The organism is Halogranum rubrum (genome assembly GCF_900114455.1).
GTDB lineage: Archaea > Halobacteriota > Halobacteria > Halobacteriales > Haloferacaceae > Halogranum > Halogranum rubrum.
The window spans coordinates 1080640-1532041 of the sequence record NZ_FOTC01000001.1; the positions used below are offsets into that span (position 1 = coordinate 1080640).

General features: G+C 63.7%; 486 protein-coding genes, 12 tRNA genes and 1 pseudogene (2 of these 499 running past the window's edge). 271 read left to right on the forward strand and 228 right to left on the reverse strand.

Annotated elements, in window-relative coordinates:
- The 4 genes in view from BM083_RS05220 to BM083_RS05235 are tightly spaced (at most 43 nt apart) and all read left to right on the forward strand, a layout consistent with a single transcriptional unit that may run on beyond the window.
- A protein-coding gene (locus BM083_RS05220; RefSeq protein WP_089866669.1) for an asparagine synthase-related protein crosses the window boundary here: on the forward strand, positions 1–1272 show its 3' portion. Its footprint begins 660 nt before the window's first position; the window shows 1272 of its 1932 coding nt (coding positions 661–1932); the start codon falls outside the window, past its left edge; its stop codon occupies positions 1270–1272.
- Positions 1272–2978, forward strand: a complete 1707-nt coding sequence (locus tag BM083_RS05225; RefSeq protein WP_089866673.1) for an asparagine synthase-related protein — start codon at positions 1272–1274, stop codon at positions 2976–2978. Before BM083_RS05220 ends, BM083_RS05225 begins: the two co-directional genes overlap by 1 nt.
- Positions 2979–3021: 43 nt before the next feature.
- Entirely contained in the window at positions 3022–3840 is an 819-nt protein-coding gene (locus tag BM083_RS05230; RefSeq protein WP_089866677.1) for a hypothetical protein, read from the forward strand.
- 22 nt (positions 3841–3862) lie between these two features.
- Entirely contained in the window at positions 3863–4669 is an 807-nt protein-coding gene (locus tag BM083_RS05235) for a hypothetical protein (RefSeq protein WP_089866680.1), read from the forward strand.
- A gap of 6 nt (positions 4670–4675) precedes the next feature.
- Here the strand turns inward: BM083_RS05235 and BM083_RS05240 are convergent, their stop codons facing one another.
- From BM083_RS05240 to BM083_RS05270, 8 genes are all read right to left on the reverse strand, one after another.
- Positions 4676–5716: an FAD-binding oxidoreductase gene (locus tag BM083_RS05240; protein WP_089866683.1), complete on the reverse strand. Its 1041-nt coding sequence runs from the start codon at positions 5714–5716 to the stop codon at positions 4676–4678.
- 71 nt (positions 5717–5787) lie between these two features.
- Complete coding sequence (locus BM083_RS23155; protein ID WP_177197542.1) at positions 5788–5958, reverse strand: DUF7987 family protein; 171 nt, start codon at positions 5956–5958, stop codon at positions 5788–5790.
- A 59-nt stretch (positions 5959–6017) separates the two neighbouring features.
- Positions 6018–6974 (reverse strand): D-2-hydroxyacid dehydrogenase, encoded by a 957-nt coding sequence (locus BM083_RS05245; RefSeq protein ID WP_089866686.1) that lies wholly within the window; start codon positions 6972–6974, stop codon positions 6018–6020.
- Between the two features lie 43 nt (positions 6975–7017).
- Complete coding sequence (msrB, locus tag BM083_RS05250) at positions 7018–7434, reverse strand: peptide-methionine (R)-S-oxide reductase MsrB (protein WP_009375580.1); 417 nt, start codon at positions 7432–7434, stop codon at positions 7018–7020.
- Between the two features lie 45 nt (positions 7435–7479).
- Entirely contained in the window at positions 7480–7806 is a 327-nt protein-coding gene (locus tag BM083_RS05255) for a nucleoside triphosphate pyrophosphohydrolase (protein ID WP_089866690.1), read from the reverse strand.
- Positions 7803–8582, reverse strand: a complete 780-nt coding sequence (locus tag BM083_RS05260; protein WP_089866692.1) for an aldo/keto reductase — start codon at positions 8580–8582, stop codon at positions 7803–7805. The genes BM083_RS05255 and BM083_RS05260 overlap by 4 nt, the downstream gene beginning before the upstream one ends.
- A gap of 103 nt (positions 8583–8685) precedes the next feature.
- Positions 8686–9354: a helix-turn-helix domain-containing protein gene (locus BM083_RS05265; protein WP_177197543.1), complete on the reverse strand. Its 669-nt coding sequence runs from the start codon at positions 9352–9354 to the stop codon at positions 8686–8688.
- Between the two features lie 59 nt (positions 9355–9413).
- Entirely contained in the window at positions 9414–10073 is a 660-nt protein-coding gene (locus BM083_RS05270; RefSeq protein WP_089866698.1) for an HAD family hydrolase, read from the reverse strand.
- 221 nt (positions 10074–10294) lie between these two features.
- Between BM083_RS05270 and BM083_RS05275 the strand changes: the two genes are divergently transcribed.
- Positions 10295–11884, forward strand: coding sequence for a sensor histidine kinase (locus BM083_RS05275; protein WP_089866701.1), 1590 nt, complete (start codon positions 10295–10297; stop codon positions 11882–11884).
- A gap of 125 nt (positions 11885–12009) precedes the next feature.
- Complete coding sequence (locus BM083_RS05280) at positions 12010–13050, forward strand: NAD(P)/FAD-dependent oxidoreductase (RefSeq protein ID WP_089868381.1); 1041 nt, start codon at positions 12010–12012, stop codon at positions 13048–13050.
- Between the two features lie 30 nt (positions 13051–13080).
- Here the strand turns inward: BM083_RS05280 and BM083_RS05285 are convergent, their stop codons facing one another.
- Both BM083_RS05285 and BM083_RS05290 read right to left on the reverse strand, forming a co-directional pair.
- Positions 13081–14754 carry an ABC1 kinase family protein gene (locus BM083_RS05285; RefSeq protein WP_089866704.1) on the reverse strand — a complete coding sequence of 558 codons (1674 nt, stop codon included), beginning with the start codon at positions 14752–14754 and terminating at the stop codon, positions 13081–13083.
- A gap of 7 nt (positions 14755–14761) precedes the next feature.
- Positions 14762–15118, reverse strand: coding sequence for an Hsp20/alpha crystallin family protein (locus BM083_RS05290; protein WP_089866707.1), 357 nt, complete (start codon positions 15116–15118; stop codon positions 14762–14764).
- A gap of 162 nt (positions 15119–15280) precedes the next feature.
- On the opposite strand from BM083_RS05290, the gene BM083_RS05295 reads away from it, so the two are divergent.
- The 3 genes from BM083_RS05295 to BM083_RS05305 all read left to right on the forward strand — a co-directional run bounded on the left by BM083_RS05295 (position 15281) and on the right by BM083_RS05305 (position 19219).
- The gene (locus BM083_RS05295) at positions 15281–16504 is read left to right on the forward strand and encodes a molybdopterin molybdotransferase MoeA (RefSeq protein WP_089866710.1); all 1224 of its coding nucleotides are present in this window, start codon (positions 15281–15283) and stop codon (positions 16502–16504) included.
- On the forward strand, positions 16501–18390 hold the full coding sequence (locus BM083_RS05300) for a molybdopterin biosynthesis protein (RefSeq protein ID WP_089866714.1): 1890 nt from the start codon (positions 16501–16503) through the stop codon (positions 18388–18390). The genes BM083_RS05295 and BM083_RS05300 overlap by 4 nt, the downstream gene beginning before the upstream one ends.
- 94 nt (positions 18391–18484) lie before the next feature.
- Entirely contained in the window at positions 18485–19219 is a 735-nt protein-coding gene (locus tag BM083_RS05305) for a HalOD1 output domain-containing protein (RefSeq protein WP_177197544.1), read from the forward strand.
- A gap of 36 nt (positions 19220–19255) precedes the next feature.
- Here BM083_RS05305 and BM083_RS05310 read toward each other — a convergent pair whose 3' ends face one another.
- From BM083_RS05310 to BM083_RS05340, 7 genes are all read right to left on the reverse strand, one after another.
- Positions 19256–19900, reverse strand: coding sequence for an HAD family hydrolase (locus BM083_RS05310; RefSeq protein ID WP_089866722.1), 645 nt, complete (start codon positions 19898–19900; stop codon positions 19256–19258).
- Between the two features lie 239 nt (positions 19901–20139).
- Entirely contained in the window at positions 20140–20517 is a 378-nt protein-coding gene (gene lwrS, locus BM083_RS05315) for an LWR-salt protein (protein ID WP_089866726.1), read from the reverse strand.
- Between the two features lie 13 nt (positions 20518–20530).
- A complete protein-coding gene (locus BM083_RS05320; RefSeq protein ID WP_089866730.1) occupies positions 20531–20806 on the reverse strand; it encodes a 4a-hydroxytetrahydrobiopterin dehydratase in 276 nt (91 codons plus the stop codon).
- A 64-nt stretch (positions 20807–20870) separates the two neighbouring features.
- Positions 20871–22226 carry a glutamyl-tRNA reductase gene (gene hemA, locus BM083_RS05325; protein WP_089866733.1) on the reverse strand — a complete coding sequence of 452 codons (1356 nt, stop codon included), beginning with the start codon at positions 22224–22226 and terminating at the stop codon, positions 20871–20873.
- On the reverse strand, positions 22223–22894 hold the full coding sequence (locus BM083_RS05330) for a precorrin-2 dehydrogenase/sirohydrochlorin ferrochelatase family protein (protein WP_089866737.1): 672 nt from the start codon (positions 22892–22894) through the stop codon (positions 22223–22225). The genes hemA and BM083_RS05330 overlap by 4 nt, the downstream gene beginning before the upstream one ends.
- 1 nt (position 22895) lies before the next feature.
- Positions 22896–24002, reverse strand: coding sequence for a siroheme decarboxylase subunit beta (gene ahbB, locus BM083_RS05335; RefSeq protein ID WP_089866740.1), 1107 nt, complete (start codon positions 24000–24002; stop codon positions 22896–22898).
- 152 nt (positions 24003–24154) lie between these two features.
- On the reverse strand, positions 24155–24553 hold the full coding sequence (locus tag BM083_RS05340; protein WP_009375540.1) for a DUF5778 family protein: 399 nt from the start codon (positions 24551–24553) through the stop codon (positions 24155–24157).
- A gap of 202 nt (positions 24554–24755) precedes the next feature.
- On the opposite strand from BM083_RS05340, the gene uppS reads away from it, so the two are divergent.
- Positions 24756–25685 carry a polyprenyl diphosphate synthase gene (gene uppS / locus BM083_RS05345; RefSeq protein ID WP_089866744.1) on the forward strand — a complete coding sequence of 310 codons (930 nt, stop codon included), beginning with the start codon at positions 24756–24758 and terminating at the stop codon, positions 25683–25685.
- A gap of 3 nt (positions 25686–25688) precedes the next feature.
- Here uppS and BM083_RS23940 read toward each other — a convergent pair whose 3' ends face one another.
- A complete protein-coding gene (locus tag BM083_RS23940) occupies positions 25689–25817 on the reverse strand; it encodes a hypothetical protein (RefSeq protein WP_009375536.1) in 129 nt (42 codons plus the stop codon).
- Between the two features lie 173 nt (positions 25818–25990).
- On the opposite strand from BM083_RS23940, the gene BM083_RS05350 reads away from it, so the two are divergent.
- Complete coding sequence (locus tag BM083_RS05350) at positions 25991–26491, forward strand: protein-tyrosine phosphatase family protein (protein WP_089866748.1); 501 nt, start codon at positions 25991–25993, stop codon at positions 26489–26491.
- Between the two features lie 106 nt (positions 26492–26597).
- On the opposite strand, the gene BM083_RS05355 is transcribed toward BM083_RS05350, so the two are convergent.
- A complete protein-coding gene (locus tag BM083_RS05355) occupies positions 26598–27206 on the reverse strand; it encodes an undecaprenyl diphosphate synthase family protein (protein ID WP_089866752.1) in 609 nt (202 codons plus the stop codon).
- Positions 27207–27284: 78 nt separating this feature from the next.
- Between BM083_RS05355 and BM083_RS05360 the strand changes: the two genes are divergently transcribed.
- Complete coding sequence (locus tag BM083_RS05360) at positions 27285–28625, forward strand: DUF92 domain-containing protein (protein WP_089866754.1); 1341 nt, start codon at positions 27285–27287, stop codon at positions 28623–28625.
- Positions 28622–29041, forward strand: a complete 420-nt coding sequence (locus BM083_RS05365) for a GNAT family N-acetyltransferase (RefSeq protein ID WP_089866757.1) — start codon at positions 28622–28624, stop codon at positions 29039–29041. The genes BM083_RS05360 and BM083_RS05365 overlap by 4 nt, the downstream gene beginning before the upstream one ends.
- A gap of 35 nt (positions 29042–29076) precedes the next feature.
- Here BM083_RS05365 and dnaG read toward each other — a convergent pair whose 3' ends face one another.
- Entirely contained in the window at positions 29077–30648 is a 1572-nt protein-coding gene (gene dnaG / locus BM083_RS05370) for a DNA primase DnaG (protein WP_089866760.1), read from the reverse strand.
- A gap of 137 nt (positions 30649–30785) precedes the next feature.
- A complete protein-coding gene (locus BM083_RS05375) occupies positions 30786–31526 on the reverse strand; it encodes a sugar phosphate isomerase/epimerase family protein (RefSeq protein ID WP_089866763.1) in 741 nt (246 codons plus the stop codon).
- Positions 31527–31672: 146 nt separating this feature from the next.
- On the opposite strand from BM083_RS05375, the gene BM083_RS05380 reads away from it, so the two are divergent.
- The 7 genes from BM083_RS05380 (at position 31673) to BM083_RS05410 (ending at position 37693) form a co-directional block, all read left to right on the forward strand.
- Entirely contained in the window at positions 31673–31888 is a 216-nt protein-coding gene (locus BM083_RS05380) for a DUF3311 domain-containing protein (protein WP_009375520.1), read from the forward strand.
- A 34-nt stretch (positions 31889–31922) separates the two neighbouring features.
- Entirely contained in the window at positions 31923–33410 is a 1488-nt protein-coding gene (locus BM083_RS05385; RefSeq protein WP_089868383.1) for a sodium:solute symporter family protein, read from the forward strand.
- Positions 33411–33817: 407 nt separating this feature from the next.
- Positions 33818–34633 carry a YqcI/YcgG family protein gene (locus BM083_RS05390; RefSeq protein WP_089866766.1) on the forward strand — a complete coding sequence of 272 codons (816 nt, stop codon included), beginning with the start codon at positions 33818–33820 and terminating at the stop codon, positions 34631–34633.
- On the forward strand, positions 34630–35196 hold the full coding sequence (locus BM083_RS05395) for a cysteine hydrolase family protein (RefSeq protein WP_089866772.1): 567 nt from the start codon (positions 34630–34632) through the stop codon (positions 35194–35196). The genes BM083_RS05390 and BM083_RS05395 overlap by 4 nt, the downstream gene beginning before the upstream one ends.
- A 68-nt stretch (positions 35197–35264) precedes the next feature.
- Positions 35265–35648 carry a DUF7994 family protein gene (locus BM083_RS05400; protein WP_089866776.1) on the forward strand — a complete coding sequence of 128 codons (384 nt, stop codon included), beginning with the start codon at positions 35265–35267 and terminating at the stop codon, positions 35646–35648.
- 74 nt (positions 35649–35722) lie between these two features.
- Positions 35723–36772 (forward strand): class I SAM-dependent methyltransferase, encoded by a 1050-nt coding sequence (locus BM083_RS05405; RefSeq protein ID WP_089866780.1) that lies wholly within the window; start codon positions 35723–35725, stop codon positions 36770–36772.
- Between the two features lie 33 nt (positions 36773–36805).
- The gene (locus tag BM083_RS05410; RefSeq protein ID WP_089866784.1) at positions 36806–37693 is read left to right on the forward strand and encodes an HFX_2341 family transcriptional regulator; all 888 of its coding nucleotides are present in this window, start codon (positions 36806–36808) and stop codon (positions 37691–37693) included.
- Positions 37694–37707: 14 nt separating this feature from the next.
- Here BM083_RS05410 and BM083_RS05415 read toward each other — a convergent pair whose 3' ends face one another.
- Genes BM083_RS05415 through BM083_RS05425 form a run of 3 tightly spaced genes read right to left on the reverse strand, consistent with a single transcriptional unit; the run spans position 37708 to position 40020 of the window.
- Complete coding sequence (locus BM083_RS05415) at positions 37708–38775, reverse strand: enolase-like domain-containing protein (RefSeq protein ID WP_089866788.1); 1068 nt, start codon at positions 38773–38775, stop codon at positions 37708–37710.
- Between the two features lie 31 nt (positions 38776–38806).
- Positions 38807–39574 (reverse strand): DUF1405 domain-containing protein, encoded by a 768-nt coding sequence (locus tag BM083_RS05420; RefSeq protein ID WP_089866791.1) that lies wholly within the window; start codon positions 39572–39574, stop codon positions 38807–38809.
- A 50-nt stretch (positions 39575–39624) separates the two neighbouring features.
- Positions 39625–40020 carry a DUF5518 domain-containing protein gene (locus tag BM083_RS05425; protein ID WP_009375506.1) on the reverse strand — a complete coding sequence of 132 codons (396 nt, stop codon included), beginning with the start codon at positions 40018–40020 and terminating at the stop codon, positions 39625–39627.
- 123 nt (positions 40021–40143) lie between these two features.
- Between BM083_RS05425 and pdxS the strand changes: the two genes are divergently transcribed.
- Positions 40144–41052 carry a pyridoxal 5'-phosphate synthase lyase subunit PdxS gene (gene pdxS / locus BM083_RS05430; protein WP_089866794.1) on the forward strand — a complete coding sequence of 303 codons (909 nt, stop codon included), beginning with the start codon at positions 40144–40146 and terminating at the stop codon, positions 41050–41052.
- Between the two features lie 191 nt (positions 41053–41243).
- On the opposite strand, the gene BM083_RS05435 is transcribed toward pdxS, so the two are convergent.
- The 4 genes from BM083_RS05435 to BM083_RS05450 all read right to left on the reverse strand — a co-directional run bounded on the left by BM083_RS05435 (position 41244) and on the right by BM083_RS05450 (position 43347).
- Positions 41244–41699, reverse strand: coding sequence for a universal stress protein (locus tag BM083_RS05435; protein ID WP_009375504.1), 456 nt, complete (start codon positions 41697–41699; stop codon positions 41244–41246).
- A gap of 142 nt (positions 41700–41841) precedes the next feature.
- Entirely contained in the window at positions 41842–42726 is an 885-nt protein-coding gene (locus BM083_RS05440) for a homoserine kinase (protein WP_049893945.1), read from the reverse strand.
- A 92-nt stretch (positions 42727–42818) separates the two neighbouring features.
- The gene (locus BM083_RS05445) at positions 42819–43070 is read right to left on the reverse strand and encodes a DUF8006 family protein (RefSeq protein WP_009375500.1); all 252 of its coding nucleotides are present in this window, start codon (positions 43068–43070) and stop codon (positions 42819–42821) included.
- Positions 43071–43113: 43 nt separating this feature from the next.
- Complete coding sequence (locus BM083_RS05450; RefSeq protein WP_089866798.1) at positions 43114–43347, reverse strand: DUF7996 family protein; 234 nt, start codon at positions 43345–43347, stop codon at positions 43114–43116.
- A 110-nt stretch (positions 43348–43457) separates the two neighbouring features.
- Here BM083_RS05450 and BM083_RS05455 point away from each other — a divergent pair, with 110 nt between their 5' ends.
- The gene (locus BM083_RS05455) at positions 43458–44693 is read left to right on the forward strand and encodes a GNAT family N-acetyltransferase (RefSeq protein WP_089866801.1); all 1236 of its coding nucleotides are present in this window, start codon (positions 43458–43460) and stop codon (positions 44691–44693) included.
- A gap of 8 nt (positions 44694–44701) precedes the next feature.
- Here BM083_RS05455 and BM083_RS05460 read toward each other — a convergent pair whose 3' ends face one another.
- Both BM083_RS05460 and yciH (BM083_RS05465) read right to left on the reverse strand, forming a co-directional pair.
- Positions 44702–45589, reverse strand: a complete 888-nt coding sequence (locus tag BM083_RS05460) for a hypothetical protein (protein ID WP_089866805.1) — start codon at positions 45587–45589, stop codon at positions 44702–44704.
- A 243-nt stretch (positions 45590–45832) separates the two neighbouring features.
- Positions 45833–46132 carry a stress response translation initiation inhibitor YciH gene (gene yciH / locus BM083_RS05465; protein ID WP_177197545.1) on the reverse strand — a complete coding sequence of 100 codons (300 nt, stop codon included), beginning with the start codon at positions 46130–46132 and terminating at the stop codon, positions 45833–45835.
- A gap of 261 nt (positions 46133–46393) precedes the next feature.
- Between yciH (BM083_RS05465) and BM083_RS05470 the strand changes: the two genes are divergently transcribed.
- From BM083_RS05470 to BM083_RS23160, 4 genes and pseudogenes are all read left to right on the forward strand, one after another.
- A complete protein-coding gene (locus BM083_RS05470) occupies positions 46394–46921 on the forward strand; it encodes a rhomboid family intramembrane serine protease (RefSeq protein WP_089868385.1) in 528 nt (175 codons plus the stop codon).
- A gap of 254 nt (positions 46922–47175) precedes the next feature.
- Positions 47176–48117, forward strand: a complete 942-nt coding sequence (locus BM083_RS05475; RefSeq protein WP_089866812.1) for a hypothetical protein — start codon at positions 47176–47178, stop codon at positions 48115–48117.
- A gap of 575 nt (positions 48118–48692) precedes the next feature.
- A pseudogene (locus BM083_RS24120) lies at positions 48693–49092 on the forward strand (type II toxin-antitoxin system death-on-curing family toxin).
- A gap of 30 nt (positions 49093–49122) precedes the next feature.
- Entirely contained in the window at positions 49123–49293 is a 171-nt protein-coding gene (locus BM083_RS23160; protein ID WP_177197546.1) for a hypothetical protein, read from the forward strand.
- Between the two features lie 188 nt (positions 49294–49481).
- Here the strand turns inward: BM083_RS23160 and BM083_RS05485 are convergent, their stop codons facing one another.
- Complete coding sequence (locus BM083_RS05485; protein ID WP_394327582.1) at positions 49482–50408, reverse strand: oxidoreductase; 927 nt, start codon at positions 50406–50408, stop codon at positions 49482–49484.
- Positions 50409–50739: 331 nt separating this feature from the next.
- Between BM083_RS05485 and BM083_RS23165 the strand changes: the two genes are divergently transcribed.
- On the forward strand, positions 50740–50910 hold the full coding sequence (locus BM083_RS23165; RefSeq protein WP_177197547.1) for a hypothetical protein: 171 nt from the start codon (positions 50740–50742) through the stop codon (positions 50908–50910).
- A 64-nt stretch (positions 50911–50974) separates the two neighbouring features.
- On the opposite strand, the gene BM083_RS05490 is transcribed toward BM083_RS23165, so the two are convergent.
- The 4 genes from BM083_RS05490 to BM083_RS05505 all read right to left on the reverse strand — a co-directional run bounded on the left by BM083_RS05490 (position 50975) and on the right by BM083_RS05505 (position 53362).
- Positions 50975–51157, reverse strand: a complete 183-nt coding sequence (locus BM083_RS05490; protein WP_089866818.1) for a PD-(D/E)XK family putative nuclease — start codon at positions 51155–51157, stop codon at positions 50975–50977.
- Positions 51158–51344: 187 nt separating this feature from the next.
- Positions 51345–51418: transfer RNA gene (locus BM083_RS05495), tRNA-Ile, on the reverse strand.
- Positions 51419–51615: 197 nt separating this feature from the next.
- Positions 51616–52098: an FxsA family protein gene (locus tag BM083_RS05500; RefSeq protein ID WP_049893999.1), complete on the reverse strand. Its 483-nt coding sequence runs from the start codon at positions 52096–52098 to the stop codon at positions 51616–51618.
- A 103-nt stretch (positions 52099–52201) separates the two neighbouring features.
- Positions 52202–53362 (reverse strand): KaiC domain-containing protein, encoded by a 1161-nt coding sequence (locus tag BM083_RS05505; protein ID WP_089868387.1) that lies wholly within the window; start codon positions 53360–53362, stop codon positions 52202–52204.
- A 136-nt stretch (positions 53363–53498) separates the two neighbouring features.
- On the opposite strand from BM083_RS05505, the gene BM083_RS05510 reads away from it, so the two are divergent.
- On the forward strand, positions 53499–54320 hold the full coding sequence (locus BM083_RS05510) for an NAD(+)/NADH kinase (RefSeq protein ID WP_089866821.1): 822 nt from the start codon (positions 53499–53501) through the stop codon (positions 54318–54320).
- Positions 54321–54435: 115 nt separating this feature from the next.
- Here BM083_RS05510 and carB read toward each other — a convergent pair whose 3' ends face one another.
- From carB to BM083_RS05530, 4 genes are all read right to left on the reverse strand, one after another.
- Complete coding sequence (carB, locus tag BM083_RS05515) at positions 54436–57669, reverse strand: carbamoyl-phosphate synthase large subunit (RefSeq protein ID WP_089866825.1); 3234 nt, start codon at positions 57667–57669, stop codon at positions 54436–54438.
- Positions 57670–58203: 534 nt separating this feature from the next.
- A complete protein-coding gene (locus BM083_RS05520; RefSeq protein WP_177197548.1) occupies positions 58204–58980 on the reverse strand; it encodes a GNAT family N-acetyltransferase in 777 nt (258 codons plus the stop codon).
- A gap of 4 nt (positions 58981–58984) precedes the next feature.
- Positions 58985–59290 carry a DUF7130 family rubredoxin-like protein gene (locus tag BM083_RS05525; protein ID WP_089866832.1) on the reverse strand — a complete coding sequence of 102 codons (306 nt, stop codon included), beginning with the start codon at positions 59288–59290 and terminating at the stop codon, positions 58985–58987.
- A gap of 103 nt (positions 59291–59393) precedes the next feature.
- A complete protein-coding gene (locus BM083_RS05530; RefSeq protein ID WP_089866834.1) occupies positions 59394–59927 on the reverse strand; it encodes a DUF5815 family protein in 534 nt (177 codons plus the stop codon).
- Between the two features lie 133 nt (positions 59928–60060).
- Between BM083_RS05530 and BM083_RS05535 the strand changes: the two genes are divergently transcribed.
- The 5 genes from BM083_RS05535 (at position 60061) to BM083_RS05550 (ending at position 64345) form a co-directional block, all read left to right on the forward strand.
- Positions 60061–60414, forward strand: a complete 354-nt coding sequence (locus tag BM083_RS05535; RefSeq protein ID WP_089866838.1) for a hypothetical protein — start codon at positions 60061–60063, stop codon at positions 60412–60414.
- Positions 60415–60533: 119 nt separating this feature from the next.
- Positions 60534–60773, forward strand: coding sequence for a DUF6498-containing protein (locus BM083_RS24060; protein WP_342707932.1), 240 nt, complete (start codon positions 60534–60536; stop codon positions 60771–60773).
- A 78-nt stretch (positions 60774–60851) separates the two neighbouring features.
- Positions 60852–61739, forward strand: coding sequence for a hypothetical protein (locus BM083_RS05540; protein ID WP_342707933.1), 888 nt, complete (start codon positions 60852–60854; stop codon positions 61737–61739).
- A gap of 16 nt (positions 61740–61755) precedes the next feature.
- On the forward strand, positions 61756–63459 hold the full coding sequence (locus BM083_RS05545; protein WP_281244169.1) for a DUF255 domain-containing protein: 1704 nt from the start codon (positions 61756–61758) through the stop codon (positions 63457–63459).
- Between the two features lie 82 nt (positions 63460–63541).
- Positions 63542–64345 (forward strand): TrmB family transcriptional regulator, encoded by an 804-nt coding sequence (locus BM083_RS05550; RefSeq protein ID WP_009375476.1) that lies wholly within the window; start codon positions 63542–63544, stop codon positions 64343–64345.
- Between the two features lie 125 nt (positions 64346–64470).
- Here BM083_RS05550 and BM083_RS05555 read toward each other — a convergent pair whose 3' ends face one another.
- The 5 genes from BM083_RS05555 to BM083_RS05575 all read right to left on the reverse strand — a co-directional run bounded on the left by BM083_RS05555 (position 64471) and on the right by BM083_RS05575 (position 68669).
- Positions 64471–65367, reverse strand: a complete 897-nt coding sequence (locus tag BM083_RS05555) for a universal stress protein (protein ID WP_089866844.1) — start codon at positions 65365–65367, stop codon at positions 64471–64473.
- Between the two features lie 210 nt (positions 65368–65577).
- Positions 65578–66504: a GTP cyclohydrolase MptA gene (mptA, locus tag BM083_RS05560; protein WP_049893940.1), complete on the reverse strand. Its 927-nt coding sequence runs from the start codon at positions 66502–66504 to the stop codon at positions 65578–65580.
- A 74-nt stretch (positions 66505–66578) separates the two neighbouring features.
- Positions 66579–66992, reverse strand: a complete 414-nt coding sequence (locus BM083_RS05565; RefSeq protein WP_089866847.1) for a DUF7124 domain-containing protein — start codon at positions 66990–66992, stop codon at positions 66579–66581.
- Positions 66993–67105: 113 nt separating this feature from the next.
- Positions 67106–67318, reverse strand: coding sequence for a DUF7979 domain-containing protein (locus BM083_RS05570; RefSeq protein ID WP_089866852.1), 213 nt, complete (start codon positions 67316–67318; stop codon positions 67106–67108).
- A gap of 112 nt (positions 67319–67430) precedes the next feature.
- Positions 67431–68669 carry an NAD(P)/FAD-dependent oxidoreductase gene (locus tag BM083_RS05575; RefSeq protein ID WP_089866855.1) on the reverse strand — a complete coding sequence of 413 codons (1239 nt, stop codon included), beginning with the start codon at positions 68667–68669 and terminating at the stop codon, positions 67431–67433.
- A 218-nt stretch (positions 68670–68887) separates the two neighbouring features.
- Here BM083_RS05575 and BM083_RS05580 point away from each other — a divergent pair, with 218 nt between their 5' ends.
- On the forward strand, positions 68888–69433 hold the full coding sequence (locus BM083_RS05580) for a DUF6149 family protein (protein ID WP_049893936.1): 546 nt from the start codon (positions 68888–68890) through the stop codon (positions 69431–69433).
- Positions 69434–69487: 54 nt separating this feature from the next.
- On the opposite strand, the gene BM083_RS05585 is transcribed toward BM083_RS05580, so the two are convergent.
- The 3 genes from BM083_RS05585 to BM083_RS05595 all read right to left on the reverse strand — a co-directional run bounded on the left by BM083_RS05585 (position 69488) and on the right by BM083_RS05595 (position 73220).
- Positions 69488–70972 carry an MATE family efflux transporter gene (locus BM083_RS05585; RefSeq protein WP_089866858.1) on the reverse strand — a complete coding sequence of 495 codons (1485 nt, stop codon included), beginning with the start codon at positions 70970–70972 and terminating at the stop codon, positions 69488–69490.
- Positions 70969–71634, reverse strand: coding sequence for a TetR/AcrR family transcriptional regulator (locus tag BM083_RS05590; protein WP_089866861.1), 666 nt, complete (start codon positions 71632–71634; stop codon positions 70969–70971). Before BM083_RS05590 ends, BM083_RS05585 begins: the two co-directional genes overlap by 4 nt.
- A gap of 266 nt (positions 71635–71900) precedes the next feature.
- Positions 71901–73220: an NAD(P)/FAD-dependent oxidoreductase gene (locus BM083_RS05595; RefSeq protein WP_089866864.1), complete on the reverse strand. Its 1320-nt coding sequence runs from the start codon at positions 73218–73220 to the stop codon at positions 71901–71903.
- A gap of 151 nt (positions 73221–73371) precedes the next feature.
- Here BM083_RS05595 and BM083_RS05600 point away from each other — a divergent pair, with 151 nt between their 5' ends.
- Together BM083_RS05600 and BM083_RS05605 are read left to right on the forward strand one after the other, a co-directional pair.
- Positions 73372–73614 carry an amphi-Trp domain-containing protein gene (locus BM083_RS05600; protein ID WP_089866867.1) on the forward strand — a complete coding sequence of 81 codons (243 nt, stop codon included), beginning with the start codon at positions 73372–73374 and terminating at the stop codon, positions 73612–73614.
- A 2-nt stretch (positions 73615–73616) separates the two neighbouring features.
- Complete coding sequence (locus tag BM083_RS05605) at positions 73617–73979, forward strand: hypothetical protein (RefSeq protein WP_089866870.1); 363 nt, start codon at positions 73617–73619, stop codon at positions 73977–73979.
- A gap of 25 nt (positions 73980–74004) precedes the next feature.
- Here BM083_RS05605 and BM083_RS05610 read toward each other — a convergent pair whose 3' ends face one another.
- A complete protein-coding gene (locus BM083_RS05610) occupies positions 74005–75753 on the reverse strand; it encodes a Rieske (2Fe-2S) protein (protein ID WP_089866873.1) in 1749 nt (582 codons plus the stop codon).
- Positions 75754–75867: 114 nt separating this feature from the next.
- On the opposite strand from BM083_RS05610, the gene BM083_RS05615 reads away from it, so the two are divergent.
- From BM083_RS05615 to BM083_RS05625, 3 genes are all read left to right on the forward strand, one after another.
- Entirely contained in the window at positions 75868–76680 is an 813-nt protein-coding gene (locus BM083_RS05615; protein WP_009375446.1) for a CehA/McbA family metallohydrolase, read from the forward strand.
- An 86-nt stretch (positions 76681–76766) separates the two neighbouring features.
- On the forward strand, positions 76767–77900 hold the full coding sequence (locus BM083_RS05620) for a serine hydrolase domain-containing protein (protein WP_089866875.1): 1134 nt from the start codon (positions 76767–76769) through the stop codon (positions 77898–77900).
- Between the two features lie 54 nt (positions 77901–77954).
- On the forward strand, positions 77955–78335 hold the full coding sequence (locus tag BM083_RS05625; RefSeq protein ID WP_394327583.1) for a cupin domain-containing protein: 381 nt from the start codon (positions 77955–77957) through the stop codon (positions 78333–78335).
- Positions 78336–78434: 99 nt separating this feature from the next.
- Here the strand turns inward: BM083_RS05625 and carA are convergent, their stop codons facing one another.
- Positions 78435–79511 (reverse strand): glutamine-hydrolyzing carbamoyl-phosphate synthase small subunit, encoded by a 1077-nt coding sequence (carA, locus tag BM083_RS05630; protein WP_089866878.1) that lies wholly within the window; start codon positions 79509–79511, stop codon positions 78435–78437.
- A gap of 96 nt (positions 79512–79607) precedes the next feature.
- Here carA and BM083_RS05635 point away from each other — a divergent pair, with 96 nt between their 5' ends.
- Together BM083_RS05635 and BM083_RS05640 are read left to right on the forward strand one after the other, a co-directional pair.
- Positions 79608–80021 carry an Lrp/AsnC family transcriptional regulator gene (locus tag BM083_RS05635; protein ID WP_009375438.1) on the forward strand — a complete coding sequence of 138 codons (414 nt, stop codon included), beginning with the start codon at positions 79608–79610 and terminating at the stop codon, positions 80019–80021.
- 39 nt (positions 80022–80060) lie between these two features.
- Positions 80061–81011, forward strand: coding sequence for a diacylglycerol/lipid kinase family protein (locus BM083_RS05640; RefSeq protein WP_089866881.1), 951 nt, complete (start codon positions 80061–80063; stop codon positions 81009–81011).
- Positions 81012–81106: 95 nt separating this feature from the next.
- Here BM083_RS05640 and BM083_RS05645 read toward each other — a convergent pair whose 3' ends face one another.
- On the reverse strand, positions 81107–81784 hold the full coding sequence (locus tag BM083_RS05645) for a PHP domain-containing protein (RefSeq protein WP_009375434.1): 678 nt from the start codon (positions 81782–81784) through the stop codon (positions 81107–81109).
- A 52-nt stretch (positions 81785–81836) separates the two neighbouring features.
- Between BM083_RS05645 and BM083_RS05650 the strand changes: the two genes are divergently transcribed.
- The 3 genes from BM083_RS05650 to BM083_RS05660 all read left to right on the forward strand — a co-directional run bounded on the left by BM083_RS05650 (position 81837) and on the right by BM083_RS05660 (position 83904).
- Positions 81837–82766, forward strand: coding sequence for a diacylglycerol/lipid kinase family protein (locus BM083_RS05650; protein WP_089866884.1), 930 nt, complete (start codon positions 81837–81839; stop codon positions 82764–82766).
- A 99-nt stretch (positions 82767–82865) separates the two neighbouring features.
- Positions 82866–83468 (forward strand): NUDIX hydrolase, encoded by a 603-nt coding sequence (locus BM083_RS05655; protein ID WP_089866889.1) that lies wholly within the window; start codon positions 82866–82868, stop codon positions 83466–83468.
- Positions 83455–83904, forward strand: coding sequence for a desampylase (locus tag BM083_RS05660; RefSeq protein WP_089866892.1), 450 nt, complete (start codon positions 83455–83457; stop codon positions 83902–83904). The genes BM083_RS05655 and BM083_RS05660 overlap by 14 nt, the downstream gene beginning before the upstream one ends.
- Positions 83905–83909: 5 nt before the next feature.
- Here the strand turns inward: BM083_RS05660 and BM083_RS05665 are convergent, their stop codons facing one another.
- Entirely contained in the window at positions 83910–84563 is a 654-nt protein-coding gene (locus BM083_RS05665) for an HAD family hydrolase (RefSeq protein WP_177197549.1), read from the reverse strand.
- Positions 84564–84672: 109 nt separating this feature from the next.
- Between BM083_RS05665 and BM083_RS05670 the strand changes: the two genes are divergently transcribed.
- From BM083_RS05670 to BM083_RS05695, 6 genes are all read left to right on the forward strand, one after another.
- A complete protein-coding gene (locus BM083_RS05670) occupies positions 84673–85371 on the forward strand; it encodes an SDR family NAD(P)-dependent oxidoreductase (protein WP_009375420.1) in 699 nt (232 codons plus the stop codon).
- 165 nt (positions 85372–85536) lie between these two features.
- Complete coding sequence (locus BM083_RS05675; RefSeq protein WP_089866900.1) at positions 85537–86382, forward strand: TatD family hydrolase; 846 nt, start codon at positions 85537–85539, stop codon at positions 86380–86382.
- Positions 86383–86441: 59 nt separating this feature from the next.
- Positions 86442–87023 carry a DUF2150 family protein gene (locus BM083_RS05680; RefSeq protein ID WP_089866905.1) on the forward strand — a complete coding sequence of 194 codons (582 nt, stop codon included), beginning with the start codon at positions 86442–86444 and terminating at the stop codon, positions 87021–87023.
- A 67-nt stretch (positions 87024–87090) separates the two neighbouring features.
- Positions 87091–88959 carry an Ig-like domain-containing protein gene (locus BM083_RS05685; RefSeq protein WP_089866908.1) on the forward strand — a complete coding sequence of 623 codons (1869 nt, stop codon included), beginning with the start codon at positions 87091–87093 and terminating at the stop codon, positions 88957–88959.
- Positions 88960–89022: 63 nt separating this feature from the next.
- On the forward strand, positions 89023–90360 hold the full coding sequence (hmgB, locus tag BM083_RS05690; protein ID WP_089866912.1) for a hydroxymethylglutaryl-CoA synthase: 1338 nt from the start codon (positions 89023–89025) through the stop codon (positions 90358–90360).
- Between the two features lie 155 nt (positions 90361–90515).
- Positions 90516–90758, forward strand: a complete 243-nt coding sequence (locus BM083_RS05695; protein ID WP_089866916.1) for a hypothetical protein — start codon at positions 90516–90518, stop codon at positions 90756–90758.
- A 61-nt stretch (positions 90759–90819) separates the two neighbouring features.
- On the opposite strand, the gene BM083_RS05700 is transcribed toward BM083_RS05695, so the two are convergent.
- Positions 90820–91167 carry a winged helix-turn-helix domain-containing protein gene (locus tag BM083_RS05700; RefSeq protein WP_089866919.1) on the reverse strand — a complete coding sequence of 116 codons (348 nt, stop codon included), beginning with the start codon at positions 91165–91167 and terminating at the stop codon, positions 90820–90822.
- Between the two features lie 182 nt (positions 91168–91349).
- Between BM083_RS05700 and BM083_RS22755 the strand changes: the two genes are divergently transcribed.
- Entirely contained in the window at positions 91350–91691 is a 342-nt protein-coding gene (locus BM083_RS22755; RefSeq protein ID WP_143085683.1) for a hypothetical protein, read from the forward strand.
- 134 nt (positions 91692–91825) lie between these two features.
- Here the strand turns inward: BM083_RS22755 and BM083_RS05710 are convergent, their stop codons facing one another.
- A complete protein-coding gene (locus tag BM083_RS05710) occupies positions 91826–92533 on the reverse strand; it encodes a helix-turn-helix domain-containing protein (RefSeq protein WP_089866927.1) in 708 nt (235 codons plus the stop codon).
- Between the two features lie 168 nt (positions 92534–92701).
- Here BM083_RS05710 and BM083_RS05715 point away from each other — a divergent pair, with 168 nt between their 5' ends.
- Entirely contained in the window at positions 92702–93328 is a 627-nt protein-coding gene (locus BM083_RS05715; RefSeq protein ID WP_089866931.1) for a metal-dependent hydrolase, read from the forward strand.
- On the opposite strand, the gene BM083_RS05720 is transcribed toward BM083_RS05715, so the two are convergent.
- Together BM083_RS05720 and BM083_RS05725 are read right to left on the reverse strand one after the other, a co-directional pair.
- Positions 93316–93750: a hypothetical protein gene (locus BM083_RS05720; protein ID WP_089866935.1), complete on the reverse strand. Its 435-nt coding sequence runs from the start codon at positions 93748–93750 to the stop codon at positions 93316–93318. The two genes, BM083_RS05715 and BM083_RS05720, sit on opposite strands and share 13 nt — an antisense overlap.
- Positions 93751–93784: 34 nt before the next feature.
- Positions 93785–94210, reverse strand: a complete 426-nt coding sequence (locus tag BM083_RS05725) for a hypothetical protein (RefSeq protein WP_089866938.1) — start codon at positions 94208–94210, stop codon at positions 93785–93787.
- Positions 94211–94301: 91 nt separating this feature from the next.
- Between BM083_RS05725 and BM083_RS05730 the strand changes: the two genes are divergently transcribed.
- The 3 genes from BM083_RS05730 (at position 94302) to BM083_RS05740 (ending at position 97348) form a co-directional block, all read left to right on the forward strand.
- On the forward strand, positions 94302–94790 hold the full coding sequence (locus BM083_RS05730; RefSeq protein ID WP_089866940.1) for a GNAT family N-acetyltransferase: 489 nt from the start codon (positions 94302–94304) through the stop codon (positions 94788–94790).
- A gap of 51 nt (positions 94791–94841) precedes the next feature.
- Positions 94842–96017 (forward strand): metal-dependent hydrolase family protein, encoded by a 1176-nt coding sequence (locus BM083_RS05735; protein WP_089866943.1) that lies wholly within the window; start codon positions 94842–94844, stop codon positions 96015–96017.
- A 110-nt stretch (positions 96018–96127) separates the two neighbouring features.
- Entirely contained in the window at positions 96128–97348 is a 1221-nt protein-coding gene (locus BM083_RS05740; RefSeq protein WP_089866948.1) for a S8 family peptidase, read from the forward strand.
- A 35-nt stretch (positions 97349–97383) separates the two neighbouring features.
- Here BM083_RS05740 and BM083_RS05745 read toward each other — a convergent pair whose 3' ends face one another.
- The 4 genes from BM083_RS05745 to BM083_RS05760 all read right to left on the reverse strand — a co-directional run bounded on the left by BM083_RS05745 (position 97384) and on the right by BM083_RS05760 (position 100071).
- Positions 97384–98010, reverse strand: a complete 627-nt coding sequence (locus BM083_RS05745; RefSeq protein ID WP_089866951.1) for a GNAT family N-acetyltransferase — start codon at positions 98008–98010, stop codon at positions 97384–97386.
- A complete protein-coding gene (locus BM083_RS05750) occupies positions 98003–98662 on the reverse strand; it encodes a GNAT family N-acetyltransferase (protein WP_177197578.1) in 660 nt (219 codons plus the stop codon). Before BM083_RS05750 ends, BM083_RS05745 begins: the two co-directional genes overlap by 8 nt.
- A gap of 10 nt (positions 98663–98672) precedes the next feature.
- Positions 98673–99308, reverse strand: coding sequence for a GNAT family N-acetyltransferase (locus BM083_RS05755; protein WP_089866957.1), 636 nt, complete (start codon positions 99306–99308; stop codon positions 98673–98675).
- Between the two features lie 115 nt (positions 99309–99423).
- Complete coding sequence (locus BM083_RS05760) at positions 99424–100071, reverse strand: TVP38/TMEM64 family protein (protein WP_089866959.1); 648 nt, start codon at positions 100069–100071, stop codon at positions 99424–99426.
- A gap of 90 nt (positions 100072–100161) precedes the next feature.
- Between BM083_RS05760 and BM083_RS05765 the strand changes: the two genes are divergently transcribed.
- Positions 100162–100539 carry a DUF5830 family protein gene (locus BM083_RS05765; protein ID WP_089866962.1) on the forward strand — a complete coding sequence of 126 codons (378 nt, stop codon included), beginning with the start codon at positions 100162–100164 and terminating at the stop codon, positions 100537–100539.
- A gap of 15 nt (positions 100540–100554) precedes the next feature.
- On the opposite strand, the gene BM083_RS05770 is transcribed toward BM083_RS05765, so the two are convergent.
- Entirely contained in the window at positions 100555–101634 is a 1080-nt protein-coding gene (locus BM083_RS05770) for a DUF7115 domain-containing protein (protein WP_089866965.1), read from the reverse strand.
- A gap of 153 nt (positions 101635–101787) precedes the next feature.
- Here BM083_RS05770 and BM083_RS23170 point away from each other — a divergent pair.
- Positions 101788–101967: transfer RNA gene (locus BM083_RS23170), tRNA-Met, on the forward strand.
- Positions 101968–102321: 354 nt separating this feature from the next.
- Here BM083_RS23170 and BM083_RS05775 read toward each other — a convergent pair.
- Together BM083_RS05775 and BM083_RS05780 are read right to left on the reverse strand one after the other, a co-directional pair.
- Positions 102322–103683 (reverse strand): polysaccharide deacetylase family protein, encoded by a 1362-nt coding sequence (locus tag BM083_RS05775; RefSeq protein WP_089866968.1) that lies wholly within the window; start codon positions 103681–103683, stop codon positions 102322–102324.
- Positions 103684–103778: 95 nt separating this feature from the next.
- Positions 103779–104957 (reverse strand): AI-2E family transporter, encoded by a 1179-nt coding sequence (locus BM083_RS05780; RefSeq protein WP_089866971.1) that lies wholly within the window; start codon positions 104955–104957, stop codon positions 103779–103781.
- Between the two features lie 95 nt (positions 104958–105052).
- Here BM083_RS05780 and BM083_RS05785 point away from each other — a divergent pair, with 95 nt between their 5' ends.
- A complete protein-coding gene (locus BM083_RS05785; RefSeq protein WP_089866974.1) occupies positions 105053–105418 on the forward strand; it encodes a hypothetical protein in 366 nt (121 codons plus the stop codon).
- 83 nt (positions 105419–105501) lie between these two features.
- Here BM083_RS05785 and BM083_RS05790 read toward each other — a convergent pair whose 3' ends face one another.
- From BM083_RS05790 to BM083_RS05805, 4 genes are all read right to left on the reverse strand, one after another.
- A complete protein-coding gene (locus tag BM083_RS05790) occupies positions 105502–105753 on the reverse strand; it encodes a DUF7999 family protein (protein ID WP_089866977.1) in 252 nt (83 codons plus the stop codon).
- A 234-nt stretch (positions 105754–105987) separates the two neighbouring features.
- Positions 105988–106170 carry a DUF8178 family membrane protein gene (locus BM083_RS05795; RefSeq protein WP_089866980.1) on the reverse strand — a complete coding sequence of 61 codons (183 nt, stop codon included), beginning with the start codon at positions 106168–106170 and terminating at the stop codon, positions 105988–105990.
- A gap of 145 nt (positions 106171–106315) precedes the next feature.
- Positions 106316–106885: a DUF1684 domain-containing protein gene (locus BM083_RS05800; RefSeq protein ID WP_089866984.1), complete on the reverse strand. Its 570-nt coding sequence runs from the start codon at positions 106883–106885 to the stop codon at positions 106316–106318.
- A gap of 119 nt (positions 106886–107004) precedes the next feature.
- Complete coding sequence (locus tag BM083_RS05805; protein ID WP_245756857.1) at positions 107005–107280, reverse strand: DUF8028 family protein; 276 nt, start codon at positions 107278–107280, stop codon at positions 107005–107007.
- A 465-nt stretch (positions 107281–107745) separates the two neighbouring features.
- Between BM083_RS05805 and BM083_RS05810 the strand changes: the two genes are divergently transcribed.
- Positions 107746–108132 carry a DUF8072 family protein gene (locus tag BM083_RS05810; protein ID WP_342707935.1) on the forward strand — a complete coding sequence of 129 codons (387 nt, stop codon included), beginning with the start codon at positions 107746–107748 and terminating at the stop codon, positions 108130–108132.
- A gap of 36 nt (positions 108133–108168) precedes the next feature.
- On the opposite strand, the gene BM083_RS05815 is transcribed toward BM083_RS05810, so the two are convergent.
- From BM083_RS05815 to BM083_RS05845, 8 genes are all read right to left on the reverse strand, one after another.
- Complete coding sequence (locus tag BM083_RS05815) at positions 108169–109098, reverse strand: DMT family transporter (RefSeq protein WP_089866987.1); 930 nt, start codon at positions 109096–109098, stop codon at positions 108169–108171.
- Positions 109099–109180: 82 nt separating this feature from the next.
- Complete coding sequence (locus BM083_RS23175) at positions 109181–109327, reverse strand: hypothetical protein (protein WP_009375367.1); 147 nt, start codon at positions 109325–109327, stop codon at positions 109181–109183.
- Between the two features lie 73 nt (positions 109328–109400).
- On the reverse strand, positions 109401–109898 hold the full coding sequence (locus tag BM083_RS05820) for a CBS domain-containing protein (RefSeq protein WP_245756858.1): 498 nt from the start codon (positions 109896–109898) through the stop codon (positions 109401–109403).
- Positions 109899–109961: 63 nt separating this feature from the next.
- A complete protein-coding gene (locus tag BM083_RS05825; RefSeq protein ID WP_089866990.1) occupies positions 109962–111323 on the reverse strand; it encodes an ABC transporter ATP-binding protein in 1362 nt (453 codons plus the stop codon).
- A complete protein-coding gene (locus BM083_RS05830; RefSeq protein WP_089866993.1) occupies positions 111316–112518 on the reverse strand; it encodes an ABC transporter ATP-binding protein in 1203 nt (400 codons plus the stop codon). The genes BM083_RS05825 and BM083_RS05830 overlap by 8 nt, the downstream gene beginning before the upstream one ends.
- 3 nt (positions 112519–112521) lie before the next feature.
- Complete coding sequence (locus tag BM083_RS05835) at positions 112522–113589, reverse strand: ABC transporter permease (protein WP_089866997.1); 1068 nt, start codon at positions 113587–113589, stop codon at positions 112522–112524.
- Between the two features lies 1 nt (position 113590).
- Positions 113591–114589, reverse strand: coding sequence for an ABC transporter permease (locus BM083_RS05840; RefSeq protein ID WP_089866999.1), 999 nt, complete (start codon positions 114587–114589; stop codon positions 113591–113593).
- Between the two features lie 3 nt (positions 114590–114592).
- Positions 114593–116227 (reverse strand): ABC transporter substrate-binding protein, encoded by a 1635-nt coding sequence (locus tag BM083_RS05845; protein ID WP_089867002.1) that lies wholly within the window; start codon positions 116225–116227, stop codon positions 114593–114595.
- Positions 116228–116379: 152 nt separating this feature from the next.
- Between BM083_RS05845 and BM083_RS05850 the strand changes: the two genes are divergently transcribed.
- Together BM083_RS05850 and cysE are read left to right on the forward strand one after the other, a co-directional pair.
- Entirely contained in the window at positions 116380–117009 is a 630-nt protein-coding gene (locus BM083_RS05850) for a ribonuclease H family protein (RefSeq protein WP_009375358.1), read from the forward strand.
- An 85-nt stretch (positions 117010–117094) separates the two neighbouring features.
- Positions 117095–117667 (forward strand): serine O-acetyltransferase, encoded by a 573-nt coding sequence (gene cysE / locus BM083_RS05855; protein ID WP_089867005.1) that lies wholly within the window; start codon positions 117095–117097, stop codon positions 117665–117667.
- A 101-nt stretch (positions 117668–117768) separates the two neighbouring features.
- On the opposite strand, the gene BM083_RS05860 is transcribed toward cysE, so the two are convergent.
- Together BM083_RS05860 and BM083_RS05865 are read right to left on the reverse strand one after the other, a co-directional pair.
- On the reverse strand, positions 117769–120048 hold the full coding sequence (locus tag BM083_RS05860; RefSeq protein WP_089867007.1) for an NADP-dependent malic enzyme: 2280 nt from the start codon (positions 120046–120048) through the stop codon (positions 117769–117771).
- 112 nt (positions 120049–120160) lie between these two features.
- Positions 120161–121363: a DUF7544 domain-containing protein gene (locus BM083_RS05865; RefSeq protein ID WP_089867009.1), complete on the reverse strand. Its 1203-nt coding sequence runs from the start codon at positions 121361–121363 to the stop codon at positions 120161–120163.
- Between the two features lie 288 nt (positions 121364–121651).
- Here BM083_RS05865 and BM083_RS05870 point away from each other — a divergent pair, with 288 nt between their 5' ends.
- Positions 121652–123037, forward strand: coding sequence for an FAD-binding oxidoreductase (locus BM083_RS05870; RefSeq protein WP_089867013.1), 1386 nt, complete (start codon positions 121652–121654; stop codon positions 123035–123037).
- A gap of 11 nt (positions 123038–123048) precedes the next feature.
- Here the strand turns inward: BM083_RS05870 and BM083_RS05875 are convergent, their stop codons facing one another.
- Positions 123049–124152, reverse strand: coding sequence for a M24 family metallopeptidase (locus tag BM083_RS05875; RefSeq protein ID WP_089867016.1), 1104 nt, complete (start codon positions 124150–124152; stop codon positions 123049–123051).
- A gap of 158 nt (positions 124153–124310) precedes the next feature.
- Between BM083_RS05875 and BM083_RS05880 the strand changes: the two genes are divergently transcribed.
- From BM083_RS05880 to BM083_RS05895, 4 genes are all read left to right on the forward strand, one after another.
- A complete protein-coding gene (locus BM083_RS05880; RefSeq protein ID WP_089867020.1) occupies positions 124311–125189 on the forward strand; it encodes a COX15/CtaA family protein in 879 nt (292 codons plus the stop codon).
- A gap of 169 nt (positions 125190–125358) precedes the next feature.
- Positions 125359–126279 carry a basic amino acid ABC transporter substrate-binding protein gene (locus BM083_RS05885; RefSeq protein ID WP_089867023.1) on the forward strand — a complete coding sequence of 307 codons (921 nt, stop codon included), beginning with the start codon at positions 125359–125361 and terminating at the stop codon, positions 126277–126279.
- Between the two features lie 41 nt (positions 126280–126320).
- Entirely contained in the window at positions 126321–127145 is an 825-nt protein-coding gene (locus tag BM083_RS05890; RefSeq protein WP_089867027.1) for an amino acid ABC transporter permease, read from the forward strand.
- Positions 127142–127870 carry an amino acid ABC transporter ATP-binding protein gene (locus BM083_RS05895; protein ID WP_009375343.1) on the forward strand — a complete coding sequence of 243 codons (729 nt, stop codon included), beginning with the start codon at positions 127142–127144 and terminating at the stop codon, positions 127868–127870. Before BM083_RS05890 ends, BM083_RS05895 begins: the two co-directional genes overlap by 4 nt.
- A 314-nt stretch (positions 127871–128184) precedes the next feature.
- On the opposite strand, the gene BM083_RS05900 is transcribed toward BM083_RS05895, so the two are convergent.
- Positions 128185–129252, reverse strand: coding sequence for a zinc-dependent alcohol dehydrogenase family protein (locus BM083_RS05900; protein WP_089867030.1), 1068 nt, complete (start codon positions 129250–129252; stop codon positions 128185–128187).
- An 82-nt stretch (positions 129253–129334) separates the two neighbouring features.
- Between BM083_RS05900 and BM083_RS05905 the strand changes: the two genes are divergently transcribed.
- Positions 129335–130528 carry an outer membrane protein assembly factor BamB family protein gene (locus tag BM083_RS05905; RefSeq protein ID WP_177197550.1) on the forward strand — a complete coding sequence of 398 codons (1194 nt, stop codon included), beginning with the start codon at positions 129335–129337 and terminating at the stop codon, positions 130526–130528.
- Between the two features lie 24 nt (positions 130529–130552).
- On the opposite strand, the gene BM083_RS05910 is transcribed toward BM083_RS05905, so the two are convergent.
- Positions 130553–131509 carry a TIGR03557 family F420-dependent LLM class oxidoreductase gene (locus BM083_RS05910; RefSeq protein ID WP_089867037.1) on the reverse strand — a complete coding sequence of 319 codons (957 nt, stop codon included), beginning with the start codon at positions 131507–131509 and terminating at the stop codon, positions 130553–130555.
- Positions 131510–131711: 202 nt separating this feature from the next.
- Here BM083_RS05910 and BM083_RS05915 point away from each other — a divergent pair, with 202 nt between their 5' ends.
- Positions 131712–132053, forward strand: coding sequence for a four-helix bundle copper-binding protein (locus BM083_RS05915; RefSeq protein WP_089867040.1), 342 nt, complete (start codon positions 131712–131714; stop codon positions 132051–132053).
- 12 nt (positions 132054–132065) lie between these two features.
- On the opposite strand, the gene BM083_RS05920 is transcribed toward BM083_RS05915, so the two are convergent.
- Positions 132066–133574: a replication factor C large subunit gene (locus BM083_RS05920; protein WP_089867043.1), complete on the reverse strand. Its 1509-nt coding sequence runs from the start codon at positions 133572–133574 to the stop codon at positions 132066–132068.
- A 159-nt stretch (positions 133575–133733) separates the two neighbouring features.
- Here BM083_RS05920 and BM083_RS05925 point away from each other — a divergent pair, with 159 nt between their 5' ends.
- Positions 133734–134201 carry a pyridoxamine 5'-phosphate oxidase family protein gene (locus BM083_RS05925; protein WP_089867046.1) on the forward strand — a complete coding sequence of 156 codons (468 nt, stop codon included), beginning with the start codon at positions 133734–133736 and terminating at the stop codon, positions 134199–134201.
- Between the two features lie 12 nt (positions 134202–134213).
- Here the strand turns inward: BM083_RS05925 and gpmI are convergent, their stop codons facing one another.
- A complete protein-coding gene (gene gpmI, locus BM083_RS05930; RefSeq protein WP_089867050.1) occupies positions 134214–135770 on the reverse strand; it encodes a 2,3-bisphosphoglycerate-independent phosphoglycerate mutase in 1557 nt (518 codons plus the stop codon).
- Between the two features lie 111 nt (positions 135771–135881).
- On the opposite strand from gpmI, the gene BM083_RS05935 reads away from it, so the two are divergent.
- From BM083_RS05935 to BM083_RS05950, 4 genes are all read left to right on the forward strand, one after another.
- On the forward strand, positions 135882–138341 hold the full coding sequence (locus BM083_RS05935) for a hypothetical protein (RefSeq protein WP_143085684.1): 2460 nt from the start codon (positions 135882–135884) through the stop codon (positions 138339–138341).
- A gap of 54 nt (positions 138342–138395) precedes the next feature.
- Positions 138396–139043: a DUF1405 domain-containing protein gene (locus BM083_RS05940; RefSeq protein ID WP_089867053.1), complete on the forward strand. Its 648-nt coding sequence runs from the start codon at positions 138396–138398 to the stop codon at positions 139041–139043.
- An 83-nt stretch (positions 139044–139126) separates the two neighbouring features.
- On the forward strand, positions 139127–140443 hold the full coding sequence (locus BM083_RS05945; RefSeq protein ID WP_089867056.1) for a DUF7096 domain-containing protein: 1317 nt from the start codon (positions 139127–139129) through the stop codon (positions 140441–140443).
- 25 nt (positions 140444–140468) lie between these two features.
- Positions 140469–141131, forward strand: coding sequence for an ArsR/SmtB family transcription factor (locus tag BM083_RS05950; RefSeq protein ID WP_089867059.1), 663 nt, complete (start codon positions 140469–140471; stop codon positions 141129–141131).
- A gap of 395 nt (positions 141132–141526) precedes the next feature.
- Here the strand turns inward: BM083_RS05950 and BM083_RS05955 are convergent, their stop codons facing one another.
- Positions 141527–142036: a hypothetical protein gene (locus tag BM083_RS05955; RefSeq protein ID WP_089867062.1), complete on the reverse strand. Its 510-nt coding sequence runs from the start codon at positions 142034–142036 to the stop codon at positions 141527–141529.
- Between the two features lie 80 nt (positions 142037–142116).
- On the opposite strand from BM083_RS05955, the gene gatD reads away from it, so the two are divergent.
- Entirely contained in the window at positions 142117–143361 is a 1245-nt protein-coding gene (gene gatD, locus BM083_RS05960) for a Glu-tRNA(Gln) amidotransferase subunit GatD (protein WP_089867065.1), read from the forward strand.
- On the forward strand, positions 143352–144293 hold the full coding sequence (locus BM083_RS05965; protein WP_089867067.1) for a GNAT family N-acetyltransferase: 942 nt from the start codon (positions 143352–143354) through the stop codon (positions 144291–144293). Before gatD ends, BM083_RS05965 begins: the two co-directional genes overlap by 10 nt.
- Here the strand turns inward: BM083_RS05965 and BM083_RS05970 are convergent, their stop codons facing one another.
- From BM083_RS05970 to BM083_RS23180, 8 genes are all read right to left on the reverse strand, one after another.
- The gene (locus tag BM083_RS05970) at positions 144294–144893 is read right to left on the reverse strand and encodes an Ig-like domain-containing protein (protein ID WP_089867070.1); all 600 of its coding nucleotides are present in this window, start codon (positions 144891–144893) and stop codon (positions 144294–144296) included.
- Between the two features lie 106 nt (positions 144894–144999).
- Positions 145000–145473 carry a hypothetical protein gene (locus tag BM083_RS05975; protein ID WP_089867073.1) on the reverse strand — a complete coding sequence of 158 codons (474 nt, stop codon included), beginning with the start codon at positions 145471–145473 and terminating at the stop codon, positions 145000–145002.
- Entirely contained in the window at positions 145470–145970 is a 501-nt protein-coding gene (locus BM083_RS05980) for a hypothetical protein (RefSeq protein WP_089867076.1), read from the reverse strand. The genes BM083_RS05975 and BM083_RS05980 overlap by 4 nt, the downstream gene beginning before the upstream one ends.
- Positions 145971–146020: 50 nt before the next feature.
- Positions 146021–148231 (reverse strand): amino acid permease, encoded by a 2211-nt coding sequence (locus BM083_RS05985; RefSeq protein ID WP_089867079.1) that lies wholly within the window; start codon positions 148229–148231, stop codon positions 146021–146023.
- A gap of 52 nt (positions 148232–148283) precedes the next feature.
- Positions 148284–148727, reverse strand: coding sequence for a universal stress protein (locus tag BM083_RS05990; protein ID WP_394327584.1), 444 nt, complete (start codon positions 148725–148727; stop codon positions 148284–148286).
- A gap of 152 nt (positions 148728–148879) precedes the next feature.
- A complete protein-coding gene (locus BM083_RS05995) occupies positions 148880–149293 on the reverse strand; it encodes a DUF7975 family protein (RefSeq protein WP_009375301.1) in 414 nt (137 codons plus the stop codon).
- A gap of 52 nt (positions 149294–149345) precedes the next feature.
- Entirely contained in the window at positions 149346–150341 is a 996-nt protein-coding gene (locus BM083_RS06000) for a YeiH family protein (protein ID WP_089867086.1), read from the reverse strand.
- Positions 150341–150484 carry a hypothetical protein gene (locus BM083_RS23180; protein WP_177197551.1) on the reverse strand — a complete coding sequence of 48 codons (144 nt, stop codon included), beginning with the start codon at positions 150482–150484 and terminating at the stop codon, positions 150341–150343. The genes BM083_RS06000 and BM083_RS23180 overlap by 1 nt, the downstream gene beginning before the upstream one ends.
- 238 nt (positions 150485–150722) lie before the next feature.
- On the opposite strand from BM083_RS23180, the gene BM083_RS06005 reads away from it, so the two are divergent.
- Positions 150723–151349, forward strand: a complete 627-nt coding sequence (locus tag BM083_RS06005) for an adenylate kinase (RefSeq protein ID WP_089867088.1) — start codon at positions 150723–150725, stop codon at positions 151347–151349.
- Between the two features lie 388 nt (positions 151350–151737).
- Here the strand turns inward: BM083_RS06005 and BM083_RS06010 are convergent, their stop codons facing one another.
- Positions 151738–152277: a hypothetical protein gene (locus BM083_RS06010; protein WP_143085685.1), complete on the reverse strand. Its 540-nt coding sequence runs from the start codon at positions 152275–152277 to the stop codon at positions 151738–151740.
- A 347-nt stretch (positions 152278–152624) separates the two neighbouring features.
- Here BM083_RS06010 and BM083_RS23945 point away from each other — a divergent pair, with 347 nt between their 5' ends.
- The 8 genes from BM083_RS23945 to BM083_RS06045 all read left to right on the forward strand — a co-directional run bounded on the left by BM083_RS23945 (position 152625) and on the right by BM083_RS06045 (position 158282).
- The gene (locus BM083_RS23945) at positions 152625–152759 is read left to right on the forward strand and encodes a hypothetical protein (RefSeq protein WP_281244163.1); all 135 of its coding nucleotides are present in this window, start codon (positions 152625–152627) and stop codon (positions 152757–152759) included.
- Between the two features lie 341 nt (positions 152760–153100).
- A complete protein-coding gene (locus BM083_RS06015; RefSeq protein WP_089867097.1) occupies positions 153101–154018 on the forward strand; it encodes a DUF106 domain-containing protein in 918 nt (305 codons plus the stop codon).
- Positions 154019–154227: 209 nt separating this feature from the next.
- Complete coding sequence (gene cmk / locus BM083_RS06020; protein ID WP_009375287.1) at positions 154228–154806, forward strand: (d)CMP kinase; 579 nt, start codon at positions 154228–154230, stop codon at positions 154804–154806.
- Positions 154807–154808: 2 nt separating this feature from the next.
- A complete protein-coding gene (locus tag BM083_RS06025; RefSeq protein ID WP_089867102.1) occupies positions 154809–155675 on the forward strand; it encodes an RNA-guided pseudouridylation complex pseudouridine synthase subunit Cbf5 in 867 nt (288 codons plus the stop codon).
- A gap of 108 nt (positions 155676–155783) precedes the next feature.
- A tRNA-Pro gene (locus tag BM083_RS06030) sits at positions 155784–155854 on the forward strand.
- 404 nt (positions 155855–156258) lie between these two features.
- Positions 156259–156639 (forward strand): DUF1428 domain-containing protein, encoded by a 381-nt coding sequence (locus tag BM083_RS06035; RefSeq protein ID WP_089867105.1) that lies wholly within the window; start codon positions 156259–156261, stop codon positions 156637–156639.
- 189 nt (positions 156640–156828) lie between these two features.
- The gene (locus BM083_RS06040; RefSeq protein ID WP_089867108.1) at positions 156829–157257 is read left to right on the forward strand and encodes a hypothetical protein; all 429 of its coding nucleotides are present in this window, start codon (positions 156829–156831) and stop codon (positions 157255–157257) included.
- Between the two features lie 53 nt (positions 157258–157310).
- Positions 157311–158282 carry a WD40/YVTN/BNR-like repeat-containing protein gene (locus BM083_RS06045; RefSeq protein WP_089867115.1) on the forward strand — a complete coding sequence of 324 codons (972 nt, stop codon included), beginning with the start codon at positions 157311–157313 and terminating at the stop codon, positions 158280–158282.
- A gap of 35 nt (positions 158283–158317) precedes the next feature.
- On the opposite strand, the gene ilvD is transcribed toward BM083_RS06045, so the two are convergent.
- Complete coding sequence (ilvD, locus tag BM083_RS06050; RefSeq protein WP_089867118.1) at positions 158318–160066, reverse strand: dihydroxy-acid dehydratase; 1749 nt, start codon at positions 160064–160066, stop codon at positions 158318–158320.
- A gap of 120 nt (positions 160067–160186) precedes the next feature.
- The gene (locus BM083_RS06055) at positions 160187–160816 is read right to left on the reverse strand and encodes a MogA/MoaB family molybdenum cofactor biosynthesis protein (RefSeq protein ID WP_218148926.1); all 630 of its coding nucleotides are present in this window, start codon (positions 160814–160816) and stop codon (positions 160187–160189) included.
- 139 nt (positions 160817–160955) lie between these two features.
- Here BM083_RS06055 and BM083_RS06060 point away from each other — a divergent pair, with 139 nt between their 5' ends.
- From BM083_RS06060 to BM083_RS06075, 4 genes are all read left to right on the forward strand, one after another.
- On the forward strand, positions 160956–161996 hold the full coding sequence (locus BM083_RS06060) for a zinc-binding dehydrogenase (RefSeq protein WP_089867123.1): 1041 nt from the start codon (positions 160956–160958) through the stop codon (positions 161994–161996).
- Positions 161986–162306, forward strand: coding sequence for a DUF7977 family protein (locus tag BM083_RS06065; protein ID WP_089867124.1), 321 nt, complete (start codon positions 161986–161988; stop codon positions 162304–162306). Before BM083_RS06060 ends, BM083_RS06065 begins: the two co-directional genes overlap by 11 nt.
- Positions 162307–162398: 92 nt before the next feature.
- Entirely contained in the window at positions 162399–162803 is a 405-nt protein-coding gene (locus tag BM083_RS06070) for a DUF4864 domain-containing protein (RefSeq protein WP_089867127.1), read from the forward strand.
- A gap of 117 nt (positions 162804–162920) precedes the next feature.
- Positions 162921–163817, forward strand: coding sequence for an alpha/beta fold hydrolase (locus tag BM083_RS06075; protein WP_245756859.1), 897 nt, complete (start codon positions 162921–162923; stop codon positions 163815–163817).
- A 9-nt stretch (positions 163818–163826) separates the two neighbouring features.
- Here BM083_RS06075 and BM083_RS06080 read toward each other — a convergent pair whose 3' ends face one another.
- Positions 163827–164282, reverse strand: a complete 456-nt coding sequence (locus BM083_RS06080; RefSeq protein WP_009375257.1) for an NYN domain-containing protein — start codon at positions 164280–164282, stop codon at positions 163827–163829.
- A gap of 163 nt (positions 164283–164445) precedes the next feature.
- Here BM083_RS06080 and BM083_RS06085 point away from each other — a divergent pair, with 163 nt between their 5' ends.
- From BM083_RS06085 to BM083_RS06110, 6 genes are all read left to right on the forward strand, one after another.
- Positions 164446–166059, forward strand: a complete 1614-nt coding sequence (locus BM083_RS06085) for a S8 family peptidase (RefSeq protein ID WP_177197552.1) — start codon at positions 164446–164448, stop codon at positions 166057–166059.
- A 238-nt stretch (positions 166060–166297) separates the two neighbouring features.
- Complete coding sequence (locus BM083_RS06090) at positions 166298–168628, forward strand: amino acid permease (protein WP_089867134.1); 2331 nt, start codon at positions 166298–166300, stop codon at positions 168626–168628.
- The gene (locus BM083_RS06095) at positions 168625–170382 is read left to right on the forward strand and encodes a cation:proton antiporter (RefSeq protein ID WP_089867138.1); all 1758 of its coding nucleotides are present in this window, start codon (positions 168625–168627) and stop codon (positions 170380–170382) included. The genes BM083_RS06090 and BM083_RS06095 overlap by 4 nt, the downstream gene beginning before the upstream one ends.
- A gap of 118 nt (positions 170383–170500) precedes the next feature.
- On the forward strand, positions 170501–171232 hold the full coding sequence (locus BM083_RS06100) for a DsbA family protein (protein ID WP_089867141.1): 732 nt from the start codon (positions 170501–170503) through the stop codon (positions 171230–171232).
- Positions 171229–171840 (forward strand): hypothetical protein, encoded by a 612-nt coding sequence (locus BM083_RS06105; RefSeq protein WP_089867143.1) that lies wholly within the window; start codon positions 171229–171231, stop codon positions 171838–171840. The genes BM083_RS06100 and BM083_RS06105 overlap by 4 nt, the downstream gene beginning before the upstream one ends.
- Before the next feature lie 225 nt (positions 171841–172065).
- Positions 172066–173223 carry an outer membrane protein assembly factor BamB family protein gene (locus BM083_RS06110; protein ID WP_177197553.1) on the forward strand — a complete coding sequence of 386 codons (1158 nt, stop codon included), beginning with the start codon at positions 172066–172068 and terminating at the stop codon, positions 173221–173223.
- Between the two features lie 80 nt (positions 173224–173303).
- Here the strand turns inward: BM083_RS06110 and tuf are convergent, their stop codons facing one another.
- A complete protein-coding gene (gene tuf, locus BM083_RS06115; protein WP_009375236.1) occupies positions 173304–174572 on the reverse strand; it encodes a translation elongation factor EF-1 subunit alpha in 1269 nt (422 codons plus the stop codon).
- A 637-nt stretch (positions 174573–175209) separates the two neighbouring features.
- On the opposite strand from tuf, the gene gcvT reads away from it, so the two are divergent.
- From gcvT to BM083_RS06165, 10 genes are all read left to right on the forward strand, one after another.
- On the forward strand, positions 175210–176319 hold the full coding sequence (gcvT, locus tag BM083_RS06120) for a glycine cleavage system aminomethyltransferase GcvT (RefSeq protein WP_089867149.1): 1110 nt from the start codon (positions 175210–175212) through the stop codon (positions 176317–176319).
- Positions 176316–176699 (forward strand): glycine cleavage system protein GcvH, encoded by a 384-nt coding sequence (gene gcvH, locus BM083_RS06125; protein WP_089867151.1) that lies wholly within the window; start codon positions 176316–176318, stop codon positions 176697–176699. Before gcvT ends, gcvH begins: the two co-directional genes overlap by 4 nt.
- Positions 176696–178027 (forward strand): aminomethyl-transferring glycine dehydrogenase subunit GcvPA, encoded by a 1332-nt coding sequence (gcvPA, locus tag BM083_RS06130; RefSeq protein WP_089867154.1) that lies wholly within the window; start codon positions 176696–176698, stop codon positions 178025–178027. The genes gcvH and gcvPA overlap by 4 nt, the downstream gene beginning before the upstream one ends.
- On the forward strand, positions 178028–179452 hold the full coding sequence (gene gcvPB, locus BM083_RS06135) for an aminomethyl-transferring glycine dehydrogenase subunit GcvPB (RefSeq protein WP_089867156.1): 1425 nt from the start codon (positions 178028–178030) through the stop codon (positions 179450–179452).
- Between the two features lie 264 nt (positions 179453–179716).
- Positions 179717–181516 carry a vWA domain-containing protein gene (locus tag BM083_RS06140; protein WP_089867158.1) on the forward strand — a complete coding sequence of 600 codons (1800 nt, stop codon included), beginning with the start codon at positions 179717–179719 and terminating at the stop codon, positions 181514–181516.
- Positions 181513–183945: a VWA domain-containing protein gene (locus BM083_RS06145; RefSeq protein ID WP_177197554.1), complete on the forward strand. Its 2433-nt coding sequence runs from the start codon at positions 181513–181515 to the stop codon at positions 183943–183945. Before BM083_RS06140 ends, BM083_RS06145 begins: the two co-directional genes overlap by 4 nt.
- Positions 183942–184559, forward strand: coding sequence for a hypothetical protein (locus tag BM083_RS06150; protein WP_089867166.1), 618 nt, complete (start codon positions 183942–183944; stop codon positions 184557–184559). Before BM083_RS06145 ends, BM083_RS06150 begins: the two co-directional genes overlap by 4 nt.
- Positions 184556–185425: a DUF7502 family protein gene (locus tag BM083_RS06155; protein ID WP_143085686.1), complete on the forward strand. Its 870-nt coding sequence runs from the start codon at positions 184556–184558 to the stop codon at positions 185423–185425. Before BM083_RS06150 ends, BM083_RS06155 begins: the two co-directional genes overlap by 4 nt.
- Positions 185418–186401, forward strand: coding sequence for an AAA family ATPase (locus BM083_RS06160; protein WP_089867170.1), 984 nt, complete (start codon positions 185418–185420; stop codon positions 186399–186401). Before BM083_RS06155 ends, BM083_RS06160 begins: the two co-directional genes overlap by 8 nt.
- The gene (locus tag BM083_RS06165; protein ID WP_089867178.1) at positions 186398–187255 is read left to right on the forward strand and encodes a DUF58 domain-containing protein; all 858 of its coding nucleotides are present in this window, start codon (positions 186398–186400) and stop codon (positions 187253–187255) included. The genes BM083_RS06160 and BM083_RS06165 overlap by 4 nt, the downstream gene beginning before the upstream one ends.
- A gap of 75 nt (positions 187256–187330) precedes the next feature.
- On the opposite strand, the gene BM083_RS06170 is transcribed toward BM083_RS06165, so the two are convergent.
- Positions 187331–188332, reverse strand: a complete 1002-nt coding sequence (locus tag BM083_RS06170) for a transcription initiation factor IIB (protein WP_089867181.1) — start codon at positions 188330–188332, stop codon at positions 187331–187333.
- Positions 188333–188611: 279 nt separating this feature from the next.
- On the opposite strand from BM083_RS06170, the gene BM083_RS06175 reads away from it, so the two are divergent.
- A complete protein-coding gene (locus BM083_RS06175) occupies positions 188612–189331 on the forward strand; it encodes a helix-turn-helix domain-containing protein (RefSeq protein ID WP_049893902.1) in 720 nt (239 codons plus the stop codon).
- 186 nt (positions 189332–189517) lie between these two features.
- On the opposite strand, the gene BM083_RS23185 is transcribed toward BM083_RS06175, so the two are convergent.
- Complete coding sequence (locus tag BM083_RS23185) at positions 189518–189682, reverse strand: DUF7838 family putative zinc beta-ribbon protein (protein ID WP_009375205.1); 165 nt, start codon at positions 189680–189682, stop codon at positions 189518–189520.
- A gap of 282 nt (positions 189683–189964) precedes the next feature.
- On the opposite strand from BM083_RS23185, the gene BM083_RS06180 reads away from it, so the two are divergent.
- From BM083_RS06180 to BM083_RS23195, 13 genes are all read left to right on the forward strand, one after another.
- Positions 189965–191002 carry a zinc-dependent alcohol dehydrogenase family protein gene (locus BM083_RS06180; RefSeq protein WP_089867184.1) on the forward strand — a complete coding sequence of 346 codons (1038 nt, stop codon included), beginning with the start codon at positions 189965–189967 and terminating at the stop codon, positions 191000–191002.
- Between the two features lie 77 nt (positions 191003–191079).
- Complete coding sequence (locus BM083_RS06185) at positions 191080–192024, forward strand: DMT family transporter (RefSeq protein ID WP_089867189.1); 945 nt, start codon at positions 191080–191082, stop codon at positions 192022–192024.
- Positions 192025–192106: 82 nt separating this feature from the next.
- On the forward strand, positions 192107–192346 hold the full coding sequence (locus BM083_RS06190) for a glutaredoxin family protein (RefSeq protein WP_009375198.1): 240 nt from the start codon (positions 192107–192109) through the stop codon (positions 192344–192346).
- Between the two features lie 300 nt (positions 192347–192646).
- Positions 192647–192907 (forward strand): DUF7553 family protein, encoded by a 261-nt coding sequence (locus tag BM083_RS06195; RefSeq protein WP_089867192.1) that lies wholly within the window; start codon positions 192647–192649, stop codon positions 192905–192907.
- 48 nt (positions 192908–192955) lie between these two features.
- A tRNA-Val gene (locus BM083_RS06200) sits at positions 192956–193030 on the forward strand.
- Between the two features lie 266 nt (positions 193031–193296).
- Positions 193297–193983: an HAD family hydrolase gene (locus BM083_RS06205; protein WP_089867195.1), complete on the forward strand. Its 687-nt coding sequence runs from the start codon at positions 193297–193299 to the stop codon at positions 193981–193983.
- Complete coding sequence (locus tag BM083_RS06210; RefSeq protein WP_089867199.1) at positions 193980–194966, forward strand: phosphotransferase family protein; 987 nt, start codon at positions 193980–193982, stop codon at positions 194964–194966. The genes BM083_RS06205 and BM083_RS06210 overlap by 4 nt, the downstream gene beginning before the upstream one ends.
- A gap of 258 nt (positions 194967–195224) precedes the next feature.
- Positions 195225–197051, forward strand: a complete 1827-nt coding sequence (locus BM083_RS06215) for an aldehyde ferredoxin oxidoreductase family protein (protein ID WP_177197555.1) — start codon at positions 195225–195227, stop codon at positions 197049–197051.
- Positions 197052–197053: 2 nt separating this feature from the next.
- The gene (locus tag BM083_RS06220; protein WP_089867201.1) at positions 197054–197779 is read left to right on the forward strand and encodes a DUF7124 domain-containing protein; all 726 of its coding nucleotides are present in this window, start codon (positions 197054–197056) and stop codon (positions 197777–197779) included.
- A gap of 75 nt (positions 197780–197854) precedes the next feature.
- Complete coding sequence (locus BM083_RS06225) at positions 197855–198115, forward strand: hypothetical protein (RefSeq protein WP_089867203.1); 261 nt, start codon at positions 197855–197857, stop codon at positions 198113–198115.
- A 5-nt stretch (positions 198116–198120) separates the two neighbouring features.
- A complete protein-coding gene (locus BM083_RS23190; RefSeq protein WP_009375184.1) occupies positions 198121–198264 on the forward strand; it encodes a hypothetical protein in 144 nt (47 codons plus the stop codon).
- Positions 198261–198599, forward strand: a complete 339-nt coding sequence (locus BM083_RS06230) for a hypothetical protein (protein ID WP_177197556.1) — start codon at positions 198261–198263, stop codon at positions 198597–198599. The genes BM083_RS23190 and BM083_RS06230 overlap by 4 nt, the downstream gene beginning before the upstream one ends.
- Before the next feature lie 55 nt (positions 198600–198654).
- Positions 198655–198828 (forward strand): hypothetical protein, encoded by a 174-nt coding sequence (locus BM083_RS23195; RefSeq protein WP_177197557.1) that lies wholly within the window; start codon positions 198655–198657, stop codon positions 198826–198828.
- Positions 198829–198836: 8 nt separating this feature from the next.
- Here the strand turns inward: BM083_RS23195 and BM083_RS06235 are convergent, their stop codons facing one another.
- Positions 198837–199466 carry a TorD/DmsD family molecular chaperone gene (locus tag BM083_RS06235; RefSeq protein ID WP_089867206.1) on the reverse strand — a complete coding sequence of 210 codons (630 nt, stop codon included), beginning with the start codon at positions 199464–199466 and terminating at the stop codon, positions 198837–198839.
- A complete protein-coding gene (locus tag BM083_RS06240) occupies positions 199466–201586 on the reverse strand; it encodes a hydrogenase iron-sulfur subunit (protein WP_089867208.1) in 2121 nt (706 codons plus the stop codon). Before BM083_RS06240 ends, BM083_RS06235 begins: the two co-directional genes overlap by 1 nt.
- 238 nt (positions 201587–201824) lie before the next feature.
- On the opposite strand from BM083_RS06240, the gene BM083_RS06245 reads away from it, so the two are divergent.
- From BM083_RS06245 to BM083_RS06260, 4 genes are read left to right on the forward strand one after another with little or no spacing between them, the layout of a single operon-like run.
- Complete coding sequence (locus BM083_RS06245; protein ID WP_089867210.1) at positions 201825–205088, forward strand: molybdopterin oxidoreductase family protein; 3264 nt, start codon at positions 201825–201827, stop codon at positions 205086–205088.
- A gap of 2 nt (positions 205089–205090) precedes the next feature.
- Positions 205091–205759 carry a 4Fe-4S dicluster domain-containing protein gene (locus BM083_RS06250; protein WP_089867211.1) on the forward strand — a complete coding sequence of 223 codons (669 nt, stop codon included), beginning with the start codon at positions 205091–205093 and terminating at the stop codon, positions 205757–205759.
- Entirely contained in the window at positions 205756–206199 is a 444-nt protein-coding gene (locus tag BM083_RS06255; protein WP_089867214.1) for a hypothetical protein, read from the forward strand. The genes BM083_RS06250 and BM083_RS06255 overlap by 4 nt, the downstream gene beginning before the upstream one ends.
- Positions 206199–207206: a cytochrome b/b6 domain-containing protein gene (locus BM083_RS06260; protein ID WP_089867218.1), complete on the forward strand. Its 1008-nt coding sequence runs from the start codon at positions 206199–206201 to the stop codon at positions 207204–207206. The genes BM083_RS06255 and BM083_RS06260 overlap by 1 nt, the downstream gene beginning before the upstream one ends.
- A 45-nt stretch (positions 207207–207251) precedes the next feature.
- Here the strand turns inward: BM083_RS06260 and BM083_RS06265 are convergent, their stop codons facing one another.
- The gene (locus BM083_RS06265; protein ID WP_009375167.1) at positions 207252–207656 is read right to left on the reverse strand and encodes a hypothetical protein; all 405 of its coding nucleotides are present in this window, start codon (positions 207654–207656) and stop codon (positions 207252–207254) included.
- 104 nt (positions 207657–207760) lie between these two features.
- Between BM083_RS06265 and BM083_RS06270 the strand changes: the two genes are divergently transcribed.
- Together BM083_RS06270 and BM083_RS06275 are read left to right on the forward strand one after the other, a co-directional pair.
- A complete protein-coding gene (locus BM083_RS06270) occupies positions 207761–207952 on the forward strand; it encodes a hypothetical protein (protein ID WP_009375164.1) in 192 nt (63 codons plus the stop codon).
- A gap of 108 nt (positions 207953–208060) precedes the next feature.
- On the forward strand, positions 208061–208354 hold the full coding sequence (locus BM083_RS06275; RefSeq protein ID WP_089867219.1) for a zinc ribbon domain-containing protein: 294 nt from the start codon (positions 208061–208063) through the stop codon (positions 208352–208354).
- Between the two features lie 399 nt (positions 208355–208753).
- Here the strand turns inward: BM083_RS06275 and sucD are convergent, their stop codons facing one another.
- From sucD to BM083_RS06290, 3 genes are all read right to left on the reverse strand, one after another.
- A complete protein-coding gene (sucD, locus tag BM083_RS06280; protein ID WP_009375160.1) occupies positions 208754–209623 on the reverse strand; it encodes a succinate--CoA ligase subunit alpha in 870 nt (289 codons plus the stop codon).
- A complete protein-coding gene (gene sucC / locus BM083_RS06285) occupies positions 209620–210765 on the reverse strand; it encodes an ADP-forming succinate--CoA ligase subunit beta (protein WP_089867221.1) in 1146 nt (381 codons plus the stop codon). Before sucC ends, sucD begins: the two co-directional genes overlap by 4 nt.
- A gap of 105 nt (positions 210766–210870) precedes the next feature.
- Entirely contained in the window at positions 210871–211065 is a 195-nt protein-coding gene (locus tag BM083_RS06290; RefSeq protein WP_049893892.1) for a hypothetical protein, read from the reverse strand.
- Between the two features lie 86 nt (positions 211066–211151).
- On the opposite strand from BM083_RS06290, the gene BM083_RS06295 reads away from it, so the two are divergent.
- Complete coding sequence (locus BM083_RS06295; protein ID WP_089867223.1) at positions 211152–211931, forward strand: SDR family NAD(P)-dependent oxidoreductase; 780 nt, start codon at positions 211152–211154, stop codon at positions 211929–211931.
- 4 nt (positions 211932–211935) lie between these two features.
- Here the strand turns inward: BM083_RS06295 and BM083_RS06300 are convergent, their stop codons facing one another.
- A complete protein-coding gene (locus BM083_RS06300) occupies positions 211936–212160 on the reverse strand; it encodes a hypothetical protein (RefSeq protein ID WP_245756860.1) in 225 nt (74 codons plus the stop codon).
- 295 nt (positions 212161–212455) lie between these two features.
- Positions 212456–212695 (reverse strand): hypothetical protein, encoded by a 240-nt coding sequence (locus BM083_RS06305; protein WP_089867225.1) that lies wholly within the window; start codon positions 212693–212695, stop codon positions 212456–212458.
- Between the two features lie 192 nt (positions 212696–212887).
- On the opposite strand from BM083_RS06305, the gene BM083_RS06310 reads away from it, so the two are divergent.
- Both BM083_RS06310 and BM083_RS06315 read left to right on the forward strand, forming a co-directional pair.
- Entirely contained in the window at positions 212888–213850 is a 963-nt protein-coding gene (locus BM083_RS06310; RefSeq protein WP_089867228.1) for a quinone oxidoreductase family protein, read from the forward strand.
- Positions 213851–213930: 80 nt separating this feature from the next.
- Entirely contained in the window at positions 213931–214887 is a 957-nt protein-coding gene (locus BM083_RS06315) for a zinc-dependent metalloprotease (RefSeq protein ID WP_089867231.1), read from the forward strand.
- Positions 214888–214913: 26 nt separating this feature from the next.
- Here the strand turns inward: BM083_RS06315 and BM083_RS06320 are convergent, their stop codons facing one another.
- From BM083_RS06320 to BM083_RS06335, 4 genes are read right to left on the reverse strand one after another with little or no spacing between them, the layout of a single operon-like run.
- Entirely contained in the window at positions 214914–215129 is a 216-nt protein-coding gene (locus BM083_RS06320) for a hypothetical protein (RefSeq protein ID WP_089867234.1), read from the reverse strand.
- Positions 215129–215554: a nuclear transport factor 2 family protein gene (locus tag BM083_RS06325; protein ID WP_089867236.1), complete on the reverse strand. Its 426-nt coding sequence runs from the start codon at positions 215552–215554 to the stop codon at positions 215129–215131. Before BM083_RS06325 ends, BM083_RS06320 begins: the two co-directional genes overlap by 1 nt.
- A gap of 50 nt (positions 215555–215604) precedes the next feature.
- Complete coding sequence (locus tag BM083_RS06330; RefSeq protein WP_089867239.1) at positions 215605–216159, reverse strand: hypothetical protein; 555 nt, start codon at positions 216157–216159, stop codon at positions 215605–215607.
- 55 nt (positions 216160–216214) lie between these two features.
- Complete coding sequence (locus BM083_RS06335; protein WP_009375138.1) at positions 216215–216556, reverse strand: hypothetical protein; 342 nt, start codon at positions 216554–216556, stop codon at positions 216215–216217.
- 89 nt (positions 216557–216645) lie between these two features.
- Between BM083_RS06335 and BM083_RS06340 the strand changes: the two genes are divergently transcribed.
- Positions 216646–219306: an AAA domain-containing protein gene (locus BM083_RS06340; RefSeq protein WP_089867243.1), complete on the forward strand. Its 2661-nt coding sequence runs from the start codon at positions 216646–216648 to the stop codon at positions 219304–219306.
- 43 nt (positions 219307–219349) lie between these two features.
- Positions 219350–220561, forward strand: coding sequence for a lactate racemase domain-containing protein (locus tag BM083_RS06345; RefSeq protein ID WP_089867247.1), 1212 nt, complete (start codon positions 219350–219352; stop codon positions 220559–220561).
- Between the two features lie 14 nt (positions 220562–220575).
- On the opposite strand, the gene BM083_RS06350 is transcribed toward BM083_RS06345, so the two are convergent.
- Entirely contained in the window at positions 220576–221271 is a 696-nt protein-coding gene (locus BM083_RS06350; protein WP_089867250.1) for a hypothetical protein, read from the reverse strand.
- An 87-nt stretch (positions 221272–221358) separates the two neighbouring features.
- Between BM083_RS06350 and BM083_RS06355 the strand changes: the two genes are divergently transcribed.
- Positions 221359–221739, forward strand: a complete 381-nt coding sequence (locus BM083_RS06355) for a tautomerase family protein (RefSeq protein WP_089867253.1) — start codon at positions 221359–221361, stop codon at positions 221737–221739.
- 42 nt (positions 221740–221781) lie between these two features.
- Here the strand turns inward: BM083_RS06355 and BM083_RS06360 are convergent, their stop codons facing one another.
- Positions 221782–224544: an ATP-dependent helicase gene (locus BM083_RS06360; RefSeq protein ID WP_089867257.1), complete on the reverse strand. Its 2763-nt coding sequence runs from the start codon at positions 224542–224544 to the stop codon at positions 221782–221784.
- A 136-nt stretch (positions 224545–224680) separates the two neighbouring features.
- Between BM083_RS06360 and BM083_RS06365 the strand changes: the two genes are divergently transcribed.
- Together BM083_RS06365 and BM083_RS06370 are read left to right on the forward strand one after the other, a co-directional pair.
- Positions 224681–225856 (forward strand): low temperature requirement protein A, encoded by a 1176-nt coding sequence (locus tag BM083_RS06365; RefSeq protein ID WP_089867261.1) that lies wholly within the window; start codon positions 224681–224683, stop codon positions 225854–225856.
- Between the two features lie 104 nt (positions 225857–225960).
- Positions 225961–226692 (forward strand): MBL fold metallo-hydrolase, encoded by a 732-nt coding sequence (locus BM083_RS06370; RefSeq protein ID WP_089867264.1) that lies wholly within the window; start codon positions 225961–225963, stop codon positions 226690–226692.
- Positions 226693–226771: 79 nt separating this feature from the next.
- Here the strand turns inward: BM083_RS06370 and BM083_RS06375 are convergent, their stop codons facing one another.
- Genes BM083_RS06375 through BM083_RS06385 form a run of 3 tightly spaced genes read right to left on the reverse strand, consistent with a single transcriptional unit; the run spans position 226772 to position 229343 of the window.
- Positions 226772–227509, reverse strand: coding sequence for an isopentenyl phosphate kinase (locus BM083_RS06375; protein ID WP_089867268.1), 738 nt, complete (start codon positions 227507–227509; stop codon positions 226772–226774).
- Positions 227506–228543 (reverse strand): mevalonate kinase, encoded by a 1038-nt coding sequence (gene mvk / locus BM083_RS06380; protein ID WP_089867271.1) that lies wholly within the window; start codon positions 228541–228543, stop codon positions 227506–227508. The genes BM083_RS06375 and mvk overlap by 4 nt, the downstream gene beginning before the upstream one ends.
- A 50-nt stretch (positions 228544–228593) precedes the next feature.
- Positions 228594–229343, reverse strand: a complete 750-nt coding sequence (locus BM083_RS06385; RefSeq protein WP_089867275.1) for an acetoacetate decarboxylase family protein — start codon at positions 229341–229343, stop codon at positions 228594–228596.
- 79 nt (positions 229344–229422) lie between these two features.
- On the opposite strand from BM083_RS06385, the gene BM083_RS06390 reads away from it, so the two are divergent.
- From BM083_RS06390 to BM083_RS06400, 3 genes are all read left to right on the forward strand, one after another.
- The gene (locus BM083_RS06390) at positions 229423–229740 is read left to right on the forward strand and encodes a VOC family protein (protein ID WP_089867280.1); all 318 of its coding nucleotides are present in this window, start codon (positions 229423–229425) and stop codon (positions 229738–229740) included.
- 45 nt (positions 229741–229785) lie between these two features.
- Positions 229786–230283, forward strand: a complete 498-nt coding sequence (locus tag BM083_RS06395) for a hypothetical protein (RefSeq protein ID WP_089867283.1) — start codon at positions 229786–229788, stop codon at positions 230281–230283.
- A 62-nt stretch (positions 230284–230345) separates the two neighbouring features.
- Positions 230346–231314 carry a biotin--[acetyl-CoA-carboxylase] ligase gene (locus tag BM083_RS06400; RefSeq protein WP_089867285.1) on the forward strand — a complete coding sequence of 323 codons (969 nt, stop codon included), beginning with the start codon at positions 230346–230348 and terminating at the stop codon, positions 231312–231314.
- A gap of 42 nt (positions 231315–231356) precedes the next feature.
- On the opposite strand, the gene BM083_RS06405 is transcribed toward BM083_RS06400, so the two are convergent.
- The 7 genes from BM083_RS06405 to BM083_RS06435 form a co-directional block, all read right to left on the reverse strand.
- Positions 231357–231818: a universal stress protein gene (locus BM083_RS06405; protein WP_089867288.1), complete on the reverse strand. Its 462-nt coding sequence runs from the start codon at positions 231816–231818 to the stop codon at positions 231357–231359.
- A gap of 100 nt (positions 231819–231918) precedes the next feature.
- Entirely contained in the window at positions 231919–232932 is a 1014-nt protein-coding gene (locus BM083_RS06410) for an amidohydrolase family protein (RefSeq protein WP_089867291.1), read from the reverse strand.
- An 83-nt stretch (positions 232933–233015) separates the two neighbouring features.
- Complete coding sequence (locus BM083_RS06415; RefSeq protein ID WP_089867293.1) at positions 233016–234239, reverse strand: HD domain-containing protein; 1224 nt, start codon at positions 234237–234239, stop codon at positions 233016–233018.
- Between the two features lie 90 nt (positions 234240–234329).
- A complete protein-coding gene (locus BM083_RS06420) occupies positions 234330–235049 on the reverse strand; it encodes a lamin tail domain-containing protein (protein WP_089867296.1) in 720 nt (239 codons plus the stop codon).
- Between the two features lie 119 nt (positions 235050–235168).
- Entirely contained in the window at positions 235169–235552 is a 384-nt protein-coding gene (locus BM083_RS06425) for a hypothetical protein (protein WP_089867301.1), read from the reverse strand.
- Positions 235553–235625: 73 nt separating this feature from the next.
- A complete protein-coding gene (locus tag BM083_RS06430) occupies positions 235626–236846 on the reverse strand; it encodes an HD domain-containing protein (protein ID WP_089867304.1) in 1221 nt (406 codons plus the stop codon).
- Positions 236847–236924: 78 nt separating this feature from the next.
- Positions 236925–237527 (reverse strand): hypothetical protein, encoded by a 603-nt coding sequence (locus BM083_RS06435; RefSeq protein WP_089867307.1) that lies wholly within the window; start codon positions 237525–237527, stop codon positions 236925–236927.
- Between the two features lie 112 nt (positions 237528–237639).
- Here BM083_RS06435 and BM083_RS06440 point away from each other — a divergent pair, with 112 nt between their 5' ends.
- From BM083_RS06440 to BM083_RS06465, 6 genes are all read left to right on the forward strand, one after another.
- Positions 237640–238143, forward strand: a complete 504-nt coding sequence (locus BM083_RS06440; protein ID WP_089867310.1) for a hypothetical protein — start codon at positions 237640–237642, stop codon at positions 238141–238143.
- 67 nt (positions 238144–238210) lie between these two features.
- Positions 238211–239209 carry a 2-phospho-L-lactate transferase gene (gene cofD / locus BM083_RS06445; protein WP_089867314.1) on the forward strand — a complete coding sequence of 333 codons (999 nt, stop codon included), beginning with the start codon at positions 238211–238213 and terminating at the stop codon, positions 239207–239209.
- Positions 239209–239970, forward strand: a complete 762-nt coding sequence (locus BM083_RS06450) for a tRNA-dihydrouridine synthase (RefSeq protein ID WP_089867317.1) — start codon at positions 239209–239211, stop codon at positions 239968–239970. The genes cofD and BM083_RS06450 overlap by 1 nt, the downstream gene beginning before the upstream one ends.
- Positions 239967–240824, forward strand: coding sequence for a triphosphoribosyl-dephospho-CoA synthase (locus tag BM083_RS06455; protein WP_089867320.1), 858 nt, complete (start codon positions 239967–239969; stop codon positions 240822–240824). The genes BM083_RS06450 and BM083_RS06455 overlap by 4 nt, the downstream gene beginning before the upstream one ends.
- Positions 240821–241420 (forward strand): DUF447 domain-containing protein, encoded by a 600-nt coding sequence (locus BM083_RS06460; protein ID WP_089867324.1) that lies wholly within the window; start codon positions 240821–240823, stop codon positions 241418–241420. Before BM083_RS06455 ends, BM083_RS06460 begins: the two co-directional genes overlap by 4 nt.
- 75 nt (positions 241421–241495) lie before the next feature.
- Complete coding sequence (locus tag BM083_RS06465) at positions 241496–241690, forward strand: 30S ribosomal protein S17e (protein ID WP_049893886.1); 195 nt, start codon at positions 241496–241498, stop codon at positions 241688–241690.
- A 101-nt stretch (positions 241691–241791) separates the two neighbouring features.
- On the opposite strand, the gene BM083_RS06470 is transcribed toward BM083_RS06465, so the two are convergent.
- Together BM083_RS06470 and BM083_RS06475 are read right to left on the reverse strand one after the other, a co-directional pair.
- A complete protein-coding gene (locus tag BM083_RS06470; RefSeq protein WP_089867328.1) occupies positions 241792–243189 on the reverse strand; it encodes an NAD(P)/FAD-dependent oxidoreductase in 1398 nt (465 codons plus the stop codon).
- Between the two features lie 125 nt (positions 243190–243314).
- Complete coding sequence (locus BM083_RS06475; protein WP_089867331.1) at positions 243315–244577, reverse strand: MFS transporter; 1263 nt, start codon at positions 244575–244577, stop codon at positions 243315–243317.
- 127 nt (positions 244578–244704) lie between these two features.
- Here BM083_RS06475 and BM083_RS06480 point away from each other — a divergent pair, with 127 nt between their 5' ends.
- The gene (locus tag BM083_RS06480; RefSeq protein ID WP_089867334.1) at positions 244705–245661 is read left to right on the forward strand and encodes a D-2-hydroxyacid dehydrogenase; all 957 of its coding nucleotides are present in this window, start codon (positions 244705–244707) and stop codon (positions 245659–245661) included.
- On the opposite strand, the gene BM083_RS06485 is transcribed toward BM083_RS06480, so the two are convergent.
- The 5 genes from BM083_RS06485 to BM083_RS06510 all read right to left on the reverse strand — a co-directional run bounded on the left by BM083_RS06485 (position 245658) and on the right by BM083_RS06510 (position 251649).
- A complete protein-coding gene (locus BM083_RS06485) occupies positions 245658–246380 on the reverse strand; it encodes a fumarylacetoacetate hydrolase family protein (protein WP_089867337.1) in 723 nt (240 codons plus the stop codon). The two genes, BM083_RS06480 and BM083_RS06485, sit on opposite strands and share 4 nt — an antisense overlap.
- A 274-nt stretch (positions 246381–246654) precedes the next feature.
- Positions 246655–247032: a hypothetical protein gene (locus tag BM083_RS06490; RefSeq protein WP_089867340.1), complete on the reverse strand. Its 378-nt coding sequence runs from the start codon at positions 247030–247032 to the stop codon at positions 246655–246657.
- Positions 247033–247383: 351 nt separating this feature from the next.
- Positions 247384–248016: a hypothetical protein gene (locus tag BM083_RS06500; RefSeq protein WP_009375079.1), complete on the reverse strand. Its 633-nt coding sequence runs from the start codon at positions 248014–248016 to the stop codon at positions 247384–247386.
- Positions 248017–248261: 245 nt separating this feature from the next.
- A complete protein-coding gene (asd, locus tag BM083_RS06505) occupies positions 248262–249296 on the reverse strand; it encodes an aspartate-semialdehyde dehydrogenase (RefSeq protein ID WP_089867345.1) in 1035 nt (344 codons plus the stop codon).
- Positions 249297–249687: 391 nt separating this feature from the next.
- Positions 249688–251649: an ester cyclase gene (locus BM083_RS06510; RefSeq protein ID WP_089867347.1), complete on the reverse strand. Its 1962-nt coding sequence runs from the start codon at positions 251647–251649 to the stop codon at positions 249688–249690.
- Positions 251650–252019: 370 nt separating this feature from the next.
- On the opposite strand from BM083_RS06510, the gene yciH (BM083_RS06515) reads away from it, so the two are divergent.
- The 8 genes from yciH (BM083_RS06515) (at position 252020) to BM083_RS06550 (ending at position 262317) form a co-directional block, all read left to right on the forward strand.
- A complete protein-coding gene (gene yciH / locus BM083_RS06515; RefSeq protein WP_089867350.1) occupies positions 252020–252325 on the forward strand; it encodes a stress response translation initiation inhibitor YciH in 306 nt (101 codons plus the stop codon).
- Between the two features lie 228 nt (positions 252326–252553).
- Positions 252554–253075 carry a hypothetical protein gene (locus tag BM083_RS06520; protein WP_089867353.1) on the forward strand — a complete coding sequence of 174 codons (522 nt, stop codon included), beginning with the start codon at positions 252554–252556 and terminating at the stop codon, positions 253073–253075.
- Positions 253072–254712: a GMC family oxidoreductase gene (locus BM083_RS06525; RefSeq protein WP_218148928.1), complete on the forward strand. Its 1641-nt coding sequence runs from the start codon at positions 253072–253074 to the stop codon at positions 254710–254712. The genes BM083_RS06520 and BM083_RS06525 overlap by 4 nt, the downstream gene beginning before the upstream one ends.
- A gap of 135 nt (positions 254713–254847) precedes the next feature.
- Complete coding sequence (locus tag BM083_RS06530) at positions 254848–256035, forward strand: alpha-1 4-glucan-protein synthase (protein WP_089867356.1); 1188 nt, start codon at positions 254848–254850, stop codon at positions 256033–256035.
- Positions 256028–257221 carry an extracellular solute-binding protein gene (locus tag BM083_RS06535; RefSeq protein ID WP_089867359.1) on the forward strand — a complete coding sequence of 398 codons (1194 nt, stop codon included), beginning with the start codon at positions 256028–256030 and terminating at the stop codon, positions 257219–257221. Before BM083_RS06530 ends, BM083_RS06535 begins: the two co-directional genes overlap by 8 nt.
- Positions 257222–257320: 99 nt before the next feature.
- Complete coding sequence (locus tag BM083_RS06540) at positions 257321–258952, forward strand: ABC transporter permease (protein ID WP_177197558.1); 1632 nt, start codon at positions 257321–257323, stop codon at positions 258950–258952.
- Complete coding sequence (locus tag BM083_RS06545; RefSeq protein WP_177197559.1) at positions 258949–260115, forward strand: ABC transporter ATP-binding protein; 1167 nt, start codon at positions 258949–258951, stop codon at positions 260113–260115. The genes BM083_RS06540 and BM083_RS06545 overlap by 4 nt, the downstream gene beginning before the upstream one ends.
- A gap of 6 nt (positions 260116–260121) precedes the next feature.
- The gene (locus tag BM083_RS06550; protein ID WP_089867362.1) at positions 260122–262317 is read left to right on the forward strand and encodes a DUF7846 domain-containing protein; all 2196 of its coding nucleotides are present in this window, start codon (positions 260122–260124) and stop codon (positions 262315–262317) included.
- An 84-nt stretch (positions 262318–262401) separates the two neighbouring features.
- Here BM083_RS06550 and BM083_RS06555 read toward each other — a convergent pair whose 3' ends face one another.
- From BM083_RS06555 to BM083_RS06565, 3 genes are all read right to left on the reverse strand, one after another.
- Entirely contained in the window at positions 262402–263079 is a 678-nt protein-coding gene (locus BM083_RS06555) for a dolichyl-phosphate hexose transferase (RefSeq protein WP_089867366.1), read from the reverse strand.
- 97 nt (positions 263080–263176) lie between these two features.
- Positions 263177–264016 (reverse strand): VOC family protein, encoded by an 840-nt coding sequence (locus BM083_RS06560; RefSeq protein WP_089867369.1) that lies wholly within the window; start codon positions 264014–264016, stop codon positions 263177–263179.
- 3 nt (positions 264017–264019) lie between these two features.
- A complete protein-coding gene (locus tag BM083_RS06565) occupies positions 264020–264655 on the reverse strand; it encodes an NAD(P)-dependent oxidoreductase (protein ID WP_089868410.1) in 636 nt (211 codons plus the stop codon).
- Positions 264656–264783: 128 nt separating this feature from the next.
- Between BM083_RS06565 and BM083_RS06570 the strand changes: the two genes are divergently transcribed.
- Positions 264784–265128, forward strand: a complete 345-nt coding sequence (locus BM083_RS06570; RefSeq protein WP_089867373.1) for a winged helix-turn-helix transcriptional regulator — start codon at positions 264784–264786, stop codon at positions 265126–265128.
- A gap of 224 nt (positions 265129–265352) precedes the next feature.
- Here the strand turns inward: BM083_RS06570 and BM083_RS06575 are convergent, their stop codons facing one another.
- From BM083_RS06575 to BM083_RS06605, 6 genes are all read right to left on the reverse strand, one after another.
- Positions 265353–266324, reverse strand: coding sequence for a formylglycine-generating enzyme family protein (locus BM083_RS06575; protein WP_089867377.1), 972 nt, complete (start codon positions 266322–266324; stop codon positions 265353–265355).
- Positions 266325–266452: 128 nt separating this feature from the next.
- Positions 266453–268237, reverse strand: a complete 1785-nt coding sequence (locus BM083_RS06580) for a cation:proton antiporter (RefSeq protein WP_089868412.1) — start codon at positions 268235–268237, stop codon at positions 266453–266455.
- Between the two features lie 80 nt (positions 268238–268317).
- Entirely contained in the window at positions 268318–269607 is a 1290-nt protein-coding gene (locus BM083_RS06585) for an alpha/beta hydrolase family protein (RefSeq protein WP_089867380.1), read from the reverse strand.
- A gap of 84 nt (positions 269608–269691) precedes the next feature.
- The gene (dpsA, locus tag BM083_RS23765; RefSeq protein WP_245756861.1) at positions 269692–270945 is read right to left on the reverse strand and encodes a DNA starvation/stationary phase protection protein DpsA; all 1254 of its coding nucleotides are present in this window, start codon (positions 270943–270945) and stop codon (positions 269692–269694) included.
- A gap of 209 nt (positions 270946–271154) precedes the next feature.
- Positions 271155–272267, reverse strand: coding sequence for a pyridoxal-phosphate-dependent aminotransferase family protein (locus BM083_RS06600; RefSeq protein ID WP_089867384.1), 1113 nt, complete (start codon positions 272265–272267; stop codon positions 271155–271157).
- Between the two features lie 125 nt (positions 272268–272392).
- Positions 272393–273382 carry a VOC family protein gene (locus BM083_RS06605; protein WP_089867387.1) on the reverse strand — a complete coding sequence of 330 codons (990 nt, stop codon included), beginning with the start codon at positions 273380–273382 and terminating at the stop codon, positions 272393–272395.
- Between the two features lie 137 nt (positions 273383–273519).
- On the opposite strand from BM083_RS06605, the gene BM083_RS06610 reads away from it, so the two are divergent.
- The 4 genes from BM083_RS06610 (at position 273520) to BM083_RS06620 (ending at position 276823) form a co-directional block, all read left to right on the forward strand.
- On the forward strand, positions 273520–274917 hold the full coding sequence (locus BM083_RS06610; RefSeq protein WP_089867390.1) for an MFS transporter: 1398 nt from the start codon (positions 273520–273522) through the stop codon (positions 274915–274917).
- A gap of 51 nt (positions 274918–274968) precedes the next feature.
- Positions 274969–275118, forward strand: a complete 150-nt coding sequence (locus BM083_RS23205) for a hypothetical protein (RefSeq protein ID WP_177197560.1) — start codon at positions 274969–274971, stop codon at positions 275116–275118.
- Positions 275119–275184: 66 nt separating this feature from the next.
- Positions 275185–276069: an aldo/keto reductase gene (locus BM083_RS06615; RefSeq protein ID WP_089867394.1), complete on the forward strand. Its 885-nt coding sequence runs from the start codon at positions 275185–275187 to the stop codon at positions 276067–276069.
- A 22-nt stretch (positions 276070–276091) separates the two neighbouring features.
- Positions 276092–276823: a class I SAM-dependent methyltransferase gene (locus BM083_RS06620; RefSeq protein ID WP_245756862.1), complete on the forward strand. Its 732-nt coding sequence runs from the start codon at positions 276092–276094 to the stop codon at positions 276821–276823.
- 3 nt (positions 276824–276826) lie between these two features.
- Here the strand turns inward: BM083_RS06620 and BM083_RS06625 are convergent, their stop codons facing one another.
- On the reverse strand, positions 276827–277267 hold the full coding sequence (locus tag BM083_RS06625; protein WP_089867397.1) for a luciferase domain-containing protein: 441 nt from the start codon (positions 277265–277267) through the stop codon (positions 276827–276829).
- Between the two features lie 123 nt (positions 277268–277390).
- On the opposite strand from BM083_RS06625, the gene BM083_RS06630 reads away from it, so the two are divergent.
- Entirely contained in the window at positions 277391–278065 is a 675-nt protein-coding gene (locus BM083_RS06630; RefSeq protein ID WP_143085687.1) for a hypothetical protein, read from the forward strand.
- Between the two features lie 33 nt (positions 278066–278098).
- On the opposite strand, the gene BM083_RS06635 is transcribed toward BM083_RS06630, so the two are convergent.
- Positions 278099–278713, reverse strand: coding sequence for a VOC family protein (locus BM083_RS06635; RefSeq protein WP_009375026.1), 615 nt, complete (start codon positions 278711–278713; stop codon positions 278099–278101).
- Positions 278714–278824: 111 nt separating this feature from the next.
- On the opposite strand from BM083_RS06635, the gene BM083_RS06640 reads away from it, so the two are divergent.
- The 3 genes from BM083_RS06640 (at position 278825) to BM083_RS06650 (ending at position 281131) form a co-directional block, all read left to right on the forward strand.
- Complete coding sequence (locus tag BM083_RS06640; RefSeq protein WP_089867403.1) at positions 278825–279763, forward strand: VOC family protein; 939 nt, start codon at positions 278825–278827, stop codon at positions 279761–279763.
- The gene (locus BM083_RS06645; protein ID WP_089867406.1) at positions 279760–280428 is read left to right on the forward strand and encodes an alpha/beta hydrolase; all 669 of its coding nucleotides are present in this window, start codon (positions 279760–279762) and stop codon (positions 280426–280428) included. The genes BM083_RS06640 and BM083_RS06645 overlap by 4 nt, the downstream gene beginning before the upstream one ends.
- Before the next feature lie 118 nt (positions 280429–280546).
- Complete coding sequence (locus BM083_RS06650; protein WP_089867409.1) at positions 280547–281131, forward strand: NAD(P)/FAD-dependent oxidoreductase; 585 nt, start codon at positions 280547–280549, stop codon at positions 281129–281131.
- A gap of 20 nt (positions 281132–281151) precedes the next feature.
- Here BM083_RS06650 and BM083_RS06655 read toward each other — a convergent pair whose 3' ends face one another.
- Positions 281152–281736 (reverse strand): cupin domain-containing protein, encoded by a 585-nt coding sequence (locus BM083_RS06655; RefSeq protein ID WP_089867412.1) that lies wholly within the window; start codon positions 281734–281736, stop codon positions 281152–281154.
- A gap of 128 nt (positions 281737–281864) precedes the next feature.
- On the opposite strand from BM083_RS06655, the gene BM083_RS23210 reads away from it, so the two are divergent.
- The 10 genes from BM083_RS23210 (at position 281865) to BM083_RS06705 (ending at position 288454) form a co-directional block, all read left to right on the forward strand.
- A complete protein-coding gene (locus tag BM083_RS23210) occupies positions 281865–282464 on the forward strand; it encodes a hypothetical protein (RefSeq protein ID WP_089867417.1) in 600 nt (199 codons plus the stop codon).
- Positions 282465–282577: 113 nt separating this feature from the next.
- On the forward strand, positions 282578–283903 hold the full coding sequence (gene hisD / locus BM083_RS06665; RefSeq protein ID WP_089867420.1) for a histidinol dehydrogenase: 1326 nt from the start codon (positions 282578–282580) through the stop codon (positions 283901–283903).
- The gene (locus tag BM083_RS06670) at positions 283900–284694 is read left to right on the forward strand and encodes a class I SAM-dependent DNA methyltransferase (protein WP_089867423.1); all 795 of its coding nucleotides are present in this window, start codon (positions 283900–283902) and stop codon (positions 284692–284694) included. Before hisD ends, BM083_RS06670 begins: the two co-directional genes overlap by 4 nt.
- Before the next feature lie 85 nt (positions 284695–284779).
- Positions 284780–285145, forward strand: a complete 366-nt coding sequence (locus BM083_RS06675) for a HesB/IscA family protein (protein WP_009375010.1) — start codon at positions 284780–284782, stop codon at positions 285143–285145.
- Positions 285146–285179: 34 nt separating this feature from the next.
- Positions 285180–285656 carry a hypothetical protein gene (locus BM083_RS06680; RefSeq protein WP_089867426.1) on the forward strand — a complete coding sequence of 159 codons (477 nt, stop codon included), beginning with the start codon at positions 285180–285182 and terminating at the stop codon, positions 285654–285656.
- 45 nt (positions 285657–285701) lie between these two features.
- Positions 285702–285947, forward strand: coding sequence for a DUF5816 domain-containing protein (locus tag BM083_RS06685; protein WP_089867429.1), 246 nt, complete (start codon positions 285702–285704; stop codon positions 285945–285947).
- Between the two features lie 94 nt (positions 285948–286041).
- A complete protein-coding gene (locus BM083_RS06690) occupies positions 286042–286383 on the forward strand; it encodes a DUF7116 family protein (protein WP_218148929.1) in 342 nt (113 codons plus the stop codon).
- Positions 286384–286470: 87 nt separating this feature from the next.
- A complete protein-coding gene (locus BM083_RS06695) occupies positions 286471–287046 on the forward strand; it encodes a mechanosensitive ion channel domain-containing protein (RefSeq protein ID WP_089867434.1) in 576 nt (191 codons plus the stop codon).
- 46 nt (positions 287047–287092) lie between these two features.
- Positions 287093–288064 carry a metal-dependent hydrolase gene (locus BM083_RS06700; RefSeq protein ID WP_089867438.1) on the forward strand — a complete coding sequence of 324 codons (972 nt, stop codon included), beginning with the start codon at positions 287093–287095 and terminating at the stop codon, positions 288062–288064.
- Positions 288065–288148: 84 nt separating this feature from the next.
- Complete coding sequence (locus BM083_RS06705) at positions 288149–288454, forward strand: hypothetical protein (protein ID WP_089867441.1); 306 nt, start codon at positions 288149–288151, stop codon at positions 288452–288454.
- 72 nt (positions 288455–288526) lie between these two features.
- Here the strand turns inward: BM083_RS06705 and BM083_RS06710 are convergent, their stop codons facing one another.
- Complete coding sequence (locus BM083_RS06710; RefSeq protein ID WP_089868417.1) at positions 288527–289339, reverse strand: manganese catalase family protein; 813 nt, start codon at positions 289337–289339, stop codon at positions 288527–288529.
- Positions 289340–289507: 168 nt separating this feature from the next.
- On the opposite strand from BM083_RS06710, the gene BM083_RS06715 reads away from it, so the two are divergent.
- The 5 genes from BM083_RS06715 (at position 289508) to BM083_RS06735 (ending at position 293094) form a co-directional block, all read left to right on the forward strand.
- The gene (locus BM083_RS06715) at positions 289508–290143 is read left to right on the forward strand and encodes a hypothetical protein (protein ID WP_089867444.1); all 636 of its coding nucleotides are present in this window, start codon (positions 289508–289510) and stop codon (positions 290141–290143) included.
- Between the two features lie 134 nt (positions 290144–290277).
- Positions 290278–290871 (forward strand): DUF2238 domain-containing protein, encoded by a 594-nt coding sequence (locus BM083_RS06720; protein WP_089868419.1) that lies wholly within the window; start codon positions 290278–290280, stop codon positions 290869–290871.
- 88 nt (positions 290872–290959) lie between these two features.
- Entirely contained in the window at positions 290960–291169 is a 210-nt protein-coding gene (locus BM083_RS06725; RefSeq protein WP_009374993.1) for a dodecin, read from the forward strand.
- A 54-nt stretch (positions 291170–291223) separates the two neighbouring features.
- On the forward strand, positions 291224–292609 hold the full coding sequence (locus BM083_RS06730) for a bifunctional metallophosphatase/5'-nucleotidase (RefSeq protein WP_089867448.1): 1386 nt from the start codon (positions 291224–291226) through the stop codon (positions 292607–292609).
- A gap of 80 nt (positions 292610–292689) precedes the next feature.
- Positions 292690–293094, forward strand: coding sequence for a universal stress protein (locus BM083_RS06735; protein WP_009374991.1), 405 nt, complete (start codon positions 292690–292692; stop codon positions 293092–293094).
- Between the two features lie 21 nt (positions 293095–293115).
- Here the strand turns inward: BM083_RS06735 and BM083_RS06740 are convergent, their stop codons facing one another.
- Complete coding sequence (locus tag BM083_RS06740; protein WP_245756863.1) at positions 293116–294189, reverse strand: mechanosensitive ion channel family protein; 1074 nt, start codon at positions 294187–294189, stop codon at positions 293116–293118.
- 171 nt (positions 294190–294360) lie between these two features.
- Here BM083_RS06740 and trmB point away from each other — a divergent pair, with 171 nt between their 5' ends.
- Positions 294361–295413 (forward strand): HTH-type sugar sensing transcriptional regulator TrmB, encoded by a 1053-nt coding sequence (gene trmB / locus BM083_RS06745; protein WP_009374989.1) that lies wholly within the window; start codon positions 294361–294363, stop codon positions 295411–295413.
- Positions 295414–295483: 70 nt separating this feature from the next.
- Here the strand turns inward: trmB and BM083_RS06750 are convergent, their stop codons facing one another.
- Positions 295484–296410 carry a DUF8054 domain-containing protein gene (locus tag BM083_RS06750; RefSeq protein WP_089867454.1) on the reverse strand — a complete coding sequence of 309 codons (927 nt, stop codon included), beginning with the start codon at positions 296408–296410 and terminating at the stop codon, positions 295484–295486.
- A gap of 244 nt (positions 296411–296654) precedes the next feature.
- On the opposite strand from BM083_RS06750, the gene BM083_RS06755 reads away from it, so the two are divergent.
- The 8 genes from BM083_RS06755 to BM083_RS06790 all read left to right on the forward strand — a co-directional run bounded on the left by BM083_RS06755 (position 296655) and on the right by BM083_RS06790 (position 305058).
- Entirely contained in the window at positions 296655–298190 is a 1536-nt protein-coding gene (locus BM083_RS06755) for an extracellular solute-binding protein (protein ID WP_089867457.1), read from the forward strand.
- A 127-nt stretch (positions 298191–298317) separates the two neighbouring features.
- Complete coding sequence (locus BM083_RS06760; RefSeq protein WP_177197580.1) at positions 298318–299259, forward strand: carbohydrate ABC transporter permease; 942 nt, start codon at positions 298318–298320, stop codon at positions 299257–299259.
- A gap of 1 nt (position 299260) precedes the next feature.
- On the forward strand, positions 299261–300256 hold the full coding sequence (locus BM083_RS06765; protein WP_009374984.1) for a carbohydrate ABC transporter permease: 996 nt from the start codon (positions 299261–299263) through the stop codon (positions 300254–300256).
- A gap of 4 nt (positions 300257–300260) precedes the next feature.
- Positions 300261–301442, forward strand: coding sequence for an ABC transporter ATP-binding protein (locus BM083_RS06770; protein WP_089867465.1), 1182 nt, complete (start codon positions 300261–300263; stop codon positions 301440–301442).
- A gap of 6 nt (positions 301443–301448) precedes the next feature.
- Positions 301449–301652 carry a DUF8005 family protein gene (locus tag BM083_RS06775; RefSeq protein WP_009374981.1) on the forward strand — a complete coding sequence of 68 codons (204 nt, stop codon included), beginning with the start codon at positions 301449–301451 and terminating at the stop codon, positions 301650–301652.
- Between the two features lie 83 nt (positions 301653–301735).
- The gene (locus BM083_RS06780) at positions 301736–302806 is read left to right on the forward strand and encodes a Gfo/Idh/MocA family protein (RefSeq protein WP_089867469.1); all 1071 of its coding nucleotides are present in this window, start codon (positions 301736–301738) and stop codon (positions 302804–302806) included.
- A gap of 156 nt (positions 302807–302962) precedes the next feature.
- The gene (locus BM083_RS06785; protein ID WP_089867472.1) at positions 302963–303931 is read left to right on the forward strand and encodes a sugar phosphate isomerase/epimerase family protein; all 969 of its coding nucleotides are present in this window, start codon (positions 302963–302965) and stop codon (positions 303929–303931) included.
- Positions 303932–303936: 5 nt separating this feature from the next.
- The gene (locus BM083_RS06790) at positions 303937–305058 is read left to right on the forward strand and encodes a Gfo/Idh/MocA family protein (RefSeq protein ID WP_089867475.1); all 1122 of its coding nucleotides are present in this window, start codon (positions 303937–303939) and stop codon (positions 305056–305058) included.
- Between the two features lie 148 nt (positions 305059–305206).
- Here the strand turns inward: BM083_RS06790 and BM083_RS06795 are convergent, their stop codons facing one another.
- Complete coding sequence (locus tag BM083_RS06795; RefSeq protein WP_009374975.1) at positions 305207–306055, reverse strand: eIF2B alpha/beta/delta subunit family protein; 849 nt, start codon at positions 306053–306055, stop codon at positions 305207–305209.
- Between the two features lie 222 nt (positions 306056–306277).
- Between BM083_RS06795 and moaA the strand changes: the two genes are divergently transcribed.
- Entirely contained in the window at positions 306278–307264 is a 987-nt protein-coding gene (gene moaA, locus BM083_RS06800; RefSeq protein ID WP_089867479.1) for a GTP 3',8-cyclase MoaA, read from the forward strand.
- A gap of 90 nt (positions 307265–307354) precedes the next feature.
- Positions 307355–307738 carry a hotdog family protein gene (locus tag BM083_RS06805; RefSeq protein WP_089867482.1) on the forward strand — a complete coding sequence of 128 codons (384 nt, stop codon included), beginning with the start codon at positions 307355–307357 and terminating at the stop codon, positions 307736–307738.
- On the opposite strand, the gene mct is transcribed toward BM083_RS06805, so the two are convergent.
- Positions 307725–308912: a succinyl-CoA:mesaconate CoA-transferase gene (gene mct, locus BM083_RS06810; RefSeq protein ID WP_089867486.1), complete on the reverse strand. Its 1188-nt coding sequence runs from the start codon at positions 308910–308912 to the stop codon at positions 307725–307727. The genes BM083_RS06805 and mct overlap by 14 nt on opposite strands.
- 149 nt (positions 308913–309061) lie before the next feature.
- On the opposite strand from mct, the gene glmS reads away from it, so the two are divergent.
- Genes glmS through BM083_RS06840 form a run of 6 tightly spaced genes read left to right on the forward strand, consistent with a single transcriptional unit; the run spans position 309062 to position 315283 of the window.
- The gene (glmS, locus tag BM083_RS06815) at positions 309062–309517 is read left to right on the forward strand and encodes a methylaspartate mutase subunit S (protein ID WP_089868420.1); all 456 of its coding nucleotides are present in this window, start codon (positions 309062–309064) and stop codon (positions 309515–309517) included.
- A complete protein-coding gene (locus BM083_RS06820; RefSeq protein ID WP_089867490.1) occupies positions 309517–310953 on the forward strand; it encodes a methylaspartate mutase subunit E in 1437 nt (478 codons plus the stop codon). Before glmS ends, BM083_RS06820 begins: the two co-directional genes overlap by 1 nt.
- Positions 310950–312227, forward strand: coding sequence for a methylaspartate ammonia-lyase (locus BM083_RS06825; RefSeq protein ID WP_089868422.1), 1278 nt, complete (start codon positions 310950–310952; stop codon positions 312225–312227). The genes BM083_RS06820 and BM083_RS06825 overlap by 4 nt, the downstream gene beginning before the upstream one ends.
- Entirely contained in the window at positions 312220–313290 is a 1071-nt protein-coding gene (mch, locus tag BM083_RS06830; protein WP_089867505.1) for a 2-methylfumaryl-CoA hydratase, read from the forward strand. The genes BM083_RS06825 and mch overlap by 8 nt, the downstream gene beginning before the upstream one ends.
- Before the next feature lie 50 nt (positions 313291–313340).
- The gene (citE, locus tag BM083_RS06835; protein ID WP_089867509.1) at positions 313341–314378 is read left to right on the forward strand and encodes an L-malyl-CoA/beta-methylmalyl-CoA lyase; all 1038 of its coding nucleotides are present in this window, start codon (positions 313341–313343) and stop codon (positions 314376–314378) included.
- A 50-nt stretch (positions 314379–314428) separates the two neighbouring features.
- The gene (locus tag BM083_RS06840; protein ID WP_089867512.1) at positions 314429–315283 is read left to right on the forward strand and encodes an SDR family oxidoreductase; all 855 of its coding nucleotides are present in this window, start codon (positions 314429–314431) and stop codon (positions 315281–315283) included.
- Between the two features lie 16 nt (positions 315284–315299).
- Here the strand turns inward: BM083_RS06840 and BM083_RS06845 are convergent, their stop codons facing one another.
- Complete coding sequence (locus tag BM083_RS06845) at positions 315300–315500, reverse strand: hypothetical protein (protein WP_089867515.1); 201 nt, start codon at positions 315498–315500, stop codon at positions 315300–315302.
- Between the two features lie 239 nt (positions 315501–315739).
- Between BM083_RS06845 and BM083_RS06850 the strand changes: the two genes are divergently transcribed.
- The 13 genes from BM083_RS06850 to rpsB all read left to right on the forward strand — a co-directional run bounded on the left by BM083_RS06850 (position 315740) and on the right by rpsB (position 321867).
- Positions 315740–315824, forward strand: a tRNA-Ser gene (locus tag BM083_RS06850).
- A 23-nt stretch (positions 315825–315847) separates the two neighbouring features.
- Complete coding sequence (locus BM083_RS06855) at positions 315848–316378, forward strand: 30S ribosomal protein S13 (RefSeq protein ID WP_089867518.1); 531 nt, start codon at positions 315848–315850, stop codon at positions 316376–316378.
- The gene (locus BM083_RS06860; RefSeq protein ID WP_009374961.1) at positions 316375–316902 is read left to right on the forward strand and encodes a 30S ribosomal protein S4; all 528 of its coding nucleotides are present in this window, start codon (positions 316375–316377) and stop codon (positions 316900–316902) included. The genes BM083_RS06855 and BM083_RS06860 overlap by 4 nt, the downstream gene beginning before the upstream one ends.
- A 6-nt stretch (positions 316903–316908) precedes the next feature.
- Positions 316909–317298: a 30S ribosomal protein S11 gene (locus BM083_RS06865; protein WP_009374960.1), complete on the forward strand. Its 390-nt coding sequence runs from the start codon at positions 316909–316911 to the stop codon at positions 317296–317298.
- A 7-nt stretch (positions 317299–317305) separates the two neighbouring features.
- Complete coding sequence (locus BM083_RS06870) at positions 317306–318055, forward strand: DNA-directed RNA polymerase subunit D (RefSeq protein WP_089867521.1); 750 nt, start codon at positions 317306–317308, stop codon at positions 318053–318055.
- Between the two features lie 148 nt (positions 318056–318203).
- Positions 318204–318288: transfer RNA gene (locus tag BM083_RS06875), tRNA-Leu, on the forward strand.
- A gap of 24 nt (positions 318289–318312) precedes the next feature.
- Entirely contained in the window at positions 318313–318663 is a 351-nt protein-coding gene (locus tag BM083_RS06880) for a 50S ribosomal protein L18e (protein ID WP_009374958.1), read from the forward strand.
- Complete coding sequence (locus BM083_RS06885; RefSeq protein ID WP_089867526.1) at positions 318660–319097, forward strand: 50S ribosomal protein L13; 438 nt, start codon at positions 318660–318662, stop codon at positions 319095–319097. Before BM083_RS06880 ends, BM083_RS06885 begins: the two co-directional genes overlap by 4 nt.
- The gene (locus BM083_RS06890) at positions 319091–319489 is read left to right on the forward strand and encodes a 30S ribosomal protein S9 (protein ID WP_009374956.1); all 399 of its coding nucleotides are present in this window, start codon (positions 319091–319093) and stop codon (positions 319487–319489) included. The genes BM083_RS06885 and BM083_RS06890 overlap by 7 nt, the downstream gene beginning before the upstream one ends.
- A gap of 12 nt (positions 319490–319501) precedes the next feature.
- Positions 319502–319696, forward strand: a complete 195-nt coding sequence (locus BM083_RS06895) for a DNA-directed RNA polymerase subunit N (RefSeq protein WP_089867530.1) — start codon at positions 319502–319504, stop codon at positions 319694–319696.
- Complete coding sequence (locus tag BM083_RS06900) at positions 319696–319875, forward strand: DNA-directed RNA polymerase subunit K (RefSeq protein WP_049893858.1); 180 nt, start codon at positions 319696–319698, stop codon at positions 319873–319875. The genes BM083_RS06895 and BM083_RS06900 overlap by 1 nt, the downstream gene beginning before the upstream one ends.
- 4 nt (positions 319876–319879) lie before the next feature.
- On the forward strand, positions 319880–321079 hold the full coding sequence (gene eno / locus BM083_RS06905; protein ID WP_089867533.1) for a phosphopyruvate hydratase: 1200 nt from the start codon (positions 319880–319882) through the stop codon (positions 321077–321079).
- Positions 321076–321867, forward strand: a complete 792-nt coding sequence (gene rpsB / locus BM083_RS06910; RefSeq protein ID WP_009374949.1) for a 30S ribosomal protein S2 — start codon at positions 321076–321078, stop codon at positions 321865–321867. Before eno ends, rpsB begins: the two co-directional genes overlap by 4 nt.
- A gap of 513 nt (positions 321868–322380) precedes the next feature.
- On the opposite strand, the gene BM083_RS06920 is transcribed toward rpsB, so the two are convergent.
- The 4 genes from BM083_RS06920 to BM083_RS06935 all read right to left on the reverse strand — a co-directional run bounded on the left by BM083_RS06920 (position 322381) and on the right by BM083_RS06935 (position 327338).
- The gene (locus tag BM083_RS06920) at positions 322381–324189 is read right to left on the reverse strand and encodes an acetyl-CoA carboxylase biotin carboxylase subunit (protein ID WP_089867541.1); all 1809 of its coding nucleotides are present in this window, start codon (positions 324187–324189) and stop codon (positions 322381–322383) included.
- 207 nt (positions 324190–324396) lie between these two features.
- A complete protein-coding gene (locus BM083_RS06925; protein ID WP_009374945.1) occupies positions 324397–324663 on the reverse strand; it encodes a DUF8022 family protein in 267 nt (88 codons plus the stop codon).
- Complete coding sequence (locus BM083_RS06930) at positions 324663–326207, reverse strand: acyl-CoA carboxylase subunit beta (protein ID WP_089868424.1); 1545 nt, start codon at positions 326205–326207, stop codon at positions 324663–324665. The genes BM083_RS06925 and BM083_RS06930 overlap by 1 nt, the downstream gene beginning before the upstream one ends.
- A 102-nt stretch (positions 326208–326309) precedes the next feature.
- Positions 326310–327338, reverse strand: coding sequence for a DMT family transporter (locus tag BM083_RS06935; protein ID WP_218148932.1), 1029 nt, complete (start codon positions 327336–327338; stop codon positions 326310–326312).
- 110 nt (positions 327339–327448) lie between these two features.
- Here BM083_RS06935 and BM083_RS06940 point away from each other — a divergent pair, with 110 nt between their 5' ends.
- Positions 327449–328039 (forward strand): hypothetical protein, encoded by a 591-nt coding sequence (locus BM083_RS06940; RefSeq protein WP_089867544.1) that lies wholly within the window; start codon positions 327449–327451, stop codon positions 328037–328039.
- Positions 328040–328088: 49 nt separating this feature from the next.
- On the opposite strand, the gene BM083_RS06945 is transcribed toward BM083_RS06940, so the two are convergent.
- From BM083_RS06945 to BM083_RS06955, 3 genes are all read right to left on the reverse strand, one after another.
- A complete protein-coding gene (locus tag BM083_RS06945) occupies positions 328089–329525 on the reverse strand; it encodes a sodium-dependent transporter (RefSeq protein ID WP_089867547.1) in 1437 nt (478 codons plus the stop codon).
- Positions 329526–329698: 173 nt separating this feature from the next.
- Complete coding sequence (locus tag BM083_RS06950) at positions 329699–331030, reverse strand: sodium-dependent transporter (protein WP_089867551.1); 1332 nt, start codon at positions 331028–331030, stop codon at positions 329699–329701.
- A 222-nt stretch (positions 331031–331252) separates the two neighbouring features.
- Complete coding sequence (locus BM083_RS06955; protein WP_089868429.1) at positions 331253–331957, reverse strand: SDR family oxidoreductase; 705 nt, start codon at positions 331955–331957, stop codon at positions 331253–331255.
- A gap of 262 nt (positions 331958–332219) precedes the next feature.
- Between BM083_RS06955 and rpl7ae the strand changes: the two genes are divergently transcribed.
- The 8 genes from rpl7ae to BM083_RS06995 all read left to right on the forward strand — a co-directional run bounded on the left by rpl7ae (position 332220) and on the right by BM083_RS06995 (position 336628).
- Entirely contained in the window at positions 332220–332582 is a 363-nt protein-coding gene (rpl7ae, locus tag BM083_RS06960) for a 50S ribosomal protein L7Ae (protein WP_009374935.1), read from the forward strand.
- Positions 332583–332588: 6 nt separating this feature from the next.
- Entirely contained in the window at positions 332589–332813 is a 225-nt protein-coding gene (locus BM083_RS06965; protein ID WP_009374932.1) for a 30S ribosomal protein S28e, read from the forward strand.
- 3 nt (positions 332814–332816) lie between these two features.
- Positions 332817–333008, forward strand: a complete 192-nt coding sequence (locus BM083_RS06970; protein WP_089867554.1) for a 50S ribosomal protein L24e — start codon at positions 332817–332819, stop codon at positions 333006–333008.
- On the forward strand, positions 333005–333484 hold the full coding sequence (gene ndk, locus BM083_RS06975) for a nucleoside-diphosphate kinase (RefSeq protein ID WP_089867557.1): 480 nt from the start codon (positions 333005–333007) through the stop codon (positions 333482–333484). Before BM083_RS06970 ends, ndk begins: the two co-directional genes overlap by 4 nt.
- A gap of 150 nt (positions 333485–333634) precedes the next feature.
- Positions 333635–333940: a TOBE domain-containing protein gene (locus tag BM083_RS06980; protein ID WP_089867560.1), complete on the forward strand. Its 306-nt coding sequence runs from the start codon at positions 333635–333637 to the stop codon at positions 333938–333940.
- Between the two features lie 55 nt (positions 333941–333995).
- Positions 333996–335402, forward strand: coding sequence for a selenium-binding protein SBP56-related protein (locus BM083_RS06985; protein WP_089867563.1), 1407 nt, complete (start codon positions 333996–333998; stop codon positions 335400–335402).
- The gene (locus tag BM083_RS06990; RefSeq protein WP_089867566.1) at positions 335399–335722 is read left to right on the forward strand and encodes a 2Fe-2S iron-sulfur cluster-binding protein; all 324 of its coding nucleotides are present in this window, start codon (positions 335399–335401) and stop codon (positions 335720–335722) included. Before BM083_RS06985 ends, BM083_RS06990 begins: the two co-directional genes overlap by 4 nt.
- A 48-nt stretch (positions 335723–335770) precedes the next feature.
- On the forward strand, positions 335771–336628 hold the full coding sequence (locus BM083_RS06995) for a class I SAM-dependent methyltransferase (RefSeq protein ID WP_089867570.1): 858 nt from the start codon (positions 335771–335773) through the stop codon (positions 336626–336628).
- Positions 336629–336635: 7 nt separating this feature from the next.
- Here BM083_RS06995 and BM083_RS07000 read toward each other — a convergent pair whose 3' ends face one another.
- Positions 336636–338165, reverse strand: coding sequence for a hypothetical protein (locus BM083_RS07000; protein WP_143085690.1), 1530 nt, complete (start codon positions 338163–338165; stop codon positions 336636–336638).
- 56 nt (positions 338166–338221) lie between these two features.
- Positions 338222–338566, reverse strand: a complete 345-nt coding sequence (locus BM083_RS07005; RefSeq protein ID WP_089867577.1) for an avidin-fold protein — start codon at positions 338564–338566, stop codon at positions 338222–338224.
- Between the two features lie 111 nt (positions 338567–338677).
- Between BM083_RS07005 and BM083_RS07010 the strand changes: the two genes are divergently transcribed.
- Complete coding sequence (locus tag BM083_RS07010) at positions 338678–338965, forward strand: hypothetical protein (RefSeq protein ID WP_089867580.1); 288 nt, start codon at positions 338678–338680, stop codon at positions 338963–338965.
- Positions 338966–339016: 51 nt separating this feature from the next.
- Here BM083_RS07010 and BM083_RS07015 read toward each other — a convergent pair whose 3' ends face one another.
- The 9 genes from BM083_RS07015 to BM083_RS07055 all read right to left on the reverse strand — a co-directional run bounded on the left by BM083_RS07015 (position 339017) and on the right by BM083_RS07055 (position 346663).
- Positions 339017–339856 carry a hypothetical protein gene (locus tag BM083_RS07015; protein WP_089867584.1) on the reverse strand — a complete coding sequence of 280 codons (840 nt, stop codon included), beginning with the start codon at positions 339854–339856 and terminating at the stop codon, positions 339017–339019.
- 103 nt (positions 339857–339959) lie between these two features.
- On the reverse strand, positions 339960–341036 hold the full coding sequence (locus tag BM083_RS07020; RefSeq protein ID WP_089867587.1) for a methionine synthase: 1077 nt from the start codon (positions 341034–341036) through the stop codon (positions 339960–339962).
- Positions 341033–342040 (reverse strand): 5-methyltetrahydropteroyltriglutamate--homocysteine methyltransferase, encoded by a 1008-nt coding sequence (locus tag BM083_RS07025; RefSeq protein ID WP_089867591.1) that lies wholly within the window; start codon positions 342038–342040, stop codon positions 341033–341035. The genes BM083_RS07020 and BM083_RS07025 overlap by 4 nt, the downstream gene beginning before the upstream one ends.
- Positions 342041–342099: 59 nt before the next feature.
- Positions 342100–342699: a HemK2/MTQ2 family protein methyltransferase gene (locus BM083_RS07030; RefSeq protein WP_177197581.1), complete on the reverse strand. Its 600-nt coding sequence runs from the start codon at positions 342697–342699 to the stop codon at positions 342100–342102.
- 110 nt (positions 342700–342809) lie between these two features.
- Complete coding sequence (locus BM083_RS07035; RefSeq protein ID WP_089867599.1) at positions 342810–344066, reverse strand: mechanosensitive ion channel family protein; 1257 nt, start codon at positions 344064–344066, stop codon at positions 342810–342812.
- Entirely contained in the window at positions 344059–344955 is an 897-nt protein-coding gene (locus BM083_RS07040; protein WP_089867602.1) for a 16S ribosomal RNA methyltransferase A, read from the reverse strand. The genes BM083_RS07035 and BM083_RS07040 overlap by 8 nt, the downstream gene beginning before the upstream one ends.
- Positions 344956–345144: 189 nt before the next feature.
- A complete protein-coding gene (locus BM083_RS07045; RefSeq protein ID WP_089867606.1) occupies positions 345145–345741 on the reverse strand; it encodes a DUF655 domain-containing protein in 597 nt (198 codons plus the stop codon).
- Between the two features lie 274 nt (positions 345742–346015).
- The gene (locus BM083_RS07050) at positions 346016–346372 is read right to left on the reverse strand and encodes an RNA polymerase Rpb4 family protein (protein ID WP_009367554.1); all 357 of its coding nucleotides are present in this window, start codon (positions 346370–346372) and stop codon (positions 346016–346018) included.
- Positions 346373–346663 carry a 50S ribosomal protein L21e gene (locus tag BM083_RS07055; protein ID WP_049893969.1) on the reverse strand — a complete coding sequence of 97 codons (291 nt, stop codon included), beginning with the start codon at positions 346661–346663 and terminating at the stop codon, positions 346373–346375.
- A 161-nt stretch (positions 346664–346824) separates the two neighbouring features.
- Between BM083_RS07055 and BM083_RS07060 the strand changes: the two genes are divergently transcribed.
- The 3 genes from BM083_RS07060 to BM083_RS22770 all read left to right on the forward strand — a co-directional run bounded on the left by BM083_RS07060 (position 346825) and on the right by BM083_RS22770 (position 348988).
- Positions 346825–347988, forward strand: a complete 1164-nt coding sequence (locus BM083_RS07060) for a cystathionine gamma-synthase (protein ID WP_089867609.1) — start codon at positions 346825–346827, stop codon at positions 347986–347988.
- Positions 347989–347992: 4 nt separating this feature from the next.
- Entirely contained in the window at positions 347993–348385 is a 393-nt protein-coding gene (locus tag BM083_RS07065; RefSeq protein WP_089867612.1) for an ACT domain-containing protein, read from the forward strand.
- A gap of 222 nt (positions 348386–348607) precedes the next feature.
- A complete protein-coding gene (locus BM083_RS22770) occupies positions 348608–348988 on the forward strand; it encodes a hypothetical protein (RefSeq protein ID WP_143085691.1) in 381 nt (126 codons plus the stop codon).
- A gap of 250 nt (positions 348989–349238) precedes the next feature.
- Here BM083_RS22770 and BM083_RS07070 read toward each other — a convergent pair whose 3' ends face one another.
- The 6 genes from BM083_RS07070 to BM083_RS07095 form a co-directional block, all read right to left on the reverse strand.
- Positions 349239–349505, reverse strand: a complete 267-nt coding sequence (locus BM083_RS07070; protein WP_009367547.1) for an elongation factor 1-beta — start codon at positions 349503–349505, stop codon at positions 349239–349241.
- Between the two features lie 2 nt (positions 349506–349507).
- A complete protein-coding gene (locus tag BM083_RS07075; RefSeq protein WP_009367546.1) occupies positions 349508–349684 on the reverse strand; it encodes an HVO_2753 family zinc finger protein in 177 nt (58 codons plus the stop codon).
- 60 nt (positions 349685–349744) lie between these two features.
- Positions 349745–350983: a tripartite tricarboxylate transporter permease gene (locus BM083_RS07080; RefSeq protein WP_089867614.1), complete on the reverse strand. Its 1239-nt coding sequence runs from the start codon at positions 350981–350983 to the stop codon at positions 349745–349747.
- A 177-nt stretch (positions 350984–351160) separates the two neighbouring features.
- Positions 351161–351490, reverse strand: a complete 330-nt coding sequence (gene rpl12p, locus BM083_RS07085; RefSeq protein ID WP_089867617.1) for a 50S ribosomal protein P1 — start codon at positions 351488–351490, stop codon at positions 351161–351163.
- Positions 351491–351511: 21 nt separating this feature from the next.
- A complete protein-coding gene (locus BM083_RS07090; protein ID WP_089867621.1) occupies positions 351512–352552 on the reverse strand; it encodes a 50S ribosomal protein L10 in 1041 nt (346 codons plus the stop codon).
- Positions 352549–353190 (reverse strand): 50S ribosomal protein L1, encoded by a 642-nt coding sequence (locus tag BM083_RS07095; RefSeq protein WP_009367540.1) that lies wholly within the window; start codon positions 353188–353190, stop codon positions 352549–352551. The genes BM083_RS07090 and BM083_RS07095 overlap by 4 nt, the downstream gene beginning before the upstream one ends.
- Before the next feature lie 221 nt (positions 353191–353411).
- Between BM083_RS07095 and BM083_RS07100 the strand changes: the two genes are divergently transcribed.
- Positions 353412–354122, forward strand: coding sequence for a hypothetical protein (locus tag BM083_RS07100; protein ID WP_089867624.1), 711 nt, complete (start codon positions 353412–353414; stop codon positions 354120–354122).
- A gap of 11 nt (positions 354123–354133) precedes the next feature.
- On the opposite strand, the gene BM083_RS07105 is transcribed toward BM083_RS07100, so the two are convergent.
- Positions 354134–354490, reverse strand: a complete 357-nt coding sequence (locus BM083_RS07105) for a DUF5518 domain-containing protein (protein ID WP_089867627.1) — start codon at positions 354488–354490, stop codon at positions 354134–354136.
- Positions 354491–354606: 116 nt separating this feature from the next.
- Between BM083_RS07105 and BM083_RS07110 the strand changes: the two genes are divergently transcribed.
- Positions 354607–355896 (forward strand): outer membrane protein assembly factor BamB family protein, encoded by a 1290-nt coding sequence (locus BM083_RS07110; protein WP_089867630.1) that lies wholly within the window; start codon positions 354607–354609, stop codon positions 355894–355896.
- A gap of 88 nt (positions 355897–355984) precedes the next feature.
- Here BM083_RS07110 and BM083_RS07115 read toward each other — a convergent pair whose 3' ends face one another.
- Together BM083_RS07115 and BM083_RS07120 are read right to left on the reverse strand one after the other, a co-directional pair.
- A complete protein-coding gene (locus tag BM083_RS07115; protein ID WP_089867633.1) occupies positions 355985–356461 on the reverse strand; it encodes a 50S ribosomal protein L11 in 477 nt (158 codons plus the stop codon).
- Between the two features lie 143 nt (positions 356462–356604).
- Complete coding sequence (locus tag BM083_RS07120) at positions 356605–357666, reverse strand: M20/M25/M40 family metallo-hydrolase (protein ID WP_089867636.1); 1062 nt, start codon at positions 357664–357666, stop codon at positions 356605–356607.
- 81 nt (positions 357667–357747) lie between these two features.
- Between BM083_RS07120 and BM083_RS07125 the strand changes: the two genes are divergently transcribed.
- The 4 genes from BM083_RS07125 to BM083_RS23215 all read left to right on the forward strand — a co-directional run bounded on the left by BM083_RS07125 (position 357748) and on the right by BM083_RS23215 (position 361960).
- Complete coding sequence (locus tag BM083_RS07125; RefSeq protein ID WP_089867639.1) at positions 357748–358098, forward strand: hypothetical protein; 351 nt, start codon at positions 357748–357750, stop codon at positions 358096–358098.
- Positions 358099–358176: 78 nt separating this feature from the next.
- Positions 358177–360444, forward strand: a complete 2268-nt coding sequence (gene tmcA, locus BM083_RS07130) for a tRNA(Met) cytidine acetyltransferase TmcA (RefSeq protein WP_089867643.1) — start codon at positions 358177–358179, stop codon at positions 360442–360444.
- A 230-nt stretch (positions 360445–360674) separates the two neighbouring features.
- Entirely contained in the window at positions 360675–361694 is a 1020-nt protein-coding gene (locus tag BM083_RS07135; protein ID WP_089867645.1) for a p24 family protein, read from the forward strand.
- A gap of 101 nt (positions 361695–361795) precedes the next feature.
- On the forward strand, positions 361796–361960 hold the full coding sequence (locus BM083_RS23215; RefSeq protein WP_177197562.1) for a DUF8014 family protein: 165 nt from the start codon (positions 361796–361798) through the stop codon (positions 361958–361960).
- A gap of 7 nt (positions 361961–361967) precedes the next feature.
- Here the strand turns inward: BM083_RS23215 and BM083_RS07140 are convergent, their stop codons facing one another.
- The 7 genes from BM083_RS07140 to BM083_RS07170 all read right to left on the reverse strand — a co-directional run bounded on the left by BM083_RS07140 (position 361968) and on the right by BM083_RS07170 (position 368338).
- On the reverse strand, positions 361968–362300 hold the full coding sequence (locus BM083_RS07140; protein ID WP_089867648.1) for a hypothetical protein: 333 nt from the start codon (positions 362298–362300) through the stop codon (positions 361968–361970).
- Positions 362301–362381: 81 nt separating this feature from the next.
- Positions 362382–363116, reverse strand: a complete 735-nt coding sequence (locus tag BM083_RS07145) for a GNAT family N-acetyltransferase (RefSeq protein WP_089867651.1) — start codon at positions 363114–363116, stop codon at positions 362382–362384.
- Positions 363117–363189: 73 nt separating this feature from the next.
- Positions 363190–363591 carry a DUF8055 family protein gene (locus tag BM083_RS07150; protein WP_049893854.1) on the reverse strand — a complete coding sequence of 134 codons (402 nt, stop codon included), beginning with the start codon at positions 363589–363591 and terminating at the stop codon, positions 363190–363192.
- 6 nt (positions 363592–363597) lie between these two features.
- Entirely contained in the window at positions 363598–365268 is a 1671-nt protein-coding gene (locus BM083_RS07155) for an FAD-dependent monooxygenase (protein WP_089867654.1), read from the reverse strand.
- Positions 365265–366977: an electron transfer flavoprotein subunit alpha/FixB family protein gene (locus BM083_RS07160; RefSeq protein ID WP_089867658.1), complete on the reverse strand. Its 1713-nt coding sequence runs from the start codon at positions 366975–366977 to the stop codon at positions 365265–365267. Before BM083_RS07160 ends, BM083_RS07155 begins: the two co-directional genes overlap by 4 nt.
- A gap of 2 nt (positions 366978–366979) precedes the next feature.
- Positions 366980–367861: an electron transfer flavoprotein subunit beta/FixA family protein gene (locus tag BM083_RS07165; RefSeq protein WP_009367526.1), complete on the reverse strand. Its 882-nt coding sequence runs from the start codon at positions 367859–367861 to the stop codon at positions 366980–366982.
- A gap of 147 nt (positions 367862–368008) precedes the next feature.
- The gene (locus tag BM083_RS07170) at positions 368009–368338 is read right to left on the reverse strand and encodes a 4Fe-4S dicluster domain-containing protein (protein WP_009367525.1); all 330 of its coding nucleotides are present in this window, start codon (positions 368336–368338) and stop codon (positions 368009–368011) included.
- A 97-nt stretch (positions 368339–368435) separates the two neighbouring features.
- On the opposite strand from BM083_RS07170, the gene BM083_RS07175 reads away from it, so the two are divergent.
- Entirely contained in the window at positions 368436–368915 is a 480-nt protein-coding gene (locus BM083_RS07175; protein WP_089867661.1) for a DUF456 domain-containing protein, read from the forward strand.
- A 49-nt stretch (positions 368916–368964) separates the two neighbouring features.
- On the opposite strand, the gene BM083_RS07180 is transcribed toward BM083_RS07175, so the two are convergent.
- Positions 368965–370680, reverse strand: a complete 1716-nt coding sequence (locus tag BM083_RS07180) for a glutamate--tRNA ligase (RefSeq protein WP_089867666.1) — start codon at positions 370678–370680, stop codon at positions 368965–368967.
- 427 nt (positions 370681–371107) lie between these two features.
- On the opposite strand from BM083_RS07180, the gene BM083_RS07185 reads away from it, so the two are divergent.
- From BM083_RS07185 to BM083_RS07205, 5 genes are all read left to right on the forward strand, one after another.
- On the forward strand, positions 371108–371338 hold the full coding sequence (locus BM083_RS07185; RefSeq protein WP_089867669.1) for a hypothetical protein: 231 nt from the start codon (positions 371108–371110) through the stop codon (positions 371336–371338).
- 29 nt (positions 371339–371367) lie between these two features.
- A complete protein-coding gene (locus BM083_RS07190; RefSeq protein WP_089867673.1) occupies positions 371368–371595 on the forward strand; it encodes a hypothetical protein in 228 nt (75 codons plus the stop codon).
- On the forward strand, positions 371592–371867 hold the full coding sequence (locus BM083_RS07195) for a hypothetical protein (protein ID WP_089867677.1): 276 nt from the start codon (positions 371592–371594) through the stop codon (positions 371865–371867). The genes BM083_RS07190 and BM083_RS07195 overlap by 4 nt, the downstream gene beginning before the upstream one ends.
- 67 nt (positions 371868–371934) lie before the next feature.
- The gene (locus BM083_RS07200; protein ID WP_089867684.1) at positions 371935–372165 is read left to right on the forward strand and encodes a hypothetical protein; all 231 of its coding nucleotides are present in this window, start codon (positions 371935–371937) and stop codon (positions 372163–372165) included.
- Positions 372162–372464, forward strand: coding sequence for a hypothetical protein (locus BM083_RS07205; protein WP_089867687.1), 303 nt, complete (start codon positions 372162–372164; stop codon positions 372462–372464). Before BM083_RS07200 ends, BM083_RS07205 begins: the two co-directional genes overlap by 4 nt.
- Positions 372465–372616: 152 nt before the next feature.
- Here BM083_RS07205 and BM083_RS07210 read toward each other — a convergent pair whose 3' ends face one another.
- Together BM083_RS07210 and BM083_RS07215 are read right to left on the reverse strand one after the other, a co-directional pair.
- On the reverse strand, positions 372617–374881 hold the full coding sequence (locus BM083_RS07210) for a CDC48 family AAA ATPase (protein ID WP_089867691.1): 2265 nt from the start codon (positions 374879–374881) through the stop codon (positions 372617–372619).
- The gene (locus BM083_RS07215; RefSeq protein WP_009367518.1) at positions 374878–375126 is read right to left on the reverse strand and encodes a DUF7127 family protein; all 249 of its coding nucleotides are present in this window, start codon (positions 375124–375126) and stop codon (positions 374878–374880) included. Before BM083_RS07215 ends, BM083_RS07210 begins: the two co-directional genes overlap by 4 nt.
- Positions 375127–375282: 156 nt before the next feature.
- Here BM083_RS07215 and BM083_RS07220 point away from each other — a divergent pair, with 156 nt between their 5' ends.
- Positions 375283–376062, forward strand: a complete 780-nt coding sequence (locus BM083_RS07220; protein ID WP_089867694.1) for an alpha/beta fold hydrolase — start codon at positions 375283–375285, stop codon at positions 376060–376062.
- A gap of 221 nt (positions 376063–376283) precedes the next feature.
- Here BM083_RS07220 and panB read toward each other — a convergent pair whose 3' ends face one another.
- The gene (gene panB, locus BM083_RS07225; protein WP_089867697.1) at positions 376284–377093 is read right to left on the reverse strand and encodes a 3-methyl-2-oxobutanoate hydroxymethyltransferase; all 810 of its coding nucleotides are present in this window, start codon (positions 377091–377093) and stop codon (positions 376284–376286) included.
- A gap of 237 nt (positions 377094–377330) precedes the next feature.
- On the opposite strand from panB, the gene BM083_RS07230 reads away from it, so the two are divergent.
- Genes BM083_RS07230 through BM083_RS07260 form a run of 7 tightly spaced genes read left to right on the forward strand, consistent with a single transcriptional unit; the run spans position 377331 to position 386386 of the window.
- Positions 377331–378689: a diaminobutyrate--2-oxoglutarate transaminase gene (locus tag BM083_RS07230; protein ID WP_089867700.1), complete on the forward strand. Its 1359-nt coding sequence runs from the start codon at positions 377331–377333 to the stop codon at positions 378687–378689.
- A gap of 14 nt (positions 378690–378703) precedes the next feature.
- Positions 378704–380203 carry a pyridoxal phosphate-dependent decarboxylase family protein gene (locus BM083_RS07235; protein WP_089867703.1) on the forward strand — a complete coding sequence of 500 codons (1500 nt, stop codon included), beginning with the start codon at positions 378704–378706 and terminating at the stop codon, positions 380201–380203.
- Positions 380200–382068 carry an IucA/IucC family protein gene (locus BM083_RS07240; protein WP_089867706.1) on the forward strand — a complete coding sequence of 623 codons (1869 nt, stop codon included), beginning with the start codon at positions 380200–380202 and terminating at the stop codon, positions 382066–382068. The genes BM083_RS07235 and BM083_RS07240 overlap by 4 nt, the downstream gene beginning before the upstream one ends.
- Entirely contained in the window at positions 382065–382694 is a 630-nt protein-coding gene (locus BM083_RS07245; RefSeq protein ID WP_089867709.1) for a GNAT family N-acetyltransferase, read from the forward strand. The genes BM083_RS07240 and BM083_RS07245 overlap by 4 nt, the downstream gene beginning before the upstream one ends.
- Positions 382691–384124, forward strand: coding sequence for a lysine N(6)-hydroxylase/L-ornithine N(5)-oxygenase family protein (locus BM083_RS07250; protein WP_089867713.1), 1434 nt, complete (start codon positions 382691–382693; stop codon positions 384122–384124). The genes BM083_RS07245 and BM083_RS07250 overlap by 4 nt, the downstream gene beginning before the upstream one ends.
- Positions 384125–384165: 41 nt before the next feature.
- The gene (locus BM083_RS07255) at positions 384166–386037 is read left to right on the forward strand and encodes an IucA/IucC family protein (RefSeq protein ID WP_245756864.1); all 1872 of its coding nucleotides are present in this window, start codon (positions 384166–384168) and stop codon (positions 386035–386037) included.
- Positions 386038–386089: 52 nt separating this feature from the next.
- Positions 386090–386386 (forward strand): DUF5822 domain-containing protein, encoded by a 297-nt coding sequence (locus tag BM083_RS07260; protein WP_089867717.1) that lies wholly within the window; start codon positions 386090–386092, stop codon positions 386384–386386.
- 23 nt (positions 386387–386409) lie between these two features.
- Here BM083_RS07260 and BM083_RS07265 read toward each other — a convergent pair whose 3' ends face one another.
- From BM083_RS07265 to BM083_RS07285, 5 genes are all read right to left on the reverse strand, one after another.
- Complete coding sequence (locus BM083_RS07265; RefSeq protein WP_089867721.1) at positions 386410–386970, reverse strand: HAD family hydrolase; 561 nt, start codon at positions 386968–386970, stop codon at positions 386410–386412.
- 58 nt (positions 386971–387028) lie between these two features.
- Positions 387029–388165 (reverse strand): acyl-CoA dehydrogenase family protein, encoded by a 1137-nt coding sequence (locus tag BM083_RS07270; RefSeq protein ID WP_089867724.1) that lies wholly within the window; start codon positions 388163–388165, stop codon positions 387029–387031.
- A gap of 54 nt (positions 388166–388219) precedes the next feature.
- Positions 388220–389422: an alanyl-tRNA editing protein gene (locus BM083_RS07275; protein ID WP_089867727.1), complete on the reverse strand. Its 1203-nt coding sequence runs from the start codon at positions 389420–389422 to the stop codon at positions 388220–388222.
- A gap of 46 nt (positions 389423–389468) precedes the next feature.
- Positions 389469–389990: a helix-turn-helix domain-containing protein gene (locus BM083_RS07280; protein WP_009367505.1), complete on the reverse strand. Its 522-nt coding sequence runs from the start codon at positions 389988–389990 to the stop codon at positions 389469–389471.
- Positions 389991–390249: 259 nt separating this feature from the next.
- Positions 390250–390334: transfer RNA gene (locus BM083_RS07285), tRNA-Leu, on the reverse strand.
- Positions 390335–390478: 144 nt separating this feature from the next.
- Here BM083_RS07285 and BM083_RS07290 point away from each other — a divergent pair.
- Together BM083_RS07290 and BM083_RS07295 are read left to right on the forward strand one after the other, a co-directional pair.
- Positions 390479–391042: a DUF420 domain-containing protein gene (locus BM083_RS07290; protein ID WP_089867730.1), complete on the forward strand. Its 564-nt coding sequence runs from the start codon at positions 390479–390481 to the stop codon at positions 391040–391042.
- A 64-nt stretch (positions 391043–391106) separates the two neighbouring features.
- A complete protein-coding gene (locus BM083_RS07295) occupies positions 391107–391514 on the forward strand; it encodes a pterin cluster protein (protein WP_089867733.1) in 408 nt (135 codons plus the stop codon).
- Positions 391515–391541: 27 nt separating this feature from the next.
- On the opposite strand, the gene purF is transcribed toward BM083_RS07295, so the two are convergent.
- The 5 genes from purF to BM083_RS07320 all read right to left on the reverse strand — a co-directional run bounded on the left by purF (position 391542) and on the right by BM083_RS07320 (position 394973).
- Positions 391542–393020 carry an amidophosphoribosyltransferase gene (gene purF, locus BM083_RS07300; protein WP_009367502.1) on the reverse strand — a complete coding sequence of 493 codons (1479 nt, stop codon included), beginning with the start codon at positions 393018–393020 and terminating at the stop codon, positions 391542–391544.
- 301 nt (positions 393021–393321) lie between these two features.
- Complete coding sequence (locus tag BM083_RS07305; protein WP_009367501.1) at positions 393322–393495, reverse strand: 50S ribosomal protein L37e; 174 nt, start codon at positions 393493–393495, stop codon at positions 393322–393324.
- Positions 393492–393725: an LSM domain-containing protein gene (locus tag BM083_RS07310; RefSeq protein WP_009367500.1), complete on the reverse strand. Its 234-nt coding sequence runs from the start codon at positions 393723–393725 to the stop codon at positions 393492–393494. The genes BM083_RS07305 and BM083_RS07310 overlap by 4 nt, the downstream gene beginning before the upstream one ends.
- A 365-nt stretch (positions 393726–394090) precedes the next feature.
- Positions 394091–394173: transfer RNA gene (locus BM083_RS07315), tRNA-Ser, on the reverse strand.
- 44 nt (positions 394174–394217) lie between these two features.
- Positions 394218–394973 (reverse strand): hypothetical protein, encoded by a 756-nt coding sequence (locus BM083_RS07320; RefSeq protein WP_089867736.1) that lies wholly within the window; start codon positions 394971–394973, stop codon positions 394218–394220.
- A 186-nt stretch (positions 394974–395159) separates the two neighbouring features.
- Here BM083_RS07320 and BM083_RS07325 point away from each other — a divergent pair, with 186 nt between their 5' ends.
- Together BM083_RS07325 and BM083_RS07330 are read left to right on the forward strand one after the other, a co-directional pair.
- Complete coding sequence (locus BM083_RS07325) at positions 395160–395366, forward strand: hypothetical protein (protein WP_089867738.1); 207 nt, start codon at positions 395160–395162, stop codon at positions 395364–395366.
- 147 nt (positions 395367–395513) lie between these two features.
- Complete coding sequence (locus BM083_RS07330) at positions 395514–395723, forward strand: hypothetical protein (protein ID WP_089867742.1); 210 nt, start codon at positions 395514–395516, stop codon at positions 395721–395723.
- A 30-nt stretch (positions 395724–395753) separates the two neighbouring features.
- On the opposite strand, the gene BM083_RS07335 is transcribed toward BM083_RS07330, so the two are convergent.
- Genes BM083_RS07335 through BM083_RS07345 form a run of 3 tightly spaced genes read right to left on the reverse strand, consistent with a single transcriptional unit; the run spans position 395754 to position 397791 of the window.
- Positions 395754–396389, reverse strand: coding sequence for a uracil-DNA glycosylase (locus tag BM083_RS07335; protein WP_089867745.1), 636 nt, complete (start codon positions 396387–396389; stop codon positions 395754–395756).
- 35 nt (positions 396390–396424) lie between these two features.
- Positions 396425–396751 (reverse strand): DUF7976 family protein, encoded by a 327-nt coding sequence (locus BM083_RS07340; RefSeq protein WP_177197563.1) that lies wholly within the window; start codon positions 396749–396751, stop codon positions 396425–396427.
- Positions 396748–397791, reverse strand: coding sequence for an Mrp/NBP35 family ATP-binding protein (locus BM083_RS07345; RefSeq protein WP_009367493.1), 1044 nt, complete (start codon positions 397789–397791; stop codon positions 396748–396750). The genes BM083_RS07340 and BM083_RS07345 overlap by 4 nt, the downstream gene beginning before the upstream one ends.
- Before the next feature lie 141 nt (positions 397792–397932).
- On the opposite strand from BM083_RS07345, the gene BM083_RS07350 reads away from it, so the two are divergent.
- From BM083_RS07350 to BM083_RS23220, 3 genes are all read left to right on the forward strand, one after another.
- Positions 397933–398328: a DUF7969 family protein gene (locus tag BM083_RS07350; protein WP_089867749.1), complete on the forward strand. Its 396-nt coding sequence runs from the start codon at positions 397933–397935 to the stop codon at positions 398326–398328.
- A gap of 148 nt (positions 398329–398476) precedes the next feature.
- Positions 398477–398701 (forward strand): DUF7556 family protein, encoded by a 225-nt coding sequence (locus tag BM083_RS22775; RefSeq protein WP_143085692.1) that lies wholly within the window; start codon positions 398477–398479, stop codon positions 398699–398701.
- Positions 398702–398707: 6 nt separating this feature from the next.
- Positions 398708–398857 carry a hypothetical protein gene (locus BM083_RS23220; protein ID WP_009367490.1) on the forward strand — a complete coding sequence of 50 codons (150 nt, stop codon included), beginning with the start codon at positions 398708–398710 and terminating at the stop codon, positions 398855–398857.
- 159 nt (positions 398858–399016) lie between these two features.
- Here BM083_RS23220 and BM083_RS07355 read toward each other — a convergent pair whose 3' ends face one another.
- From BM083_RS07355 to BM083_RS07365, 3 genes are all read right to left on the reverse strand, one after another.
- A complete protein-coding gene (locus BM083_RS07355; protein WP_089867753.1) occupies positions 399017–400495 on the reverse strand; it encodes an RtcB family protein in 1479 nt (492 codons plus the stop codon).
- A gap of 51 nt (positions 400496–400546) precedes the next feature.
- Entirely contained in the window at positions 400547–401671 is a 1125-nt protein-coding gene (locus tag BM083_RS07360; RefSeq protein ID WP_089867756.1) for a DoxX family protein, read from the reverse strand.
- Between the two features lie 108 nt (positions 401672–401779).
- Positions 401780–402190 carry an archease gene (locus tag BM083_RS07365; protein WP_009367487.1) on the reverse strand — a complete coding sequence of 137 codons (411 nt, stop codon included), beginning with the start codon at positions 402188–402190 and terminating at the stop codon, positions 401780–401782.
- 117 nt (positions 402191–402307) lie between these two features.
- Between BM083_RS07365 and BM083_RS07370 the strand changes: the two genes are divergently transcribed.
- The gene (locus tag BM083_RS07370) at positions 402308–402781 is read left to right on the forward strand and encodes a GNAT family N-acetyltransferase (protein ID WP_089867760.1); all 474 of its coding nucleotides are present in this window, start codon (positions 402308–402310) and stop codon (positions 402779–402781) included.
- Between the two features lie 71 nt (positions 402782–402852).
- Here the strand turns inward: BM083_RS07370 and BM083_RS07375 are convergent, their stop codons facing one another.
- Entirely contained in the window at positions 402853–403146 is a 294-nt protein-coding gene (locus BM083_RS07375; RefSeq protein ID WP_009367485.1) for a hypothetical protein, read from the reverse strand.
- 103 nt (positions 403147–403249) lie between these two features.
- On the opposite strand from BM083_RS07375, the gene priS reads away from it, so the two are divergent.
- Entirely contained in the window at positions 403250–404410 is a 1161-nt protein-coding gene (priS, locus tag BM083_RS07380; protein WP_089867763.1) for a DNA primase small subunit PriS, read from the forward strand.
- A complete protein-coding gene (locus BM083_RS07385) occupies positions 404407–405330 on the forward strand; it encodes a DNA replication complex subunit Gins51 (RefSeq protein WP_089867766.1) in 924 nt (307 codons plus the stop codon). The genes priS and BM083_RS07385 overlap by 4 nt, the downstream gene beginning before the upstream one ends.
- A 69-nt stretch (positions 405331–405399) precedes the next feature.
- Here BM083_RS07385 and BM083_RS07390 read toward each other — a convergent pair whose 3' ends face one another.
- Positions 405400–406203 (reverse strand): alpha/beta fold hydrolase, encoded by an 804-nt coding sequence (locus BM083_RS07390; protein WP_089867769.1) that lies wholly within the window; start codon positions 406201–406203, stop codon positions 405400–405402.
- A gap of 164 nt (positions 406204–406367) precedes the next feature.
- Between BM083_RS07390 and bcp the strand changes: the two genes are divergently transcribed.
- Positions 406368–406823 (forward strand): thioredoxin-dependent thiol peroxidase, encoded by a 456-nt coding sequence (gene bcp / locus BM083_RS07395; protein WP_089867773.1) that lies wholly within the window; start codon positions 406368–406370, stop codon positions 406821–406823.
- Between the two features lie 207 nt (positions 406824–407030).
- Here bcp and idsA3 read toward each other — a convergent pair whose 3' ends face one another.
- Both idsA3 and BM083_RS07405 read right to left on the reverse strand, forming a co-directional pair.
- Entirely contained in the window at positions 407031–408077 is a 1047-nt protein-coding gene (gene idsA3 / locus BM083_RS07400; RefSeq protein ID WP_089867777.1) for a geranylfarnesyl diphosphate synthase, read from the reverse strand.
- Complete coding sequence (locus BM083_RS07405) at positions 408077–409429, reverse strand: ribonuclease J (protein WP_089867780.1); 1353 nt, start codon at positions 409427–409429, stop codon at positions 408077–408079. Before BM083_RS07405 ends, idsA3 begins: the two co-directional genes overlap by 1 nt.
- 448 nt (positions 409430–409877) lie before the next feature.
- On the opposite strand from BM083_RS07405, the gene BM083_RS07410 reads away from it, so the two are divergent.
- Entirely contained in the window at positions 409878–410582 is a 705-nt protein-coding gene (locus BM083_RS07410; protein WP_089867784.1) for a hypothetical protein, read from the forward strand.
- Between the two features lie 51 nt (positions 410583–410633).
- A complete protein-coding gene (locus BM083_RS07415; RefSeq protein WP_009367476.1) occupies positions 410634–410957 on the forward strand; it encodes a DUF5785 family protein in 324 nt (107 codons plus the stop codon).
- 6 nt (positions 410958–410963) lie between these two features.
- Here BM083_RS07415 and udk read toward each other — a convergent pair whose 3' ends face one another.
- Positions 410964–411659, reverse strand: a complete 696-nt coding sequence (udk, locus tag BM083_RS07420; protein ID WP_089867787.1) for a uridine kinase — start codon at positions 411657–411659, stop codon at positions 410964–410966.
- 179 nt (positions 411660–411838) lie between these two features.
- Between udk and BM083_RS07425 the strand changes: the two genes are divergently transcribed.
- The 4 genes from BM083_RS07425 (at position 411839) to BM083_RS23225 (ending at position 414910) form a co-directional block, all read left to right on the forward strand.
- The gene (locus BM083_RS07425; protein ID WP_089868434.1) at positions 411839–412639 is read left to right on the forward strand and encodes a GTP cyclohydrolase III; all 801 of its coding nucleotides are present in this window, start codon (positions 411839–411841) and stop codon (positions 412637–412639) included.
- A 49-nt stretch (positions 412640–412688) separates the two neighbouring features.
- Positions 412689–413261: a CBS domain-containing protein gene (locus BM083_RS07430; protein WP_089867790.1), complete on the forward strand. Its 573-nt coding sequence runs from the start codon at positions 412689–412691 to the stop codon at positions 413259–413261.
- 118 nt (positions 413262–413379) lie between these two features.
- Positions 413380–414723, forward strand: coding sequence for an ABC transporter substrate-binding protein (locus BM083_RS07435; RefSeq protein ID WP_089867794.1), 1344 nt, complete (start codon positions 413380–413382; stop codon positions 414721–414723).
- Between the two features lie 46 nt (positions 414724–414769).
- Positions 414770–414910 carry a hypothetical protein gene (locus BM083_RS23225; protein WP_177197564.1) on the forward strand — a complete coding sequence of 47 codons (141 nt, stop codon included), beginning with the start codon at positions 414770–414772 and terminating at the stop codon, positions 414908–414910.
- A gap of 73 nt (positions 414911–414983) precedes the next feature.
- Here BM083_RS23225 and BM083_RS07440 read toward each other — a convergent pair whose 3' ends face one another.
- From BM083_RS07440 to BM083_RS07455, 4 genes are all read right to left on the reverse strand, one after another.
- Complete coding sequence (locus BM083_RS07440) at positions 414984–415688, reverse strand: ABC transporter ATP-binding protein (protein ID WP_009367469.1); 705 nt, start codon at positions 415686–415688, stop codon at positions 414984–414986.
- Entirely contained in the window at positions 415685–416473 is a 789-nt protein-coding gene (locus BM083_RS07445) for an ABC transporter ATP-binding protein (protein ID WP_394327591.1), read from the reverse strand. Before BM083_RS07445 ends, BM083_RS07440 begins: the two co-directional genes overlap by 4 nt.
- Before the next feature lie 83 nt (positions 416474–416556).
- On the reverse strand, positions 416557–417897 hold the full coding sequence (locus BM083_RS07450; RefSeq protein WP_177197565.1) for a branched-chain amino acid ABC transporter permease: 1341 nt from the start codon (positions 417895–417897) through the stop codon (positions 416557–416559).
- On the reverse strand, positions 417894–419000 hold the full coding sequence (locus tag BM083_RS07455; RefSeq protein ID WP_089867802.1) for a branched-chain amino acid ABC transporter permease: 1107 nt from the start codon (positions 418998–419000) through the stop codon (positions 417894–417896). Before BM083_RS07455 ends, BM083_RS07450 begins: the two co-directional genes overlap by 4 nt.
- Positions 419001–419154: 154 nt before the next feature.
- On the opposite strand from BM083_RS07455, the gene BM083_RS07460 reads away from it, so the two are divergent.
- Both BM083_RS07460 and BM083_RS07465 read left to right on the forward strand, forming a co-directional pair.
- Complete coding sequence (locus tag BM083_RS07460; RefSeq protein ID WP_009367465.1) at positions 419155–419688, forward strand: GNAT family N-acetyltransferase; 534 nt, start codon at positions 419155–419157, stop codon at positions 419686–419688.
- 43 nt (positions 419689–419731) lie between these two features.
- Positions 419732–419805: transfer RNA gene (locus tag BM083_RS07465), tRNA-Thr, on the forward strand.
- A gap of 43 nt (positions 419806–419848) precedes the next feature.
- Here the strand turns inward: BM083_RS07465 and BM083_RS07470 are convergent.
- Together BM083_RS07470 and BM083_RS07475 are read right to left on the reverse strand one after the other, a co-directional pair.
- Entirely contained in the window at positions 419849–420031 is a 183-nt protein-coding gene (locus BM083_RS07470; protein ID WP_089867805.1) for a hypothetical protein, read from the reverse strand.
- A 134-nt stretch (positions 420032–420165) separates the two neighbouring features.
- Positions 420166–420417: a DUF7999 family protein gene (locus BM083_RS07475; RefSeq protein ID WP_089867809.1), complete on the reverse strand. Its 252-nt coding sequence runs from the start codon at positions 420415–420417 to the stop codon at positions 420166–420168.
- Positions 420418–420569: 152 nt separating this feature from the next.
- On the opposite strand from BM083_RS07475, the gene BM083_RS23230 reads away from it, so the two are divergent.
- Positions 420570–420707, forward strand: a complete 138-nt coding sequence (locus tag BM083_RS23230) for a hypothetical protein (protein WP_177197566.1) — start codon at positions 420570–420572, stop codon at positions 420705–420707.
- A 153-nt stretch (positions 420708–420860) separates the two neighbouring features.
- Here BM083_RS23230 and BM083_RS07480 read toward each other — a convergent pair whose 3' ends face one another.
- The 7 genes from BM083_RS07480 to BM083_RS07510 all read right to left on the reverse strand — a co-directional run bounded on the left by BM083_RS07480 (position 420861) and on the right by BM083_RS07510 (position 426130).
- Entirely contained in the window at positions 420861–421091 is a 231-nt protein-coding gene (locus BM083_RS07480; protein ID WP_009367461.1) for a TrmB family transcriptional regulator, read from the reverse strand.
- 174 nt (positions 421092–421265) lie between these two features.
- Positions 421266–421360 (reverse strand) — tRNA-Ser (locus BM083_RS07485).
- A gap of 157 nt (positions 421361–421517) precedes the next feature.
- Complete coding sequence (locus tag BM083_RS07490) at positions 421518–423350, reverse strand: FAD-binding protein (RefSeq protein ID WP_009367459.1); 1833 nt, start codon at positions 423348–423350, stop codon at positions 421518–421520.
- Positions 423351–423367: 17 nt separating this feature from the next.
- Positions 423368–424246, reverse strand: coding sequence for a succinate dehydrogenase/fumarate reductase iron-sulfur subunit (locus tag BM083_RS07495; protein ID WP_089867812.1), 879 nt, complete (start codon positions 424244–424246; stop codon positions 423368–423370).
- Position 424247: 1 nt separating this feature from the next.
- Entirely contained in the window at positions 424248–424619 is a 372-nt protein-coding gene (locus BM083_RS07500; RefSeq protein ID WP_009367457.1) for a succinate dehydrogenase/fumarate reductase transmembrane subunit, read from the reverse strand.
- Position 424620: 1 nt separating this feature from the next.
- Positions 424621–425013 carry a succinate dehydrogenase, cytochrome b556 subunit gene (sdhC, locus tag BM083_RS07505; RefSeq protein ID WP_049893841.1) on the reverse strand — a complete coding sequence of 131 codons (393 nt, stop codon included), beginning with the start codon at positions 425011–425013 and terminating at the stop codon, positions 424621–424623.
- Positions 425014–425104: 91 nt separating this feature from the next.
- Positions 425105–426130, reverse strand: coding sequence for a succinylglutamate desuccinylase/aspartoacylase family protein (locus tag BM083_RS07510; RefSeq protein ID WP_089867815.1), 1026 nt, complete (start codon positions 426128–426130; stop codon positions 425105–425107).
- A gap of 120 nt (positions 426131–426250) precedes the next feature.
- Between BM083_RS07510 and BM083_RS07515 the strand changes: the two genes are divergently transcribed.
- The 6 genes from BM083_RS07515 to BM083_RS07540 all read left to right on the forward strand — a co-directional run bounded on the left by BM083_RS07515 (position 426251) and on the right by BM083_RS07540 (position 432344).
- Positions 426251–427612: a putative ATP-dependent zinc protease gene (locus BM083_RS07515; RefSeq protein WP_089867819.1), complete on the forward strand. Its 1362-nt coding sequence runs from the start codon at positions 426251–426253 to the stop codon at positions 427610–427612.
- 228 nt (positions 427613–427840) lie between these two features.
- Entirely contained in the window at positions 427841–428392 is a 552-nt protein-coding gene (locus BM083_RS07520; protein ID WP_218148933.1) for a DNA-3-methyladenine glycosylase family protein, read from the forward strand.
- A gap of 192 nt (positions 428393–428584) precedes the next feature.
- On the forward strand, positions 428585–430564 hold the full coding sequence (locus BM083_RS07525; protein WP_089867825.1) for a 3-hydroxyacyl-CoA dehydrogenase/enoyl-CoA hydratase family protein: 1980 nt from the start codon (positions 428585–428587) through the stop codon (positions 430562–430564).
- Positions 430565–430650: 86 nt separating this feature from the next.
- A tRNA-Glu gene (locus tag BM083_RS07530) sits at positions 430651–430725 on the forward strand.
- A gap of 477 nt (positions 430726–431202) precedes the next feature.
- Positions 431203–431880, forward strand: coding sequence for a DUF7344 domain-containing protein (locus tag BM083_RS07535; protein ID WP_089867828.1), 678 nt, complete (start codon positions 431203–431205; stop codon positions 431878–431880).
- Positions 431881–431921: 41 nt separating this feature from the next.
- Positions 431922–432344, forward strand: a complete 423-nt coding sequence (locus BM083_RS07540; protein ID WP_089867831.1) for a disulfide bond formation protein B — start codon at positions 431922–431924, stop codon at positions 432342–432344.
- 30 nt (positions 432345–432374) lie between these two features.
- On the opposite strand, the gene BM083_RS07545 is transcribed toward BM083_RS07540, so the two are convergent.
- The 7 genes from BM083_RS07545 to BM083_RS07575 all read right to left on the reverse strand — a co-directional run bounded on the left by BM083_RS07545 (position 432375) and on the right by BM083_RS07575 (position 443090).
- The gene (locus BM083_RS07545) at positions 432375–433853 is read right to left on the reverse strand and encodes a DASH family cryptochrome (RefSeq protein WP_089868438.1); all 1479 of its coding nucleotides are present in this window, start codon (positions 433851–433853) and stop codon (positions 432375–432377) included.
- 77 nt (positions 433854–433930) lie between these two features.
- Entirely contained in the window at positions 433931–434476 is a 546-nt protein-coding gene (locus tag BM083_RS07550) for a DUF7344 domain-containing protein (RefSeq protein WP_177197567.1), read from the reverse strand.
- Between the two features lie 213 nt (positions 434477–434689).
- Positions 434690–435253: a DUF7344 domain-containing protein gene (locus BM083_RS07555; RefSeq protein ID WP_089867834.1), complete on the reverse strand. Its 564-nt coding sequence runs from the start codon at positions 435251–435253 to the stop codon at positions 434690–434692.
- Positions 435254–435363: 110 nt separating this feature from the next.
- Complete coding sequence (locus tag BM083_RS07560; protein ID WP_089867838.1) at positions 435364–437388, reverse strand: SpoVR family protein; 2025 nt, start codon at positions 437386–437388, stop codon at positions 435364–435366.
- A 57-nt stretch (positions 437389–437445) separates the two neighbouring features.
- On the reverse strand, positions 437446–438759 hold the full coding sequence (locus BM083_RS07565) for a YeaH/YhbH family protein (RefSeq protein ID WP_089867843.1): 1314 nt from the start codon (positions 438757–438759) through the stop codon (positions 437446–437448).
- A complete protein-coding gene (locus tag BM083_RS07570; RefSeq protein ID WP_009367444.1) occupies positions 438750–441017 on the reverse strand; it encodes a PrkA family serine protein kinase in 2268 nt (755 codons plus the stop codon). The genes BM083_RS07565 and BM083_RS07570 overlap by 10 nt, the downstream gene beginning before the upstream one ends.
- The gene (locus BM083_RS07575) at positions 441018–443090 is read right to left on the reverse strand and encodes a PrkA family serine protein kinase (protein ID WP_089867846.1); all 2073 of its coding nucleotides are present in this window, start codon (positions 443088–443090) and stop codon (positions 441018–441020) included.
- A 615-nt stretch (positions 443091–443705) separates the two neighbouring features.
- Between BM083_RS07575 and BM083_RS07580 the strand changes: the two genes are divergently transcribed.
- Together BM083_RS07580 and BM083_RS07585 are read left to right on the forward strand one after the other, a co-directional pair.
- Positions 443706–444101 carry a DUF5820 family protein gene (locus tag BM083_RS07580; RefSeq protein ID WP_089868441.1) on the forward strand — a complete coding sequence of 132 codons (396 nt, stop codon included), beginning with the start codon at positions 443706–443708 and terminating at the stop codon, positions 444099–444101.
- An 87-nt stretch (positions 444102–444188) separates the two neighbouring features.
- Positions 444189–444638 (forward strand): UPF0179 family protein, encoded by a 450-nt coding sequence (locus BM083_RS07585; protein ID WP_089867850.1) that lies wholly within the window; start codon positions 444189–444191, stop codon positions 444636–444638.
- A 3-nt stretch (positions 444639–444641) separates the two neighbouring features.
- Here BM083_RS07585 and BM083_RS07590 read toward each other — a convergent pair whose 3' ends face one another.
- Entirely contained in the window at positions 444642–445445 is an 804-nt protein-coding gene (locus tag BM083_RS07590; RefSeq protein WP_089867853.1) for a M14 family metallopeptidase, read from the reverse strand.
- Positions 445446–445529: 84 nt separating this feature from the next.
- Entirely contained in the window at positions 445530–446021 is a 492-nt protein-coding gene (locus BM083_RS07595) for a DUF309 domain-containing protein (protein ID WP_009367438.1), read from the reverse strand.
- Between the two features lie 154 nt (positions 446022–446175).
- On the opposite strand from BM083_RS07595, the gene BM083_RS07600 reads away from it, so the two are divergent.
- Together BM083_RS07600 and BM083_RS07605 are read left to right on the forward strand one after the other, a co-directional pair.
- Positions 446176–446259 (forward strand) — tRNA-Leu (locus tag BM083_RS07600).
- 388 nt (positions 446260–446647) lie between these two features.
- Entirely contained in the window at positions 446648–447355 is a 708-nt protein-coding gene (locus BM083_RS07605) for a DUF2270 domain-containing protein (RefSeq protein ID WP_089867857.1), read from the forward strand.
- A 90-nt stretch (positions 447356–447445) separates the two neighbouring features.
- Here the strand turns inward: BM083_RS07605 and BM083_RS07610 are convergent, their stop codons facing one another.
- Positions 447446–447718, reverse strand: coding sequence for a hypothetical protein (locus tag BM083_RS07610; RefSeq protein ID WP_089867860.1), 273 nt, complete (start codon positions 447716–447718; stop codon positions 447446–447448).
- Positions 447719–448231: 513 nt separating this feature from the next.
- Here BM083_RS07610 and BM083_RS07615 point away from each other — a divergent pair.
- The 4 genes from BM083_RS07615 to BM083_RS07630 form a co-directional block, all read left to right on the forward strand.
- Positions 448232–449035 (forward strand): inositol monophosphatase family protein, encoded by an 804-nt coding sequence (locus BM083_RS07615; RefSeq protein WP_089867863.1) that lies wholly within the window; start codon positions 448232–448234, stop codon positions 449033–449035.
- A gap of 199 nt (positions 449036–449234) precedes the next feature.
- On the forward strand, positions 449235–449684 hold the full coding sequence (locus tag BM083_RS07620; protein WP_009367434.1) for an Lrp/AsnC family transcriptional regulator: 450 nt from the start codon (positions 449235–449237) through the stop codon (positions 449682–449684).
- A 136-nt stretch (positions 449685–449820) separates the two neighbouring features.
- Positions 449821–450957 carry a DUF63 family protein gene (locus BM083_RS07625; RefSeq protein ID WP_089867866.1) on the forward strand — a complete coding sequence of 379 codons (1137 nt, stop codon included), beginning with the start codon at positions 449821–449823 and terminating at the stop codon, positions 450955–450957.
- An 80-nt stretch (positions 450958–451037) separates the two neighbouring features.
- On the forward strand, positions 451038–451402 hold the 5' portion of the coding sequence (locus tag BM083_RS07630; RefSeq protein WP_089867869.1) for a DUF7522 family protein. 19 nt of this gene lie beyond the right edge of the window; 365 of the gene's 384 nt are visible here — the first part of the coding sequence; its start codon is at positions 451038–451040; the stop codon falls past the right edge of the window.

The window sequence follows — 451402 nt, forward strand, 5'->3', positions numbered from 1 at the left end:
AAACCGTTCTCGACGTATCTCGAGGAGTTCACCGAGACGATTCAGGAGGTCTTCGCCGAGTGGACGGACGACGACCTGGACTACGGTCTCCTGTTGAGTGGTGGGAGCGACTCACGACTCATCCAAGCGGCGATGGACCAGCCGATGGCGGCGTTCCACAACGCCGACTTCATGAGTCGCGAGGCGAAGATTGCGCGCCGGGCGGCGACGGTCAACGGTGACGAGTTCCACCTCCTCGAACGCGACGAGGACTACGACGCCCGCCTGCTGGAAGACGCGCCGAAGATATCGAACTTCAGCGGCTGGTTCGACCAGGCGTACTTCAGTGGCTTCGAAGACGACATCGTCGAGAACTGCGACATGCTCGTCGCAGGACTCTACGCCGACATGCTGTTCGGTGGCCACCCCTTCGCGAAGCACGGCATCTCTGTCGGCGACGTCGGGAACTTGTCGCTCCCGCTCCGACGGTCTATCGACAGCATCGACGACTACATCGACTTCCAGATGAAAGACGCCGTCGAACCGCTCTCGTACTTCACCGAGTCGTTCTCGCTGCAGTCCGTGCTTCGGTCGAACATCCGCCACCAGGGGGACGAAATCGTCAGCCACGGCGTGCGCTACGGGTCGCTGCAGGACCTCGTGATGTACGGTGACTTCTACCCGATGGGTGGCGACACCGACGCCATCTTCTCGCGGACGTTGATGCAGATGCGACCGTACCGGACGCCGTTCCTCGACAATCGTCTCCTCGACCTCGCCCAGCAGATTCCGGTTCGATATCTGCTGCGTCGAAACCTCGTCAACGCCGCGGTCACCGAACTCGACCCGGCACTCGCGGAGATTCCGCACGCTCGAACCGGTGTCCCGCTGAAGTATCCGTTCCCGGTCGATTTCCTCGGCGACACCCTCTACGGGTTCTGGCGAAAGCACGTCGCCGACGAGTCACCACCGGAACCACATCTGACGCACGCGCCGTGGCCGAACCGACAAGAACTTATCCGCGCGAAAACTTTCACTGAAGAGACACTGTATGCTCAGCGACACTTACTCGAAGGTTTGCCCTTCCTCGACTTCCAGGGGGCACTCGACTGTTACCACGAACACTGTGACGGCGTGAACAACCAGACCGTGCTCTACTCACTCTTGACACTACTCAACATGCCCGCCACACAACGCGCTCACGACACCCTCGAGAGGTCCTCGCTCACGTCCTCCGAACACGGTGTCGCCGTCGACGGAGGGCACTCACGACCGTCGGGGAGTTCCGAGTAATGAGCAGTCGATTCGAGTCGAACACGACGACGACCAACTCAGTGGCCAAAGATAGGCAGATGAACCGAGAACTGTTCGGCGTCTTCGGTGACCGAGACGCCTTCGACCGTCTACGCGCGCGGGAGGACTTCGACGACGTCCTGACCGGAAACGGCACAACCGTCGGTATCAGAGACTCGTCACTCGACCACCCGAGACGGAGCGCTCGCTACGAGGGTCCCGAGGGGATGTGCGCCGTCTTCGGCGAACTGATCCCCCCAACGGGAACGGACCCAGACAACACCGCCGAGTGGCTCCTCGACCGGTTCTCTCGTCACGGGTTCGCCGCACTCACCGGACTGAACGGGTCGTATATCGTCGTCATCGACCACGACGACGAGAGGGTGGTCGTCACCGACCCGCTTCGGTCGTGGGAGTGCTTCTACGCCGACGTCGGTGGCGTCCGCGTGTTCAGCACCGACCCGAGTACGCTGACGCCTCTCGTCGACGAGTCGGATATCGACCGCGAGGCAGTCTTGGAGTTTCTCCACCTCGGCACGGTGCTCGGGACTGCGACGGTGTTCGACCAGATTCGCCGTGTCCCCTTCGACGGGTATCTCACTGCCACCGACACCACGGAACTCTCTCGGTTCGTCTACGAACCGCGTCGGTTCGACTACGTCGACGAACTCGCGACGCGACTGGAGCAAGCAATCGAGCGCCGTGCGGGGCTTCCCGGCCCGCGCGGCCTCCTGCTCTCGGGTGGGAAGGACTCGCGTGTCCTCCTCTCGAAACTCGACATCGACCAGTGTTACACCGTCGGCAGACCCGGGTCGCGCGAGGTACGCGCCGCTCGAAAAGTCGCAGAACAGTACGGTGCGGCCCACGAGGTGCTCGCACCCGACGACCGGTATCTCCGCGGTGGCGACGCCAAGATTCGCTGTGCGCAAGGTATCAAAGAGTCGCTGCACATCCACCACGCGGGCTACGACGACGAGTTCGACGTGGCGACGATGTACCACGGCGCGCTGTTCGACACGCTGCTGAAGGGGTACTTCCTCGAACGCGACGGTGTCGAGATGTTCGGATCGAAACTACCTTCGAAGCGACTCCACCCCAATCCGAACCCCATCGACTCGCTGCTCGACACACTCGGCTTCTTCCCCGAGGCGAGCGAGCACATCGCCGAGGCCACGGGCGACCTGTTCGGGGATCTCTCGGTCGACGACCCGACGACCTTCTTGCAGGGGCGACTCAGCAAGGAACTCGACAAGTGTTGGTCCAGAACCGACTCGGTCCACAACGCGATGGACCTCCTTGTCATCCGAAACCAGCCAGTGATGCCGTTCCGGACACATCTGGCCGACAACTACTACGAGTCCTTCATCGCCGCCGACATCGACTTACTGGAGTGGCACCTGAAGACGCCGCCGGAACACCGTCACGACGGGATGTTCTGGGAAGCGCTCGAACGCATCGACCCGACCATCTTCCACCACCGACCACCGAGTCAGCCGTACTCGTCGACGCAACTCAACCAAATCGAGCGGTTCGTCCGCCGAAAGGTGCCGGTGCTCGAACCGTTCGAGTCGGCGTGGCCCGACCGGGACGACGTGTACGACCGCTACGAGATGGACCGCGAACTGTTCCCCACCGAGGAGTCCATCCACCAACTGCCCGTCCGGCAGAAACTGCGCGTGAACGACCTGCGCTGGTGGCTGAAGTAACCTGTCAGTAGTTCTTTAATCGAGCGGGGCGCACCCTCGGACGATGCGTCCCCGCCTCCCCTCCTACGACCACTTCAGCGTCGCCGTCGGCGTCTTCGTCGGCGGTCTGATACTGTGGGCACTACTGTCGATATCACGAGTCGTCCCGTTCGTCCCGTCGACCCCCGCGTCGCTCGGGACGGTCTTTCTCGCCGTCGTCCTCGTCACGTGGACCGTACTCGAACAGTCGCCGAGTCGGGTCGACGACGCGCTCGAACGTGGTCTGCACTTGGGGCTCGGCGTCTGCTCGATACTCCCGCTCTCTGCTCTGCTCGTGGCACAAGCGGCCGGATACAGTCCGTCGCCGACGACGCGTTGGGCGACGGTCTGTCTCGCCCTTGCCGGAGTCATCGCCGCTACCGCAGGGATTCACAGACGAGCCACCACCTGTCTCCGGGAAGCGTCGGTAGAGGCGACTCTCGCGGCGACGCAGTCCGCGTGGACACTGCTCGTGAGTTCCTTCGTACTCGCGATACTCAGTACCTCAGTCGTCTCACTCGGACTCGAAGGCCGACTCTATTTGGGGCTCGTGATTGGTCCTGCCATCGGGTCGACGGCGGGAACGTTCGTCGGGAATAGAGCGGCCACGCTGAGCGTCACAGAAAGTGGTCTTCTCGTCAATCCGCGGCGCGGCAAACTCTTCTCGGTGCTGTCGTGGGGATGGCTGTTACGGGTCGACTACACGGACGAGACGCTATGGGTCACGTCTCTCCTCCCGGTGCCACAGACCTACTACTGTGACCTCTCGGGCCGCGACGATGCCGAAGCCATCGTCAAGACAATCCGCCGCCGACACGAATGTTCCCACGTATCAACACTTTAGCGCCGGGCCGAACAACCACGAGATGATGCGTCCCCGCCTCCCCTCCTACGACCACTTCAGCGTCGCCGTCGGTCTGCTCGTCGCAGGCGTCGCCGTGACGATTCTCCCGTGGCTCACGCTCGTCTCACTCGACGTCGTCGGTGGTCTCGCTCTCGTCGTCGCCCTCGGCGTGTGGGTCGTCCTCGAACAGATTCCCGAGCAAGTGAACGCGGCACTGGACAACTATCTCTACGCCCTCCCGCCGGTTCTCGCCGTGGGACTGGTCGCCCTGTTCGTCGGCGAGAGTGTCGGCATCGACCGGGTGCTCCCGGATTCACTCCACCTCCCGTTGCTCGGGCTACTCGTCCTCTGTGGCCTCGTTGGGGAGACTGGAAGACGACGCCGCGCACGAGTCGTCTCGGAGCGAGAGTCGATGCACGCGCTCGTGACGGTGACCGAATCGCGCTGGTTCGCAGTGGCGATAAGTGTCGTCGGGAGTCTCCTCGGATACGCGATCATCTCCGTCGCGTTCGGCGAGGCGTTCTCGCCGTGGCGACTCGCGTTCCTCGCCGGTGCCAGTGTCGTCGGAGCGGTCATCGGGACGCTCTTTCAGGGGAGAGAGACGAACCAACTCGCCGTCCTCGACGGTGGACTGCTCGTCCGCACCGAGAGTGGACGGCCAGTGACCGTCGTCCCGTGGTGGCAGGTCCGACGCGTCGACGTCACCGACGGAACGGTCCGAATTCGACGGGGCCTCCCGTTTCCGACGACGTACTACAGCGAGTTCTCGGAGCGCGAGGAGGCGAAGCGCGTCGTCGACGCGATTCGGCGGTGTCAGCGACGCACCTGAATCGACCTATCCGTAGCTCTCGACCTTGCTCACTCGCTCGGGGAGGCCGAGTCGTTCCGTAACGTCCGTCACGCTCTCACACATTCGGCCGACGCCGCAGATGTAGAGTTCGGCGTTCTCCGGGTCGAGTCGAGCGTCGATGTCGTATCTCGCTTCTGAGTCGAGGTGGCCGTGAAGCTCCTCCGGAACCCGTTCGCGGTCGACGCCCTCCGCGAGGTACTTCACGAGCGTCTGTTGGACGTAGGCCGTCTCGCCGACCCAATCGGTGAGCAGGCGTTCCTGGCTCAGCGTCGGGACGTAGTGGAAGTTCTCGTGTTCCCTCGAGAGTTCCTCGAACTCCGCGTGGTACGGCAGGTCGTCGCGCCACGACGCGCCGAGGAAGAGCCACACGTCTCGGTTCTCACCGTCGTGGCTGTCGAGTCCCTCCTCGAACGTGTATCGAATCATGCTCCGGAGCGGTGCGACGCCGGTTCCCGTCGCGACGAACACCATGTCTCGGTCGGACTCGTCGAGCAGGCTCAACTCGTCGCCGAACGGCCCACGGACGAACAGGTCGTCGCCACGCTTGGCCCCATCGAGGAGCGACGGCGTCAACTCACCGCCCGGAACGCGGGTGATACAGAGTTCGAGTTCGTCCTCGTTGGGCGAACTGGCGAGCGAGTACACACGTGGCTCCTCCTCTTCGAAACTGATGCGGACGTACTGACCGGGGTCGAACGCGAGTCGCTGTTCGTCCGGCGTGAGTCTGAGGCCGAGAAGTGACGGGTAGGACCGGTCGGCACGGTCGATTAGCGCGTCTATCTCGTCTGCGGTTCGCTCCTCGCCCGCCTCGACTAACTCGTCGACGACCTGTTTCCACCCGCGGACGTCCGTCGGTTCGTCGGCGTCGCCGTCGAGTCGTTCGGCGACGTCGGGCCATCGTCTCGACAGTTCCTCACCGACCTCGTCGGCGCGTGACTCGTCCATCGGTCTCGCCTCCGTCACCCTCGCCGTCTGGTCGACGACCGGGTCCGGTTTCTCCTGTGGTCGGTCCGGGTCCTGCTCCATACGGCTCTGTTTCTCGTTCTCCCTGTTAGGCACTACGGCAGAACGGGCTTCACGACCGGAGCGGGTGCTCGTCACCCACGCTGTGCCGTTCGCTCGTTGAGTACCGTCGGAGCGAGTACACCGACACCGATGAGGACAGCCCACTGAATCCACTGTACGTCGGTGAGGGCTATCGTCACCAACCACAGGAGGGTGCCGAGGACGACGAACGCGAGCGTCGTCTTCGTCTGACGGGAGACCATGGCTCACGGAGACGACTTGCCCCCCGAAAAGTGTTGCCTCGACTACCCGAAGAGCCGACTCAGAGAACGCGGTTGACCATCCCGTCGACGTCACCCGCGGCGAGCGCCTCGTAGTTCTGCACGATTATGTCGCGCCACCGCTCGGGTTTCTTCGGCGTCGACCCGGCCATGTGCGGCGTGACGACGACGTTCGAGAGGTCCCACAGCGGCGAATCCGCTGGAAGCGGTTCCTCCTCGAACACGTCGAGTGCCGCCCCACGAATCGAGTGGTGCTGGAGCGCCCGTGTCAGCGCCGACTCGTCGACGACGCCGCCGCGGGCGATGTTGACGAGAACGGTGTCGGAGTGCATGAGTCGGAACTCTTCGTTCCCCAAGAGTCCCGCCGTCTCGTCGGTCAGCGGGCACGCGAGGACGACGTAATCCGCCCGCCGGAGCACCTCGTGGTAGTCGTCTGCGGCGAACAGGTCGTCGACGGCGTCGGGTGACTCGCTGGTGTCGCGTTTCGTCCCGAGAACCGTCATCCCGAGTACGCTACAGAGTTCGGCGACGCGCGTCCCGATTGCACCGACGCCGACGACACCGACGGTCTTGCCGCGCAGTTCGCCACCCTCGAAGCGCTCCCAGACGCCGCGGGCTTGCTGGCGCGTCCCCTGCACGATGCCGCGTTCGAACATCAGGAGGTAGCAGAGCACCTGCTCGGCGATAGGTTCGGCGTGGATACCCGAGGAGTTGGTGAGGACGACGTCGCGCTCGCGGAGGGCGTCGTGGTCGTAGTGGTCGACACCCGCGCTGAGCGCGTGGACCCACCGCAAATTCGTCGCCGCCGCGAGCAGGTCGTCGTCCAGCGTGCCGGTGACGATGCCCGCTACGTCTTCGGCGTACTCGACTGTCTCGGTTGGCGTCTCGGCGACGAGGACGTCGTCCGAGCGGATTGGACCGCTGAGAGCAGCGAGGAGCTCTTCGGTGCGTTCCGGAGGAACAGTGTGCGGAATCAAGAGTCGGGGACTGTCGGTCATTGTCGGTCGGTCACGCCGCCGTCAAAAATAGCCTCGTCTCTCGTCACTCGTCTGCCGGTTCGAAGTCGAGGGCGACGGAGTTGATACAGAATCGTTTCCCCGTCGGCTGAGGGCCGTCGTCGAAGACGTGTCCGAGGTGGCTGTCACAGCCCTCACACCGCACCTCGATACGGCGCATCCCGTGGCTGGTGTCCGTCTCTGTCTTGATGTTGGCGTCCTCAGCGGCGTAGAAGCTCGGCCATCCACACGAAGAGTCGTACTTCGTCGACGACTCGAAGAGGACGGTGCCACAGCCCTTACATTTGTAGACGCCGTCGTCGCTCCGGTCGACGTGTTCGCCGGAGAACCGTGCTTCCGTTCCGCTCTCTCGGAGGATGCGGTACTCCTCTTTCGAGAGTTTCTCGCGCCATTCCTCGTCCGTCTGGGGGACGTCCTGTCGCTGACCGGTGGAGTCACTCATGTGTTGTCGGAGGAACCGAACGCGGTTAAGGGCTTTCTCGACTGCTCACTTCCGGACGCGTTCGAGGACGATTCGCTCTTCGAACCCGCCACGCTCGTGGGTCTTCTCGCGGCCGAGTCGTTCTACCTCCTCGCGGTCGATGTCGTCGGTTCGGCAGATTGCACCGACGACGGCGAGGACGTCTGCGAGTTCTTCGGTCTCACCCGTCTCGCTGAACTCGGTCGCTTCCTCGACCAACTTCTCGCGCAGACGCTGGCGGTACTCCGAGTCGTCGGCGACGTGGGTCTCGGGTGTGTCGCCGCTCTGGCGAATCAACTCGGGAACGTTGTCCCGGACGAGTTTGTCGAACTCGATAGTCTCTCGGTCGCTCATTCTGGGTAGAGTTCGACCTCCTCGTCTATGGCTTCGATGGCCGCGACGTCCTCGTCGTCGAGTTCCAACTCCTTCGCTTCGAAGTTCGCCCGCAGATGTGCCTCGCTGGAGGCCTTCGGGATGACGACGACGTTGTCCATCCCGCAGAGCCACGCGATGCTCACCGCGGCTTCGGTGGTGTCGTGTTTCGCGGCGACGTCCTGCAGTTCGGGCACGTCGAACACCTGTCCGCCCGCCAGCGGCGAGTAGGCGACGAGCGTGTAGTCGTGCTCGCGCGCGTGTTCGACGAGTTGCGACCGTTGAAAGAGCGGGTGATACTCCGTCTGGTGGGCGAAAAGCGGCGTCTGGAGGGACTCACGCGCTTCGTCGAGTTGGTCGACGGTGAAGTTGCTCACACCGACGTTGTGCACCTTTCCGGCGTCGACGAGGGCGTCGAACGCTGGGAGCGTCTCTGCGGCGTCGTAGCTCTCGATTGGTCGGTGGACGTAGAGGAGGTCGACGGCGTCGACGCCGAGGCGGGCGAGACTCGCCTGTGTACTCGTCAGGACGGCGTCGGGTGCGAGGCTGTCGGCCCACACTTTCGTCGCGAGAAAGAGGTCGTCGCGGGCGACGGGGCTGGCGGCGATACCCGCACCGACGACGTGCTCGTTGTGATAAATCTGTGCCGTATCGAGGTGGCGATAGCCGACGTCGAGTGCCGTCGCAATCGTCTCGGCACCGCTGGGTGCGTCGAGTCCCATCGTCCCGAGACCGACCGAGGGGAGCGAGTCGTTCATAGTGGATACTCACAGTTGTCGTACTTAGGCGACCGGGTCACCGCTACACTACGTCAGACATTCGACGTTACGTCGATGCGTCCGATGCGGTGGGTCGTCGAAGTTAGCGTCCGCCGTTTTCTGACTGGACCGGCGTCGTGATAGTGTGTTCGACCAGACTGGAGATTCCGCGACGAAGTCGGTAGGAGACGGCGCGTGGGGAGATGCTGAGTTCCGTGCCGAGGTCCGCGAGGTCGACCGCTCGTGGTTCGTGGAAGTATCCGCGGTCGTACGCCAAGCGGAGTGCGTCGTACTGTTTCTCGGTGAGGTTGTATTCCTTTCGGAACCCCGACTTCGAGAGGTCGTACAGTTTCGAGAGGTCGATGGGCATCTCCGTCTCGACGCAGTGTGACTGAAATCGCTTCGCGTGGCGTCGGTCGGGGAAACGCAGGCGAAACTGCCAATGCCCGCCGGTCGCTTGTGCCGCGAGGAGGGTTCCTTTGGCCTCGACGATTCCCTCGACGAGACAGTCGACGCGGTCGTTCCAGTCTAACTCGTAGAGGCGACGGTCGGGCATCGACTCGACGAGGCGAAACTGGTCGACGTTCGACGTGGAAGCGACCTGCTGTTCGAACGCGTCTAGCGCGTTGCCTTCGACCCAGAGAAAGGGGAGGGACTGCTGTTCTGTGGGGACCACTTGGTCTAGTTCGACTTCGATACTCGGCACGGCCTCGAGTGCATCCCCCAACGCAAATGACTCTGCCGGGAGAGAGAACTCGAGAATGATGGCCATAATCTCCGCTTCTCCCCCCCAACGGTAATGCGTTGGGGTCACCTCTCGCATCTCGTGACTCAGCGTTTCTCGACGAGTTCCGGGAGTTCGTCGAGGCCGTCGACTTCGTACGTCGGGTCGGTGTCGAAGTCGGCCTCGGCCCGGTGTGGACGGCGGATGAACACCGAGTCGAGTCCGGCGTCGTGGGCGGCGATGAGGTCCGTCTCACTGTCGCCGACGTAGAGACCCGTCTCGGCGTCGAGGTCGTCGAGCGCACGCTGCAGATAGTACGTGTTCGGCTTCTTTCGAACGAGGCTCTCGGGAATCGGTTCGCGGCCGTAGGCCGTCTCGAAGAGGTGGCCGATATCGAAGTGGTCGAGGAGGAAGTCGACCGTCTCCTGTTGGTTGGAACTGACGATACCGAGCGGATGGTCGAGCGTCCGAACCACGTCGAAGTCGTCGTAGAGACCTTTGCGCCCCGCACGGACCTCCGCTTGCTGGTGCTTCGAAGAGGTGCCGTCTCGGTGTGTCCAGAACTCCGCCGGGTCGAGTCCGTACGCGTCGCAGACTCGCTGGAGTGCGTCGGGCGTCACACCCACTGCCATCTCGTCGACGTGGTCGGGGTGCGGGTCGACGTTCAGGTTCGCAAACGTCTCCGCCGTGGCCCGCCGGAGCACCTCGTACTCGACGAGCGTCACGAGGACCCCGTCGTTGTCGAAGAGAACTGCATCGTACGTCACAGCATAGTCGAGACGTCGCTCGATAAAACGCGTTTCGGCGTCAGTCTATCGAGGAGCGCAGGTTGGTTTCTAGCCACAAATTCTGTCAACTATGTATTTCAGGGACGCAGATATTTGTATGCTTAGACACACTGTGTTTCCGTGAACTTCGACTCAGATGGCGGTACCTCTCGTCGGCTGTCCTCCGTGGAGAGTCGGCCACCCTCCTCACGACGTGGACGATGACCGACGCCGACGTCGACGTCGACGAACGGTTGGCTGCCGCACTGTTTCGTGACCCAGGAGGCCTGATGGGCCTCCTCGACGCCGACGGGACGATTCGTCGTGTCAACCAAACCGCGGCCAAGTCTCTCGGCTTCGACGAAGAGTCGCTCGTTGGCGAGTCGCTCGCAGCGCTCCCGGGGTGGTCGGCGTCGACACGTGAGCAACTTCGTGACGCGCTCGATGCTGTGCGAGACGGCGAGTTCGCCCAACTCGAAGTCGAAAACCAAGCCTTCTCCAGGAGCAGGTGGTTCCACCTCTCACTGTGGCCCGCACTCGACGACAGCGAGACCGTCGACACGCTCGTGCTACGCGGTATCGACGTCACCCGAGAGAGAGCGACGCGGACGGAGCGTAGACGGCTCAAACGGCAACGCGACGCAGAGCGAGAACTGCTCGAACGAGTCTTGGAGACTGCTCCAGTTTCGATTTACGTAACGAACGACGACCACGACGTCGTCAGAACGAACAGTCGTCTCGACTCTCTTCTGACAGAACTCGGCGTCGACTCCGTAGCGCAGTTAGGAACGACTGACCACGTGACCCTGCTCGACGCTGACGGAACTCCACTCGACCCGCCGACGCTCGTCAGCGACGTGGTGTTCGAGACGGGGCGTGCGGTCGACGGAGTGAAACGTGGGGTCGAACTCGACGACGGCAGCAGACGCTGGTTCTCGGTGAACGCCGTTCCCGTCTTCGACGACGGTGGAGACGTCGAGTACGTGGTGAGCTGTAAGATAGATATCACGGGCCAAGAGCTCCAGCACCAAGCGCTCACACTCTCGAAACAGCGTATCACGGTTTTAAACCGCGTTCTCCGCCACGACATCCGAACCCAATCGAACATCATCGCGGGCTACGCCGACCTCATCGCCTCCGCTACCGAAGCGAGTTCTGAGGCAAGTACGTTCGCCCGTATCGTCGCGGACACGGCGAGTGAACTCTCCGAGATGAGCGACACCGTCCGAAAGATGGAGGAGATTATCGGTGGCGTGGAGGGGGCGGAGGTGGTCGCTCTCGACACACTCGTCTCCGATGCGGTTGCCTCTTTCGAGCGCGAGTATCCGAACGCCTCGCTCGACGTCGACGTTCTCAGTCCGCTCTTCGTGTTCGGCGTTCCCGGTCTCACCGAGGTGTTCTCTCAAGTGTTGAAGAACGCGGTGACACACAACGACAGCGAACACCCACGAGTCTCGCTCACGACGCGCCGGCTAGAGACGCCGTCTCTGGTCGAAGTGCGTATCTCTGACAACGGGCCCGGCATCCCACACGAGGAGGTAGAGGTGCTCAGCCGCGACGCGGAGGACTCACTCCACCACGGAAGCGGGCTTGGCCTATGGTTCGTCAACTGGCTGGTGGTCGGTGTCGGTGGCTCTCTCGACTTCGAGACTGACGACACCGGCACGACCGTCGTGATTCGACTTCGTGAACAGACGGAGCGGTCACAGGTCGTCAGCCTCGAAGACGCTCACACCGGGGACATCGACGACACCGACGACGCCGAAAACTTTGAACACACTAGCGACGCTGGTGACGAACCCACCGGTTGATTCTCGCTCTCGGTTCGTGACGATACCGTCGACGGCTTACCGGGTCACGGTCGCTTTTCCCCGTCGCCTCCGTAGTGTCGCACGATGACGATGACCACGCAAACGTCTCAGACGGGGGCGACACGATGACCGACTCACTCGCCATCGTCGGTGCAGGGGCCGCTGGCGCGGGAGCGGCGTACGCCCTCCGCGACAGCGACGTCGACGTGACCATCTTCGAGAAGAGCCGTGGCGTCTGCGGGCGTGCGGCCACTCGCCGGAAAGAGGGGTGTCGCTACGACCACGGCGCGAACTACATCAAGGACGCCGACGGGCGAACGACCGACCTCCTGTCCGAACTCGGTGAGGACGGACTCGTCGACATCGAAGAACCGGTCTGGACGTTCGACGCCGCCGGCCAACTCTCCGAGGGCGACGGCGATAGAGACGCGCACAAGTGGACGTGGGAGGACGGAATCACTCAGTTAGCCAAACGTCTACTCGCACAGACGGACGTCCACGTCGACCAACCGACCCGAATCGAATCGGTCGAGCGTGGTGACCACTGGCACCTCACCGACACCGACGGCGAGACGCACGGCCCGTTCGATAGCTTGCTACTCACGCCGCCGGCACCGCAGACTGCCGCACTCCTCGCGGAGTCGAAGTGGAACGACGAGCGCTTACCGGCACTCATCGAAGCCGTCGGAGCCGTCTCCTACCGCACGATTCGGACGTACGTCCTCGACTACGGCTTCGAACTCGATGTTCCCTACTACGCGCTCGTCAACACTGACAAGAACCACGCGGTGGGGTGGCTCTCACGCGAGGAGTGCAAACCGGGACACGTCCCCGACGGCGAGACGCTCCTCGTCGTCCAGATGAGTCCCGACTGGTCCACCGACCACTACGACGACCCGCTGGACGAGTCGGCGCCCACCGTCGCCCAGATGGTTGCCGAACTCCTCGACGACGAGCGACTGTCCGACCCGGAGTGGGTCGACGACCAAGGGTGGCGCTACGCGCTCCCGGACGACGGTGCCGTAGACGACGTGATTCGGAGCGCCGAGGACGAGAGACTCTACTTCGCGGGCGATTGGGTCGTCGGCGACGCGCGGGTTCACGCGGCGCTCTGGAACGGTATCGAGACGGGAGAACGAATCGGCGAGTCGCTTCGAGGCGACTGAGCGACCGGCCGAGTCGAGTGGACCAGCCGACTACTCGTTGCGGCGCTGTTTGAGGTTCTGCCGCGTGAACTGCGGGCTGGCACGCAGTCCTTTCTTCGAACGGAACGACCGATAGAGCAGGAAGCCGATAGGGAGCGTCAGTGCGGCGACCACGGCCGCCGGTTCCCACGACCCGCCGAAGGCGTAGAGGATGGCCGACGACAGGACGCCGACGGCGATGAAGATGGCGAAGGCGAGCCGTTTGGCCAGTTTGTCGAAGACGCCGTTCTTGTCGTCGACGCGGACGTTGAGCGTCAGATTCTCGCGCTCGACCCGGTCGAGGACGCGTTCGAGTTTCGGGGGGACGCGAACGAGTGAGCGAGAGGTCGACTGGAGTTGGTCCGAGACGTTGCCGGCGACCTGTTTGATGGTCTCTTCTCTGTACCCTTCTTGTGTCAAGTACTCCGTCGCGACAGAGATGAAGTCGAAGTTCTCGTCGAGGGTGACACAGACGCCTTCGACGACGGTGGCGACGCGGAGGACGAGTGCGAGGTTCCGAGGGAGCCGCAGCGGGAACTCGTAAATCGTCGACTCGACTTGCTCGATGATCTGGTTGACGCGATACTGTTCGATGTCCTCGCCGCGAGCGTCGGCGATGGCGAGTTCCATCACGTCGGACATCACCTGTCGGTCGGCGTCGGGCGAGAGCGTTCCCATCTCGATGAGCGTGTCCAAGATGGCGTCGATGTCCTGGTTGGCGACGGCGATGTAGAACTCGACGATCTTGTTCTGGATGAACGAGTCGACGCGGCCGCTCATCCCGAAGTCGTAGAAGATGACCGCGCCGTCGTCGTCGACGGCCAGATTGCCGGGATGCGGGTCGGCGTGGAAGACGCCGTCGTCGATGATCATCTGGAGGTAGATGCGCTGGAGGCGTTCGGCGAGTTCGGTTCGGTCGATACCCATCTCGTCGAGCGTCTGAATGTCGGATATCTTCACGCCGGGCAGGTACTCCATCGTGAGCACGCGTGGCCCCGAGACGTCGTCGGCGACGGTCGGAATCCGGATATCGCGGTTGCCTTCGAAGTTCGACTGAATCTCTTTCAGCATCTCGGCCTCGCGGTTGTAGTCCATCTCTTGGCGGATGGTCTTCGCGAACTCGTCGGCGAGGTTCTCCAGAGAGAACGCCCGACCCTGTCCGATGAACCGCTGGACGAGCGGAAGCGACCACCGAATGACGCGAAGGTCGGCCTCGACGAGTTCCTCGATTCCGGGGCGACGAACCTTGACGGCCACTTTCTCGCCGTCGTACTCGGCGAGATACACCTGTCCGAGACTCGCGCCGCTGATGGCCTCGGTGTCGAAGTCGGTGAACACCTCGTCGACGGGGCCGAGGTCCTCGTGGAGCACCTGTTGTGCATCGGCCCACTCGGCGGGTGGCACCTCGTCTTGGAGACTCGACAGGACGTCGACGTACTCCGGCGGCAGGATGTCGGGACGTGTCGACAGCAGTTGGCCGAGTTTGATGAACGTCGGTCCGAGGGTCAGAAGCGAATCGAGCAGTACCTCTGCACGGCGAACTCTCGTCTCGGCGTCGACGCTTCGTGAGCGGCCGAACAGAACGAACCGCTTTCGGTCCCGTGTGTACGCGACGATGAGCGGGGAGAACTGATAGAAGACGAGTAGAAATCGCCAGTAGGCGCGGAGATTTACCAGGGTAACCACTCCGGGCTTACGCGTCCTCTATCTCGATGGTCTGCCCGGGGGCGGCCTCGCGTTTCGGTAGTCGGATTTCGAGCACGCCGCGTTCCATGTCGGCGTCGGCACCGGCACCGGTCGCGTCCGGCGGGAGGGGAATCTCGGCGTCGAGGAACAGCGAGCGGTCCTCGCGCACGTAGCGGAACTCCGGGGGGAGTGCTTTCTCACGACGCGCTTCGATGACGAGTTTGTTGTTCTCGATGCTGATGTCAGCGGTCTCACCCGAGACACCGGGGAGGTCGAGAACGATGAGGTACGCGTCGTCACTCTCCAACAGGTCCGCGAAGACGGCCTCCGGGAGTTCACGCAGCGCGTCACGCAATGCTGACATGGACGATTCTTAGGCCCGGGGGTCGAAAAAGCCCGCGGTCGGTGAGGCGATTTCCGGTGTGTGTCGCAATAGCACATGATGCCTCTCTCGTCGTCCCGACGTGTCTCCGCCGCCGGTGCCGGGAGGACAGACGCTTTCACGCTCGGGGCGCAACTCCCGCGTATGCCCCACGACGACTTGCGACGCGCAGGGTTCAAAGAACAGACCCGCGTCGCCGCCGCCCGCGAGACGATACTGGAGGCGGTGACACCACACGACCGAACCGACCGCATTCCCCTCGACCGAGCGGACGGTCGCACGGTTGCCGAGACGCTGACCGCGCCGAACCCGGTTCCCGGCTACGACCGCGCCGCGATGGACGGGTTCGCCGTGCGCGCCGAGGACACCTTCGGCGCGTCGGACCGCTCGCCGAACGTCCTCCACGAGGGTGCCGACGCCGTCGTCCCCGGCGAGGCTGTCCGCGTCCACACAGGAAGCGAACTCCCCGAGGGTGCCGACGCCGTCGTCATGGTCGAGCAGACCGAGACCGTCGGCGACGACGTGGAAGTGTTCGACGGCGTCGCCGAAGGTGAGAACGTCGGTCCCATCGGCGAGGACGTCGCCGAAGGAGAGGCGCTATACGAACCGGGTCACCGACTTCGGCCCTCCGACCTCGGTCTACTGAAGTCCGTGGGTGTCACGGAGGTCACCGTCTTCGACTATCCGACCGTGGGCGTGATTCCGACCGGCGAGGAACTCGTCCAGTCGGACCCCCGACCCGGAGAGGTCATCGAGACGAACGGGCTGACCGTCTCGAAGTTCGCCTCGCGGTGGGGTGGCGTTCCGACCTACCGAGACGTCGTCACCGACGACCCCGAGGCACTTCGTGCGGCCATCCAACGCGACCTGACGAAGGACGTCGTCGTCCTCACCGGCGGGTCCTCCGTGGGTGAACGCGACTACACGCCCGAAGTCGTCGACGAACTCGGCGAGGTGCTGGTCCACGGCGTCGCGCTGAAACCCGGTCACCCCGTCGCACTCGGTGTCGTCGAGGAGACACCCGTGTTGATGCTCCCGGGCTATCCCGTCGCCTGCATCATCAACGCGGTACAGTTCCTCCGCCCCGTGCTGAAGCGAATCGGAAACCTCCCCGAGGAACCGCACCCGACCACCGACGCGACGCTGACGCGGAAGATTACCAGCGAACCCGGGACGCGAACGTTCGTCCGGGTGCGCATCGAGACGGACGAAGACGGCGAGCGCAGGGCGACACCTACCCGCGCCAGCGGATCGGGCGTGCTCTCCAGTGTCGCACTCGCCGACGGATGGGTCGTCGTTCCCGAGGGTCGGGAGGGAATCGCCGAAGGAGAGACTGTCGCCGTCGAGAACTGGGAGTGGTCGGCATGAGCAGTCGCAAGGAGTTCCGTGACCTCGCCGAACCCGAGGAGGCACACGCCGCCATCGCCTCGCTGGACCTCTCTCCCGCCCCCGAGACCGTTTCGCTCGACGAGGCCCGTGGTCGCGTCCTCGCGGAGCGACTCGACGCCGAACTCGACGTTCCGGGGTTCGACCGGGCGAGCATGGACGGGTACGCCGTCCGCGCGAAAGACACGTTCGGGGCCGACGAAGCGGACCCGGTCACCCTCGAACTCGCCGGAGCGGTCCACGCCGGAGTGGAACCGGACGTCGAAGTCACGGAGGGAACCTGCGCCGAAATCTCGACTGGGGCGGTGATGCCGCCGGGAGCGGACGCCGTCGTGATGGTCGAGCGGACGGACGAGACGGATGATGGAGCAGTTCTGTTTCGGACGGCCGTCGCACCGGGCGACCACGTGATGCTCGCCGGTGCCGACGTCGCCGCCGGAGCGCGGGCGCTTGGGCCCGGCACGCGCATCACGCCGCGCGAAATCGGCCTGCTGTCGGCACTCGGCGTCGACGAGGTCCCAGTTCGCGGGAAACCGACGGTTGGAATCGTCTCGACGGGCGACGAACTCGTCCGCCCCGGCGACGACCTGAACAGTGACGCGGGGCAGATTTACGACGTCAACAGCTACACCATCGCCGCGGGTGTCGAAGAGGCGGGTGGCGAGGCGAAACTCTACCCCCACGCTGGCGACGACTACGAGGAGATGGAGCGCATTCTCCTCGATGCCGCCGACGAGTGTGACCTCGTGCTCTCCTCTGGGTCGACTTCCGCCAGCGCCGTCGACGTCATCTACCGTGTCATCGAGGACCGCGGTGAACTCCTCTTGCACGGCGTCGCCGTCAAACCCGGCAAACCGATGCTCGTCGGGTCGCTCGGCGGGGGTGCCTACGTCGGCCTTCCCGGCTACCCCGTCTCTGCACTGACCATCTTCCAGACGTTCGTCGCGCCCGCGATTCGGCGGGCGGCGGGCGTTCCCGAACCGCAGACGGCGACAGTAGATGGAAAGATGGCCGTTCGAGAGCGATACGCCGAGGGCCGGATGCGACTGATGCCGGTCGGCCTTCTCGAAGACGAGGAGGGCGACACGCTCGTCTACCCCGTCGACAAGGGCAGTGGTGCGACGACGAGTCTCGTCGAAGCCGACGGTATCGTCGAAGTCTCACCCGACACGAGCTATCTCGCCGAGGGCGAGGACGTGACCGTCCGACTGTTCTCGCCGGACGTCCGACCCCCGTCCATACTCGGCGTCGGCGAGGACGACCCGGCGCTCTCTCGACTGCTGGACCGCCTCGACAACCCCCGATATCTCCCGGTCGGGAGTAGAGAGGGCCTGCGTCGTCTCCGCGACGGCCTGCCGGACGTCGCCGTCGTCGCCGGTCCTGCCGAACGGGACATCGAGAGCGTCGACCTCGGTGGGTGGACCCGGGAGTGGGGACTCGTCGTCCCCGCGGACAACCCGGCGGGCGTCTCGGGACTCACAGACCTCGTCGACGGCGAGTTACGGTTCGTCAACCGTGACCGCAACTCCGGGCTTCGGACGAGTTTCGAGGACGCGCTGGACGAGTTGGCCGACGAGCGAGGCGTCGAGCGACACCGTCTCGTCGAGGCCATCGACGGGTTCGACCTCACAGTGAAGGCCCACGAGAGTCCGGCGCGGAAGGTCCGTGCGGGCCGTGCAGACGTCGGACTCGGCCTGCGCGCGACGGCGAGCGAACTCGGCCTCGGGTTCGTTCCGCTCGGTACTCAGTCGGTCGTCGTGCGCGCGAACCCGGACCGTACCGACAAGCAGGGTGTCCAAGCGCTCGAGGCCGTACTGACGGCGAATGACGACCTGATAACGTCACTCGACGGGTTCGAGTCGGCATAAGTCCGTCAGTAAGCACGTTCGTGCTAGAAAGAACATATTGTTTGATAGTCATTTTCACGAGTAATTTAAGCATCACGACGTCCATATGTTGAATATGTCTGTGCAGCGCACCGTCCTACACGTTGACGACGACCCAGAGTTCTTGGAGCTCTCCGAGCGACTGTTCGACCGGGCAGCGACGTTCGAGACGTTGACCGCACCAACCGCCGAAGACGGCCTCCGCTTGCTCGAAACGCACGAGGTCGATTGTATCATCAGTGACTTTGTCGTCTCCAGAGAGGGGAAGCCATTCATCTCCGCCGCGCGCGACGTCGCCGTCGACGTCCCGATTATTCTCTTTACGGGCAAAGAGTGGGACCTCGTCTCGAACGACGCTCTCTCCGCCAACGTGACCGAATACGTCCAGAAGGCGGGTATCGAGGAGATAGAGGTCGTCAAGAGTCGTGCCGAGGAGTTCGTCGCAGTGAAGGCTGACTCGTTTCACAACATCGCCACCGACCACGCCGACGCGTCGTCGGACGCTGCGATGTCGTTCGCCCTCTCACCGACGACGCTCGACGAAGAGTGGGAACTCGTCGCACACCACGAGTGGACGTCGAGCGAAGAACTCGGAACGACCGTTCTCGAAGCTATCGAGGAGTACACCGGTGAGGACCCCGCAGAGTTCGCACCGCTGTTCGAAGCAATCGACGCCGACGCGCTCGAAGAACTCCTCAGTCCGTCCGTGTCGGGCACCGAACGCGAGGGTGTGCAGGTCCGGTTCCCGTACAAAGGCCACGAACTCGCGGTGACCAGTGACGGTGACATCGCGATTCGGTCGCTCCAATAAGCGCTCGGTCTCGCTTTTCGGTTCGCTTCGCACCGTTCATTGGCCGAGGTCACGGAACGTGGTGATTCGGTAGTCGCCGAGAACACACTGGCCACGAAAGGCCGGGTCGTGTCGTTCGACGTGGATACTATCGAGTCCGGCGTTCCACGCGGCACCGACGTCGTTCGCCCCGTCGCCCGCGAGGACACCCGTCCCCTCGCCCTCGACACCGAGTTCGCGTATCGCGTGGCGAACGGGCGCAGGGTCCGGTTTCCACCCGAGTTCCTCGGTACAACAGACGACCGTGTCGAACCAGTCGCGGATGTCGAGATGCTCTAACACTGGCCCCGTGAGAAACGCTTGGCAGTGTGTGACGAGTCCAACCGGTCGGTCTCGGGCGTGCAGCGAGCGAATCAACTCGGCGGCGTCGTCGTGGAGATACGTCGCCTCGGCGCGGAGTTGCGGGTCTTCTTCGGCGTGGAAGACGGGCCAGAACTCCGTCGGTGGAATGTTCCACTCTCGGAGTTGGTCGTCCCGCGCACCGCCGAGGCCGTGCCAGAGCACTTCGGCCTCGCGGTCGGAGAAGGGTCGGCCGAGACGGTCTCCGACGCGGTCGAACACGTCACGCGTGTACGACCACTCGGCGTCGACGAGCGTCCCGTCGAGGTCGAAGAGCCAGAAGTCGTAGCTGTCGACGGCCATGAGAAGAGAGAGTAAGTGACGGTCGGGTATGTGTTTTCCGGCGCGTCGACGGTGGTCTCCTCGGCGTCGGATGTTCGGTCGAATCGACCGAACGTGCCACTGCTGTGTATTTTCACGAGGTAATTTAAGATATTTAACTATTCAAATGTGGTAACAAAAGGACTATACCACTCTACTGTCTGCACATATCTGTCAGGCACTCCGGCCGCTTCGGCCCTCACCTCGTTCTCTCTATTCGTTCAGTCGGTGACGCGAATCGAACTCCCGAGATACTTGTGGAGCACCTCGTCGACGTTGGTTGCGTTGAACTCGTCGAGGTCAGCACCGATTGCTTCGCGGAGCGCCGTCAACGACGCCGTGTCCGTCTCCAACTCGGCGAACGCGACGCTCGTGACGTCGACGTCGAGACGATTTCCTACGAGTTCTCGGAGATGTCGCTCGTCGCTCACTGCTCCGTGCCAGAGGTTGTCGCGGAAGAACAGCCAGCCGTCCGGGTCGTCGTCGCTGTCGGGGGCGACTGCCGGAACGCGAAGGACCGTCTCGAACTCTCGTGGGTCGAGACGAACACCGGTCGCGTCGAGTCGGAACCGAACGCGAAAGACGTAGGCAGCGTTCATCACGTCCTCGCGGTCAGTACTCGTCGTTGAACAGGTCCGCGAGACGCATGTCCTTGTCCGTGATGCCGCCGGCGTCGTGCGTCGTCAGACGGACTTCGACTTCTTGGTAGCCGACGATTATCTCCGGATGATGGAACTCTTCCTCGGCGACTTCACCGATGTCGGTGACGAACGAGACGCCTTTCAAGTAGTCGTCGAACTCGTACGTTCGGGTAATCTCGTCGCCGTCACGCTCCCACCCCTCGGGTAACTGCTGTTGAATCTGCTCGTCGTCGAGTTGTTCCGCCATACCAACTCGATTCTCTCGGTGGGCGGATAACGTTTTGGCTCTCGTCAGCCAGTGCAAACGGGTTTCAGTCGTTGGAGAGTCGGTCGAGCACCGTCTCCGGCACGTCGGCGTCGTCGGGAATCTCGTCCGGTGCGCCCTCTCTCGGCGTCGTCGCCTCGGGAAGGTCCGGCAGTTCGCCGCCGAACTGGGGGTTGAAAAGCTGCATCGCCGTCTGGATGGTCGTCCAGTCGTCCTCGGCGGCGGCGTCCCGCAGACTCTTCGTCGGTGCCGAGAGCAGTTGACCGACGAGTGCGTCGGCCATCGCCGTCACCGTCTCTCGCTGCTCGTCGGTGAGTCCGTCCTGTGCTTCTAACTTCGAGAGTGCCGTGTCGAGTTCCCGCGATTTGACGGTTTCGGCGCTCTCGTACATCGCGCTGATGGCGTCGTCGGCCCGCTTTCGCTTGTACGCGTCGAGCAGGCGCTCGAACTCGTCGTCTATCATCTGGTGTACGTTCTCCGCTGCTGCCTGCCTGCGTTCGCGAGTCGCTTCAGTGACGGCTTCGAGTGCGTCGATATCGTGGAAGGTGACGCCCGTGACGTCGTCGACGGCCGGGTCGACGTCGCGCGGTTGGGCCAAGTCGATGACGAGTGTCTCGCCGGCGTCTGCGAGCGACGAGACGTCTAACACGTAGGCCGGGCTTCCCGTCGCCGTGATGACGATGTCTGCCTCCGTCGCGGCGGCCGGAATCGCATCGAGTGCGACGGCGCTCGCGTCCGTCGAAATCTCCGATGCGATGTGCTCGGCGTGCGGGACCGTCCGGTTGGCGACGAGAATCGTCTCGACGGCCGTCCCGTCGAGAGCACGGGCCGCGAGCGTTCCCATCTCTCCTGCGCCGACGACGAGCGCCGTCTTGCCCTCCAAGTCGAGGGTCTTTCCGGCGAGTTTGACTGCGGCACTGCCGAGCGAGACGACACCTTCGTTGATTTCGGTCTCGGTCCGTGCACGCTCGCCGACGTGGAGCGCCTTCGTGAGCGTGTCGTCGAGCATCTCGCCGATGCCGCCGACCGCTCTGGCTTCCGCCATCGCCGTCTTCAACTGCCCGAGAATCTGGTCTTCGCCGACGACGAGCGATTCGAGTCCGGCGGCGACCCGCATGAGATGCCGGATGCTCTCCTCGTGGTCCATCTCGACGATTGCGCCGTCGCGGACGTCCGGTGCGAACTCCGCGAGCACCTGTCGACCGCGCGCCGCCTTCGCCGTCACGACGTAGGCCTCCGCGCGGTTACAGGTCTGGATGACGTACGCCTCGTCGACACCCTCGCGAGCGAGGAGGGTCTCGACGAACGACCGTTCGTCGTCACGACACGCGGTCTCGATCTCGTCGACCGTCGCGTTCGTATGTGAAACACTCACACCTGTGATGACCCCGCCGTACCTCATCGAGAGTCACCTCGTGTGTCGTCGACGTCGATTCCGAACTCGTTTCCGATCACTCGCGCTGCCTCTTCGCGGGCATTGGAATCGCCCGTACGTAAAGCCTTCCAAACGGGCGAGGAGCGGACGACTGCTCGGACCGCGTCTCGCCGCTTCGACGGCGAGAGGTCGCGCGTCTTCAACTCCGTTCGGAGCTCCGCAGTCAACGCCGCCATCGCTCCTGCACCGTCGAGTTCGGTCTCGATACGCTCTCTGAGATACTTCGAGAGCGCGGGGCTGGTGCCACCGGTCGAGATGGCGACGGTCACGGGACTGTCCTCCACCGTCGCCGGGACGACGACGCTCCCGGCGTCGCGGCCGCCGCTGTGGTCGGCGCGGTTGACGAGTGCACCGTGGTCGCGTGCCGCCACTTCGACCGCCTCGTTGACTGTCTCCTGACTCGTCGCAGCGACGACGAGCACCGGGTCGAACCGCTCGACCCAGTCGTCGACGTCGTCGGCACTCGGGGCCGCTCTGACCAACTCGCTGTCACCGAACCCGTACTCGCCGAACGCGGGGCTGACGACGACCGTTCGGGTCTCGCGGGCGAACCGCCGGGCCTTGCGCGCGCCGACGCGGCCGCCGCCGAAGACGAGGACCGTCTCACCGCTGAAATCGTGAAAGAGCGGAACCATCTCACTCCGTGTCGGCCGCGTCGGTCGTAGTGGCCGTTTCGGCTGTCTCGGCCGTGTTCGCGTCTGCTCGGTCGGCGAGTCTGATGCCCGTCTTCTTCAGGATGCGCGTCGAGAACAGCGAGTCCCAGTCGTCCTCCTCGACGTCCCAGAACTCGCTCATCTTCGCGCGGACTTCCTGAATCCGCTGTTGACTCTCCGCTTCGCTTCGGCCGTGGGTCATCGCGAAGAAGTTGTAGGGCCACACGCCCTCGTGACGCGGCCGCTGGTAGCAGTGGGTGACGAATCCGAGCGAGGCGATTTCGGGACCGACTTCGGGGACGAGTTCGTCGGGGACGTTCCAGACGGTCATCCCGTTCTCGGTGTAGCCAAGCGCGTAGTGGTTCGGGATGACGCCGACGCGCCGGACCTTCCCCTCCAGATTGAACCGCTTGATGGTCCGAATCACCCAGTCGACGTCTGCACCGAGTGCCTCCGCGACGTCGGCGTACGGCGTCTCGGTGATGGGCAATCCTCCTTGAATCTCCAAAATCAGGTCGCGCTCCTCGGGTGTCAGCGTCGTCCGGTCGCTCGCTTCGACGTCGGGACCGAGACCCGAGAGGTCGATATCTCCCTCGGGGATGGGACCGTCGACGAGGAACTTCGCCTCGACGCGGAACTCCCGTATCTTCGGCAAGTTGTACGTCGGTTGGCCGGTCTCCTCTTCGATTTCGGCCAGTACCTCCTCGATGCGGTCCGCGTCGGCGACGCTGACGACGAACCACATGTTGAGGTGGGGATGTTCGCGCTCGTAGTTGTGCGCGACTTCGAGGTGACTGTTGACCAGTTCGTTCACTTCGTCGAACCGCTCGGGAGGAGCGTGCATGGCGACGAGCGTCGCGTTGCCGCCTATCTCCTGTGCGTTGACGAGTGCGCCGAACCGGGTGAGGACGCCTTCGTCGTCGAGTTCACGGATGCGGTCGCAGAGTTCCGACCCGGTCACGTCGACGCCGCGTTCGCGGAGGGCCGCCGCGGCCGGTTCGAAGGGACGTTCGACGACGGGGAAGCCACCCTGGAAGGCGTTGATGATGGCACGGTCGAGTGAAGAGAGGTCCGCGTCCACCTGTTTCATACCCCACCTCGGGACTGCCGAAGCATAAGCGGCGCGGGATACGGCGGGACACACCAACGTCGTCACAGTCGCTGGTCGTCGTCGCTGGTCTGTGCACTCTGTCGCGTTCTGCCACTCTCGTCTCGAAGAATAGCCCAGTGTGGGGTCTGCGTCTACGGAACGGGCGTCACGTGTTCGACGTGCTCCGCCGCTTCGATACCGGCGACGATGGCGTCTTGGTCGGCGATAGCTTCGTAGTAGAACACGAGGTCGAAGGTGCCCTCACGGAGGAGTTGCTGGCACTCCCAGACGAACTCGTCGTCGTCGAGGGTGAGGCCGTGGAACTGGTTGGAGGCGAAGTCGGTGTTGTCGTTGCCCGCGTAGATGTACGTCTCGCCCTTGCCAGCGTGTTCGGCGATAATGTCGTTCAGTTCGACGGTGAGTTCGTGCATCTCCAGATCCTCCTGTCCGCTGAGGTCGGTGTGGACGACGACGCCGACCAGTTCGATGTCGCCCGGTTCGAGCAGTGCGAGGGTGCGCTGATAGAGGTCCTCGTCGAGAACGTCGCTCATGGCTCGCACTCCTCGGCGCTCCGATATACGGGTGGCGGTTCTTCGTCGCCAGTCGCCTCGTGTTTGGTAGTGGGGCAAGGCGCTGCTTCGTTCGTTTTGTCCCGACACGTCGACGTTTAGGGCGGAAACGTGCTCTGGTGTATCATCCCCTCGGAAGGTCACAACATGTATACGGTTCGGCGGCGACAACCACAGATAAGCTATGCGTACGTGGGTCCAGCAGGGAGTCAATCGCGCCTACGAGCGACTGCTCCACCGCGAAATCGGCGACGGCCCGACGCACGTCGCCATCATCCAAGACGGCAACCGTCGCTACGCGCGCAACCGCGGCGACGACGCCCCCGACGGGCACCGTGCCGGTGCCCAGACGACAGAACACGTCCTCGACTGGTGTGAAGAGTTGGGTATCGAAGAACTCACGCTCTATGCGTTCTCCACGGAGAACTTCAACCGCCCCGAACACGAACTCGAACCGCTGTTCGACCTCATCGAGGACAAACTCTACGAGTTCGCCGACGCCGAACGCGTCCACGCCAACGAGGTCTGTGTCCGCGCCATCGGAGACATCGGTCGCCTTCCCGAACGAGTGACGGACGCAATCGACTACGCCGAAGAGCAGACCGGCCACTACGAACGGTTCCGACTCAACATCGCGCTCGCCTACGGCGGTCGGAACGAACTCCTCCGGGCCGCCCGCGACGTCGTCACTGCGGTCCAGTCCGGCGAGTTGGCGCTCGAAGACGTCGACGACGCCGAAGTAGAGCGACGGCTCTACCGCCAACCCGTCCGCGACGTCGACCTCATCATCCGAACCGGCGGCGACGAGCGCACGTCGAACTTCCTCCCGTGGCACGCCAACGGCAACGAGGCGGCCGTCTACTTCTGTGCGCCCTACTGGCCGGAGTTCTCGAAGGTCGACTTCCTCCGCGGCATTCGAACCTACGAGTCACGAGAAGCGTCGTGGCAACGGACGCGAACCGAACGCGCCGTCGCGCTCGTCCGCGCCGTCGCCAGCGTCGAACTGGAGGAGGCGCTCACCGTCGGTGCGCGACTCCGCGACCAACTCTCGAACCGCGGGGCCGAAGAGCTCTCTGCGGAGTTAGAGCGGCAGAATACGGACTCTGCGGACTGACGCCTACCCGTTCGTGTACTGCGTGTTGCCACAGCTCTCACACTCGAACAGCGACGCCGACTGTCCGACTGCCGTCCACTCGCTCGACTCTCCGATCCAGTCACCGACTTGGCCGCACTGTTGACATTGCATGTGTGGTCACCCTCTCGACCCGGTCGCCACCGACCAGGTCTGCGTTACGTTCACACGAGTTACCTCAACAAAAAGGCGGTCGAGTGTTTCCGACCGTTGCGGACTGTTGTCACCTCGCACGCCGTCGGTTATTTAGTACGTATTGTAGTAGCAACAACCTCGAAAAAACAGCTATGACCGACGACCCGAAGCACTCGACGCCAGAGGCTGAGCCGAACGGCTCCGTCCAGTTCCTTCGGCCACTGGGGTACGTCGAACCGGTCCCGATCATCCGCCGAGTCCGTAATCGAGAACTCTACCTCGGCAATCAGCACGCAGCAGACCCGACGGCGCACGACCGCTCGTTTTCCGTCGTCCTCACCGTCTCGTCGGACGAGCAACCACTGACGACGCACCACCGACCGCTGACCGACGGCCCCGGAAACGACTGGAGAGCGTTCACGGACGCCGTCGACACGGCCCGTCGACTCCAGCGTCACGAGGGGTCACTCTTGATCCACTGTAAAGCCGGTATCTCACGAAGTAGCACGGTCCTCGCGACGGCGCTCGCCGCCAACGAGGGATGCGCGTTCGACGACGCGCTGACGCGCGTCCAACTGGCCCGACCGGCGGCCGTTCCACATCCGAAACTCCACGAGTTGGCCGTGACGTACCTCGCGGCGCGGTCGGAGTAATAGTGGTCGTCGGGTCCACGCTACCGCCCGAACCAACGTAAGACGAATCTCACTAAGTTTGCTCTAGCGACCAAACCGCGCGAAGCAGAGCTTCGCTGGACTCGGGCTATCGTCCGAACCGCCGCTGACGGTCTTGGAAGTCCAAGACGGCCCGGAGGTAGTCACGCTTCCGAAAGTCTCGCCAGTTGACGTCGGTGAAGTAGAGCTCCGAGTAGACCGACTGCCAGATCATGAAGTCAGAGAGTCGCTCGGCACCGGTCTTGATGACCAAGTCGGGTTCGTCCGGGAAGACGAGTCGGTCTTCGACGTCGGCTTCGTCGATGTCGGCCGGGTCGAGGCGGCCGGATTCGGCCTCCTCGGCGAGCGACCGAACCGCTTCGGCGAACTCGTGTTTCCCGCCGAGTCCGATGCTCACCTGGATGGGTGCGTCGGCGCGTTCGGTGTCACCGGGGCCGCGAACCGCGACGGGTTTCGGCGTCTCTATCTCGCGGAGTTCCCGTTCGAGTGTCGGCACGACGGCTTCGTCGAGCACGCTCACCGAGACGGTGACGCGTTCGGCACCGAACTCGAACGCCCAGTCGAGGAAGGCTTCCAGCGTGTCGTATGCGCCCTGCTCCAGCAAGTCACGCTCCGTGATGACGACGGCGACGTGTGCGGGCGGGTCCGCCGGACTCCGGCGGTGGCGCATCGACAGATAGGCGTCGTAGAGTCCCACACGCGAGGGAATGTGACGGCTCGGTTAAACCCCTTCCGTGTCGGGAGGGTTAAGTGTGCATCGGAGATACCCAGCAGTGTGACTTCGACACTCCGGCGTGCCGGTGGGTTCGCCGCGGTGGGGACACTCTCCCTCGCGGCCCCTGCACTCGGTGCCGCGGCCGCCGTCCCCTTCGCCGTCATCGCGGTGCTCGCCGCGTTCGTCGTCGACGACGGGCCGATGTTCGAGCTGTTCGCCCGCCCTGGCGACCACCAAGACGGCCGTCTCAACGGCCTCGCCGGGTTCACGCTCGCGGCGACGGGCCTCGCACTCTTGGCGACTGCTCCGCGACTCGCGACGCCGCCGCGACAGGCGATGCCGACGAGCGTCTTCGTCGCCGCGGTGCTCATTCTCGCCTACGGCAACGTCGGTGAGAAGGCTGTCTCCGAACGCTGGGACGACCCGTTCGCCGCCGTCGCGGGCTTCACCGTCGTTGGCTTTCTCGCCGGAACGCTCGGCCAGTTCGCGGTGCAGACGCTGACGAGTGCGTCAGTCGCCCTCCCGACAGCGGCCTTTCTCGCCGCCACGGGCGCGCTCGTCGCCGCACTGCTTCGTTCTGTGCTCTTCGAGCGTGACGACCCGCTCGTGATGCTCTCGGTCGGTCTCCTCCTGTGGTTCTTCACCCAACTCGTCTTGGACATCGCCGGACTCGACATCGTCCTCAGTCTCGCCGTCACCGTCGCGTTCGGCTACACCGCCTACGCACTCGGGACGGCCTCCGTCACGGGGATGTTGACAGGCGTACTCCTCGGTCTCCTCACCATCGTCCTCGGCGGGGTCGGCTGGTTCGCCGTCCTCATCTCCTTCTTCGCCATCGGCGGCCTCTCGGCGAAGTTCAAGTACGACGACAAACTCGACCGCGGTGTCGCCGAAGACAACGACGGCGCTCGCGGGAGCGGCAACGTCCTCGGCAACGCCGCCGTCGCGCTCTTCGCCGTCATCGGCTTCGCCGCGAGTTCGATGCTGGCGATGCCCGAGTCGCTCTTCCTGTTCGCCTTCACCGGGTCGCTCGCGGCCGCCATGAGCGACACCCTCTCTAGCGAAATCGGCGGTCTCTACGACACGCCGCGACTCATCACGACGCTCGAACGCGTCCCGGCGGGCACCGACGGCGGCGTCACGTGGCAGGGTGAACTCGCCGGCATCGGCGGTGCCGCTGTCGTCGCGGTGCTCGCCTTCGTCCTCCTCCCGCTGGGCACGTTCGGCGACCCCCTCGTCGGGGCCGTCGTCGTCCTCCTCGGCGGCATCGGCGGGATGACCGTCGACAGTATCCTCGGTGCGACAGTCGAAGGCGGCCGCATCGGCAACCAAGCGGTGAACTTCCTCGCGACGCTCGCGGGTGCGCTCGTGAGTGCCGGACTCGCGGTGGTGATTCTGTGACGACACCGAACCGCACGCGACGCGCCCGCCCGAGTGACGGCACGACGCTCCGCCGCCTCCAGTCGTACCTCCCCCGACAGAGTCCCGACCTACTGGACTACGGTATCGCCGTCGGCGACGTGGTCGTTGCGACGGCAGACGGCGCTGTCGTGGGCTACGTCCTCCCCGTCTACGGCGACGGCGTCCACGTCGCCGAACTCGTCGTCGCCCCCGACAACCGCCGCGAGGGTCACGCCTCGGCACTGCTCGATGCAGTCAGTGACTCACTCGTCGACGGTGACGAGGTGACGCTGGCCGTCGCTCCAGAGAACGGGGGTGCACAGGCGTTCTACCGCGCCTACGGTTTCCACGAGGTCGAACGCCGTGAGGACTACTTCGAGGGCGACCCGGCGCTGTGGTTCGTGAAGTCAGTATAAGTAGGGGAGAGTTCGAGAATCGAGAGAGCTACGACTCAGTTACTCAGCAACTGGTCTGCCGTCCGCACGCGAACGCCGACCGGTTTCTTCACGAACTCGCCGGTCGAGTAGCCGACGATGTGCTCGACGCCGCGCTGTGCGGCGACGTCGACGAGTCGCTGTGTCACCTCGTCGTCGACGACGAGGGCGTACGGGACGGTGTCCGCTTCGAGGAGAGTGTTGAAGGCATCGCTCACCGCCACTTCGTCGAGCGCGACGAGCGAGCGGTCGAGCAGGCGGACGGTCCCCGACTCCGCCGCGATGACCTGCCGGACGTGCTCGTCGAGCGAGGGCGTCGGGTCCGTAACCTCGTCGTTCTCGTCGCCGTCGGCAGAAGCGTCCGTCTCTTCGACTCGTTCGCTCGCCTCCGCTGTGTCGAGGGCAGTCGCTTCCTGCTCGTCACCTGGGACTACCGAGTCGTTGGGCGCGTCGCCGTTCGTCGCGACTTCCGCTGCAGCGACCTGTTCTGTCGCGGCAGTGGTGGCCGACGCACGGTCACTCGTCGCCGCCGACGCCGCTGCCGTCGTCGCGGTCGAACCGTCGCCTGCGTACGTCGTGTTCTCGTCGGCGGGTGTCTCGTCTACACTCTCTTGCTCGACTTCGGTGTCTTCGTCCGAAGTGGGAGCCACCGGCGACTCAGTCGTCGCCGACGGCTCCGATCGAGGGTCCGCGGTTTCCTCCGGGGCAGGGGTACTGCTCCCGTCGGTCGCTGTCACGGCCGCTTGACCAGGGGACTCGTGTGCGTTCCGAGACTCTCGTGATTCGCCCTCGTACGTCTCGTAGGGTACTTTGTCGCGAAGCGACGACATCACTTCGTGACGAGCGAGGTCTTCGACCGAACGCCCGCGTGGAGCGAACGCCACGTAGTCGACGTTGCCGACCTGCGCGAGTTCGCGGAGGATGAGTTCGCCGCCGCGGTCACCGTCGAGGAAGGCAGTGACGTTTCGCTCTTGGGTCAGTGTCGCCACGCTCTCGGGAACGTTCGTTCCCTCGACGGCGACGGCGTTCTTGACGCCGTAGCGGAGCAGCGTCAGCACGTCGGCGCGGCCCTCGACGACGATGATGGCGTCGGAGCTATCGACGTTCGGACCGGCCGGGTAGCCGTCGTACTCGGTGATGTCTTCGATGCGGACGGACTCGCGAACCTCTTCGAGAATCTCTCGACTCGTCATGACGCTGTCGTCGAAGGAGTCAGCGAGCAGTTCTTTCGCCCGTTCGACGACGTCGCGGCGTTTCGCGGCGCGGACGTCTTCGATGTCGGTCACTTCGACGGTGGCCTTGCAGGGGCCGACGCGCGAGATGGTCTCCAGCGACGCCGCGAGGATTGACGTCTCGACCTTGTCGAGACTGCTGGCGATGGTCACCTCGCCGTAGGATTGCCCGTTTTCGCTCTGAATCTGTACGTCGATACGGCCGACTTTCGATGACTGCTGGAGGTCGCGGAGGTCCAAGTCGTCGCCGAGTAGCCCTTCGGTCTGCCCGAAGATGGCACCGACGACGTCGCTCCGCTCGACGACCCCGTCGGCCGTGATGGCCGCGTGAATGAGATATTTAGCTGTGTCGTCCATGATGATGTCCCCTCCGTGGGGCGATGATGGTGATAGTGACGTGGGGGTTCCCCACTCCCCTTATATACGGACTCCACGACGGAAATACCTATCGTACTTCGGGAGTCACCATTGCGTCGTGCGGATTCGAGACGGCCTCAGCGAGTTTCTCCCCACGCGTCGGCCTGTCGAAGAAACTCGACCGGGTCGTCGGGTGCGTCGTGCTCGAACACCATCCACTCGACGCCGGCCGCCTCCGCCGCCGTCACACAGTCGTCGAGCGGAACGTCGCCCGCACCGAGGTCGACCGGATGGCCACCGCGTTCGGCCTCGGCATCGACGGCGACGTCTTTCAGGTGAATCCGAGTGATTCGGTCGGCGTATCGGTCCAACAGGTCGACGGGGTCTGCGCCCGCCGCGTACGCCCATCCGACGTCGAGTTCGAAGTCCACCCCGTCGGTCGCTTCGACCAGTCGCTCGAATGCAGGGCGGCCGTCGACGTCGGCGAACTCGAACTCGTGGTTGTGGTAACACAAGTCGAGACCGTACTCCGCGACAGAGGCGGCGAGCGAGGAGAGTATCGACGCCGTCTCGTCGATGCTGGAGGCGTCTGCGAGCGCCGAATCGTCGAGAATCGGGACGACGAGCGTCTCGACGCCGAGCGTCTGGCAGTTGTCCGCTTCCGCCGGAAGGTTCTCTTGGATGGCTTCGATGGGAACGTGTGCGCCGGCCGCCTCGAGATGCTGGTCGTCGAGTTCTCGACGAATCTGTACTGGTGGCTTGTCACCGGTGCCGGCGAATTCGACGCCGTCGAGACTCGTCTCACCGACTCGTGCGATAGTGTCTGTCACCGGTTCGTCGAGCGCGCGAAGCGAGTAGAGTTGGATTGCAGTCTGCATACAGACACTGTCGAGGGAGTCACCGTTATAATCGAGTAATCGCCGAAACCTCTCTCGAACCACTATTGAAGAAAATAGTTCTTCGATACGGCCTCAAGAACAGATTTCAGTAACATTTACGTACTCGTGTGAGCTACGCGTCACGTATGCACCGAAAATCGGGGACGTTCCTCTGGACGTTCGCCTTCGTCGTGCTCGTGGTGCTAGCAATCCCGTGGTTCCTCTGGGGAGACTCACGAGTCGTCGCCGGACTCCCGCTGTGGCTCTGGTGGCACATCGGTTGGATGGGGCTCGCAACGGCAGTGTTCTACGCCTTCACGCAGTCTGGCTGGGACGAGATGATGGGGGTGACCCGTGGCTAGTCTCCCCCTCCAGTCGGGTGACCTCGGCGTCCAGATGGGCGTCATCGCCGCCTACCTCGTCGTCGCACTCGCCGTCGGCTTACTGGCCTACCGCGTGACGAGTCGGGAAGCCGAAGACTACTACCTCGCCAGTCGCTCGATGGGAACGGTCGTCCTCCTCTTTACCACTTTCGCGACGCTCCTCTCGGCGTTCACCTTCTTCGGCGGGCCGGACCTCGCGTTCAACGCCGGCCCCGAGTGGATTCTCGTGATGGGCCTCATGGACGGTATCCTCTTCGCTATCCTCTGGTACGTCGTCGGCTACAAACAGTGGCTCGTCGGTCGCACGCAGGGCTACGTCACCCTCGGCGAGATGCTCGGCGACCGGTTCGGCTCTACGGGACTCCGAGCACTCGTCGCGGGCATCTCGCTCTTCTGGCTGTTCCCCTACGTGATGCTCCAGCAGATGGGCGCTGGCGAGGCCCTCGTCGGCCTGACGGACGGCGTCGTCCCCTACTGGGCGGGCGCGGCGCTCATCACCGTCTTCATGATCATCTACGTCGTCCTCGCGGGACTCCGCGGCGTGGCGTGGACCGACACGATTCAGGGGCTGTTCATGCTCACCGTGACGTGGGCGGCCGTGGCGTGGGTGCTCGTCGCCGTCGGCGGCCCGAGTGCGGCGACGTCTGCGCTCGCCGAGACGAACCCCGACTTCCTCGCACTCGGCGGCGGCGCGGGAAGCTTCGACCTGTTCACGCTCTCCGGCGGCGGCCTCTACTCCGCGAAGTGGATGGTCTCCAGCGCTATCACCATCGCCTTCGGCGTGGCGATGTTCCCCCAGATAAACCAGCGGTTCTTCGTCGCGAAGTCCGACCGCGTGCTGAAGCGGTCGTTCGCGCTGTGGCCCGTGCTCGTGCTCCTCCTCTTCGTCCCGGCGTTCATGCTCGGGTCGTGGGCGCGAGGCCTCGGCGTGACGGTTCCCGAGGGTGGTAACGTCGTCCCCGCCCTACTCAACGAGTACACGCCCGTCTGGTTCGCCGCACTCGTCATCGCCGGGGCGATGGCGGCGATGATGTCCTCGTCGGACTCGATGCTCCTCTCGGGGTCGTCGTACCTGACGCGAGATATCTATCGACCGCTCGTCGACCCCGACGCCAGCAGTCAGCGCGAGGGCTGGGTCGCCCGCGCGGGCGTCGTCGCCTTCGCCGTCATCGCGTTCGTCGCGAGTCTGTTCCGCCCCGGGTCGCTGGTGCAAGTCGGCGACACGGCGTTCGGCGGCTACGCCCAACTCGCGCTCCCGGTCATCGTCGCACTCTACTGGACGCGCACGAACCGAAACGGGATGATTGCCGGCCTCGTCGGCAGTCAGGCGTTCTACCTCGCGCACGTCTTCTCTCCACTCCCGGCGACCTACTTCGGGTGGGACTTCGCGCTCTACGGAATGTTGTTAGGACTGGTGCTCACCGTCGGCGTCTCGGCGGTCACGTCGCCGACGGCCGACGAGAAGACGACGCGGTTCACCGAGGGACTGCGGGCGGACTGAGTGAGTACGAGACAGTTATCGCCCACTGACGTCTTTTCGAGCTGTGCTGAATAGAGGGCGCAAGTCGTCATTCAGCTTGGTACTGCCGGTATTCCCTGACAAGAAGTATTGCGCTCAGGAGACTAGCAAGGAGGAGAGCAAACCAGAGCCCCGAAAACGGCTCTTGTGAGACCGCTGCTCTGAATGGGATACCAGTTATGAGGGCGGCAGCAATTAGCCTCGTCTTCTGAGAGACCATATTCTAACTCGATCTCGACTCTGTAAGAACGTGCTCCTTCTGTCGTCTTCTCTGAACAAACCATCTTGTTGCACACAGCCTCTCTATTCAGCACACCATCCGTATCGAACATCGGTCAATCCACCAGAGCGACCGAAACCTAAATCGCTCCGCAGTCCCGAACCCACGTATGAACGAACCGGGGGTTCAGTCCTTACTCGACCAAGCGACGGTGATGGACCGAATCGAGTCCGGCGACTTCCCGGACTGGGCACGCGACCACTTCGAGACGTTCCACGCCTCGATGGTAGAGGACCGAGACGGCGAACCGTTCCCGTGCTACTTCGGCATCGAGTCCGAGCGCAACGGTGACGCCCTCTACACGTTCGTCGAGTCGACGACGCACCCCGACGCGCTGTTCGCCCTCCGTGAGAACCTCGTCGAGTACCTCGACGTGTTTCGGGACTTCAGCGAACGCTGCTCGCTCGTGACGTTCTTCAAACCGCCCGAGGAGGCGTTGACGGAACGCGAGTACCACGAGCAGTTGTGGAACATCCTCCAGTTCCTCCACGTCCACGACCCCGAACCGTGGCCCGAGGACATCCCGACCGACCCCGACAGCGAGTACTGGGAGTTCTCCTTCGCCGGCGAGTCGATGTTCCCGACCTGCCGCGCGCCGTTCTACGAGGAGCGGATGAGCCGATACTGTCCGCTGGGACTCGAAATCACATTCCAGCCTCGCGCGCTGTTCGAGGGAATCACCGCCGACACCGAGGCCGGACAGCAGGCCCGGCAGGTCATCCAGCGGCGCATCGAGAGCTACGACGGCGTCTGCCCGCACGCCGACATCGGGGACTGGGGCGTCGACGGCGACAGGGAGTGGCACCAGTACATGCTCTCGGCCGACGAGTCGCAAGCGCCCGACGAGTGTCCCATCCACATCTCCAGAGAGCACCCGAAAGTCGAGATTCCCGAGCGGTGGCGTAAGCGCGGAGTCAGCGCATGAGCCTCGTGCTTCCCGACGACGCCGTGTTGCTCCTCGTGGACCTCCAGCGTGGTTTCGACGACCCGGCGTGGGGCGAGCGCAACAACCCCGAACTGGAGGCGAATATCACGGCACTGCTCGATGCGTGGCGTGAGCACGGACGACCCATGGTTCACGTTCGCCACGACTCGACGGAGGAGCACTCGCCGCTCCGCGGCGACGCTCCGGGGTTCGCGTTCAAACCCGAGTTCGAACCCCGAGACGGTGAGACGGAGCTAGTCAAGCGCGTCAACAGTGCGTTCATCGGTACCGACCTCGAAGCCCTCCTTCGAGATGGCGGCCACGAGACGCTCGTCGTCGTCGGGCTAACCACCGACCACTGCGTGTCGACGACGGCGCGGATGGCCGAGAACCTCGGCTTCGACGTGTTGCTCCTCGAAGACGGGACGGCGACGTTCGACCGCGAGGGACTCGACGGGTCGCACTACACTGCCGAGGAGATGCACCAGACGGCGCTGACACATCTACACGGCGAGTTCGCACGGGTCGTCTCGACCGAGCGCGTCTTGGCCTCACTTGATTGAAGAACGTCTCGGCGTCGCTCGACTGAAACTGTCAGAGCGTTAATCAACCCCGCACGTGAATCGAGCGTATGCGTCGCCTGTTCGTCCTCGTCGCCGTCGGAACGCTCCTCCTCGCCGGTGTCTTCCTCGCGATATTCGGCCCACCGTCCCACGCGACGACGTGGGTATGGTACGGTGCGTTCGTCGTCGGAGGACTGTCGATACTCGTCGGTGGATTGCGTGAGGCAGTGACCGTCGGGTCGACGCGCGTTCCGTGGTACGTCTTCGTCGGCGTCGGCCAACTCCTGTTTGCCTTCTCGATGGTCGTGATGAACGCCGACGAACTCCTCTCTGGAACATCCGAGACCCTCTTCGGCCCTCTCGTCGGCCTCGCCTGCGCGCTCTTCCTCGTGTTCTTTGGCGTCGACTACGTCCGCGGCGGCGTCTACATGCGTCTTCCCACGACCGAGTAACGTCGAGGGCGCTCGACTGGTCGAGTGGACATCCCGCCCTCTACGCTCATCTCCTCAGCCGACCTACAGTTCGTATGCCCGTCGTCCCCAACGCAGTCGAACGATTAGTCATGCTCCGACTGAACAGAGCCCCCGGTCCGGTGCTGGACTTGGTCGGGGGAGCGGCCGAGCGAACCCTCGGTCTCGCCCTCGAACTCGACCTGTTCGCCGCACTCGAAGCGTCACCGACGAGTCTGGAGACCCTCGCGGCGCGGGTCGACTGTGACCCCGCTGGACTCGAACCGCTCTGCGAGTTCCTCGTCGCGCTGGGTTATCTGCGCCGTGAGGCAGACACCGGTCGCTACGCGAACACGCGACTGACCGAGAGGTGGTTGCTCGACGCCGACGGCGTCGGCGCGTGGCTCGGGTTCTGGAACGAAGTCGTCTTCCCGTTCTGGGAAGATAACGCGAGAACCGCAATCGAGACGGGCGCACCACGACAGACGCTGTACGAGTGGCTCGACGAGCATCCCGAGCAGTGGCGACTCGCCCACGAGGGATTCCGTGCCGCGGCGAACGTCCTCGCGCCGACAGTCGTCGAGAAACTGGACGTTCCCGGCGACGCGCGCGTCATCGACGTCGGTGGCGGTCACGGCCGCTACGCGGTCGCACTCGCGGAACGTCACGCCGGTGTACGAGCCACGGTGTTCGACGCCGGACCGGCCCGCGAAGTCGCGCTGGAGACGGCTCGCGAGTCGGGCGTGAGCGACCGCATCTCCTTCGTCGCCGGCGACTATACCGTCGACTCGCTCGGCGAGAACTACGACGTGGCGTTGCTGTTCAACGTCGTCCACGCGCACGACGGTCCCGAGAACGTGGCCCTCTTCGAGCGAATCCGCGATGCACTCACTCCAGACGGCCGACTGTACGTGCTCGACCAGTTCGACGGCACCGCCCGAACTGCCTTGTCCCGGGCGACCGTCGGATTCGTCGGACTCACTTACCTCGTCACGCTCGGGCAGCGAGCACACGACGTGACCGACGTGGCTGCGTGGCTCGCGGAGGCCGGGTTCGAGGTTCGGGACAGACACTCGTTTCTCACCGCGCCGGGCGTCTCGTTGCTCGTCGCGTCGCCCGCGAACTGAACCCTTTTGCCCGGGTCTTGCGAATCCCTGCGCATGCAGACCCACATCGTGCCGGTCGGTTTCGACTACGACCGGCTTATCGCGCCCCTCATCCGCGACCAGATGGACGTGGACCGCGTGATTCTCCTCGAAGGTGCGGTGGGGAGCGAGGCGAACGTCGAGTACTCCCAGAACCTCTCGAAAAAGTTGGAGAAGGACTTCACAAACCTCCTCGGTGCGGAGACGGAACGAGTCGTCGTCGCCGACGTCTACGACTACGACGCCGCCTTCGAACAGGCCTACGACCTCATCAACGCCGAACTCGACGCCGGCAGCGAGGTGTGGGTCAACGTGAGCGCGATGCCGCGGCCCGTCTCCTTCGCCTTCGCGACGGCGGCGCACTCTATCACGCTCGAACGACAGGAAGACCGCGACCGTATCCACACCTACTACACCGCCCCCGAGAAGTATCTGGAGACCGAGTTGGCCGAAGAACTCCGTGCGGCCGAAGACCTCCTCCAGTCGGTCCGCGAGGGCGACGTCGACGAAGCGAACGTCGCGGACCACCTCGACAGCATCGCCGACCTGCTGGACGAGTTCGACGAGCGCGGGACGACCATCGGCGCGAAGCAGATCGGCGACGGCCACATCGTCGAACTGCCGGTGGCGTCGTTCTCGAACGTCAAACCGTTCGAGGAGGTCATCCTGTTCGAACTCGGCGAACACGGGCAGTTCGCGTCCGTCTCCGAGTTGGCCGAAGCGCTCGCCCGCGAACTGAACGAAGAGTACACCGACAGTTTCCGCTCGAAGGTCATCTACAACGTCGACCGACTCGGTCCGGGCGGGAAAGGCTACATCGAGCAGGAAGAACACGGGAAGTCCTACCGGACGCGACTCTCGCGTATCGGCGAGTTGTGGGTCCGCGCGCACGCCGACGATTGAACTAACTCGCCGAGTTAGAACCCGAGACCCTCGGGCGACGCCGAGGGCGACAGCGGACTCGTGGGTGCGTCCTCGGGGACGTCGGGGTCGTTGTAGACGCCGGGAGCGACGTCGTTCGGGCCGTCGGCGTAGAACAACGAGGCGAGTGCCTGAATCTGGTCGCGGCCGACACCGAGTTCGAACTGGCCGCCACCGTAGAGCGAGATACGCTTCTCGGCGGCGTAGTCGAGCGTGTCGAACAGCGACTTCACCGTGCCGAATCGCGAGGGTTTGACGTTGAGCCACTGCGGTTCGAACGGGAGCGACTCGACGCTCTCGACGCCGGTGATAGGGTAGTCCCACGAGATTCGACTCGCGTTGTCCTCGACGAGGTAGTCCGTCGACGCCGACATTCCGGGGTCTTCGACGACGGCGTTCGGGAAGTTGTCGAAGACGAGTTCGTAGAGCGTCGGGTCCGGGTCCTGGTCGACGTCCGTCCCTTCGTACTGCCCCTTCAAATCGAGGATACGGACCGCGTCCGTCTCGGCGAGAGCCTCGACAATCTCTTCTGTCCACTCGGAGGTCGGGTCGAGTTTCAACTCGGTTTCGGGATACTGGTCGAGCAGTGCCTCCACGCGGTCCGTGCTCGGCGGTTCGCCGAGGCGCGTGCTGACGACGAAGTCGACGGGGTCGTAGTCGCGGTCGACGGCGCTGCCGAGGTTCGTCCCGGCCTGTCTGAGTGCGAGGTCCAATCCGGCCGACTCGACTGCCCAGCGCCGATAGTGGTGAGCGGTCTCACGTTCGGGGTCTTTGGTCGGAAAGAGCTCTACACCGTCCAGTGCGGCGGAGAACTCGGCGAACGTGTACTCGCCGGGTGCGAGTTGTCCGTCACCGTCGCCGACGAGTGGCGGTGCGTCGGCGAGTGCGTCGTGGTCCTCGGTGTCGTAGGTGACGTCCTCACCGTGGCCCGTCTCGCCGTCACCGTGGAGTGCGTAGACGGTCGTCGCGCGGACGAACCCGCTGGAGGTGTCGCGCTCGTTGCGAGTCCGGTCGCTCGACTCGACGACGAGCGTGTAGTCGGCAACTGAATCGAAGAGAGTCACGCTCGGAGGTTGGGCGGCGTCGGGATTAAGCTTAGGCTCGCTCGGTGTTCGCGCGTCTCTCGTCGCGTTCGAGTTCGAGTTTCTTCACGCGCGTCGACAGCGCCCAGAACGTCGCCGTGAGCGTCAGAACGACGGCACCGGCGGCGGCGTACTCGTGCGTCGGCGTCGGATGGGTGTAGAAGCCCGTCGTCGCGTCGACGAGTTGGCCGGGGAGGTTCGTGTGGTGCGGCGTCCCGACGATGGGGACGAAGTAGTCGACGACGTCGTTGAAGCCGTACCAGAGGACGGCGAGCGCGACAGCGCCGACGGGAAAGTCCGAGTAGCGATGGATGAGAAACGCCTGGACGACCATGGCGAGGTGACTGAAGAACAAGAAGGCGTACATCGGCCACCCGACGCCGATGAACCCGTCGAAGAACAGCGCGAGGACGAACGGCGTCCAGAAGCCGAGTTTCCAACAGCCGAAGAAGGCGAGGGCGTTGACGTACTCGTTCGAGCGGCCGAGTTTCCAGAGTGCCAGCGAGAGGGCGATGAAGAGCGTCGCGACGGGGCTGTCGGGGACGAACGGCCACATGACGAGCGGTTCGTGCGAGAACTGGAGTCCGACGAGCGGCGTCGAGAGCGGAATCGGTTGGAAGCCGTAGTACCAGAAGCCGAAGGCGGTGCCGACGACGTTGATGGCGACGACGACCCACGCGAGACGGAGGCCGAAATCTTCGAGCCACCGTGGAAGCGGTGCCAGCCACCGTGGCAGGTCGTCGGGTTCGGGGAGGACCCCACGCTCGTCAGTCACAGACATGACGAGTTCGAAGGAGGGCGTTTATAAATCGGTGACGATACCAGCAGGCGTCAGTTCAGTCGGTCTTCGGCCAAGTACGCGCCGATGTAGCCGCCGAGTGCGGCGAGACCGACCGTGTAGATGCCGGCGACGAGGAACGTGACGAGTCCGAGGACGAGTCCGCCGATGGCGAGACCGAGGACGTCGGAACCGGCCGGGACGATGGTGAACAGGCTGGCAGCCAGGAGGACGATACCGACCACGGGAATCGTCGCGATGACGCCCGAGATGGCACCGACTTTCACCCCTTCGCCGCGCGTCCCGTGCTGGAGGTAACCGGCGATACCGCCCCCGAGCACCGGCGAGAATGGGACGAACGAGAGGACGATGGTTGCGACTGCGCCGAGCAGGGCGTTGGTGTAGGTCTTACCGGCGCGTGGCGTTGTCTGAGTTACGGTTGTTGACACGGATAATCACTCACCCGCTATATCGCACGCTGAGGAGATAACCACCGCTGTGAGAACCACGTTCGTGCGTCGTGACAACACGCGAAAGACACCGATTAAGTGCATCGACTCCAACCCCCACACATGCCCGAAGAAACCGACCTCGAAGACCTCAAGCGAGGGACGGACCTCGTGAAGCGAGGCTTCGCACAGATGCAGAAAGGTGGCGTCATCATGGACGTCGTCACGCCCGAACAGGCTCGAATCGCCGAGGACGCCGGTGCCGTCGCCGTCATGTCGCTGGAGGCGGTTCCGGCCGACATCCGCAAGCGCGGCGGCGTCGCCCGGATGGCCGACCCCGCGTCCGTCGAGGAGATTATCGACGAAGTCTCTATCCCGGTGATGGGGAAGGCCCGTATCGGCCACCACACCGAAGCGCAGATTCTCGAAGCCGTCGGCGTCGACATGATAGACGAGTCGGAAGTGCTCACGCCCGCCGACGACGCCTACCACATCGACAAACGCGAGTTCACCTCGCCGTTCGTCTGCGGCGCGCGCAACCTCGGCGAGGCGCTCCGCCGCATCGACGAGGGCGCGGCGATGATTCGGACAAAAGGCGAGGCTGGCACGGGCGACGTCAACCAGGCAGTCACCCACCAGCGCGCCATCAAGGGCGCGATTCGGCAACTCTCCGGGATGAACCACGAGGAACGCGAGAAGTGGGCCCGCGAGCACGAAGCGCCCGCCGACCTCGTCCACGAGACGGCCGAGATGGAGCGACTCCCCGTCGTCAACTTCGCGGCCGGCGGCATCGCCACGCCCGCCGACGCGGCACTGATGATGCACCACGGTTGTGACGGTATCTTCGTCGGGTCCGGCATCTTCGGCGCCGAGGACCCCGTCTCGATGGGCAACGCCATCGTCAACGCGGTCAACAACTGGGACGACCCCGAGACGCTCGCCGAAATCGCCTCGAACATCGGGAAGGGAATGAAAGGCCAGTCGAACAGCGACATGAGCGACGACGAGAAGTTGCAGGGCCGCGGCGTCTAAGAGCGACACTTCGACCTTTTTCTGCGTCGGGTTTCCTCGCGTCGCCTCTGGCGACGCTATGGGAACCACTCCTTGAAAAACCTCGATGAAAAAGGCCGCGAGACTCGGCCTTCGGCCTCGCTCGCGGCACAACGTTCTCGTGCCCTTTCCACCACCGCGACGGCGACAGCACCGCCACGGCGACGACAGCCCTACTCCTCGTCGCCGAGAAGCACCGTTACCGGGCCGTCGAAGGTGAGAAGCACCTGCTGGGTCAGGTCGCCGAACAGCGCCTTGCCGGTCGGAGAGCGGCGACGGCCAGCGATAAACAGGTGGTCGCAGTCGTACGCTTCGGCGACGTCGAGGATGCTGTCGACTTCACGGCCGAAGACGGCTTTCGTGTGGTAGTCGACGTCGAGTCCGTCGAACGCTTCCGACGCCGTTCGTTCGATGTTGCGGACGGCCGACTCCTCGGCCTGTTCGATGGTGTAGACGAGGTCAGACGACCCGATGCTCGCGACGGCGTCGTGGGTGTCTTCGTACGACTCGGTCGGAGCGACGGAGAGGAGGACCAGTTCCGCGTCGTTGCTGGCGGCGAGTTCGCCCGCTTCGCGGAGAATCTGTTTGCTTCGGGTAGAGTCGGTGACGACGACGAGAGCGCGGTTCATACTTTTGTTACGATATGTGGGCTAATGAAGATTCTCGGAGAACTGTCATCTCGGGGCACGCGTGTGGGTGTGACACGCGTGAGGCAGCGTACGAGACGAGAAGTACGAAGCGAGACGAGACGTACGAAGAGTGCGAGGAACGCTACGACCGGCTGAGAATCTCTGCGCCGCGACCGATACACGTCTGGTAGGCGCGGGAGTCGACACCGGCGTCGGCGAAAGCGTCGACCATCGCGCTGGCGATAGTGCGGCGGTCACGCGAGTGACACGCGGCGAGGATACCCGGACCGGCCCCGCTGACCGTAACACCCGTCGCGCCGGCGTCGAAGGCGGCCTCTCTCACCTCGTCGTATCCGGTGATGAGTTCGGCACGGGCGGGCGTGACGACGGTGTCGTGCATCCCCTCGCCGACGAGTTCGGGGCTGTTGCGACACATTCCGGTCGCCAACGTCGCCGCGCGACCGACCGTGTGGACGACGTCCTCCAGCGACGCTTCGGAGGGGACGACGCGTCGCGCGTCGCGCGTGGAGACGGCTATCTCGGGCAGACAGGCGACGAGCGGAATCGACGCCTGCACCGTCGTCACGTTGTCGTCGGAGGCGATGGTAAACCCACCGAGGATGGAGGGGGCGACGTTGTCGACGTGGGGTTCTCCGGAGACGACGGCCTCACCTTCGCCCGCGATAGGGACGAGTTCTTTTCGGGTGAGACCGCGGTCGTACAGTTGGTTGAGGGCGACGGCGACGGCGGCGGCGCTCGCGGCGGACGACCCGAGACCGGACGCCGGGCGGATACCTTTGTCTATCTTGATGTGCGCCGGCGCGTTCAGTTCCTCAACGACGGCACCGACTGTGTTCTTCTTCGGGTCTTCGGGGATGTACTGGCTGCCCGCTCCCGTGACCTCGATGGTCGTCTCGGCTGCCCTCTCGACGCTGACGATATCTGCCGGACGGTCGAGGGCCACCCCGAAGACGTCGAAGCCACTGCCCAAGTTCGCACTCGTCGCTGGGGCCCTCACCGTAATCATGCCCTGCGATTTCTGAGGTCGAAAGAAAAAGGTAGCGGAGACGCCGTTAGAGTTGGGGGAGTCGGTAGAAACGGGTGACAGTTCGGACGCGCTCAGTCGCGGGCGGTCACGAAGACCAGCGGGCCGACGACGAGCAGCGCAATCCCGAGAAAGAGGTAGTGCGGCTTGGCGATGGACTGCGGCGTGAGCATGAAGATGACGCCGAACAGCACCGTGTTGATGCCGAGAATCTTCTGTGATTTCAGCGGCAGTGCCGCGAGCGTCGTCAGGATGAATCCCAGCAGCAGTGCCTGCCCGACGTTGTAGTTGAGCAGGAAACTGTCGATGATCTGTAGCGGCAGCATTCTTGCTCGTAACTCACCGCGAATACCGCATTAAAGTTCCGCTCTACCGTCCACCCGGGCCGGTGAGGTCCATCTCCCTGAGCCACCCGTACCAGAGGACGAACACCATCGTCGCGTACCCCGAGACGAACACGAACGACCCGAGCGTCGGATAGCCGGCGTTCCCGAGGAACCACCGTGCGAGTCCCGACCCGACGACGCCGACGAACAGAATCGCCAAGACGAGCACTCTGTCACCGGACAACAGGCCGCTACTACTCTCTGTCACGTCGTTCATACGCTCGCCTCGGGACCGAAGTACCCTCAATCTCTCGGTTCGGCGGCCACTCGTGTGACACGAACTCACACCACCCCGAAGGCTATATCCGACGCTTTCGTCTGGCGGTTATGGACTATCGCCCCATCCCCGAGACCCACGACGACGCCGTCCGGCGGATGCTCACCTACGCCTTCCGACCGGAGAGCGGTCCGAACCTCGACGACGAGGACCACGACCGGCCCGAAGAGTACCATCGACGCGGCCTGTACGACGTCGACGCCGGCACACCGGACGAGGAACTCGACAGCGACGACCTGAGCGTGATGTGTGCGTACTACGACTTCACCGCCCGCATCCGCGGCGAGTTCCACCACACGGGTGGCGTCTCCGCCGTCGCCTCGCCGCCCGAGTCGCGTCGCAAGGGCTACGTCGCCGACCTCCTCGGTGAACTCCACCGCGAGTTCCGCGAGGAGTCGATTGCCTTCGCGGTCCTCTGGCCGTTCGAGTACGCCTTCTACCGCCGATTCGGCTACGCGATGACGAACAAGTCGCTCTCGGTCACGGTGGCACCCACGGAACTCGACGACGTCGTCCCCGACCCAACGGGGTCGTTCCGTCGACTCGACGCCGACGACTACGCCGAACTGGACCCAGTCCACCGCGAGTGGGCGACAGAAGCACTCGGTCTCCGCCGTACCGAAGGTTGGTGGCGCTACCGAGCGTTCCAAGGCTGGCGAAAGGACCCCTACGTCTACGGCTGGACGGACGACGAGGGGACGCTCCGCGGCTATCTGTTCTACGTCGTCGAGGAGGACGGCGACGACAAGCGGATGGACGTCTACGAACTCGCCGCCACCGACGAGATGGCTCGCGGGCAACTCCTCCGATTCTGCCGCGACCACGACTCGCAGGTCGACTCGGTTCGGATCCGGAGCCACGTCGACGAGACGCGACTCCTCGATACGCTCTCGGACCCGCGGGCCGCAGAGATGACCGTCCGCCCCGGTCCGATGCTCCGCATCGTCGACGTCGAAGCCGCTATCGACGCGCTCTCGTTTTCCGACGACGGAACCGGGTCGGTCACGCTCGCTATCAGCGACGACCACTGCGACTGGAACGACGGTACGTTCGAGCTAACCGTCGACGAGGACGGTGCGACCTGTCGACCGACCGACCACGAGGCCGACGTGAGCCTCGACATCGGCGCACTCTCACAACTCGCCGTCGGCGCGTTGTCGGTCGACGAGTTGGAACGAAACGGCGAGTTAGCGGTCGAAGGTAGCGAAGACGATAGCAACCAGACACGCGAGACGCTCTCCGCGCTCTTCCCGCCCGAAGACGTCTACCTCCGCGAGGGGTTCTAAGCTTTAGCTCACTCCGTCGGTGTCACCGAGTCAGACGGCGAGACTCCTCCGTCGTCGGTTTCCCACTGGCCGAACGTCGGTGACGCGTCGTCGATGTCAGCGAGGAATCGAAGCGTCGTCACGTTCAGTGCGAGACCGAGCGGTGCAGCGGCAACCGCTCCGACGACGATACCTACCATACCGAGATTCGCGACGACTGCCGTTCCGACGGCCGAGACGAGTGCGACGAACCCCACGAAACCGAGCGTGTACGCGAAGTACGACTCGCCTGAGACGGCGAGTCGAACGCTCCCGCGGATAGCGTCGACGAGTCCTTGTTCACGCAGCACGATGAGGTACGGAACCGGATAGAAGAGATACGCGAGAACGAAATAGAGCGGGATAGCGGCCAGCACGAGAACGACGAGACCCGACCCGGCGAGCACACCGACAGTGACGAGTGTGAGCCCGAGGAGTAACTCGGTGAGTTGGTAGGCGACGAGCGGCAGGCTGTACCGGCGGACCGCCGACCCGAAATCGTACGACCCAGTCCCAAGCTGTTGCCGGAGACTACCGAGGTAGCCAGCCGTCAGCACTGACTGGAGGAGGGCCATCAGCACTGTCACCGCGAGCGCGCTGACCGCCGAGAGGTAGACGAACAATCCCCCGAGGTTGGCTTCTGGCCCGCCAGTTCCGACGTAGAGTGCCTCTCGTGGGACGTTGACGAAAGCCCAGACGTCGACGACTGCCGACGGGAAACTGAACTCCATGCCGAGTCGGAAGTCGCTCTCGCTGGCGAGCGTCTGTTGTATCGCGTCGACGTTGAAGAAGGCGACGATGAGCGGGACGAATGCCAGTTCCAGTACCGCCTCCACGCGGTCGAACCCGTCGGAGAGTCGTGTGGTGAAACTAGGCACGGAGACTCACGTCCACGTGTCGGGAGTGGTCGACGGGCAGCGGCGGTAGAAGCCAGAGTCGGCTGAACTGGGTGGACGGACGTCTGGAGGGCATACTACGATAGACTGACAGATGGACGATAAACCCGTCGGCGTCCGCCGCCAGCGTCCCGACTTGGCGTTCTCGCTATCGGGACTGGTCGCTATGGGACCGTCACTCGGAGTCGAAGCGTGGGGCCAACGCTCACCCGAACAGGCGCAAAATCAGCCGTCGACTTCGTAGCCGCGTGCTCGGAGGAGGTCCGGAACGCGTTGGCGGTGGTTGCCCTGAAGCTCTATCTCTCCGTCTTCGATGGTTCCGCCGCAGGCCAGTGTTCGCTTGAGGTCGCTCGCGAGCGCCTTGACGTCGGTGTCTCCGTCGAATCCGGCGACGATAGTGACCGGTTTGCCGTACCGTCGCGTGTCGACGCGGACCGTCAAGACCTGCTGTGTTCGCTGGAGGTCGTCGTCGATACCAAGGTCGTCTGGCAGGCCAGTGATGCGACTGAAGTCGTCTTTTGACACGACTAGCGTACGACTCCAGGACATATGGGTGTATGCGTCGTGTTCGGTCGTCGGGCGTCGCTCACGCCTTCCGAACTTTCGGTCCCAGGCGCACTCGTCGAACCAGGAGCCACACCGGGGCGAAACGTTTTGCTCCGTTCGTTCCCAACAGAGAGTGAAGCCGTGTCCTCCCCACCCCTCCACTCCGACCGACCGACTCGCCGTGACCGTTCGGTGTCGACACTCGTCGCCGGCAACCCCGTCGTCCAGACGCTCACGGCGATGGTCGTCGTCTCCCTCCTGACCTGGGCGGCGTCGTTCGTCGGTCTCGTGGGACTGTTCGTCCTCGCACCGCCCGTCCTCTCGCCACCGTGGGCGCTCGTCACGAGCGTGTACGCCCACAGCGGTCCCGGACACCTGCTGTCGAACGCCGTCGTCGTCGCTCTCGCCGGGAGCCTCGTCGCGTACTCGACGACGCGCCTTCGGTTTCACGCCTTCTTCGTGACGACGGGCGTACTGGCTGGACTCGCCCACGTGTGGGTCGGTGGCCTCTTCGGCCCCGCGACTGGCGTGCTCGGAGCCAGCGGTGCTGCGTTCGCACTCGTCGGCTACGTCATCACGGCGAATCCCGTCTCGACGACGGTGCTCGACCGACTCCGACTTCCGCCGCGCGTACTCGTCGTCATCGTCGCTGTCGTCGCTGGCGGACTCACGCTCCTCTTCAGTGCTCCCGGGAGCGCGCTGATTGCGCATCTCACCGGTGCCGTGCTCGGACTGTTGGCTGGACGAGTGCAGTTGCTTCGGGTCTGAGCCGACTCCTACTTCCGACTCGATATCTCGGACCGAGGAGCACGATGCCCGAATGACCCCGGATGTTTAGACACTCGTCTAAATATGTATCTAACTATCTATTTGCTCTACGACAGCACGTTCTCCGCTGTCGAATCTGGCTGGCCGATGGCATGGCTGTAGTCGTAGACCTCTCTACCGAACAGCAAGTTTTCACCGCCCCGCGACACTTATCCGCGGTATAATAATGTGCGTCCCTCCCCTCACTCGACTGTATGAGCGTTCGCCTTCTCGTACTCTCCGCCGACGCACTCTCCGTCTCTCTGACGACACTGTCGGTCCGCGTACCGAGGACCACCGGCGCTGTGGCGACCAGGATTCAGCACGCGCCGCTGTCTGAGAGCCTGCCGCTTCAGGTCGTCCCGGAGGGACAGGAGCGACTTCTCATCGGTGGCGGACTGATCGCTCTCTCGCTTCTCATCTTTGCTGTGTGGGCCATCTGGATGTTCGGCGGCGGCAGCGGCAGCGACAGCGACACAGAGTCTACCGATAGTCAAGACGCGACGCCGACAGACGCCGAACGCACCGACGAGACGTCCCGAGACGACGGTGGGGAGACGGCCCAGTCGTCGGCCGTCGCCGAGCGTCCGCCCAACTCGTCGGCCGATACCCAGCCAGCGCGTGACCGCTCCGACTTCAAGCAGACGTCCCGCAACGAGTTCTCGTGGTCCGAAGTCGACGACGAGACGGCATCGTCCTCTCCCGACGCGGCGAACGTCGACGCATCCGTACAGCGTGACGTCGCTACGTCGCTCGACGACGAGTCGAGAGTCGACGAGACAGGCGACACGTCCGCCGACCAGACTGCGGGCTCAGCCGACGACGGTTCGGTCACCGACCGTGACGAACACGCATTGGACGATGCTCGCTCTGCCCTCGACGACGGGCACTACGAGACAGCCGTCGAAGACGCGTACACGACCGCCTGTGAGGCGTTGCAGGCGCGGTACGGCGTCGAATCCGCGCGCTCTCCGGAACTGTTCTACGACCAGTGTGTGTCGAACGACGCCATCGACGAGTCGGTCACAGACTCTCTGCAGGAGCTTACTGAGGTTCACGACCGAGCGGTGTACGGCTACGGCGCAGCCACGAAAGACGACGCCGAGGAGGCGTTAGTGCACGCGACGGCGGTTTTGGAGAACTCGTCACCGAGGTAGTTCTCGGAGACGTGTGTCGTCGCCTCTCGTGTTGCTTCAGATTCACTGTGTCCGGTATACCTATATAGCGGACAAGAATCGGTAGGAATCTAGTCTTTTCGGGGACTCGAGAGGGTCAAGTTGGGGTGATTCTGTCCGACTTTAGGGAGTTGTCGGTCTCGTTAGGATTGCCTGCTACTTGGTGTATCAAGCATCAATTATATAATACTAAGAGAGTCTGTTTAATCAGTATATGAAATTCATGTTTGAGTGTAGCTGTGGTGGTGAAATATCAGAGTGGACTCGTAGTGGGGGAGACGAGATTACTACGATGGTGGAATGTTCTCACTGTGGTGCGTGCTATGCTATGACCGTCTCCAAAATGAGTTGAAGCCAGATTGTAGAATGCATCCGACTCTGAAGTATATCGGCCTCGATTGAAGCGCCAATTGATGATAGGTTTCTGAGGCCGTGCTAAATAGAGAGCGCATGTCTCGCACTCATGTCTGCAGATAGTCTCTCTGAGAAGCGAGAGAACACATCACTGTCTCCCAAAGAGAGAAACGACTATCCAAAGTCGAACTGTATCCACCTCTGTGAGCGACGAACTGGTGTACCCTACGGTTGGCCTCATCCTCGAGATCCACGCACAGATCGTTGAGGAGGGTGACAACACAGAACCAGGCGTCTGCTCGAAGAAGCCGATTACATCTGCAGTACACTACATCTCTGAAGGATACTTCGGTGAGGTCCAGAAACAATCCACCACAAAGCTGTGCACCTGATGCGCCTCTTGGTTGCTGACCACCCGTTTGTCGACGGGAACAAACGGACTGCACTTGATACAACAGCGACGTTCTACATGCTCACGGGTATACGTTCAATTACGGCGACGAGGTTAGAGCGCTGCTGAAGCGTTTTGCAACCGATTCAGAGAAGGTCGACATTGAGACGGCTGTCGTATACTTCCGTGCCTGTACACGGCGGAACAGATAAACGACGCCAGAAACAATACGACAGTAAGAGATGGCGTCCAGTACTGATTCCTCACGCTCTGCCGACGACGAGGTCCGCGAGCTCTACGAACGGTATCACGCGGCAGAGACCGACGAAGAACGCCGCGAAGTCGCGCTCAAGATGGCGCGGCTTGACAGACGCCGTCATGCGGATATCTATGCGGCCCTCGAAACCGAGTGAAGCACGTTTGAATTGTACCACTCCTGAATGGGTGGCTTTCTTTTCCGCGCCCGTATGATACGTTCTAGGTTCCTTAGTTCTAGGTTCCTTATCTCATCCAAGATACTCGACTCTCGTCCTTCAGCACCACTTTCTAATAGCAAGGTGGTAGATTTCTACGGTCATACAGAATACAGGGCGCGAGTGTATCAGCAGCGCTCTCGCGAGTTCGGTTCAGGGAGGTCGAACGAGACCCCCGTGAGGTCTTCGGAGACGTCCCAGAGACGGCGGGCGAGTGTCTCATCGTATGACCGGTCGCTCGACGGCTGGACCACCGGGTCGCCGTACATGTTCATGAAGCCGTCGGGGCCGACGTACTCGCCGCCGTCGATACTCGGGTCGAGGGCGGCGTAGAGCATCGACTCTGCGCCACGTTCGGCGCTCCGTACGATCACTGCGTTCAGGAGTCTCATCAGCAGGAGGTCGGGTCGGAACCCGCCCTGTGTGGCGCTGTGGTCCAGGAGGTTCGTCTTGGACCCACCCGGGTGGCAGCCGAGGATCTTCACGCTCGCCTTCGCCATGCGGAGTCGACGGTCAAGTTCGTATGCAAAGAGGAGGTTCGCGAGTTTCGACTGCCCGTACGCCCCCCACGCGCTGTACGACTCCTCGCCCTGGAGGTCCTCGAAGTCGATATCGCCTTTCTTGTGCCCGACACTACTCTGCACAACGACGCGGGACTCCCCCGTGGTCTGCTGTAAGACAGGGAGGAGGTGGGCGGTGAGTGCGAAGTGTCCGAGGTGGTTGACGCCGAACTGGTACTCGAATCCCTGTTTAGTCTCCGTGCGTGGGATAGCCATCACACCCGCGTTGTTACAGAGTACGTCGAGCGCGTCGTACGTCGACGTGAACCACTCGGCGAACGCCGCGACCGACTCGAGGTCGGCGAGGTCGAGCTCGTTCACGGTCAGTGACGCTCCCGGAATCTCGGCTTCGATTCGCCGTTTCGCTTCCTCGCCGCGCTCGATGCTCCGGCACGCCATCACGACGTGTGTACCCTTCTTGGCGAGACCCTTCGTCACCTCGAAGCCGAGTCCGCTGTTCGCCCCTGTCACCACGGCTGTCCCGATAGCAGGCATCTCACCAGTTACGTCGTCGACTGAATCAGTAGAATTGCGTCGTTCAGACATTGGCGATAGACAGAGAGACGGAACGAGGTGCGAGCTCATATCAGCGAACATTTCGTCGGATAGCTCACGCCCGTCCATGCTGGTGATGACTGAGATTCATGTGGATACTACAATAGCGTTTGCTAGCAACTCGTTCGTTGATAGACTCACGCTCTGTATGGCGCACGACGGTTCTGACTGGACACTGGTAGTTCGCTGAGGTCGTGCTGCATACAGGGCGCATATCTTGCAGGAAAAGCTCTGCCTCAGGAGTTAATACGACAGAGAGATACTATGAATTATGGGCAATATAGACGCAACACATCCGCTCATATTTTTCTTCGTTATACTCGCGAGTTCGATGACTGGCTTGCTTTTGGGCGGTATGTTTGGCGCTGCGATTACCACAGTTCTTGGTCTGATGATTTACGCGATTACTGCTTCCGAGGCTGAGGGAGAGATTGCTGAATAGACGCTCTCTATTCAGCACGCCGCTTCTGTCACGTTCCGGAGAGTTGAGTTCCCTGTCGGCGCAATTAGAACACACTCTCTATCGGTAGCTTGTGCTGCTTCCCCTTCTCGCGACCCGACCTGTGCCAGCCACCGCGTTCGTTCACTAATCGAAGCAACGTCGAGGGACGCATCCGACGCATCTCCGTCAGCGTTCGGTCCTCGTCGAACAGTACGAACACGACCCACGCCGTCCCGCGAGCGAACACGCATACGGCGTCGAGTACTGGTACTTCTGGCTACAGGAATCGCCGGACGTAGCGACTAGCCGGTAACTAAACGACTCGAATCACCGAAAGAGACCTCTCTTCGAGGTTGGTGATTCTGCGGAAATTGAGTGGCTGGGGAGTTAACTGGCCCCAGCCGCACTCGGCCAAGGGCCGAGTGCATGTTGGATGGGCCAACGCGGATTTGAACCGCGGACCTCCCGGTTATCAGCCGAGCGCTCAACCTGACTGAGCTATTGGCCCAGGTTGGCGCATTTACTCATTGCCGCGATTGATGTTTAAAGATTCCCTTTTGCTCTGCCTGTTGGGTCTATCGATTTTTCGCCAGACTGCGTCGTGTTCGCAGGCCACAAAACGGTGTGCTGATTCGCCCAAATGTCGCTTCGACGTCACCACTCTCGGCGTCGGAAACAGAGGAAAACGAGTGTCGACCGCTCGCCTCAGCTATCGTCTTCGAAGCGGTACGATTCGGGGTCCATGTCGTACGTCTCGTCGCCGCCGGGGAATCCGCTCGTCCAGACGGTGCCGCTGACGAACCCGTCGGCGCGCTTGTCCAGATACGGCTTCACGACGAAGCGCTTCAGGACTTCGCGGATGGGGTAGCGCGTGACTGGCACGGCGAGCAGGAAACCGATACCGTCGGTGACGAGACCGGGCGTGAGCAGAAATGCGCCGGCGGCGACGAGCAGGCCGCCGTCGAGGACTTCGTTCGTCGGCACCTCACCCATCGAGAGGCGGCGCTCGAACCGCCGCAGCGTGTGTCGGCCTTCGGCGCGGACGAGAAGCATCCCCACGAGACCGGTGAGGACGACCAGTGCGACGATGAGTGTCCAATCCAGGACGAACTGCGCTAGTGCGACGAGCGCCAGCGAGTCCGCCAGCGGGATGAGTAGCAAGAGCGCTATCAGGTAGCGCGGTTTCATGTCCATCCGTTTCCAGCGAGTGTTCATAGCCCTTTTGTCGCACGGACGGTTCGACGAGATGAGTTGTCAGAACAGTAACTCGAACGGAGGCGGTTTCGGCGATTCAGAAGATGTTCGCCTGTCGGTAGACGCTGATACCTTCGTCCGTAATCTCGTAGGGTTTCGTCTCACGGGAGTGATTCGCGTCGCGAATCTTCTGAATCTCGACGGCGAGGCGTGTCTCGCGAAAGTCCGAGGGGCGGACGTACTTGAGGACGAACACCGCGTCGGTCAGATACTCGACGATGCCGTGTCGGGAGGCGTAGGGGTTGTCTTCGCTCGCTTCGGAGGTGAGCATCGTCGTCACACCCGCGTCCTTCAGCGACCGCGTGAAGTCGAACACTTCGCTTCGGCGCTTCGAGGGGCTATCGTACATCATCTCCAGAAGCGACACGGAGTCGAGGACGAGTCGAGAGGCGTCGAACTCGTCGATGAGTCGCGGGAGGTCGTTTCGGATGCCCGCGAGGCTGTTCGCCATCTCGACGGGGTCGAGTGCGACGACGGCGAGTCGGTCCTCGTCGACGTACTGTCTGAACGGCCAACCTTTCTCCTCGGCCGTCGAGAGAATCGCCTCCTGACTCTCTTCGAGCGTGATGTAGACGGCGCTCTCGTCGTTCGAGAGTGCCTCTTCGAGGAACTGGAGACCAAACGTCGTCTTGCCGGTTCCGGCACTCCCGATGGCGACGAGCAGCGACCGCTTCGGTACGCCGCCGAGAATCATCTCGTCGAGACCGTCGATTCCGATTTTGATTCGCTCGATGTCGGACTCGAACGCTTCGTCGTCGAACGACGACGTACTGAAACTGTTCTCTCCGCCGAACTCACCGAACCCGAACTCGTCCGTATCGCCGCCGCCGAAGCCAGCACCCTCACCGAATCCGGTCGCACTGCCGCCCATACCGGATGGTCCCGGAGCGTTCTCGAAGGCGGTCGTGAAGTCCTGTGCGAACGGGTCTTCCGGCGCGGTGTCCACGGTGTCCGCGGTGTCCGCTGTTTCGGGAGTCTCAGACGAGTCCGGCGTTCCGGACGAATCGGGTCTCGGTATCGGGTCAGAGGGGACGAACGCGCCACTCCGGTCGGTGTTCGACGACCGTTCTCCGGCGTCACCGTCGCCTCTCTCCCCCGTTTCGTCCGGCTTCGCGTCGTCCGGTCTCGTTTCGTCAGACTTCGAGTCGCCGTCGTCCAGTTCACGGAGCGCCCGCTCGAACCAGTCGTCGTCAGTCATCGCAGTCACCACTCTCTCTCGGTGGGCGGGATTCGTGTGAAGCCGTCCGAACTGCCATCATCGATAGGTCGGCGGCGGGTATGATGAATGTTGCCCGTACGGAGGTCTTTTGTCGAACCGACGAGAACCGCCGGACATGAACGTCGGCATCGTCGCACAGCGCGGCAACCGCCGGGCAGCGAACCTCGCGGCCGACCTCCAGTCGCGACTGAACGAGACAGACGTCACGGTCCGATTCGACGACGAGACCGCTCACGCACTCGATACGACCGGTGTCGACGTCACCGCCTTCGCGACCTGTGACCTCGTCGTGAGCATCGGTGGCGACGGCACGTTTCTCTACGCCGCCCGTGGCGCACACGACACACCCGTCCTCGGTGTCAACCTCGGTGAAGTCGGCTTTCTCAACGCGATTCCGCCCGAATCGGCCGTCGAAGCCGTGATGGCCGAGGTGGAGGCGCTCCGAGAGGGCACGTCACACGCACGCAACGTCCCGCGACTCGCCGCCAGCGTCGGCGACTGGACGGGCGAACCCGCGGTCAACGAAGTCGTCGTCCAAGGGCCGCGTCGTGGTCGCGGCGGCGGCATCGACGTCGAAGTCCGCGTCGACGGGTCGCCGTACACCAGCGGCCACGTCGACGGCGTCCTCGTCGCGACACCGACAGGGTCGACCGCGTACAACCTCAGCGAGGGTGGCCCGCTCGTCCATCCCCGCGTCGACGGACTCGTCGTCACCGAGATGTGCGCCGACGGTGGGATGCCACCGCTCGTCGTCCCGCCGGACAGCGACGTCGTCGTCAACGTCTCGGGTGCGCACTCGGCCGTCGTCGTCAGCGACGGGCGAAACGCCCACGAGGTCGAACCACCGGTCGACGTCCACGTCGGACGGACGGACCCACCGGTCCGTCTCGCCGGTCCGGCAGCCGACTTCTTCGAAGCGCTCAACAAACTCGACTGACAGCGGCCGTGCTGTCCGTCGGTCCGTTTTCTCGCTGTTCGCACCCACTGCTACGGGTGAGTGAGTCGGAGAGAAAGAGACAGTCGCGGCGGTTCGTAGAGTTACGTCATTTCCGTTACTTTCCCCACTCGGCTTTCCGCGTCGGGCGGTCCGAGATGGCCTGCACGTCGATTGGCTCGTCGCGGGCGCGGAGGCCGTCGAGTGCGGCCTTGGCGCTGGCGTGCGTCGAGAAGTACGTCACGTCCTCCTCGACGGCGATTTCCAGTGCGTCGCGGTTGCGCGAGACGACGAGGTCGACCTTGCCCTTGCGAATCGCGTCGCCGAGGTCCTCGAACGATTCGAGGTCGAAGAACTCGCCGAAGCCATCGACGAGCGCCTGCCCTTCCTCGCTGTCGGGGGCCGGGAACTCGTCGGCCGAGAGGTCGATGACCGCCGTGCCACCCGTCGGGATGGCCTTGCCCGTCGCAGACTGCGCCTTCTCGTAAGCCTTGCCGAAGGAGGAGGCAGTGCCCATCACTTCGCCCGTGGACTTCATCTCCGGGCCGAGACGCGGGTCCGAACCCGGCAGACGGTCGAACGGCAGGACGACTTCCTTCACGCTGACCTGTTCGGGAATCTGTTCGTGAGCCTCCAGTTCGTCCAGCGTCGCCCCGGCCATCACCTTCGCGGCGAGTTTCGCGATGGGGACGCCCGTCGCCTTCGAGACATACGGGACGGTGCGCGAGGAGCGCGGGTTCGCCTCCAGCACGTAGACCTCACCGTCTTTGACGGCGAGTTGGACGTTCATCAGTCCGACCGTGTCGAGTGCGCGGGCGATGTCCTCCGTGACTTCGCGGACGCGACCGAGCGTCTCCTCGTCCAGCGAACGCGGCGGAATCATACACGCCGAGTCGCCGGAGTGGACCCCCGCGCTCTCGACGTGTTCCATCACGCCGCCGATGAGGATGCGCTCGCCGTCGGAGACGGCGTCGACGTCGAGTTCGACCGCGCCGCCGAGGAACTGGTCGACGAGGATGGGTTTGTCCGGCGAGACGCGGACGGCCTCCTCGATGTACTCCTTCAGGTCGCTGTCGTCGTAGACGACTTCCATCGCGCGGCCGCCGAGCACGTACGACGGACGCACGAGCACCGGGTAGCCGAGTTCACCGGCGAGTTCGAGCGCCTCTTCTTCGCTCGTCGCGGTGCCGCCTTTCGGCTGTTTGATGCCCAAATCGTCCATCAGCGCGTTGAAGCGGTCTCTGTCCTCTGCGAGGTCCATCGCTTCGACGGTCGTTCCGAGAACCTCACAGTCGAGGCCGCGGCGGTCGAGTTCGGCTTCGAGCGGTTCGCCGATGTTCACCGACGTTTGGCCGCCGAACTGGACCATCACACCGTCTGCACCGGTCGCCTCGATGGCGTCGGCGACTTCCTCGGCCGTGATGGGTTCGAAGAACAGGCCGTCGGAGGTGTCGTAGTCCGTCGAGACGGTCTCGGGGTTGTTGTTGACGACGTGGGCTTCGATACCCATCTCGCGGAGCGCGCGGATGGCGTGGACCGAACAGTAGTCGAACTCGACACCCTGTCCGATGCGGATTGGACCGCCGCCGACGACGACGATGCTGTCGATGTCGCGGTTGACGCGGAGTTCGCCGCCGGCGGACTCGCCTTTGAACGGGCCGGTGACGAACTCTGGTTTGCGCGAGGAGTAGTAGTACGGCGTCTGTGCGGCGAACTCGCCGGCGCAGGTGTCGACCTGTTTGTACGTGCGACCGGGAACTTGCTCTTCGACTTCCGTGACGGAGGCTCCACTCGCCGCGGCGATTTCTGCGTTCGTACGACCTGCGGTCGCCGCCTCGGTGAAGTTCCCGGCGGCGGCCGCGACTGTCGCGTCGGCGACGCGCTTGAAGCGCTCGACGTACCACTCTTTGATGCCCGTGAGGTCGATGACCTCTTCGACGGTGTAGCCACGCTCGAACGCCTCGAACATCGCGTACGGGCGGTCGGGCGTCGGTTTGACGAGATACTCTTCTTCTAGCTCCTCGTCGTCGACGTCGGCCCAGTCGGCGGCGGGGTCGTACTCGGAGGACCTGAGAGACTTCAACAGCGACTCCTCGAAGGTGCGGCCGATGGCCATCGCCTCACCCGTCGACTTCATCGCCGTGCCGAGTTCGAAGTCGACGTCGCCGAACTTGTCCTTCGGCCACCGTGGGACCTTCGTGACGACGTAGTCGATTGCTGGCTCGAAGGCCGCGGTGGTCTCGCCGGTAATCTCGTTCGTAATCTCGTGGAGGCGCTTGCCGAGAGCGACTTTCGCCGTCACGCGGGCGATGGGGTAGCCGGTCGCCTTCGACGCGAGTGCAGAGGAGCGAGAGACACGCGGGTTCACTTCGACGACGCGGTACTCGCCGCCGGGTGTGCCGTCGTCGTGCCACGCGAACTGGATGTTACAGCCACCCTGAATCCCGAGTTCACGAATGACGTCGAGTGCGGCCGTGCGCATCTCCTGGTGACCGTCGTCGGGAATGACCTGCGAGGGCGTCACGACCGTCGACTCGCCGGTGTGGATGCCCATCGGGTCGATGTTCTCCATGTTGCAGATGATGATACACGAGTCGTCGGCGTCGCGCATCACCTCGTACTCCAGTTCGACCCAGCCAGCGATGGACTCGGTGATGAGCACCTCGCTGTTACGCGAGAGGCGAAGCCCCTTGCGCACGCGTTCGATGAGTTCGTCCATCTCGTGGACGACACCGGACCCCGACCCACCGAGTGTGTAGGTGGTCCGGGAGATGACGGGCAGTCCGCCGACGGCGTCGACAGCGTCCTCGACGCGGTCGACGAGGTTCTCCTCGGTAATCGACTCGACCGACTCGCCCTCGTCGAGCGAGATGGTCGTCGAGGAGGGAACGGGCTGGCCGATGTTCTCCATGCGCTTGCGGAAGAGGTCGCGGTCCTCCGTCGCGTAGATGGTGTCGAGCGGCGTGCCCATGATCTCGACGTCGAACTCTTCGAGGACGCCCTCTTCGGCCAACTCGGCGGTGACGTTCAGACCGGTCTGGCCGCCGAGTCCGGCGATGACGCCGTCGGGGCGCTCTTTCTCGATGATCTCCGAGATGGCGTCGGTCGTGATGGGTTCGATGTAGACGCGGTCGGCCATCTCCGGGTCGGTCATGATGGTCGCGGGGTTGGAGTTGACGAGAACGACTCGGGCCCCTTCCTCTTGGAGTGCGCGGCAGGCCTGCGCACCGGAGTAGTCGAACTCCGCTGCTTGGCCGATTTGGATGGGTCCACTTCCGATGAGCAGGATGGTTCTCTGCTCCGCTGACTGAGACGTGGGTTCGCTTCCCTCGGCGGTGTTCTCGTCGGTCATTATCGGGGAGAAATCCGTACATCGTAATAAGCCCGGCGAAAGATTACGAGGTCCGAAGGAGTTTTGCGAATTTCGAAATCTGGCTCGTGAGAACCGTCACCGACGTGAGGGAGTCGAGATATCGCCGTCTATCGAGCGTGAGACCCGGTCTCGGCGTTACGTGACACGGGAGAACAGAACCCGAAGTGACCACAGTCGACGGTGATTGTTTACTACAGTTCTCTCCAAGACAGAGGAATTATCAATCTTCCACCTCGTGGAATCTATCGGACGTCACCTCTCACGAGGGATGAGAACGCGACGTGCTGGGACACGTCGCGGGTGGCTTCCAAAAACCTCCGGGCAAGGGGTTTTCAAAGCCGTGCGGCAGTTGTAACTGGGATACAATAACTGTTGGTCACTGAACGGCGAGCACAAGCTATATTACACCCTTTCGGCCATTCAGAAGAGTATTCGATACCGAATCGGTCGGTGTTTCGCACCGTCGACCCCTCTGGCGGGCGTAGTCCACGAGACAGGCGTAGCGGTGGACCGCTACAGGTACGACTCGTCGTAGTCGTCGTCCGGTCGTCGGACGTTCCCACAGTTTTCACACTCGAGTCGTTCCATGCTGTCCATCGAGACGTCCGTCGACCCGCAGTTCGTGCAGTAGTACCCATACTCCTCGGTACGGTTCTCGTCGGTGTAGGCCGCGACGAACGCGCCCTCGGTCCCCTGTAACACGTCGTCGTCGAGATGGACCGTCTGTCCGTCGTCGGTCGTTGTGGTGTCCGGCCAGTCGGAGTCGGTGTGTTCGGTGTCTCTCGCGTCGTCTCCCGACTCCACGTCGGAACTCTCGGCGAACGCGTACTCGACGACTTCGAGGCCACCGATATCGGTCTGCCACTCATCCGTCTGTCCGTAGCCGAACCGCTCGAAGAACGCTCCGGCGGCAGTGTTCGACGAGAGGACGACGCCGCGAACGTCTTCGACTCCTTCGGCTTCGAGTTCCTCGACGGCCTGCTCGAACAGCGTCGTCCCGACGCCGACGCCGCGACGCTCCGGGTCGACGTGGAGCCAGCGAATCGTTCCCTCGTCGGCACTCGTCGTCGCGAACCCCGCGAGTACTCCGTCTTGCTCCGCGACGAGCGTCGTTCCGTCGTCCTCTCCGAACTGCGTTCGGAGCGACTCAACGTCGAACTTCGCGCTGAGAATCGTCTCGATGTCCTGCGGACTGAGCGCGTAGGCTTGCGTGAACGTACTCTCGGCGATCTCTCGAACTCGCTCGGCGTCGTCTGACTCGGCCGAACGGACCGAGAGGGTGTCGCTCATCGAATCAGTCCTCCTGCAACTTCTGGACCGCTTCGGCACCGCAGTTGGGACACTCCACCGGGAGTCCATCCTCCAGTTCGCCCATCTCGCCGCACTCGTCGCAGCGCCACATGATGTACCCCTCTCCGAACTCCTGTCCGGGATTGTGTTCCTGCTCGGTGGAGTCGAGGCTCTCCTCCTGAATCGACACTTCGAACCCGTCGTCCGTCGTCTCGGTGACGATACCCAGTTCGTCACCGTCGTCATCGTAGACGACCGTTCCCGGTTCTACCGGACTTTGCTCGGTATCGGAGGTAGTCTCGTCTGTCATCGAACTAGCTTCGCCTACCAGACGGTTCACTGTGGTGGCCACTCAGATTCACGAGCGGAGGGACACGGAACGGACGAAGGCACGTAACGTACAGAAGAGCAACTCAGACGTAGACGTCGTCGGCGCTCAAGTCGCGCTGGTCGCGGTACTGGTCGACGAACTCTTGGACGTCGAAGTCGAGCATCTGCGATTCGAACTCCGCCGTCGCGTTCGGGTCCTCGGAGTGACTGACGGCGTGTTCCATCAACTCGACGATGAGTTCGACGATAATCTCGTGGAGCCTTCGAGAGTCGAACTCCGTCACCCACACCATCGAGTAGCCGACGTCGTGGTCTTCGGTGACGTCTTCGGAGACGACCTGTTGGGGAAACTCTTCGAGGACGATGCCGAGCATGTGCGGCGTGTCGAACTCGGGCATCTCCTCGCTCGTTGTCTCGATAGCCTCTCGCAACACCTCGACGAGGAACTCCGGGATGAAGCGGTCCGGGGGGTGGATGTCCATGACGACGGCGTGGCTCTCACCACACGCGCAATCGAACTCACGCATCCCCATGTCGAGGTCACGAATCCGTTTCTCCTCGCCACAGGGGAGTTCGAGTACGTCGCCGCCCCCGCCCGGCACACGCGGTTCTGCCATGGAGGGTCTTTGTCGATTGGGTCGTTTAAACGTCGCGCTCTCGGGCTTGGGAAGAGGGTTGCAGTCGAGGTTCTTCGACGCTCGAAATAGTAAGGCGTTTGACGCACGCTCGTGTCCCGTTCACCATCTCTCGATGACGGACGGAGACGACCGACAGTACCGACGGCCACGGGCGATACTCTGTCTCGTCGTCGCACTGTTCTCGGCGACGGTGTTCCTACTCCACGTGGAACCGCCGTACGTGCGTGGCGTCGTGGTGAGCCTCGTTCTCGGCGTGTGGGGCGTCGGAGACTTACTTCAACCTCAGATAGCCAGGTGGCTCGACAGCGCTACCGCCCGGACGACCGGTCTCTTCTGGGTCGCTGTCGGTGTCGGACTCGGCACGGGGAGCGTCCTCGCCTCGACGATTATCAACAAACTCGGCTGGGGTGTGCTTCTCGGCGCGGGTGTCGTCGTCTACGGTATGTTCGTCGCCGTGACCGATTGACACCAGAACCAGTCTCGCCGGTGCTCTCCCTCAAGGCCGCGGTGTCGAGTTCTCCCTCTGTACATTCGATGCAAATCACACTATCTAATTGTCACGAGACGACATCCAGAGACGTCCCCATGCAGTTCAGTTCCGGTGAGAAACGACGGTTGAAGCTGATAGCACTCGCGGCGCTCAACGCGACACCGCTCGGTGGTGTCGTGGTTCTCGGCTGGTCACTGTCGGCGCTGTTGGTCGTGTACTGGGTCGAACTCGGGGCGTGCCTCGGGTTCGCCGCACTCGAAGGACTGTTCGCGGAGAAACGGCCCGGCTACGACGCCGACGGGTTCTCGTGGTTGGTCGTTGGGGCGCTGTCGTAGAAGCGCGGTCGGTTCTCGGTTCCGGGCTTCCCGCTGTCTATTCAACCGGCGAACCTCCCAGCGATCGTGTTGGCCATCGTGATTGGTGGTCTCGGGTGGGTCGTGTTCGGTGCTGTCGGCGTCGGCGGTGTCGGTGCGGCCACAGAGGCGGGTATGAGCGACTCTGCATCGGTATCGGCCGGACTGGGAATCGTCGCCGTGACGGTCGGACGGGCCGTCGAGGCGGGGAGCTACTTCGTCGACAGAGAGTACGAGTCGGTATCGGCTCAGGAACCACTTCGGTCGGCCCTCGTCGCCGTGGCGGGCATCGGTTCTGCGTTGTTCGTCGGCGGCGGGTTCGTACTCGCCGGTGCGCCCGGACCGCTCGTCTTGGTCGCAGTGTTCACGGTGAAGTTTCTCGCAGACGTCGTCGACGTCTACCGTGAGCGACTGGAGTCGTTCGACGAACGCACATCTGCCGACTTTGGACTCGCCACCGAGAGTTCTCACTGGGAGCCAATCGACACAACGTTCGACGACTCTCCAGAGACTGTCCGCCCCAAGCGGTCGGCACTCCTCGTGGATGGTCTACTCCGTGGTGTTCGGTCACCGGCCGCCCTGTTGGTGGCGACGCCACTGGTGCTCCTCGGACTCCTCGCCGTCACGAATTCCGGCGGCACGCCGTCCGTCTTCTTCGTTCCAACGGCGATACTGTTCGGCACGTTCGCCGTGTTCGGCGTCTTCGACCGCCTGTATCGGTATCTGTGTATGGAGTATCGAATCGCCGGGGACGCGGTCGGCTACGACCGCTTGCTCGGCCCACAGTGGCGACTCTCCCGTGAGCGACTCGCGAGCGCAGAGCGCACGCGGACGGTGACCGACCGATTATTCGGGACGGAGACGCTGCTCGTCGACGTCGACGACCGAACACGCAGACTGCCACACCTCTCATCGCGCGCCGTCGCCCACGTGCTCGGCTATCCCTGACAGCATATAGAGCCAGATACAGAGACCACACCTCGAAGCCCTTACCCGACACCGCTCCCCACTCTCCTACATGGACGACCAGACGCACGTCGAGTGGCGCGAGTGGGGACAGGAAGCCTTCGACGAGGCGCAGGAGTCGAACAAACCGGTCCTCCTCTCGCTGTCGGCGACGTGGTGTGCCAGTTGCCACGAGATGGACACCGAGACGTACGCCGAACCGCGCATCGCCGCCAACGTCAACGACGGGTTCGTGCCGGTTCGCGTCGACGTCGACAGACACCCTCGCGTGCGCGAACGCTACAACATGGGCGGATTCCCGACGACGGCGTTTCTCACACCCGAGGGGAAACTGCTCACGGGCGCGATGTATCTCGGCCCCGACGGGATGCGACAGGTGCTCGACCGGGTTCGGGAGATGTGGGACGCGAAAGGCTCGGAAGCGGGCCGCGTTCCGCGCGCGCTCGCCGGGAACCCGACGCCCGCCGGAGAGGTCACGCCCGCCATCGAGGAACATCTCGCGGGGCAACTGGGCGAGAAGTACGACCCGCAGTTCGCCGGGTGGGGAAGCGACGCGAAGTTTCCGATGCCGCGAACCGTCGAGTTCGCGCTGAAACGCGAACGCGACCAAGCGCTCCGGTCGCTCGACGCCGTCCGCGACCACCTGCTCGACGACGTCGCTGGCGGGTTCTTCCGCTACGCGGCCAACCGCGATTGGAGCGACGTCAACCACGAAAAACTCCTCGACACCAACGCCGCGTTGGTCCGCGCCTTCGCCAACGCCTACCTCTACACCGGCGACGAGATGTATCGAGAGCCAGCGGCCGAGACTATCGACTACCTCACCGACGACCTCTGGACCGGTCTCGCTGTCGGCGGCAGTCAGGGACCCGCCGAGGGCCGCGACTACTACCTGCTCGACGCCGAGGAGCGGATGGAAGAACGACGCCCTCGGACCGACCTGACGGTCTTCGCCGGCGGGAACGCTCTCGCCGCCGAGGCACTGCTGACCTACCACGCCTACACCGACGACGACCACGCCCGAGAGTACGCAGAGCGTATCCTCGACAGCCTCCAGACGGACCTCGTGGGCCGAGAACGCGAGGGTGTCGTCACGCACTACGTCGCCGGCGACGACGTCGGCGAGTCGCTCCTGCTCGAAGACCACGCTCGCGTCGTCGCGGCGTTCTGTCGCGCCGAACAGGTGCTCGGCGAGGGTGTCGACGTCGCCCGTGCCGTCGCCGACGTCGCCATCGACGAACTGTTCGACGAGGGGTCGTTCCGCGACGGGCGGAGCGAGGGGCCGGGGATGCTCGACAGACCGCTTCGTCCCATCGACAGCACCGTCGAGATGGCCGACGCGCTTCTCGACCTCGCGCTTCTCACCGACGACGAGCGGTACCGTGACGTCGCTCGGGAGTCCGTCGCGGCGTTCGCCGGCGCGGCCGACCGTATCGGCGTCCAAGTCGCGAGTTACGGCGGAGTCGCCGCTCGACTCTGTCGCGACCCACTCGTCGTCGCCGTCGCAGACGACGTTGGCTCGGACCTGCACCGCGCCGCCCTCCGCATCGCCGACCACGAGAAAGTCGTCATTCCCGACGCCGACGACGTCGACGACGCCTACGAGTCGGGGACGGCGTACTTGCTCGACGGCGACGAGCGGCGGGCCGCCGAGACGCCGGAGGAACTGATGGCGACGGTGGCCGAACACGCTCGTCTCTGAGCGGAGAGAAACGCGAACGAACCAACTGACCATCGGTGTAAACGTCCGATGTGTTTTTATCTGTGGCAATCGATGTGAGACTATGGCTGACCTTCGGGACCTCGGACTGTCTGAGTACGAAGCCCGCGCGTATCGGGCACTCCTCCGAACCGGACCAACAACAGCGAAAGAGTTGTCGCGTGCGAGTGACGTACCGATGGGCCGCATCTACGACGTGCTCAACACGCTCGAACAGTACAGTCTCGTCCGCAGTCAAGCGGCGAGCAGGCCGAAGAAGTACGTCGCCGTCGAACCCGACACCGCACTCGACAGACTGCTCGAAGACAAACGCAAGGAACTGGAGGAGAAGGCCCGCCAGTACGAGGGTATCGTCGACGAGTTGGTCGACGAACTCGACGCCACAGAACCCGTCGAAGGGCAGTTCTGGACGGCCGCCGTCGGCCCCGACGAGACGCTCGACCTCCTGCTCGAGCGACTCGCGGCGGCCGACCGTCACATCGTCATGGTCGCCGGGTCGTCGTCCGTTCAGTTCGACTTGGGTGAAGTGGGCGAACTCGTCGCCGAGGAACTGGAGCAGGCGCTCACTCGCGGTGTCGAGGTCATGTTGCTCATGTCGCCGGAACTCGTCGAGACGCTTCCGCCGAGTGTCGGCGAGCGTTACACCGACCACCTCGTCGACCATCCGCGGTTCGAGGTCCGGACGACGGAGAACGTCTCGGGGACGTTCAACCTCATCGACGACACCGAAGTCTGCATCGAGGTGCCGAACCCGCTCGACCCCGGCGAGACGTTCGCGATGATAGACCTCAAGGACCCGGAGTTCGCGACGGACGTCCGGCAGGTCTTCGACCCGCGCTGGGAGAACGCCAAGGTGTTGTCACTTTGACCCGGTAGAAGTACGACCGCTTGAGGAGGTTCTCTCTCCAGTACGATTACGTGTGAGAACGCTTATACGAGAAGATCCGGACAAGCAGCCTCGCTGTCGACAGTTTCGAATCCCCAACGACAGAGTCAACCAGATCGCGTTACCACGAGGACCGGGACGTCGACGGTCCGAAGCACGGTCGAAGCGACGCTGCCGAGAAGTTGACGTCTGAGATTCGACCGGCCGTGCGAACCCATGACGACGAGGTCTACCTCGTTTTCCTCGACGTACTCACGGATACCGGCAGCGGTCCCTTCGAACGACGCTGTCCGCTCGACGGCAGTCTTCACAGTCAGATCTGGGGCGGATTCCTCGACCTCGTCTGCAACCTTCTCGACGGCTTCTCGCCCTCTCTCGTCGAGTCGTTCGAGGAACTCCTTTTCGAGGCCCCCAGCGTCGAAGGCGCCGCCTGCAGCCTGCAGGTCCACGATGTTCAACACGTGAACCTCCGAACCGTATCGCTGGGCCACCGCTATCCCGTGGGGAATCACCGCCTCGGCGTTCTCACTTCCGTCCGTCGTGATGAGAACTCGTGAATAGTCGGCCTCCATCTCATCCGTATCGTCTCCGTCCGGGACGACGAGGACAGGGATGTCACTTCGATGGAGGAGGTCCTCGGTGACACCGCCCAGGAGACGCCGACCGAGCCCGGTCAATCCCTGTCTGCCGACGACGATCAGATCCGCGTCTTGTTCGGCCGCGTACTCGCTAATCTGGACAGCGGGCTTACCTTCGGCCAACTTCGTCGTGACCGGCTGGTCAAGTTCTGCCGCAACCTCCTCGATTGTCGTTAGAGTTGTCTCCCTACGTTCTCGTAACTGGGTTTTCTCGGCAGCGGTTTTCGTGAGCCAGAGTGAACTCTGATCGACGACGGAAAGAACGTCGACGGTCGCTCCAAAGACACGAGCGAGTAGGAGGCCACGTCGTGCTGCTCGCTTGGCTTCTGTACTCCCATCCACGGCGATCACGATACGGTCGTACATTCTGGATAGCTGTTTCTCTAGGAATCTCTTTACCGTTTGGTAGAGCCATTTCGCCGGACGAGACGCAATCAGAGCGTGTCTCGTACGTACACAACCAGCTGACGTTCGGCTGTGCGCTCTACGTGGTCGATGTCGACGAGACGTGGAAACGCTCGTGGCTGTACGAGTCGACGAGGACCGAAACCGTGGTTTCTCGCGGTTTATCGCGGTTTACTGCCCGAGTTCCGCGCGGAGTTGCTCCATCGTCACTTCGCGTTCGGCGTGTGCGTTGTGCTGGTGGATCGACTCGTCGTTCGACTGTTTCATGTGGACGACGGCGTTGTCCGGGAGGTGGTCGAACTGGTCGACGACCGACTCGGCCAACGAGCGAACGCAGTCCTCGACGAACTTGGCGTCCGCGTGGGCGTGGTAGGTCATGTGGTCCTCGTCGGGGCGCTTGGCAAGGTTGTAGATACGGGCGCTCATCGAGTCGCGAGCGGCGTCGACGAGGTCGATGAGGTCGACGTCGGGCGACCCGTCGCTGGTGATGGTGAGTGTCGCGTGGCCGCGCTGGGAGTGGCCCGGTTGCGGCACCTTGTCGAGGAACTCGTCGACGGTCTCTCTGTCGACGTCGAGGTCATCGAGCACGTCGCGTGCGCGGGACTCCGACATCCCTTGTGAGCAGGGACAGACGGTCATGCCGACGACTTCTGCACCGATCTCCTCGCGAGTTCCCTCTTCTGTCGCCGTGGCGCTGGCGATGATGTCGACCGAACTCTGGGTCTGGAGTTCGCTCGCAGGCGTGTCTTCGCGGATGATGAGTTCGGCGGTCATCTTGACCTCCGCCGTCGTCGTGTAGTCGTGTTTGGCGAGGAGGCGCTCTGCCGCCTGTCCGCAGAGGTCTTCGACGCGGTAGGTAGGTTCGCTGACCGCCTCTTCGAGCACCTCGTCGATGACCTGCATGTTGCGACTCATGTCGATACCCTTCCGGCCGCCCGGAAGGTCGACGAACACTTCGAACTCCGCCATCAGGATGAGCGGGCGCTTGCCGTCGCGGGCGACTTTGACGAGTTTCTCGACGCCAGTGACGCCGACCTGACTCAGCCCGACGGTTACGTCCGGCTTCGTCGCCTGGACGTCGGGCAGTTGGTGACTCATTATCGGGTCAGTAGGAGTCTCGTCGATTAGGGCTTTCGATAGCGGAACCACCAGAAAGAGTGGGTCTCAGTGGCTCAGGGCCAGTCGTCGCGCGTCTCGGTCTCGAAGGGGTCTTCCTCGTCGGCGCTGTCGCCGGCGAGTTCCCATCCGGCAGCTTCGGCGGCGTCCTCGACGTGGAGAAACTCCCACTCACAGGCTTCGGCGGTCGCTTTGTCCTCGTCGCTCGTGCCGACGAACACGTGACGGTCGGTGTCGAACTGTCGTTTCACGTTCTCTAGACTCTCTTCGACGCCGCGCGGGCCGGAGAAGAAGTCCTGACGGATGCGCTCTTTGCGTGTGAAGTTGGTGACGACGTAGGTCGGCTTCTCACTGACGACACCCACGTACTTCGTCCACTGTCGGGCGTCCTCGAAGACGGCGTTCGGGTCGGCGACGTCTTTCAGCGCCTCCAACTCGAACGCGAGCGTCATCGTCCCACTGTTGTCCATATCCTACAGTCACGTCGGGCGGCGCAAAACGGCTTCGGTCGTCTCTCGACGCCTCTCTCCGACGGAGCGAGCGAACCGCTCGTGGTGACAGACTTAGCTACGAAAGAGACGATTCAGGCGACGTGGAGGTAGTCGGTGAAGACGACGACGTCGTCCGCTCGGAGGTCCTCCGGGAGCACGTTCGGAACGGCGTCGTCGCTCGCCCAAGCGATGACGTACTCCTGTGCCGACTCACTCAACTGGTCGAAGTGTCTGACGCGTGCTGATGGGTGGACTCGGTCTACGCGTGACAGTGACCGTTCGAGTGGTGCGACGGACTGTGACATACGATATCAATAACCACGTTACGTGATAAATGTTACTCTCATCACTAGTCATGTGCAGGAAAACGGATCACGTCCCGGAGAGAGCAAACGAGAACTGAGAGACGAGTTCGGATTACTGCTCTTGGGTCGGCGCGAGGTCGTCGGGGTCGAACTTCTTCTGCATCAGGACCTCTTTCTGGTCGCCGACGACGCGCTCTTCTTTCATCAGACGCTTGTACGCGCTCTGCGGCGCGAGGTCGCCGATGAGGACGCCGCCGACGATTTTGCCGTCCTTCAGTGCGAGGCGGCGGTACTCGGTGTCGGAGTACTTCTTCTCGACTTCGTCGTCGCCGATGGTCGGGTGGCCGAAGGAGAGGAACGGGAAGTCGAAGTGGGTGATGGAGTACGAGGAGACCCAGCGGAACTCCGCGGACTCGGGGTCGACCATGTTCTTCGCGGCGATGGTTCCCTGCTCTTTCGCACTGCCCCACGACCCGTTCTGCCCGTACTCGCCGAGGATGGTGTCGTAGAACCGCGTGAGGTCGCCGGCCGCGTAGATGTCGTCGACACTCGACTGCATATGCTGGTCGACGACGACGCCGCCGTCCTGCTTCACGCTGGTGCCCTGCAGAATCTCGGTGTTGAAGTTCAGGCCGATGGCGACGCCCGCCCAGTCACACTCGAAGCGGTCACCGTTCGGGTCGACGGCGGCCGTCACGTGGCCGTCGTCGTCCGTCTCGAAGTGGTCGACACCGCTGCCGAAGACTGGTTCGACGCCGATGTCGCGCATCGCGTTGTGCATGATCTCGGCACCCTCGACGGAGAGTGCGTAGCGCCACCAGGCGTCACCGCGCATCAGGTACTTCGCCTCGATGTCCTGTGCGCCGGAGATGGCCGCGAGGTCGATACCGAGCAGTCCGGCACCGACGATGACGGCTTTCTCGCCGGATTCGGCGCTCTCTTTGATGCGACGGGCGTCCTGGAACGTCCAGAAGTGGTGGATGCCCTCGGCGTCACTGTTGTCGACGGGCAGTTGGGTCGGCGTGCCACCCGTGGCGACGAGCAGTTTGTCGTAGTCGATGACCTCCTCCTCGTGGGTTTCGAGGGTGTGCGCGTCGGGGTCGAGGTTCTTGACGTGCGTGTTCAAGCGCAGTTCCACGTCGCGCTCGTCGTACCACGACTCGTCGTGGATGGAGATTGGCGCTTCGGGGAGTTTGCCTTTGGCGAACTCCTTGATGAGAATCCGATTGTAGAGGGCTTCCCCCTCGTCGGTGATGACGGTGATGTCGGCGTCGGGTGCCTCCTCTCGGAGGGTCTCAGCGGCGGAACTCCCTGCGATTCCGTCGCCGATGATCACATACGACTCTGTCATGTGCAGGGGGTTTGTATCCGGGGTTAATGTGGGTTGCTATCTTCACCATTCTTCGTCTGGAAGGTGTATAAGGGGAAAGAACAGCCGTGAGAGCGGTCCACGATGTCGTCCGTATCTTCCCGTCGTCTCTGTATCTCAGTCGGTGACGATTGTCTCGTCGACTCCGCGAGACGGCCGGTAGCGTGGCTTTCAAGACGACGGAATCCCTAGCGCAGCGTATGAAACTCCGCCAGAACGTTCGACATTTCGCGTTCAAGAACGCGCTGACCGCGCCCGTCGTCGGCGAGAAGGTCACCGAGAAACTCGTCGACCTCCACGTTCGCGTCTTCGGCGAGAAAGCCGCACCCGGTCACCGTGAGGAGCGCGAACCGCACATGGAGGCGTTCTTCGACTGCACGTTCGACACCTACGTCTCGGCGCTCAAGGCAGGCTTCACCGAAGCACAGGCCCGAGAGATTACGCACATCCAGGCCAACTTCGACTTCTACAACCACGGCTGGACGGAGATGATGGAGTTCCCCGTCGACGAACTCGAAGAACACTACGAACGCTACGAACCCTTCTTCCAGAAGCACGACATCACCATCGACGACCCGCTCGGTGACTTCCGGAACCGCGAGATTCCGTCGGCACCGCCGACGCTCGAAAAACTCGACGACCCGGAGCACCCCCACGCCCAAGGCGGATTCGCCGACGACGTCTACGTCGAAGACGACAGCGGGGAGATTACGCGCGGCGGCGCGGACCCGGAAGAAGCGGCATAGCGGTAAACGGTGTAACGGTAAGCGACGTCGCGAAGACAGACGAACGCGCTTTTCTCAGTCGTCTGCGGGTGCCGGTCTCGGCGTGTCGATGACGTTGTTCTGCCACGTCCCGCGGAGGAACCACAGGAACGCCAGAACCGCGACGGCGACGTTCGAGAAGGCGATGCCCCACCAGACGCCGGTCGGCCCCATCCCGAACTGCGTGATGAGGACGAGCGCTGCCGGGATGCGGAGCACCCACAGCGAGACGAGCGAGAAGCCCATCGCCGTCCGTGTCGACCCACTGCCACGGAACCCGCCGTTGACGACGTTGAACACGCCGAGGAAGGCGAACGTCGGCGCGATGATGCGGAGGTAGTCGACGCCGACCGAGATGACGGCTTCCTCGCCGGGGATGAACACCGCGACGATGGGCCGGGCGAACAGATAGGCGACGGCACTCACACCGACGAGCGCCGCGGTGATGAGCCCCGAACTCGCGAGGACGGCCCGCTTCGCGCGGTCCGGTTGGTTCGCACCGAGGTTCTGCCCGACGACGGTGGACGTCCCCTGCGCCAAGCCGATAGCGGGGAGGAAGACGAGCGAGTTCAGTCGACTCCCGATACCGAACGCCGCGACGGCCGCTTCGGTGTCGACGCCGACGGCTTGGGCTCCCGCGAACGCGACGATTGCGGTCAGGACGGTGATGCCCAGTGCACGTGTCGACTGCTCGACGCTCGACGGCGCGCCGATGCGGACGATTCTCTCGACCGTCTCGCGTTCCGGAATCAGGTCGCGCGGCGAGAGGTGGATACCGACGCGGCCCGAGAAGAGGAGATACATCCCGACGAGCGCGCCGACACCGCGAGAGAAAACGGTGGCGATAGCCGCACCTTGGACGCCGAACCCGGCGAATCCGGTCGCGGCGAACAGCGACGACTGGAGCCCTTCGAGACCGAAGAGACCGAAGAGGGGGTTGCCGGTGAACCCGAGAATCAAGAACGGGTCTAAGACGACGTTGATGACGACGCCGAACGCCATGAGGTACATCGGCGTCTTCGTGTCGCCCCACCCGCGCAGGAGCGCCTGAAACATGAAGAAGCCGAACATGAAGTAGACGCCGAGGAAGATGGTCCGCGTGTAGTCGACGGCGATGGCGTGAATCTCCGTGCCGGGCGTCGTCCCGATGAGCGGGAGGAGCAGCGGCGTCAGCAGGTAGCCGATGGCCGAGAAGACTACCGAGACGAGGACGACGAACCCGATGGTCTGGCCGGCGACGTGGTCGACTTCGTCGTGGTTGCCCGCACCCTTGTTCTGGGCGACGAGCACCGTCCCGGCGACGGTGAACCCGCCACCGATAGAGATCATCAAGAAGACGATAGGCCACGAAAAGGAGAGCGCGCTCACGGCTTCCGACCCCACACGACCGACCCAGAAGGTGTCGGCGAGGTTGTAGCCGACCTGCATGAGTTGCGAGAGGACGATGGGCAGCGAGAGCACCAACATCGGCTTCAGCAGGTCGCCGTCGGTGAGGTTCACGTCGCGCCTGGGGGCGCTCATTCTTCGACCTCCGTGTCGTCTCCGCTCTCGCCATTCTCGCCGTTCTCGCCGTTCTCACGTCGGAGACTGTCGAGGACGAACTCGTTCAGTCCCTCGCGGACCGCTCTCGGGTCCTCCTCGTCGCCGAGGGCGATGGCCGCCCCCCGCGCACCGTCGAGGGCGGCGAGCACGAGTCGGGCGGTCTGCTCCGGGTCGACGGGGCGGAACTCGCCCGTCTCGATACCGTTGCGAACGATGTCGGCGACCATCTGTTGAATCGAGGCCTTGTTCGCCCGAAGCTGTTCGCGGTAGGCCTCGCGGTAGGGTGCCTGCGCGCGGAGTTCGAGGAGCGCGCGGTAGAACTGTTCGCGGTCCGCGTCGCCCTCGTCGGGGCTCAGTCGCCTGAAGAGACACTGGAGGCGTTCCGTCGCGGACGCGCCCTCCATCTCGGCGATTTGCTCGTCGAGGCGGGTGAGCATGTAGGCGAGGAACTCTACGAGCAGGTTCTCCTTCGTGTCGTAGTGGTAGTGCAAGACGGCGGTGCTCTTGTCGGCTTCGTCGGCGATGTCCTGCATCGTCATCTCGGCGAAGCCGTGGTTACAGAGCGCGCGGTACGTCGCGCGCATTATCGATTGATGCGCCTCGGGGAGGTTGTCGTCGGTGGGGACTGATTCGCTGGTCACTAACTGACTAGTCAGTCAGGATGCGATAAGGGTATTTCGGTTCGGAGGGACTGGTCGCTGTCGGCTACGATTGCTCACACGATACGGGCGAAAACGTCGTATTCACGTTCCTCGTCGGTCTGTTCGCGCTGAAGAGGACACTCGCCGTGATGCTGGGACGGTTACGCTCGTCTACTCCTTTGGCTACGGACGACAGTGGACACGGCACTCGTCGCCCCGGCGTACAGAAGGAGAAAGAGCCGCACCAAGATGGACGGCAGTAGCAGCTAGTTCTGTTTCTTCTTCGCGATTCGGTCGGCACACTCGTACCCGGCGACGATACCGCCGTTCAGACTCCGTTCTGGGTACTGGGCGCGACTCGCCATGCCGGCGTAGTAGACACCCTCGGCGACGTCGTCGCCCAAGTCGTAGGGAACCACGAGGTCGAGGTAACCCCGTTCGTAGACCGGCGCGGCGCGCGGGTTCCGTGCGATGCGAACCTCCTGCACCGCCGAGCGGTCGAACTCGGGAAACATCTCGCCGATGTGGTCGAGCCACTTCTCCTCCACTTCGTCGTCGTCGGCCTGCCAGAGCCACTCGTCGTAGTCCTGGATGTAGCTGGCGACGTAGAGGAGATGTTGGCCGCCGTAGCGCTCCGGCGGTACGAAGTTGGTGTGCTCGATGAGCGCGCCGAACGGTGCCTCGTGGCCGATGTTGAGCCAGTAGGTATCCGTCAACTGTTCGTCCATCGTGACGACGGCGCACACTGCCCCCTGAAAGTCGATGTCGCACTCGTAGCCGACGAGGTCCTCTAACACGTTTGGCATCGCCGCGACGACGACGCTGTCGGTGTCGTGGGTCGTCTCGCCGTCCGCCGTCTCGACGGTGACCGAGGAGACTGTGTCGTCGTCGACGCCGACTTCCTGTACGCGCGCGCCGGTCGTGATGTTCTCGCGGCCGACGGCGTCGACGAGGGCGTCGAGGAACGGTGCGAACCCGCCGTCGAAGTAGCCGAGGTACTCACCGCGGAGCAGGTCACGCTCGCCGCGGAACTTGATGCGCCCGAGCAACCACGCCGCGCTCACGTCGTCCATGCGACTCCCGAACTTCGCGCGGAGTAAGGGTTCGAAGAAGTTCTCGTAGACGCCGCGCGTCGTGTGGTCGAGCAGGAACTGCTTGATGGGGACGTGCTCGAAGTCTTCGAGGTTCTCGTAGGTGTCGAACTTCGGGATGCCGCTACGGACGTCTATCTCCTGGGTGAGCATCCCGAGGCGGAACTTGTCGTAGAAGCTCATGTGCGGATAGGCCGCAATCTGCGGGAGCGTGTCGAGCGGATGAACCACGCCGTCGACGTAGTAGGCGTTCTTGCCGATGAGCCACTCCAGTCGGTGTCCGACACCGAGTTCGTCGGCCAACTCGACGATGGTCTCTTCGGACTTCGAGAGGTGGTGGTAGAACTTCTCGATGGGGTCTCCGGGCGTCTCGTAGAGCGCGGCGAGTCCACCGACCTCGTCGGTCGCCTCGAACACCTGAACCTCGTGGCCACGTTGTTGGAGGCGGTAGGCGGCGGCGAGTCCGGCGATGCCTCCGCCGACGACTGCTATCATGTAGAGAACTGCACAACCACCGTGTAAGTCGCTTGTGGAAGACGCCCCGAGAAGGTCCGTTCGCCTACCCACTCCGTATCGATGTGTACCGGCATCGACGACGGCAAAACGGCCCGCAGGCTTTTGCGGAAATCCTACCTATACAACAGATATGGCCGATTCGACCGAACACAAGTCGAAGATGAACCGCGAGGAGTTCGCAGACTACCTTCGGACGCTCGCCGACGAGTTCGAGAAAGACGGCGAGATGGACATCTCCGTCGGAAACAAGACCGTCCAACTCCACCCGCCGGACACGGTCAAGAGCGAAATCGAAGTCATCGAGCGCTCTTCGATTCTCCGCGGTAACAAGGAGTCACTCGAACTGGACGTCAACTGGAAGGCTCAGAAGTAACCATGGCGCTCGTTGACTCCATCGTCATCGCGTTCATCAGTCTGCTCATCGGTGGACTCGGTATCACCGCCGGCGCACGTCTCGTCATCGACGACTCGGCGAGTTTCGGCTACGCGTTCGTCACGGCGGCTATCGGCGCGCTCGTCTGGGCTGTCATGAGCTTCTTCGTCGGCTGGATTCCGCTCGTCGGACCGCTCCTGATGCTCATCGTTTGGGTCGGCGTCATCAACTGGCGCTACCCCGGCGGGTGGGTCGCGGCCGCGGGCGTCGGCATCGTCGCGTGGCTGGCGGCCGTCGTCGTCCTCTTCGTGTTGAGTCTCGTTGGCATCGTCGGCCCGGGGGCACTCGGGATTCCGGGTGCCTGAGGGTCGAGTCGACGCCCGACCGAACCTACGCCTCGTGAATTTTCTCGCCGCGCTGTAACCGAGCAGCGATGGTGAACGTCTGTTCTCGCTCCCGTCGCGTCGGGAAGTGCGCCGCCAAGTACCGAGCGACGGCGACGAGTAGCGTCCGCCGCTCCTCTCTGTCCTCTCGCTCGTCGTACTGCGCGAATCCCGCTTCGAGCGCCTGATAGGTGTGGAAGCCGGCGTCCTCGCGGAGCAGACCCTCACCGAGTCGCTGACGGAGACGGGCCGGGTCGCCGCCGGCGTCGAGGTAGTGCGCCGCGAGTCGTCCGGCCTCGTTGACCCGGCCTTCGGTGTCGAACGCCTCTAACAGGCTCCCGAGGAGTTCTTCGGGGTTCGCGTCGGCGTCGCCCTCGTCCGGAATCGGGGCCGGTGGCGTGTTGAGGAAGCGGTCGAGGTAGACGTTGACGGCGGCGTCGAACACCCCGCGGTAGAGTTCTCTGGACTCCGTCCGTTGGCTCAGTTGGTGGACGGCGTTGGCGTAGGTGAACGTGTGGTGCACCGTGTTCCAGTCGGAGAACTCGTTGGCCGTAGCGAACTGCGCGACTCGTTTTCCGGCGGCGAACGCGACGGCCGCAGCGAGTTCCTCGACGGTTGCTCCCTCGGAGATGGCGTCTTCGAGCGCTCCGACGACGACTTCGGGGTCGTCGCTGTGGAGCGTGTCGGTGAAGTTCGCTGGCGTCTGCCACGTCGACCCTGCACCCGACTCGACCAACTCGTCGAGGCGCTCGAACGTCTCGTCGAGGCGTGCGGCGAGGTCGACGGGTTGTCGCCACGAGGAGCGCTCTTCTGCTCTCTCGGCAGTGGCGAGTCCTTCGACCAGACTGGGGAGGACGTGTTCGGCGTGTTCCCACCCGACGATATCGAGCGCTTCGCAGGCTTTGTTGACGAAGTCCATCGTGTGGCCGGTGTTCAGATACCGGTGGTCGGTCGCGGCGGCGGCGAGCATCCCCACCAACTCGGACTGCGAGCAGCCTTCGGCGACGGCGGTCCGCAGACAGCGCTCTGCGCCGTCGGGGTCTCGAACTTCGATAGTGTCGCGGAACCACGATTCGAGACGTTCGGGCGAGAGCTCACGTGCGTCGAAGGCCGTCTGGTCGAACTTCGGTGGCTGGTCCGCACAGTCCATCGCGACGTGGACGTTCCCCTGATACAGCGCGCGCTTTCGGTCCTCGTCGCGGAGGTCCGGCAGGACGTTCGCCAGTAGGGTTAGGATAGTGAGTCCGGAACTCCACCCGCCCTCGCGGTAGCGCGTCCCGAACAGGACGCCCGTCTTCACCTGCTCGGCCGGGTCGACGTCGGCGTCGACGAGGCCGATTGCGGCCTTGGCGGTGACGAGTCGGAGGTTCTGTTCGAGGCCGCGTTCGAGTCGGGTCGCCCAACGCTCGGCGGGCGGTTCGTCGGGGTCCGGGTGCGGGTCCACGTAGACCGTGTCGTTCTCGTCGTCGACTTCGACCGGGTAGGCCTGTACGTCGTCGGCCCAGGGGTCGAACGTGTCGCCACAGGAGAGTTCGAACCGCGCGTGGTGCCAGTGACACGTTAGAATCCCGTCGTCGACACTGCCTTCGGTCAGTGGAAAGCCCATGTGCGGACAGCGGTTGTCGACGGCGCGGACCTCGCCTTCGTGGTAGAAGAGGGCGACGTGCGCACCGTCGAGCGTGACGAGTTTTCGACCCTCTGCTCGGAGGTCCGAGAGCGGGACCGCTTCGACGTATCCGTCGGCTGGGACACTCATGAGACATGCTACCACCCGGTGCGACAAAACCGTTCGCTGGAGGGTTTTTCTGTAAGAGTTCGGGAAGGTCGGGGAGCCATACTTTTAGGTTTCGAGTCCAAAGTACCGTCGAACGTGCCCGACGAATTGACCGTCCGGATCGACCCGCACGTCCACTCCGACGCCTCCTACGACGGCCACGACTCCATCGAACTCATCTTGGAGCAGGCGGCCGAAATCGGACTGGACGCGGTCGTTATCACGGACCACGACGTCCTCCACGAGTCCCTCCGCGCCGCCGAACTGGCCCCGCTCTACGGCCTCATCGGCATCCCCGGCGTCGAGGTGTCCACCGCCCACGGCCACCTCCTCGCTATCGGCGTCGAGGAGATGCCACCTCGGCGACAGCCGATGGACCAGACGGTCCAGTGGGTCCGCGACCACGGCGGCGTCGCTATCGTGCCGCATCCCTTCCAGCGGAGTCGCCACGGCGTCCGAAAGCGGTATCTCACCGACTGTGACGCCATCGAGACGTACAACTCGTGGCTCTTCACCGGGTACAAGAACCGTCGCTCGCGGAAGTTTGCCGCCGAGAACGGCTACCCTGGCGTCGCCGCCAGCGACGCTCACCACCTCCAGTTCGTCGGCCGCGCCTACACGGAGATAACCTTCGAGGACACGCACCGCGCGAACGTCGACGCCGACATGATTCTGGAGGCCATCCGCGACGGCGACACGCAGGTGCAGGGTCGACGGACCCCCTTCGCCGCCTCCACCAAACACTACGGTATCGGCGCGGCGCGCAAGAGTGGCTACTACGCGAAGGTCGGTGCGCTCAAGAGCGCCTCCTACGCGAAACTCGGTGCGTTGCAGGGTGGCCGGTTCGCCAAGACGGGGGCGCTCCGCGGGGCACGCGCCCTCTACCGCCTGTCGCCGCTATCGCGGTAGCCGTCCTTTCTCTCTCGTCTCCACTGCCCGCCCATCTCTCTCGCCTGCAACCATATCGTTAAGCGACTGCCACGAAAGTTAGTGATATGACACGATTCGACGAGGCGAAGCGGCGGCGACTCGAAGGAGCCTTCGAACGACATCTCGCCGTCGGACTCCACCACGGCGCGCAGTTGGCCGTCTACGTCGACGGGGAACTCGTCGTCGACTTCGCCGGTGGTGTCACTGGGCCAGAGGGTACGGAGACGACGTCCGAGACGCGACATCTCCTCTTTTCGTGTACCAAACCGTTCGCCGCCGTCGCACTCCACCAACTCGTCGAGACGGGTGAACTCGGCTACGACGACCCGGTGGTCGACCACTGGCCCGAGTTCGCAGACGAGGGGAGCCAGAAGGCCGAGATAACCGTTCGACAGGTGCTCGGCCACACGGCAGGGGTTCCCTACGGCGAGTTCGACGAACGTGCCGAGGAGTGGGGCGACTGGGAGGCCGCCGTCGAGGCGATGGAGGACATCGACCCCGTCTACGAACCGGGCGAACAACCGGCCTACCACACGTTCAACTTCGGGTGGCTGGTGGGCGAACTCGTCCGCCGGGTGAGCGGCGAGCGTATCGAGGACTACGTCGCCGCGAACGTCTTCGAGCCGTTAGGGATGGACGACACGTCTATCGGCCTCCGCGACGGCGACACCGACGACGTCGCCACGTTGAGCGGGTTCGAAGAGTTCGACCGCTGTCGGGACGTCGGCGAAGGGTTGGGGATTCCCGCCGCCGACTCCGCAGCGGCGTTCAACGACGAGGCGGTCAAACGCGCGGTCATCCCCGCCGCGAACGGCATCGGCACGGCCCGCGACATGGCGCGCTTCTACGCCTGTCTCGCCGACGGCGGCGAACTCGACGGGACGCGGCTGTTAGAGGAATCGACCGTCGAGACGGCGACACAGACACACGCCGAGACGGATTCGGACGGAACGCTCTCGCGGCCCGCTCGCTACGCACTCGGCTTCTGGACCGGCGGACTGCCGAACGACATGTTCGGGACAGTCAGCCGCGAACAGCAGTTCGGCCACGCCGGACTCGGGAGTATCTTCGGGTGGGGTGACGCCGAGCAGAACGTCGGATTCGCCTACGTGACGAACGGTATCCGTGAGGAGTCGTACGAGCACGCCGCCCGCGTGAACGCGCTGTCGGACGCGGTGCAGTTGCTCCTCGCGGAGTGAGTTCGGGTCTCCGGGACGCGAGAGTTTTGGTCCGTCGCAGTCGAACGAGTCTGTATGACCGACGAGACTCCGGACATCGAGGCCGTCAACGTCGCCGAGGGGTTCGACTCCTTCGACGAGACGTGGTCGCCGCGACTCGCCGCCGAACTCAACGGGCAGGAACTGAAGTTCGCCAAGTTGGAGGACGAGTTCGTGTGGCACCACCACGACGACGCGGACGAACTGTTCTTCGTCGTCGACGGAGAACTCCGCATCGAACTCCGAGACAGAGACGACGTCCACCTCGACGCAGGCGAGTTCGTCGTCGTCCCGCGCGGCGTCGAACACCGACCAGTCGCGCTGCCGACGGCGGACGTCCTGCTCTTCGAACCGGCTGAGACGCGAAACACGGGGAACGTCGAGAGCGAGCGGACGGCCGACGTCGAACGGTTGTAGAGCGAGAGAACGCAGTCGCTCGGACGGTGACGTACGGAGGGCGGTGGTGTGGTGCGCCGGGTGGTCAGTCGATGCCGTCAGCGGGAGAGGGGCCGATTCTTAGTCGTCGGCGACGGCTCTGCGCTGGGTGTCGTCGTGGTCGACCATCCCCAGCACCTCGTCGAAGAAGCCGAGCGTGTCGTGTGGACCGGGGTTCGCCTCGGGGTGATACTGGCGGGTGATGACGTTCAGTTCGTCGTTCGCCAGTCCTTCGGCGGTGTCGTCGTTGACGTTACGCTGGGTGACGTCCAGTTGGTCGCCGGGTTCGGCGACGGTGTAGCCGTGATTCTGCGTCGTCATGACGACTTTACCCGTCTCGACGTCGATGACAGGTTGGTTGACGCCGCGGTGACCGAAGGCCATCTTCTCGGTGGTGCCGCCGAGTGCGCGAGCGACGACCTGTTGTCCGAGACAGATGCCTGCGATGGGAACCTCGCCAGCGAACGCTTCGACGAGCGTCGCCGCCTGCTCGAAGTTCGCTGGGTCACCTGGGCCGTTCGAGATGAACAGCACGTCCGGTTCGAGCGCCTCGATGTCCGAAACGGAGGTGTCGTAGGGGAGCACGTGGACGTTCGCCCCGCGGTCGGTCAGCGAGGAGACGATAGAGCCCTTCGCCCCACAGTCGACGAGTGCGACGTCGGTGACGCCACCGCCTTCGTGCAGTTCGGGTTCGTCGACGCTGACCTGTTTGCCGATGTCGACGTGTTCGCTCATCCCCTTACACTTCGCGAGTTCCTCGCGGGCGTCTTCGGGTGTCACGTCGTCACCGACGGCGATACCACACTTCATCGCGCCCTCCTCACGAATCGAGGTGACGAGGTCACGCGTGTCGATGTGGTCGATGGCGGGTACGTCTTCGCTCGCCAGCCACTCGACGACGTCCTCCGTGAACTCGCGAGCGACGGCCGCACGCGGATGCACGCGGTCGGACTCGAATCGCTCGTCTCGGACGCCGTAGTTTCCGATGAGCGGGTACGAGAACGTCAAGACCTGTTCCTCGTACGAGGGATCGGTCAGACTCTCTTCGTAGCCCGTGTAGGCTGTTGTGAAGACCAGTTCGCCACGTGTACGCCCCGGAACACGGCCACGCGCCTCGACGACGCGGCCGTCTGCCAGTGCGATGTAGGCGTCCGACATTACGAGAAACATATCGAAGCGCCCCCATAAGTGTTACTTTCGTAGCTGAGTTACGAATTTCGTAATCTCTATGCGTGTCGCTCTACAGGGTCGTGTATGGACGACCTCGACCGACGAATCCTGAAGATCCTCCGGCGAGACGCGAGAACGCCGTATACGGAGATTGCAGAGCGTGTCGGTACGTCCGAAGGGACGGTCCGAAACCGGGTCGAACGGCTCACGACGGACGGTGTCATCGAGCGGTTCACCGTCTCGACTCGAACGGGGAACGTCAAAGCGATGATAGAGGTGTCCGTCGCCGTCGACGTGGACACGACTGCCGTCTGCGACGTGATGGCCGAGTGGGAAGAGGTCGACTTCGCGTGGCAGGTGAGCGGCGAGGAGGACATCGTGCTCGTGGTGGACTGTGCGGACACCCGCGGCGTCAACGAACTCATCACCCAAGCCCGCGAGTTAGAGGAGGTCAAGCGGACGAAGACGCGGTTGATTCTGGACGAGCGCCTCGGCTAGCCAGCAGGGTTTTCTCTTGCTGAGACGGATAGTTACTCGATGTCTATAGAGCGTCAGCCACGTGTAGACGGTGGGCACCCGGCGTACAGCGACCGAGTGCTTATTCTCAACCCGGTGAGCGGCAACAGCTCACACGCGACACGCGCACGTGACTTGGCAGTCGACCACGGGTTCTCGATTCTGGAGACCGAAGACGAGGGTGACGCCATCGAGTTCGCCGCCGAGGCTGCCCGTGACGGTGCGACAGTCGTCGCGGCCTGTGGCGGCGACGGCACCGTCAACGAAGTCGTCCGCGGTCTCGTCGAGGCGGACGCCCTCGGCGACGTGACTCTCGCCGTCGTCCCGGCCGGGACCGGCAACAACTTCGCTGGAAACATCGGTATCGAGAACATCGAACACGCGTTCGAAGTCATCGACTCGGGGGAGAGCCGTCGTATCGACCTCGGCGTCGTCTCTGTCCCCGACGGGCCGTCTCAACCCTTCGTCAACTCCTGTATCGGTGGACTCACCGCAGAAGCGAGCGCCGCGACGACACCCGACTCCAAAGACCGGTTCGGTGTCCTCGCGTACGTCGTCACCACGCTCCAGACGATTTCGGACTACGACGGGATGCCACTGCGCGTCGAGACGGCGGGCGACGAGACGTGGGAAGGTGACGCCATCTTCGCACTGGTCGGCAACGGCCGTCGCTTCCCGGTCGAGGGGCGAACACAGGCGAACATGGAGGACGGCCTGCTCGACGTGACCATCGTCGAGGACAAACCGACGGTCAGTCTCGCCGGCGAGGCGGCCGTCCAACGCGTCTTCGGCGGCGATACCGCCAACATCACTCGATTCCAGACACCGTCGCTATCGATGACGGTATTGGACGAGCGGGTCCAGTTCAGTCTCGACGGCGAGATGGTCACCGCGGACACGCTCGTTGCCGAGACACGCGAAGGCGCGCTCGACATCTTCGTCGGCGAAGACTACGAACCAAATCCCGAGTAGCCGAACTCATCGGTTTCTCCGCGTGCGTTTCGAGACTCCCGCTCGTGGAACGTCGAACAAGAAGCGTGTGTCGACCGTAGCGTACGAGGACGAGACTACCGCTCTGCCAGTTCCGGCCCGTCGGACTCCATCCACTGTTTCTCCGTGTGGAGTCGGGTGTAGGCGCGGTCGATGGCGCGGTCCAGCGGGCCGAACTTGGTGACGGCCGTGACGCGGCCGTCTCGAATCGCCGTCGCGATGGCGGCCGGGGTGAGTTCGTCCGCGTCGATTCTCGTGTAGGCGCGGCCGACTTCGACGAGGTAGTGCGCGTCGCTACCGCCGACGAGCGGGAGGTCGAGTCGCTTGGCGAGTTCCTTCGTCTGAGCGATGTGCTCGGGATTCTTCCCGTTTATCTCGATGGCGTCGAAGTCGGCGTCGGCGTTGCGAGCGTTACTGTTTCGGTACGGATGTGCGAGGATAGCCGCACACTGACGGTCGTGGGCGAGGTCGACCGTCTCGGCCGCAGAGAGTTGGTTCACCTCGGTTCGACTCGGTGGGTTCGGGCCGACGACGAGGATGTGGCCGTCGCTGGACGACACCTCGATACCCGGAATCGTCGGGAACCGGGTCTCGGCCGAGTACGTGTAGTCGTGGTTCGTCACGGCGAGCGCATCGAGTCCGCGGACTCGTGCTGCGATCGTGTTGAGTTTCAGGCCGAACGCGTCGTAGCGCGTCGCTCGTCCCGGCCAACCGTGGAAGAAGCGACTGTGACTGTGAAGGTCGACGGCGTACACATCTCGGCAGACTCGTCGACAGGCCTTTGTTCTTCCCCCCGGTTTGGCCGCCATGACCCGGGTTCTCGTGCGTAATCCTCACAGTGGAGACAGACGGCAGAGCGTACGGGCGAAAGAACTAGCGACGAGACGCGGGTTCGACGTCCGCGACAGCACTGCCCCCGGGAACACGCTGACGCTCGCCCGTGAGGCGGCCGAAGCGGGCGCAGTACTCGTCGTCGCCTGCGGCGGCGACGGCACGCTCAACGAAGTCGTCCGCGGCGTCGACGAGGCCGACTGCCTCGACGAGACGTGTCTCGGTGTCGTCCCTGCCGGGACGGGTAACGACTTCGCCGACAACGTCGGCATCACGGGTGTCGAACAGGCCTTCGACGTCATCGAATCCGGGCGGGAGCGTCGCCTCGACGTCGGGATGGTCCAGACGGCGAACGGTGACGAGACGACCGACCCCACTCGACCGTTTCTCAACTCCTGTGTCTGCGGGTTGACTGCAGAGGCCAGCGCCAGAACGAACCCTGACCTGAAGAAGCGACTCGGTATCGTCGCCTACGTTCTCTCGACGATGCAACACACGCGCCAGTTCGAGGGGCTCCAACTCGACGTCCGCGCCGGTCCAAACCGCGACCCGGTTTGGCAGGGCGAGGCTGTCATGCTGCTCGTCGGTAACGGCCGACGGTTTCCGGGCGAGCAACAGCGACAGGCCAACATCGAAGACGGACTACTGAACGTCGTCATCATCGAGCGCGTGCCCACGATAGACTACCTCTCGAAGGGGGCCGCAGACCGACTCCTTGGGAGAGACGGAACGCACTTGACGCGCGTGAAAGTCCCGAACCTCGTCGTCGACGCTTCGAAACCACGGCAGTTCAGTCTCGACGGCGAGATGGTCGAGCGTCGGCACTTGGAAGCGTCGTCACGGCAGGGCGCGATGCGGTTTCTGGTCGGACCGACGTACACGCCGGTGCCGGACGAACTCGCGTGAACCACCGACAGTCGACGACGGAGTGACGACTCACGACTTGCTGGCTGGCTGTGGGTTCGCATCGAAGAGTCCTTGACCCCCGTACCCAATGGGTGTTCCATGAGCACGAACGACGCTTCGTCGACCGAATCGGAGGTCGGTTCGGACGACGCCGCGACAGCGGAACTCCACAAGAACGCCGGACAGGACGTCATCGCCGTCGACCCCGACGACAACGAAGAAGGACTCGTCAACCGACTCGACGCCCACACCGGCGACGGTATTCGACACCGTGCGTTCACCTGTCTCGTCTTCGACGAGGAAGGGCGTCTCCTCCTCGGTCAGCGCGCCCCCTCGAAGCGTCTCTGGGACACCTGCTGGGACGGTACCGTCGCGTCTCACCCCGTCGAAGGCCAGAGCCAAGAGGAGGCGACTCGTCAGCGTCTCGAAGAAGAACTCGGTATCACGCCCGACCAGTACGACGACGTCGAACTGACCGACCGCTTCGAGTACAAACGCTACTACATGAACGACGGCGTCGAGTGGGAAGTCTGTGCAGTGCTGAAGGTGACGCTCGAAGACACCACGCTCGACCCCGACGAGGAGGAGATTGCCGGACTACTCTGGGTGGACTACCAACACCTCCACGACCACCCCAAGTGGTACCGCCAACTGCGTCTCTGTCCGTGGTTCGAGATCGCGATGCGCCGTGACTTCGAGTAGACTCGTCGTCCCTCCGACGGTTCGCGCCACTCTCTTCTCTCACGCGCGTGCCGGCGTCGGCGACGGGCCCAGGGAGGTCTGTGGCATACTGGCCGGGGAACGTGGTATCGGTGACGATGACGATGCAGACCGGGTCACAGAGATACACCGCGTCACCAACGTCGCCGACACACCGCGGGTTGCCTACGAACTCGACCCCGCGGAGACGCTCGCGACTATCGAGACCATCGAAGAGACGGGGAAAGATGTCATCGGCTTCTACCACTCGCATCCAGACACGCCTGCACGACCGAGTGCGGCCGACGAAGCGCAGGCGACGTGGACTGGCTACGTCTACTGCATCGTCTCGCCCACAGAAGACGCCGTTCGCGCGTGGCGCTGGACCGGCGAGCGCTTCGACGCACTCGACGTCGTCGACGCCGCCGACACCGCGTAGCCGACTCAGAGTACCTCGCCGATACGGTCGAACTCACTGGGAGTGACGTGCAGGTCTGCACGGCATTCACTGCAGGTGGCGGTGTCCGAGACGACGTGGACCGTTCTAGCCCACCCCGCGTCGACTGCGCCGTCGATGTCGTCTTCGGCACTGTCGCCGACGTAGACGTGCTCGTCGGCTGGCAGTCGGTCCTCGGCGACAGCGAAGAGCCGACTGTCGGGTTTCATCGCCCCCACGTCGTGAGAGACGACGATAGCGTCGAAGCGGTCAGTCAAGCCGTGTGCATCGAGCTTCCCCCGCTGGACGTAGCCGACGCCGTTCGAGAGAACGCCGAGAGCGTAGTCTGTCGAAAGCGTGTCGAGTGCGTCGTAGACGTTCGGTGCAACTGTCGTCGCCGCTCGTTCTTTCTCGACTCGGGCGTCGCGAAACACCGCCGGGTCGACGTCGAGACCGTACTCCCGACAGAAGTCGCGGGCGGCGGCGAGATACGGGTCGTCGTCGAAGGCGGTGAACCGCTCGAAGAACCGTTCGAGGTGGTACTGCTGATACTCGTCGGTAGCGTCGATACCGACGGCAGCGCACGCATCGTCGAAGATGTCGGCGAACGAGCGCTCGTACTGCAAGAGTGTCCCGTCGAGGTCGACGTAGATGGCGGCCATTGTCTCTCCGACGTGACGACGTGCGAAAAGCAGTGTGGCTGTGTGACGGTGGTACAGACGCCAAGCCGGGTTGAAAAGGGCTTTCCGGAGAGAGCGGAAACCGTGCACCATGGAGCCGGAACTCTACGACCGTCTCGACGGACAGGTCGCGCTCGTGACGGGAGCGAACCGTGGTATCGGCAGGCAGATTGCCGAGAACCTCACCGAACTCGGCGTCATCGTCTACGCTGGCGTGCGGAGCATGGACCACGACGTCGGCGACCGCCAAGAGAAAGTACTCCTCGACGTGACTCAGCACGGCGAAGTACAGGACACCGTCGAGAACATCGGCGACGAAGCGAACGGCATCGACATCCTCGTCAACAACGCCGGCGTCGGCGAGTTCGGTGACGACCTCGTCGACGAACCCGTCTCGGCGATGGACCGAACGCTGATGACGAACGTTCGCGGACCGATGCTCACGGCGAAGTACGCGCTTCCGTACCTCCTCCAGCACGAAGGTGGCCGTATCGTCAACGTCTCCTCGGGGATGGGTGCGCTCGGCGAGGAGCAGAGCGGTGGCTCTCCGTCCTACCGCATCTCGAAGACCGGAATCAACGGCCTGACCGCCTATCTCCACGGCGAGTACGCCGACGATGGACTCATCGCCAACTCCGTCTGTCCGGGATGGGTCCGAACCGACATGGGTGGCGAGGAGGCCGACCGACCGGTCGAGAAGGGTGCGGAGACGCCGACGTGGCTCTGTCGGTTCCAACCGGGGAGTCCGGCCGGGAAGTTCTGGCGAGACAAAGAAGTCATCGACTGGTAAGGAGCTTACAGGCGACACAGAGAACGGTCACGAGACGACGTGTCGCACAGCTTCAGCCCGTCTCGTGGTGACTATCAGCTCACAGCGCGTCTGGTCCCGTTCTCCTACTTCTACCTTCGGTCCCAATCCGGCCACGTTTTTGTGCCCACTCGCCAAGCCACGGGTATGAACGACCTCGGGACACCCGTCTTGGACAACCACATCCACCTCGACCGGGAGAATCAGGGCATCGAGGCGGTCAAGGATTTCCACCGCGTCGGCGGGACGCATCTCCTCCTCGTCAACAAGCCGTCGTGGCACCTCGACGTCGAAGCCGAGACGGGCGAGGACTTTCGAGCGGTCTTCGAGGAGACTATCGCGCTGGCCGAGGAGGCGACCGAGATTCTTCGGGGGCGCGCGTGGCCCGTCCTCGGTGTCCATCCCGGACTCGTCACTCGACTCACCGACGAGCGAGGGTTCGAGCCACACGAAGCACGCGACCTGATGCAGGCAGGGCTGTCCGTCGCCGCCGAGTACGTCCGTGACGGACGTGCGCTGGCGCTCAAATCTGGACGTCCGCACTACGACGTCACCGACGCCGTCTGGGAGGCGTCGAACGACGTGCTTCGCCACGGGCTGGACCTCGCCGCCGACTGCGACTGCGCGCTCCAACTCCACACCGAGACGACCCAAGACCTCTCGGACGTCGCCGAGTGGGCGGCCGAACGCGACGTTCCGCGCGAGCGGGTCGTCAAACACTACGCGACCGGTCGGTTGGTCGGGGGAACACCGAGTGTGATGAGCGAGAAGGAGTACATCGAGGTAGCTATCGAAGAGGACGAACCGTTCTTGATGGAGACGGACTTCGTCGACGACGCCGACCGGCCGGGAGCGGTGCTCGGACCGAAGACGGTTCCGCGTCGCGTCCAGTGGTTACTCGACGACGGACACGAAGACGCGGTGACGGTTGCTCACGTCGAGACACCCGAGCACGTCTATGGAGTCGATACAGTCGGTACGTTAGGTAGTTAAACTGGCCGGTTTCTCAGCGATAGGAAAGGCATTTGAGTTCAGGTATTGTCGGTGGTGGTATGAGCGAACCAGAGGAGACGTTCTATACAGAAGAACGCTGGCAGAACTGGTTGACCCGCGTCGAAGAAGAAGAACTCGACCCCGAGAACGAAGATTCCGCACGCCTGCTGCTCAACCTGCAGGACGACGCCGCCATCGCCGTGGCGAAGATTCTCTCGGCATACAACGAAGACCGCCTCTCCCAAGAGGAGGCCATCGAAGAACTCACCGAGGTCCGCGAAATCGTCCTCGCGGAAGTCGAGTTCGACGACGAGGAGAAACTCATGCTCATCGACGGCGTCCAGACCAGTCTCGTCTGTGTCTTCTACGCCGCCGAAGAGTACATCGCCGCCGGCCCGACCGAAGAGGCCAGCGTCGACGAGTACGTGCAGGCCGCCGCCGACGCCGAAGCAGCAGAGGACCTCGACGCCGCACTCGGTTATCTCGTGCAAGCCGGGACGCGCATCATCGACGGCGAGGAACTCGACATGGCGCTCGTCGAAGATATCGAGTACGGACTCGTCTCCGAGTGGGTCAACGGACTCGACTCGCTCCAGAGCGCCCTGAGCGACCCGGAAGTCGTCGAAGAAGACGGCGAATAACCAACTCTGGTTGAGAGTCTGTTTGGCGAGCAAGTCTTTTCTACCATACTCTCGATTGAAGTAGTCAATGGGCTTTCGCGGAGACGACCGTGGTGTGACCGTCCAAATCGGAGCGGTGCTCCTGTTTGGGATGTTGATCATCTCGATGTCGATGTATCAGGCGACGGTCGTCCCCAGTGAGAACGAGCAAGTCGAGTACCAACACAACCAGCAGGTGCAAGCCGACATGCAGTCGGTGCGTGCTGAAGTCGCGTCTGTCAGTGAGTCGGGGGTGACACAGTCCGTCCCCGTCAGATTGGGTACTGCCTATCCCAGTCGGGCTCTATTCGTCAACCCGCCAACTCCCAGTGGAACGGTCCGAACCGTTCCAACAGAACAGATAGCGATTCGGAACGCGAGAGCACTCGACGACGAGACGGACGACTACTGGACCGGCAGTGAGACGAAGTCGTTTGCCACCGCACGCCTCAGCTACGAACCGAACTACTACCTCTATCAGAGCGCACCGACGACGGTGTACGAGAACGGCGTCTTGTACAACGAGTTCTCCGAGACGACTCGTGTCCCGCAATCGGGGCAGTCCATCGTCGACGGGCGTCGAATCACCCTCGTCACGCTCGGCGGCGAACTCTCACGGGCACAGACCGGGACCTACTCTATCGACGTTCGCCCTGTGAGCGTCTCGAAGCAGTCCGTCACGGTGACCGACGAAGACGGTCAGCTCTCGGTAGTCGTCGCGTCGAGACTCGACCCGAGCGTGTGGCGCGACACACTTCTCGCCGACGAGTACGACGGGAGCGACAGCGACTCAGACAAGTACGTCGCCGCAGTCAACCCTGGACCGGAACCCGAGACGGTCGAAATCGTCTTCGAGGACGGCGTCGAATACGACCTCCGTCTCGCGCGAGTCGGTGTCGGAACCGATGTCTCGGAGGCGACGCCGACCTACCTGACGAGAATCGACGGAGGGGGCGACATCGTCCCCGAAGGGACGGAGCGACGCCTCACCGCCGAGGTTCGAGACGAGTTCAACAACCCCGTGAGTGGGCAAGTCGTGAACGCTTCGGTGACGAACGGGCCGGGGTCGGTCACGCCAACGGAGACGAGCGATAGCGACGGCGAAGTAGCTTTCCGGTACGTCGCCCCGACCGACGTCGACGACGCGCAGTCGGCGACGGTCACAGTCGAGTTCGGAGAGACACCAGACGCCGCCCGGCAAGTGACGTTCGACCTCTCGGTCAGCGACGCCGACTTGAGTGGCGGACAGACGAACGACGGGTCTGCCCCGTCGCCGTCGGTCAGACTCGACGACCACACCGGTCTGAACGGGAACGACCTTCGGTACATCCTCTCGTACGACGTCGAGAACGTAAACGAGTCCTTCGAACGCGTCGAAGCGCGCTTCGAGAGTACGACCACCAGCGCGAAGGGCACTCGAACCAGCGACGAATCGCGAGAGGGTTTCATCTACACCAACAGCTATGGCGCAGGCACACCGCACGACATCGAACTGAGAGTGATTTATCGGAACGGAGACGGGGAGGAGTACGTCGCGGCGACGCGCTCTATCAGCGACACCGCAGACACCGAGAACTGGGGGAGGAACGACGACCTTTCGGTCGGTTCGAGTCCGCAAATCGACTCGCTAGACATCAAGGACGACAGTAATCAACAGAACAACAAAGTCCGCTACAAATTCGGCTACGAGATATCGGGTCAGAACTTCGACCACGTGGAAATTGCCGTTCTGAGTAAAACGGGCGACGGTCCGGCAATTGTCACGACATCGCCCGACTTCAGCCGAAACAACCTCCCCGTCAACGGCGGATTCGGCGCTGGCAACGAGTACAAAGTCGCTTTGCTCGTCTACGACACCGATGGAGTAGTCGTCGATAGCCGAATTATCACCGACACCGCAGATGGCACGGACCCGTAAATTCGACAGTCGACGAAATACCTATCGACAAAACCTTATAGCGTCTAACTTTAACGGATACTCATGACAGCCGTCGGCATCGACGCCATCGAGATTTGGACTGGAAAGCTCAAACTGGACCTTCCGAACACGTTCGCCGAGAAGAAAGGCGAAGACCCCGAGAAGTATCGCAAAGGTCTCGGCCTAGAGAACTCGTCGTTCCCCGACGTCTACGAGGACATCGTCACGATGGGTGCGAACGCGGCGAAGCGCCTGATGGAGCGAAAGGGGCTGACGCCGGAGGATATCGGCCGTATCGACGTCGCCACCGAGTCGTCGTTCGACAACTCCAAGCCCGTCTCGACGTACATCGCGGGGTGTCTCGAACAAGTGTTCGACGAGAACTTCCACCACGCCAACAAAGGCGAGCGAAAGTTCGCCTGTGTCGCCGGCACGCAGTCTATCGACGACGCCTACAACTGGATCAAGGCGGGTCGCCACCGCGGACGTGCGGCGCTCGTCATCGCAACCGACACGGCGCTCTACGAGCGTGGTGACCCGGGTGAGGCGACGCAGGGGGCCGGTGCCGTCGCGATGCTCATCTCCGAAGAACCGAGTGTCGTCGAACTCTCGACGGAACAGGGCTACGGCAGCGCCGACGAGACAGACTTCCTGAAACCGAACCAGCAGTTCCCGAGCGTCGACGGCAAGCGCTCGATGCAGGTCTATCTCGCACGGATGCGCGAGGCACTGGAGGACTTCGAGAGCGTCGCGGGTCGGACCCACCCCGACGACTTCGAGTACATCCCGTTCCACACGCCGTTCCCCGGCATGGTCCGGAAGGCCGGTCTGCTCGGCTACCGCCACATGATTCGCGACACCGAGTTCGAAGACGAACTCGAAGACGAAATCGGTCGTCAGCCCCGCGAGGCGGAGTACGACGACTGGGACAGCTACGAGGAGGCGCTCCGTGCCTACATGGACGACCTCAAAGAGACCGAGGAGTACCAAGACTGGTACGGCCGCGTCATCGACCCGACGCTCTCGCTCGCCCGAGAGGTCGGCAACTGGTACACCGGTTCTGTCCACGTCGCTCGAACCAGCGCACTGAAGCACGCCGCTGAGACGGGAGAAGAGCTTACTGGTGACCGACTCCTCGTTGGCTCCTACGGCTCCGGTGCCCAGGCGGAGATTCACGCGGAGACCGTCCGAGAGGGCTGGAAAGAAGAGATGGACGAGCTCAACATCGACGAACAACTCGACGACCGGTACGACATGTCGTTCGACGAGTACGAACTCATCCACGACGTCCACGACCACGAGAAAGAGACGGACGTCGAGGAGTTCACGCGACCGGTCGGCGAGTTCACCTTTACTGGCTGGGGTCGGATGAACGAGCGCAAGTACGAGTACGTCGAGTAACCGAGTGACCGGGTGACCAGGTAGTCGACGTCGAAGGCTCTCGAATACTTCTGTCTCGCCTGTCTCACTCTTACGCTGCGCGGTAACTTCACTCGCTGAAAACATTCACAGTCTTTAGTGTCGTTCCGCCCTTCGTCTCTCGTGGGTTCGACACCATGTCTTCCGAAAACGACTTCGAGAGTGGCGATGACGCAACGGGCCTCGCAACTATCACGCGAGACGCACTCGGTGAGTGGCAACTCTGGCTCACAGCGCTCGGAGCGATAGCCGTCGCGGCGTACGCTTTCACTGTTGGAACCAACGTGCCGAACGGATACGTTCCGTTCTTCGGAGTCCTCGGGGTGCTCGCGACCCTCTACGGGTTCCACGACATGCAGACGACGCCCGACCTCACGTAATCGCTCACGCGGATACGACGGCGACAGCCTCGATAACATCTCGAGCTCCCGTTCGCTCGAATCACCGACGCTCGGAGTCGTCGGCTTCGTCGACGGTATCGACGACGTTGCGTCTCACGCGGAGGTCGACCGTAAACGACCCGTCGTCGACGCCGACGCAGACTTCCTCCAGACGACACTCGTAGGTCTTGTAGTGGTTCCCGTCGGCGTCGTACTCGGTTCGCTCTTTCAACAGGTCGTACGCCTGTAGCTCGTCGAGTCGCCGATAGACGGTCGGCTGTGAGGACTGACAGCGGTCACTCAGTGCGTCTGCCGACAGCGCCTCGACGCTGGTCAGTGCGAGAATCGTCCGAGCGAGTTCGTCGCCGAGAAGTTCGAACAGCGTCCCTGCCTCCCACTCGTCGGTCACAGATAGAGACACACGAGAACACTGGTTAAAACGTTCGCCGACCGAAGAGACGAAGAGAGAACAACGCCGGGTCGCGTTCACGTGCGTCTCTCTGGTAGGCAGAGCACTGTCGCGGAGGTGGCTTCAGTCTCTGCAGATTGGCTGTTCGTTTAACACGGTGACGCTACAATCTGTCATCGACGATGAGTCACTCTACGGTCCAGCGTCCGACTACCGGGACGTCGTCCGAGAACTCGACGTCTTCAGGAGGAGTCGTCGACACGGTACGGCACAGAGTCGGTCGAACAGCCGCCTCTCATCCGGTCGCGATGCGACTGCTGTACGCGGAGGTAGCGTTGCTCGTGCTCGGGGTGGGCCTCGGCATCACCGACGCGGGGTCGAAAGCGACTGCGACGTCGCTGACCGACGTCTTCGCGACACTCTCGTTCGTCACGGCGATGATACTCGTCGTCGCTGCCGCCGTCGGCGCGGTGGGGGTCGGCCTGCTCGAAGGGTACCGAACCCTCGATGGCCGGGGAGAGTGAGCTGTCCTCCGTCGTGTCACGTCGAACCCCGTAACTGAATAGAAAGCGGTCGCGGCACGCGAACCGGAAAATATGATGTCCTCCGTGAGAGGCCGTCGTCTCGACGTGGCCTCTCGATGAACGGCCACAGCCACCTACGGCAGTTTCCGCAAGTCGTCCAACATCTCGTCTAAGTCGCGCGTCGAGACGGCGAGCGAGAAGCCGTCGATGGTCGCGAGCGCAGGCGCGTGGTCCCACAGGTCCTCTTCGGTGACGCCGTGGAGGACGACGGCGTTCGGCGTCGGTTTGACGACGCGCATGGCGACCAACGGCGACTCGCCGCGCGTGACACCCGTGAAGATGAGCGCGCGGTTCGTACTCTGTCCGTAGAGGCGGTAGAACTCGTCACTGGAGAGGCGCGTAATCGCCTCGATACTGTTGATGACGGTGTGACCGCTGACGTGGTCGTGGTCACCGGAGACGAGTTCGGTCGCGTCCATCGCCTCGTAGAGACGGTCCAGCGAGACGCTCGTCGGATACTCCCGCAGGTCGTGGACGATGTCGCTCTCGAACCCCGCCGAGAGGACGCGCGCGTACTGCCGGATTCGACCCCCGCCGCGCGACTCGTCGATGTCGAGGAGCGCGCCGACCATCCGACTGACCACACCGATACCGGGGCTCTCGCGTCGACCGCTCTCGTAGTCGGAGATGACCGACGAGGACACGTCGAGTTGCTTCGCGAGTTCGGTCTGTGAGACGTCGAAGTCGGTGCGCCACTTGCGGAGCGTCGCACCGGGGTCGTCACTGAGGGTGATTTCACCGGCGATACGCTGGGCGAGGTCGTCTCGTGGCGCCGCTGTCACGCCGCGACGACCTCCGAGCGAAGAACGTGGTTCATGTCGTACTCCTCAGTCCAGTGATGCAAAAACACATCGAAACGGGGGTTCGACAGGTGACGTACCACCTCGACCGTCTCTGGCGGCGACACGACCGAGGGAAGGGTTCAAATCCACCGGAACGAATGCCTGAGTATGCCCTCCACCGTCGTCCACGTCGCACTCGCCGGACTGGTGGGAGTTGCCCTCCTCGGAGAGGAGTTCACCCCGCGGGCGCTCGGTGTCGTCCTCGTCGTCACCGCCGCTATCGACTCGGACGCCTTCGTCGGCCTCGTCCTCCCCGGTGCACACCGGTCGCTGTTTCACACCCTCTTCTTCCCACTACTCTTGGGTCTCCTCGTCTTCGCCGACAGTCGTCGGGGACGCGTGTCGTACCTCCGCGACCGGTGGGGCGACCACGGCGTCCGTGTCGCGTGGGTGGCCATCGCCGGACTCACCTTCGGCGGCATCTTCCCGGACCTCTTTACGAACGGCGTCAACGCCTTCTACCCCTTCCACGACACGTTCTACCGCGTCAACGGCCACCTGCTCTTTTCGAGTCAACGCGGCCTCGTCCAGACGTTCATCGAGCTCACTCCCGAGACGCCGCGGCCGACGACGAGGACGCTCCACTACAGCACTGCCGTCGACCCGACGCCCGGGACGGAGCCGGAGAACGTCGAACGGCTCTTCCCGGTGGTGATGTCCGGGTGGCAACTGATGCTCGTCACCATCGGCGGGTTCGTGATGTCGTCGCGACTGTGGGAGTTCTATCGTCGCTGAACAGTGCCCGAATCTCGGGAGACGAGTAGCCACGCGACACCGTAGAGGCCGGTGACGACGAGCAACAGGAGCACGTCGGCTGGAACCGCCGAGAGGGGATTCGCGCCGACGACGTAACCGACGAGCACGCCTGCGACGAGAAGCGGGATGGCGAGTCCTTGTACGGTGAGCAGAAACGACCAGAGTAGTCCGCACGGAATCTCGCGGCGACGACACCACACCGTCGCCGGGACGGTTGCGAGGAGTGGGAAGACGAGCAACCACGGCGGTGCTCCGGCGGGTGCGACGAACGAGGTGAGCGCGTAGAACGGAGGGAACGTGACGAGGAAGACGGCGAGGTACTGCCACGCGTAGTCGACCAGTGCGTCGGTATCGTCGGCATCGGCGGTGTCGGGAGCGCGGTTCGGGTGGGTGGAGGGCATCGTGTGCCGTCTCTCGCGGCGCTCTCTAAAGCGTTCAGGTCAGACCTCTGACTCTCGTTCTCGTCTCTGCCCACGTCTCGGGGTAGACGTGGCGGAACGCGAGCACGTGGATGCCGAGCACGAAGACTGCTCGGACGGACTCCGGAAACGAGACGGCGACGTCCTGCCACACGAGGACGAAGAGGAGCGGAACCAAGAGAACTGCCAGTGCTATCTGAACCGCGAAGACGGTGACGAAGAACTCACCGAGCGGTGCGAGCGGCTTTCCCGCTCGAACGTGTCGCACGGCGAGCGGAACGGAGACGAGTCCAGTGAGTCCGTAGGTAACGAACTCTGTGATGGGGTCCGGCGGGAGTGCGACGGACGCGACGACGGCGATGGGGACGAAGACGACGAACCCGTAACCGAGAGACGCGAGTGAATATCTGAGCAGACGGCGGAGGCGAGTTGGAGGGGCCACGAACGTGCTTCAAACCACACACTGGTGACAGTTTCGCTCGTTTCAGTGAACCAATGGAACAACTGAAACCACCCGTCGACCAACACCGCACATGAACGTCCGACCGTATTCGGCGACTGACGCCGAGGGACTCTGGGAACTGAAACGCGGGTTCGAACTCGGCATCGGCGAGGGAACCGGCGACGAGGGGAAGGGACCGAAGTACGAGGCGAAGTTGACCGACGACTACCGGGAGCGGTGGCTTGCGTGGGTCGACGACTGCGTGGCCGAGAACGACGACTGTGTCACCGTCGCCGTCGACGACGACGGTTCGGTGGTCGGCTACGCCTTCGTCCTCCCGGCCTCGCTCGCGTTCGTCTGGGACGCCGCCGTCCTCAACGAGGTGTTCGTTGCCCCCGACTACCGGGGAACCGGCGTCGCAGACGAACTGATGGCGGCGGCACTCGACGCCGCTCGCGACATGGACCTCCCGCTCGACCGGATGGTTCTCGACGTCGACAGAGAGAACGACCGAGCACAGGCGTTCTACGACCGCTACGGCTTCGAGCACTGGGGCGAGATGGTCGCGCGCGACCTCTAATCACCCGACTCAATCGGACAGATTCAAGCCGCCAGAGTGGAAAACGCGACCATGATTCTCCGGGACGTGACGCTTCTCGACAGAGGCGAGACACGAACGGGCGCGATTGCGTTCGACGAGGAGTCGGGAACGATTACGGCAGTCGGCGACGACGTGGTCGACGCAGGCAGCGACGAGCAAATGATCTCTCTACCGGGCTACACGGTCCTGCCCGGATTAGTCGACGCACACGTTCACTACTCGCTCTCCGGCGAGCGCAGCGTCGAGGACGTCGTCGACATGAGCGACGCCGAACTCGCACTGGTCGAGGCACGCAACGCCCGCCGGACGCTCGAATCGGGTATCACGGGCGTTCGAGCGATGGGCGCACGCGACATCGACCCGCAGGTCCGCAACGCCATCGACGACGGTGACATCACCGGTCCACGGACCGTCGCGAACTGCCGCTCTATCACCATCACCGGCGGCCACGGCCACCATCTCGGCCGAGAGATTACCGGCCCTGCCGACGCCCGCCGTGCTGTCCGCGAACAGGTCAAACAGGGCGCAGAGTTCATCAAGTTCATGACCACGGGCGGGGTGACGACGCCCGGCACCGACCCCGACCAAGTCGCCATGACGGAGGCGGAAATCGACGCGCTCGTCGACGAAGCGCACCGGCGGGGCGTCCACGCGGCGACACACGTCCACGGGGCCGACGGCGCGAAAGCCGCTATCGAGGCCGGTGTCGACACCGTCGAACACGGGACGTTCCTCGACGACGAAGCGGTCGAGATGTTTCTCGAACACGACGTGACGCTCGTCCCAACGCTCTCTGCGCCGTACCACATCGTCCGCAACATCGAGACGGCGACGGAGGAGAGCGCCCGCAAGACGCGACACGTCTACGAGCGCCACATCGAGTCGTTCGGGAAAGCGCTCGAGGCGGGCGTCCGCATCGCGGGCGGAACGGACGCCGGCACGCCGTTCAACTACCACGGTGCGAACGCCACAGAAGTAGAGTTCATGGCGAAGTACGGGATGGACCCCGCCGAGGCAGTTCGCGCGATGACCGAGACGGCCGCGGAGACGGTCGGACTCGACGGGTCCGGCACGCTCGAAGCCGGCACCCACGCCGACCTCCTCGTCGCCGACGGCGACGTGACCGAGGACCTGACGCTCCTGAACAACCCTGCGGCCGTCCTCAAAGACGGAGAGGTCGTTAGCGGGTCGATTCCGGGCCAGTAGCGCGCGTCCGACTCGTCGAACCCACCAGACACTCTCCGAGACGAGATTGTTTGACAAGAGTATTACACTAACACGACGTCTCTCTACGGGCACCGTTCGGAGGTCACGTGATGAACCCAGGTTCCGTAGAGATATCTCGGCGAGACGTATTGAAAGTGGCAGGAGGCGGAACGGCGATAGGTCTCTTGACCACCCCCGCCTCCGCAAGAACACCGGTCCGTGTCTTCGTCCATCCGCGTCCGGGTCGGGACGTAACGAACACGATCGAGAGACACGGCGGGGTCGCACGGCTATACGAGCACTTCCAGTTCGTCGCCGCAGTAGTCCCCGTGCGAGCGCTGAAGGCGCTCCGCCGCGACAGGCGCATCGCAGTCGTCGAACCGGACGGCATCGTGCGTGCCGTTCCGGTACGGGCGAGCCAAGCCGAAGTAGCGGGTCAGACTCGCGTAGAGGGACAGTCGGCGTCGTGGGGGTACACAGACATCGCCGCGGATTCGGCACAGGCACTCGGTGTCACGGGCAAGGGTGTCGACGTCGCGATACTCGACACCGGCATCGACGTCGACCACCGTGACCTGCGCGTCGCCGGGGGCGTCGACTGCGTCAACTGGTTGCCGTGGGAGGAGCAAGACTACGACGACCAGAACGGTCACGGAACCCACTGCGCCGGCATCGCGGCCGCCCGCGACGACGGCGGCGGCGTCGTCGGCGTCGCCCCCGACGCCAACCTCTACGCGGTTCGAGTTCTCGACAGCGACAAAGTCGGCTACTGGAGCGACGTGATTCGGGGCATCGACTGGTGTCTCTCTCGACGCATCCCGGTTCTCTCGATGAGTTTCGGCGGCGACAGCATCTCGAATGCACTCCGCGAGACGCTCGAAACGGCGGCTAACAGGGGACACATCCTCGTCGCCGCCGCAGGCAACGACGGCAACGACGGCAACGGCGACTGTACCGAACAGAACGTCGACGCACCCGCACGGAACCACCACGTCCTCGGCGTCAGCGCAACTGACAGTGACGGCGAGATTGCATCGTACAGCAGCGTCGGCAGGCGCATCGAACTCGCGGCCCCCGGGACGAGTATCTACTCGACGTTCAAAAACCAGGCCTACGCCACCTTCTCGGGGACGTCGATGGCGACACCGTACGTCGCTGGAGCGGCGGCGTTGGTGTGGCAGGAGAGTGACTACGGCCACCCGACGAGTGACGAAGGAGAACGAGTCCGTGAAGTGCTCACGTCGACGGCGAGGGTACTCGACGGAACCTGTGGCGAAGGGTCCGGTCTGGTCGACGCGTACGAGGCGGTCCGTGCCGTCCGGTGGGCGTAGGCGGGAACCGTCGTCATCCCGTCGCTACTCGTCGTTCACTGACGGACAGCGATACTCGACACCTCGTCGTCCGTGACACGCTCGCGCCACTGCTCCTGCGAGATGCTGTAGATAGAGAGGTCACGTGGCCCACCGGTGTCACCCGGCGGAAGCCTGTTTCTGAGGACGGCGTCGTGCTGTCCGCCGTATCGCTCGACGTACTTCTGGATGGCTCGCTTCGACTGGTCGTTGTCGGGTTCGTGGCCGACGGCGACGACGGCGACGTCTAGCACGTCGAAGACCACGTACAGCATCGCCCCGGCGCGCTCGCCCGAGTAGCCGCGGCCCCAGAACGGTTCCCGAATCCACGTGCCGAACGACACGCGCCGTTTCTCCCACTCGAACCAGAGTTCGGCGACGCCGACGAACTCGTCGTCCGCTCTTCGAGAGATTGCGTACGTCGCCCGCTTCGCGGACTCCCACTGCTCTTCGGCCGTGGTGACCTCGTCGAAGGTCTTTTTCCGCGTCGCGTGTACCGCCTCGCCGAGCGGTGCCATCACCGCGTCCATCTCGCCGGTTCGGTGGTACTCGTAGATGTCGAGCGTGTCGACGACGTCGTACAGCGGTTCGTACCGGAGACGCTCGCTCTCGACGAGTGCCGGAAAGAGACTGTCGCTACTCATGGGCTCTCTTCTGCGAGTTTCCACAGTCACTTTGAGCCGTCTCGACGAACGTCGCCTCGCGCTCGTCGCCGACGGCGTCGCGCCACTCTGCGTGCGAAATCGAGTAGCGACAGATGTCGACCGGACCGTCGTCACCGGTCATCCAGTTACGGAGCGTCCCGTCGAATCGGCCACCGAATCGGTCGACGTACTTCTCGATGGCGCGTCTCGACTGGTCGTTGTCGGGTTCGTGTTCGACCACGACGACATCGAGGTCGAGTCGGTCGAACACGAGTTGGAGGAGTGCCGCAGCACGCTCGCCTGCGTACCCTCGCCCCCAAAACCGCTTGCGGAGCCAGATGCCGAGCGACGCGCTCTGTGACTCCCAGTCGGGAAAGAGCATCGCCGTCCCGGCGAACTCGCCAGCGTCCGGTTCGCCGTCGTGCGGCGTCACCGCGTAGATAGCTTTGGAGCCGTCGTCCCAGCCCCGTTTGAACGAGTCGAGCGCGTCGTGGGACGCTTTCGGCGTCGCGTGTCGACCCCACCCGAGGAACCGTGTCTCTTCTTCGATGGTGTCACTCTCGCCCCAGTACTCGTAGGCGTCGCGTGGGTCGAGAACGGTCGTACACCGTTGAAGTCGAAGCCGGTCGGTCTCGATGGCGAACGGAAACAGCGAGCGAGTGTCAGTCGTCACGGTCGAGACTCTCGACGAACGTCGCCTCGCGTTCGTCGCCGACGGCGTCGCGCCACTCGGCCTGCGAGATAGAGTAGTGCGACAGGTCGACCGGTTCGTCGTCGTGCAGGTGGAAGTTGCGGAGGACGCCGTCGTGGCGACCGCCGTACTTCTCGACGTACTTCTCGATGGCGCGCTTCGACTGGTCGTTTGCCGGGAGGTGGCCAACGTCGACGACTTCCAAATCGAGACGGTCGAACGCGAGTTGGAGGAGCGCACCCGCCCGCTCCCCCGAGTACCCGTGACCCCAGAAGGGCTTGCGAAGCCAGATGCCGAGTCCCGCCTTTCGCTTGTCCCAGTCGAGGTGGAGGCCGGTGTTGCCGGCGAACTCGCCCGCTCGTGGTTCGCCGTCTTTGGGGAAGACGCAGTACGTCGCATCTTCGGCGTTCTCCCACGACTCTTCCATCTGCGTCAGAAAGTCCCACGTCAGTTTCGGCGTCGGGTGCGGGTCCCACGTGACGTACCGTGTCTCCTCTTCGACGGTGTCGGCTTTGGCGGTGTACTCGTAGAGGTCGAGCGTGTCGATGGTCTCGCGACAGAATCGCTGCAAGCGAAGACGGTCGGTCTCGATGACGTCGGGAAACATAGCTCGGTGGTCGCAGTCTCGCCGAAAAAGCCTTGCCCGGGCGTGTCACTGTGTCGCAGTCTGCGCGTTGCAGTCAGTGTATCGCAGTCACCACCGCGGCGAGTCGGACTACGCTCTACGTTTCCTGACTGGTGACGTGCCGGTAGAGCGGCCCCGCGAGCACCACGAGTCCGACGAGTGCGACGGCGGCGACGAGACGCACGTCGACGACGCTCGCGAGCGAGTCCGCCGAGAGTCCCGAGAGGCCGTCGAGCGACGACCCGAGGAAGACGCCCGCAATCGCCCACGGGAGTTCGCCGACGGCAGTTCCGAGGAGAAACGGGACGAGCGAGACGTTCGCGACGCCGGCGGCGACGGAGACGACGTCCGAGGGAGCGGGCAGGAACCGACTCGCGGCGACGCTCCGGAAGTCACCGGTCCGCTCGACGAACTGTTCCGACACAGTCGTCATCCGCCCCGTCCCGCGAGCACGCCGAGCGAGCAGGAACGGAGGGAGTGCCGTCACCGTCATCAACAGGAGGGCGAAGGGAAGGCCGACGGCGAGTCCGTACGCGTAGCCGGCGGCGACGGCCAAGAGCGTCGTCGGCCACGCGAGAAACGGTCTGACGACGGAGACGACGAGCAGGACGGCGGCGAAGAGAAGCGGGTTCGCCGCCACCCACGAGAGCCGTGAGAGGAAGGCGGCGGGCGACGTGAGAAACAGCCCCAGCACGACGACCAACCCTACCGCACCGCCCAGCGCCAGTCGTACCCGCCGATTCATATCCAACGTCCGTCACCGGCGGGCAAACGCTTTGTGCTTCTTGGCCCCCGAGTACGAACGATTAAGCGCGACGCGTGGGAACGAATCTGCGTGACTGCGGACGCCGCCGACTCGGAACGGAAAGTCGAACTCGCACTCGACCTCCTCGCCCATCTCGAAGTGGAGGAGTTGAGCATCGCGGAGGCCGTCGACCGTATCGAGACGGTGACGACGAATCCGACACTCACCCGCGAGATACTCGACGAAGCCGAGAAACGAGGCATCGTCGAGCGTGAGAACGGACGACTCCGGACGCGACGCGGCGGCACGTTCGTCCGCTTCGAGAGTCAGGTGATTCAGAAAGAGGGCGACTTCGAGTGCCGACGCTGTGGCTGTGGGCTCTCGACGGGACACTTCATCAGATTCGACTCCGGCGAGTTGGGACCCTTCGGGTCGTCGTGCATCCGGAAGGTGACCGGCAGAGAGTAGCGTCCCGGCGGCGCGTTATCGACCTTGGCGCAGTTCGTCGATGAGTGTCTCCATCGTCTCACGTTGCTTTCGAATCTCTTCGTTCTGCGTCTCGATGGCTTCGCGGAGTGCGGCGAGTTCGTCGGCCGTTCGCCCGTCGTCGAGCGCCGGTTCGAAGCCCGACCCGTCGAAACCGTCTGCGGATTGGTCGTCTGTCGGCGCGTCTGTCGTCTCTGTCGTCTCGGAACGTGCCGCCGTCGTCTCCGCCGGTCGTTCGAGTGACTCGGCGACTGCTGCTGGCGAATCGAACCCATCGTTCGTCGGCGTCGTTGGCTCTGGGTCCGTTTCGTGGGTTGGACTCGCCGGGTCACGGGTGGCGTTGGCCGGTTCCGACGATAACTCGCCGGGGTTCGCGCTCAGCGGGTCCGGACCGTCGCCGAAGTCGACCCGGTCTGGCTCCGGTTCGTCGGTCTCTTGGGGAGCGACCGTCACGCGGAACTCTTCGAGACTCTGGACGTCGTGGTAGGCGAGCAGCGCGTTCGTGAGGCCCTCACGGACTGCCCGAGCCTCTTCGTTCGGTGCTTTGAACCGTTCTTGTCGACCGTCGGCGGTGATGACGACGGAGGTGGCGACGCTGCCGTCTTCGAAACTCAGGTCGGTGACGTCGTCGTAGTGGTACTCCTCGAAGTCGTCGTCCCAGACGGCGTTTCCGATGTGCTTGACCACGCGTGCACTCGTGATGACGAGGGTGAGTTCACTGAACTGGAAGGTGTGTTTCACCGTCTCGCCGGGGCCGGTGATACCGGCGGCGTTGAGAACGCCGGCGAGGACGGGGTGGAGCGCGTCTTGGAGCGTCTTCGTCGGCAGCGCGAACGTCTTCTCGCCGTCGAGTCCGTAGTCCAGGGTCACTTTCGCCTTGCGGCGGCCCTCCGAGACGGCGATACGTTCGGCGTCGTGAGAGTACGTTTCGACCGATTCGTCCGAGAGGAGTCCGTCCGCGCGGTAGATGAGTGTCCGCGTGGGCGTCACGAACAGTTCGTCCTCGCCACCGAGGGGGACACGGGCGGCGACGGACTCCCCGTTCAACTGCGACTCGACGAGGTCCGGGTAGCTCATGGCAGGTCAGTCCCGGTACTGTGACATAAAACCGAGGGGTGTTTTTTGACAGAATGTTTTGAATTTTGTAACTTCTCGAAACGTATGCGAGCGGCTATCGGGGTGGGTCGATATGAGAAGCTTAAAGAGTCTCATCGCGGTACGTGAAAGTGAGCCCGGGTGGCTTAGCTGGACATAGCGCCGCACTCATAGGGTTCGTCGCGTCGGCCTCGCCGACGTGGCAAACGAGCTTCGGTGCGGTAACCGCCTTGGAAGCCTCCGTCCCAACAGAGGACTGCCGAGCCTCGGACCTGGGACATGCGGAGATCGTGGGTTCGGAGCCCACCCCGGGCATTTCTACGAGAGACTACATGTACGAGTGCCGACAGTCGTCTGTTGTGGTCTCGTGAGTTCTCAGTACTCGATCGGAGCCACGGCTCGCTGGCGGAAATCGAGAGACGAGAGATGGTGGAACCGGGAATGTCACCACTGTACCACCAGACCTCCGGGCAAGGAGTCTGGTAGTCGGTGGTACCTGTAACTAGGTGCTCTATCCAGTAGTCTTATCGCTTCAACATGGAACACAAATATGCCGGCAAAAGCGAACGTCGGTTCGCAGTCGTCTCAGCACGGTACGCATTCTCTCGACACTGAACGTACCCGTCAGTGTCGATACTCGAGAGTGGGTGTACACTCTGGGTGATGCCCCTACTCAGCAACCGCTGGTTGCATCTTCCACAGGTCCGACGCCGTCAACACTCGCAGGCCGAGTTCGTCGATACGTTCCATCGTCTTGCGGAACTCTGCGCTCGTGATGCGACTGCCGCCGCCGTCGAGGGTGTGGAACATCACGACGGCGATTTGGCGGTACTTCTTCGCCATCCGGAGGATGTGGTCCGTCGTCTCCAAGTCGTCGCCGTTCACGCGACTGACGGTCATCGGGCCGGTGATGAGTCCGCTCGCGCCGCGCCCGCCGAGGAAGCCGAGGTGGTGGTACTTCGCCGAGAGGTCCAGTGTCGTCTCGTCGGCTTTCCCGTACGGGAAGATGATGAACCGCGACCCGGACTCGAAGCCGTTGTCGATGAGCCACTGTTTCGTCTCGCAGATCAACCCCTCTTGTTCCGCTGCCGAGTAGGAGGGCAACGGATGCGGTGCCTGGGGGTGGCTGACGATATCCCAGCCTGCTTCCTGCATCTCGGTTAGCCTCTCGACGTCGATTCGGTCGGCGTCCTCGCTCAGCCACGGAATCGCACCGGCGACGCCGGGGTACCCGTACTCCTGCATGATGGGGAACGCCTTCTCGTACTGTGAGAGCGCGATGTCGTCGAACGTGAGAATGACGCCACCTTCGTCCAGTTTCGGTGTTACTCGGAGTTCGTCGATGGTGCACACACCTTCGGACCCCTGGCCGACCCACGTCTGGAAGCGAATCTCTCGAACGTCTGTGAGGTCTGGCGACCCGAACTCCTCTGTCGGGCCGAAATCTAACCGAGTCCAGCCTTTGACGCCGTTTATCGGCTGCCACATGTCGACGCGGTTGTGTCGGTCGGGCGCGAGTAGTTGGAGTCGCACCTGCTCGACTCGGGTCGACCCCGTACCGGAGTGGACGCCGAGCGAGAGGTCGTACTCGCTGAGGTCGATACCCTCGTCGAAGCGACGATAGACCCACGCTCGCTGGTCGTCGGCCGACGCCGACAGCTGTGCGGCGTATCCGCCGGCGACGCGGGGTGTTCCGACGTCTATCGACCCGTCGTAGGTGCCCCAGCGACCGAGGTCGTTGAAGTCGTCGAACAGGAGGCCCTGACAGCCTAACCGATGGCGACTGTCGAATCCGACGGCGAGTGGGTCGTCGAACTCGGTCTCGTCTAGCTCACAGTCGTCTTCGACGAACAACTGCGTCTCTGTTTCGTCAGTCGCTGTCGCGCCGACGGCCGGTGCCGGAGTGTCGACGAGGGGGGTCGGCGTAGACGTATTCGTTTCACCTCGTCCAGTACACCCGGCCGCACCAGCCAACGTGACGGCACCGAGATGGAGAAATGCCCGTCTCGAATATGGTTTTCGCGGGGACATACTGTCCTAAAGACACGATCAGCTCTTGGGTATGGGGAACATACCTCTGAAAAATCGTCCGAGAGATGGCTCCTCGACGTGACAGCGCCCGAGAGTTAGTGGCACGGGTCGTCTGTGTGTCCGTCTTCTTGTCCGCCGTCGGTACTCTCGACGGTGACATCTCTGCTATGTGTTCGCCAGTTGGTATCGGCGAGGGTCGTCTGTCCGTCGCCGACCCGGTCGCCCCACGAGGTGTACAGCGTCGGCAACGCGATGCGGACGAACTCGACGACGACGACGAGTAGGAGGGGTGCGAGGAAGATTCCGTACCATCCGAAGAGGAGTGACCCGAAGATGTAGGTGAGCATGAGCGTCCCGCTGTGGAGCGTCCCGCCCGAGACGAACGGTCGGAGGACGACGTCGGGGATGGTGTCGACGACGATGAGCGAGAGGAGGGCGAAGGCGACGACGAACCACAGCGCACCGACCTGCCCGGAGACGACGAGCATGCCGGCCAGATAGGCCGCGACGGGGAAGTAGACGAGTTTCATCCCGACGACGGGAATGAGACTCGCGACACCAGTGAGCAAGCCGAGGAGTGCCGGGTACGGAATCGCTGCACCGACGGGTGCGAAGAAGTTGAGGCTGGTGTACGTGATTGCACCGATAGTTCCCGTGAACACCGCGTTGGCGATGTTGCCGAAGTAGACGTTCTTCAGGTCTTTGTCGACTGCCCGACCGTAGGCTTCGAACGTCTCGTGGGGGACACACCGGAGACACAGCGCCGACAGTCGACTCCCATCGCGGAGAAGATAGAACGCGAGTGCGAGCATGATGAAGAGATGGAGTACGCCGAGGCCGACGAACGAAACCAACTGCGTCACGATGGCTAAGACCTGCTGGAGAGTCAGCGTGTCGATGTTCCCGGACATGATTGCATCGAGACCGACGTTCGAGACGATGTCGTTGACGTACGGGCTGAGTGCTGCCTCGAGACCTTCCAAATCACTGTTTCGGACGAAGCGTAGCAGTTCTTCGACCGCGATGCCGAGCGTCACGACGACGATGAGGAGTGCGGGGAGCACTAGGAGAAACATCGAGAGGAACGCCGCGAGTGTCGGCGAGGCGATACGAACGTTGAGACGGCTATAGATGGGCCGAACCGCGTAGTAGATGAAGACCCCGAAGACGAACGTCCCGATGAACGTGTAGACGGAGTAGAAGAGGATGAGCGCACACACCAATCCGAGAGCGAGCCACAGTAGCCTGATTCTCTTCTCGAAGCCGGTTGTCATTATCGGGGGTAAGGGGGGTGGAGGGATAACTACCCATGTCCCGGAACAAAGCCATCGACGGAAGGAATTTAGTCTCGACGGCCGTTTGTAATCCCATGTCGTTCGCCATCGGGCATTTCGCGCTCGGCGCGGCGGTCACCACCCTCATCGTTACTTACCTCCTTCCGAACGTCCCCTATCCCCGCACGCTCGTTCTCACCGGCGGATTGTGGGCGTTGGTTCCCGACGCCGCCAAACTGGTGACCAGTCCAAAACTCACTGCCTTCCACGAGAGCATCTTCGCAGAGTTCTTCTGGTTCCACCGAACGCTGGACCGAATCGACGCACCCGACTCGGCGGGTATCTCGGCGCTGTTCGTCGCACTGTTCTTCCTCGTGACCGTCCTCGTCGAGCGTCGAGAGCGACGACAGTTCGGCCGAACGAGTGAGCGCTACGACGACGGAGACGTCCCGACACAGTGAGGCTCTCAGATTCGACGAAATCGTCGCTGGTGACCGTCGAGAAGAGAGAGAAAGCAGAACAGACGGTTATCTATCGTCCCTGGCTACTGCGTGAGTGACGTTGCTCGCCAGGCGTTGCCGCGCGTCCCAATCGGTTCGATCGTCAGCGGAACCGAACTCCCTGACGGGAGTTGGCGGAGAATCGTTTTGAGTTCATCCGAGGCGTACTCGACGATATGACGGGTCGCGTTCTGCCCGTCGACGTGGACGGTGAGTGCACCGTACTCGTTCATCTCGCGTTCGATAGTGACCGTCTGTACGTTCTGCGATTGGCTCGTTGGGGTCGCCTGCGACATACCCAAAAACGGCTGTAGCGCAAACTTAAGTTGTGTCCTTTTACACCTTTGCCGTCCTAGTATGGCTTATCATTCCACTCTAGGAAAGAACCCTGAAGAATCTCGTATACCTCACCGATATCACCGTTTCATCGTCTACTTCTTGAGACTCTCAACCGAGATGCGGAAGCGCAACCTGTTCGTGACTACCTATCTACAGGAAAAGACGGCCCGAGAGGACGGATTCGAGACCGTTCAGACGGGGCGTCCGTCGCCCTCGGTTCCGACGAGGTACGTCCCGTAGGTGACGGCGGCAGTGGCGACGAAGAGTAACAGTTGTTCGAGTGTCGTAACTTCCGGTGCGACTCCCGGGATAAACGCGAGTGTGCCGGCGACCATCAGGACGAGGCCGACGAGTCCTTTCGTTGTGAAGCCCATATCTCTATCACCCCGTTGGTGACCGGGGAGCTAATGAATTTCGCTTTCCCGCCGAATTTGACTGTTTCGTGCTACCAAGGCCCATGAATTCGAATCACACGCGAGGACGAATCGGCGTCGTGTCCTGGCTCACGAAGATGGTCTCTCAGTCTTCGTAGCGCTCACCAGCCGGTATGACGACGTCGAGCCAGTTCTCTTCGGGGGGAAGCGGACAGGCGAACGTCTCGCTGTACGCACAGAACGGGCTGTACGCGAGGTTGAAGTCGAGCGTGAACGTGTCGCCGTCGGCGAGTGCGCGTTCGGCTTCGAACTCCATGTACCGGCCGTCGCTGTAGGTCTGTTGTCCGGTCGTCTTGTCGCGGAACGGAACGAACAGCGGTTCGTCCTCGTCGACGGCCTGCTGGTATGCGGTGAGCGTCTGTTCGGTTCCGTCGATGTCGAACTCGAACGTCGCGACGCGGAGATAGCGCACGTTCGGCCCGGCGGAGGTGTCCATCTCGATTGGGTCCGCTTCCGGGTCGTCGTGGACCTCGACGTGACACTCCACACGGTACGTTGGGTCGGGGTCGAAGTACGAGAGGCCGTCGAACGTCTCGCGGTCTTCTGGCGGAATTGGCGACTGTGGATGTTCTGCGAAGAACTCGTCTTTCTGTGTCCGGTTCTCCTGTAGGCGCGCCGCCCACTCGTCGACGTCGAACTCCGCTGTATCGTTCATGGCCTCCGTTGTACATCACGACACCTAACGGTTGTGAGACGGTCTTCGAGCGGTGAGAAGGCGACCGGGGAGAAGGCGAGGTGCGGGGTGTGAGGGCCGAAGTGGATGGGGAGCGGGAACTACTGCTTGTACTCGTGACCGACGACGAACGCGACCAGATTGAGGAGGAGCAGACCGACGAACACGTAGGCCTCACTCGCGTCGAGTCCCCCTGCGAGGAGTGGGAGATACAGGAAGGGCATGGAGACGGCAGCCCAAAACCCGACGAAACGGACCGGTGCGACGAGCATCTCTCGGCCGCGCTGGACCGGGAACGTGGTGGTGAACTGGCTGGTTCGTTCGGTGAGTTGGGTGGAGGGATTCGACATGGTGGTGAGACCTCGTACTTCCAACATCTACCCAGGGGAACATATAGGGAGATGAGCCTTTGTCTTCTTTCGGGGCGTTTCACTCTCATAGTGAGTGTATAATAGACGTTTCAATACGGATTCAGAAGCCTTTAGAACGTTTATTATTTCTTCTAAGTCTTTTTCTACCACATAGACATTGCCACAATCGTTCGGCGCTAAGTCTGGTAAAACAGTCGATGTCAGAAATGACTCAGGTATCAAAGTCGACGAAGCGGTAACTCGTCGTGTCTCGAATAGCTACGAAAACGTGTGCGGAGTAGACATCCGAATGGGGTCGACCTGGCCGCCTGTGAGACGGCCAGTATCGTACCCGCAGCAGGCCGGATGCAACACAATGCTCCGTTGGTAACGCACTGCCCGAACGGGTAAACCGACACGGGAGAGAGGCGAATCGGTCCGCAACCGAGTTCGGGGTGCGTATGAGTACACAGGAGGGGTTGATACGTAGCTATGATTCGGCTACTGGACGACAGGCACGGCCTACTCACCGCGAAAGGCCCGTTGCCGACGGTCACCGACGCAACCGGTTTTATTATGCCGACGACGCTCCCTCTCGGTATGGCAGACCTCAACCGCATCGCGAAGCGAATTCACAACATCAGCCCCAAACCGCTTCGTCTGACGCTCGACGACGGGTCGACGGCGGTCTATCACCTCTCCAGTACTGAGTGGTTCCAGACGGAGTTCCAAGGCCAAGGGACACGCGAGGGCGACGACGCCGACTACCGATTCACCACGACGGCAGACGAATCAGCCGTCATCGTCGGCCGAAAAAGTACCGACGACGACGGGTGGGCGATGATTGGGGAAGTCGTCGAAGTGGAACGCGTCGAATGAGTCCAAGCGTTGCCAAAACGTAGCCGCGGACAGCGTTCAAGACGAGACGGACGATGTCGGCCCGAGTGCCTCTCGAATCGCCTCGCGTTTGAGCAAGAGGAATCCGATAAAGATGAGGAAAAACCCACCGAACGTCGCCGGCGTCGGTGCTTCTCTCAGTACGACCCACCCGCTGAGCGCCGCGAATATCGGGGCGACGTAGGAGACGAGGTTGATTTGGATGGGGCCGAGGCGCTCCAGTAAGTCGAAATAGATGAGGAATCCGATTGCGCTGGCACCGATCGACAGATAGGCCATCGACCACAAGACGTCGAACGAGGTCCACGCGACACCTGCTGGCGACTCGCCGAGTGCGATGCTGAGCAGGTGCATCAACAGCGCCCCGCCGAGCATCGACCACGCCTCCATCGACTCGATGGGCATCTGTGCGTCGACGCGGCCAGTCAACACGCTGCCGAGCGCGAACGACGCCGCCGCCGCGAGCACGAGCAGTTTGGCGACGAACCCACCGGTGAGCAGGTTGTTCGGGTCGAGGTCCGCGAGAACGGCGACACCGACGAGTCCCAAGAGGAGACCGAACACACCGAGCGCCGACAGTCGCTCCTCTGGCAAGAACACCCGTGCGAATCCCGTCGTCAAGACGGGCGAGAGACTCACGATGACCGCCGCTGCTGCGCTGTTGACCGCGGGACTCGTCTCACCGACGAACAAGAGCGCGTGGTATGCGGCGATGAGGAGCACCGACCCGATGGCGACGAGCGTCCACTGCCCACGACCACGTGGAAGCGGGTCGTCGAGAACGACGACGGCGTAGGCTAACATGATGACGCCGGCGATGTCGTAGCGAACGGCGGCGAACAACACGGGAGGAATTCCGGCGAGCAGGCCGGCTTTGATAGCCATGAACGCCGACCCCCAGAGGGCCGCGAGAACGACGAAGAGTAAGAGGTTCCGTACGCGGGTCACGTAGACGCTCGTCGCGGTGCCCGCGTCAAGTTTTCGTTCTCGGCACCGCTACCCTCGTCTCGGCGGTAGCGCTCTTCGACGGTTAGACTAGCCGCCGCGACATGATGATAATGCCCAACACGAGCAAGCCGATACCCCAGTACAGCGAGTCGCCGGGGAGAAAGGCGAGCAGAAGTGTGACGATGCCGGACGTGACCAGCGACCAACCGATTGTCGTATCGTAACTCACAGCAGTAGTTACTGCCCGCCGACGGAAAAGCCGACGGGCCACTGATAGCTATTCTCTGATGTTCGGACCAGATTCAGGCCGCTCGTCGCTCGTCTCGGAGCGCCCGTAACACGTCCTGTCGAGCGATGATACCGACGAGCACGCCGCCGTCGTCGACGACGGGCAGGCGGTTGATGTCGCGTTCGTCGTCGGCCAGCAAGTCGAGGACGTGGTCGAAGTCGTCGTCGGGAGCGACGGTGACGACGTCCGTCGTCATCACGTCGCGAACGGGTTTTCCGGCGCTTCGCACGGCATCGACGCCCAAATCGAGGTCCTTCCACGAGACGTCGACGGCGTAGGTCAGCGTCTCCATGAACGGAGGAAATCCGACGGGAATCCACAGCGTCCGGTCTTTCGTCTGGAACAGACTCACGACGTCCTGCTGGGTGACGATTCCGACCACGTGGCCGTCGTCGTCGACGACGGGAAAGCCGTTGAAGTCCGCGTTCGCGAGTCGGCCGAGGACGTCGCTCACGTCGTCGTCGGGTCCAACTGTCTCGACAGTCGTCCGCATGATGTCTTTGGCGTCCACAGCGGAGAGAGGTGTCGCCGAGAGAAGAAGTCGCCGCCATTTCTCGGCGGCTGAGACCGAACTTCAGTCGTCTGCGGGCGCTTCCGCGGCCATCTCTGTCCGCTCGGGTTGCTCGTAGAGATGACACGCCGCAGGGTGGCTGCCGGACTGCAACACGGGGCGAACCTGCTCGCAGACGCTCGCGAACCGCTCACGGAGAATCTCTGCGGCCCGGTCGTGGTCATCTTCGGCCAGTGCGTCGAGTGCGCGCTCGACGGTCGCTTCGTTCTCTCCGGAGAGTCCCTGTGCGAAGAACTCTGCGCGGAACTCGCGTTTGAACGCCGGTTTGTCGCTTCGGTTCTCGTCGTCGGCACGCTCCCACACGGTGTCGAGGTTCAGGTCGTTCGACTCGATGCGGTCTCTGAGGTCCATCACCTCACGATACGTCGACTGGTCGATTTCTACATCTTTGGGCGGAATGACCTGCGGACACCGCGTCCGAAACCGACAGCCAGACGGCGGGTTCCGCGGCGAGGGAACGTCGCCGGGAAGCGGTTCGACGCGTCTCCCCTGTTCTTCGACTGCCGCCCGGGGGACGCTGTCCAGGAGCGCCTGCGTGTAGGGATGTTTCGGGTCGTCGAACAGGTCGTCGGTCGGGCCGAGTTCGACGATGTTGCCGAGATACATCACGGCGACGCGGTCACAGATGTGCCGGACGACAGAGAGGTCGTGAGCGATGAACAGGTAGGTGAGGCCGAACTCGTCTTGCAGGTCGTCAAGCAGGTTGAGCACCTGCGCCTGCACACTCACGTCGAGTGCGGAGACGGGTTCGTCGAGGACGATGAACTCCGGTTCGAGCATCAACGCGCGGGCGATGCCGATACGTTGGCGCTGGCCACCAGAGAACTCGTGGGGGTAGCGGTCTATCTGCCCCGCGGACAACCCCACGCGTTCGAGGTAGTCTTTCGCCTTCTCGCGTCGAACCTCCCCCTTCGACTGCTCGCTTGGAACTTCGGCAGGCAAGTCGTGAATCTTCAGTGGTTCGACGAGGATGTCGCCGATGGTCATCCGCGGGTCCAGACTGGAGAAGGGGTCCTGAAAGACGATTTGGGCGCGACGACGGAACGCCTTCAGTTCGTCGCGGTCCATGCCGAGGACGTCGTCTCCTTCGAACTCGATAGCCCCGTCTGTCGCCTCGCGTAAGCGAAGGAGCGTCTCACCCGTCGTCGACTTTCCACAGCCGGACTCGCCGACGAGACCCAACGTCTCGCCTTTCTGGATGTCGAAGCTGATGCCGTCGACGGCCTTCACACTCTGTGTCTCGCGGCGGAGCAGCGAGTCTAGGAAGCTGTCCTGCTCGAAGTAGTACTTCTTCAGGTCGCGGACACTGAGAACTGGTTCTCGTCCCTCGGCGGCGTCCGGCGCCGCCTCAGCATCGCTAGTCATCGGCCGCCACCTCCTGTTCCTCGAAGTGGCCGTCGTGGAGCGCCTGCGACTCGTCGTACTGCCGTTCGGCGAGCACGCAACGAACACGGTGCTCGTCGTCGCTCGCTCCCGCTTTCTCGGCGTCGAACTCGGGGATGCGCTGGAGGCAGTCCTCCATCGCCTTCGGACATCGGTCGGCGAAGTAACACCGGTCGCCCATCTCCGAGTCGATGAGACTCGGGACGTTGCCCTCGATGGGTTGCAAGCGCGGGGCCGGGTCGGCGAGGTCCGGAATCGACCCGAGGAGCCCCTGCGTGTAGGGGTGGACGGGGTTCTCGAAGACGTCCTCGAGCGTCCCACGCTCGACGATTTCGCCTGCGTACATCACGCCGACACGGTCACACATCCGGGCGATGACGCCGAGGTCGTGGGTGATCATCACGACGCTCATCCCCTCGTCTCGCTGGAGGTCACGCAGGAGGTTGAGAATCTGCGCTTGGATGGTCACGTCGAGTGCCGTCGTCGGTTCGTCGGCGACGAGTACGTCCGGTTCGCCGGCCAGTGCTTGGGCGATCATCGCGCGCTGGAGCATCCCGCCGGAGAACTGGTGGGGGTACTCGTCGGCGCGGTCCACCGGGTCGGGAATCCCGACCTGTTCGAGCAGTTCGACCGCTCGGTCCATGCTCGCGTCCTGCACGTAGCTCTTCGAGGGGACGAGACTGTCGACGAGCATCTTCCCGAGACCGTACCCTTGCGTCCGCGAACGCGTCCGTCGCGGGTTCGCCCGCGCACGCCGTTGGACTTCGACGGCTTCGGCTATCTGCTCGCCGACCGTCAAGGAGGGGTTGAAGCTGCTCATCGGGTCTTGGAAGATCATGCTGAACGAGGGACCACGGAGCGACCGGCGGACGCCTTTCGGCAGTCGTCGAACGTCGACGAACTCGCCGTCGACGGCCTCCGGGTTCTCGTCGCGGAACTCCTCGGCCAACTCGGTGTTTCGATACCAAACCTCACCCGACGTCACCCGACCGGGTGACTCGACGAGGTCGATGAGCGAGAGTGCGGTCACGGATTTCCCGGACCCCGATTCGCCGACGATACCGTAGATTTCGCCGTCACGAACGTCGAACGAGACGCCCTCGACGGCGTTGACCTGCCCCTCTTCGGTGAAAAAGCGGGTCTTCAGGTCTCTGACTTTGAGAATTTCGTCTGCCATGAGTTAGACACCTCCTTCCCCGTCGATACCGGGGTCCAGCGCGTCGCGAAGCCAGTCACCGACGAGGTTGAGGCCGATGACCGTCAGCACGATTGCGATACCGGGAATCGCCGAGATCCACCACGAAGTGGACTGGTACTGCCGACCGAGGGCGATGTCGAAGCCCCACGAGACGGACGCTCCCGAGAGTCCGAGGAACGACAGCGCGGACTCCAAGAGGATGATCGCCGCCACCTGCACCGTCGCCAACACGAGGATGGGCGTGATGGCGTTCGGGAGGACGTGGCGGCCGAGCACTCGTGAGTCGTTCGCACCGAGCGCTTTCGCGGCCTTCACGTACTCTTCTTCTCTGACCGAGAGCGCTTCGCCACGCGAGACGCGAGCGAACCACACCCAGTTGACGAGGGCGACGACGACGATGACCGTCCCCGGGAGGACGATGTCGCCGGGCATCGGCCCCGCCGAGAGACCGACGAGACCCCGCCACCACTCGGTGAATCCGGTGGCGACAAACGGGTCGGGAATGCGGAACGCCGCCTGTCCCCAGACGCCGACCAACGCCACGGCGAGGATGAGCGAGGGGAACGCGAGCATGATGTCGGCGGTGCGCATCAGCGCGTCGTCGACTCGCCCCCGGTAGTAGCCCGCACTCAGGCCGACGGTGACGCCGATGAGCGCCGCCAGTGCGGTTCCGAGGAGGCCGACGAGCATCGACGTACGCGCCCCGTAGATAACCCGTGAGAGGATGTCACGGCCGTTGCCGTCGGTGCCGAGCGGATGGGCGAGCGTCGCGTTGTTGTAGACGGTTTGGTTCTCCGTGACGACCTGTCCGTTCTCGATGACGACGCTACCGTTCTCGGTCTTCGTGACCTCCTTCGTCTCCTTGGTGGTGAAGCCGAGCGGCGGTTCACGGGCTTGATCGAGGTTCTGCTGCCCGGGGCTGTACGGTGCGACGAGTGGTGCGAAGATAGCCATCGCGACCATGAAGACGACGACGACGATACCCGCCTTCGCGAGGACGCTGTGGCTCAGTTCCTTCTTCAGATTACGGAGAGTGCGTGGAGAGATCATATCAGTCGTAGGTCACCTGCGGGTTGAGATACGCGTAGAACGCGTCGACGAGAATGTTCGTCACGACGAACCCCGCACCGACGACGATGAGCGACCCCTGCAACACCGGCCAGTCGCGGGCGTTGAAGCTGTTGATGATGAGCGACCCGAGTCCGGGCCACGCGAAGACGGCTTCGGTGATGACCGCTCCGCCGATGAGCGTCCCCAACTGGAGACCGACGACGGTGATGACCGGGATGAGTGTGTTGCGCAGCACGTGTTTGTACCGCACGAGCGTCTCGGGCAGTCCCTTCGCTCGCGAGGCGCGGACGTAGGTCTTGCCGAGTTCGTCCAACATCCCGCTGCGGGTGAGTCGCGTGATGAGCGCGGTGAAGTACGTCCCCAACGTGATGGCGGGGAGCGTGATGTGCCACAGCCACGTCGTCAGCGCGTCCCACGCCGACCCGAACTGTAAGGCGAGCGCCTGTGCGACGATGGTGTCGAAACCGACCGGTCGACGACTCGTCGGGAACATGTCCAACTGTACGGCGAAGAGGATGATGAGCATCACGCCGAGCCAGAAGTTCGGCGTACTGATGCCGAGCAGCGAGAACACCGTCGCTCCGTAGTCGGCGGGGTCGTGTCGTCGCGTGGCACTGATGACGCCGAGCGGAATGGCGATGATGACGGCGACGACAGTCGCGGCGACTGCGAGTTCGAGCGTCGCTGGCAGCTTCGCCAGCACACGGGCTGCGACGGGCGTTCGGGTCGTCAGCGACAGGCCGAGGTCACCCGTCGGAATTCCGGCGACGAACTCGAAGTACTGGACGTACAACGGCTCGTTCAGCCCGAGTTCTCTGATGACCTGTTGGCGGACCTCCGGGTCGACGTTCGGCGGGAGCAACACGTTCGCCGGGTCGCCCGGCGCGATGACGCGCAGACCGAACACGACGGTGATGACCCCCCAGACGACGAAGAGGCCGTGGAGCGAGCGCTTGAGCAGGAACCGCGACAGTGACATTGGTTACTTCTGGGAGATGGCGTAGGCGTCGATACGTTCGTCGGAGCGAGCCTGCCAACTGAGGCTGTTGTTCACACCGTAGACACTGAACTGGCGGTTGAGGAAGATCCACGGCGCTTCGTCGTGGGCTAACTGGTTCGCCTCTTGGAGCGTCTGTGCGCGCTGGTCGCCGGTCTGGTTGCCGGCTTCTTCGAGTAGCGAGTCGAACTCCTCGTTGTTCCACGACGTCAGTGCACCTTCGGCACTCAGCAGTGCCGTCATCACGAGGCCGCCGTCGAACGTCGCTTCACCCCAGCCGATGAGATACCAGTTCGGCTTGTCCTCGATGTTGCCGGTGAGCAGTTCGTCGACGAGCGACCCGAAGTCACGCTGTCTGACGGACGCGGAGATGTTCGGGAGTTCGTCGATGTAGCCGGCGACGGCCTGCGAGATTTCGAGGTCTTTCAGGTAGCGACCGACCGGCGTGTTCAGTTCTATCTCCGCACCTGCGAAGCCGCTCTCCTCGATGAGCTGTTCGGCTTGCTCGGGGTCGTACGGGTACGGGTCGATGTCGGGGTTGTAGCCGACGAAGCCTTCCAACGTCGGCTGTCCGGTCTGTGCGCCGAAGCCGCCGAGGACGTTCTCGACGATAGATTCGAGGTCGACGGCGTAGTTCAGCGCCTGTCGGAACTTGACGTTCGAGAACGGTTCGACGTCGTAGCGCATCGCGTTGTAGATGATTCGCGTCGACGGGGCGGCGGCGATGGTCGCGTTGTCGCTGTTGTTGACCCGCTGGACCTCCTGCGGTGGGACGTTGACAGTGATGTCCGTCTCGCCCTGCAGGAGTTGGTTGACACGCGTGCTCGCTTCCTCTGCGGCACGGAAGGTGACGCCCGACGCGGCGGCGGGTTCCTTCCAGTAGTCGTCGTAGCGCTCGAAGACGACTTCCTCGTCTTCGGTGTACGACGAGAGTTGGAACGGGCCGGACCCCATCATGTTCTGACTGATGTAGGACTTGTCGTGTTCCTCGGTCCACGCCTTCTGCATGACGTCGCAGTAGGTCGCGAACTCGGAGAAGACGATGGGGTTGAGGTTCTCGTTCAGCACCTTCACCGTCGTCTCGTCGACGGCCTCTGCACCCGAGACACCCGCGAGTTGGTCGCGCTGCGGGCTGGCGAACCCGACGTCTTCCTTGACGATTCGGTTGATGCTGTAGGCGACGTCCTCGGCTGTGAGGGTGTCGCCGTTGTGGAACGTGACTCCCTCGCGGAGCGTGAACGTGGCCGCGTTCTCGCCGTCGACACGGCTGTAGTCCGTCGCCAGCGCGTTGGTGATGTTCCCGTCGGCGTCACGGCTCAGAACACTGTCGTAGGCGTGGAGCATGACCACCGTCGTCGGCGTCTCACGGTGGTCGTGTGGGTCGAGGCCGGAGGGCATCTGCCCCTGCGTGATCGTAATATCGAAGTCAGAACCGCCGTCACTGCCGCCGTCGCCACCGTCGGACGACGTCGTTCCGGTCGCCTCACTGCCACCGTCGCCGGACGTCGTCGGTGTTCCGTCGTCACCGCCGGTACATCCGGCGATGGCTGCAGCAGATGCAGCACCACCCGCGAGTTTGAGATACGTCCGCCTGCTAACGTGCGACTGGTTATCAGTCATGAAGGGACTTCTGACTGTGGCGCTTAAATATGCTATGGTAATCCACCTCACCTTCGAGTGAGAAAAAATCCGGTCGGTACCCGGGTTTCAGTCGACCGACCAGTTTCGCCCTGTGGGAAGTGTTTAAATACCATCGGGACACATTCGCACACATGGCCGTTTCCGGCCGGTCCACCCTCCGAAACCTGTTCGACGACTCACCAACCCCCCACTTCGCGCATCCACCCCGGACCCACCATCGAGACTTCTACGTCGCCACCGACGGGTCCTACCGACGCGACCGCGGTGGATTAGGGGTCGTCATCGAGACACGAGACGGCGAGCGTGTCGCTCGCATCGCCGTCCCCGACCGAGTCCCCGACAACAACGTCGCCGAGTATCGGGCGCTCCATCTCGGCTTAGACGTCCTCGCGGCCCGTGCGCCGCCGGCGGCCCGCGTTGGTATCCTCATCGACCACGACACCCTCGCTACCAACGTCAACTACGCGGTACTCGCCGCGAGTCATCCAGATTGGCGACCCCCGCGAGAGATGACAATTCCGGCGGGAAGCGAACATCACTGGCGTGGCATCCGCGCTCGTATCGCCGGCTTCGGCGAACTCCGTGCGGCCCGCATCGACAGCCGTGACAACCCCGCCCACTCGCTCGCGAACAGCCCCGAAGAGTACGCCCACCTCCGGACTCGCCCGGAACGCTGTGTCCTCCCCGACCCACCGTCGACGGCGACACAGTCACCGCAGATTCCGCCGCCGTCGCGGTTCGAGCGGCGCGCAGGCGACTGAGCCTCTCGACTCCCTCTATTCGACGGACTCGGTCGGTTCGGCCGATTCGACAACTGTTTTCCGCACACTCAGCGTAACGCTGACAATGGTCTCACTCGTCGCTCGTCTCACAGAGGACGTCCGGACGGCCCAGGCGAAAGACCCGGCCGCCCGCGGCGCACTCGAAGTCGTGTTGACCTATCCGGGACTCCACGCCATCTGGCTCTATCGTCTCGCTCACACCCTCTGGCAGTCCGAGTGGCATCTCCCCGCCCGCCTCCTCTCGCATCTCGCTCGCCTCCTCACCGGCGTCGAAATCCACCCCGGCGCGACTATCGGCCGTCGCTTCTTCATCGACCACGGGATGGGCGTCGTCGTCGGCGAGACGGCCGACATCGGCGACGACGTGCTGATGTATCACGGTGTGACACTCGGTGGGAACTCGATGCGGCGCGAGAAGCGACATCCGACCATCGAGGACGACGTCGTCCTCGGCGCGAACGCGACGCTCATCGGCGCGATTACCGTCGGTGAGGAAGCACGCGTCGGGGCCGGTGCCGTCGTCAGCGACGACGTTCCCGCAGGCGCCACGATGGTCGGCCCGAAGGCGACGCAGTTCATACCGCGCGAGAACGCCAGTGACACCGACTCCCACCAGTCGGCCGGGGCGGCAGAGTAGACGCGCGACACTGCGGCTCTGCGGACTGCGTGTCGAAATTGTGAGAACGCGACAGTCGGAACGTTCTCGAGAGAGTCAGACGAAGTTCGGTCGAGAGAGCGCTACTCGTCTACGTTTTCGTCTTCCTCTTCGTCTTCGTTCTGCGCGTCGACGACAGCGACGCCAGCGAGGTTGACGATGTCCTTGACCTCGTCACCACGCTGGAGGACGTGGACCGGTTTGTCCATGCCGACGAGCATCGGACCGATTGCTTCTGCGCCGCCGAGACGCTGGAGCAGTTTGTAGCCGATGTTACCCGCTTCGAGGTTCGGGAAGATGAGGACGTTCGCCGGTTCTTCCAGTTCGGCGAAGTCGTACGTTCCCTCCAAGATATCCTCGACGACGGCGGTGTCGGCCTGCATCTCTCCGTCGACGGGGAAGTCGACTTCGGGGTCGTCGTGCAGGAGTTTCACCGCGTCCCGCGGCTTGCGCGTCCCTTCGTTGTCGACGCTGCCAAAGTTCGAGTACGACAGCATCGCGGCGCGCGGTTCGACGTTGAAACTGCGGGCGAGGTTGGCGGTGTGTTTCGTAATCTCGGACAGAACTTCGCCGTCGGGGTCGAGGTTGACCGTCGTGTCCGCACAGAAGATGACGCGGTTCTTGAACGTCAGCATGTAGACACCGGCCGCGTAGTTCGCGTCTTCGGCGGTACCGACGACCTGGAGCGGCGGACGCAGTGCCGACGGGTAGTGGTGGGTCAGTCCCGTCAGCATCGCGTCGGCGTCGTCCATCTCGACCATCACGCTGGCGAAGTAGTTGGTGTCTCGACGGATGAGGTCCTCCGCCTCGTTTCGGGTGAGACCCTTGCGCTGTCGCAGTTCGTGCAGACGGTCGGCGTAGTGGTCCCACTCGCCGTCTCGCGGGTTGGCGATGGTCGGGTCGAAGTCGAGTCCGAGTTCTTCGGCCGTCCGAAGGATACGTTTCGGGTTCCCGATGAGAATCGGGTCGGCGATGCCCTGTTCGGCGAGTTGGTACGCCGCGCGAATCATCTTCTCGTCGGAGCCTTCCGCGAGTGCGACACGCTTCGGGTTCGACTTCGCCTTGTTCAGGACGACGCGCATCATCTCGCGGGACTTGCCGAGACGCGCCTCGAGGCGCTCGGTGTACTGCGGGATGTTGAGTTCTTTGCGTGCTGCGCCGCTGTCCATCGCCGCCTGTGCGACGGCGGGGGCGACTTCGAAGAGGACGCGGGGGTCCAACGGCTTCGGGATGATGTAGTCGGGGCTGAACTGCAGTGGGTTGTCGCCGTAGGCTTTGACGACAGCGTCCGGCACGTCCTGCCGGGCGAGGTCCGCAAGCGCACGAGCGGCGGCGACTTTCATCTCCTCGTTTATCTCCGTCGCGCGGGCGTCGAGTGCGCCGCGGAAGATGAACGGGAAGCCGAGGACGTTGTTCACTTGGTTGGGGTAGTCCGACCGACCGGTCGCCATGATGACCGTGTCGTCGCGGGCGTCTTTGGCGTCCTGATAGGTGATTTCGGGGTCGGGGTTGGCCATCGCGAAGATGATTGGGTCGGCCGCCATCGATTGGACCATCTTCTGACTGACGATGCCACCGATAGAGAGACCGACGAACACGTCGGCGTCCTCCATCGCGTCGGCGAGGTCGCCCTCGGGCACGTCGCGAGCGAACTGCTGTTTGAACTCGTTGACCTCGTCTGCGCGCTTCTTCGTGATGATTCCCGAGGAGTCACACATCGTGATGTTCTCCTTCTTGGCCCCGAGCGAGACGTAGAACCGCGCCGTCGCGATGGCCGACGCGCCTGCACCCGAGAAGACGATGTCCAGTTCGTCGAGGTCTTTTCCGGAGACGTCGGCCGCGTTGACGAGTGCCGCCCCGGAGATGATGGCCGTCCCGTGTTGGTCGTCGTGGAAGACGGGGATGTCCATCTCCTCGCGGAGTCGCGACTCGATTTCGAAGCACTCGGGCGCTTTGATGTCTTCGAGGTTGATGCCGCCGAACGTCGGTTCCATCATCCGAACCGACTTGATTATCTCCTCCGGGTCCGCCTCGTCCAGTTCGATGTCGAACACGTCGATGTCGGCGAAGCGCTTGAAGAGGACGCCCTTCCCTTCCATGACGGGTTTCGACGCCTGTGCGCCGATGTCGCCGAGTCCGAGGACAGCAGACCCGTTCGAGACGACGCCGACGAGGTTCCCCTTCGCCGTGTAGTTGTACGCCTGTTCCGGGTCGTCGGCGATGTCGAGACACGGGGCCGCGACACCCGGTGAGTACGCCAGCGAGAGGTCGCGTTGGGTGTTCGTCGGCTTGGTCGTCGAAATCTCTAACTTTCCGGGGGGGTCTTCACGGTGGTACTCCCGTGCGTCGTCGTCCAGTCCCATGACGTGGCCGTCACTGTGGTGTAGCAAAAAACTACCGTGTGTGTCGAATTACCAATTCGACGGTCGTCGAAGATTAACTCGGGGGCGACTCAGTTCTTCTGTCTGAAACGAATCACGACGGCGTCGAGTCGTCACCCCACGTGAACTCGTTGTTCGAGTTCGTCGAATCCGACTCCGAGTCGTCGGGCCGAGTCGACGGTCCGCCGTCGCCACTGTCGCCGTCGTCGCCCGTCTCCGTCGAGTCGTCGCCACCGTCACCCTGGCCTGGTCGAGGCGGCAACAGCGCGAACCGCTCGTTGGCCGACCCGAGCACCGAGAGTTCGTAGGCCGTGAAGTACGACTGGACGAGAATCTTGATTGGCAACGAGACGGCGAGCAGGGCGAGTAGCGTGAGCACGCCCAGAATCACCAGTGCGACGACACCGGCCACGCTGCCGACTGCGGCGTTCAGCCCGCCGAACGCGCCGACAACGACCAGTCCGACGAGGGCTGCACCGAGGACGACGATGGCCGCGAGGATGCCGCCGACGATGAACGTCGCGATGCCGACACCGAGTTGGAGAACGAACCGAACGAGCAGGTAGACGACGAACTGCTTCCACTCACCGCGGAGCGTGGGCCAGAACTGCCGCCACGAGGAGATGACACCGGAGTCGGTGGCAATCATCACCGGGATGACGAACTGCGTGGAGAACCCCATAAACAGGCCGAACAGGACGAATACGACCATGAGGACGCCGAACAGTCCGAAGAGGCCGGCGAGGCCAAACCCGGAGAGGAAGCTCTCGAAGGCCGCCGCGTTCGGGTTCGCGAAGACGAGAGCGGCGACGGCCAGCACGAACGGCGCGACGAACAGGAATGTGACTCCAATCGTGAAGAGCAGGAACCGAATCCCCTTCCAGAACCGACGCTTGAACGGGCCGCGGACGCGCACGTCGTTCGTCCGGAGGGCGTCGACGAAGACGAACGGCATCACCGACGAGGCGATGACAGAGAGGAGTGCGATGAGAGATAGCACGCCGAGTAGCGCGATACCGAGGGCGGTCACGACGTCGGGTGACAACCCAGTCGCCTCCGAAAGTGCCGTCACCAAGTCCGGGGAGGGGCCGCTGGACGGTGGGGTCGTAGTCGGTGCCCCACCGTCGTTCGGGACGGAGGAGGGGATGTTAGTGACGTTGTTCAGTCCGACACTTCCCCCACCGAGGAAGAAGACGATGACCGCCAAGCGGAGCCATCGTCCCCAACTGAACGGGAAGAGGAAGTTGCGGGTCGCATCGAGGGCGTCGTCGACCGAATCGAACGCGTACCAGGGCATGTCTGATGGATGTCTCTCACGTGTCAAATAGATTCCGTCAGCTCGTCACTTCGACTCGCAGGGGGCGATACGAATCCGCCGCATCAGTGACAACGGTCTGGCACACGAAACAGTACTGTGTTCCACGATAACAGCTATCGCTACTCTGGTGGTATATACTAGTGCGTTCGTTGTCGAGACTGCGGGATGAGATGTAACGCAAAGTGACGAGCACAGCGACGGAACCAGTCCGGAACTGAGACAGCCACGAGCGAGTCCGACGTGAGCGCGAGTGATGGAGGCAATACAATGTCAACGACCAGAGACGACAGCAGAACGATCGAGACGCTACAGATGGGCCTTCGGGGGCGGCTGATTCTGCCCACGGACCCCGCGTACGACGAGACACGGACCATCTACAACGCGATGATCGACAAACGACCACGGGCAATCGTCCAGTGTGCCGACGTCGGCGACGTCATCGCGGCCGTAAACTACGGTCGCGAGCAGGGGCTCGACGTCGCGATTCGAAGCGGTGGCCACAGCGGTCCCGGCCTCGCGCTGGCGGACGACGGACTCGTCCTCGACCTCTCACCGATGAAGGGAATCCGTGTCGACCCCGACACACAGACCGTTCGGGTCGAACCGGGATGCGTCTGGGGTGACGTCGACCACGCCACTCACGCCTTCGGTCTGGCGACCGTCAGTGGAGTCATCGCCACGACCGGTGTCGGTGGACTCGCTCTCGGTGGCGGCCACGGCTATCTGACTCGAAAGTACGGTCTGACCATCGACAACCTGCTGAGCGCAGACGTCGTCGTCGCCGACGGGCGACTGGTTCACGCGAGCGAAGACGAGAACCCCGACCTGTTCTGGGCGCTCCGTGGCGGCGGTGGCAACTTCGGTGTCGTGACGAGCTTCGAGTTCCAACTGCATCCGGTCGAGACAGTCGTCGCCGGACCGCTGTTCTGGCCGCTGGACCGACTCGAAGAGACGATGCGGTGGTACCGCGAGTGGCTTCCCCAGTTACCGGAGGACGTCTATGCCTTCTATCTGGTCGCGGAGGTTCCCGGTGACCCGTTCCCGGCGGAGATTCACGGCGAGCACGTCTGCGGGTTGATGTGGTGCTGTCTGGGAGACGAAGACGAAGCGGAGTCGTTCCTCCAGCAGGCCCGCGACGTCGCCGAGCCACTGTTCGAACACGTCGACGAGATGCCGTACCCCGTGCTCCAGAGCATGTTCGACGGTCTCTATCCGCCGGGTGACCAGTGGTACTGGAAAGGTGACTTCGTCCGCGACCTGTCGGACGAAGCCATCGCCGAACACCGACGGTTCGCCGACGTGCCGACGCCGAAGTCGACCATGCATCTCTACCCCATCGACGGGGCCGTCCACGACGTCGGCGACGACGAGACGGCGTGGAACTACCGCGATGCGACGTGGTCGATGGTCATCGCGGGCGTCGACCCGGACCCGGCGAACCGCGAGAAGATCTCCGAGTGGGCGACGCAGTACTGGGAGGCGTTACACCCACACTCGGCAGGTGGGTCCTACGTCAACTTCATGATGGAAGAGGGCGACGACCGGATTCGAGCGACCTACGGCGACAACTACGAGCGGTTACAACGGGTGAAAGCCGAGTACGACCCGGACAACGTCTTCCACGTGAACCAGAACATCGAACCGGCGACGTAGTCGGAGCGGCGTCAGTCGAGGTGGCGGATGTCGTGGCGGTCCAGCGTCAGGTCGCCGTCGGCGGACTCGACTTCTCGCGTCTCCCACTCGCCGGTCGAGGTCAGCACCTCGAAACCGTCCTCGGTGACGAGGACGGTATCTTCACTCTTTGCACCCTGTACGGTCGGGTTCCACGCGTATCCCATCGGCGCGTGGACGGGAGCGTCGCTCGTCGGCGTCGCAATCCACTCGCGGCCGGCGTAGCCTGCGGCCCCGCCTTGGTGGTGGTGCTGCCACTCGCCCTCGAAGCCGACGGCGTCGTAGGCCGCCTGAATCGCCGAGAAGACGTCGCCCGCGGTGCCACCCTCTCGGGCGACGCGCTGGGTCGCTTCGAGTGCACTCACGTCCACCGTCGCGGCCTTCTCGTGGCGCTCGTCGAGCCACTCGGGCGGGTCGAACGCAACCGTGCGAGTGAGGCTGGCACAGAGTCCGCTTCGTTCGGCCGTCACCGACAACAGGGCGTAGCCGCCGAGTTCGGCCACTTGTGGTGTGTAGTGTCGGTACTGTTGGGCGCGCTCCTCGCCGCCGACGAGGACGACGGGCGCGTTGATGTCGCGCGCCGAGAGGCCGACCCGGAGCGCAGCGGCGACTTCGTGCTCGGTGTCGCCGGATTCGAGTTGGCTCGCGACGGATTCGACCGCCTCGGCCGCATCGCGACCGAGTTCGCGATAGACCTCGATATCCGCCTCCGTCAGTGGCTGTCGGAGTGTCGATGCGTCGATAGTTCCGAAGCCAGGGACGTCGAAGTCGGCGGCGGCGGGTGTCGGTGACGTGTTCTTGACGGCCTCCGCGAGCGACGATTCGTACCACTGGACCTGTTCGACCGAGAAGGTGTCGGGCACTTCCTCGTCGGCAAGACGTCCCGCTTCGATGTTGTCGGTGACGATGTGCAGGTCACCGTCGTAGCCGGCGGCGGCGACGCCGACGTCGCCGGCGGAGTCGACGACGTTGTCGCCGCCCGTGAGCCACGCGAAGGAGTTCGGGCGGGCGAACCAGACGGCTTCGAGGTCGTGTTCGTCGAGGTAGCTGTCGAGACGGTCGACGCGCGAGTCGAGGAACGCAGGGAGTTCGGTCATGGGTTGTGTCTTCGTCCCACGGCTCTTGAAACCGGGCGGATTCCGGCCAGTTTTGTGCGTTCGAGCCGAGACGGATTCGAGACTCGAACCACAAATTCCGGTGTCTCAGGCCCGTTCGGACAAACATAAGTGCCCTGCCTCCTGAGGCTCATCTAGTAATGGATACCGCACGCTACCGACCGGACTGGTTGACGTTCCGGCGGTTCGCCGCGTTCACCACGGCGCTCACTGCCACGCTCATCGCGCTCGGCGTGTACACCTCCGCGACCGGGTCGGGTCTGGCCTGTTCAGCGCAGTGGCCGCTCTGTGACAACGGCCTCCTCCCCCAGACGATTCCGAGTTTCATCGAGTGGTTCCACCGCCTCATCGCGATGGTCACCGGCTTTTTCATCCTCGGAACGGTCGGGTGGGCGTGGCGCGCCGACACCGCCCGGCGAACGAAACTCGCGGCGACGCTCTCCGTCGTTCTCCTTCCCCTGCAGGTGAGCATCGGTGCCGTCACCGTCACGCTCAACGGCTGGCTTCCCAACGGCTACTCGCCGCCGACGCAGTCGGCACACCTGCTCGTCGCGCTGAGCATCTTCACGGCACTCGTCGCGACGACGCTGTTCGCCTACGACGGCCACCACCGCACGTCAGCGCTCGTCCGGACTCGCCGTGCCCTGCTCGCGTCGCTCGCGTTCCTTCCGGTGAGCGTCCTCTTCAGTCGCGCACCGGGACTGCTCGCGTACACGCCGGGCGCGCAGGCGACGTTCGTCCTCACCTCGCTGCCGGTGTTCGCCGCGCTCGTCGGCGCCGTCTACTGGGCGGGCCGTGCCGAGATGGACCGCGTCCGACTCGCGACGTACCCCGTCGTCGGACTGGTGTTCGTCCACGTGCTGCTCGGACGGGACCTGCTCATCTACACCGGGTCGGTCCGACTGCTGAACCTCGGCGTCCTCGCCGCCGCGTTCATCGCGCTCGCCGGGGTCACGTGGGTCGCTTATCAGCAGGACGGTGGGCCGACGCCGACACAGGGGTTGACCAGTAGCGACTGAGCGGCAGTCAGTTGATGCGCCGACGGAGAGGTTCTTTTTTCGACCATTCTCTTCTCTTGATTCATCTATCAAATTTCTTGTTCACCTATAGAACCACGTTTTGCTCGCCGAGAAGGCCCAACGCAATCGAAGGAGTGTTATATGTGTCTCCGTCTACCACATGACTGTCATGGACAGACGTAGTTATCTGAAGTCGACGTCGGCAGCGATGGCCGCGCTAGCACTCGCCGGTTGTACGAGTGGCGGCGACGGCGGCAGTGAAGGTGACGGTGGCAGCGAGGCGACTGGAACGACCGAGTCCGGCGGCGAGATGACCGGGACGACTGAATCTGGCACCGAGACCAGCGGTGACGGCGGGTCCTCGATGCCCAACAAGGTTGTCATCGGCTCCGACATCCCGTACCGTCCGTTCGAGTTCGAGACGGCCGCGGGCGAGCTGAAAGGCTTCGACGTCGAGATTGCGCGCGCAGTCTTCGACGAGGAACTCGGCATCACCTCGGAGTTCAAGAAGACCTCCTTCGACACCATCATCCCCTCGCTCAAGCAGGGGAACTTCCGCGTCATCATGAGCGCGATGACCATCAACGAAGAGCGCGCGAAGGAAGTCGACTTCTCGGAACCGTACTTCACGGCGTACCAGACGGTCATCGTCCGGACGGACAGCGACATCCAGTCGAAGGACGGACTCAAGGGCACGACCGTCGGCGTCCAGAAGGGGACGACCGGACTCGCCGCCGCCGAGGGACTCAAAGAGGAGTTCGGCGGCGACCTCGAACTGAAGGAGTACGACCAGATTACGGGCGCGTTCGACGCACTCACGAACGGACAGGTCGACGCCGTCATCAACGACAACACGGTCAACGCCGAGTTCGTCAACAACCAAGACGGTGCCCGGTTCCTCGAAGGTGAGGGCGCGGCCGCAGAACAGGGCGAAGACGCCCCGCCGTACCTCACGCTCACCGTCGAGAACTACGGTATCGCCTTCCGCCAAGACGACGACGAGTTCCGCGAGCAGGTCAACGAGGCACTCGCCGCCATCCGCGAGAGCGGGACCTACGACGACATCTACGGCAACTACTTCAGCGGATAGACTCGCCTCCCTTTTTATACACACACTGACAGAGACTACCAATGGCAGAATCATACTCCGGTGAATCGACGTCCGAACGCGTCGACGAGTCGGTGCTCAACGACCGGACACTGAAGTGGATCGGTGTCGCGATCTCCAGTCTGTTTACACTGGGTATCTTCGCGCTGGTCGGGTACATCATCGCGACGAAGGTCAACTTCGAGTTGCTCCAGACAATCTTCCCACGCTTCGTCGACGCCTACCTGCTCGTCCTCCGCATCTTCCTCATGGGGAGTGTTCTGTCCGTCGTCGCCGGCGTCTTCGTCGGCTTCGGACGCGTGTCGAGTACGTTCCCGACGGGGGCAGTCGCACGCGGCTACGTGGAGTTCTTCCGTGGGACGCCGCTGCTGTTCCAGATAATCGTCATCTACTTCGGGATTCCGGCGCTGTGGTCCGGAACCTTCCCGATTCAGGACTGGGAGATTCCGGCGGCCATCATCGCACTCACCCTCAACCACGCCGCCTACGTCGGCGAGGCTATCCGCGGTGGTATCGGTGCTGTCCCGGAGGGACAGATGGAGGCCGCACGCTCACTCGGGATGTCCTACACGCAGGGGATGCGCGAAGTCGTCTTGCCGCAGGCGTGGCGCAACGCACTGGCCGCTATCGGTAACGACCAGGTCATCCTCATCAAGGACACGTCGCTTCTGACGGTCATCGCCGTGCCCGAGATCATCAGCGTCTTCCGGAGCGTCAACAGCGCGACGTTCGACCCGTGGACACCTATCGTCCTCACGGCGGTGGCATACCTCGGTATCACGCTCCCACTCGGCTTCGTGGTCCGCTACCTCGAAGACCGCTCCGACTGGGGAGGTGACAGCCAATGAGCCTCCTCGAGTTCGACGGCGTCGACAAGTACTACGGCGAGACACACGTGCTGAAGGACATCGACCTCGATATCGAGGCACAAGAGGTCTGTGTCGTCATCGGCCCCTCGGGGTCCGGCAAGTCGACGCTCCTCCGCTGTGCGAACCGCCTCGAAGAGATTCAGAACGGCGAGATTCGCCTCGACGGCCAGTCGCTGTCGGCACCGAACGCCGACATCAACTATCTGCGCCAGCAGGTCGGGATGGTGTTCCAGAGCTTCAACCTCTTCCCGCACAAGACGGCACTGGAGAACATCACGCTCGCACCGACGAAGGTACGCGGCGTGAAGAAGAAGCAGGCACAACAGCGCGCCCACGACTTGCTCGCCGACGTCGGCCTCGACGCACAGGCCGACTCCTACCCGAATCAACTCTCGGGCGGCCAGCAACAGCGCGTCGCCATCGCCCGGGCGCTGGCGATGGACCCGAAGGTGATGCTGTTCGACGAGGTGACGAGCGCACTCGACCCCGAACTCGTGGGGGAAGTGCTCGGCGTCATGCGTGACCTCGCCGAAGGCGGGATGACGATGATGGTCGTCACCCACGAGATGGACTTCGCCCGCGAGGTGGGCGACCGAATCATCCTCATGGCCGACGGCCACATCGTCGAGGACGCGCCGCCGGAGAAGTTCTTCAACGACCCCGACAGCGAACGCGCGAAGACGTTCCTGTCGAAGATGCTGTAAGCGTTCGTCGGAAACCTTCACCTTCGACTCAAGGGCGGTTCGAGCTCTATGGGGTCGTTACGAGCGGTTCGGCCACTTGCTCGAAAGTCCGTCTGCGGTCAACTTCTGTTCCTGCGGTTGTTCTCTCGATAGCTGTAGGCGGAGTCAAAGACCAGCAGAATGGTTCTGTGACTACTTGCGCGGCGAGACGCCACACCCTCCCCAACCGATTCGTTCGTTCCCTACGGTCACTCACTCATCCCTCGCACGAGTGGTCCGCGGCCGTCGCCGCGAAGCCACGCGCCACGGCGGCCGGTCACGCTCCAAGCGACAGTTCAGTTCTCGAAGTCCGTCACGACTTCCACACCGTCTGTCTCGTAGTTCGTCATCGCGGCTAGCCTGTCCGAAACGTCCGAAAGTGCGACTTCGGCGCTCACGAGTTTCCCCGGGTCGACGTCGCCGGTCTGCATGAGTCCGAAGAGTTCGTCGTAGCGCGTCGGCGGCATCCCACGCGAGCCATGGAACGACAGTTCCATGTGCGCCATCCGGTCGGTCGGGAGCGACACCTCGCCTTTCTCTTCGTCCGTGGTCAGCCCCACCTGTACGTGTTCGCCGTGTCGCCGCAGGCAGAACACGGAGTTGCGACAGGTTTCTGCGATACCGAGGGCGTCGACAGAGACGTGTGCCCCGCCGTCGGTTCGAATCTTTATATCCTTCGGCACGCGCGCCGTCTCGCTCGCGTCGATGACTTCGTCGGCACCGAGTTCGCGCGCTCGGGCCAGTTTCGTCTCGTTGAGGTCGACGGCGACGACGCGCGCGCCGAGGGCGTTGCCGATGTGAATCGCCGAGAGACCGACGCCGCCACAGCCGTGGACGGCGAGCCAATCACCGCCAGTGAGAGTCGCGCGGTGGGCGAGCGCGTGGAACGCGGTCATGAACCGACAGCCGAGAGCGGCCACGTCGCGGGCGCTGACGCCCTCGGGGAGCGGCATCGCGTTGTAGTCGGCCCACGGGACGTGGACCTCCTCGGCGAAGGCTCCCGGTGCCGCCGACTGAAAGCCGAGTGCGCGGCCGTTCTGACAGACGTTGCCGTAGCCGTTTCGACACTGTGGGCAGGTCCCGTCGCCGAGGTTGAACGGGACGGCGATACGGTCGCCCTCCGCGACTTCTCGAACCTCGTCGCCGACGGCGACGACCCGGCCCGCGGGTTCGTGGCCGAGAATCTGCCCGAGCGGTGCTTGGTCGTTCGCCCACTCGCCGTGGCCCATCCAGGCGTGCCAGTCGCTCCGGCAGATGCCGCAGGCTTCGACGTCGACGACGACGCCGTGTGGTTCTGGTTCCGGTCGGTCGACCGCTTCGATTGCGAGCGGTTCTCCGTACTCCCGCAGGACTGCGGCGCGCATACCGCATCGACAGCCTCCGCCGACAAAAAGGCGCGTTCACCGGAGCCCAAGGCCTATATCACGGCGTTTCAAACGGCGTCTCGTGTCCCCCCGTTCGCCGCCTCTCGGTCGTCGCGACGTTCTCCGCACCACCGGGGCGGCCGCGCTCGCCGGACTGTCCGGGTGTCTCGGTCGTTCGGACCCACCGACGGCGTGGTCGCCCAACTCGCAGTCGTGGCCGCTCGAGGGCTACGACACGCGCAACACGCGACGGAACGTCCACGCCTCGCCACCAAGGGACCCGGTCGTCGAGTGGCGAGTCACCGACTCGACGGCCGAGTTCGAGACGCTCGTCGTCGCCGACGACGCCGTCTTCGTCGGAGGAACCAGCGTCCGGGCTTACGAGACGGACGAGAGTCTCCGATGGAAGCGGGACCGCGGTGCCGACGCGATAGGTTTCTTCGAGGGGACGCTCTACGTCGCAGACAACACAGACGGCGTCGCCGCACTCTCGCCGGAGGACGGAAGCGCGGCGTGGGTCGCCGACTTCGACATCAGACCCTACGGTATCCTCCCGACGACGGACCGCCTGTTCGTCGCCCTCCACAACCGACTCGTCTGTCTCGACGCCGAAACTGGTGAGACGCGCTGGTCACAGTGGGGGACGAACGGCGTCGGTCCGACCGGATTTGCCCTCGGCGACGCACTCTACACCGTCCAGACCGACTCCGCGGCGCGCCGGAGGCCACGGGAGTTCGTCGAGCGTCTCCGCGACGAACCGCCGAGCGCCGAGTGGAACACGACTCGCGGGATGGAGTTTCCACACGCGCCGACGGTCGGCGAAGAGGCACTGTTCGTCCCCGACGAGGCGTTCGGGAGCGACACCTCGGGCGGTGTCACCGCCGTCGACGTCGCAGACGGAACGGTCCGCTGGAACCGAGAACTCGGTGGCGATGCGCACGCACCCGCGCTCATCGACGACGCGGTAGTCGCAGGCGTCCATCGACCCGGTGGAGCCTACGAACTCGTCGCCCTCGACCGGCGTGACGGGGTGGTCCGCTGGCGGAGCGAACAGACGCACTGGGTCGGGTCGGTTGCCGTGACCGCCGACCGCATCGTCGCCGCGGGCGGTGCCGTCGACGGTGGTCTCGGTGGTGCGGTGTCTGCCTACGACTTCGACGGGAGCCACGAGTGGACCGTCGAGACGGCTGACGACGTGACGGCCGTCGTACCGGTCGGTAACCGCATCTACGCGAGTTCGCGGGCCGGCGAAGTGGTCGCACTCGGTGACAGATGAGAACGGAGACAGGAGAACGCCTCCTCAGAACGACGGCAGCACTTCGTCCTCGTAGAAGTCGAACAGCCGTTCTTGGTCGTCGCCGACCTGGTGGAAGTAGACGTGGTCGTACCCGGCGTCCTGGAACTCTTCGACGAGGTCGATGTGCGCCTGCGGGTCTTGGTCGGTGACGATGTTCCCCTCACGGATGTCCTCCTTCGAGACCATCTCTGCCGCCTGCTCGAAGTGCACGGGCGTCGGGAGGAGTTGGTTCAACTCGCCGGGGAGTGCCGACTGCCGCCAGTACTCGTGGGCGGTGTCGACCGCCTCGTCTTCCGACTCTGCGACGCAGACGGTCAGTTGGGCGAGTTTCGGTCCGTCGCCGCCGTTGGACTCGTAGGCGTCGACGAGGTCACCCTGCGGGCCGACCGACCAGAGGCCGTCGCCGAGGTCACCGGCGGCTTTCGCCGTCCCCTCACCGAACGCCGAGACGACGAGCGGCGGCAGTTTTTCTGGTAAAGTGAACAGTTTCGCGTTCTCGACGGTGAAGTGCTCGCCGTGGTGACTCACCTGCTCGCCGGTCCAGAGCGATCGGATGACGTCGATGGCCTCCGCGAGCATCTCCAGTCGGACCTCGTGTTCGGGCCAGTGCTCGCCGACGACGTGTTCGTTCAACTGCTCGCCCGTCCCCACGCCGAAGAAGAACTCCCGCCCGTCGAGCATCGCTGCCGTCGTCGCTGCGGCCTGTGCGACGTTGACGGGGTGGATGCGCATGATGGGACAGTTCACACCGACGCCGACGTCGACGCTGTCGGTGGCGTGCGCGACGGCGCCGAGGGTGTTCCAGACGAACGGTGACTCGCCCTGCGATTCGAGCCACGGGTGGAAGTGGTCCGAGACGGAGACGAAGTCGTAGCCTCGCTTCTCGGCTTCGACGGCGTAGTCGACGAGTTCGTTCGGGCCGAACTCCTCGCTCGACAGCGTGTATCCGAAGTCGGTCACGCGCGACGCCTCCGAACGGTTGTGGTCACTGTGAACATGACGAATCCCGGTTCAAGCGGTGAGATGATAAAGACGGGCCAGAACACTCATACCACCCGAATACGGCCGTCTTGACGGTTCTCTGTGGGACGCTAGAGGTGGTATAATCTCCCTGCACTTGCAACCCCAATCGTCACGCTCGAAGTGGCCGAACCGAACGGTGATGTCTCTCGCAAATCTCGACGTCGACGAGGAGACTCAACAGTGTATCGACAACTGCCAAACCGCGGTGCAGGTGACCGAGCACTGTGCCGACCAGTGTCTCGACGAAGACGGCGACATGACCGAGTGCATCCGTCTCTGTCGAGACGTCACCGAGATTGCGTCGACCCACGTCCGACTGATGGCGCGTGACTCGGCGTACAGCGGAGAAATCGCAAGCGTCTGCGCAGACGTCTGTGAGGCCTGTGCCGACGAGTGTGAGAACCACGACGACGACCACTGTCAAGCGTGCGCCGAAGCCCTCCGCGACTGCGTCGAGACGTGTCGACAGATGGCGTCCTAAGCAGCTAACAGTTCAGAAGAAATCCGAGAGGCCGGACTGGTCGTCGTCGGTCTCGGTCTCGTCTTCGACAGTTCCACCGTCAGCGTCGGCGACGGCCGCTTCGGCGTCGTCGATGTCGTCGACGTCGTCGCCGGCACCAACGTCGGCAGACGGTTCCGACTCGTCTTCGTGCTGAGAGTCCTCTTCGTCGGACGGCACTGCTCCCTCGAATGCACTCCCCGAATGTTCCTCCATCGCTTCGTCGCGAAGCGCCTGTGCGTCTTCGACGATGGACTCCACTTTGTTCGTCGACTCGCCGCTGCCCGTGACGAACGAGACGTGTTTCGCCTCCAACTCGTAGGCGGCGGCCATCGCGACGGTCAACTCCCGCGGCTTACAGTGGTGGGTCATCGTCGCGAGGAACGGAATCACGTCGCGTCGAGCGGTGTCCATACTGACGCCGCTCTGCTCGGCTATCTTCCGCGCGACGTAGTCGGCCGTCTTGTCCGAACTCGGCCAGAACTGCGGGCGGCCGAAGCGTGTCCACCCGCCTTTCGTCCCGTCGCGGGAGGCGGCGACGCCCGCCGCGAGGTTGTCGCCCGCGTAACGCCAGTAACTGTAGTTCTGGGTGGCACGCACCCGGCCCAGCCATCGGTCGGCGTTCGCGAGGAACTCGTACGCCCGCGCCAACTCCTCGCCCTCGTAGACCTTCGTGATGTTGCCCTCTATCCACTTCGTCAGGTCGTCGGGCGTCTCGTCGACGGCGTACGACGACTGAAGTGCGTCTCGTGGTTCCTGTTCTTTGAGCACGGCGTCGAGGAACGCGAAGATACCCATACTCCGGTCGCGCGACCCGGTGACGACGCTCTCGACGGTCACTTTCTCGTTGCCTTCTGCGGCCGCCTGCAAGTCGTTCACCGCACCCCGGAGGTCGCCGCCGTTCTCCTCGGCGATGCGCTGGAGCGCGTCCGAGTCGTACTCGACGCCTTCGCGTCGGCAGATGTCGCGGAGCACGGGGACGATAGAGCGCGCGGAGACGTCGCGGAACTCGATGTCCTGACAGGCCTTGCGAAGGCCGCGACTCATGTCGTAGAACTCGTTGGCGATGAGGACGATTGGCTGTTCGGACTGCTTGACCAGTTTCGTGATTGCCGACGCGCCGCCGCGGTCGTAGTTGCCGTGGATGTTGTCCGCCTCGTCGAGGACGACGAGTTGGCGGTTCTGCTGGCGGTCGGTCGCCTCGTCACCCGTCTTCTCGGCGGCTCCCGCGAGCGTGGCGTTCATCGCGGCACGACCGGCGAAGCGCTCGATGACGTCGCCCGTCCGTTTGTCCGAGGCGTTCAACTCGACCGTCTCCCACCCCATGTCGTTGGCGAGGGCGTGGGCGGCAGAGGTCTTTCCGATACCCGGACTCCCGTGCAGGATGACGGCTTTCCGGTGGTCGTCCCACGTCCGACCCCACTTGGCGAAGGCGTCGCGGGCCTTGTCGTTGCCGCGTACCTCCGAGAGGGTCGTCGGGCGGTATTTCTCCGTCCAATCCATTGCTGAGTAGTCAGCGCGTCTCGCGTTTAGTGGTTCCGGAGCGGTCGTCGCCGTCGGCGACGGACGTCTCTGGGACGGGGGTCGACCATTCGAGAACGGCGACGAGGAGATACCTCGCTCGTACTACACTTTTTGCACACGGAGACCGTAGCTCTCTACATGGAGGACACTCGCTCGGTCCAGATGAACGACGAAGAGCGCGACGAATTCCTCGGAAACGGCGGCACCGGCGTCGCCTCCTTCCCCCGCGAGGCCGACGAACCGCCGCACACTATCCCCGTCTCGTACGGCTACGACTCCGAGAGCGGCGACTTCTACTTTCGACTGGCGTTCAGCCCGGAGACGGAGAAAGCGGATATCGTCAGCGACCGAAAGCCCATCTCCTTCGTCACCTACGACGAGACGGACGCCGGATGGCGAAGCGTCGTCGTCAGTGGGATACTCCGAGAGGTGACCGAGGCCGCCATCGACTCGGCCGTCGTCACCGCGATGCGGCGGGTCCACATCCCGCTCGTCGACGTGTTCGACCGCAACCCGCGAGAGCTCGACTTCCGGTTCTTCCGACTCGACCCCGACGAACTGCACGGCAAGAAAGAGGCGCGAACCGAGTCCGACGGCGGCCGGTAGCGTCGGGTTCGGTTACTCTAAGAGCGACTCGCCCGTCATCGCGGCGGGTTTGTCGAGGCTCATGAGTTTGAGGAGCGTCGGCGCAAGGTCACAGAGCGACCCGCCGGAGCGAAGGCTTCGGCCGCCGTCGTCGCCCTCGGGGGTGACGTAGACGAGTGGCACCGGGTTGTAGGTGTGCGCCGTGTGCGGTTGCTCGGGCGTCCCCATGTCGTCGGCGTTACCGTGGTCGGCCGTGATGAGGACGTGGCCACCCGCGGTCTGAATCGCTTCGACGAGTCGGCCGAGTTGTTCGTCGACGGCTTCGACGGCGTCGACGGCGGCGTCGAAGTCGCCCGTGTGGCCGACCATGTCCGGGTTCGCGTAGTTCAACACGAGGAGGTCCGGGTCGTCGCTCTCGATGACGTCGATGGCCGTGTCGGTGAGTTCGACGGCGCTCATCTCAGGTGTCTCGTCGTAGGTGGGGACGTCCGGCGACTCGACGATGCGTCGAATCTCGCCGTCGAACTCCACCTCGCGGCCGCCGTTCAGGAAGTAAGTGACGTGGGCGTACTTCTCCGATTCGGCCAGTCGTAGCTGCGACATCCCGTGCTCGGAGACGACTTCGCCGAGCGTGTCCTTGGGTTGGTTCGGCGGGAAGGCGACGGGGAAATCGAACGTCTTGTCGTACTGGGTCATCGTCACCAGTCGGATTTCGGGGGGTTCGAGGTCGAACTCCCAGTCGGGTCGCGTGTTCGTGAGCAGGCGACAGAGCTGTCGGGCGCGGTCCGACCGGAAGTTGAAGAAGACGACGGCGTCGCCGTCGTCGAGCGCCGGGCCGCCCTCGACGAGCGTCGGTTCGACGAACTCGTCGGTGTCGTCGCGCTCGTAGGACTTGCGGACGGCGTCGACGGCAGAAGTGGCCTCGTACTCGGCCTCACGTTCGACGATGGCGTCGTAGGCGCGTTTCGTGCGCTCCCAGTTCTGGTCACGGTCCATCGCGTAGTAGCGTCCGGACACCGTCGCGACGTCGCCCGTCCCGTAGTCGGCGGCGACGCTTTCTAACTCTGCGAGGTAGTCTTCGCCACCGTGCGGGTCGGTGTCCCGTCCGTCAGTGAAGGCGTGCGTGACGGCTTCAACGCCGCGGTCTGCGGCGTGTTCGATGAGGGCGTGGAGATGCTCCTGGTCGGAGTGGACGCCACCGTCGGAGACGAGTCCCATGAAGTGGACGCGGCCGTCGTTGCCCTCGGCGTAGTCGAACGCCGAGTCGATGGCTTCGTTCTCGAAAAACGCGCCGTCGGAGGCGTCGCCCTCGTCGGCAGCCATCGTGCCGCGAGAGCGCTCGATGGCGTCGTTGATGCGTGTGTACGCCTGCATGACGACACGTCCCGACCCGATGTTGATGTGACCGACTTCGCTGTTGCCCATCTGGCCGTCCGGAAGCCCGACGCGACGTCCAGAGACGTCCAACTGGTTGTAGGCACCCGAGTCGGCTAACCGGTCGAAGTTCGGTGTGTCTGCGGCTTTGACTGCGTCTCGGCGGTCGTGGTCGCCGAGTCCCCAGCCGTCGAGGATAACGAGGGCAGCTCTCATGTGTCGACCATTCCGTGCCGTCACTAACTACCCTTCGCTTCGGGCAGTCGTCCAACCGTCACAGTCGACTTATCAACTTCCGCGACAGAGTGGTAAACCGAAACGATACGGATGGCACCCACTGACTCGAACCGACTCGCTTTCGGCGACCTCTCGCGGCGACAGCTACTGGCGACGCTCGGTGTGGCTGGTTCCGTCGGCGGCGTCGTCGCCGGACGGTCGCTCCTCGGTGAGAAGGCTGACAGCGAGGCGGAACCGCTCCAGACGACCGTCGCAGACGACGACACAGCCCGAAAGCTCGCCGAGCGACACGCACCGACGCTGTACTTCGACGCCCGCGAACGGTGGTTCCCGACCGACCCACGAGCGTTCACCACCGAGCGCGATGGAAGCCGTGTACTCGACGGGTTCGACGTCCTCGACGGCTACACCGTGGCATCCGAGGAGACCGAGGGTCCGCCGTCGCCGGCAGTCTGCTACCACGTCGTCGAGTATCCCGACACCGCACTCGCCGTCGTCCAGTACTGGTTCTACTCGGCGTTCGACCAGTTCACGACGAACTTCCACTGGCACGACTGGGAAGTGTTACACGTCTTCGTCGACACCGAGGCCGAAGCGCCAGTGCTCTACGTCGCCAGCGCCCACGCGACGTCGGTCCCGAACAACGAGTTTCTCGACCCGGAGACGATGCGCCCGAGTGTCATCTCGGAACTCGGCTCGCACTCTAGTGCACTCGGCGTCAACGACCGACGCGAGAGCTTCCAGCGCGTCGACCTCGACGGTCTCGTCGCCGACATCACGAATGGGCCGCTCGACTTCGCCAACCTCGGAGAACTCCCCGTCGCCTACGGACTCCCGCGCGACGAGGGGTTCACGCTCCCCTTCGTCGTCCCCGAACTCGACGGCGCGCCCGTGACCGAGCACGAACGCCTCCCGAACGTCGAACTCGGTGACTTACTCCCGCCGGAGGTCACGGTGCGGTCCTTCACAGACCTCGCGCGGCCGCCGGGTTCGTTGCCGGCGCGAGAGACCGGTCGGACGTTCGCCCCCGCTGGCGTCGAACTGACCGGCGAGGCTGCCGTCGACGCCGACACCGAGTACGAACTCGTCTCGCTCGACGACGTTCGAGATATCGAGGCGCTCACAGGGCCACAGCTGAGCTTCGAGTTCACGGTCCCGAAAGCGCTGGAGAACGCCGTCGCCAGCCACCTCACCGCCCCCGACCTGCCGTGGGAGCAACCGCGTTTCAGCGACCCGTCGCTCGACGTGACCGACCCGAGTCATCGAGGAGCGCTGCGGGACCGCTACGGTATCGACCATCCCAGCGCCGGTGACAGACTCGTCGGGATGATTCAGCAAGCCGTGCCTGCCGAAGACGCGCCTGACGGCGAAGGTATCGACACCGAACGACCGTCGATGGAAGCCGTCTGCTTGCTGGAGAGCGACCCCGTCGCCGTCCCTACGTGGAACGGCGTCGTCGCAGTCGAGGGTGTGCCCGAGGGCGAGCATCGACTGACGGTCAACGGTGCCGGTCTCGCGCCCTACACGGAGGGAGTGACCGCCGAACAGAGCGACGAACCGACGACGGTCGGTGTCGGCGGCGCGGTGACCGTCGTCGCCAACGAGGACGCCGTCCGTGTCCACGCCCAGAACGACGAGGAACTCGCCAACGTCCGTCTCGTCGACGACGTCGGCGGGCGCGTGTACGACGGGAAGCCACCGGGCGACGAGGGGTTCGCCGTCTACGTCCACCGCGGTGGTGCGTACACCGCGGAGGTGACCGACTCGGAAGGAGACACGGCCGCATACAGGGTCAACCCGAACGCCAGCGACACGTCCGTCGGACTCGGGACGATTCGAACCGGGAAAGCCTCGCTCGCCGCGTTCCTCGTCGACGTCCTCTCCGAGATGCGGACGGCCGTTCGAGCGGAGGCCACCGGAGAGACCACGCCCGGAAACGCCGAAGCGAACAGGAACGACAGCGACGTTGAGGAACGTGCAGACGCGACAGTGAGTGCGGAGAACGCGACGGTGACGGGCGAGACGAACACCACGAACACCACGAAGGCGAGCACGAACACGACGCTCGACGACACGTCGGCCTCGGTGGACGAGACCGTCACGACGGTAGTTGGGGAGACGGACGACTCTGTCGAGACAGTGACGAACGAGACGCGCAGTGACGCCGAAGACGTTGCTGACGACGCCACCGACGCTACCGCTACGGCCAACACCACCAACATCACCAACGCTACCAACACCACCAACACCACCGACGAGACGAGCGACGTGGTCTCCGAGACGACAGCGCAAGTCGGTGGCGCGCTCGGGTCGCTTCTCGACGCACTCGACCGGGCTATCGCGGCGGCCGAGGCGGCGCGAGACGCGGCGGATGCGGGGGACGCCGAGCGTGCAAACGAGTCGCTTCGAGCCCTCCAAGACCGTCTCGACGGGGTGGAACGCGCTCTCGACGGCGGGAGTCGTATCACCGGACAGACTCGTGGACTGGTCCGACGCCGTCTGCAGGTCGTACGGGAGCGCACGGAGACCGCACTAGAGACGCCAGTCTGAACACGGCCGATACCTCGACAGCTTTTACCCGGTCTCGGTCGACTGCCGGAACGAATGGACCTGTCGCGCCTGCTCTCTGACGACGTCATCGAAGAGTATCTCGGGTCTGGACCGACGCTCGTCTGGTTGCTCGTCGTCAACGCGACTGCCTTCCTCGTGGGGATTCGGTTCTACGTCGAGACGATGCCGTCGGTGCCGACGTTCCTCTGGCCACTGTACGGCGACTCGCCGACGGCGCTCGCGCTGGCGACACTCTCGTTCGCGACCCTCCTACCCGCACTCGGCGGGCGTGTTCTCGACTCGCCCATCAACCGACCGCTCACGTACCTCCACACGCTCTCGTTCGTCTGGTTGGTGAAGTACGGTCTCTGGACGTTCGTCGCACTCAACCTCCATCCGGAACTCTACTTCGGGTTCGACCAGCAGGCGCTCTACGACTACTGGTTCATCGTCGGGACACACCTGCTGTTCGTGCTCGAAGCGGTCGCCATCGCTCGCGTCGGGCGGACGACTCGCGGTGCACTCGGCTTCGCACTCGCGTTGCTCCTCGTGAACGACGTCTTCGACTACTGGTTCGGGTTCCATCCGCCCCTCCGCTACACACCCGGACTCCTGCTCGCAGTGGTCACCGTCGGTCTCAGCTTCGTCGCCGTCGCGTGTGCCGGTTTCGCGTTCGGTCCGACCGTCGCTCGAACAGAATAAACGGTTTTATGGGGTGCGTTCACCGCACGTGAACCGAACGAACGAAGCTCCACTTTTATATGCTCCTCCGATAAGGTGGAAGTATGCGAGTAGTGGCGGTCGTCTCTCTCCTCCTCGTCTGCAGTGTGTTGACTCCGTCGGCCGTCTTGGCCGAACCGGTTACGCCACTCGGAACGTCGGCGCTGGGTCCTGTCGACGTCGACCTCGGCAACGAGTCGGTCGCCGCCGTTCAGTCGTCGGAGAACGAATCGGGTGGGTCGGACCGCTCCAGTCAATCGAACCAATCGGGTGGCTCGTTCGGCCTCCAAGTCTCGTCGTTCGTCCAGTCGACGACAGCAGAGACGAACGGCGTCGTCGAAAACGAGATGTGGGAGGCGAACGTCAACCGCTCCGGTCGACCGACTGAGGTCACCCGACGCGTCGACCGGTTGGACCGGCGTGTGACGTCGCTCCGCGACCGACGACAGTCACTCACGAACGAATACGAGAACGGTACTCTCTCGACGCTCCGCTATCGGGCGCAACTCGCCCAGTTGAACGGCGAGCTCAACGCGCTGTCGGCGGCGGCGAGTTCGACCGAACGCGCAGCGACGCGGCTCAACGCGAATCCGCGCGGCCTCTCGGAGGTCCGCTCCGAGATTCAGCGTTCCAGAGCGGAGACACCGCCCCTCGGTCGACCCAACGACGCTCGCTCGAACAGCAGCAACGCGACCCGAGGAGGGCCGAACGACCGCTGGGAGCGAAACGCTAACAACCGCTCTTCGGAACGACCAGTACCCGAGGAGCGTGGTAGCGCCGACCAGGCCGGCGGACGCAACAGGTCCGGTGGCGGTCCTCCGAGCGACGAGACGGGTGCACAGGGCCAGCGGAACCGAGAGCGCAACGCAGACGACGCAAACGAGACGAGAGGGTCGGAGAACGCGAACGACGCAGCAAACCCGGGAAACGCGAACGACGAGAACGACACGAGAGGACAGGGTAACGAGAGACGACCGGACAACGCGAGAGAGTCGAGCGACGGCAGTTCCGGTTCCCCGTCGAACCCAGCAAGCAACGCTGATACTGACGCAAGTGCGTCCACCAACGACAGCGAAGCTGAACGGTCCGAAAGAGACCAGAACACCGAGAACACCGAGAACGCCAACGCCGCCGAGGATACGCGCGGCCAGTCGTCGAACGCCGGAAACGCTGCCGACGAGGAGAATGCGAAGAACCCCGAAAACGCAGGGGGCTCTGACACGTCAGCAAACGCTGGGAACGCCGGGAACGCAGCAAACGCCGGAAACTCGTCGAACTCAGAGGAGCGCGGGAAATCAGCGAACGGCGCCAACGAGAAACCGTTCTCGATAGGCTCCCGAGACCCTCCGTTCGAGTGTATCCGAGTTGAGTCAGCCTTTTGAGTTCCGGCAGCATACCTCTGTGTATATGGACTCTGCGGTACTGCTCGATCTCCTCGGGAACGAGAACCGCCGGCGAATACTCCGGCTTCTCTCACACAAGCCCTGTTACGTCACGGAGATCAGTGAGTATCTCAGTGTCAGTCCGAAGGCCGTCATCGACCACCTCCGAAAACTCGAAGAGGCCGGACTGGTCGAATCTCGGACAGACGACCAACGCCGCAAGTACTTCCACATCTCGCGGAACCTCCGCTTGGAGGTAAACGTCTCTCCGTACGGATTCGGTGCCAAGAGCGCGTATCCGGCGAGTCCGAGTCTCGACATGACCGGCCGCTGTCCACACGTCTCGCTCGATTCGACGCTCGGCTACGAGACTGACTCCGTCTCCGTCTCGGAACTCGCGACAGAACTGGGCCGTCTCGAAGAGCTAGAGAACGAACTCTCGCTCGCTCAACGGTGGGTCCACGGGCGAGTGACGGAAGTACTCGACCGACTGAACGACACTATCGGCGCCGACGCCGACAGTCGGTTCTACGCCGAACTCCTCGCGGCTATCGCCACAGGAGCCGACACGACGACAGAGATCAGCCGTGAAGTCGAGACGACAGAGGAAGTCGTCGAGGACGCACTGCTCCGACTGGCCGACCGAGGACTCGTGAAACGGCATCGTGACGGCTGGTCGGTTCTCTGAGACGTCTCGCTCTCATACCGCCTCTCGACTACTTTCGCCTCCAGAGTCGCGACTGCCGACTATCGGCTATCGACTGCCGACTCGAACTCGACCTCGTCGAGAGCAGCGCACGACCGAGAACGGTTCAGCGAGTGTGAGAACGCGTGCAGAACAGTCACATCCCCCTTCAGGTCACAGACTCACAGTCATTAGGTATCGTCGTTAAGTGTACAACTCCCCTGTCTTCAGGTGCGGTTCAGTAACACCGTGTTTGTGCTGAACTGTAAGGCATTCCGGTCGTAGACACCCAACACGGGTGTCTTCTCGACCTTCGAAAGAACACTGGCGAGCGACGCGACTGCGCTGTTTCTATGAGACGAGTCCGCTACGACGAGCGTGCCGTGACGAAGACGCGATTAGTCGATGTCGCGAGTCACACCGTCGCGGAGGTCACGGCCGAAGTAGTGACCGAGGACGACGACGAGCATCCCGGCGACGGCACCCCCACCGGCGATGGCGACGCCGTAGCGAGCGAGCAGGTCGGCGGCCACCGGGAGGAACGCCGACCCGAGCGTACTCAAGAGGAAGCCGAGACCGGAGGCCACGGCACCGGCCGCACCGACTTCGAGATATCGGCGACGACTCGCTACCAGACCGACGAGAAAGCCGACGGCGAACAGTCCGGCGAACCGACCGAAGAAGCCGATTATCGGAATCGCACCGCCGACGGCCATCCCGGCGACGGCCAGGAGGAGTGTCCCGAGGAACACTTTCACCGAGAACAGATTGCCGAGTCGGCGTCTGGTACCGGCCATTCGACCGTCGGAGGCACCTGCTGTAGAGTGGGCGGTGTCGGCGTCGGACGACGTGGAGGGTATCTCGTCGAGCGTCGACCGCGAGCGCTCGACTTCGTCACTACGCTGCATGGAGAGAGATGTGTTCGCCGAGGGTATGGCTCTTACCCCGAACGAATGGATTGAAGTCCGGTCCCGCGGAACCTGCGAGTATGAACCCAGGGGATCGCGTCCGCGTCGAGCGCGCGGGCGTCACGAACGAAGGCGTACTGATGCCCTCCACGACGGCGGACTACCTCGTCATCAAGCGCGACGGCGGCTACAACGTCGGTATCGAGCGCGAGGACGCCGAGGTCGACGTCCTCGAAACCGACGTGTACGACGTCGGCGACGAGGGTGAGGGCGAAGACAGTTCGGTCGTCGAGTTCGACGACGACCTCCCAACGATTGCACTCATCTCGACGGGCGGAACCATCGCCTCCACCGTCGACTACCGCACCGGTGCCGTCACCGCCCGTTTCGACGCCGAGGACGTCCTCCGGGCCGTCCCGGACCTCGCGGGCCGCGCGAACTACCGCGGCCGCGTCGTCGCCAACATCCTCTCGGAGAACATGACGCCCGAAATCTGGCGTGACCTCGCAGCGGCCGTCCACGAGGAGATAGAGGCGGGAGCAGACGGCGTCGTCGTCATGCACGGAACGGACACGATGCAGTACTCCGCGGCCGCGCTCTCGTTCATGCTCGACACGCCCGTCCCCATCGTCTTCACGGGGAGTCAGCGCTCGGCGGACCGACCCTCCTCGGACAACGTGATGAACGCCGTCTGCGCCGTCGAGGCCGCCAAGAGCGACGCTGCCGAAGTCATGGTCTGCATGCACGCCTCGGAATCCGACGACGTCTGTGCGCTCCACGAAGGGACGCGCGTCCGCAAGAGCCACACCTCCCGCCGCGACGCCTTCCGAACAATCGGTGCCAAGCCACTCGGCGAAGTCGACTACGACACTGAAACGGTCTCGTTCCGACGCGACTACGCCGAGCGCGGTGCCGCCACACTGGACATCGCCGCGGACCTCGCGGACGACGTCGAACTCGTCAAGTTCACGCCCGGGATGGACCCCGCGGCGTGGGACTACCTCGAAGGCAAGTCCGGTGTCGTCATCGAGGGCACGGGCCTCGGCCACGTCCACACGGACCTCATCCCGCGCATCGAGGAACTCGTCGACGACGGGGCGGTCGTCGCCATGACCAGCCAGTGTCTCGAAGGCCGCGTCTGTGACCGCGTCTACGATACGGGTCGTGACCTACTCGACGCCGGCGTCGTCGAAGCGGGCGACACCCTGCCCGAGACGGCGAAGGTGAAGCTCATGTGGGTCATCGCGAACACCGACGACCCCGTTGGAGCGATGCAGCGGTCGCTGAACGGCGAGTTGACCGAGCAGTCCCGCCCGTGGACGTGATAGCCGACCAGTACGAGATTCGACAGGCCCGCCCCGACGACGAGGACGCCGTCGTCGAATTCACGGAAGACACGTGGAGCGACCGCGGCAGTAGCGACTACATCCCGCGTATCTTCCAAGAGTGGATTGCCGGCGACGGCGACGACCAGCGGACGTTCGTCGTCGAGGCTGGCGACGGTGACGACAGCGACATCGCCGCCATCCTGCAGGCTGTCGTCCTGACCGACCACGAAGCGTGGGCCCAGGGGATGCGCGTCAACCCCGACTACCGCGGCGAGGGACTGAGTACACGAATCAACGACGCCGCGCTCCGTTGGGCGCGTGAGAGAGGCGCGACTGTCGCCCGCAACATGGTGTTCTCGTGGAACGTCGCCGGACTCGGCGGGTCGCGTGCGGCCGGGTTCGACCCCTGCACGGAGTTCCGCTGGGCGATGCCGACACCCGACTCGGACGCCGAACCCGAACTCGTTATCGGCGACGAGGCCGACGCCGCGTGGGCGTTCTGGAGCGCCAGCGACGCACGCACGGACCTGAAGGGTGTCGCACTCGACAGCGACGAGTCGTGGGCCGTCTCGGAAGTGACCCGTGAGAAACTCCGCGACGCCGCAGACGAGAATCGACTGTTCGTCGTCGCAGACGACGGCACGCGAGGGTTCTCCTACCGAAACCGAACCTACGACCGCCCGAACGACGAAGGCGACGAGGAGACGTGGGCCGAGTACGCCGTCGGTGCGTGGGCCGACCTCGACGCTTGTCGGTCGCTCTTTGCCGCCATCGCCCGCGACGCCGCGAGCGTCGGCGCGGAGAAGACGCGCGTACTGATTCCCGAGTCGGCACGGTGGGTCAGCGACGTGGCCGCCTCGCGTGTGAACGTGTCCGACGAACCGGACTTCGTGATGGCCGCGGATTTGACGAGAGCGCGGTTCGAGTAGTCAGTCACAGCCTTTCTCGGGGTCCGTCACCCTCGGAAGTTGGTAGCCGACGGCGATGGCGTCGCACGTATTCGCTCTGAGCGAGAGTGCACCGTCTTCGACGACGACAGCACCGTCTCGGTCGTAGCCGTCCTCGACGGGACACGACCGAAGTTCCCACGTGTCGGAAAACGTTTCACCCGATTCCAGTTCAACAGACACCTCGTAGGCGTCACGGATGTCGTCCGAGGAATCACGCTTCGCTACGTCGGGGAACTCGATGGCTTGGTCGGCGTCGACTTCCCACGTCCCGTCGAGAACTGCCTCTCCTGTCTCGGCGTGGGTGAGTGAGAGAGTGACGCAGTGGTCCGTCTGTTCGTAGTTCTCGACGTAGAACGTCGAATACTGGATGTCCGGTTGGGGCGTCCGCGTCGACGACGTCGTCGGAAAGGGCGAAGAGCCATCGTCAGTCGACATCGTCGATTCGGTGGTTTCGGCAGTCTCAGTCGAACCGGACCCTCCGTCGGGAGAAGCGGTACAGCCTGTAAGCGCGAACGAAAGCCCACTCCCGACGGAGGCGAGGAACAGTCGGCGTGAGGTACGTGAGATGTTGGAGAGCATACGAGAGAGACACACCCGAGTTCGAACAAATGCTTTCTGGTCGCTCAGTTTCGACTCTGCCCCGTCGGGCACTCTGTTTCTCGCGAGTAGATGATTCGGCGAGAAGTCAGAACACCGAGCGACCGACTCGGAGTGCCATCCCGACGAGTGTCCCCACGAGCGACCCGACGACACCGTAGCCAGCAAAGAAGAGCGACAGTGCCCACAGGGGTGAATCTCCTCCCCGCGGCGGCGACCCGGTCCGAAGGTAGCGGATGGTCCACCCGAACCCAAGCATCGACGTAACCGAGAGTGCAGGCGTGACGCCGATGACGGCACCGCCGAGGAGTCCGCCGCCGAGGACGCCGTTGAGCAGGCCGACGAGCGGAGGAGAGTGAAAGACGAGCGTGGGGAAGAGGACAGGTTCGTAGAGAGCGGCGGCTACATCGTCGCGTCCGAGTGCGTCCGCGAGCAGCATCAGACCGAACAGACCGACGAAGGGAGCGACATAGCCGCCGACGAAGAGCACGACGTGCCGAACTGGGTCGTCGGTCGGGCCCCACAGAAGCGTCTCGGTGAGCGACGTCGTGCCGTCCGTCATCGCGACCGAAATCTATCGACGACGAATCGGCCGACCGTTCCGACGACGAAGCCGACGAGCGACCCGACGAGTCCGAACAGGCCGAACATGACCAGCAGCGCCCACAGCGCCGTGTCGCCGCGAGTGACGTACTCACCGGTAGTGACGAGGTGGACGGCGACGTCCAGCGTGACGAACGCGCCGAACACGAGCGAGGGGGCGACGCCGATGGCGACACTGGTCGACAGTCCGCCGCGACGGTACGCACTGGCCACCGAGACGAACGGCGGCGAGTAGAACAGGAGCACCGGAAGGACGGGAGAGTACAGCGTGTCGCCAATCTGTTCGCCGACGACTGGAGCAAGCACGCGGTCGAAGAGCAAGAACAGCGCGAACAGGGCCAGCATCGCGAGAACGTAGCCACCGACGAACAGCCGCCAGTGGCGTCGCCGGTCGCGGGGGTGACCCCAGAGGAACGCTCGGTAGTCGAACGTAGCGGCGGTGGAGGGCGAGGGCATCTGCTCGGAGAGACTGCGTGCGGCGAGAAAAGTGTTCGTTCCGTGACGACTCAGTTCGAGCCGAGGAGTCGCTCTTTCAGGCTGCGTTCGCGTTTCTTCTCGGCCAAGAGGACAGAGCAGTCGACGTCGTCGACGATGTCCAACACGAGCGTCCCGCTGACCAGTCGCGAGAGGAGACCGCGTTCTGTCGCACCGATGATGAGCATCGACGAGTTGTCGGCGTGGCGTTCGATAGAGGATTCGACGTCGCCGGTGTCGACGACGAGGTTGGCGTCGGCGAGGTCACGGTCGGCCGCCCACGATTCGAGAAACGCCATCCCCTCTTGTTTGTCGTCGGAGACGTGGAGGAGCGTGATGCGTGCGTCGTACTCGTCGCGGAGAATCTTCGCGATGGCCGCCGAGAGGTCCGAGTCGGGGCCACCGGCGGTCGGAACGAGTACGTTCGAGGCGTCGAAGCCGCGGTCACGCAGGACGAGGAAGTCACACGGCAGGTCGTGGGCGAGTTCGTCGATTGCGCTCTCGGCGCGGCCCGGCGACCCGTGGGAGTCCGGCCCCCAGCCCATGACGGTCGTGTCGGCCTCGTAGGTACGTGCGGCGTCGAACACTTCCTCGAACGTCCGGTGCGAGAGGATGGTGTGTGTCTCGACGGGGACACCGAACGTCTCGGCGTCTTTTCGTGCTTGTTCGAGGATGCGTTGGGCCGCCTCGTGGTCGCCTTGGTCGCGGGCGGCCGAGAGCGCGGTCTGGTCCGGAACCTGCACGATGTTGACTGCGACGACCGTCCCGCTCCGTTGCTTGGCGACGGCGCTGGCCAGCGTGATGAGGTCTTTCTCGCTTTCGGGGTTCGCGAGCGGAACCATCACGCGGTACTTCCCGCCGTCGGGTTGCACCGACGAGGCCGCCGAGACGGCCGGTTCGGGCATCTCCTCTCTCCGAGAGAGGATGTACTGGCCGAGGATACCCTGCTTCTCCGTCTTTCCACGGGCGTAGAACAGGTACCACGCGACTGCGAACCCAGAGAGGACGACGGTGAGAACGACGGCGAGTTCTGCGATGAAGACCACGAGTGCGAACGAGATAATCGCCCCGACGATCGGAAGTACCGGATAGAACGGAATCGTGTAGTCCGGGTTGTAATCTTCCGGGTCGGCCACGCGCATCACGATGAGTGCGATGTTCAACAGGCCGTAGATGACAAGGTGGAGCGCACTTCCGGTACTCGACAGGAGTTCGAGGTTGCCGAAGACGATGAACGCGAGGATGAACGCGCCGGTCAGTGCAATCGAACGGTACGGCGTGCCGAACCGCGGGTGAATCTCGTTGAGTTGCGGCGTGACGATTTTGTCCCTCCCCATCGCGAAGTTGATGCGTGACGACGCCAGAATCGAGGCGTTCGCACTCGACGCGGTGGCGAGTAGTCCACCGAAGAGGAGTGCGACGGCACCGACTGGCCCGAGGAGGATGCGGGCGACGTCGACGACGGCGGTGTCGTTGTTAGCGACGACGCTGTTGTCGACGGCGGCGAGCACCACGAGTAAGACGAGCGCGTAGATGGTCGTCACGATGAGGACGCTCCCGATGACTGCTCGCGGGAGGTTGCGACCGGGGTCTTTGATCTCCTCTGCGACCGAGGTGATCTGGACGAACCCGAGGTAGGAGACGAAGATGAGACCCGTGACGGGGAGAAGCGGGTCCGTCCCGTACGGGGCAAACGGTCGAAGCGTCTCCAGATTGGCGCTCAGCGCGCCGACGAACGTGAACACGCCGAGGATGGCGACGAGCGTGATGACGATGATGTTCTGGAGTTTGCCGGTCTCTTTCGCCCCGACGTAGTTGATACCGATGAACAGCGCCGCGCCAGCGAGGGCGACGACTTTCGCCGGGCCGAGACCGAGGACGGACGGGACAGGCGCGAACTGTGTCACGTACTGCCCGAAGCCGAACATGTAGAACGCCGACGCGAACGCGAGTCCGAGCCAGTTGGCCCATCCCGCGATAGAGCCGAACAGGGGCCCGAGGGCGTGGTTGATGTAGTAGTACGCCCCGCCGGACTTCGGCATCGCCGTCCCCAGTTCACTGGCTGAGAGCGCGGTCAAGAGTGCGATAGCGCCGCCGAGGACGAACGCCCCCGCGGCGAGCGGTCCCGCCTCGGCGACGGCGACGCCCGGGAGGACGAAGATACCGGCCCCAATCATCGTACCGACACCGATAGTCAGCGCGGCGAGGGGGCCAAGGTCTTTGGCGAGTTCTTCGTCACTCATCGGGTCGCACCTCCGTGTGGGACAGTCGTGAGTGGGGAAGAACAGTCGTCACTCATTCGGCGGCACCCGGGAGGACGACGACCGGTCGGTCGCTGTCGTCGACGAGCGTGTCGCGAGCGTCGTGGCCGAAGATGTCCCACCACTTCTTGCCCTCGCGCGGCGTGAACACGATTGCACTCGCGTCTTCCTCGCGTGCGGCGTCGAGAATCGTCTCGCCGACGTCGGTCCCGTACAGGACTCTCGTCTCGACGTCGACGCCGGCCTCAGCGGCTCGCTCGCGGACGATGTCGAACAGTTCGTCGGCCATCTCTTCTCGCTGTTCGACCGACGCCTTGTCGGGTGCGCCACCCGCCTTCTCGACGACGTGGACGACGAGCATCCGTCCGGCCGCGTCGGCAACGTGCGGAAGTGCCGCTTCACACGTCGAAACGGCGTCGTCCTCGTTGGCGACGGGAACGAGCGGTGACTCGAAGAGCGCTCTAACCATCGAGGCCACCTCCGGACGGAGACGACGGAACGAACGGGTAATGTAGACACGTCTGTGTGTTATCCCATACCAGATTCATACGAGTCGCTTCGTCGTCCCCAAGCTTAGTTCGTTCCCCTCGCGTCGACGATTGTACTGAACGATTGTGAAGGAATTGGCTCTCAGAGCGCGACGACCCACGCCCGGTAGTCGTCGTCGCGGCCGTAGACCTCTTGGAACGCTCGGTCGACGAAGCCCGCGAGTCGGTTGGCATCCGACCGCGCAGAGATGCGGACGTTCGTCCCCTCTGCCGTCTCCGGACTCTCCAGTTGGTCGATACGGAACTCGGGGAAGTCGTCGAGCATCGCTTTCAGACGGTCTAACTCGTCGTCGGTCACGTCGAGGTTGAACGTCTTCTCGGAGAACTGCACCCACGCCGTCGGCAGTGGGTCGCCGTCGTCGTCGGTGCCGTCGAGTGCTGTGTCGGCGTCGGCTTCGATAGTCAGGTAGGCGCTGCCGCGGTTACGGTGAGCGACGATACCGTCGGCGAACAGCTTTCGACGCTCGGCCGGCGTGTCGGCTTCGAATCTCGTCATGTGGGCGGCTACGCCGGCGGGGCAGAAAAGCGGGACGACCCTGCTCCGAGAGTCAGAAGAGCGTCGTCACTACGGCGAGCGTGAGCGCACTCACCGCGACCAGATGGACGAGGACGACGAGCACGGGTGTGAGGCCGGTATCACGCATCTCCGAGAGACGAATATCGAAGCCGAGACCGACGAACGCGAGGGTGAAGAGCCAGTCGGCGACGGTGTCGATGGAGGCGAGCGCCGCCGACGAGAGCAGACCGGCGTTGGCGACGACGGCGACGACGAGGAAGCCGACGAGGAACTTCGGGAACTCCGTCCAGACCTGTCTAAGCTTCGCGTTCGAGGTACCGCCGTCCGAAGCGTACCGCGCCGCGTAGCCGACGGCGACGACGCCGAGCAGCGAGTTCCGAGTGAGTTTCGTCACGGTCGCCCAGCGGCCGGCGACCGGTGAGTGAGCGAATCCAGCAGCGGCGACGGGACCGGTCGAAAACATGCTCAACCCCGCCCAGACGCCGAACTGCTTGCCGGAGAGTGCGAGTGCGTCGCCCGCGAGCGGAAAGAGGAGGAGCGTCACCGCATCGAACAGCAGGACGGTGGCGACGACGTGTGTCAGTTGGTCGCCGTCGGCGTCGATGGTTCCGGCGACGGCCGCCGCCGCCGAGACGCCGCAGATGCTCGACCCCGCCGCGAGCAACGAGGCCATCTTGTCCGAGAGACCGAACACCCGCCGTGCGAGGAGTTCCACGGCCACGACGCCAGCGGCGACGGTGAGGACGACGAGCAGAATGACCAACGGTCCCGACGCCTGAACCTCTGCGAGCGAGACACTCGCACCGAGAAGTACGATGCCGACTTCTAAGAGGAGTGCTCCGACGGCGATGCCGGGTGCCGCCCAGTCGGGTGTTCCGACGACGTTGGCGACGAGTGCGCCGAGGGCGACGGCGACGATGAGAGCGTTCAGTCCCGGAATCACGTCGGCGAGCGTGTGTGCGAGGAGGGCGAAGAGCGCGAGGAGTGCGAGACCGGGCGCGAGGGTTCGAAGTGACTGTCGCGCCATCAGACGACCCACAGTCCGAGAACCGCCACCAGCGTGACCGCGAGTATCGTCGCCTGCCAGCCACGGTCGAGGGCGACCCAGTGACTCGCGACCGGTTCGACTGGCTCGATATCTCGGCACGCCCGCGGAACGCCGTCCTCCATTGAGTTGTGTCGAGCGACGGGAAGCCCGGAGTTGAAAGTATCGTTTTCTGTCACGGGTATCGGCAGATATCACGGGGAGAAGAGGAAGGCTGCGCCAAACTCTGTGCTCGTTCGCCTTTCTTCTACGGAGAACCAGCAACAATAGCTGATTTATTGGGTTCGCCCGGCGCGTGGTCGCTCGCCAGACAAAGCCGCGGCTTTCTACAAGATTTTAACCCCGGAGTGGGACGGGTAGGGTATGAGCGACGAACACGTACTCTTGCTCGGACCGCCGGGTGCAGGAAAGGGAACACAGAGCAAGCGACTCGCCACCGAATTCGACCTCGAACACGTCACGACGGGTGACGCACTTCGGGCGAACAAGCATGTGGAGACGGAACACGGGACGCCCGCCTCGTTCATGGACGCTGGCGAACTCGTGCCCGACCCCGTCGTCAACGAAATCGTCAAGACGGCCCTCGAAGACGCCGACGGCTACGTCCTCGACGGCTACCCGCGAAACCTCTCGCAGGTCGAGTACCTCGACAGCGTGACCGACCTCGACTACGTGTTCTACCTCGCCGTCCCCGAGGACGAACTCGTCAACCGACTCACCGGCCGCCGCGTCTGTCCCGACTGCGGCGCGAACTACCACGTCGAGTTCAATCAACCCGAAGAGGAAGGCGTCTGTGACGAGTGCGGTGCCGACCTGGTTCAGCGTGACGACGACACCGAAGAGACCGTCCGCGAACGTCTTCGCGTCTACCACGAGAACACCGAACCCGTCGTCGAGCACTATCGTGAGAAGGGCACACTCGTCGAAGTCGAAGGCGAGGGAACCCCCGACGACGTGTTCGAGCGCATCGCCTCCGAAGTTCGCGACTAATCGACCAGTCGGCGAATCGGTAGAAGACGGTTAGTCACTACGTGGAGGTTGCGTACATCGATTCCTCCACGTTCATCCGCCTTCAGGTACTCACACCGTAAGCGACCGGTCTCGCAGTCGCTCCTCCCGTCGTCGCTGTCGAATGGAGCCGAGAGAGACGAGTCGTCGATGCTCGAAGCCGACTCTACGCCTTCGAACGAGTGGCACCACTTGGGAGTGGCCGAAGACGAGAGAGCGACTGCTCGTGGAGAAGTACTGCCGAAAAGCGAATCGAAGGGACGAAAATAGAACTCCTGCTCGAGTCGGCCCGTATCGGGAGACGTAACCTCGCGTGGAGAGGAGTCAACCGAGGCGCTGATTCGTGCTGGAGGTGGTTAGTTCAGACTGCTCAGCCCTGGTAGACGACTTGGGTCTGGCTGCTGGACTGCGACTGGCTTGCGGTGTTCTTGTAGCCGCTCTGCTTTGCCGACTGGTACTGGCTGTTCTTCTGCTTCTGGTCAGCGTCGTTGTACTTGCCGTACTGGACAGCGTCCTGGTACTGGTCGTTGTACTGGTTCTGTCGGGCCTTGTTGTACTTGCCGCGCTGCTCGGCTTCCTGGTACTGGTCGTTGTTCTGGTTCTGTCGAGCGTCGTTCTTGTGACCGAACTGCTCGGCCCACTGGGTCTGGTAGTTCTTTTGGCGCTGGTTCAGCTTGTTCTCCTTACCTTTCTGCTTGCCGAACTGGCCTTGCGTGTTGTCTTGGTGTTGTCGAGCGTCGTTCTTCCAGCCGAACTGCTTCGCCCACGAACTGGCGTCGCTCTTCTGTTCCTGTTTCGCGTCGTTGTCACCTGAGTTGTGCCCCGCCGCTGCGACACCTGCGAAACCGCTCAGGGCGATGATTGCGACGACGAACACGACGAGACTCTGTCTTCCAAATTTGCCTAACATTGTCCATCTGCCGGGGAGTTCCCGACATCCCAACCATCGCCGAATCTCGTATTAGTTACTCATCTTAGTCTCTCGAATAAACTCGCTGATTTATCAGTATTTTCGAGTAGAATACGATGACACTCGTAAAATCGACACCGACAGAATGTCTACCCTGCGACCCTGACGACGTCGGTTTGGTTTGTCGATTATGCTGCCACTTAGCCGAAACATCGCTCGGATGAGGGGCAGTTACACTGTAGTAATCGGCGGATTGTTCGTGTGAAACTATTCTTCGGATTAGACACTTCTAGTAGACAGACACTCGCTGGTCTGACAATCGCTCTCGGCACGGTTCGTATCGTCTGATGGTCGTCGACACCGACTACACCTCTGATACCGAGGATATCCGAACCGAAGGTCGACGGGTCGGCCACGAGACGGGCGTCCCACTGAACGAAGGAACGACTACATCGAGGAACGGGTACTCGTCGACGACGTGACGCGGCGTCTCACGCGCTACTATCCGCTCCGTTCGGAGTGACGACGCCGGAAAAATCGAACCGCTACTCGGAGAGAAAAGAAAAGAAGAGAAGTTGGCCCTTTCTGACGGACGAGTCACTTCACTCGGTTGCAGTCGACGCTAATCTGTGCTAGCTACCGAACATAGTCTTGGATGACGCCTCGAAACTGACTGCTCTTCTGCTCTTGGCGAGCGTCGTTGTCCTTTTCGATAGACGCTCACCGATAGCTGTCAACCTTCTCACTGTACTCGTCCTCGCGCGAACCGAGGACGAGCGGCAGAGTAAAAGCTTGATAAACGGTGGTTGCCTACAGACGGGTAATGGCACGTATCGAATCGAAGGTTCGGTCGCTCGTCTCCAACGACCCGGAGATGCGAGGGGCCATCGAAACTGTCCTCACCCGCTCGGAGGACGGCGAAGTCAAGTGGGTCGACGTCAAGAACGACATCACGAGCGGACAGTGGGGTCGGCTCATCGAGAAAGGCGTCCTCGTCGACGGTGACGAGGGCTTCGAGTTAGCCGACCCCAGTGCGACCCGCGAAGGACTCGAAAACGGGTCGTCGAGCACGAGTACGACGAGCACGTCGAGTTCCGGCGTCGACGACGTCGAAGGGACGTCGTGGTCGAAGTACGACAAAGGGGCTGCCGTCGTCACGGTCGGTCTCTTCCTCGGCTACTCCGTCACGCAGGTTCGGAACGTCATCGGCGGCGCGATGGACGTCGTCCTCGGCCCGCTGGCCGAACTCTTACCGTTCTACGCCGTCGTGATGGTGCTCGCACTCGGAACTGGCCTCTACTCTACGCTCCTTCAGGCGAACCTGATGAACATGGAGAAGATGGGCGCGTATCAAGAGCGGATGAAGGACATCCAGTCGCGCCGGAAAGAGGCGCAGGAAGCCGGTGACGACGCCGCGCTCGAAGCCATCCAGGAAGAGCAGATGGAGGCGATGGGCGACCAGATGGGGATGTTCAAAGAGCAGTTCCGCCCGATGGTGTGGATCATGTTCCTCACCATCCCGGTGTTCCTGTGGATGTACTGGGCCATCGGCATCGGCGGGAACCCGGTTCACGTCGACCTCCAGCCACTCGTGCTGCCGCTGAACGGGTCGGTCGAGTGGACCGAAAAGATTCTCGGTCCCATCCAGACGTGGATCATCTGGTACTTCCTCTGCTCGATGGCGTTCACCCAGATCATCCGGAAGGGGCTGAACATCAGCACCACGCCGTCGACGAGCTAACTCAACTAGCTTCACCGCTCTTTTCGACTTCTCTCTCGCCGTGACCGGACATTGTGACGAACAGCGTCCGTCGAGAGCGGGTTTCCGTTGCAAACATCTCACACGTCAGCGCGCCCGTCGGTATTCCCGCGTGTTGTGTTATCCGTTCGCACACATCACTCACGGCTCGTAACGGCAACCATTTTGAGGGGCACCGACCGAAATACGGTATGTTACTGACCGTCTCTGGCCCGCCGGGTAGCGGGAAGAGTACGACTGCGGCCGGACTGGCCGAAGCGTTTGGACTCGAACACATCAGCGGCGGCGACATCTTCCGCGAACTCGCCGCCGAACGCGGTTACTCTCCGGTCGAGTTCAACGAACTCGCCGAGGAGGACGACCAGATAGACCGTGACCTCGACCGGCGTCTGTACGAAATCGCCCAAGAACGAGACGACGTGCTCCTCGAATCCCGGCTCGCTGGATGGCTCGCCGCCGAGCAAGCGGACATCCGCATCTGGCTCGACGCGCCGCTCAACATCCGTGCCGAGCGTATCGCCGACCGCGAGGAGAAAGCCGTCTCCGTGGCCCGCGAGGAGACCGACCGCCGCGAACTGAGCGAAGCCAAGCGCTACGAGGAGTACTACAACATCGACATCGGCGACCGGAGCATCTACGACATCGTCTACAACACCGCTCGCTGGAGCCCCGAGGGCGTCCTCGGCATGCTCACGACGGCCGTCGACTCCTACGACCCCGACAGCGACGAAGGGAAAGCACCCGTCGAGAACGTCGTCTACGACTTCTAACTATGCGAGGCCCGCCTGCCGAACGCGACGTCGACGAACTGCTCGACTTCGGGGTCGTAAACCTCGACAAACCGCCGGGTCCCTCGGCCCACCAAGTCTCGGGATGGGTCCGTGACCTCGCCGGTGTCGAGCAGGCGGCCCACGCCGGGACGCTCGACCCGAAGGTGACTGGCTGTCTCCCGACGCTTCTCGGGGACGCGACACGCCTCGCGCAGGTGTTCCTCGAAGGCACGAAAGAGTACGTCGCCGTGCTCGAACTCCACGGCCCTGCACCAGCGGATTTGGACCGCGTCGTCAGCGAGTTCGAGGGCGAACTGTACCAGAAACCGCCGCGCAAGAGCGCCGTCTCCCGGCGACTCCGCACGCGGACGATATACGGTCTCGACGTACTGGAAGTCAAAGACCGAAAGGTGCTGCTCCGTATCGACTGCGAGAGCGGGACGTACATCCGGAAGCTCTGTCACGACATCGGTCTCGCACTCGGCACGGGCGGGCACATGGGCCATCTCCGCCGAACGCGAACCGACCCGTTCGACGATTCGAATCTCGTGAACCTCCACACTTTCACCGACGCACTCGCGTTCGCCGAAGAGGGCGACGAAGCGTTACTCCGAGAGGTCGTCGCCCCGGCGGAGCGAAGTCTGGCGCATCTGCCTCGGGTGACTATCGCCCCGAGTGCCGCCGAACAAGTTGCCCACGGCGCGCAAGTCTACGCTCCCGGCGTCATCGACGCCGACGACGGCATCGACCGCGATGCACTCGTCGCCTGTTACAATCCGGACGACGCAGTGGTGTGTCTCGGGCGACTCGTCGGCGACGCCGACGCAGAGCGCGGCGAAGTGGTCCGCCTCGAACGCGTTCTCGTCTGAGCGAGACGAGGGAAACGCGTGCCACCGTCTCTCGCGCACGCGAGGGAAGCGAAGGCCTTAAACGACAGTCGGCCGTCGCCTGTAATGCGGAAAAACAGCAGACACAACGGGACCGTAGGGTAGTGGTATCCTCTGCCGATGGGGTCGGTAGGACCTGAGTTCGAATCTCGGCGGTCCCACTAATTTCTCGCGACGCTGCGCTGCCAGCGTCGCGTGCATTCGTCACGAGCGGCGAGTTCGAGTCCTGCAAGTCACGCGCAGCGAAGCGAGCACGTCTTGCATCGGTTCGAATCTCGGCGGTCCCATACCATATAAAAGTAAAGCGGCTCCATTTGCCGCTTTTCTCGCAACATCCTGAGCACAGCCACTGTGTTGTCTCAGGCCTTGTAGAAACACACCGACGAGTCACGCGTACGGTGGACAGTTCATCTGGAGTTGTGTCGTCTCTCTACCTTCGAAGAGTCGAGAAAGGTGCCGAAGAGCGAGTTTACCATCGTGACTCTGTAGGCCTGATAAACAGCGGTAGAAGACGTTCTGTCGGTCGGAGCTACGAATTTATGCCCTCAGAAGACCAGTAGATATTATGAGTCGTTACGTCGATGGGTACGTCCTCTCTGTTCCGAACGATAAGCTCGATACATACCGAGAAATGGCCGACGAGGCCGGAGAACTGTGGATCAAACACGGTGCACTGGAGTACTTCGAGGGCGTCGGAGACGATATGGACCCCGACATGGGCGACATGCCGGTTCGGACCTTCCCACAACTCACTGAGAGCGGGGAGGAAGAATCGGTCGTGTTCTCGTACATCGTGTTCGAGTCGCGGGAACACCGCGACGAGGTGAACGCAAAAGTGATGCAAGACCCTGCGATGGACCCCGAGAGCGTCGACGAGGAGATGCCCTTCGACCCGAAACGAATGACCTACGGCGGCTTCCGCTCTCTCGTCAGCCACGGAAACTGAGGACGAACTGAGCCCTTCTTTCTCTGCGCTACGTTCTCAGTGGTTGGCATAGATGCGTTTCAGGTGCACAGAGACGCGGACGAAGTACGAACGGACTGAGCCAGGAGCCGAACATCATCGACGAGTCGGCATTAACTCCATCCTGAATATCTCACCCAATCTTTTGACACTCCCACGCCACCGAGCCGTATGCACAAGTCCCTCCTCTCACTCACTCTCCTCTTCTGCGTCGTCACCGCCGGCTGTACGGGCACACAATCGGACACGCCGACCATCACGCCCGACACCGTCACCGTCTCTCCGGGCGATTCGGCGTTCCTCTGGGTCAGAGCGACGGATGTCGCCGAGATGCGTGTCGGGTCGGCACAGGAGATACCGGGTGTCGAACTCGCTCACGACGACGCGATGGTCGTCCCCCGACCCGACTTCGTCGAGGAGAGCTATCCCCCGAACTGGGTGTGGGACTCACCTCGGCATCTCGTCCTGGTCAGGGTGCCCGTCCGTGTCGCCGCCGACGCATCCTCGGGAACGTATCACTACCCCGTCATCGTCCGAAACGAGACTCGCCAGCACGAGACACCGGTGACGACGAACGTCACTGTCGTCGTCGAGCCGTAGTCAACCCCTCCACGAACCGATACGTCAATAACCGAGAATCGAGAACTCGTCCCATGCATTTACTCGCTGCCACACCGGACGGCCTCTACCGAACGCCGCTCCCGCCATTCGACGACGGCGACGCTGAACAGGTACTCCCGCACGCGACCCGTCGCCTCCGCCGAGGGCCGACCGGGGGTGTCTACGCCGCCACCGGAACTGGGCTGTATCACGCCTCCGGCGACGCTGACTGGACGGACTGGCACGACGTGGGTCTGCCACTCGACGACGTACAGGACGTGCTTCTGCTCGGCGACTCGCTCTACGCGGCGGGTGCGCCACCAGCGGTCTACCGCTGCGACGAACCGAGCGACGACCCGAACGACGGCGGGTGGGTCGAGTGTGGATTCGATAGCCTTCCAGAAGCCGAGTCGTGGCCGACCGTCTCCTATCGCGACGAGGCACAGGTCCGCGCCCTCGCCGGGCATCCCGACGACCCGAATCGCATCGTCGCCGGCATCGAAATCGGCGGTGTCGTCGTCAGCGACGACCGAGGGGAGACGTGGCGCGACGTCTCGGCGGGACTGCCGGACGAGAGCGCAGAAGCGACTGAGAAGAGCGACGACGTACACCGACTGGTCGCCGTCTCGCCGGACGAGTGGCTGGCGGCGACCGGCGGCGGTGTCTACCGCACCCGCGACGCCGGAGCGACGTGGACCGCCGTGCACATCGGCGACCGACCCTACGCTCGCTCGGTGTTCGTCAACGACAGTCGCTTCTACACGGGGGTCAACGCGTCGCCGCCGCGGTGGGACACGCCCGACGCGGCCATCTACGTCGGCGACGTCGCCAGCGACGACCCGAGTCTCGCCGACGTCGGCGAGCGGTTCGCCATCTCCTTCGCGTCGTCGGGGCCAACCGTACTCGCGGGATGCAACGACGGAACGGTTCTGTCCGGGCCGGGGTTCGACCCTGCTGGACGTGTTCCGATTAGTCAGGAGACGGCGAGTGCCTACGGCGTCGTCGACTTGCTGTTGCTCCTGTAGTCGAGTCGATAAAGAAGAACGTCGCGTCGGGTCGCTCAGTCCTGTTTCTTCGCGCCGGGGTTCGTCACCGCGCCGTTCGCCGCAGAGCCGAAGTCGTTGGCGTACTTCGCGAGGACGCCGGACGTGTACGGCGCGTCGCGCGGTTCCCAGTCGTCTTTTCGCGCTTCCAACGCTTCGTCGGAGAGGTCGACCGACAGTTCTCGCTCGGGGATGTCGACGGTCACTTCGTCGCCGTCCTCGAGGAGGGCGATGGGGCCGCCGACGGCCGCTTCGGGGGCGACGTGGCCGACCATCGGCCCGCGCGTCGCGCCGGAGAACCGCCCGTCGGTGAGAAGTGCGACGTCGTCCTCGTGACCCTGTCCGACGACGGCGGCGGTGACGCCCAGCATCTCGCGCATGCCGGGACCGCCTTTCGGTCCCTCGTTACGGATGCAGATGACGTCGCCCGACTCGATGTGACCCTCTTGGACGTAGCGCATCGCGTCTTCTTCGCCCTCGAAGACACGGGCGGGACCGGTGTGGTGGAACGCGTCGTCACCAGTCACTTTCAGGACTGCCCCGTCCGGCGCGAGGTTGCCGGTGAGAATCTTGATGGCGCCCTCCTCTTGATACGGGTCGTCGACAGTGTAGATGAAGTCGCCCGAGACGTCCTCGTCTGCGGGGAGGTCGAGTTGGTCGAGTTCCTCGCTGATGGTGCGGCCGGTGACGGTCATGGCGTCGCCGTGGAACAGACCGGCGTCGACCAGTCGGCGGACGACGACCGGTAGCCCGCCCTGTTCGTGCAGGTCGTTCATCACCTTCGTGCCGCCGGGTTGGAGGTTCGCAATCTTCGGCGTCCGGCGCGAAATCTCGTCGAACTCCTCGATGGAGAGGTCCACGTCGGCCTCGGCAGCGAGTGCTAACAGATGGAGCACGGCGTTCGTCGACCCGCCGATGGCGACTTGGATGGCGATGGCGTTCTCGAAGGATTCCTTCGTCAGAATCTCGGAGGGTCGCAGGTCGTTCTCGACGGCTTCGAGCACGGCCTCGCCGGCGCGACGGGCGACGTCGTAACGTTCCTCGGACTCTGCGGGCGGGGAGGCAGAGCCGAGCGGTGCGAGACCGAGTGCTTCGGAGATGGAGGCCATCGTGTTCGCGGTGAACATCCCACCGCACGAACCCGCACCGGGGCAGGCGTGACGTTCTAAATCGTCGAGTTCGTCGGCGCTCATCTTCCCCTCGGCGTAGGTGCCGACGCCTTCGAAGACGTTCTGGACGGTCACGTCGCGGCCCTCGTGCTGACCGGGCATGATGGACCCGCCGTAGAGGAAGACGGAGGGGAGGTCGGTGCGGATGGAGGCCATCATCATCCCGGGGAGATTCTTGTCACACCCGGCGACGGTGACGAGGGCGTCCAGTCGCTCGCCGAAGGCGACGAGTTCGACGGAGTCGGCGATGACCTCTCTGGAGATGAGCGAGGCTTTCATCCCCTCGGTCCCCATCGAGATGGCGTCGGAGATGGTGATGGTGCCGAACTCGATGGGCATCCCACCGTTGTCGTCGACGCCGTCGATAGCCGCCTGTGCGACGTCGTCGAGGTGGACGTTACACGGCGTGATGTCGGCGGCGGGGTTGGCGATGCCGACCATCGGCGACGAGAGGTCCTCGTCGTCGAAGCCCATCGCGCGGAACATCGCACGGTGGGGTGCACGCTCTGCACCCTCTGTCACTTCGTGGCTCGGGAGTCGGTCGTCCTTCTCGCCCGCGAAGGGACTCTGCTCTTCGGGCGACTGCTGGTTGCTCATGGCGAGGAGTTGCTTCGGAGCCTGATAAATGGACGCGACACGACAAGGATTGCTGTCGAATCGAACGTGGGTGACGCGATGCCGTCGGCGATGTTCTGACGTGTCACTCCCTGTGCGAACTCACTCCTCGGTGTCGTCGTCTTCGCTCTCCCCGCCACGCTGTGCCAACCCGACCAGATGCCCCGCTTCCTCGACGATAATCTCCTCGGCCCCGAGGCGGGCAGCGTTCTCGCTGCCCGGGAGACAGAACACCGGAACGCCGCTGGCGACACCGGCAGTCGCTCGCGTGCCGACGACGCGCGTTCCTATCTCGTCGAAGGAGAGTCGCCGGAACAGTTCGCCGAACCCGGGAAGCTTCTTGCCGAACAGGGGGTCGATGGCTTCGACGGTGACGTCGTCCAGCGTGACGCCCGTTCCGCCCGTCGTGACGAGCGCATCGACGTCGTCGCGGCCCACGAGGTTGTGGACCTCCGCTTGGACGCCGTCGTAGTCGTCGTCGATGAGACTTCTGACGGTGACGTCGCCGCCGCTAGCCTCGATGGCTCCCTCGATGGCGTCGCCTGCCGGGTCCTCGTCGAGCGACCGAGACGAAGAGACAGTGATGACGGCGTACTGCACGGTGTCGACGTCGTGATGGTGATGGTCGTGTCCATCGTGGTCGCCCCGTTCGTCCGGTTCGTGGTGGTTGTGTTCGTGGCTGTCGTGGGTGCCGTGGTGGTGGCGTTCGCCGCCGTTACCTTCGTCGCTCATGTGCGATAGTTCAGAACGTGAGTGGAAAAATCGCACTCATCTTTACTTCCGCTCCGCTCTCTCGACAATCGACGAACAAGGTGCAAGACGTTACGCGAAACATCACAGTTTTACACCTCCCCGTGGACGGACCACGTAGATGAAAGCCGTTCAGTTCTCGGAGCACGGTGACCGTGACGTACTGACGTACGACGAGTTCGACGACCCGGAACCGGGTGACGACGAGGTACTCGTCGACATTAAAGCCGGTGCGCTGAACCACCTCGACATCTGGACGCGAAAGGGATTACCGGGCGTCGACCTCGACATGCCACACATCCCGGGTAGTGACGCCGCGGGCGTCGTCGACGCCGTCGGCGACGACGTGACGCGGTTCGAGGAGGGCGACCACGTCGCCGTCAGCGCCGGTGTCGCCTGCGGGCAGTGTGAGTTCTGTCGTGACGGCGACGAGTCGCTGTGCGTCCGGTTCCACATCATCGGCGAACACGTCCGCGGTGTCCACGCCGAGAAGGCGGCCGTTCCCGAGGCCAACCTCGTCCCCGTCCCGGACCACGTCGACTGGGAAGTCGCCGGGTCGGCGTCGCTCGTCTTCCAGACGGCGTGGCGCATGCTCATCGACCGTGCGGACATCGAACCCGGCGAGAAGGTACTCGTGCTCGGGGCCTCCGGTGGTGTCGGTCACGCGGCGGTCCAGATTGCCGACTATGCCGGTGCAGAGGTATTCGCGACGGCGTCGACAGACGAGAAACTGGAGTACGCCGGTAAGTGCGGGGCGGACCACGTCATCAACTACGAAGAAGACGACTTCGCCGAACAGGTCAAGGAACTGACGGGGAAGCGCGGCGTCGACGTCGTCGTCGACCACATCGGCGAGGCGACGTATCAGGATTCGCTGAAGAGTCTCGCGAAGGGCGGCCGCGTCGTCACCTGCGGGGCGACGACCGGACCGAACCCCGGCGCGGGCCTGAACCGTATCTTCTGGAACCAACTCTCCGTCATCGGGTCGACGATGGCGACGCCCGGACAGGTCGACGACGTCCTCGAACTCGTCTGGGACGGCACGTTCAAGCCACGTGTTCGCGAGACGCTCCCGATGAGCGAAGCAGACCGCGCCCACGAGATAGTCGAAAACCGTGAGGGCTTTGGGAAGGTGGTCGTAATCCCCGACAGTGAGCTCTGAGACCGACTACGACGGCGGAACCGGCGGTGGCTACGTCCACCGGCCCGACGACGCGACCGCGACCGACGGACCGCCCAGCGACGCGTCGACGCCCGAGGGGCACTTCGGGCAGCAAGGATGGCTCCTCGTCGTCGTCGTCGTCCTCTCGTTTCTCGTCGTTCCCGGGAGCATCTACCTCTTTCCGGGTATTCCGGCGTCGTTCGGCATCCCGTACGTCGCTGCGTTTCTCGCGCTCCCGATGTTGCCCGCACTTCTCCTCGGACTGACCGCCGTCTGGACCATGACGGCCGCGGCGAACGGCGACGACTAACTCGTTCAAACGCCCGAATTCGGGCGGTAGGCTGTGACTACCACCGTGGAAGGGGGAGCAAGTATATGCCCTGACACGCCATAACACAGTGTATGAACGAACAGTACGTCAACCACGGGTTACCGCGCCCGAACCCGTCGTTCGCTCCCGAAGAAGTAATCGAACTCCAACTCGTCGCCCTCCGCACCAACGACGACCCGTACCCAGGTAGCGGTATCGAGACGGCCTTCGTGTTCGCCTCGCCCGCCGTCCGGCGCGTCGTCGGTCCGCTCGAACGCTTCTCGAAAGTCGTCCACAGCGAGCGCTACGAACCGCTCCTCGACTTCGACCGCGTCGGAACGACGCCCATCGAACTGGCCGACGACGACGCTCGACAAGAGGTGACCGTCGTCGACCACGAAGGCCACGAGACGGTCTACGAGTTCAGACTCGCTCGGCAGGTGGCAGGCCAGTTTGCCGACTGCTGGCTCACCGAAGCGGTCGTACAACTCGCGTAGTCCGCGTTCTCGTCCCTCTCGAACTCTCGTCTCCAACTCACCGACCACGCTCTGCGTCGCTTCGGCCCCAGCGAGACGCGCGCAATCGCTAATACTGATGAGTGCGCACTGATAGCGATGAACGTCGAGTCCGGCACACCGGAGGGGTTCCCGGCCCAAGAGCCGGGCGAGTCGGTCTACGTGGAGACGAACGGCGTCCGCTTGCACACCGTCCAAGCAGGTCCCGAAGACGGACCGCTCGTCGTCCTCCTCCACGGGTTTCCAGAGTTCTGGTACAGTTGGCACGACCAACTCCGGCCGCTGGCGAACGCCGGCTATCGTGTCGTCGTCCCGGACCAGCGCGGCTACAACCTCAGTGACAAACCGAAGAGTATCGGCGCGTACGACCTCGACACGCTCGCCCGCGACGTGGTCGGACTCATCGACGAGACGGGAGCCGAGAAGGCGTATCTCGTCGGTCACGACTGGGGCGCGATGGTCGCGTGGTGGGTCGCGCTCCACTATCCGGACCGCGTCGAGAAACTCTGTACCATCAACGTCCCCCACCCGCACGTACTCGGGCGCTCGCTCCGGCGACACTGGGACCAGAAACTCCGCAGTTGGTACGTCGTGTTCTTCCAACTCCCGCTTCTTCCGGAGTTGGTCTCACGGTTCCACGGATGGGACATGCTCGTCCGGACGATGCGCCGGACGAGTCTCCCCGGGACGTTCACCGTCGCCGACTTCGAGCGCTATCGGGAAGCGTGGAGCCAACCGGGTGCGTTCCGCTCGATGCTCAACTGGTACCGCGCGATGGTTCGAAGCCGACCCCGCCCGAAAGAGATGCGCGTGACCGTTCCGACGCTCGTCGTCTGGGGGGCACGCGACAAGTTCCTCCGAAAGTCGATGGCTCGCGAGAGCGTGAACCTCTGTGACGACGGACGTCTCATGCTCTGTGAGGACGCGACTCACTGGGTTCACCACGAGGAACCGGTTCGTGTGAGCGACGCGCTCGTCGAGTTCTTCGACGAATAAGTTGTTCAGTTACTCGCCGAGGGTGACGCTCTCGGTGGCCGAGTTACGGAGCGCGTCCGACCGACCGTGAGTCCCGGGTGCGATGGCGAACGTCCGCATCCCGTAGGCGTTTGCAACCTCTAAGACGGGCTTGAAGTCGGTGTCGCGAGACGCGATAGCGAGCGTCTCGGCCCGGCCTTCGACGGCGACTCGCGTCGCGTCGACGGCGAGTTTCACGTCGACGTCGCCGCTCGTCACGACGACTTCGTAGCCGCAGGCTTCCGCGGCTTGGATCAGTCCCGGTGTCGCGTGCTCGTCGACGTAGAGGCGAATCGCCACGAGTCGACCTCCCTCTTTCGCTGCTTCTCGAACGTCTTCGAGGTCGACGTCGAACTCGTCGCGTAGGATATTCGGTCCGTCGACGAACAGTGCCACCCCTTCGCGATGGCCGCGCGTCTCGTCTTCGGGACCGTCGAGCAGGTCCATACGGTCTCTCGTCGGGGGGTCCCAATATCCTTGCTGATTTCAGTCCACTCTCGTGAGAACGTTTTGGCCAAATTTCGATTACTCGTTTCCGTTAGGTAAGGAGTTATATCCGAGAAAGAAAGAAAAAATATAAATGTCGGAGGTGTGCAGGTCACGTCGTATCATGTCAGAAGATGGCACCCCACACATGAAGCGGAGACGGTTCCTACAGGCAACGAGCGCGCTCGGTCTCGCCGGTGCGATGAGCGGTGTCGCATCCGCGACACCCGGTCGAAACCCCGGTCCGAAAGACGACGAGATGCTCGTCGGTATCGCAAACGACGGTGAGAAAATCGGCAAGCGCGCTCGGAAGATCAAGCGCAAGCTGAAGAAGAAGTACTCGATTACGGTCGACCTGCGACACAGCAACGAGAAGCTCCGGTACGTCGCGCTGAAACCGCAGGAAGCGCTCTCGGAGAAGGACCGTTCGAAAATCGAGAAGCGACTGAAGAAGTTCGACCGCGTCAAGTACGTCGAGCGAAACGAGACGCTCAGCTCGATGCTCACGCCGAACGACCCGCAGTACGGCCAGCAGTACGCCCCACAACTCGTCAACGCCGACAGCGCGTGGGACACGACGCTCGGGTCGTCCTCGGTCACTATCGCCGTCGTCGACACCGGTGCTCAGTACGACCACCCGGACCTCTCCGGAAGCTACGCGTCGAACCCCGGCTACGACTTCGCCGACAGTGACAGCGACCCGTACCCGGACGTACCGTCCGACGAGTACCACGGAACACACGTCTCCGGCATCGCCGGTGGCGTCACCGACAACGGGACGGGTACCTCGGGTATCAGCAACTCCACGCTCATCAACGGACGCGCCCTCGACGAGACCGGCCGCGGGTCGACCTCCGACATCGCCGACGCCGTCGAGTGGGCCGCAGACCAGGGTGCCGACGTCATCAACCTCTCGCTCGGTGGCGGTGGCTACACGAGCACGATGAAGAACGCGGTCACCTACGCGACGAACCAGGGTTCGCTCGTCGTCGCCGCCGCCGGGAACAACGGTACCGGCAGCGTCTCCTATCCGGCCGCTTACAGCGAGTGTCTCGCCGTCTCCGCACTCGACCCCGACGAGTCGCTCGCCGACTACTCCCAGTACGGTAGCGAAATCGAACTCGCCGCACCCGGGACGAACGTCCTCGCGACGACCACCGAAGCACGCGGCTCCTACGAGCAGCTCTCGGGGACGTCGATGGCGACGCCCGTCGTCTCCGGCGTCGCGGGTCTCGCACTCGCACAGTGGGACCTCAACAACGCGGAACTGCGTGACCACCTCAAGGCCACGGCAGTCGACGTCGGCCTCTCCAGCAACCAGCAGGGGAGCGGTCGAGTCGACGCCGCCAACGCAGTCGGGACGCAACCCGGCTCTGGCGGTGGCGACGGTGGCGATGGCGGCGACGGCGGTACTGGCGAATCGACGACGGCGACGGCGTCCGGGTCGCTCTCCAGTTCCTACGACTACGACGACTACTCCTACTCGTGGAGTTACAGCGGACCGAGCAAGGTCGTCGTCGAACTCGACGGTCCGAGCACCGCCGACTTCGACCTCTACGTCAACACGGGGACGACGTCGAACGCCTCGCCGAGCAACTACGACTACGCGTCGACGTCGACGAACAGCCAAGAAGTCGTCACTATCGACGCCCCCGACGACTCGACGGACCTCCAGGTCGACGTCGACTCCTACTCGGGCGACGGGTCCTACGACCTGACGATCACCGAGTACCAGTAAGCGACCCGCGCGACACACTGTCAACCCGCCTGCCGCTTTCCTTTGGCCGGTAGCTTCTTACACGGTTAGACGGTTCACTCGATAGTTGGCCCGTGGACTTTTCCTCGTTCCGAGAGTCGTCGCCAATAATGAATGCCTGCGTGAGATGGTCGATACCGGGTCACCGTCCGGTTGTGACGAGGAGTTACTCGATGCGAGCGTCTGAACACACCGCCGAAGACAGCACGGGAAGTGGTCGATGGTAGAACACACCCGGACGCTCGGCTTCAAGGTCGCGTTCGCACTGGGTCTCGGGACGATGATTGCGGCAGGTATCTTCTCACTCTCTGGGAAGGCTGTCGCGTCTGTCGGCAGTAGTGCCGTCATCGCGTTCGTCATCGCCGCAGTCGTCGCAGCTATCACAGCGGCCTCCTACTCGGAGTTCGCCTCGATCTACTCCGAAAACGGCGGTGGCTACCTCTTCTCGTCACGGACCTTCGACAACAGTCTGTTACTGTACGCAATCGGCGCGTCCCTGTTCATGGGGTACTCCGCGACGACGGCGTTCTACCTCGGGACGATGGACCACTGGGTGACGGAGTTCGTCCTCCCGCCCGCGTTCGGTCTCGTCGGAATGAGCGACGTACACGTCCCGCACGGTATCTTCGGTGTCCTCACCGCAATCGGCCTCGGCTATCTCAACGCACAGGGAACCGAAGAGAGCGGAACGTTCCAAGTCCTCATCACTGGGGCGAAAGTCGCTGTTCTGTTCGCGTTCATCGGCGGCGCGTTCGTCTACGCCGGACCGACGGCGGCCGTCGGGAACTTCACGAGCGACTTCGTCTTCGACAAGCCCGGAGAGATAATCTCCGTGGCGGCACTCGCGTTCATCACCTTCTTCGGCTTCTCGGCTATCGCCGCCTCTGCGGGCGAGATTATCGAGCCACGCGAGACGGTTCCGAAAGCCATCGCTGCCAGTATCGTGACGGTCACCATCCTCTACACGTTCGTCATCGTCGCGATGGTCAACGCGCCTGTCGGTAACGAAGTCCTCCAGCAGGGCGAGACGGCGATGGGGAAAGTGGCCGCCTCCTTCCTCGGCAGTCCGGGACAGGCGCTCATCGTCGCCGGGGCCATCTTCAGCATGGTGTCGGCCTCGAACGCCAGTATCCTCGCCGCCTCCAGTATCGGAGACCTGATGGCCCAGCGCGGGCAGGCCCCGCGACGCCTCTCGCGGATTCACCCCGAGTACAACACGCCGATCTGGAGTATCGTAACCTGTACGGGTGCAATCGTCGCACTCATCGTCGTCTTCGTCGCACTCTTCCCGGCCGGTGAGGGTGGGATTCCCGGACCGAATCTGGGACTGGAAGCGCTGACTGGCTTCGCAAACCTCAACCTGCTCATCCCGCTGTCGGTCGTCAACGCCGCGCTCATCCTCTCCCGCCGGCGCTTCCCAGACATCGACCGGCCGTTCAAAGTTCCAGCAGTGCCGTTCCTCCCGATTCTCGGTATCCTCGCGAACCTCGCACTCGTCGTGACGCTTCCGCTCGAAGGAATCGTCATCGGCGTCGCAATCGAAGCCGTCCTCGTCGGCGCCTACCTCGTGTGGGGCGGCGCACCCGAGTCCGACGACATCGTCGAGAAGACGACGCCCGCCCACACCCTCAACAGTCATCTGTCGACGCCGGCGGATGGCGAAGACGCCAGTGTCTCGACGGCGGACCGTTACACCGTCCTCGTCCCCGTCTCTCGGCCGCACAGCGCGAAGGCGCACGCCCGACTCGCGGACGCCATCGCCCGTCGGTACGACGACAACCCGGTCGTGAAGCTCCTCACCGTCACACAGAGTCCCGAACAGACAGAGCAACGAGCACTCAACAACGTAGCGGCGAAACGAGCCGAGCGCATCATCGAGGAACTCGGTGAACTCGAAGGCGAACTCGCGTCCGAGATCGTCGTCGAGGGCCACATCAGTCGAGACGTCGCCTTCGACATTCTCTCGACCGCCCGCGACGACCAAGTCGACCGAATCGTGATGGGGTATCCACGAGACCATCCCGACATCGCCGAAGAGGTCGAGTACGATGCGCCTTGTGACGTCCTCTTCGCCGGTGGGTTCGACCAGACGCGTTCGCTCGACAGTCTCACCATCGGTGCCGGTGGAGGGCCTCACCACGAAGGTCTCCTCTCGCTCGCCAGTTCACTCGCGGACGGTGGCACGCGAATCCACGTCGTCGACGCCGACCCGATCGGTGACAGCGGAACGGCCGAAGACCTCGACAGCACGCTCGCTGCCTTCGACGACCGGTCGAACATCGAGGTCCACGACGCCGTGACCGAAGACATCGCCGGAACGCTCGTCGACGTCGCCGACGAGACGAACAGCGTCCTCGCAGTCGGCGCATCACGCAACCGAGTGCTCCGACGGTGGGTGTTCGGCAGTACGGCAGACCGCGTCGTCCGGCGCGCCAAAGAGCGTGACGTCCCGGTACTCGTCTACGCCCGCTCGACGGGTCTCCCCGGTCGAGTCGAGTCCGCGCTGTTCACACCGTACCGTTACGCACTCAAGGTCAAGGCGCGAGCATGATTGCAGCCGAAGGCGGGACGGCGGTCGTCGACCAACTCATCGTCCTGCTCTCGGTATTCCTCATCGCAAGCGCCGTCGGGACGCTCGTCGCCAAAATCGGCCGATTCCCGTACACGATTGCACTGCTGCTCGCCGGACTAGTGGTGTCGATTATCGTCGCCGTCTACGACATCGGTATCGTCGAGACGCTGTTCGTCGAAGAGCTCCAACTCTCACACGACCTCATCCTCCTCGTCTTGCTACCCGCGCTCCTCTTCGAGGGGGCGGCGACGACGGACCTCGAACGGCTCAGACGGAACCTCGTACCCATCCTCACGTTGGCGGTACCCGGACTCCTCGTCTCGGTGGCGCTCTTGGGTTTCGTCGGGACGTACGCGTTCAACTTCTCGTTGCTCGTGTCGCTGCTCTTCGCGTCGATGGTGCTCCCGACGGACCCCGTCTCCGTCCTCGCGTTGTTCGAAGAACTCGGGGCACCCGACCGACTGTCGGTCCTCGTCGAGGGTGAGAGTCTCATCAACGACGGGGTCGGTGTCGTCGTCTTCTCGACGCTGCTTGCGCTCTTGGTCAACGGGTCGACCCCGGCGTCGCTCCTCGAACCCGCGAAGGCGGCCGAGGTAGCCGCCGAACTCGTCGTCGTGAGTCTCGGTGGCCTTGTCGTCGGACTTGTCACGGGGTATGCGGTGTACAGTGTGATGGTCAATCTCGACGAACAGATGACCGAGATCGTCTTGACCATCGTCCTCGCCTACGGGAGCTTCATCCTCGCAGAGCACTATCTCCACGTTTCGGGCGTCATCGCCTGCGTGGTTGCCGGACTCTTCATCGGCAATCAGGGTGCGGAGTACGCCATGAGCCCTCGGACGAAGATTTCGGTGTTCAACACGTGGGAGACCGCAGCGTTCCTCGTCAACACCTTTATTTTCATCGCTATCGGCGTCGGAACACCGATTCCGCAACTCGTCGAGAACTGGCAACTCATCGTCGGCGGTATCGTCTTCGTCATTCTCGCGCGGGCGGCAATCGTCTATCCCTTCACGATGCTGCTCAACCTCCGTAAGCACATCAACATCCCACTGTCCTACCAACACGTCATGGTCTGGGGCGGGTTACACGCCTCCATCCCGATTGCGTTGGTGCTCGGTCTCCAGACAGAGGCTCCGGCCGGGGTCCCGACGGCAGAACTGAAGGCGATGGTTTTCGGCATCGCTGCGTTCTCGCTCGTCGTGCAAGGACTGACGATGAAGAAGCTCCTCTCCCGACTCGGTATCGTCACTCGGACGCAAACCGAGGAGTTGTACGAACTGCTCGTCGGCCGGGCACGCGCCGTCGACGCCGCACTCGACTCCGCCGAGCGTCTCCACGCGAGCGGTGACATCCCGGCGAACGTCCTCGACGACTTCGAGGCCGAGTACGGGCGTGAGAAAGAGGACCTCAACGAGGCGATTTCGGCGTTGCTCCGAGACAACCCGGAGCTTCGACACGAACAGCTCCTGATGGGCGAGCGACGTGTCCTCCAAGAGGAGAAGAGCGCGCTCATGGACGCGACTCGGTCCGGTGTCATCGCAAGCGACGTCGGCGAGCGACTCATGGAAGAGGTCGACTTGAAACTCGACCGGGTTCGCTCGGGGGAGAGCACGGCCCGCCGCGACGAGGAGGGGTACACCGAATCGTGGCGACAGCAAGCCGCCGAGTTCGGACTCGACGCGGACGTGCGTATCGACGACGACGACAGAGAGGCACAGTCTGGCGGATAGGAGACGGCAGGTTCCGTTCACCTTCCCGTCGGTGGTCCACCTACCGCCGGCGAACGCCTGTGCACCGCAGTAGAGAGACCGGCAAAGGCCCTTGTTCTCACCAAGCGTCCGAGACGCTATGCGAAGAGAGTCCCGAGTCGGCCGACGCGACGTCCTCGCACTCGGTGCTGCCAGTCTCGCTGGTCTGGCAGGGTGTCTCGGTGGTGAACGTGACGGAAGTGGCGAGAGTGGCGGCAGTACTGCAACCACCGGCGAGAGTAGCAAAAACACCGACATCACACAGTCGCTGTCGACGCACGCGGCGGCGACAGACCTCGAATCCCAGCCGATTCGTGGACCAGACCCACTCGACGCGACGGCGACGATAATCGCCTTCGAGGACCCCTCGTGCACGCGGTGTCGAGCGTTCGAACAGAACGTCGTTCCCAAACTCGAATCGGATATCGAGTCGGGCACACTCTCGTTCGTCTCGCGAACGTACCCCGTGGTCTACCAGTGGGGAAAGCCGGCGGTACAAGCACTCGAAGCGACCTTCAACCGAGACGAGGCGGCGTACTGGGGACTGTTCTCCCATTACTTCGAGGAGCAAGACGCCTTCTCTACGGAGAACGTCCTCGACCGAACGCGAACGTGGCTCGCAAGGAACACCGACCTCGACGCAGAGGCTATCGTCGCCGACGCCAAGGCGAAGGCGTTCGACGACGCGGTGCAAGCGGACCTCGCTGCTGGTGACGAAGCCGGTGCCAACGGTGTGACGCCGTCGCTGTTTCTCTTTCGAGACGGCCAGTATCGGACGACCGCTCGGGGAAGCGTCAGCTACGACGTCATCGCCAACACACTCGAACTATGACCGTCACGCTCGGGAAGGTGAAGTTGCCGACGACCGGTGCCGACTGGCGGTTGACGGCGCGAACAGCACGACTGGTGTTGACGATTCCCCGCTACGCGCTCGTCGGTCTCGTGGCCGCTATCACCGCGCTCTCGCTGTTCGTCCTCACGCAGAACCTCGAACTCGTCGGCGACGTGGTTATCGGCGGGAGTTTGCCAGTGTCGAACCGACTCCGAATCCTCGTCGGTCTCTTCCCCTTCCTCGGGACGTCGTTCAGTCTCCTCGCGGGACTCGCCGTCGTCGTCATCGCCCTGCTAGTCGGTGTCGATGTTGCGATGGTCGCGTACCACTTCCGCGAACACGGTCTCTCCACGCGTGAGAGCAGCGGGAGCGCCGTCGGCGTCGTCCTCGGGACGCTCGGCGCTGGCTGTGCGGCCTGCGGGTCGGTGCTCCTCGCCGGCCTGCTCTCGCTGTTCGGTGCATCCGGTCTGCTCCTCTTGCTCCCGTTCGAAGGACTGGAGTTCTCACTCCTCGCGTTGATTCCACTCGTTCTCTCGATGTACTGGATTGCCGACGGGATGCGCGGCGGGGAGATAAACGGCTGTCCGGTCGACATCGGAAAGCGATAGCTGATGGGCGAGCAGACGGCACTGGTAGCGAACACGAGACGCTGTGCCGTGCAGTCGCAGGACGCCTCGTGGCTCAGGTCAGGCCATAGGGTCGGTGGCTGCGTCTTCCGGTTTGAATCTTCAGTCATCGGCACTCCTTTTTCCATCGCGACGGAAAGACAACTAATGGGTTCCTCCACCAGACGGTGCTTCTTGAAGCGCGCTTGCACATCGACGCTCGTTTCGGTGGTTGGTCTCGCAGGTTGTGCAACCACTCCGGCTCCTATCGACGGCGTCAGCGGTTCGTGGCGCACCTACCACGCCGACGACAGAAATACCGGGCACGTATCCGACCCCGGACCCAGACAGGGGGCGGTCGAGCACTGGCGGGTCGAACTTGACGAGCAAGTTGGAACACCGCCCGTCGTCGCCGGCGACACTCTCTATCTCGTCGGGTCGGGAAAGGCACGAGCACTCTCGCTTGCAACCGGCGAGCGTCGATGGGACCTCACGTTCTCCGAGACGGAGTCGTGGGACCACAATCTCAACGCACTCGCACTCGCCGACGATTCACTCCTCCACCTCGCTCCAACCGGGTCCGTTCGGTGTCTCGACGTCGAGATGGAGAGCCTCCGTTGGGAGGCCTCAGATGGATTTCATTCCGGTCCTAGCGCTACAGCAATCGTCGGGTCGGTGGCGCTCGTCGTGAACGGCGCGGTCACCGGATACGACCTCACGGACGGAACCGAACGGTGGCGACTTGAGACAGAAGGAGCGACCGGACCGCTCGTCGTCGAGGACGGCACCGTCTTCTTCACAGATATCGACGATGGAGTCCGGGCAATCGACGCCGAAACGGGAACCGAACGGTCACACTATCCGATCGACGGAATCTCGTCGTATAGCGGGCTTTCTCTCTCGAATGGGACGCTCTACGTCTCCACCGGAGAGATACACGGCCCGCAAGGAGGTGTCGTCGCCGTCGATGTCGAGACGGGCGATCGCCTGTGGGCGGTTCACGGAGCGGACCGTGTGTATTCGACACCGACCGTCGCCGACGACGTGGTCTACGTCACCGATAGCCGAGAAAACGTCTCCGCGTTCGACGCCCGGACTGGCGAACTCCGGTGGTCTATCGGACTGTACCCGTGGTGGGAGAGCCACGGATTCTTCTCACCGAACTCACTCGACGGACCAATCGTCACAGGAGACACGCTCTATGCCATCGACGGCGAGTCGATGCACGCTCTCGAACTCGGTACCGAGCACGACAATCTCGCTGACCGTCGGCGCTATCAAATCGACTCGTCTCGGCTGTGGGCGGCCCCCATCGTCGTCGACCGGTTCGCGTACCTCCTCGAATCGAGGGGAGAGCGGCTGGTTGCACTCGGACCGACGGCGTGACGATTCTGCGAACGCGACGCCTATGAGAGCGGTCGCTCACCTGATAGCGTCAAAAAAAACTCGGTACTGTACCAAGACGCCTACTGCTTCTCGTTGACTTCGAGTACTTTCCCCGCCGCGATGGTCTGGCCCATGTCGCGGATGGCGAACGAACCGAGTTCCGGAATCTCCGAGGAGGGTTCGATGCTCAGCGGTTTCTGCGGGCGGAGAGTGACGACGGCGGCGTCACCGGCCTTGATGAAGTCCGGGTTCTCCTCGGCGACTTCGCCCGTCTTCGGGTCTATCTTCTGGTCAATGGACTCGAAGGTGCAGGCGACCTGCGCCGTGTGGGCGTGGATGACCGGCGTGTACCCCGCAGTGATGACCGACGGGTGTTGCATCACGACGATTTGCGCTTGGAACGTCTCGGCGACTTTCGGCGGGTCGTCGGCCGGGCCGCAGACGTCGCCGCGACGGATATCGTCTTTGCCGACGCCGCGGACGTTGAACCCGACGTTGTCGCCGGGACCGGCTTCAGAGACTTCCTCGTGGTGCATCTCGATGGTCTTGACCTCGCCACCGGACCCAGACGGTTGGAACGAGACGTTCATCCCCGTCTTGAGCATCCCCGTCTCGACGCGGCCGACGGGAACCGTGCCGATACCGGAGATGGTGTAGACGTCTTGGATGGGGACGCGAAGCGGCGCGTCCGTCGGCGGCGACATCTCCGGGAGGTTGTTGAGCGCTTCGAGGACCGTCGGTCCGTCGAACCACGACATGTTGTCGGAGTGTTCGGAGATGTTGTCTCCCTCGAACGCCGAGATGGGTATGAACCGCGCGTCGTCGGAGTCGAATCGGACCTGCTTGAGGAGTTGTTGAACCTCCTCTTTGACCTCGTTGTAGGTGTCCTCGCTGTAGTCGACGACGTCCATCTTGTTGATAGCGATGATGAGCGTCTCGATACCCAGCGTCCGCGAGAGGAACACGTGTTCGCGCGTCTGCGGGGCGACACCGTCGTCGGCGGCGACGACGAGAATCGCGTGGTCCGCCTGACTCGCGCCCGTAATCATGTTCTTCACGAAGTCGCGGTGACCGGGCGTGTCCACGATGGTGAAGTAGTACTTGTCCGTGTCGAAGCGCTGGTGGGCGATGTCGATGGTTACCCCGCGTTCACGCTCCTCGGCGAGGTTGTCCATGACGTAGGCGAACTCGAAGCCGCCTTTCCCTTTCTCCTTGGCTTCTTCGCGGTGTTGTTCGATGACGTGCTCGGGAACCGAACCTGTCTCGAACAGCAGTCGCCCGACGAGTGTGCTCTTCCCGTGGTCGACGTGCCCGATGATAGCTAAGTTCTGGTGTGGTTTGTCTGCCATATGAATCACGGCGCTGATACGCCTAACGAGAGTGATAGGTAGTGAAAGGACAAAACGATTCGCTCGGCAACAGAATCACAGAGTGTCTCGTTCTCCAGAGAGATGCTCGTTTGTGTTTGGTTCTGCTGCGGGGTAAGTCACGCGTGCGTGCGCATGGGAGAACCAGCACAGGGTAGAGGGTGTGGGTGGAGGGTAGAGAGAAGAGGTGGTGTGGAAAGAGGAGACGTCAAAACGGGACGTAGCCGCGTAAAGCGTCAGAGAGGGTCTGAAAGAGAGAGGGAGAGAAAGCGTGTGTGTTAGAACTGCTTCAGGGCCTGTGCCATCTCGCCGAAGTGTGCCGTGCGGCGAGTGGTGAGACTGCTGTCGGTGTCGGCGCGAACGTGTTCAGAAGAGTTTGCTACTATCATAGTAAATAGATGGGGCCACGGGTACTTAAAGCTGTGTGTGCTCGGTGCCGACGCGTCGGACGTGAACAACTGCCCAATATGCGTGTTCGTGTTGTTTTTCTACACTCACTGGTGTAGAGACACCGATACATCGTCTCTATTTCCCAACAAGATACACGAACGTGGTCATCACACCGTGTACGACTGACCGAGATACCAAAGCATTACTTCCCCCAAACCAACGCAGAGGTATGGCCCTTCGCAAGCCGCCGTTGCGAGCAGTACACGACGGTCGCGGGGCGAAGTTCACAGAGTTCGGTGGGTGGGACATGCCGGTGGAGTTCGACTCCATCCGCGACGAGCACACTGCAGTCCGCGAATCCGTTGGCATCTTCGACGTCTCGCACATGAGCGAGATTCGGGTGTCCGGACCGGACGCGACGGCGCTCATGCAGCGACTCACCTCGAACGACGTGACTCGACTCGACCCCGGCGACTCACAGTATTCGACTATCACGGACGACGAGGGGACCATCCTCGACGACACCGTCGTCTATCGACTACCGCTTGACGACGAACACGACGAGGACGACGACCCGACGTACCTCTTCATCCCGAACGCCGGACACGACGAGCAGATGTACGACCGCTGGACGGAGTTCCGCGACGATTGGGACCTCGACGCCACCGTCGACGACGTCACCGAGGAGTGGGCGATGTTCGCGGTCCAAGGCCCGGACTCGCCGGACCTGGTCGGTGACGAAGCGGGCAGTGCAGTCCTCGACCTCTCGAAGTTCCAAGCCACGTGGGCCGACGTCGAGGGCGCTCGCTGTCTGGTCGCCCGAACCGGCTACACCGGCGAGGACGGCTTCGAGATTCTCTGTCCGTGGGACGCCGCCGAGGACGTGTGGAGCGCCTTCGACTGCCAACCGTGTGGTCTCGGCGCGCGCGACACGCTCCGTATCGAGATGGGCTTTCTCCTCTCGGGACAGGACTTCGACCCCGAGTCGGAGCCACGGAACCCCTACGAGGCGGGCGTCGGCTTCACGGTCAAACTCGACACCGAGTTCGTCGGCCGCGACGCGCTTGCCACGGTCAAGGAAGAAGGAATCGACGAGTCGTTCGTCGGCCTGACGCTCCTCGACCGTGGCGTCGCTCGCGCGGGCTACGAACTCACCGACGAGGACGGCGACGTCGTCGGCCACGTCACGAGCGGAACGATGAGTCCGACACTGGGCGAGGCGGTAGCACTGGGCTACCTCCCGACCGAACTCGCGGAACCCGGCACGCGCGTCAACGTCGTGGTCCGCGGTCGAGAAAAGCGCGCAGAAGTAACTGAAACCCCTTTCCTCAACCAATGAGCTTCGAAGTACCTGACGACCTGCGTTACATGGAATCGCACGAGTGGACGAGCACAGACGACGGCAGCGTCCGCATCGGCATCACCGACTTCGCCCAAGACGAACTCGGCGACGTCGTCTTCGTCGAACTTCCCGGCGAGGGCGACGAAGTGACCCACGGCGAGGAGTTCGGTGTCGTCGAATCCATCAAAGCCGTCTCGGACCTCTACTCGCCCGTCTCGGGGACGGTCACCGCCGTCAACGAGGACCTGTTCGACCAGCCAGAACTCGTCAACGAGGACCCCTTCGGCGACGGCTGGATGCTCGAAGTCGACCCGAGCGACCGCGACGCACTCGACGAACTGCTGTCTGCCGACGAGTACCGCGACCAGATCGAATGACGCGACACGAACAGGGCAGTCCGTACGCCCCGCACACATCCGAGGAGACGGCCGCGATGCTCGACGTCGTCGGCGTCGACAGCGAGGAGGCGCTGTTCGACATCCCCGACGACGTCGCCTTCACCGGCGAGTTCGGTATCGACTCGCGCGGCGAGCGTGAACTCCGTGGCGAACTCTCGCGACTGTTCGCCAAGAACGACGACCTGACGGAGTTCCTCGGCCGGGGGCACTACGACCACTACGTCCCCTCGCTCGTCGACAACCTCTCGCTCCGTTCGGAGTTCCTCACGAGTTACACGCAGTACCAACCCGAGATTACGCAGGGGTTCCTGCAGGTGCTCTTCGAGTACCAGTCGATGCTGGTCGAACTCACCGGTTTGCCCATCGCCAACTGTTCGATGTACGACGCGGCGACGGGTATCGCCGAGGCCGCCCGACTGGCGAACCGCGTCCGACAGGCGTCGGGCACCACGGTGCTCGTCCCCGAGACGCTCCGCGCGGGCAAGTACGGCGTCGTCGAGAACTACGTCGGCGGCACCGACCTGACGCTCGACAGCTATCCGATGGACGACGGCAACGTCGACGTCGACGCACTCGCCGACGCCGTCGGCGACGACACCGTGATGGTGTACGTCGAGAACCCCACCGTTCGGGGTGCCATCGAGGAGAACCTCGCCGACATCGGCGAACTCGTCCACGACGAGGACGCGCTGTTCTGTCTCGGTTCCGACGTCGTCGCGCTCTCGCTCCTCGAGGAACCGGCGAGCGTCGGCGCCGACGTCGTCGTCGGTGAGGCCGAAGTGCTGGGACTGCCGACGAGTTTCGGCATGGGACTCGGCATCTTCGCCACGCGCGAAGACTACCTCCGACAGGTGCCGGGGCGACTCGTCGGCATCAGCGAGGACGCCAGCGACCGCCGCGCGTACACGCTTACACTCCAGACACGCGAACAGCACATCCGGAAGGAGCGAGCGACGAGTAACATCTGTACGAACCAGGCGTGGGTCGCACTCCGCGCGGCCATCCACGCGGCGTCGCTCGGCCCGTCCGGCCTCGTGGACCTCGCAGAGGACTGCGTCCGCGACGCCGCGGAACTGGCCGCACGACTCGACGACGTGTCGGGTATCCAAGCGCCCGTCCACGACCGACATCACTTCCGCGAGTTCGTCGCCCACACCGACCAACCCGCGGCGGCCGTCGCCGAGGACCTCGAAGCCGAGGGGTTCGCCGTCCACGTCGTCGGCGAACACGAGATACAGGTGTGTGTGACCGAGACGAACGCCGACCACGTCGACGCGCTGGTCGCGGCGTTCGAGGAGGTGGCCTGAATGTACGACCAAGCACGATTCACGCAGAACGGCGAGTACGAACCGCTCCTCTCGGAGAAGGATAGCACGAAGGTGGAAGTCGGCGGTGACGACTCACCGCTGCCGGACGACCTGACGCGCGACTCGCTGGAACTGCCGGAGCTTTCGGAACCAGAGTTGGCCCGGCACTACACGCGACTCTCGCAGATGAACTACGGCGTCGAGACCGGTCCCTACCCGCTCGGCAGTTGTACGATGAAGTACAACCCGAAGTTCACCGAGGACGTCGCCGCCGACCCCAACGCGGCGATTCACCCCGACCGCTCCGAGCGGTCGATGCAGGGGACCTTGGAGATGCTCTATCACCTCCAAGACTACCTCGGTCGCATCGGCGGGATGGACGCGGTGACGCTCCAGCCTCCGGCCGGTGCCGCCGGTGAGTTCACCGGCATTCTCGTCGCGAAGGCGTACCACGAGGCACAGGGCAACGAGCGAAGCGAGGTTATCATCCCCGCCAGCGCCCACGGGACGAACTTCGCCACGGCGGCGATGGCCGGATACGACGTGGTCGAACTCCCCTCGGGCGACGACGGCCGCGTCGACTTGGACGCTCTCGAAGCGGCGGTCAGCGAAGACACCGCCGCGCTGATGCTCACGAACCCGAACACCGTGGGACTGTTCGAGCGCGACATCACCGAAATCGCCGAGATGGTCCACGACGTTGGCGGCCTGCTCTACTACGACGGCGCGAACCTCAACGCGCTCCTCGGCCGCGCTCGTCCCGGCGACATGGGCTTCGACATCATGCACTACAACGTCCACAAGACGTTCGCCACGCCGCACGGCGGCGGTGGCCCCGGTGCCGGGCCGGTCGGCGTCGTCGACGAACTCGCCGAGTTCTTGTCGAGTCCACAGGTTCGGCGAAACGACGGCGGGTTCGAACTGTTCGACCCCGAGCACTCTATCGGAAAGGTCCACGGCTTCTACGGTAACTGGCTGGTCTTGGTGAAGGCCTACGCCTACATCGCCCGACTCGGCGACGAGGGCCTCGAAGACGCCAGCGCGAAGGCCGTGCTCAACGCGAACTACCTCGGGTCCCAGATAGAGTACGACATCCCGTACGGCCCGTTCCACCACGAGTTCGCGGCAACCTCGGGCGAGCAAGACGCCGCCGACGTGGCCAAGCGGATGCTCGACTACGGCGTCCACCCGCCGACGACGAAGTGGCCCGAGATGGTGCCGGAAGCGATGCTCACAGAGCCAACAGAGGTCGAGAACCGCGAGACGCTCGACGACCTCGCCACCGCGTTCAACGCCGCTCACGGCGAGGACGACGAGACGCTCGAACACGCGCCGAACAAGACGACTGCTCGTCGCATCGACCAGGTGAGTGCCGCGCGCAACCCGCGACTGTCGTGGCACGCACTCGGTGACGCTGACGAGTAACTGCAACCAGCATCCGCTCCGCGCTCGTTTTTCGTCTCTCCCCGGTCCGGACACGTCTCGAAGATGATTCGAACAGGCTCGACTGTGACTGGGTGGTGGTAGATGACCGTTCGAGAGAGATTTGTGACACATCCTTCCCCCTCCGACGTGTCGGTCTCTCGCCCGCCAAATTATCAGTTCCGATGATATAATGTCAATAAAGACTTTTTGTGTGAATATACTGTTGCGCAAGTACCAAATGAGGAGCGGGCGTGACCCTCCACAATGGTCCTCGGAAACGTCTTCCTCTCTCCGCTTGCACTCCTCGCACTCCTGACGGCGGTGCCGGTGATTCTCCTCTATCTCATTCGACCAGACCCGAACGAGATAGACCTCCCGACACTCCGGTTCCTGAACGACGAGCGCGGTGAAGACGCGTCGAACCCGCTGTTGGAACGACTCAGTCGGAGCCTCCTCCTCTTGTTGCAACTCGCCGTCTTGATTCTCCTCGTAACGTCGCTCGCGACGCCGTACACGCTTGTCTCAGAAGCGGAGACGGTCGAAGAGACCGTCATCGTCGTCGACGGAAGCGCCAGTATGGGAACCGAAGACGGCGGGACGACTCGCTTCGCTCGTGCCGTCGACAGTGCGAGAGACGCGACGTCGACGACGACGTCAGTCGTGTTCGTCGGCCGCGAGGGCGACGTCCGTGTGCGCGGCGGGACGGCCGACGAGGCCCGCCGAGCGCTCGGCGACATGCGCGTCACCGACGTCTCTGGGGACCTCCGCGACGGTATCGCGCAGGCGTCGGCCGTCGCAGGCGAGAACGCTCGCGTCGTCGTGTTCAGCGACTTCGCCGACGACGGCGGATGGGAGGACGCCGTCGAGTCGGCCCGTGCGCGTGGACTGCTCGTCGACCTGCGGCAGTTCGCCGGTGGCGGCGACGACAACGTCGGCATCGTCGACCAGTCGTTCACCGGCGCGGAGGTGACGTTCACGGTGAAGAACTACGGCGAGTCCGACGTCGAACGGACGCTCTCGCTGGGTAACCAAGAGCAGACGCTCTCTCTCGGCAGCGGCGACGTGACGACGGCGACGTTCGCGGTTCCCACCGGCGGTGGGACGGCCACCCTGTCACCGGGTGACTCCTTCGATACGGACGACACCGTCGCCATCGCCGCGCCCGAGGAGGCCACAATCGACGTACTCCTCTTGACGAACGACCGAAATCAGTACCTCTCGACGGCGCTCTCGGTCGTCCCCGAAGTCGACCTGACGGTTCGCTCGCCGCCGGCGAACGTCGACGAGACGTACGACGTCGTCGTCTACAGCAACATCGAATCCGGTCGGTTGCTCCGCGGAAACGTCGAAGACGGGACGCAAGCGCTCGAACGCGGCGGTGGCGTCGTCGTGCAGGCCCAAGAGGGGATGCCGAATCGGTATCCGGAACTCCTCCCCGTGGACCTCGGAGAATCCGTCGACGGGACGTCAATCGGGGGCGTCGCCGGCGACGAACTCACGCGCGACATCAACTTCCCGCCGCCGGAACGAGCGTTCACCGCCGAACCGGAGAACGGCACGCGAACACTCGTCGGACTCACCGACGGGTCGCCGCTGATTGCGACGGCCGAACAGAGCAACGGGCGCGTCCTCTACTACGGCTACATGGAGGACACCTCGTCGTTCAAGTACAACTACCAGTACCCGGTGTTCTGGAAACGCGCGATGTTCTACCTCGCCGGACGCGACCCCCTACCGGAACTGAACCGACCCGCAGGCGACGTCCTCCGGTTCGCCGAGGAACAGACCGTGACGACGCCGAGCGGAGAGGTGACGACTCGAAACATTCGGCTGGACCAGACAGGGTTCTACGAGGTGGGAAGTCGCCGCTACGGCGTCTCGCTGACGAGCGAATCCGAGTCTGCCGTCGTCGCCGAACCGCTGGAGTCACGCGACCAGAGCGTGGTCCGTGGCCGTGAGGAGGAACGACGTGTCCCCGACCCGTTCACCGAGTGGGTCGTGCTCGGCGCACTGGGGATGTCCGTCGTCGAACTTGGCTACCTCCGCCAACGGGGGGACCTATGACGTCGCTCCCGTCGACGCTGCTGTGGCAGTTCGGCCTCCCCGACTTCCCCGCGCTCCCCGGCCTACCCAGCGCGTGGGAAGTCGTCGTCGACGGCATCACGGTCGGACTCTCCCGACCGCTGCTGTTGCTCGCGCTTCCCCTCGCGCTCTTCGCGCTGTGGGCCGTCGTCTATCGGGACGCAGACGGAACTGCCTCCTCGCGGAGTCGACGGTTCTTGATGGTCTCTCGCGTCCTCATCGTCGTCTGTCTCGTCGTCGCCGCCGCCGGGCCGTACACCGTCGAACGAAAGCAGACGACCGGTCAACCGCAGGTGTCGTTGCTCGTCGACGAGTCCGACAGCATGAACGTGATGCCGAACACGGGTGACCGCCTCGCCGAGTCCATCGAGGCAGAGGGCGTTCCGGTCACGACGTCGACCATCGGACAGGGCGCGCGGTCACCCGTCGGCGACGGCATCGCCGCGAACCTCAAGGAGAACGGGACGGTGGTCGTCGTCAGCGACGGACAGGTGACAGAGGGCCGCAGTCTCGCCGAAGCGGGCGAACTCGCCACCTCCCTGAACGCGACTGTCGCCTCCGTCGAACTCGACGCCCAACGTACCGAACGCGCCGTCGTCGTCTCCGGGCCGGCGAAGACCAGCGCCGGTGTCGACAACACCTTCCTCGCCCGCGTCGAGGGCGTGAACCTCGACGGTGGCTCTCGACTCGTCGTCACCGTCGACGGCGAGACGGTCGTCGACGAGTCACTCGACGGTGAGACGACTCGCGTCGAGTTCTCCCACACCTTCGAAGACACCGGGTCGCACGAAGTCACCGCCCGCGTCGAGTCGGACGACAGTGTCGAGGACAACGACGTGTTCCGCAAGACCGTCCGTGTCGTGGAGCAACCGAAGATACTCTACGTCGCCCAGCAGGACTACCCGTTCGGCCGCTATCTGGAGGAGATTTACGACGTCGAACGCGTCGAATCCGTCCCCGACGACCTGAGTCCGTACTACGCCGTCGTCGTCCAAGACGTCGCGGCGGGGGACCTCGGCAACGTCGACAGTCTCCAGAAGTTCGTCATCGACGGCGGCGGTCTGTTGATGGTCGGCGGCGACAACTCCTTCGAGAACGGTGGCTACGAAGGCTCCTCCGTCGCCTCGATGCTTCCCGTCACGATGGGCGAGAGCGTCGGCGGGAGTACGAACCTCGTGCTCGCCATCGACGTCTCCGGCAGTTCGCAGAACGGGATGCGCGTCCAGAAGGCCGTCGCGCTCGACGCGCTCGACCAACTCGGCGACGAGAACTCCGTCGGTATCGTCGGCTTCAACCACAACGCGTACGAAGTCGCCGAACTCGCGCCGCTGTCGGAGAGTCGCGGGACGATGAGCGACCGCATCCGTCGCCTACAGAGTGGCGGTGGCACCGACATCGCGGCGGGCGTCCTCGGCGCAGAGGAGATGCTCGGCGACCAGCGCGGGTCTATCATCCTCATCAGCGACGGCCGCGGTCCGGTCGGCCCGCCGACGGCCGCCGCCCAGCGACTGGGCGAACGCGGCACTCGTATCATCGCCGTCGGAACCGGAAACCCGAACGAGGCGCACCTCCGGCGTATCGCCGAAGCGTCCGGCGGGAGTTACTTCCGTGCGACGGACACCGACCGTCTGCGACTGCTGTTCGGTGGGTCGTCGCGGCGGTATCAAGGCAACACCCTCACCATCGTCGACCGGAACTCGTTCGTCACGTCGGGCGTCGAACTGACCGCCGACCCGGCGAAGAACAACGACGTCTCGGTCCGAACGGGCGCAGACTACCTCGTCGCATCGAGTTCCGGTAAGCCCGCCGTCGCCTCGTGGCGCTACGGTCTCGGACGGGTCGGAACCATCACCGCTTACGGCGACGACGGGACGCTCGATGGGTTGCTGACGGCACCCGATTCGTTGCTCTTGACGAAATCGACGAACTACGTCATCGGTGACCCCGAACGGAAGGCGACTGGCGTCGCAGAGGCCGCGGACACACGCGTCGGTCAATCGACGACGGTCACCTATCGGGGGACCGACGCGCCGGACGGCGGCGAGAACGTCTCCGTCCGGCAGGTTGCCCCCGAAACGTATCAGGCGACGGTGACACCCACCGCGATGGGCTACGAGTCGCTGTTCGGTGCGGAGTACGCGGTCAACTACCGGTCGGAGTACGCGGCCTACGGACAGGCCGGGTCTCTGACCGACGTCGTTCGGGCGACGAACGGAACCGTGTTCGCCCCGAACGACGCCAGCGGCATCGCCGACTTCGCCCGCGAGCAGTCGACGCGGGTTCGCGACGTCGAAACGACGTGGGACTGGCTATTCCTCCTGTTAGGACTGTCGGCCTACGTGATTGAAGTACTGGTACGCCGAATCCGTGTGTACACCGGTCGTACCTCCAACGAGAGTGGTCTTTCATGAGTTACCTCGGCCGATCAATCAACCTCGCACTCGTCGTCCTCGTCGTCCTCGCCGTCGCGGGGACTGCCGGAGCCTCGCTGTTCTATCAGCACTCCGCAGATCAACTCGAACGACAAAACGAACAGCTTCGCTCCGAGAACAAAGAGCTGAAACAAGACCTCTCTGCGACCGAGTCGAACCTCTCGCAGACCCGTGACAAACTGCAAGAGGCGAACCAGACGTTAGAGAACGCACAGGGTGACGTCGGACAGGTCTCGAACAAACTCGAAGGGACCGAGAAACAGCTCAGCGAGACGATAAACGAGCTCTCGGAGACCCAAGAGGAACTCGACCAGACGGAAGCCGACCTCGAAGAGACGCAAACCGAACTCCGGCAAGCCCGGAGCGAACTGGAGACGGCGCAGGGACGGGTCGAGACGCTCGAAACGCGCGTCGAGACGCTCGAAACCGAGCGAGATAACCTCGCCGCGGAACGCGACCAACTCCAAGAGACGGTCGACACCCAACGCGACCAGATTACCCAACTCGAAGCCCGCGTCGACGAGTTGGAGTCGGCGCTCCAGAGCGTCTGTAACTCCATCGAAGGCGAGAGACCGGCGGGGTGTTCGGTGTGAGCGGAGAGACGAAGGCGACGGCGAGCGCGAACACCGCGAACGCCGAGACGAGCGCCACCCGCGGCGAAGTGTCGAACGCACTCCGCGAAATCCGTCGCGAGGGCTACAAAATCGCGTTCATCTACGGTATCGTCGACGCTGCACTCGTGACGCTGTGTGCGAACATGGCGTTTCAACTCTTCACCCCGACGTGGGTCGAAGGGTCGACAACGATACCTGCCGCCGACGTGGCGGTCCCCCATGCGATGCTCGTCGCCCTCGGTCTCGGTCTGCTCGTCCTCGTCGTCGAGACGCTGCTTCGAGCACGACGCCCCATCGTCGAGCAGTTCGAGGCGGCGAACCCCGAGGTTCGCGAGATGCTCCGAACTGCCCGTGACGCCGTCGCTGCCGACCGTAACTCGCGGATGGCGGGCGTGCTGTACGGCGACGTGCTCGACCGACTCCGCGAGACGTCGAGTATCGGTCTCGTCGACCTCCGGCGACTGTCGGGGACGCTCCTCGTCGTCGTGCTGTTGAGCGTCGCGAGTATCCAAGTCGCCGTGGTCAACATCGACTTCGGTGGCCCCGACGCGGCGGGCGGTCCGGGCGACCAAGACTCCTCGTACGACGGCCTGCGCGACGGTAACGAAGTTCTCGGCGACGCCGAAGACGTCTCGGCGGGCGACAACGACATCGACGCCGAAATCTCTGGCTCCGGCGAGGGCAATGCGCCACCCGGCGGTGCACCCTCGTCGTACGACTCCGGGGGTATCCCCTCGGCCGACGTCGAGAGCCAACAGGCCGGATTTAGCTCCGGCGAACGACTCGAAGACTCCGAACTGATTCGCGACTACAACCTCGAACTCCGCAACGAAACCAATGTCTGAGAACCCACAGAGTAACGGCGACGTACTGACTGCGAGCGACGACGATATCGACGAACTCCAGGCCCGACTGGGCCGTGTCCGCGAGGAGATTGGCAAACGAATCGTCGGTCAAGAGACCGTCCTCGAACAACTGCTCGTCTGTCTGCTGTGTGACGGCAACGCGCTGCTCGAATCGAACCCCGGACTCGGGAAGACGTCGATGATTCGGGCGCTCTCGGACGTCATCGACCTCGACTTCTCTCGGATTCAGAACACGCCCGACCTGATGCCCTCGGACATCACGGGGACCGAAATCATCCGTGACAACGAACACGGTCGGGAGTTCGTCTTCGAGGAGGGGCCCATCTTCGCGAACGTCGTCCTCGCCGACGAGATAAACCGGGCGACGCCGAAGACGCAGGCCGCACTGCTCGAAGCGATGCAGGAGAAACAGGTGACGGCCGCCGGCGAGACCTACCAGTTGCCGCGTCCGTTCTTCGTGCTCGCGACGCAGAACCCTATCGACCAAGAGGGGACGTACCCGCTACCGGAGGCACAGACAGACCGATTCCTCCTGAAAATCGTCCTCGACTACCCGACCTACGAAGACGAGAAGCGAATCGTCGAACTCTACACCGAGGGGTCGGGGACGCCGGAGGTCGAACAGGTCGTCTCGAAGGCACAACTCCAGACGATTCAGTCGCTCGTCCGCGAGGTGCCGATTGCGGAGGACATCCGCGACCGGGCGATTTCGCTCGTCCGAGCGACCCGCGACTCGGAGAACATCGAGTACGGCGCGAGTCCGCGTGCGAGTATGGCACTCGTCCTCGCCGGGAAAGCGCGGGCGTTCCTCCGCGGACGTGCCCACGTGAAGTGGGAGGACGTCGAGGCGATGGCCCCGCCCGTCCTCCGTCACCGCATCCTCGTCGACTTCCGCGCCGAGCGTGAGGGGCTGACGCCGGACGAGGCGGTTGCCTCTCTCGCCGCCGAGCGATGATCGACCCCGCGTTCCTCGACGAACTCGACCGGTTTCGGTCGGCGTTGAAACGCCAGAGTTCGTCCGTCCGACAGGGCGAACAGCGCTCCAAGAGCGTCGGCGAGGGGTTGACGTTCAGCGACTACCGACGCTACGTCCGCGGCGACGACACGCGACTCATCGACTGGAAACTGTTCGCGCGGACTGGTGAGTACTTCATCAAGCAGTTCGAGGCCGAACGGAGTCTGACCGTCCACGTCCTCGTCGACGCCAGCGGGTCGATGGGCTACGGCGACGAGGAGACGAACAAGTTCGAGTACGCCGCCAAACTCGGTCTCGGGTTCGCCTACCTCACCGTCGAGGAGAACAACGACTTCCAGTTCTCGCTGTTCGACGATAGAGTCGAACGACTCGACACCGGGCGGTCGAACCGTGGTGAACTCCTCCGTCTGGTAGAGCAGTTGAACGACGTCGACCCGAGCGGCGAGGGCGACTTCGCGACGGCACTCGACAGCTACGGGTCGACCGTCCAGAGTCGCTCGCTCGTCGTCGTGTTGAGCGACTGTCTCGCCGACCCCGACGCAATCGAGGCGGGTCTGGCGGGCGTGGGTCGAAGCGGTATCGTCGTCGGAACGGTGCTCTCGCCACGAGAACTCCGTCCGAACCCGACCGGTGACACGCTGTTTCGTGACCCCGAGACGACGGAGACGCTGCGGACCTACTTCGGCGGTGCGCGGACCAAGTCGTATCAAGACCGACTGGAGACACACGTCTCGTCGGTCGAAGAGCGGTGTCGTCGCTTCCGGGCCGAACACACGCTCGTCGACACGGGCGAGGACTTCTTCGACTCGTTCGGCGACGTCTGGGTCGGGTGACGGATACGGCGGCCGCTCACTCGTGTTCACAGCGTCGAAAGGAGACGAGAACAGAGAGTAGCGAGTGAACAGACCTTAGTTGGCGAGCGCCTGACCAGGCTGTCCGTTCCGTGTCTGCTCGTGGTCGAGCAGTTCCTGATAGCGGTTTCGGATGGTGACCTCACTGACCTTCGTCACGTCGGAGACAGCCCCCTGCGTGAGGCGTTCGTTGACGAGCAGACCGGCGGCGTAGAGCGCCGCACCGGCGAGTCCGACTGGACTCTTGCCGCTGTGGATTCCTGCTTCCTTGGCGTGTCGAAGCAAGTCGTGTGCGCGTTCTTCGAGTTCGTCGCTTACGTCGAGGTCCGACGCGAACTGCGCGATGTAGTTCTCCGGGTCCGGCGGGGCGACTTCGAGTTTGAGTTCGCGAACGACGTAGCGATAGGTTCGTTTGAACTCCATCGAGTCGACGCGGCTGACCGACGCCACGTCGTCGAGGGTTCGCGGGACGTTGGCCTGTCGTGCGGCGGCGTAGACGCAGGCCGTCGCGACGCCCTCGATAGACCGTCCGGGCAAGAGGTCTTCTGCGAGTGCGCGGCGGTAGATGACCGACGCTGTCTCGCGGACGTTCTTCGGGAGACCGAGTGCAGACCCCATACGCTCGATTTCGCCGAGCGCCTGCTTCAGGTTGCGCTCCTTGGAGTCACGGGTTCGGAACCGTTCGTCCCAGGTGCGGAGCCGCTGCATCTTCTCGCGCTGTCTCGACGACAGCGAGTTGCCGTAGGCGTCTCGGTTCTGCCAGCCGATGTTCGTCGACAGCCCCTTGTCGTGCATCATATTCGTCGTCGGTGCGCCGACGCGGGACTTCGAGTCTCGCTCACCGGCGTCGAAGGCGCGCCACTCCGGGCCGTGGTCTATCTCGTCCTCGTCGACGACGAGTCCGCAGCTCTCACAGAGTGTCTCGCCGTGTTCGGTATCGTGTGCGAGGTGGCCGCCACACTCCGGGCAGGTGACTTCTTTCGTCGATTCGCTCGTCTCTTCGACCGTTTCACTGGATTCTGTCGGACGGTACGGGGTCGGGCGTCGTTTCTGTCGAATTGTTTCGGTGGTGGTGACTGTTGTCGGACCGCCCGGCGTCGCCGAGTGGCCCGATGGGGCGGAGTCAACGCTCCAGTTAGAGGGAAGGGCTGCACCTCCTTAAGTAGTAGTTTGGTACGTACCAATCTAGGCGTGATACGACACTGGCAATCGAATGATGGATTCACAGCCGAAAAAGGAATTGGCGGGCCTAATTCGGGTGAGAACGATTCGAGAGGCTGTGGCCAAAACGACAGCCACAGGTAATAGAACTATATCGGTACACACCAATCGTTGTCTATGCGCGAGTTCGTCATCACGATTCGGTACGAACGAGGAAGTGACCCCCTGATGGACGTCTTCGCTGACCATCCGGAGTTGGTCGGCCAGTCGCTGGCCTGCTCTGTCACCACCGACAGCATGTGGCGACTCGACCGCTTCGGCGGGCCGGATTCGGCTCTCGACTCACTCGAAGACGCGCTCCTCGACTCCGAGCGCTGTGAAGAGTGTCTGAGTCCACACACCTGCCACTGCCACTGCGAGTACGAAGTCGTCACGGAGTCGTCGTCGACGAGGACGGTGTACTCGTATCGTCCGGAACTCGACGGCTGTCACTCCGTCCCCTACCTCGCCGCGTGCGAACTCGGCGACGGACTGTTGTTCGAGGTGAGTCGTCACGAGAACCGATGTCGCTGGCGCATCCTCCTCCGCGAGGGACAGAGCGTCGGAAGCCTCTACGACCGACTACAGGAAGACCTTCGAGAGGGAGTCACTATCGACCTCGAACAACTCGGTAGACCGACACGCTGGGGAGACGGGTTCGTCACGCTCGCCGACCTGCCAGCGACCCAACGGACGACACTCGAAGCGGCCGTCGACGGCGGCTACTACGAGACACCACGAGCGACGACGGCAGAAGCGCTCGCCGAACGTCTCGGCGTCCCGCAGTCGACGTTCCAGTATCGGTTGCAGCGTGCCGAGGCGTGGTTGGCGACACAGTTCGTCAGCGAGACGCTATGACTGGCGTATGAGTCTGCTCTAGACGACCGCGGAACGATATGCGTGCTACCCTCTCGATTGGATATCGCGACGAGTGCTTTATCAGCTGCAGATATTGGTCGAGTGGAGGGATAACGACGTCTTAGCGGGAGAGAGCGCGAGCGACGTCACTCGGCGTGTAGGTGTGCCAGCGTGACGAGAGTGCGCTCAGGCAGAACTGTCGACTTCGCCGTCGATGAGCACGAAGCCGTAGTCGCACTCGGTGCATCGCCACTTCGTCTTCTCTCCGAGATGGACCGTCGTGCTCGCCGCGCGATAGAACTCCTGCGACTCTCCACACTCGGGACAGTCGTGCTCGATCTCTAAGCTCATACCGGTGAGTGCGGCGTGGGGTGTGTTGAAGATGTTGATTCAGTAGCTTCGAGTGGAGATATCCACAGACTAGCCTCGACCACCCGGTTGGCTCCTCGTCTATCGAGTGGAGGGCTGTATACCGTGCCTCTCGTGCATGTGCGTACCAACACGAGCGACGAGTCGGTGATAAACTGTGTTGTGCAATACACAATCGAACTCGCCGTGCAATCTGACTCGGGGGGACGCTCCCTCGGCCGCCGGTTCCCGAGCGCTTTATCGAGCACCCACCGAAGGAGTCCTATGCGCGCAGCAGTCTACCACGGCCCCGGTGAGATTCGTGTCGAGTCGGTACCGGACCTCGAAATCGAATCGTCGAGAGACGCAATCGTCCGCGTGACGCACACCGCTGTCTGTGGCTCCGACCTCTGGTTCTATCGCGGGCAGAGTGAGCGGGAAGCACCCTCACGCGTCGGTCACGAACCGATGGGAATCGTCGAAGCAGTCGGCGACGACGTTCGGTCCGTCGAACCCGGCGACCGCGTGTTCGCACCGTTCGTGATGAGCTGTGGCTTCTGTGAGTTCTGTCGCAAAGGACTGCATACCTCGTGTGTGAACGGCGAATCGTGGAACGGTGACAACGGTGGCGCACAGGGTGAGTACGTCCGTTGTTCGCACGCCGACGGGACGCTCGTCCGCGTTCCCGAGCGACACGCAGACGACGAGGACACGCTGCAGGCACTGCTTCCGCTGACCGACGTGATGGGGACCGGCCACCACGCGGCGGTCAGCGCCGGTGTCGAGGCCGGGTCGACCTGTGCCGTCGTCGGCGACGGTGCCGTCGGTCTGTGTGGTGTCCTCGCGGCCCGTCGACTCGGCGCAGAGCGTATCATCGCGCTCGGCCACCACGAGGACCGACTCGATATCGCCGAGGAGTTCGGTGCGACCGACCTCGTGACCGACCGCGGCGACGACGCAATCGAGCGCGTCGAGGAACTGACCGGCGGTGGCGTCAACCACGTCCTCGAATGCGTCGGCGCGGCGTCGGCGATGGAGACGGCCGTCGGCATCTGTCGTCCCGGCGGTACCGTCGGCTACGTCGGCGTCCCGCACGGACTCGACGGTGGACTCGACCTCTACCCCTTCTTCGGCGACAACGTCTCGCTCCGCGGTGGCGTCGCTCCCGTGCGGGCGTACGCAGAGGAGTTGATGGCGGACGTACTGCAGGGGACGCTCGACCCCTCACCCATCCTCACGAAGACAGTCGACCTCGACGGCGTGCCAGAGGGCTACCGGGCGATGGACGAACGTGATGCAGTGAAAGTACTCGTCAAACCGTAACTCGACACTCTCACGGTCGGCCAGAGTGTGACTGAGGAACAGACAGGCTATTCACGTCTGGCGAAGAGGTTCGACCGATGGGACGGTATCGAACTCTCGCGTTGTTCTCGTTGCTCTCGTTGGTGTGGGGTTCGGCGTTCGTCGTCACGAAAGTCGGACTCGACTATCTCCCGCCGGCACTCTTTGCGGCCTTTCGGTTCGACGTCGCGTCGGTCGTTCTCTTCGGCTACGCGGTGCTGAAGTACGACCGACTGTGGCCCCAGACGCGCGGCGACTGGCGGCAGATTGCGACCGGTGGCGTCCTCCTCATCGGCGCACATCACGCCTTTCTCTTCGCCGGTCAGCAGTACGTCCAGAGTGCCGTCGCCGCGGTTCTCCTCGGGTTGATTCCCGTCGTCACCCCGGCGTTGACCCGAGCAGTGTCGTCCTCCGAGCGACTCTCACCGACCGGTCTCCTCGGCGTGCTCGTCGGCTTCCTCGGCGTCGTCATCATCGCCGACCCGAACCCGGCGAACCTGTTGTCGGCGAATCTGCGTGGTATCGCGCTCGTACTCGCGTCCGCCGTCGTGTTCGCACTCGGCGCGGTGTTGACTCACGGCACTCGACCGTCGCTTCCGACGATTACGCTGCAGGCGTGGATGATGGCGGTCGGTGCAGGCTTACTCCACGTCACGAGTGCGCTACTCCCGTCGGAGTCACTCGCCAGCGCGCAGTGGACGTTCGATGCGGTGGCGGCACTGGTCTATCTGAGCGTCGTCGCTGGCGCGCTGGGGTTTTTCCTCTACTTCGACCTGCTCGACATGCTCGGGCCCATCGAGATGAGCCTCATCGAGTACGTCATCCCTCTGTTCGCGGCGGTGGTCGGGTGGGTTGCGCTCGGCGAGACGCCGACGGTCACGACGGCGCTCGGCTTTCTCGTCATCTTCGTCGGGTTCTCACTGTTGAAGTTCGAGATGCTCGTGCGTGAGTTCCAACGGCTATACGGCGTCGTCAGGCGCGTTCGAACGGAGCGAAACACGTGAGGTGCGAAGAGTTGCCGCGCCCAGTCTGTCACGTACGGCCGCTGGGCGAAGGTACTTCCCTCCGGCGTTCGAACGGCACAGTATGTCTATCACCCTGTACTCACTGGATGGCTGTCCGTACTGTGAGAAAGTCCACGACGCGCTCGACGCGAACAAAATCGAGTACGAGACGCACTGGGTCGAGGGGTTACACTCCAAGCGGAACGAAGTGAAGAAGGTGAGCGGTCAGCGCGGTGTCCCAGTCCTCGTCGACGAGGACCGCGGCGTGACGATGGCCGAGAGCGAGAAGATTCTCGAATACGTCGAACAGAGCCTCGCCTGACGATACTGGGGCGGCGACGTTAGCGACCCAAGAGCGCACAGCGTCGGGTCGATGAGTAGATTCGGTCGACAGCGCAATCGCTCACGCTGTAAGAATCAGGGAAGTGGACCCGTTTAGACCGGGTGATGCCCACGGTCGAATCGGGTCGGAACAGACGCGGTGTACACGTTCTGTGTGACACCGTGGTTTAGGGTAGCCTAATCTAAGACATAAACGTGTCGATTTAGGCTGGCCTAAACTCACCCCCAGGTATGACAACTGTGCGCAAGGAATATATCTGTCGTCAGCCTAAGGACGAATATGAACCGTCACTTCAGCGACGCGTGGTACTACCAGAAACGAGCGGCTTCACACCTTCGAGCGGGACTCGCCGAAGAGCTTGCGCCAGTCGAAAATCGAGTTCGGAGAGCGGCCGGCCGAGAGCGGCCATCCGAACCGAAGCGACTCGAGAAGGTCCAACACGAACTTCGGCGTGCAGAGGGAAGAGGAAAGCACGCGCTCAAAGGTGCGAAAGGCCGAATCGACGACTACCGCGGCAGTGCGGCTACGGCCAGCGAGTGACCGAACAAGGTAACCCTTAAGTGTCGAAGCGGGGTACGATGTTTTGCCGGGTTGGTGGTCTAGCCAGGTTATGACGGCTCCTTCACACGGAGCAGGTCGGCAGTTCGAATCTGCCCCAACCCACTACATTTTCGCGACGAACCTCACGGCGAGTACCTCGTGTACTCGCCACCCGTGAGTCGCGTGAATTCGATACGTGGGGGATTTCGAACTGGGGAGTGAAGCGAACGGTAGTGAGCGGAACGACCCGAGTTCGAATCTGCCCCAACCCATTTTCTGACTCTTCGTAACTCTGAGCAGAGCGATCATGGTTCGTCTCCGCCCCGAATCGTTCTCTCCGCCTTCCTGCTCGTCACGACGCTTTTCACCACACCGGCCCTACACCACTCGTGTCATCGTTCACGGCGACGCTCTTCGACCTCGACGGGACGCTCTGCCGACAGGAGCAAGACGTCGAGACCATCTACTACGGCGCGTTCGAGCAGGCCGGTGTCGACCCGTTCGGTGTCCCGAGTGACCTCTGGAACGCACTCGACGGTCCACCGCCGACGACGCCCGAGGGACAGACACGGTATCTCACGGGTGGGTTCGTGAAGGTCGCCGCCCAATACGACCGCCAGTCGGTCGACCCGACGGCACTCGCCGACGGCTTCCTCGACACCGTCGACTACGCCGCCGTCTCGCTGCTTCCCGGGGCGACGGCGGCGCTCGACGCCGCTCGCGGCGAGGGGTTCGTCGGTCTCGTCACCAACGGCCCGGAGTACCGCCAGTCGGTGAAACTCGACGCCCTCAGCCTCGCCGACGCTTTCGACGTGGTCGTCTTCGCGGGCGACATGACGCGTCGAAAGCCCCACCGTGACCCGTTCGACCGCGCGCTAGCGAGTATCGAGACGGCCGCCGAGTCGGCGCTGTACGTCGGGAACTCGTTGGAGTACGACGTCGCCGGCGCACAGGGTGCTGGCCTTCGCGCGGCGTGGTACCGCGAAGACGAAACGGCGGATACAGGAGCCTACCGACCCGACTACGTGCTCGACTCGCTGACCGACCTCTCGGCAATCTTCGAGGAGACGCTGTGAGCGACGCGTGGGACGCCCGAGACGTGCTACGCCAAGTCGCTCCCGAGCGACGAGTCGCGTCGACGACGTCGATTCGACGGGGTAACCACAAACAGACGACTATCGCCACGTTCGCCGACGGCGACCACGTGGTCGTCCAACTGTCGAGCGACCCCGACGCGCTCCGGACGGAGTTCGCGCTCGCCCGAGCGGTCCGCGAACGAACGTCGATTCCGGTCCCGTCTGTGGTCGCTGCAGGCGAAATCGACGACGGAGGCGAGACGGGATACGTCGTCGTCGAGCGTGCTGCAGGCGTCGACCTGCACACGCAGTTCGCCGACTTGTCGAGCGACGACCAACGCCGACTCGCCCACTCGTTCGGTCGCTACCTCGCCGAACTCCACGAAGCCTTCCGGTTCGACGGATACGGTAACGTCGTGGCCAGCGGCGGCGACGGCAAAGCAGAACCGACGACGTTCGAGGTACGGACTCCAGAGACAGCCTGGTCCTCGTGGTTCTACGCGTACGCACGCGAGGGAGTCGACGCACTGCCACCCGCGTTCGACTCACTCCGAGCGGACCTGTTCGATGCGATTGTAGCGAGTGACCTCCCGACTGCGCCGGCGTCTGTGTTGTTTCCGTGGGACCTTCGGCCCGGCAACGCACTCGTCGACGACGGGTCGGTCACGGCAGTCCTCGACTGGGGCGACCCACTCGCTGCCGCGGCCGGACTCTCCGTCGCAAAGACAGAGCATCTCGTCGCCGACTGGTACGTCTCTGATGAAGCGCCGTTGCGGGCGGCGTTCAGAGCGGGGTATCGGTCGGTTCGGCCGCTCCCAGCGACGCCGACACTCTATCGTATCGTCGCCGTCGTCCGGTCGGCAGTCGACTCACAGGGTGTCGTGACACGGCCGCAGTATCCGGAACTCGGCGGGCAGGCGGCCGTCGACTTCCACGCCGACCGCTTGAGCGACCTGCTCTCGTCGCTCCCACCCGACTCTTGACGGTCGTTGCTGTGACGACGCTTTCGACGGATGGACACCGAGACGACCACGCTTGTTACCGCCATTCTGTTTAGATGAGTGTTTAGATAATTAGCTAAATAGATAATTAGTTATCTACTCAACTGTCTGACCAATACTGCGCTCGTCTCGATGCAGAGCCACGAGTCTGAGAGGAGGGTGCGACTAGGAGCAAGGCGTTCCGGAAACGGAGGCGTTCGGCACTAACGCTTAACCGCGAGAGCGGCGAACGGTCGGTGAATGGGTCAGAGGAAGCGGACGATTCTCCGCGTGGACCTCACCACACAAACGGTTCGGAGCGAACGCGTTCGGGAGCGATGGCTTCGAGAGTACGTCGGTGGGAAGGGACTCGGTGCGCGCTACCTCTACGAGGACGTGCCCGCCGGGGCCGACCCACTGGGGCCGGACAACTGCCTCGCGTTCCTCCTCGGACCACTCTCGGGACATCTCCCCGGTGAGACACGGTACGCGGCCGTCACGAAATCACCACTCACGGGAGCGTTCCTCGACTCCTACAGCGGCGGGTCGTTTCCTGCTCGACTGGCCGGGTCGCTCGGCGAGAGCCTCGGACTGGTGGTCGAAGGACGAGCGAGCGAACCGGTCGTCCTCGTCGTCGACGAGGGAGACGCTCGTATCGAACCCGCATCGGACGTGTGGGGTGCCGACACCGTCGAGACGGCCGAGCGGTTCTCCGACGCCGCCGTCGCTTGTATCGGTCCGGCGGGCGAAGCACGCGTCGGCTACGCGACTATCGCTTCCGACGGTGGCGAGCACCACGCCGGCCGCGGCGGTGCAGGCGCGGTGATGGGCAGTAAGCGACTGAAAGCCGTCGTCGCTCGGGGCGACCCGCCCGAGACGCCGCCGGACCTCGCTCGGCTTCGAGAGCAGGACGGCGCGGCGTTCGCCGACGGCGAGACGGGCAGGTGGCTCACCGCAGGCGAGACACTGGAGTCGGTCGACTTCGCCAACGAAGTCGGCGTCCTCGCCAGTGAAGGGTGGCAACACGGGCAGTTCGACGGTGCCGACGACATCGGTGTCGAGGCTGCCCGAGACGCCTCGGTCGGCCGCGAGAACCCCGAGGACGCAGTTCCGGGCGGGTTCCGCGTCGAGACGGACGGCGACGAGAGCGTCCCACGCGGGGCCGCACCGATGACGCTCGGTGCGGGACTGGGTATCGACGACTTCGACGTGGTCGCGGCGCTCGGTGCGACCTGTGACCGACTCGGCCTCGACGTCATCAGCGCGGGGAACGCCGTCGCGTGGGCGGCACGGGCCGACGAAGACGGCCGAATCGACGCCGACGTCTCGTTCGGCGACGGCGACGCCGCCCGTGACTTGCTCGCTCGAATCGCCCGCCGGGATGGGTCCGTCGCCGACGCGCTGGCAGACGGTGTCGATGCAGCCAACGACCGCTTCGGCGGCGACTACATCCCGACGGTGAAGTCGATGGCCGTCCCGTCGTACGACCCGCGCGGGGCCGTCGCGATGGCGCTCGCGTACGCGACGAGTGACCGCGGGGGCTGTCACCGCCGGGCGCGACCCGTCGAACGGGAGGCGTTCGCCCGCGACGACTGGAGCACGGCCGACCGGGTTCGTGCGGTCATCACCGCACAGAACACGCGTTCCGTCCTCTGGAGTCTCGTCGCCGACGACTTCGCCGGCGAGACGCTCTGGGACGACTTCGGCCGGGAGTGGCTCGCCGCGAGCGGACGCGAGTACAGCCGAGACGAGTTGCGCGACGCCGGTCGGCGCATCTGGACGCTCGTTCGCCTGTTCAACGTCCGCGAGGGGTTCACCCGCGCGGACGACGAACTACCGACCGCGTTCCGGCGGCCGCTGACGGGCGGCCCCGCCGCGGGCAGGCGTATCGACGCGGCTGGCTTCGAGCGACTTCTCGACGCCTACTACGCCGCTCGCGGGTGGGGCGACGACGGCCTGCCGACCCCAGAGGTCGTCGAACGACTCGGCCTCGCCGACGTCGTCGACGCCGATACCCCGCTGAGCGCCGACCCGACGACGGCACCGACCGCCTCGACGACCGCTCACCCGGAGACGAACGATGACTGACGATGACTGACCGTATCGACCTCGACGAACTGGACGTATCGAGCGACGACGAACCCGAACCGAACCGCGGCGACTGGTTCTGGAAGGGCGAGGGTGACCCGGACGACGAAGCAGTGAGTACGACTGCAGGCACTCCCGGTGAGAGCGACTCGCCGGGACAGTCCACGGCCACGGACGAACCGTCGAGTACGGACGACGTGACAGCACAGTCGCACACTGCCGTCCCGCGCGTCCCCCGGAACGACGACGACAAGCCAGTGGGAATCCCGATGGAGTCCGGCGGCGGTGGTGGGACGGCCGCCCAGCACCGCGACGACGACGCCAGCGACGCGCCGTACGGCGACCCCTACGGCGACACCACTGCCGACATGACGCTCGTCTTCACCTACCGGGCGCTCAAGCGACTCGAACTGTTACACGCCGCGCTCTCCGACGCCGAGACGTGGACCGACTACGTCGGCCTCGTCGGCGAAGTTCCCGCTCACGTGCTGAACAAGTTCCAGCGCGACCAGCGTCTCGACGTCGACTTCTTCAACGGCGGCAGTCTCGGCCCCGCCGAACGCCTCGCCGAAATCGACCAACATTCGATGTTCTACGCCGAGCGGATGGTCGTCGTCGGCGTCGAAGACGAGTCGTGGGTCGCCGAGGAGGCCGACTGGGAGTTCGTCGACATCGTCGACGCCGCCGCCGAGGCTGACTGGCCGCTCTCGGAAGACGCATCGAGCTAACCGCTCGGCTGCGACGGGTCGTCGATACCTCACGCTGCCGTAAGCTTTTGTTCACTTCGCTGCGACAGTCCGGCTATGAGTTTTCGAACCGCAGTCAGACAGTCGAACGTCCTGCCCGTCGCCACCGTCGGCGCGGCGGCGTGGCTCGGATTGACTGTGCTCCAGGTCGTCGGCACGATGGACCCGCTGTGGGGCGGCGAGTCGGTCGGGCAAACCGCCGTCACGGGACTCGTCGGAGCCCTCGTCATCGCGCTCTCTATCGGCATGCTCCTCGTCTTCCTCGGCGAACTCGGCCACAGCAGCCCTGGACCGCAGACGTGGCCGCCGGAGGAGTAAACGAGATGACACAGTTCGAGTGCACCGAGTGTGGGCAACTCGGCCGATTCACCGTGATGGACCGCTCGTCGTTCGAGATGGACTGTCCTGCGTGTGAGGAACGGACGCGCTGGACCGTCGCCTTCGAGGGCGAGGGGGTCACGTTTTGATTTCGATTCCGATCACCGACCGCTTCCGCGAGGCGGCCAGCGAGTGGGGCGACGACCGACTCATGAGCGACGCCGACGCGCTGAAGGCAAAAGCCGAACAGACACTCGTCGAGATAGAGCATCTCGCCTCGGGCGCGAACGAAGTGACGTTCGACGTCGACACCGAGGAGGGTGTCATCTACCACGAACCGAGCGACGGACTCGCGCGACTCCTCGCCGCACAGTCGGCGGAGTCGGGTGTCGACGAGACGACGGTGATGCAGTTCTACGTCGACCTGTTCTCGCGGGCGTTCCTCGACTCAGACGTCCAGCGGCCGCCGTCGAACTTCGACTGACCCCTCTTTCTCCGGGGCCAAATCGACTAAGAGCGCGGCCGTCGACGGGTCACCCATGGCACACGAAGACACCGGATGGCGACCGAAAGGTGGCGTCGAACCGTACCGCGGGTACGACGTCTGGGAGTACGAGATTGGCCCTCACGAGGTCAACGACGGTGAAGTCGACGGCGATATCTCGTTCGAGGGCAACGAGACCGACACCGAAGAAAGCGAAGCAGACGAATAACTGCTCTTCTACCGAGCCATCTGCGCGACGAGTTCGTCTTCGAACTCGACGAGACCCTGCAAGACGAGTGCTGCGGCCCTGAACAGGTCGTCGTCCGTCTCGTCGAGCACGTCGTCGACGAACTCGCCGACCCACGTCGTGAGATGTTCGTCGAGGAAGACGCGCTCGTAGCCGAACGCCTCCTCGGCACCGGTCGCCTGCCGACCGATGATCCACCGGAGAAAGGCGAGTTCGACGGCGACGAAGTCGTTCTCTTCGGGGTAGTTCTCCGGCGGGGTCCACCCGGCAGCGGCGTAACTCGCCTCGACGTCTGCGAGTCCCTGCCCCATGTAGTCGGTGTCGTCGCGGTAGTAGCTCTCGTGGGGCAACACGGGCGGCCGCGGGCCGACGAAGACGCGGGTGTACTCCACTTCGAGTTCCTCGTGGAGTTCGTCGAGAGGGCGTCCCTGGTTCGCTTCGATGTACGACTGGAGCACGTCGAACCCCTCGTCGAGCGCGTCGTTGACGTGGCCGTCCGGGACGACGACTTCACCAGCGAGGAGGCTCTCGACGAACTCCCGGTCGGGGACGTCCCAGAACACCTCGATGACGAAGTCGACGAGTTCCGTCCGCGCGTCGTAGATGGCGCTGTCGTCCATCACTGTCCCCCCTGCTCGAACATGAGCGTCGCACGGCACTCGCCGCAGTACTCGAAGATGCTGTGGTCGCTCTGTGGTGCGATTCCTTCGACGAGATGGCCGACGTCGTCCATGACTTTCTCCGCGGAGCCCTGACTGGTAAAGGGTTTGCCACAGCGCGCGCACTCCAGCATCTCGCCCTCGTAGACCGTACTCCATCGCTCGCCGTCGCGGTTCTCGGGGAGGAGCGACAGGTCGAGTCCAGCCTCCATGGTGATGGCCGTCTCGGGACAACCCTCCTCGCACAGTTCGCAGTTGACGCAGTCTTCGTGGTTGAACTGGAGGTCACCGTCGTCGGTCCGCCGAATCGCGTCGGTCGGACAGAGCGTCGAACACGTCGGCGTGAGGTTGCAGGCGTCGGAGACGTCCATCCGCCCGAAGTTCTGTAGTCCGCGAATTACGTCGCGTTCCGGCGAACTGTGCTCGACGATGGTGCGGATACTCTCCAGCGTCCAATCGTGGTTGTTGTACTCGGGGTTCGGCTTCTCCTCGCGGACGACGCCGATCGACTCGTAGTCGCCTGCGGGAACGGGTGTCGTCTCCAGTCCACCGACGAAGTCGTCAAGTTCGTCGACGAACGCGCTCGGATCGTCGGCCTCGGGGGCGAGAAACGTCACCCGCTCGCCGAGTCCGAGGTCGGTCGTCGCCCGACCGAGACGGTCAACCAGTTCGGCCTTCGGGTCCGGTCCGGAGTGGAGACACGAGGAGCCACAACCGACGATGGCGACGCCGTCGGCACCGGCGGCGAGCGCGTGCAACGCGTGCGCCTCGCCGACAGTATCGGTACAGTTGACGCGAACCGGGAGGATGGGTGCGTACGAGAGGTCGGCGCCAGCGGCCGACTGCCGCCCGTACTCGCGAAGCGCGTCGGCCGCGTACTCCGAGCAGACGAAGGCAACGACGGGCGTCTCGATACCGGCAGTCTGGCGGTCGAACAGCCACCCGCTGCCGCGTTCCTCGGCGTCGAGGAGGGATTCGACTTCGCGGGCGATGCGACGGTTCGAGGGTTCGCGCAACTGGACGGCCCCGGTCGGACACGAACTCGTACAGGCCCCGCAGTTCATGCAGGCCACCTCGTCGAACTCGACTTCGTCCACCTTCGGCCGGTCGACGGCGTCGTGCGGGCAGGCGTCGACACAGACGGTACAGCCCTCTTGGCTCGACTCGCCCGCCGCACAGACGTCCATCTCCAAATCGAGGAACTTCGGTTTCTCGACGCCGCCGAGGTGGTGTTCGACGCTGGCGACGGTGGCGGCGTCGACGGGGCCGGTGTAGAAGCCGATTCGGCCACCTCGTGCGCCGTCCGTGGCTCCGGGGTAGACGACTTGGTCCACCTCGACGGTTCGCTGGACACCAGAAGCGTCGATGGCGTCGGTCGGACAGCAGTCGAGCCACTCGCCGTCGGGTGCGTTCGGCGAGATGTCGACCGGGCGGGCGGTCACCGCACCGTCCGGCCCCTGCTCGACACACTCCATACAGGAGATGCAGTCCTCGGTGACGAGCGCTTCGAGCGTGAGCGTGAACTCGCCGAACTCGCCGTCGACGCCGACGACACGGCCGCGTTCGATAGCGACGTCGTCGAGTCCGGAGACGCCCGCGAAGTCGTGACCGTGGGCGACGAGCGTCACGTCGGCGGTGTCGGCGAGTGCGGCGGCCGTCTCGGGGTCGCCGACGACGGCGACGCGGTCACCGGTCGTCTGCGAGACGTACCGACTCGACGCTTCCTCCTGCAACCCGGCCGTCGTCGCGTTGATGAGTCGGGCGGTCTTGTCCGTCGACTCGTCGGCGGAGTGAACCCAACTCGTGCGCTCACGGTGGTCGACGAAGGCCGTCGCCTCCGGATGGAGACCCTTCTCCTCGGCGAGCGTCTCGATTCGGCGCTGACAGCCGTCGTCGGTTGCAGTGGCGATTATCTGGTCGAGTTCGTACTCGTCGACGAGCGCACCCATCGCGTCGAGTCCGTCCTGACAGAGAAGCTCAGAGCTCGCGACGACGTCGACGTCGCGGACGCCGTCGCGGACACCCTCCAAATCGAGGTCACAGGTGCCACCACAAGAACAGACGAATGCACCGACGTTCATTGTCAGTTCTCACCCGGGGCACGCGCAAAGAGCTTGTGTCCGAGTACGGCTCTGTCGACGAATTCTTTCGGAATCGAGAGGTCAGTTTTGGAGTTCCGACAAACAGGAGAATACTTCCGCAAAGAAACCTCGATTGCCGATAAACGAAGCGCCGCGGCCAGTGCACTCTTTACCGGCCCACTTGTTGCTCGGCTTAGCAGTAGGGAGTTCGCGTGTCGGAACGCGCGAACGGGATATTATGAGCACCGAACCAGTTTCACTCGACTTAGACAGACGCTCGTTTTTGAAAGCGAGCGCACTCGCAGGGGGAATCGCGCTCGGCGGCGGTGGGGCCGGACACGCACTCGCAGCGGACGACGGCGAGACGGACGGAGCCGACACCGGGACCGAACTCACGAAGACCATCTGTAACTTCTGTGCGGTCGGTTGCGGGTTCAAGGCCGAACGTGACGGTAACGCCTTCGTGGGCCAAGAGCCGTGGCACGAACACCCGGTCAACAACGGGTCGCTCTGCTCGAAGGGCGCGGCCATCTACGGCAGCGAACACTCCGAGCGACGGCTCAAACATCCGATGGAGAAGCAAGACGGGTCGTGGCGGAAGCTCTCGTGGGACGACGCCTACGAGAAAGTCTCCAGCGAACTCACCCGCATCAAAGAGGAGTACGGTCCGGACAGCGTGATGTGGATGGGCAGCGCCCACCACTCCAACGAGGAGGCGTACGCCTTCCGGAAACTCGCCTCGTTCTACGGGACGAACAACGTCGACCACCAGGCACGCATCTGCCACTCCACCACCGTCGCCGGCTTGGCGAACACGTGGGGTTACGGGGCGATGACCCAGACCATCAACGACTACCGGAACTTCGACCTCAACCTCATCATCGGGCAGAACCCCGCCGAGGCCCACCCGATTGCGATGCAGCACATCCTCGAAGGCCAAAGACGGGGCGGAACAATCGTCTCCGTCGACCCACGGTTCACGAAGACGTCGGCGCACGCCGACTACTACTACCGGATGCGACCCGGCACCGACGTCGCGCTCATGATGGGCGTCATGCGATATCTACGTGAGCAGGACGAACTCGACCAGGAGATGCTGGACGAGCGAGTCATGGGGTGGCCCGACGTCGACGCCGAACTCGACGAGTACGACCTCGAAACGGTCTCCGACATCACGTGGATGTCCGTCGAGCAGATTCAGGAACTCGGCGACCTCATCATCGAGAACAAACCCAACGTCCAAATCGAGTGGGCGATGGGCGGCACACAGCACAACAACGGGACGCAGAACATCCGTTCGTACGCACTGCTCTCGTTGGCCTCCGGGTCGGCGGCGCGTTCTGGCGGCGGCCTGCAAGTGATGCGCGGCCACGCCAACGTGCAGGGGGCGACCGACCTCGCCGTCGCCAGCCACATCTTGCCGGGCTACTACTCCGTCGGGTCACCGGGGTCGTGGCAGTACTGGTGCGACGTCTGGTCGAAGAGCCCCTACACGAGCGGGACGGTCGAGTTCGAGGAGTTGTACGAGGAGTACGGCATGATGCCCGACGACCTCTACACCAAGGGCAACTCCTACGCCTCGTACAAGAAGGCGGGGAACCCCGAGTCGTCCGACGCCGACGGGGGCGGCAACCAGCGTAGCGACTCGTTCCCGAGCGAGCAGTCGATGATGTTCCAGAAGGGACTGACCGTCGCTCGCTGGTACGACGGTGCGCTCCCGCAGGAAGAGCGTCTCGTCGACTCGGAACTCTACCAGCCAAACGAGTTGAAGGCCGTCGTCATCTGGGGGCACTCGGCGAACTCCATCACCGAGATGGACAAGATGAAAGAGGCGATGGACAACCTCGATTTGGTCGTCATCGTCGACCTCTTCCCGTCGGTGGCGAGCGTCATGCCCGACCGGGACAACGTCGTCGTCCTCTCGGCGTCGAGTCAGTACGAACATCACCGTTCGCTGACGAACTCTCATCGCTCCGTTCAGTGGAGCGACCCGGTTCGGCCGCCCTCGGGCAACACCAAACCGGACATGCAGATCATGCAGGAACTCGCCGACCGACTCGGTTTCGGCGAACACTTCGACTGGGGGTCGGGGTCGGAGATTTACAACGGCAAATCGACGTACCAAGAGGCGCTCCGCGAGGTCAACCTCGGGGTTCGGACCATCGGCTATCAGCAGGACCCCGAACGGCTAGAGAAACAGCGTGAGTACGACTACGCGTTCAGTACGGAGAACCTCCGCTGTAACGAGGAGGGACTGCCGGTCAGCGGCGAGTACTGGCAACTACCGTGGCCGTGTTGGGGTGAGGGCCACCCCGGCACGCCCATCATCTGGAACGACGACATGGACCCCCGCGAGGGCGGTCACGACTTCCGTGCCCGGTGGGGTATCGACGCCCCCGCTCCCGACGAGTGGGAGCAGATGAGCACGGGCGACAAGTCGTACCCGATGCAGGCGACCGTCGAGCAGGAGGGCGAAGCGGGACTCGACCTCCTCAGAGACTCCTACGAACCCGAGTGGTGGGACGCGACCGTCTACGGCGTCCCCCAGTATCCCGGTTTCACGACGACGCTTCCCGAGGACTACACGAATCCCGACGCGCTGAGTCTCCCGTACGAGTACGCGTTGGACCCGACGAAGTCCGTCTACGACACGGCCGTCGCGATGAACGAGCGGTACGGGACGAACTACGACGAGGAGTTCTACGAGCAGTACGACTACAAGCAACCCGACGCGCCGACTGGTCGAGGGCGTGCACGCGCCGTCTCGTGGAACTTCATCGACACCGTGCCGGTCCACCGCGAACCGATAGAGAGTCCGCGACCGGACCTCGTCGAGCAGTGGCCGGCCAACGGCGAGCAGAACAACTTCTACCGCCTCGACCAGAACAACGCCGTCGTCCAGAAAGAGGCGACGGCGAAGGCGGCCAGACAGGAGGTAAACACTGTCCTCACCTCGGGTCGGCAGGTCGAACACCAAGGCGGTGGTGCGGAGTCGCGGTCGAACATCTACACCGCCGACCTGCAACCGCACATGTACGCGGAGATTCATCCGACGATGGCCGAGGACCTCGACGTCGAGGGCGGTGACCTCGTCGTCATCGAGACGACGGACCGTGGGTCGATACTCGTGAAGGCGCGAGTGACCCACCGGCCGAACGAGAAAGAGACGTTCCTCCCCTACCACTGGGGCGGCGTCTGGCACGGCAAGAGCCTCGAAGCGAAGTATCCCGACGGGCATCTGCCCTACGCCATCGGCGACTCGGTGAACCTCATCACCGGGAAGGGGTACGACGTGGAGACGCAGATGCAGGAGACGAAGGCGGCGCTGTGCCGCGTCGAGAAGGCGACGACCGAGTTGGTCCAAGAGTTGAGCATGAAACCGATTTCGAAAGGTGGCCTCGACGACGAGGCTGACCTCTCGGCGCTCACCTTCCCGCAGGACCGCGAGGGTATCGGCGAACAGAAAGACTTCGACGTGCGTGAGAACACGACGATTCAGTGATTATGTCGACAGAGAACAACGAGGAAGTGATGGGACAAGGTGTGATGAGTACCGGCGACGGTGCGCGCATCTTCCCCGACGTCGAAGCGTGTATCGACTGTGGCGGCTGTGTCGTCGCCTGCAAACGAACGTGGGACATCGGCCCCGGCGAACAGCGAATCAGCATCTCGACGATGCTGGAGGGCCAAGAGGGAGCGAAGGGGCTCAACGCGTCGAGTTCGCAGGCGCTCGCACAGGGCAAGTCGCCCGGCGAGACGAGCGTCCCGATGCAGTGTTACCACTGCGACAACGCACCCTGTGTCTCGGTCTGTCCGGTCGACTCGCTGGTCAAGAAGGACAACGGGTTCGTCGAAGTTCGGGAGAACCTCTGTGTCGGCTGTCAGTACTGCCTGACCGCGTGTCCGTTCGGCGCACCGCAGTTCCCCGAGTCCGACGACGGTGCGGCGCAACTGTTCGGCAGCGGCGGAACGATGGACAAGTGTACGATGTGCGAAGACCGCCAAGACGTCGGCAAGGGGCCGGCCTGCGCCGAAGAGTGTGCGACGGACGCCATCCTCGTCGGCACGTCGACCGAAATCGCCGACGAACTCGACGAACGTGGGAGTAAGCCGTTCTTCAACGACAAGGCGATGGAAGTCATCTTCGGCGAGGACGCGGAGGCGTTCGAATGAGTGACCTCCCAGAGACAGAAGACTACAGCGGCCTCAGCATCGCCGTCAACGCCGTCGTCGCACTCGCCGTCACCGCGCTCATCCTCTGGTGGGCCAGCGGGTTCGCCGTCGACTTCGAGGCGTTGTTCCGAGTGCAACCGACCGTCGAAGGCGGCGGCATCGGCGCGGACTGGGTCGCGGGCAACAACATCTGGTGGCTGACGGGCGCCATCAAACTCGTCCACCTCGCCGACGTGGTGATGGGGGCGTTCATCCTCCTGATGGTGTTCGTCCACTGGGGTGCGTTCCGACGGTTGGCATCGCAGATGCGCCCGCCGGGGAGCGCCCGAGCGACGCGTGACGGGGCTGTCACCGACGGCGGACAGAGTCGCGTCGACGACGCAGAGCACGAGCGCCGCGATAGCGACGGGACTGCGACAGCGAAGGGAGGTGACCGCTGATGGGGACGAACCTTGACCACGGGAAGTTCACGAAGATGACGACGACGTTCCACACGCTGCTCGCGTTGGACGTGTTCATCCTCTTCTTCTCGGGGTACAGCCTGATGTTCAACGACGAACTCTGGTGGATGGTGCTCCTGATGGGCGGCAACACCGGCGTCCTCGCCGTCCACCGACTCGCGGGTGCAGGGCTGCTCACGCTCATCACGTTCTGGATGCTGATGATGGTGACGACGGACACGGGGCGGAGCAACTTCCGCGAGATTCTCCCCACGAAGGGCGACGTGTTGGCGTTCGTCCAAGACATCAAGTTCGTCCTCGGACGCGCCGACGAACGACATCCGAACGCTCGGCAGTTCGCCGGCTACAAGGCCGACGAGGTGCCGTTGCTCTCGTACATCGGCAAGGGTGTCGTGTTCATCTTCGCCACGGAGTTGACGCTCTTGAGCATCTCCGGCGTCCTCATCTGGAGTAAGACGGGCGTCGTCAGCCTGTTCGCCACCAAGACGGCGGCGACGGCGTTCGTCGTCTTCCACGGTCTGCTCGGCGTCATCATGCTGATGGGAATCATGTTCCACATCTTCGAGCACAGCTTCCACCCGGCGTTCTTCCCGGTGGAGGTCAAGGCGTTCATCCCGCGCTCGGAGATTCCGGAGTCCCACGAACACGACGACGCTGAGACGACGGGTATCGAGCGACTCACGCTGTCGCGACACTGGGGGTGGGCGACGCACGTCGTCGGCGCGTTCACCGTCATCGGCATCGTCAGCGTCATGGTCGGTAGTATCTTCGACGAAGGGTTCCCCGTGCCGGCGGACCTCGCTGTTGGCGGCGGACCGACGGACCTGCTCTTGACCATCGGCATCAACATCGGCGTCTTCGTGTTGTTCCTCGGCATGGTGCTGCAGATGTACGGGAACCTCCTGCGCGTGCGCTGGGAACGGCAACTGAAGACGCGTCGTTCGCGGACGGCCACCGACGGCAGCGGAAGCCGAAGCGACGACTGACTCGGTAGCCGAAGCGTTCGAGAGAGGAGAGACGACCCAGACGACTCAGTAGCCGTCGACGAGACCGAGACTCTCCTCGGAGAGGTCGACGGCGACGTCCTGTCGCGTGTGCGTGTTTATCTGTTCGATGTTTCGTGTGAGAACTTCGAGGATATCCTTCGGTTCGGGGTAGACGAGCATGTTGCCGTCGTCGTCTTCCATCACCAGTTGCGTGTCGGCGAGTGCAATCTGGTTGTTCTCGATGCTCGCGACGATGGCGGGGAGCGCCTCTGCACCGCCGCCGTCACCTTCCGAAACGCGCGTGATGTAGATGCTGTCGAGACCGATGAGGTCTTTGTACTCGCGGACACGCTCCGCACAGGTGACCATGTCGCGGGTCACCGCCGTCTTCTCGGGGTTGCCGTGTTCACCCTCGTAGCAGTGCTTGCAGACCCGCAGTTCCATGCGCATGGAAACAGGGGTCGTAACGCGCGGCAAAAACAGTTGGCAAGCCGGGAAACCTCCGAGACGTGTTCGGCCCGGACGCTTTTGGGACTCTCCCTCATACTTCGTCTATGGCCGGCATCCTCAGCAGTATCTACAGCGTAGGCATCCTCCTCGTCGCACTCGGACTCGGGTTCGCGACCCTCTGGGTCACGCGCGACGACGACCGCCCGATTCGCGGAGTGACGACCCTGTCCTCGCTGCTCGTCTTCGGCGCAGTCGCCGTGTTCCTCGTCGCACTGGTCGTCAAGTACGCCTTCTAGCGACGTCTCGTCGGGTCTGTCTCTGTGGTGGAGTGGCGGAGCAGTTTCGACTCATTCGTGTGGTGTGTCACCGTTACACACAAGAACGCTCGTTCCGAGTAACAGTGTATGGAGCTCGCGTTCCGCCTGTTCGTCGCGGTGTTCGTCATCGTCGCTCCATCTCTGCTCTTCGTCGGCCTGTGGCGCGGACTCCACGCCCTCCGCGACGACCACCTCGTCGCTCGAATGGAAGACCACGCACGGACCGACGACCAGCGGCGCTCCCCAGCACTGCCGTTCGTCCCTCCGACCGGCAAGCGAGAGACGACTACTCGAGTGAGCGCCGTCGCCTGTGGAACCTGCGGCACGCCCAACCCGGACGGAGTGACGTTCTGCCACGAGTGTCTCGCTCGCCTCGGGTGATTCGAAGACCAGTATGTATAGTTCGTGATAATACGGTCGTCTCCTACACTATCACGTCGTGGAGATTAGTCATAAACAACCGTTTCAGGGGCTATTCAACACGAATTATCGCCCATTGAGAACCGTGACATACATGTCAGATGTGCGTAAGACTCATATTCGAGTAAAGATTTAGTGTAGGTATGCACTGGACGCACAAACGAAACCAGACGAAAGCAGAGCACAAGAAACAAGAGTCGCGTAGCGGAACGAAGTGGTCGTTCGTCGCAGCGACGATGATTGCAGCGTAGACGGCGTACACTCTTTTCTTTCGACAGTGTCGTTCTGCGATGAGCGGCAGCTATCGCTATCGACAGTTGGAAAAACGGGAAGTCGGAAGAACGACCCCGTGGTGAGGTCCTACAGGAAGCTCTCGATGTGGTCTGCGACTTCTTCGGGTGTGTCGCCGACCGGGACGCCCGCGTCGTTGAGGGCGCTGATCTTGGACTCTGCCGTGCCCGTCCCGCTGCCGGAGACGATGGCACCGGCGTGGCCCATGCGCTTGCCCGGCGGCGCGGTGCGACCCGCGATGAAGCCAGCGACCGGCGTGTCCATGTTCTCGGCGATGAACTTCGCGGCCTCTTCTTCGTCTTCGCCACCGATCTCACCGCACATGACGACGGCGTCGGTCTCCTCGTCGGCCTCGAACAGTTCGAGGGCGTCGACGAACGAGGTGCCGATGATGGGGTCGCCGCCGATACCGATGGCGGTGGTCTGACCGATGCCGCGCTGGGTCAGGTTGTCGACCACTTGGTACGTGAGCGTCCCCGAACGAGAGACGAGGCCGACGTTACCGTCGGAGAAGATGTTACCCGGCAGGATACCGAGTTTCGCCTCGCCGGGCGTGATGATACCCGGACAGTTCGGACCGAGCAGGCGCGTGTCGGTCTCCGAGAGGCGCTTGTTCACCTTGGCCATGTCCTGCGTCGGGATGCCCTCGGTGATGGCGACGACGAACTCGAGGTTCGTGTCGAGTGCCTCGAAGACGGCGTCGGCGGCGAACGCCGGCGGCACGAAGACGACGGAGGCGTCTGCGTTCTCCTCTTCGACGGCTTCGTGGACCGTGTCGTAGACGGGGACGCCGTGGACCTTCTGTCCACCTTTGCCGGGGACCGCACCCGCGACGACGTTCGTCCCGTACTCCATCATCTGGTCGGCGTGGAACTTTCCTTCCCCACCGGTGATGCCCTGTACCACGACGCGCGTGTCGTCGTCGACGAGAATGCTCATTGGTTTGCCTCCTCAGCGTTCTGGACCGCCCGCTGCACGGCGTCTTCGAGCGTCTTTTCCACTTCGACGAGGTCGGTGTTGAGAATCTCCATCCCTTCCTCGGCGTTCGTCCCCGCGAGGCGGACGACGACCTTCTTCGGAATCTCGTCGAACGCCTCCAGTGCCTCGTTGATACCCTTCGCGACTTCGTCGCCGCGTGTGATACCGCCGAAGATGTTGAAGACGACGGCGTCGACGTTCTCGTCGGAGAAGACCATATCCAGCGCGTGCGTCACGCGCTCTGCCTTCGCACCGCCACCGATGTCGAGGAAGTTGGCGGGCTTGCCGCCGTAGTAGTCGACGAGGTCGAGCGTCGTCATGACGAGACCTGCGCCGTTGCCGATGATACCGACGTTCCCCGAGAGACGAACGTAGTCGAAGCCGTACTCGCCAGCTTTCTTCTCCAGTTCGTCCTCGTAGGCCTCCTCTTCCATCTCGGCCAGTTCTGGCTGGCGGAAGAGTGCGTCGTCGTCGATGTTCATCACGGCGTCGGCCGCGACGACCTCGTCGTCCTCCGTAATCATGACGGGGTTGACCTCGATCTCCGAGGCGTCCTTGGACTCGTAGAGGTCGTAGAGCGTCGTGAGAATCGAGGCGACGTCGAGTGCGACTTCCTTCGGGATACCGGCCTCGTAGCAGACCTTGCGGGCCTGGTACGGATGCATCCCGAAGGCGGGGTCGATGTGCTCACGGGCGATGGCGTCGGGCGTCTCCTCGGCGACCGACTCGATGTCGACGCCACCCTCCGTCGAGACCATCGCCACGGGTTTGCCCTCGCCGCGGTCCATCGTCACGCCGACGTAGAGTTCGTTCTTGAAGTCGACGCCGGCCTCGACGAGCACCTGCTCGACGGTGTAGCCTTTGAGGTCCATCCCGAGGATGGAGTCGGCGGCCTCGCGGGCCTCCTCCTCGCTCGTCGCGATTTTGATGCCGCCGGCCTTCCCGCGGCCACCGACGTGAACCTGCGCCTTGATGGCTGCCGGATACCCGATGTCCTCGACGGCGTCCATCACTTCGTCGACGCTCGACGCGAGTCGAGACTCTGGGACGGGAATCCCGGCATCGGCGAAGATATCTTTCGCCTGATATTCGTGAAGCTTCATGCGTTCGTAAGCGGGTCTGGTATGTGCTTAAATCCCATCCATCCGGGACAAGACCTGCCGCAGAAGCCGTCTTCGGTTGCCGACTCTCTCGAATTCTTACTCGGTTCAGGGTTCCCATTTCGCCTCGGCGCGAGCGACGCCGACACCGCCGACGAGAACGCCGAGTGCGGCGAGTCCGACTGCACCGAGGAGGAGGTTCATACTGAGGTCGGGTTGGAGATAGGTCGTCGCGACGACGACGATGCTACCGACGAACACGCCGACGCCGAACAGCGCCATGCCGACTCGTTTCAATCCCATAGCCGACGACTCGCCCCCCGACAGCAAAGGCGTTCGGACTCACCGTCACCGTCTCACTTATCAGACTCCTGTGTGACCGCTCTCACATGACCGTCCTCGACAGGTTCAAACTCGACGGACAGACAGCAATCGTCACCGGTGGCAACCGCGGCATCGGCCGTGAAATCGCCCAAGCACTCGCCGAAGCGGGCGCGAACGTCGTCGTCGCCAACCGAAACGAAGAGTCGGGGCAGGAAGCGGCCGACGAAATCGCCGACTCGACGGGCGTCGAGACACTCGCCGTCGGCACGGACGTCGCCGACGAAGAGTCGGTGAAGTCGATGGTCGACGCCGTCGTCGACGAGTTCGGAACCATCGAGATACTCGTCAACAACGCGGGCATCGTCGTCCACGAGGCGGCCGAGACGATGACCGAAGCGGAGTGGGACTCCGTCATCGACGTCAACCTCAAAGGCGTGTTCCTCTGTTCGAAGTACGTCGGCACGGAGATGATGGAGTCCGGCGGCGGGTCGATTCTCAGCGTCTCCTCGATGTCGGCGTTCATCGCCAACTACCCGCAGCGACAGGTCGCCTACAACGCCTCGAAGGGCGGTATCGAGTCCTTCACGAACCAACTCGCCTCCGAGTGGGCCGAACACGACATCAGGGTGAACACCATCGCGCCGGGCTACATCCGCACGGACAACACCGACCAAGCCGACGCTATCGACCCGGACATCGACGAGATTTGGAAATCCGAGATGCTGATGGACGAGATTGCCGGTCCGGAAGACGTCGCACCGACGGCCGTCTTCCTCGCCAGCGACGCCTCACGATACATGACTGGTGCGTGCATCGTCGTCGACGGCGGCTACACGGTTCGGTGAGGGTTCAGTCGTCGTCCAAGTCGGCGTAGAACCGCGTCAACCCACACTCCGGACAGACGTAGGCGTCGACGCGGAGCGACTCCTTCATCCCGAGCGACCCGAGTAACCCTTTCTTGCGCTCGCCAGTCCGGAGTTTGACGACTTCTTCGCCAGCACCGGCGACGACTGGCTTCGTTCGTTCCATCGTCACGCCACAGTCCGGACAGCGCCGTTGCGGGGAGAACGTCACGTCAGGAGAGAACGAGTGCAGAAGCCATAAGCCCGCGTGGTCGTCGAGACCAGCAGACAGTATCGCCTCGACCTCCCGTTCGGTGAGGAGGTCGAGGCCCAGAACGCAGACTCTGGATAGGCGATAGGGCCTGCACCAGAGCGGGCATTCCGATTGATGGCCCACAGAAACGTGGGCAGTTGAATATGGTTCTACCAGTATATAACGTAGCAGTAGATGATTCAGAAACACCAGAATTTAAAAAACGAATGTGTGAAAACGGGGGCACTGAGCAACCGGGCGTCCGGTCTCTCCGCTACTCCCGAGAGACACTCATTCCGGCAGCGACACGTTCGGTGTGCATCCGTTCGGGCAGGGAACTTCGGGACGTCGGTTCGAGCGCGAGGAGCTCTCCCTCTCCAGTTTCCACCCACTCGGCTCCGGACTCGGTATCCCAGCAACAGGGAGTCCACGCTCCCGACTCGAACCGTTCCCACACGTCTGCATTTCCGTAGTAACCCCCATCACTGCATCTGTAGACTGTGCCAGTTGCCATGTGTGCCTCCAGCCGACAGACGCAGAAGTACGTTCGGGCCAGTCACGGTCCTTCGCGACTGTGAAAGACGAGAGACGGTCCAAAAGAGAGTAACCTTCCGTCTCGCGGCTCACGACAGACTACGGACCCCTCTTCCGTTGCTCTCCTTCCGCTTCTTGCAGTTTTATCCCGTCAGCCGTGGCACGTCTACCCATGCGCGCAGTCCGTTTCCACGAGCACGGTGGCACCGACGTCCTGCAAGTAGACGACATCGACCGACCCGAACCGGACGCAGGTGAGGTCGTCGTACAGGTTCACGGCGCGGGCGTCAACCCCGTCGACACCTACTTCCGCGAGGGGGCGTACCAGCCCTTCACGATGCCGATGATTCCCGGCGTCGACGTCGCGGGCGAAGTCGTCGCCGTCGGCGAGGGCGTCGACGAGTTCGCCGAGGGCGACAGCGTCGTCGGGACGGGAATCGGGAACGACCACTACGGCGCGTACGCCGAGTACGTCGCCGTCCCTACGGACCGCCTCGCCGTCGTCGACGACGGCGTGGACCTCGTCGCTGCCGGTGGCTTGGGAGTCGCCGCCGTCACGGCGTGGCGAGCGCTCGTCGACCACGCGGACCTCAAGCCCGCCGACGTGGCGTTGATTCACGGCGGGAGCGGCGGCGTCGGCCACGCGGCCGTCCAAATCGCCGCCGCGACGGGCGCACACGTAATCACCACCGCCGCACCGGAGTACCACGACGAGGTGGCCGAACTGGGCGCGGACGTCGTCCTCGACTACGGTCGCGACGACTTGGCCGAGGCAGTGACAGAGGCCGGTAACGGCGGCGTCGACGTGATTCTCGACCACCGCCTCGACGACTATCTACAGTTCGACGCCGACGTGGCGAATCTCGGCTGTCGCGTCGTCGGTATCGGTGAGAACGACCCGGCGGTCGGTCTCTCGCAGTCCTCGGCAGCGAGGAGCAAAGACCTGCAGATAACGCTGATGAGCATGTTCAACACGCCGAGTCTCGCGACTGCACTGGAGAAGGTCGGCTATCTCGTCGACGAAGGCGACCTCGAAATCTCGGTGGCAGAGACGTACGGTCTCGACGAGGCCGCAGAGGCCCAGCGTGCCGTGTTGGAAGACAGCTTCCTCGGGAAGTTGGTCATCACGCCGTAGGCCGATTCGAGAGCGATATTCGCTCGGCGTACGTCACGTGTTCGCACAAGGGTTTTGTCTCGCCGTCCCGCAGTACAGATATGAACATCTACCGCAGCGTCCGCGCGGTGACGAACGCCTCGGGAACGGGCATCGTCGACTGGGGCGCCGTCGCCGAGGCTGCGAAAGCCTCCACCCCGCCCGGCGAACTCACGCTCTCCGATGCGGAGCGAACCGGCTACAAGACCGACGTTCAAGACGCCCGCGAGCGTCTCCAGACCGTCGGCGAAGTCGAGTTCGACCTGCCCGACACTATCGAGATACAGAACCGTCACCACTGGATAGACGCAAACATCGAGACGTTCGAACGCGTCATGCACCCCATCGAGGAGAAGGGAGGCGGCGTCTTCCCCGGCGTCGCTCGCGTCGCCAACACCGGCACGATGGCGTTCATGCTCTCGTTTCTCGGGAAGAACGTCCTCGGCCAGTACGACCCGTTACTTCTCGCCGAGGCCGACGACGCCGACCACGGTCTCTACTTCGTCCACCCGAACATTCGACGCGTCGCCGACTCGCTGGACGTGGACTATCCGCGGTTCCGGCGCTGGATCGCGTTCCACGAGGTCTCACACGCCGCCGAGTTCGGGGCCGCGCCGTGGCTCTCGACGTACCTCGAACAACGGATGGAAGAAGGCGTCGAAGCCCTCAGCGAGGGCAGTCTCGACCGGAAGGCGTTCCGCGAACTCGACACGGCGATGACCTCCGTCGAAGGGTACGCCGAACTCCTCATGGACCGCGCGTTCGACGACGACTACGAGGACCTCCGTCGGAAACTCGACGCCCGCCGTCGCGGTGGCGGTCCGATGGCCATGCTCGTCCGCCGACTGCTCGGACTCGGTCTGAAGCGTCGCCAGTACGAACGCGGCGCAGAGTTCTTCCACGCCGTCGCCGACGCCCGCGGCGTCGCAACCGCGAGTAAGGTGTGGGAACATCCGGACAACCTCCCGACCGACGACGAACTCGATGCCCCCGAACGGTGGGTGCGTCGGGTCGCATAGAAAGAGCAACCGTGCCGTCGAGTCGGTCAACGACCGCTCGACGGCACGATGTGCGTCAGGTAGGCCAAGAGTAGCCACCCGAGGACGATGCCGGCGACGGCGGCGACGCCAATCTGTACCAACGACCCTTGCGCTTGCAGCGCGATGATTCCTGCGGAGATGCCGACGACGAGGACGAATCCGAGTTTGAACTGAAGCGACGCGATGCGGTGTTCCTCGTCGGAGAGACTCGGTCCGACCATCAGTCGTCCAGCGCGGTGGGTGCGCTCACGTGCATCCCGACGAAGAGCCACTCGTCGTCGCTCTCGTCGCCGGTTCCGTCTCCCGTCTCCCCGTCTCCTGAAGGCCGAACTTCCAGCGTCCCGCTCCACCGACTGTCGAACGCCTGTGTCGTCTCACTCTCGGTGGCGCGCCACTGCATCCAGACAACGTCACCGAAGGCAGCGTGGCCGTCACGTTCGACGACGTGGAGGTCTCTACTGTCGATTTGCCACTCGTCCGTCGTCTTGGACTGTTCGCGGAGTCCCTCCGCGATGGCGTCGTAGCCCGTCAGTCGGTCACTGATACCCACCTTCACCACGTCGTCGTCTTCGGCGAAGTAGGGATACAACGGTTCGCCGCGGCGGAGTGCCTCGTAGTAGTCGAGGACGGTCTCTTCGGCGCTCATGTGAGAGTGGAGGGGCGGGAGGCATTTGAACGCTCCCGATGGAAGTGGCCTTACTGGAAGCCGCGACCGATCTCGTCACGCTCGACGAGGTCGTCGATTTCTGCTTCGAGCGCCGCTTCTGCGTCTTCGAACGTCGTCGACAGCTTCTCCAGTCGGTCTGGCCGCTCAGAGAGTTCGAACTCCATCGGCCCGAACGCCGGACTGTCGATAGCCTCCATCACGTCGCTGAAGAAGTCTTCGCCCGTCGTCGGCGCGTCGGCGTGGACCCGGAGCGTCTCGGTCAGTCGCTTGGCCATCGACTTCGCGTGGGTCTCGTCTTCCGGCGCGCCGCGGACGGCGAACCGGCCGGCCGAGTCGTCGCGACGCGGAAGGAGTGAGTCGATGTCGCCGTCGACTTTGCGGGCGACACGGGAGCCGACACCCTTCACCTCGTAGGGGTTCTTCGCGTACGTCTTGAGGTGGAAGACGCCGACGGTCGGATGGCCGAGATAGAGGTCTTCGCCGACGCCGGCGCGACGCTGTCCGGCGACCGCTCGCCACTCGTCGGGGTCGTCGCCGCTCTCGGTGACGTCGTGGAGGATGTCCGTCCAGTCTCTGACGCGCATGCCGGACCTTGGCCGGACCAGAGGATGAGTGTGTCGGTCGCTGTCACACGCCGGGTCAGTCGTCGGTAACGACGAGTTCACGGGTCAACAACAGCGCGCCGAGGACGAGCAGGAGGATGGTGACGAGTCCCTGCGTTCCGCCGACGTAGTTGACGAGCGCCCACGCGAGGACACCGACGTACAGGGCGATGCGGAACCGTCGAGTGTCGAACCCCCCGCGAAAGACGGCGAGCGCGACGAGCGTGACGACGTAGAGGCTGACGAGGACTTCGAGTATCGCCAGCGGGTCGCCGGTTTGAATCTGGAAGAACGCGCCGAGTAAGACGAACACGACGAGCAGTGCGACGAACGCCTTCGAGAGGAGCGTCACCTGCGAATCGGAGAGTCGAGGAGCCATACGCTCTCTCGGCGACCGCGTCACTTCGCTTCTGTGCTTTCACCGTTCCGACCGACAGCGTTTTTCGCCGCCGCCGACACACACGCATAGTGAACGTTCGGGGTCCCATCGTCGCCGTCGGAGAATCACGGAGCGTCGACACGAAGTACGGCGAGAGCGACCTCGTCGAACTGACAGTTCGGCCCGACGAAGCGCCAGCGGAGCGGTCGGAGCCAGTGACAGTAACGCTCTGGAACAAGTGGACTCACACCGCCGAACACGCCGAAGAGGGGATGGAACTGCTCGTCACCGACGTAGAGGAAAACGAGTTCGGTGGCGAGGTTGGCTACACCACCTCGAAAGAGTCCTACGTCGTCCTCGAACCGGGGTTTCTCGTCAACGTGACCGCCATCCGCTCGTGGGTGCAGTGTCCGCGGATGTACTACCTGAACAAGTTGTCGGGAATCCCGCTCAACTACCCCGTTGTGAAGGGGACCATCGTCCACGAGGTGTTCGGCGACCTACTCAGAGGACAGGACCTCGAACCCGCCATCGAGAACCGCGTCGCGGAGGCGGGCCTCGAACTCGGTCTCCTGGGACGAAATCGCGACGAAGTCGCCGACGAGGTGCGGCAGAACGCCGCCGCCATCGAGGGCTGGTTGGCGCAGGGCACACTCACAGAAGAGGACGCGTGGCGCTCGGAGTACACGCTCATCTCGCCGACGTTCGGCATCAAGGGCCGCGCCGACGCGCTCCGACGGGGGATGCCGGTCGAACTGAAGACGGGGAAGAACACGAAGCGCGACCCGCGCTTTCAGGACAAGGTGCAGGCGGCCTGTTACGCGCTGATGCTGGCCGAGCGTGGCGTCCCCGCCGACACGGGCACGCTCCTCTACACCAAGAACACCGCCCTCGACAGAAACGAGGAGTCCGGCGACCTCTCGCCCGCCAAGGAGTTCTCTATCGGGAAGGGCTTTCTCGACTTCGTCGTGCGCAAGCGCAACGAACTCGCGGCGATGGAGTTCGACATGTCCGTCCCGACGGGGTTCGAGGCCAACGCGAAGTGCGAGTACTGCTTCGAGAAGGACACCTGCATGGTCGTCTCCGGGCGATTGGACCAAGAGTCGAAAGCCGGGAAGATCGGCAAACCGCTCCCCGACGACGAACGGGAGTACTTCGACCGACTGTATCGCGCTCTCGAAGAAGAGCGCCGCGAGACCCACCGCGAGTACCGAAAGCTCTGGGAACAGTCGGCCGAAGAACGCGCCGCAGACGACCGGGCTATCATCGGTCTCGAACCGGTGAGCCAGACCGAAATCGACGGCGGTCGGTGGGAACTCCGCGCGAAGAAACGCGACGACGCCGTCTCCAAGTTACGCGAAGGAGACATCGCCCTCGCCAGCGACGGCGACCCCGTCTCCGGCCACGCGGAGTTGGGCCGAATCGAGCGGTTGGGCGACGAAGTCGTCGTCACCACCGACGAACCGACCGAACTCCGCCGACTCGACGTCTACCCCTCCGAAATCTCCGTCGACCGGATGCTCACGGCGCTCCACGACGCACTGCTGAAGGGCGACCCAGACCGGAAAGACGTGCTGTTCGGGCGTCGAGAGCCGAAGTTCGAGACGAGAGAACAGACCTACATCGACAACAACGACTCGCAGAACGCCGCGGTCAACCTCGCGGTGAACGCCGAAGACTGTGCGCTCATCCACGGGCCGCCCGGCACCGGCAAGACGTACACCATCGCTCGGACGATTCGCGCGCTCGTCGACGACGGAAATCGGGTCCTGCTCTCGGCGTTCACGAACCGCGCCGTCGACAACGCGCTGGAAGCACTGCGTGACCAAGGGTACGAGGGTATCGTTCGCGTCGGCACCGAAACCGGCGTCCGCGAGGACATGCAGGACCTGCGACTCGAACAGCGCGGCGAACCGAACGACCGTGTCGCCGAGTTGGCCCACGCACAGGTCGTCGCCGCCACCACCTCGACCTGCGGTTCTCGCGTCATGCGCGAACAGGAGTTCGACGTGGCGCTCGTCGATGAAGCCTCGCAACTCACCGAACCGGGGACGCTCGCCGCGACCAACCTCGCCGACCGGTTCGTCCTCGTCGGCGACCACCAACAGCTACCGCCCGTCGTCCGCGCTGAAAACGACCTCACGACGTCACTCTTCCAGCGACTCATCGAACGCTACCCCGACGCGTCGGTGATGCTCGACCGCCAGTACCGGATGGCACAGCGGATTCAGGCCTTTTCTTCCACCGAGTTCTACGACGGCCAGTTGCGCCCGGCGACGGGGGAAGTGGCCGCGCAACGACTCGCGAACCTCCCCGGCGTCGACCCGAGCGCACTTCCGGCAGCACTGCAGGACGTGGTGAGCTTCGTCGACCCCGAGGGGACACGCGTCGGCAACACCAATCCAACAGAGGCCGACCGGGTCGCCGACGTGGTCCAGTCCTTCCGCGACGCCGGCGTGCCGGCCGACGACATCGGCGTCATCGCTCCCTTCCGAGCGCAGGTAGCCGAAATCGGGCGTCGCGTGGACGTGACTGTGGATACGGTCGACCGGTTCCAAGGCTCCGCGAAGGAGGTCATCGTCGTCTCGTTCGTCGCGACTGGGACCCTCGACGAACCCATCTTCGAGGACTATCGGCGCCTCAACGTCGCACTGACGCGAGCGAAGAAGGCGCTCGTCTTGGTTGGCGACCCGACGGCGCTGGCGTCGGACCCGTTCTACGCGCGAATGTTGGAGTGGGCGCGGCGCTGAGTATCTGAAGTACCTTTTTGCTCGTCGTCCCCGAGGCGCTCACATGGAACTCCCGCTGGGCGAGGGGACCGTCGAGTTCGACCTCCCCGACTGCGACGTGACGCTGGCGGACCCGCCGGGCGGCGAGACGGTCGACCCTCGTTCGGCCGCGGAGGCCGCGGTGGCCGACCCGCACGGTCCCGCTCTCGACGACGTCGCCGACGCGACGGACAGCGTCGCCATCGTCGTCACCGACGTGACCCGCGCCACGCCGGACGACGTGCTCGTCGACGTGTTGCTCGACCACCTGCCGGTCGCCCGCGAGCAGGTCACCGTCGTCGTCGGCCTCGGACTTCACCGCCCGATGACCGACGCCGAACTCCGTGACGGACTCGGTGAGCACGCGGACCTCGCGGTGAACCACGACCCCGAGGAGACAGTCGAGGTCGGCGCGGTCGACGGCTGTCCGGTCGACATCCACCGAACGGTCGCCGACGCGGACCTCGTGCTCTCGACCGGGATGGTCGAACCGCACCAGTACGCCGGGTTCTCCGGCGGGGCGAAGACTGTCGTCGTCGGTGCCGGCGGCGAGTCGCTCATCCGGTATACGCACGGGCCGGAGATGCTCTCACGAGACGGTGTTCGGTTAGGTCGAATCGAGGAGAACCCGTTCCGCGAGACGCTGGACCGCGCAGGCGACTTGGCGGGTCCCGACTTCTGTCTGAACGTGACGAAAGGCGTGGCGGGGTTCCTCGGCGCGAGCGCAGGCACGCCTCGGGCCGTCGTGGCCGACCTCGCCGAGACGGCGAAGGCGGCGCTCTCGGTCCCTGTCGAAGCCGAGTACGACGCCGTCGTCGCCGGTGTCGGCGCGCCGAAGGACGCGAACCTCTACCAGACGACGCGCGGAGCGACGTACGTCCTGCTCGGCGACCGGAATCCCCTCCGAACGGGCGGCCGCGTCGTCGTCCCTGCTGAACTCGCCGAAGGTGCGGGTCAGGGGACGGGTGAGCAGCGATTCTACGACCGACTCAGCGGAGCGACCAGCGCGGAGTCGCTCTACGAGGAGTTGCGTGAGGGCTACGAACCGGGCGCGCAGCGGGCGTTCGTCGTCGCTCGCGCGCTCCGCGAACACGACGTGTACGTGACGAACAGTCGGTGTCCGGAACTCGTTGAGGAGTGTCTCATGCACGCCAGCGAGTCGGTCGAAGACGCAGTCGAACCTGGAAGCGACGTCCTCGTGGTTCGGGACGCGCTGAACACGTTGTTGACTCGCTGACTCTCGGAGTCCGTTCAGAAGGGACGGCGGTCGAGCAGTTCGAAGAGCGGTTCGATGTCGCCGACGGTGTAGTCGAAGAGCAACTCGTGGAGCGCACGGAAGGTGAGTGTCTCGCGGGCGTCGACGGCAGCAAGTGCGAGATACTGCTCGCCGAAGTGCGGGACGTCGGTGTTCAACACTTCCTCGGCGCCACGTTTCCCGTACGAGCGCCAGTCGTCGGGGTGAAGGCCGTGTTCGTACTCGGCCCATCGGGTCTTCTCGACGGTGACGCCGAGTTCGGCGCACGTGCGTTCGAGACTGCGATAGCCGCCCCACGCCCGCCGGGCGTCGTCCATCAGGTCGACGTGGTCGAGTGCGAGCAGGTCGTCGAGTCGCCGTCGCGGGCCGTCGTCGCCGACGGCGTCGCCCGCGCGTTCCGCACGGCCACGGAGGTGGATGAGGTCGAAGCCGTCGCCGTTGTAGGTGACGAGCGTGTCCGCTGGACGGTCGGCACACCACGCACAGACCGCGTCGACGAGTTCGAGTTCCGACTCGGCCGAGTCGCCGTCGCGAAAACAAACCGTCGTCTCGACTGGTTCGCCGGGCGCAGGACGGTAGCCGAGGCCGACCGCCAACAGTTCGAAGTACGACGAGTCGCGGAACTGTTCTTGCTCTGTTGGCTCTCGGTCGGGACTGATCGTCTCGATATCGAGCGCCAGCGTACCGGTCATGGCGAGGGAGACTAGACGGGAGTACTTGAAGATGGCTCACTTCACCCGAACGATGGGTTCTGGTTCCGTCCGCTCGTCTCCCCACCCGTGCCACTGCTCCAGTTCGACACGACGCTCACCCTACCCGACGACGAGAAACGGCAGTTCACCGACGCCGTCACCGACCTGTACGCCGAAGAGATGGCGACGACGACGGGCCACGTCGCCGTTGTCGTCCGCGAACACGAGTCCTCGAACCTCTCGCTCGGACGGGCGGTCGACGGGCCACTGCTCTTCTTGAACGCCGACGTGCGCGAGGGCCGGTCGTTCGAGCGTAAACGGGCGTTCGCGCTGGCGGCGATGGAACTCGCCCACGAGCGTTTCGGCGTGCCGGAGGCGAACCTGAAAGTCGTCTTCTCGGAACACGCCGGCGAGGAGATGATGGGCGTCGACCGAGTCGGTGGCGACTGGTCGAGGGTGGAGGAGTAGCGTCGGAGGGCGTCGAGGAGCGTCGAGGAGCGTCGAGGAGCGTTACTCGACTCCGACGGCCGCTCCGTCGTCCTCTGTGCTCTCTCCGCCCTCGATTTCGGCCATCACACGCTCGTGAAACTCCTTGAGGACGGCCGACTCGTCGTCGGCGAGGACGACGTCCGACGCCATCAACGTCGCGAGACCGAACGCCCGCGGCGACGGCGAGGACTGTTGAAGGTGCGTCACCTCGACGTCGCCCGCCTGCACCCGTTCGACGAACTCCTGTATCGCACCGAGGTTCAGTTTGTCCTCCAGAATCTCGCGGTACGTCTCCTCCATCACGGCGAAGGAGTCGAGGTCTTGGGCGAACGAGAGCAGCATCTCGCTGGACACCTGCTGTTCGGCGGCGGACTTCTCGTAGCCCTTGTAGCGCTTCAGAATCATCAGCGACCGCGTGGCGTTGATGCGGAAGTAGCGCTTGAGGAGGTCCGTCCCCTCCAGTGCTGCCCGGAGGTCGCTGCCGACGGCGTCGGGGTCCAACGACTGGAGTACGCCCGAGACGTCCACCTTCCGGTTCAGCGGCATCGAGATGGAGAAGCCGTTGTCGGCGACGGCGACTTGGACGTTCGTGTTCGCCTGTTGGGCGCAGTGGTAGGCGACGAGTCGCGAGAGGCCGTCGTTGAACTGCCTGCCATAGTTCGAGTGAACGTGGTAATGGCGTCGGTACTCCGCTCTGTCCTTGACCTCCTCCACGGCGAGACGTGTGTCGGTGCTGACGCTCTCCGCCCCGGCGTAGCGGACTTGTTCGTCGTACATCCGGGCGATGGCACGCACGCTGTTCTCGTCGAGCGGGAAGCCGCGAAGCCAATCACGGGCGGCGGGTTGCCCGCCGCGTTCGAGGCGAGCGACGAGGTCACCCTGAAACGAGAGAATCTCTCGACCGAGGTCGTAGGAGAGCGGCAGGCGCTCGGAGTACCACGAGGGGACCGTCGGCCGGGCGCTCGTCGGGTCGACGTAGACCTTGGAGCCTCGCCGATATCTGAACTCGAAGTGAGAGCCACCGAGGACGAACACGTCGCCCTTCTCCAGCGTGTCGAGGTAGTTCTCGTCTAAGTTGCCGACCCACTCGCTCGTCGACCGGGTGTAGACGTCGCAGGTGAACGAGTCGGGGATGGTGCCGATGTTGGTCATGTAGATGACGCGGGCCATCCGCCCGCGTTTGCCGATTAGTTCCTCGCCCACGTCGTACTCCTCGTAGTGGTGCTCGCCGTCCGGCGCGTCGTTCGTGTCGCGCCAAATCTTCGCGTAGACGTGTTTGTCTTCGAGGCCCTCGTAGTCGGCCGTGAGGTAGCGAAACAGGCGTTCGAAGTCGGTGTCAGAGAAGTTGCGGTACGGGTAGGCCCGCCGGAGAATCGCGCGAACCTCCGACTCGGGGCGAATCTCGTTTATCGCCATCCCGTAGAGTTGCTGAGCGGCCACGTCGTAGGCGTTTTCGGGAACGAAGACTCGGTCGACGAATCCCTCCTCGGCTTTCTTCAGCATCACTGCACACTCGACGAGTTCGTCTCGGTCGAGGGCGACGACGCGCCCGTTCACCGTCTGCCCGAGGCGGTGGCCCGCGCGGCCGACTCGCTGGAGGAGGGAGGCGACAGACTTCGGCGACCCGACCTGTACCACGAGGTCGATGTGCGGCATGTCGATGCCGAGTTCCAGCGACGTCGACGTGGTGACGAAGTCGAGTTCGCCGGCCTTCAACTGCGACTCGACCTCCTGTCGGCGTTCCTTCGAGAGCGACCCGTGGTGACAACCGGAGTTCGACTCGTCGTAGGTCTCGGGGTGGTTCTCGCGCAAGTTGTGCAGGACCCGCTCTGCGCCGGAGCGGGTGTTGGTGAAGACGAGCGTGTTCGTGTGCGACCCAATCAACTCGTGGAGACGGTCGTAGAACCGTTCTGTCACCTCGCTCCGCGGGGTGTCTATGAGGTCGTCCGTGGGACACTCCAGTCGAACGTCGAAGTCGCGGACGAACCGCGTGTCGACGATGTCGTAGTCTCTCGGACTCCCGTCGTCCTCGCGGCCGACGAGGAACTCGGCCATCGTCGTCAGCGGTTCGACCGTCGCCGAACAGCCGATTCGGGTGGGTGAGGTGTCGGCCAGTGCTTCGAGACGCTCCAACGACACCGAGAGGTGGGTGCCGCGTTTGTTCTCCGCGAGACTGTGAATCTCGTCGACGACGACGTACTCGACGTTCCGAAGTTTCTCCTTGAACTTCGGCGAGTTCAGCAGGATGGCCAGCGTCTCGGGCGTCGTGTTGAGGATGTGCGGCGTCGTCTCGAGCATCTTCTGTCGCTCGGTAGATGGCGTATCCCCGTGACGGATGGCGTGGCGAATCTCGACCGACTCGCCTCGCTCGGCCATCTTCTCGGAGATGCCTTCTAGCGGCACGGTGAGGTTCCGGTGAATGTCGTTGGCGAGCGACTTCAGCGGCGAGACGTAGAGACAGTAGACGGCGTTGTCGAGGCCGTCTTCTAACTCCCTGTCCCGACGGAACAGTTCGTCGATGATGGCGGTGAAGGAGGCGAGCGTCTTGCCGGACCCGGTTGGCGCACAGATGAGCGGGTTCGCTCCCTCGTGGATGAGCGGGATGGCCTCCCGTTGTGGCGGAGTGAAGAAGCCGCCGTTGCCGGGGACGTACGCGCCGAACTGGTCGACCCACCACTCGCGGACGGACGGCTCTAACAGGTCGAGGACGTCCGCGTCGGCGATGTCGACGGCGTCAGCGTCGAAGTCGACGTTCGCATCCGCTAGCAACTCCCGGCCACTCATTACTGTCTCCTGTACCCGGACGAGTAAGTGGGTTGTGTCCGCGGTTATCTGTCCAGTGAGATGTGAGCGTGACAGCGGGACTGGCCGGGCGAGGGCGTCTTTTTGTCCTCCTCGCACCTCCTCTCGGTGAGCGTGAATGAGTACTGAATCTCGATCATCTGTGGTCTACGGGGGAGAAATCGACGATGCCGAGCGCGCGGTGACGCCCTTGGAGCTCTTCTTCGACCTCGTGTTCGTCTTCGGATTCACGCAGGTGTCGAGTTACCTCACCCACCACCTCACGTGGGGTGGTCTCGCCCGTGGTGCGGCACTCTTGGCCGCGCTGTGGTGGGCGTGGGTCGGCTACTCGTGGTTGACGGGGACGGTGCGCGCCGAAGACGACCTGTTCGCCAGAGTGACCATCCTCGCCGCGATGGCTGCGATGCTCGTCGTCGCACTCGCGGTGCCGGAGGCGTTCGGCGACAGCGCAGTCCTCTTCGGTCTCGCCTACCTCGTCGTCCGACTGCTCCACGTCGTGCTCTACGCCGTCGCCGTCCCCGAGACGCAGACGGCTGTCCGTCGCGTTCTCCCGGGGTTCCTCGGCGGACCGGTGCTCCTCGTCGTCGCTGGCTTCTTCGACGGAGCGATTCAAGCCGGACTGTGGGTGGCGGCGCTCGCACTCGACTACGGTATCGTGTTCGTCCGTGGTGTCGACGGGTTCCACGTCACGGTGAGTCACTTCGTCGAACGCCACCGCCTCGTCGTCATCATCGCCCTCGGTGAGTCGCTCATCGCAATCGGCATCGGTGCAGAGGACCTGCCGCTCGACGCCTCGCTCGTCGGGACCGCACTCCTCGGAATTACCCTCGTCGTCGCGTTCTGGTGGCTGTACTTCGACTACATCGTCCTCGCGGCAGAGAGTCGACTCGCGGCCGAACCCGAGGCGACGCGGCCCGCCCTGGCCCGTGATTCGTACAGCTACATCCACTTACTCATCGTCGGAAGCATCGTCTTCGTCGCGCTGGGCATCGAACAGACCATCGCCCATCTCGGCGACCCACTCGACGTGATTCCCGCCGTCGCACTCTGCGGCGGGTGCGGACTCTACCTGTTCGGTCACACCGCGTTCCGTCTCCGCGACCACCGCACCGTCAGCTACCTTCGTCTCGGCGCCGGCGTCGTCGCCGTCGCGCTCGTTCCCGTCGTGTTGCGTATCCCGTCGGTCGTCGCACTCGCGACACTCACCGCGCTGTTCGTCGGCGTCGCCGTGTACGAGACACGCTGGTCGACGTACCGTAACCGACTGCGGACCACTGGCTCGAAGTCGGACTGAGACGAGACTGACCGCTCGTCACACGCGTGGTGACTTACGACTGTGCCGACCCCGCGCGAGACGGAAGCCCGAACGGCTTTCGGCCTCCAGAGTGAGTGGGAGATATGCGCGTCACGTTTCTCGGAACCGGCAGTGCGATGCCGACGGCCGACCGAGTGCAGACCGGCCTCCTCCTCGAAGAAGAAGACCGGACCCTCCTCGTCGACTGCGGAAGCGGCGTCCTCCACCGTCTCAGTCAGACCGACGTCGGCTACGAGGGCATCTCGACTGTCCTGCTCACCCACCACCATCTCGACCACGTCTCGGACCTCCTTCCGCTCCTCAAAGCCCGGTGGCTCGCCGGTGAGGAGTCGCTGGAAGTCGTCGGCCCGACAGGGACGAAGAACCTCCTCGACAGTCTCTTAGAAGTCCACGACTACCTGCAAGAGCGCGTCGAACTTCGAATCCGTGAGGTGACGGCCGACTCCTTCGAAGTCGCGGGGTTCGCCGTCGAAGGGCACAAAGTCCGACACTCGATGCCGGGACTCGCTTACCGCTTCGACGACGCGTTCACCTTCAGCGGCGACTCGGAGGCGTTCGCCGGTCTCACGAACTTCGCCGACGGCTCTCGGGTCCTCGCACACGACTGCTCGTTTCCGGACGAAGTGGACGTCGCCAACCACCCGACACCGACGCAGTTGGGTGAGGCACTCGCCGGATGCGACATCGACCGTGTCTACCTGACGCATCTCTACCCCCACACCGAGGGGAAACACCGCGAGATGCTGGACGCGATAGAAGCACAGTTCGACGGCGACGTACGCTTCGCTCGCGACGGGTTACGCTTCGAAGTGTAGTGAGACTGCGTGTGCTAGCACCACACACCACGTTTCCGGTGAAACCGGTCGAGACCACGTGTACGGGCCGCAGTCCGGTTCAGCCCTCGATTTTCGTCCCCGGCGACTCACCGGAGAGGAACGCTTCGAGTCCCTCGGGGCCGAAGACGTGCGCCGGTGCGCCCAGGTCGAGAAGTGCGCGGACCTTCGCGGCCATCCCGCCCGTCACGTCCGTCGACTCGCTCGCCCCCAGTGCGGCGGCGATGTCTTCGAAGTTCTGTATCTCCGGGACGACGTCGTCGTTCGTGTCCAGTACACCGGGAACGGTCGAACAGACACCGACCCGGTCGGCGTCGAGACCCGCCGCGAGACGGACCACGATTTCGTCGCCGCTGAGGATAGTGACGCCTTCGCCCGCGTGAGCGACGGCGTCGCCGTGGAGGACCGGAACGAACCCCTCGTGGAGGAGCGTCCGAACCGAATCCAGCGGCAGCGAGAGCGTCCCCGTCTCGTCGCGCGCGGCGACCGAGAACGGGTGAATCGGGACGACGGGAACGTCACGCTGGCCGAAGGCGTCGAGGACGTGGCCGTTCAGGCGCTTCATCGCGTCGTGAATCGCCCGTGCGGCGTGGGCGTCGTGTGTCCCCTCGGTCGTACTCACGCCGTGTTCGTCGGCGTGGAAGTGGCCGTAACTGCCGCCGCCGTGGACGATTACGAGGTCCTCGACTCCGGCGTCGGCGACGGCGCTCGCGGCGGTTTCGAGTGCAGGCAGGTCGACCGTCTCGCGGCGACCCTTGTCGGTGATGACGCTCCCGCCGAGTTTGAGAATCGTCGTCATTCGTCTCGCACCTCGCCATCCTCGGCGCGGACGCCAGTCGTCGCCAGTTCCGCGCGGAACACGTCTTCGCATCCGGGGGTGTACTGCAGCGCCGTCTCCGTCTCCGGCGTCGGGTCGAGCGCGACGATACAGCCACCGCCGCCCGCACCCGTCAACTTCGCGCCGTAGGCGTCGCCGGAGCGGGCCGCCCAGACGAGACTGTCGAGCGAGCGCGAGGAGACGCCGAGCGCTTCCAAGAGGCCGTGGTTGAAGTTCATCAGTTCGCCGAGCGCTTCGAGCAAGTCCTCGTCGGGGTCGGCCCCCGCCTCGGCGTCGGCGTCGGCCAGGAGCGCTTCACCCTCACGGACGATGTCACCGATAGTCTCGACGGTCTGTGCGGCGAAGTCGTATCTGTCGCGGAGGGCGCGGACGCCGGCGACGAGTTTGCCGGTGTCGCCCGACCCGCCGTCGAAGCCGACGACGAAGGGAAGCGAGGGGGCGTCGATCGGTTGACAGTCGTCACCTTCGACGCGGACCGCGCCGCCCATCGCCGAAGCGAACGTGTCGGCGCGAGAAGCTTGGCCGTCCTGCACTTCGTGTTCCGCCTGATACGCTCTGTCGGCGATTTCGCGAGGGGAGAGTTCGACGTCGAGTGCGCGCGTCGCGGCGTCGATACCGGCGACGACGACGGCGGCTGAGGACCCGAGGCCCGCGCCGAGCGGAATCTCGCTCTCGACGGTGATGTCGAACCCGGCGTCGGGTGCGCCGGCGGCGTCGCGGGCTTGGTCGACAGCGGCGTCGACGTAGCCCATCGCCGCTTCGACCAGCGGCGTCGGGACGTCGACGTCGGGATGTTCGTCGGTCGACCCGGAATACTCGACGGCGAAACCGTTGAGGCTGAGGTCCTCGGCGACGACACGGACGACGTCGTCGTCTCGGGGGTCGACGGTGACGGTCGCCCGGCGCTCGATGGCGCAGGGGACCGCCGGTTCCCCGTAGACGACGGCGTGCTCCCCGAAGAGATACACCTTCCCGGGGGCGCTTGAGACGGTCATACCCGGACGATTGCGGCGGGGGATAACAGAGGTTCCGGATGTGAGGCCGGTCAGTCGACCGCACTACCGGCCTGCACGCGTGCACGGATTCGTCCCGCGAACCGGCCGAGTGGCCGTCCGACGCCGAGTCGTGTGATTCGAGAAGCGAGTCGGCCGGTACCGACGTCGAGCGACACCTTCCCTCGCCCGACGCCGACACCGACCGGGCCGAGTATCTCGACGGGCGTTCGCCACAGTCGCCCCTCGTGTCGCGTGTAACTGTCGAGCGTCGTCTCGCGGGTGTGCGGTTTCGCCCCCCGAACCGACAGCGTGAGGGCACGTTCGCCGTCTTCGCGGAGTTCGACGTGCCAGGTGTCGGATGCCTTCACCTGTGTGCTCGACTCGGTGCTCGCGGCGGCGTCGCGTCGAACCTCGACGTCGGCGACGGTCTTCGGGTAGCCCCAAATCTCGCGGCCCATCCGACGGGACTCTTCGGTCGTCACGGGGAGCGCGAGGACGTAGCCACCGAGACCACCGTCGAGAAGCGGAACCCCACCGACGGTTCGGCGAGCGACGGGGACGATGACGGCGAGTTCGTCGTACGGCTCGAAGTCGCCGGCCTTCGAGTAGGAGACACCGGCGACGACGACACCGCCCGTTCGAGCGCCGAACCGAACCGGCGTCAGGTCGTCGGGTACGGCACGCCGGAGCGACTGCCAGTCGGCGGCAAAGAGCGCGCCGGCGAGAGACGCCTGACAGCGGAGCGGGAGGGCGACTCGGCGACCGGTCGAGAGGGTCGCAGTGTGGTCGGGGAACGTCACGAGCGAATCGACGGCCGCGAGTGGCTAAAGTGTCGGGGCTGGGAGGATGAATTAAGACCGACTACCCCCTCTGTCGACCATGCAACTCGACCACGTCGCCTACGCGTGGACCGACCTCGACACGCTCGTCGAAGCGTTCGAGTCCGTCGGCTTCACGCCCGAGTACGGTGGCGTCCACGCGACGGGGACGACACACATGTCGCTCGTCACCTTTCCGGACGGGTCGTATCTCGAACTACTGTCGACGACGCCCGGAACCGACCCGGCAGATGCAGGGTTCTGGGCCGAGCACGTCGCCGCGGACGCCGGTCCCGCCGGATGGTGTATCGCCGTCGACGACACGCGAGCGTGGGCCAAACAGTGTATCGACGCCGGCCTCCCGGTCGACGGACCGTGAACCGCGGGCCGCGAGCGCGACGACGGCCGACGCGTCGAGTGGGATATGGTGTTCGTCGGCGACGGAGACGAGCGACATCCGTTCGCCATCACCGACCGAACGCCCCGTGAGTACCGTGTTCCAGCCGTCGACGAGACGCCGGAGTCGGCATCGTCAGGGACGCTAACTGGCGTCGCCGACGTCGTCGTCGCCGTCTCGGACCTCGATGCGGCCGTCGACGAGTTCCGTCGAAGCTACCGCTTTCCGACACCGGCGCGGTGGACCGACGGTGACTTCGGCGCGACGCTGGCATCGTTCCCCGGTCAGCCAGTCACGCTGGCCGAACCCGATGGTTCGAAATCGTGGTTGACCGACCGTCTCGACGACGTCGGACCCGGTCCGTGCAGCTATCTCCTCGGCACCGACGACGTCGACGCGGCGCACGACCGATACGCGCTGTCCACGCCGACGGCGTGGGGCGGCGAGAAGGACGACCGGCGCGTCTCGTGGGTCGATTCGAACCGACTCGGGACGACGGTCGGTGTGGCCGACGACGGCGACTGAAGCGACCGACGTGGCAGAGACGAGAGCGGCGGACATTTGTCGCTGGCTCTCTCACCTCGGCTATGAACGAGACCCGACGCGCCCTCCTTGACGCACTCGCCGCAGGACCGGTGACCGGTCCAACGCTGGCCGAGCGACTCGGTGTCTCGCGGGCGGCGGTCTGGAAGCAGGTCGAAGCACTGCGAGACGAGGGATTCGACATCGAGAGCACGAACGGTGGCTACGTCGTCTCGGGCGTTCCCGAGTACGGCGCGGCCGCCATCGAGTACGGCCTCGACGCACCCTTCTCCGTCGAGTACCACGACAGCATCGGGAGTACGAACGACCGGGCGCGCGAACTCGCCGCCGAGGGAGTCGAGAACGTCGCCGTCGTCGCCGACGCGCAGACGGGGAGTCGCGGTCGTCTAAAGCGAGCGTGGTCTGCGCCCGCCGGCGGCGTGTGGGTGTCGCTGCTCGTCCGTCCGAAACAGCCCCCAGCGCACGTGCCCCTGTTTACGCTCGCCGCCGCCGTCGCCGTGACACGCGTCTGCCGCGAGGTGGGTGTCGACGCGAGTATCAAGTGGCCGAACGACGTCCTCGTGAGCGAGCGGAGCGAAACGGACGGAAGCCAGTCGACGAACGAGCGTGGCGGCCTGAAACTCGTCGGCATCCTCACCGAGATGGAGGGGGAGGCAGACCGCGTCTCGTGGCTCATCGCGGGCATCGGCGTCAACGCCAACGTCGACGCCGCCGACCTGCCGGAGGGAGCGACGAGTCTTCGTGAACAACTGGGCGAGGACGTCGACCGGCGGGTGTTCGTCCAGCGACTGATAGCGGAGTTCGTCGCCCTCTGTGAGCATCCCGACGACATCCTCCCGGCGTGGCGTGAACACTCGGCGACGCTCGGTCAGCGCGTCCGCGTCGAGACACCCCGCGGCGACGTCGAAGGGCGGGCCGTCGACGTGGTGACTCCGGGTGCGCTCGTCGTGCGAACGAGCGATGGCGACGTGACGGTCCACGCGGGCGACTGCGAGCATATACGGCCAGTGTAGGTCAGCGCGAGAAGCGCAAGAAGCGCGATAAAACAGGTCAGGTCAGGTCGCTTGACCCGGTTCTTCTGTCCCGACGCGAACCGTCATCACGGGGACGTTGGAAGCGCGGACGACTTTCTCGGCGACGCTTCCCAAGAGCAGACGGTCGATACCGCCGCGGCCGTGTGTCCCCATCACGACGAGGTCACAGTCTTCCTCCTCGGCGTAACGGACGATTTCACGTTGGGGTGAGCCTTCGAGGACGTGCGTCTCGACGGGGACGCCGTGTTGCTCGGCGAGTTCTCGGACCGTCGTCAGTGCCTGTTCGGCGTCCTCGTGAAGCATCTCCTCGACGCCCTCCCACGAGGACTCCATCGGAAGACCGGTGAACCCGGCCGTGTTCACCACGTAGACGGCGTGGATGGCTGCCCCGTGGGCTTCTGCGAGGTCCACGGCGTGCGATATCGCTCGCTCGACTCCCTCTGAACCGTCGGTCGGAACGAGTATCCGGTCGTAGAGACCCATGCTAACTCACGACACGATAGAGTATCAGCTGTCTTAACTCTTCTCGCGAACCCGGCGAGCGAGCACAGAAAGAAGTCGAGACAGAGAACGGTGCGGTGCTTCAGTAGACGACCTGCTTCACGTCGGCGTGGCCTGCACGACGGACGACGGCGCGAACCGGGTCGCGGACGCCAGTGAGGTTGTCCGAGTCACCGTCGAGGACGAGGAGCTTCGCGTCGCGGCCGGGTTCGACGAGACCAGCGTTCAGTCCGGCGATGTCGGCACCGTTGACCGTCGCCATCTGGAGTACCTCTCTCGCCGTCGCGTCGGTCAGTTTGTTCGCGAACTCCATCTCCCGGAACATCGAGGGGCTGTTGAGCATCACGTTGTCCGTGCCGAGTGCCACCGTCGTCCGGTCGAGAAGGTCACGGAGTGGCGGGACGCCGACGTTCGTGACGAGGTTCGAGCGTGGACAGACGACGATGGGAATCTCCTCGCTCTCGACGCGTTCGAGGTGAGACGGTTCGGGGTAGACCATGTGGACGAGGAAGTCGGGGTCGAGGTCCAGTGCCGGCGTGATGTCGTCGCTGTCGCGTTCGCCGGCGTGGATGCCGAACGTCTTGCCCGCTTCGCGTGTCGCCTCGCGGAGTTCGCCGAACTCGCTGTCGCGAGCACCGCTCGCACCGAAACCGTCGGCGGCGTGCATCGCCTCGGACTCCTCTCGGCCGAGGACGACGCCCTCGATGTCGAGGCCGTCGAGTGCCCGGTGGATGGCGTCGACGCCGTCGACACCGCCCTCGCGGAACTCGATAAACGCGGCCTGTCCACCGGCCTGCATGTACTGCAACGAGCGACGCATGGCCGCAATCTTCTCCTCGGCGCTCGCCTGGCGGAGCAGTCGGTGTTTCAACCCGTCCGGCGGGGCGACCAAGTCGTCGAGTGAGAGACCCGCGCCGGCCTCCTTGGCGATGGAGTCGCCGATGTGCGTGTGGGCGTTGACGAACGCCGGGAGGACGATATCCGTCGATTCGACCGACGCCTCCTCGACGTCGACGATGGTGCCGTCTTCGACGACGACGCGACCCTCGACCGGTTCGAAGTCGCGTCCCCGAAGTACGGTCCCTTCGAGTATCATGTTCGGAGGCTTGCGACCGAGTGGCTTGAAACTCTCGAAGGAGTCCGTTCGCTCGTCTCGCCGCCGTCGAGACCGGCACCGATTCAGTCGAACTGGTCGAGCGTCGTCCGGTAGCCGGTTCGGACGTAGTTCACGAGCGAGCCTTCGATGTCGAGTCCGAGGGCGTCGACAGTCGCCTCGCCGACCCGGTCGGCCGCGTCGGCAGGCGCGTAGACGCCGAGTCGCCACTGCTGGCGCTGGGCGGTTCGCAGCGCACCGACGAGCGGCGACTGGCGGTCCAGTTGCCGGACGTCGCCGTTGACCATCACGCGTGACGAGGATTCCGTCATCGACGGTTCGGCGGGGACGTCGATGATGACCTCGCCTGGGTCGACGTCCGTCTGTTCTGCGACGTTCTGTTCGAATTCGCGAATCTTCTCGTGTGGGGCGGTGAGGACGTGTTCGGGCACGTCGTCGAGTTCGACCCAGAGGCCGCGCTTGTAGAGGTCACGTCGGTCGAGACGACGAGCGAGTTCTGCGGTCGACGCTGTCGTCCGGAGACTCGCCAGCAGGTCGTGGTCGTCCATCCGGCGCAGTTGGTCCGCGGTGACGTCCGGTTCTGCGAGCAGACGTTCGGAGGCGCGACGAAGCATCGCTTTCGAGATGCGGGCGACGTGGTGTTGGTAGACGGTCGGGTTCATCAACGCTCGCGCGAGCAGGAGTGACTCGGCCGTCTGGACGTTCCCCTCGTCCAAGACGAGTTCACCGTCGACGAACGTCAACTCGCGGACCAGCCGTTCGGTGTCGATGGTGCCGTAGGGGACGCCGGTGTGGTGGGCGTCACGCACGAGGTAGTCCATCCGGTCGACGTCGAGTTCGCCCGAGACGAGTTGGCCGTACTGCCCGCCGCCAGCGACGAGTTCGGCGACGGCGGCGGGGTCGAGGTCGTGGTCGCGGAGCACGTCACCGACTTCACCGCGCGCGAGCAGTTCGTCCACGTCGTCGTGGTACTTGCCGGTGTGGCGGAACGTGAGTGCCTCGATGTTGTGACTGTAGGGACCGTGGCCGACGTCGTGGAGGAGGGCGGCGGCGCGGAGTCGCTCGGCGAGCGTCCCCTCGATGCCGAGATGCGAGAGCGCCTGCGAGGCGAGGTGGTAGACGCCGAGGCTGTGCTCGAAGCGCGTGTGGTTCGCGGAGGGGTAGACGAGACGGACGGTCCCCAACTGCTTGATGTGCCGGAGTCGTTGGACCTCCGGCGTGTCGAGGAGGGCGGCGGCGACGCCCTCGACCTCGATGTGGTCGTGGACGCTGTCCTTGATGGTAATCATGGACGGGAAGTTCGCCCCGCTGGGATAAAAACCGTCGGAGCAGTGGCCGACTGCTCGGTCGAAAGGCCGATTTGAGTCGCCAGTCCGACCTCAGCAGCCGTCTTCTTCGACGGGCGACTCGTCTTGCTCCGGTTCCTCTGCTGGCGTCTTCTCGGGCGTTTTCGACGGCGACTCCGTCTCTTCAGGAGTCGATTCGGGCGTCTCGGTCGGTTCAGGGTCGGGCGTCTCTGTCGTCGTCTCTTCAGGAGTTGGTTCTGCCGTCTCTGTCTCCTCGGGTGTCGGCTCCGCTGTTTCGGTCGGTTCAGATTCGGGCGTCTCTGTCGCTGTCTCTTCAGGAGTTGGTTCTGCCGTCTCAGTCTGTTCAGGCGTCGGCTCAGGTGTCGCCGTCTCAGTCGGAAGCGGGTCCGACGTCCGGTACGAAACGACGACGGTAGACTCGTCGGGTTCCAAGATGGCGAGGTAGTCCACCTCGTCGTTGATGACCGACCCTTCGTAGCCGAACGTCACGTCGGCGTCGGCGACGTCTTTCGCCCCGGACGCGATGGTGAGCGTCCCACCGGCGTCGACGACGGTCCCCGACGGGAACTGCCGCGACTGACTGACGTTTTGTTTGTACTCGAACTCCATGTAGTAGCCCGAGAGGTCGAACGGTGAGTCTCCCGTGTTCTCCACGACGACGTACTCCCCGGTAGCGTCGACAGTGGCGAACCGAAGCGCGCTGTCTTCCTGTGCCAAGACGGTGTTCGTTCCGACGAGTCCAGTGGCGGCAGCGGTGACACCAGCGAGAAACGTACGACGAGTTGAATTCATTCGCGACTGTACAGTCAAAAGATATGTACTAACGCATTCGGGTAGTTCGTCTAAATTTCTCCGAAATATGTATACATTCTCTAAAAGTTATGCGTTTTGTGACTGAGTCCGTTCGCAAATCAGAGGAAGACGAGTAGATCGAGAGCGAGCAGCGCCACCAGTGCGGCCGCGCCGAAGAGGAGAACGGCGCGCTCGGTGGGTGAAAGCGACGTCGCCGTGGCGGTGAGTCTGTCGAACCCACTCGCCGGTCCGTCGTACCCGAACGTCGACTCGGCGCAGTACGAGCAGAGATGCACCACTTCGTCGGCGGTGTAGGCGTCGCGGGTCTGCTCGCCGAGAAAGAGGTCATCCGTCTCACGGAGACCGACACCGACGGGAATCACGTCGTCCGTCTGCATCTCGTGGCGACAGTTGGCGCAGCGGACCGTCTCGTACTCGATGGGGCCGTGGGCGGTCTCTGCGTGCCGTGTCTCGGTCGTCTCGGTGGCTTCTCTGGAGGGCATGGGACTCGACTGGGCGTCGAACGGTCGTTGGCCGCGGGAGTCCAAAAGTCCTCGGAGGGTCGGCGGGTCAGGGTCAGTCGACGTGGCCGACGCGGACCCCGAGCACGTTGCTCACGGCGTCGGCGACGCTGTCGACGTGGTCGCTCGCCGTGTAGACACCGAGTCGCCACTGTGCTCGCTCGGCGTCTCGTAACGCACCCACCAGTTCGGAGGCCTCTTCGAGACGCTGGACGACACCACCGACGACGACGCGGGCGTTCGACTCCTTGAGGCTCGGGCGGGAGAGAACGTCGACGACGACGTCCGCCGGGTCGACGCCGGCCTGTGTCGCGATTTCGCGCTCGGCGGCGCGTTCGTCCGCGTGACCGCAGTCGACGACACCCGCCGGGACGTCACCGAGGCCGGCCCAGACCGCTCGTTTGTACAGGTCGCGGCGCTCGATACGTCGCCCGAGTTCGGGGACGTGCTCGCGGAGGGCGACGAGTAAGTCGTGGTCCGCCATCCGCTGAAATCGCTCGACGCTCACGTCCGCCTCGTCGCTAGCGAGGAGACGTTCGGCGGCCCGTTCGAGCATCGCACCCGCGATACGCGAGACGTGGTGGCGATAGACGATGCCGTTCATCAGCCCGCGGGCGAAGAGGAGCGATTCGGCCGTCTGGACGTTTCCCTCGTCCAAGACGAGTTCACCGTCGCGATACCTGAGTTCTCGAACCAGCCGTCCAGTGTCGATGGTACCGTAGGGGACGCCGGTGTGGTGGGCGTCGCGCACGAGGTAGTCCATCCGGTCGACGTCGAGTTCCCCCGAGACGAGTTGGCCTAACTCGCCCTCGCCACGGATGTGCGCAGCGACGCGCGTCGGGTCGAGTCCGTGGTCGGTCAGCACGTCGTGAACGGTCGGGTTCGTCGGGGGGTCGGTCGGGTGGCCCGCCTCGGCGTCGGTCAGGAGCCACTCTATCTCGTCGTGGTGACGCCCCGTCTCGCGCATGATGACGTGCTCGGTCTGGTGGCCGTACGGACCGTGGCCGACGTCGTGGAGGAGCGCGGCGGCGCGGAGGTGGTCGGCACGCTCCCCAGAGATATCGAGGTTATCGAGATGCGAGAGCGCCTGCGAGGCGAGGTGGTAGACGCCGAGGCTATGCTCGAAGCGCGTGTGGTTGGCCGACGGATAGACGAGACGGACGGTCGAGAGCTGTTTGATGTGGCGGAGCCGTTGGAACTCGGTGGTGTCGACCAAATCTTGTGCCAGCGGGTCGAGCGAGATGTAGTCGTGGACGCTGTCCTTGACGGCGGTCATTGCGTGTGATGAGAGGTGTCTGGTGTTTGGTGTTTCGGATGGCTCCTTCGGGGTTCAGCCCGTTCGGCTATCCAGTCGCTAGGCGCGCAGTCGGAACTGCTCGGCGAGCGACGTCGCCGTCGATTCGGCAGCGCCGATTGTGAGGTGATTTCGGTACGCGGGTAGTGAGTAGACGCCGGACGATTCGTCCGTGTTCGTCAACTCGCCGTGGAGGTAGTACCGGTAGTCTGCGTCGGCGGGCGGCGTGTCGCGGACGACGACGACGAACGAGTCCGACTCGACGAGCGAACGGGCAATCGTCGCGTTTCCGTCGGCCGCGTAGCCGTACTCCCACGAGACGCCGCCCCGTGGAGCGACCGGGGTGTAGGTGTAGTTCACACTGTTCGTCGCGACGTAGAGCACGGGCCGGTCGTACTGCGCCTCCAACGTCGAGACGGGTGTCGCTTCGATACCCTGTTCGGCGAGCGCGACGACCAGTCGCCGGTCGAGTTCGTCGTCGCCGCTGTAGAGGTAGAGACCGGCCTCGCTTCGCGTCGTGGCGTTGTCTATCGCGTTGGCAGCGACGGTGCTGGAGAGGGTCGTGTCGCTCTGGCCTGCGTGGAAGTCGAGGAGGAGAAAGGCGCTTCCGGTCGCGAGGAGGACGACGGCGAGGAAGATGGAGACGGTAGTCGAAGTCCGCATTGTGAATCACTACTCTAACGCCTGCTCAGGAGATAAACAGGACTCCGAGTAGACAGGACGTGAGCCGAAGAGCGAGTGAGAAGTTATCTCGTCAGACAGACACTATATCGCCGTGACTAACAACCCTGCCGGCCTCCTCGTCGTCTTCGCATTCGTCGCCGCAGCCATCGGTTCGGTACCGCTCGCCGTGGTTGCGTTCCTCCTCGCAGGCCGCGTTCGGCCGTTCTCACGTGCGGTGTTGTACGCTGGCGGGGCCGTCGGCGTCGTCGCGGCAGTCCTCGCTGTCGTCGTCACGATTATCTCTCCGGCGGCGGGGCTAGTGGTCGCGGTTCTCGCCGTTCTGACCGCGGCGGTGTTGTGGGCCGTTCCGCTACTCGTCGCTCGCGCGGTACTCGTTCGCCGTGGACTCGACGGGCAGCGTGCGCTCCGGAACGCAACCGTCGGTCTCCCTGTCGCACTGGTCGCCTCGCTGTTCGTCGTCTTCGGCGACTTCAGACGGTACAACATCACCTTCCTCACCGGCACCGAAGCTCTCGTCGCCTGGACGGCGCTGGTGCTCGTCGTCTTCCTCGGACCGACGGCGGTCGGACTCGGAGTAACCGCACTTCGGCGATAAGGTTCGTCCGCCGCGTCGATAGCCAGGAGAGTCAGATACAAACCGTCTGCCGAAGAACCCCCGAACAATGGTCACCTTTCTCGCTGGCGGGACGGGCACACCGAAGCTTCTCGACGGAGCGTCGGCCGTGTTCGATCCCGCCGACACGACCGTCGTCGGTAACACCGGCGACGACGTCGAACTCGGGGGACTCCTAATTTGCCCCGACGTCGACACCGTGCTCTTTCACGGCGGCGGCGTCCTCGACACCGACCGGTGGTGGGGCATCGAAGACGACACCACCGAGACGAACGCCGAACTACACCGACTGGCCGACGCCGCCGGACTCGCAGACGGCCCGCGCTACCTCGACGACGAGACGCAAGTCGGTGGGCGAAATATCGCCCGCTGGCGACGCTTCTCGGGGGTAGCGGAGTTCATGGAGATCGGGGACAAGGACAGAGCGGTCCACCTCACGCGAACCAGCCTCCTCGACGAAGGGAACTCACTGACCGAAGTCACGCGCACCCTCGGCGACGCGTTCGGCCTCAGCGTCGACCTCGTCCCGATGTCCGACGACCCCGTGGCGAGCATCGTCCACACCGACGAGGGCGAGATGCACTTCCAGGAGTTCTGGGTCGCAGAGCGGGCGGCACCCGCCGTCGACGACGTGGAGTTCCGCGGCGCCGAGGACGCCGAGGCGACCTCCGAGACGCTCTCTGCGCTCACCGACCCCGTCGTCGTCGGCCCGTCGAATCCGGTGACGAGCATCGGCCCGATGCTCGCACTCGACGGCGTCGAAGAAGCCCTCAACGAGACGCCCGTCGTCGCCGTCTCGCCGTTCGTCGAGGACGAGGTGTTCTCCGGCCCAGCCGCGAAACTCATGGAGGCGACCGGCTACGAGGCGAGTACGGCGGGCGTCGCCGACGCCTACCCCTTCGCCGACGCGTTCGTCCTCGACGACGGGGACGGAACGGACCTGAATCGTCCAACCGTCCAAACCGATACGAAGATGGATAGTCGAGCGGACGCCGAGCGCGTCGCTCGTGCCGTCAGAGAGGCGTTCGCGGAGGTCGAAGTCGCCTGATGGTCGAGTTCGAGCCACGGCTTGCGCTCGCCAGCCTGAGCGGCGAGTCGGACGCCGAGTGGGCACGAGCAGGCGAGGAGTACGCCGGAGCGGCGTTCCTCGGCGGTATCGCACTCGACGAAGCGTCTCGAAGAGCGGCCCGAAAGCTGGTCGCCCGCGACAGAACCGAGTTCCTTCCCGACGACCCACTCGACTTCGTCGACCGAGAGTTGGCGAAACTCGACGACTCGCCCCTCCTCGTCGGGTTCAACGTCCGAAGCGCGACGGTCCCCCCCATCGCCGACGCCGCCGAGGTGTGTGCCAGCCACGACGCCGTGCTCGAAGTCAACGCTCACTGTCGACAGGACGAACTCTGCGCTGTCGGCTGTGGCGAGTCGCTGCTACGTGATACCGACCGACTCTGTGAGTACGTCGCCGCCGCCGCGGATGCAGGCGCACTCGTCTCGGTCAAGGTGCGGGCCGAAGTCGACGGCGTGAATCTCGTGGAGACGGCGAAGCGAGTCGAAGCCGCGGGGGCGGCGGCGATTCACGTCGACGCGATGGACGCCGAAGCGATTGTCGGCGACGTCGCCGACGCGACGGAGCTGTTCGTGATTGCGAACAACGGCGTCCGCGACGAGGCGAGCGTCCGCGAGTATCTGGACTACGGAGCAGACGCAGTCAGCGTCGGGCGGCCGAGCGACAACCCTGTCGTGCTCCGGCGAGTTCGCGCGGCCGTCGACGACTGGTTCGAAGCGCACTCCTCGGAGGTGATGCCGTGAGCGACGCCGGTGTCGAACGCGACTTCTCGCCCGCCGAACACGCCGAACTCGCACTGCTGCTCGAAGTCGCGGGAACGCCGAAACCCGGGAACGTCGACCGCACACACGACTTCGACGACCTGCGATTCGAGCACTTCCTCGCCGGGTCGGTCGGGTCGCGCCGAGGCCTCCAGTTGGCCGAAGACGGCGCGCCCGTCGGTGAGGCGTTCGAACGCGGCGTCGAGGGAATGAGCCAGCAACGCGGCGGCAACACGCAGTTCGGCTGTCTCCTCCTCTTAGTTCCGCTCGTCAAAGCCGCCGCAGCGGACGAGTTGTCGCCGAGCGGCGTGACCGACGTCGTCGAGTCCACGACAGTCGACGACGCCGCGAACTTCTACCGTGCCTTCGAACACGTCGACGTCGCCGTCGGCGACCCGCCGCAGGACGCAGACGAGTTGGACGTCCGTCGCGGGTCGGAGGCGATTCCGACACTCGACGCGCGTGGGCTGACCTTCTACGACGTGATGGAACTCAGCGCCGAGCGAGACGGGAACGCTCGCGAGTGGACCGGTGGGTTCCGACGGACGTTCGCGGCCGCAGAGTCGATACTGGCCGACGAGGGGTCGATACTCGACCGGACAGCGCGGGCGTTTCTCGACTTGCTCGCGGGCGAACCGGACACGCTCGTTGCCACCCAACACGGAACCGAAGTCGCCGCCGAGGTGAGCCGACTCGCCGGCGACGCGCAGGGCGACCCCGAAGAGGTCGAGAAACTGGCCGACGCGCTCGTATCGGAAGGCATCAACCCGGGGACGACGGCCGATATCACCGCCGCGGCGCTGTTCGTCGCGCTCGAACGAGGGGTGGCAGTGTGAGTACGGAGAGGTGGCCCGTCGAACTCCGCGGCGTCACCGAGTCCGTCGTCGCGACGCTCGGGCCGAACGACCTGTGGAACCTCGCGGCGCTCGGGCTGCACGCGCCGGAGTCTGAAGGAGAGCCAGTGACGGCGACGACGTGGGGCAACACCCGAACCCGACGAAACTTCCACCGACAGGGCGGTGGTGTCGTCCAGTTCACACAGGACCCGAGAGAGTTCGTCGCCGCCGCGGCGACGATTCACGAGCGAGGTGAGCCAGTTCTCGACGGCGCAGACGCGTGGGTCGAAGTCGAGGCCAAGCAGGTCGACGCGGGCGAAGATGGGGGAACGCGCTGGGAGCGGTGGGAACTCACGCCCGTCGAGAGCCGGGTGGTTCGCGAGTCCGTCACGACGATAAACCGCGGGTTCGCCGCCGTAATCGACGCGACGGTGGCCGTGTCACGTCTGGACGTTCCCGCGTTCGACACCGAGGAGTTGCTGGACCGGTTGGAGTACTTCGCGGAGACCGTCGAGAAGTGTGGGGGTCCGCGAGAGGTGGCGGCGTTCGAGACGCTCAGTGAGGTGAGTGGGTGGCGCGAGTATCGAGATGGGTGAGACGTTCTGTGTCTCGCCCGCAGGGGGGCGACGCGGAACGAATCGTTTTAGTGTCTCTCTGGGGAATTGTCGGACATGGCAATCAAGCCCAAATACGTCAAGCAGATGGGGAACCTCCTGCTGGAGCGCTACCCACAGGCGTTCAACACGGACTTCGAGACGAACAAGGAGAACGTCACACAGCTCACGAACGTCGAGTCGAAGTCGGTCCGCAACCGCATCGCCGGCTACGTCACGCGCAAGAAGGGCGGCGCGACGGCTGAAGCGTAACTCTGCGAGTTCTGCGTAATCGTTCTCTCGAAGCCGAGTCGAAGAGCGACAGCGCCGACGCGAGCAGAGAACCGGAACGAGAAAGGTCGAGAACGCGAGCGTCAGTAGACGTACTCGTCGGATTTGAGCTGTGTGTACTTCCCGTTGCGGTACTTGAACTTCGTCTTCTTGTAGCTGCCGACGAGTCGTGCCGCGCTCAGGCCGGCGCCGAGTTTCGAGGTGTTGAACAGTCGGTAGCCGTCGTCGTCGGCTTTGAGTTTGTTCGCCGTCTCGAACGCCCAGTCCCAGTCGTCGGGGCCGTAGCCTTCGACACACTCGGCCATCGCGACGTTGCGGAGGACTTCGTCGCCGATAGCCTTCTTCCAGCGTTTGTTGTAGTCGTCCAAGTCGCCCTCGGCGGCGAGTTCGCCTGCGATGGAGCCAGTCCGAACCGCGACGTGGTCGCCGCCCTCGTGGAACGCCGATGTCGCACCCATCGCACCGCCGACGACGGCGATACCGGCCTTCGTCGGGGAGTCGATTGGTCGCGTCGACGAGATGGGGTACGTCTCGGTTCCCTTCGACTTCCCCCGCTCGGTGACGATGGGGAAGTCCTCCTCGATGTCGTACTCGTCACCCCAGAGATGCTCTAAGAGACGCTCGATGTAGACCCGTCCAGAGGGGATGCGTTCGTCGTCGTCGCGCAGGAGCGCGTACTTCTCTCTGTCTTTCACCTCGTCGACGTCCATCCCGATGGGCATCGTCAGGCCGACGCGACAGACGTTGTCGTCGTTCGGGAAGACCCACGGGTAGGCGGTGTGGCCGGGCATGTAGCCCCACCAGAACATGATGGCTCCGGCGACGTCCTCGAACACCTCGGGCGGGAACTTCCGGTGCTCTTGGTAGGCGATGTGGTTGGCCTTGACCGAGGCCATCACGTCCGACGCCTGTCGGTCCTCGGGGAGGAATCGGTCGAGCACCTTGTTCGTCACCGTCCGCTGGGGGCCGTCGGCAAGGACGAGAAAGTCCGCGCCGACGGTCGACTTGTCGGCGAGGCGGAGGCGGTGCCGCGGGTCGTCCTCGTCGCCTCCGGCATCGAGATTCGTCTCGACGTCTTTCACGGAGGCTTTGACACGGTACTCCGCACCTTCGGACTCTGCGCGGTCACGCATCCAGTCGTCGAACTTCGCACGGTGCATCGCGTACCCGAAGTGGTCGTACGACGACTCGATACCGGTCGTCCGCATCGTCAGCGACTCGTGTGGACCGATGAACTCTGCCCGGTCCAGTTCGTGGAGGACGATGTCGTCGGGGAACTCGTCGGGGTGGATGCCCATGATGTCCACCCAGTAGTCGAGGATACCCGCGGCGTCGGTCGAATCCGGACCGAGTCGCTCGCGGTCTGCTCGGGGAACACCTTTCTCCAGTACGACGGCCTCTGCGCCGGCACTGGCGGCGGCGTGGGCCGCTGCGGACCCGGCCGGGCCGCCACCGACGATGGCCACGTCTACGCGCTTCATACACTGTACCCGGCGGCACTCCGCTATTAAATGCCCGGAACGGTACGGAGCGAAGAGATTCTGTCGTTTCGAACTGGTCACACGAGTGAGGAATGGAGAGAGGCGGACGAACCGTGCGCACAGAATCAGCTACCGAACAGCGGAACCCGCGCTCGCGCCCCGTAGCTCTCGACGAGCGTCACGGCGACGAGGAGCGTCGCGAGGACGCCGGGAACCGCACCGGCGACGAACGCGACTTCCTTCGAGACGACGAGGGCGAGGCCGCCGACGAACACCGGACCGAGCACACCGCCGACACCTTTCGCCGTCGTTCGCAGACCCATCAGTTCCGACTCGCGGTTCGGCGGGGCGACGTCACCGATGAACGCGAGTGCCCCCGTCGTCATCGCCGAGAACGACGCCGCGATGAGGAGGAACGCGACGACGCCGACGGCGAACTTTCCAGCCGCTGTCGCCGGGAGCGTGGCCGCCGCGGCGACGAGTGCGAAGAGCGCGCTCCCGGCCATCCCGAACGTGACGAGTCGCTTTCTCCCCGTCACGTCGGCGACGCGACCGAAGACCAGCATGAAGACGGCCTGTCCGGCGGGGTTCAACGCGAGAAGCACGCCCATCAGGAACTCCGAGAGGCCGAGCGACTGCGGGAGGTAGACGGGCATGAGCGACATCACGCCGAGGACGGACATGTTACGGAGCGCGAGCGCGACGTAGAGCCACTGGAGGCCGTTGGTTCGGAGATGGGCGCGTTCGTCGACGGCGGGCAGGAGTCGCTGACGGACCTCCGAGACGACTTCCGCGAGCGTCGGGTCGGTGTCCGGTTTCGGTGCGTCGTCGAGGAGGAACGCGACGGCGACGGTGGAGACGAGACTCAACGCCGCGATGACGACGAAGAGAGAATCGGGAAGCAAGAGACCGAGTAGTGCACCGGCGGTGAGTTGGCCGCCAGTGAATCCCACCGCGCGGGCGCTGTTGAAGAAGCCGATAGAGCGTCCGCGACCCGACTCGCCGCCGGCAGCGCTGACGACGGTGAGCATGACGGGGGGAAACGCCGCGGCGAACGAGGCGTAGAGTCCACGCAGGCCGACGGCGGCCCAGATGCCGCCGCTCCCGCTCTCGACGTCGACGACGGTGAGCGGAAGGACGGCGAGTGTCGCACCGAGACCGGTGGCGACGAGGACTGCGCGACGGCGGCCGGTGACGTCGGCGACGGCACCCCACACTGGGGCGAAGACCATCATCCCAGCAAAGTAGGCGGTGTAGACGAGTGCGGCGGCGAGGTCCGACCCGCCGGATTCGCCGATGTAGAACCCGAGTGCGGTGCCCATGAGAATCCCGCTCCCGAACCGGGCGGCGGCGGCCGTCGTGACGACGAGTCTGTCGCGGAGAGACACTGTTCGGCGATACAGTACCGGAGCCTAAACGTCCCTCGGAAGGAAGCGGCTGTGAGACGAGGGCGCGAACCCCATGGATGCTGCCGAAACGGTCGAATCTTAACCCCCGCCCCGTGTACCACGTGACATGACCGATGCCGACATCGCCGTCTTACGACAGAAGATTCACGGACTCCCGGCCGAGGGCTACGTCGAAGCACTCCGCGAGCGACTGCCCGACAAGGAGATCGTCTACGCTCGAACCCCTGCAGAGGAGCGCGAGGCACTCCGAACCGTCCCTGTCGCCGCCGGGTTCACCGTCACGCCGGACCTACTGGACGAAGCCGAGAACCTCGAACTGTTCGCCTGCTCGTTCGCCGGGACGGGCCACCTGCCGATGGAAGCGTTAGGGGACCACGGCGTCGCCGTGACGAACGCCTCGGGTGTCCACGGCCCGAACATCGCCGAGCACGTTCTCGGGAGCATCCTCAGTTTCGCTCGCGGGTTCCACACCGCGTGGCGACAGAAGGACCGAAACGAGTGGCGCTCCTTTCAGACGCACGAACTGCAGGGGAGCACCGTCGCCGTCGTCGGACTCGGCGCAATCGGGCAAGCCATCGTCGACCGACTGGACCCCTTCGGCGTCGACACCATCGGCGTCCGCTACTCACCCGAGAAAGGTGGCCCGACCGACGAGGTGCTCGGCTTCGACGAGTTGCACGACGCCCTCGCCGTCGCCGACTACGTCGTCGTCGCCGCACCGCTCACCGACGAGACGGAGGGGATGTTCGACGCGAACGCGTTCAAGACGATGAAGCCGAGCAGCGTGCTCGTCAACATCGGCCGCGGCCCCATCGTCGACACCGACGCTCTCGTCTCGACGCTGGAGACGAACGCGATTCGCGGTGCCTCACTCGACGTGACCGACCCCGAACCGCTCCCGCGTGACCACGACCTGTGGACGTTCGACAACGTGCTCATCACGCCACACAACGCCGGCCACACGCCGAAGTACTGGGAACGACTCGCCGACATCCTCGCACACAACGTGAAGCAGGCCGAAGAGTTGGGCGCGTACGAGGAGCTAGAGAACCAAGTGAACTAGTCGTCGCCCGCGACGACTTCGTTCCGCAACGTCCCGATTCCTTCGTACGTAATCTCCACCACGTCGCCGGGTCCGATAGTACCGGGGTTCGCCGGACTGCCGAACGCGACGGCGTCGCCGGGGCGGAACGTGAACCGCTTCGAGAGATACGAGAGGATGTGGTAGGGACCGAACAGCATCAGTTCGGTGTTGGCCTCCTGTCGACGCTCGCCGCTGACGTCGGTGTGCATATCCAGACTCCGTGGGTTGAGGTCTGTCTCCAGCCACGGGCCGAGTGGCGCGGACCCGTCGAACGCCTTCCGTGCTGTTCGGCCCTGCTGGTCCAGCGCGTCGACGTCGTTCATGATGGTGTAACCGCGGATATGCTCGGGCGCTTCTTCGACGGAGAAGTCGTGGCACGTGTCGTCGATAATCGCGACCAACTCGCCCGCGTAGGTCAACTCCTCGGTGAACTCGGGGTAGACGATTGGCTCTTCGTGAGCGATGACCGAGGCCGGCGGCTTGATGAAGAAGTCCGGTTCGTCGGGTCGCTCGTACTCCATCTGGTCCAACGTCGCGGCGTAGTTGCGGCCGACGCAGTAGAGCGCCGACGGTTCGCACGGCGGGAGTAATCGGCCATCGTCGCCGACGACGTACTCGCCGTCGTCTGCGACGACGACTCCGTCACGGTACTCGCCTTCGCGTGGGCCGTCAGGAGTCTGGATGCGTGCGCGTTTCATGGTGGAAGTTAACAGGAGAGACGGAAAAGGTGTGGTTTTGTCTAAATGATTGATAGTCGACAACAATGGTGTGCTCAACCCGGAGGATACAGTCAGCACGACGCAGTCATTGTTTCAGGTGCTTCCGTCTGCATCAGCTGCTTAATGTGAGTGCGAACTGCTCATCCACTCCCGTTCTGTGTCTCCCCAGATTGCGAATCAAAACGATTCCCACGTGGTTACCTCGTAGACGGTACGACGACTGAAACACCGTTCGCGTATTTCGCCGAGCAATCTACCGTTGATCGACACACTCGCCGGCTACCTCGACGAGATCATCGGTCACTCTGATCTGTCCGTCGAACAGTCGGCACGTGGTCGCGTCCCACGCGAGTTTGCCCGTCCAGTCCTCACCTGAGACGGTCACTTCGTGACGACCGTCCGTGCCAACGGGGACTTCGAATGCACGAGCAACTCCGCTATCGATCTGATCTGACTCGTCTTCGTACGTCGTTCCCTCGTCATCAACGACCACAACTTGGACAGTCACCGGTTGGGCACGCTCGTTCTGGACGGTGAGATCGAGGTTGCTCCTCTCTTCACCATCGAATAGCCCCGTACAACCGGCCACCGACACAGTTGCTGCGACAGCAACGAAGTGACGTCGATTCATACCACCGCTATGTGGGCACAACATTTCAACCCCAATTAATTGGTTAGCTGTCGATAGCCCCACAGACTAGCTACACCGACGAGATATGCACCCGCGAGGACTAACGCATTCGTGGGGTGCAGGCCGACAGCGACAAGCAGTGCTCCGAGAGCGACCGCTATTACGACGGCCGGGATAGCCACGAGCGCAACTAACAGTAGCAGGACGGGTGGCAAGCGCTGGAGCGGTTCAACGACAGTGGCGAAGTCGCTATGTGGAATGAGTGCCGAGAGTGCGGCATATCCGACAAGTTGGAGCAGCACCGCAGCGATAATGTATCTATCAACCCAGTCTGAACGATTCACGGGTGCCTCATAGTGGCTCGATTGTGACAGAGAGGTCGTCGATGTAGTGCGTCGCGTCAGCTTCCCAGATGACGGCAGTTCCAACGGCGAAATGCAGTGTCTCGGTCGATAGCTCTGGTGTGGTCCACGTGAAACTGTATTCCTGCCAGCCCTCCGACAGCCATAACGGTTCTCGAAGCCCCCCAAACGGTGTTTCTCCGAACTCGGTGGAATTCACACCGAGTTGTGGGAAATCGTCCTCGACTTCCGCAGGTTCTGGACCGAGTCGCATTACTGCGTGCCGGATCGTGTTGAACGATTCCGACTCGCTCCAGAACTGTCCCGTCGCATCAATCTGGTATGCCTGCCCGGATTCGACCGAAATCGGATGGGTACCCCACGTCACGCCGTCGTCATAGTCGCCCTCGTTCCACACTCGAAGCGAACGGTCGCCTTCGGCGGCTTCCGTCTCTGACACATCGACTTCCCACTCGAAATCCGCGAGATCTACTTCGGGGCCGATGGCCGCCTTTGATTCCCACTCACTGAGGCCGTCCTCGAACCCTTCAGTGAAGTCCGAACTGTCGCTCTGTCCGAGACATCCAGCGACACCAGCCACGCTGATGGCCGCTCCTGTCCGAAGTAGATTACGACGATTCATACTCTCTCGAAACGGGCCGTACGGTTAACGACTGGGTAGGGACAGCAAGCCTCACTCGATTGTTGAAAACGGCCTCAGATGCCATTAGACCAGATTAACAGGTCGATACACATCGACGCACATTCATTCGCCGTAGTGATATGCTCGTGAAGCCAGTACCCAGATACCTCCCGAAAGTGGCGTGCAAGACCAGAGAGTGAGTTCGAAGACGGCGAAGCCGCCCCCCAGAGTAAAAGGTCGTAGCTCTAGACCCAGCCCTCTTCGACGAGTAGTTCGCCGTTCAGCACGGACGCGCCCGCCGCGCCGCGAATCGTGTTGTGAGCGAGGCAGTTGTACTTGATGCCCTTCGGCGTCGACTGAATCCCGCCGGCGGCGACGGCCATGCCGTTCTCCAGATTCCGGTCGAGTCGCGGCTGCGGGCGCATCGGGTCGTCGAAGACGTGGATGAGCTGTTCCGGCGCGCTCGGCAGGTCGATGCCGGGGTAGTCGCGCATCGCCTCGGCGACTGCCTCCACGTCCGGGTCGTCGGCGAGGTCTGCGAACACCGATTCGAGGTGGCCGTCGAGCGTCGGGATGCGGTTACAGGAGGCGTTGACCTCGGCGTCGTGGAGGGCGAGTTCCGCGCCGTCGAACGAGCCGAGCAGTTTGCGCGATTCGGACTCCATCTTCTCCTCCTCGCCGCCGATGTGGGGAATCGCGTTGTCGATAATCTCCATCGAGGTGACGCCGTCGTAGCCCGCGCCGGAGACGGCCTGGAGCGTCGTCACGTGGACCCGGTCGAGACCGAACTCGTCGAGGGCGGCGAGCGTCGGCACCATCGTGATAGTCGAGCAGTTGGGGTTCTTGATGAGCGCACCGTCCCACCCACGCTCGTCGCGCTGGACCTCGATGAGGCCGAGGTGGTCGGGGTTGATTTCGGGGATGGTGAGCGGCACGTCCTCGGCCATCCGGTCGTTCGAGGAGTTCGAGGAGACGACGTAGCCCGCTTCCGCGAAGTCCGGTTCGACGTCGGCGGCGACACTAGAGGGAAGTGACGAGAAGATGAGGTCCAAGTCGTCCGGGACGGCGTCGGCCGTCGTCGGTTCGACGACCATCTCGGCCGCGTCGTCCGGGATGGGGGTGTCCACGCGCCACTTCGCGGCTTCGTCGTAGGTCTTGCCCGCGCTGTCCTCGCTCGCGGTGACCGTCGCGAGTTCGAACGTGGGGTGGCCGTCGAGGAGTTGGATGAATCGCTGTCCGACTGCGCCGGTTGCGCCGAGAATTCCGACTCGTACTGACATTGGTATGCGGTTGGGTGACACGAGGATAAGGGGGTTTGGATTCGTCCGTATTGTTGCAGAACCGTGAACGTCACTCGACACGAGAGTCGGAAGCGGTTTCAGGGCCGACCGCCTCTCTCCGACTGCACACCTTTAGTCCCCGCCCGAGTTCTTCCACTTCGGAAGCGATGACCGCGCGGCGAACCCGGGTGTGCGACATCTCTGGACCACGTACTGAGTGGTCATCCGTCGCAGACGACGGACTGGACTCCGTCCGCCCCAAAGAGACGAGTGCCCGGCACGAGGGTTTCCCGGTCGACTCGGCATGCAGCCACTGGGATGAGACCGGCCGTTAGTGTTCCGGGCAACAGTTCTGACCGACGAGAGACCTCTCTCCTGCGGGCCGTTCCGACTACGTAGCGACAGCGGACGGCGACGCGCCGAGTTGGTGGAGGAGTCGCACTGTATCCTCGACGACCCCGGTCTCGACGATACGACCGTCGTCGAGGTGATGAATGACCATTCTGTCGACGTCGATACGTCGTCCAGTTGCATGCACGCCCAAGAACGGCCCTTCGTGTGTCCCACGCACTGTCAACCGAAGGACGATTTTGTCACCTTCCGACACCGTATCGCGGATGCCCACCGTCAGGTCGGGGAACGCCTGACGGTAGCGTTGGACGAACTCCCAGTACGGTTCTCGGCCCCGCCTATCGCTTCCGTCGTCTAGGTGCACGACGCAGCCTTCGTCGAGTACGTGAGCCAGCACGTCACGCCGACCACGGTTCCACAACTCGGTGACTTCGGTTCGAGCGAGTTCCTCGTTCTCTACCGGTGCCGACAGTTGTGTGACGACCGGTGTCGGAGAGACTCTGCTCGCCGTCGGGAGCGGTACCGAGGGGTTCGCGGCTTCGATCTGTTGGAGCAGGCTCCACTGTTCGGAGAGCGTCCACGACTCCGAAAGCTGACCATCGGTGAGATGATGGATGCTCATTCCGGAGAGACGCACGTCCCGTCCAGTCGGTTCGATATCGAACAGCGTTCCGCTGTGCGTACCAACTCCATGCCATCGAAGTGCAACTTTCCCCGTCTCTGCAACCAGTTCCTCTACGCTGAACTGCAGGTCGGGGAACGCCTGGTGTACTGATTCGACGAACTGGCGGTACTCACTCCATCCAAGGGTCGTCACCTCCTGTTCCGGATCGCGCTGGAGGAAGGCGCGGAGTTCGGTCAAACTCGTCGGCAGGTGAACCGTGTACGTCGACGGTCGTTCTTGGGCGCGCACGTCGTCACGCTCTCGTGTCCACGTCGACTCCGCGGCCTGGCGAACGTGGCGTCGGTCCCGCTCGGTCGAGATGAATCGGTCGGCCTGACTGCGCCCGTGTTCCCACAATCGTTCGATGAATCGCTCGGATCGGTCTAACTTCGAGGCGTAGTCGAGCGGTCGACCCGGAGCGACGAGCGACTCGTCGAGATTAATCGTCTTGACTTCGAGCGGACGGTACGTCTCGTCTACCTTGCCTTCGGCCCGCCACTGGTTCAGAAGTTTGATGAACCGGAGCTCTTGGTTGACCGAAAGGTTCCCCGCGAGTTCGTTACGTCTGTCTGCAATCTCTTCGAGCTTTTTCGGCAGTTGGTCCTCGCGCTGCGGATTGACCTGTACAATCCAGAGTTCGGACGCCCGCTCCAGTCGTCCGTCAGCGCTACCGAAGAGGTCACTCAAGGGAGGGTTCTGAGAGAAGAGGCCATCCCAGTACCAGCGGGTCGACCCATCCACGAGGGTCACTGGCGCGGCCTGAAACAGGGGCGGCACCGCAGCGGATGCGAGCACGGCATCGTGGCTCACGTCTCGCTCGGTGAACGTTTTGAACGTCCCTCGTTGGAGGTCGACGGCCCCGATATCCAACCGTGGCGGGAGTGGGTCGTCACTGCCGACGATGTCGGCGAGGTTGTCGGGGTCGACGGCGTCTTCGAGAACCGTCCGTAGTCGCTTACGACTCCATCCGGCCAGCGGCGAGTCGTACGGGCTTACCGTTAGAAACGGTACGCCCATATTCTGGGCGCGAACGGTGCCGACGCCGAGTTCGTTCATTACGATATCGGCAGGCGATTTCGCGGAGATGTCGTGCCAAATCTGGGCGAGCAATCTCCTCGCTTCGTGGCGTCCGTCACCTCGTCTATCGCTGGCGAGACCGAACCACGTGGCAAACGCACAGATAGCGCCGCCGGACGTTCCACTGAGTTCGACAATGTCGTATTCGACGGCGTCCTCGGCGAGAAGTCGGTCCAAAACACCAGCGGTGAACGCCGTATGGCTCCCACCACCCTGACACGCGATGGCGACTGTCCGGCGGCCTCGCTCGCTCGTTTCCATGTCAGTCAATTAGGCGGATGAGAGAAAGTCTATTTCTGGCATTCTGTCGATAGTCTGTCGTCGTTACGGGTCACTCACTCGGACGCTGTCTCTGGTGACTTCGGGAGTCGACTCTCACTCCCGAAGAGAATCGCCGTGACTCTTCGAGGCGACGTTGAGTCGGATTCCCCGACTCGAAGTTACTCAAAGTCGTCGCAGTTCAGCACCGACTAGTAGTTCGGTAAATCAGATGTTCCGAGCAAGTACTACGCTCCACTGAGATACGCACACGGGGTGTCACTTACGAGACTGCTCAGAGTCTACTGTCGCATCCGAAAATATGGTACATACCGAACGGTGACTGATACACACTCGCCTATTACTCGCAAGCGTGGCAAAGGACACACTCAGCGATATCACCGGCTTGCCGGACGACCTCGGAATCGGCGACGACCTGACTCGGTCACAGCAACGCGCCTCTATTCGCGTCGACAGTCGCCGGTACGGAAAGCCCGTGACGGTGGTCGAAGGACTCGACCTGCCGAGCGACGACGTCGAGTCCCTCGCATCGACGTTGAAGAGCAAACTCGCCGTCGGTGGCACCGTCTCCGACGACGGTGAGGTAGAACTTCAAGGGAAACACGGTCGACGCCTCGTGGAGGCACTCCGCGAGGAAGGGTTCGACGTCGAGACCTAACTGACTCCGCGGTGGCCGTCCCGTCGCATCGGTCGTCTCGTTCCCATCTCTTTCTCGTCCGGTTTCGTGTCGTCGACGACGAACTCGAATCACGCGAGACCACGCCCATTGGATGGCTGAATGCGACCGCTCCACGTGTTGAGCCCGAGGTGGTGGTAGCCGCCAGTCGCGGCGACAACGCAGGACGCAACTCTCTTACTCGGGCCACTCTAATCCGGCCAGCAGAGAATGGAACTGAGCCGACGCGACGCCCTCACGGCACTCACCGCAGTTGGCCTCGGAGCGACCGCCGGTTGTGCGTCGAGTTCGGAGACCGACACGCGCGTCGCCGACGACCACGTCGTCGAGACGCTCGTCGCCGTCGCGGAGGCGGTCTACCCGAGTGAGGTGGACGGCGTCGAATCGTTCGTCCGCGAAGTGTCGGTGCGGCGAATCGGGGCCGACGAGGCGTACGAGGCGGGCGTCGCCGACGCCGTCGAACGCCTCGACGACTACGTCGAGGGGTTCCGAGACGCGACGTACACCGACCTGTCGCGAGAAGAGCGGACGACGGAGCTCCACCGGATGGGAGTCGGCAACGCGGCACCCGACCCGAGCGGGCTGGACCGCGAGCGCGTCCGGTACTACCTCGTGAACGAACTGCTCTACGCCTTCTACTCGACGCCGACCGGGGCGTCGCTGGTCGGACTGGAGAACCCGCCGGGTCATCCCGGTGGAACGACGTCGTACCGACGGGGGCCGGAGGAGTGACGCCACCCGGCGCGGGCGGCGGAGCGACCGAAACCGGACCCGACACCTCGGTGGACCGGACGCCGAGCGACCGCACCGACGTCTGTATCGTCGGCGCCGGCCCCGCCGGTGCGCTCGTCGCCGCAAAACTGGCCGCGGCGGGCCACGACGTCGTCGTCCTCGACGCTGGCCCCCGGTTCGACCCGGCCGAACGCGAAGACCGGATGGAGCGGCTTCTTCGACCGGGAGACGACCGGCCGGTGTGGCCCGTCGACCCGGAGCGCGACGCTTACAGTTCCACGGGCGAGCGAGAGTACCCGCTGAACGCGGCGCGGGTGAAGGGAATCGGGGGCACCACGCTCCACTGGCAGGGGATGGTGATGCGGCTTCACGAGCAGGATTTCCGCCTCGACTCCAGCGTCGGCGCGGGCGCCGACTGGCCGTTCGACTACGAGCACCTCCGCCCCTACTACGCGGAAGCGGAGCGAGAGCTGTCGGTTTCGGGCGCGTCCGACAACCCGTTCGCGCCGCCGCGGGAGCAACCCCATCCCCTCCCGCCGTTCCCGCCCTCCCACAGCGACGCCATCTTCGCCGAAGCTTGCGAGTCGCTCGGCATCGCCACCCACTCCGTGCCGAACGCGCGTAACTCCGAGTCGACGGCCGACGCGAGCGCCTGCGTGGGCTACGGCACCTGCAAGCCGGTCTGTCCCTCCGGCGCGAAGTACGACGCCACGCGACACGTCCGCGAGGCCGAGGCGGCGGGTGCCCGCGTCATCGACCGGGTCCCGGTCCAGCGACTCGAACACGACGCGACCGGCGACCGGGTGACCGCCGCGGTGTACGCGACGCCGGACGGAACCGAACACCGACAGGCGGCCCGCGAGTTCGTCGTCGCCGCCGGGGGTGTCGAGACACCGCGACTCCTCCTGCTGTCGAAGAGCGAACAGTACCCCGACGGCCTCGCGAACTCGTCGGGTGCGGTGGGGCGGTACTTCATGGACCACCTGTTCGCCGGGATGGGCGGCCTGCTGGACCGGCGAACTCGCCAGAAACACGTCGGCTTCATCACTAGCGAGAGCCACCAGTTCTACGACCGGGAGGACGACTCGCGAGGCGCCATCAAACTGGAGTTCCTCAACTACGCCGGGCCGGCACCGACCGACGTGGCGCTCTCGGCGGACGAGTTCGGCGACGCCCTCCTTTCGAAGATACGAGAGAGCTACGGCAATCACATCGCTGTCAGCGCGCTGGTCGAGCAGTTCCCTCGTCGCGAGAACCGGATCCGCCTCGACCCCTCGCGGACGGACGGCCACGGTAACCCCGTTCCCGACGTGGTCTGGTCGCTCGACGACTCGACGCGGCGGGCGCTCCGCCGGGCCAACGAGATACAGCGGTCGATACTCGACGAACTCGGTGCGTCGGTGGAGTGGACCGTCGGCCCCGAGAACACCGGCCCCGCGTTCCACCACATGGGGACGACCCGGATGGGGACGGACTCCGACGAGAGCGTCGTCGACGCGCGACTCCGGAGTCACGACCTGCAGAACCTCTCGTTGGTGGGCAGTTCGACGTTCCCGACAGGTGGGGCGATGAACCCGACGCTCACCATCGCGGCGCTCTCGCTGAAGGCCGCCGACCACGTCGACGAGCGACTCTGAACGGCCATCCGCATCCGACGACGGAGACAGGTCGGCGGCCGGAGCGCACGGAGCGTCACGACGGGTCGTCGACAGTTTCGGCCGCCCGAAAAATTCCGGCACCTTTTAGGCCCACCTAAATAGAGAACAGAGACAATGACCGCCAGCCAGGACATCTGTGTCGTGGTCCCGACTATCCGGGAGTACGACTGCGTCCGGGCGTACGCCGACAACGCACGCGCCCACGGGTTCGACCTCGACCGACTCTTCGTCGTCCTCGTGACCGAGGACTTCTGTGACACCGACGCCATGGAGGCGATGCTCGACGAGGAGGGACTCAGCGGAACCGTCTTCGACGAGAGCGACCGCGACGACTGGTTCGAGACGCGGGGGCTCTCGAACTACCGCGACCTCGTCCCGGCGGCGAGCCACGCGCAGACCTCGTTCGGCCTGCTCTATCTCTGGGCGCACGACCGCTTCGACTACGGCGTCTTCATCGACGACGACACGCTCCCGCACGCTGACACCGACTTCTTCGGGACCCACCTCGCGAACCTGGGGTACGACGGCGAGCTAGAGGTCGCCGACAGCGACGAGTCGTGGGTGAACGTGCTCTACCAGAGCGACCACGACCTCTACCCGCGCGGATATCCCTACGCAGCGATGGGTGAGACGGTCGAGACCGGGACGGCCGAAGTGACCGACGTGGTCGCCTCACAGGGGCTCTGGACGAACGTTCCCGACCTCGACGCTGTCCGCATCCTGATGGACGGTGACTTGGAGGGACAGGCCCAGACCCGGACGACGTCCGCCGACTTCGAGCGCGACTTCGTCGCCGCCGAAGGCGCCTACCTCACCGTCTGCTCGATGAACCTGGCCTTCCGTCGCGAAATCGTCCCCGCGTTCTACCAACTCCCGATGGACGACAACCGCTGGGACGTCGGCCGCTTCGACGACATCTGGTCGGGACTGTTCCTGAAACGCGCCTGCGACTTGCTCGGCAAACAGGTCTACAACGGCGGCCCGCTCTGCGAGCACAACAAGGCCCCTCGCTCGACGTTCGACGACCTCGCCAACGAGGTTGCCGGCCTCGAACTCAACGAACACGTCTGGGAAGTCGTCGACGACGTGGACCCGGAACTCCCACGTGACGGAGACGACGCCGAACGGTTCGCGGCCGCGTTCTCGGCGATGGCCGACGCGTTCGAGACCGGCGACTTCTCGGCGTGGAACAACGGCGCCTTCCTCAACTACTGCGGCCGGCAGATGAACGCGTGGCTCGACTGTCTCTCGCAGGTCGAGGAGACGGCCACGCCGGCAGAGGTGGTGGTCGCCGATGACTGACGGACACGACTCGGCCCGCGACGAGCGCACTCCTCGACGGAGTCGTCGCCGACTCGATCGCCGCCGCTTCCTCGCCGGTCTCGGCACGGCGACCACCGTCGGCGTCGCCGGTTGTATGAACGGAAACGAGGGGACGACCACCGAGTCGGGTGGTAACGAGACGGGTGGCGACTTCGGCGAGTTCCGTGGCTCCGGTGCCCTCGCCGAGGGCCGTGGCGAACTCGAAGGTACCCGGATGGCCGACCTGCCGAGCCTCTCGGGCGAACTCACCGTCTACATCGGCGGCGGCGAAGGTGGTCTCTACCTCGACCTACTCTCGAGACTGGAGGCCCGGTACGACGACTTCTCGGTGAACCACCGCGAGTACGGTACCGCGGAGGGGGCGAACACGCTCATCAACGAGAGCGAGGCGACGCCGGCCGACGTGTTCTGGTCGGTCGACGCCGGGTCGCTCTCGGCGGTGGCCAACGAGGGGCTGACGACGACGCTCTCCAGTGAGGTCGTCGAACCGGTCCCCGACGCCTACCACCCGGAGGACAGTTGGGTCGGCACGGCTGGTCGCGCCCGCGCCGTACCGTACAACACTGACGAACTGAGCGCCGACGAGGTGGCGGACAAAGTGGACGCCTTCCCCGGCATCGACGCGTTCCAAGACAGCTTCGGTTGGGCGCCAACCTACGGCGCCTTCCAAGCGTTCGTGACGGCGATGCGGCTCATCCGTGGGCGTCAGGAGACGAGAGACTGGCTCCAGCGGATGCTCGACGCCGGCGCGAGCAGCTACAACAACGAGTTCCTCGTCGCCAACGCCGTCGCCGATGGGGAGATAACGGCCGGCTTCGCCAACCACTACTACGCCCTGCGGGTGAAGGCCTCCCGCCCCGACGCGCCGCTCGACCTCGCGTTCACCAGCGGCGACGCGGGTGCGCTGGTCAACACCGCCGGGACGGCCGTGCTCCAAGCGAGCGACCAACAGGAACTCGCAGAGACGTTCATCCGCCACCTGCTCTCGGCGGAGGCACAGGAGTTCTTCGCCACTCGGCTCTACGCCTACCCGATGATTCCGGAGATTCCGCCGGTCGGTGGGCTGCCGACCATCGAGGAACTCGACCCGCCGGAACTCGACCTGTCGAAGCTCTCGAACATCCAGCCGACCCTCGACCTGCTGCGGGAAGTGGGGGTCCTGTAAGCTCATGGTAGCAGTCGCCGGGGATGACTCGTCGACGCCGCTTACGGGCCGAGTCGAACAGCCGACCGACCGCGTTCGTCGACAGAGGGAGACGCGCTGATGTCCATCGGGAGCCGGCTCGCGACGCTTCGGTCGACCGAATCGCCGGGTTCGGTGTCGACGCCGGTGGTGGTGCTGTCGGCCGCTATCGCGGCCACGGTACTCTCGCCGCTGGCGTGGCTCCTCTGGCAGGCATCCGTCGTGGGGGTCGGCGGTGCCGTCGACCTGTTCACGTCGCCCACAGCGGTCGAGGTACTCGCGAACAGCCTCGCCCTGACGGCGCTCGTGACCGGCGCCTCGATACTGCTCGGCGTCCCGCTTGCGGTTCTGACCGTCCAGACCGACCTGCCGTTTCGGCGGGCGTGGACCGTCCTCGTCGCCTTACCGCTGGTCATCCCGAGTTACATCGGCGCGTTCGCCTACATCTCGCTACCGAACCTCTTCGAGACGCTCGGCCTGACCGCCGCCATCGGCGTGACGCCGCCGACCATCTACGGGCTCTGGGGCACCGGACTCGTCCTGACGCTGTTCGTCTTCCCCTACGTCTTCCTGACGACGCGGGCCTCGCTGCTCTCGTTCGACCAGGCACAGTTGGAGGCCGCCCGCACCCTGAACCACGGCTACGTCTCCGCCTTCCGCCGAGTGATTCTCCCGCAGATTCTCCCCGGCGTCACCGCGGGGTCGCTGCTCGTGGCGCTCTACGCGCTTTCCGACTTCGGAACGCCCGCGATGATGCGCTACGACGTCTTCACCCGAGTCATCTTCGTCGAACTCAACAGCTTCGGCGACGGCCGGGCGAACGCCACGCTGTTCTCGGTCCAGTTGCTCGCGGTGACGGCGGTCATCCTCGCTCTCGAATCGCGTGTCAGCAGCGACGACACCTCGGGTTACGGCACTCCCGCCTCCTCGTCTGTCGTCCTCTCGCTCGGTCGCTACCGCTGGTTGGCGACGCTCCTGCCGGCCGGCGTCACGCTGTTCACGCTCGGGCTCCCGGTCGCCATCTTGACGATGTGGCTGGTCCGTTCGGGACCGGGGTACGCCGGCGGTGGCCTCGCGTTCAGTCCCGAGTTCGCGCTCAACTCGGTCGTCGTCTCGGCGCTCGCCGCGGCGGCGACGGTGTTGCTCGCGCTGCCCGTCGCCTACTACGCCGGGCGCTCGGACTCCCGCATCGCCCACCTCGTCGAACGCTCGACCTACCTCGGGTACGCGATGCCGGGCGTCGTCCTCGGTCTGGCGCTCGTCTTCTTCGCCAGCCAGTGGCTGCTCGAAGCGGTCGGCCCGGGTGCCGTCCAGGTGGTCTACCAGTCACTCCCACTGTTGGTGTTCGCCTACGTCGTCCGCTTCCTGCCGCAGGCGGTGGGGTCGACCCGGTCGTCGGTGCTCGGCGTCGACCCGGAACTCCTCGGCGCGGCCCGCCTCCTCGGTGCCTCGCGACGGCGGACGTTCCGCCGGGTGACGCTCCCGCTCATCGCCCCGGGGCTACTCGCCGGGACGGCGTTGGTCTTCTTGACGACGATGAAGGAACTTCCGGCGACCCTGATTCTCCATCCGACAGGATTTACAACCATTGTCACCTACATCTGGCGTGTTCAGGAGGCCGGCTACTACGGGCGCGGGGCGCTCCCCGCACTCGTCTTGGTGACCCTCTCCGGCCTCTCGATGCTGCAGATACTCCGACAGGAGCGCCAATGAGCCACCAGAGACCCACAACCGACGAACTGAGCGACCCTGCGTCACGAGGCGACGACGCGGTGACGAGCGACTCCCGTACCGAGACGGGCGGCGACCCGACCGACGAACCGGTGTTGGAGCTATCGGGAGTCGTCAAACGCTTCGGCACGGAGACTGCCGTCTCGGGCGTCGACCTCGCCGTCAACGAGGGAGAGCTACTGACGCTGCTCGGACCGTCGGGCTGTGGAAAGACGACGACGCTCCGCACCATCGCCGGACTTGAGCAACCGACCGAGGGCGTCGTGCGCGTCCGCGGCGAAGTCGTCGCCGGCGAGGGACAGTTCGTCCCGCCCGAGCAACGGAACGTCGGGATGGTCTTCCAGGAGTTCGCGCTCTTTCCGCACCTCTCCGTGGCGGAGAACATCGCTTTCGGTCTGACCGAGATGGACGCGGCAGCGACCGACGAGCGAGTGGCCGAACTACTCGACCTCGTCGGCCTCTCCGACTACGGCGACCGCTCCCCGGCCGACCTCTCGGGCGGACAGCGCCAGCGAGTCGCCCTCGCACGCTCGCTCGCGCCCGAACCGGACGTCCTGTTGCTCGACGAACCGTTCTCGAATCTCGACGTCCGACTCAGAGTCGAGATGCGCGAGGAGGTCCGGCGCATCATCAAGGCGGCGGGCGTCACCGCCATCTCCGTCACCCACGACCAGGAGGAGGCGCTCTCCATCTCCGACCGCGTCGCGGTGATGCACGACGGCACCATCGAGCAGGTGGCCGCCCCCGGCGAACTGTTCGAGCACCCCGAGTCGCGGTTCGTCGCCTCCTTCATCGGTCGGGCGTCCTTCCTCGCCGCGCGGGTCGAAGGCGAGACCATCGAGACGGCCATCGGCACCTTCCCGCGGTCGCTGTTGAAGGGACTGAGCGACGAGTACGTCGGCGCCGACGTCGACGTGCTGGTCCGACCCGACGACCTACGGGCGACCGCCACCACGGAGGCCGAGGCGCTCGGTCGAGTCGTCGAACGCCGCTACACCGGGCCGTCGTTCGTCTACCACGTCGAACTGGGTGACGGGCAGGTGGTCCACTGTCTCCACAACCACGCCGAGAACTTCGAGGTCGGTGACTACGTCGGGGTCGAACTCGGTGCCGACCATACCCTCGCCTGGTACCCGGCCCGGTGACGAGTCGTGGGGGCACGCGACTCACCGTTCGACCGGTTCGACTCCAGTCGCCTCGGAGTTGACCGATACCGGCTTACCACCCTTCTTCTCGCGGCAGTCGCCGCCGTCGTCTCGGCGGTAGTCGTCGCGCAGGTCTTCCCGCATCTCTCGCTCAACCACGACGAGGGCGTCTATCTCCAGCAGGCGGCGATGCTGCTCGACGGGCGACTCTTCCTCACTCCGCCGGTCGACGACGCGTTCCGGCCCTGGTTCTTCGTCGAGTCCGACCGCGGACTCTACTCGAAGTACACCCCGGCGACGGCGGCGGTGTTCGCGCTCGGAAAGCTCGTCGGAGGCTACCCCGTCGCCCTCGCCGCCGTCTCGGCCGCCATCGTCGGTCTGACGGCGGCCCTCGGCCGCGAACTCTACGACGCCCGGGTCGGCCTGCTCGCCGGCCTCTTCGTCCTCGCTTCGCCGCTCTTTCTCGTCCACGCAGGGGTCTACCTCCCCTACGCGACCACGACGGCGCTGAACCTCGGGTTCGCCCTCGCCTACCTCCGGGCCGAACGACTCGGTAGCCGACGGCTGGCCACCGTCGCGGGCGCCGCCATCGGTCTCGCCTTCTTCGCGCGCCCCTACACGGCGGTGCTGTTCGCGGCCCCGTTTATCGCTCACGCGGTCTGGACGCTTGGGCGGTCGCTCGTGCAGGAGAGCGACGACCCACCCGACCGACGGGCGCTCCTTGGCCGCCGAGTGGCGACTGCGGGACTCGGCTCACTCGGCGTCGCCGTCGCCCTCGGCTACAACCGCGTGACGACCGGCGAGGTGCTCGTCTTCCCGTACCAAGCGTTCGCACCCGAAGACGGCATCGGCTTCGGCCACCGGGAGCTTCTCCAACACGACGTCGACTACACGCTCTCGCTGGCGCTCCGCGCGAACGGGCAGGTGCTCGAACGGCTGTTCACCGAGTGGGTCGTCGCCGGTGTCCTCGGTACCGCCCTCGCACTCGTCGGTCTCGCCGTCCTCGTCGCGTCGTGGCGACGGCTGGCGGCCTCGTCGACGCCGACCACCGAGAGCACCCGGAGACGCCGACGTCTCGTCCGCCGGACGCTGCTCACCGGCCTCTTCGTCTCGGTACCGGTCGGCAACCTCGCCTTCTGGGGTAACTACAACGTCCTCGGCTCGCTCGCCGTCGAGACGGACGGCCTCATCTACTACCTCGGCCCGTACTACCACTACGACCTGCTGATTCCGACGGCAGTCTTCGCGGCAGTCGGCGTCGACACGCTGGCGGGGCATCTGCGTCGACTCGCGGCGCGACGTTTCGAGGCAACGACGGCCCGGCGCGTCTCGCTCGCGGTACTCGTCCTCTCCGCCGCGGCGTTCGGTGGCGTCGCGGCGACGACGGCCGCCGACCCGCTCGACCGAAATCGAGACGCGAGTCGCGAACTCGACCGAGCCTACGAACCGTTCGACGGCGAAGCGTCGCCGCCCGACGACACCGTGGTCTTCCTCCCGCCCGTCTACGGCGAGTGGCTGAATCACCCCTTCCAGCGCCTCCGGAACGACCCCGGTTTCGACGGCGACCGGGTGTACGCCGTCGGCGACACTCACGAACTCGATGTCGCCGCGGCGTTCCCGGATAGGACGCTCTATCGGTACGTCTTCACCGGGTCGTGGTCCCCCGTAGACGACCGCTCCGTCGACGCCGAACTCCGCCGCGTGAATCGTGTCTCCGGCGACCGGGTCGGCGTCGACGCGACGATGGAACTGCCAGACCGGACGCGAGCGGTGACGGTACAGGTCGCGACGGCGGAGGGTCGCGCCTCGTTCGTCACCGACGGCGCGCCGGGGTCGCTCTCGCTCTCGCTCACGGCGAGCGACGGGGAACTCGCGGTTTCGGGGAGTCGACTCGAACCAGTCGGCGAGGAGACGCTCTCGCTCGCGGCCCGCGACGAGGTTCGGGTGACGGTGTTCGTCCAGACCGGCACCTCCTCCGGGTTCTCCTATCGGCTCTCGTTGCCCGTCGGCGTCGACGACGGGGAGGTTCGGACGCTCTCGCCGACGGCGTCGGTCTGTGAGTTGCCGACGCGCTGTCGCCCGGCCGGACTCGGGACGGGAGCGTCGGATGTCTCGGTGGAGACGACGGTACGAAGCGCCGGGACGAACGAGACTGTGGAGGCGTCAGCGACGGAGCGAGGGCTGACCGGACTCGGGACGTGAGAGGAGTGATGAACGGAGAACGTCGCGAAAGTGAGAGAAGGGTCGAAGGGCCGCGACGGCGACGTGAACGCGGCGTCGGTGCGCTCAGCGACGCTCGTCCAGACAGACCTCGACGATGGACCGAGCGATTTCGTAGCCGCCGACGAACGGGTCGAGCGTCGTCTCGCCCAACCGTTCGTCGTAGTCGATGGGGACCTCGTGGACCGCGTAACCACGCATCGCCGGTCGAATCAGGAGTTCCGCAGAGAGTCCGGTGTTTTCGGTCCACTCGATGGACTCGACGACGTCGGCGCGGTAGGCGCGCATCCCCGTGGTGACGTCGTGGAGTCGCTGGCCCGCGAGGACGCTCGCGAGGGCCGCGAACGCGTGGTTGCCGTAGCGGTTCAACCGCGGCATCGTCCGGGCACCGCGGTAGAGGCGGTCACCACTGACCACGTCGTACCCCTCGTTGATCAGGTCGAGGAACTCGGGGATGCGGTCCATCGGGTAGGTGTCGTCGCAGTCCGTCGTGATACGGACCGGCCTCGTCCCCGCTTTCAGCGCCGCCTCGACGGCCACGCCGTAGCCCTGCGGTTCCTGTTCGACGACGCGGGCACCGTGGTCGCGGGCAATCTCCGCGGTCCGGTCGGTCGAACTGTCGACGACGACGACCTCGGCCTGCCCGTCGGTCGCCGACTCGATGGCCGACAGCACCGACCCGATAGCCGCCTCCTCGTTGTACGCTCCCATCACCACGCTCACGTCCTCGAAGCCGAACTCCATCGGTTCGCTCACGGCTGCTCGTTTCGGCCAGCCGTATTTTAGGCTTACCAAAACATCGGCCAGTCCGAGAGACTCGATAGTCGGGGTCGGTCCGTCGTCACTGGGCGCAGAATCGGAGGCTGACGCCGTCCGGGTCACCGACTTCGAACCCGTCCGCGACGTCTGTAGTCGACACGTCGGCGTCCGCGAGCCGTCGCCGGACCGCGGCGAGCGTCTCCGCGTCGCCGACGACGAACTCGAACCACGCGAGACCACGCCCGCCGGGTGGTCGAGTGCGACCGTTCCACGTGTTGAGTCCGAGGTGGTGGTGGTAGTCCCCCGCCGCGACGAACAGTGCCGACGGCATCTCGGTCTGAAGTCGGAGTCCGAGCGTGTCGACGTAGAACGCTTTGGACGCATCTATCGACGAGACTTCGAGGTGGACGTGCCCGACGGTCGTTCCTGCGGGAGCGTCCGCCGACCCGTCGGACTGTGCCGCGAGTTCGTCGACGTCGAGCGGTATCGTTCCGATCTCTATCGTTCCGTCGTCGGCGCGCGGCCACTCCGCTCGCGGTCGGTCCCAGTATATCTCGACGCCGTTGCCCTCGGGGTCGCTGAGATAGAGCGCCTCGCTCACGTAGTGGTCGGACGCTCCGCTCAACCGAGCGTGCTCACGAATCCGGTCGAGTGCCGCGCCGAGTGCGGCGCGCGTCGGGAGCAGAAACGCGGTGTGAAACAGTCCAGTCTGGTCTCGACGGCGCGGCGGCGCCTCCTCGTCCTCGGTCAAGACGAGAAGCGGCGTCTCGCCAGCGCCGAGTGTGGCCGCGTTCGTGTCCCGTGTCTGGACCGTGAGACCGACCACGTCGGTGTAGAACTCGACCGTCTCGTCGAGGTTCGCCACGACGAGTGCCGTACGTCCGATTCGTGCGGTGTCCAGAACGAGTGGCGACGGCGTCACGACTCAGTACCCGACGCCGCGGAGCGTGCGAACCCCTTCCTCGTTCTCCAGTTCGTCGACGAAGGCGACGGCGAAGTCTTCCATCGAGATGTAGCTGTCGCCGTCGTCGTCGACGACGAGTTCACCGTCACTGGTTCGGTACTCGCCGGTCCGCTCGCCCGGTTCGATGAGCGCCGCCGGAGCGAGGTACGTCCAGTCGAGGGCAGAAGACTCGATGACACCGTAGGCGTCGATAGCCGCGCGAGCGACCGGTTCCCACTCGTCGGGGAACTCTTCGGTGTCGACGAGTCGCGTCCCGGGGGCGACTTCGAGAACACCCGCGCCGCCGGTCCAGACGAGTCGGTCGACACCCGTCTCCTGCAGGCCCTCGACGACTGCCTCGGCCATCTCGACGAGGACGTCGACGCCCTCGTCCTCGGACGGACCGAGTGCGGACGCGACCGCATCGTGACCTTCCGCGAGAGCGGCGACGTCGTTCGGGTCCGTCGCGTCGCCGGCGACGGCCTCGAAGTCCGGGTCGTCGACGCCCTCTATATCGCCGCTCCGAGAGACACCGGTCACCTCGTGGTCACGACTCAGCAGTTCGTCCGTGATTCGTCGTCCGATTCGTCCGCTCGCGCCGAAGAGTAGTACGTGCATGGTGTGTCTGTGTTCGGTGAGTAGTTCGGTTGACTGCTCGTCGGAGACGGCAGTCATCTCTTCACACCAACTATTGGACCGTGACCGTCATATAGCTCAGCGAACGTCGAGTTGACCAAGTAACACCGATGTCATCGCACGAGAACCTCGAAGAGAAGTACAGCGACTGCCCGGTCATCAAGACGCTCGAAGAAATCGGCTCGCGGTGGCGGATGACCGTCATCCACGTACTCAGGGAGGGCGAACTCCGATTCAACGAACTCAAGCGTGCGACGGACGCGAACTCCCAGACGCTCTCTCGTGTCCTGGAAGACTTAGAGGAGAAGGGCTACGTCGAGCGACGCGTCGAAGAGGCCAGTCCCGTCGCCGTTTACTACTCGCTCACGGAGAAAGGCGAAGAACTTCACACGGCGTTCGACGAGATTCACCGGTGGGGCGAGAAGTGGATGCAGACCGACGACGAGACGGCGTGAGGTGCCAACAACACCAGCCAATCGACTGGGGCGACGACAGCGGAACGACCCGGAGGATGACGGACGAGAGGAGCGACACGAGGACGAAGACCAACACCGCCAGTGTCGCCAGCGACTCGAAGGACGACGGCCATCGTCGTCCCTCCCCTCGGTTGCTCTCGGCGGTACCGGAGTCGGATGGAGTCGGCGGTGCTCGCGTCGCGTCGTCTCCGGCAGACGTCGACTCAGTCCGTATCGGCGGAGACGGCACAGCGAAAGCCGACGTGACTCGTCGAGGTGTCGACCGGTTCCGGATACCGCGCGGCGGGACGGTATCGCTGACAGTAGTTGGGTGCACAGAGGTGTGAGCCACCTTTCAACACTTTCCGAGGCGTGCGTGCGGGGTCGAATGGGTCGACACTGGCCGCTTCCGTCCCGCCTCTGGGATTCTCCGGTGTACAGCAGGTCGGTGTCGTGTCACTCCTGCCGACAGCGAACCAGTCGCTGGTCCACTCCCAGACGTTGCCGATGGTGTCGACGAGTCCGTACCCGTTGGCGGGGAACGATCCGACGGGTGAGGTCCTGACGTGTCCGTCTGCCCCGGTGTTCTGCCACGGAAACGTTCCCTGCCACGTGTTCGCCATCAGTTCACCCTCGGGTGTGAGTTCGTCGCCCCACGCGAACGTCGCGCCGTCGAGTCCGCCGCGAGACGCGCGTTCGTGCTCCGCCTCGGTCGGGAGACGCTTGCCCGCCCACTCGGCGTAGGCGACGGCGTCTTCGTAGGCGACGTGGACGACGGGATGGTCGAGCCACTCGGATAGGTCGCTCTCGGGGCCGAGTGGCTGTCGCCAGTTCGCGTCCGGGACGTACTGCCACCAGTTACTCGGATTCCGCAGGTCCACTGGCCCGTCCGGCGGAACGAACACGGCCGACCCGGGAACGAGCAACGCCGGGTCGGCATCGGGATACTCCTCGGGTCGTGGCGGCCGTTCGGCCAGCGTCACGTATCCAGTCGCGTCGACGAACTCGCGGAACGCGGCCGTCGTCACCGGTGTCCGGTCTATCCAGAACCCGTCGACGCCGACCTGTCGCGCGGGTCGCTCCTCGGGATAGTGCTCGTCCGACCCCATCGAAAACTCACCACCGGGAATCCACACGACGTCGTCGGCAGGTCGATTCGTCGGTGCGTCTCGCTGTGGTGAGGCGTCGGAACTCATGGCTGTATGCTTCTCACTTCTCTCGTCTCACTTCCCGACGAAACGGGAATCGACTTCACAGTTGGTGAGAAAACGACATAACTCTATGTCAGTCTGCGGCAGAGTCTCTTCGAAGCGAGCCCAGTGTCTCACTCATCCGAACGGTCGATTTCGGCGCCCTCGTCGTCTGTAGATGCCGTATATCGGGTGGTGTCACTACCACTGTCGTTTGTATCGTCGCCCCTACTGTCGGTGTCGTCGTCGAGACTGACACCAGCCTTCGCCAGTTGGCGACGCCAGTACGGGTCGAACTGCGGCGGAAGCGGTTCCTCGACGGACCACACCTCGGTCAACACGCGGTCGAGTTCGACCTGCACGTCTGCCAAGAGACGCTCGCCGACGTCACTGCCGATGTCACCGCGTTGCATCGCATCACGAATCGCTTGGTACTCCGCGACGAGGATGCGATGTTGCGCGAGTCGTTCCTCGTGTTCTCGGACGGACGGATGTCGGTCGAGGAGTGACTCGATGGCCGCTTCGAGCGCTCGCCGTTGGCGTCTGTAGACGGTGGTCACCGCTTCGAACGAACTCGTCGAGAGTCGGTCGTCGTCGTGGAGGTGCGTTGCAGTTTCCAGGGCAGCGTCGACGCCGTATCGCTGCCCGACGAGCGCCTGATAGAGTCGCTGTGGCGGTCGTTGCTTGCTGATTCCGACTCGGTCGATGAGCGCGCTCATCGTGGTGCCGTTGACCAACAGGGTGAACGCAGCGACGCCGAACACCAGCGCCGAGAGTTGTTCTTCGAGCGGACGAGTGAACGCTTCAGAGACGCCGAGCACGAGCGCGATAGAGGTGGACGCGTGGATACCACTCCACGCGAGGACGTGCTGATACGAAACCGAGAGTGGGCTGTCGATCCATCGGTTGAGCAGACCGACGAGTGGGTAGATGACGACGGCCCGCGCGACGAAGACGAGGACGATTGCACCGACGATTTCGAGTCCGTATTCGACGATGAGGTCGAACGGCGTGACGATTCCGAGCGCCACGAACAGGAGTGTGTTCGCGACGAAGGCGGCGTAGCCCCAGATGGCTTCGACGGTGAAACGAGTCTCCGGAGACACGCCTTTTCGACCCGGCCGAGATGCGAGGAACACGCCAGCAGTGAGCGTGCCGATGACCCCACTGCTTCCGAGGAGGTCGAGGAACAGATAGACGCCGTAGGCGACGAGGACGGAGATGACGACGGCCGTCAACTCGTCGTCTACGAGGACGATGAGTTCGTGCGCGACGTACCCGACTGCGGCACCGACGAGTGCACCGCCAACCAGTGCAACGAAGATTCCCACAGTTACGTCGACGAGGAACACTCTCGGGGAGACGATATCGGCGACTGCGACACCCTGTGACTCCGCTTCGACGATTATCGCCAACACCGTCGAGTAGACGACGATGGAGACACCGTCGTTCAGGAGGCTCTCACCCTCGACGAGGACGGCGAGTCGCTCGGGGACGCCAATCTCCTCGAAGACGGCGAGAATCGAGACGGGGTCGGTCGGCATGATTATCGCTCCGAACAGGAGCGCAACGGCGAGTGTGAACCCGTAGACGGTCACGCCTGCAGCGGCGATGATGGCGATAGAGACGAGCAAGCCGACGACGGCGAGTGCGAGTATGGGAAGCAGGTTCTCCCGGAATGCGTCGACGTCGATGGTCACGGCGTCGTTGAATATCAATGCCGGGAGGAGCGCCAACAGGATGAACTCCGACGTGAGTTCGACGTCGACCGGTGACCCGACGAGCGAGACGAGCAACCCTGCGACGAGGAGGCCAGTCGTGTACTGGAGACGCGGGTACCGCGAAGCGACGAGACCGACGGCTCCGGCGATCGCGAAGAGATAGAGCACGACGAGCAGTTGTTCCTCGACTCCCGCCATACCCATCATCTACGAAACTTGACGGGATAACCGCTCACACGGATTTCACCGACAGTCAGAACGAACCGACATCTGCGCGTCTACGGGGCGACGCCACGAATCCACTCCGAGAGGTCGGTGACGACGTTCTCGGCGACGTTGCCGCCGAAGTAGAGGGAGAGCGGGACGGTGGGGGCGAACCCCTCCTGAAAGTAGTGGTCGAGGCCGTCGTAGAACTCGACTCGGCTTCCGTTGGGGAGGTCGATAGCTTGCCACTGCTCGAACTCCCCTCGAAGCCACGTCGCGAGTTCCGGTTGTCGCTCGTCGTCGGCACGCCTGTTCTTGGCGACGAACACGGGACAGTCGAGACGACTAGCGATGTCGGTCGGGTCGTGCTCGGCGGTGCTGCGGTACCACGTCCCTGGCCGCCCCCAGAACGTCTCGTCGTCCTCGAAGTCGCCCTCGGCGATGCGGCGTGCCGTCTCACGGTCCGTTTCGAGTTGGGCTTCCTCTTCTTCGTCGAGATTGCCGTCGATATCGAACTCGTAGCGGACGAAGTCGAAGTCGTCCGGGTCGAACGTCCAGTGTGCACTGCCGTCCAGATTCACCACGCCCGCGACGTCGCCGTGTCGCTCGGCGATTCGCGGCGCGGCCATCCCACCTTGGCTGTGGCCGACGACGAACACGGCGTCCTCGGCTACTTCGTCGGCCGCGACGAGTTCGTCCACCGCCGCGACTGCGTCGTCGACGACGACCCGGTCGAGCGTGAACGCCTCGTCGGGGACGTCGTGTTCCGCGAGTCGCTTCTCGTACCGGAGCGTCGCGATTCCGTCGCCCGCGAGACCCCACGCGACGTCCTTGAGAATCTTCGAATTTCCCGCGCTTCCGTCCGGGTCGTGGATACCCGCCCCGTGGACGAGGACGACGGCCGGGAAGGGGCCATCCCCCTCGGGTACGGCGAGCACACCATCGAGGTCGACGTCACCGGCGTCGACGGACACCTCGCGCTCGGTGAACGCGCTCTCGTCGGCGTACTCTGGGATTTCGTACTCAGGGGCGAACGAGAAACCCGAGATACCGCCGTCGTCGACGCCGACGGTGGCCGTCTCGGTTCCTGCCGCGAAGTCGAGGACGACTGTCGCCGCGTCGTCGTCGACGCGTATCTCGCCGACTCCGCTCGACGCCCCGTACTGGCCGTAGAGCCCCCACCAGTACTGTTCGAGGGCGTCCTCGGCGGTCATCTCCTCCTCACGAAACTCGTCGGGGAACGCGTCGACGACCGCTTCTCGGCCGTCGTCGGTCAGCAGGTCGGCCGCGTCGGCGAACGATTCGTCGAGAAATCGCGTCGCGAACGTGCGGGCCGCCTCTTTCGGGTCGCTCGTGGGAACCATCGGTCGCGTCGTAATTACCGGGCGCACGGCAAATATGTTGACACGTTCGGACGGCCCGTTCGATAGTGCCTATCGACGCCGTGTTCACTCGTGTGTCGCGTCCCGCCGGACGAGGCTATCGTCGGCAAGGTAGCTCTGGAGGACGCGGATGTCGTCTTCGAGCGTCTTGCTGTGGCTGCGCAGGAGTTCCCCCGTCGCTTGGTCTCTCATCCGGTCTGCGAGTTCGATATGTTCGCGGAACTGCACCGCGAGCGTCGAGTAGCCGTCGAGGTCACGTTCGACCGACGAGCGAACGTCGTATCGGTGGGCGTCTTCGATGTACAGCGGCGCGTGTTGGCGAACTCCCTTCGGGCCACAGACCGGGACGCCACCGAGCGCGTGAACCCGGATAGCGAGCGTGTCGGTGACGTCGCTGAGGCGGTCGGCGGCCGCCACGAGGAAGTCGTCGACGTGTCCCCACTCGGCCCCTTCGACGGTCCAGTAGTGTTTGCGCACCTGATTGAACAGGATGTAGAGCCCCGAGAGGTCGCTGTTCAGCGCTCGAATCAGTTCCTCGGCGACGCGCGGGTCGAGTCGGAGCTCGTTCTCGACGACGGTGTCCCACCGTTGACGCAGGTGAGTGTCGTCGGGTCGCCGAAGGTGAGATGGATGTTCTGCTCTCGTGTCCGTCCGTTTCGACCCGTCAGAGTGGGTTTGGCCGGTGTCTGCAGTATCTGCGTTGTCTGCGACGTCTGCAGTGTCGATGGCATCGACATCGTCCGTCGCCTCCGCGCGGACGAGCGTGTCGGCTTCGAGGAGTTGGTCGAGACGGTCGGCGTCCCGTTCGAGCAGTTCGAGATGTCGGCTCAACCGCTCTCCCGTAGCCGAGTCGCCCATCCGGTCTGCGAGTCCGACGTGCTCGCGCACGCTCTCGACGAGCGTCGCGTAGGCCGCACGGTCACCCTCCAACGAGGCGCGTAGGTCGTAGCGGTCTTCGGCTTCGAGATGGACCGCCGCGTGCTCTTGAATCGTCGCCGGTGTGGTCGGCGGAATCCCGCCGAGTTCGACGATTCGGAACGCGAGTTCGTCGGTGACGTCGCCGACCCGTCTGTACATCTGTTTGAGCGCGGACGCGACTTGCCCGAGTTCGGCACCCTCTGCGGTCCAGTAGTGTTTCCGGAGGAGGTAGAAGAGGTTGAACGAACCAGCGTGGTCGACGGCGAGTGCGTCGACGAGTGCCGTCGTGACGTCTCGGTCGAGGCGGAGAGCGTTCGCCTCGACGGTTCCCCACTCTTGGAGACGGGCGCCGGACTCGGGGGTCCGAACCAACCGACCGCGTTTCGTCGCCACTTCAGTCACCGCCCGGTGACGGCGTAGGTAGAGAGTGTGTGAAAGCAGTGTTCGCGATGGCTGCGTCGCCGACGACGGGTCCGGTCTGGTGGCGAAGAGAGTCGATGAGCGTCATAGCTGTACGCCCATTCGTAACCCACTGTCTTGACTATTGGTAACTTACTGCACGACAGATGCCGGACACCGAATCGGACGCGGAACCGACTCTGACGGAGACGCTACAGTCCGGCCACGTCTTCGATGGCGTCGGTCAGCGCCTCGATGGACTCGACGTCGTGTTCACCCATGTGACCGATGCGGAACGTCTCCTCGCCGAGCGTCGACCCGTAGCCGTTCGAGAAGGCCATGTCGTACTCCTCGGAGACCTGCTCGATGGTCGCGGCGACGTCGATTCGCTGGGTGTTCTCGATACAGGCCACCGTCTGGGACTCGTAGCCCTCCTCGGGGAACATGGCGAAGTGTTCGTTCGCCCAGTCGCGAGTGTACTCTGCCATCTCCTCGTGGCGCTTCGAGCGACCCTCGTGACCTTCGTCGAGCATGTACTTCATCTGCTTTCGGTAGGCCAGCATGATGGGAATCGCGGGCGTCGAGTGCGTCTGACCCTTCCGGTCGTAGTAGTCGAACGCGCGCTGGAACCCGCCGTACCACGACGCGGAGTCCTTCGAGACTTCGCGGTCGTAAGCATCGTCGCTCACGACGCAGACGGCCAGTCCCGGCGGCATCGCGAACGCCTTCTGCGTGGAGGCGAAGATGACGTCGATGTCGTGCGCGTCGATGTCGACGTAGTCACCGCCCAGCGCCGACACCGCGTCGACGACGAAGTAGGTGTCCGGATACTCGGCGACGACGTCGCCGATCTCCTCGATTGGGTTCCGCACGCCGGTCGAACTCTCGTTCATCACGCAGGAGACGACGTCGTACTTGCCGTCGCTCTGGTCGAGCACCTCGCGCACGTCCTCGGGTTTGACGGCCTTCCCCCACTCGTACTCCAACCTGTCGACGTTCTTCCCGAGTCGCTCGGCCACGTTGGCGTGGCGTTCGCTGAAACTCCCACAGGTCGTACACAGGATGTTCTCGTCGACGAGGTTGAGCGTCGACGCCTCCCAGAACTCCGTGCCCGACGCCGTTAGAATCATGAGGTCGTTGTCGGTGCCGAGGAACTCCTTCGTGTCCTCGACGATGGTCGTGTAGAGGTCGGTCATGCGGTCCATGCGGTGGCCGAACATCGGCTGGCACATGGCCTCGATGACGTCTTCGCGGACCTCGGTCGGACCGGGGATGTACAGCGTCTTCTCCGGATAGTCGTCTCTGTATTCGCGTTTTTCGGTCACGGAAGCCACCTGAGTACGAGCCACTGTGTAGCGCGATGGCATGGTGTTTTTGATTCCCGCCAATACGGATGACCGCGGGAGACGGGGAGAGGAGAGAACGACGACGGGACGGGAGAGACCCGTGCTCAGTCGTCGGCTTCGGCCGACGGCGCACGCGGAACCGTCACGTCCGGCAACCCGGCCTCGATTTGCTCACGTCGACCCTCGAACTCACCCGGAAGAACGAGTCGCTCGCCGAGCGATTCGAGCGGTTCGTCGCTGGTGTACCCCGGTTCCTTCGTCGCGAGTTCGAACAGTACGCCGGCGAACTCACGGAAGTACACCGAGCGGAACCAGTGGCGGTTTATCTGCTGTGTCGGACTGAGTCCCTCGCCGCGAACGGCCTCGCGCATCGCCGCTTGCTCTTCGTCTGTCGGCGTCTGGAAGGCGACGTGGTGGACCGTCCCGTGCCCCTGCCGTCCGCCTTCGATAGTCGGGAGCACGTCGACGTACTTCCCAATCGGCCCACTGGCGGCGAAGCGAGTACGCTCGTCGCCTGGCGTGTCGCCCTGCGCCTGTTCGGTGCCGACCTCTTCGAGTCCCATCGTCTCCAAGAGTCCCTTCGTCGGATGCGGGTCGGCCAACCAGAGTGTCACCGAGTGGAAGCCGCGGATGGCGGCGTCTTCGGGAACGAACTCGGTCCACGGGACGGTCGGGTCGTCGTCGGGGATTTCGACTTCGACGAGTTCGACCGGGAGGCCGTCCGGGTCGCGGAAGGGAAGCACCGTCTCGCCGAACCGCTCGACTCGGTCGTCGTAGTCGACGTCGTACTGGTCGAAACGGTCCTCCCAGTAGTCGAGGCTCCCTTCGGGGACGCGGAAGGCGACCCGCGAGACCTGTCCGGACCCGACCTTCCCTTGCGGGAGGTCTTCCCACGGGAAGAACGTCATGCTCGTCCCCGGCGTCCCCTCGGCGTCGGCGAAGAAGAAGTGGTACGTACTCGGGTCGTCCTGATTGATGGAGCGCTTGACGAGTCGGAGACCGAGCGTCTCGACCCAGAAGTCCATGTTTCGCTGCGGGTCGCCCGCAACGCACGTGACGTGGTGAATACCCGGTGTCGGGGTAGGGTCTGTCATCGTGCGTAGATAGGTACTGGAGGAACTTGAGTCTCTGCTGACGTCAGTGTTACCTGGTCTCGGCCGCGTCTCCTGCCCACCGAGTCGAGTCTAGCGGAACAGGTATCAATAGGGGACACATTCCCGAAAGTAGAACGATGAACGAACGCTGGCTCTACGCGTGGGGACTCGGCTCTGTCGCCTTCGGTGGGGCGTCCCTCCTCGTCCCGCTCTATCTCGTGCAGTTGGGTGCGACGCCGGTCCAGTTGGGCGTCCTCGCCGCGACGGCGGCGGTCATCGGCGCGCCCGGTGCGATTCTGTTCGGTCGACTGGCGAATCGCGTCACTCGCCGCCGACCGCTCGTCTTGGTCACGCTCGCCGCCGTCGCCGTGATGCTCGCCGTCATCCCGTTGTCGACGGACATCACCGCCGTCATCGTCGCCAACGCGGCGCTCTGGTTGGTCGTCTCCGCCGTCAGTCCGGTGTTGACGATGCTCGTCGTCGACGACGCACCGGAGTCCGCGTGGAGTCAACGAATCGGCCTGCTGAACAAGTATCAGGGGTACGGCTGGGCGGGCGGCCTCGTCCTCGGGACGGTCTGGCCGCTCGTCGGGCCACAGATAGTCGGCGGCGACGTCGTCACGCGGGCGCTGTTCTGGCTGTTGGCCGCCTGTGCGCTCGTCGCCACGGTGGGTGCGGCAGGGTCGCTCCCGCGTCCGGCACCGGACGCGCACGTCACGAGCGAGCACCGGATACGCCGAATCGCTCGAATCCTGTCGAGTTCGCGTAGTGGCGTCAAGGGGTCGACGTTCGTCTTCTCGCCGAACCGACTGTACTGGTCGACCCGAACCATCCGCCCGCGCCGACTCGTCGACCGGTTCGACCCCGCGCTGGCGACGTACTTCGCCGCCGCGGGTCTCTTCTTCGCGGGGTTCTCCGCGTTCTGGGCACCGCTCCCGCTCTTCTTGACCGACGCCGCGTTCGCTTCCGGTGAGGTGTTCGCGCTCTACTTGGCGTCGAGTCTCGCGTCGGCGGTGCTCTACGAGTCGGTCGGTCGGGTCGCGTCGAGACACGACGTTCGCTTGCTCCAGTCGAGTGCACTCGCGGTTCGGGGCGTGCTGTTTCCGGTCGTCACACTCGCGGCGGCCGTCGGTGCCGTCTCGGTCGGACTCGTCACCACCGGTGTCGTCCTCGCGGGAATCGGGGCGACGTGGGCCGTCATCGCCGTCGTCGGGACGGCCATCGTCACTCGACTCGCCCCGCCAAGCGTCCGTGGGGAGGCACTGGGTCTCCACACGGCACTGAGTGCCGTCGCGGGTGGTGTCGGGAGCGTCCTCGGTGGCTGGGTCGCCGGGTTCGGCTATCTCGTCGCGTTCGGCGTCGCGGGCGGACTGGTGTTCGTGGGCGGTCTCCTCGTCTTCTCGATTCGCCTCCTCTCGGACGGCGCACGCGCGACGAAGTCGCCCACTGAAGCAGTGTCTGAGACGCCGGTCGGCGAGACGGTTCCTGCCGTCTCACGCGAGGAACTCGTCGAAACCGAACTGCGAGCGAAGTGAAGCCGAAACTATTGTGAGACGGCGTTCGGCCACCGAGCACAGACCGAAGTCGTGGAGAAGGTAGATGCCCACGAAGTCGCAGCATCGACGGGACTCTTCCTCGACGAGTACGGCGAACAGGTCTCCGTCGAACGCCTCCGTGCAGACGGAATCGTCGTCGACGCCGACGAACCTGACCTGCAACCGGTGAACCGGAGTTGAGCGACCGAACCGGATACAGTGTCATCGGGACACACGCTTTTGTCGACTGCGGGTGACTCACCCAACATGCAAACACGTGCGCTGGGTGAGACAGGCCACGATAGTACCATCATGACCTTCGGTGCCATCGCGCTCAACTGGCTCGAACAGGAGGGCGCGAACCAGATGGTCGAACTCGTTCTCGACCACGGCATCAACCACTTCGACGTCGCGCCGACCTACGGCGACGCCGAACTCAAACTCGGGCCGAAACTCCGCCAACATCGTGAGGAGGTCTTCCTCGGCTGTAAGACCCAAGAGCGAGAGGCCGAAGGGGCGAGACGAAAGCTCGAACAGTCACTCAACCGACTCGGCGTCGACCACATCGACCTGTATCAGGTTCACGGACTCGAGTACGAACACGAACTGGACACCATCACCGGCGACGGCGGCGCACTCGACGCCTTCCGTGAGGCGAAAGACGAGGGACTCGTGAACCACATCGGGCTGACGAGTCACGGCAATCCGCAACTCATCCTCGACGCCATCGACCGCATCGACGACTTGGAGACGCTGATGTTTCCGATGAACCCCGTCGTGGTCGGGAAAGACGACGACGACCACGACTACCAAGCAGTGCTCGAACGCGCCGAGGAAGAGGGAATCGGCACGCTCGGCATCAAGGCGTTCGCGAAGGGGCCGTGGCCGTCGACAGAGGAGTTAGCCGAGGAGGACAGACCGTACGCGAACTGGTACCGACCGGTCGACTCGCCCGACGAGATTCGAGAGCGGTTCGACTTCGCGGCGTCGCAGGGGCTCACGAGCGTCATCAACCCCGGCGATCCGAAACTCGTGGCGATGGTGCTCGACGCCGCCGAGCGCTACGACGGGATGGACGACGCCGCCCAGCGGTCGCTCGTCGAGAAGCTTCGACACGACGAGAGCCCCGTCCCCGAGCAACTCCACCACTGAGGCGGTGACGAGAAAACGAGAGGTGGAGGTGACCGTAGACGTGCCACAGACGGTCACGACGGCGCTCGCAGACCAACCCGTCGAGGGCCGGGTCTGTCTCGAAGCGGGCGCCGGTGTCGGCAACACGACGGCCGGGTTGCTGGCGGCCGGTGCAGCGCGCGTCTACGCAGTCACGAACGACGCCGACCACGCGGAACTCGTCCGGGAACGCGTCGTTCGGGGCGAATCTGACCGAGCGGCGGTGCTGGAGGCAGATTTGCGCGAACTCCCGCTGGCGACGGGTTCGGTCGAACTCGTCACGGCTCACGGTCTCTTCAACGTCGTCGACCCCGCGGCGCTGGACGCGATTTGCGCTGAACTTGCCCGCGTCGCCGCCCCCGACTGCAGTCTCGTCGTCGACGACTACGAACCTCTCCCGGAGGGAGCGAAGATGCGCGACCTCTTCGCACTGGAGAACGCGGCGAGTGAGTTGGCGAGGAGTCGCGCCGCGCTGACGTTCTACCCGGCGACGACGCTCCGGCGACTGTTCACGGGGTGGGGGTGGGAGTTCGAACGTGAGGTGACGCTCTTAGACCCTGTCCCGTGGACGGCGAGTCACGTCGACGCGCACGCGAACGTGGTGCGCTCGCTGGCGTCGGCGCTTCCGGCGGAGCTGTCGACGCCGTTGACGGCGGAAGCCGACCGTCTCGTGGGCGATATCGGGTCCGAGTCGGTCGGCGAGATGTACAGCATCGCGTTTCGGTCGAGAGAGTGAGCGCTACCCTTCGGCTGTCGTCGGTGAATCGGTCGCTGCGGGTGGGAACAGCGACGCAACCCCGGGAGGAAGCGCCAACGCTTCGAGTTCGGCCTCGACGTCGACTCCCGCGAGTTCGGCGTCGACCGTCTCGCGACGCTGAAGCGCGGCGACCTGATACAGATAGTTGAGTCGAAGGAGCGTGAGCGCGCCGTCGACGTCGGCGTCGGACTCCAGATACTTCGTCACCCATCCGGAGTCGGGGTACAGGTGGTGTTTCGAGGTGAGGTTCTCGGCGACGGCGAAGTCACGGAGTCGCTTCGGGAAGGGGATGTCGACCTGTCTGTCGCCGTGGCTGTGGCCGAACTCTCGGTCTGCGAGGCGGAACTCTCGACCACCGAACCGGTGGTCGTGGGTGCTCGTCCCGGGCCACGAGCGGACGGTCGTCTCTATGTTCGTCGGCATCACCTCTTTTAGGCGCTCTCGGGAGATGAACCACGCGGGTGTCGTACCAGCAGCGTAAACCGGCAAGCGAGGGGGACATATGCTCTGTATAATAACAGTCCTTGCAAGTGCACTGTTCCAGTGATGACGAACAGACGAATCCTGATTGGGATGCTCGCAGTCCTCGTTGCTCTCGCCGGATGTGCCGGCGCGGGGACGAACGGCGGGTCGACAGCGACCACTGCAGAGACGACTGGAGCGGCCGACACGACGACGGCCGAGATGACTGAGACGACCGACACGGCCAACACGACGGAGACGACGGACTCGACGGCGGAATCCGACACGACGTCCACCGCGACGCCGACGGCCACTCCGACGGCGACGCCGGACGAGTCGTGGACGGAACCGCAACAGCCGAACTCGCCGCGTGAGGACAAGGTCGAAGACGGCCGCCTCAAGAGCGTCGAGTACGTCAACGTCGAGAACGCCTCGAACGGCGAGGGTGTCACCGGGTTCGACCTCCGCGTCCGCGCCAACACGTCGATGCCGGACGTCGACCCCGCAGAACACGGTGACGTGCAGGGCGAACCGTACTTCCTCGTCTACGTCAACGACACGCTCACCTACCGCAGCGACTACGTCCAGTTCGAGGACGACGGCGAGTGGACGCTCGACATCCCGCGCGACGCGTGGGACCAGTTCGACGAAGGGCCGCTGAAGGTGAAGGTCCAACTCGTCGACCGTGACAGCGAGTTCGACGACGTCTACGGTGTCTGGACCGACTACGACACCGTGCTCGTCCACGAAGAAGGCTAGCCAGAGACCCTCGAAACGGGACTTTTCTCTTACTTACTTCAGGCCGCCGACGCCCGACGCCGCCTCCGGCAGGTCGTAGGCGGTCGAGTCGAGACCGAGTTCCTCCAACGCGGCCTTCATGTGCTCGTCGCCGGCGTAGTCGGCACCTGCCTCCTCACGAATCTCCTGTGTCTTGGCGAGTACCTCGCCACGTCGCTCGTCGGGGATGTCGTACTTGTCCGTCGAGAGTTCGACGACGAGGCCGTTGTTGTCCTTCGTGTAGAGCGAGAAGAAGATGCCTCGGTCGAAGATGTTGTAGCCGCGGCCGTCGTCCTCGATGGCCTCGACCATCTCCTCGAACCGTTCTGGGTCGACGCTGAAACAGAGGTGGTGGACGGACCCGACCTGGCCGCGCTGACCGTGACGGTTCGACGGCCGGTCGTCGCTGACGAAGAAGGTCAGAATGCGGCCGTCGCCGGTGTCGAAGAAGAGATGCGTCTGTGAGGGGTCGTCGAGGTTCGGTTGCCGGAGCACGAGCGGCATCCCGAGCAGGTCGCGGTAGAACGCGACCGTGTCGGCCTCGTTGCTCCCCCAGATAGTCATGTGGTCGGTGCCGGTGGTGTGAAACGGACTGTCGGGCCGGTCGGCGGTGACGGGTACGTCGCTCATCGTGTCTCCCCGTACACACGACGAGGCAATAAACCGGTCAGTAACCACCCAGTCAGGCGGTTACAGTCGTGTCAGTAGGAGAGTTATCCGTGTCGGCGAGTAAGTGAGGGCGTGCTCTCCGATACGCCCGGTATCCACCACGTCTCCGCCATCGCCAGCGACCCACAGCGTAACGTCGAGTTCTACACCGACGTCCTCGGACTGACGTTCGTCCGGCGAACGGTCAACTTCGAGGACATCTTCACGTACCATCTCTACTACGGCGACGAACGCGGGTTGCCGGGGTCGGTGCTGACGTTCTTCGCGTACCCCCGAGAGGTGGAAGGCCGGGCGGGAAAACCCGGGATTCACTCTGTATCGCTTTCGATTCCCGAGGACGCTGTCGACTACTGGGTCCAGCGGTTGGAGACCCACGGCGTCGACGTCGAGGAGACTACCAAATTCGACGAGACGGTCGTCGCCTTCCGCGACCCCGACGGAATGGAAGTCGAACTCGTCACCGGACCGTCGCCGGACCTCCCCGCCGCCAGCGACGCAGTTCCAGAAGAGAACGCCATCCGCGGCGTTCGCGGCGTCTCGCTCCAGTCGCGGAGTCCGTACGTCACGGCGAGTCTGCTCGACACGTTCGGGTTCGACCTCGTCGCCGAGGCCGAGGACGTCGCTCGCTACCGACTCGGCGACGGCCGCCGGTCGACCGTCGACATCCTGACGCACGACGCACCCTACGGCCGCGAAGGGGCCGGGTCGATTCACCACGTCGCCTTCGGCGTCGCCGACGAGGCGGAACTCCACGAGTGGCGCGAACTCCTGCTCGAACGCGACTTCGATGTCTCGCGGGTGAAAGACCGGCAGTTCATGCACTCGCTGTACGTCCGGGACCCCGGCGGCATCCTGTTCGAGTTGGCGACAGAGCGGGAAGGAGTTCGCGTCGGCGACGTAGCGGAACCGGGGTCGGTACTCACGCTCCCGCCGTGGCTCGAAGCGGACCGCGAGATGATAGAGGCGCAACTCCCGCCGCTGTCGACGAACCCCGAGGCGGAGGAGCGATGAACGAGGAGAGTCACCCCGGCCCGCACGACGGGCAACCGATAGAGACGGCAGGTGCACCCTTTCAGGTCGCCGAGTCGGCGGTCGTCGTGCTCCACGGTCGCGGCGACTCACCCAAACAGTTCCTCCGACTCGCCGACGAGTTCCACCATCGCGGCGTGCTCTATCTCGCACCCGAGGCCGCCGGCCGGGCGTGGTTTCCCGGCCCCGTCGACGAAGCGGCGACGGCGAAAGAGCCGTGGCTCTCCTCGGCGTTCCGACTGGTCGACCGTACGCTCGGCGTGGCCGCTGACGCCGGAATCCCACCGGAGCGCGTCGTCTTCGTCGGGTTCTCGCAGGGCGCGTCGTTGGCGGCCGAGTACGTCGCGTCGCATCCGCGTCGGTACGGCGGACTCGCCGTCCTCGCCGGGAGCCTATTCGGTCAGGACGCCGCCGAGACGGACCACGATGGGTCGCTGGACGAGACGCCCGTATTTCTCGGCTGCGGCGCGGACGACCCACACGTCACCGTCGAGCGAATTCGCGGGTCGGCGGCGACGTTCCGGCGCCTCGGCGGCGAGGTGACAGACCGCGTCTACGACGACCTCGGACACGCCATCAACGACGACGAGGTTCACGAAGTGGACCGGCTGGTCGCTTCGGTCACAGTGATGGAAGACGACGGATGAGACGAGAAACGAGAGATGAGAGGCAACGAGTGAGACCGAGAACGAGTGAGACGACAGAGTATCGGCAAAACCCTCACGTAGGCCAACAACTTCCGGCACAGACACTGTACAGGAGGGTATGACAAACGTCATCGTCGTCGGCGGCGGTCCCGCCGGACTCAGTGCGGCACTGTTCACGCAGAAGAACGGCATCGAGACGACCGTCTTCGACACGGACGCCACGTGGATGCACAAGGCGCATCTCTTCAACTATCCTGGAATCGGCTCACAGGACGGCAGTGTCTACATGGACACGCTCCGAAATCAGGTCGACAACTTCGGCGTCGAGCGCAAGCAGGGCGAGGAAGTCACCGACGTGGAGTCCACCGACGACGGGTTCACCGTCACGACGGACGACGGGGAGTACGACGCGGACTACGTCGTCCTCGCGACGGGGGCGAACCGTGACCTCGCGGAGTCACTCGGCTGTGACTTCGACGGCGACGTCGTCGACGTCGGCGTGACGATGGAGACGAGCGTCGAGGGCGCGTACGCGACAGGTGCCATGGGTCGCACCGAGGAGTGGCAGGCTGTCATCTCCGCGGGCGACGGTGCCGCCGCCGCACTCAACATTCTCTCGACCGAGAAGGGCGAGAACTACCACGACTTCGACGTCCCCGCCGACGCCGACGAAGTGTTCGGCGAGATGGCCGACGAAAACTGAGCGGTCTCTGAGTTCGTTTTTTAGTCGTCGCAGTCGAGGTCGAACCGTAGCCGTCGATAGCGGTCGTCTTCACTCGATTCGTCGATCAGACAGTAGCCGAAGGCGTGACTCGCGTCGTCGGGATAGACGTGAAGCGACCGACTCCTGACGGGACTGTAGACGGCGTGAACGTCGCTGACGCGGGGGTCGACCACCGTCGTCTCACCCGGGCGAACCACCTCGGTGTCGAGCGCTGTGAGTTCGTACAGGCCGTCGTCGAGTTCTTCTGGTCGCATGTTCACGACCGTCAGCAGGCCGTCGACGAGCACCTCGAAGCAGGGTCGACCGTGGTGTTCGTGCGGCACGAGGGCGTACCCCGGCGGCCACTCCATGAACCGAATCACGTGTTCGCCCTCGTCACCGACGACTTTCCGACGAGTGTAGGTTCCTGTGGGCGCTTGCTCGGTCGAGACGCCGTCGAAGAAATCGGGGTCGCGGATGGCCGCTCTGAGGAGTGCAGGACCGTGTTCGACGAAGGCGTCGTCGCTCTCGTCGAGCAGTTCACCGAGACGGTCGTACAGGCGACGGACGACCGGGTTCGGGGTGCGATGTGTCTCCGTGCTCATCTAGATACAGTCGTCGTGACAGGACAAAACTGTAAGTGGTGAGTCGCAGAATCTGCAAAGCCGACTGTCGGGAGATGCAGAGATATATGGACCGCATAATAACGACTATCCCGAGTGAACGGAGGACTATGACACGACGTGTACTCGTACTGGCGGTCGGGGTCCTCGTCCTCCTCGCGGGCTGTACGGGCGGTGCCGGACCCGGCGACTCGCAGGCGACGACGGAGATGACTGAAGCGACCGAGACGACGGCGACGGCGACTGGGACGCCGACGGCGACGTCCACGCCCGAACCGACGCCGACGGCCGAGTGGAGTTCGCCGACGCCGCCGAACAGTCCGACGCAGGTCGACGAGGAACAGGTCCAGATGGGCCGCATCTCGAACGTCGAGTTCGTCAACACGGTCGAAGGCGCGAACGGTGAGGGTTACTCGAACTTCGACCTCAGCGTGCAGGCGAACACGACGATGGAAGACGTCGACCCCGAACACGGGACCGTCGACGGCGAACCGTACTTCGTGGTTCTCATCGACGGCAAGTTGGTCGAGCGGACGAAGTTGGTATTAGAACAAGAAGACGGGCAGTACAACATCACCGTCCGCGGCGGCGCGCTGACGAACTTCGACGCGGGGACGCTCGAAGTGACCGTCCTCTTGATGGACGAAGACACCCAGAACGACGACGTCTTCGGCCGGTGGACCGGCGAGATAGAGTACAATCCGCGGTAAGCGTCGCAGACCCGCGGAAAGAGAGAACAGAGAGCTACCGGAGAGGGACGTACGATGGCAGCGCCTCCCTCGCTATGGAAACCGTTTTTCGCGGTCGTTCCGAACGTCGGGCCATGAACGTACGCGAAATCGCCGACCTCGGGCCGGACGAGCGTGACGCACTCTTCGAGCGTGACGCCGGTATCGAGGCGGTCCGAAGCGACGTCCGCGACATCGTCGACCGGGTGAGCACGGAGGGCGACGTCGCCGTCCGAGAGTTCTGCCGCGAGTTCGACGACGTCGAAGTCGGCAACTTGGACATCACCGACGAAGCGGAACGCGCCTACGACGCCGTCGACGACGACGTGCGCGAGGCTATCGACACGGCCGCAGACAACATCCGCGAGTTCCACGAGCGACAGGTGCCCGACGACTGGCGCGAGGAGTTCGACGGTCGTGAGTTGGGTCGACGCTACCGACCACTGGACCGCGTCGGCGTCTACGCACCCGGCGGAACGGCGGCGTACCCTTCCAGCGCGCTGATGGGCGTCATCCCGGCGAAGGTGGCCGGTGTCGACCACGTCGCCGTCGCGACGCCACCAGCCGACGAGATAAATCCGGTGACGCTCGCGGCCATCCACGCGGCCGGTGCGGACGTCGTCTACAGCGTCGGCGGCGCGCAAGCCATCTCGGCGCTCGCCTACGGGACGGAGACGGTCAAGGCGACGCAGAAAGTCGTCGGGCCGGGCAACAAGTGGGTCACCGCGGCGAAGGCAGAAGTTCGCGGCGACGTCGAGATAGACTTCCTCGCCGGTCCCAGCGAGATTCTGGTCGTCGCCGACGAGAGCGCCAATCCTTCCTTCGTCGCCGCGGACCTCGTCGCACAGGCCGAACACGACACCGACGCGTCAGTCGTCGCCGTCACGGACGACGAGGCGACGGCCGAAGCAATCGTCGAGGAAGTCGAGAGACAAGCCGACGGCCGCGAACGTGCCGACATCGTCGCCGAGGCGCTCGACAGCGACGCCAGTGGCGTCTTCCTCGCCCGGTCGATGTCCGAAGCGGTCCTCTTCGCCGAGGAGTACGCGGCGGAACACTTGACGATTCAAGCGCGCGACGACGAGGAACTGCTCGACCGCATCTCGAACGCCGGCAGTGTCTTCCTCGGCCCCTACACCCCCGTCGCGGCGGGCGACTACGCCTCCGGGACGAACCACGTCCTCCCGACGAACGGCGGCGCGAAACTGTACGGTGGGCTCTCGGTCGACACGTTCCTCCGGTCGACGACGGTCCAGCGACTCGACCGCGAGGGCCTCGACGGTCTCGCGTCAACCATCACGACGCTCGCCGAGGCGGAGGGACTCGAAGCCCACGCCGAGAGCGTTCGGCGGCGACTCGACGACGCCGGTGCTCACGACGATGCTACCGGTGACGCTACCGGTGACGGCGACGGCGAGTGACACACGCTCGTCCCACTCGGACGTTCGCCGAGGCCTGCGAGTCGGTGCTTCGGGAACCGGACGGCGAGCACTCGCTGTACACGACGCTCGCACCGCTGTACGACCGGATGGTGCTCGACGCCGAGGAGCAAGACGACTACGAACGACACCTTCGCACGCTCGCTCGACACGTCCCGCAGACGGCGGAGACGGTGCTGGACGTCGGTTGTGGCGTCGGCGGGTTTCTGCCGTTCTTGGAGGCGCGGTTCCAGCACGTCGTCGGCGTCGACGCCCACGCCGAACTCCTCGGGTTCGCTGCCCGACGTGCCGGACACGCGATGCTCGTCGACGGCGACGTAACCGACACCGACTGTGCACTCGGCCGCCACTTCGACGCCGTCGTCTCCCTCGACTCTCTCACCGCACGGTTCACCGACGAAGAACTCCTCGCCTGCTTCCAGACGGTTCGTGAGCATCTCGAACCGGACGGCGTCTTCGTCTTCGACGTCGTCGTGGACCCCGTCGCCGTCGCCGAGGACGCCGTCGGCGTGTACACTGGTGAGGGCTACCGTCTCGAACGCGCCGTCGACGTCGCTCCGAAACCCGCGCTTCCGGGTGTCGAACTCCGCGTCGACTACCGCGTGACGGATATCGGCGGCGACCGACGGGCGACGACCAAAGAGTGCATCTCGGTCCGGACGTTCGACGTCGAGACGGTGGAGTCCGCACTGTCGACTGCCGGGTTCGGACGAGTCGCCGTCGAACGCGACACCGGCGACGAAGGGACCGTCGTCGTCGTCGCGCAGCCCTGAACGTTCGGAGTGCCCGCCCGAGTGTCGACGTCGGTTCGCCGAACTCGGCGTCAGGGTTAACACGTCGGACCAAGTAACTAGCACTATGAGCACGGGAACCGCCGAAGGGGAGACGCGAGCGCCCATCACGGTCACGGAAGCGGCGGCCGAGGAGGCGCTGTCACTCCTCGACGGCGAGGGGTTGGATACGGACATCGCCGGACTCCGCCTGTTCGTCCAGCAAGGTGGCTGTGCGGGGCTCTCCTACGGGATGCGCTTCGACGACGAACCGGAACCGGACGATACGGTCACGGACTTCCACGGTCTGCGAGTCTTCGTCGACCCCGCCAGCATGAAGTACATCGGCGGGTCGACGCTCGACTACGAGAGCGGCCTGCAGGCGAAGGGGTTCCACGTCGAGAACCCGAACGTCGAGAGCGAATGTGGCTGTGGCGAGTCGTTCCGGACGTAGAAAAGTTCTTTTCAGGGTTCTGTGAAGCGGAGGTATGGCCCTCCACTCACGACGAGACGTTCTCAGACTCGGGAGCGCCGCGGCGGCGACGTCGCTGGCGGGGTGTGCGAGTTTGCCCTTCGTCTCACGGCCGAAGTTGACGCTGACGGTGCTGAATCACACTGAGCAGGCGTATCGTCTCACTGTCGACTTCTATCGTACTGACCGAAACGAGAGAGGAGAAGCGCACGTATTCGGACGGGAGTACGACCTCGCTGGCGGGAACGGCGAGGAGAGCCAGACGAGCGACGAAAATATCGTTCCCAGTAGGCGGTACCTCGTCCGGGTTGCTGCTCGAACTCGCGACGGGGGTGTGACATCGCTCCGAGACCACTATCACTTCTATCCGGATTGTGACGGAACCGACGAACCGTCGGACCGAATTTACGTCGAGGTCGAACCCAGACCTGCCAGAGACCCACGACTCAGTTTCAGTACCAGTGGCTGCTCACCGGACTCCATCTATCTCTGACCGCCGAGAACCAGACCTAAACCCCACCGCGCCGTAGCGGGGTCAATGACGCTGGAAGCAGCCACGACGGCGGACGGCGAAGAGGTCTATATCAGTCGGAACGAGGGTGTTCGCGGCTCTGAAGCGCCGTTCTTCGTCGTCTACGTCTCTGACGACGCCGAGAAGAAGTGGGGGTTCTACTGCGACAACTGCGAGACGTTCGACAACGCGATGGACACGATGGGCCGCATCGTCTGCAACCGATGTGAGAACATCCGGAAGCCCGAAGAGTGGGACGCCGCCCACGAGTGAGGAGAAACTTCGGAAAGTTCGCGAGACGCGCCGAGGCCACTGTTTTCCGAATGGTGACAAGATTTATCACGGAGACAGGAGTATGCCTAGGTACATGGCCCCTGTTACCATGCCACCAGTCGAGCAAGCGCGGGAAATCTTCACCCGTCTCGGCTACGTCGTCTCCGGCGAGGGGACGGAACTCACGGCGGAGCGCAAGTGGCGCACCGTTCGCGTAACCGCGATGACCGGCGGCGACGCCGAAACCGCACAGCGCGTCCTCACGGACGGCGGGGACAGTGACGAACCTGGGTTGCGATGTTTCGTCACCTGGGACGGCTATACAGGGGAACTTCGAGAGCGACTCCTCGACGCCAAACCGCCGTACGACTGGGCGGTCATCGGCGTCGACGACCACGGGAGCTACGAAGTCGTCCACGGCGCAGCACCCGCCTGACCCGAGTCGCACGCCCGTTCGGTATCGTCCGACCGACTGACCTCAGCGACCAACCAACTTTTACCGGAACCGCGTGTCGAGAGTCTCATGTTCGCCCTACAGAGCGACATCGTCACGCAGGCGTTCTTCGACTTCGTCGCCAATCTCCGAACGGCGCTCCCGGCCATCATCTCCGGTCTCGTCTTTCTGCTCCTCGCGGGGATGCTCGTGAAGGCCGTCCTGTTCGTGGTGAAACTCGTCTTGAAGCGGACGCTCCCCGGTGAATCACCCGTCTACCGGCAGTTCGTCGCCACCATCGTCGCCGTCTTTCTCTGGTTCGCGGTCGGACTCTCCTTCCTCTCTATCGTCGGCTTGGAGGACATCGCCGCGTCGCTCGGGACGGCGGCGGGGTTCGTCGCTCTCGGCGTCTCCTACGCGACGTCGAGTATGATCGCCGACGCCGTCGCGGGGGTCTACCTGCTGCGTGACCCGGATTTCATGCCCGGTGACACGGTCGAAGCGGGTGACACCACCGGCGTCGTCGACACCATCGAACTCCGGAAGACCCGCCTCCTCGTCGACGGCGACGTCGTCGTGCGCGGAAACGCCGAGATAGAGAAGAAGTGGCGAAAGCTGACGGACGCAGACGAGATAGCCGAACGGGAAGAGCGTGTGACTAGCTAGCACGACTTCCGAGCGGCTTATCGTATCGGGCGCCGAACGAACGACCGTGTTTATCGGTCACGCTCTGCTCGCGTTCGCGGTAGCCGCGACCGTCACCGTGTCTCTCGGGTGGTCCCGAGAGCGGGCGCTCACGGTCGGTATCCTCGCGGGCCTCTTCGCGGCCGCCCCAGACGTCGACATCGCCTACGCACTGGTGGGGGTCGCGACAGCGAGTGTCGGCAGCGCGTTGGCGCTAGCCGGAGCCTTCTGGGAGACCGGCAACCTCGTCCACCGAGTGGTGACGCACTCGCTCGTCGTCGCGCCGGTCGTCGCTCTCGCTGCCGCTCTCGCGGTCGACAGCGTTCGGCGCACGTCCAGAGCCTCACGGGCAGGCGCGTTCCTCGCCGCTTCCAGTCTCGTCGTCGTCGCCGGTGCCGAGAGCGGCGCACTCGGCGCGGCGGTGATGGGACTGTTCTGCGTCGTCTCACTCGGTATCGCCGTCGCCGCCGCGCGTCGGACCGACCTCAGTGCGCGAACCGTCGCCGCCGCGGCGCTGTTCGGCCTCGTCTCGCATCCCTTCGGCGACCTCTTTACTGGCGAACCGCCGGCGATGCTCTACCCCTTCGACGTGACGCTGTTCGTCGAGCGCGTCACACTGCACTCGGACCCGACAGTGCATCTCCTGAGTGCGTTCGGTCTCGAACTCGCGACCGTCTGGGCCGCCGTCCTCGTGACACTGTGGCTCACCCGGCGGTCGCTCCGAACCACCGTCGACCCGCGAGCGACCCTCGGCGTCGGCTACGCGGCCAGTCTCCTCGTCATCCCGGCACCGACGCTGGACCTCTCGTACCCGTTCGTGTTCACCGTCCTCGCCGTCGGTGCAGTTGGGATGACTCCACGGTTCAGCCAATCGGCGAAGACGCGACGACGACTTCGACACTCGTTCGAACTGCCCGACTGGTGGTCCGCAGGCGTGACCGGCCTCGCGGCCGTGACGCTCGCGTGGGTGGCGTATTCGGTCGTGTATCTCTTCGCCTGAGTCGTCTGAGTCACCTGAGTCGCCCGAGTTACGCTCACGCCCACCGCCAGTAGAGCCAAGTTCTTCGCGACCACCTCCCACAGTATGACGGTCGAGAAACACGTTCGGATTCACGAGACTGCAACTGTCGACCCAGAGGCACACGTCGCAAAGCACGCCACCGTCCACGACGGGGCGTCCGTCGCCGCGGACGCTCGTATCGGAAAACACGCGACGATTCACGAGAACGCTCGTATCGGCGAGGGCGTAGTCGTCGGGAAACACGCGACGGTGCACAGCGGTGCCCACGTCGGTCGAGAGGCTCGTCTCGGCAAGCACGTCACGGTCCAAACGGGTGCGGATGTCGCGGCGGACGCACGGGTCGGCAAGCACTCGACGGTACACGAGTAGCGGTAGAAGGCACCGAGAAGAGAACGGCGCAGAACAGCAGCGGAGGCGGCGGCCAGACGTTCGACCGTCTTTCTACTTCACTTCGTTGTACATCTCGTCTATCATCTCGTCGAGGTCCGGGTTGCCGCCGCCGGGTTGCTGGGGCGTGTAGCTGAACTCGCCCTTCCCGTCGGGAGCCTCACCTTGCGTCCAGGGCTGTTCGGGATTCTCGCGCTCCTCGTGGGCCGTCGACATGAACGTGTAGTTGTACTCTTGGTTCTCCTTCGACTGGTCGAAACTGTTGGGAACGGGGCGGTGCTCGCCGAGGGCCTCGAGCGCCGCGTGCCACTGGTTCTGGTGCATCGTGTCGCGGGCGATGAGATACTCCAGCATGTCTTTCATGCCGGGGTCGGTCGTGAACTCGTAGAGGCGCGTCGCCAGCAGTCGGCCCGTGGACTCGGCCATCACGTTGGCGTACAGGTCGGCGGCGAGGTTGCCGGACGCGACGACGTAGTTCCCGGTGAACGGGACGCCGTTGCTGTCGACCGGCATCGCGTGGAGGCCGGCGGAGAGCGCCTGTCGGGGCTGTCCCGAGCGCATCATCTCGTCGATGACCGCGTCCTCGCGCGCCGCCTCGCGGGCCTCGTCGGAGGCTCCTTCGAGGTTCTTCGACACGGCCGTCGCAAGCATCTCGATGTGGCCCAACTCCTCCGTAGCCGTCTCCATGAGGAACTGGCGCATCTCCTGTTTCTCGGCCGGGATGGCGAACGCCTGGAACATGTACTGCAGGGCGACGCGCATCTCGCCTTCGGCCCCGCCGATAGCCTGCTGGAGCATCTTGGCGAACTGCGGGTTCGGTTCTTCGACTTCGACTTCGTACTGGAGTTCGTCGTCGTGGTAGAACATCGTACCTCCGACTTCGCCCATATCATCGAAAAGCCGAGGGGCTGTAATTACCAGCAGGCATCGACCGGTTCGGGCGAGCCGTCGGACGGCCGCCCTCACGTGGACTCCCCGACGGCGACGCTTCGAGTGTCGGAACCGTTATGCCTCCGCTGACACCTACGTCAGGACATGTCGCGCTCCGGCCTCCGAGACGTGGTCGAACGCCGTCAGGCGAACGCTATACTCGGGTGGCTTCTCGTCGGGTTTCTCACACTGGTCGCCGGTGCGGAACTCGTCGAACGAGACCTGCTCTGGGCAGGGTTCACGCTCGCCGTCGTCGCCCTCACCATCGTTCCGGCCGTCGTCTACCGGGACCCGCTAGCGATGCTGCCGTGGGAGGTCATCGCGCTCGCGTCACTCCCGATGCTCGGGCGCGCCCTCGTCACTGGGCAGCAAGTCGGTGGCATCACGCTCAGCGGGCGAGTGACGACGTACTTCGCCGTCGCCGCAGTGGCACTCATCATCGCCGTCGAACTCGACGTGTTCACCCCGGTCAAGATGAACTACTCTTTCGCCGTCCTCTTCGTCGTCATCGCGACGACGGCCGCGGCGGGTGTCTGGGCGATTGCACAGTGGCTCTCGGATATCTATCTCGGTACGAACTTCCTCCTCGGGCGGCCGACGACGACGAGCCCCGAGACCGAACTGATGTGGGACTTCGTCGCCGCGACGCTCGCCGGTATCGGCGCAGGACTCCTCTTCGAGTTCTACTTCCGCCGCCGCCGTGACCGACAGGCCGCTCTCACGGAGGAGGCAAACGCGTGACCGCCGGTTCGGACAGTGGACCGGGGACCACGTCCGGTTCCAGTCCCGACGCTCCCTCGGCGTCGAACTCACTCGCCCGAGTACGGGAGTTCGTTCACCTCGACGAGCGAACACAGCGGCGACTCGCCCGACTGATGCAGTTGGCGCTCATCGGTCTGCTGTTCATCGGCTTCGAACGCGGTAATCTCGGCATCATCGTCAACGCCGGTGTCGCTCTCGCAATCACGTATCTCCCGGCGACGCTCGAACGCGACCACCACATCCCGATGAACGCCGGGTTGACACTGTGGATCACCTCCGCCGTCTTCCTCCACGCGCTGGGAACCGTCGGCGTCCCCGGTACCGACGAGTCGTTCTACACGTCGCTGCCGTGGTGGGACAGTCTCACGCACGCGCTCTCGGCCAGCGTCGTCGCCGCCATCGGCTACACCGTCGCCCGGGCCATCGACGAGCACACCGAGGCCGTCGAGTTACCCGGGCGGTTCATGTTCGTCTTCATCCTCCTGTTCGTCGTCGCTTTCGGCGTCTTCTGGGAGGTGTTGGAGTTCGCCGTCGGCGGGGCCGCAGAGATTCTCGGAAACGACGCAATCTTGACGCAGTACGGTCTCGAAGACACGATGACCGACCTCCTCTTCGACCTCGTCGGCGGTGTCGTCGTCGCTATCTGGGGAACCGCTCATCTGACCGACGTCGCTGGCGCACTCGCCGCACGGTTGGACCGAAACTGAGAGTGAATCGACGGCGCGGTACGGAGCCGATGCGGGCGTCGAATCGGCGACTGTCTTTTTGGCCTAGCCGTGAGAACGAACTGATGCGATGGTATACAAGAAGATCACCCTCATCGGTCGGAGTGACGAGAGTTTCGACGCCGCTGTCGACGACGCCGTCGACCGCGCACAGAACACACTCGACAACGTCCACTGGGTCGAAGTGAAGGAGATGGGCGTCGAAATCGCCTCGGTCGACGGACGAGAGTACCAAGCCGAAGTCGAAGTCGCCTTCGAACTCGAAGAACCGACAGCGTAGACGCACCAACCCAATCTCGACGGCTTCTTGTCGGCGGCGCGGCCACCTCCGACAATGCCGCGATTTCTTCACTATTCGGACATCGAAAACGTCTACGACGACCCTGAGCGGGCGGGCCGCCTCGCTGGGACTCTCGTTGCACTCGACGGCGAGGACGCGCTCGTCGTCGGCACCGGCGACAACACCTCGCCCGGGGTCGTCTCGATGGTCTCGAAGGGCCATCAGGCGGTCGACTTCTTCGACGCCGTCGACGCCGACCTCTCGACGTTCGGCAACCACGACTTCGACTACGGCCCCGACGAGACTCGCTCGCTGCTCACGGAGACGTCTCATACGTGGGTCAGCGCGAACGTCTACGACGAAGACGGCGACCCCTTCGGTGCCGCGGAGGGTGTCGTCCCGTGGACTGTCGAAGAAGTCGACGGTGTTCGCGTCGGGTTCGTCGGCCTCACCGACCCCGCGACAGATTCGCTCAACCCGAGCGCTGCGGAGTTGACGTTCACCGACCCCTACGACGCCGCGGCGTCCGCCGTCTCGAAACTCGAAGCCGAAGGTGTCGACCATATCGTCGTGCTCTCACATCTCGGTGGCGGCGACGACGAACTCGCCCGGCGTGTCGACGTCGACGTCATCCTCGGCGGCCACGTCCACAGTGAGCGCATCGAACACGTCGACGGGACGCTCCTCACTCGCCCCGGCGTCAACGGGGAGACGGTGCTGGAAGTCGTCGTCGACGAAGCGGGCGCGCGGGCCGAACGCCATGACCCGTCGAACGGACCCGAGACACCGCATCTCGCGGACGCGCTCCGAAGTCGACTCGCCGCGGCCGGGTTGGACGAAGTCGTCGCCACCGTCGAGATACCCATCGAACGCACCGCCGACGTCGTCCACGGCGGCGAGTGTCGCATCGGAAACTTCGTCGCCGACGCCTACCGCTGGGCGACGGACGCCGACGTCGCGCTCCAGAACAGCGGGGGGATTCGGTCGGGGCCGCCGCTCTCGGGCGACGTGACCGTCGCCGACCTCGTGAGCGTCGTCCCGTTCGAAGAGCCAGTCGCGGTTGCCGAAGTGACGGGTGCAGAACTCCTCGACGCCTTCCGGCAGATGAGTTCGGCCGTCGTCGACTTCGGTGAAGACGGGTGGTGGCACGGCCACGTCAGCGGCGCGCGAATCGTCTGGGACGACGACGCGGCCGAACTGGTCGAGGCGACGGTCGGCGGCGAACCGGTCGACCCCGAGGCGCTCTACACCGTGGCGCTGGCGGAGTATCTCCTGCACTCGGACCACGAGTTCCCCGCCATCCAACAGCGTCATCGGGCCGGCGAGTCCGGTATTCAACACGACGTACTCGCGGCGTACGCACGCGAACACGGTATCAACCCCGCGGTGGAGGGACGTATCGAACGACTGTCGGCGTCGCGTTCGAAGACGTCGAACTGACTGCCACAGACGCGTGCGGTTCGATAGCACTCGGTGGGCGAAGGGCAAAGTTGACACCACCGAGGAGAGAAAGACGGGCAATGACGCTGGTCGTCGTCCCCGTCCGATACCCCTTGACCAGTCACTCACGAGCGACGCTCACCGAAGCAATCCGCGTCGCCGAGGACCGCGAAGCGGACCTGACGGTCCTCCACGTGAACCTGTATCAGGACAACGATGGGGTGACACGTACAGAACTGAAACGCGCGGTCGAACGAGAGTTCGGAGAGGTCCCACGGTCGCGGTACGTCGTTCGTCGGGGCTTCCTCGTCGAGGAGACGATTCTGGAGGAAGTCGCCGCCGAAGAGGCCGACGTAGTCGTCATCGGCTCGAAACAGGCCGGTCGGTGGCGACGGACGCTTCGACGGTTCCTCGACGACCCGGACATCGAGTCGTTCCTCCGGGAAAAACTCGACTGCACCGTCATCACGGTGCGAGCGGACTGAGTCGCGAACGGTTGCTCCCTCTCACTCTTCGGTCGGGGCCGACTTGACTGCCGACGTGGTCGACGGCTCCTCTTCGGGTGGCTCCACTGGTGCGTCGAGAGCGTAGCGCCGACCATCACCGCGCGTGACTGCGACCTGTGCGTGGCCGCTCGTCTCGTCGAAGACGAGATGCTGGTGCGGGTAGGCGAACTCGACGTCCACGTCCGCGTCGGTATCGCCTACGAGGTCCCAGAGTTTCGTCTGGACGTTCGATTGAACGGTGCCGATTTTGTACGGTTTCTTCGCCCAGTAGCGGAGGCGAATGAGGACGCCGTGGTCGGCGTAACTGTTGATGTACGCGCGCGGGCTGGCCGGATACCGGGCGCTGCCGATGCGGATGTCCGGACCGCCTTCGAGGACGTCGTCACACTGGCGGGCGGCGCGTTCCATCAGGTCGCGCGCCTGCGCGATGTTACACTCGTAGGTCACGAGTACGTCTAGTGAGAGTCGTGTCCGCTCGTCCTCCGCCGAGAAGTTGGTGACGTCACGCTCGCGAATCGAGGAGTTCGTGATGACGAGAAACGTGTTGTCGAGGGTGATCATCTTCGTGTAGCGGAGCGTAATCTCCTCGACGAATCCGCGCGTGCCGTCGTCGAGTTGAATCATGTCGCCGATTTCGTACGGCTGGTCGGCGAGGACGAACAGGCCGTTGATGACGCTGCCGACGATGGGTGCGAGGATGATACCGAGCACGGCCGAGAGCACCGTCAACGAGAGGACGATGTTCCCGATCTGTAGTCCTGCAATCGTCATTCCGAGCAGCGCAAACAGGAGAACCGTTCCTGCACGGACGGCCCGAAGTACGGTCTGTGCGACGCTCTCTCGCTGGAACTGCTTGGCGACCGGTCGACCGAGTAGCCGGACGATAAACGTCGAGAGGTACGCCCCGACGAGCGTGACGAAGATGACGACGAGGAACTGCAGTGGCGGCGACGCCGGAATGCCCGGGATAAGGTCGAAGATGCTGGGGACCGTCTCGCTGTCCGCCCCGCCGCCCGACGACCCGTCGGTCTGTGCGAGAACCCCGTCGACGAGACGACGCCAGCCAGATGTCATGAGGTAGACTGTCTGCGGGTTGGTGAAAAAGCGTTGTCCTCCGTCGGTGAATCTCCCGACGACGAGTGACGGATACGTGAACAAACGACCGTTAATTACCACGGGGTTACGGAAGTCCGTGCTACTCGGTTATTAGTAAATTCCTTAAGGGAGGGCAACAGTGGGTGAGCCATGGTAGACGACCTCCGAATCAACATGGAGCGCGTCGGCGAGCGCTTCAACCTCGGCGAATACGAAATCGACGCCTATCTCGCCGTGCTGGAACACGGCGAACTCACTGCGAGCGAAATCGCCGACCGGACAGATATCCCGCAACCTCGCGTGTACGACACGGTTCGGAGCCTCTCTGATAGAGGACTGGTCGAACTCCGCGAGTCGCGACCGATGAAGATCGTCGCCGTCGACCCGAAAGACGCCTTCGGCAACATCCAGTCGTCGCTGACGGAACTCGTCGACGAACTCGGAGCGCGTTACACGGCACCGGCCCGCGACACCGAAGCCGTCTCGCTAGTGAAATCGCGGTCGACCATCCTCCGGTATCTGGAGGAAGTCATCGACAACGCCGAGTACGAACTCGTTCTCTCGCTCACTCCCGACTTGCTCCGGCGGTTCTACGAGGACCTCTCGACGGCCATCGACGAGGGCGTGAGTATCGACCTCCTCGTCACGCCTGCGACCCGCGCACCCGACCCCGACGAGTTCGACTACATGGAGGTCTGTACCATCGCTCGCGCCCGCCGTGGCATCACGACGCCCGTACTCGCCGTCGCCGACGGCGAGTACTCCGTCTACGCCACGCAGGACGCGCTTCGCGACGACCAGGACCGCTACGGCGTCATCTTCAACCGCTCGGCGCTCGGGTTCCTCGTCAGCGGCTTCTTCGGAACGGTCCTCTGGACGACGGCCGAGACGCTCGCCGTCGACGGAAAGAGCCGTCCGTTCCCGCGGCGGTACGCGTCGATTCGCCGTGCTGTCAAGGATATTCGAGATATCGGTGGGGAGTTCTACGCGACCGTACAGGGTCGTGACATCGAGACGGGTAACCCCATCGTCGTCGAAGGAAAGGTCGTCGACGTGTCGTTCGTCGACACCGAAGAAGTCGCCTCGATGGTCATCGAGACGGACGACGGTCCACTGGAGGTCGGTGGTCTCGTCGCGGCCCTCGAAGATATCGAGGCACAAGAACTGCGCCTCGGTCGCGAGTCGCCACCGGGACTACGGTAGTCGTCGCGGCCGACTGTTCTCTGTCTCGGGGGCAGAACACCGACTCTCGTCTCGGTCAGCGTAACCCGAATTAGGCTTCGATGGTCTCGTCGAACTCGTAGACGAGCGCGTTACAGTCCTCACACAGCAGTACTTCGTAGCGGACACCGCCGTAGGCCCCGGCAGAGCCACCGCAGCACTTGTCCGTGTTGGTCTCTTCGACGGTGCCGCCACAGGCTGGACAGGTCGTGACGAACATGCGGAGCGGTTCGGCCGCCTCGACGCGGCGGTCGGCCGGAACGTCGAAGTCGGCCATCACCTGCACGGCGGCCGTCTCCGCGATGGCGACGGCACGGGTGAGATGCATCGCCCGACCCTCACCTTCGACGACGACCCAGTCACCGTCGTCGACGTAGCCCGACGCCTCGAACGGTGCCGCGTCGGCGACGGCCGCTGCGAGCGCGTCGTCGTCGAGTTCGCGCAGGTCGGCCATCGCGGACTCCCACGCTTCGGCGAAGTCCTCGCTCGGACGGATCGCCTCGCCGTCGTCGACGATGACACCCGCATCGAGCAGCGCGACCATCACCTGCTCACCGTCGGCGTCGAGTTCGGTTAGGGAGTCGGAGTCCGGGAGACGGTCGCTCTCCGTGTCGTCGGATGCATTCTCCTCAACCGCATCCTCCGCTTCGTCTGCTTCGTCTGCTTCGTCTGATTCACCTGCTTCGTCCGTTTCGAGTGAGATGGTCGAAAACGAGTCCGACGATGGCTCGGTCTCCTTGAACTCGACCGGGAGCCGTTCGGCGAGTCGAGGGGCGAACCGTGGTGTGTACGGGACGACGTATCCGCGGAGAGCGATGGCAGCAGCACCGACAGCGAGAACAGCGGCACCGGCCGGTCGCCACCGCCGGCCGACGATGCCAGCGACGGCGAGGACGAAGGCACTGTTGACGGCGGTACAGGGGAGACAGCGATTGTCACCCGTGTGTTCCGGGCGACGGAGTGAGTCGAGAAGTGACATACTGGGCAGTCACGTCCGGAGTGGCTTGAGAGTTGTGAACACGCGAGGGAGAGATTTGGCAGTGTGTTGAAAGTACTGCGGGAACTGCTGACGGAATTGTTCACGAACGAAGCCACAATCGGTTTTACCCCCCTCGCCGTATTGCCAATAGCGGAGAGATTCAGATGACAGCGAATTCACTACAACAGAGGTAGTAATCTTTCCCGAACGTTTAAATAAATCCTATTCATAGCATTCAATTGTAATGGTTGACAGTGACTCACACGAGAATGGACGACGGAGCGGCGTTTCGCGTCGTCGGTTCGTACAGGCTGCAGGGGCATCTGGTGTTGCCGTCGGTCTCGCCGGCTGTATCAGCAGCGGTGGTGACGGCGGGAGTGACGGTGGCGACGGTGGCAACGGCAGCGGTGACGGTGGTGCCATCGACACGTCCGCACCGGAAGGCGACGTAACCGTCCGATGGGCGGCCGACACGCGCGTCGCCGACAACGCACAGGCGATTCGAGACGCCATGTCGAGCGCCGGTCTCCCGGACAACATCTCGGTCGAAATCGTCGCCGGGTCGCAGGTCACGGACAACCGCCAGTCGCAGTATCAGCAGTGGCTGAGCGCGAACCGTGAAGAACCGACCCTCCTGATGATGGACAGCGGGTGGACGATTCCGTTCATCGTGCGAGAGCAACTGCAGAACCTCAGTCAAGCGCTGCCCTCGTCGATGACGGACACCATCAACAACGAGTACTTCGAGGCCAGCGTCAGCACCGCGAAGCACCCCGATACGGGTGACCTCTACGGGATGCCGCTGTTCCCCGACTTCCCGACGGTCCAGTACCGCAAGGACCTCATGCGGGAAGCGGGCTACAGCGACTCGGACTTCGAGTCGTGGGCCACCGAGTCGATGACGTGGCAGGACTTCTCGACGGCCGTCAGCGAGACTGTCAGCGCCAGCGACAACTCGGATCTCATGGGCTTCACGTTCCAGGCCAGCGTCTACGAGGGTCTCTCGTGCTGTGACTTCAACGAGTTCATGACCTCGTTCGGCGGCGCGTACTTCGGCTCACACGAGAACCTGTTCGGTCCGGTCGGCGACCGGCCAATCACGGTCGACGAGGAGCCGGTCCTCGAGTCCATCCGGATGGTCCGCTCGCTCATCAACGGCCCGGACGCCGACAACGCGATGGAGGGAATTCAGAACATCGCACCCGAGGCGGTTCTCCAGTGGACCGAAGAGCCGTCGCGTGCGCCGTTCATGAACGGCAACGTCGTCGCCCACCGCAACTGGCCGTACTCCATCAACGCCGCCGGTGCGGAGGAGGCCTTCGGCGAGGACCTCGGCGTCATGCCGATTCCGTACGGCGTCCCCGCCAGCGAGGCAGAGTACGAGGGAACCGGTGGTCCGGTCGCCGCACTCGGTGGCTGGCACATGACGATGAACCCGAACGCACCGGACGAGCAGAAGCAGGCCGCCCTGCAGGTGATGCAGGTGATGCAGAAAGAGCAGTTCCAGCTCGACCTGTTCGGCATCATCGGCTGGATTCCGCCACGCCCGAGCCTGCTCGACTCCGACCAGGCCAGCGAGGTCGACGTCATCGGCCGCTACCTGCCGCAGCTGAAGGTCGCCGGTGAGAACGCGGTGCCGCGTCCGGTGACGGCCGTGTGGCCGCAGCAGTCCGGTCCCATCGCCCAGCAGGTCAACAACGCCTACGCGGGCAACAAGACCCCCGAGCAGGCGATGAGCGACCTCAAATCGACGCTCGAACAGATCGAACAGAACGCGTAGAAACGGGGACAACGCCTAAGCACCTCGTCAAACATTAACTATTGTTACAATGGCAACAGAACAAGAATCACAGGGAGCGATACGTGATAGCTCTCGCTCGGGACCCTACGTCACAGCAGTCCGCTGGATGGAGAACCTGAGTGAGACAGCGTTCGCGTACTTCCTCCTCGCCCCGGCGCTGCTGTTGCTTCTGGTGATCGCGATTTATCCGCTGGTGACGACGTTCGGCATGTCGTTGTTCGCGGACGCAATCAGTGGAAGTGCCAGCCTCGGCGAATTCGTCGGGATTCAGAACTACGTTGAACTGTTAACCAATCAAAAGAGCTACGCGCTCCCGGCTCCGTTCCTGCCGACGTCGTTGACGGTCGGCGGTATCGTCTCGAGCGCACTGGGCGTGACGCTCATCTTCACTATCGTGAGCGTCTTCTTCGAGACCATCATCGGGTTCGCACAGGCGCTCGTGCTGGACCAGGACTTCCGCGGCCGTCGCTGGATTCGCGTCGCCATCATCATCCCGTGGGCCGTGCCCATCGTCATTCAGGGGATGATCTTCTTCCTCCTGTTCCAGCCGGGTATCGGGTTCCTCGTCGGGACGAGCCAGAACCCGTCGCTGCTCAACCAGTTGGGCATCATCGGGACCACGCCGCTGGTGAACACCATCGACTCGCTGCTCATCATCACCGTGGCCGACGTCTGGAAGACGACGGCGTTCATGGCGCTGCTCATCCTCGCGGGGATGCAGAGTATCGACCGCTCGCTCTACGACGTCGCACGCGTCTCTGGCGCGTCGCCGTGGCAGCAGTTCAAACTCATCACGTTCCCCCTCATCCTGCCGACCATCATGGTCGCGATGCTGTTCCGCACCATCGCCGCGATGCGGGTGTACGGTATCATCGAGACGACGACTGGGTGTCAGACGGTGCCGTCGCTGTCCTGTCTCGTGGTGTCGAGTTTCAGCTCGCGAACCTACGGGACGGCCGCGACTGTCGCGTTCGTCACGGCAGCTATCATCGGCGTCGTGGTGAGCATCTACATCGTGAAGTTCGCCGACGCGGAGGGAGGCTTCTAACATGGCAACAGACACTGGACAATCCAACCAACAGAACACCGGTATCGGTGAGGACCGTCCGCTGAAGCGCGGCCCGCTCAGCAAGTGGGTCAGTAGCTCGATTCAGAACCCAGAACGGGCGTACCGCGCGATGTTCTACGTCGCGACGGTGTTCTTCCTGTTCACCACGCTGTTCCCGTTCTACTGGCTGCTCGTCCTCGCGTTGACGCCACAGAACCTACTCACCAACGTCGGACTCGTCCCGAACGGGTTCAACCCGATGTCGTTCGTCACCGTCTTCGAGCGCGTGCCGTTCCACATATACATGTTCAACAGTCTCGTGTTGGGCATCATGACGACGGTTATCGTCCTCTTGCTCGCGAGTCTCGCGGGCTACGTATTCGGACGGCTTCGGTTCCCCGGGAAGGCACCGATGATGCTCGCCATCTTGGCCATCTCGTACTTCCCACCGGCAGCGTTCCTCATCCCGCTGTTCGAACTGTTCACCGGTAACGTGGCGGTTCCGCTGCTCGGAACGTCACTGGTGTTCGGCGAACAGTTGTATCTGAACAGTCCGGACCTGTTCAACACGCCGTGGGCGATGGTGTTACCGTTCAGCGCGCTGTTCATGCCGCTGTCTATCTTCATCCTCACGACGTTCTACGGCCAAATCCCGGACGGACTGGAAGACGCCGCACGAATCGAAGGGACGACGCGACTCGGTGCGCTGTTCCGCGTCATCATCCCGCTGTCGGCACCCGGTGTCGCCACCGCGGGCGTCCTGACGTTCATCAGCGTCTACAACGAGTTCTTCTTCTCGTTCCTGATGAACAACGGAGAGGCCCAAAACTGGGCCCCACTCGTCGGCGGTATCATCGGTCTGCAAGGGCAGTTCGACACGCCGTACCACCTGATGGCGGCGGCCAGCATCATCGGGGTGCTGCCGGTCGCCATCCTCGTCATCGTCGCACAGGAAAAGATCGTCAGCGGCCTCACTGCAGGGGCACTCAAGGAGTAAGACAATGGGAGACGTAAAACTCGAACACGTAAGCAAGCACTACGACGACGTAACGGCAGTAGACGACATGAACGTACAGATACGGGACGGCGAGTTCGTCTGTCTCGTCGGTCCCTCTGGCTGTGGGAAGTCCACCACGATGGAGATGGTCGCCGGCTTGACCATGCCCAGCGAGGGGACCATCCACATCGCCGGCCACGAGGTGACGAACCTCCCGCCGAAGGACCGCGGCATCGCGATGGTCTTCCAGAACATCGCGCTGTTCCCGCACATGGACGTCTACGACAACATCAGCTTCGGCCTTCGCCTCCGCGACTACGACAAAGAGGAGATCGACCGACGCGTCGAGAAGGCCTCGGACGTCGTCCAGTTGGAGGGAATGCTCGACCGGATGCCCGACGAGATGTCGGGTGGACAGCGTCAGCGAGTCGCTATCGCCCGCGCAATCGTCCGGAACCCCGAAGTGTTCCTGATGGACGAACCGTTGGCGAACCTCGACGCGAAGCTTCGCGTCCACATGCGAACGGAGCTTCAGCGCCTGCACAAGGAACTGGACACGACCATCATCTACGTCACGCACGACCAGGCGGAGGCGATGACGATGTCCGACCGAATCGCCGTCCTCGACTCCGGTCAACTCCAGCAGATAGACCCACCGCTGACCTGCTACAACGAACCGGCGAACCTGTTCGTCGCCGGGTTCATCGGGTCACCGGCGATGAACTTCGTCGAAGGTGAGGTCACCGAGAACGGTTTCCGGTCCGAGAACCTCGACGTCGAGTTCGACCCCGCCCGGATGGGCGTCAACGTCGGCGACCAGGTGACACTCGGTATCCGGCCCGAGGACGTCTACCCCGCCGACGACGGGCGGACGCTCTCGCATCCGACCGCGGAGATAGAGACGGTCAGCGACGTGCTAGAGCCGATGGGTGACGAAATCTTCATCTATCTGCTGCTCGCCGACGACGTCGAGACCAACCTCGAAGAGACGGCGTCGAACAATCAGCTCCTCATGAGCGTCGACCCCGACAGCGACATCACGGAGGAACAAGACGTCGACGTCGTCCTCGACCGGAGTAAGATTCACCTGTTCGACACCAACTCCGGGCAGGCACTGCAGCACGGGCTGGTCAACCCGACGACAGCCGAAAGCACTACTGGCACGGAAGCAGAAAGCGACGACTAATCACAGATGGTCACCGACTCGGGCATCCTGTACGTCGTACTCGTCACGCTTCTGTTCCTGCCGTGGGGCTACGGAGTCGTGCGGTTCGTGATGGACACGAAGAACATCTACATCCCGAAGGGGCGACAGTTCCTCCGTGGCCGACGTCGGCTCAAAGAGGAGGAACGCGAAGAACAGGAGCGAGAAGAGCGCGAACGACAGCTCTACTGAGTCGACTACCCATCACACCGTCGACATTAATCCCCCATTCGAAACGGGATGTTTAACTACCAGATGAGTAAACCGTGTTATCAATGAGTAGCAACCGCCCTCCGCGACTCGGAATCGTCGGACTCGGGAACATTGGACACCACCACGCGACGCGACTGGTCGAGCAGGATGCTGACCTCGTTGGCGGCGTCGACATCGCCGAACCTGCACGCGAACGTTTCGAAGCGGAGTTCGGTGTGACCGCGTACGACGACGCGACCGACCTCTACGACGTTGCGGACGCCGTCATCGTCACGACGCCGAACCGGTTCCACGAGGAGTACGCCGTCTCTGCGCTCGATGCCGGACTCGACGTGCTCTTGGAGAAACCGCTCGCTCACTCACTGGAGAGTGCAGAACGCATCGTCGCCGCCGCCAAGGAGTCGGAGGGCTTCTGCATGGTCGGGTTCAACAACCGGTTTTCGAACCCGGTCGAGATAATCAAACACGCCCAGCGGGAGGATCGCTTCGGCGACGTCAACCACATCGAGGCCAACTACGTCCGTCGTCGCGGTGTTCCCGGTCGTGGCTCGTGGTTCACGAACAAAGAGGTCGCCGGCGGTGGGTCGCTCATCGACATCGGGGTCCACGCCATCGACCTCGCGCTCTACTTTCTCGATTTCCCCGAGTTGGCGGAAGTCACCGGCACTACGCGTTCGCAGTTCGGCGGCCGTGACGACTACGCGTTCGTCGAGATGTGGGGGAACGACACCGGACCAGAGGGGTTCAACGTCGACGACTCCGCCAGCGCGTTCATCCGGTGTGCGAACGGAACGACCATCTCACTGGAAGTCGCCTGGGCGGCTAACCGCCCGACGAACGACGAGTTCTTCATTCGCGGTACCGAGGCCGGCGCGCACTTCGACCGCGCGAGTCAAGACCTCACCTTCTACGGGACGGGGACGGGTGGCGCGAATCACCTGACCGACACCGATATCGACACGCGAACGACCGACACCCACCAGGCCGAACAGGCGATGTTCGTCGACGCCGTCCGTGCCGGTGAAGCACCGGGTCGAAACACTATCGACGAGGGACTCGCCGTCCAGCGCGTCATCGACGCCATCTACCGCTCCTCGGAGTCCGGAAACGCCGTACGGTTGACCGACGAGTAACCGTCGCTCTACTCACCACTTCGACCCTCCCCCACGTGTAGCGCAGCGAGGGACGATAACGTACGGCGTACGAACCGGCAAACACTGCGGATTTCGTCGTACGGCTCGAGGGGTCTGTCCTGAACTTTTATTCGCCTCGTAGTTGTAGCCCCGCACATGGACGTTGGAGTACTCACCGTCCCCCTCGGGGGCGAATCTCTCGAAGATGCACTGGCATACCTCTCGGATATCGGCGTCGGCGCAGTCGAACTCGCCTGTGGCGGCTATCCCGGAGAGGCTCACATCGACCGCAGTCACTACCTCGACGACGAGGATGCACAAGCAGAGCTACAGGCACTTCTCGACGAACACGACCTGCGAGTGAGCGCGCTCGCGACGCACAACAACCCGCTGCATCCCGACGAGGAGACGGCGGCCGAGGCCGATACTGAACTCCGAGAGGCAATCGAACTGTCCGCACAACTCGGTGCCGACGTCGTCACCTGTTTCTCCGGACTGCCTGCCGGCGGGCCGAACGACGAGGTACCGAACTGGATTACCGCACCGTGGCCGACTGAACACGCCGACGCCCACGAGTACCAGTGGGACGTCGCCGTCGAGTACTGGACGGACATCGCGGAACACGCCGACGACCACGGCGTCGACGTCGCCATCGAGATGCACCCGAACATGCTCGTCTACGAACCGACGGGGATGGCGAAACTCCGCAAGGCGACGAACGAGCGTATCGGCGCGAACTTCGACCCCTCGCATCTCTACTGGCAGGGTATCGACGTGACGAAGGCGATTCGCTTCCTCGGTGAGGAGGATGCGATTCACCACTTCCACGCCAAGGACACGAAGGTCTACGACGCCAACGCCGACCTGAAGGGCGTCCTCGACACCGACGCCTACACCGAGGAGGTCGACCGTTCGTGGCTGTTCCGCTCTGTCGGCTACGGCCACGGCGAGGAACACTGGAAGGACGTCGTCTCGACGCTCCGGATGGTCGACTACGACGGCGCGCTCAGTATCGAACACGAGGACTCGCTGACCTCCTCGCGGGAGGGCCTAGAGAAGGCAGTCGACGTGCTCCAGCGCGCCGTCTTCGAGACGCAACCGGGCGACGCCTACTGGGCGGAGTGATTCAGATGAGCCAAGAGCCACTCGACGTCGGCGTGCTAGGGTACCGATTCATGGGAAAGGCGCACTCGAACGCGCTCGCTCGCCTGCCGATGTTCTTCGACGACGCACCGGACGTGAACCGCCACACGCTCGTCGGCCGCAACGAGGAGGCGCTGGCCGAAGCGGCCGAGCAGTTCGGCTTCGAGCACATCTCGACCGACTGGGAAGACGTCGTCGACGACGTCGACGTCTTCTACAATCTCGGGCCGAACCACGTCCACGCCGAACCCTCTATCGCCGCGTTAGAGGCCGGGACGCCGGTCTTCTGTGAGAAACCGCTCGCGCCGACGCTGGAAGCGGCCGAGGAGATGCGCGACGCCGCCGCCGACAGCGGCGTCGTCGCCGGCTGTGCGTTCAACTACCGATTCGTCCCGGCCATCCGCTACGCGAAGAACCTCATCGAGGACGGGAAACTCGGCGAGATTCGACAGGTCCGCGGACGCTACCTGCAAGACTGGTTGGTCGACGCCGACGCACCGTGGTCGTGGCGCAACGACGAAGAGTTGGCCGGAAGCGGTGCACTCGGTGACCTCGGTGCCCACACGGTCGACCTCGCCCGGTTCCTCGTCGGCGACGAGACGGGCGAGATGAGCGAAATTTCGGGCCAGCTACAGACGTTCGTCGAGGAGCGTCCGGTCGAGGGAAGCGACGAGACGCGGCCAGTCACCGTCGACGACGCCTACGCCGCGCAGGTCGAGTTCGAGTCGGGCGCGATGGGGACGTTCGAAGCCTCCCGCGTCGCCGACGGCCACAAGAACGACCACACCATCTCGGTCCACGGGTCGGAGGGCAGCCTGGAGTTCTCGCTCGAACGGTTGAACGAGTTGAAGTACAAGGGTGCGGACCACCGCGGCTACGAGACGATTCTCGTCACCGACGAGTCAGACCCGTATCTCGACCACTGGTGGCCGCCGGGCCACGTCATCGGGTGGGAGCACACGTTCGTCCACGAGAACTACGAGTTCCTCTCTTCGGTCCGCGACGACGAGGAGTTCCACCCGTCGTTCGAGGACGCCTATCAGGTTCAGCGCGTGCTGGATGCAATCGAACGGAGTGACGAGAGCGGCGAGCGTATCTTATTGGAGTAGGCCAGTAGACTATACGCGAGGCGGTCTTTGCGGCGATCGGATCTTACTGGAGTAGGCCAGTAGACGGTACGTGAGGCGTCTTTGCGGTGCGACACGTATCTCAGTCGGTTTTCAATTTGTGAGAGACGAGAGTGGCTTCCAGCCGAACTTAGAACTCGTGGACGCCGTCGTCGGTGACGACTTCTTCGATGAGTTCGACCGGCGTCGCGTCGTAGGCCGGGTTCTCGATAGAGATGCCTTCGGTAGGTTCGAGCATGACTTCGCTCGCCGAGCGGAACTCGTTCTCGAAGGCGAAGCCGTCGACGATTATCTTCGTGCTGCTGCCGACGACGGTGACAGGGACGTCGAGGTGGTGGGCGGTAGCGATGAGCGGGAACGTCCCGACGCGGTTGTAGAGCGTCTCGTCGACGATACAGTCCATCCCGATGACGACACGGTCACATTCGGGGAGGAACATCCCGGACGCGCCGTCGACCATGAGATGCGGGTCGACACGGTCGATCTCGGAGAGCGTACGAACCGTCTTCCGGCCGAGGTAGCGCGGGCGCGCCTCGGTGACGTAGGCGGTGGTGTGGATGCCCTCGCTGGCGGCGAGTTCGATTCCTTCGAGGACGGTCGACGAGTAGTCGTGAGTGAGGAACGTCTCGCCATCTTCGAACGTGTCGGCGAGGTTGCGCGCAGCCTTTCGTTTCCCGGTCTCGATATCTTCGACGACGCGCTCGATGGTCGAGCGGGTAATCTTCTTCGCTGACTCGACGGAGTCCGCCCGGCCGACGACGCTGCGAGCGACCTCTCGCATGGCGTTGTGGAGCGAGGCGTGGGAGGGGTTCGCTCGACGGAGCGCGCCGGTGTTGTGTTCGAGGTCACGCTCGAACTCGTCGACGGTGGCGTAGTCGCGGTCGAGCAGTCCCGAAAGCGACTCGGTTGCCTTCACCGCGACGACGGACGAGGAGTGCGTCTGCATCTCTCGAATCTCCTCGATAGTCTCGTCTATCATACCCTCACGGTTGTACCTTCGAGCAAAAGACCTTCCGGGAGGTAGTATGGTGGCTGTCTCGTGCGTCGTCGATCGACTCGGACGGAACTGACCATCTCGACTCTCGCCGCCAGGTGCAACCACACCCGTCGACGTTCGACCGGTGGACGTAACCGTATCTGCTTACGCTCACCGCGAAATTGCCGCGCCATTTAAGGACATCTCCACGAAGGATGATGTATAATGCTAGAGGACGACTTCGGCCGCGAGGTCTCCGGGGTGCGAATCTCTCTCACCGACCGGTGTAACTTCGACTGCGTCTACTGTCACAACGAGGGACTCGGCGACACTCGTGGACCGATGGACGCACAGGACAGCGAGATGAGCGCCGACGACGTCGTCCGCTTCCTCGAAGTCGTCGAGGAGTTCGGCGTCGAGAAGGTGAAGTTCACCGGCGGCGAACCGATGCTCCGACAGGACTTAGAGGAGATCATTCGCCGGACGCCCGACTCGATGGAGACGTCGCTGACGACGAACGGGACGTTCCTCCCCGGTCGAGCAGAGGCCCTCAAGGAGGCGGGACTCAGTCGCGTGAACGTCTCGCAGGACGCTCTCGACCGCGAGGCGTTCGCCGAGATTACGAAGTCCGGTGCGTACGACAAGGTGATGGAGGGTGTCCAAGCCGCACTCGACGCCGGATTGCGGCCAGTAAAGCTCAACATGGTCGTCTTCGAGCACACCGCCGGCTACGTCGAGGGGATGGTCGACCACGTCGCCGAGAACGACGGTCTCCAGTTGCAACTCATCGAGTACATGCCCGAGTTGACGGGCAAACCCGAGTGGAACATCGACATCCAGCGCGTCCACGATTGGCTCGCCGACATCGCCGACCACGTCGAGACGCGAGACATGCACGACCGGAAACGCTACTGGGTCGGCGGAGCACCGGAGTCCGGGGGCGGGATGGTCGAAATCGTCGACCCCGTCGAGAACGAGACGTTCTGTGCGAACTGCCACCGAGTTCGTGTCACGCACGAAGGCTACCTGAAGGGCTGTCTCAACCGGAACGACGACCTCAAACCGATGGGCGAGATGTCGAAACCCGAGATTCGCGAGGCGTTCCGCGAGGTAGTCTCGAACCGCGTCCCGTACTACGGCGAGTATCTCGTGAAGAACGACCGCGACGAGTACGTCGTCAACGAGAAGTATCTCGGCGTGAGTGCCGACTGAGAGCGGACGAGCGGCGACGGTAACGAGCGGCGAAAAGCGAGAGACAGCACCCGAACGAGTACTTTTGTGGTCGCTCTACGACCTGCCCCCATGAGCGACGTTCCGACCGAGGGAGAGACACGGACCTACACCCGGACGTTCACCGAACGCGACGTCGAACAGTTCGCCGACCTCTCGAACGACCGCGGCACACACCACGAGGAGCGAGACGAGGAGGGTCGTCTCATCGTCCACGGCCTGCTGACGGCGACGCTTCCGACGAAAGTCGGTGGCGACCTGAACGTCCTCGCTCGGTCGATGACGTTCGAGTTCCGTCGCCCGGTGTACACGGGTGAGAAAATCGAGTGCGTAGTGACACTGGACAGCGTCGACCCGGGCGAGAGGCGAATCGAGGTCGGTGCTTCGATGACGTGTCACAACGAGTCGGACGAACTCGTGTTGACGGGGGAGTTCGACGGCGTCATCTTCCGGTAGTCTCTGTCGTCTCTCTCGCCTCGCTTCGTCTCTCGCCGAGTAACTCCGCTCGGTGTTCGTTCAAGAGCGGCGCGCGTCGTCCGGGTTGCGTCGGTGTCGCGCTCATCTTGATGGGTTGGCCGGCGATGGTCACCCGTTCGTCGCTGCCGGGTTGTTCGACCTCGACCAGCATCTCGCGGTCGCTGACGTGTGGGTCGGCGAAGACGTCGGCGACGGTCTGGACGCGTTCGCAGGGAACCTCGCCGACGAGTGCGTCGACCACGGCGTCGCTCGGTCGGTCACGGGTCCAGTCGGCGACGGACTCGCGGAGCGTCTCGCGGTTCTGGAGGCGACTCGACGCGTCGGGGTAGTCGGCGGCGAGGTCCGGGCGGTCCATCGCTCGACAGAGTGCCTGCCAGTGGTTGTCGCCGAAGGCGGCGATGACGACGTGGCCGTCGCTCGTCTCGAAGGAGTCGTAGGGGAAGAGCGTCGGGTGGGAGTTGCCCTGTCGCGTCGGGGCCTCGCCGGTGTAGGAGTACTGGTAGACCGTCCGTTCACAGAGGCTGACCATGCTGTCGTACATCGCCGTGTCGACGAACTGGCCTTCGCCCGTCCGCTCGCGGTGGTGAACGGCGGCGAGGATGCCGACGGCGTTGAGCGCGGCGGTGAAGAGGTCACCGACGCCGGGACCGACCTTCGTCGGCGGGCCGTCTTCTTCGCCGGTTATCTCCATCAGACCGCTGAGTGCCTGTGCGACGAGGTCGAAGGAGGGTTGGCCCTGCCGTTCTGTCGCGCCCGTGCGTGGGTCGCCGAAGCCACGAATCGCGCTGTAGACGAGCGAGGGGTTGTGTTCGCGCAGCGTCTCGTAGCCGAGGTCGAAGCGTTCCATCGTCCCTGCACGGTAGTTCTCGACGACGACGTCGGCGGTCTCGACGAGCGAGAGGAAGTCTGCTCGTCCCTCCTCGCTCCCGAGGTCGAGTTCGAGCGACCGCTTGCCGCGGTTGACGCTCTGGAAGTACCCGCCGTACGGTTCGTCGGGAGAGTCGGTGAAGGGCGGGTTCGACCGGATGAGGTCGCCGCCGGGCCGTTCGATTTTCACCACGTCGGCACCGAGGTCGGCCAGTAGCATCGTACAGTACGGTCCGGCGAGAACCTGTGTCAAGTCCAACACCCGAAGGTCGGAGAGCGCACCCATGTCCACGGCATTGGAGAAAGGGGGCAAAAAACTACCCTATTAATCATGTAGTTTGTGACTTGATGACACACTGGCAACTAAGACTCCTTAAGGAATATTATCATTATAAATCATTAACCTTATCAAGTCCTTCACGGTTGTACACGATGATGCCGCGAACAGTCATCCTCGGTGTTATCGGCTCCGACGCCCACGTCGTCGGAATCACGATATTGGACCAGGCGCTCTCGGCGGCGGGGTTCGACGTTGTCAACCTCGGCGTCCAGACTTCACAAGCGGAGTTCGTCGACGCAGCGAAAGCTCACGACGCCGACGCCGTACTGGTCTCCTCCCTCTACGGCCACGCCGAACAAGACTGCCGCGGGTTCCACGACCGGCTCGCCTCGGACAGTCTCGACCTGCCCACCTACATCGGCGGCAACCTCGCCGTCGGGCAGGACGATTGGGACGAGACCCGCCGTCGCTTCGAGCGGATGGGGTTCACTCGCGTCTTCGACTCGGAGACGGAGCCACAGGAGGCAATCGACGCCCTCTGTCTGGACCTCGACGTGTCGGCGACAGAGCGGGAAGGAAGCGAGCCACAGTCGATTCGAGTGACCACCTGATGGTCCGGGACGAACAACTGACGGAGTCGGAACTCGGCCGTATCGCCGAGTCGCTCCGCGACGACTGGCCGACAGCGCAGGCTGTCGACTTCGAGGAGTCCGTGGAGTACCACGGGTCGCTTCCCGACGAGAAGCGCTTCGCACACGTCCTCGAATCGGCCGACAAACCACTCCTCCAACCACGGGCGGGCGTGCCCCGACTCGACAAGCAAGTCGAGTTGCTCACGCATCTCTGGGAGGAGGGCGGTGCGGACCTCCTGCCGACGACTATCGACTCGTACACCCGCGACAACGAGTACGCGAAGGCACAGGAGGGACTCGACGAGGCCCGCGAGTCGGGTGAAGACACGCTCAACGGCTTTCCCGCCGTGAACCACGGCGTCGACGGCTGTCGTGAACTCGTAGAGCGCGTTCCCGGTCCGATAGAGGTGCGCCACGGGACACCCGACGCGCGACTCTTGGCGATGGTCACCTTCGCCGGCGGGTTCCAGAGCTTCGAGGGCGGGCCAATCTCGTACAACATTCCCTACACGAAGTCTCGCAGTCTGGCCGAGACCATCGAACACTGGCAGTTCGTGGACAGACTCACCGGTCTCTACACGGAGTTCGGCGTTCGCATCAACCGCGAACCGTTCGGCCCGCTGACCGGAACGCTCGTGCCTCCCTCTATCGCCATCGCCATCGGTGTCGTCGAGGGACTGCTGGCGGCGACGCAGGGCGTGAAGTCGCTCACGCTCGGCTACGGACAGGTCGGCAACCTCGTGCAGGACGTCGCCGCGCTGCGCGCACTCCGCGCTCTCGGCGAGGAGTATCTGCCCGACGACGTGACCGTCACCACCGTCTTCCACGAGTGGATGGGCGGGTTCCCACCGGACGAGGCCCGTGCGAACGGCGTCATCAGTCTCGGCGGCGCAACCGCCGCGTTCGCACGACCGGACAAGGTCATCACGAAGTCGCCGCAGGAGTTCCGGGGCGTGCCCACGATGGAGGCCAACGCCGCCGGTCTTCGGACGACTAGACAGCTCATCGATATGCTCATCGAACAGGACGTGACAATCGACGGAATCGACGAGGAACAGGCGTTCATCGAACGCTCGGCGCGCTCACTGCTCGACTCGGTGGTTAGCCTCGGCGACGGCGACGTCGCACAGGGGACGCTTCGGGCGTTCGAGACCGGTGCACTCGACGTGCCGTTCGCCCCGAGTCAGAGCGCGAAGGGAGCGGTGCTCCCCGCCCGCGACGACAAGGGCCGGGTCCGAATATTGGAGTTCGGCGAACTCGCACTGGACGACGAGATTCGGGAGATTCACCGGACACACCTCGACGCTCGCGCGAAGACCGAGGGCCGGGCGTGTTCCTTTCGGATGGTCGCCGACGACGTCGATGCCATCAGCGACGGCCGTCTCATCGGTCGTCCGAAGGAGGGGTGGACGTGAGCGTTCGAATCGAGTCGATTCGGGCGATTCCGACCGTCTCGGGGTTCTTCTTCGACGACCAGCGCGCCATCAAGGCGGGCGCGACACAGGAAGGGTTCGACTACCGGGGCGACCCGCAGACGCCGGGGTTCCGTCGCATCCGCGAGGCCGGCGAAGCGCTCTCCGTCGAACTCGAACTCTCGACGGGCGCGGTTGCGACGGGCGACTGCTGTGCCGTCCAGTACTCGGGTGCCGGCGGCCGCGACCCGTTGTTTCGCGCCGAGAAGTACCGACCGACCGTCGAAGGCCCCGTCGCCAGCGCGCTCACTGGCCGCGACGCAGGCGAGTTCCTCGCCAACGCGACGCTGTTAGAAGAGATGAGCGACGAGGAGGGAGACCGACTCCACACCGCGATTCGCTACGGCGTCTCGCAGGCGCTGTTGGACGCGGCGGCGCTAGCGACGGGGACGACCATGACGGACGTGCTCGCCGACGCCTACGACGTCGAACCGGCGACCGAGCCGATTCCGGTGTTCGGCCAATCCGGCGACGAACGGCGGGCCAACGCCGAGAAGATGCTCCTGAAGGGCGTTCCCGTTCTCCCCCACGGCCTGTTCAACAGCGTCGAGAAGGTGGGCGAGCAGGGTGAACAGCTCGTCGAGTACGTCGCGTGGCTCTCGGAGCGCGCGAGTCGTTTCGACGGCCACGAGCCACGGTTCCACGTCGACGTGTACGGGATTCTGGGCGAGGTGTTCGGGCCGCCCTACGACCGAGACGAGGTGGTCGACTACTTCGCCAGCCTGCAGGAGGCCGCCAGACCGTACCCGCTCCAAGTCGAAGGCCCGATGGACGAGGGGAGTCGCGAAGCGCAGATTCGCGCGATGGCGACGCTCCGCGACGGTCTCAGCGAGGCCAACGTCGCCGTCGACATCGTCGCCGACGAGTGGTGCAACACCTTCGACGACGTGCAGGCGTTCGTCGACGCCGAGGCGGCCGACGTGGTGCAGGTGAAGACACCCGACCTGGGCGGTATCCACCGGAGCGCCGAAGCGGTGCTCGCGTGCCGCGGAACGGAGACCAGAGCGTACCTCGGCGGGACGTGCAACGAGACAGATGTCTCCGCCCGCGCGTGTGCGCACGTCGCGCTCGCGACGCGAGCGGCGCAGGTGCTCGCCAAACCCGGCATGGGGTTCGACGAGGGGTTCATGGTCGTGACCAACGAGATGCGCCGGACGCTCGCTCGGCGCGGGCGGGTGACTGGAGAGGGAGAGACGGAGGTGGTTGCCGATGACTGACGGGAGAAACTGGGTCGAATCGATGCCGGACGCGCTCGCGCGCGCGAAGGTGATAGAAAAGGGGACCTACTTCGAGGGGTTCGAGGAGGGAAAGACCATCGAGCACGAACCCGGACTCCGCCTCACTCGTGACGGCAACGACCTCTGGACGAGTCAGACGCTCAACCACGACCCGGCGTACTGGCGGCCCGACGCGGCCCGCGAACGCGGGTTCGAGGAGCCACCCGTCCACCCCGACTATCTCGTCGCCTGCACGATGGGTCCGAGCGTCGAGGACCTCAGCGAGAAGGGCGGCTACTTCCTCGGCCGGACCGACGTCCGGTTCCACCGCGACGCGGTGTATCCGGGCACCGACCTCCGCGTGGAGTCGACGGTGCTCGACAGACGGACGTCGTCGTCGCGGCCCGACTACGGCATCGTCTCGTGGGAGACGACGAGTTACGACTGCGAGACGGACGACCCGCTGTGTTCCTACACGCGGACGAACATGGTGCCACGACGGGAACCAGGGTCCTCCATCGAGACTGACGGCGGCGAGTCGCTGAACGATTCACGAGAGACACCGTCGTTGCCGACGGAACTCGTCGCACCCGACGGCCCGTACTTCGAGGACTTCCGCGACGCCTTGGACCGAGTCGAGGGGCGGGACGCCGCCGTCGCGTACCGCCACGAACGTGGGCGAACCGTCGACGACGTTCTGATGTCCGTGCTCCCGTTACGAACACTCAACACGGCGGGACAGCACCACAATGCGACGATGATGGCCGACTCGCCCTCCGGAGAGATGGTCGTCTACGGCGACGTGACGCGCTCGGTTGCGCTCGGACACGCCCGTTCGGACGAGGCGACGTGGCGGGAGGTCGGCTACGAAGACGAGCGGTTCCACGACTTCGTGACGACGGGCGATACGGTGTTCGCGTTCACCCGCGTCGTCGACGCCGAAATCGACGAGGGAGAGCGCAAACACGGACGCGTCACCTTCCGGCACTACGCCGTCACCGGCGACGACCGAGTCGTGTACTCGGGGACACGAACCGCACAGATTCGGCGACGGACAGACTAACGACTGAGCGACTTGAGAAGTTTGAGAAATTTGAGAGATCAACGACGACGATGACGACAGACAAACCGCGGCTCTGCCGCACGTTCCAGACTGCACCGGCCGCCGTGCCACGCGAGAACACGGCGAAGTACCTCGATTCGGGGCTCTCGGCGACGGGGTTCGAGAAACCCGACTGGCTCGTCCCCGACATCGAAGACGGGACGGCCCCCGACATGAAGACACAGGCACTCGACAACATCGTCGAACGACTCCCGGACGCCGAGTTCGTCGGCGAGGTGTGGCCCCGCGTGGAGTGGAGTTACGAGGACGAACGGTTCCGCGAGCGAGGCCGCGAACAGATTCGGACGCTCGTCCGAGAGGTGGGCGAGTTCCTCGACGGAGTAGTCGTCCCGAAGGTCGGCCGCCTCGACGACGTGAAGCGAGCGGAGCAAGTCGTCGCGGAGGCCGAACGCGAGTACGGCTATCCCGAGGGAAGCGTCGGCCTGAGCGTCATCGTCGAGTCCGCACGGGCGGTGTCGGACCTCCGAGCGATTGCCGAGTGGGGTGGCGACTCGCGTCTGCGTGGCCTAGTCTTCGGGCCGGTCGACTACACCGCGGAGTTGGGTGGTCGAGAACTCGACGGACAGCAGGCGTCGTGGGACAGTTTGCTCTGGTCGCTCTCGAACGAGTCGAGTGCGAACGACCTCGTCGCCCTCGGCGGGCCGTTCGACCGACTGTTCGGTGAGCGGGCGGGCGTCCGGTTCTACAACGGCGAGGCCTACGCCGACCAGATCGAACGAGAGGCGCAGGTGGGGTTAGACGGTAGTTGGTCGCTGCATCCGAATCAGACGGCGCAGGCGAACCGTATTCACATGCCCAGTCCGGACGAACTCGCGAGCGCAATCCACCGAATCGAGTCGTTCGACGAGGCGAAAGGCGGAGGGACGGGTGCGGTGATGGTCGACGGACAGATGGTCGACGAGGCGACGTACAAGAACTTCGTCAACACCGTCGAGACGGTGCGCGTGATTCACGACGCCGTCCCCGAACAGACGACGACGCTGTACGACGACAGTCAGTTGGACCGAGCGCTCAGCCTCGACCCGTAGCGGGCGCGTCCCGCCGCATCTTTCACTTCGGTGGACGCCGAGTGGGTGGTATGGGTACCGAGATTCTCGTCACCGGAGCGACCGGGACCGTCGGGTCGCACGTCGTCTCTGCACTCGCCGACACGGACGTATCGTTCAAGGCCGGTGTTCGTGACCCGACTGCTGGCGACTGGCCCGAGAACTGTGAGCCGATAGCGTTCGACTTCGAGCGCCCCGAGACCTGGGGGTTCGCGTTCGACGGAATCGACACGCTGTTCCTCCTCCGCCCGCCGTCGGTGGGGCGCGACCGTCTCGTGGCCGCCGTCGACGCCGCGATTCGGATGGGAGTCGAACACGTCACCTATCTCTCCGTGCTCGGAGCAGCCCGGAACCCGCTCTTGCCGCACCGACGTCTCGAACGACACCTCGAGACGAGCGGGGCCACCTACACGTTCCTCCGTGCGAGCTACTTCATGCAGAATCTGAGCGAGATTCACGCGCCCGAGATTCGCGAGCATGACGAGGTGTTCGTCCCCGCGGGAACCGGTGCCGTCTCGTTCGTCGACGCGCGGGACGTCGGTGCCGTCGCCGCGCTGACGATGAGAGAACCCGGCCACGAAGACGAGAGTTACGACCTCACCGGACCGGAGGCGCTCGACTTCGAAACGGTCGCCGAGCGGTTCTCCGACGTTCTCGGACGACCCGTCACCTACACCGACCCCTCGTCTGTTGCCTTCGTTCGTCGGATGTACGCTCGTGGCGTCCCGCTTCGCTTCGCGGTCCTCATGCTCGGTATCTACGCCCCGGCGCGGTTCGGGCGGGCGGGCCGCGTCGAGGACGACGTCGAGCGACTGTTGGACCGACCGGCGACGTCGCTGTCGACGTTCGTCAGTGACTACCGAGAGGTGTGGGAAGCCGACGAGTGAGACCGCTGCCGTGTCGTCAGTCTTCGAACCACGCCAACGTTCCGAACGCTCCCCAGAGAACCAGCGAGAGTGAGAGCGGAATCCCGGCCGAACCGATGCCGAAGGACGTGAGCGTACCGATACCGAGTCCGGTGAACCTGAGAGCGAGGCCGAAGACGCGCACGGTGCGAGGACTGAGTGTGAACAGCCACTTCTCGGTCCGTGCCAGACGGTTCATAGTCGTTGCGAGCGGAGCGAGCGCACATATGTTTCTATTCCAGTAGAACAGTACTGAAAACGTGGTCCGCGAGGAGAGATGTGGTTCGGTCGATATCGGCTGCTCGGCCGTGTCTGTGAGTAACACACCAGAAGGAGTGGATTCGTGACGCTTAAGTAGCGGACACGAATTGTATCGAGTGCAGCAACTGTAGGGGCGTCGGGTCCCGAGTCCGTGTAGGGCGAACATAACGACCGCGTGTTGCGGTAGCCAAGCCTGGCCCAAGGCGCTGGGTTGCTAACTCAGTGGCGTCAAGCCCCCGGGGTTCGAATCCCCGCCGCAACGCTCGCTCAACACACCATTCAGCTATGAGTGCAGAAGAACCACAGGACGGCTCACCAGAGGAGGACGACGACAACCTCCGTTACTTCGTCCGCATCGGGCAAACGGACCTCGATGGGACGAAGTCGGTCGAGCGGTCCCTGACGGACATGAAAGGTATCGGCAAGCGCATGTCGCGCATCGTTGCCGACGCCGCGGGTGTAGACCGACACGCGACGTTCGGTCGACTCGAGCAGGACGAAATCGACTCGGTCGTCGATGTCGTCGAGAATCTCGAGGACCACACCCCGGAGTGGATGGTCAACCGCCAGAAGGACTTCTTCAGCGGGGAGACCACCCACAAAGTCGGGAGCGACCTCGAACAGAAACGCCGCCACGACATCAACCGGATGAAGATGATCAGTTCGTACAAGGGCGTTCGTCACAAGCGCGGACAGAAGGTCCGCGGTCAGCGGACGAAGTCCACCGGTCGTACGGAAGGTACCATCGGCGTCAACGTGGAGGCCATCAAGGAAGAGCAGGCAGCAGCAGCAGAAGGTGGTGACGACGACGAATGACGACCGGCAAGAACACCAAGTTCTACGAGACCCCGAACCACCCCTTCCAGGGCGAACGTATCGCCCAGGAAGCGGACCTGCTGGGTCGCTACGGTCTCTCGAACAAGAAGGAACTGTGGAAGGCGCAGTCGCAGCTTCGTGATTTCCGTCGCGAGGCCCGTCGCCTCCTCGGTGACGCACAGGGTGACATCGAACTGGCCGAACAGGAAGGCGCAGAGTTCGTCGCACGCCTCCGCCGACTCGGTATCCTCGGCGAGGAAGACGACATCAGCGCCGTCCTGTCGCTCGACGTGACAGACCTGCTAGAGCGCCGTCTCCAGACGGTCGCCTACCGCAAGGGTCTGGCGAACACGCCGAAGCAGGCGCGCCAGTTCATCACGCACGGCCACGTGACGGTCGAGGGTGCACGTGTCACCGTCCCGTCCAAGAAAGTCGAGGTGTCGGAAGAGGGCACCGTGAGCTTCGACGAGACGTCGGACCTCGCGGACGACCTCCACCCGGCCCGAACACAGGAACAGGAGTAATCAATCATGAGCGAATCCGAAGGTGACAAGTGGGGAATCGCCCACGTCCACGCATCGTTCAACAACACGCTCATCACGGTCACGGACCAGACCGGCGCGGAGACTATCGTGAAGTCCTCCGGTGGGTCTGTCGTCAAGCAGAACCGTGACGAAGCATCGCCGTACGCCGCCATGCAGATGGCCGAGTCCATCGCGGACGAAGTCAAGGCTGCTGGCATTGCGGGCCTGCACGTTCGCGTGCGCGGCCCCGGTGGCAACGGCAACAAGTCGCCCGGGCCCGGTGCCCAGGCAACCATTCGTGCGCTCGCACGCGCCGGACTGGAGATCGGCCGCATCGAAGACGTGACGCCGATTCCGCACGACGGCACGCGCGCGCCGAAGAACAAGCGGATGTAACCCACCCATGGCACACGATTTCGACGTCGAGTTCATCGAACGCGGTGACCGGAAGGCACGCTTCCTCGTCCGGGGTCTAACCCCGGCTATCGCCAACGGCATCCGCCGGGCGATGATCGCGGACGTGCCCACCCTCTCTATCGACAGCGTCAGGTTCGTCGAGAACTCGTCGGTGATGTTCGACGAGATGATCGCACTGCGTCTGGGGCTCGTGCCCCTGACGACGAGTCTGGACGACTTCGAGGAGGGTGACGAAGTCACGCTCGCGCTCGATGTCGAAGGACCGGCCACCGCGTACTCCGGCGACATGGTGTCGTCCGTCGAGTACGTCCAACCGGCCGACGAGAACATCCCCATCATCGAACTCAAAGAGGGGCAGCATCTGGAGTTCGAGGCCGACGCGGTCCTCGACTCCGGAAAGTCTCACGCCAAACATCAGGGCGGCGTGGCAGTCGGCTACCGACACCTGCAGAAGGTAGAGGTTGTCGGCGACACCCCCGAGTTCGACGACGGGGAACCGAACATCCTTCGCGGGGTCATCGAGACCGAGGACGGCGAACTCATCCACACGGACGAGTTCGGCAACGACCTCACACAGCAGTTCCCCGGGAAGGAAGTCGAAGTCAGCGACGTGCCGGGTGCGTTCGTCTTCCACGTGGAGACGGACGGCTCGTTCACGGTCGAAGAACTGGTTCTGCGCGCGGTCGAGTCGCTCGGCCTGCGTGCAGCAGAACTGGAAGAGAAAGTTTCGGTCTGACAACGCATCATGACCCCAACACCCACCACCACACGACTGCCAGCCCACACGGCACCGGCAGCCGCTGGTGTGTGGGGCGTCCGTCGGCGACGTCGCCACGGTCGTACCGAAACTGGTTTTACGGGGCATGCAGTAGAACGAAATGCGTGCAGGGATAGCCAAGTCAGGCCAACGGCGCAGCGTTCAGGGCGCTGTCTCATAGGAGTCCGCAGGTTCAAATCCTGCTCCCTGCACTCCCTTTTTCAGGAGGTCACATCATGAGTAAGACAAACCCGAGACTCAACAGTCTCATCGCCGAGCTGAAGGCGGTTTCTCGCGATTCCAACGCCAACGTCTGGCAGGACCTCGCGGACCGTCTGGAGAAGCCCCGGCGCACCCACGCGGAAGTCAACCTCGGCCGCATCGAGCGGTACGCACAGGAAGACGAGACCGTCGTCGTTCCCGGCAAGGTGCTGGGAAGCGGTGTGCTGGAGAAGAACGTCACCGTCGCAGCCGTCGACTTCTCCGCCACGGCGCGGAAGAAGATCGAACAGGTCGGCAGCGTCGTGACGCTTGAACAGATTGCAGAAGAGAACCCCGAAGGTTCGAACGTACGGGTGATTCGATGAGCCTCGCAGAGTTCGACGCAGACGTCGTCATCGACGCACGTGATTGTATCCTCGGCCGCGTTGCCTCCGAAGTTGCGCAGCGCGCGATGGCCGGCGAGAAGGTCGCCATCATCAACGCCGAAGACGCTGTCATCACCGGCAGCGACGACGACATCATGAGCGTCTACAAGAAGCGTCTCGACGTCGGTTCCGACCGAGGTCCGTACTACCCGAAGCGTCCGGACCGTATCTTCAAGCGCGCCGTCCGCGGCATGCTTCCGTACAAGAAGCCTCGCGGCCGCGAAGCGCTTGAGGGCGTCCGCGTCTACGTCGGCAACCCGTTCGACGAAGACGGCGAGGTCCTCGAAGAGACCTCGCTGGACCGCCTGTCGAGTATCAAGTTCATCTCTCTCGGAGAGATCAGCGAGAAACTGGGTGCTAACGTCACATGGTAACGAACACGAGCGGTAAGAAGAAGACTGCCGTCGCCCGCGCGACCGTTCGCGAGGGCGAGGGCCGAGTTCGCATCAACTCCCAGCCGGTCGAACTGGCCGAGCCGGAGATGGCACGACTGAAGATGTTGGAACCGTTCCGCATCGCCGGCGAGGACCTTCGTTCGAAGGTCGACGTCGACGTCAAGGTCGACGGTGGCGGGTTCAGCGGGCAGGCAGACGCCGCCCGTACCGCCATCGCCCGTGGCCTCGTCCAGTACCTCAACGACGCCGAACTCCGTGATGCATACATGGAGTTCGACCGATCGCTGCTGGTCAACGACGTGCGTCAGTCCGAATCCAAGAAGTGGGGCGGACCTGGCGCCCGCGCTCGCTACCAGAAGTCCTACCGCTGAGGTGATCACACCATGATGATACCCGTCCGGTGTTTCACGTGTGGCAACGTCATCGCCGAGCACTGGGAAGAGTTCAAATCCCGCGCCCGTGAGGGCGACGAGGACCCCGGAAAGGTCCTCGACGAGCTCGGCGTCGAACGCCACTGCTGCCGACGGATGATGGTCTCGCACAAAGACCTCGTCGACGTCGTCTCCCCATATCAGTGATGACGGTTCAACGATACAATCGGTACGAGAAGGCGCGCATCCTCGGCGCACGAGCGCTGCAAGTGTCGTACGGCGCACCGGTGCTCATCGACACAGAGGAGACCGAACCGATCCTCATCGCCGCAGAGGAGTACGACGCTGGTGTCCTACCCTTTACGGTGAAGCGGGGGGGAGAGTAGTACGATGACTCTCATCACCAGCGTCCGACTGCGTCGTATCCTCGACTCCCGTGGTAACCCCACCGTCGAAGCCGACGTGCTGACCGAGTCCGGCGGATTCGGTCGTGCTGCGGCCCCGAGTGGGGCGAGTACGGGTGAGTACGAAGCGATCGAACTCCCGCCAAACGAGGCGATTTCGGCGGCCCGCAAACACGCGGTGCCGCGACTCGTCGGTGAGGTCCACGCTGGCAACCAGCGCGAAGTCGACGGAGCACTCCGCGCCGCAGACGGCACGGAGAACTTCTCGGAAATCGGCGCGAACTCCGCCGTGGCCATCTCGATGGCCGCCGCGAAAGCCGGTGCCGACGTCCTCGGTGCGCCGCTGTATCAGCATCTCGGTGGTGCGTTCCGCGGCGACAACTTCCCGGTTCCACTCGGGAACGTCGTCGGCGGCGGCGAACACGCGAAGGACGCGACGAACATCCAGGAGTTCCTGGCGGCCCCCGTCGGCGCACCGAGCGTCGCCGAGGCCATCTTCGCCAACGCAGACGTCCACGCCAAAGCGGCCGAGATTCTCGACGAACGAGGCATTCCGGCAGCGAAGGGCGACGAAGGTGCCTGGGCGCCTCCCGTCGACGACGCCGAGGCCTTCGAAATCATGGACGAAGCCGTCGAGGCAGTCGCGGACGACCGCGGCTTCGAGATCAAGTTCGGGCTGGACATGGCTGCCGCCGAACTGTTCGAGGACGGCGAGTACCACTACGGGGACGAGACGAAGTCGACCGAAGAGCAGATCGACTACGTCGCCGACCTCGTCAACGAGTACGACCTCGCGTACGTCGAGGACCCCCTCGACGAGAACGACTACGAAGGGTTCGCCGAACTCACCGACCGCGTCGGTGACCAGACCCTCATCTGTGGCGACGACCTGTTCGTGACGAACGTCGAGCGCCTGCAGGAGGGTATCGATACGGATGCAGCCAACAGCATCCTCATCAAGCCGAACCAGATCGGCACTCTCACCGACGCCTTCGACGCCATCGAACTGGCGACGGAACACGGCTACAAATCCGTCATCTCCCACCGGTCGGGCGAGACGGAGGACACGACCATCGCACACCTCGCCGTCGCGACGGACGCCCCGTTCATCAAGACGGGCACCGTCCAAGGCGAGCGAACTGCCAAACTCAACGAACTCATCCGCATCGCGGAGGACGCTGTATGAGCGAAAACGAAAACGAAGCACTCGAAGCCGCGGAAGAGGAGATCGACGCCGAGGCACCCGCCGAGGACGCCGGCGCAGAGCCGGACGTCGATCCCGAAATCGCCGCGGAAGAGGACTTGCCCGCCGAGGAAGCCGAGGAATCGGCTCCCGAGGCTGAAGAAGAGACAGAAGAGTCGATGTTCGACGAGGACGTCATGCCCGACGACGAGGCAGACCTCCTCATCCCTGTCGAGGACTACCTCTCTGCTGGTGTCCACATCGGTACCCAGCAGAAGACCAGCGACATGGAGCGGTTCATCCACCGCGTTCGCGACGACGGCCTGTACGTGCTCGACGTGAGTCAGACCGACTCGCGCATCCGCACGGCTGCCGACTTCCTCGCGAACTACAACCCCGAGCAGGTGCTCGTCACCTCCTCGCGCCAGTACGGGCGGTTCCCGGCGAAGAAGTTCGCCGACGCCATCGGCGCACGCGCCCGGACCGGGCGCTTCATCCCGGGAACGCTGACGAACCCGGACTACGAAGGCTACATCGAGCCGGACGTCGTGGTCGTCACGGACCCTATCGGTGACAATCAGGCCGTCAAAGAGGCCATCACCGTGGGGATTCCGGTCATCGCGATGTGTGACTCGAACAACCAGACGTCGAACGTCGACCTCGTCATCCCGACGAACAACAAGGGTCGCCGCGCACTGTCGGTCGTCTACTGGCTGCTGGCCAACGAGACGCTCGACCGCCGCGGTGCCGAACCCACGTACGCCCTCGACGACTTCGAGGCCGGCATCTAACTCGGGATTTCGAGTTTAGACGATTCGACTCCTTTCTCTCGGACGCAAGCCGCCAGTGGCGACGCTTCGTGTCCAACTCGTGTCAGGGACAGAACTATTTCACGTCACCCGGTAGTGACAAACAGATGGTCTCTCGCTCGTCACTCGTGGGACTCGCCGTGCTGGTCGTTTCCACTGGTGTAGCTGCAGTGTTGTTTCTCTCCGTCCCAAACCTTTCACTCGCTGGTACAACCATTCGGACGCCACTCATCCTCGCCGCCGTCAGCGGCGTACTTTGTCTCTGGTCAGGTTTCAGGAGTTACCGAGACGACCGACCACGAACCGCGGCGTGGTTCGTTCTACTCGGTGTCGGTCTCCCGCTGTCACTTGTCGACCGTCCACTCATTCCGTGGATAGGGGTCGTCTTCGTTGTCACTAGCGTTGCCGTCTCGTGGCGACTCGACGACCGACTCCGGGCACTACTCTCGAACAGCGGGGAAAAATGAAAACGAAAACGGGACGGGACGCTCTCGACTACTCGATGACGACGAGCACGTCGCCCATGTCGACGGCGTCGCCCTCACCGACGAGCACCTGCGAGACGGTGCCGCCGACTTCCGCGACGACGTCGTTCTCCATCTTCATCGCTTCGAGGACACAGACGACGTCGCCGGAGCTAACCTCGTCGCCCTCGGAGACGTTGACCGAGAGAATCGTTCCCTGCATCTCGGCTTCGACCGTCTGGCCGTCGCCTTCGACGACGACGTCGTCGTCGCCGCCGTCGTCGTTCTGCTGGGCCTGTGGCGGGCGCTGACCGCCACTGCCACCGCTCTTTGCGTTCCCGGAGACGGAGATGGCGGGCGCACCGCGTTCTTCGAGCGACACTTGGAAGCGCTTGCCGTTGACCTCGACGGTGAAGTCGCGTTCGGTGACGTCCTCGTCGTCCTCTTCGGAGGAAGACGCCGCGGGACCCCACTCTTCGACAGCCTGCTCGATGCGCGACTTGTCGAGTTCTTCGTCGAGGTACTTCGTCGTGTGCTCGCCCGCACAGAACGTCTCGTCGGTGAGCATCAGCCGGTGGAACGGGATGATGGTGTGGAAGCCTTCGATTTCGAACTCGGCGAGGGCACGCTCCGAGCGAGTGATACACTCTTCTCGGTCGGAGGCGGTGACGATGAGCTTCGCAATCATCGAGTCGTAGTCCGTCACCAAGTCGTCACCCTGTCGGAGCGCATCGTCCATGCGGACGCCGATACCGCCCGGTGGGTCGTACGTCTCCAGTTTGCCGCCCGGCGCGGGTGCGAAGTCGTTCGCGGCGTTCTCGGCGTTGATACGGAACTCCATCGAGTGGCCGTCGAACTCGACGTCGTCCTGTGCGAAGTCGAGTTCTTCGCCGGCGGCGACGCGCAGTTGCCACTTCACGATGTCGATGCCCGTAATCTGCTCCGAGACGGTGTGTTCGACCTGAATCCGGGTGTTGACCTCCATGAAGAAGAACTCGCCGTCCTCGACGAGGAACTCCACCGTCCCGGCGTTGAAGTAGTCGGCGGCTTTGACACCGCGACGGGCCGCCTCACCGATGCGCTCGCGTAGGTCCTCGGTCAGCGCGGGCGACGGCGCTTCCTCGATGACCTTCTGGTGGCGGCGCTGCAGCGAGCAGTCACGCTCGCCGAGATGACGGACGTTCCCGTGTTCGTCGGCGAGAATCTGTACCTCGATGTGGCGAGGCGATTCGAGGTACTTCTCGACGTAGACGGAGGCGTTGTCGAAGTACGCCTCACCCTCGCGCTGGGCTGTTTCGAGTTGGTCTTCGACCTCTTCCTCGTTGTGGACGACTTTCAGGCCGCGGCCACCGCCGCCACCTTCGGCCTTGATAGCGACCGGGTAGCCGTACTCGTCGGCAATCTCTTTGACCTCTTCTGCGGACTCGACGGGTTCCGTCGTCCCAGGGACGACGGGAACGTCGGCCTCCTGCATCAGCGCGCGGGCCTTCGTCTTCTCGCCGAGTCGCTCCATCGCGTCGGCCGAGGGTCCGACCCACTTCACGTTGCTCTCACCGACCTTCGCGGCGAACGTCGCGTTCTCCGCGAGGAAGCCGTAGCCAGGGTGGATGGCGTCTGCGCCAGCCTTTCGGGCGGCGTCGATGACGGCTTCGTGGTCGAGGTAGGAGTCGGCCGCACGCGCCGGACCGATGTTGTACGCTTCGTCGGCGTAGCGGACGTGACCGGAGTGTTTGTCGGCGTCGCTGTACACTGCAACCGTTCGGATGCCGAGCTCCTCACAGGCGCGCATCACGCGCACCGCGATTTCGCCTCGGTTCGCCACGAGAACCTTACTGAACATTACTTGGGAACCCATTCTCGCAACGACCCCCTTATTCTATCGGTCCGAAATCGGTCTGCCGTCAACCGACGAGAAGTGAGTAGTTGACGAGTCGTTCGACAGAACGAGTGTGGAGCCAGTAGCTCTCGACAACCACGTGTCGAGTGCCGGGCCTCTCGCTCTCGGTGTCTGTCGTGTCTGAACGGGAGTCGAAAAACCGGGAACTGGTCAGAAGCGGTCTGCGCGCGACGCTGCGGCCCACGCATCGGTGGGTGCGCCCTTCGGAACGCGCTGAATCGACCGACCCTGCAGGCCCTCGATGCGGCCCGCGAAGGTCCACTGTTTCCCCTGCCACGTCTCTTCGTCACCGGCCTCTTCGGCAGCGGCCGCAGCGACCGCTTGGTCACGCATGTGCGCCCCGATGGCGGCGACGATAGCCGCCGCCTCCTCGGGGTCGGCGTCGTCCGGGATATCGATGTCGTCGACGAGACTCATCAGATGGGGATGTTACCGTGTTTCTTCTCGGGCAGGTCGCCGCGCTTGGATTTGAGCATCTTCAGGTCGGCGATGAGTCGCGAGCGGGTCTCCGTCGGTTCGATGACGTCGTCGAGGAAGCCACGGTCGGCCGCAGTGTAGGGGTTGGCAAACTCCTCTCGGTACTCCTCGATGAGTTCGTCGCGGCGGGCGTCCGGGTCGTCTGCCGCGTCGAGTTCTTTCGAGTAGAGGATGTTGACCGCACCCTGTGGCCCCATGACGGCGATTTCGGCCGTCGGCCACGCGTAGTTCACGTCGGCACCGAGATGCTTCGAGGCCATGACGTCGTACGCGCCACCGTAGGCCTTCCGCGTGATGACGGTCATGAGCGGCACCTGTGCCTCGGAGTAGGCGTAGAGCAACTTCGCGCCGTGGCGGATGATGCCGTTGTGCTCTTGGTCCGTGCCCGGGAGGAAGCCGGGAACGTCGACGAACGTCAGGATTGGGACGTTGAACGCGTCACAGCAACGGACGAAGCGTGCGGCCTTCTCGGACGCTTCGATGTCGAGTGTGCCGGCGTTGGCCCGTGGTTGGTTGGCGACGACGCCGATAGAGTGGCCGTCGAGTCGAGCGAACCCGACGACGATGTTCTTCGCGAACTCCTCGTGGACCTCGAAGAAGGAGCCTTCGTCGGCGACGCGGCCGATGACGTCCGTGATGTCGTAGGGTTTCCGGGGTTGGTCGGGGACGATAGTGTTCAGCTCTTCGTCGGCGCGTTCCGGGTCGTCCCACGGGTCGACCCGCGGCGGGTCCTCGACGTTGTTCTGCGGGAGATACGAGAGCAACAACGCGATGTTGTCGAGTGTCTCCTCTTCGGAACCGGCGGTGAAGTGCGCCACCCCAGAGGTAGAGGCGTGCGTCTTCGCACCGCCGAGTTCCTCGAACGTGACTTCTTCACCCGTGACCGTCTTGATGACGTCCGGGCCGGTGATGAACATGTGACTCGTGTCTTCCACCATGAACGTGAAGTCGGTGAGACCGGGTGAGTAGACGGCCCCACCCGCACACGGTCCCATGATGGCCGAAATCTGCGGGACGACGCCGCTCGCCTCGGTGTTCCGGCGGAAGATTTCGCCGAACCCGGCGAGAGACTTCACACCCTCTTGAATCCGCGCGCCGGCGGAGTCGTTGAGGCCGACGACGGGTGCACCGACTTCCATCGCCTTGTCCATCACCTTGCAGATCTTCTCGGCGAACACCTCACCGAGTGAGCCACCGAAGACGGTAAAGTCGTGTGCGAAGACGAAGACGGTCCGCCCGTTGACCTCGCCGTAGCCCGTGACGACGCCGTCGCCGTAGAGCTGTTTCTCTTCCATCCCGAACGAGTGGGTTCGGTGGGTGCGGAACTGGTCGAACTCCTGGAACGTCCCGTCGTCGAGGAAGTAGTCGATGCGCTCGCGCGCTGTCATCTTCCCTTTGTCGTGTTGGGACTGGATACGGTCTTCTCCGCCGCCGAGGTGCGCTTCTTCGCGCTTTTCGCGGAGATCGTCGATTCGGTCGTCCATCGTCATAGGTGCCACCCAGTACTCATTGCCTCCATTGTCACGGAGATACGGCAAAAGAATTCCGCAACCCACCAAAACGACCACGAAAGATTTTTTCGGCCGTCAGGCGACGGCGGCAGCGGGGCCGAGCGTCACCAGCGCCGCCCCGACGACGATGACGAGTGCACCCACGACGACGCCCTTCGTGACCGTTTCGAGGTCCGAGAGTAGGAAGTACGAGAACACGGTCGTAAACAGCGGGGCCGTCGCCGCCAGCGGGTCGACGATAGCGACGTTCCCCTCGGGCAACGAGAACGCCGCGAACAACGAGAGGAGTGCGACGGCGGTGAGGACACCGCTCCCGGCGAAGTAGAGATAGCTCCGACGCGGCGACCCGAAGACGGCGTCGCGGTGGCGAGCGAGCGCGTACGCACCGAGTGCGACGAGCGCCGCCGTCTCGTTCAGTGTCACGGCTTCGAGAGCGTTCGTCGGCGACGTGGTCAACCCGTAACGCCGGAGGACGTTCCCGACGGCGAAGAACGCCGCCCCGCCGAGCGGAAAGAGCAGGTCTCGCGGTTCCCACCCACTCAGGTCGCCGCCTTTCGCGACGGCGAGGACGACGAGTCCGGCGACGAGGACGACGACGCCGGCGACGGTGGTGAACGTCACGCTCTCACCGAGAAAACCCACGGCGAGCGCCGTCGCGAACAGGGGTCGGGCGCTGATGACGGCGCTGTTGACGCTCGCGCCGACTCGCTGGACACCGTTGAAGACGGCGATGCGACCCAGTGCCGTGCCGACTGCGCCTGCGACGACGAACACGCCGAGCGTCGCCAGCGAGAGTTCCGCGAAGACGTCCATCCCTTGGCGGGCGAGAAGAAGTATCCAGTAGAGCACCGAGTCGACGACGACCACGACGAGGGCGGCTTGCACGGCGTCGCCACCGACCGACATCCCACGCTTCGAGAGGACCGGAGAGAACCCCCACAAGAGCGCAGGCACCATCGCGAGCAGGTACACCTCCGGCGGGGCCGAGAGGAGCGCGTCGGTCGCAGCGAGTGGTGTGAGCAAAGTGGACGGTGTCGAAGAGACGAGTGGTGTCGAAGAGACGAGCGAGAGGAGAGCGCGGAGAAGCGAGAGCAGTCCGTTCATGCTCGTAGTTGGAGCGGGCGTGGAAAAGACCGACCGAATGAGTGCGGGCTTGCCGGGTTCTGTCGCTCACGGCCACGTCGTTTACCCGCCGCGCGGTCGAACCGTCGCCCATGTCGGAGCGCAACCTGCCGCCACTGCTGGCGATGGACGACGAACTCGACCGACTCGAACGAAAGGCCGACGGCGACATCGGAACCGAAGTCGGCGAGATTCGTGACCGTCTCGACGAGTTCGAGACGCGTGAGACGAGCGACGACCGACAGGGCGACGGGCGAGATTCGCTGCTCGACGACGTCGACGGCATCCTGCTGCGTCTCAGAGAGCGACTGAGCGGCGAGGCCGACCGACAGGCCGAAGCACTCCAGAACCGCGTCCGGCAGTTCCGCGAGTCGCGCGCTGGGCAGAGCGACACGCTGTCGCTCGCCGAACCACGCCTCGAACAGGGTGGAACGGCAGTCGACATCGCCGACCGAGACGGACAACAGGTCGACGTACGCGCTACGCTGGTCAACGCGGGCGAAGCGAGCGACGGGGTCGTCCGCGTCGCCTTCTACGACGGAGACGGAAGGCCCGTCCGACGGGTCGACCTCTCGGAACGGACTGTCGACGGCGGGGAGAAGCGAGACGTCGCCGCGACGGTGTCCGTCCCTCCCGAGGCGATGCACTACGACGTCAGCGTCGTCGACGCCGAGTCGGCCTGAACCGCCCGAAAAGAGGGTAGCTGTCGTTCTTTCTGCGCTGTCGGCCGAGCTATACCACGGAGCGCGAACTCCGGAGTCCGAGGAACGCGACGCCGGTCAACGTGAGCGTCAGCACGATAGTGAGCCAGAAACTCGACACCGGGACGACGCCGGCGGCGAGACCGCCGACACCGAGACTCGACAGCAGTGTGAACACCAAAAAGAGCGGGATGGCGACGCCAACGGCGAACAGCCACGGCGTGCTCAGCGCGTCGGCGACGCTCCCAGCACCCTTCCGGAACTCTTCGACGGCATCTGTCCCGAGCACCCATCCGACGAAGAGCAGGAAGGCGATGAGACCCGTCGTCAGAAGCGAGTCGACGAGCGGCCCTGCGACGAACCCGAACAGCGCTGGGCGAAGTGCGTTCACTCCGCCGGTCACCGCGACGAGGCCGACCATCGCGCCAACGGCGACGGGCCGCGAGAGTTCGAACTCGTCGACGAGGAAGGAGACGGGTATCTCGAGCATCGAGATAGAAGAGGAGAGCGCCGCGAGCGTCACGACGCCGAAGAACGCCGTCGCGATGAGCGTCCCGGCCGGGAGGCGGGCGAAGGCACCGGCGATGCTGACGAACAGTGCACCGGGACCGCTGCCGCCCGCCTCGCCCGTCACCGAGAACAGCAGCGGGAAGACGACGAGACCCGCGAGGACGCCGACGAACGTGTTCAGGATGGCGATAGTCGTCGCGTCGAACGGGAGCGACCGGTCGTCACCGAGATACGACGAGTAGGTGACCATCGTTCCCGCACCGAGCGAGAGCGTAAACAGCGCCTGCCCGGCGGCGGGTCCGAGGATGTCGAAGAAGTTCGCCTGCAGCGTTTCGAGGTCGAAACTCAGATAGAACGCGTAGCCTGCGGCGGCGTTGGGCTGTTGGGAGGCCCAGACGGCGAGGCCGACGAGTAAGAGGAGAATCGCCGGCATCATCACTTTCGTTCCGATTTCGATTCCTCGGCGGACGCCCGCGAAGACGATGGCACCCGTCAGTGCGAGAAACGCGACGTGGTAGAGCACCGCGTCGGTGGTGAACGCGAGACTGTCGTAGTACGGGCCGGGGTCGGTGAAGTACGGTGCCGGACCGGCCGTTCCGAGGGCGACGACGCTCTCGACGAAGTAACGGAGAATCCACCCGCCGACGACGCTGTAGAAGGAGAGCAAGACGACGCCGGTGAGGACGCTGAACATCCCGACGAGACCCCACGCCTTCGACCCGGAGAGTTCTCGAAGTGCGCCGACCGGGTTGCGCCCGGAACGACGGCCGATGACGAACTCGCCGAGGATACCGGGGACGCCGACGAGGATGACGATTGCTAGATAGACGAGGAGAAAGGCGCTTCCTCCGTTCTCTGCTGTGACCCACGGGAACCGCCAGATGTTCCCGAGGCCGACGGCGCTGCCGACGGCCGCGAGGATGAACCCCATCCTCGTCGCCCACGTTTCTCGTGTCATTGTCATGCATTGGCCAACAAGGGGTAAAGTGCGTTTCGAGTCGTGAAACAGTCAAAAGACTACAATAACGGTTTTTGAGTGGTGAGACGGCGTCTCGTCGCTGTGGTTATCGAGAAAAATCGGGGTTCGGTGACGATTCGTAACCTCTCAATTCGAGTATATTTCTGTGCTGTTCAGAACGGAGGCACGATGGCCCCGCCCACGAAGAGCGTCTGGAATCCGAGGATCAGCGTGCCGACGACGCCGGCGATGACGACCGTCCGCGCCGTCCAGAGCCACGTCAGACCGAGTCCCTCGCCGGCGTTACTGCCCTTCAGCAGTTCGGCGAGCGCCGGGCGGCCGTAGACCCACCCGACGAAGACGAGGATACCGAGGACGGAGAGCGGCAGCAGGAGTTGGTACGCGAGCGTGTCGAACCAGGTGAGCCAGGCGGTGTCCCACGCCGAGGGGATGCCGAGGGCGAAGATGACGCTGCCGAGGCCGGTAGCGATGACGGGGCGACTGTAGGACGTGTTGTCGACGGCCCACGAGACGACCACTTCGAGCAGGCTGATGGCGCTCGAGAGCGCCGCCACGAGCACGACGACGAAGAAGAAGAATCCGAGGATGTTACCGGCCGGCAGTTCGGCGAACGCGGTTGCGACACTGACGAAGACGGCTCCTGCACCGCTGGTGTTGGGGTCGATACCCTGCGCGAACAGCAGCGGGAGGACGACGAGGCCGGCGAGCACGCCGACGAACGTGTTGAGGACGACGATAGTGAGACTGTCACTGAACAGGCTCTCGTCGCCGTCGATGTAGGAGGCGTAGGTAATCATCGCGCCCATCCCGAGCGAGAGCGAGAAGAACGCTTGACCGACGGCGAACGGAACGATTTCGGTGAAGTTAGCGGTGAGCGCATCGAAGTTCGGCGACAGGAAGTACGCGTATCCCTCGCCCGCTCCAGGGAGCGTGAACGCCCAGACGGCGAGAGCGATGAGGATGACGACGATACTCGGCACCATCAGCTTCGTCGCCTTCTCGATACCGTCCTCGATACCGAGCGCGACGATACCGATGACGAGCGCCATGAAGACGGCGTGGAGCACGAGTGCGTCCATCCCTGCCGACACCTGCCCGAAGTAAGCGGCCGGGTCGCCGAAGTACGCGCCGGTGAGACTCCCGGCGATGTACCGAAGCACCCAGCCACCGACGACGCTGTAGTACGAGAGAATCCAGAACCCGGTCGCCAACCCGAGGACGCCGACGATGCGCCAGTTTCGGTAGCCGAGTTTCTCGAAGGCGTCGATGGTGTTCAGGTTCGCCTTCCGGCCGATGACGAACTCCGCGAGAATCGCGGGGAGTCCGATGCCGAGGACGGCGATGAGGTAGACGACGAGGAACGACGAACCCCCGAACTGTGCGGTCTTGAACGGGAACTGCCAGATGTTCCCCAATCCGACTGCGCTGCCGACGGCCGCGAGGATGAATCCTGCCCTCGTGGCCCATGTTTCACGTTCGCTCATGTGTATGTGCTTCGCAGGTTTACCGATGAGCCGCATAAGCCTCACGACTCGCGTTTCCGTTTCACGCAGTCGAGGTTTCGAATTTACCACGAGTTGGCGGTTCGCTATCGACAACTCCAATTCCGTTCTGTCAGATGCCCCTCCGATGGACGAATGTGGAGTGTGTTGTACGTTCACGGTGAACGAAAGTCGCGTCTAAGCAGACGGACGTCCGCGTCTCGGCTACGCCTCACCGTAGACTGGAACGGCCGCGCCACTCGTCACTTCGGCGGCGTCCGAGCAGAGAAAGAGCATCACGCGGGCAATCTGCTCGGGTTTTACCCACTCGTCTTTCGGCTCCATCATCTCGCGGTTCATCGGCGTGTCGATGACGCTGGGCATGACCGCGTTCGCACGGACGGTTCCGAGGTTCTCCTCGGCGATGGTCTCGGTGAGCAGTCGGACGCCTGCCTTCGAGGCACGGTACGGGCCGTCGCCTTCGCCGCCTTCGAGAGAGGAGCGCGCGGAGACGGAGACGATGGCCCCTTCGGTCGCTCGGAGATGCGGGATGCAGTGTTTCGAGGCGAGGAACATCGTCTTGAGGTTCACGTCGAACAGGAGGTCGAACGTCTCGACGTCCGTCTCGTCGATAGGTGACCCGCCTTTCCACGTGCCCGCGACGTTCAACAGGCAGTCGAGTCGGCCGTGGTCGGAGACGACATCGTCGACGACGCGTTCGACGTCAGATTCGTCGGTGAAGTCGCCCTCGTAGAAGTGGATGTCCTCACCCGCGTCCAACTGGGCGTCGTCGTCACTCGGAGCGACGATGTCTGTCGCGGCGACGGTTGCACCGGCGTCGCGGAAGGCGGTGGCGATGGCGCTCCCGAGTGCACCGCTTGCACCCGTGACGAGGACGACACGACCGTCGTAATCAAAGCTCGTTGACATAGGTGTGTGGACGACTGCCACGAAGATAAGCGCGGGGGCAGATGTAGAGAACACGGAGACGAGGACGTGGACGTGAGCCATGCGGCGGCCTGCCACGCCGTGGCGGCTTTGAAAGCGCTTTTATGGGGTGATGAGTAATTCAGAGGTACAGCCTGCCCGGGGTTGATGATACTCCTCGTCGTCAGGGAACGACCACTTCCGCTGAGGTTTCTCGGTGGGACGGCGAGGCAGTCGAGCCCGCGAGCAGGAGAGGTGAACAACCATGCCAGTCTACGTCAATTTCGAAGTCCCAGCCGACCTTCAGGAACGCGCCGTCGAGGCGCTCGAGGTCGCTCGAGACACAGGTAGTGTAAAGAAAGGAACAAACGAGACGACGAAAGCCGTCGAGCGCGGCAACGCCGACCTCGTCTTCATCGCAGAAGACGTCTCGCCGGAAGAGATCGTGATGCACCTTCCCGAGCTGTGTGAGGAGAAGGGCATCTCGTTCATCTACGTCGAGACCCAGGACGACATCGGTCACGCGTCCGGTCTCGAAGTCGGCAGTGCCGCCGCGGCCATCGTCGACGCTGGTGAGGCCTCGGAGGACGTCGAGGACATCACCGGTAAGCTCGAGGACCTGCAGTAAGCATCCATGAGCGCAGAAGAGACCGCCAGCGACTCGACGTCCGCCGAGGTCATCGAGGTCGTTGGCAAGACAGGGATGCACGGCGAGGCCATGCAGGTCAAGTGCCGCATCCGCGAGGGCTCGAACCAGGGCCGCATCATCACGCGGAACGTGCTCGGTCCCGTGCGCGAGGGCGACATCCTCCAGCTGCGCGAGACCCAGCGCGACGCTGACTCCATCGGAGGGCAGTAACTCATGCCACAGCACCGTGATTGCGACTACTGCGGCGCAGACATCGAACCCGGCACGGGCACGATGTTCGTCCGCACCGACGGTACCGTCATCCACTTCTGTTCGTCGAAGTGTGAGAAGAACACCAACCTCGGTCGCGAAGCGCGCGACCTGGAGTGGACCGAAGAAGGCAGCCGTCAGGGAGCTCGCGAATGAGCCACCACGACGAGCGCACCTTCGTGATGGTCAAGCCCGACGGCGTTCAGCGCGGCCTCATCGGCGACATCGTCGCCCGATTCGAGGACCGTGGTCTGAAGATGGTCGGCGGCAAGTTCATGCAGATCGACGAGGAACTCGCCCACGAGCACTACGGCGAGCACGAGGGCAAGCCGTTCTTCGACGGTCTCGTCGACTTCATCACGTCCGGTCCCGTCTTCGCGATGGTCTGGGAGGGCGCTGACGCGACCCGTCAGGTCCGCCAGATGATGGGCGAGACGGACCCCGCCGAGTCCGCACCCGGTACCATCCGCGGTGACCTCGGTCTCGACCTCGGTCAGAACGTCATCCACGGCTCTGACCACGAGGACGAGGGCGCAAACGAGCGCGAAATCGAGCTGTTCTTCGACGAAGACGAACTCGTCGAGTGGGACCAGACGGACGCCGTCTGGGTCTACGAAGACGAAGACCACTAACTCGACGCAACTCGACTCGACCCGGTTTTCTCCGTTTCTTCGACGCCGCGAGCACTGCGGCCGACCAGCGCATCGGTCGGCGTTACAGCGCTCCTACCGCACAGCAGGTAGAGAATACTTATTCTCATCGACCACCATTATTCACGACATATGTCAGCACACCCATACAACCGACTGAGCGGCATCGTCCGCTCTGTCGTCCAAGCCGGAACTGTCGCACACGTCGTTCTCGAAGGGTCGGACGGTGACCTGTTCACCACGCAGTTGACGGCCGCCGCCGCCGACAGACTCCGATTGGTTCCCGGTGACGAACTCGAAGCGACGATGCACGTCGCGGAAGTCGCGGTCAACGGTCGACGCGCCCAACCGGTTGTACGAACCCACACTCCGGCACGAGGGATGCAGGCAGTCGGTGGTCTCGACGACTCGTCCGGCGACGACGGAACCATCGTCTGAAACGGTTCTACTCGTCCAAACAACCAAGCCACTTCGTCACGTCTCTCTACTGACCATGAGTGACGCTGACACACCACACGAATCGGCCGAACACAGTCACCACGACCACGACCACCACGACCACCACGGCCCAGGGTACTCCACACCGCAGGCCGCAATCGAGGAGTCCGAACCCGAAGAACTCGCGTACGTGATGAGTCTCTACGTCGGCACCGACGTGGAGGCACCGGACTTCGTCTCCGTCGTCGACGTGAACCCCGACTCCGACACCTACTGCGAAATCGTCGACCGAGTGGAGATGCCGAACCACGGCGACGAACTCCACCACTTCGGTTGGAACGCCTGCTCGTCGTCGTGTCACGTCGAGGGACTCCAACGACGCTATCTGCTCGTCCCCGGCGTTCGCTCCTCACGACTCCACGTCATCGACACGAAAGACCGACGAAACCCCGAAATCGTGAAAGTAATCGAACCGGAGGAGGTGTTCGAACACGACCTCTCGACGCCTCACACCGTCCACTGCGTGCCCGAAGGGAAGATTATCGTCAGTATGCTCGGGAACGCCGACGGCGACCTGCCCGGCGGGTTCCTCGAACTCGACCACGACTTCAACGTCGTCGGCCGGTGGGACCCGCCGGGCGAAATCGGGATGAACTACGACTACTGGTACCAGCCACGGCACAACGTGATGGTCTCCTCGGAGTGGGCCGCGCCGAAGACGTTCCTCCCCGGGTTCGACCTCGAAGACGTCGAACAGGGGAAGTACGGGAGACACCTCAACATCTGGAACTGGGAGACTCACGAAGTGACCCAGACCATCGACCTCGGCGAGGAGGGGATGATTCCGTTGGAGGTGCGGTTCCTCCACAGCCCCGAGGCGAAACACGCCTACGTCGGGGCCGCGCTCTCCTCGAACGTCTTTCACATCCACGAAGACGGCGACGAGTGGGCCGCAGAGAAGGTCATCGACGTCGAAGCCCGCGAGCACGACGACTGGGAGATGCCCGTTCCCGGACTCGTCACCGACCTCCTCGTCTCGATGGACGACCGCTATCTGTTCTTCTCGAACTGGCTCCACGGCGACGTGCGGATGTACGACATCTCCGACCCGGCGAACCCGCGTCTCGCAGACCAAGTGTGGGCCGGTGGCCACTTCGGTCCACGAACCCCCATCGACGGCAAGCGCGAGGTGTTCGGCGGGCCGCAGATGATTCAACTCTCACTCGACGGGACGCGCCTCTACTGGACCACCTCGCTCTTTTCGTCGTGGGACAACCAGTTCTACCCCGACGAGGGCGAACAGGGGTCGGTGATGCTGAAAGCCGACGTGAACCCCCGGAAGGGGACGATGACGCTCGACGAGTCGTTCATGGTCGACTTCGGCGACCTGCCGAACGGGCCGGCACGCGGCCACGAGATTCGGTGGCCCGACGGCGACTGCACGAGCGACGTCTGGCTGTGAGCGAGCGCTACGAACTCACGCTGGAGTGGGACGTCGGCCGCGTGGAGACAGTTCGTGCGAAGAGCGACCAAACCGTCGTCGTCGCCGCACTCGACGGCGGTGTGCAGTTACCGGTCGGCTGTCTGACCGGTGCGTGTGCGACCTGTACGGGAGAACTCCTCTCCGGCGAACTCCACCACCGGCGGCCGCCGCGGTCGCTCAAGCCTCGGCACGTCGACGCGGGGTACGTCCTCCTCTGTATCGCCGAACCGCGGTCGGACTGTCGCATCCGCGTCGGGAGCAAGGTGCAGTCCGAACTCGTCGAGAACCCGTGGAAGTGACTGCCAAAGACGGACAAAGTCTTTGACAGCCACCAGTGTGAACTGCGCATGGACGACTTCCTCTCCGCCAACCGCGACCACTGGGACGAACTGGCCGAACTCCATCCCGGGACGGACTTCTACGACGTCGAGTCCTTCGTCGGCGGCGAGACGTCGCTGATGGACCTCGAACGCGAGGAACTGGCCGACGTCGTCGGCGACGAGACGAGTCTGCTCCACCTCCAGTGTCACTTCGGGATGGACACGCTCTCGTGGGCACGCGAGGGCGCGACGGTGACCGGCGTCGACTTCTCTCCGAAGGCAATCGAGACGGCCCGCGAGTTACGCGACGAGGTGGGCATCTCGGAGAGACGAGCGAGGTTCGTCGAGAGCGACGTGTACGAACTGCCCGAGACGCTCGACGACGAGTTCGACGCTCACGGCGACGGGGCCGTTCGCGACTTCGACGTCGTCTTCACCTCCTACGGTGCGCTCGTCTGGCTGCCGGACCTCGACCGCTGGGCCGACGTGGTGACACACTTCCTGAAGCCCGGCGGGACGGTCTACCTCGCGGAGATTCACCCGTTCTTCGCCATGAGTGAGGCCGTCGGCGACGACGGCTGGATTCAGCTTCCCTACGCGTACGCGAACGACGAACCGATGCCGTACGAGACCGACGAAGGGAGTTACGCCGACGAAGATGCGGACCTCTCGAAACAGACCATCTACGAGTGGAACCACGGCGTCGGCGACATCGTGACCGCGCTGGTGGGTGCTGGACTCGACATCAAGTACGTCCACGAGTTCCCGAAGTCCTGTTACAAGCGGTTCGACGGGATGGTCGAGGGCGACGACGGCTGGTGGCGACTGCCCGACGGGCCGGAGATTCCGATGACGTTGTCGGTGCGGGCGACGAAACCCGAGTGAGACGAAGTCAGTAGGCGAAGAGCTTCCAGACCCACTCGGTCGGTTGGCGCGGGTTTAGTTTCTCTGGGCGCTTGACGTCGACGTCGTCGCCCGTCTCGACGGTGTACCGCCGCCGGACTTCGAGAGAGCTCCCGTCCCGAGTTCCCGACAGTCGAGCACTCTCGCCGGTTACGACGCCCCGTTCCGTGTCGATGTCCATCCGAATCCACGCGGTTTCGTAGGTGACGTTGCGGTCCTCGGGTCGACTGTCGTAGAGCGCCCGGTACACGGCGTCATCGTCGGTCAGTTCGAGTGTCACCGTGTCGTCGGTCTCGTCGACGACCTGCCACTCGCCGGTCGATGGTAGCGGCAGCGCGTACCCACCAGCGGGTCGGACTTCACTCTGGAAGAACCAATAGGCCGGAAGTACGGTCGCCGTGCTTCCGTCGACCTGACGGTCTCCAAGTCCGAACTCTGGGTTGTTGTCGAACGCGTGGTAGGCCAAGCCGGTATCGCCATAAGCGGGGTTGCGCTGGATGCTACTGTTCGCGAGGACCTGCCGGTCGGAACGGTCGACGGTCCACCAGAATCGAAGCACATGGTCGTTTTGAATCTCGGTGAACTGGACGTCGTAGCTCGTCTGTCCGGTGTTCGAGAGCGCCGTCGTATACATCTCGCTCGGATCGTTGGGGAGGGGTTCGAGGTCGGGTGCTGGTCGGACTTCGCTCACGCGAATCGCACTTGCGCCAGCGACGGCGGCGCTCACGACGAAAATCGCCAGTGCGACGTGTCGAATCGAAACCGTGGCCCGGTCCGGTGTCACGTTCGCCAGCGCCGCGTGGACGGGAACGAGGAAGCCGAGGGAGAGTATCCCCGCGGTAAGTACCAAGCCACTGAGGACGACGACCACAGTCGTGAGTTCAGCGTACGACTGTCTGACGAACGCAGCCGCGGTGAGCGCGCTCCCGACGACGACGAAGACGGCGACGAGATGAAGGAGGAGCACAGTCCCCGTCCGGCGTGGCGTACCCACCGCGACGCCGACAGATGTCTCGAACGCCGTCGGTAGCGGGTCATCGTCGACGACACGGGTGACGACGGTGGCTAACGGACCCCACGCGAGGAACGCTCCGATGAGGACACTAGGGAGAGGCGTCACGTACACGAGTTCCCACGGGAGCGTTCCGCCGTCGACGACGTAGAACGCGAAACGAAGTGGCGTATCGACGACGAGGAACAGTGCGGCACCGAGTGTCAGCGCGACGATGTGGCAGGCGACAGCGGCTGTGGCGAGGCGAGGACCGTACTCGATGAGACGTTCTCGAAAGTTCCAGTCGGGCGTCGAACTCGGGCCAGCGACGAGTCCACGGATAGTCGGAAGGGCAGCCCCGAGGACGGGAATCGAGACGACCGGCGGGCAGACCACCGACGCGACTGGGTGGATGAAGCCGAGGACGGCGCGGAGAGCTACCTCAACGAGAACGACAGCGGCGACGAGTGCGAGCACACGAGGGTGGTTTAGAGCGACGTGGAGGCCGGAGCGGAGCGGAGAGGACACTGTCGAAAGTCAAACGTGTCGATGCCGAAACTGTTCCGGTCGTAACTGGTCGGTCACTACTCTCGGACTTCTTCGAGCACACTCCGGCCGCCGCCGGGTTTCGACTCCCACTCCCACTCGTCTTCGATTCGCACTCTTCCGTCGGAACCTTCTTCGACAGACCCGACCGAGTGGCCGGTCGCCGTCTCACCCTCGCGGTTCAGTTGGACGTAGCGGACGTCCCACTCGCCGTCGACGAGCGTCCCGACGAGGTGGCCTTCGACGACGTCGCCGCCGCTGTACGTCGCTGAGAGGCGGCTTCCGTCCTGTGTGAACGTCATTCGTGTGTCGCTGCCGACTTCGCCGCCGTCGTTCTCGACGGCGACGACGGTTCGACCGTCGAGCGAGATGTTCGTAGTCATAGTCGGAACTCGTCGGTCGGAGAGAAAACAGTGCGGTGTCGTGCAGTCGAGTGTGTCGGCCGTGCGAGCGGGAGTAACTTTATTCGAGGAGGTGAACACCTGAGTAATACCGTGCGTACGAACACACTTGTGGCCATCACCTTCGTCGGAACCGGTCTCGGGCTACTGTTCTCGGCGATGGGTCTCGCGCTCTCGGATGGTTGGTCGCTCGTGGTCGGAGTCGTGGCCGCCTGTGGCGTCGCTAACGGCGTCACTGCGGCAATCGTCCTCCGAGCAGACAAGCCAGCGCCACAGACTCCCCTCGTCCGACGAGTACAGCGATTCGCTGCGGCAGTTCTCGCCGTCGTGGCACTCGGTGTGGTCGGGTTGGGAGCGGGTGTGCTCTACATGGCGCTGTGAGGGATTCGACAGCGAACGCAGATTGAAACTGCATCGTCGCTTCGACGTCTATCACGAAACTGGCGTAGGTGAGTTGGGCGTCGTAGCATCCCGAGGCTCGACCCACACGCTGTGACTCCCAGCGGTACCATCTCGCAGCGTCGCCGACGCGGGGTCGAGACCGTCGAGAATCGGTGGCACGACCGTCTCGCTGACGGTCTCACCCACCGGAATATCGAACCCGACTGGGTCGGATTGGTCGTTCCACGACTGTCGGTGTACGAGAACCCGATATCCCGCCGTGCGCGGCCCGACGTTCTCGACGGAAAACTCTAGGGCGGTCCGTCCCTCGCGTTCGACGATGCGTGTCTCACGCCACTCACAGACCGGTCGCTCGGCGAAGAGTCGTGTCGTCTCCTCGGAGAGCGCCCACGACGCGCCCGGACCGTCTCTCGGTCGGTAGACGATTTTCGCGGACTTCGTCGGTTCTGCTGGAATCGGGATACCGAGACAGACGCCGGAGCACTCGCGCGTGACCGGTGCGATTTGCACTGCCTCTTCGCCCGAGTTCGAGGGGCGGGTGAGGTCTTTGCTCCGCTTGACGTGGAAATCTGCCGCTCGAAGTTCATCGTTGCTCTCGCCTACCGCCGACCGGATGTCGCCACCTCTCTCGACATCCACGACGACGTACTGTCTGTCGTCCGCCTGTCGGACCGACCGAAAGATATCGGGTTCCTCGATTATCGACTGCTGGACGGTTGGCGCGGAGACAGTGAGCGTCGCGTCGCCGAGGGCCACAGAATCACCAATCGAGACTCGTCTCGATTCGGGTATCCCGCCGATGTGAGAGAGACAGCCACTCCCCGCGAACGTGGCGGTGCCCGAGAGAGCGAGAAACTGTCGGCGATTCATTATCTGCGACGTTCGGCTACGCTGATAAGTACTTTATCCATCTACCGACAGGTAGAACGAAGAGAGCGAATCGAAGAAGTCGAAGACAGGTGATGTGGGCCGCTTAGTCTGCCTTCGCGACCGGCACGTCGAGGTCGATTTCGCCAGCGTCGAGTTCCTGTTCGACTTCGCGGGCGGCTTTGACCATGTTCTCCATCTTGCCGTAGGCGATGTCACGCGGCAGGAGTTTCAGGCCGCAGTCCGGCGAGATAGTGAGTTTCTCCGGGGGGACGACTTTGAGACCCTGTTTGATGTTCTCCTTTATCTCCTCGACCGGTTCGACTTCGGCGGTGTGAGCGTCGACGACGCCGAGTGCGAGGTCCGGTTCGAACTCGGGTTCGGTGAAGACGTCTATCTGCTCGTAGTCGCCGTTGCAGAGTTCGACGTCGAACTCGTCGATGGGGTAGTCGTTGAGTTCGGGGTAGATGCGCGAGTAGTCGCCGTAACAGACGTGGAGACCGATGCGAATCTCCTCGGGGATGTCCGCGACGATGCGTTCGAGACACTCGCCGACGATAGCGTGGTCGTCCGGCGTCGTCGCCAAGGCGGGTTCGTCGATTTGGATGTAGCGTGCGCCCGCCTCGACGAGTTTCTCTATCTCCTCGTTGACGAGGTCCGCGAGGTCGTAGGCGAGTTCTTCCTCCGTTTCGTAGGCCTCGTTGAACGACCAGTTGGCGAGGGTGTACGGGCCCGTGATGGGGACCTTAACTGGCTTTTCGGCGACGTTCGTGGTGAACTCGAACTCGTCGACCAGCCACGGTTCGTCGTAGGCGACTTCGTCGGCGACGGAAGGCTTGTTGAAGTAGTTGTGCCCCCAGACTTTGACCGGGCCGTTGAACTCGTAGCCGTCGATGCGGTGGGCGAAGAACTCGACCATCTCGTTTCGGCGCATCTCGCCGTCGACGACGGTGTCGAGTCCGGCGCGTTCGTGCTCGTGGGTGATAACCTCACAGGCGTCGTCGTAGGCCTCTTCGAGGTGGTCGGCGGTGAACTTCGAGTCGTCGTCCTCGGAGAGTTCCTTGGCACGGTTCAGCCACTTCGGCTTGGGGTAGCTCCCGACGATGGTCGTCAAGAGGAAGTGGTCGTTCTCGTGGCTCTCGGGGCGGAACTGCTCGCGGTTCTTCGATGGGTCTCGGCTCATGCTTTCACCTCGTTGAGGCTGGCAGCCTCGGCCAGAACGGCCAGTTTCTCCTGTGCTTTGTTCACCGGCAGGTAGAACAGTTCGGTGTTGGACGTGACGTACGTGGTCTCGAAGTCCTGCGAGGCGACCTGCTCTTGCACCCAGTCGACACGCTCGCGGACGGTTTCGGGCGACTCGACGAGCGTGTTCTGTCCGTCGACGAGTCCCAGTGCGATGTCGGACTTCGTGCCGTACTCGTTGATGTTGTAGAGGGTCTGTTCGCGGTCACCGGCGACGAAGTCGAAGCCGATGGCGTCAACGTCGGCGTCCATCAGGTGCGCGTAGACCTTCTCGTCGAGTGCGCCCCAGTAGGTGTTGACGACGACGTCTGCGTCCGTCGCGTCGGCGACGCGGTCGATGACCTCGCTGGCGAGGGCGTCGGTGTCCTCACCGGGCGCGTTCTCGACGAGCGACGGTTCGTTGAGGAACAGCGTCTCGTGGGCGGGGAACGCCTCGACCTCTTCGGCGAGGAAGTCGCCGACGGCGTCGAGGAACTCGGCCTCGTCGCCGTAGTGCTCGTCGGAGGCGAGGTCTGCGAGCGAGTAGGGACCGGGGAGAACGGCCTGCAGTGCGGCCTCGCCGTCGATTGCCTCGGACGCCTTCTCCAACTCGGCGGCGACGTCGCCGGAGAACGTCAGGTCGCCCGTGACCCGTGGGTCGCGATAGAAGTTGTTGTTGTCGTAGTAGCGGACGATACCGCCCGTCTCGACGTTCTCGTGGACAGTCAGCGGGTGCGCGAGATTGTCGTCCCAGCGGAGTTGTCCCTCGACGACGCGGTCGAGTCCGGCGTCGAGTTGGTCGCCGATGACCTCCTCGCGCGCCTCGTCGTACGCCGCGACGATTGCGTCGCTCTCGTCGCCAGAGATTAGGTCGCCTTTCTGGTGGCCTTTCAGGTCGGACAACTGGTCTTTCGCCCAATCGGGGAGGGGGAACAGACCAGGTGTCGTCGCTACGAGTTCACTCATCACTCCCGGCTAAGAAATGCCGAGGCTTAATATTTGCTAATGAAGAAAATAACCCAGAATTATTTTGTGAGCGCGATCACGGTGAGTGTCTCGAACGGATACGACTCCTGAACGACCGTCTCGACGCCGAATCCGTTCGATTCCGCCCGTTCGACGACTGCCTCGTAGCCTGTGAGGCTACTCACAAGCAACAGAACGACGCCGTCGGGTGTGAGCACTCGTCCCACGTCGTCGAGGAAGGGGTCGATGAGTTCGCGTCCGGACTCGCCGCCCGAGAGTGCGTGTTCCATCCAGTCGTCCCACTCGTTGTCCGGATCCGTCGGGAGGTAGGGCGGGTTGAACAGGACGGCGTCGAGCACGCCGTCTCGGAAGGGAGCAGTCAGGTTCGCTCGTGCCGCCTCGACGCCGCGTTCACGGGCCTGTCGAGCGGCGTGCGGGTTGATGTCGCTGCCGAGGACGCGCGCGTCGGTGTTCTCGCTCACTTGCTGGGCGACCCACCCCGACCCGGTGCCGACTTCGAGTACCGTCCCCGAGACGGGGTACTCGACGGCGGCTTGTGCGAGCAGTCCGGAGTCCTCTGCCGGTTGGTACACCTCGATGTTCATGCCGCGGCGCTCGGCGAGGCCGTCGGCACTGGACGTGTCGTTCGTCTCGTTCATCTCGTTTGTCTCGTTTGTCTCGTTCACCTCGTTCTTCGTCCTGCCTCTCTCGCTCGTCTCCTCGGTCACGTCTGTTTCACTCGTCTCGCCTGTCGCTTCTGACTCGTCGCTCATTCGTCTCCTCCGTCGGTCGTGGCCTCGCCGTTTCGCTCGGGGTCGGTCAGCGAGACGTCGCCTGCGTCGTCACGCGACGACAGCGACCGCTGCGGGAAGGGGATACTGATTCCTTCCTCGTCGAACGCCTCTTTGATCGCGGCGACGGCGGCGGTTCGAGCGCGCCACATGCGCCGAGCGCTCGGGTTGTCTATCCAGAACCGAACCCCGAGGAGGACAGACGAGGAGGCGAACTCCTTCATGACGACCTGTGGGCTCGGCACGTCGAGCACCTCGTCTCGTGCCTCCACGGCACCGAGTGCGACGTCGGCGGCGTGTTGCGGGTCGGCGTCGTAGTCGACACCGACCTCGACTTCGATACGGAGGCGGCCCTTCCGTGTCCGGTTGACGATAGCGTCACTGCTGACCTCGTCGTTGGGGAGGATGACGTACTCACCGTCGAACGTCTGGAGTCGCGTGTTGAAGATGGTGATGTCCGTCACCGTCCCCTCCTTGTCGCCGACGACGATCCAGTCACCGATCTCGAAGGGTCGCGAGAACATCAGGACGAATCCGGCGAGGACGGCCCCGAGCGACTGTCGAGCGGCCATCCCGACGATGATGCCGAAGAATCCGGCACCGACGAGGAGGCTCCCGATGTTGTCGGTGAACAGGCTGATGATGACGAAGATAACCGTCGCGTACAGGAACACCTGGGTGAGTCGGAAGAGAATCTCGCGTTGGTGGCGACTGATGGCGTCTCCCGACCCCGCGACGACCTGTATGACGCGGCCGATGAAGTTCGTGAGGATGTACGCCGTGCCGAGCAGTATCGCCGAGATGAGGATGCGTCCGGCGCGCTCGTTCACTTCGAGGTCTTTGAACGCGTTGACGAGGGCGGGTGCGAGTCCCCAGACGTCGACGAGGAGGAGGATACCCAGCGCAGTGACGACGGCGACGGCACCGGACGCGGCGATTCGTTTGACCGAATCGGACGCCATCGACCGGACCCACTTGTGCTCGTAGTAGCGAACGGCGAAGACGGCAAAGAGGATGAGTGCCGTCACGACGACCTGCACGGCGAACCCCGTCTGACCCGGGAAGAGACCCTGACCGAGTGCGTCGAGTGGTGGGGGTAGTTGGCCGACAGTCTGATTCATCGACTCGTTGATCGTCGCGTTCGTGGCCGTTTCGTTCGCAGCCGTTCCGTTCAGTGTTCCGTTCGTCGCCGTCTCGTTGGGCGTCACCGTCGGTGACGACACTTGATTAGGCATCGCTCTCACGTCGCTCGACGTCGACGGCGATGGTGGCGAGTTCCGCGAACTGTTCGGGCGCGAGTTTGCCGGCACGTTTCCGTAAGAGCACCTCGTCGTGGTCCTCGACGGCCTCGATGACTTTCTCGGGGTGCTCGATACCCGTGATGTGGGTCGTGTTGCGGATGCCGTTGCGGATGGTCTTGCGTCGCTGCGTGAACAGTGCCTTCACGAAGTCGAGGAAGAACTCGGGGTCGTCGACCTCGTAGTCGGGGTCACGGGGCGTCGTCCGGACGACAGCGCTGTCGACCGCTGGCGGCGGCGAGAACGCTGTCGGCGGGACAGGTTCGACGACTTCGATGTCGGCGTAGTGCTGCGCGCTGACAGAGAGTCGCCCGTACGCGTCGGTCGCCGACTCGGCGGCCATCCGCTCGGCGAACTCCTTTTGGAACATCAAGACGAGCGGCTTTCCCTCGGGGAGGAGTCGAAACGTAATCTCGCTGGAGATGCCGTACGGCAGGTTCGCCACGCAAGCGGTGAAGTCGGGGAGGTCGACTTCCAGTGCGTCGCCTTCGAGAATCGTCAAGTCGCCCGCCTCGATGTCGTCGGCGAACTCCCGACGGAGGAAGTCGGCGAGGCGGACGTCGCGTTCGACGACGGTCACGTGGTCTGCGAGCGCGAGGAGTCGGTCCGTGAGTGCGCCGGTTCCGGGGCCGACTTCGAGGACGTGTGAGGTGTCGACATCGTCGGGGAGGTACGTCGGGACACGGTCGAGGACGCGGTCGTCGACGAGGAAGTGTTGGTCCTGGTCGGGGTCGCCGCGGAGTCCTGCACGCCGGATGAGTGCGTCGGGGTTGCGGAGCGTCCGCTCGCCGTAGAAGCCGTCAGAGACGCCGTCCTGCTCGGTCATTGCGGGAGATTTGACGACGGATAGGTGTAAACTTCCCGCTTGTCTGTCGGTGTTGGTGTTGTCGGTGTCGTCGGCGTCGTCGGCGTCGTCTTTACTCTGGATGCTCTGGATACTCTGGATGCTCTCGGCGCTGTCGCTGTCGTTGTTCTTGTCACCTCTTTCCTATCAAAACCGAAAGAAGGTCGTCGGCTACTGGGTCGGTTGCTCGCGGCCGACGAACGTCTTGTACTTCAGGTCGTCGTCGCGGAGTTCCTCGATGATACGCTCCACGAGAACCTCTTCGGGACGGTGGAGTCCCGACACTCGCTCTTCGAGTTCCTCGAAACTCTCGAACGGTTTGCGCTTGCGTTCGTCGAGGATGTTGTTCCGGAGCTTTTTGCCGATGCCAGGCAGGAGGTTCAACTGATGAAGACGGAGGGTAATGGGTTGAGCGTCGTTGTAGAAGTCGACGAACCGCCGTTCGTCGCCGGCGACGATGTCGGCGACGACGTATTCGAGTTCCGAGTGGGCCGCGTTCGAGACGTCGTCGTACGCGACTTCGCGGGCGGACTCGACGCGTTCGCGGTCGGCCGTCGGTTCGACGACGACGCGGTCACCGATACTGACGTCGGCGTCCTCCGCGAGTGTCAACTCGAAGAGACGGAACGTCGTCTCACCGAGGGCGTACGCGAGCGGTTTCTTCTTGTACTGCGGCCGGTCGTCGTCGACTCGGCCGTGTGCGAGGTAGTCGAGGACGACAGCATATCGAGCGTCGCCTCCGGTCTCACCGCTCTCGGATTCGGTCATAGGGGACGGTTACGTCTACTGTCTATTTAAACAGTGGGACGGAGTACGAGTGACGACGGTACTCGGAGCGACGACAACACAGCCAACAACCAGCGGACGCCGAGAGATTCGTCTGTCGCTGGGTCGTGTGTGCGGTTCACACGAGAAGGTGAGAAGGCGAGAAGAACAGGTCGCGCCTCCGAGACCGTCTCCCATCGGAGTTACTGTCAGTCAGTACCCGGTGTGCCGCCGGAACGAAGCGACGGAGCACCGGAAAACAGGGACAGTAGCCCTCTCAGACGTACTTCGCGACGACGTTGAGTATCTCGTCGAGTTCGTCACCGTCGAGCGCGTAGCGCTGTTTGGCGAAGACGGCGCGGAGTTCGTCGCGGTCCCGCGGGAGCAGGTCGGCGATCTTGTGTGCCGTCGCCTCGTCGACCTTCTCGAGTTCCTCGAGCTCGCCGACGAGTGCACGAGAGTCCTCCGGGTCGAGCACGGTGAATCGGTTGACGTGCTCGATGGCGCGGGCCAGTTCGTACCGCAGTTCGCGGTCCGGGTCGGCCGCACGCTCGGCTTCGACCTCTTGGAGGAGTTCTTTCACCTCCGAGATGGTCAGATGCTCCTCGTCGATCTTCTCTTTGAAGATAGTCATCTACTTCTGGGCGCGCAGGTGGGCGGGACGGACGAGGAGCGTCTTGTCCTTACCGCCGTCGTTGATCTGGACCTTGAACGCACGGCCCTGCTTTCCCATCACTTCGCCGGTGTGACCGTTGAAGCGCGGGTGGAAGCGGCCCTTGCGGACGCTCGGGTCGAGACGGAGGTGGACCTTCTGGCCCTCCTCGTACTCCTGAATCGCGCGCTGCGGCGGCGACGTACCACGGTTTCGCGGCTTGTTCGAGAGCTTTCCTCGCGTACCCTTCATGGGACCGTTGGAACTCGGCATAGTCGTGAGTTCGATTACTGCGCTTTCGATTATAAAAGGTACGTTCTTCGTCGCGGACGAGTGTCGGTGACACACCACCGGCGATTCGCTCGTGACGACTCACTCACGCCAACTCACTCACGATGGCCACGCTTTAGCGACTGCCACCCGACTGCGCCGATATGGACGACGACGCTCACCGAATCGAGACGCGCGCGATTCACGCCGGTCAGGAACCCGACGAAGAGACGGGCGCGCTCATGACGCCCATCCACGCCAACTCGACGTACAAACAGGACGCTCCCGGCGAACACCGCGGCTACGAATACTCGCGGACGGGAAACCCGACCCGAACCGACTTGGAGGACAACCTCGCTGCCCTCGAAGGCGGCGAGTATGGTCGCTGCTTCTCCTCGGGGATGGGCGCAATCAACACCGTGCTCAACCTGCTCGAAGCGGGCGACCACGTCGTCGCGGGCGACGACGTCTACGGCGGCACGCACCGCATCTTCACGCAAGTCTACGAGAAGTACGACCTGGAGTTCGACTTCGTCGACACCACCGACCACGACGCCGTCGAGGGCGCGATGCGTGAGTCCACGGAACTCGTCTGGGTGGAGACGCCGACGAACCCGCTGATGAACGTCAACGACATCGACGCGCTCGCCGCCATCGCCCACGAGTACGACGCGCTCTGCGCCGTCGACAACACGTTCGCCACGCCCTACCTCCAGCGCCCGCTCGAACACGGCGCGGACATCGTCTCGCACTCGCTGACGAAGTACCTCGGCGGCCACTCCGACGTCGTCGGTGGTGCGCTCGTCGTCGACGACGAAGAACTGGACGAGGACATCGGCTTCTATCAGAACTCCGTCGGCGCGACGCCCGGCCCGTTCGACTGCTTCCTCGTCCTTCGCGGGACGAAGACGCTCCCCGTCCGGATGGACCGCCACTGCGACAACGCCCGCGCGCTCGCCGAGTGGTTGGACGACCACGAGGCAGTGGAGGACGTGTTCTACCCCGGACTGGAGGACCACCCGCAACACGAACTCGCGAGCGCGCAGATGGACGACTTCGGCGGGATGCTCTCGTTCGAACTCGACGGGACGCTCGAAGAGGCCAGCACCGTCGTCGAGGAGACGGAAGTGTTCACCCTCGCAGAGTCACTCGGCGGCGTCGAGAGCCTCATCGAGCAACCGGCGGCGATGACTCACGCGGCCATCCCGCGCGAGGAACGTCTCGCCGCAGGCCTCACCGACGGTCTCGTCCGCGTCAGCGTCGGCATCGAGCATATCGACGACATGAAGGCGGACCTCCAGCAGGCGTTCGACGCGGCGCTGGAGTAGAGAGATGGACCCCGAGGCAGTCCTCGAAGACTGCACCGTCGACGTCGGCGCGGAGGCGTACGCCGTCGTCACGACAGATTCGGAGACGGCGGTTTCGGACGCCTTCGCCACGATACGCGACCGAAACGAGACGACACACGTGGTAAGAGAAGAACGGCTGGACGCCATCGAGACGCTAGAGGAGAAACGTGGATGGGCGCTCCTCACGTTCGACGCCGTGCTCCCCTTCGAACTCGTCGGCTTCCTCGCCGTCGTGGCGACGGCGCTCGCGGAGCGAGACGTCTCCATCTTCGCACTCTCGGCGTACTCGACGGACCACGTGCTCGTCCAGCGGGACGACGTGGCGGAGGCACTCGATGCGCTCGAAGAACTCGGGTGCGAGAGTCGGCGGTTGTGAGCAGGACGGTGACTGCTGTGGTCGAAGTGTAGCTACGGGGAGGAGAGTCGCGTCTGAGTTCTCTGTTAGCTGTCAAAAGTGGCGTGCAACACTCAGAGGGTGTATGCAGCACGTTTTAATTGCCCCAAGGTGAGACTTGCCAAGGATTTCCGTAGTAATTTGCGAGAGGAATTCCTTAAGAAATACAGAAAACACTTACTCACCCGTATCTGATTTGGCGGTATGACACTACCGCCCTCCAGACGCCATTTTTTGCGCAATTTTGCATCTCTTCCACTTCTTAGTTTGGCAGGGTGCTCCGCTCTTGCCCCTCAAGAAACCTCAGAAGAGTGGATTGTCGTAGTTCCAGAAGAAAGCCAATCAGTACCAGAGGGCATCACAGTCCTTAATGCCTCTTCAGAGACGTTCGCGAACATTACTGCACTACAAGAAGCACTGAGAAGTGCCTCAGCCACACAGAGCGAGGAGCGAGCATCTATTTCTCCTGACGAAAGCGACCGGTTCGTTAAGGCCACGAGCGACATTGAGCGAACCTCTGAGCCGGGAGTTTACATGAGATACGAAGAGAAAATATACCGTGTCTATTTGATGGGACTTACATAATTCAGTGAAAAGAGTGAATGACCGACTTGCGCACTGAGTTCAGCACGCCTACGAACAACTATCACAGAATTGATACTCCACGAAGGAGGAATAGCTCGCGTAGTGCTGCCGCTGGAAAGTACAAGAATGCTGTACGCGAGACGAACGAAGTGAGTCTCGCGAGCAGATTTTTTGATCGAGCTTTTTTAGCGGGGTTGAGCGGGCCGAAGGCCCGCGATTCCCCGCGCTGAAAAAAGGTCGAAGGTCGCGTTTAAATCCGACCGACTTCGTCGACGCTGACGGACTCGACGCCCTCGACGCCGCCGAAGGCTTCCTCGATTGCTTCCGTCCCACCGGCACCGTCGGGGACGATGACCGTCGGGAACAGCGCGATGAGACCGAAGGCGACGTCCTCGCGGTCGACGCGGCTGATCTTACCGCCCTCGGGGAGGGCTTCCTCGAGACGCTCTTGGAGCGCGTCGAGGTCGATTTCGGGGCTCTGCGGCATGACCTTCATCTTGGCTGCGACTTTCCCCATCGTTATGGCCCCATGAACCCGCAGTCCGGGCACTCGTAGAGGTTGCTCTGTTTACGGCACTTCGCACACCGGAAGATGACCTGCCCGCAGTCCGGGCACTTGAATCGGGCGGCACTCATCCCGGCGATGTTGATGCCACAGGAGACGCATTGGCGCTCCTGCTGCTGCGACTGGCTCATACCCGTATGAACCGGGCGGCGACTTTTAACGATTGTCTTTCCCTACAGCGCCACAGCACCTCAGAGACCCAGTGCCAAGGGACCGACGAGCACACCCATCAGGTGGACTCGACGCGTCCCGAGTCGCGGCGGGACGAGTCCGACGAGTGTCGCCACCGCGAAGACGGCGACACCGACGAGTCCGGCGAACAGCCCCGACACGGCGACGAGCAGTGAGAGCACCGCAAGCGAGAGCAGTCGGTAGTCCATTCGACCGACTACTCGGAGATAACGGTCGCCGACGAGAAGGACGAGGACGAACCCGGCCGTCGACGCGACGGCGACGACGGAGAGCAAGAGCGGCAACGACGGCGACCCACCGAGTCCGTCGAGTGCGACCATCACGCCCGTCCGTGGCGTCCCGAGCGCGGCGAGTGCGAAGAGGGCAAAGACCGTGTTCGCCGTGTTGGCCCCGCTGGTGGCGACGAGAAATCCGCGTGCACCGTCGTCACTCGGGACCGCAGGGAGCGCGAGAACAGAAGCGATGGCCGCCGAGATGCCGGGCAGGTAGCCGACGACTGCCCCCGCCGCCGACCCCGCAAAGGCCGTCGTTCCGAGTGTCCGTCGCGTCATCGTCACTCGGGCGTCGGCCTGTGGTGGAACGCCTGCTCCGTCCATCGCGTCGAGAAGCACCGGCGCGCCGAACAGTCCGGTAAACAGCGGTGCGAGCATCCCCCCGGCGTCGAGCGGCGCGGCGGGAGACAGGTCGAGTGTCAGTGCTCCGAGTACCGCACTGGCGACGAACGCCACCGCGCCGCCGAGTGCGGACCGACGCGTCGGTTCGGTGAGCAGGAGGAAGGCGACGACAGCCGCGAGGACGAGCGGGAGATTTGCTCGAACAGTAGGGTAGAGCGCAGTCATCGCGGCCGTCACCGGGACGGCGAGTGGAATCGCGAACAGGACGGCCGCGCCGCTCCCGAGTGCAGAGAGTCGAAGCGCCTCTCGGCCACGACCGGCGACGACGAGTCGGTGACCGGGAAGGGCGGTGGCCGCCATCGCGGCATCCGGGACGCCCAGTGCGAGCGCGGGGACGACGTCGAGAAAGGTGTGGACCACGCCCGCAGCGAGTATCGCCGCGCCGACGAGTCGCGGTGGGCCGGGGACGGACGAGGCACCAGCGGCCAGCAAGAGTGCGAAGTTGTTTGCGTGGAGCCCCGGAACCAGACCACTCAGCGTCCCGAGGACGACGCCGACGACGACGAAGCCGAGGACGGCGAGGCTGGTCGTCGAGGCGGAGACGAAGTCGACACCGGGGAGCATCGAGACGAGGTGGTCCCGTCATCGTACCTAAACCGTCGGCTCTGTGTCGCAAACGAGTGGGGCGTGACCAACCGGCAACCGGCAACCGGCGACCGGCAACGCCGTCGCTCTCCGGTGTTACGTCGAAAGAAATCGGGGTTGTGAATCGAATCGAGACTGAGGAGCGTGCAGTCCGGGTTAACCGAACAGCTCGCCGAGGCCTTCGCCCGAGTCGTCGTCCTCGTCGTCTTCCTCTTCTTCGGCTGCTGCTTCTTCTTCCTCGTCAGCCGACTCCTCGTCGGCGGACTCGTCGCCGCCGGAGGAACCGCCTGCGGGGGCTGCTGCCGGTGCGGCAGCGGCCGTCTCGATTGCTTCCTCGATGTCGACGTCCTCCAGCGCGGCGACGAGCGCCTTGACGCGGGATTCCTCGACATCGACGCCAGCGGCCTCGAGGACCGCCGTGATGTTGTCTTCGTTGATCTCTTCGTCCGTCTCGTTCAGGATGAGAGCTGCGTAAACGTATTCCATTGTCCTAGGTACCTAATTGATTTAGCCGAACATCATGCCGAGGCCGTCGCCTTCGTCGTCGTCTTCATCGTCGTCGTCGGCGGCTTCCTCGGTGTCGGCTTCTGCTTCTTCGTCAGCCTGTGCGTCGTCTGCGTCTTCCTCCTCGGTGGATGCCGCGGGCGCTGCTGCGCCACGCAGTTCCTCCGGGAGTGCCTCCTCGTCGTCGATGTGTGCGGCGAGCGCGCGAAGTTGCGCGTCGGCACGGGCGACGAGGTCCGGCATGAGTTCCTCGTTCTCGATGGCGGCGTGGAGGCCGAGTGCTTTGGCCTCGCCGGCAGCCTTCGAGAGGAGCGTCGGCGCGGTCTGCGTCGTCGGGTAGACGGCGTTGACCGAGAGGTTGGTCGCGGCCGAGACCGCCGACTGGATGTCCGCGCGGTACTCGTCGATGTCGATGGCGAGCTCTTCGGGTGCGAAGAGGACGCCTTCGGAGTACACGCTCTTGAGGTCGAGTCCGACCTCTTTCGGCTCGATGCCGAGTTCGCTCAGGACGTTCGACAGTTCCTCACTGACGACCTCGCCCTCGCTGAGAACGGTCGAGTCCTCGGTGACCGTGATGGACCCGTCCATGATGCGCGCGCTCGCGCCGACCTGCTGGAGTTCACCCACGAAGGGACCCGGGTCGACACCCGTGTCGCCCTCGGGGATGACGATGTCGTTCGGCGCGACTTCGCCCGCGTTGATGGGAGCGGGCGTCTTCGACGCTTCCAGCTCCTTGAACAACCCGAACGGGTTGTCGTTGGTGCCGATGAGCGCGACTTGCCCCGCGACGAACTCGGTCAGGTCTTCGACGCCTTCGTCGACCTGTTCGAGTGCGCGCGTCACGAGCGTGTTCCGGCTCATGCGAACTTCGGCCTTACCGTGCAGGCCGCGGCGCATGTTCTGGAGCTGCTTGCTCGGGATGCCCGCCACACCGACGATACCCACCGAGGAGTAGCCCTCGATGAAGTCGACGAGTTCGTCGACCTCATCCTGCTTCCACTGCGGGATGACTTCGGTGCGTCGAACGGATTCGCTTTCGCTCATGCTTCAACCTCCACGGAGGGACCCATCGTCGTCTTCACGAAGATAGAGTCGATGTTGAGAGGTCCCTTCTCGAGGTTGGCTTCGAGACGTCGGATGATGACGTCGATGTTGTCGGCGACTTCGTCGGCCGACATGTCCTGGGCGCCGACGCGCGTGTGGAACGTGCGTCGGTCCCGGGAGCGAAGCTGGACGGTGTTCTTCATTCGGTTCACCACTTCGACCACGTCGTCCTCGGGCTGGAGCGGCGTCGGCATCTTACCGCGTGGGCCGAGCACCGTACCGAGGTATCGACCGATGTTCTGCATCATGCTGGCCTCTGCGACGAAGAAGTCGGTCTCGTCGGCGAGGTCCTTGGCAGCATCGGTGTCGTCTCCGAGGTCCTCCAGTTCGTCAGGACTGAGGACTTTGTCGGCGACGTCTTCTGCTCGGAGCGCGGTTTCGCCAGTCGCGAACACCACAATCTGGGTGTCTTGGCCGGTACCGGCCGGGAGAACCACGCCCTCGTCGATACGTTTCGACGGGTCGTTAAGGTCGAGGTCGCGCAGGTTGATAGCGAGGTCGACCGTTTCGCGGAAGTTCCGCTCAGGTGCCTCATCGAGTGCGCGAGAGACTGCTTGTACTATTGTGTCGTCTGCCATTATTCACCTCCGTAGTACGCAGGAATGCTCCTACGGGTCAGTGAAACAGGCGGTGCCTGTCTCACTTCGAGGCACGGTCATCGCGGACTTAAACCCGTCGAAGCAGAGGCGTTAGAAAACGCCGCAGAGAGTGTGAATCCGTCACGTACGGGCACTCGACGGATTTCTCTCAGACACCATCGGCCGCTACTCATTTGTCCGTGCTACTGGGGCTGTTTGGTATGGAACCAGTCCTGCTGGGTCTCGCACTCGGTCTCTCGTTCGTCCATCTCTATGCCGGGTCTATCTCCCCGACCGACATCGTCTCGGCGCGCCGATGGCTCTCGTTCACCGGCGGGGTGTCCGCCGCGTACGTCTTCGTCCACCTCCTTCCGGAACTGCACGCGGGCCAAGAGACGCTCGCTGACTTCGGCCCCGTCGAGTCGTTTCTCGACCACCACGCCTATCTCCTCGCACTCGCCGGGTTCGTCGTCTTCTACGGGTTGGAGAACCTCGCACAACGGTCACAGCGCAGTGAGAGCGACGAAGGACGCGACATCTTCTGGCTTCACATCGCCTCGTTCACCGTCTACAACGGCCTCATCGGCTACCTGCTCGTTCACCGCCTGAGCGAGGGGTTCTGGAACGTCGTGCTCTTCGCACTCGCGATGGCACTGCACTTTTTCGTCACCGACGCCGGGTTCCGCCGACACCACCGACGGGCGTACCACCGACTCGGACGGTGGATACTCTCCGTCGCCGTCGTCGCTGGCTGGGGGGTCGCACAGGTACTCTCGCTCGCAGAACCGACGCTCGCCGTCTTGGTGGCGTTTCTCTCCGGCGGCATCGTGCTCAACGTCACGAAAGAAGAGATTCCCGCGGAGCGACAGAGCGCGTACCCCGCGTTCGTCGGCGGCGTGTTCGGCTACACCGTGCTCCTACTCACCGTCTGAACGGTGCCGAATCAGTTCGCGAACTCGTCGGCGAGATAGACGCCGACGAATCCGCCGAGCGCACCCAAGGCGATGGTGTACAGACTCGCGAGCACGACGGCGACGGCGATGAACAGGAAGATTCCGCCGGCGGCGGCGGGGTCCGGAACGACGACGAAGACAGACGCCGCGAGAAAGATGATGAGTGCCAGCGGAATCGCCGCGATGACGCCGGAGAGTGCACCGACGGACGCGCCGTTCCGTCGTTCGAGATAGCCGGCCACCGCACCACCGATGACCGGTGAGAACGGGAGGAAGGCCGTGACTACGGAGACGACGGCACCGACGAGTGCGTTGAAGAGCGTACTGCGTTGGGACGTGGCGGACATCGGCGACCGTACGCAGGCGGGGTACAAAAGGCCTGACACGGTGACGGCGGCGGTGACGAGGTGAGCCTGCGACGACACAAACCCCTATTACCCACTGGCGTGCATCCCGGGACGAGATGGACGGTCCCCACGAGAGTCACACGAGACACAGCAGACGGTCGTTCCTCCGCGCAGCGACCCTCGGGAGTACGGTCGGACTCACAGGCTGTGTCGGCAGACTCGCCGACGTCGGCGGCTGGGACCCCGAAGCCGCCCACGGTACGCCGACTGGTCCCGGTGCGGCCGACAGAACGCCCGTCGACACCGAGGCGTTCACGACCTTCCGCGGCAACCTACAGCGACACGGGTACTACCCCGAGGTGACGGTGCCCACCAACGTCCGCACGGCGTGGCGCATCCCCGGTATCAACGTCGGCGACCACACCGCCGCGAAAGCCAGCGCCGTCCGCGACCGGGAGGGAAACTACATCATCCCGGGCGACTCCGGCGAGGTACACTCCTTCACCGTCGACGGCAAGGTGAACTGGGTCGCGAGCACGTATCCCAGTGGCCGAGGAATCCACGGCACGCCGACCATCGCGAACGGCCTCGTCTACATCGGCGCGTACGACGGCGCGCTCTACGCCTTCGACGTCGGCGACGGGAGTCTCGTCTGGCGGACGCAACTCGGCGGTTCCATCGGGTCGAGTCCCGCCTACCACGACGGCGTCGTCTACATCGCCGTCGAACATCCCGACCCCGAGGGGTCGATGGCTGGCTGTGACGCCCTCACCGGTGAAGTCGTCTGGACCGACGAACGGCCGACCGACCACCCGCACTCCATCCTCGCCATCGACCGCGACGCCGGGCGACTCACCGTCGGGTCGAACGACGGCAACCTCTACGGCTGGTCGTACCCGGCCCTCGAACACGTCTGGACGTTCGAGACGGCGCGACCCATCAAGGGCCCCATCGCGACGTTCGACGGCGGCGCGTTCTTCGGGTCGTGGGACCACTCTATCTACCGCGTGAACCTCGAAACCGGCGAGGAGGAGTGGTCCTTCGAGACGGAGGGGATGGTGATGGGCGGAGCCTCCATCGACCCCGAGACGGGGATGGTCTACATCGGCGGCCACGACGGGAAACTGCGCGCCCTCGACGCCGCGACGGGAGAAGAGCAGTGGCAGTTCGCGACGGAGGGTCTCATCGTCGGCTGTCCGGCCCTGACGCGCGAGCACGTCCTCGTCGGGTCGTACGACACGAACTGCTACGCCATCCGCCGCGACGACGGCGAAAGTGTCTGGCGCGTTTCGGCCGACGGCTGGGTCAGCAGCGTGCCGCACGTCGACGACGACGGCATCGTGTTCACGAGTCGGGCGACGGACGACACGTCCGGGAAGGCGATTCGACTGGTCGAGATGGTGTAGCGGTTCGAGCGGGCGACAGAGCGACGGAGCGTGACAGCCGTCGCTCACCGGGGAAAAACGTCAAACGAAGAGAGGTCGTTTCGTCGCGTTATTCGCCGAGAACGTCGTCGTACTCGCCGTCGTCGACGAGTTTCTTGAACTCGCGGGCGTCGTTGCCTTCGATGGTGACACCGAGAGAGGCACACGTGCCGGCGACTTCCTTCGCGGCGTTCTTCGTGTCGTAGGCGAGGAGGTCAGAACTCTTCTGCTCTGCGACCTTCTTCACCTGTTCGATGCTCATGTCGGCGACGAAGTTCTTCTGCGGTTCGCCGCTACCGGTCTCGAATCCGACCTCGTCCTTGATGAGCGCGGCCGTCGGCGGGACACCGACCTCGATACTGAACGAGCCATCGTCGTCGTACTCGACGGTGATGGGGACTTCCATCCCGTCGAACGCGGCGGTCTGCTCGTTGATCTCGTTGACGACGTCCTGCACGTTCACGGGCGTCGGTCCGAGTTCAGGACCGAGGGGCGGGCCAGGGTTGGCCTTCCCGCCAGGAACGAGTGCTTCGATAGTTCCAGCCATGTCTGAACAGTCCCTGCGGCGACTTTTAACGGTTTTCTTTCGGTCCAGTAGCTGTGTGTGCGAGTTACAGGCGTGGTTAGACGTAGTCAGGCGTGTCGGGTGTGTCGGGCGCAGTCGGTGAAGAGGCAGCGAGGCCGGGTCGCTCAGACGTCGACGGCGAACGACTCCACCTCGGCGACGTCGTCAGCCATCGAACCCAACAAGTCCGCGAGGGCGACGAGGTCCTCGGTGTCGATGACTTCGACCGGCGTGTGCATGTAGCGGTTCGGCAGGCCGACGTTCAGCGAGGGGACCCCGCTCCGACTCGTGAAGAAGGCGTCTGCGTCGGTTCCCGTCCGCACGCCCGCCGCCTGCAACTGGACGTCGATTCCCTCGGTCGCTGCCGCCGAGCGAGCGAAATCGACGAGCGTCGGGTGGTTCGCACTCCCCCGCGAGACGACGGGACCTTCTCCGAGTTCGACCGGTCCCTGTCGCTTCTTCTCGATGTTGGGGTTGTCCGTCGCGTGGGTCACGTCGACGGCGACGGCCGCATCGGGGTCGAGGTCGAAGCCGACCATCTTTGCACCCTGGAGACCGTTCTCCTCTTGGACCGTCGAGACGGCGTAAATCGTCGCGTCTACGTCCGCTTCGACCGCTCGCCGCAGTCCCTCGGCGGCCGCCCACGTCCCGATGCGGTTGTCCATCCCGCGGGCGGCGAGGCGGGTACCCGCGAGTTGGCGAATCTGCGACGTCACCGTGACCGGGTCGCCGACTTCCACGAGTTCGTGCGCCTCCTCGGCGCTCGATGCGCCGACGTCGACGAACTGTTCTTGCAGGTCGTCGTACTCCTCGTCGCCGACGTCGCGGAGGTGAATCGCCGTCTGGCCGACGACGCCTGCGACGGACTCCTCGCCGTGGACGGTCACGTGCTGGCCCTTCGAGACGGTTCGGTCTGCACCGCCGATGGGGCCGATACGGAGGAACCCGTCGTCGGTGATGCTCCGGACGATGTAGCCGATTTCGTCGGCGTGGCCGGTGAACGCGAGTTCGGGACCGTCGCCAGCCCCTTGGTGGACCGCGACGGCGTTCCCGTAGGCGTCGGTCGTGACTTCGTCGGCGAACTCGGAGACGTAGTCGACCCAGACGCGCTGTCCCGCGGCTTCGAAGCCCGAGGGACTCGGCGTCGTCAGGAGCGATTCGAGAAAGGCACGTCGCGTGTCGTCCATGAACACACTCCCGGGAGGAACAGCAAGAAGGCGACGATGTCCGGGGCAACGAATAAGCCGTCAGTTCGCGTACACACTCCTATGCCTGGTAAGCATTTCACACTCCTAGAGGTACACCTCGGTGACGGCCACATCCAAATCGGTCCGAAGACGATTCGAGGCGGCGTCCACGACCACGACGGCCACCACGGTAAGCACGGCAAGCACGGCAAACACAAACACCACGGTCACGACGAGCACGAACACTACGACCACGACCACGGCGACGAAGAACACGCGGACGACGAGAACGAGTCCAGCGGAACCGGACTCCTGCCGTTCGTCCTCGGCCTCGTCGTCCTCGGTGGTATCGCGTTCCTCGCCAGCAAGTTCCGCAGCAGAGGCGAGATGAACGAACTGGCAGAACTGGACGAGTCGGCTGCCGAGGCCTGAGTTCGGCTGTCCCGGTGAGACGACCACCGCGAGCGTGCAGAGAGAAACCCCAATACCCCCCGCCGACAACCCGGGTGCATGAACGTCAGCGCCCTCGCCGGGCGACTTCGTGCGGAGGCCGAACAGACCGACGAGCGTCGCCTGCTCGTCCTCGCCGGTGACAGAGACGCCGGTATCGACGCGGCCTATGACATCGTCGAGGGGGTCGGGTTCTCCGACGACGGCGTCACCTTCGTCACGACCAGAGAGGGGTTCCGATTCGAACGACTCCACCCGAAACACGCCGACAGACTGCTCGGAACCACCCGCGACTGCGTCGTCCTCGACGCTCACGGAGAGTTCTCGCCGAACGCCATCGGACGACTGGTCGGGGCCGTCGACGGCGGCGGTCTCTTGGTCCTTCTCACACCTCCGCTGGACGAGTGGCCGACGACTCGCGGCGGGTTCGACGAGTATCTCGCCGTTCCGCCGTTCACCGTCGACGACGTGACCGGCCGCTTTCGCGAGCGACTCGTCCGAACGCTCCGCGAACATCCGGGTGTCGCCATCGTCGACGTGGAGAGTGAAACCGTCGAACGCGACGGACTCACGGGTGAGTCGTCTACAGAATCCACAGAGCCACTTCGGTCGCAGTCGACGCAGGTGGCACCCGACACCGCGCTCTTTCCGGCGCTCGCCTACGAGTCGTGTCTGACCGACGACCAAGCACGGGCGGTCCGCTCGCTGGAACTGCTCCGCCACCCGGGACACGCCGTCGTCGTCGAAGCAGACCGAGGACGCGGGAAGTCGAGTGCAGCGGGTCTCGCGGCGGGAAGCCTCGCCGCCGAGGGTCGAGACGTGCTCGTCACCGCCCCCGGAAGCCGAAACGCCGAGGAAGTGTTCGTCCGTGCGCGTGTGTTGCTCGACGGTCTCGATGCACTCGCGGGCGAGAGCGAGAACGACGAAGAGGGACAGCACCTCCGAACCGTCGAAGGCGGTCACGTCCGTTTCGCCGACCCACCGACGGCAGCCACATTGCCAAATAACCCGGACGTCGTCGTCGTCGACGAGGCAGCGGCGCTCCCCGTCCGACTGCTCTCGCAGTTCGTCGCCGCCCCCTCGGCAGGGTTCTTCACTACGATTCACGGCTACGAGGGCGCGGGACGCGGTTTCTCCGTCCGGTTCCGCGACCACCTCGCTGAGAGCGACAAGGTCGTCCGCGACGTCCACCTCGACGACCCGATTCGGTACGCCCGCAACGACCCCGTGGAGACGTGGGCGTTCCGCGCGCTTCTGCTCGACGCTCGCCCGGCCGTCGACCCGCTCGTCGAAGACGTGACCGTCGACAGTGTCGAGTACCGAGCCATCTCGCCGGACGAACTCGTCGAAGACGAACATCTGCTCCACGAGGCGTTCGGACTCCTCGTGCTCGCACACTACCGAACCGAACCGACCGACCTCGCTCGTCTACTCGACGCGCCGAACCTCTCGCTTCGCGCGCTCGTCGCCGACGGCCACGTCGTCTCCGTCGCGCTCCTCGCCAGAGAGGGGAACCTCGACGCCGAGACGCGCCGAGAGATGTACGATGGCGGGCGCGTGCGCGGTAACATGCTCCCCGACGTGTTGACGAGTCAACTCCGCGACGAGGACGCCGCAGTTCCGGTCGGCTACCGTGTCATGCGAATCGCCACGCACCACGCCGTCCGGTCGCGTGGACTCGGGTCGCGCTTACTCTCGGAGATTCGCGACGAACTCGCGGACGACGTGGATTGGCTCGGCGTCGGCTACGGGGCGACGCCCGAACTACTCGACTTCTGGGACCGCAACGGCTACCGGACGGTCCACCTCTCGACCACCCGCAACGCGACCAGCGGCGAGTACTCGGCGCTGATGCTCGACCCGACGAGCGAGGCGGGGGAGGCGGTCCAATCGCGCCACACCGACTGGTTCCTCCGGCGCGTCGAAGGCGTGCTCGCCGACCTGTTGGACGACGTCGACCCCGACGTCGCCCGCGCGGCGATTCGGGCGACGCACGGCGAGTACGCCGAGAGGCTCTCGGACAGAGATTGGCGCGTCGTCGCCGGCGCGTCCTACGGGCCCGGACTCTACGGGACCGCCCCGCGAGCCTTTCGTGACCTCGCGGTCCGACATCTCTCGAATCCGGACGCCGCGGACCTCACCGACCGCGAAGAACGACTACTGGTGCGGAAGGTACTCCAGTGTCGCCCGTGGGACGACGTCGCCGACGAACTGGACTACCTCTCGACCAGTCAGTGTATGCGGTCGCTCGGTGACGCCTACAAACCGCTCGTGGACGTCTATGGCGACGAGGTCGCTCACGCCGAGCGTGAGCGGTACACGGAATAACCGAATAACCGAATAGCGGCCGATCGAGACCCGGAATCTCGACGGTTACGTGCTCTGTAAACGACCGTTTCACGGGATTTATCAACTGAGTAATAAGGGTAAGAGGGTGTGACAGTCGATGATGTATTCTCGTTATCACGAGCCCTCCGCGCTCGACGATGGGGATACGCAACGAACAAAGCATGGTAGGATACACAAAGCTTCAGAGTACCGCACTAGCTGCCTTGTTGGTGCTGTCAGCCTTCGCAGGCGCGAGTGCACTCGTCGGTGGCGTCGCCGCCGCCGACAACGGCACCACCGACGACAGCAAAGCGAACGCGACAGTCGTCAGCACGAACACGACGGTGAACGACGCCGTCGAAGAACCCGGTGACGCCGACTGGTACGAAGTCAGCGTCGACGCGAATCGGACGCTTCTCGTGACGGTGTACGGGCAAGAGACGGCAGACGACGGGTCGATAGAGCCGAAAGACCTGAACGTCACCGTCTACACCGCCGACGGCGAGCGAGTAGAGACAGACACGACCGAGATGCTGATTTACGGTGACGGAAAGCCGGCCGCTGTCGCACTCCCCGTCGACGAGAGCGGCACCTACTACATCGAAATCGGCGCGATGTACGGGAACCCCGAGGACCCCGACGCGGAACCAGCGACGGGGCCGAAACGGTACGAGATGAACGTGACGGCGATTCCGCAGGACCCGTACGAACCGAACAACGACGAGGCGAACGCGACGACACTCTCGGACGGACAGACGGTGTCGGCGTCGCTCGTCGGTGGTGACAAGGACGTCTACGCAGTCGAACTCGACGCGGGCGAGACGGTGACCGCCACCTACGACGAGACGAACGTCGTCAACGACTCCTTCTGGGGTGGGTACGGTCACGACCTGTTCGTGGACGGACCGGACGCTACTTCGGTGAACACGACCGAACTCGACGGCGGTGAGCGAGTCGTGTTCACGGCGAACGAGAGCGGGACGTACTACGTCACCGCGGGACTGAACTACGACTCCGTCGAGGCGACGTTCTTCGAGAGTACGGACGCGGTCCAGTACGACTTCACAGTAGACGTGGAGGGTGGCGAGAGCGACCCAGCGGACGGCACCGACGACGAGAGTCAACCTGACGCCGGTGACGGTGAGACTGACGAAGAGACGACTGACGGCACCGACGGTACCGATGGCACCGACGACACCGACGAGACGGCTGACGACGACAGCCCCACCGTCGAAGACGGCGACTGCTGACCGTCACTCGGCCGCCTCTCCAGCTTTACTTTTTTCGAACTACGTGCACTGTGACCACGAGTACCTAGGATTACCCGTGGCGACGTCGTAGTCTACGAGCGATGTCCGAGTGCAGCGAAGACGGCTGTGAGAACCCGGCCGCCGTCCGTCTCTCTATTCCCTGGGCCGACGACAGAGACGTCTGTACGGCACACGGGCGAGCGTTAGTTCAGCAGGACGGCGTCGTCGCCGAGGTGCTGGACGGGGCCGAGGTGGACTGGCGATAACGGAGAGTCAGAGTCCGCTGGCGACGGCGAAGACGACGATACCGGCGACACCGACCAAGCCGACTGCTCCGCAGAGGCGCGTGGCCCGGAGGTAGCCGTCGCGGTGTTGGTCGAACGTCCCCGTCGCGACACCGAGACTCGCGATAGCGACGCCGAGAAGCATCCCGGTGATGGCGAGCGAGAACGGCGACCCGATTGGGTCGGAGAGGAGGGCCGCGAGCGACCGTGAGGAGACGACCGAAGCCCAGTAGCTTCCGAGTGAGAACAGCGAGAACAGGAGCAGACCACCGGCGAGGACGCGCTTCGTGGCCGCTCGAACGGAGGTGGAGGGCAGGTCCATGCCGCCGCTTCGTCCGAGTGACAGATAACTACTGGGACGGAGAGAGTCGCTCACAACGCGAAAAACGGAGAACTCGACGACCTACCGCAGGTCGACGGCCATCATCACTTCGTCGACGTAGTCGCCGTTCATCTTGTAGTGGTCCTTTCGGACGGCTTCGGTCTCCCAGCCACGGGCTTCGAGGAAGGCGATTGCCTCTTCGTTGGTCGCCGGAACGCTGTTGTAGAGTTTCTCGAACTTGTGGTCGCGTGCCCAGTCGGTGCCGCGTTCGAGGAGTCTGCTTCCGATACCGTGACCGCGGTGTTCCGGTCGGAGACCCACGGTGAGAACGGCCGTGTGGCTCAGTTTCTCGGCTTCGGGCAGGTCGAGGTGAACCCAGCCGACCACGTCGTCTTCGACGGTGGCGACGAAGAACATCCGCGAACGGACGTCGTTGTGCCGGAGGATGACCTCTTCGTGGTCGATGACGTCGGCGACGGTTTCGGCTTCGATGTACGTCCCCTCCTCCGCGACTTCGTGAATCGCGTCGACGAGTCGGTCCAAATCGACCTCCTGCGGGAGTCGAATCGTGAACTCGGTGCCGTCTGCTTCGTGAACGTGTGCCTCTTCGTCTTCGTAGGCGACCTGTACCTTGTCGCCTACCTTCCTGATGTAACCGTCGCGTCGCAGGATGGTGAGGTGTGTCCCGAGCGCCGCCGGGTCGAGTCGGAGCGCCCGTCGTACTTCGTCCTCGCGGACGGTTCCGTTGCTCTCGATGTAGTTGTAGATGTCCTTACGGTCCTTGTTTCCGATGCTGAGACTCTCCGTTATTTCCATGTCCCTTGTTACCACGCTCCAGTACATAATAATTGTTCGTGATAGAGAAGGCAGACAGTCCGGATACCCGACGTCAACGACGCGGAGGAAGACACGTCTGCAGTTGGACCGTGTCGTGGACGTTGTGCGTCTTGAGTAGCATCTCCGCCGTCTCTCGAATCGAGAACGACGCATCTAGGTCGACGCCGTAGCACCGCGCGTACAGGTCGAACCAGTCGTTCAGCGCGCGGTGGAGGAGACGCAGTTCCTCGCCCGAGAACTCGACGTCCCACGCGGCGGTTCGGGCCTCGATGTAGAGGGCGACCACCGGGCCGACACCGTCGCGAGCGTACCGGAGCGCTCGCTCGTCGGCCTCGTCGGGGTGCGGAGCGTCGAACGACTCCCGCGTGACCCGTGCCTCGTCGGCGAGGTCACGGATACGGTGGACGTACCCAGAGTGTCGAACTCCCTCGTCGCCGTCGGTCACTTTACTCATCGTCGTTCACCCCTGTGTGAACTCGACACCTTTGCCACCGCGCGGGTGGTTCCACTCGGTGTCGGCGACGATAGCGCAGGTTCCGCACTCGACGCACGGTTGGGTGTCGAGGCTCACGACGCGTTCCTCGTGCCCGTTCGTCTGCATCGTCTCCTCTCGGTAACAACCGCCCCCGAAGTTCACCGCACTCACCGGACAAGCCGTGACGGCCGCGCCGCTGGCTTCGAAGGAGTTGTCTCGAAGCTTGATGTGGGGGTTGCCGATGTCGGTGTCGTAAGTCAAGTCGCCGATGCGCTCCTCCAGACTCGGCGGTTCGACCGTGTTCTCGTCGGTCACTGGCGTCCCCAGTTCCTCGGCGATAACCGTCGGGAGGGTGACGTACGGCGTCCGCGTGTCCGGGACCATCATCGACAGCGCAGGCGTATTGTAGAGTCGCTCCAACTGGCCACCCAGCAGACGGACACCGATTCGACCCACCGACGACGTGAGAAGCGAGTCGGTGAGATTCGCCACCGCGCCGCGTTCGCCGACGGCGCTCACGGCGTCGTAGCCGCGGGGCCGAAGTTTCTGCATCACACCCTCGGCGCGGAGTTTCTGTGCGTAGAGTTCGCCCGCCGTCTCGGGGCTGTTGCGTGACTTCGCCTCCGCGAACGCCTCGGCGGCGAGCGCACCCGCCGACACGGCGTGGTTCATCCCCTTGATGATCGGTCCCTGTGCCTGCATCTGTCCCGCGGCGTCGCCGACGACGACGAGTCGGTCTTTGTGCGGTTCGCGCAGCGCCACCTTCTTCGAGTCGGGGACGAGTTTCGCCGAGTACTCTATCTCGGTGTAGTCGTCGCCGAGCCACTCCGCGAGGAGCGGATGCGTCAACAGACCGTCCAGCAACTCGTGTGGTTCGGCCTGCTCGGCGACGAGGCTGTCGAGGTGGAACACCGTCCCGATGGAGAGCGACTCTTGGTTCGTGTAGAGGAACCCGCCGCCACGAACGTCTTGGAACAGGTCGCCCGAGAACAGGTGGGCCACACCTTCGCCTTCGCCGATGCCGAACCGTTCCGTGATGACGTCGCCGGGGACGTCAACGACGGCTTTGACACCTTGGAACCACTGCTCGGGGTGCTCCCAGTTCATGAGTCCCGCGTCGCGGGCGAGTTCGGAGTTGACGCCGTCGGCGGCGACGACGATATCAGCCGTGATGGGGTCGAGTTCGTCGCAGGTGACGCCGACGATGCGGCCGTTCTCCCGCAGGAGGCCGTTCACACGGACACCACTGAGAAGCCCACCGCCAGTCTCGCGCGTCTTCTCGTGGACCCGTTCGGCCAGCCACGAGTCCATCTTTCGCCGGAGGACGGCGTCGGACCACTCGGTGTCGTGTTCGTGGAGGTCCGTCAGGTCGAACGTCTTCACGTCCCGGCCCGCGACGTTGTGGAGGAAGTACTCCGTGATGGGACGCTCTGCGGCCTCCTCGCGGAAGCCGGGAAACAGGTCGTCGATAGTGTAGGGCGCGGACTCCTCGGCGTAGATGAGTCCACCAGAGACGTTCTTCGACCCCGCTTCGACGCCGCGTTCGAGGACGAGCGTTTCGACGCCGTAGTTCGCGAGTGTCGCCGCCGCGGCCGCACCGCCCGGCCCCGCACCGACGACGACCGCTTCGTAGTGTTCCTGTCCAGTGTCGCTCATACTTGGTCACCTCCGTCAGTCGCGGCCGCATCGTCACCCGCCGCCTTCGCCTCGGCGAGTTCGAGGTCGAGTTCGCCGTCCTGTAACGCCTTCGTCAGTCGTGGCAGCACCTCGAAGAGGTCACCCTCGACGAAGTAATCCGAGAAGTCGCGGATTCGTGCCTCGGGGTCGGTGTTGATGGCGACGATGGTCTCCGACTCGTCCATCCCGACTTTGTGCTGGACCGCACCCGAGATGCCCACCGCGATGTAGAGTCTCGGCGCGACCACCTGTCCCGTCTCGCCGATTTGGCGGTCCTCGTGGGTGTACTGTTCGACGTGCCCGTCGAACTGGTACGAGCCAGTGACGATACCTCTGGAAACGCCGACTTCGGCGTCCTCGAAGGCGTCGGCGAGGTCGAGTGCGAGTTCCATCCCCTTCGTCGGGTTCGCGCCGATACCCCGGCCGACGGCGACGATGACCTCGTGACCCGTCAGGTCGATACCCTCGTCTAACTGGTCGTGGTCGGTGACGGAGATGGTGAACCAGTCGTCGTCGAGAGTGGCCTCGTGGTGGACGACGTCGCCCTCGCGGTCGGAGTCTGGCTCCGGTATCTCGAAGCTTCCCGGGATGACAGAGCCACCCTGCGGGTGGAACTCGCGTCGTGGATTGTCGAGACAGAGAATCGTCGAGTATTCGAACCCAGAGAAGTCCGGGCGTTTCATGTGCAGGACGCGCTCGAACGTCTTCTTCTCGCCCGCCACGCCGGTCTTGACGGGGTTCGAGATGACCGTATCCTCGATGTAGAGCCCCGAACAGTCGCTCGCCAGCCCGGAGTCGAGTTCGGCTTGGACCAGTGCGGAGAGGTCCCGACCGTTGTTCGTCGCCGGGAAGAGCACGTACCGTGGTTTGTCGTAGTCGCGCCAGTCCTCGTCGCGGCCGCCGGTGACTTCGCCGCCGTCGTGACTCGCCCCGGCGCGGGCCATATCGCAGAATATCTCGCAGAAGGGGGTGTGCTGGAACCGGCGCAGGCGCTCGTCCTCGTGGACGACGACGACGTCCGCACCGTAGGCGATTACGTCGTCGGTGTGTTTCGATACGTCGTCGCCGATGAGTACCGCGACGACCCGTTCGTCGGCGTCGTAGTCGTCGTTGTAGTCGTCCATCAACTCGCGGGCCTTCCCGAGCATCTCCTTCGAGACGTCGACGAGTTCACCCGCTTGCGTCTCACAGTAGACCCACATGTCGCGATAGGTTCCATCCTGTAGCGCGCGGACGTGACGCTTGTCGGCGGTCGGATGCGAGAGGTCCGGATGTTTCTCCTCGGGCGGGAGTTCGTCTTCGAGTTCGACGTCCTCGCCGTCTCCCTCTTCGCTTCCCGCCACGGAGTCGATACGGCTCTGGATGAGTCGCGTGACGCCGCCCCTGTCCTGTCCGGCCTCCTCGCGTTCGAGGAGTGTGCGGAGTTCGTCGACGTCCTCGATAGATTGGACGGCGTTGCCGACGTCTGCGGTGGACATCTCGTCGAGATTCAGCGACCCCACGTCGACGTCCTCGTCTTCGTGTTCGTACTTCTCGATACGGCTCTCGATGAGTGCGACTGCACCGGGGCGGTTCTGGCCCGTTTTCTCCTTGTCCAGGATGGCGTGCAACGCGGCGATGTCGTCGACGTCCTTGATGGCCGGGCCGAGTTCCGCCATCTCGTAGTCGTTCGGGTCGAAGTCGGTCATGGTCAGTCGTCCCCCGTCGCTTCGGCGGTTCCTGTAGCCCCAGCAGCGAGCGGTTGCATCGCCTCCAGTACTTCGGTCATCTCTTCGCGACTCGTCGGCGACACCATCGTCGCCTCCCGCTCTGCGGGTGCCTTCGGAATGGGGTCCACCGACGAGACGATGGTCGGCGACCCGTCGAGTCCGATGTAGTCCGGGTCGACGTTGATGTCTGCGTGGTCCCAAATCGTGAGGTGGTCCTCGAAGTTCTCCGCGCGCTCTCGGGTTTCGGCGCGGAGGTCTTTCAGCGTGAGTCGGTGGCTCGCCGACCGATAGCTGGGAACGAACTCCGGGTCGGCGACGACGAACGCCGGGAACGACGCTTCGACCGTCTCTATCTCCTCGATGTCTCCCTCGACGAGTCGTTTCGCGCGGAGCGTCCCCGCCTCCTCGTCGACGTCGAGCGAGACGACGTGGGTGATGATGGGCATGTCGAGACACCAGCAGGTCTGCGGTCCGGTGTGGCCCGTCTCACCGTCTGCCGTTTTGAACCCCGCGAACACGAGGTCCGGTGTGCCCAGTTTCTCGATAGCCGCGCTGAGCGTGATAGACGTCGCCCACGTGTCGGCGGCGGCCATCTCCCGGTCCGAGATGAGATACAGGTCGTCGGCGTACACCGACGCCATCCCCTCGCGGAGGACGTCTTTGTAGCCCGGCGGTCCCATACTCATCAGCGTGACGTGCCCGCCGTGACGGACGCGCGTCTGCAACGCGGCTTCGAGCGCGAACTGGTCGTTCGGGTTCATCACCGTCGGCGTCTTCCCCCGTTCGAGATGGCCGTTCTCGTCGAACGAGACCTGTCCCTCTCGGAAGTCGGGAACGCCTTTCGTCAGGACGACTGTGTGCATTGGTATCTTCCCCTCTGAGTAGTGATAGCACGAATTTATAATAATAGTTCGTACGGTATTTGTGTCACGATTGGCAGCGTCGGTACTCAGTCAGCGAGCGAGAGAGCCGAAAGGAGAGGGTGTCGACAGACGAGCGGCGAGTTAGAGTTAGATGCGACCCGCGCGGCCGGGGTCGACGTCGATGGCGTCGACCGGACAGACGTCGACGCAGAGCATACAGTCGATACACTGGTCTTCGTGTGTCGGTTCGGCCTTGATGTCGCTCTCGGGGTGTCCCGGCGTGTCGACCCACGTGAACACGTCGACCGGACAGTCTTCGAGACACGCCCCGTCGGCGAGACAGATGTCGAAGTCGACGGCGACGTGCGTGCCGTGGATACCCAACTGCTCCGGTTCGTCTACCGGTCCCCAGACGGCGACACCGTTCTCCTCGCCGACTTTCTCGCGGTTCTTCTCGAAGTTCGGGTCGATTGCCATGCGTAAGTGTAACACTGACTGTGCACTTAATGCTTGCAGCTATTCCGGTCGAAAGCTGTCGTCGCCTACTTGTCTACCCGGCCCCTCCGACCAGCCGATGGAACTCCTCGCACTCGTCGCACTAGCCCTCCTCGTCGTCGGAGTCGTCGGCAGCGTCGTCCCGTTGCTCCCCGGTGCGCTCTGCTCGCTCGGCGGCGTCTATCTCTACTGGTGGGTGAGCGGTTACACCGTCCCCGGGCCAGTCGTGCTCGTCGGTCTGACACTGCTCGGCGTCATCGCACTCGTCGTGGACTACTTCTCCGGTCCAATCGCGGCCCGTGCAGGTGGCGCGTCGCTGGCGACGACGGCTATCGCTGCCGTCGTCGGGTTCGCACTGTTCTTCGTCGCCGGCCCGTTCGGCATCCTCCTCGGCATCGCGGGAACCGTCTTCGCCATCGAGTTCTACCGAAACGACGACGTCGACGCGAGTCTCCGAACGGCCGCCTACGCGACGGTCGGCGTCCTCGCCTCCTCTGCCGTTCAGTTGGTGCTGACGGCGGCGATGCTCGCGGTGATGCTCGTCGTGGTGTATCTGTAGCAGAAGTAGAAGCGGTAGAAGAGAAGAGACGGGGAGCGACGCAGTGACGCTATTTGTGCGTCCAGTAGACGACCGACTCGTCTCCGTTCTGCTCGTCGACGCGTACGAAGCCGATACGCTCGAACTGGACGACTTCGTCCACGTCGGCGTCGGCGAAGTCGGGTTCGGCCTCACCCGTGACGTCACCCTCGGCAGTTCGCATCGTCACCGAGACGGTGTCGTCGGCGGGCACCCAGTGAATCACGTCGACACCCTCGTCGCGGACGGCGCTGATATCGTCGCCGGTGTACTCGAACGCGTCGCGAGTGTGGCGGACACAGCCGTAACCTTTCAGCCAGATTCGCTCGCCGTTGGCGGGGACGTCTTTCGACTCGACGCGGACCGCGCCGGGGACGGGGATGTGTCGGCGGCCACGGTCCTCGTGGTCGGGGTGGAGCGGCGGTTCGCCAGCCTCGGGTCCGCCGACGACGGCCTTCTCGACACCGTCACGGACGAGGAAGTAGCGGTCGGACGCGTCGTCGACGATGTCGCGGTTGTTCGCGTAGATGGTCGACATCGCGAGGTCGACACCACTCGTGGACATGCCGAGTCCGACCATCGCGTCGACGATGGCCGACCCGTGGATACCGCGGCGACGGAGACTCTGGATGGTGGGCGCGCGCGGGTCGTCCCACCCGTCGAGTTCGCCGTCCTCGATGAGTTTCTTAATCGTCGACGTGGACATCTTGACCCCGTACTCGTCGACCTGGACGTGGCCCCAGTGCAAGACTTCAGGATACTCCCAGTCGAAGTAGTCGTAGACGAACTGCTGGCGCTTCGCGGAGTCCTGCAGGTCGATACCGCGGATGATGTGGGTGACGCCCGTCAGGTGGTCGTCGACGCCGGACTGGAAGTCGAGCATCGGCCACGCGCGGTAGTCTTCGGCTTCCTCGCGCGGGTGCGGCGTGTCGACCATGCGGAAGGCGACCCAGTCACGGAGTGCGGGGTTCTTGTGCTCGATATCGGTCTTGACGCGGAGCACCATCTCGCCGGAGGCGTAGTCGCCGTCGACCATCGACTCGAACTCGTCGATGACGGTTTCCGTGTCCTTGTCACGGTGCGGGCAGGGCTTCCCGCTGTTCTTCAACTCCGAGAACTCCTCGCCGCCGCAGGAGCAGGTGTACGCGCCGCCCATCTCGATGAGTTCGCGGGCGTGGTCGTAGTACGTCTCGACGCGGTCGGAGGCCTTCATGACCTCGTCCGGTTCGAAACCGAGGTACTCGATGTCCTCTAAGATTGCGTCGTATGCAGAGAGGTCAGGGCGCTTCGTCTCGGGGTCGGTGTCGTCGAAGCGGACCAAGAAAGACCCGTCGTACATCTCCTTGTACGTCCCGATGACGGCGGGCATGCGGGCGTGGCCGATGTGCCACGGGCCGTTCGGGTTCGGCGCGACACGCATCCGAATCTCGTCGTACGCCTCGACGTTCGGCAGGTCGGGGAGGAGTTGGTCGTCCTCCTCGTCTTCAGAGTCGAGTTCCTCCAACTCCTCGGGAGCGAGTTCGCCGAGTCGCTCGCGCTTCTCGTCGACGCTCATCCCGTTGACTTCGCTGACGACGCCGCCGACGATGCCGGGCACCTCACTTCCGTGGGGTCGGAAGTCGGGGTTGTCACCCATCAGCGGTCCCATGATGGCACCGACGTCGGCGTCGCTGTCGTGTTTGAGAGCGTTGAACAGAGCGTGTTTCTCCGCCTCCGCTCGAACGCGTTCGCGTAAGTCGTCGTCCATTATCGGTCCATTCCGCCTGCCGCGTAAAAACGAGTGGGGATTGGCAGTCGCTCTTCGGTGTGGTTTCAGTATGAATGGGACAACGTAGTTGGTTGATGGCGGTGCTGTCTGTCGGGTGGCTGTGTTCGATGTGTTCGAATCGTTGCGTGTCCTCCGTTCAGTTTGGCCGTCGTCTGTCAGGCGGTGCGAGCGTCGGTGGTATACAGTTCGTCGATTATCGATTATCGATTGTCGATTGGCGGGCGATGCAGGCGTCGGTGGTATACAGTTCAGCGGGTGGTCGTACAGCGGTACGTCCGTCAGTGCTCAGATTGGTATGTTACTGTGATACACGGTAGCACCGCACACTAAATAAATCTTTTGCAGATTTGTCGACTGTCAGAGTATAAAGAATATTAGTGGCTATGAACTACGGTGAGACGCTAGTATGGAGACGATGGAGACGCTGGAGACGACGAGCACCGACAGAGCCGAAATCTATCTCGCCGCACAGACGATGTTGCTCGCTCTCGGCGTGGGGATGTACGCTATCGACGCGGGATTCGCGGCGGATGGCGGTGCCGTCGTCGTCCTCGGTTTTCCCATCGGCGCCTTCGCCTACGGTGCGCTTCGTCTGTTTCTCAGGTGGACCGGCCTGGACATCGAGTCATTCGACTGACTTTTGTCACAGCGGGGTCAGGTCGAAGCATGGACACCCGCAGAATCGAACTCCTCCTGACGGTGCACGCGATGCTGCTCGCGTTGGGCGTCGCCGTCTACGCGGACTCGGCGCGGTACTACGGTGACTTCGAGTTGCTCGCGTTTCTCCTCCCCGTCGCCGTCCTCGTCGGCGGCGGTCTCTTCGTCGGCTATAGCGGGGTGGAAGCCGCTGCTGGTTGGCTGAAACGAGACGTCAAAGGAGTAGAGAGTCGATGAACGTCCGAAAGGCGGATTTGAACGGTTACATTCTCGTCCTCATGGGACTGCAGTTCGTCTTCATCAACTGGATGACACTCCGCGAGACGGAAGCAAATATGGCGGCGGTCGGCGGGACAGTACTCGGGTTCTTAGCGGTCGGTCTCGGGATATACGAGCGAAGAAATCCGCTATACGAAACCCAGACCGAACCTGCACCGACGTATCTCTACGTCTTCGCGGCTATCGCGACGGTTGCGTTCGTCGCCGTGGTGTGGGCGCGAGTTATCTAACAACTGGAAAGCGAGTCGTGACTCGTTCAGTGCGAAGCATTTTGTGGAATCTCGAACAGGTCGGTGTATGGACACCCGCAAAATCGAGACCCTCCTCACAGTGCAGACGATGTTGCTCGCGCTCGTCGCACTCGTCTTCGTGCAGACGACGACGTACTTCGGGGGAGCCTTGGACTGGTTTGCCACGTTCTTCCCACTCTTCGTCCTCCTCGGCGGCGTTCTCTTTCTCGGATACCACGGAGTCGAGTTCTCTATCGGGTGGCTGACGAGCGACTGCAGAGGGATGGGGAGCGAATGAGTCGACAATCGCGCCTGCCGACGATCAGAAAAATCGACCTCCTCGCGTACGTGTTCGTGCTGTTCGGCCTAAGTTCCATGACAGAGGCGGCGGTGCTGTTGCTCGGAGGTGGAAGCGGTCTCGAGGCAGTCGGCAGAGCCGTCTGGGGCCTGTCCGTACTCGTTGGTGGCCTGTACGCGCGGGCCAACCCGAGGTACGCGGAGACGACAGAGCAAGCGTCGACGCTCCTCTACGTAGTCGCCGGGGTCGAAACAGTCGCTGTCGTCGTTCTCTTCGGACTCAGGCTCGCAACGCTGTAAAATTGAGAACACTCTGACGACAGCCGAACTGACTGAATCGCACCGCGAGCGAGGCCGGAGGCCGAGTCTCGCGGCCTTTTTCATCGACGGTTTTACCGGGGGTTGAGCGAGCGTCGGAGACGCTCGCGAACCCCCCGGAGAAAACGGTCGTGCTACTGGAACGTCCGACCGTACTCGCCTTCTTCCTTCGTCACGTCGCTCTTCTTGAAGCGCTCCTCGATCTCCTCGTAGCGCTGGCGCGTCTCGTCGGTGACGCTCGGTTGGACCTCGTCGAGCGCCTGCTCGAAGTGGTCCATCGTCACGCGGACGTTGCCGATGGACTCGGCGACGTCCTCGCGGTCGACGCTGCGGATGAACTCGCGGGAGGCGGTCATCGACGCCTCGCGGGCGAGTGCTTCCAGGTCGGCCCCGACGTAGCCCTCGGTCCGGCGAGCCAGTTTGTCGAGGTCGACGGAGTCGGCCAGCGGTTTGTGCTGCGTGTGGACCTCCAGGATCTTCCGGCGGCCGTCCTCGTCCGGCACGGGGACGTGGACGTGTCGGTCGAGTCGACCGGGGCGCAGGAGCGCCGAGTCGATGAGGTCCGGGCGGTTCGTCGTCGCGATGACGACCACGTCTTCCAGCGCTTCGAGGCCGTCGAGTTCCGTCAGCAGTTGCGAGACGACGCGCTCGCTGACACCGGAGTCGTTGCTGTTGCGGCCGCGTTCGGTCGCGATGGAGTCGATCTCGTCGAAGAACACCACCGTCGGGGCGTTCTCACGGGCCTTCTTGAACACTTCGCGGACGCCCTTCTCGGACTCGCCGACGAACTTGTTCAGGAGTTCCGGTCCCTTGATGGAGATGAAGTTCGACTCCGCCTCGTTGGCGACAGCCTTCGCGAGGAGGGTCTTCCCCGTCCCCGGCGGGCCGTAGAGGAGGACACCCTTCGCGGCTTCCATATCCATCTGCTGGAACACCTCGGGGTACTCCAGCGGCCACTGGATGGTCTCGCGGAGACGCTCTTTGGTGCCTTCGAGGCCGCCGACGTCCTCCCACGTGACGTCCGGCACTTCGACGAACACCTCGCGGAGCGCCGAGGGTTCGATACCCTTCAACGCCTCTTTGAAGTCGTCTTCGGTGACCTGGAGGCTCTCTAAGACCTCGGCGTCGATTTCGTCGGCTTCGAGGTCGATATCGGGGCGGATACGCCGGAGGGCAGTCATCGCTCCCTCCTTCGCCAGCGATTCGAGGTCCGCGCCGACGAACCCGTGAGTGTTGTCGGCGTACATGTCGAGGTCGATGTCGTCGGACAGCGGCATGTTCCGCGTGTGGACCTGCAGAATCTCCTTACGACCGTCGCGGTCCGGAACGCCGATTTCGATTTCGCGGTCGAAGCGGCCACCGCGACGGAGCGCAGGGTCGATGACGTCGACGCGGTTGGTCGCGCCGATGACGACGACCTGGCCGCGTTCTTCGAGACCGTCCATCAGGCTCAGTAGCTGAGCCACCACACGGCGCTCGACGTCGCCACCGGCCTCGCTGCGCTTGGCCGCGATAGAGTCGAGTTCGTCCATGAAGACGATGGCCGGCGCGTTCTCGGTGGCCTCTTCGAACACTTCACGGAGCTGTTCTTCGGACTCACCGTAGTACTTCGACATGATTTCGGGGCCCGAAATCGTGTGGAAGGAGGCGTCTATCTCGTTGGCGACGGCCTTCGCGATGAGCGTCTTGCCCGTGCCCGGCGGGCCGTGCAGGAGCACGCCCTTCGGCGGTTCGATACCGAGTCGCTTGAACAACTCGGGGTGTCGCATCGGCAGTTCGATCATCTCGCGGACCTGCTCTAACTCGCGGTCGAGACCACCGATGTCCTCGTAGGTGACGTCGGGACCGTCGCCACTGCCAGCGACGCCGCCACCGCCACGAATCTGTTCGGCGGGCTTCTCGCTGATGGTGATCTCGGTCGAGTCGTTGATGACGACCGTTCCCCCCGGCGACGTCTTCGCAATCTTCAGCGGGACAGACTGCCCTTGGCTGGCGATGAAGCCGAAACCGAACGGAATCTGGACTGACTGGCCTTGCGTGACTGGCTGCCCGGAGAGTTTGTCGCGGATGTGGGGACCGATGTTACCGCTGATACGAAGGTTCTGCGGGAGTGCAATCGTGACTTCGTCTGCGGGTTTGACGTCCGCTTTGTCCACGTCTACTTTGTCGTCGATGCCGACGTTGGCCTGTTGGCGGAGTCGGCCGTCGATACGGACGACGCCCGTTCCGTCGTCTTCCGGGTATCCCGGCCAGACGCGAGCGATAGCAGTTCCGTCCTTCCCTTCGATACGGATGAAGTCGCCACCGGAGAGACCCATCTCCTTGGCGGCGAGGCGGTCGATGGCGGCGAGGCCACGGCCCGCATCCTTCTGTTTGAGTGGTTTAACTGTGAGCTTCATTGTGCACCGGTGATAGTGATGACGCCGTTTTTCATAAACACTTCCGCGCCAGCGTTGGGAAGTTCGAACTCGGTCTCGAACAACCGGTCGCCGGCGTCGACGACGATGATGGCCGTCTGCCCGACGATGTCGACGTCGACAGCCTCATCAGACACTCGTAGGTCGGCCGCGACGACCCAATGGTCGTCGTAGTCGTACCGTCGGAGGAAGCGGTCGTCACGACCCTCGAATAACTGTTGACTCATGAGGAATCCTAACCACAAGTTAGTTGTCTGAGTATATAACTCTTTCTCCGAGAAATCGGCAGACAACGAAGGGTTAGCCGCGAGAAACTCGAATTGCGGTTCCGGCTCGTTGGTGTCTCCTGCGGTTTTAAGCTCTGAGACTCGAACACACGACACATGCAAACAATCACACACCACGGACGAGAGACTGCCTACCGACGGTGGTTCCGCGGCGACCCGGACGACGCAGGACCAACCGTCCTCTTCGTCCACGGGAGCGGTGGCTCACACGGCGTCTGGAAGTCACAGGCGCGACTCGCGAGCGAGTTTCCCGTCGTCGCGGTCGACCTGAGCGGTCACGGCGAGAGCGACGACGTCGACGCTGACCCGGGTGGTGAGGCCTTGGCAGCCTACGTCGACGACGTCGTCGCCGTCGCCCGTGAGACGGACGCGACTATCCTCGTCGGCAACTCTCTCGGCGGTGCCGTCGTCGTGACGCTCGCACTCGAACGTGACCTCGCACTCGACGGACTCGTGCTCACGGGAACCGGTGCGCGACTCAGCGTCCTCGAAGACCTGCTCGTCTGGCTCGAAGAAGACTTCGAACGTGCCATCGAGTTCCTCCACGAACCGGACCACCTGTTTCACGACCCCGACGAACGCGACCTCGAACTCTCGAAAGAGACGATGGAGGCGGTCGGCGGCGCGGTCACGAGTCGTGACTTTCAGACGTGCCACCGCTTCGACGTCCGAGGCGAAGTCGGCGACATCGACGTACCAACGCTCGCCATCGTCGGCGAGTACGACCAGTTGACGCCGAAACACTACCACGAGTATCTGGCCGACACGATGCCCGCGTGTACGGTCACCGTCGTCGACGACGCGGCCCACCTCGCGATGCTCGAACAGCCCGAGACGTTCAACGACGCCGTCGAGGAGTTTCTCTCGTCGATATGACCGGCGGCACTGCAGTCGACTGATTCGACTGGTCCCACAGGACATCCGTTACATCCCGTACATCCGTCGTCCGACCGACTGGTCGGCCGCGTCGCCAGCGAGGGGAGCGCACTCGCCCGGACCGTCACCGAGCCAATCGAGTTCCTGACCACAGAGCGGTCGGACCAGCGACCGTCGCCTGCGCTCCAGTAGATATCGTCTCCTCGTAATCGCGTCGAGGCTCAGTACAACTCGTCTAAGTCGGCTTCGACGTGGCTGTGTTCGTCCGCCGGAAACTCGCCGGATTCGACGGCGTCGACGTACCCGTCGATGGCCTCTTCCATCGCAGACTGTACGTCGCCGAACTGCTTTGCGAACGGCGGGACGCGTTCGCCCAATCCGAGCACGTCGTTGACGACGAGCACCTGTCCGTCACAGTCCCCGCCAGCACCGATGCCGATGGTCGGAATCGTCAGTGCGTCGGTAACCTGTGCGGCGAGGTTGGCGGGGACGTGTTCGAGGACGAGTGAGAACGCGCCGGCCTCCTCGTGTGCGCGTGCGAGGTCCAGAATCTCCTGTGCCTCCTCTTTCGAAGTTCCCTGTCGCAGGTAGCCGGTCTGTTTGACCTGTTGCGGTGTCAGACCGAGATGCGCCATGACGGGAATCCCGAGTTGGGCGAGTCGCTTCGTCAGTTCGACCGTGTGCGGGCCGCACTCCAGTTTGACCGCGTCGGCGTCGGCCTCTTTCAGCATTCGCCCGCAGTGCTCGATGCTCTGCGCTTCGTCGACGCCGATGGAGAGAAACGGCATGTCGGCGACGACGACGGCGTCGTTCGTCGCTCGAGAGACGGCCGCCGTCCGACTCTTCATCTCGTCGACAGTGACCGGGAGCGTCGAGTCGTAGCCGAGCGTCGCGTTCCCCATACTGTCACCGACGAGAATCAAGTCGACACCCGCCGCGTCGACGAGTGCCGCTGTCGGCGCGTCGTATGCGGTCAACATCGTGATAGGGTCGCGGCCGGCCATCGACCGAACGTCCCGTACAGTCGTCATAGCCGCATCTTGGCAGGGATGTCTGTTAAAGTCGTTCGGTTGACTCGGGAGTGGTGGTTCAATCGATATTTATCCATCATCTCAACACATTAATGTTTAGGCCGACCTAAAACCGAACAGCTTTTCAATTATTAGGCGGGCCTAAAACGTGCATGAGTTTAGGTGGGCCTAAATCGAGACGTGATGTGGAACGTGAACCGACCCACGAGACGACGTTCTCCGAGATGGAGGTGTCGAATGGACTACGCTGAGACGTCGAACGCGCAACTGCTCGCACAGCAGGCGAGTCGAGAGTCGAACGCGCGGACGTACCCGCGACATCTGCCGCTCGCCATCGAGCGAGCACAGGGCGTCGAAGTCGAAGACGTCGACGGCAACACGTACTACGACTGTCTGGCCGGGGCTGGAACGCTCGCACTCGGACACAACCACCCCACCGTCACCGAGGAGATGGAGCGACTACTCGCGGCGGACCGCCCTATCCACACCCTCGACATCACGACACCCGAGAAGGAGGCGTTCGTCGACGCCCTGTTCGACAGCCTTCCCGACGCGTTCGCGGACAACGCGAAGGTTCAGTTCTGTAGCCCCGCCGGGACCGACGCCGTCGAGGCGGCACTCAAACTCGTCAAGACGGCGACGGGCAACCGGAGCGTCCTCGGCTTTCAGGGCGGCTACCACGGCATGACGAACGGCGCGCTCAGTCTGATGGGTGACACGGCCGCCAAGGAGTCGATTCCCGGGCTGATGCCCGACGTCCATCACCTCCCCTACCCCTACGACTTTCGCCCGCCCTTCGGCATCGACGGCGACGAGGGCCACCGGGCTATCAGCCGATACATCGAAGGGTTGCTCGACGACCCCGACAGCGGCATCGTCGACCCCGCCGGGATGGTTGTCGAACTCGTCCAAGGTGAGGGCGGCGCAATCGCCGCCCCCGACGAGTGGACGCGCGAGATTCGACGCATCACCCGCGAACGCGACATCCCCCTGATTGTCGACGAGATTCAGACCGGCCTCGGTCGGACGGGCGAACTCTTCGCCTTCGAACACGCCGACATCGTCCCCGACGTCGTCACGCTCTCGAAGGCCGTCGGCGGCGGCCTCCCGCTCTCCGTCGTCGTCTACCGCGACGACCTCGACGTGTGGAAACCGGGTGCACACGCCGGTACCTTCAGAGGGAACCAACTCGCGATGGCCGCCGGACGCGCCACCATCGAGTACGTCGTCGAGAACGACCTGCACGAACACGCCGCCCAGATGGGCGAGCGACTGCGGAGCCACCTCGAACGCACCGCCGACCAGTTCGACGCCGTCGGCGACGTTCGTGGCCGCGGTCTGATGCTCGGTGTCGAGTTCGTCGACACCGAAGGCGAGCGCGAACCGACCGGGGCGCTCCCGGCCGACGGCGACAGGGCTACCGAGGTCCAGTCGGCCTGTTTCGACCGTGGCCTCGTCGTCGAGACGGGCGGCCGTCACGGCGCGACGGCACGGTTCCTCCCCCCGCTCGTCGTCACCCCCCAACAGGTCGACGACGTCGCCGCTATCTTCCACGAAGCGGTGGAGACGACCGCCGCACGGGAGGTGGTGGCGTGAGCGACCAGCGTCAGATGGACACGAGTCCGCCCGGCGTCGGAACCTTCCTCGGGACGGGGGCCGGTTCCGCAACCTACCGGGAGGCGATGGACGCCGCCGTCGACGCCGTCCTCGACGCCAGCGCGAGCGGCCCCTATTCGGGTGAGACGTACGACGAACTCGAAGACGAATTCGACGTCGACACGCTGCCGGATACGGGAAGTGACCTCACACACGTCGTCGAGTGGGTCGGCGAACACGTCCTCGCCAACTCCGTCGTCACGTCCGACCCGACCTGTGTCGCCCATCTCCAGTGTCCGACCGCGATTCCCGGACTGGCGGCCGAGGCGATGCTTACTGCACTCAATCAGTCGATGGACTCGTGGGACCAGAGCCCCGCCGCCACCGTCGTCGAGGAGTCGATGGTCGAGGAACTCTGTTCGCTGTTCGGTCTCCCCAACGCCGCCGACGGCGTATTCACCAGCGGTGGAACGGCCTCGAACCTGCTCGGCCTCCTGCTCGCGCGGGACCGCTACGTCACCGAGACGTTCGGTCAGCGCGTCCAAGACGAAGGACTACCGCCCGAAGCGTCGGACCTGCGGATTCTCTGCTCCGACGCCGGCCACTTTACGGCCCAGCAGTCGGCCGCCGTACTCGGGTTAGGAGAAGACGCCGTCGTCTCCGTCCCGACAGACGACGACTACCGGATGGACCCCGAGGCGCTCGACGCGGAACTCGCGCGTCTCGACGACGAGGGCAAGCGACCGTTCGCGCTCGTCGCCACCGCAGGGACGACGGACTTCGGGAGCGTCGACCCGCTCTCGGCACTCGCAGACCGGGCGGCCGAACACGACCTCTGGTTCCACGTCGACGCCGCGTACGGCGGGGCGCTCGCCGTCTCCGACCGTCATCGCGAGATGCTCGCTGGCGTCAGCCGTGCGGACTCGGTCAGTCTCGACTTCCACAAACTCCTCTATCAGCCCATCAGCTGCGGGGCGTTCCTCCTGCGTGACGGGAGTCACTACGACCTCATCGACCGGAACGCGTCGTACCTCAACCCCGAGGCGGACGAGGAGGCGGGCGTATCGAATCTCGTCGGCAAGTCGCTCGCGACGACCCGCCGGTTCGACGCGCTCAAACCGTTCGTGACGTTCCAGACGCTCGGGCGCGAGGGCGTCGCCGAACTCGTCGACTACACCCTCCAACTCGCCGACGACGTGGCCGAACTCGTCGAACGCGACCCGGCGCTAGAACTCGCCGCCGACCCGACGCTGAACGCCGTCGTGTTCAGATATCGACCCTCGCAGCAGCATTCCGACCGGGAGACGAGCGAGTGGGTCGACACCGTCAACCGTCGCATCCGCGACCATCTCTTGGAGCGCGGGATGGGCGTCGTCGCTCGCACCGAAGTCGACGGTGACGCCTACCTGAAGTTCACCCTCCTGAACCCGCAGACTACCGTCGATGACGTCGCCGACCTACTGGTGAGCGTGAAGCAGTACGGGGCCGCCATCGAGTCGGAGGTGAACGAATGACGTCCGTCGGTGCTGACTGCGAGACACCGGCCGAGCACGGTGAGTCCGCGACGATTCACGGACTGCTGAACTGCTACCTCAGAGAGACGCGGGCGTTCTCGGTTCGACCGGCCTCGGAGACGCCAGTCGAGGAAGCGGACGAGGAGAGCGACGTCGCCGTCGTTCCGCTTCCCGAGTCGAATCTGACCCTCTACGCGCCGCTCCGGTACGAGTCGCCGACGGGTCGACATCTGTTCGAGTTGCCGGTTACGTACACGGTGGGCTCCGACAGGTCCGACGAGTCAGAGAAGTCCGACCCAATCGAACTCGACGCGCCGACGCTGGCGGCGCTACTCTGTCGAGAACTTGCGCTCGCCGCCGACGGACCGACCGAGGCCGCCGCGACGGACGAAGTCCTTTCACGAGTGCTGTCCAGCAAGGAGAACATCGAACGGTTCGTCGCCGCGCGGTCGGGAGAGACGGACCGACTCTACGGGTTCGACACCTCGTTCCGAGACGCCGAGCAGTCGCTCGTCTACGGCCACCTCATGCATCCGACGCCGAAGAGTCGCGAGGGAATCGCCGAACGCGACGCGCCGACCTACGCGCCGGAACTCCGCGGGTCGTTCGCGCTGCATTACGTGCGGGCCGACCCGTCTATCGTCGCCAGCGATTCGGCACTCGACACGTCGGCCACCGAGTGGGTGAAAGCGGAACTCCGCGAGGACGACGAAGTAACCGACGAGTTCGTCGCAGACCACGTCGACAGCGACGACGTGCTCCTACCGCTCCACCCGTGGCAGGCCGACTACCTGCTCGACCGACCGAACGTCCGCGAGGCCATCGAGGACGGACTGCTCACCGACCTCGGGCAGGTCGGACGCGAGTACTACCCTACCACCTCCGTGCGGACGGTCTACCACCCCGAGTCGTCGTTCATGCACAAGGGCTCGTTGAAGGTGGCCATCACCAACTCCGAGCGGACGAACAAGCGACCCGAACTGGAACGCGGCGTCGCCATCTCCGAACTGCTCGCCACGGACCTCGGCGACGCGCTTCGAGAGCGGTTCCCCGCGTTCGACGTGATTCAGGACCCGGCGTATCTGACGCTGGACATCGGCGACACCCCCGAGTCTGGGTTCGAAGTCGTGCTCCGAGAGAACCCCTTCGAGGGCGAGGCGGCGACGAACGCGACACCGCTCGTCGGTCTCTGTCAGGACGGTATCGACGGGCCGTCGCGACTGGCGCGCATCGTCGAGACGCTGGCCGAGCGCGAAGGTCGGTCGACGGACGCCGTCGCTCGCGACTGGTTCGAGCAGTATCTCGCCGTCTCGGTCCGACCGATTCTCTGGCTCTACCTGCTCCACGGCGTCGGCGTCGAGGCCCACCAGCAGAACAGTGTCGTCGTCCTCGACGACGGCTACCCCGACGCCTTCCGCTACCGGGACAATCAGGGCTACTACTTCCGCGAGTCGGTGTACGACGACGTCGACGACTATCTTCCGGGCGTCGGCGAGCGCGCGGACACCGTCTGTCCGGACGCCGTCGCCGACGAGCGCATCCGCTACTACGTGGTGTTGAACAACGTCTTCGGTGTCGTCAACGCCCTCGGCGTCGCCGGACTCGTCGACGAACGCGACTTGCTCGAACTGCTTCGCGACGAGTTGGCGTCCCTACAGACGCTCGAACGCGGCGACACCTCGCTCGTCTCGACACTTCTCACGGCCGAGGAGGTGCGCTGTAAGGCGAACTTCCGGACGCGCGTCGAGGGACTGGACGAACTGGAGGGGTCGCTCGCGAACCAGTCGGTGTACACGGCGATTCCGAACCCGCTCGTCACCGAACTCGACGGAGAGAGACAGGAGACACAGGAGGTCAGCCGATGACCGACGCACTCGCCATCACCAACGACTACGACTACGAACGCTACGAACACGGTATCGACCGCCACGTCGGGTTCCGACCCGCCGAACTGGAGCGTGACCTCGGTCGCCTCCACGCGTGGCTGAACAGTGACCACGTCCTACCCTACTGGCAGTTGGACGACCCGCTCCCGGTGTTCCGAGCGGAACTGGAGACGAAACTCGAAGACGACCACCTGACGCCCTACGTGGGGACACTCGACCACGTCCCGATGAGCTACTGGGAGCGCTACTGGGCCGCAGACGACGTGGTTGCGGACTACTACGACGCCGACCCGAGTGACCAGGGAATTCACCTGCTGTTCGGGCCGCCGGAGTATCTGAACAATGGCTACGCCGAACCGCTCCTGCGAGCGATGACAGCGTTTCAGTTCCGCCACCCCGAGACCCAGCGCGTCGTGACGGAACCCGACGTCCGAAACGACGTGGTCATCCACGTCTTCGAGCAGTGCGGCTTCGACCCAGTTCGCGAAATCGAGATGGACGAGAAGGACGCCCTGCTCATGGTGTGCGAGCGCGAGCGCTTCGAGCGTGAGGTGCTCGCGCCGGAGCGACCGGTCGGCGGGAAGCGAGCGGAGGTGGACGCATGACGGACGACGGAGAGACAGACGAACAGGTCTACGACCTCCTCGGCGTCGGTCTCGGGCCGTTCAACCTCGGTCTCGCAGCACTCGCCGACGACGAGGACGCCGACCTCGACGCGGTCTTCCTCGAACAGAAACCCGAGTTCGCGTGGCACGAGGGGATGCTCGTCGAAGGCGCGACGCTCGAAGTCCCGTTCCTCGCCGACCTCGTGACGCTCGCGGACCCGACGAGCGAGCACAGCTACCTCAACTACGCCCGCCAGACCGACCGTATCTACGAGACGTACTTCTACGAGCGGTTCCAGATTCCGCGACGCGAGTACGACGACTACTGCAAGTGGGTCGCAGAGCGCGTCCCGGCCTGTCAGTTCAGTCGGCGTGTCGAGAGCATCGTTCCCGCCCGACGCGAGGGAGACGCGAGCACGGAAGCGACGGAAAACGACGCCGCCTTCGTCGTCACCGCACGCGACCCGGAGACGGGCGAGACACACCGCTATCTGACTCGACATCTCGCCGTCGGCGTCGGCAGTCGGCCGTTCGTCCCCGAACCGTTCGACGACCTTCCGGATGCAGACGTGTTCCACACCGCGGGCTACCTGCACAACCGCGAGCACGCACTCGACGCCGACGGTATCACCGTCGTCGGGTCGGGCCAGAGCGCCGCCGAGGTGTTTCAGGACCTGCTCGAACGCCAACCGGACAACGATTACCGCCTCGACTGGCTGACGCGCTCGGAGGGGTTCTTCCCGATGGAGTACTCGAAACTCGGTCTCCAGCACTTCACGCCGGAGTACACGCAGTACTTCTACGACCTGCCGCAGGCCGTCTCCGACGAGGTGCTGCCCGAACAGGACCTGCTCTACAAGGGCATCGACCCGGACACGAGCGACGAGATATACGAGACGCTCTACGAGCACTCCATCGGCGAGTCCGACCCGGACGTCGGCCTGCTGGCGATGACCGAAGTCGAGGACATCGAACAGGTCGAAGACCGATACCGACTGCGCTGTCGGCAGTGGCAGGAGGGAACCTCGTTCACCCACGAGAGCGACGTCGTCGTCCTCGGGACGGGCTATCACCGGCCGACGCCCGACTTCCTCGACGGACTGGAGTCGCACATCCAACGCGACGAGCGAGGGCGGTTCCGCGTCGAGGAGACGTACGGCCTCGAGACGACGGGCCTCGACGGGCGCGTGTTCGTCCAGAACGCCGAGATGCACACCCACGGCGTGGGCGCACCGGACCTCGGACTCGGGACCTACCGCAACGCCGTCATCCTCGACCAGTTGCTCGACGACTCACCGTATCCCGTCGACGAGGACACCGTGTATCAGGACTTCAGCGCCGAGTCGTTCGCGTCCTCGTCGCCGGTGACGGACCTCGTCGATGGGGGAGACAGAATCGACCGGCAGACGCCACCGAGCACCGACGACTGAGCAGTTGTAGAGAAACCGAGAGAGACCACACCGAACCACCAATGACACAGCACATCGACACGACTGACGGCATCGACGGCATCGACGACGCAGACACTCTGCTGGACGCACTGGACACGGACACCCTCGCCACCGTCGAACGCGAGTTACTCGCCAAGATGCTGGCGGAGTTCGCCTACGAGGACCTCCTCGACCCCGAGAGCGTGGGGGAGACAGACCGCGGCACGCGGTACGAACTCACCTTCGACGACGCCGACTACCGGTTCGTCGCCGAGGAGCGCCTGATGGACAGCTACCTCGTCCGCGAGGACAGCATCGAGCGGCGGGAGGAAAGTGGAGAGTGGACCGACGCTACTGACCCCGTGGCGTTCCTCCTCGACGCCCACGAAGCCATCGGCACGCCGGAGATGACCGTCGGGCACCTCGTCCGCGAGTACCGCAACACCCTCTTGGCGGATGCGCACACCAAGACGCGCCAGCGAGAGGAGGAGAACCGAGACGTCGCCGCGATGGACTACGCCGAACTCGAAGGTGAGATGACCGGCCACCCGTGGATTACGTACAACAAGGGCCGACTCGGCTGGGGGTACGACGACTACCTGAACTACGCGCCCGAACGGAAAGAACCGGTTCGACTCTCGTGGCTCGCCGTGAGTAAGGAGCGCTCGACGTTCGTCACCGTCGAAGACCTCTCGCCCGACGAACTCCTCCGCGAAGAACTCGGCGACGTGTACGAGGCGTTCGCGTCCCGCGTCGAGTCGCGCGGCCGAGACCCGGAGGAGTACTACTTCATGCCCGTCCACGAGTGGCAGTGGGATAGCACCGTCGCGCAACTCTACAGCAAGGAGATTGCCGAGGAGCGCATCATCCCGCTCGGAGAGACGCCCGATTCCTACCTCCCTGCGCAGTCCGTTCGGACGTTTCTCAACGTCGACGAACCCGAGAAGCGAAACGTGAAACTCCCGATGCGCATCCTCAACACGCTCGTCTGGCGCGGGTTGCCCGGCGAGCGAACCGAGGCCGCACCGCTCGTCACCGAGTACGTCAAGGAGATTCGCGACGACGACGAGTTCCTCCGCGACGAATGCGAACTCGTCCTGCCCGGCGAAGTCGCCGGAATCAACTACGACCACCCCGAGTTCGCGCAACTCGACGGCAACGCCTACCAGTACGACGAACTGCTCGGCACCGTCTGGCGCGAGAGCGTCGAGGGACTGGTCGACGACGACGAGCGACCGGTCACCCTCTCGGCGTTGATGCACGTCGACGACGGGACACCCGTTATCGGCGAACTGGTCGACCGCTCGCCGCTGGAGTTGGAAGCGTGGCTGGACGAACTGTTCGCGACGATGCTGCCGCCGCTGCTACACTACCTCTATCGCTACGGGACGGTCTTCTCGCCGCACGGAGAGAACACCATCCTGATTCTCGACGAGGACGACGTCCCGACACGTCTCGCCGTGAAGGACTTCGTCGACGACGTGAACGTCAGCGACCAGCCGCTGCCGGAACTGGAGCAGTTGCCGGAGGAACTGACTGATGTGTTGCGAAGAGAACCACCGGAGGGACTGTGTCAGTTCATCTTCTGCGGCCTGTTCGTCTGCGTCTACCGGTACGTCTCGAACGTACTGACCGAACACCGCGACTACTCGGAGGAACAGTTCTGGACGCAGGTGCGAGAGGCCATCCTCGACTACCAGTCTGAGTTCCCCGAACTCGAAGACCGCTTCGAGACGTTCGACCTGCTTCGACCGGAGTTCACGAAACTGTGTCTCAACCGGAATCGGATGGTGAACGAGGGCTACGGCGACACCGAGGGGCGACCACACGCCGCCGAGCACGGAACCGTCGAGAACGCGCTGCACGCCGTCGCCGGGGAGTCCGAGGAACCGCCCGCCGCCGCGGACGACTGACCTCGTTGGCCCGAACCGGCACGCATTAACCGCTTCCCTCGTATCTCCGCCTGTGCAACCAGTCGAACGCTCGAATCCGGAAGGAGTCGACTACGGATGGGTGATGCAGATGACGTTCGTCACGACCATCCTCGTCGGCGCACCCGTCGTCGCCGCGCTCTCGACACAAGTCGTCCTCCCGACGTGGGAGTCGCGCGTCGAGTTCGCCATCCGGGTCGGTGCCGTCGTCTGGATTATCACGGCCATCTCGCTGTTCGTCTACGCGAAGCGGACGAACGCGGGCGACGGCGGGAGCGACCCGGATAAAATCGAGACCGAGAACGGAACCGAGACGCGCGCAGACGACTGACGCTTCTCTCGCGTACTGCGTTTCTACTCCTCGACGTATCTGAACGCCGCCCCTGCACGCTCGGCAGTGACCTCGTCGCGTCGTGAGTCGCCGACGAAGATGGCTTCGGAGGGGTCGACCCCGAGGCCACGAAGCGTCGCAAGCAGCGGTTCGGGGTCGGGTTTACGCGTCGCCACGGAGTCACGGCCGACGACGGTGTCCACATCGTCGCTGAGGTCGTGAACGTCGAGTGCGGTCCGACAAGCCGCCTCGCAGTTGAGCGAACACACGCCGACGGGAATCTCGTCGGCGACGGTGGCGACGGTGTCAGCCAACGGTAGCCGCTGTGATTTCTCTGCGCCGACCGTCTCGTGTTCGGCGATGGCCGCTTCGACGTCGATGCGAAGGCCGTGTTCGTCGGCCAAATCGAGCATCCCCCAGAGGTCGTACTCGCTCGCGTCGACGCCCGCATCGGCGAACACGCCGATGACGTCGCTCGCGACGTCGTTCCAGTTCACCGCGAGGTGGACGAGCGTTCCGTCGAGGTCGTAGACGACGGCGTCGAACTCGGTGAGGTCGGCGACGGTGGCAGAGACGGAGTTCACGTGTCGACTCGGTGGGCGAGGAAAAAGACGACTTCGGTCGGTCCGGTAGTTGCCCGAGTCAGTCCAATACGCCGCGGGCGATGATGGTCTTCTGAATCTCGCTCGTCCCCTCGTAGATGGTCGTAATCTTCGAGTCGCGGTAGTAGCGTTCGACGTCGAAGTCGGTCGTGTAGCCGTACCCGCCGTGAATCTGGACGGCCTCGTTGGTGATGTCGACGGCCGCCTCGCTGGCGAAGTACTTGGCCATCGACGCCGCGATACGGTTGTCCTGTCCGTTGTCCTCCTGTCTCGCGGCCTCACGGACGAGCAAGCGGGAGGCTTGCAACTGCGTCGCCATGTCGGCGAACTTGTGGCGGATGGCTTGGAAGTCGCTGATAGGTTGGTCGAACTGCTCGCGGTCGTGGGCGTACTCTTTCGCGTCGTCGAAGGCGGCCTGCGCGAGGCCGACCGCTTGCGAGGCGATGCCGATGCGACCACCGGTGAGAATCGTGAACGCCGCGGAGAGACCCTTCCCCTCCTCGGTGAGGCGGTACTTCTCGGGGATGCGGACGCCGTCGAACGTCATTCCGGTCGTGTCGCTGGCGCGGAGGCCGAGTTTGTGCTCCTTCTTGCCGACCTTCACACCGTCGTAGTCGGCGGGGACGAGGAACTGGGTGATTCCTTCCTCGGTCTTGGCGAAGACGATGTAGACACCCGCACGCGTGCCGTTCGTAATCCACTGTTTCTCGCCGCTGATGACGTACTCGTCGCCGTCTCTCTCGGCGCTCGTCGTCATCTCCGCGGGGTTCGACCCGGCCTGCGGTTCGGAGAGACAGAACGCACCGACCGGTCGCCCGTCGACCATCTCGGGGAGCCACTCGTCTTTGACCTCGCTGGTCCCGAATTTGGCGATACAAGAGGTAGCGAGACAGTGTACTGAGAGCGCCGTCGCGACGGCGAGTTGGCCGTAGGCGACTTCCTCGTTGACGATGCTGTACGTCGTTCGGTCGGCACCGAACCCGCCGTACTCCTCGGGGACGGTGAGGCCCGTCAGGTCCAGTTCGGCCAGTCCGTCCCACACGTCCTCGGGGAACGTCTCTGTCTCGTCGGCCTCCTGCCCACCGGGCCGAATCTCTTCGACGGCGAACTCGTGGACGACGTCGCGAATCGCCCGCTGTTCGGCCGTGAGTGCGGAGTCGACGTCTGCGAATACCATACCGGAGAGACCGGACCGTGATGGAAAAAGATGACTAATACGGAGGCGAGTGAGTCAGCGTCGCACGGCGTCGACGACGGCTGACGGGTCGGCGTCCAACCCGCCGCCCTGCGCGAACGTCGGCCCGCCACCGCCGCCGCCGCCGAACGCGTCAGTGAGTTCCGTGACCACGTCGCCCGCAGCGACATCTCCAGTAGAGGCGACGACGACGAACGTCGACCCCTCTTCGCCCGCGACGACGACTACGTCTGTACCGTCGCCGACGACATCTTTCGCCGCGTCGCCGACGTCGTTCGGGCCGAACCCGTCGACGGTGCCGACACGCCACGTCACGCCGTCGCGCTCGACGGCGTCGAGTCCGGCGAGTCGCGCAGCGAGGACTCCACGCTTCAGGTCGCTCAGTTCGGTCTCGAGGGATTCGGTCTTCGCTCGGAGATTCCGAGCCATCTCGGGCATCGTCGACACACTGGTCCCGAGTTCGCGGGCCGTCGAGAGCGTCGCCCGCCGCTCTTCTGCACGCCGGTCGATGGCCGTCGGACCGACCGCGAACTCGACGCGGGTGAGTCCCTCACCGGGGTTCGAGCGCCCGAGCAGATGCACCGGACCGATTTTACCGGTGTTCGAGACGTGCGTGCCGCCGCAGGCGGCGACGTCGAAGGGAGTGTCCGAGTCTCCGATGGTCACGACCCGGACCGTGTCGCTGTCGCTGAACACGCCCTCTTCGGTCTTGACGTTGAACGCGACGTCCTCGCGAGAACGAGCCTCCTCGACCGGGACCTCCTCCCAGGAGACGGAAAGTGAGTCCCAGACGACGCGGTTGACGAGGCGTTCGAGGTCGACGAGCGTCTCGTCGTCGATGTCCGTGGACGTCTCGAAGTCGACGCGAACCTTCTCTGAGTCGATGTTGAACCCACCGTATCCCAGGTCGTCGAGGTACTCCCGACCTGCGCCGTAGAGGGCGTGACTGGCGGTGTGGGCACGCATACAGTAGGTGCGGAACGCGTCGTCGACGACGCCGACCGCGATGTCGCCGGCGCTGAGGTCTGGCGCCGACTCGAGCGTGTGGACCACGTCGCCGTCGCGGTGCTGAACGTCGGTGACGGTGGTGCCGGCGAGCGTGCCCCGGTCTGCGGGTTGGCCGCCGCTCTCGGCGTAGAAGTACGTATCGTCGAGGACGACGTCTGGGCCGTCGACGTCGGTGACCGTCGCTTCGAACTCGCGGACGGTCGGGTCGCTCGGTGCGAGAGACTGTGGCATGAGCGTCCGAAAACGCGCAGACGACAAAAAGATGTGAGCTTACTCGCTACTCGTCGACGAGCGAGAGGTCGAGTCGGGATTCGAGTTTGCGGATGACGGAGCCACCGACGCCCGCGCGGGTCGCTCTCCCCTGTTCGACGGCGAGGACGTCGTCCTCGTCCTCGTCGATGTCGGCGGCGAGGTCCTCGACGGTCAGTCCCTCCTCCTGTCTGGCCGCTTCGACCTTCGGGCCGTAGTCGGTGACGAGGTAGGGCAGGCGGTCTTTCTCGTAGTTCGTCCCCTCCTTCTCCCAGTGTTTCGCATCGCCCTTCTGTGCGTCGTACATCTTCGCTGCAGTCTGGGCGGCGCGCTTCTTGCGACTGACCTGCGTGTTGTCGCGCTGTTGGTCCTGTTGGCTCCGCTTGCGGTCCGTCTTCCGGTTCTCGCTGTGCGGTGCGCAGTCCGGACAGACGAGGAGGTTGGCTCCGGCGACGTTCGCCTGCCTGAGTTTCCCGCTCTGTTTCCCACAGAGTTCACAGGAGTCGCCGTCGTCGCCACCCCCGCTGCGACCGGTGGAGTACTTAGCCATAACCCTGGTTACAGAGTCTACGCGTTTAAATCCGCGGCAACTAGCTATCGGGCGATTCGGCGACGAGCGTACACCGTCGCTCAGGGAAGTGAAAGAGAGAACCGACGCCGCCGGCCGACCACGTCGAAACCTGTGGCTCGGCAGGTAGCGTCTGTAAGGATTATGCGTGGGTGATGTCCGTGTAGGGACGTCACCTGCATCGTGTTCCTCGGCGGGGTTGCCGCCTCGGACGAAGGTGGTGTGTGGACCACCCATGCGATGCGTGGGACCGGATTTGAACCGGCGGACCTCTACAGGACAGCGCCCTCAACGCTGCGCCGTTGGCCTGGCTTGGCTACCCACGCTCGCTGCGTGTCTTACTGCACTCCGTTCTTTCTCGGGGGTAAATAAAAGCGCTTTCCTTTGGGCTTGCCCCTGTCTGGCGTTCCCATCCCAAACGAGAGTCTACACTCCGAACGCTTCATGCCGACGCCACCCCGAGTTCGCCTATGGAACTGCAGCGTGTTCGAGGTCACGTCCCCGCGCTGACTGCGGTGCTGACAGTCGTGTCACTCGCACTCGTGTTCGGGGCGGTCCTCGGCGTGATTCCGTCGAGTTCGCTCCCACGAGCACCGGCGAGCGTCTTCGACGCGATTCCGCACGTCAACGCCGTCGTCAGCACCGTCGCCATCGGGACGATTCTCGCAGGCGTCCGGTTCATCCGCCGCGGCGACGTCGAGAAACATCGGGCGGCGATGCTCACGTCGCTCGCGTTGTTCGTCATCTTCCTCGTGCTCTATCTCTACAAGGTCACCGTGAGCGGGACAGCCGAGTTCGGCGGGCCGGACGCCGTGTATCGTTTCGTCTACCTGCCGACGCTGGCGATTCACATGGTGCTCGCCATCGTCTGTATCCCGCTTCTCTACTACGTCCTCTTGCTCGCCGTGACGCGTCCCGTCAAGGAACTGTACGACACGAGTCACAAGCGACTCGGGCGCGTCGCCGCAGCACTGTGGCTTGTCTCGTTCGCCCTCGGCAACGTCGTCTACGTCCTGCTCTACTGGGCGTACTGACCGGATTTCCCACGCCGTGAGAACGAGCGACACGGGGTTGTCGCTGGAGCGCCTCTCTTCGAGTATGCGTTCGACGACGACGACGAGGCGAGAGACGGACGGCGAACCGACCCAGACCACCGTCGAGGTGAAGGCGACGGGCCACGTCCGGCGCGAACTCGGATGGTCGCGTCGAGCGTTCACGTTCGAGGGGACGACGCTCCGCGACTTCCTCGACGCCTTCTTCGCCGAGTACGGCCTCCGTGAGATGCTCGTCGCCGAGACGGAAACGGAGTCGACGGCGCACGGATGGGCACGCCCCCCAGCCGAGTTACCCGGCACGTGGCGGAAGAATCCCGAAGGAGAACAGTCTCGCGTCTACGCCCGTATCTGTATCAACGGCCGGTTCAACGAACATCTCGGTGGGTTCGACGCCGAGTTACACGACGGTGACCGGGTGGCACTCATCTACCCGTTCATGTTTTGCTGCTAGATGGGAGTCGGTCAGCGGTGGAGAGACTCAGTCGTCGGCGAGCGTCTGGCCGCCGATGGTCGGGCGTTCGACGTCGCGGTCGGTCGGTTCGCCGTCGATGTCGTAGGGGTACTCGCCGGTGACACAGCCGAGACAGAGGTCCGCGCGCGACTTGCCGAGGACGTCGGCGATGGCGTCGATAGAGAGATACGCGAGGCTGTCGGCGCCGATCTCCTCACACACGTCTTCGGTCGTCTGGCCGGCCGCGATGAGTTCGTCACGCGAGGCCATGTCGATGCCCATGTAGCAGGGTGCGACGATGGCCGGCGCACCGATGCGCATGTGGACTTCCTCTGCGCCCGCGTCGCGCAACAGGTCGACGAGTTGGTTCGACGTCGTCCCGCGGACGATGCTGTCGTCTATGATGGTGACCGTCTTTCCCTCGACGGTGCTCTTGATGGGGTTGAGTTTCAGTCGAACCGCGCGTTCGCGTTCGTCCTGCGTCGGCATGATGAACGTCCGACCGACGTAGCGGTTCTTCATCAGCCCCTCCGCGAACTCGACGCCGTCGCTCTCTTCGTCGTTGTTGGCGGCCTCGGCGTAGCCCGAGGCGAACGCGCGACCAGAGTCGGGGACGGGCATGACGACGTCGGTGTCGATACCGCTCTCCTCCCAGAGTTTACCGCCGAGGTTCCGGCGGACTTCGTAGACGAGGTTGTCGTCGATGATCGAGTCGGGGCGGGCGAAGTAGACGTGTTCGAAGAAGCAGTGGGCCGTGTTGTCGGGGGAGACGAGTTGATACGAGTCGAAGCCTGTCCCGCCTTTTTCGAGGAGGACGAGTTCACCCGGTCGGACGTCGCGGACGAGTTCGCCGTCGAGAGTGTCGATGGCGGCGGATTCGCTGGCGACGACGTAGCCGTCGTCGACTTTCCCGATACAGAGCGGTCGGTTCCCCTGTGGGTCACGGACGCCGAGGACGACGTCGTCGTGCATGATCGTGAGCGAGTACGACCCGTGGATGCGTTCCATCGTTCGTTTGACCGCGCGGACGAGGTCCTCTTCGAGGAGGTTGCGTGCGAGGTCGTGGGCGATGACCTCCGTGTCGCCGGTCGAGGTGAAGGCGTGACCGAGGCCCTCCAACTCGCTCCGAATCTCGTCGGCGTTGACGAGGTTCCCGTTGTGGGCCAGTCCCAGTGCGCCGGATTTGAACGACACCGAGAACGGCTGAGCACAGCAGTTGTTGACGCCGCCCGCCGTCGGGTAACGAACGTGGCCGATACCGGCCGGGCCGTTCAACTGGTCGAGGTCGCCCTCGCCGAAGACGTCGCCGACGAGTCCCATGTCGACGTGGCTGTGCTGTTGGAAGCCGTCGTGCGTGACGATGCCGGCGGACTCCTGACCGCGATGCTGGAGCGCGTACAACGAGTAGTACAGCGGCCGTGCGGCGTTCCGGTCGGCGAGGGAGACGCCGACGACACCGCACTTCTCTGTTGGACCGTCGTGGGAGTGATCCCGCCCGTCTGCCATGGGCGACGCTGGGAGACCCAACGGTAAAAACCCTCGCCATTGTGCCGTATTCAGCCGTTTCTTTGCCGAATGTGTGCACACCTGTGCATACCTTCCGGGAGTTGGTCGACTTCCCGAGACGTGACTCAGTTCACGAAACGGCACACGAGGTGGCGTGTAGAAGTGCAGATAGCCGAGGCTGACGGTGAGAGACGACGAGTGTCGTCGCCGAAGTCGTCACTCGGCGACGTAGTTTGCGTCGGCAACCGGAAGGTCCGGTGCCGAAAGATGTTCTGTCGTGAGACGAGAAAATCGAGTCCGACTATTCGCCGGCTTTCGACTGCCAGGCGTACTCTCGACGCTTCGCCGATTTACCGAAGCCGCAGGACGAGCACTCCTTCTTCTTGACGTGGTAGGATTTCTCGCCGCAGCGACGGCACTTGACGTGCGTCGTCTTGTTCTTCTTCCCTTGGCTCGGGGTACCAGCACCGGTCATGCTTTGATTGTGACGACGTTATCGCCTCGTATAATCGTTGTGTCTTCGACCGCTTCGACATCAAGTTCACCGAGCGCATCGTCGTCGACGTCGAGGCTCTCTTCCAGCACGACGTTCATGTGCTGGTCGTAGCCCGCGAGCGTCCCGTAATACTCGGCGCCGTCCTTCAACTGCACGGTCACCGGTTCGTTCAGGGACGCTTCGAGGACGTCCAGGGGTCGTCCGCTCATGGCAAAGACGCTTCGCGTTTCGGTATTAAACATACTGGTTAGTCTCCCGTTTCGGTCGTCCACTTTGCCAGAATCTCTCTCCGTATTGTCTGTTCGGCGTCACAATCGAGGCACCGACGGGGAGTGTAGTGGCGTCACGTTCCGGATTATCTGAGACTCACGCTCGCCCGCGTGGACCACTCACGACTGCGACGGGCACACGAGATGCTCATCACGTAACTCGCGTCAGAAGGGTGGGACTGGGATTCGAACTCACTCGCAACTCTCCGAGTTGCTCGCTGCTCGAATCCCCGACGTCTCGGTTCACTGACTCACGCTAGCTGCGAGTACACGAGGTACTCGCTGTAATTGTTCGTCCGTAAACACGGTGGGACTGGGATTCGAACCCAGGAAGCCAAAGGCTACCTGCTTTCAAGGCAGGCGCAATAGTCCACTCTGCCATCCCACCCGCGTCAGCACGTACCGAGTCGTGGGTCTAAGAACTGTCGGTCCTCAATCGCGGACGACGGTAGTGCCGCCGTCGTCGGCGACGACACGGAGACCGATGTCACGCACGAACGTCGCCGTGTGCTTCGGGACGATTCGCTCGGCAGCGATACGTGATTCGAGCAGCGGCAAGAAGGTGAGTAGGTCCTCGCCAGTCTCGACGACCGGTTGCATCGGCACGTACTCGACGCTTCTGTCGGCGTCGTCCGCTCTGTCGACCAGCGTCTCGACTTCGGGCGCGGCGAACGCGCCGTCGAAGTTGATTGGCTCCCGGAACGCCGCGTAGTAGACGCGGCCCGCGGTCGACGGCCCGAGAACCACGTCGTTGGTCCGGAGTTTCATCGCCGCCGAGTCGATTGCCATCCGGGTGAGGAACGGCGCGTTGCCGCGGACGACGGCGGCCGACTGGACGTCCTCCTCGCGGAGGAGATGGGTCACCGTGTTGCCCGCGCGGGCGTCGAACGTCGACCCCACTTGCACTTCGAATCGGACGTCGCTCGTGTCGCCGAGTGCGTCGACGACGAGCGCGCGCACTTCCGCTTCGGCGCTCTCCTCGCCGTGATACGCCTCCGGGATGAGGTCGTCGGGGCGGTAGTTCACGAGCAGGTCGCCACCCGAGCGTTCGGCGGCGATGAAGGCGTCTTTCAGCGTCGCGGCGTAGAATTCGGCGGCTTCCTCTTCCGTGAGCGGACTCGTGGCGGCCAGTTCCGACCCGACGAGTCCGGGGCGTGGGGGGTCTGCGAAGACAGCGATGACGGTCATATCCCACGGTGGAGGTGCGAGACTCTTGAAGTCGCTGGTCTGTGCACACCAGACAGCGAGGGGAGTAAGGAACGTGTACCGTTAGACGGCGTCGCATTCGACGCTATCGCTCCGGCCGAGTCGTGCGAGAGACTCAGGCTCCGTAAGCGGCCCATGTTCAGGTGTGAGAGCCTGGTACACTGAGTCGTGATTCCCGGAACCAACCCGCTCGGTGAACTGTTTGGCGTGTACGCCGTCGCTTCGACGCTCGTCATTCCGTTCGCACTCGGTGCTGGGTTCGACGAACGCACCACGAGCGTCGTCAGTATGACCGCTGGAATCACCACGATTGGTCTCTTCCTCGCATGGCACCACCTCCCGGAACTCTACCGCACCGTTCTCCCCTCGCAGTGACTCTCCAACCCCGCGCCAACCCCGCTCTAACCTCCCGCGCCAACCTCCCACGTACTCTCTCTCTCTCCGCATCCGTACACCTCCACTCCCTGCTGACGAACACGGCCCTGCCGACTCGTTTATTACGATACTGACCGACCGACCGGTATGAACGGTCTCGGACTGCTCGCCCGTCTCGCAACCGCCGTCGTCGCCCTCTCGGCACTCGGTGCACTCGCTGGTCTCGTCCTCGGACTCCTCACGACGTCGTATCTCGTCGCGATGCTCGTCACCCTCGTACTCGTCGCGCTCGTCGTCGTCGGCTTGACGGCACTCGGTGTCGGTGGCACTGACGGGACGGAGACGACGTACTGGTGAGAAATCGAACCGACCCCGCGCTCGACCGACTCAGCGGCTCTGACGGCCCTTCGTCTGGCGATAGTCGCGTGAGAAGACGTTCTCGACCATGTGTTCGACGAACGCCTCGGTCTGTGCGTCCGTCTGCCGGTCGAGTTCGACCATCGGGACGAGTTCGAAGCCACGGCCCCGAATGGTCGTCGCGTGTTCTTCGTCGACGTCGAAACTGTCGGGACGGCGCGTCGTGTACTCGACGGCGAGTTCTTCCAGTGCTCGCTGGCCGATGGGGACGATGAGTTGGGGGTTTATCATCCGAATCTCCGCGTTGAGGTACGGTTCGCAGGTGGCGACTTCGTCGTCAGAGGGCGGTCGCTCCGGGTGACGACAGCGCGTCAAGTTGGTCAGAAAGACGTTCTGCAGGTCCGGTTCCAGCGTGTCGGGGTCCGAGCGTGCGAAGCCCAGTTCGCCGAGAATACGTTGGAGTCGCTCACCCGCCTCGTCGCCGACGAACGGGACACCGGCGGCGTCGGCCGACTCGGTCGGCATCTCACCGACGAAGACGAACTCCGCGCCGACGTCGCCGTAGCCGTGGACGACGTTCGAGCGCGTCTCACAGAGCGCAGCACAGTTCGTGCACTCGGCGTCCATGCTGAAGGGGTTCTCGAAGGTGTCCTGATGTGCGTCCACGGTCGAACGTGGAGGTGGAGCACTAAAACTCCCGGCTATCGCTCGATACCGCCCTGCGACTTGATGTTCATGATGTGCCGAACGTTCAGGTAAATCTCCTCGGGCGAGGTGTTCCCTTCGTCGTCGTAGAGGTCGCTGACGCGGTAGAGGATGGCCGAGAGCTGTTTGCTCTCGGAACTGTCTCGCCGCACGTCTTCGGCAATCTCGCGGAGGAACGCGACTCGTTCCGGGTCGGCGGGGAACTCGGCGTCGCTGTCGGGTGCCATCTCCCAGTCGGGGTCGTTCTCCTCTTCGCCGCCGACCGGTGCCGACTCGTCGTCACTCACCTCGCCGCCGACCGGTGCCGGCTCGTCGTCACTCATCGCTGCAGTTTGACCTTCCGCCGGTTGACGATACCGACGTTGTTGGCGACGTTCTCGGTCAGCACGCGGAACGCGTCGGCCGTCTCGCTGTCCTCGTCGAGGACGATTGGCTTCCCGCCGTCGCCGCCGGAGCGAACCGCGGGGTCGAGCGGAATCCCGCCCAAGAAGGGCAGGTCGTTCTCGTCGGCCATCGCCTTCCCGCCGCCGGAGCCGAATATCTCGTGGAAGTTGCCACAGTCCGGACACCGGAACCCGGCCATGTTCTCGGCGATGCCGAGCACGTTCGTGTCGTGCTTGCCGAACATCCGGAGTCCCTTGCGGGCGTCGTCGGTGGCGACGTCCTGCGGCGTCGTGACGATGACCGCCCCCGTGAGCGGGAGCGTCTGGAGGACGGTCAGTTGGGTGTCGCCCGTCCCCGGCGGCAGGTCGAGCACCATGTAGTCCAGGTCACCCCACTCGACGTCCTCGACGAGTTGGGTCAGAATCTTGTGGACCATCGGGCCGCGCCAGATGACCGGGTCGTCCTCGCCGACGAGGAACGCCATCGACATCAGTTTCATCCCGTACTTCTCCGGCGGGACGATGCGCTGTTCGGACGTCGCCTGCGGTCGTTCTCCGGCGTCGACCATCCGCGGGACGTTCGGGCCGTAGATGTCGGCGTCGAACAGGCCGACCTTCGCACCGAGTTTCGAGAGACCGGCCGCGAGGTTGACCGCGACGGTCGACTTGCCGACACCACCTTTCCCGGAAGCGACGGCGATGATGTTCGTCACTCCCGGTAGTACCTGTTCGTCGCGCGAGAGCGACGAGGGGAGTTTCGCCGACAGGTCCACCTCGTCGAAGTGCTCGCCGAGGACCTCTCGGACTCGGGTCGCAATCTCTGTCTCGTGTGGCGCGTAGGGTGCGCCGAGTGCCAGCGACACTCGGACGGCGTCGCCGTCGACGTCGACGGCGTTGACGAGACCGAGCGAGACGATGTCGTCGCCGAGGTCCGGATCCTCGACCGAACTGAGTAAGTCGCGTACGTCCGCGTCGTTCATGTCCCAAAGTGGGGTCGTGCGGCGAATAAGACTAACGACCCCGTCGTCTCCCACTCTCGGCAGGTATCGCGGGTTTCTGGTACGCTCCGCCCCATCGCCGCAGGCGCGGGCGTTAAGTCGGTCTCCTCCCTATCTCGTCTAATGACGTTCAGCGCCTCCTACTACTGCCCCCACTGCGAGACGATGGTCGAACTGGAACGTGACGCGTATCTCGCCGACAAGGCAGTCACACCGTATCCCTTCGAAGGCTGGGAGTACGCCGCACCCGACGAGGCGTTCGAAGACGCCGAGGGCGTCCGCTTCGTCTGTGGCGAGAGCGACGGGCCGGGTATCGAGTGGCGGACGAACCCGTGGAACGAGACCGAGGAAGGCGAGTACGAAGAGGAAACCGACCTCGGTTGTGGCGAACCGTTCTACCTCAGTTTCGTGAAGTTCGCCGACGGCGAGGAGCTCGACCCGAGAGCCCCTGCCGAGTACGTCCGGCTCAGCGAGGGGATGAGTACAAAAACCCCCCGCGGCCCGACGTTCGAGCGCTGAATCTTTGTTCGCCCGTTTTTCGGGTTATCTACTCCTCTACCTGCCGAATTCGATTCGTTATATTCGTCTCGACTCTCCCCCATCCCAAACTGTTTGGGAAGAGTCCCTATCCGGATTCCATCTGTTAGCATAGATAGGAGTTCCACTAATGGATCCCCACAAACCGGAATGCCATAACCCGTCGCAGTCGCTGCAGCAGTCGCGTTTGCAGGCAGAGCGAAACACGGCCGCCGAGCAGACGGAAGACGCCATCATGGCCGTCGTCGACGACGCAGGAGACCACGAGCAGTTCGTCATCGCGGATACGACCCGCGACGACGCGTGGGTCACTGTCGACGCCGACGAGAGTCTGCTGCTCGACGAGTGGAGGTAACGACCAATGAGTGTACGCGATACGAATCAGACCGACTCTCACTTCACGCAGATGCAGAACCGTCTCGAAGAAGTGAACGCGATGGTGTCCGTCGACACGATGCGACGGCTTCCATCGCCTGTTCCCGAAGACGAACGAGTCACAGAGGAGGAGTAGCGGAGTAACCGAAACCGACGTAGACGTTGGCTGGTGGTGACTGGGAGGACACCACCGACCGTGAGCGTGGACTCACGGCACTTGCGAGTCACCCTCCTGTCCGAGCGGTGGGACAGTTCGTCCCTCGACGAGTTGTGGTTGGTACTCGTCGGCTTCCGCTTATCCCTTGATGTTGCAGACCGGGTAGGTTCGCGCGACTTTGTCGCCGATGCCGAGGTCGTCGCTCACGCGAACGACTTCGTCGACGTCTTTGTAGACGCCGGGAGCCTCCTCGGCCACCGTCGCACCCGACTGTGCCTTGACGTAGATTTTCTCTTGGTCGCGGAGTTCGTCCTGGACCGTCTCTCCCCAGAACTCCTGTTTGGCCTGCGTCCGCGACATCACGCGACCCGCACCGTGGGCCGTCGACCCGAACGTGAGGTTCATCGACTCCTCGCCGCCACGGAGGACGTAGCTCCCCGCACCCATACTCCCGGGGATGATGATGGGTTGGCCGACGTCGCGGTAGGCTTTCGGCACCTCGGGGTGACCGGCGGGGAACGCTCGCGTCGCACCCTTCCGGTGGACGTAGAGTTCGCGCTCCTCGCCGTCGACGGTGTGAACTTCCTTCTTGGCGATGTTGTGCGCGACGTCGTACAGCAGTTCCATCTCCATCTCCTCCCAGTCGCGCTCGAAGACGCGCTCGAACACCTGTCGCGTCCGGTGCATGATGAGTTGGCGGTTGACCCACGCGAAGTTGATGGCGGCGCACATCGCGCCGTAGTACTCCTCGGCCAACTCGGACCCAGCGGGGGCGGCGGCGAGTTCTTTGTCCGGCAAGTCGGCGAGCAGGTCGGCGTGCTCCTTTTCGATACGGCGGAGGTAGTCAGTGCAGGTCTGGTGGCCGAGACCCCGTGACCCACAGTGGATGAGTACGACGATTTGGTCTTCTTCGAGACCGAACGCCTCGCCGACTTCGGGCCGGAACACGTCGGTGACGCGCTGGACTTCGAGGAAGTGGTTGCCCGACCCGAGCGAGCCGATTTGGTTCTTCCCTCGGTCCTTCGCCTTCTGCGAGACGGCGTCGGGGTCGGCGTCGGGGCGCATCCCCTCGTCCTCGCAGTGGGCCAGGTCGTCTTCGGTGGCGTAGCCGCGTTCGAGCGCCCAGTCCATCCCGCGGGCGAGAATCGCCTCGACGGTGTCGATTCCTTCCTCGACGATGCCGCCGCCGCCGAGACCGGAGGGGACGTTCGCGAAGAGTGAGTCGACGAGTTCCTCCTCTTTGCCCTGCAAGTCGTCGTAGGTGAGGTTCGTCCGCATCATCCGGACGCCGCAGTTGATGTCGTAGCCGACGGCTCCGGGCGAGATACAGCCGTTCTCCGCGTCCGTCGCGCCGACGCCGCCGACCGGGAAGCCGTAGCCCTGATGGCCGTCGGGCATACAGAGCGCGTGCTTCGTCATACCGGGCAGATGGGTCGCGTTCTTCAACTGCTGGAGCGTCTTGTCGTCGCCGATCTGTTCGAGTAGGGGTTCGGAGGCGAGGACGCGCGCCGGAACGCGCATGTCGTCTTCTCGCGCGATTTCCCACACGTGCTCTCGGACGCGTTCGAGACGGATACCGTCGAACTCCTTCGAATCTGGAGACTCGTCGTCAGTCATACGCGAAGAGACGAGAGCCGTTCGGAATAGCGTTGCCGTCCGGGTCTGTGATTACCGGCCGTCGTCGGGAGCGATTCGACCGCGAACGAGTCCGTCGTCGACGGCGTCCGAGTCGCTCGTCTCGCTATCGACGTCCTGTAGCCAGGCGTCGAGCGAGAACGGACCAGCGCCCGTGACGAGCAGTGCCGACACGAGACCGAAAAGCGAGATATGGGCGAGCACCGGGTCGTCCGGGAGGCCGAACAGCGTCGTCGTAAACAGCGCGAAGGCGACACCCGAGAAAGCGCGCGTGAACAGCCCCGCGATGAGCATTACGCCGACGAGCGCCTCGGTCAGTCCCGCACCGACGACCCACAGTTCGGGGGCGACGGGGACGACTGCTGTGAGGTCGTACTTCGCGACGACGGCGAGCGCCTCGCCAGGGTTCATCAGCTTCTGGGCGACGCCGAGGTAGATGAACGAGAGACCGAGACCGACCCGGAGGATAGTCGGAACGTACGTCTCGTAGGGTCGGACGCGCTCGACGAACGGCACCGCGACGGCCCGGTAGAACGGGTCGATTCGCGAGTAGAACGTTCGGTCGTCGGCCGCGAGTTTCGCGACCAGTTGGTCGGCGCTTGGACGGCCACCACCGACGAGCGCGAGTGCGATAAACGCCGGGACGTACTCGAAGGCGAGCACGAGCGACGGGTCGAAGACGAGACCGACGAGATAGGCGAGGAGGCCCGTGGCGGCGACGAGGCGAGTTCCGAACCCGAAGAGCAGTAGGAAGCCGACGGTGATGCCGAAGAGGCGGACGAACGTCGGCGCGGCGGGTTCGACGATGGGGGCGAAGAAGTACCCCGAGAACCCCGCACCGACGAGCGGGAGGCCGACACTCAACCGTAAGAGCCACGGGAGCAGGTCGCGGTAGTCGGCGAGCGACGACCGGAGCACGGCGACGTCGTGCTGCGCGGGACGGACGCGGAGGTAGCCGACCAGTCCGACACCGACGGCGACGGCACCGAGTCCGAGGACGACGAGGTTGAACGGGTTCGACAGCGCTTCGACGAGGAATTCGAGGACGGCGACTGGTTCGCTTCCGGGCGTTACGTACTTCACGTGTGCACTGGCGACGCCGGCGCTAGCGAACAGCGTGGCGAGCGCCGTGAGTGCGATTGGGAGACGCCGGGTCACGAATATTACTTCGGACCCGAGTACCCTTAATGCGTCGCAGATTCTCAGAGCCACAGATGCTGAAAATTACCACCGACAGCCGTCGAAGCGGGTATCTTTGATGCAGAATCAGACGTCGAAGACGACGTATCCGCGCCAGCCGTCGGGCGTCTCCTCGACGGCCATCTCGGAGTAGGTGACGGCCTTCACTTCCCGGGCACCGAGTCCCTGCAGCGGGACGCCTCGGGCGCTCGCGTCGACGACCCACTGTTCGCCCTCCTGTCGGACTGTGGCACGGTTCTCCACCGGGAGGACGGCCCGAACGTCGCGTTCGTAGATGAGGTGGTCGAGGTAGTCGAAGAGGACCGCTTCGCAACTCTCTGCACGGACGGTGAGCGAGAAGCGCTCGCCGTCGTCGGGAATGGACTCGCACATCGCCGCCGCGAGTCCGTCGGCGAGTGCGCCGAACAGTCCAGCGAGGTCAGACGCGGTGGCTTCCACGGCGACGTCGGCCGTGTGGTCACGCAGTTCGAAACTCACGTTCCGAGAGTCGACACCGGGAGACAAGTGGGTTCCGTTCGGTCGCCGAACCGACTTGTCGGTCTCGCTAGCTGTCGACGGTGGAGTTATATCCTCCCCTCTGTTATCTCCGTGGTAGTGAGCGTCAACGTTGAAAAGCGAGTGGACGCGCCCGGAAGCGATACGTACGCTCGAGAGGCGTGGGAGCTGAAAGAGCGCATCCGCCAGCGAGAGGACGTGCTGAAACAACGGCGCGGCTTCTTCATGGACGCCTATCGCCGTTCGACCACGCACCTACTGTTCGAAGACGACCGACTCCTCGGCTTCGCGTCGACGCGACGCGACGGCTACATCCTCTTTCTCGCAGTCGCCCCGGAGGTTCGCGGCGAAGGCTACGGCGAACGACTCGTCGCCGAAGTCGCTACCAACCACCGTTCTGTCACGTGTCACGCACGGACGACGAACGAACCGGCGCTCGACTTCTACAAACATATCGGCTTCACCGTCAAACGTCGTATCGACAACTACTACGAGGACGGCGGCGACGCCTACTATCTCAAACTCGGAGAAGGCGGTCTACGAGACAAACTGAGCGATTTCATGCGTCGGTGATTCGGGGAGACAGCTCCGACTCCAGCAGACCGGTGTCTTACTACCGAGAGCACCACCGTCAGGTCACTTCGCTACGAGCGTTTCACGGCGAACGGTTCGACTGCGCTCCGAATCCGGTGGGCCGTCTGTCTGGCGTGTGCGGCACTCGGCGAGAGCAGCGTCGTTCGGTAGGCCAATCGTGACCCGGTACTACCGTCGGAGAGACGAACGGGGGTGAGTGCCCCGAGTCGGAACCCCGAGTGACTCCGGAACTCGTAGCCGTCGTCGGTGGGACGGACGGCGACGTCGGTCACTCGGTCCGTGATTCGACGACGTGCATCCTCGACGGAGAGCGAGAGGTCGAGCGTCGCGTAGTTGCCCTTCACGGACGAACCGACGCGTGAGAGACACTTGACTCGTGTGTTGCACCCCCGTGGGCGGGGGCAACGAAAACGACTAAACCCGCGTCTCCACAACCGATGGAAAGCGATGGACGCTCGGACGCGTGAGTATCTCAAAGGGCGGTTCGGTGACTACTACCGGCGTGCAGTGGTGACGCCACCGCCGGATGCAGACGCCCGCGAGTGGGGGTACATCCCCTGGACGGCCGGTGCAGGGACGACGATGGTTCGTCACGAGTCGCTGCTCAACCTCGGCCACATCGGAGATTTCCTCGCGCGCGAAGCGCCGCGGCACGCCTACTTCTCGGCCGCGCGCTACACCGACCCGAGCGCGAACGCCATGAGCGACAAAGACTGGCGCTCGGCGGACCTCGTCTTCGACCTCGACGCCGACCACATCCCGGCTATCGACCCCGAAGGGACGAGTTACAAGGGGATGCTGACCGCCTGCAAGCAGTCACTGCTCAGCCTCCTCGACATCCTCGAAGACGACTTCGCGTTCGAGGAGTTGGAGATCGTCTTCTCCGGTGGCCGAGGCTATCACGTTCACGTCCGCGACGAGGGTGTCCGTGAACTCGACAGCGAGGCGCGACGGGAAATCGTCGACTACATCCGGGCAATCGACCTCGACGTCGACGGACTCGTCAGAACGCGCGCGTCGGGCCCGACGACCCAACGCGTCCTCCGGACGGAAGGCGGATGGGGAAAGCGAACCCACGACCGACTCCTCGCGTTCGTCGACGAACTCCAGTCGATGACCGAGGAAGAGGCACTGGAGCGATTACAGGAGCTCGACGGTATCGGCGAGGGTCGGGCGACGACGATTCTGGGGGCGTTCGAGCGCAACCCGCAGGCGATAGAGACGGGGAACGTCGAAGCAGGTGGACCCGGACTGCGGATGCTGGTCGAAGCCCTGGCACACGAAGTCGTCGAAGACCAGACTGCACCCATCGACGAACCGGTGACGACGGACCTGCGACGACTCATCCGCCTACCGGGGAGTCTCCACGGCGGCACCGGCTTCGAAGTACAACGTATCGAGCGCGATGCGGTCGACGAGTTCGACCCGCTCGTCGACGCCGTTCCCGACCGATTCACCGGCCGGGAGATTCGCATCGACGCGGCCGAACAGGGGACTGTCGACCTGCTCGGGGAAAGGACTAATATCGAACCGGGAGTCAACACGGTTCGTGAATGTGTGGGCGTGTTTCTGATGGCACGCGGTGACGCGGAGAAAGCCAAAGAATGAATCTCGACGAGTTACGGACGGTCCAATCGAAGGAACGACGGAAAGATAGCCTCCAGCATCTCCGCGATTCGTTCTACGGCGACGTCGCCGACTACATCGCGGCGCTGAAAGACGAGCGGAACGGGGCGGCCGAACAGGCCGACGACCCCTTTTCCTCGCCGGAGGTGTCGCGACTGACCGACGAGATAGAGACGGCCGAGGAAGTCGTCGAAGCCGTCTACGAACGGCGCGTCGGTAAGGTCGTGAAACTCGCCAGTTTCGCCGCCGCCGACATGCCCGTCGACGACGACGGGATGACCGCAGAAGAGAAGGCGCTCTTCGACGACTTGGTCACTCGAATCGAGACGAACAAGACGAACGTCCTCGACATCTTGGCCGGCAAACGTCGGCCCGGTGAGGTTCAGACTGAGTCGCCAGCAGCGTCAGAGCCGTCCGACGCGACGCCGACGACGTCCGAGACGACGGCGGCGACCGAGAGCGAGAGAGAGCGGACGGAGCCCCAACCCGCCGAGACCTCTCCGACGAACGAGACGGCCGAGTCACCCGGTGTCCTCGCGGACGTGATGGGTTCCGGTGAGTCTGGGACGTCCGACGACGAGACGGCCGGGGAGTCCGGCCACACGCCCGTCGAACCGGAGGCGGCCCCGCCAGGTGCAGGGTCCGACGAGACCGCGCCCTCGTCGAGCGAAAACCGGTCGACGGACGAGGCCACAGCGCCAGAGCCAGAGCCAGAATCGGCCGGCAGTGACACCCTGGACGACGACCACGAGCGGACGACAGTGCGTATCACCCAAGACGTCGGAGCCATCTTCGGCGTCGACGAACGCGAGTACGACCTCGTGAAAGAGGACGTCGTCACACTGCCGACGACGAACGCCGAACCGCTCATCCAGCGAGAGGCGGCCGAGCGACTCGACTAGCGATTCGGTCGTCTGTTGCGGGTTTCGCTCAGCAAAAATGTCGAGTACTCACTGCGGCCGTCGAGCACGTTAGCCAGCGAACTCCGCCAGTTCTTCGTTCAACTTCTCCGTCTCGTCGGCGACGAGTCCGTGGCCGCTGTTCTCGAAGCGCACCAGTTCCGCGTTCTCGATGCCGTCTTCCAGTACTTCGGCCGTAATCTCGAACGGCGTAATCTCGTCGTGGACGCCGTGGTAGATTTTGGTAGGGACGGTGATTCCATCCATGTCCGGTCGAAGGTCGGCGTCGCGGAACGTCTCGGCGGAGGCGGCCGTCGCCAGTCCCGAGGCGTCCATACCGAGACTCCACAGCCACTCCATCATCTCGTCGCTCTGCTCGGTGTGGAACAGCATCTGTCCGAACTCCGCGTTCATCGCGGCCCGGTCGGTCCGTGCGCCCTCGATGAGCGGGTTCAGTTCTTCTTCGTCGAGTCCTTCCGGAAAGTCGGACTTCTTCGTGAGACACGGACTCGCGGCGGCGAGAAGCGCGAGTTTGTCGACGTGGGCCTCGTCGTGGCGGTTCATGTAGTGGGTGGCGATACCGCCGCCCATCGAGAACCCGGCGAGCGTCACACCGTCGACGTCGAGTTCGTCGAGGACGGCCTTCAGGTCGTCCGCGAAGCGGTCGTAGCTGTAGTCGCCGTAGGGTTTGTCGGACTCGCCGTAACCGCGGTGGTCGATGCCGATACACCGGAACCCCTCGTCCAGCAAGTAGTGATACTGGTACTCGAACATCCGGTGGCTGAGCGGCCACCCGTGGAGGAAGACGATAGGGTCGCCCTCGCCCATGTCGCGTACGAATATCTCGGTCCCATCTTCGGCTTGTACGTGAGTCATGCACAACGAGTGACGTGACGAACGGGCATATAGCTGGATTAGGCGGTGATACCGCCCGCGATACCAACGGTTTCCCACGCTCAGAAACCTAGAGCATAAACTAGCTGGCCCGTGAGGCGAGCGAGATAGAAACCGGTTTGCTGCTTCGTCCGACAGAGAGAGACATGCTCAGTGTCGGCGACACCGCCCCGGCGTTCGAACTGCCCGATCAAGACGGCGACTCGGTCGCCCTCTCCGATTTCCGCGGCGACTCCGTCGTCGTCTACTTCTACCCGCGTGCAGACACGCCGGGATGTACGACAGAGGCCTGTGGCTTCCGTGACTCGTGGAACGAGTTCGAAGCGCGCGGGATTCAGGTGCTCGGCATCAGCGACGACCCAGTCTCGGACCTCGAGGCGTTCGCCGAGAAGTTCGACCTGCCGTTTACGCTCCTCTCAGACGAGTCCGGCGACGTGTCGAGCGCATACGACTCCTACGGCGAGAAGAACATGTTCGGCAACACCTTCGACGGCGTCTTCCGCAACACGTACGTCGTCGGACCGGACGGCGACATCACTCACGTCTACGAAGGCGTCTCGCCCGAGGGACACGCCGACGCGATTCTCTCCGATATCGAGTGAGGAGGACGTTCCGAATCGCTTATCTGCGAGTACCGACCAGCGGTCGTACTGCACGGCTCGTTTTCTTCGCTGTGAGGCCCGCAGAACACACCACGTTTCCGGTGAAAGAAACTTGTCACTAGTTGTTCGTTTGTCGAAGACGGCGCTCCGACACAGAACATCGAGAACTGTCGTCGGTCACGGACGACTGGCGGTTCGAGAGCCGTCTCAGTAGCCGCGTGTGACGAGGTAGTCCGCGATGTCGCAGAGCAGTTGTCGCGCCTCGTTGTCCGGGAGGACTTCGAGTCGTCGCTTACTCTGTTCCGTGAGGTCGCGGGCCGTCTGTCGGGCGTACTCGATGCTACCGACCGCTCGGAGTCGCTCGACGGCGACGTCGATCTCGTCCTCGGAGACGTCCTCGATGCGCTCGCCGTCGACGAGTCCGTCGACGTCAACGCCCTGCTGGCGGGCGTGGAGCGTGATGAGCGTCTCTTTGTCCTCGACGAGGTCGGACCCGCGCTGTTTCCCGAGTTTGTCGCTCAGGACGGTCAGGTCCAACACGTCGTCTTGAATCTGGAAGGCTCGACCGGAGTCGATACCGTAGTTGTAGAGCGCCTCGACGACGTCGTCGTCGGCACCGAGCAGGATGGCCGGGATGGCCGCCGCTGCGCCGTAGAGGACGGCCGTCTTGTGCTCAACCATGTCGAGGTACTCCTCGGGGAGTACTTCGGTCTCGGACTCGAACTGAACGTCGAGTGCCTGTCCTTCACAGATTTGGGTACAGGTGCTGGCGAGCATCCGCATCGCGCCGAGTCCGTTCTCGGGGCGTGCGCCGGTCTCGGTCATAATCTCGAACGCCTTCGAGTAGAGCGTGTCGCCCGCGAGGATGGCCGTCTCGGTGTCGTAGGCCTTGTGTACCGCGGGGACGCCACGGCGAAGGTCGTCGTCGTCCATGATGTCGTCGTGAATGAGGGTGAACGACTGGATGACCTCCAGACTCACGGCGGCGGCCATCACGTCGATGTCGTCACCTTCGAGGGCGGGGAACGACCGGTAGTCCGTCGACAGCGGTTCGACGTCGGCGATAGCCTCCGCGGCGAGCAGCGACACCGTCGGTCGGAGTCGCTTGCCGCCCGCCTTCAGGAGGTAGCGCGCTGCCTCGTAGAGCCGTTCCGGTGGGGCCAGTGGCAGGTCCTCGTCGATGGCGTCGTTGACCAGTTCGCGGCGCTCGGCGACTGCGGCGAGCACCCGTTCTTCCGTCGCTTCGGAGCTCATTACTCTACGAGCTGAATCATGTTGCCGTTGCGCGTCACGTGGACGTCACGGCCGAGTTTGTAGCCCATGCTCTCACAGAGGTCGACGTACGGGGCGAACCCTTTGAGATCCTGGTGGGCCGGGATGACGTGCTTCGGCTGGAGTGCGTCGAGCATCGCGTAGTGGCCTTCCTCGCGGAGGTGGCCCGAGACGTGGATGTCGTCGTAGATGCGTGCACCCTGCATCTTCAGGAGCTTCTCCGACTGGTAGCGCTGCCCTTCGTTGGTCGGCTCCGGGATGACTCGCGCACTGAAGATGACCTTGTCACCTTGGTCCAGTTCGTACGGCGTCTCGCCGCGACCCATCCGGGTGAGCATCGCGCGTGGCTCGCCCTGGTGACCCGTGACGATGGGCAGGAAGTTCTCCTTGCCCTCCTTCATGATTCGTTTGAACGTGCGGTCGACGGACTTGCGGTGGCCGTACATCCCGAGGTCGTCCGGGAAGTCGACGAAGTTCAGGCGCTCTGCGGTGCCGGAGTACTTCTCCATCGAGCGACCGAGGAGCACCGGCTGACGGCCGATGTCGTTGGCGAACTCGACGAGCGAGGAGACACGAGAGATGTGCGAGGAGAACGTCGTAGCGACGATACCGCCGTCGTAGTCCTCGACGGAGTGCATGACGTCTTCGAGGTGGCGACGGGCGACGGACTCGGAGGGCGTGCGGCCCTTGCGTCCGGCGTTCGTACAGTCCTCGATGTAGGCGAGGACGCCGTTGCCCTCGCGACCGATTTCGCGGAAGCGGTCCATGTCGATGGGGTCTTGGAGGACCGGCGAGTGGTCCATCCGCTTGTCGAGACCGTAGACGACCGCACCCTCGGGCGTGTGGAGGACGGGGTTGATGGCGTCGATGATGGAGTGCGTCACGTGGACGAACTCGAGGTCGACCTTTCCGGAGTCGCCGATGGACATCGTCTCACCGGCGCTCATCTTCACGAGGTCGTTCTCGACGTTGAACTTGTTCTCTCCCTGGACCTGCTGTTTCACCAGTTCGATGGTGAACGGCGTCGCGACGACGGGAGCGTCGTAGCGGTGGGCGAGTTTGGAGATAGCGCCGATGTGGTCGAGGTGACCGTGCGTCGGCACGATGGCCTTCACGTCGCCTTCGAGGTCGCTCATGACCCGGTCGTCCGGGATTGCGCCCATGTCGATCAGGTCGAGACTGTGCATCTTCTCGGTTTCAACGTTGTCGTGGATGAGAACCTGCGAGAGGTTCAGACCCATGTCGAAGATGACAACGTCGTCACCAGCGCGGACGGCAGTCATCTGCCGGCCGACTTCTTCGTAGCCGCCAATGGTTGCGATTTCGATTTCCATGGTTTGATGGTTCCTTGAGGGTTCCGAGCATCGAAACGCCACGAAACGTGGCACGGGTGCTCACTCAAATCCGCAGTACGGGGGCCAACAGCCCCGGCGTCTTACAGCGCGTCGGTCAGTGGACCCCGCTGCGCGACTCCGTCGCGCATTACCCGCGGGCGTATGGTACTGGCGTCTACACGCTAGGGTGTTAAAAACTGCTTGGGTTGACGAAGCCGAGAGACCGATTCCGTCGAAGTGCGACCCTGTTCGCGTGTTCGTCCTCTCTCGCTTCGACGATTCAATACGTCCATCGTCGTCGGCGCGTCGGCGACGACAGACCTCCTCTCGGGCGTCGTCACCCTGCTGATTGGGCTCTCGATAACCCACTTCGGCTACCGAAGTCAGAAGTGAGTCGACGTGTCGGCTAGCAGAAGACACTTATCTTCACGGCAGAGTGACAGAAGAGATGATAGGTTCCCGTCGGTCGTTCCTCCACGCTGTAGGTGTTAGTCTCGTCGGCGTCGTCGCCGGCTGTACCGCTCCGACTGACTCACCGGCCTCGTCTGCAGATGTGAAGAGCACCACGACAGCGTCGTCGACGAGACCCGGCGATACGTCGACCGACACACGAACGTCGACGGCCACCGAGGACTGTGACACTCCGCCGAACACCGACATGCAACGCGCCAGCGGCGACTCGGTATCGACGAATGAGACTGTCACCGACGAGAACGTCGAGTACCTTCCCGAGACGGACGAGGTTCGGTACGTCGCTGCGTGGCGTCACACGAACCATGAAGAAGTCGAAGAAGGCGAGAAACCGGAGCGGGAACCGGTCTACGAGACGGTTCCGTTCGAGGAGTGGGCCGACGTCGAGAGCGCTAACATCGCGGCGAAACACGTCCGCGACGTCGTCGGCGAGACACTGCCGACGGAAGCACTGTCGTTCGGTGTGACCGGCGAGAACGGAAGGCTAGTCGTCCTAGGCTACCTCGAATATCTCTGCGACCGCCGCGGGACAGTCATTTCCCAACCGTCGGAGGAAGTCACACTCGACGCCGTCGCCGATGCCGCACCCGCGACAGTCGACGTCTCGTTCACGTTCGAGGAGGCAGAGGCGACTCGGTCGGTGCCGGTGTACGTCCGGCGGGCGACGATTCACCAAGAGTGAGTTCTGTCCGCTATCCGTAACGGCTTTGAGTCGGCCTGCCAAGGTGGAACCATGAGCGACTGGCCACACGATCCCGACGGCGAAGAGGGCAGCGAGGGCATGCGCAAGTACGGCCACGCCGTCATCGCCAAGAAGATAAACGAAGACGAGGACTTTCCCCTGAACCGCGACGAGTTCGTCGCCGAGTACGGCGAGGACCCCATCCGCATCGACTACGAGACGGTCGTCTCGATGAAGGACGTCTTCGAACAGGTCGACCAAGAAGAGTTCGTCGACTTCCCGGACCTCCACAAGGCACTGGGTCGCGCGATGCGCGCCGAAGGCTACTGGTTCTACGAGGGCGCAGACCAGTTCATTAAGAACTCTTCCGCGTAACTCGACTCAGTCTTCCGACGATTCGACCCCGACGTTCTCGCTGAGTCGCTTCTCGAAGTCTTTTCGCTCCCAATCGCGGCCTGTCTCACCGGCCGCCTCGGCCTGCACTTTCTCTTCGAGGATGTTGACGGCGACGCTGTTGGCTCCTTCCGGGATGATGAGGTCGGCGTGTTTCTTCGAGGGTTCGATGAACTGCTCGTGCATCGGTTTCACCGTCGAGAGATACTGATTCATCACACCTTCCAAATCGCGGCCTCGGTCGACGACGTCGCGTTGGATACGTCGAAGGATTCGCACGTCTGCGTCCGTCTCGACGTAGAGACAGAGGTCCATCATGTCGTTTATCTCCTCGTCGTACAGCGCGAGGATACCTTCGAGGATAATGACGTCCGTCGGTTCGACGCGAACGCGTTCGTCCTTCCGGTTGTGTATCGAGAAGTCGTACTGCGGCATGTCGACCGCTCGCCCTTCCAAGAGGTCGGTCAGTTGCTCCCGCAGGAGGTCCCACTCGAACGCCGAGGGATGGTCGTAGTTGACCTCCTCACGCTCTTCCATGTCGAGGTGACTGAGGTCGTTGTAGTAGTTGTCAAGCGGGATGCGCGTGACCGATTCGCCGACGTTCTCGGTGATGAGCCGCGAAACCGTCGTCTTGCCGGCCCCGGTCCCGCCCGCGATGCCGATGACGAACGACGGGATGGTCATGCCCGAAAAACTCCGCCGAATCGGTTTGAAGTTACTGTTTCACCCGACGCGTGTGTCGCCGTCGCAGACGGTGACGTCGGGACGGGGTGACGAGACGTCGACACGACGAGCGTGACTACAGGTCTCATGCATCGAGAGATTCAGTAGCCCTTATCACTTACTGGATGCACTCCACAAACGTGACGAACGTCCAGTTGACCCACCTCCAACTCGATAACTACGGCCCGTGGACCGTGACGCCCGAGCCACGACGAGAGATGGACCTCCAGACGCTCCAGACACGACTCTTCGCCGACGTCGCGCAGTTCGTCGGCGGCTACGGCGGGTACGTCTTTCCGACCCGCTACGACAACCTCGTCGCGGTCACGAACGGACTCGACCGCCGCGCACACGAGTCGCTGCAGGAGTCGCTCGGGAACCGGTATCCGATCACCGTGAGTCTCGGTATCGGCTCTGGTCGGCGACCCGCCGACGCACTCGACGAGGCCAGTACGCATCTGCACGAGGCAGGAAGTGCGCAAGACAGCGACCGAACGGAAGTCTTCGGCGGTGACCCACTCTCGAAGACGGCGAGAAGCGACGAGGACCTCCACGTCGCGCACTTCGACGTCGACGACGCTACCGGCGTCTACACCGACCAGTTGAACGAGTACGATGCGTACCTCGCTATCGAACGTGGCTACGCGGCGCTCGCACGCTATCTCCGTGAGGAACACGGCGCACTCGCCTTCTTCGCCGGTGGCGACAACGTCATCGCGGTCTGTCCCTCGCTCTCGGACCAGGACTACCACGACGCCATCGACCACGTCCGGGAGACGGCAACCGTCGACCTGAAAGTCGGTGTCGGTACCGGCTACACCGCACAGGAAGCGGGGATGAAAGCGAAACACGCACTGGAACACTGTCGTGAGGCAGGCGTCCCCGTCGTCCGCGACCGAGGTGGCGAAAATCCGAAGCTTCAGATAGCGTCTCTCAGCTGATAAACCTGCTGGAGGTAACTTTTAGCCCCGCTCGCGCCAAGATTCGAGCATGCGTGAGAATGTCACTGTCCGTGATATCATCGGGATGGAGTACGTCGGGGTGAGTGAATCGGACACGGTGCAGGCAGCGACGGAACTGATGCTCGAAGAAGAGACAGACACCATCGTCGTTCTCCGCGGACGAGACCCGGTGGGTATGTTGACGTGTCACGACGCGCTCGCCACGCTCGTCGACGGCGGAGACGCCGCCGAGCGTCCGGTGTCGGAAGCGATGTCCGAACCTGCGCCCCGGATTACGACGCTCGCAGACGTCGACGAGGCAGCCGGAATCATGTTCTCCGAGCCGACGAGTCACCTCCTCGTCTTCGACGAGGGTGAGTTCGTCGGCTTGCTCACCGAACGAGAGGTCATGGCGGCGACGTCGTCTCGAAGCGTCGAGAACGACTACGACGCCCCGCTAGCCGACGAGAACGACGGCGAACTCGTAGCCGACGGGTCGGACTACGAAACTGAAGCCGAGGAGTTCTCCACACAGAGTATCTGTGAGGTCTGTGGGTCGCTCGTGCGTGACCTCTCGAATATGAACGGACAACTCATCTGTGCCGACTGTCGCGAAGTGTGAACCGACGATGCGCATAGTTGCACAGTGATGCGAAGATTGCGCCGTTACTAACCAAATCGTCGGCCGTGACGGGGGGACGAGAGATAACTTTATAAACCGGACCTCCCACCTTGCGGGTATGTTGCGTGATATCGAACGGCGTGACTTCATGAAAGGAGTCGGAACTGCGGGTATTGTTGGCCTCGCTGGCTGTACGAGCGGCGGCGACGGTGGTGATGGCGGTGATGGCGGTGATGGCGGTGACGGCGGTGACGGCGGTGACGGTGGAAGCACCGGCACCGAAACCGGTGGCGGAGACGGCGGCAGCGGGTCGATGGACCGGACGATTCAGTACGGTGTCCTCCTCCCCCTGAGCGGTGACCTCGGCTCTGTCGGAACACCGATGCGTGACGCCGCAATCCTTCCCTCGAAACAGTTGGCAGACGCCGACCTCGGGGGGCTGACCGTCGAAGAGACCGTCGAGGACACCCAGACCTCGCCCTCCGCAGGTATCAGTGCGGCGAACAACCTCATCAACGCCGGTATTCCCGGTGTCTGTGGTCCCGCCTCCTCCGGTGTGAACATTCAGGTCTCACGGCAGGTGTTCATCCCGAACCAGGTGGTCGGCGTCTCGCCTTCCAGTACAGCACCCAGCGTCACGGATCTCGAAGACAACGGCTTCATCTTCCGGACGGCGCCATCTGACTCCCTACAGGGGCAGGTCGTCTCGCAGGTCGCGAACGACACCGTCGGCGCGTCGACGGCCGCGACGATGTACGTCAACAACGACTACGGACAACTGCTCTCGCAGGCGTTCGTCAGTGCGTTCGAAGAGAGCGGCGGGACGATTCAAAACGAGGTCTCCTTCGAGAAACAGCAGTCGTCGTACACCTCGAAGCTCCAGTCGGCGCTCAGCAACAGCCCTGACGTCCTCGTCGTCATCGGCTACCCGGCGTCGGGTGTCCAACTGTTCAAAGACTACTACGCCGACTACGACGACGGCACCGACATCCTCGTCACCGACGGGATGCAGGACGCCCAGATGCAGAAACAGGTCGGCAACCCGATGGAGAACGTGATGGGAACGGCCCCGCAACCGTCCGGCCCGGCCGCCGACGCGTTCGCTTCGGCGTACAGAGAAGAGTACGACCGCGACCCTTCGGTCTTCAACGCTCACTCCTACGACGCCGCCGCGACGCTCATCCTCGCCAACGCGATGGCGGGCGAGAACAACGGTACTGCCGTCCGTGACGCGATACGAGAGGTTTCGAACCCCGACGGAACCGAAGTCACCGTCGAGAACCTCGCAGAGGGTGTGACGATGGCCGCCAACGGCGAGGCCATCAACTACGCCGGTGCGTCCAGCGCCGTCGACTTCGACGACAACGGCGACATGAAGGCGGTCTCCTACTCCGTCTGGCAGTTCGCCCCCGACACCGAGACGGGAATCGAAGTCGTCGAGACCATCCAGTTCGAAGCGTAACTCACCGACGACGACCCCGATTTTTTTGCAGCGCACTCCCCGACGAGTGGCTACGACCGAACTACAGAGCGAGGCGAGTCACACGAGTCGAGGGTTCGAGTATCATCTCCGCCAGGCGTATCACGCGGCCGAGCGCGACGAGGTCCACTATCACATTAGGAAAGCCGCGGCGTCGCTCGACCAGTAGGTAGTCGGCCAGTCGTGAGTACCGCAGAAACAAGGACGAAGGGTACGAACCGAATCTCGGTCTCGGAACCGACCTATCCCCCGAGGAACCGCTGGCGGACTTCATCGTCACCGAGTAGTTCGTCGCCGCTACCGACGTAGCCGTTCTGCCCGTTGACGAGTACGTACCCGCGGTCACACCGACGCAACGCCTCTTTCGCGTTCTGTTCGACCATCAGGATAGCCGTGCCGCTGTCGTTGATGTCGTCGATGCGGTCGAACATGTCCTGGACGAGGTCAGGTGCCAGACCGGCAGACGGTTCGTCCAGCAAGAGGAGGTCCGGTTCGAGCATCAGTGCACGACCCATCGCGAGCATCTGTCGCTGCCCACCGCTCATCGTTCCCGCCTTCTGTTCTTGGCGCTCTTCGAGGATGGGGAAGCGGTCGAACACCGCTCTGAGTGCCGGTTCGGGCACCTCGTCGAGGATGTACGCACCCATCTCCAGATTCTCGCGGACGGTCAGCGACCCGAAGATGTTGTCGTTCTGTGGGACGTAGCCGACGCCGTAGTGGATAATCTCCTCTGGCGGGAGTCCGGTGATGTCGTCGCCGTCGAACGTGACCGTCCCGCCCATGTGGGAGGTCAACCCGAAGACGGACTTCATCGCCGTCGACTTGCCTGCCCCGTTGGGACCGACGATGGTGACGTACTCGCCATCCTCGACTTCCAAGTCGAGGTCCGTGAGAATCTGTAAGTCGCCGTAGCCAGCGTCGAGCGAACTCACGTTGAGGAGACTCATTCGACCTCACCTCCGAGGTAGGCCTCGATGACGCGTTCGTCGGATTTGATCGCCTCCGGTGGCCCTTCGGCGAGCAACTTCCCTTGATGCAGGACGAGCACGCGCGAACAGTTCTCCATGATGAGGTCGATGTCGTGTTCGACCAAGAGGAACGTGTAGCCCTGTTCGCGGAGTTCGCGGATGTGTTCCAGTAGTTTCTCTTCGAGCGACGGGTTGACCCCGGCGAACGGTTCGTCGAGGAGCAGGATGTCCGGGTCGGTCATGAGCGCCCGAGCCATCTCCAGCAGTTTTCGCTGGCCGCCCGAGAGGTTCCCCGCGTACTCGTCGGCGAGGTGGTCGATGTCGAAGAAGTCGAGCATCTCCCACGCCCGTTCGAGGACGTCCTGTTCGTCTTCCATCACCTGTGCGCGAGTGCCGGGGACGACAGAGCGCCACAGCGCTTCGCCACGCTGGTGTTTCGGAGCGAGCATCATGTTCTCCAAGACGGTCATATCCGACAGCTCACGGGCGATTTGGAACGTCCGAACCATGCCACGGTCGGCAATCTTGTACGGTCGCATCCCCGTGATGTCCTGTCCGTAGAGTTCGACGGTCCCGCTGTCGGGGCTCAGAAAGCCCGTGATGAGGTTGAACGTCGTCGACTTCCCCGCGCCGTTCGGGCCGATGAGACCGGTTATCTTGCCCTCCTCGATTTCGAAGGAGGTGTCGTCGACGGCGGTGATGCCGCCGAACGTCTTCCGTAGGTTTTGCACCTTGAGCGGTGGCGTCGTTTCCTCGTTTGTCACCGTTCCGTCCGGCGTCCCCGTCTCGTCGGCGTCGACGGTGTCGGCGTCGCGGGACGTCGCCGAGGCGGTGTCGGCGGTGTCGCTCACTGCTCTTCACCTCCGTCGGTGACGGCCGAGTCACGCGTCGGTCGGCCGAGTGGGATACTCGACGCCGTCTCCTTTCGGTGGCCGAGTAAGCCCTCGGGGCGGTTCTGCATCAGCCAGATGAGCACGAGACCCACGAGAATGAGTCGAAGCGAGGCGATGTTGTTCAGCGCGTAGGCGAAGAACGTCGCGACTTCGAGGTCGAACAGCGCGCCGACGGCACCGGCGAACGTCGACGGCGAACTCCCGAGTTCGAGCGTCTGACTCGCGACGTTCGCGACGTAGCGTGGCCCTTCGAACAGGACGGCGGCGAACAGCGCCGCGCCGACGACACTCCCCGTGTTCGAGCCTGCACCGCCGATGATGAGCGCAATCCAGATGAAGAACGTCACCTGCGGCAGGAACGTGTTGGGGTTGACGAAGCCGAGACTTCCCTGCCAGAGAATACCGGCGAGCCCCATCAGCGCACAGCCAACCATGAACGACTTGATCTTGAACAGGTTCGTGTTCTTGCCGAGTGCGCGAGCGACGTCCTCGTCTTCGCGGATGGCTTTCAGCACGCGACCGAACGGCGAGTTCCCGATGCGGGCGAGTAGCCAGTAGAACGCGACGACGAAGACGAGCAAGACGATGGCGTACAGCCAGTTGTTGACGACGCTCGGTTGGACGCCCGCGTTCTGTGCGACACTCGTGATACCGCCGATGACCGACCCGATGCCGGGGATGGCGTTCAGCGTCTCCAAGATGACTGTATCGGGGTCGTTTTGGATACCGATGCCGCCACCGCCACCGGTTCCGAGTTCCGTGCCGGCGATGGTGAACGACTGGAGCGTCGAGGAGAGATACGAGATACGGATGATCTCCGAGAACGCGATGGTGACGATAGCGAGGTAGTCGGCCCGCAGTCGGAGCGCCGGAAGCGCGGCGATGAGACCGATGAACGCCGCGGCGGCCATCCCCGCGAGGATGCCCACCCAGAGGGGCAGGCCGAGACCCGGGACGCGCGCGTCGGGCGCGGCCGAGACCATCATCATCGTGTACGTCCCGACGGCCATGAAGCCGGCGACGCCGATGTTGAACAGCCCCGTGTACCCCCAGTGGAGGTTGAGCGCCAACACGGCCAGCGCGTAGACGGCCGTCAAGAAGGTGAGTCGGGCGAGCGCGTTGACCTGGCCGTTGATACCGTAGCCGAGGACCGTCCCGATGGCGATGAAGACGACGTAGACGGCGAGCAAGAGACCGACGACGAGCGCCGCGTCACTACCCACGATTCGTTGTATCGGGGTTCCCGTCTCTGACTCGTCGCCGAGGAACCGGTCGAGATACTCGCGGACGCTCATGCGGTCGTCCTCCCGGCGAACAACCCGTTTGGCTTGAACAGGAGGATGAGAATCATCAGGCCGAACGCGGCCGCCTGCGTGAACTCACTGGGAAGCCAGACGAGCGACACCGTGTCGGCGAGACCGATGACGAGACCACCCAGAATCGCGCCGTAAATCGACCCGATACCGCCGAGGATGACGGCGGCGAAGATGAGAAGCAGGAGAATCCAGCCACGGTTGTAGGCGATGGTTCCCGATTCGAGGATGAGTAAGTAGCCGGCGACGCCGGCGAGACCGGCACCGATGACCCACGTCCAGCGGATGACCTGCTCGGTTGGAATCCCCGTCACGCGTGCGAGGTCTTTGTTGTCGGACATCGCTCGCATCGCCTTCCCCAGTTTCGTTCGCTGGAGCAGGAGATGCACACCGACCATCAGCGCGATAGCGCAGACGACGAGCGTCAGTTCGTGGTATCCGAAACTGTACTGGACGCCTGCGAGCGTCCCTTTGACCGCCGGTGGTGTCTCTGCGACCGAACGTGGGGCCGAACCGAAGACGAACACGAGCAGGTAGCGCAGGATGAACGCGACACCGATACTGGCGATGAGCAGTGCGATGCCGTCTTGGTTTCGCATCGGCTTGTAGACGAGTCGGTCGACGACCAAAGAGAGTGCGATGGCACCGGCCCCGGCGACGACGATACCGATGACGATGGCCAGCGGTGCACCGACGACGCTCGTCTGTAGTTGTGACGAGTAGACGTCTCCACCCGCACCGAGTACGATGAGACTCCCGATATCGGCGACGCCGAGTCCAGCAACGACCCACGTCGCTGCCCAGCCAGCGAACGCACCGCTAGAGATGTAGTCCCCGTGTGCGAAGTTCGCGAAGTTTAGAATGCTGTACGTCATCGAGAGGCCGACGCCGGCGAGACCGATGACCAGACCGTTGACGATGCCACGCCAGACGAGAACGAAGAGTGTCGACGCCGTGACCTGTCCAGTCATCAGTTTGTTCCCGAGGTCGAACAGCACGACCAGGCCGACGATGAGCCCTAGAAGTACCATCGGCCGCTCGGTTATGAACTGCCGACCACGAGAGGTATTATCTGCTATCCCCATTGTTAATCAACCACACGTTAGTGTGAGACAGACACCCACATAAAAGGATTCCTACTATCCATGAGGGTAATTGGGAAGCTGTCCATCGGTATCCAGACGTGTGCGGTATCGTGCACGTCTGCTGTATCGGCGTCGTGAAGAAACTGCTTAATCGTTGGAGAGAGGAGTAGCCGTCATCGCACGTACGGACATCTCGGTAGAGATAGAGTCGCCGACGGTCGCCGACGTGGAGACGCTCACTGACCTCTGGGTCGACCTCGCCGCCGGACAGCGCGACTACGGGTCACATCTCTACGCCACGACGAACCGTGAAATCGCCCGCGACTCCGTCGCTCACCACGTCGCCACCGAAGGACTGCTCGTCGCTCGGGTAGACGAACCAGCGGAGACGATTGCTGGGTTCGTCATGTTCGCACCCGAAGGTGGACACTACGACCAAGACGTCTCACGTGGGGTCATCGAGAATCTCTACGTCGCTCCCGACTACCGAAACGAGGGTATCGGTGCAGCGTTACTCGCGGCGGCGGAGTCCCGCCTCGTCGCGGCCGGTCTCGACGCCGTCACACTGGACGCGATGGCCACGAACGAGGCTGCAAGACGCTTCTATCGGCGACACGGGTACGAACCCCACCGCGTGGAACTGGAGAAGCGTGTCGAAAACGATAATAAGACGAGGCAAGACGATTGACCCGGAGACGATGTGTCGGCGACGACGTGCTGTCGGTCTGTGTGCCAGGAGAGCATGGGGGGTTCATGCACTCGACTTGTAATCGAGACTTCGTGGGTTCAAATCCCACTCCTGGCTTCTCGTGTCTGAACGTCAGTGAAGACCAACACGCGGTACGTGACTACTTCTGCGCCGTCGGTTCCCGGGGGAGCTGTCTCTGTCGCTGATAGCTCCACGCAGTCAGAACGACGAACGCACCGACCACCCCGAGTGCGAGCGGAAGGAAGTCACCGAACGGGTCGCCCGGGAGCATCACGTCGAGGATGGCGTCGGCGACGTATCCGACGACGAAGATGGCGAGCAATCCGACGAGTGAATCGAGCAGGAGACGGGCGAGGGTTTTGGGAACCGACTAGTGAGATGCGCGTAGCCTGGGGATACTGTTCGTCCGCCAACGAGTTCTGCGAGTCGCTGGAAAGCTTCGGTCGGCTGGACGCTCTACCGAGAACTCCCACAGATGCGGACCGCACGCCACGCGTTGGCCCGCGACCCCACGGATTCGAGTTCGAGTGGAATCGACGACCCGGTCGGCAGTTGGTGGAGCGTCGCCTGCAGTTCCGCGGAGGCGTACTCGACGACGTGGCGAGTTGCGTAGGTATCGTGTACCTCGACGGTCATCGCGCCGTGGTCGTTCATCGTGCGAGTGATACGGACTGTCGCGGCGTCGCCTCGTGTCTGGAGGGTTGGCATACCATGTCTACGAGCTACAAGTTCTTAAGTTGCGATATTTCTCGGCCGGAAGCATGCGGTCCACTCGGGAGTGCTCCCGAGAGCACCCACGTGGAGACGGGCATGATAACCCAGGCCCACAATTCATGTAAGTCGGTAGAGACGAACCAGATATGTCCTCTTCCGACGAGACGGTCGACGAAGAAGAGCGAATCCGCCAGTTCCTCTCTCAGCCACGGTCGAGACGTCACCCGGATATGTTGCTCCCGGACCAGAATCAACCCGAACAAGGCGACGTCGACGACGAGTAATCTGTCTCCGCCGACGACTGTTTATTCGAGCATCACCAAGTAAGGAGTATGCATGCCTCCGATACGTTCTTCCTCGGAATCGTACTCCTCATCTTCGCGCTCATCTTGATCGGTGTCGTCTTGAGCGTGTTTTAGCTGCCCTGAGCGAACGCTCTATCTCGACCGAATCTCGTAGTGCTCTGCGTCGTGAGTAACGAACGACCGGTCGACGAGCGTTCGGAGGATGCTGTAGAGCGAGAGTTTCTTCATGTCGAGGGCAGTTTCGAGTTCGGCGAGCGTCGTCGCGCCGTGTGTCGCGAGGTAGAGATAGACGAGTTTCGCTCGGGGGGACTGTACCGCTCGTGGGACCGTCGTCGACTGTGCCGATTGCGTCGTCTGCTGCATCGTTGCTACTGACTGTGAGTTCGACGATAGTAAAACCCCTCTTCAACGATTGTCGAATATTCGGCGAGGTGAAGACGGACAAAGCAGGCGAATACGTCGATTCGGCCGGAGATAACTGGGTGAACCCTACCCGCGACGCTCGACGTTTCGACTGTCGTCGACAACGAAGTGAGACGGAAGGGGCGGGAGTCGAACCACGCGAAGCCAATAATCCACCGCGACGGGCAAGTGCCCTCAACGGTGATGCTCTACCACTGAGCCACCCTTCCGTCACACGGTAGGCGGGGTGGATACAAATACCTTCGTCACCGGACGGCGGCGACGTACGTGGCAAGTGAGTCGAGCGCGTCGAGCAGACACGGTGCTCTCTGTCTCGACCAGTATCGGACTGCTGGCTCCGTAAACTCCGCAAAAAGCGCCCGAGCGTCAGTAACTGCGTTCTTTCGGTTCGTACGTCTTGTCCTCGCCTTCGAGGACGACGGGCTTGTAGTAGACTTCGGGGCTGCCGCCGTTCCAGTCGAGCATCGTGTGCTTGAGCCAGTTCTCGTCTTTGCGCTCTTGGTGTTCCTTGCGCCAGTGTGCGCCGCGGAACTCCTCGCGGACGAGTGCGCCGACGGTGATGGCCTCGGCGACGTCGATGACGTTGCGCGTCTCGTAGGTCATCTGCAGGTCGGTGTTGAACGTCTTCGAGGGGTCGGCCACGTAGACCTCCTCGTAGAGTTCGCGCGCCTCGCGGATGACTTCGAGCGCCTTCTGGAGACCCTCTTTCTCGCGGAAGACGTTGACCCAGCGGGTCATCGCCTTCTGAACCTTCGCCCGAATCTCGGCGTGCTGGAGGCCCTCTTCTTTCGACATGAGGTGGTCGACGCGCTGTTTCTCGCGGTCGACCGTCGCGCGTAGCACCTCGTCCGGCGACGAGAGCGTCGCACCGCCGTCTGCGAGGGCACTGCCGGTGATGCCTTCTTCACCGAGGGTGACCGAGGAGTCGACTTCGTCACGTTCCTCGTCGCCCGTGCGGCCCGTCTGGACCTCGGGTTCGCCGAGGTCGATACCGGCGGCGTGGTTGCCGGCGCGGGCACCGAACACCATCAGTTCGGGCAGGGCGTTCCCACCGAGACGGTTCGCGCCGTGCACGCTCGCACAGGCACACTCGCCGGCGGCGTAGAGACCCTCGATGCAGGTCTGACCGTGTTCGTTGGTCTCGATGCCACCCATCTCGTAGTGCTGGCCGGGTTTGACCGGCATTGGTTCTTCGAGGCCGTCGACGCCCTCGAAGTCGCGTGCGAGGTGGAGGATGTTCTCCAGTCGGTCGATGATGCGCTCCTCGCCGAGGTGCCGCATGTCGAGGTGGACGTACTCGTCTTCGATACCGCGGCCCTCGTTGACCTCGGTCAACTCGGCACGGGCCACCACGTCGCGGGAGGCGAGTTCGCCGTCGTTGTTCGCGTACCCGTACTCGAACATGAACCGCTCGCCGTTCTTGTTGTAGAGGATACCACCCTCACCGCGGACACCCTCGGAGATGAGGACACCCGTCGAGGGGAGCGTCGTCGGGTGGAACTGGACGAACTCCATGTCCTCCATCGGAACGCCTGCACGGTAGGCCATCGCCTGGCCGTCGCCGGTACAGGAGACGGCGTTCGTCGTGTGGTCGAACGCCTGGCCCACACCACCGGTCGCGAGGATGACGCCCTTTCGAGCTTTGAACCCCTCGATGTTGCCGGTCTGGACGTCGTAGCCGACGACGCCGTGACAACTCCGGTCTCGGGGGTCGTCTTCGTTCGTCACGGCGAGGTTCATCACGTACCACTCGTCGTAGACGGTGATTCCTCGCTTGACGACCTGTTCGTACAGCGTGTGCAACAGGTGGTGACCAGTCTCGGCACCCGCGTACGTCGTTCGCGGGAACGAGAGACCACCGAACGGCCGCTGTGAGACGCGACCGTCGTCTTCGCGCGAGAACGGCATCCCCCAGTGTTCGGTCTTGATGACCTCACCGGGTGCGTCCTTCGCGAGTTTCTCGATAGAGGGGGCGTCACCGAGATAGTCGGACCCCTTCATCGTGTCGTATGCGTGCAGGTCCCACGAGTCGCCCTCGCGGAGTGCTGCGTTGATTCCGCCCTCGGCCGCGCCGGTGTGACTGCGGACCGGATGCAGTTTCGTCACCATCGCGACGTCTGCACCCTGTTCGTGGGCCGCGACGGCCGCACGTAGTCCCGCACCGCCCGCGCCGACGACGAGAACGTCGTGTTCGTACATTGTTGTCTACTCTTTGATTACCAGAACTTCAGGTTGCTCTTGACTGCCTCTCGCTTCAACTCTTGAATGTGCTCCGTCAGCGGGATGTCCTTCGGACACACTTCCGTACAGGAGAACTGCGTCTGGCAGCGCCAGACGCCGTGTTCCTGTTCCAGAATCTCCATCCGGTGTTCCTTGCGGTTCTCACCCTCACGCTCGTCCATCGCGAAGCGGTAGGCCTTGTTGATGGCAGCGGGGCCGAGATACTGGTTGTCACCGGCGGCGATGTTACACGAGGACATACACGCACCACACCAGATACAGCGCGTGGACATCTTGACCTTCTCGTGGTTCTCGCGGCTCTGTCGCTGTTCTTCGCCCTCCGGCGTCTCTTCGGCGTCGAAGTACGGTTCGACCGCCTCCATCTGGTCGTAGAAGTGCTCCATATCCACGACGAGGTCCTTCACGACCTCTTGGTGGGGGAGCGGTTCGATGCGAACCGGCTGTTCGAGGTCCGACAACTGGGTCTGACAGCCGAGTCGCTGCCGGCCGTTGATGAACAGCGCGTCCGACCCACAGACCGCCTGCCGACAGGAGTGCCGGAAGGTCAGACTGGCGTCGTAGTGGTCCCGGGCGTACATCAGCGCGTCGAGGACGGTCATCCCCTTGTGGAACGGGACGTGGAACTCGTCGAATCGGGGTTCCTGTTTGGCCGCCACTTCTGGGTCGTAGCGGAACACCTTCAGCGCGTAGGTGTCCTCGCCCGAGAGGTCACGCTCCTGTTCGAGCGTCTGCTTGGCTCGTTCGACCTTCTCGCGGCGCTCCTGTTTCTTCTGTTTGCGCTTCTCTTGGACCGAAGCCTTCTCTTCGGCCGGCTGCTCCTCGGTCTCTTCTGCTTGTGGTACTTGTGTACTCATGTTAGATTGGGACGCCTCCAGCCCACGTCAGTGCGGTACGGACTCCCTGCACGATGAGAAGGGCGCTCGCGACGATGAGCGTCCACTTCACGGCCGTCAGTTTCTGCCCGGTGAGTCCCTGGTTGACGAGCGCGTTGTAGACGCCGTTGACGCCGTGGAACGTCGCCGTGATGAGGAACAGAATCATCAGCGAGAAGTACGTCAGCGTCTGCATCCGTGCCTCGCTCATCCCGAACGTCACTTCGCTGGCGTGGTTCACGAAGTGAAGCAGGAAGAAGTGGAACGCGAGCACGACGACGAGGAACGCCGCCGTGATGCGCTGCCAGAGCCATCGCTGTGTGCCGCCCTGGAACGAACTGTATCGTTCTGCCATCTTAGAGCACCTCCGCGACGAACGTCGGAACGCTCGCGACGACGATTGCGCCGGTCAAGACGAGCGACGCGTAGAAACTCTTGTCCTGTGCTTCTAGTCCGACACCCAAGTCGACCAGCAACAGACGCAGTCCGTTCAGAATGTGGAAGACTGCGACTGCGAGTAGGCCGACTTCGAGGATGCGGACGACGAGCAGGCTTTCGAGCGCCTGAATCGTCGTGGTGTAGGCCGCCTCACCGGTCAACGCCGTCGAGAGGACGGCGATGTGGGTGAACAGGTAGCCAACCAGCACCCAGCCGGTGAACTTGTGGAATATCCAGGCCCACATACCAGCCGTGAACTCTCGCCAACGGCCGAAGTCCTCGATGAGGCCTCGATTGTAAGACTGACTCATGCTCTTGTAAGCGTCGGGAGCGGGGGGTCATAGAAGTTACGTGTGCGCGCGTCGAAATCCGGCAACGGATGCCGGATATAACGATAGATGACTACGTATGGTGTTCGTGTTCTGGCGACTGCTCTTGCTCGACCACGCGCCGAGTCACGTCGTCGAGTTCGACGAGGTGACACAGTGGGTTGCCGGGGTAGACGACGGGGTTCTCTAACAGGCCGACGAGGAGTCCCGTGAACGGCGCTTCGATGAACGTGTTGTCGTCCTTGAACGGGTTGGTGATGGTACAGATTGGGTCCCCCTCGTGGACGAGTGACCCGCGCTCGAAGTGCATGTCGACGATGCCGCCGGCGTCGGCACGAATCCACGTCTTCTCTTGGTCACCCGTGATGATGGTTCGCCAACCGGGCCACCGAACCGCCGTCGTCTTGCGGAGTTCGTACTCGGCGAAGACGCTCTCGACGCCGGCGAGCGCCTCGTCGATGAGGACGCGTTGGAATCGGTGGGCCTCACCCATCTCGATGGTGATGGTCGGAACGCCGGCCCGACTCGCCTCACCGCGGAGACTGCCGCTCGGCCCTTCGCTGTCGATGATGACGTGTGTTCCGAACCCTTGGGCGAGTCGCGCCACCTTGTCGTCGGACATGTCTGCGCGAACGTGGAGCATGTTCGTCCGGCCGCGCGTCGACGTGTGGAAGTCCAGTCCGAAGTCGCACGGTTCGATGAAGTTGGTGAAGATGCGGTGTGCCATCCGTTTAGCACTGGTCGAGTCCGGTCGTCCCGGGAACGACCGATTCAGGTCGCGGTCGTAGATTGGGAGATACCGCTGTTGGAAGAGGAAGCCCGGAACGTTCAACACGGGCATACAGACGAGTGTCCCCGCGAGGTCAGAGAGGTCCCACTCGTAGGCGACCTCGCGGACGACTTCGATGCCGTTGAGTTCGTCGCCGTGGGCGGCCGCCGAGATGAACACCGTCGGTCCTGGCTTCTCGCCGTTGATGATACTCACCGGAATCCTGACCGGGTCGCCGAGATACGTTTCGCTGATACCGTAGCGGATATTCTGCCGTTCGCCCGGCGCGACCTTCCCCCCATGATAGGTGAAGGCCCCGTCGTCGCTCATACCACCTTCTCCACGAGGTGGGTATATAAAACGTCGCTGAGAGCGCGTCAAGATGTCTCTCTGGTTTCGTTTTGGGATACCGGCAACCCTTTGAAACCGCACTCTGATACAACACAGTACATGGACACAACTGACGCCGACCAGGTCCGAGTCGGAGTGCTCTCGCTCCACAACAGCAAGGAGACGAAAGCCATCCTCAACGCCGTCGAGGACCTCGGACATACGCCCGTCTGGCTGCGCCAGGAGAACACGGCCATCAGTGTCGAAGACAGCGAACTCACCCTCGAGCCAGATATCGACATCGTCGCGAACCGCCTTCTCCTCTCGAACACCGAAGAACCCGCCGAACTGCTCGGCCTCGCGACGACGTTCAACCGCGTCCGGCCGATGCTGAACGAACCGGACGCCGTGATGGCGTCTATCCACAAGTTCGCGACGGCGGCGACGCTCGCGAACTGGAACATCAAAGTCCCAGACGCGCTGCTCGCACTCTCGAACGACCGACTCAACCAGGGCCGCTCACAGTTCGGCGACGTCGGGGTCTACAAGACGGCCATCGGGACGCACGGTGGCGGGACGTGGAAGGTCGACCTCACCGAACCCGTCAACCCGAAGGTCGGGAACCGACAGGCGTTCCTACAGGCACTCATCGACCGTGACGGCGAACGTCACCGCGACCTCCGGGTCTACATCGTCGACGGCGAGATTATCGGCGCGATGTACCGCTTCGCCCCGGAAGGCGACTGGCGAACGAACGTCGCCCTCGGCGGCGACGTGTTGAACGCGACCGACGAGATGGACGACGAGGCCTCCGAGACGGCACTCTACGCCGCCGACGTCATGGGTCTCGACTACGCAGGCGTCGACCTCATCGAAGGCAACGACGGTTGGTTCGTCCTCGAAGTCAACCCCACCGCAGGGTTCAAAGGTCTCTACAAGGCGACCGGCAAGAGTCCGGCCCCGTACATCGCCAAGAGCGCAATCGAGCGCGCTGGCGGCACCGTCGACGAGGACCGCGTGTCCGAACTCGCGGCGACGCTCGACGACTCCGAACCGTCCTGCAAGCCGCGCGTCGAACCACCGGAACACCAAGACGTCCCCATCATCGGCTACATCGAGGACGTCGTCGTCTCCGGAACCAGTGGGTCGACGCAGGCGAAGGCCAAGTCCGACACCGGTGCGACTCGGACGAGCATCGACACCAGTCTCGCCGCCGAAATCGGCGCCGGTCCGATCAAGAGCATGACTCGCGTCAAGTCGGGCAGTGTCAAGGGCGGAAAGGCCCGTCCGGTCGTCGACCTCGTCATCGGTATCGGCGGGACGCAGCACACGGTCACCGCCAGCGTCGAAGACCGCAGTCATATGGACTACCCACTGCTGCTCGGCCGCGACATCCTCGAACACTACCGCGTCGACGTCCGACGCCGCTCCGACGGTGACAACAAGCCACCGCTCGACAGCGAAGAGTACCTCGAAGAGTAGTCGAACCAGCGAATCTGCGGTATGCAGAGTTGTGTCCCCTCGATTTTTCCTCCTCGTTCACTCTCCTCGAGCGGGGAGTATCTCCGTCGCAGTCGACAGGATAGTACGCAGAATACTGCATCAGGTACGCCGAAGCAAGAGCATATCCCGTCTGCGGCCCTCGTCTCGAACTAGAGGCAAGACACAGTGATTGACGACGCGCTTCCAGTTCTACGTCGAGACCCGGTCATGAAGCGACTGGTCGAAACGCACGACCCGTACGTCGAACCAGATTGGTCGGAGTTCGAGAGACTCTGTATCTCGATTATCAACCAGCAGCTCTCGACGGCCAGTGCGGCGGCGGTGAAAGAACGCGTGTTCGAGGTGTTGGACGGAGAAGTGACCCCCGAAACGGTACTCGCCGCCGACGAAGAGTCCCTTCGTGACGCCGGACTGTCCCGGATGAAAGTCGACTACATCCAGAACGCGGCCCGGGCGTTCCAAGAGAGCGACTTCACCCGAGATGCGATGGCCGCCCTCGACGACGACGAAGTCGTGGCCCGTCTCACCGAGATAAAGGGAGTCGGCGATTGGACGGCCCGGATGTATCTCCTGTTCGTACTGGAGCGACCGGACGTGCTTCCGCTCGGTGACCTCGCCGTTCGAAAAGGCATCGAGCAACTGTACGCCGACGGCGGCGAGCTAACTCGTGCCGAGATGCGCGAGATTGCAGAGGAGTGGAGACCGTATCGGTCCGTTGCAACGAGATACATCTGGGCGGAGTACGAATCTGACAACTGACGTTCGAGCGTTCGGAGAGAAGGCGACGTATTCGCCAACCGCAGACGCGCTTCTCGTTCGGACGGCTGTCTCCACTCGTGGCGACCCAAAAACGACTGGGAGACGGCGACCGGTGGACCGGAGTAAACTCCGAGTGGGTTGTTGACTCGGAGAGGGGAAACGTTGAAACGGCCGGCAAACCACCAATCGTCCATGGACGTTGATGATATCAACACTATCACGGTTCTCGGTGCAGGGAACATGGGCCACGGCATCGCGGAGGTCGCCGCACTCGCCGGCTACACGGTGAACCTTCGGGACATCAACGAGGAGTTCGTCCAGAAGGGCTACGACCAGATCGAGTGGAGTCTCGGCAAACTCGCCGAGAAAGACCGCATCAGCGAGGACGACGCCGAGACGGCGCTCGACCGCGTGGGCACGTTCGTCGACATCGGTGAGTCCGTCGCCGACGCCGACGTAGTCGTCGAGGCCGTCCCCGAGAAGATGGACATCAAGAAGGAGGTCTACGAGGCTATCGACGAGGCGGCCCCCGACCACACAATCTTCGCGACGAACACCTCCAGTCTCTCTATCACCGAGTTGTCCGAAGTCACAGACCGCGCCGAGCAGTTCTGCGGGATGCACTTCTTCAACCCGCCCGTTCGGATGCAACTGGTCGAAGTCATCTCGGGCGAGCACACGTCGGACGAGACGATGGACGCCATCGAGGCGCTCGCGGAGACGATGGACAAGACACCCGTCCGCGTCCGCAAGGACAGTCCGGGCTTCATCGTCAACCGTATCCTCGTCCCCCTGATGAACGAGGCGGCGTGGATGGTCCACGAGGAGACGGCGACGGTCGCCGAAGTCGACAGCACGACGAAGTACGGTCTCGGCCACCCGATGGGCAGTTTCGAACTCGCAGACCAGGTCGGCATCGACGTCGGCGTCCACGTCCTCGACTATCTCCACGAGGTGCTCGGCGACGCCTACCGACCGTGCCCGCTCCTCGAAGAGAAGGTCGAAGAAGGGAACCTCGGCAAGAAGTCCGGCAAGGGGTTCTACGACTACGAAGACGGCGAAGGTGTCCAGATTCCGACCGACGAGGTCCGCGAGGACGTCGAACGCCGCCTGCTCGCACTCATGGCGAACGAAGTCGCCGGTCTCGTCGCCAACGACGTCGCCGACCCGGAGGCCATCGACCGAGCGATGAAACTCGGTGCGGGCTACCCGGACGGCCCGGCGAAGATTACGGACGAGGCTGGACTCGACACGCTCGTCGAGACGCTCGACGACCTCCACGAGGAGACCGGAGAAGAGCGCTACGTCGTCGTCGACTACCTCCGCGAACTCGCCGAGGACGGCGAAGGGTTCTACGGAGCAAGCGACGACGACTCGGGCGAGGAGCACGAGTTCGAGACGATCAGCATCGAACACGAGGGCGCTGTCGGCCACCTCGTCATCGACCGCCCGCACCAGATGAACTCCATCAGTCCCGAACTGCTAGACGAACTCTCGACGGCTATCGACCTACTGGCCGACGACGACGAGGTACGGTCGATTCTCCTCACCGGCGCAGGTGACCGTGCGTTCTCCGCCGGTGCCGACGTGATGGGGATGGCCTCTGGCGGGGCGAACCCGCTGAAGGGTATCGAACTCTCGAAGAAGGGCCAAGAGACGTTCGGGAAACTCGCCGCCTGCGACAAGCCCGTCGTTGCCGGTATCGACGGCTACTGTCTCGGCGGCGGGATGGAACTCGCGACCTGTGCGGACCTCCGTATCGCCAGCGAGCGCTCGGAACTCGGTCAGCCGGAACACAATCTCGGTCTCATCCCCGGATGGGGCGGCACGCAGCGACTCGCCCGTATCGTCGGCGAGGGCCGCGCGAAGGAGATTATCTTCACGGCCGAGCGATTCGACGCCGAGACGATGGAACGCTACGGCTTCCTCAACGACGTCGTCGGCAACGACGAACTCCACGAGAAGGCGCTGGAACTCGCCCAGTCGCTCGCCGGCGGGCCACCCATCGCACAGGCGTTCACGAAACAGGCGATGCGCAAGGGCTGGGAGAACCAGGAGGCGGGACTCGAAATCGAGGCGCAAGCCTTCGGCCACCTGATGACCACCGACGACCTGAACGAGGGCATCATGGCGTTCGCCAGCAAGCGCGACCCGGAGTTCGAAGGGAAGTAAGTGCAGTAGCGGCGTGTGACTCTCCCTACCGAAGCCGTCCCGTAACGGAATCTTTAAACAAAACCACGGGACATATGCAAGTGGAAGCTCGGTTGGTGTAGTCCGGCCAATCATCTTGGCCTTTCGAGCCGAGGACAGGGGTTCGAATCCCCTACCGAGCACTTTTCCACTGAACTACTCTCGGAGCGGCCGCTTTACGTGTCACCCCCGACCGTGAAACGAGAGTGTCGACGGGGTTCGAATCAGAGAACGAAACGAGCGAAGCGAGCAGAGTGACCGTGGTTCGAATCCCCTACCGAGCGCTTTTCCACTGAACTACTCTCGGAGCGTTCGCGATATCCAACCGACGAACGATACGTCTGCAGAGATGGACAAACCCGTTTTCTGACACGTCACTTCCCATCAGTAGCTTTCCCACCGGGTCGAATCGGTCTAATCGCGCAAACAGATGGTTTCATCTGACAGTATTTGATGATTACCGCCGTCGAAACGAGTGACTGCGGTGAGTAGGCGAACCTGTCTAGAAAGGCTGTAACTGCGTAAATCCGGCCTGAAGAACAGGCACCACAATTATATTACAGTCTAACGTACAATCTGTTTGTCTTGCTAGAGTGCCTGGCTGGCACCGGAGGGACGTGATGGGAAAGAAGCAGATAGAGAGACCACAGACGGAGCTAGCAGAGTCGCTGTCGAAAGACACCATCTTCTCGACATTGAGTAACCAGCGGCGGCGATACGTTATCCACTACCTGAAGACCGACCCGGAGCAGGTTCGGATCCGTGACCTCGCAGAGCAGATTGCCGCCTGGGAGAACGACATCACGATAGCCGAACTGACGTACAAACAGCGTAAACGCGTCTACACCTCGTTGCATCAGACCCATCTGCCGAAGATGGACGACTGTGGTATCGTCGAGTACGACCGCGACCGCGGGCTGATTTCGCTCGCCTCGGGCGCGGCCGACCTCGACATCTATCTCGAAGTCGTCTCGAAAGACGACCTCCCGTGGAGTCACTTCTATCTCGGGCTCTCCGGGGCCGCCCTCCTCCTCGTCGGCTTCGCGTGGATGGGAATCCTCCCGGCGAGTATCCCTGCACTCGGTTACGCGGCGTTCATCGCACTGGCGTTCGTCGTCACTGCGGGAGTACACAGCTACCGAACGAGTCAGATGTACCTCGGCGGCGGTGACACTCGCAGCGACGGTACCGACTCGACTGACGGCGACGGCACCGACACGGACACGCTTCCGGACCCCGAACCCACCCGTGACAACGTCGTTCTCGCAGCAGGCGTCGACCAGAGTCGGCAAGAGTAAGGACGACTCACCCCGAACAGAGACAGGACACTCTACGACTCATGAACCGAACGCGCATCCTCCTCGCTGGGGCAACCGTCGTCGCGCTCGTCGCGACCACTGGCAGCCTCTTTTTCAGTCTCGGACTCGGCTTACAGCCGTGTGAACTCTGTTGGTATCAACGAATCCTGATGTACCCGCTCGTCGTCGTCCTCGGCGTCGCGACACTCGACGGCGACGACCGAGTGTGGCGAACTGCACTCCCGCTCTCGACGGCCGGAACCATCGTCGCCGCCTACCACAGTTATCTCCAAGTGAACCCCGACATCGGCGGCGTGTGTGGTGTCGGCGGCGGGTGTGCCGCTATCCTCTACCCGATGGTACGTGGGTTGCTGACTATTCCGCGACTCTCGCTCGTCGCGTTCCTCCTCATCACCGCCGGACTGTTGGTACTTCGACAGCGACCAGCCGTGCTCACGCGCTGAAGAACCGGAGACGTCCCTGTCGGCCATCGCTCATCGTAGTTTTTCGTACGACGCTTCCACGTCGACCACCGGTCGAGGATAGTCCACGCCGAGTTCGACGCCGTACTGGGTCTGTTCGTCCGGTGAGAGTCTCCACGGTTCGTGCACCGTCTCGGGTGGAAGGGCTGCCAGTTCGGGCAGCCAGTGGGTGACGTACGTCGCCTGCTCGTCGTACTGCTTGGCCTGTTTCACGACGTCGAAGTATCGGTCGCGTGAATCGTTGCCGACGCCGGCGATGTACGCCCAGTTGCCGTAGTTACTGCACGGGTCGTAGTCGACGAGCTGTGTCTCGAAGTACGCGGCTCCCCACCGCCAGTCGACGCGGAGGTTGTTCGCGAGAAACGACGCCGCGTTCTGTCGTCCACGGTTGGAGACGAACCCCGTTCGGTTCAACTCACGCATGATAGCGTCGACGAACGGGACACCCGTCTCGCCGGCGGCCCACCGGCCGAACGCTGTCTCTGCCTCCCCGTCAGTCCGCCACTCGATGTCCGTACGGTTTCGGATTCCGCCACGGGCGAAGAATCGATTGCCGTGCTTCAGGAACTGAAACTGGAAGAAATCCCGCCACAGGAGTTCGAACAGTAACCAGTAGGTCGAGTCGTTGGCGACGCGTTCGGCCTCGTAGCGGTCGACTTCTACGTTCACGAACCGTGGCGACAGACAGCCTTCGTTCAGCCACGGCGAGAACTTCGAGGAGTAATCCGCTCCGAGGAGTCCGTTACGCGTCTCTTTGTACACGCGGAGGCAGTCGCGGTCCCAGAGGTACGCCGCCAGTCGGTCACGGCCCGCGGATTCGCCGCCGTCGAAGTCGAGAGAGCGTCGCTCGTCGACCGGTGGGTCCTCGACACCGAGCGTCGAGAGCGACGGTAGCGTCTCGAACGTAGCCCGTTCAATCGAAGAAGTGGCCGACGGCAGTGGCGGGAGCGTCGGCACGTCGAGCGGGTCGCGCGTCGTTGACGACGATTCTACGCGTTTGCGAAAGGGAGTGAACGTGTCGTCGATGTCGGTGTACGGGGTCGGTAGGTCGGCGAGATGAACGAGCGTGTGTGTCCACAGTCGGTGGACGGCCACACCCTCCTCACGGAGTCGGGCAGTGACAGCGCGCTCGGTTGTCCGTTCTTCACTCGTCGGAAGGGTCTGGAAGAAGACGGCGTCGGCATCGGTCGTCGAGACGAGCGCCGGCAGGACAGTTTCCGGCCGGCCGTGTGCGACGAGCAAGTCGCTTCCGGCCGCACGGAGCGAGTCGCGGAGGTCGGTCACCGATTCGCGGCGGAACTGCGCACGGTGGCCGCCAGTCTTCTCGTAGCGAAACGAGTCCGGACCGCCGAAGTCCGCCGTCCCGTACTCCCGAGGGTCGAAGCAGTAGACGGGGAGGAGTGCCTCTGCGCGCGCCGCGTCGACGAGGACGGAGTTGTCGTGTAGTCTGAGGTCACGTCGGAACCAGATGAGTGCCGTATCGACCGCCATACCGTGGAGTAGCGCGGAGTTCCCTTGAACGCAATCGTCGCGGAGACTGACGTCGACAGCGTCCGTCTGAACCACTCTCAGCGTCGTGTCTCGGTCTGTACTGCGCGTACGACCTCGGGAACGGTCATGCTCGCGATAGCTGCAAAGACGAGGAGTGCCCAGTACGCGGGTGCGACGACAGAGACGGGAGAGACACCGAGAAGCGAGACGACGACGAGTGAGACGCCGAGGAGCGTGAGACCGAAGACGACGCGAGGCCCGAGTTGTCCCAGTTTCGACCATCGGTCACACGAGGCTGTCGTCGGTGTCGTCTCCAGATATCTGGAGACAGCGGAGACCCCGTCGAGGAGTTCGACCTCGTTTTGGACCGAGTCGAACGCGACGATGGCAGCGTCGTCGAGTCTCGGGAGATGTGTCTGATGGAGTGAGACGTAGACGCTCTGTCGGACGTTCCGTGGCGGTGGAGACTCGCCCGCCTCGTTCTCGGCGATGACGTCGGCGAGGTCGCCGACCGTCATACCACCGTCGGTCGATTGGAGGTGCTGGATGACCGCACGTCGACGGTCGTTTCTGAGAATGTCGTACACCTCGCTTTCGGCAAGGCGGGGAACAGGGGAACTCATCTGAGGGAAGTCACTGCAGTGACGTACACGTGAGTGGGGGTTGAGTATACGGCCGTTGCCAGCGGTACGGAACGCCTGCGGGGCAATCGGTTCCTGCGGAGGGCAAGTTGTCGAGTCGGTCTCGAGACTGACCACAGACTCTCGATGAGGACGTTTGGCGTCACTGCGTGTCGGTAAGCATCCGCGACCGAGCGTAGTCACCGACTACCGCACCTACGACTGGCTGAAACGGTCCAGCAGTGTCGTCTGTTGCAGCGAGATGTGGTACATCGCCGAGAGGGCAAACAACACGAGGAAACTAGTTGCGAGCGCGACGGGGGGGACGCCACCGATGACGGGGACGCCGAGTGAGCCAGCGAGTTGTACGAGCAGACCGAGAACCGCGATACCGAGATAGTACTCACCCCACGAGAGGCCGTGTTTCGGAACCACTTCCAGATAGACGGTCACCTCGTCGGCGTGGTGTGAGAGTCGGACACCCCGCTCTGCCTCCTCGACGATTCCCAGATCGTCGAGTTTCGGCAGATGCGTCTGATGGAGTGAGACGTAGACGCTCTGTCGGACGTTCCGCGGGGCTGGCCGCTCGCCCGACTCCACGCTCGCGATGTACTCGGAGAGATCTCGGACAGTGACCGGTCCTTCGACCTCACCGAGGCGCGAGAGAACCAGTCGACGCCGGTCGTTCCTGAGCACGTCGTGTATCTCGGTTCGTTTCAAACTCTCGTCTAGTGTCTCACTAGATGCTTCTTCGAACCCGGTGTGTATCCCTGAACTCATCCCGCAGAGATGTGGTCTTGGCTTATACAAGAAGATATCCCATAATTTACGATATTCAATATTGATAGAAAATCTGTCGTAAGAGAATATAAACAGGAGTTCGCGAGGAGTCAGGCCAGCCAGTCGTCCGGCTTCGTGTCGTAATCCACGTCACCAGCGGCGATACGCTCGGTGAGTTCGTCGTCGAGGTCGTGGACCTCGAACGACTCACCGTCGTAGCGGATGCGTTTGCCCGCTTCGACGGGTTCCGGCTCACGACCCCGGCGACGAGCGATTTCGAGGTCGTGTTCGTCGTACTCTTTGACGATGGTCATGAGGTTGATCGGGCGACCCCACAGGTCGTAGAGTCGTTCGACCACGCCCTTCGCCTGCCCGTGGTCCAGCATGATGCCGTTGTACTGGTGGCCCAAGAGGAGTTCACCACGGTTGTCGTAGTTACCGTCGTAGACGGCGACGGTCGGTTTCCCGAAGTTGGTGAACATCAACAGCAGTTTCTTCTTCACGTCCTCGTAGTCGGTGCTGGTGACGCGGAAGTCACCACTCGAACGGGTGTACTCGTAGGCGAAGTAGTGGCTCTCGGTGACGAACTCGTCGGTGAGGAAGGCGTCGAGGAACGTCACGTCGTTGTGGCTCTCGCGAATCTCGCGCATCCGACGCCATCCCGCCGAGTAGTCGAGGTCCGCGAGGGCCTCCTCGACGGTGTCGTACAGTTCGTCGTCGAACATGTACCGAGCGAGTCGCTCCAGTTCCGACCGGCGGATACGGCGGACGAACCCGCGGTTCTGCGGTTTGACGAGCGAGTAGTGGCGTTCGGCCATCCCCTCGTAGGTGAGCAGTTTCCACGGGTAGGCGTCGACGTCGACGGGGCTCTCTTCGTCTGCTTCCCGGGCCGAGAGAACCCGGTCGAGCGTCTCGTAGTCGATGCGTGGGTCGTCCGGTCCGAGTGCGACGACGTCGTCGACGGTGTCCGACCGAATCCCGTCGATGGTGGGGTCCGGGGCGAGCAGTTCTTGCACGCGCTCGAAGTCGACTTCGTCGTGGAAGTTTCGCCACGTGACACCTTTGACGCGCAGGAGTTTGTCGGCGACTTCGCGGCGGTTCGTCGAGTTCTCGATGTACTCCCACAGGTCCTTGCCCAGTTTGTACGGGTTCAGTCCGGGCGACCCGAGGACGCGCGACTGGTGGTCGGCGTAGGTGATGAACTCGTCCGTGCCGGCGAAATGTTCTTCGCCCATCATGAGCGACTCCCAGTAGGCCGCCCACCCCTCGTTCATGACCTTCGTCATCTTCTGGGCGGCGAAGTAGTACGACTCTTCGCGAAGCATGTCGAGGACGTCCTTCTGCCACGGTTCCATCTCGACGGCTCTGTCCTTCTCCTCGTCGTAGGTCATACCGTGGCGACGGAGATACGCGAGGATGTCCTTCTGTGGTTCGTCGAGGTTCGCCTCGGCCTCCTCGGCCTCGGCGAGGTCGTCTAACCACTCCTCGGAGAACACCTGTCGTCGCACCTCGTCGGAGATGTTCATGTCGTCGAGTCGGTCCCGCAGGTCCTCCGGACCCTGTTTCTCTCGAGGGAGTCCGGCCTCGCGGTACGGTCGGTGCTGGTCGATGTTGTCCTCCAGACAGAGCACGGCATCGATGAACTTCTCGACCTCACCCCGGTCGATTTCGGGGTCGTCCATGTAGCTGCCGATAGCCGACCCGTGCGCTTCGAGCATCGCCGCGGCGTCGAGCATCTCGCCGTCTCTGGCGAACATCCCGAACCACTCGTTGTTGGCGAAGAAGTCGGAGTGGGCTTCGACGTGCGTGATGACCGCCTTCTGGTCGGCCAGCGAGTTCGACTCCTGTAAGAAGGCGTGGCTCGGGTTGTCGTTGTTGACGATTTCGAACGCTTTGCCCATGCCGAACTGGTCGGTCTTGCGCTGGCGGTCGTAGCTCATCCCCCAGCGCCAGTGCGGATAGCGGGTCTGGAACCCGCCGTAGGCGATGAGTTGGTTCATCTCGTCGTAGTCGACGATCCAGTAGTTGACCGGATACGGGTCGAGGCCGAGTTTCTTGGCGAGCGCACTCGCTTCTCGGACCGGTTCTTCTAACTGTTTTGCGACACGCTGAGCGTCGATTCGGTCGTCTCTCATGGTCTGTCCCTCCGCCGGCGAGTCGACTCGGCGACTGCGGGAAGGGTCGATTGCTGTTCAGTCATCGTTGCTCTCCGTGCTGAGAATCTTGTAGATTGCGTCGACGACGTCGTCCGGCGACTTGACGTAGGCGACGACGACGTTACCGGTGTCCGAGAGCGAACTCTCGACTTCCTCGGCGTGCGTCGCGTTGATAGCGTTACCGCCGGGTTGGGTCTCGACGTAGGCGTGGAGGTTCGCCGGTATCTCCTCCATGAGCGGGATAACGTTCTCTCGCGTGTCGTTCGAGGAGTTTTCACTATCCCCTGCGGCGAAGACGTAGCGGTTCCAGTCGGCCCACGGATACTCCTCGTCGAGAATCTCCTTGGCGAGGAGGTACGCCGAGGAGATTTTGGTGCCGCCGCCGGAGCGGATGCCGAAGAACTCCTCGCGTTCGACCTGCCACGCCTCGGCGTCGTGGGCGATGTAGACGAACTCGGCGTTGTCGTACTTACCCGTCAGATACCAATCGAGCGGCGTGAACGTTCGCTCGACTAGTTCGCGCTTCTTCTCTCGCATCGACCCCGACACGTCGCGGATGTTGACCACGACGACGTTCTTCTGTTTCTCCTCGACAATCTCGGGGTGGCGGTAGCGCTCGTCTTCGCGACGGAACGGGACGTTCCGCAGGCCGTCGCGTCGGATGCGCTGCATCGTCGTCGTCTCCTCGACGTTCTCGGCCATCTCCTCGAAACTGGCCCACGTGCCACGTTCGTCGTCGGGGATATTCTCGTAGGCGTCGGCGACCCACGCGTGCGAGACGAGGATGTTCTCCTCGCGCGCCCACCGGAACACGTCGTCGGCGGTGACACCCTCCACTTTGCAGGCCTCGCGGACGTAGTCGTCGTCGAAGTCCATCGCGAGTTTTCGCTTCAACCCGGCGCGGAACAGTTTCTCGAAGTCGAGGGTGCTGTTCGGCCCCGTCCGGGTGAGTTCCGTATAGTCGCCCTCTATCTCCTCTACGACCTCCTTCCCCTTCGGTTGGAGGTCGAGACCCAACTCCTCGTCGAGTTCCTGGGCGAACTCCTCGGGGTCCATCTGGTAGTACTCGTGTTCCCCGCCCTCTTCGCCCGGGTCCCCGTCCTCTCCGTCGCCTGGTTGTGGCGGGCCGACGGGTTGGCCCACGTCGGGTGTTCCGCCCTGTCCCTGTCCGACCCCGCCCATGTCGCGGCGGTCGTAGGCGAACTCCGGAAGGTCGATAATCTTGATGGGGATGTTGATGCTGTTCGGTCCCGACCCACCGAGGTCACCGTAGCTGATGAACTCTTTGAGGTCCTCGCGGCGGTTCTCGCCGACTTCGTGGAACCGCTCTAGGTCTTCTCTCAGTCCCATCTGGACGACACCTCCTTCATCACGGCGCGACTCGTCAGTTCGGCCGACGCCTCGGTGTATCCGTGCTTCGTCATCTCCTCGATAGTCTTGCGTTTCACTGTGGCAGTCTCCGTGTTGGCCGGTGGCGAGTCCCACTGCCGCGGGTCGAAGTCCTCGAACAGGCGAGCGACGTCGTCCCAGTCGTGGCTCTCTAGTACGGCGCGAATGACCGGAATCTCCGAGAGGTCGACGTTCTGCGCAGAGAACTCCTCGTCACGGTTCTCCCACGCGTAGCGGTTCAGCGCGGTGATGACCTTCTCGCGACGGAACGCTTCGACCTCTTCGGAGGGTTCGTTGCCGACGTAGTCGGCCTTCTTGAACCGGCCGAGATGTTCGGTCTCGAACAGCTTCATCAAGAGCGCGTCGGGTTCGACGGGACCGTGTTCCGTCTCTATCTGGTCGTCGCCGGCCCACGCGTAGACGTGCTCGACGTACTCCGTGACCGTCTCCTCTTCGACGCCTTTGTCGGCGAGCACCGCGTCGAGTACGTCTCGTTCCTGCTGCGTGGCGATGTACCTTCTGACGACGGAGATACGTCCCTCGTACTCCGCCGACTCACCGCGGGAGAAGACGGGCGCGACGACGAGTCCCTCGACCATCGCGTCGAGGACGTCCTCGGGCATGATGACCTGCTCGACGGAGAGCGTCGGGTGGTGTCTGTCGCGCTCGTCGTGCAACAGGTCGGCGACGATGTCGCGCGTGTAGGTGACGGGAATGCCGTGCTTTCCGTCCGTCGTGTGCCCGAAGTCGAACTCGTCGGCTTGGCGGCGCGTGTCGCCTTCCTGCAAGTAGCCTCGGTCGAACAGGATAGCCTTGTCCACGAGGTCGATTCCCGGCGGGATATCCTCGGCATCGAGGCGCGTGACGACGCTGTAGAGCGCCGCTGCCTCGAGTACGTGCGGCGCAAGTTCGATCGACGTGACCGTCCCGTGGCCGTCTCTGACCGCAATCGTCAACGGGGCACGGATGCGCTCTGCGAGTTCCTCGTAGGCGTCGGCCTCCCACACCGGCGTCTCGTTCGTGAGTTCCCGGCGAATGAGCTCCGTCTCCAACGAGAGGTTCGTCAGATAGCGGAACTCGTGGCGGTCGAGTCGGCGCTTCAGCGCCTTCAACGGGTCGCGACCGTTCCGGTCGGCGTGCTGGTCCAACACTGCGTCGAGGTCCGGGTTCGAGATTATCAGGAGCTGGGTGTCGATGTCCATCCCGATGCTCTTGTCCAGTTTGACCCGCCGTTCGTCGGGAACGTTCAAGAGCTTCTGCAGGAGGTCGGCGTGCTGGGCGGCGTCCTCGACGATGGTGAGGAGACTGTTCCCCTGCGAGAGCACGCCGTCGTAGCTGAACGCCTGGGGGTTCTTTCGGCCCCGCGAGTCGAGTTCGCGGAGCATCCCGGGCATCCACGTGCCGACGAGTCGTTCCTTCGGCGACCCGTCGTCCTCCGAGTGGAGCACGCCGATACCGCGGCCGACGTCGACGATGTAGTTCTTCACGCGGAGATGCTTCGGGTCGGTTATCTTCGAGAACAACTCGCTCTTGCCGGCACGGCGGTACTGGTCTTCGAGGAAGGTGTACGCCTCGCGGCAGAACGGGTCGAGACTGGCGTCCGACGAGAGCGGGATGTGGTCACCCGACGTGGTGTTCAGTTCCGAGAGGAGTTTACGTCGGACCTCGAGGGGAAACACGGAGAGCGGGTTCGACTGAACCGGACTCTCGTACCAGTCGGCTTCGAGGTCGACTCCCTCGTCGGTGTAGCTCAACCCTCGCGTGTCGGAGGAGCTAGCGATGTTCCACTCGACCGTGTAGCGTCGTCCGGCGTCGGTCTTCGAGTACTCACGCAGTCCGTTGATGAGACAGCGTTTCAACTCGGATTTTCCAGTTGCTGTTGGCCCGTCGAACCAGATGATCTTCTCGCCTTTGCCGCGGTCGGCGGCGATGGTTCTGAGGTCGTCGACGAAGCCGTTGAGCACCTCGGTGTTGCCGAGGATGGCGTGTTCGCCGTCGTTGTGCGGGTCGTCGAAGAACCGGTAGCGTTCGACCGTCTCGCCCTCCTCGACGACGGTTCGCGTCCCCATGGACTCGATGGCTTCCAGTAGGTACTTGCTCGCGTGTGAGGCGATAGAGGGCCGTTCGAACGCCAGGTCGACGTACTCGGCCAGACTCATCGGTGGCTCGTAGGCCGTATCCAGCGCGCGGTCCGCCTCGGTGATGTAGTCGTGTGGCATCTAATCTTGTAGCTCGGCTTTGGCGACCTCCGCGCCAGCGAACTCGAGCACTTCGCGGGCACCTTCGCGGGAGTAGCCCTGGTCGACCAGCGCGTCGACCCACGCGTTTCGCTCGTCGTCGTCGAGTTCGTTCGCGGACACCAACGCCGAGAAGTTGATGTTGTGTTTCTTGTCTTCCCACAGTTTGCGCTCCAGTGCGCGGCGCAGACGGTCGTTGTCCTGCGGGTGGAACGAGGTCCCCTCGCGCGCGCGACGCGAGACCCAGTTCGACACTTCCTGTCGGAAGTCGTCTTTGCGGTCCTCCGGGATGTCGAGTCGCTCCTCGACCGAGCGCAGGAACTTCTCGTCGGGGTCTTGCTCGCGGCCGGTGAGTTCGTCCTCGATGGTGGCGTCGTCGATGTACGCCATCACGTGGTCCATGTACTTCTCGCCCTGTCGCTGAATCTCGTCGAGGTCGTACGCGAGTGCGTGCCGGACGTCCTCGATGGCGCGCTCCTTGTACTCCTCGCGCACGAGTTCGAGGTAGCGGTAGTAACGTTCGAGATTCTCCTCGGGGATGGAGCCGTGGTTTTCGAGGTTCTCCTCGAAGTGGTTGAACAGTGTGAGCGGACTCAGGTAGTCGCGCCCGCGGTGCGTGGAGTTCATGATGGCCTCGGCGATTTCGTCGCCGATGAAGCGCGCGGAGACGCCGTACATCCCTTCGGCGATTTCGGCCTTCTTCTCACCTTCTTCTCGTAACTTCTTCACGTCGATGTCGTCGCCGTCGTCGAGTTCGCCGTTGTAGGCTTTCGCCTTCTGGACGAGCGAGATGCGTTCGCTGTCGGGTTCCTCGATTCGGGTGAGCACGCCGAAGAGGCCCGCCATCTCCATGGCGTGCGGTTCGATGTGCATGTTCGGCACGTCGGCGTTCCGCAGCATCTTCCGGTAGATTTGGGACTCCTGTTCGTACTCCAAGATGTACGGGAAGTCGATGCGTTTCGTCCGGTCGTTGAACGCCTCCATCTTCTCGTCGCCCTTCTTGTCGCGGTACTCGGGCATGTTCGTCCGACCGACGATGACCTGGTCGATGTCGATTCGGGGGTTGTTCTTCGGCTTGATTGTCTGTTCCTGCGTCGCGTGCAGGAAGTCGTACAGGAACTCTCGCTGGAGTTTCAGCAACTCTTCACCGGAGAAGATACCCCGGTTCGCGTTACAGAACGCACCAGAGTAGTCGAACGCTCGCGGGTCGGACTCGCCGTAGATGGCGAGTTTCGAGTAGTTGACGTCGCCCGTGAGTTCGGTCTCGTCCTGATTCTTCTTGTCCTTCGGTTCGAACGTCTCGATACTCTGGCGCTTGTTCTCGCTGGCGATGAGCCGAATAATCTCGACGTGGTTCTCCAAAACTTCCTGGAGGTCGTCGTCGTAGTACGCCAGCAGTCGGTCCATGTAGAACTCCGAGGCCGGGTCGAGTGCCTGGTCGTTCCGGATGGTGTAGGGCGCGTCGAGCACTTCGTTGAGTTTCTCGATGACGCCGTCTCGCTGCTCCTGTGGGAGGAGGACGAGTGGGTCTTGGTCCATCGGCGACTGGACCACGTCGTCGGCGGGGTCTTGGTCGTGGATGATGTCGCCGAGGTTCACCCACCGGAACGTGTACATTCGACCCTCGTCGCGGAGGGTGTAGTCTTCGAAGTAACGACGGACGAGCCAATCGAAGTGGGACTTCCCGGACCCGACCGGGCCGAGGAGGAGTTTGATGCGTTTCTCCGGGCCGAGGCCGCGCGCACCGCTCTTGATCTTGTTCACGAACTCGTGGATGGCCTCGTAGATTTCACGGCCGTAGAAGACGTTCTCCCCGTCGTGCAGGGAATCTTCGGTGGCCATGTGGTACTCGACGATGCCGAGGTCGTCGTTGTACTGGGTGCCGTAGAAGTCGAACATGTCGGCGACTCGCTGGTGGGCGTTTCGCGCGATCCGTGGGTTCTCGTGCACCTCCCGCAGGTACCAGTCGAACGACTTGGCCTCCCGCAGGTCTTCTGGCATCGACTCTCTGTACTGCTGGCTGAGTTCTTCGAGGGTTTCTATCTCACCGGTCATTGTATCACTGGAATCACTGGTATCGCTATATCGCCGATTTTCTGGTGTCTCGTCTGTCCGCGGACGCACGCGCAACCGGTGGTAGCCACCGAGAGAGAAGAACGTCGAACACCACTGCACGGGTGTGCCGCCCCTTCCGGCAAGAGACGGGGAGAGCGGTCGCCGGGACCATCGGTTTTGGACTGTGCGTGAACGCCCCGTGTGTGTGCATGGACCAGCACGCTGTCGAAGGAGAGAGTAGAGCGCGTATCGACAGCGGGACGGTGTACACGGTGGGGCGGTCGTCCGGTTAGACGTGACCGAGACTAGTACGGTATGTGTCTTGGTGACGTATAACACTTCCTATAAAATGGAAGCTAGGTGTTCGAATAGATGAAATATATAAAGATAGAAATTAATTCTCAGACAGTTATCTTTGCTTGTATTAGAACCAAATTGCATCGTGTGTTGAACTATCGGACAAGAATTGTGCTGTTGTCAGAGTGTAATAGTCATAGTCGAATTGACAGTAGCACGTCTACTCACACACGGTAGTGAGAGGCGTTGATGCGCCGACGTCACAGCGAGACGAGCGCCGAGCGAACGACCTTAGAGGCTCGGGACAGAGATTCGAGTATGAGCTTCGACGCGTTGCCCGAAGGCTGGGTCGTCTGGAACGACGAACCCGAAGGACGGGCCATCGTGGCGTACCGTCCGGACGTGTTCAACACCGAGGACTTCCCCCCGCCGTGCATGCCGACCATCTTCGTCTCGAACGGGTCGCGAAGCAAACGACCGGGTGCGTCACAGATTCCGACCGACACGTGGCACATCACGCTCTTTCTCGAACCCGACATCGAGGCAGTCACCGAAACGTTCGACAGTCGGCCGGCCGCCGTCGACGGTGCTATCGCCGCCGCCGAACGGTTCGTCGACGGCGAGGTAGACTACCGCGACGTGTATCAAGTACCGCGCGAAGAGTACTTCGACAAACTCGACGAGTTGTTGGGTCGAGACGACGGACACGACTGACGAGCGACAGATTCGAGCGTCTCACGGCGTCGTCGTCCGACTCTCGCAGACGGGACCCTTTTTGAGGGCGGTGACATAGGGACGCTCATGTCCAAAGTCACGCTCATCGGGGTCCGTCTCGCCGAACCTGGTCGGGAGTTCGTCTATCAGGGCGAGTCGACCCTCTGTGAGGGCTGTCCCTATCGAAACCAATGTCTGAACCTCACCGAGGGGATGCGCTATCGCATCACCGGCGTGCGCGAGAACACGCAGACACTCGACTGTGCCGTCCACGATACAGGCGTGAAAGCCGTCGAAGTCGAACCGACGTCGGTGCCCGCCAACGTCGCCTCGAAAGGGGCGTACGCCGGGAGTAAGGCGACGCTCGAAGGACCGTGTCCGTACACCGAGTGTCCGAGTCACGAACTCTGTGTTCCGGAGGGGGCGGAGTTCGACACCGAATACCGAATCCAAGAGGTCGTCGGCGATCCACCGCACGACCACTGCTATCTCGACCGACAGCTCACGCGAGTCGAGTTAGAGCCGAAAGAGAAGTAGCCGTCAGTTCAGCGTTCCGACCGTATCCGCGGCGTATCCGAACACGTCCCGATAGCCGTACGGAGAGAGGAGAACCGGGTAGAACGACTCGTCGGCGTACAGCGGTTCGCCGTCGATTGCGGCGAACCGTTCTCCCTCCTCGACGCGGACGAAGTTCGTGGCGAACACCCCGTACTCGTCGGCAGGTCCCTTCGGAATCGGCTCTAACAGTCGAAAGACTGCGACGTCCTCACGGTCGCCGGCGTCGACGGGGTCGTCTGCCGCCAGTGCCGGAAGTGCAGAGGTCGCCGAGAGGAACGCGCGAGTGAGCCAGTAGGCGTTCTCTGCCGCTTCCTCCGAGCCTTGGAACCCACACTCGACTTCGATAGTGTGTGGATGTTCGATGAGTCGACCCTCGGTGAAGCGCTCCGTCTCGACGACGACGTCGACGGGGAGATGCGGGCAGATTGCTCGAGAGACGGCGTCGACGGTGTCGACGAGTGCGAAGGGGTCGCCGTAGGACTGCGTCGAGTGCAGCGAGAGGACGGTACAGTCGTGGAGTTCGCGCTGGAGGGCGTGCGCGAGGCGTCGTTCGTGGCTGTCGGCGTCGGGGTCACCCGGGAACGCGCGGTTCAGGTCCTCGTCGAGGTAGCGGACGCCAGCATCGAGCGCCTCCTCGTTGGCGACGATGAGTTTTACCGGACGTTCGACGTCGGGGTCTTCGGCGACCAGTCGTTCGATGGCGCGGACACCGCACGGTTCGTCGCCGTGGATAGTTCCCACCACGGCGACTTCGGGGGTGCCTTCCCCTAGTTCGTAAACTCTCATTGTCTCCGATTTCGCGTCGGTGGTAAAGTGCCTTAAGAATCTCCACGGGACTGCCAGTTGGTCGAGTACCGATGGTAAGACGGGTCAGGGGCCGTGTTCGAGTGACTCGGCGTACTCGTAGTCGACATCGTAGGCGGTCGGTTGGTGGTCGTCGAGCGATATCTTCCATCCGTGGAGGCGTTCGGGGTCGTCGATTGCGGCCGAGAGCGTCTCGCGGATGTCTTCGAGGTCGACGCCGTAGAAGTCGTCGGGGAGACCGTGGAGATACTGGAGAGCGGTGCGAAAGAGCGAGCGCATCCCCTCGTCGTTCTCGAAGTCGAAGTGTTTGTACGCACCGGCGGCGACCTGTACCATCCCGTGGAGGAAGGCGCTCTCGGCGCTCCCGCGGCCGTAGTTGTACCACTCGTCTTCGAAGCAGTCGTGGCTCTCGTGGTACGCGCCGTCGTTGAACAGACGGATACCGTGCTCCGTCGCCCGGCGGAGCGTCGCGTGTTCCCACTCCCGGTAGTCGGTGTGCCACCCCGTCGGGTTACCGAGCGGTGGAGCGACGCTCGGGTCGCGGGTGTGCTCGTCCATACGTGACCAAACCGTCTGACGCTCCTAATGGTTTCTCTCGTCGGTGATTCTGTCGCCCATCCGCACCAGGTGTGACGAACGTGCGTGCGAGTGGGTGACCAACCGCGGCAGAACCGCAGAGTAATTATAAGTCGGTTGTCTAACCGATAGGTGCGCAAAGGTAGCCAAGCCTGGAAACGGCGGCGGACTCAAGATCCGCTCTCGTAGGAGTCCGTGGGTTCAAATCCCTCCCTTTGCACTTTTCCGACGAACGAAGTGAGGAGTGAGACGTGTCGGCAGAGGATTTGAACGAAACCAGACGCGCGCAACGAAGTGAGCACGTCTGGGTGTGGTTCAAATCCCTCCCTTTGCATTCCTGTTGCGAACTACGGCGTGAGCAACAGGAATCGGACGCGGGATTTGAATCAGGGAACGAAACGAGCGTTAGCGAGTGGAGTGACTGTGGTTCAAATCCCACCCTTTGCACTGTTCCGACGAACGAAGTGAGGAGTGACACGTGTCGACGGCGGAATCACGTACTCGTCACTTCCAGTGTCGACCACCTCGGGAGTCGGAGACTCGGATCTTCTGTTCTGGGAGCCCATCACGCGAAGAGCGTTATAGCCGACGATGACGAAGTGGAGAGGATGGACTCAGACGACACATTCGACTCCGAACAACGCGAAGCACGGGAAGTAGCCGCACAGGTGGGGCGCGACCAAGAGGAGTTCGTCTCGCTCCTGCCGCACTACTACCGCGGTGAGGTCTCCCAGATGTCGACGTTGTTAGGTCGCCTCGACCTGACCACCGACTGGGCAATCGCGCTCATGGCCGCGACGCTCGCGTTGTCGTTCGGAAGCGCGCAGAGCCCGCCGTACTTCCTCTTGCTCGGTATGCTCGCACTCGTGATGTTTCTGATGTTCGACCTCCGCCGCTACCGGACCTACGACGCGACACGGTCACGCGTCCGACTGATGGAGCAGAACGTCTTCGCGAACGCGTTCGACCCGGCGGAGGCGACCCACCGAGATTGGCGCAAAGTACTCGGTAACGACCTTCGCAGGCCGACGCTGAAGGTCTCGACGCGCGAGGCGCTATCCCGGCGTCTCAAGCGGGTCTACCTCCCGCTCGTCACCGTGTTGCTCCTCGCGTGGGTGTTCCGAATTACGGTCTTCGTTCAGGGGGAAAACCCGGTCGAGACGGCGGCGATTCCCGGCGTTCCCGGGGTCGTCGTAGTCGCCTCGGTGGGCACGATGTATCTCGGAGCAGTGCTGCTGGCGTTGTGGCCGATACCGCGACAAGCGAAAGGCGAGTTTTACGGAGAGGAGGTCGGCGAGTGGAAGACAGAAGAGTAGTCACCGACCTGGGGTCGGTTCGGCGAGTCACCGCGTCGGCGTCGTACGTCTGTGTACTTGTACGACAGGACGCCTTCGCGAACGCGTTCGTTACTCTTCGCCGCCGTCGGTGAGCGGCTTTCCACCCGCCGTCATCAGAGTGTCGGCGTGTGCTTTCACGTCCGCCGGGTCCGGTCGGTGGCCGTCGCGGACCGACTCGCTGATGTGTCCGACGACGGCCGCCATGTCCGCACTCGTGCCGTTTGCCTCGACGTGGTCGAAGACTTCGCCGTAGACGGTCGACTCCCAGTGACCCCACGCGTCGTCTTCGAGTTTCGATGCAACCGCGTACTCCAGTTGACGAACCGCCGTGTCCGAGCGCATACACAGGTGTACTGGCGAGAGCCACTAAAAGGTACTCTGAGTCGAAATTGAGTTAATTATTCTCCAGACAGTCCAGAGAATGCTGAGAAACGTTCATGAGGGATGGTAGCATACTGTATGTTGCGAGTGTCGCGAGGACACACCGGACGGCCATAGTCGGGTAAGACCGGCAATGGTGAGGTGCAACAACCAAAGGCTCTGTAAAAGGAGTACAAGGATAACGCGCCGCCAGAGAACCGACGCAGCCCAGAACTGTTCCGACGAGAACAGTAGAAAGACCAAGTATCGGATGCCGTGAAAACGGTGTTCGTGAAACCGACTCGATTCGGAAACGAACCGAGGACGGACGAGTCGTAGGGGCTGTTGAAAACGTCTCTCGTCTGGGTCCAAGTCGTGATTCTCGCTTTTCACATATCTACGAGTGCGTAGTCGACGCTGTCGTCTACCGTCAACCCGTTACTCAGCCGACTCGAAACCGACGTTTATACAGTACAGACCTACAGAGTCAGCAACATGAGTGAGGACGCAGACCGGGCAACGGTCGCCGTGCGTGCCGCCGAAGCGGGCGCAGCAGTCGCAGCGGCCGCGTTTCGCCAGGGAATCGACGTCGAGACGAAGGACGGAAAGACGGACGTCGTCACCCAAGCCGACCGCGACACACAACGACGAGTCATCGAAGTCGTCGAGGAGTCGTTCGCCGACGACACCGTCGTCGGCGAGGAAGGGGAGGCCCGAAAAGAGGTTCCGGACGACGGTCCCGCGTGGGTCGTCGACCCCATCGACGGGACGAACAACTTCGTGCGGAACATCCGCGTCTGGGCGACGTCCGTCGCCGCGACTCGCGACGGCGAACCGGTTGCTTCGGCGAACGTCCTCCCTGCCTGCGGCGACGTCTACACCGCCGACGCCGACGGCGCATATCTGAACGGGACATCCGTCAGCGTGAGCGACGTCTCCGACCCCGAACGAGCAACAGTCGTCCCGACGTTCTGGTGGGACTTCGACCACCGCGAGGAGTACGCGGCGGCGACGCGGGCTATCGTCGAACGCTTCGGCGACCTTCGTCGATTCGGGTCCGCGCAGGTGACGCTCTCGATGGTCGCTTCTGGGTCGCTCGAAGGGACGATTACGAACGAACAGACCAACCCGTGGGACACTATCGCCGGCGTCCACATGATTCGACAAGCCGGCGGCACCGTCACCGACCTCCACGGGAACCGCTGGCGACACGACTCGACGGGTCTCGTCGCCTCGAACGGTGCCGTCCACGACGACGTGTTGGAGGCGGCGCGTGCCATCGAGGGGTTAGACGACTGAACGGTACCTGTCTGCACGCGTCTCGTCGCGTGCGACACAGAAGCCGTGGTGGTGTAGACGACTGAACGGCACCTGTCTGCACGCGTCCTGGCGCGCGGCACATATCTCGTCGCAAGCCTCACCGAGAGACGTGACGGACGAACTGAGAGACACTGCGGCATCCGCAAGGGCAAAGTCGCCGGTCGAACTCTCCCACGGTATGGAACTCGACGACACGGACCGGGCGATTCTCCGCATCCTCCAAGCAGACGCTCGCACCCCGTTCAGCGAAATCGCCCGCCGTATCGAGATGTCGAGTGCGACGGTCCACGACCGGGTCGGACGGATGGAAGAGGCTGGCGTCATCACGGGGTATCACGCCACTGTCGACCCGAAAGCGGTCGGCTACGGCACGTCGGCGTTGGTCGGGCTGACGGTCGAACAGGGCCACGAGGAGCAGACGCTCGAACAGCTCCGCGAACTCGACGGCGTCCAGGAAGTCCATCTCACCACCGGCGAGTGGGACGTCGTCCTCCGAATCTTCGCTCACGACACCGACCACCTCCGCGAACTGATGTTCGAACATATCGCGGCGATGGATGGCTTCTCTCGGTCGCAGACGATGGTCATCCTCGGCACCGACTACGAAGACGAGTGTCTGCCGTTGTGAGTCGAGTGTAAGTCGAGTATGAGTCGGGTGTGAGTTCGGCACGGTAGCGACGTCGTGAACACGATTCACCGACGCCGACGCGCTCGAAACGCACGAGACCGGAACCCTCAACTCCGGGCGCATCACCAGTTGCGGTATGGCTACGGTCAGCGAACGCCTCGGCGTCGACTCCGAGCGACTGTGGGGCGGGACGATTCTCGCACTCCTCGTCGCACTCGTCGGTGGCTCTCTGCTCCTCCCTCGTATCGTCTACGACAACTTCATCTGGCACTACTTCTGGGGACCGGTCGAAGCCGACGCCAACTCGGCCGTCTGTGCCGTCCGACAGGGCGGTGTGACCGAGTATCTCTCCAGTACGAGTGCGTGTGCCGCCGCGCCCGAACCGGTCGCCTATCCCGGCTACACACTGGTCTCCGAAGTCGGCTACATCGTCGTCCTGTTGCTCGCGCTCATCGGCATCGTCTTCCTGCTCCGTCGACTCGACATCGGGACGGACAGAGAGTTCTTCTTCGCACTCTTCCCGTTCATGCTGTTCGGCGGTGCCCTCCGCGTCGTCGAGGACGCCAACGACACTGGCGGTGCAGAGGCGCTCATCTCTTACCCGTGGAACACACTCGTCATCAGCCCCGTCATCTACGTCACCGTCTTCGTGATTACGCTCGGTGCCGTCGTCGTCAGCGTCGCGCTCGAACGGAACGGTACCATCGACGACTACACGAAACCGCTGTTCGGCTTCGGGGCGGCCGCACTCGCCGTCACCGTCGGCTACCTCGGCGTTCTCGCCGCGACGGGGTCCAACGGCGTCACCTTCTACCCGCAGGTCATCACGGTCATCCTCGTCGGTGCGACGCTGTCGGCGGCGGTGACGTGGTGGCTCATCGAACGGTTCGCGCCGGAGATTAACAAGGGGACGGGAACTATCGGGTTCGTCATCATCTGGGGACACGCCATCGACGGCGTCGCCAACGTCGTCGGTCTCGACTTCATGACGGCGCTCGGTGCGGGCCGAAATCTCGTGCCGAAACACCCCGTCAACAAGGCCATCGTCGACTTCACGGGGGCGACGCTCCCAGAGTCGGTGTTAGCAGTCACGGGCGACGCGTGGCCGTTCCTCCTCGTGAAGCTTCTCGCGGCGACGCTCGTCGTCTGGGTGTTCGAAGAGGAGATATTCGAGGAGAGTCCGCGCTACACCATACTGTTGCTCATCGCAATCTTGGCCGTTGGCCTCGGTCCGGGAACGCGCGACATGCTCCGCGCGACGTTCGGCGTCTGAACGCGCCCGACGTTTGCGTCTGAGCACACCCGACGCTCTCGATTGAAAGACATATATTCTACCTGGGAGTTAGCCGTCGCATGAGAGACCAAGTCGACACGCTCGTCGCAACGCTCCGAGACGAACTGGGCGCAGACCTACGGGGCGTCTTCTGGGGAAACTTCGCCGCCGAGAACTACGTCGTCGCGTACATCCAAGACGACGTGAGAGCGGAGTACGACTCCGGAACTATCGCCGACATGGTGAACATCCTCGTCGACGAACAGCTTCGAACACACGGGTTCGACGAACTCTCGCATCTGCTCGGTGAGCTCCAAGTCACCGTTCGTGCCTTCGAAGAGTCGACACAGTTGATGGCGTGGGACCCGCTCTCGGAGCGCGGCGTGTTCGTCTCCATCACGGCAGCGGAGGACGGAATTCCACCAGTGATTCGCGCTCTCCGCGA

Coding starts and splice junctions, on each gene's coding strand:
- BM083_RS05225 (WP_089866673.1), top strand. CDS start 1,272: ATGAGCAGTCGATTCGAGTCGAACACGACGACGACCAACTCAGTGGCC.
- BM083_RS05230 (WP_089866677.1), top strand. CDS start 3,022: ATGCGTCCCCGCCTCCCCTCCTACGACCACTTCAGCGTCGCCGTCGGC.
- BM083_RS05235 (WP_089866680.1), top strand. CDS start 3,863: ATGATGCGTCCCCGCCTCCCCTCCTACGACCACTTCAGCGTCGCCGTC.
- BM083_RS05240 (WP_089866683.1), bottom strand. CDS start 5,716: ATGGAGCAGGACCCGGACCGACCACAGGAGAAACCGGACCCGGTCGTC.
- BM083_RS23155 (WP_177197542.1), bottom strand. CDS start 5,958: ATGGTCTCCCGTCAGACGAAGACGACGCTCGCGTTCGTCGTCCTCGGC.
- BM083_RS05245 (WP_089866686.1), bottom strand. CDS start 6,974: ATGACCGACAGTCCCCGACTCTTGATTCCGCACACTGTTCCTCCGGAA.
- msrB (WP_009375580.1), bottom strand. CDS start 7,434: ATGAGTGACTCCACCGGTCAGCGACAGGACGTCCCCCAGACGGACGAG.
- BM083_RS05255 (WP_089866690.1), bottom strand. CDS start 7,806: ATGAGCGACCGAGAGACTATCGAGTTCGACAAACTCGTCCGGGACAAC.
- BM083_RS05260 (WP_089866692.1), bottom strand. CDS start 8,582: ATGAACGACTCGCTCCCCTCGGTCGGTCTCGGGACGATGGGACTCGAC.
- BM083_RS05265 (WP_177197543.1), bottom strand. CDS start 9,354: ATGGCCATCATTCTCGAGTTCTCTCTCCCGGCAGAGTCATTTGCGTTG.
- BM083_RS05275 (WP_089866701.1), top strand. CDS start 10,295: ATGACCGACGCCGACGTCGACGTCGACGAACGGTTGGCTGCCGCACTG.
- BM083_RS05280 (WP_089868381.1), top strand. CDS start 12,010: ATGACCGACTCACTCGCCATCGTCGGTGCAGGGGCCGCTGGCGCGGGA.
- BM083_RS05290 (WP_089866707.1), bottom strand. CDS start 15,118: ATGTCAGCATTGCGTGACGCGCTGCGTGAACTCCCGGAGGCCGTCTTC.
- BM083_RS05295 (WP_089866710.1), top strand. CDS start 15,281: ATGCCCCACGACGACTTGCGACGCGCAGGGTTCAAAGAACAGACCCGC.
- BM083_RS05300 (WP_089866714.1), top strand. CDS start 16,501: ATGAGCAGTCGCAAGGAGTTCCGTGACCTCGCCGAACCCGAGGAGGCA.
- BM083_RS05305 (WP_177197544.1), top strand. CDS start 18,485: ATGTCTGTGCAGCGCACCGTCCTACACGTTGACGACGACCCAGAGTTC.
- BM083_RS05310 (WP_089866722.1), bottom strand. CDS start 19,900: ATGGCCGTCGACAGCTACGACTTCTGGCTCTTCGACCTCGACGGGACG.
- lwrS (WP_089866726.1), bottom strand. CDS start 20,517: ATGAACGCTGCCTACGTCTTTCGCGTTCGGTTCCGACTCGACGCGACC.
- BM083_RS05320 (WP_089866730.1), bottom strand. CDS start 20,806: ATGGCGGAACAACTCGACGACGAGCAGATTCAACAGCAGTTACCCGAG.
- hemA (WP_089866733.1), bottom strand. CDS start 22,226: ATGAGGTACGGCGGGGTCATCACAGGTGTGAGTGTTTCACATACGAAC.
- BM083_RS05330 (WP_089866737.1), bottom strand. CDS start 22,894: ATGGTTCCGCTCTTTCACGATTTCAGCGGTGAGACGGTCCTCGTCTTC.
- ahbB (WP_089866740.1), bottom strand. CDS start 24,002: ATGAAACAGGTGGACGCGGACCTCTCTTCACTCGACCGTGCCATCATC.
- BM083_RS05340 (WP_009375540.1), bottom strand. CDS start 24,553: ATGAGCGACGTTCTCGACGAGGACCTCTATCAGCGCACCCTCGCACTG.
- uppS (WP_089866744.1), top strand. CDS start 24,756: ATGCGTACGTGGGTCCAGCAGGGAGTCAATCGCGCCTACGAGCGACTG.
- BM083_RS23940 (WP_009375536.1), bottom strand. CDS start 25,817: ATGCAATGTCAACAGTGCGGCCAAGTCGGTGACTGGATCGGAGAGTCG.
- BM083_RS05350 (WP_089866748.1), top strand. CDS start 25,991: ATGACCGACGACCCGAAGCACTCGACGCCAGAGGCTGAGCCGAACGGC.
- dnaG (WP_089866760.1), bottom strand. CDS start 30,648: ATGGACGACACAGCTAAATATCTCATTCACGCGGCCATCACGGCCGAC.
- BM083_RS05375 (WP_089866763.1), bottom strand. CDS start 31,526: ATGCAGACTGCAATCCAACTCTACTCGCTTCGCGCGCTCGACGAACCG.
- BM083_RS05380 (WP_009375520.1), top strand. CDS start 31,673: ATGCACCGAAAATCGGGGACGTTCCTCTGGACGTTCGCCTTCGTCGTG.
- BM083_RS05385 (WP_089868383.1), top strand. CDS start 31,923: ATGGGCGTCATCGCCGCCTACCTCGTCGTCGCACTCGCCGTCGGCTTA.
- BM083_RS05390 (WP_089866766.1), top strand. CDS start 33,818: ATGAACGAACCGGGGGTTCAGTCCTTACTCGACCAAGCGACGGTGATG.
- BM083_RS05395 (WP_089866772.1), top strand. CDS start 34,630: ATGAGCCTCGTGCTTCCCGACGACGCCGTGTTGCTCCTCGTGGACCTC.
- BM083_RS05400 (WP_089866776.1), top strand. CDS start 35,265: ATGCGTCGCCTGTTCGTCCTCGTCGCCGTCGGAACGCTCCTCCTCGCC.
- BM083_RS05405 (WP_089866780.1), top strand. CDS start 35,723: ATGCCCGTCGTCCCCAACGCAGTCGAACGATTAGTCATGCTCCGACTG.
- BM083_RS05410 (WP_089866784.1), top strand. CDS start 36,806: ATGCAGACCCACATCGTGCCGGTCGGTTTCGACTACGACCGGCTTATC.
- BM083_RS05420 (WP_089866791.1), bottom strand. CDS start 39,574: ATGTCTGTGACTGACGAGCGTGGGGTCCTCCCCGAACCCGACGACCTG.
- pdxS (WP_089866794.1), top strand. CDS start 40,144: ATGCCCGAAGAAACCGACCTCGAAGACCTCAAGCGAGGGACGGACCTC.
- BM083_RS05435 (WP_009375504.1), bottom strand. CDS start 41,699: ATGAACCGCGCTCTCGTCGTCGTCACCGACTCTACCCGAAGCAAACAG.
- BM083_RS05440 (WP_049893945.1), bottom strand. CDS start 42,726: ATGATTACGGTGAGGGCCCCAGCGACGAGTGCGAACTTGGGCAGTGGC.
- BM083_RS05445 (WP_009375500.1), bottom strand. CDS start 43,070: ATGCTGCCGCTACAGATCATCGACAGTTTCCTGCTCAACTACAACGTC.
- BM083_RS05450 (WP_089866798.1), bottom strand. CDS start 43,347: ATGAACGACGTGACAGAGAGTAGTAGCGGCCTGTTGTCCGGTGACAGA.
- BM083_RS05455 (WP_089866801.1), top strand. CDS start 43,458: ATGGACTATCGCCCCATCCCCGAGACCCACGACGACGCCGTCCGGCGG.
- BM083_RS05470 (WP_089868385.1), top strand. CDS start 46,394: ATGGTCGTCGTCTCCCTCCTGACCTGGGCGGCGTCGTTCGTCGGTCTC.
- BM083_RS05475 (WP_089866812.1), top strand. CDS start 47,176: ATGAGCGTTCGCCTTCTCGTACTCTCCGCCGACGCACTCTCCGTCTCT.
- BM083_RS23160 (WP_177197546.1), top strand. CDS start 49,123: ATGGCGTCCAGTACTGATTCCTCACGCTCTGCCGACGACGAGGTCCGC.
- BM083_RS05485 (WP_394327582.1), bottom strand. CDS start 50,408: ATGCCTGCTATCGGGACAGCCGTGGTGACAGGGGCGAACAGCGGACTC.
- BM083_RS23165 (WP_177197547.1), top strand. CDS start 50,740: ATGGGCAATATAGACGCAACACATCCGCTCATATTTTTCTTCGTTATA.
- BM083_RS05500 (WP_049893999.1), bottom strand. CDS start 52,098: ATGAAACCGCGCTACCTGATAGCGCTCTTGCTACTCATCCCGCTGGCG.
- BM083_RS05505 (WP_089868387.1), bottom strand. CDS start 53,362: ATGACTGACGACGACTGGTTCGAGCGGGCGCTCCGTGAACTGGACGAC.
- BM083_RS05510 (WP_089866821.1), top strand. CDS start 53,499: ATGAACGTCGGCATCGTCGCACAGCGCGGCAACCGCCGGGCAGCGAAC.
- carB (WP_089866825.1), bottom strand. CDS start 57,669: ATGACCGACGAGAACACCGCCGAGGGAAGCGAACCCACGTCTCAGTCA.
- BM083_RS05520 (WP_177197548.1), bottom strand. CDS start 58,980: ATGAGCGACACCCTCTCGGTCCGTTCGGCCGAGTCAGACGACGCCGAG.
- BM083_RS05525 (WP_089866832.1), bottom strand. CDS start 59,290: ATGACAGACGAGACTACCTCCGATACCGAGCAAAGTCCGGTAGAACCG.
- BM083_RS05530 (WP_089866834.1), bottom strand. CDS start 59,927: ATGGCAGAACCGCGTGTGCCGGGCGGGGGCGGCGACGTACTCGAACTC.
- BM083_RS05535 (WP_089866838.1), top strand. CDS start 60,061: ATGACGGACGGAGACGACCGACAGTACCGACGGCCACGGGCGATACTC.
- BM083_RS24060 (WP_342707932.1), top strand. CDS start 60,534: ATGCAGTTCAGTTCCGGTGAGAAACGACGGTTGAAGCTGATAGCACTC.
- BM083_RS05550 (WP_009375476.1), top strand. CDS start 63,542: ATGGCTGACCTTCGGGACCTCGGACTGTCTGAGTACGAAGCCCGCGCG.
- BM083_RS05555 (WP_089866844.1), bottom strand. CDS start 65,367: ATGTACGACCGTATCGTGATCGCCGTGGATGGGAGTACAGAAGCCAAG.
- mptA (WP_049893940.1), bottom strand. CDS start 66,504: ATGAGTCACCAACTGCCCGACGTCCAGGCGACGAAGCCGGACGTAACC.
- BM083_RS05565 (WP_089866847.1), bottom strand. CDS start 66,992: ATGGACAACAGTGGGACGATGACGCTCGCGTTCGAGTTGGAGGCGCTG.
- BM083_RS05570 (WP_089866852.1), bottom strand. CDS start 67,318: ATGTCACAGTCCGTCGCACCACTCGAACGGTCACTGTCACGCGTAGAC.
- BM083_RS05575 (WP_089866855.1), bottom strand. CDS start 68,669: ATGACAGAGTCGTATGTGATCATCGGCGACGGAATCGCAGGGAGTTCC.
- BM083_RS05580 (WP_049893936.1), top strand. CDS start 68,888: ATGAAACTCCGCCAGAACGTTCGACATTTCGCGTTCAAGAACGCGCTG.
- BM083_RS05585 (WP_089866858.1), bottom strand. CDS start 70,972: ATGAGCGCCCCCAGGCGCGACGTGAACCTCACCGACGGCGACCTGCTG.
- BM083_RS05595 (WP_089866864.1), bottom strand. CDS start 73,220: ATGATAGCAGTCGTCGGCGGAGGCATCGCCGGACTCGCCGCCGCCTAC.
- BM083_RS05600 (WP_089866867.1), top strand. CDS start 73,372: ATGGCCGATTCGACCGAACACAAGTCGAAGATGAACCGCGAGGAGTTC.
- BM083_RS05605 (WP_089866870.1), top strand. CDS start 73,617: ATGGCGCTCGTTGACTCCATCGTCATCGCGTTCATCAGTCTGCTCATC.
- BM083_RS05610 (WP_089866873.1), bottom strand. CDS start 75,753: ATGAGTGTCCCAGCCGACGGATACGTCGAAGCGGTCCCGCTCTCGGAC.
- BM083_RS05620 (WP_089866875.1), top strand. CDS start 76,767: ATGACACGATTCGACGAGGCGAAGCGGCGGCGACTCGAAGGAGCCTTC.
- BM083_RS05625 (WP_394327583.1), top strand. CDS start 77,955: ATGACCGACGAGACTCCGGACATCGAGGCCGTCAACGTCGCCGAGGGG.
- carA (WP_089866878.1), bottom strand. CDS start 79,511: ATGTCGGACGCCTACATCGCACTGGCAGACGGCCGCGTCGTCGAGGCG.
- BM083_RS05635 (WP_009375438.1), top strand. CDS start 79,608: ATGGACGACCTCGACCGACGAATCCTGAAGATCCTCCGGCGAGACGCG.
- BM083_RS05640 (WP_089866881.1), top strand. CDS start 80,061: ATGTCTATAGAGCGTCAGCCACGTGTAGACGGTGGGCACCCGGCGTAC.
- BM083_RS05650 (WP_089866884.1), top strand. CDS start 81,837: ATGACCCGGGTTCTCGTGCGTAATCCTCACAGTGGAGACAGACGGCAG.
- BM083_RS05655 (WP_089866889.1), top strand. CDS start 82,866: ATGAGCACGAACGACGCTTCGTCGACCGAATCGGAGGTCGGTTCGGAC.
- BM083_RS05665 (WP_177197549.1), bottom strand. CDS start 84,563: ATGGCCGCCATCTACGTCGACCTCGACGGGACACTCTTGCAGTACGAG.
- BM083_RS05670 (WP_009375420.1), top strand. CDS start 84,673: ATGGAGCCGGAACTCTACGACCGTCTCGACGGACAGGTCGCGCTCGTG.
- BM083_RS05675 (WP_089866900.1), top strand. CDS start 85,537: ATGAACGACCTCGGGACACCCGTCTTGGACAACCACATCCACCTCGAC.
- BM083_RS05680 (WP_089866905.1), top strand. CDS start 86,442: ATGAGCGAACCAGAGGAGACGTTCTATACAGAAGAACGCTGGCAGAAC.
- BM083_RS05685 (WP_089866908.1), top strand. CDS start 87,091: ATGGGCTTTCGCGGAGACGACCGTGGTGTGACCGTCCAAATCGGAGCG.
- hmgB (WP_089866912.1), top strand. CDS start 89,023: ATGACAGCCGTCGGCATCGACGCCATCGAGATTTGGACTGGAAAGCTC.
- BM083_RS05695 (WP_089866916.1), top strand. CDS start 90,516: ATGTCTTCCGAAAACGACTTCGAGAGTGGCGATGACGCAACGGGCCTC.
- BM083_RS22755 (WP_143085683.1), top strand. CDS start 91,350: ATGAGTCACTCTACGGTCCAGCGTCCGACTACCGGGACGTCGTCCGAG.
- BM083_RS05715 (WP_089866931.1), top strand. CDS start 92,702: ATGCCCTCCACCGTCGTCCACGTCGCACTCGCCGGACTGGTGGGAGTT.
- BM083_RS05720 (WP_089866935.1), bottom strand. CDS start 93,750: ATGCCCTCCACCCACCCGAACCGCGCTCCCGACACCGCCGATGCCGAC.
- BM083_RS05730 (WP_089866940.1), top strand. CDS start 94,302: ATGAACGTCCGACCGTATTCGGCGACTGACGCCGAGGGACTCTGGGAA.
- BM083_RS05735 (WP_089866943.1), top strand. CDS start 94,842: ATGATTCTCCGGGACGTGACGCTTCTCGACAGAGGCGAGACACGAACG.
- BM083_RS05740 (WP_089866948.1), top strand. CDS start 96,128: ATGAACCCAGGTTCCGTAGAGATATCTCGGCGAGACGTATTGAAAGTG.
- BM083_RS05745 (WP_089866951.1), bottom strand. CDS start 98,010: ATGAGTAGCGACAGTCTCTTTCCGGCACTCGTCGAGAGCGAGCGTCTC.
- BM083_RS05755 (WP_089866957.1), bottom strand. CDS start 99,308: ATGTTTCCCGACGTCATCGAGACCGACCGTCTTCGCTTGCAGCGATTC.
- BM083_RS05760 (WP_089866959.1), bottom strand. CDS start 100,071: ATGAATCGGCGGGTACGACTGGCGCTGGGCGGTGCGGTAGGGTTGGTC.
- BM083_RS05770 (WP_089866965.1), bottom strand. CDS start 101,634: ATGAGCTACCCGGACCTCGTCGAGTCGCAGTTGAACGGGGAGTCCGTC.
- BM083_RS05775 (WP_089866968.1), bottom strand. CDS start 103,683: ATGTCCCCGCGAAAACCATATTCGAGACGGGCATTTCTCCATCTCGGT.
- BM083_RS05780 (WP_089866971.1), bottom strand. CDS start 104,957: ATGACAACCGGCTTCGAGAAGAGAATCAGGCTACTGTGGCTCGCTCTC.
- BM083_RS05785 (WP_089866974.1), top strand. CDS start 105,053: ATGTCGTTCGCCATCGGGCATTTCGCGCTCGGCGCGGCGGTCACCACC.
- BM083_RS05790 (WP_089866977.1), bottom strand. CDS start 105,753: ATGTCGCAGGCGACCCCAACGAGCCAATCGCAGAACGTACAGACGGTC.
- BM083_RS05795 (WP_089866980.1), bottom strand. CDS start 106,170: ATGGGCTTCACAACGAAAGGACTCGTCGGCCTCGTCCTGATGGTCGCC.
- BM083_RS05800 (WP_089866984.1), bottom strand. CDS start 106,885: ATGAACGATACAGCGGAGTTCGACGTCGACGAGTGGGCGGCGCGCCTA.
- BM083_RS05805 (WP_245756857.1), bottom strand. CDS start 107,280: ATGTTGGAAGTACGAGGTCTCACCACCATGTCGAATCCCTCCACCCAA.
- BM083_RS05810 (WP_342707935.1), top strand. CDS start 107,746: ATGATTCGGCTACTGGACGACAGGCACGGCCTACTCACCGCGAAAGGC.
- BM083_RS05825 (WP_089866990.1), bottom strand. CDS start 111,323: ATGACTAGCGATGCTGAGGCGGCGCCGGACGCCGCCGAGGGACGAGAA.
- BM083_RS05830 (WP_089866993.1), bottom strand. CDS start 112,518: ATGGCAGACGAAATTCTCAAAGTCAGAGACCTGAAGACCCGCTTTTTC.
- BM083_RS05835 (WP_089866997.1), bottom strand. CDS start 113,589: ATGATCTCTCCACGCACTCTCCGTAATCTGAAGAAGGAACTGAGCCAC.
- BM083_RS05840 (WP_089866999.1), bottom strand. CDS start 114,589: ATGTCACTGTCGCGGTTCCTGCTCAAGCGCTCGCTCCACGGCCTCTTC.
- BM083_RS05845 (WP_089867002.1), bottom strand. CDS start 116,227: ATGACTGATAACCAGTCGCACGTTAGCAGGCGGACGTATCTCAAACTC.
- BM083_RS05850 (WP_009375358.1), top strand. CDS start 116,380: ATGGCCGTTTCCGGCCGGTCCACCCTCCGAAACCTGTTCGACGACTCA.
- cysE (WP_089867005.1), top strand. CDS start 117,095: ATGGTCTCACTCGTCGCTCGTCTCACAGAGGACGTCCGGACGGCCCAG.
- BM083_RS05860 (WP_089867007.1), bottom strand. CDS start 120,048: ATGGGACTGGACGACGACGCACGGGAGTACCACCGTGAAGACCCCCCC.
- BM083_RS05865 (WP_089867009.1), bottom strand. CDS start 121,363: ATGCCCTGGTACGCGTTCGATTCGGTCGACGACGCCCTCGATGCGACC.
- BM083_RS05870 (WP_089867013.1), top strand. CDS start 121,652: ATGTCAACGACCAGAGACGACAGCAGAACGATCGAGACGCTACAGATG.
- BM083_RS05875 (WP_089867016.1), bottom strand. CDS start 124,152: ATGACCGAACTCCCTGCGTTCCTCGACTCGCGCGTCGACCGTCTCGAC.
- BM083_RS05880 (WP_089867020.1), top strand. CDS start 124,311: ATGGATACCGCACGCTACCGACCGGACTGGTTGACGTTCCGGCGGTTC.
- BM083_RS05885 (WP_089867023.1), top strand. CDS start 125,359: ATGGACAGACGTAGTTATCTGAAGTCGACGTCGGCAGCGATGGCCGCG.
- BM083_RS05890 (WP_089867027.1), top strand. CDS start 126,321: ATGGCAGAATCATACTCCGGTGAATCGACGTCCGAACGCGTCGACGAG.
- BM083_RS05895 (WP_009375343.1), top strand. CDS start 127,142: ATGAGCCTCCTCGAGTTCGACGGCGTCGACAAGTACTACGGCGAGACA.
- BM083_RS05900 (WP_089867030.1), bottom strand. CDS start 129,252: ATGCGCGCCGCAGTCCTGCGGGAGTACGGAGAACCGCTCGCAATCGAA.
- BM083_RS05915 (WP_089867040.1), top strand. CDS start 131,712: ATGTCTCTCGCAAATCTCGACGTCGACGAGGAGACTCAACAGTGTATC.
- BM083_RS05920 (WP_089867043.1), bottom strand. CDS start 133,574: ATGGATTGGACGGAGAAATACCGCCCGACGACCCTCTCGGAGGTACGC.
- BM083_RS05925 (WP_089867046.1), top strand. CDS start 133,734: ATGGAGGACACTCGCTCGGTCCAGATGAACGACGAAGAGCGCGACGAA.
- gpmI (WP_089867050.1), bottom strand. CDS start 135,770: ATGAGAGCTGCCCTCGTTATCCTCGACGGCTGGGGACTCGGCGACCAC.
- BM083_RS05935 (WP_143085684.1), top strand. CDS start 135,882: ATGGCACCCACTGACTCGAACCGACTCGCTTTCGGCGACCTCTCGCGG.
- BM083_RS05940 (WP_089867053.1), top strand. CDS start 138,396: ATGGACCTGTCGCGCCTGCTCTCTGACGACGTCATCGAAGAGTATCTC.
- BM083_RS05945 (WP_089867056.1), top strand. CDS start 139,127: ATGCGAGTAGTGGCGGTCGTCTCTCTCCTCCTCGTCTGCAGTGTGTTG.
- BM083_RS05950 (WP_089867059.1), top strand. CDS start 140,469: ATGGACTCTGCGGTACTGCTCGATCTCCTCGGGAACGAGAACCGCCGG.
- BM083_RS05955 (WP_089867062.1), bottom strand. CDS start 142,036: ATGCAGCGTAGTGACGAAGTCGAGCGCTCGCGGTCGACGCTCGACGAG.
- gatD (WP_089867065.1), top strand. CDS start 142,117: ATGAACCCAGGGGATCGCGTCCGCGTCGAGCGCGCGGGCGTCACGAAC.
- BM083_RS05970 (WP_089867070.1), bottom strand. CDS start 144,893: ATGCTCTCCAACATCTCACGTACCTCACGCCGACTGTTCCTCGCCTCC.
- BM083_RS05975 (WP_089867073.1), bottom strand. CDS start 145,473: ATGACGGACGGCACGACGTCGCTCACCGAGACGCTTCTGTGGGGCCCG.
- BM083_RS05980 (WP_089867076.1), bottom strand. CDS start 145,970: ATGCCCTCGCCCTCCACCGCCGCTACGTTCGACTACCGAGCGTTCCTC.
- BM083_RS05985 (WP_089867079.1), bottom strand. CDS start 148,231: ATGAGTGACGAAGAACTCGCCAAAGACCTTGGCCCCCTCGCCGCGCTG.
- BM083_RS05995 (WP_009375301.1), bottom strand. CDS start 149,293: ATGACGAGATTCGAAGCCGACACGCCGGCCGAGCGTCGAAAGCTGTTC.
- BM083_RS06000 (WP_089867086.1), bottom strand. CDS start 150,341: ATGGCGCGACAGTCACTTCGAACCCTCGCGCCCGGTCTCGCACTCCTC.
- BM083_RS23180 (WP_177197551.1), bottom strand. CDS start 150,484: ATGGAGGACGGCGTTCCGCGGGCGTGCCGAGATATCGAGCCAGTCGAA.
- BM083_RS06005 (WP_089867088.1), top strand. CDS start 150,723: ATGAGCGACGAACACGTACTCTTGCTCGGACCGCCGGGTGCAGGAAAG.
- BM083_RS06010 (WP_143085685.1), bottom strand. CDS start 152,277: ATGTTAGGCAAATTTGGAAGACAGAGTCTCGTCGTGTTCGTCGTCGCA.
- BM083_RS23945 (WP_281244163.1), top strand. CDS start 152,625: ATGGTCGTCGACACCGACTACACCTCTGATACCGAGGATATCCGAACC.
- BM083_RS06015 (WP_089867097.1), top strand. CDS start 153,101: ATGGCACGTATCGAATCGAAGGTTCGGTCGCTCGTCTCCAACGACCCG.
- cmk (WP_009375287.1), top strand. CDS start 154,228: ATGTTACTGACCGTCTCTGGCCCGCCGGGTAGCGGGAAGAGTACGACT.
- BM083_RS06025 (WP_089867102.1), top strand. CDS start 154,809: ATGCGAGGCCCGCCTGCCGAACGCGACGTCGACGAACTGCTCGACTTC.
- BM083_RS06035 (WP_089867105.1), top strand. CDS start 156,259: ATGAGTCGTTACGTCGATGGGTACGTCCTCTCTGTTCCGAACGATAAG.
- BM083_RS06040 (WP_089867108.1), top strand. CDS start 156,829: ATGCACAAGTCCCTCCTCTCACTCACTCTCCTCTTCTGCGTCGTCACC.
- BM083_RS06045 (WP_089867115.1), top strand. CDS start 157,311: ATGCATTTACTCGCTGCCACACCGGACGGCCTCTACCGAACGCCGCTC.
- ilvD (WP_089867118.1), bottom strand. CDS start 160,066: ATGAGCAACCAGCAGTCGCCCGAAGAGCAGAGTCCCTTCGCGGGCGAG.
- BM083_RS06055 (WP_218148926.1), bottom strand. CDS start 160,816: ATGAGCGACGAAGGTAACGGCGGCGAACGCCACCACCACGGCACCCAC.
- BM083_RS06060 (WP_089867123.1), top strand. CDS start 160,956: ATGAAAGCCGTTCAGTTCTCGGAGCACGGTGACCGTGACGTACTGACG.
- BM083_RS06070 (WP_089867127.1), top strand. CDS start 162,399: ATGAACGAACAGTACGTCAACCACGGGTTACCGCGCCCGAACCCGTCG.
- BM083_RS06075 (WP_245756859.1), top strand. CDS start 162,921: ATGAACGTCGAGTCCGGCACACCGGAGGGGTTCCCGGCCCAAGAGCCG.
- BM083_RS06080 (WP_009375257.1), bottom strand. CDS start 164,282: ATGGACCTGCTCGACGGTCCCGAAGACGAGACGCGCGGCCATCGCGAA.
- BM083_RS06085 (WP_177197552.1), top strand. CDS start 164,446: ATGTCAGAAGATGGCACCCCACACATGAAGCGGAGACGGTTCCTACAG.
- BM083_RS06090 (WP_089867134.1), top strand. CDS start 166,298: ATGGTAGAACACACCCGGACGCTCGGCTTCAAGGTCGCGTTCGCACTG.
- BM083_RS06095 (WP_089867138.1), top strand. CDS start 168,625: ATGATTGCAGCCGAAGGCGGGACGGCGGTCGTCGACCAACTCATCGTC.
- BM083_RS06100 (WP_089867141.1), top strand. CDS start 170,501: ATGCGAAGAGAGTCCCGAGTCGGCCGACGCGACGTCCTCGCACTCGGT.
- BM083_RS06105 (WP_089867143.1), top strand. CDS start 171,229: ATGACCGTCACGCTCGGGAAGGTGAAGTTGCCGACGACCGGTGCCGAC.
- tuf (WP_009375236.1), bottom strand. CDS start 174,572: ATGGCAGACAAACCACACCAGAACTTAGCTATCATCGGGCACGTCGAC.
- gcvT (WP_089867149.1), top strand. CDS start 175,210: ATGGCCCTTCGCAAGCCGCCGTTGCGAGCAGTACACGACGGTCGCGGG.
- gcvH (WP_089867151.1), top strand. CDS start 176,316: ATGAGCTTCGAAGTACCTGACGACCTGCGTTACATGGAATCGCACGAG.
- gcvPA (WP_089867154.1), top strand. CDS start 176,696: ATGACGCGACACGAACAGGGCAGTCCGTACGCCCCGCACACATCCGAG.
- gcvPB (WP_089867156.1), top strand. CDS start 178,028: ATGTACGACCAAGCACGATTCACGCAGAACGGCGAGTACGAACCGCTC.
- BM083_RS06140 (WP_089867158.1), top strand. CDS start 179,717: ATGGTCCTCGGAAACGTCTTCCTCTCTCCGCTTGCACTCCTCGCACTC.
- BM083_RS06145 (WP_177197554.1), top strand. CDS start 181,513: ATGACGTCGCTCCCGTCGACGCTGCTGTGGCAGTTCGGCCTCCCCGAC.
- BM083_RS06150 (WP_089867166.1), top strand. CDS start 183,942: ATGAGTTACCTCGGCCGATCAATCAACCTCGCACTCGTCGTCCTCGTC.
- BM083_RS06160 (WP_089867170.1), top strand. CDS start 185,418: ATGTCTGAGAACCCACAGAGTAACGGCGACGTACTGACTGCGAGCGAC.
- BM083_RS06165 (WP_089867178.1), top strand. CDS start 186,398: ATGATCGACCCCGCGTTCCTCGACGAACTCGACCGGTTTCGGTCGGCG.
- BM083_RS06175 (WP_049893902.1), top strand. CDS start 188,612: ATGCGCGAGTTCGTCATCACGATTCGGTACGAACGAGGAAGTGACCCC.
- BM083_RS23185 (WP_009375205.1), bottom strand. CDS start 189,682: ATGAGCTTAGAGATCGAGCACGACTGTCCCGAGTGTGGAGAGTCGCAG.
- BM083_RS06180 (WP_089867184.1), top strand. CDS start 189,965: ATGCGCGCAGCAGTCTACCACGGCCCCGGTGAGATTCGTGTCGAGTCG.
- BM083_RS06185 (WP_089867189.1), top strand. CDS start 191,080: ATGGGACGGTATCGAACTCTCGCGTTGTTCTCGTTGCTCTCGTTGGTG.
- BM083_RS06190 (WP_009375198.1), top strand. CDS start 192,107: ATGTCTATCACCCTGTACTCACTGGATGGCTGTCCGTACTGTGAGAAA.
- BM083_RS06195 (WP_089867192.1), top strand. CDS start 192,647: ATGAACCGTCACTTCAGCGACGCGTGGTACTACCAGAAACGAGCGGCT.
- BM083_RS06215 (WP_177197555.1), top strand. CDS start 195,225: ATGGGTCAGAGGAAGCGGACGATTCTCCGCGTGGACCTCACCACACAA.
- BM083_RS06220 (WP_089867201.1), top strand. CDS start 197,054: ATGACTGACCGTATCGACCTCGACGAACTGGACGTATCGAGCGACGAC.
- BM083_RS06225 (WP_089867203.1), top strand. CDS start 197,855: ATGAGTTTTCGAACCGCAGTCAGACAGTCGAACGTCCTGCCCGTCGCC.
- BM083_RS23190 (WP_009375184.1), top strand. CDS start 198,121: ATGACACAGTTCGAGTGCACCGAGTGTGGGCAACTCGGCCGATTCACC.
- BM083_RS23195 (WP_177197557.1), top strand. CDS start 198,655: ATGGCACACGAAGACACCGGATGGCGACCGAAAGGTGGCGTCGAACCG.
- BM083_RS06235 (WP_089867206.1), bottom strand. CDS start 199,466: ATGGACGACAGCGCCATCTACGACGCGCGGACGGAACTCGTCGACTTC.
- BM083_RS06240 (WP_089867208.1), bottom strand. CDS start 201,586: ATGAACGTCGGTGCATTCGTCTGTTCTTGTGGTGGCACCTGTGACCTC.
- BM083_RS06245 (WP_089867210.1), top strand. CDS start 201,825: ATGAGCACCGAACCAGTTTCACTCGACTTAGACAGACGCTCGTTTTTG.
- BM083_RS06250 (WP_089867211.1), top strand. CDS start 205,091: ATGTCGACAGAGAACAACGAGGAAGTGATGGGACAAGGTGTGATGAGT.
- BM083_RS06255 (WP_089867214.1), top strand. CDS start 205,756: ATGAGTGACCTCCCAGAGACAGAAGACTACAGCGGCCTCAGCATCGCC.
- BM083_RS06260 (WP_089867218.1), top strand. CDS start 206,199: ATGGGGACGAACCTTGACCACGGGAAGTTCACGAAGATGACGACGACG.
- BM083_RS06265 (WP_009375167.1), bottom strand. CDS start 207,656: ATGCGCATGGAACTGCGGGTCTGCAAGCACTGCTACGAGGGTGAACAC.
- BM083_RS06270 (WP_009375164.1), top strand. CDS start 207,761: ATGGCCGGCATCCTCAGCAGTATCTACAGCGTAGGCATCCTCCTCGTC.
- BM083_RS06275 (WP_089867219.1), top strand. CDS start 208,061: ATGGAGCTCGCGTTCCGCCTGTTCGTCGCGGTGTTCGTCATCGTCGCT.
- sucD (WP_009375160.1), bottom strand. CDS start 209,623: ATGAGCATTCTCGTCGACGACGACACGCGCGTCGTGGTACAGGGCATC.
- sucC (WP_089867221.1), bottom strand. CDS start 210,765: ATGAAGCTTCACGAATATCAGGCGAAAGATATCTTCGCCGATGCCGGG.
- BM083_RS06290 (WP_049893892.1), bottom strand. CDS start 211,065: ATGGGATTGAAACGAGTCGGCATGGCGCTGTTCGGCGTCGGCGTGTTC.
- BM083_RS06295 (WP_089867223.1), top strand. CDS start 211,152: ATGACCGTCCTCGACAGGTTCAAACTCGACGGACAGACAGCAATCGTC.
- BM083_RS06305 (WP_089867225.1), bottom strand. CDS start 212,695: ATGGCAACTGGCACAGTCTACAGATGCAGTGATGGGGGTTACTACGGA.
- BM083_RS06310 (WP_089867228.1), top strand. CDS start 212,888: ATGCGCGCAGTCCGTTTCCACGAGCACGGTGGCACCGACGTCCTGCAA.
- BM083_RS06315 (WP_089867231.1), top strand. CDS start 213,931: ATGAACATCTACCGCAGCGTCCGCGCGGTGACGAACGCCTCGGGAACG.
- BM083_RS06320 (WP_089867234.1), bottom strand. CDS start 215,129: ATGGTCGGACCGAGTCTCTCCGACGAGGAACACCGCATCGCGTCGCTT.
- BM083_RS06325 (WP_089867236.1), bottom strand. CDS start 215,554: ATGAGCGCCGAAGAGACCGTCCTCGACTACTACGAGGCACTCCGCCGC.
- BM083_RS06330 (WP_089867239.1), bottom strand. CDS start 216,159: ATGCGCGTCAGAGACTGGACGGACATCCTCCACGACGTCACCGAGAGC.
- BM083_RS06335 (WP_009375138.1), bottom strand. CDS start 216,556: ATGGCTCCTCGACTCTCCGATTCGCAGGTGACGCTCCTCTCGAAGGCG.
- BM083_RS06345 (WP_089867247.1), top strand. CDS start 219,350: ATGGAACTCCCGCTGGGCGAGGGGACCGTCGAGTTCGACCTCCCCGAC.
- BM083_RS06350 (WP_089867250.1), bottom strand. CDS start 221,271: ATGACCGGTACGCTGGCGCTCGATATCGAGACGATCAGTCCCGACCGA.
- BM083_RS06360 (WP_089867257.1), bottom strand. CDS start 224,544: ATGAGTGGCCGGGAGTTGCTAGCGGATGCGAACGTCGACTTCGACGCT.
- BM083_RS06365 (WP_089867261.1), top strand. CDS start 224,681: ATGAGTACTGAATCTCGATCATCTGTGGTCTACGGGGGAGAAATCGAC.
- BM083_RS06370 (WP_089867264.1), top strand. CDS start 225,961: ATGCGCGTCACGTTTCTCGGAACCGGCAGTGCGATGCCGACGGCCGAC.
- BM083_RS06375 (WP_089867268.1), bottom strand. CDS start 227,509: ATGACGACGATTCTCAAACTCGGCGGGAGCGTCATCACCGACAAGGGT.
- mvk (WP_089867271.1), bottom strand. CDS start 228,543: ATGACCGTCTCAAGCGCCCCCGGGAAGGTGTATCTCTTCGGGGAGCAC.
- BM083_RS06390 (WP_089867280.1), top strand. CDS start 229,423: ATGCAACTCGACCACGTCGCCTACGCGTGGACCGACCTCGACACGCTC.
- BM083_RS06395 (WP_089867283.1), top strand. CDS start 229,786: ATGGTGTTCGTCGGCGACGGAGACGAGCGACATCCGTTCGCCATCACC.
- BM083_RS06400 (WP_089867285.1), top strand. CDS start 230,346: ATGAACGAGACCCGACGCGCCCTCCTTGACGCACTCGCCGCAGGACCG.
- BM083_RS06405 (WP_089867288.1), bottom strand. CDS start 231,818: ATGGGTCTCTACGACCGGATACTCGTTCCGACCGACGGTTCAGAGGGA.
- BM083_RS06410 (WP_089867291.1), bottom strand. CDS start 232,932: ATGATACTCGAAGGGACCGTACTTCGGGGACGCGACTTCGAACCGGTC.
- BM083_RS06415 (WP_089867293.1), bottom strand. CDS start 234,239: ATGATTACCATCAAGGACAGCGTCCACGACCACATCGAGGTCGAGGGC.
- BM083_RS06420 (WP_089867296.1), bottom strand. CDS start 235,049: ATGAATTCAACTCGTCGTACGTTTCTCGCTGGTGTCACCGCTGCCGCC.
- BM083_RS06425 (WP_089867301.1), bottom strand. CDS start 235,552: ATGCCCTCCAGAGAAGCCACCGAGACGACCGAGACACGGCACGCAGAG.
- BM083_RS06430 (WP_089867304.1), bottom strand. CDS start 236,846: ATGACCGCCGTCAAGGACAGCGTCCACGACTACATCTCGCTCGACCCG.
- BM083_RS06435 (WP_089867307.1), bottom strand. CDS start 237,527: ATGCGGACTTCGACTACCGTCTCCATCTTCCTCGCCGTCGTCCTCCTC.
- cofD (WP_089867314.1), top strand. CDS start 238,211: ATGGTCACCTTTCTCGCTGGCGGGACGGGCACACCGAAGCTTCTCGAC.
- BM083_RS06450 (WP_089867317.1), top strand. CDS start 239,209: ATGGTCGAGTTCGAGCCACGGCTTGCGCTCGCCAGCCTGAGCGGCGAG.
- BM083_RS06465 (WP_049893886.1), top strand. CDS start 241,496: ATGGCAATCAAGCCCAAATACGTCAAGCAGATGGGGAACCTCCTGCTG.
- BM083_RS06470 (WP_089867328.1), bottom strand. CDS start 243,189: ATGAAGCGCGTAGACGTGGCCATCGTCGGTGGCGGCCCGGCCGGGTCC.
- BM083_RS06480 (WP_089867334.1), top strand. CDS start 244,705: ATGACCGATGCCGACATCGCCGTCTTACGACAGAAGATTCACGGACTC.
- BM083_RS06485 (WP_089867337.1), bottom strand. CDS start 246,380: ATGAAACGCGCACGCATCCAGACTCCTGACGGCCCACGCGAAGGCGAG.
- BM083_RS06490 (WP_089867340.1), bottom strand. CDS start 247,032: ATGAATCGACGTCACTTCGTTGCTGTCGCAGCAACTGTGTCGGTGGCC.
- BM083_RS06500 (WP_009375079.1), bottom strand. CDS start 248,016: ATGAATCGTCGTAATCTACTTCGGACAGGAGCGGCCATCAGCGTGGCT.
- asd (WP_089867345.1), bottom strand. CDS start 249,296: ATGTCAGTACGAGTCGGAATTCTCGGCGCAACCGGCGCAGTCGGACAG.
- BM083_RS06510 (WP_089867347.1), bottom strand. CDS start 251,649: ATGGAAACGAGCGAGCGAGGCCGCCGGACAGTCGCCATCGCGTGTCAG.
- BM083_RS06520 (WP_089867353.1), top strand. CDS start 252,554: ATGGAACTGAGCCGACGCGACGCCCTCACGGCACTCACCGCAGTTGGC.
- BM083_RS06530 (WP_089867356.1), top strand. CDS start 254,848: ATGACCGCCAGCCAGGACATCTGTGTCGTGGTCCCGACTATCCGGGAG.
- BM083_RS06535 (WP_089867359.1), top strand. CDS start 256,028: ATGACTGACGGACACGACTCGGCCCGCGACGAGCGCACTCCTCGACGG.
- BM083_RS06540 (WP_177197558.1), top strand. CDS start 257,321: ATGTCCATCGGGAGCCGGCTCGCGACGCTTCGGTCGACCGAATCGCCG.
- BM083_RS06545 (WP_177197559.1), top strand. CDS start 258,949: ATGAGCCACCAGAGACCCACAACCGACGAACTGAGCGACCCTGCGTCA.
- BM083_RS06555 (WP_089867366.1), bottom strand. CDS start 263,079: ATGGAGTTCGGCTTCGAGGACGTGAGCGTGGTGATGGGAGCGTACAAC.
- BM083_RS06565 (WP_089868410.1), bottom strand. CDS start 264,655: ATGCACGTACTACTCTTCGGCGCGAGCGGACGAATCGGACGACGAATC.
- BM083_RS06570 (WP_089867373.1), top strand. CDS start 264,784: ATGTCATCGCACGAGAACCTCGAAGAGAAGTACAGCGACTGCCCGGTC.
- BM083_RS06575 (WP_089867377.1), bottom strand. CDS start 266,324: ATGAGTTCCGACGCCTCACCACAGCGAGACGCACCGACGAATCGACCT.
- BM083_RS06580 (WP_089868412.1), bottom strand. CDS start 268,237: ATGGCGGGAGTCGAGGAACAACTGCTCGTCGTGCTCTATCTCTTCGCG.
- BM083_RS06585 (WP_089867380.1), bottom strand. CDS start 269,607: ATGGTTCCCACGAGCGACCCGAAAGAGGCGGCCCGCACGTTCGCGACG.
- BM083_RS06605 (WP_089867387.1), bottom strand. CDS start 273,382: ATGACAGACCCTACCCCGACACCGGGTATTCACCACGTCACGTGCGTT.
- BM083_RS06610 (WP_089867390.1), top strand. CDS start 273,520: ATGAACGAACGCTGGCTCTACGCGTGGGGACTCGGCTCTGTCGCCTTC.
- BM083_RS06615 (WP_089867394.1), top strand. CDS start 275,185: ATGCAAACACGTGCGCTGGGTGAGACAGGCCACGATAGTACCATCATG.
- BM083_RS06625 (WP_089867397.1), bottom strand. CDS start 277,267: ATGCCGACGAACATAGAGACGACCGTCCGCTCGTGGCCCGGGACGAGC.
- BM083_RS06630 (WP_143085687.1), top strand. CDS start 277,391: ATGACGAACAGACGAATCCTGATTGGGATGCTCGCAGTCCTCGTTGCT.
- BM083_RS06635 (WP_009375026.1), bottom strand. CDS start 278,713: ATGAGCGACGTACCCGTCACCGCCGACCGGCCCGACAGTCCGTTTCAC.
- BM083_RS06645 (WP_089867406.1), top strand. CDS start 279,760: ATGAACGAGGAGAGTCACCCCGGCCCGCACGACGGGCAACCGATAGAG.
- BM083_RS06650 (WP_089867409.1), top strand. CDS start 280,547: ATGACAAACGTCATCGTCGTCGGCGGCGGTCCCGCCGGACTCAGTGCG.
- BM083_RS06655 (WP_089867412.1), bottom strand. CDS start 281,736: ATGAGCACGGAGACACATCGCACCCCGAACCCGGTCGTCCGTCGCCTG.
- BM083_RS23210 (WP_089867417.1), top strand. CDS start 281,865: ATGACACGACGTGTACTCGTACTGGCGGTCGGGGTCCTCGTCCTCCTC.
- hisD (WP_089867420.1), top strand. CDS start 282,578: ATGAACGTACGCGAAATCGCCGACCTCGGGCCGGACGAGCGTGACGCA.
- BM083_RS06675 (WP_009375010.1), top strand. CDS start 284,780: ATGAGCACGGGAACCGCCGAAGGGGAGACGCGAGCGCCCATCACGGTC.
- BM083_RS06680 (WP_089867426.1), top strand. CDS start 285,180: ATGGCCCTCCACTCACGACGAGACGTTCTCAGACTCGGGAGCGCCGCG.
- BM083_RS06685 (WP_089867429.1), top strand. CDS start 285,702: ATGACGCTGGAAGCAGCCACGACGGCGGACGGCGAAGAGGTCTATATC.
- BM083_RS06690 (WP_218148929.1), top strand. CDS start 286,042: ATGGCCCCTGTTACCATGCCACCAGTCGAGCAAGCGCGGGAAATCTTC.
- BM083_RS06695 (WP_089867434.1), top strand. CDS start 286,471: ATGTTCGCCCTACAGAGCGACATCGTCACGCAGGCGTTCTTCGACTTC.
- BM083_RS06705 (WP_089867441.1), top strand. CDS start 288,149: ATGACGGTCGAGAAACACGTTCGGATTCACGAGACTGCAACTGTCGAC.
- BM083_RS06710 (WP_089868417.1), bottom strand. CDS start 289,339: ATGTTCTACCACGACGACGAACTCCAGTACGAAGTCGAAGTCGAAGAA.
- BM083_RS06715 (WP_089867444.1), top strand. CDS start 289,508: ATGTCGCGCTCCGGCCTCCGAGACGTGGTCGAACGCCGTCAGGCGAAC.
- BM083_RS06720 (WP_089868419.1), top strand. CDS start 290,278: ATGCAGTTGGCGCTCATCGGTCTGCTGTTCATCGGCTTCGAACGCGGT.
- BM083_RS06725 (WP_009374993.1), top strand. CDS start 290,960: ATGGTATACAAGAAGATCACCCTCATCGGTCGGAGTGACGAGAGTTTC.
- BM083_RS06730 (WP_089867448.1), top strand. CDS start 291,224: ATGCCGCGATTTCTTCACTATTCGGACATCGAAAACGTCTACGACGAC.
- BM083_RS06735 (WP_009374991.1), top strand. CDS start 292,690: ATGACGCTGGTCGTCGTCCCCGTCCGATACCCCTTGACCAGTCACTCA.
- BM083_RS06740 (WP_245756863.1), bottom strand. CDS start 294,189: ATGACATCTGGCTGGCGTCGTCTCGTCGACGGGGTTCTCGCACAGACC.
- trmB (WP_009374989.1), top strand. CDS start 294,361: ATGGTAGACGACCTCCGAATCAACATGGAGCGCGTCGGCGAGCGCTTC.
- BM083_RS06750 (WP_089867454.1), bottom strand. CDS start 296,410: ATGTCACTTCTCGACTCACTCCGTCGCCCGGAACACACGGGTGACAAT.
- BM083_RS06755 (WP_089867457.1), top strand. CDS start 296,655: ATGGTTGACAGTGACTCACACGAGAATGGACGACGGAGCGGCGTTTCG.
- BM083_RS06760 (WP_177197580.1), top strand. CDS start 298,318: ATGGAGAACCTGAGTGAGACAGCGTTCGCGTACTTCCTCCTCGCCCCG.
- BM083_RS06765 (WP_009374984.1), top strand. CDS start 299,261: ATGGCAACAGACACTGGACAATCCAACCAACAGAACACCGGTATCGGT.
- BM083_RS06770 (WP_089867465.1), top strand. CDS start 300,261: ATGGGAGACGTAAAACTCGAACACGTAAGCAAGCACTACGACGACGTA.
- BM083_RS06775 (WP_009374981.1), top strand. CDS start 301,449: ATGGTCACCGACTCGGGCATCCTGTACGTCGTACTCGTCACGCTTCTG.
- BM083_RS06780 (WP_089867469.1), top strand. CDS start 301,736: ATGAGTAGCAACCGCCCTCCGCGACTCGGAATCGTCGGACTCGGGAAC.
- BM083_RS06785 (WP_089867472.1), top strand. CDS start 302,963: ATGGACGTTGGAGTACTCACCGTCCCCCTCGGGGGCGAATCTCTCGAA.
- BM083_RS06790 (WP_089867475.1), top strand. CDS start 303,937: ATGAGCCAAGAGCCACTCGACGTCGGCGTGCTAGGGTACCGATTCATG.
- BM083_RS06795 (WP_009374975.1), bottom strand. CDS start 306,055: ATGATAGACGAGACTATCGAGGAGATTCGAGAGATGCAGACGCACTCC.
- moaA (WP_089867479.1), top strand. CDS start 306,278: ATGCTAGAGGACGACTTCGGCCGCGAGGTCTCCGGGGTGCGAATCTCT.
- BM083_RS06805 (WP_089867482.1), top strand. CDS start 307,355: ATGAGCGACGTTCCGACCGAGGGAGAGACACGGACCTACACCCGGACG.
- mct (WP_089867486.1), bottom strand. CDS start 308,912: ATGGGTGCGCTCTCCGACCTTCGGGTGTTGGACTTGACACAGGTTCTC.
- glmS (WP_089868420.1), top strand. CDS start 309,062: ATGCCGCGAACAGTCATCCTCGGTGTTATCGGCTCCGACGCCCACGTC.
- BM083_RS06820 (WP_089867490.1), top strand. CDS start 309,517: ATGGTCCGGGACGAACAACTGACGGAGTCGGAACTCGGCCGTATCGCC.
- mch (WP_089867505.1), top strand. CDS start 312,220: ATGACTGACGGGAGAAACTGGGTCGAATCGATGCCGGACGCGCTCGCG.
- citE (WP_089867509.1), top strand. CDS start 313,341: ATGACGACAGACAAACCGCGGCTCTGCCGCACGTTCCAGACTGCACCG.
- BM083_RS06840 (WP_089867512.1), top strand. CDS start 314,429: ATGGGTACCGAGATTCTCGTCACCGGAGCGACCGGGACCGTCGGGTCG.
- BM083_RS06845 (WP_089867515.1), bottom strand. CDS start 315,500: ATGAACCGTCTGGCACGGACCGAGAAGTGGCTGTTCACACTCAGTCCT.
- BM083_RS06855 (WP_089867518.1), top strand. CDS start 315,848: ATGAGTGCAGAAGAACCACAGGACGGCTCACCAGAGGAGGACGACGAC.
- BM083_RS06860 (WP_009374961.1), top strand. CDS start 316,375: ATGACGACCGGCAAGAACACCAAGTTCTACGAGACCCCGAACCACCCC.
- BM083_RS06865 (WP_009374960.1), top strand. CDS start 316,909: ATGAGCGAATCCGAAGGTGACAAGTGGGGAATCGCCCACGTCCACGCA.
- BM083_RS06870 (WP_089867521.1), top strand. CDS start 317,306: ATGGCACACGATTTCGACGTCGAGTTCATCGAACGCGGTGACCGGAAG.
- BM083_RS06880 (WP_009374958.1), top strand. CDS start 318,313: ATGAGTAAGACAAACCCGAGACTCAACAGTCTCATCGCCGAGCTGAAG.
- BM083_RS06885 (WP_089867526.1), top strand. CDS start 318,660: ATGAGCCTCGCAGAGTTCGACGCAGACGTCGTCATCGACGCACGTGAT.
- BM083_RS06890 (WP_009374956.1), top strand. CDS start 319,091: ATGGTAACGAACACGAGCGGTAAGAAGAAGACTGCCGTCGCCCGCGCG.
- BM083_RS06895 (WP_089867530.1), top strand. CDS start 319,502: ATGATGATACCCGTCCGGTGTTTCACGTGTGGCAACGTCATCGCCGAG.
- BM083_RS06900 (WP_049893858.1), top strand. CDS start 319,696: ATGACGGTTCAACGATACAATCGGTACGAGAAGGCGCGCATCCTCGGC.
- eno (WP_089867533.1), top strand. CDS start 319,880: ATGACTCTCATCACCAGCGTCCGACTGCGTCGTATCCTCGACTCCCGT.
- rpsB (WP_009374949.1), top strand. CDS start 321,076: ATGAGCGAAAACGAAAACGAAGCACTCGAAGCCGCGGAAGAGGAGATC.
- BM083_RS06920 (WP_089867541.1), bottom strand. CDS start 324,189: ATGTTCAGTAAGGTTCTCGTGGCGAACCGAGGCGAAATCGCGGTGCGC.
- BM083_RS06925 (WP_009374945.1), bottom strand. CDS start 324,663: ATGAGTCTCGTCGACGACATCGATATCCCGGACGACGCCGACCCCGAG.
- BM083_RS06930 (WP_089868424.1), bottom strand. CDS start 326,207: ATGGACGACCGAATCGACGATCTCCGCGAAAAGCGCGAAGAAGCGCAC.
- BM083_RS06935 (WP_218148932.1), bottom strand. CDS start 327,338: ATGAACGGACTGCTCTCGCTTCTCCGCGCTCTCCTCTCGCTCGTCTCT.
- BM083_RS06940 (WP_089867544.1), top strand. CDS start 327,449: ATGTCGGAGCGCAACCTGCCGCCACTGCTGGCGATGGACGACGAACTC.
- BM083_RS06945 (WP_089867547.1), bottom strand. CDS start 329,525: ATGACACGAGAAACGTGGGCGACGAGGATGGGGTTCATCCTCGCGGCC.
- BM083_RS06950 (WP_089867551.1), bottom strand. CDS start 331,030: ATGAGCGAACGTGAAACATGGGCCACGAGGGCAGGATTCATCCTCGCG.
- BM083_RS06955 (WP_089868429.1), bottom strand. CDS start 331,957: ATGTCAACGAGCTTTGATTACGACGGTCGTGTCGTCCTCGTCACGGGT.
- rpl7ae (WP_009374935.1), top strand. CDS start 332,220: ATGCCAGTCTACGTCAATTTCGAAGTCCCAGCCGACCTTCAGGAACGC.
- BM083_RS06965 (WP_009374932.1), top strand. CDS start 332,589: ATGAGCGCAGAAGAGACCGCCAGCGACTCGACGTCCGCCGAGGTCATC.
- BM083_RS06970 (WP_089867554.1), top strand. CDS start 332,817: ATGCCACAGCACCGTGATTGCGACTACTGCGGCGCAGACATCGAACCC.
- ndk (WP_089867557.1), top strand. CDS start 333,005: ATGAGCCACCACGACGAGCGCACCTTCGTGATGGTCAAGCCCGACGGC.
- BM083_RS06980 (WP_089867560.1), top strand. CDS start 333,635: ATGTCAGCACACCCATACAACCGACTGAGCGGCATCGTCCGCTCTGTC.
- BM083_RS06985 (WP_089867563.1), top strand. CDS start 333,996: ATGAGTGACGCTGACACACCACACGAATCGGCCGAACACAGTCACCAC.
- BM083_RS06995 (WP_089867570.1), top strand. CDS start 335,771: ATGGACGACTTCCTCTCCGCCAACCGCGACCACTGGGACGAACTGGCC.
- BM083_RS07005 (WP_089867577.1), bottom strand. CDS start 338,566: ATGACTACGAACATCTCGCTCGACGGTCGAACCGTCGTCGCCGTCGAG.
- BM083_RS07015 (WP_089867584.1), bottom strand. CDS start 339,856: ATGAATCGCCGACAGTTTCTCGCTCTCTCGGGCACCGCCACGTTCGCG.
- BM083_RS07020 (WP_089867587.1), bottom strand. CDS start 341,036: ATGAGCCGAGACCCATCGAAGAACCGCGAGCAGTTCCGCCCCGAGAGC.
- BM083_RS07025 (WP_089867591.1), bottom strand. CDS start 342,040: ATGAGTGAACTCGTAGCGACGACACCTGGTCTGTTCCCCCTCCCCGAT.
- BM083_RS07030 (WP_177197581.1), bottom strand. CDS start 342,699: ATGAACGAGACGAACGACACGTCCAGTGCCGACGGCCTCGCCGAGCGC.
- BM083_RS07035 (WP_089867599.1), bottom strand. CDS start 344,066: ATGCCTAATCAAGTGTCGTCACCGACGGTGACGCCCAACGAGACGGCG.
- BM083_RS07040 (WP_089867602.1), bottom strand. CDS start 344,955: ATGACCGAGCAGGACGGCGTCTCTGACGGCTTCTACGGCGAGCGGACG.
- BM083_RS07045 (WP_089867606.1), bottom strand. CDS start 345,741: ATGACCGAATCCGAGAGCGGTGAGACCGGAGGCGACGCTCGATATGCT.
- BM083_RS07050 (WP_009367554.1), bottom strand. CDS start 346,372: ATGACTATCTTCAAAGAGAAGATCGACGAGGAGCATCTGACCATCTCG.
- BM083_RS07055 (WP_049893969.1), bottom strand. CDS start 346,663: ATGCCGAGTTCCAACGGTCCCATGAAGGGTACGCGAGGAAAGCTCTCG.
- BM083_RS07060 (WP_089867609.1), top strand. CDS start 346,825: ATGGACGACGACGCTCACCGAATCGAGACGCGCGCGATTCACGCCGGT.
- BM083_RS07065 (WP_089867612.1), top strand. CDS start 347,993: ATGGACCCCGAGGCAGTCCTCGAAGACTGCACCGTCGACGTCGGCGCG.
- BM083_RS22770 (WP_143085691.1), top strand. CDS start 348,608: ATGACACTACCGCCCTCCAGACGCCATTTTTTGCGCAATTTTGCATCT.
- BM083_RS07070 (WP_009367547.1), bottom strand. CDS start 349,505: ATGGGGAAAGTCGCAGCCAAGATGAAGGTCATGCCGCAGAGCCCCGAA.
- BM083_RS07075 (WP_009367546.1), bottom strand. CDS start 349,684: ATGAGCCAGTCGCAGCAGCAGGAGCGCCAATGCGTCTCCTGTGGCATC.
- BM083_RS07080 (WP_089867614.1), bottom strand. CDS start 350,983: ATGCTCCCCGGTGTCGACTTCGTCTCCGCCTCGACGACCAGCCTCGCC.
- rpl12p (WP_089867617.1), bottom strand. CDS start 351,490: ATGGAATACGTTTACGCAGCTCTCATCCTGAACGAGACGGACGAAGAG.
- BM083_RS07090 (WP_089867621.1), bottom strand. CDS start 352,552: ATGAGCGAAAGCGAATCCGTTCGACGCACCGAAGTCATCCCGCAGTGG.
- BM083_RS07095 (WP_009367540.1), bottom strand. CDS start 353,190: ATGGCAGACGACACAATAGTACAAGCAGTCTCTCGCGCACTCGATGAG.
- BM083_RS07100 (WP_089867624.1), top strand. CDS start 353,412: ATGGAACCAGTCCTGCTGGGTCTCGCACTCGGTCTCTCGTTCGTCCAT.
- BM083_RS07105 (WP_089867627.1), bottom strand. CDS start 354,490: ATGTCCGCCACGTCCCAACGCAGTACGCTCTTCAACGCACTCGTCGGT.
- BM083_RS07110 (WP_089867630.1), top strand. CDS start 354,607: ATGGACGGTCCCCACGAGAGTCACACGAGACACAGCAGACGGTCGTTC.
- BM083_RS07115 (WP_089867633.1), bottom strand. CDS start 356,461: ATGGCTGGAACTATCGAAGCACTCGTTCCTGGCGGGAAGGCCAACCCT.
- BM083_RS07120 (WP_089867636.1), bottom strand. CDS start 357,666: ATGGACGACACGCGACGTGCCTTTCTCGAATCGCTCCTGACGACGCCG.
- BM083_RS07125 (WP_089867639.1), top strand. CDS start 357,748: ATGCCTGGTAAGCATTTCACACTCCTAGAGGTACACCTCGGTGACGGC.
- tmcA (WP_089867643.1), top strand. CDS start 358,177: ATGAACGTCAGCGCCCTCGCCGGGCGACTTCGTGCGGAGGCCGAACAG.
- BM083_RS23215 (WP_177197562.1), top strand. CDS start 361,796: ATGTCCGAGTGCAGCGAAGACGGCTGTGAGAACCCGGCCGCCGTCCGT.
- BM083_RS07140 (WP_089867648.1), bottom strand. CDS start 362,300: ATGGACCTGCCCTCCACCTCCGTTCGAGCGGCCACGAAGCGCGTCCTC.
- BM083_RS07145 (WP_089867651.1), bottom strand. CDS start 363,116: ATGGAAATAACGGAGAGTCTCAGCATCGGAAACAAGGACCGTAAGGAC.
- BM083_RS07150 (WP_049893854.1), bottom strand. CDS start 363,591: ATGAGTAAAGTGACCGACGGCGACGAGGGAGTTCGACACTCTGGGTAC.
- BM083_RS07155 (WP_089867654.1), bottom strand. CDS start 365,268: ATGAGCGACACTGGACAGGAACACTACGAAGCGGTCGTCGTCGGTGCG.
- BM083_RS07160 (WP_089867658.1), bottom strand. CDS start 366,977: ATGACCGACTTCGACCCGAACGACTACGAGATGGCGGAACTCGGCCCG.
- BM083_RS07165 (WP_009367526.1), bottom strand. CDS start 367,861: ATGCACACAGTCGTCCTGACGAAAGGCGTTCCCGACTTCCGAGAGGGA.
- BM083_RS07170 (WP_009367525.1), bottom strand. CDS start 368,338: ATGGCAATCGACCCGAACTTCGAGAAGAACCGCGAGAAAGTCGGCGAG.
- BM083_RS07175 (WP_089867661.1), top strand. CDS start 368,436: ATGGAACTCCTCGCACTCGTCGCACTAGCCCTCCTCGTCGTCGGAGTC.
- BM083_RS07180 (WP_089867666.1), bottom strand. CDS start 370,680: ATGGACGACGACTTACGCGAACGCGTTCGAGCGGAGGCGGAGAAACAC.
- BM083_RS07185 (WP_089867669.1), top strand. CDS start 371,108: ATGGAGACGATGGAGACGCTGGAGACGACGAGCACCGACAGAGCCGAA.
- BM083_RS07190 (WP_089867673.1), top strand. CDS start 371,368: ATGGACACCCGCAGAATCGAACTCCTCCTGACGGTGCACGCGATGCTG.
- BM083_RS07195 (WP_089867677.1), top strand. CDS start 371,592: ATGAACGTCCGAAAGGCGGATTTGAACGGTTACATTCTCGTCCTCATG.
- BM083_RS07200 (WP_089867684.1), top strand. CDS start 371,935: ATGGACACCCGCAAAATCGAGACCCTCCTCACAGTGCAGACGATGTTG.
- BM083_RS07205 (WP_089867687.1), top strand. CDS start 372,162: ATGAGTCGACAATCGCGCCTGCCGACGATCAGAAAAATCGACCTCCTC.
- BM083_RS07210 (WP_089867691.1), bottom strand. CDS start 374,881: ATGAAGCTCACAGTTAAACCACTCAAACAGAAGGATGCGGGCCGTGGC.
- BM083_RS07215 (WP_009367518.1), bottom strand. CDS start 375,126: ATGAGTCAACAGTTATTCGAGGGTCGTGACGACCGCTTCCTCCGACGG.
- BM083_RS07220 (WP_089867694.1), top strand. CDS start 375,283: ATGCAAACAATCACACACCACGGACGAGAGACTGCCTACCGACGGTGG.
- panB (WP_089867697.1), bottom strand. CDS start 377,093: ATGACGACTGTACGGGACGTTCGGTCGATGGCCGGCCGCGACCCTATC.
- BM083_RS07230 (WP_089867700.1), top strand. CDS start 377,331: ATGGACTACGCTGAGACGTCGAACGCGCAACTGCTCGCACAGCAGGCG.
- BM083_RS07235 (WP_089867703.1), top strand. CDS start 378,704: ATGGACACGAGTCCGCCCGGCGTCGGAACCTTCCTCGGGACGGGGGCC.
- BM083_RS07240 (WP_089867706.1), top strand. CDS start 380,200: ATGACGTCCGTCGGTGCTGACTGCGAGACACCGGCCGAGCACGGTGAG.
- BM083_RS07245 (WP_089867709.1), top strand. CDS start 382,065: ATGACCGACGCACTCGCCATCACCAACGACTACGACTACGAACGCTAC.
- BM083_RS07250 (WP_089867713.1), top strand. CDS start 382,691: ATGACGGACGACGGAGAGACAGACGAACAGGTCTACGACCTCCTCGGC.
- BM083_RS07255 (WP_245756864.1), top strand. CDS start 384,166: ATGACACAGCACATCGACACGACTGACGGCATCGACGGCATCGACGAC.
- BM083_RS07270 (WP_089867724.1), bottom strand. CDS start 388,165: ATGGTATTCGCAGACGTCGACTCCGCACTCACGGCCGAACAGCGGGCG.
- BM083_RS07275 (WP_089867727.1), bottom strand. CDS start 389,422: ATGCCACAGTCTCTCGCACCGAGCGACCCGACCGTCCGCGAGTTCGAA.
- BM083_RS07280 (WP_009367505.1), bottom strand. CDS start 389,990: ATGGCTAAGTACTCCACCGGTCGCAGCGGGGGTGGCGACGACGGCGAC.
- BM083_RS07290 (WP_089867730.1), top strand. CDS start 390,479: ATGGAACTGCAGCGTGTTCGAGGTCACGTCCCCGCGCTGACTGCGGTG.
- BM083_RS07295 (WP_089867733.1), top strand. CDS start 391,107: ATGCGTTCGACGACGACGACGAGGCGAGAGACGGACGGCGAACCGACC.
- purF (WP_009367502.1), bottom strand. CDS start 393,020: ATGGCAGACGGGCGGGATCACTCCCACGACGGTCCAACAGAGAAGTGC.
- BM083_RS07305 (WP_009367501.1), bottom strand. CDS start 393,495: ATGACCGGTGCTGGTACCCCGAGCCAAGGGAAGAAGAACAAGACGACG.
- BM083_RS07310 (WP_009367500.1), bottom strand. CDS start 393,725: ATGAGCGGACGACCCCTGGACGTCCTCGAAGCGTCCCTGAACGAACCG.
- BM083_RS07320 (WP_089867736.1), bottom strand. CDS start 394,973: ATGACCGTCATCGCTGTCTTCGCAGACCCCCCACGCCCCGGACTCGTC.
- BM083_RS07330 (WP_089867742.1), top strand. CDS start 395,514: ATGAACGGTCTCGGACTGCTCGCCCGTCTCGCAACCGCCGTCGTCGCC.
- BM083_RS07340 (WP_177197563.1), bottom strand. CDS start 396,751: ATGAGTGACGACGAGCCGGCACCGGTCGGCGGCGAGGTGAGTGACGAC.
- BM083_RS07345 (WP_009367493.1), bottom strand. CDS start 397,791: ATGAACGACGCGGACGTACGCGACTTACTCAGTTCGGTCGAGGATCCG.
- BM083_RS07350 (WP_089867749.1), top strand. CDS start 397,933: ATGACGTTCAGCGCCTCCTACTACTGCCCCCACTGCGAGACGATGGTC.
- BM083_RS22775 (WP_143085692.1), top strand. CDS start 398,477: ATGGATCCCCACAAACCGGAATGCCATAACCCGTCGCAGTCGCTGCAG.
- BM083_RS23220 (WP_009367490.1), top strand. CDS start 398,708: ATGAGTGTACGCGATACGAATCAGACCGACTCTCACTTCACGCAGATG.
- BM083_RS07355 (WP_089867753.1), bottom strand. CDS start 400,495: ATGACTGACGACGAGTCTCCAGATTCGAAGGAGTTCGACGGTATCCGT.
- priS (WP_089867763.1), top strand. CDS start 403,250: ATGGACGCTCGGACGCGTGAGTATCTCAAAGGGCGGTTCGGTGACTAC.
- BM083_RS07385 (WP_089867766.1), top strand. CDS start 404,407: ATGAATCTCGACGAGTTACGGACGGTCCAATCGAAGGAACGACGGAAA.
- BM083_RS07390 (WP_089867769.1), bottom strand. CDS start 406,203: ATGACTCACGTACAAGCCGAAGATGGGACCGAGATATTCGTACGCGAC.
- bcp (WP_089867773.1), top strand. CDS start 406,368: ATGCTCAGTGTCGGCGACACCGCCCCGGCGTTCGAACTGCCCGATCAA.
- idsA3 (WP_089867777.1), bottom strand. CDS start 408,077: ATGAGCTCCGAAGCGACGGAAGAACGGGTGCTCGCCGCAGTCGCCGAG.
- BM083_RS07405 (WP_089867780.1), bottom strand. CDS start 409,429: ATGGAAATCGAAATCGCAACCATTGGCGGCTACGAAGAAGTCGGCCGG.
- BM083_RS07410 (WP_089867784.1), top strand. CDS start 409,878: ATGATAGGTTCCCGTCGGTCGTTCCTCCACGCTGTAGGTGTTAGTCTC.
- BM083_RS07415 (WP_009367476.1), top strand. CDS start 410,634: ATGAGCGACTGGCCACACGATCCCGACGGCGAAGAGGGCAGCGAGGGC.
- udk (WP_089867787.1), bottom strand. CDS start 411,659: ATGACCATCCCGTCGTTCGTCATCGGCATCGCGGGCGGGACCGGGGCC.
- BM083_RS07430 (WP_089867790.1), top strand. CDS start 412,689: ATGCGTGAGAATGTCACTGTCCGTGATATCATCGGGATGGAGTACGTC.
- BM083_RS07435 (WP_089867794.1), top strand. CDS start 413,380: ATGTTGCGTGATATCGAACGGCGTGACTTCATGAAAGGAGTCGGAACT.
- BM083_RS07440 (WP_009367469.1), bottom strand. CDS start 415,688: ATGAGTCTCCTCAACGTGAGTTCGCTCGACGCTGGCTACGGCGACTTA.
- BM083_RS07450 (WP_177197565.1), bottom strand. CDS start 417,897: ATGAGCGTCCGCGAGTATCTCGACCGGTTCCTCGGCGACGAGTCAGAG.
- BM083_RS07455 (WP_089867802.1), bottom strand. CDS start 419,000: ATGGGGATAGCAGATAATACCTCTCGTGGTCGGCAGTTCATAACCGAG.
- BM083_RS07475 (WP_089867809.1), bottom strand. CDS start 420,417: ATGCCAACCCTCCAGACACGAGGCGACGCCGCGACAGTCCGTATCACT.
- BM083_RS23230 (WP_177197566.1), top strand. CDS start 420,570: ATGTCCTCTTCCGACGAGACGGTCGACGAAGAAGAGCGAATCCGCCAG.
- BM083_RS07480 (WP_009367461.1), bottom strand. CDS start 421,091: ATGCAGCAGACGACGCAATCGGCACAGTCGACGACGGTCCCACGAGCG.
- BM083_RS07490 (WP_009367459.1), bottom strand. CDS start 423,350: ATGTACGAACACGACGTTCTCGTCGTCGGCGCGGGCGGTGCGGGACTA.
- BM083_RS07495 (WP_089867812.1), bottom strand. CDS start 424,246: ATGAGTACACAAGTACCACAAGCAGAAGAGACCGAGGAGCAGCCGGCC.
- BM083_RS07500 (WP_009367457.1), bottom strand. CDS start 424,619: ATGGCAGAACGATACAGTTCGTTCCAGGGCGGCACACAGCGATGGCTC.
- sdhC (WP_049893841.1), bottom strand. CDS start 425,013: ATGAGTCAGTCTTACAATCGAGGCCTCATCGAGGACTTCGGCCGTTGG.
- BM083_RS07510 (WP_089867815.1), bottom strand. CDS start 426,130: ATGAGCGACGACGGGGCCTTCACCTATCATGGGGGGAAGGTCGCGCCG.
- BM083_RS07515 (WP_089867819.1), top strand. CDS start 426,251: ATGGACACAACTGACGCCGACCAGGTCCGAGTCGGAGTGCTCTCGCTC.
- BM083_RS07520 (WP_218148933.1), top strand. CDS start 427,841: ATGAAGCGACTGGTCGAAACGCACGACCCGTACGTCGAACCAGATTGG.
- BM083_RS07525 (WP_089867825.1), top strand. CDS start 428,585: ATGGACGTTGATGATATCAACACTATCACGGTTCTCGGTGCAGGGAAC.
- BM083_RS07535 (WP_089867828.1), top strand. CDS start 431,203: ATGGGAAAGAAGCAGATAGAGAGACCACAGACGGAGCTAGCAGAGTCG.
- BM083_RS07540 (WP_089867831.1), top strand. CDS start 431,922: ATGAACCGAACGCGCATCCTCCTCGCTGGGGCAACCGTCGTCGCGCTC.
- BM083_RS07545 (WP_089868438.1), bottom strand. CDS start 433,853: ATGGCGGTCGATACGGCACTCATCTGGTTCCGACGTGACCTCAGACTA.
- BM083_RS07550 (WP_177197567.1), bottom strand. CDS start 434,476: ATGAGTTCCCCTGTTCCCCGCCTTGCCGAAAGCGAGGTGTACGACATT.
- BM083_RS07555 (WP_089867834.1), bottom strand. CDS start 435,253: ATGAGTTCAGGGATACACACCGGGTTCGAAGAAGCATCTAGTGAGACA.
- BM083_RS07560 (WP_089867838.1), bottom strand. CDS start 437,388: ATGAGAGACGACCGAATCGACGCTCAGCGTGTCGCAAAACAGTTAGAA.
- BM083_RS07565 (WP_089867843.1), bottom strand. CDS start 438,759: ATGGGACTGAGAGAAGACCTAGAGCGGTTCCACGAAGTCGGCGAGAAC.
- BM083_RS07570 (WP_009367444.1), bottom strand. CDS start 441,017: ATGCCACACGACTACATCACCGAGGCGGACCGCGCGCTGGATACGGCC.
- BM083_RS07575 (WP_089867846.1), bottom strand. CDS start 443,090: ATGACCGGTGAGATAGAAACCCTCGAAGAACTCAGCCAGCAGTACAGA.
- BM083_RS07580 (WP_089868441.1), top strand. CDS start 443,706: ATGAGCTTCGACGCGTTGCCCGAAGGCTGGGTCGTCTGGAACGACGAA.
- BM083_RS07585 (WP_089867850.1), top strand. CDS start 444,189: ATGTCCAAAGTCACGCTCATCGGGGTCCGTCTCGCCGAACCTGGTCGG.
- BM083_RS07590 (WP_089867853.1), bottom strand. CDS start 445,445: ATGAGAGTTTACGAACTAGGGGAAGGCACCCCCGAAGTCGCCGTGGTG.
- BM083_RS07595 (WP_009367438.1), bottom strand. CDS start 446,021: ATGGACGAGCACACCCGCGACCCGAGCGTCGCTCCACCGCTCGGTAAC.
- BM083_RS07605 (WP_089867857.1), top strand. CDS start 446,648: ATGGACTCAGACGACACATTCGACTCCGAACAACGCGAAGCACGGGAA.
- BM083_RS07610 (WP_089867860.1), bottom strand. CDS start 447,718: ATGCGCTCGGACACGGCGGTTCGTCAACTGGAGTACGCGGTTGCATCG.
- BM083_RS07615 (WP_089867863.1), top strand. CDS start 448,232: ATGAGTGAGGACGCAGACCGGGCAACGGTCGCCGTGCGTGCCGCCGAA.
- BM083_RS07620 (WP_009367434.1), top strand. CDS start 449,235: ATGGAACTCGACGACACGGACCGGGCGATTCTCCGCATCCTCCAAGCA.
- BM083_RS07625 (WP_089867866.1), top strand. CDS start 449,821: ATGGCTACGGTCAGCGAACGCCTCGGCGTCGACTCCGAGCGACTGTGG.